Here is a 461,373-nt window from a genome sequence, read left to right as displayed (position 1 = left end):
CTGGCATGCGAACACCTTGTAGGTTATAAACAGCTCCACCATCATCTTTTACAGTCTCTATTGTCATAATTCCCAGTGTAGGATCCTCCATATAGAGCATTGGATAGACATCGTTTGCGTTCGCAGTCTTGTATGCTCCATAGGATTTATACTTCTTAGAATATTGCACAACATGACCATCTGGGCTTTTAATCAAGAATGTTCCGTTAGCATTTGGAGTTATTGTCCATACTGTTGCCTTATCCTTTGACTTGACAACATTGAAGTTTGCATGCACACCATCTTGGTAAAAATAACGTCCTTTACCGTCTTTGATGTAATATCCACCTGCTTCCTGCTCGAATGTAAAGTACAGATTATCATCAGAAACGGTGATCTTCCCTGTATTATCGGTCACTGGAGAGCAATGTAAGTAGTCATACTTCTTTGTCCCTTGAACCGTCTTTCCTGCAAAGAACTTACCATCAACACTGGCAACAAGGAGTTATCGTTTGTCAGTTACAGGGGCTGTTGTAGTCTTCACAAAGGTAACGTTCTGTGGAGTAACCTTAGGGTCTTCAGGTGTAATAGGGTCTTCAGGAACAATAACACCAATATAACGACTATCATCAGAAGCGGTTGTTATTGACATATCTGGGTCGAAGGCAACGTCCATACTGTCGCCCCATACGTACTCTGCAAGGTTGGGATAATCAATGAAAAGATTACGATTGTGCTGGAGTTTAGCAATGGCATTGTTACGATTGATCTCCTGATTATCTACACGATCACGCTTACTCCATTGGCGGAAGAGATCGGATGCCCACTTCTTGAGCGTTGGATAGGCTCCTGTTTGCAACTGTTTTGCTCCTTCAGAGCCGAAGCTCAGGTCTTGATAAGTGGTTGCCATGTACATATAACTACGTGAGAACTCACCTTTAAAGCGGTCTCCTGGCTCCCACATCTTGACGAGCTGACCATCAGCATAGCCTGTTCCTACTTTGTCATAGCCTGCACCTGACTGACTTTTCGCGTTGACTACGACGCCCATAACATAGTTACTCTTTTCACTATTGGCCTTAGAATCGGATGGATAGAGGTTATACAGGTCACGCCAGGCATCATTCTCAACACTACCCCACCAGCTTTTAGGGAAAGAATGTTCAATGTTCATACCCGCAATAGCTTTTCCATCGTTCTTATTTCCAAAGTAGAACTTCTTGTCACTGTAGCGGTTATAACACTCATTTGTCGCCGTATCACGGTCAGAATACCAGAATCCATACCACGTTCCTTTCGGTTTTCCACCATAAACGAGCACTGTTTTCTGCTTCATAATATCATATAAAGCAGCCTTAAGCTGTTCCTTTTTCAGTCCTTTTAGCGATGCTGCATACTGTGCAAGACTGTGACGGTCAATGGCATTAGCTGATGTTGAGAAACCAATCAACGCTACTGCGAAGATCATTTTGAAATAACTTTTCATTCGTTTTATAGGTTTTATGGGTAAATATTTGTCGTATATCTTTTCTTTTTTAGGTCATTAGAAGCTTCTTTTTCATAATATCTGCAAAGATAAACAAACCTGCTCACTATTGCAAAAGTATATTAAAAATTAACAAGAATATCATGGGCAAGTCTGCGATTGAGCTTTTTATACCTTCCTGCAAACCAACAAAAGATGATTGCCTAAGGCATCTGTCGTTGCAAAAAGATACACATTTCCTCCCTCTTTTAGCTTCAATCGTTTGCGTAAATCAGCCACACTCATAGGGAAATTGCGTACTGCTATATTTGCTTTCGTGATACCTGAGAGTGTTCTTCTTACTTCTTTCTTATTAAAAGAGGATACAGCTGTTATCTCAAAACTGCGCCCGGGGAAGTCTGTCGTAAGTGTTTCAGAGACGAAAAGATGAGAGTTTACATCGACAGCTGCGACATCATAACGCTCAGTCAGCAATGCAAAGCACCCTGATTTCATCAAAGAAGCATTCGGTTCATAGAGAAATTGCCCCGCAACAGGAGGTGATGCAATTACTTTCTGCTGCATATCCTTTGCTTCCAAAGCTGCATAAGAGATAGCATTACCATCATTCACACATACTATTCGTAAAGGTTCTGCTTCTCCGTCGTTACTCTTTTGCTTGATAATGATGAGGAGTTCCTTACACTCATTGCGCACTGAGACGATGTGAACCTCACGAACAACATCTCCAATACGGTTGAGTTCATCTACTGCACGGTGCCAATCAAGCATGGGTGAGAGCTTTATCATGACGGTATCTGCCTTCTCTAAGAGTTCCGACTCTAATGTTATGACATCTGGTGTACAGTCATTTATCAGCACGGTCTTGCCCCCTTGCTCATTCCGACGGGCTGGATCAAGATATATCAGTGTAGCATGAGAAAGTGAATGGAGGTATTCCGTGCTGTCGGCATGCACCACCTCAACCTGCGACAAGCCCAAAACCTGAAAGTTATGTTGAGCCACTTCACAGAGTTTTTCCTGTTGTTCAACATAGACTGCACGCTCGAAACAACGTGAGATAAAGGAAGAGTCAACACCAAAGCCACCTGTTAAATCAACGAGTAGACTCCCTGGTACAATCTGGGATAGAGCATGTGAAGCAGCGTTAACTCCCGTTGCTGTGGTTAACAAACGAGCTGCAAGCTGCAACTTATAGTCTGCCGTCTGTTCACTGGAGCATTGTTCCATAGACAGATGGGGTGGATAGATGATGTCTTCATTGGCAGCCCACGTTGGTAACTTAGCCTTTGCTGTCTGCCATCCGGCTATCTGATTCAGCAAATAAGGCATGTCAACATCAGGATAACGGTGGGATTGAAAGGCTAAAGTATCAAGTAACGCACCTTCCACCTTGCCCATTCCGAATGTTGGGGAGAGTGAAATATTATGCTTACTCAGGGTCTCTTGCACGTATTTCGGCAATGGGAACTCTTCCTGCTGCAGACTATCTCCTTGCTTTTTTACCATCTTTCAACTCTATCTTATACCACTTTCAACTATCATCTAACCATAACGAATGAGCCTATTCACTCCCTTCTCCTTTCAGATGGAGGGTCAGACACGAAGCATTTACCTTACTACTTTCAGGTTTTTCTTTGCCCATTCCCTCGTACGAAGGTTGAAATGCCACCATTCAGTACGCAAGGGCATGAAGCCTGCAGTCCTCATCACTTCACGCAAGAGCCTACGATTGTTCAGCGCTTCACGAGATATCATACCACGAGAAACCAACTCCTGCTCCTTATCAATATGACTTTCAATACCCATGTGATCAACTTTCACCCCCATAGGTATCGTGTCTATATGGCATTTTGCAGCTCCTTCACGCCACGAAGCATCATTCCATGAGGCCTTACAGATACTGATATCAACCGCCATACCATAGTTATGCATTCCTCCACCATGTGCAGGATTGGATACATAGAAGTATTGTGGGGTGTTCTTGACGGCATCCCACATCGTTTGTTGTACACTCATAGGGCGTGTAGCATCAAAGATACAAAGGCTCAAGTCGGGTCTTCGGCGTTTCAACTCAGCCTGTGCCTTGCGCAAAGCATCAGCACATGCTGGCAGAACATAGGCATCACGCAGGTCATGATAGAGCATACGATGACAGAAATTATCAGTACGTGCATACATCAAAGCCACCTTTATGGAAGGTCCTACATGCTTTATATTTACCAACCCTTGCCGTTCCATCGACTGACCAGCAGCCTGTCGGCGGTTCTGCACAGGCTTTTGAGCTTGTAAAACTCCCACAAACAGTTGAGCTACAAGCATTATATACAAGATTCTTTTCGTCATATTTTTAACCAGACAAGGGCAGATTCTGTCTTTCTTCACATGCCATCAAGGTTGAAAGAAAGTACAGAGTCTGCCCCTGTTTCATATAGATGTCATAAACAAACGAGCCAAACTGTATGTTTACTCAAGGTAAAATACTATTTCAACTCTGTTCAATCATTATTTCAACGCAGCTTTCTTCTGCTTCACATAATTGCCAAAGACACGGTCAAGTTCGGCACGTTGCTCATTGTCAAGCGTGTCATTGGCTTGAATAAGACCACGATAGTAGACCTTAATAGCCCTGTTCAGCTTCGCTCTATCGTCCGAATGCTTTGCAAAAAGGCGGTCAAGGTCCTTGTAAAGAGCAGGCTTCATCGTGTTCATAAAGGCGAGTTTACCTGTTGCAGGAGCCTCATCAGCAACAGTTTCATTGTTGTTTTGCTCCACAGACTTTACCGTTGCAGTGTCTTCTGGAGCTGTTTCTGCATCTGACTTAAAGATGGATGTAACGTCAATCTTACCTACTTGATCAACCAATGCACCACCATAATTATATGCCAAAGCAGCCAAAGCAATTACGACAACTGCTATAAGACCTATAACAACTGTTCCCTTTCCGATCTTAGGCATAGAGAATGATGACCCATCATGATTGAAGTCAGCCAGGAAATCATCAATGTCTGAATAACGATCACTGCGCTTGAAGGCACAACAACGCTTGATAACCTCACTGTAAGCCAGCGTTAATCCCATCACTTTCATAATGGTTCCGAGTGAATAAATGTCCGCTGTACCATCTGCAGTCATGGTTTCATCCTTCAATTCGGGCGCCATAAAGCGAGTAGTATCAGCCGTTGGCTTCACGTCATCCAATGAAAGTACATTGAAATCTATTAACTTTACGTGGTCTCCTTGCTTGGTGATAAGGATGTTTGAAGGCTTAAGATTGCGATGTGCAACGCCTTGCTGATGTGCATAACGCAGTGCATCAGCAATCTGATTGACAATGGTTATCTTCTCGTCGTCCGTATGTGACTCCTTCAGATACGCCTGTAAGGTGCGTCCATCCACGTATTCTTCTTCAATACAGAGCCCATACCCCTCAACATCAACCAGTCCTTGATAACGAACAATGCCTGGATGATTCAGTCGTTGGCACTGTTTAAACTCACGTTTCAGTGCGTTACGCAACAACACACGCTCCCGATAGGCTTCTTTTAAGCCCTTCAGAACAACGGGTTGGTCGCCCTTTTTGCATTTAACAAACTGACAATATCCTTGTGAAGGAATGACTGTATATTCTGTATAACTTGCCTTTATAGGTTCGCTTGCTGCCTGTGCAGGCTCGTTAGATGGAATGATCTTTTCGCTCATTAGTACTTAGTAGGTTTTAATAAACTTCTTATGTCAGGCAGCAAATTTAGTAAAAAAAATCGAGAAAAGGCAGGAAATGTGTTGTTTAATATGCCGATTCACGAACAAAAAGGAAAAGATACAGAACGAAATAACAATACTAATTGACATAAAAGTTATATTTTTTTTGCATTACTGATAGTTTTCCATATCTTTGCAAAGTAGAAACTAACCTATAGAATAAAGACAACAACTATGAGAAAGGGTACCATCTTATTATTACTATTATCACTTTGTGCTATATTTTCACAAGCACAAACAATTGATTTTTCCCAACTTAAAGGTAAATGGGATACTACAAAAACTGTTCAATATGAAGCTGCTCAGTATCAGATTACCTATGAATTCAAGTATGCTAAAGATGCAAAGTACCCTAATGTCAAGCGAACTGCAACCACAATCCTAAGGGTTGGCAACCAATATAACCTGTTTACGGACTACGGATTGTTGGCTTTTGACTCCATTTCTGCATCTATTGCAAGGGGAGAAACAACTCCTACTGCCTCTGGACCAAAGCTGATTACTGCATTAAAAAGCATGGGACTGAAGGAACTTATCCTACAAAACAGAAAGCAAAGGACCGAAATAATACAACGCAAGGCAGGTGGAATTCAGAGGTATCAGTACGAAGAACCGATACCAGAACTTAAGTGGGAACTGATGGAAGGAGACAGTATCATTGCTGGATATACCTGTCAGAAGGCCAAGACACATCTCTTTGGACGTGATTATATAGCATGGTACGCACCCGAAATGGAGCTTCCTTACGGTCCATATAAGTTCAATGGACTACCAGGACTCATCTTTAAAGTGCAGGACACACAGGACAATTTCGTCTTTACTCTGACTGGATTGCAGAAGGTAAAGGGCTATGCACCTATTTATATATATGACAATAACGAGGTGATTAAGAGTTCCAGAAAAGCCATTCGACAGATGTATAAGAACACATGTAATGACCCATTGAAAGCCTTAACAGGTGATGGGACAGTTACAGTATCAGGAGATGTCTCTGCAACTGTGAACGCTAAGCCGTATAATCCTATAGAACTGGAATAACAACTTGCGGAAGATTCTATTCTTGTTTTTTCTTTCTTTCATGTGTATCTCTGTCCTTTCACAGAACGAGATAGCCATGAAGAAGCTGACGATAGAGGTCAGAGACTCTGCTACCTACCAACCGTTGGCTGACGCTATGTGCCGTGTCATGAACGCAACGGGTAAGTTGCAGAGCTTCAAGGTTGCTGACAGAGAGGGGCATATCAGTCTTTCTGCGCAGCAAGAGGACATCTTGACTTTCTCATTGATAGGTTACGGCAAACGTAAAATAAGTGTCAACAACATACAAGGGCAAGCCAATCAGCCCATCATAGTGCTTCTTGCACCCAAACAAGTGCAGCTAAAAGAGGTCATCGTAAAGCTCCCGCCGATAAGGAAACAAGGTGACACACTGGTGTATAACGTCGGCTCCTTTCTGCAAAAGGGTGACAGGCACCTGGAAGATGTGCTGAAGAAACTACCGGGAATAAAGGTTGCTGAGAACGGAAGTGTGTCTTATCAAGGGCGTGCTATCAACCGTTTTTATATTGAAGGGCAGGACTTGATGGGCGACAACTACACCCAAGCTACACGCAACATGCCCGTAAATGCGGTACGGGATGTAGAGGTTATGGAGGATCATCAGCCCATAAAACTATTGCAAGAACGCAAACCCTCGGAGTCGGCAGCACTGAACATCAAGCTCGACAAGGGTCACTGGGCACGTCCCTTTGGTGAGATAAAAGGCGGAATAGACACGAGAATGAAGGTATGGGACAACCAGTTGTTCCTCACACAGATCATGAAAAACTCGCAAATGCTCGTCTCTGCCAAAATGAACAACACGGGAAAAGACCTCTCAAGCGAGACTAACGAGCGGCTCAACGTCTATGAACTGGATGCCTTTGAGCCTCTTCCACAAGGTGTTTTGTCAGGAGACATAGCGCAAGAGGAGCTTCCTCAGGAACGATACCTGCATAACAAGTCGATCAGTACGGGACTAAACACGATCATTTCACTATCGAAGGACGCAACATTACGCAGCAATGTACTTCTATATGAGGACCATGCAGAATACAATCACGCAACAAGCAGCTACTATGGGGGGCTGACGCCATTGACTTTAGAGACCTCCGAATGGTTGAAACAACACACACTCAGACTTATTCCTACACTGAAATATGAAGAAAACAGTCAAAAGAGATTCCTCTCCGACGAGCTAAGCTATTCACTTGGACGGCAGTCGGCTTTCAGTCAGATGACAACAAACGGAACAAACATTACGGAACAAAACCGCATTCGACCGTCATATGTGAAAAACTATCTTTCATCTTTCTTCCGAATAGGACAAAGTCTGTTGCAGATTCGTTCACTTATCAGATATTCAGACTGCAAAGAAGAGCTGGAAACAGCATCTGATACACGGGCTTTATACAATACTTTCGAACGGTTCATCACACGCTCTGCGATGACACGTAACGTCATTACAACCTCCATCCCCGTACTGGGAAATGACTTAGACCTGTCATTACAGGCTTATTACAAGGACAATACTTACAACTATAGCAGTGATATTCATCACCGAACATTCAAGATGAAAGCCACACCAGGCTACACATGGACGTACGGAAGGAGAAGTTATATAAGCGCAGAACTGCCGATGGAATGGACAAGAGTTAGTCTTGCTAAGAACGATGGCAAGCTGGCAACACGCAGCTTCATGGCATTTGAACCGAACCTGAACATCCGACAGACTGTGAACGACAAGTTAAATATAACTCTTTCTGCATCCTTATCTACAGGAGATAACGCACTCGGCTTCTATGCTTTGTCCCCGCTGAGGACAGGATACAGAACCATACAGGTGACAGGGAATGATATCTACAAGTCTACACGACTATATTCCGCACTTCACCTTCGCTACCGCAACCTTGTAACAATGCTCTTTGGCAATCTTTCCGTAGCTTATTCGGACACCAAAGCAGAGGCTTTCAGTAACTTCGACTATAATGACTCATTGACGACAATGCATTGGATAAAAGGCAATAACCATAGACATAACATACGCACGAATGCCATGATTGACAAGACTTTCACCTCTATAGGATTATCGATAAAGGCAGATATGGCGTATGAAAAGACCGATTTCCTTATCGCACAGTCTGGAGAAATGGCTCAAAATCACTCCCATCATGCCACGGCTGGGCTTAGTACAAGCTTCCAGAAGCTATCATGGTTGCGCTTATCTGCTGCCATTACAGCGAACTACTACTGGGAACGGAGTAGTATCCACCGGTCGGATGTTCTTTCATCATACATCACCAATGCCGCTCTTTATCTCTTCCCGACTAAGAATACAGAGCTAAAGATTAAGTTCTATAACCTCACAAACGAGGTTACAGACGGTCATTACCACACATGTGGACTGCTGGATGCAAACCTAAACTACAAGATTAACAAGGTGTGGGAGGCTGGATTAACAGTCACAAACCTGCTAAACTCTACATCTTATATCACAACGCAATACACAGGGATAAACACCTTCACATCTACCCTACCCCTGCGCAACAGAGAAATCATGATTCACCTGCAAATGAGATTATAGTTTTCTAATCTTTAAAAATATCTTTACAAAAAGACAAACCATAATCATTCAAAAATCAATAGAAAATGCTTTTCAGGTGAGTTTGTAACTAACAAGGAATCAACCTGTTATAAACAGCAAAGTAAAAGGGCGTCTTTTACGCTTCAAAAGGTGCCCTTTTACACAGCAAAAGGGCATCTTTTACCATGCAAAAGGGCACCTTTTAGAATGCAAAAGAGCACCTATTGTTTTGCAAGTGATGATTTATTATTACAAAAAGTCCCGTGACTCGCTTTGGAGTCACGGGACTTTCAAATTATATCATGTTCATGACTGAAGTCTCAACGACCACTGTCAACACCATAAACCTTAGTCAGCAAACTTAGCTTTGATGAACTCGCGGTTCAAACGAGCAATGTTTGCGATCTTCTCATTCTTAGGACATACAGCCTCACAAGCACGTGTATTGGTACAGTTACCAAAGCCAACTTCATCCATCTTTGCAACCATTGCCTTAGCACGCTTGGCTGCTTCAGGTCTACCTTGTGGCAGAAGAGCCAGCTGACTCACCTTAGATGAAACGAAAAGCATAGCTGAACCATTCTTACAAGCTGCTACACAAGCACCACAACCGATACATGTTGCACAGTCCATAGCCTCATCAGCATTATCCTTAGGGATAAGAATAGCATTTGCATCCTGTGCCTGACCAGTACGAATGGTAGTATAACCACCAGCCTGAATAATCTTATCGAAAGCTGTACGATCTACCATACAATCCTTGATAACAGGGAAACCAGCTGAACGCCATGGCTCAACAGTGATGACATCACCATCATTGAAACGACGCATGTAAAGCTGACAGGTCGTTGCACCACGCTCAGTCTTACCATGTGGAGTACCATTGATATAGAGTGAGCACATACCGCAGATACCTTCGCGGCAGTCATGATCGAAGACGAAAGGCTCATCACCAGCCTCAATGAGTTCCTCATTGAGGATATCAAGCATCTCAAGGAATGAGGTATCGTCTGGGATGTTCTTCATCTCATGTGTATCGAAGTGGCCCTGATCCTGTGGACCGTTCTGCTTCCAATACTTAATTGTGAATGATATATTTCTTGCCATCTTTATTAATTCTTATAGTTACGTGTTTGTACCTTGATTGCCTCATACTCAAGAGGCTCCTTGATAAGCTCTGGAGTCTTGTTATCATCACCCTGATACTCCCAGCAGCCAACATAGAAGAAGTGCTCATCGTCACGCTTAGCCTCACCTTCTTCAGTCTGATGCTCCTCACGGAAGTGACCACCACAGCTCTCTTCACGGTGCAGAGCATCGTAAGCTACAAGCTCACCCATAAGGATGAAGTCACGAAGATGGATGGCTTTATCAAGCTCAATGTTCAATCCTTCCTTCTTACCAGGGATAAAGAGGTTGGTATTGAACTCCTCACGAAGAGCCTTCAACTGCTTCAAACCTTCCTCAAGGCCTTCCTTAGTACGACCCATACCTACGTATTCCCACATAATATGGCCGAGTTCCTTGTGGATAGAGTCAACAGAACGCTTACCATGGATACCCATCAAGCGATCAATCTCTGCATTAACAGCCTTTTCAGCCTCATCAAATTCAGGACGATCAGTAGGAACTTTGCCCCAAAGAGCCTGGTCTGCGAGATAATTCTGAATCGTATAAGGCAGTACAAAGTAACCATCTGCCAAGCCCTGCATCAATGCTGAGGCACCTAAACGGTTGGCTCCGTGATCTGAGAAGTTACATTCACCGATTGAGAACAGACCTGGAATAGTTGTCATCAACTCATAGTCAACCCAGATACCACCCATTGTGTAGTGGATAGCAGGGAAGATCATCATTGGATTGTAGTACTTCACGCCATTAATCTCATTAGCAACTTCGCCTGGATTGACGTCAGTGATCTCCTCATACATATCAAAGAGGTTACCATAACGCTGAAGAATAGTGTCAAGACCGAGGCGGTTGATAGACTCAGAGAAGTCCAAGAACACAGCCAAACCAGTGTTATTAACACCGAATCCCTTATCACAACGCTCCTTAGCAGCACGTGAAGCAACGTCACGAGGCACAAGATTACCGAACGCAGGGTAACGACGCTCCAAGTAATAGTCGCGATCTTCCTCTGGAATGTCTGATCCTTTCTTTGTTCCAGCTTGTAAAGCTTTAGCATCTTCGAGCTTCTTTGGAACCCAGATACGGCCATCATTACGCAAAGACTCTGACATAAGCGTCAGCTTTGACTGCTTGTCACCATGTACAGGGATACAAGTTGGGTGAATCTGAACGTATGATGGGTTTGCCATATATGCTCCCTTACGATAGCACTGAACAGCAGCTGTACAGTTACAGCCCATTGCATTAGTTGAAAGGAAGTAAGTATTGCCATATCCACCAGTAGCGATTACAACAGCATTTGCAGTGAAACGCTCCAATTTACCAGTCACAAGGTTCTTTGCAATGATACCACGTGCATGGCCATCAACGATAACTACATCCTCCATCTCATAACGAGTATAGAGCTTAACCTTACCAGTTTGGATCTGAGCACTCAATGATGAGTAAGCACCAAGCAGCAACTGCTGACCAGTTTGTCCCTTAGCATAGAATGTACGGCTTACCTGTGCACCACCAAAGGAACGGTTTGCCAACATACCACCATACTCACGAGCGAATGGAACGCCCTGTGCTACACACTGATCGATGATGTCGTTAGACACTTCTGCCAAACGATAAACGTTTGCTTCACGTGCACGATAGTCGCCACCCTTCACTGTATCATAGAACAAACGGTAAACAGAGTCACCGTCATTCTGATAGTTCTTGGCAGCATTGATACCACCCTGTGCAGCAATAGAGTGTGCACGACGTGGTGAATCTTGGATACAGAAGTTCAAAACGTTGAAGCCCATCTCACCAAGAGATGCTGCAGCACTGGCACCAGCCAGACCTGTTCCGACAACGATAACGTCTAATTTCAGTTTATTCTTTGGGTTAACCAAGCGCTGATGAGCCTTATAATTGGTCCATTTCTCAGCTACTGGTCCTTCTGGTATTCTGGAATCTAATGTCTTAGTCATGATTGTTTTGAATTAAATTTTCAATTAAGATACTTACTTATGCAGCACAATGAAGGCTTGGTGCACAACCGAATGCGAATGCAATAACGACTACGAAGAAGCCAAGCATCAACAGCGTAACGTAAACAAGACCGATGGTTTTCCAACGGTTGAACCACACCTTACCGTTAATACCTACTGTCTGCATAGCACTCCAGAACCCATGAGAGAGATGGAACCACAATGCACAGATCCAGATAATGTAGAGAACTACGTATACAGGATTAGCAAATGTGTCCTGAATGTAAGCAAAACCATCAGCTGGATGATGAGGCACTGCGATGCCAGTAAGCTCTGCAAACATCATGTTGTACCAGAAATTAAAGAAGTGAAGACCAAGACCAAGCAGAACGATGATACCAAGTACCAGCATGTTCTGGCTTGCCCACTCTACACTTGCAGGCTTTTCTGTAACCGCATAGCGCTCATTTCCACGTGCGCGACGGTTCTGTGCAGTAAGAATGAATGCATAAACAATGTGACAAACTGCCAAAGCACCAAGACCTACAGTAGCCAAAACAGCATACCAGTTGGCACCTAACAGCTCACAAATCATGTTGTAAGCCTTTCCAGAGAAGAGCGCAACAAGGTTCATACAGCAGTGGAACGTCATGAATAGAATCAGAGCCATGCCTGTAACAGACATAATCACCTTTCTACCAATAGATGAATTGATTAACCACATAAATGTTTTGATTTTAAATATTTAAACTGTTAGAATTATAATTCTACGTAGTTCACACTCACTAAAAGCAACAATTTGCTTATAGAGTACCTCGTTTCCGTTCAGGTTAATACCCAGAAGTTGGTATTTCTACATGGTGAATGTGGTGCAAATGTACTATATTTTAATGATTTGCCAAAGTAAATTAAATAAAATGTCCAGTTATTTAGACTTAAAATAAGGATGCTTTTCTTATCCTAATAAATGAGGATGCAATTAAAGAGGGAATATATCTCGTTTTTTGACATTCTTATTGGGTCAGAATCTATGGTAAAGCACATGGGATAAGATACACACATCTGGCTCTATCTTATACTATTATACTATATAAATAGGTATGAAAACTGAATTCAAATACTATAAAAAAGTTCTTCATAAAAGATGATCTTTTGAAGATTACACAAAGTCTCATAATGTAAAAAGAAAGAAAGAGAAAAATAAAAGTACGGAGATAACCGACAGTAAAACAATCTTACAAAGAAAAAGACACAATGATGAATGAAACGAAAGGAATGGGTCTTTTTTCGCTTCTATAACATACACAGAATCAAATAGTTACAAATGGGTTTGTAAAAGGGCATGTTTTACGATGTAAAAGGGCGTCTTTTACACATCAAAAGGGCATCTTTTGCAACGCAAAAGGGCACCTTTTACAATGCAAAAGATGCCCTTTTAAAATCCAACAAGGAATTTATCTTACAAAAGGAGTACGTTACCTTGTTTCGAATTCATATCCCAATAGAATTTATCTGCTATGAGATAGGACCGTTTAATGCTTCTCCTTCAGAATAATTTCATTAACATCAGCCGTACCAACCACACCAATATGAGTTACTCCTTTCACTATATTAAGATTAATGAAAGAATCAGTAGTAGTTGTTTCTGACCTTACATTGTTATGCTTATCATATTGACGCAGGACCACACTGCCTCCTTCTGGTACGGACAAGAGCAAGGTACAGGATATAGTTTTCTTTGGAACATCGAACGAGAAAGCACCTGGACTATGGAAGAACGTTGTCAACTGGTGGTCAAAAGCTTTTTCCAGATTAACAGGATTACTGCTGTTTTTCGCATAATTGACTGACTTCTTAGTCGCAGGGAAGACTGAAAACTCTCGGATAGATGCCCAGTTCGTGCGTTCAGAATCAAGTCTTCGCAGGCGGATGTAACGTGCCTGAACAGGGTCTCCACGCCATAGTATGTCATACTGATTACGCAAATCGTCCAAAAGTGGCTGCCATGTCTTGCCATCAACAGAGTATTCTAACGCTGCATGGTCGAAGAAATCAGTGTCATCCTTTGAGTTTCGCCCTTGAAGAATATGTACTTTACGCAATATTGTCAGCTCTGGAAGAGCCACACCGACCCAATCTCCAACCTTCTGACTTACCCCTGAAGTATAGAAAGTAGCAGTATCACCATCCAACATCATGTTGGTTTGTGTCGTTCTTACATTCGGATAGGTACCAATAGCCTGCAATCTGAAAGCCTTCTCACCCGTCAATCGTTCATAAAAAGCATCGGCAAGGTCTGCCATAGCTTGCTCATAGAAAGGTTGTAGCTTCATAGTTCCAGACTTATGGGCTTCATACTCCTTCCTGTCTTCAGCCGTCATACAGTTTTTTACATAAGCATTCCAGAACCGTTTATCACCACCTGCACGATAAAGATCCATGAGATCAATGGCATTCTGACCACGTACGCCAAGCTTACCAAACTCCTTTAACCATGGACGTAGCTCTACTAATAGCAGTGAATCGGTACATCCAGCTTCTATTTCGGCTGGTGCTAAAGCCACACTATCAAACTCATTATAGAGCTTATCACGCTTCTCCTGTGTGTAATCTGCCAAACGGAAGGTCTCCGTTTCCCATGATTCGTCACGGCGATAACCCGTTTCTGTATCTGAAGAGTGGATGGCAAACGTGCGATAGGCACTCTTTATACATGGCATCATAACCTCTAAGCCACGCTCCCAACTGTCAATAGGATTATAATCTGAAGCATTCCAGGAATAATCAGCTACACTGTAAAGTGCAAGTTTTGACGCTTCTCCATGCTCCATAGGGTTACTTACGAAACCACACATGTCCTTACTTGTAAGCGAAGTATCCAAGCCATAGACCGGACCTTGCAGCATAAGATTGCGTACATAGTCGGTCACAGGATAGTTCCACCAGAAGAAAGCGGGACGTTTAATACGGCTGTTTACCCAATCAAGTGTCGCTCTAGTCACGTCACTACATACGACATCACCTGTCCAAAAGACACGAATAGACGGGTCGAGCTTCCTTCCATAGATACTCAAAGGTCCGTCTTCACCAGCTTTAGCCCACAGTTTTGAATAATCAGTAGGACAAACAATAAGCGGAGAGACATCACCTTTAGGTTTCACAAACTCCTCTGTCAGTCTGTTCAACAGTTCAACTTGCTTTTCAGGGTTAGTCCCTTCACCTTCTATATCATCAAAGAATATAGCGAACGAACGTACTCCATCTGCATACATAAGCTCAAATTTATGTACGAGATTCTGGTAATCCTCTTCGTTCCACTTGATATCTTTACCCGGATGAATAGCCCAAACAAAATCTACACGGTTCTTTCTGCAAGCTTCAACTAACTCCTTTATGTTCTTTCTCTCAGCATCTGGATAAGGTAATCGCCAGTTGGGAGAACTATGATAAGGGTCGTCTTTCGGACCATATATATAGGTATTAAGCTTGTACTTACCATAGAAATCAATCAAAGACAATCGAACTTTGTGTGGCCATGGGGTACCATAGAAACCTTCAACAACACCACGATAAGGGAATGTGGGGCTATCCACGACTTCCAAACAAGGCAGACTCTTACCATCTTTGGCAGCAGGATTATCCATAATCAGCCTTAACGTCTGGATAGCATAGAAGATTCCGGCATCATCATAACCAATGATCTGAATGCCACTCTTTGAGATCTTCAGACTATACGCACCAGAAACATTCTGTACACCATGCTCTGTGGGTACTTCTCCATACGTAGCTTCAAGCGGGAAACCTTTCGAATAGAGATCTGAACACTTACAGAGAATCGGCAGGAAGTACATGTCTTCCAGATAATTATGCAAGCTATCAGCCTTCGGGACAATAGCTTTGATGCCGTTGCCTATATCTACACTCCCCTCACCTGTCAGTCTCATATAACGCGGTGTAGGGTTAATAACAAACTCCTGATGGGCTCTTTTCTCCCCAGGAACAGGGTTTACGAGCTGAACTTCCGACCGTTGACCAGCCAAATCGAAGTTCTCATTCTGTGCTTGGACGGTGGTTAGCATGCTAAAGCTTACCGCTATAAGCATAAAAAGGCTTCTTGGATTCATTCTTAGTTTTAATAGTTTGGGCACAACTTGCTATCTTATATTATGCAAAGCATAGCCATTTTATTATGAGTATATATGTACATTACCCTGCTCGAAATCAGGGATTGGGTCTGCAAAGATAGTAATAAAAATGAAATCCGACCATCAACCGATACCAAAAAGCAAAGAAAACGGATATCTTTAGCAGAAAAACATGCGTTATTTTAACGAAAAGAAACATTTTTCTTTATGACGAAAAAAACGCAACTCATAATATTTCATTTGAAAAAACACAGACTATAAGTAAAGTTTACGTATCTTTGTCGAGGATAAAAAACCATTTAATAGAAGATTAACAATAAGGGATCATCTTAAACTCTGGAGTTTATATCTCTTTATCAAAGCAACAGAACAATAATGACCTCTAAGACAAAAAGCTTGAAAATAGCATTATATCTGCTACTTCTCACACTCATCCCACTTCAATCCATGGCACAAGAGACAGAGGATTTCTCGCCTGATGCACCCGGTGCAACGACAGGTGTCAGCATAATGCCTCAAGGAAAGATTGACTGGGAGACTGGTATTGGACTTGAATGGGACAGAAGAAACGGTGAACATGCACATACTTTCACTATTAACACATCTATGTTCCGACTCGGATTAACCCCACAGGCAGAAGTGAGATTGCAGATAGATGAATGTCTTACTCATACACCTGACGGTAATTTTGGTGGTATAGCCAATGCCTCTATTGGTACTAAAATCAAGGTTTATGAGGGTGGAAAGATATTTCCAAAGGTCGCTTTTATGGGTACAGTGCTCATCCCTGGGGGCAGTCATGCCCACTATCTGCCAAAGCATGTAGGCTTCCTAGCACACCTATTGTTCGAAAACGAACTGAGTAGTAAGCTCACATTAGGATATGATATGGGAGGAGAATGGGATGGAGACACTGAAAGTCCTGACCTTTTCTTCGGTGCAAACCTCACTTATCAACCTACTGACAAGTGGAGTTTCTTCGTAGAAAGCTATAATCGATATAACTCAAAGAGACAGGATGATTGGGCAAAACCAGGGAAAGATAGTCACTTTAACTTTATGAGTGAGTTTGGACTGGATTATAAGGTTACACCACGGCTACACATAAACGCATACTATGACATATCCTTCAACGAGTTTTCAAAATACAGTAACATCGGTTTGGGTATCGCATGGTTGCTGAATTAAGAGATTAGAGAGGTTTACAAAGGAACTTTTCTACTTATAATATAGGTGTAATTCGATTTTATTTCTTAATTTTGTGTCGGTATAAATTAGGGGTATTATGCCCCTATACTTTTGTAAAAGAACGATGAAATTCAAGTATGATGTACTTGTTATCGGCGGTGGACACGCAGGTTGTGAGGCTGCAACAGCAGCTGCAAACATGGGTGCAAGGACTTGTTTGATAACAATGGACATGAATAAGATTGGTCAAATGAGCTGTAATCCAGCTGTAGGAGGTATAGCTAAAGGACAGATAGTCAGAGAGATAGATGCTCTTGGAGGCTATATGGGACTCGTTACGGACGCTACAGCGATACAATTCCGTATGCTGAACCGCTCTAAAGGACCTGCAGTATGGAGTCCACGAGCACAATGTGACCGTGGAAAATTCATCTGGGAATGGCGTACTATACTCGACCATACGGATAACCTTGACATCTTTCAGGACCAAGCAGACGAACTATTGGTAAAGGATCGTAAGGTATTAGGTATCAGAACAATATGGGGAATAGAGATATATGCCCGTACTGTGGTAATCACAGCTGGTACTTTCCTCAACGGACTGATGCATATTGGTAAACGAAAAGTGGAAGGTGGACGCTGTGCAGAGCCTGCTGTACACCATTTTACAGAGAGTATCACACGCCATGGCATCACATCTGAGCGCATGAAGACAGGTACTCCTGTGCGTATTGATCGCCGTTCGGTACACTTCGAGGATATGGAACCGCAGCCAGGAGAGACCGATTATCACCAGTTTTCCTTCTTTGGACCACAACGGAAGCTACCACAACTGCCTTGTTGGACATGTAACACGAACGAAGAAGTACATGAAGTGTTGCGCAGTGGATTGGCTGATTCGCCTCTATTCAATGGTCAGATCCAAAGTACAGGACCACGTTATTGCCCTTCAATAGAGACAAAACTCGTTACATTCCCCGACAAAAACAGTCATCCACTCTTCTTGGAGCCTGAAGGAACAGACACCAATGAGATGTATCTCAATGGCTTTTCGTCAAGTATGCCTTGGGAAATTCAGCTTGAAGCTATACATAAAATCTCTGCATTACGCGATGCAAAGATATATCGACCGGGGTATGCTATAGAGTATGATTACTTTGATCCGACACAATTAAAGCACTCATTAGAGTCGAAAATCATTGAAGGACTGTTCTTCGCAGGGCAGGTTAACGGCACAACAGGATATGAGGAAGCTGGCGGACAAGGGACAGTTGCAGGTATAAATGCTGCCCTACTCTGCAGTGGCAATGAGCCTTTCATCATGAATAGGGACGAAAGTTACATCGGAGTACTCATAGATGACCTAACAACAAAAGGTGTAGATGAACCCTATCGCATGTTCACTTCACGTGCCGAATACCGTATATTGCTACGCCAAGATGATGCAGATGCTCGCCTAACAGAGCGTGCTTATAATATAGGTATAGCCAAACGTGACCGTTATGACTGGTGGATACAAAAGGAAAAGAACATCAATCGCATCCTTAACTTCTGTGATAATACAGTCGTTAAGCCCAATATTGTTAACAGTTTCCTCGATAGAATAGGTTCTGCACCCATCAAAGGTTCAATGAAGATAACCGATCTCGTGGCACGTCCACAAGTCAATTTCAAGAACCTATCAGAGGTGATTCCAAGTCTGAAAGAAGCTATAGAAGCATCCCCCAATCGTATAGAAGAGATATCAGAGGCTGCTGAAATTAAAATGAAGTATAAGGGTTACATTGATAGAGAACGTGTATTTGCTGAAAAAATGCACCGCCTTGAAGATATAAAAATCAAAGGACACTTCAACTATAGTGAGCTTCATGACCTCTCAACAGAGTGCCGTCAGAAATTAGAACACGTACAACCAGAGACTTTAGCACAGGCAAGTCGCATACCAGGGGTTAGCCCAAGCGACATAAATGTGCTCTTAGTATTGATGGGACGATAATATATAGAAAAATAATATAAGGCTCTGCGCAACGCAAAGGACGTAGTTTCACGTGAAACAAGAGCACAAAGAATAACTACATAACACATTGAAAATGAACAAACAACTATTATTAGACAATCTAAGATGTATCCCTGATTGGCCTATCAAAGGAGTAAACTTCCGCGACGTGACCACCCTATTCAAGTCACCAGAGGCCCTTTTGGAAATCACAAACCAAATGGTTGACCTCTATAAGGATAAAGGTGTGACCAAAATCGTCGGTATTGAGAGTCGCGGATTCGTAATGTCATCAGCCGTAGCAACCCGACTTGGTGCTGGAGTGGTACTATGTAGGAAGCCAGGAAAGCTCCCTTGCGAGACCGTACAAGAAACTTATGCAAAGGAATATGGTACAGACACCATAGAAATCCATAAGGATGCAATCAACGAAAATGATATTATTCTCTTACACGACGACCTACTTGCAACGGGAGGAACAATGAAAGCGGCATGCGATCTCGTGAAAAAATTCCATCCAAAGAAGGTTTATTGTAACTTCATCATTGAACTACACGAAGAATTTCCACACAGCCGTGAGCTGTTCGATGACGACATAGAGATAACGTCTCTCCTACAATTCTAAAAGAAACAAGAAACAGCCAATAGGCAATAAGCACACCTTCGCAAAAAGAAAGATCAAGTCTTGCAAAACAAAAGAACAGCTTTCACAACACCAAAACAATAAGATTGCGAAACAAGAGATTGTGCTTAATATAATAAAAGGTATAGAATTACCGCATAGGATATCTGGCTTTCAGTATAGAAAAGATAACTTTGCGAAGCCGAAAGAGTAGAGTTTGTTGAACAAAAGATACAAGTTTGTAAAATAAAAGATGAAGTCCTGTAAAATGAAAGATAAAGTCTTGAAAAATAAAAGATGAAGTTTTGCAAGATAAAAGATAAAGCCTTGCAAGATGAGAGATCACAAACTGCTGAATAAAAGATAAGACTATACGGTAAGAGAGGAAAGACTTTTCCTATACATCCATAGGAGTTTGGGGCATACAAATCAAAATATACAAACGCAGCACAGCATAAGCAGCTATTGTTTCAACGCCCTCTCTTCATGTTTCACGTGAAACCAAACACCTTATAAAGCCCTAGTACAGAGGAGTTACGACAAATGATTAAAAAAGAAAACATAAACCGTTTAACCCATTTAAAGGCCATTGTACAGAGTATGCCAGAGAAACCTGGCACCTATCAGTACTATGATTCAGACCACAACATTATCTATGTAGGGAAAGCTAAGAATCTTAAACGGCGCGTTTCTTCATATTTCTACAAGGAGGTAGATCGCTTTAAGACAAAAGTTCTCGTCTCAAAGATTCATGATATATCCTATTCCGTCGTTAATTCCGAGGAAGATGCCCTTTTGATAGAGAATCAACTCATCAAACAATACAAGCCAAAATATAATGTTTTGTTGAAAGATGGCAAAACATACCCAAGCATTTGCATAACCAACGAGTACTTTCCTAGAATATTCAAAACCCGAAATATCAACAAGCGGTATGGCACTTTTTACGGTCCTTATAGCCATATCAGTAGTATGTATGCCATATTAGACATTATTAAAAAGGTATACAAACCACGCACTTGCCGCTTCCCTATTACAAAAGAAGGCATAGAACAAGGTAAATACAAGCCTTGTTTAGAATATCATCTACACAACTGTGGAGCTCCATGTATCAACAAACAAAGCTACGAAGACTACCAAGAAGCTATCAAACAAGCCCGAGAAGTTCTGAAAGGTAACACTCGTGAAGTTCAGAAACTGCTCAAAAAACAAATGGAGAAATACGCAGAAGAACTAAGGTTTGAGGATGCGGAATTATGCAAACAACGCTACCTTGCTCTCGATAACTTCGCTGCAAAGAGCGAAATTGTTAGCCATAATATCACAGATGTTGATGTATTTACAATTGTAGATGACGATAGTAAGAAGAACGCTTTCATCAATTATATCCACGTAAAGAACGGTGCTATCAATCAAAGTTTCACTTATGAATACAAGAGAAAGCTCGATGAAACCGATGAAGAGTTACTCAATGAAGCCATACTTGAGATCCGTGGACGTTTCAATAGTACGGCAAAAGAGATTATAGTACCATTCGAATTAGACTTCAAAGTAAAAGGAGCAGAGTTCTTTATACCACAAAGGGGAGACAAACGCCACCTCCTTGAGCTTTCAGAAATGAATGCCAAACAATATAAATTCGACCGATTAAAACAAACGGAAAAGCTGAATCCAGAGCAAAAGCAGACCCGTCTGATGCGTGAATTACAGCAAAAATTGAAGCTACCAAAGCTTCCTTACCAGATAGAATGCTTTGATAACTCCAATATATCAGGTACAGATGCAGTAGCAGGATGTATTGTTTACAAAGGAATGAAGCCCTCAAAGAAAGACTACCGCAAGTATAATATCAAGACAGTTGTGGGCCCTGACGATTACGCCAGCATGCAGGAAGTTGTCAGGAGACGCTACTCTAGGATGCAAGAAGAAGGTACTCCCCTGCCCGACCTTATCATTACGGACGGTGGAAAAGGGCAGATGGAAGTGGTAAGAGAAGTTGTTGAGGACGAACTCCACCTCAACATTCCTATAGCAGGCCTTGCTAAAGACGATCGTCACCGCACAAACGAACTATTATATGGCTTCCCACCACAAACAATAGGCATAGATGTCAAAAGCGAACTGTTCAAAGTACTCACACAAATACAGGATGAGGTGCACCGTTTTGCTATCTCTTTCCACCGAGATAAACGTTCTAAACATCAGTTACACAGCGAGTTAGACGACATAAGAGGTATTGGACCAAAGACCAAAGAAGCACTTATCAAACAGTTTAAGACCGTAAATAGAGTAAAAGAAGCTGATATCCAACTACTTACAGAAGCTATAGGTGCAAGTAAATCAGCCATTGTTTACAATTATTTCCACCCCAATGAGGATGGAACAAAATAAATATTGTACATTTGTCCTATGAGAATTGTCATTCAACGTGTCACCCATGCATCCGTAACAATAGGCGGATCAACAAAGTCAACCATACAAGATGGTTATCTAATACTTGTAGGTATTGGAGAAGATGACACAACAGAAGATGCCGATTGGTTAGCAAAGAAAGTGATAGGATTACGTGTTTTCAACGATGAAAACGGCATTATGAACAGAAGCATCATGGACATTAACGGTGAAATACTTGTCGTATCACAGTTTACACTCATGGCAAGTTACAAGAAAGGGAACCGTCCAAGCTGGATACATGCAGCCCGACACGAAGTCTCTATACCGCTTTATAATCACTTCTGTGCCACTTTAAGCGAGCTATTAGGCAAACCTGTAGGTGAAGGAGAGTTCGGTGCAGACATGAAGGTAGAGCTGTTAAATGATGGTCCTGTCACCATTTGCATGGATACAAAGAACAAGGAATAGTGCTATTTTTCACCTTTTTATCGCTATAAGAGCACATTAAATGATAAGAAATCAATAGCATTCACCTCCATAAAGACATATAAAACAGAACAAACAATATGACAATACAAGAAGCACAAGAGGCCGTTGACCAGTGGATAAAGCTATATGGCGTTCGTTATTTCAGCGAGTTGACCAACATGGCATGCCTTACAGAAGAGGTTGGAGAGCTAGCTCGTGTCATTTCTCGTACCTATGGAGACCAGAGTTTTAAGCCTGGTGAGAAGTCTAACTTAGGAGAAGAGATGGCAGATGTGCTGTGGGTTCTGCTCTGTTTAGCCAATCAAACGGGTGTAAACCTTACCGATGAGCTTCAAAAAAGCATAGAGAAAAAGACTAAAAGAGACAAAAACAGACACATAAACAACCCTAAGTTAAATAAAAACAAGTAACCTATACAGTATGAAAGATCATAAAAACATCAAATTATGGAGAGACATTATCTTCGTAATCGGCGGTATTCTTCTCCTAATCATCGGCTCAACTATACAAGCATTTGGAGTATATACGGCATCAGAATATAACTCTTACCTGATAAACATACCAATATTCCTTATTACGGCAGCTGTTCTTCTACTGTTATATAGCCTTTTAACGAGATACGTAGAAGGCAATGATGCCTGTAAAATAGCTCCGAGAAAAGATATTTCAAGCATAGGAAAAGGCCTTTTAATCGGCTTCTCCTACTTTATTATAGTAACAGCAACAATGTCACTATGCGGTTGTTACCATATAAAAAGCATACAATTCGACTGGGAAAAACAACTCTTCTCCTTTGCTTTATTCTTCCTTGTAGCTGTATCAGAGGAAATTTTCTTCAGAGGTTTCCTCTTCCGCATAATAAACAGACGATGGAACCTATGGGCTGCATTGGTTATTTCAGCCTTAATCTTTGGTGGATTGCATATATTCAACGATAATGCAACCCTCTGGTCGTCTATTGCTATAGCCATAGAGGCAGGTTCTTTACTCGGCGCAGCCTATGCATACAACAAGAATCTATGGTTACCCATAGGCATCCATTGGATATGGAACTACACACAAGGTAATATTTTAGGCTTCCCTGTGTCAGGTGAAGACAATGTAACAAGTGTTATCACACCCGAAATAAGCGGTCCTCAATGGCTCACAGGAGGCTCTTTCGGTGCAGAAGCATCAGTTATCTCCGCTGTCATCGGTCTACTGATATCACTTTGGTTCATAAGAAAAACCGTACAACAGGAGCATTGTGAACAATAAAGCAAAGGCACGAACGAAGAAATAAATATCAAAATAACAAATATAAATAAACAACATGGGAATAATAAAAGAGACTGTCTCAAGAGACATTCAAGAGCAAAAAAGCGGTGGAATCGTTGAAAAAAGCGAGTATGACCAGGCCTTAGAGAAGTATAATCTCAACATCACTGACGAAGAAGTCAAGGCTGCAGTGAAGAAGATTATTGCAGAGAAAGTATCAGCAAATGATAACCTTGAAGTGAAGAAATTCCTCCTCGGTAGCGTTGAACTGACCACACTTAGTACTACAGATACTGAAGAAAAGGTCCTCGCTATGATAGAAAAAGTGAACCGATTCGACAGCGAATACCCTGACTTACCACATGTTGCTGCCGTCTGTGCTTATCCTTGTTTCACCAAACTAATGGCAGACAGCTTAGAAGTTGATGGTGTTGAAATAACCAATGTTACAGGTAACTTCCCATCTTCTCAGACTTTCTTAGAAGTAAAAACCATTGAGACTGCCCTTGCGATAAAGGATGGAGCAACAAATATTGATATTGTTATGCCTGTCGGAAAGTTCCTTTCAGGCGATTACGAGGGCGTATGTGACACCATTGGTGAGCTTAAACAAACCTGTGGTGACGTACCAATGAAGGTGATCCTTGAGACTGGTGACTTGCGTAATGCACGTGATATCAAGACCGCTTCCCTACTCTCTATGTATGCTGGAGCCGACTATCTGAAGACAAGTACAGGCAAAGAAAAAGTCAGTGCTACACCAGAATCAGTCTATATCATGTGCCAAGCCATCAAAGAATACTACGATAAAACCGGCATTCAAATAGGTTTAAAGCCCGCAGGAGGTATAAACACTGTCATGGATGCTGTCATCTACTACACAATAGTAAAAGAGGTCTTAGGCGAAAAATGGTTAACTAACTATTGGTTCCGTATGGGTACAAGCCGATTGACCAATCTTCTCTTGTCTGAAATCATTGGTGAAGAGGTGAACTTCTTCTAAACTTACAAGACATATGAATACAAAAGATAGCGTTTATCACGACTAAAATCGTGGTAAACGCTATTCTTATTTCCCAATAAGACCCATAAAAAACACATAAAGAAAGAATGAATAAACCGTAAAGAAGCTATGTATAATGTAAAGAAAATACATAACTTGAAAATAGAACACGCCCTTTTGAAGTGTAAAAGACGCCCTTTTAAGAAGTAAAACATGCCCTTTTGAAGTGTAAAAGGGCATGTTTTACAATGCAAAAGGGCACCTTTTACAGTGCCCTTTATAACCTATTGATTATCTGTTTCTTACAAAGTCGATTTTTAGAGTTTACCTCCTATCTTGAAGAAAGATAGTATTCAATATTTGTAATCTTATTTCTTAACTAGAGATTCATCCTTATCTTCTATGCAAAGACCAATAAGAAATAACCTCCTGTATGCTTAACCAACTATTTACTTATTACGTTTGATAACATAATCAAGATAAGTCTGCAAAGAAGTACGTACGCTTTCATCCTTTACATACGTATCAATGAAACTCTGAGCTTCAGCATGGAAGTCCCACATCCGACGCTCTGCATATTCAATTCCACCATTATCCTTAGCAAAAGCAACCAATTTTTCAATCTCTTCCCGCGTCACATCATGTGCTTTTACCTTACGTGCAAGCGCATTCATCTCCTCATTTTCAGTAGAATTCAACGCATAAATGATTGGCAAAGTGAGCTTCCCCTCAGCCAGATCGTTCCCTGTTGGTTTGCCAATCTCTGCTTCTGAATCATAATAATCAAAGATATCATCGCGGATTTGGAAGACAATTCCAAGGTTCTTACCAAAGAGTCTGGCAGCTTCGACCTCCTCCTCTGTAGCCCCAGCAGACTCAGCTCCGATGGCAGCACACGCCTCAAAAAGAGCTGCTGTCTTGCGTTCTATAATCTTATAGTAGACCTCCTCCGTAACTTTTTTACTCTGAATATTTGCAAGTTGTAGGATTTCTCCATCACTCAAAGTGCGCCCTAACTCAGCCAAACGACGTACTATAATTTCAGAATGTGTATAACTGACGTGCAACAATGCCGTTGACAGAACATAATCACCCACCAAAACGGCTACCTTATTATCATAATCAGCATTCACACTTGCCTGTCCTCGACGTTCTGCAGCCTCATCTACAACATCGTCATGCACCAGAGATGCTGTGTGAAGAAGCTCCAAACCCACAGCAGCATGCTGTGTTACAGAAGAAACCTGACCAAAGTTTTTGGCCACAAGAAGGATGAGGATAGGACGCATTCGCTTGCCTGCGCGCTGCTTGATATGGTTCAAAACCGTTTGCAACAAACCATCTTCATGATCGAGAGCATGGTTAAAAAGTTCGATGAAATCGCCAAGTTCCGTCTCAATCGGTTGTTTTATGAGTGAAAGGGTATCCATTATATTACTTGAAATTTGATACAAATTTAATGAATATATCGGAGATTATGGAAGAATTTTAGTAATTTTACGGCTTAAACAGAATAATAATTATGGCAAAACTATTCCTCCTCGACGCATATGCGCTCATCTACCGTTCCTATTATGCTTTCCTTAAGAATCCAAGAATCAACTCTAAGGGATTAAATACATCAGCCGTAATGGGCTTCTGTAACACGCTAAATGAGGTGCTTACAAAGGAGAAACCAACGCATATAGGTGTTGCTTTTGACCATGGAAAGACTTTCCGACATGACGCTTTTCCACAATATAAGGCACAAAGGGAGGAAACACCTGAAGATATTAAGCTCTCTGTACCCATCATCAAACAGGTGTTAGAAGCGATGCACATACCTATCCTGCAAGTAGATGGCTTTGAAGCTGATGACGTTATTGGTACTGTTGCAACACGCTTTGGTTCCGATGGAATCGAGACTTTTATGCTTACACCCGACAAAGACTATGGTCAGTTGATTGGCCCAAATGTCTTTATGTACCGTCCTCGCCATGGTGGAGGTTACGAAACATTAGGTGAAAAAGAGGTAGAAGCAAAATATGGCATCCCCACCCCAGCCCAAGTAGTCGATCTACTGGCACTGATGGGTGATTCAGCAGATAACTTTCCGGGCTGTCCTGGGGTTGGTGAGAAGACTGCAGCCAAGCTGATTAATCAGTTCGGAAGCATTGAGAACATGCTCCAACATACAGATGAGATAAAAGGAAAGCTACGGGATAAAGTTGAAAATGCAACCGAAGACATCAAAATGTCAAAGTTCCTTGCAACCATTCGTACTGATGTTCCCATCCAACTTCAATTAGATGAACTCAAATTGGAGCAACCCGATGAAGGTAAACTACATGCTATTTTTGAGGAATTAGAGTTCAAAACACTTATTAACAAGTTCCTTAACAAAAGCGAAACAAAGCAAAAAAGTGAAGAAAAACAGCTTGATCTCTTTGCAATAAACACGCCCCAATCCCCAGAAGAACCAAAAAACGCGAGTTTTGAGAGCCTTAAAACGACACAATACGAATACAAATTGATTGAAAATGAGGATGATGCACGTCGTATATGTGACTTTTTTAGGACAAAAGAGTTTGTAAGTTTAGACACAGAGACCACTTCTACCGATGCAATTAGTGCCGAATTGGTGGGCTTAAGCTTCTCCGTTGAAGAAAAGAAGGCGTTTTATGTAGCAATACCAGCCAATCGTGAAGAAGCGTTAAGATACGTTCAAATATTCAAACCATTGTATGAGGACGACAAAATCATGAAGATTGGGCAAAACATCAAGTATGATTATGAAGTCTTAAGCAACTATGGTGTGACCCTGAAAGGCAAGATGTTTGACACGATGATTGCTCATTACCTCATCCAACCAGAGCTCCATCACAACATGGACTACATGGCTGAGACACTACTCCACTATAAAACAATCCATATTGAAGAGCTCTTGGGACCCAAAGGGAAGAAGCAAAAGAACATGCGCGACCTCTCTCCAGCAGACATTTATGAGTATGCTGCAGAAGATGCCGACATTACTTTGCGCCTGAAAAACGTACTCGAACCTAAGCTGAAAGAGCTAAGTGTCGAGAGATTGTTCTGGGATATTGAGATGCCACTCGTACGTGTACTGGCTGATATGGAGCTTAGTGGTGTTCGTTTGGACACAGATGCGCTGCAAGAAACATCAAGAATTTTCACTGAACGTATGTCTCAATATGAGCAAGAGATATACAAAGAAGCAGGAGAAGAATTCAATATATCCAGCCCGAAACAAGTGGGTGATATCCTTTTCGGCAAGATGCAGATCATGGACAAGCCCAAGAAGACCAAGACTGGACAATATGTCACCAGCGAAGAGGTGCTACAGAGCCTCGAAGCAAAGCACCCAATCGTTCGTAACATCCTCAATTACAGAGGGATGAAGAAGCTCCTCAGCACATACGTTGACGCTCTTCCTAAGCTTATAAACCCACGAACAGGACACATCCACACCTCTTTCAATCAAGCATTGACAGCCACTGGGCGTCTCTCATCCAGTGATCCTAACCTCCAGAACATTCCAGTTCGCACTGATGATGGTAAGGAGATACGCAAGTGTTTCATACCAGAAGAAGGTTGTTTGTTCTTTTCAGCAGATTACAGTCAGATTGAATTGCGTATAATGGCACATCTTTCTGAAGACGAAAACATGATGGAAGCTTTCCGTGAAGGTTATGACATTCACCGTGCAACAGCTGCGAAGATATGGCATGAGGACATTGACAAGGTCACTGATGCCCAAAGAAAGAAAGCCAAACAAGCCAATTTCGGTATTATATATGGTATTACAACCTTTGGTCTTGCCCAACGAATGGGTATTCCAAACAATGAAGCAAGGGAACTCATACAGGATTATTTCCGCACATTCCCAAAGGTTCAGGCTTATATGGAGCAGGCTAAAGAAGTGGCAAGAGCCAAAGGCTATGCCGAAACTCTCTTCCATCGGCGTCGCTATCTGGCTGATATCAACAGCAGAAATGCCACCGTTCGCGGATTTGCAGAGCGTAATGCCATCAATGCACCGATACAAGGAACAGAAGCTGACATCATCAAAGTAGCTATGGTCCGTATCTGGAAGCGTTTCAAAGAAGAGGCAATCCGTTCAAAAATGATACTACAAGTACACGATGAACTTAACTTTTCTGTCTACCCAGAAGAGCGAGAAAAAGTAGAACAGATTGTCATTGAGGAGATGCAGAACGCCTATCCGTTGAACGTACCACTGATAGCTGATGCAGGATGGGGCAAGAACTGGTTGGAGGCTCACTAACGTTTGTCGCTCAGACAAGAGGTTTTTCACCACAAGAACATCATCCCTACCCTATCAGGATGTGCTCTTTTGCTAACATGGAGAGACACATTCTGACTCCTACAGAGATTCTATCAAAAAGAGCTTATCCACTATTTATAGACTATAAAACAATATTTTATAGATTATATATAACGAACAAGTTTAAAATAGTTCGGAGATTTGCCCGCAAAAAGGAACTTTCAGAGGAGAGGAAACAAACTGGTAGTGCGAAGATAAGAAAGGATTGCCTCAGCACTGGACAAGATATAAAGAACCAATGACAGAGTTCAACCCTCCTTCCCATACTTTTCAACAAAACGTAAAAGGATAAAAGAAAAGTCGAAAGGGTAAATATAATCATTAGTAAAATAAACTTACAGATTAAGAAAGACGTAAGTGTGGAAAACAAAAGAAAATGAGTTGTCGCAAGACTTGTAATATCCATAATATCAAACAGTTACAAATCGGCTTGTAAAAGGGCATGTTTTACGTTGTAAAAGGGCACCTTTTACACATCAAAAGGGCATCTTTTACATTGCAAAAGGTGCCCTTTTAGATTGCAAAAGAGGCTCTTTTAAAAAGCAGTTAGGAATCTTTTTTACAAAACAGCACGTTATCTTTCCCGCAATAACATAAAAAGCACACTTGAAACCAGGAACAAAGAAAACCTAAACCACCCTACATACAGTTCCAGACATCCCCATAAAAAGAAAGATGCAAGCCCGTATCATGCTGTGTTAAAATATAGAAAAAACCTAAAGGTTTAGCTTTTTTAGCGTACTTTTGCAATTTAAACAGCTATAGAAATTGAATGAGTCTTACCAGTATAGTAAACAAGTTATACTTCCAACCACGTCGTAAAGAGCTGGAACGCTACACGACAGAGGGAGAGACTATCCAGCGGGAAGTCATGGAATACCTTATTGAACGGGCAAAAGACACCGAATACGGTCGCAAACACCTGTTCTCAACCATCAAATCATACGATGACTTCATACAGAACGTACCTGTAAACACCTACGAGGAACTGAAAGGCGATATCGACCGCATGCGCCATGGCGAACGAGATGTGCTATGGCCAGGACAGGTAAGATGGTATGCGAAGTCATCTGGTACGACAAATGACAAGAGTAAATTTATCCCTGTCTCTCATGAAGGGTTGCAAAACATACATTATCAAGGCGGAAAGGACGTTCTCGCCTACTACCTCAGCAACCATCCAGAGAGCCGTATTTTCAATGGAAAGAGCCTCATCTTAGGTGGAAGTCACTCCCCTAACTACAACTTATCCAACTCTCTTGTTGGCGATTTAAGTGCAATTCTCATTGAAAATATCAACCCATTAGCCAATTTCGTACGTGTCCCGAAGAAGGAAACAGCCTTATTAAGCGACTTCGAGGTGAAACGTGACCGCATAGCACATGAGACTTTAAAGCAGAATGTGACCAACATTTCTGGTGTTCCATCATGGATGCTCTCCGTCTTAGTACGTGTAATGGAACTGAGTGGCAAGCAACATCTGGAAGAAGTATGGCCTAATTTGGAGGTATTCTTTCATGGTGGCATAGCTTTTACGCCCTATCGTGAACAGTATAAGCAGATCATTACCAAGTCGGACATGCACTACATGGAGACTTACAACGCCTCAGAAGGCTTCTTCGGCATACAGGATGACCCATCAGACAGTAGCATGTCGCTCATGCTTGACTATGGTATTTTCTACGAGTTCTTACCCATGGACGAATTTGGAAACGACCGTCCTAACATTGTTCCACTGTCTGGTGTAGAGACAGGGCGCAACTATGCCATGCTGATTAGTTCGTCTTGTGGTCTCTGGAGATACGAGATTGGCGATACAATACAGTTCACTTCTACCAACCCATATAAGTTTATCATCACCGGAAGAACAAAGTATTTCATCAATGCCTTTGGTGAAGAACTCATCATGGATAATGCTGAAAAGGGGCTTGAGGCAGCTTGTAAGGCTACTGGTGCACAGATATCAGATTACACTGCAGCACCAATCTATATGGATGCGAACGCCAAATGCCGTCACCAATGGCTCATTGAGTTTGCCAAAGAACCTGACTCTATAGCCCAGTTCGCTACAGTTCTTGACGCTAAATTGCAGGAAATAAACTCTGATTATGAAGCAAAACGCTTCCATAACGTCACCTTACAACCTTTGGAAATCGTGGTTGCACGCAGGGAACTCTTCAATGATTGGCTCAAAACAAAGGGAAAACTCGGAGGACAACATAAGATTCCACGCCTCTCAAACAGTCGTACTAATATTGAAGAGCTGCTGAGTATGAACCAATAAGAAGGTGCTTTGAAGTGTAAAAAAGTAAAGAGTAAAAAGATAAAAAGCCTCTTTGAAAGATAAAAAGCTAAAAGAGTAAAAGACTAAAAGAGCCCTTTGAAACGGAGAAAGACAAAAGAATAAAAAGTAAAAGGGCAAGAAGTGATATTTGGAAGATAAAAGAATAGAAGCAAGATATCAATATGAAGAAGGTAAAACAAAGATATTACACTAAGAAAACAGCAGGAAAAGACAACTTTCTTGCTAAAGTTTGTCATTGCCTTTCGGCATCTTTTTCCACAAGTTTCTCACCACTTTACCTTCTAATCCTCTTACTTTTCACTTTCATTTCATGTGCTAGAATGGGTGAACCAGATGGTGGTTGGTATGACGAAACACCTCCAAAGGTCATCGGAGCATCCCCAGCTGAACGCGCAACAGACGTAAACAGCAAGAAAATAAACATCTATTTTGATGAATTTGTCAAGCTTGATAACGCGTCAGAGAAGGTCGTTGTATCGCCACCACAGATAGAAACACCAGAGATAAAGGCACAAGGTAAGCACATATCAGTCACATTATTAGACAAACTAAAGCCCAATACAACCTACACGATAGACTTCTCTGATGCCATATCAGATAACAATGAGGGGAATCCTATGGGTAATTACACCTATAGTTTCTCAACAGGTGACCACATAGACACGCTTGAAGTATCAGGATATGTGCTTGAAGCTGAGAACCTTGAACCCATAAAAGGCATCCTCGTAGGACTCTATAGCAACCAGAGTGACACTGCATTCGAGAAAGAACCAATGCTACGTGTATCACGAACAGATAGCCGTGGACGCTTTGTCATTCGTGGTGTAGCCAAAGGAGACTACCGTATTTATGCCTTACAGGATGCTGATGGCAATTATATGTTTAACCAAAAGAGTGAGAAAATAGCCTTCACGCCGGAGGTCATCATGCCTTCCTGGAAGCCAGACATACGTCAAGACACCCTTTGGACAGACTCTTTGCATATCAAAGACATCAAACAAGTGCCCTACACTCACTTCCTTCCGGATGACGTAACACTCAGTGCATTCACTGAACCACAAACAAATCGATTCTTTTTGAAGTCAGAACGCAAGGATGCTAACCACTTTACACTCTTCTTTAGCTATGGTGATGCTGACCTTCCACAGATAAAAGGACTGAATTTCAACGCCAAAGACGCATTCATTATCGAGCCAAGTCTGAACCAAGACACCATCACTTACTGGCTACGCGATACAGCTCTGGTCAACCAGGATACACTCCATTTCCAAATGACATACAACATGTCGGACAGCTTAGGCAAGCTTATTCCACAGACAGATACGCTTGAAGTACTGGCAAAAACGCCGTATGCCAAACGTATGAAGCACCAGAAAGAGGAGTATGACAAATGGAAAAAAAAGCAAGATAAGGCTAAGGAACGTGGAAGAGCATACGAAACCGAGATGCCTGTGACGCCATTAGAGGTGAGATACGACGTCCCTTCTCAGATGGATCCAGACAAAAATCCAACCATAGAGCTGCCAACTCCTATAGAAAAGATAGACACTGGCAAGATACATCTCTATGAAAAGATAGACTCAATGTGGTATCGAGCCAAATATCAGTTCGGTTCTGAACCGGGCAGACCACGCACCATGAAGCTGGTAAGTACGTGGAACCCAGGGCATGAATACAGCTTTGAGATAGACTCTGCAGCCTTCACAGATATCTATGGGAAGGTGTCTAAGAAATACAAACAGGGAATTAAGATTCCTTCCATGGATGAGTATAGTACGCTCGTCATGACCCTTCAAAACATGGAAGGTAAGAACTGTCTGCTCCAACTGCTCAATGAAAGCGACAAACCAACGAAAGAAACGACGGCAAAAGACGGTAGAGCAACGTTCTATTATGTTAAACCTGGCACGTATTACCTACGCCTTATCGTAGACGAAAACGACAATGGGAAGTGGGATCCGGGTGACTATGCTACACAACGGCAGCCTGAAGCCGTTTATTACTACCCGAAATCCATAGAGTGTAAGGCTAAACGTGACGTACAAGGTACATGGAATCCGCGCCTACTCCCACTCTATTTGCAGAAGCCGGGGGCCATAACAAAGCAGAAAGCTGAGACACAACGCAAGGCTAAAAAGCGTAATATTGAACGTGCACGTAGTCTTGGTATTGAGATGCCAATGAACGTTGAGGAAGTAAAGGTGAAGAAAAAGAAGAAGCATTAGATTACCTTTATGTCATAAAAAATCATATAACAGAAAACAATAGATGCTCTTTTGCATTGTAAAAGACGCCCTTTTGCATGGTAAAAGGGCGTCTTTTGACATGTAAAAGGTGCCCTTTTGAAAGCCAAAAGGGCACCTTTTACTTTGCCATCTATAACCATCTGGGAATCTGAACATTACGAAACTGAAAATTATCAGAATCCTTCTGATTCTTAAAGGCATTGGTAATCTTTTTTGTAAAGGTATTTTGCACACATAAATCCACTTACAAAAGAATTCCCAAACATTAATACTCCATAAACACTTCACCCCTTCATACGAAATGATGTATGAAGGGGTGAAGTGCTTTATCGTTGCATGTACTTCCTTCCTCGCTTGATGACAAGCCCTTTATAATAGGGATCTGTTATCTTCTTTCCATCAATTGTATAAGCAGTAGCTTGCTCTGAACTACCTGAATCCTCAACTGACTCAATGCCTGTAGGGTCATTTGAAGCCGTGAAACCTTCAAATTCAATCTCCTGAGAAGGCAGAATACGGTCACTGACAATCGTCAAACGCTTCGTAGAAGTAGTGACATCAGGAATCTCAACAACCCTCTCCTCCCCTGGTAACAAGTTCTTTAATGACACCGAAGAGCGTTTCTCCCCTATCGTAAGCCATGCATCATAATAAAAAGGCGCCACCCCTTTGTTGGTAATCGTAACCCTTGTAGCACGCCCATTGCTCTCACATTTCTTAATGGCAAACCTATATCCCGTTGCCAATGAGGCTTGCATGAAGCGTGCTGGTTGGGCATATCGTGAGCCAGGGGCGTTATTGGCAAGCATGAAAGTTATGTGATACTTCTTAGCCATATCCTCCCACGTGTGTCCATACATACCCGTCGGGTTCAGAAAATTCTGCTGTTCATTGCGGCTTGAATAAGCTATCTCACCTCCAGCAAAGTCCTTTTTCCACCTATTGTTAGAGGCAATGCGCTGCCATTTCTGCTCACCATATCCATCACCAGAACCAATCTCATGTGTACTCGACATGAAACTATCGTCAAAGAGTCCGAATCCTGCTTGCATCAAGGCAGCATTATTGCCCACGGGAGAGTGGTCTTTACTCGCTGCATCAATGGATATCCCCCACTCTATTCGCCCGTTCAGAACCTTATTTAAGTGCTGAATAAACCGCGTTTGAAAGTCCATATCAGGGAAATTCACACCCAATTTATATTCAGTTCCATAGATATGATATTCCGACCAATGCCCAAATCCCGTCTCTAAGAAAGCCAAACGCCTGTCATGAGCGTACCTTTCAGCAAGATCTGTATAGAATTGTAACGTGAAACGTTTGAGTTCTGCATTCCTCCAATCAGCATAATACGTTGGTCCATCACCGTTCTTATGGAATGTTTCATGGTAATCTCCACGCTTCTTGATGTATTCTGGAACAGCCGTAGAGCCCTTTACAGAGGCATTAACCTCATCATTATCAGGGTTTTCATACCTAACTCGGATAACAGCTTGGTGCTTTCGAGAGGCAATATCATTGAGTAAAGATTCAAAGGGAGCCCAATCATACTGTATCGTTCCGTCCTGTTTACATCCCTTTACCACTTTATTGGGCAACAAATAAGCAAATTCCAGCTGGATAGTCTGACCATATTTACTGTTCAACTGCCGTGCCTGGTCCTTCCAAAGCACCAGTCCTGTCATGGGTTGCACATGTGTTATCCTTCCAGGTACACTCACTTCTTTCCATTCCTGAGCATATATCTGAACAGAAAACAGAGTGAATAATGTCATAAATAATACACTTTTCTTATAGTTTCTCATGTGTACATTCAATGTTTTTATTGTTCATAAATAGTATAGAAGTGGCAAAGATAACAAAAACCCATTACATTCATATGCCAATAAAGTTACTTTTGATTATTATTAAGCATTCTTTCATAGTGTTGTAAATGGTATAGAATTTCCACAAAGACAATTAATAATTTGTGTTTTCATCCTTATTTTTGTACTTTTGTACGTCTTAGAAGATAAGCAAGAAACTACTTTAAAGGAAGCAAAAGATATGGCAAAGGACGATAAGGGAATGACTCCGATGATGAAACAGTTCTTCTCAATGAAAGCACAGCACCCAGATGCGTTAATGCTCTTCCGCTGTGGCGACTTCTATGAGACGTATGCTGAAGATGCCATAGAGGCTGCAAGGATCCTTGGTATTACCCTTACACGCCGTAATAATGGGGGAAACAGTGGCTCAACAGAGATGGCTGGCTTCCCACACCACGCCCTTGACACCTATCTTCCTAAGCTTATCCGTGCCGGAAAGCGCGTAGCTATCTGCGATCAATTGGAGGATCCGAAGAAGAAACGTGAGGCTATAAAAGGCAAAAAGGGACTGACTGCAATGGACAAGATGGTGAAACGAGGGATAACAGAGCTCGTTACACCAGGCGTTGCACTTAGTGACAACGTTCTAAACTACAAGGAAAACAACTTTCTTGCGGCTGTTCACTTCAGTAAAGGGGCTTGTGGGGTCAGCTTTTTAGACATTTCCACAGGCGAATTCTTGACAGGTGAGGGTTCATTCGACTATGTTGAGAAGCTCTTAGGGAACTTTCAACCAAAGGAAGTTCTCTATGATCGGGCGAGAAAACAGGACTTTGAACGTTACTTTGGCTCACGTCTCTGCACGTTCGAGATGGACGATTGGGTGTTTACTGACCAGACTGCACGCCAGAAACTATTGAAACATTTCGGCACAAAGAACCTCAAAGGCTTCGGTGTTGACCATCTATTGAATGGCGTTATTGCGGCTGGTGCCATCATGCAATACCTAGAGTTGACACAGCATACACACATCAATCACATTACGTCTCTTGCTCGTATAGAGGAAGATAAGTATGTGCGTATGGACCGTTTCACCATCCGTTCCTTAGAGTTGATCGCTCCAATGAATGAAGATGGGTCATCATTGCTGAATGTAATTGACAATACTGCCACCCCAATGGGTGGTCGTTTGCTACGCAGATGGATGGTATTTCCATTGAAAGATGTCAAGCCTATCAATGAGAGATTGGATGTTGTAGATTACTTTTTCCGTGAACCTGACTTCCGAGAAGCCATAGATGAGCAGTTCCACCGTATCGGTGACTTAGAGCGTATCATATCAAAAGTTGCCGTGGGGAGGGTCTCTCCACGTGAAGTTGTGCAACTAAAGAATGCCCTAAAGGCCATACAACCCGTGAAAACAGCATGTCTTTATGCCAAGAGTGAGCCTCTTAAACGTATTGGAGAACAACTGAATCTATGTGAATCACTGCGTGACAGAATAGAGAAAGAGATACAACCTGACCCTCCACAGCTTGTCAATAAGGGTGATGTTATAGCCTCTGGATATAACAAAGAGCTGGATGAACTACGCTCTATCCGTGATAATGGCAAGCAATACCTGCTGGAAATACAGGAGAAAGAGGTTGAACAAACGGGTATTACATCACTGAAGATCGGTTTCAATAACGTCTTTGGATATTACTTAGAGGTGCGTAACACCTTTAAAGACAGGGTTCCTGAAGACTGGATTCGCAAGCAAACACTGGCTCAAGCAGAACGTTACATAACGCCAGAGTTGAAAGAATACGAAGAAAAGATACTCGGTGCAGACGAGAAAATACTGGCTATGGAAGGACAACTCTTCATGGAACTGATACAAGACATGCAGGAGTTTATCCCTCAGATACAAATAAATGCCAATCTTATTGCCCACCTTGACTGTCTACTTTCATTCATGAAGGTGTCACAACAGCAACATTACGTGCGCCCAGTGGTAGACGATTCGGAAGTAATAGATATCAAACAGGGGCGGCATGCAGTGATTGAAACACAGCTACCGATAGGAGAACAGTATGTACCGAATGATGTTCTGCTCGACACAGAGAAGCAACAAATCATGATGATAACGGGTCCTAACATGGCTGGTAAGTCGGCTTTACTTCGTCAGACAGCCCTTATCGTCCTTCTGGCACAGATAGGTTGCTTCGTACCAGCAGAACGTGCACGCATCGGAATGGTAGATAAGATCTTCACACGTGTGGGTGCTTCGGATAATATCTCACTGGGTGAATCAACCTTTATGGTAGAGATGACGGAGGCTTCAAACATCCTTAACAACGTCACACCGCGTTCTCTGGTGCTCTTTGATGAGCTGGGAAGAGGCACAAGTACGTATGATGGCATCAGCATAGCATGGGCAATTGTAGAGTATCTACACGAACATCCACGTGCACAGGCACGTACTCTCTTCGCAACACACTACCATGAACTGAACGAAATGGAGAAGAATTTCCCACGAATCAAGAACTATAACGTATCAGTAAAGGAGGTTGAGGGAAAGATTATCTTCCTGCGTAAGCTGGAACAGGGCGGCAGTGAGCATTCATTTGGTATCCATGTAGCTGAAATTGCAGGTATGCCAAGGTCTATTGTGAAGCGTGCAAACGTTATATTAAAGGAACTTGAAGCAGACAATGCACAGGTAGGTGGAGTAGGGAAGGCTGCCGTTGAACATCTTGACAAGAGCAGGGAAGGAGTTCAACTATCCTTCTTCCAACTTGATGACCCCGTTCTTACGCAGATCCGGGATGAGATATTAGGACTCGATGTGAACAATCTTACACCTGTTGAGGCGCTCAATAAGCTGAATGACATTAAGAAAATACTAAAGGGATAAGACCTTATAAGGACACTATTACCCCGTTAATACTTGCAAAGGCTTGATATATCTGCAAGTATTAGCGGGGCTTTCTTTTACAGGAAGGACATGATTATAACAGATAAAGACTGTAAGATGAGAACCAGATGACAAGGATATGAACAACGGTAAAGCATCCTTACAAAAGTGAAAACACAAAGAAGTACTACACATAGGAAAATGAACTTTTTACGACTTTGTAACCTTCTAAAACCCAAACAGTTACAAACAGGCTTTTAAAAGGGCATGTTTTGCGTTGTAAAAGGGCGTCTTTTACACTGCAAAAGGGCATCTTTTACCATGCAAAAGGGCACCTTTTAGAATGCAAAAGACGCCCTTTCAAAAATCAAATAACAATTTATTTTACAATAATAGAGATTTACTTACTCCCCAATCTTCGTATGCTTCATACGCCTAACATCCATTTAAGGGGTACGAATGCCTCTCTGAAGAACCTTCATAAGTACCATACAGGTGGGGATTAGAGTGGCTGAAAGATGGAAAAACGGGCTTATACAAGGCAATAATAGTCTCTCTTACGCCTCTACAACATGGTTATGAGAAGCACACTATCCCATCTATTCAAAGACAAAACCAAAGAAAAAAATAAGGGGACATCAGAGTTTTGAAACTCTAATGTCCCCCGTTTCTATAGCAAAGCCTATGCTTTCTCTATGCGATTCACTCCTTTGTCAGCTCTTCAATCTCCTGAATGATATCCGAATTGATACTCTGCATGCGGAGATAGATCCATATTCCAATGCATGCACCAGCGAGAAGTCCAACTAAACCTCCTACAATTGTCCCCCACATATAGTCTGGAGAAACTAACCCATTAGAGGAACTTGCACCATAATATAACTCCGTAAAGAACCAAGGACTCCATATTGACATACCGATTATGCCTATTAATAAAGATCTTTTGCGTAGCTTCTTCATCCTAACCATCCGTTTTGATGTTGCTATCAAGTCATTGTTCAAGAACTGATCTTTGCTAAATCTGTTGATATAAGCATCGAAAAGGACGTTTACTGTCATGATTATTACGGTGGCAATATAGAGCAACCAAGACATATTAAACTGTTCTCTGAGGGAGAAGAAAGCTACGTAAATATAGGCTAACAAGAAGAATGATACCCATGTATACTTCTTCATGAATGACATCTTATTAAGCATTGACTGCCTGATAAGCTTATCATTGATGAGTTTCTGACCATCTATTTTCTCTTTGAGGATACCCAATTGCTGGCGCATCTCCTCCAATTCATTATTCTTTGTCTCCATTGTTACTTCCTTTCTTTAGTCTTTCCTTAATTCTATAGAGCCTTACTGACACGTTCTTGGTACTGATTCCGACGATTTCTCCAATCTCTTCATAGCTCATATTCTCTAACCAGAGCAGCACGATAGCCCTATCAAAGGGGCCTAACTGGCTGATACGACGATTGAGTTGCTGCACTTGTCGACTGTCTTCATCACTATCCGTAAAAGGATTGATGCTCATTGTGAGTGGAACCGTCTTCCGTTTTCGCTTCTTTCGGTCACATGAGATGCAGGTGTTCAGACTGATGCGATAGATCCATGTACGTATATCGCTATCGCCTCGGAAGTTTTCTAATCCCTTCCAGAGGTTTATCAGCACCTCTTGAAAGAGGTCATTCACCTCATCTTCATCCTTCGAGAACATGTAACACACGGTGTAAATCGTGCTCTTATGTTCTCTCACAATGCGCGAGAAATCATGTTCATTTTGTGGATTGTCCATCTTCTTGATAAATTATTGTTACCCGTTAGACGCAAGGAAGGTATGGATAACTACATGGGAAAGGAACTTTTTTAAAAGTTTTATTGATAAAACAGACCACTTCTATAGGATATTCTTGACAGGAAGGACCACTTCTCCCAGCTCCATCATGGCATTAAAAAGGCTTATCTGCTGGTATTGTGGAATGTCAGATACAAGTATCTCACGCTCCTGAAGTATTCCTTTGTCAAGCAAACTCTGCCGCATCGTACCGGGAAGGAGTGGGGTAGAGGGGGTAAACCATTGCTGCCCGTCATACAATGCGACGTTGGTATAGGAAGTATCTGTGAGGTGATTATCACGAATAATAAGTATTTCGTCACAATCACCCTGCTGTTTTTTTAGCTCATTGAGCATGGATCGGTCCACACTCTTATAAGGATAAGTGATATTATTATCATAAACAAGTCGCAAGGAGAGAATCTTCTTGCGTGTATAGGGTGTACAAGTAAGGTCATGTATGCCCGCTTCGTCATAAACAAAACGTAGCTTTGAGCACTCCAAAGGTAGTTCTTCGGGACTCCAGACATCAGTTATTTTTAACCAATCAGTCTTTCCCCACACTTTCTTTCGCGTACGGTTCATCCGTTCCTCATGGTAAGTGAGGTTAAAGATACGCCCATCTTTAACTCTTATAGTCTCAATAAATTGGCACATAAACCTTCTCAATCACTTCTTTATATTCGTCATCATTATTGCTTTGTGCCGTTATTCCACCTCCAGCTTTATAGAAGAAGTGCCCCGCATCATCGGTATCAATGAAGCGAATCATCACTGCACTGTCCAAACAACCTTTACTATAACAACCCATAACACCCGTATAGAAGCCTCTTTCATAGCCCTCAGCCTCATGAATTATCTCTACTGTACGAGGCTTAGGAGCACCCGTTATTGAGCCAGCAGGGAGTAAACGGAAGAGAAGTGTACCGATATTCTCACGATAATCAGTAGGGAGTTGTCCAGTAATCTCCGAACTTGTCTGAAGAATTTCTCCTTTATTTGTCGTCAGATGGTCCACGTAACGATAACGTTTTACCCTTACGTGATCCGCAATCATACTGAGATCATTGCGTATAAGGTCAACGATTGTTGCATGCTCTGCCGCTTCTTTCTTGTTATCCATCAACTCTTTCTCTGCGTTTGGACGTGTTGCATCAATCGTTCCCTTCATGGGATAGGAGCTGATCTCACCTTGTTCGGTGATGCGAACGAATATCTCTGGTGAGAAACAGACGAACTTTTCCTTCATCCAACACCGATATAAAGCCTTCGAACGCATGAAGATATCATGCAAAGAGAGGTTTGTTTGTATCGGAACCTTGCATGTTAGATTGGCTAAATAGCTATCACCTTCCCTCTCCCGACGCTTTACAAGGGTTATTTCTCGCTCATATTCTTCCCTTGTTAGTGGTTGTGTGTGCCACTCAACAGGTACTTTTGAATAAGTTTCATCCGTCGGTACGTTGCTCATCGTAGGGAAAGCATACAACAATTCATGCGGATCGACAGCTGAAGTCTCCTCCACATACGCTCCATCTCCTTTGTAATTAATGATAAAAATAAAGTCTTTTTCCTCTTTAGCCAGCGTGTTCATGCGCTGGATTGCGTGTTTCTGATTGTATAAAATCATATGTGTGTTTGCTTTAAGAAGCATCAGATGCGGCAGAGAAGCACATCTGTACGTCCCTGCTTCGTGTTATTATTCATCAAGGGAGAAGATCTCTTGTGTTTCAAAAACCCCACTTTTCCCACTCTTTGCAAGGCTAACCATGCTCTTTGCAAGTGTCTCTGTCTTCATAGGACGCTGACTCATGAAGAGTCCAAAACGGTTGAAGAACTGCAAAACAGCCACAGCTATCTTCTCATTCAGCCGCGTTGAACCCTTCCGAATGAGTGATGGTGGACGTAAAATGGATATCTGTTGGAATGGTAACTGGTTGATTGCACGCTCCAATTTACCCTTCATTTGTGTATAAAAGAAAAGAGAATCAGGGTTTGCCATTGCTGAAGAAACAAGTATATAAGCCTTAACACCCTGCTCAACAGCCGTCTTTGCAAACTGATATTGGTATGTATAATCCACAGTATACTGTGCATCCTTTGATCCTGCAGCCCTTCTTGATGTCCCCATACAGGAGAATACGACGTCTCCCTGTACGAGTAACCGCCAATTATCAGGGTGATCGAAGTCTACAACATGCACTTTTACTTTCTCGTTCTTTATATTCGGGTCTCTTCTTACGAAGATATTGATCTCTTCAAAGCTATCATCATGGATGAGCAACTGTACCAAATCTCTTCCAACAGCACCCGTTGCTCCTATTATTAATGCTCTCATTGTTCAATTACAATCTTTAAGTGATTCCACTCTTTGTCTGTTTTTTGCTCTATACGGTATCTGTTTTGGTATACAAGTTCTAATCTATGGTGCATATTTTCCAGCTCAACACCCACCCCATCCTGGTCATTTTGTTTCTTCATATAGTTGCTATTGTCACAAAGGAAGACTATTTTTCCTTCACTATCAGTCAAGGAAATGTGAATAAAAGAAGGGCGTTCCGTACTTATACCACACCTGAAAGCATTCTCAATGGGTGTAAGGAAGAGCAGAGGAGCAATGCGTCTCTGTGAATTACGGATGTCAAAAAGCGTCTTTATCTCTACGTTTGGATTGCAACGTAGCGCCATTAGCTTGATATAATTCTGTATAAACTTCACCTCATCAGCAAGTAATACCTCCTCAACCTCCGTCTCATAAAGGGCATAACGCAGTATTTCAGACAGGTCGCCAATAGCATTCTGTGCCCGTTGGGGGGCTATTTGCGTGAGAGAAGAGATGTTATTGAGTGTATTAAAGAGGAAATGAGGGTTCAATTGGTTCCTTAACCATGCTAATTCTGCCTCAGTTGTTCGTTGCTTCTGCTCTCTTATGTAGCGCAGGTGTCTGCTTCTATTGATATAATAGTGCATCAGAATTGCCGCAACTATCATGGCATAATTCAGCAACAACCATATAACCCCAGACTGATAGAACTCTAATCCCAAGCTGGTTCCAAGAGAATACTCCTTATGATGGGATATAATATAACAGTTCCATAGAAGAACAATTATGAGATTAATACCCCAGAAGAATCCTTTCTTCAGTTTATCATGATGAAGATAGAGCTTGGGAACAAGGAGATAGAAGTTAACCATGAACTCTACTAGCAGCAGAAAAAGCACCGTAGCATTAACTCTTATAGAGTCAATGGCTATATTCGTGTCATGTTCAAGGAGTATTGTAACCATCGCCCATATAGCCACAAACATGGCATATATAGCAATCTGTGCTCCAAAGATGGACAGATTGAGATGGTTAAAGCAGTGCTTCTTGATGTTTTCAGCTAACTTCATACTGCAAAGATAGTCTTTTCAGGGGAAAGATACAAGGTTTATTTCTATTTTATATTTGATTTTAAAAGTTACAGATGCACTTTGTTAACTATTATATAAGCCGCATATTATCAGTATTTTATATGAATTGACAACTATATTTTAGCATGTTAAGAAACTCTACAAGACAAGTGATACAAGCGTATGAAGCCATTGACTTGAGAACATAAAGTTGCGGATTGTAACATAAAAGGATGTGGACTGAATAGTCTTAAATCGTCCTATTTTTTCTTTTAATGCTATGAAATGACAAATAGGAGGCTATGTATGACTACTGAATAGTAAAGAGATTACAACACAGAAATATCCTTACAGATTCTCAATAGTCCATTGATTGCTTTTCAAAGAAATGCTCCGTTTTTGCCATTTGTAACCACCAGTGACACAAGAGGTTACAGATAGGCTTTCAAAAGGGCATGTTTTGCGTTGTAAAAGGGCGTCTTTTACACATCAAAAGGGCACCTTTTACAATGCAAAAGGTGCCCTTTTAGAATGCGAAAGATGGTCTTTTATTTTGCAGATAGAACTTATCTTTACAAACTACACGCTATACTGCATTTCAGATGACCGTTTTCTTATTTTCTGTTGTTACTTTATTGCTTTCCCTGCTGGTCTGCTTTGATGAGTGCAAGAAGGTGTTCAACAGCCTCTTCTTCAGGTATATTGTGCTCAACACACACCTGTTTGCGATAAAGACTCACCTTGTTTGGTCCGGCACCAACGTACCCATAGTCGGCATCAGCCATCTCTCCCGGTCCGTTAACGATACATCCCATGATGCCAACCTTCAATCCCGTCATGCCTTTTGTTGCTTCTTTGATGCGCGCAATGGTGGTTCGGAGATCATAAAGGGTACGACCACAGCCCGGACAAGAGATGTATTCAGTCTTTACCATGCGCAGTCTGCCTGCCTGAAGAATAGCAAATGCGGTCTGTTCAACGTCTTCTAGTGCTATGTCCCCATTGTTCATGAGCCACAATCCATCTGTCAGTCCGTCCATCATCAGCGCTCCCATGTCGGCAGCAGCCTCTAATTGTAACTGCTCTTTAGGACTAATCACCTTGAAAGTGTTGGTATCTGACGATGAATGTTGATACATCTGTGCAAAGACAACAGGGTTCTTCACACCAGCAATCATCAGCTGATGAACCAAAGCACGTTGGTCTCCAAGTCGGTTTTGATGGCTTGTCATACAAACAACAACCACCTCGGGGTGGGTCTTCAGACATGCCAAGAACTCTTCAGAAGGTGTTCCATACTTCAGAACGAGGAACTTCACATCGGCTTTCAACAAACTAATGAAAGGCATTCCAGTAACAGGGAAGATGGGATAAACACCATCTAAAACCCGTTTACCACTATTGGCAAGCTCCATATAAGCATCATAATCGAGGATATACTTCTGATTCTTTGCCAACTTCTCTGGTAACTCACCCTGCACATAGATGTAATCAGGCTTCGGAAGTTCGGGCGATGAGACATCAACAGCCGCATGTTCAGCCTTACGAGTAGCAATCACTACGGGAACATTATCACCACCTATATTACCAGCAGCAACTGTTTCGCGTCGCTTAGGATGAAGGTAATCAAAGTCAGGTGCCTGCTCTGCTGGTATGAGAAGGTGCTTCTCATGACTCCGGATATACCATGTAAGGTATTTAGCAACGGGGATTTCACATTCAGGTTCCTCACTTAAAGACACGCGAATGGTGTCACCAATACCGTCAGCAAGCAATGCTCCGATGCCGACAGCACTCTTGATACGTCCGTCTTCACCTTCTCCAGCCTCTGTAACACCCAGATGTAGCGGGTAATGCATCCCCTCTTTATCCATCTCAGCTACCAATAGGCGCACTGATTGTACCATAACAACGGTGTTGGATGACTTGATGGAGATGACAATATCATTGAATTGATACTTCCGGAAGATACGTAAGAACTCCATACAGCTCTCCACAATACCCTCAGGAGTATCACCATAACGATTGCGAATACGGTCAGAGAGACTGCCATGGTTCACTCCTATGCGCACAGCAGTGTGGTTTTCCTTGCATATATTGATGAAAGGAACAAGCCGATCTTCTATCTTTTGCAGTTCCTGAGCATACTCTTCATCCGTATATTCCAGCTTCTTAAAGGTGCGGGCAGGGTCAACATAGTTGCCAGGATTGATGCGAACCTTCTCTGCATAGAGTGCTGCTACATCGGCAACATTGGCATTGAAGTGTACGTCAGCACACAGTGGTGCCATGTATCCATCAGCACGTAGTTGCGCATTTATATTCTTTAGGTTCTCAGCCTCACGCTTTCCTTGTGTCGTAAGGCGCACAAGTTCTCCTCCAGCATCAATGATTCTCTCAGCCTGTGCTACACTTCCTGCAGTGTCATCCGTGGACGTTGTGGTCATTGATTGTACCCGAACAGGGTTGTCTCCACCAATATCAAGTGCACCAACATGCGTTACAGAGGTCTTCCTTCTTTGGAAATTAAATAAATCTATCATTGTTTCTTGAGTGATAATGAATGCTTCTCTGCCATTTCTTCACTACAGAATACTGCAGGAAATGACAAAGATGATTAAATGAAAAAAGGCAGGAAAGGCAATAGTAAGCCTTCCCTGCCACGGAACTATAGGCTCTCTCTGCCCGGACTAGGGCTTCTGAGAACAAATCTAACACTTAAACTTATAGTCCTTTATATCTGCTAATTCCTTGTTAGCCTTCTCTATTTTAGCACCAAGAGAGGCTTTCCAGTTATCTACTTTACGAGCAATAGCTTCATCACCAAGCGCCATCATCTCTGCAGCAAGCACTGCAGCGTTCTGTGCACCATTGACTCCTACAGTGGCAACAGGTATGCCTGGAGGCATCTGAATGATGGAAAGCATAGCGTCAAGACCATCAAGCATACCCTTGATGGGTACCCCTATGACTGGCAAAGAGGTGGATGCAGCAATCACACCAGGCAAAGCTGCAGCCATACCAGCGCCTGCAATAATGACTTTTATACCCCTTCCTTTGGCTTCTTTAGCAAAGGTTTCAACGGCATCTGGCGTTCTATGAGCAGAAAGAGCATTCACTTCGAAAGGAATTTCCTGCTGTTCTAACCACTTACAAGCCTTCTCCATTACTGGTAAATCGCTTGTTGAACCCATGATAATACTTACTAATGGCTTCATATCTATATCGTATTATGTGAATATTTCTTTGTTTCTAATATTTGTCAAGGCCTTGTGTTCAATCTGAAACAGTACCTTTTATCTGTTTATTTCTTTGTCTTTACCGTCTATTGTTAGGTCATTTCCTTTATACAAACAGCTCTTTTCAGGCTAAACAATGATGATTATGAGGAACGAACTGACGAGTCCAAGGAAGAAACCTGCCGTCACTTGCTCCAAAGAATGTTGCCTAAGAATCATCCTACTAGACCCTACTAAGCCCGAAACAACAATCGTCAGGCATAGCCACCACATCGGATTGAAATTGAATAACAATGAGAAAGCTATCAAAGAGCCCGTCACTCCACCTATAGCAGCAGTGTGTGTAGATATCTTCCACCATACATTGATAACTGCACAGAGTATCTGTATGATCAGAGCTACCATGAGAATGGATGTCAACATGTGAGGTAAATGAAGCAGACTCATGATATAATAGCACGTGAAATAGCAAAGAATGGACAGCACATAAGGTACCATTCGTCTCTCACGTTGCCCTAATTGGATAGGAGTCCAGCCATGATATTGGCGATAAAGATGGATAAGTAGGGTAGGAATAAGCACTGTAAAGGCATAAACAAGCAATACATACGACAGTTTTGCTTGCCATGGGAACATGCTAAGATAGCTGAATGTGAAGATAGCAAGTATCCCCACAACAGGCAGATAGAATGGTGTGAGGGTCATACTCACTATTCTTGCCGTTAAAATGATGTCCTTTTCCTTCATCTTCTTATTCCTTTCTCAGCCTTGCAACAGGTAGTCCGAGTTGTTCACGATACTTGGCTACGGTGCGACGAGCTATCGGAAATCCCTTCTTCTTCATCACTTTGGCAAGTGCATCATCACTCAATGGCTTGCTCTTGTCCTCCTTTTGTATAACTTCTTTTAGTGCAACTTTGATCTTTCGGGTTGACATTTCCTCGCCATCTTCCGTAGTATAGCTATCAGAAAAGAAGAAACGAAGAGGGAATGTGCCCCAACGTGTCTGCGCATACTTGATGTTACTCACACGAGAAATGGTCGATATGTCAAGCCCTGTACGATCTGCTATATCCTTAAGAATCATCGGTTTGAGGTCAGCTTCATCTCCATCTTGGAAGAATTTACGCTGAATATCGATGATAGCCTTCATCGTTACCTGCAGTGTATGGCGTCTTTGCTTCACCGCTTCGATGAATCCTTGTGCCTTATCAACCTTCTCTTTCGCATAAAGCAGTGCTTCTTTTGCCTGCCTATTCATGCCAGCTTTGTTCTCTTTGTAGGCTGCGAGCATGTCATTAAAGGCTGGTGAGACATGCAATTCGGGCAGATTACCATGGTTAAGACTGAACGTTACCGTGCCATTATCATCTGTTTCAACGATAAAATCAGGTGTTATCTGTTGCACATTGCGCCCTTGTGTTTCACCCATTGACGCTCCCGGCTTTGGATTTAGCTTACGAATCTCACGTTGAAGGGCCTCAACTTGTGCATCCGTCAGGGACAATGAAGCTTGAATCTTTGTCCAATGCTTCTTTGTAAAGGCGTCAAAATAATGCGTAAGGATGGTATGTATGTACTTATAGAACTGTCCATCACGATCCCATTCACCGTTCTCCACCTTACGTTCTACCTGTAACAGCAAACATTCCTGCAGACTTCTTGCCCCTATTCCAGCAGGATCAAAGTCCTGAAGAATCTTCAAAACATCCTCCAACTCCTTTGTTGTAGCATCAATGCCATGATAGATTGCTAACTCATCACTGATACTTTCAAGGTCTTTACGCAACAGTCCGTCATCATCTAAACTACCAATAAGATACTCCAGTATCTCTTTTTGACGTTCGGTAAGCACTCTTTCGCCCACTTGTTCATTGAGTTTATCAATGAAAGAGGTCGTATCTCCGTAGACAATCTCCTCATAATCGGCGTTATTATGCTGTTGTCTGGCGTCGTAAGTGGGCAGATCATCATCCGAACGCATACGTTCTAAGGCAGAATCAAGCGCATCCTGACGCTCTTCGCGCTCCTTTTGCGTATCAAAGTCATCTTCTGTAGACTCTGGTGTGTCGTTTGTGTTTATGTCATCTGCCTCTTCTCCGCCTGCTTCCAACGCTGGATTATCATCCAATTCAGCATTGACGCTCTCTTCAAGTTCGGTCAGTGGCATCTCCAACAGCTTCACTTGCAACATCTGTTGTTGTGAAAGACGCTGCACTTGTTGTTGCTTTTGGGTCTGAATCTGTATTTGTTCCTGTGCCATTGTTTACCTGAATTACGCTACAAAAGTAGTAAAAAAAACAAAGATAATCATCTGAAATACTCCTTTAATTGTGCTGCAAAGGATGAAAGTTTCTCTGGATTATCATTCCCATAGCGGTCCCATATCTCCTGACAAGGCAATAAAAGCGATGAAATCATAAGGTCATCACGGTTCAGATAAGGGTCACAGAACTGGAATACATCCATTACTTCAACCACCAACTGTGGCTTTATCTTCATCAGTTTGGCTAAATCCTGCACTTCAGGTGTCTCTTCTGCCATTGTGATGGGGGTCAATCGGAAGTAGAGGTCAAGTATCATGACCAACATAATGGGCTTCAGATCAGGATAATCTGCCATTGGTGAGAAGTCACGCTCAAAGGTTTCTTTAACCTGAACACCATCATAGAACTTCTTTGGTTGGCCAAATCCCTCCATGGAACGCAGCTTCTTTGCATCTTTGTTCAGCTTTCTTGGATTCCCAGCATAGGTATCCCAGATGAGTTCTATGATGGGTGTATCACGATGACGCAGCTTAAATTGCTGTTCATAGAGATTCTTTGGTGGTATATGAAGTTCCAAACTAAGGTCGACCAAAGCACGTGAATACAGTGCTTTCATACCCTCTGGCTTCTTCAGATAGAGCTGAAGAAGCAGTAACCAGTAATCGTCAGACCATAAAGGATGCGTTGCCATAAGTCAAAAAGGTGTATCTTTGTTCCTCGCAAAGATACACCTTTTTAAGATAATAAGCAAATAATTATTGGTTGGTAACGTCAGATTATTTCTTCTTACTGCCTACTAAGTCATCATTTTCAATACTTCTCGCAGCCTTCTTGACACTTGCTCTCAGCTTACCAAACTTCCATGAGAGACCGATTTTAAAGCATTGAGGTTTCATAACAGCACGTTCATAACCAGTATAATCGCCTTGTACAATACGATAAGTAGTTGATCTTTCTTTGATGAAAGGTGATTCTGCTGATAAAGATACTGTCAACTTATCCTTGAAAAAGCGGCGTGTCAAAGTGAAATAATAGTAGAACCAACGTCCTTCAATGGCATACGGATCGTAAACCCTGTTGCCATATTCACCTCCAAGACTGGTTGTCAAGGTTAATTTCCAAGGTATTTTCTGCTCCCAATCAAAGTAGATACCACCACCGCAGCCACTGTTCTTGATATAAGGAGTGGGCAAGGTGATTCGGGCATAACGCATCGAAGCGTTGAGTGTAAACGATGTTCCGGTGAAAGGAGTCCATGCTGTGTAGGATGAAATACCGAAAATTTTGCTTTTCAGAATGTTCTGAAAGGTAGAAACATCTTTACGATTCTGTTCATACAAGATACGACCTATACCATTGTTGGTAAATGAATAATAGGGACTTAACTGCAAAGTAAGTTTTGAAGTAACCAACATATATTCAAGTTGTAGCTTTTGGTTGCGACTGCTTCCTAAGTTTGCATTACCGAAAGAGACCGCCGTTGGCGTGCTAATGATGGCTGGATTGAGATATCCGATGCCGGGTCTGTTGATGCTGGTATTATAGCTAAACTTCAATGTCTGCCCATCACTAATCTTGTATTGTAGGCTTGCTGATGGTACCCAGTCATTGAGATTAGCATGGTAATCGACATTACTACCATCGGGATAGGATGCTTTCATGCGGGTAAATTCATATCTCAAACCTGCACGAGCAGCCCATTTGCCAGCGGTGAGGATATATGAGAGGTAAGCAGCTGCTACTTGTGCCTTATGCTTGAACTTACTTTCCATGTCAGGTGTAGTCCCTTGATAGTCCATTAATGACGTACTATTGTTGTTGCGAAGAATATATTTCGTTCCGCTTTCTATCTTGTGGTGTTTTCCAAAGGGGCGTACATAGTCAATCTGGAAGGTGTGTTCCGTGAAGCGTTCACGGGTGTTTTGGTCGTAACTTGTATAGCTGACAGGGAAGTTTACCATATTGCTATATGTCTGACGGAAAGTAGTTTGCGGTCGTGTGGCAGCTAACATATAAGAGAGTGTAAGCACTTCTCCATCTAAATGGGTCTTGTGTTGATAATCAAAACGTCCTCCAAGATTAAGATCAGAGTAGCCTGGGGTAGTCATATTATTGTCGAATTTGTAAATCAACAGGCTGTTCTTGTCCCACCGTTCATTCGTGTTCTGTGTGTTAGCATCGGCTTTATAGCCGAAGAAATTGGCTGATGCGGTCATCAGGTTGAGTGAGTCAATCTCGTAACTGGCACTGATATTGCCGAAATGTATTGTTGCTGCAGTGCTGTTAGTCCCATATTCACGTTTTTGTTCGCCCGTCTTTACGTAGTTGTAGGCTTCCTCTCTATAATTTTCTGTCTGTTTCTTGTTCTGGTTTGCATAGTTATAATTGACAGTTGTCGTAAGTTTTCCCACCTTTGTGGTCAGATAAGTACCAAGTCTTACAGAGCCATAAGAGTCAATTTTCGAGTTTACATTGCCAGACACTCCTTGTAGTTTCGAACTACTCATCATGACGATGTTGAGGATCGCCGTAGTCCCTTCTGCATCATACTTGGCACCGGGGTCGGTGATAACTTCAATCCTTTTGATCGTAGAAGCAGGTATTGCCTTGAGAATATCCTTAAGGTTCTGTCCTGAAAGACTTGGATCAGGGTGTCCGTTCTTGTATACCTTGAAACTTGTAGAGCCTTGAACTCTGATATTTTCTTGTCCGTCAACGGTGACAAGGGGTATTTTCTTGAGTATTTCTAAGGTCGTCTTCGTCTGTGCAGTCTTGTCATGTTGCACATCATAGGTAAGCTTATCAATATCATTTTTGATAAGTTTGCGTCGTTGTGCCACAACAACTTCATCAAGTGTCTGCCCTTTCAGAGTGTCAGCAGGTTCTGTTTTTTGAGCATAAAGGGTTGTCATCGTAAAACAGACAACTATGGAAAGCAATGTTTTCTTTTGCATGGTAACGTTTGTTATGTGCTTAATCATATTATGATTGCAAATATAGTGTTTTTTTTATATTGATGTTTTAATTCTGAAACTTTTTTTTAATTATTGCTTACTAATTTGTTTTTTTTCCTTTACCAACCCCTTCTTACGGCATTTTCAGCAACCTTTCATCTTTCAATGGCTGAGCGATTGAGTTTTATAAACACGACTATAATTTATGATAAAATAGACTATTTATTAGAAGCAGCCTTATTTTTTGCATTGTATCAGTCACCCTTTTACTTAAGAAAGGACAGCAGTTTGGAAAACAGAAGAGAAGAAGAAATGTAATAATAAATCATAGTCTCCAAATCAATACATGCCCTTTTGCATTCTAAAAGGTGCTCTTTTGCACTTCAAAAGGGCATCTTTTACCATTCAAAAGGGCATCTTTTGCAACGTAAAAGACGCCCTTTTACGAGCCTATCTATAAGTGTTTGATTTTCTGGATGTTACAAACCCGTTTTTTAACGATTATCCCTTCATCTGCGATCGGAGGCTGATGAATATTTGTAAGGACTTTTCTTAATCACACTTTCCAGCCCTAATTATAGGAGAGAAAGCATGCTTCAACGCCTCAAATACAGTCTCATAGCCAGTCAACTGACATGACCGAGAGCAAGAAAGCACATCTTTCACAATCATACCGTCGGTTTCCTGCGCTTTTATTACCATTTTACTGCTTTTAGATGGGAAACTTTTTGTAATTTTGCACATTATAAATTAGAAACAACATGGAATACAACTTCAGAGACATCGAGAAGAAATGGCAACAGAAGTGGGTTGAAAACAAAACCTACAAGGTTGTGGAAGACAAGAATAAGCAGAAATTCTATGTACTCAACATGTTCCCTTATCCATCAGGAGCGGGCCTTCATGTGGGTCATCCATTGGGTTATATAGCCAGCGATATCTATGCTCGCTACAAACGATTGAAAGGTTTCAACGTCCTGAACCCTATGGGTTATGATGCTTATGGACTGCCAGCAGAACAGTATGCCATACAAACTGGACAGCATCCAGAGGTGACGACGAAGAAGAACATTGCTCGTTATCGTGAACAGTTGGACAAGATTGGCTTCTCATTCGACTGGGATCGTGAGGTACGCACCTGTGATCCACATTATTACCATTGGACACAATGGGCGTTCGAGCACATGTTCAATTCCTATTATGACAACCGTCTGCAGAAAGCACAGCCTATATCAGAACTCATTCGGCACTTTGAAGAGGAGGGAACACTCGACCTTGACGTTGCACAAGGTGAGGAATTGATGTTCTCAGCACGTGACTGGATGAGCATGGATGAGCAGGAACAACAGGAAAAGCTGATGAATTACCGTATTGCTTACTTAGGTGAGACGATGGTAAACTGGTGTCCTGGACTCGGAACGGTGCTTGCCAATGATGAAGTTGTAAACGGTGTGAGTGAGCGTGGAGGCTATCCCGTCGTTCAGAAACTCATGAAGCAGTGGTGTCTACGTGTCTCTGCATATGCTCAACGGCTGCTTGACGGCTTGGAAACCATCAACTGGTCAGACTCTATTAAGGAGACACAGAAGAACTGGATAGGCAGATCGGAAGGTACGGAAGTAGTATTTAAGAGCCTGACTCCTGATGCTAACGGAGAGAAAGAAGGACATTTCACCATCTTCACAACACGTGCTGACACCATGTTCGGAGTCAGTTTCATGGTTCTTGCACCTGAATCTGAACTTGTTCCTGAGCTTACCTCTGCCGCACAGAAGGCTGAAGTAGACGAATACTTAGAATATGTGAAGAAGCGTACGGAGCTTGAACGCATGTCTGACCGCAAGGTAACGGGTGTCTTCTCAGGCTCTTATGCCATCAATCCGTTCACGGGTGAGCGTATTCCAATATGGATATCAGAGTATGTACTGGCTGGTTATGGCACTGGAGCTATCATGGCAGTACCTGCTCATGACAGTCGTGACTATGCTTTTGCCAAGCATTTCAACTTGCCAATCATACCGTTGATTGAAGGGGCAGACGTCTCTGAGGAGAGCTTTGATGCCAAGGAAGGCATCGTAACCAACTCACCTGCTGCAGGAAAAGAGAGCCTTGACGGTTTCTCTCTGAATGGTCTGACCATCAAAGAGGCTATTGCTGCCACGAAGAAGTTCGTTACGGAGAAAGGAATCGGTCGTGTTAAGGTGAACTACAGACTGCGTGATGCCATCTTCTCACGCCAACGTTATTGGGGCGAACCATTCCCTGTTTACTATAAGAACGGTATGCCTTATATGGTCCCAGAGGAGTGTTTGCCATTGGAGTTGCCAGAGATTGACAAGTATGAGCCTACCGAAACGGGTGAACCTCCATTGGGTCGGGCTAAGATATGGGCTTGGAACGAAGCCGAACGCAAGGTTGTTGACAAGTCATTGGTCGACGATAAGAATGTATTCCCATTGGAATTGAATACGATGCCAGGCTTTGCTGGTAGTTCAGCATACTACCTTCGCTATATGGATCCACACAATGACGAGGCACTTGTAGGCAAAGAAGCCGATGAATATTGGCAGAATGTTGACCTGTATGTCGGTGGTACGGAGCATGCTACGGGCCATTTGATCTACAGTCGCTTCTGGAATAAGTTCCTCTTCGACATCAATTGTAGCTGTAAGGACGAACCATTTGAGAAACTTATCAACCAAGGAATGATTCAAGGACGCTCAAACTTCGTCTATCGTGTGAACTCTGACGACCATTCTAAGGCCCCTGTCTTCGTCAGTCTAGGCTTAAAGGATCAGTACGAGACCACTCCTATCCATGTTGATGTGAACATTGTTCATGCTGATATGCTTGATATTGAGGCTTTCAAGGCATGGCGTCCTGAATACAAAGATGCTGAATTCATCCTTGAAGATGGAGCTTATAAGTGTGGATGGGCAGTAGAGAAGATGTCGAAATCAATGTTCAATGTTGTCAATCCTGACGATATCGTTGAGCAATATGGTGCCGATACGCTACGTCTTTATGAGATGTTCCTGGGTCCAGTAGAGGCAAGTAAGCCTTGGGATACCAATGGTATTGACGGCTGTTTCCGCTTCTTGAAGAAGTTCTGGAAGCTTTATCAGCAGGAGAATCTTGATGATGCAGAACCATCAAAGGACTCTTTGAAGAGCATACACAAGCTGATTAAGAAAGTAACAGGCGACATTGAGCAGTTCTCTTACAACACTGCTATCTCTGCTTTCATGATCTGTGTGAACGAACTTGGACAGCAGAAGTGCACCAATCGTGAGCTATTGAAGAAGATGATAGTACTCATTGCACCTTTTGCACCACATATGGCAGAGGAACTTTGGGAACAGATGGGCGGACAAGGCAGCGTTTGTGATGCTGAATGGCCAGCTTGGGAAGAGTCTTATCTTGTGGAGAATGAAGTGCAACTGACCGTCTCTTTCAATGGTAAAGCACGCTTCCAGATGACTTTCCCAGCTGATGCTACGAAGGAAGATATAGAAAAAGCAGCCCTAGCAGACGAACGTAGCCAGCACTATATCGACGGTAAAACAATCGTAAAGATCATTGTTGTGCCGAAGAAGATTATCAATATCGTCTGCAAATAACTATAATTCATACAATGAGAATGTATCGAAAAACCTCGATACATTCTCTATTACCACGACAAATCTATGACTATCGACCAACAAATCATCCGTTCAGAGGCTAAGGATTATTTCTTCCTTACCATCGGTTTGCTGATTTATGCAGCAGCCTTTACCATCTTTCTAATGCCTTATCAGATTGTTACGGGCGGCGTAACAGGTATGGCGGCTATCGTTTTCTATGCAACAGGCTTCAAAATAGAGAATACTTACATGATCATCAACATCTCTTTGTTGATCGTTGCATTGAAGATTCTGGGCTTTAAGTTCATGATGAAGACTATCTATGCTATCTTTGCGCTTTACTTTATGCTGATGTTTGCACAGGATCTGATGCCTGTTGATGCTCATGGACACTTCGTTAAGGTACTTGGAGAAGGTCAAGACTTCATGTCATTGATCATTGGCTGCAGCTTGACAGGTACTGGATTGGCTGTCGTTTTCCTTAATAATGGTAGTACGGGAGGTACAGATATCATCGCAGCCTGTGTCAATAAATATCGTGATATATCGCTCGGACAAGTACTGATGGGCGTTGATATCTTAATCGTTGGTAGCTGTTTGTTCTTCCCACAGTTTGGTACTGTCATCGAAAGGTTGCACAAAATGGTCTTTGGATACTGTACTATGTTCATAGAATGTTTCATGTTAGACCACGTAATGAACATGCGGCGCGAGTCAGTTCAGTTCATGATATTCTCTTGGAAACATGAGGAAGTGGCTAAAGCTATCGTAGATGAGACAGAACATGCACTGACAATACTCGACGGACATGGGTGGTATACGGGCAATGACATGAAGGTTATCTGTCTATTAGCGAAGAGAAACGAGAGTAAAACCATCTTCCGACTCATCAAAATGGTTGACCCGACAGCCTTCGTGAGCCAGAGTTCAGTCATAGGAGTGTATGGTGAAGGCTTTGATCAGATAAAGATTAAAGCAAAAAAGGAAAAGAAAAAGAAGCAAGAGGAGCTGCGAGAGAGAATTGAAGCAGCTATAGAAGAGAAAAAATAAACTGTGCTTTGACATGAAAATAGTATTTGCAACAAATAACAAACACAAGTTAGAAGAGATAAAGGAGATACTTGGTAAGGACTTCGAGATAGTCTCTTTGGCTGAAATAGGTTGTCACGAGGATATCCCAGAGACTGGTTTGACACTAGAAGAGAATGCCCGACAGAAGTCGACTTATATTGTTGAACATTATCATCACGACTGTTTCGCTGACGATACGGGGCTGGAAGTAGATGCGCTCGGTGGTGAACCTGGTGTCCATTCGGCACGTTATGCGGAAGGGATCGACCATGACAGCGAGGCGAATATGCGTAAACTTCTATCAAAATTAGAAGGTAAAACCAATCGAAAGGCCCGTTTCCGTACGGTTATCTCTCTGATAATAGATGGTAAGGAACATCAGTTTGAGGGTAAAGTAGAGGGGCATATCGCTACAGAAAAGCATGGAACAGAAGGTTTTGGATATGATCCTGTCTTCATTCCAGAGGGCTATGACAAGAGTTTTGCCGAACTCGGAGAGGAAATAAAGAACCAGATTTCACACCGAGCAAGGGCTGTAAAGAAGCTGGCAGAATACTTTGGAAAGATAAAAGGATAAAAGAATAAAAAGCGTAAAGCCTCCCTTGGAAAGGTAAAAGGATAGAAAGGTGGAAAGGGAAGATATACTATTGAAGTCAGAACAATAAACTAATAAATCGTTTATCACAGCAATGTTATCAATACTTCTCCCTGTTTATAACTGTAATTGTGTAGCTTTGGTAACAGAGTTGCAGCGACAATGCACGGAATGTGGTACTGATTTTGAGATTATTGTAGCTGATGATTGCTCTTCTGTGGCAAGCTATATAGAGCATAACTTGCGTATCGAGAGATTGGATGGTGTCCATTATATAACAAGAAAGCAGAACGTTGGACGTTCAGCTATCCGTAATTTCCTTATTTCGCAGGCACAAGGAGAGTGGCTTCTCTTCATAGATGGAGACCTAACATTAGACAATCCACACTTTATTCGTCGTTATCTGCAGACAAAAACCAATGTTGTTGTTGGCGGAATAAGGATAGGAGGGGATTCAGACAGATGGAAAAACAATCTCAGATACCGCTATGAAAAGGCGTATGAAGAGAAGAATACACCGCAAGACAGGCAGTATCATGCTACAAAACACTTTCGTACGACAAACTTCCTAGCACATAAAGACATCATGATGGTTCATCCTTTTGATGAGAATTTTGTCCAATACGGCTATGAAGATGTACTCTTCGGTAAATCACTTGCCATGGATCATATAGCAATCACGCATATTGATAACCCCATAACACTTGATTTCTTTGAATCAAACAGTGAGTTCCTGGATAAAACAGAACAGTCTCTTCGTACACTATATACCTTCCGTAACCAACTGAAAGATTATTCCCAACTGCTTGAAACAGCTGAAAAAATCAAGAAACTGCACCTACAAAAGCTGGTTTATGCAGCTTATTTCCTGGTAGGACAACGCATAAAGAAACATCTCCAAGGCAATAATCCCAGTGTTTTCTTGTTTAATGTATACAAACTGATGTATTATATTCATCACGAAAAGAATACTCTATGACAATGAAACGATATCTCTTAGTTGCAGCTTTCATCTTGTTAGCTTACTGTAATACCATCGCTGCAGGTATAGGAACATGGAAAAACTATATGGCGTATAGCGATGTCCAATGGGTGGAACAGGGTGGAAACAAACTCTATGTACTTGCTTCTAACAGTCTATATACCTACAATAAGAACGACCAAAGCATCCAAACATATGATAAAATAAATGGATTAAACGATTCAGATATCCGTTTCATCAGCTGGAACAAGGTTGCTCACAAATTAGTTATCGTCTATTCTGACTATAATATCGACCTCATGGATGATAAAGGAGAGGTCATCAACGTACCAGACTACTACATGAAGTCGATGACTGCAGATAAAACAGTGAACGGAATAGACATGAATGGCAGCTACTGTTACCTCTCTACAGGCTTCGGAATAGTAAAACTGAATGTTGCTAAAGCAGAGATCGCAGATAGTTACAACCTTTCTTTCCCTGTAGACTATAGCTATATAGAAGGTAATTACATCTATGCAGCCAGTCAAAGCAATGGACTTTATCGTGCAACCTTGACCGATAACCTGCTTGATAAAAGCAATTGGTCACGCATAGGAAACTATACTGAACGCCCACGTACGCCCAATGCTGACCTCATGTCACAAGCAAAGGCATTGAATCCAGGTGGTCCGAAGTATAACACTTTCATCTGGACAAACTTCCAAAACGACAGATTATACACTACAGGTGGACTCTTTAATCCCACAGCAAACAACTGGGAGAACCCTGGAATGGTACAGATATTACAAGGGAATGAATGGTTTTTATATGAAGATGACTTCTCAAGTCGGACTGGGAATGCATATATAGGGACTAAAACCTTAGCAATTGATCCTCAGAACAGCAATCATGTTTATGTTGGTTCAAGAACAGGACTCTATGAGTTCATGTCTGGGAAAATGATAGCTTACTATAACAAAGATAATAGTATACTACAAGCTGCTATCGATAAAGGCAGAGAATTAGATAATAACTACGTATTGACATACGGACTATCTTACGACAAAGAAGGTAATTTATGGATTCTTAATAGCCAGACAAAGAAAGAGAATCTCATCCGTTTATCCAAGGATGGACAAATGACTTCTTTCAGTAAAGATGCTCTTATAGAGAATGGGGTAGGGCTGAATAACCTATCTCAAATGCATTTAGACAGTCACAACCTACTATGGTTCTGTAATGATGATTGGCGTAAACCAGGGTTATTCTGTTACGATCCTAAGACTGATAAGCTTAACGCTTACACACGTTTTGTTAATGATGATGGTGCTAATGTAGAACTGACGGCTGTACACTGTTGGACAGAAGACATGGAAGGAAACATTTGGATAGGTACAACAGCTGGTCCATTGATGCTTCAACGTTCACAGATGAGTGATCAAGACAACTATCATTTCACACAAGTAAAGGTGCCACGTAACGACGGAAGCAATCTTGCAGACTATCTTTTAGCAGGTATTGACATCACATCTATAGCCATAGACGGTGGTGGACGCAAGTGGATTGGCACAAAAGGGAATGGTGTTTATCTTATAAGTGCTGATAATATGACACAAGTCCAGCATTTCCTTACCTCAAATAGCGGACTCTTATCAAACAATTTGTATTCCATATCTATCAATAACACGACTGGAGAAGTGTTCTTTGCTACAGACAAAGGGCTATGCTCGTACATGAGTGATGCAACGAAGGCAGAAGAAACAACGAATGATGATGCGGTATATGCATACCCCAACCCTGTCAAGCCAGGATATACAGGTCCCATAACAATTGTGGGGCTTACGCTGAATGCTAACGTAAAGATCGTCACAACGAATGGTGTTCTCGTTGCTGAAGGAACAAGTAATGGTGGTACTTTCGTATGGGACGGCAAGGATAAGATGGGAAAACGTGTAGCATCAGGTATCTATATGGTACTATCAGCAGACGAAAATGGTGATAAAGGCACTGTCTGTAAAGTGGCAATAATAAATTAAACATGATACATGGAAGGCCAATAAGCCGTAATTCTATCGTTTGGATATTACTGACATCTCCATTTGTACTGTTTCTGTTATGCCAGCTTCAGCCTACCTTTGACGATTGGACATACTATACTGTACCGCAGACATCGGCATTAAAACTCACAGAGTTGCTCCCTGATGGTAACTATTGGCGACCTTTCGATGTATTATTCGGTCATATCCTCGGACTTGATTATCATCTTTTCCCTATCTTAAACCATACTTTTATCCTATTAGGACATATCCTTAATACCTATTTAATATACAAGATTCTACAGTGGTTTAAGATTAGTTCCTTATCACGTAATATCTCTGTATTACTCTTTTATCTGTCACCAGCCACATTAGGGACGGTGTTAGATATAGACTCTTTGAACCAAACCTATTCACTTTTATGGGGCCTTCTTGCCTTATATAGCTACATATACATGCAGGGAAAGCCCAGAATCATACTCTGGCTCGTATGCTCTTTGTTGTCTATCTTTTCAAAAGAATCAGGTTATATATGGTTTGTTTGCCCTCCAATGATAGTCTGGAGCACAGGGAAGATTAGTTTCAAACATGCAATGAAGCATATGACGGTTGGTTGCTTGTTATTTGTTTTCTACTTAACCTGTCGTGTTTTGTTGACCAAAACATTCTCTGTAGAAGACAATACTTACATGCAATTTACACTTATACGCTTGTTACGAAACCTTGGTATAATGCTCGGAATGACATTTTACCCCATTGACTATGCAAGTTTAATCCATCCCCTTCACCGCAGTCTTGTTCTTGTTACCATAACAGGAGTACTACCTGCTCCGTTCTTATGGCTTGTGTTTCGGTCATTCCGATTACAAAAAACAATCATTGTACTATTATTATCCTTCTTTGCTGGGGCGTTTGTCAACCTTATTACGATCTTTTCTACTATGCATTGCTACGCTGTCTCTCCATTTGCCATAATCATGATAGCACTACTTTGTGATCAGATAAAGAACAAACGCATGCTAATATTCTCATCGGTACTTTACCTCATAACCGCTCTTTTTACATTCTTACATCATACCTATGCCGCATGGTTATCAGGAAAAGTAGGAGAACAGATGGCGGAAAGTATTGTTAGCCAATGTGACAGACCAATAAACAAGGTAATGATCATACACTTAAACAAGGGCGAAACAAAATATTCTTCTTTCTGGGTTATTCCCTACGAAGCTTTTGGTTGGGGTTATTCCGTGCGACAACAGACAGGTTATCAATGGCCAAAAACGATTATTAATGAAGAAATATCAAACCAAAAGCAATTGATATCCGCACTCCAGAAAGCTCAAAAGACAGATTGCGATGGTGTGTGGTACGTAGAAGATAATCAGGTAAAGCGCATTAAATGATGCGATAATATTCTTGAAATAGCCTCCTTCCCATGTGTTTATTTTCTTATTAGTAGTAATAGATATGCAGAAAACGTCATGGTACATATGTGGAATTATATACTGCATATACCCTAGTTTATTTTAAATTTCATTTGCTGTCACATTTAACATTTCCAATAACTACCTGTCTATCATTACATTATAACAGTGAATGGCATGACAGAAATGACAGGAAATTATTTTTCAATAGAAAAATAAAGACGAACCTAAAAGGCTGAATTCCCTATTAAGTAATACAGACTTAAGCCATATCTATCAAAAAGAAGAGTCAATAACAATAACAAATAAAAGGATTATAGGATTGGTGTCTACCAACAACTCCATATGTGCTAGGCTGCAGCACAATAGGTGCTAAGCATCAACACAATAAGTGCTAAGCTGCAACACATAAGTAAAATGTAGAGAGATATCCTTGTTTCTATCATTATTAATGTGTATATAGCAGGGACTTCATAAATATAATGACTGATGATGCTTGCAGGACAGTAATCGTTATATTACCTTATTATATACTGTTTGCATAACAATTTAGGATATACCAGCTTCCACACGCTGCACTATTTCTTCAGGAAGGATATTGTTCATACATGCAAAATCGCCACGATAACAAGGTTTGTTACCAAAGACTGAGCATGGACGACAGGATAAGGTGGTGATTTGTACAGCATCGTCCTCTTGCTGATTCCATCCCATGAAACCACAATAAGGATGTGTTGCACCCCATATACTGACAACACGTGTACCAACAAGGGAGGCTAAATGCATGTTAGCACTGTCCATTGACACCATCGTATCAAGGTGACTCATAAGGATTAGCTCCTCTTCTAAACCATGAAGAACGTTTGCTACACAAACACACTGTGAATATTTCTCTGCCCAACTGTTCAGTACATCTACCTCATCCTTACCACCTCCAAAGAGGAAGATACGCCAAGTGGGGTGGGAAAGAGTAATTTTATTGATTACTTTCTCCATCTTTTCCCTTGGATACATCTTACCTGCATGTGCTGCAAAAGGTGCTATACCAATCCAACAATCGGTAGATAGCTTTTCACCTATTATATTAGGGAGACTCTTGAGGTCACCTCCTCCTTCTGGGAAGATACTCGTAAACGAAGGTTTTATAGGATAACCCAGCTTTGCTAACACATCAGCATAATTCTGAAAGGACGTAGGCTGCTCTCTGAAAACCTTATTTTCTCTTCGACATAATAGCTTCTTTCCACGCTTATGCTTATTGATATGTGCCACAGAATAGCCTCCAAGAAGGAATCGGAAGCGGAGATAACACGTGCGAAGGACATTATGAAAATCAGCTACTGCCGTAGGTCGTTTTGCTAATAAGCGCCGATAAAGTGCACTGAGTCCTCTAATACCTTTATAATCTTTCTTTAAATCCACCGCCATAAAGCTCACATTCGGGGCAATACGTTGGAAAAAAGAACGGGCAAAGGGTCTGGAAACGACACTAATTCTCACATCTGGATACTGCTTAGCAAGCGAGAATACAATCGGAACCATCATGGCTACGTCGCCCATGGCTGAGAAACGAATAATAAGAATGTGGGGAGTCTTCATAGAGTAGAGGGATTTTAGGGCATAAAAACAATAAAGCAATAATGAAAATTACCTACTCTTAACAGCAATCCCTGCCTCCTCTCCACACGGAGAGAGGGCAGGGATGAGGCTTTTCCACTTACTTTTTATTGTAAAGTATCGGGTTTGTTGCAGGATCGTTATACATCTTCATCTGGCGATATACCTTCATGTACTTACGTCCTGACTTGATATCATCAAGCAATTGGTCAATAGCTAAATCAAGATCTTTCTGCTGTTCAAGCAGAATAGCTAACTTTGACTTGCATTTTTCAATGTGTTCAGCAGATGCATCAGTGCGCTCTGTCTGCTCCTTCATGTGATAAATCTTCAGCGCAAGGATAGACAAACGGTCTACAGCCCATGCTGGGCTCTCCGTATTAATAGTAGCGTCTGGCAGCGGAGTTACATCAGAATAAAGCTGACGGAAGTATGAATCAATCTGCTCAACAAGGTCTGTACGGTCCTGATTAGAACGGTCAATACGATGCTTAAGGCTCATTCCGTCTTCAGGATTGATGTGCGGGTCACGGATAAGATCCTCAAAATGCCACTGTACGGTATCTATCCAACATTTCAGATAGAGCCGGTTTTCGATGGAATCTCTGTCATAAGGATTATTAATTGGCGTGTCCACATTATCAGTAACATGATAATCACGAATTGCCTGATTGAAAATTTCGTTGCAGTGTTCTGTAAATGACATTCGGTTGTTATTTTTATTTCTTCTGCAAATATATAGTAAAATCCTCAAAAGGCAAAATAAAACAGATGATTTTCATTGAAATACTACCAAGAAGAACCATATTTCACACCTATTATATTATATAGTAAGCTATGAATGAAGTGATATAATCATTTGATTTATCGTGAGATAAAACGATAAAAAGCAAGAAAAAATTGCACAATAGTATACCATTTGTGCATAAAGGAACGCTTTTTTAATCAAAAAACTTGCACACTTGGAAAAAAAACAGTTCCTTTGCAACCGCATTTTAGAATTTGAATATTAATATTAAACATTTTAAATTTTACAATTATGTCAGAAATTGAATCAAAAGTAAAGGCTATTATCGTAGATAAACTTGGTGTTGATGAGGCTGAAGTTAAGCCAGAGGCAAGCTTCACAAACGACCTCGGTGCTGACTCTTTGGATACAGTAGAGTTGATTATGGAGTTCGAAAAGGAGTTTGGCATCTCTATTCCTGATGATAAGGCAGAGAAGATTGCTACTGTTGGTGACGCTATTGCCTATATCGAAGAGAACGCTAAGTAAGCGTTAACAGAGAAAAAGCACCAGGCAAAGCATCTGTTTTGCTTGGCTTTTTTTTTGACTTTAGCTTTTAATTTATATATCAACGAATGGAATTAAAGAGAGTAGTTGTAACAGGTCTTGGCGCCGTTACTCCATTAGGTAACAACCCTGAGGAGACTTGGCAGAGTATGCTGGCAGGTAAAAGTGGTGCTGCTCCTATTACACATTTCGATACAACCCAGTTCAAAACACAGTTTGCTTGTGAGGTAAAGAACCTGAATATCAATGATTACATTGACCGTAAGGAAGCTCGCAAGCTTGATCGTTACACTCAGTTGGCTCTGATCAGTGCTATACAGGGTGTTAAAGATGCTGCAATTGACCTGGAGAAAGTTGACAAGAACCGCGTTGGTGTCATCTATGGAGTAGGTATTGGTGGTATTAAGACCTTCGAGGATGAAGTGACATACTATGCACAGCATGCTGAAGCAGGTCCAAAATTCAATCCATTCTTCATCCCTAAGATGATTGCAGACATTGCTGCAGGACAGATTTCAATCCAATTCGGATTCCATGGTCCTAACTATACAACAACATCAGCATGTGCTTCATCAACAAATGCACTGGCTGCTGCCTTCAACCAGATACGTCTGGGCAAGGCTGATATCATCGTTAGCGGTGGTGCTGAGGCTGCAATCTGTGCTTGTGGTGTTGGTGGTTTCAATGCTATGCATGCCCTCTCAACCCGCAATGATGACCCAGAACATGCTTCACGTCCATTCTCAGCAAGCCGTGATGGCTTCGTAATGGGTGAAGGTGCAGGCTGTCTCATCCTTGAAGAGTTAGAACATGCTAAGGCACGTGGTGCTAAGATCTATGCAGAAATGGTTGGTGAAGGTGAGTCAGCTGACGCACATCACATCACAGCCTCTCATCCTGAAGGCCTCGGTGCCAAGCTTGTTATGGAGGCAGCACTTCATGATGCAGGTCTTAAACCAGAAGACATTGACTACATCAATGTTCATGGAACATCAACTCACGTTGGTGATATCTCTGAGGCTAAGGCTATCAAAGAGTTGTTTGGTGATGCAGCTTACAAGCTGAATATCTCTTCTACAAAGAGTATGACTGGTCACCTTCTTGGTGCAGCAGGTGCTGTTGAAGCTATGGCTTGTGTACTGGCTGTTAAAGACAACATCGTTCCTCCTACAATTAATCATCAGGAAGACGATAAGGATCCAGAGTTAGACTACAAGCTTAACTTTACCTTCAACAAGGCTCAGAAGCGTGAGGTACGTGCTGCTCTCAGTAATACTTTCGGCTTCGGTGGTCACAATGCCTGTGTAGTATTCAAGAAATATGCTGAGTAATAATAGTATATGCTGAATCATATAGTTGATAGAATAAAGCTCCCTTTCCGCAAGGAGAAGGAGCTTTATTTGTCTTTGTACCGGATTATCGGCATCATTCCACACGATATTAGTTATTACAAGACAGCTCTCTTACACAAGAGTGTAGCACATCGTAACGCTAAAGGCAAGCCAGTAAACAATGAACGACTTGAATTTCTGGGTGATGCTATCCTTGATGCTATTGTCGGTGACATCGTTTATGAGCACTTTCCAAAGAAACGTGAGGGTTTCTTAACCAACACACGTTCGAAGATTGTACAACGAGACACACTGAACCGACTGGCAAAAGAGATGGGTATTGACCAGTTAATACTCTCCAGTGGGCACACGTCATCACATAATAGCTATCTGGGTGGTAATGCTTTTGAAGCATTAGTTGGTGCTTTATATCTTGACCATGGCTACAATGCTTGCATGCGGTTCATGAAAAAGCAGATTCTGGGTGACCTTATCAATATTGACAAGGTTGCTTATAAGGAAGTAAACTTTAAGTCTAAGCTCATAGAATGGACCCAAAAGAACAAGGTTAGCATGGAGTTTAAACTCCTTGAACACAACAAAGACAAACAAGGTAGCCCTACTTTCCGCTTCCAAGTCATCATGGAAGGACTGGAATGTGGCGAAGGTCATGGATATTCTAAGAAAGAAAGTCAGCAAGAAGCTGCCAAACTAACACTTCAACGTTTACGTCGTGAGCCGCAATTCATTGATGAAGTGTTCACAGCCAAGGCTAACCGTACAAAGATGGAAGAAGAACCGGTACTCAATGTGCCTGAAACCTCTCAAGACATGAACTTCATTGTGGGGTCAGAAGTTGAGACTGAGAAACATGAAAATCCGTTCCGGACGGAGGTTTTTGATGAGAATACAACAGTTACTGACCAAGGTTTACAAGCTGAAGAGCTCATAGAAACATCCGATACTGACAAAGAGAAGGTTGAAGAATCAAACCCCTCTAATACCTCTCATACACGCAAATTCGACCGCGAAGCTATCATTGCTGCGGCTGAAGCAGAAGCTTTCGAGCAATAAGAAAAAGTAAATATAAGCGATAATAAACAGTAATAAGTGGTAATTACATCACCCATCTATTACTGTTTATTATCGCTTATATCGATTTATTTCCGTACTTTTGCATCAAAGAAATAAACGTTTATATAAAAAATGGCATTAAAATGTGGTATAGTAGGACTACCAAATGTTGGTAAGTCCACACTTTTCAACTGTCTGAGCAGTGCCAAAGCACAGGCAGCTAACTTCCCTTTCTGTACAATAGAACCGAATCTCGGTGTTATTACCGTCCCTGATGAACGACTGACGAAGCTTGCAGAGATTGTTCACCCGGGACGAATTGTTCCTGCTACTTGCGAGATTGTCGACATAGCAGGACTCGTAAAGGGTGCATCAAAGGGTGAAGGACTCGGTAATAAGTTTCTTGGTAACATCCGTGAGTGTGATGCCATCATTCATGTCATTCGTTGTTTCGAAGATGATAACGTAGTTCGTGAAGGTGGAATGGCTGTCAATCCTGTTGAAGATAAGGAGATTATCGATACAGAGTTACAGTTAAAAGACCTTGAAACCATTGAGGCTCAGCTCTCTAAGCAGCAGAAAGTGGCTGCTTCAGGGAACAAAGATGCTAAGATCATGGTCACTGTCTTAGAGGCATATAAAGAGGTTTTGGAACAAGGAAAGAATGCGCGTAGCGTTGAATTCGATAGCAAAGAAGAACAACAAGCAGCCCATGACCTCTTCCTTCTTACGACAAAACCAGTTCTTTATGTCTGCAATGTGGATGAATCAAGTGCCAAGACGGGCAATGAATACAGCAAACAGATAGAGAAGATAGCAGCTGAAGAAGGTGCTGAAGCCATGATTATTGCTGCAAAGACAGAGGAAGACATTGCTTCACTTGACAGTTATGAGGACAAAAAGATGTTCCTTGATGAACTTGGATTGGAAGAAAGTGGTGTTAACCGCCTCATCAATAAGGCTTATCACTTGCTGAATCTCCAGACTTTCATCACTGCCGGTGAAATGGAAGTAAAGGCTTGGACCTTCCATAAGGGATGGAAAGCCCCACAATGTGCCGGTGTTATCCACACTGACTTTGAGAAAGGATTCATCCGTGCAGAGGTTATTAAGTACGACGATTACATTAAATATGGTTCTGAAGCAGCTATCCGTGAAGCTGGAAAACTTGGTATTGAAGGCAAGGACTATGTTGTCCAGGATGGTGACATCATGCACTTTAGATTTAATGTATAGCCTCATCACTAAGAATTATTTATTATGAACAATCTACTGTATATTGCCTGGCAACCGGAAGAGGTGTTTTTCCATCTCGGACCAATCCCTGTTCGCTGGTACGGAATGTGCTGGCTGATAGGTCTTGCACTGGGTTATTTCATGATGCAGTGGCTCTATAAACGCCATAAATACCCTGCTGAAAAGTTTGAACCCCTCTTTCTATATGTCTTTATAGGCGTATTGGCAGGTGCAAGATTAGGACATTGCCTCTTCTATGAGCCAGAGGATTTCCTCACATCATGGGATGGATTCCTCTCAATATTTATCCCTTTCCACCATCTTCCTGATGGTTCCTGGCAGTATTCAGGCTTCCAAGGACTGGCATCACACGGTGGAGTGGTGGGATTATTGCTTGCTCTTTTCCTCTATATCCGCAATTATAAGATGAATACGTGGGTTGTGCTCGACTTCTTTGGCATTTGTTCAGGTATCACTGCCTGCTTTATCCGATTAGGAAATCTGATGAATTCAGAGATTATCGGTAAGGTAACTGATGTTCCATGGGCGTTTATCTTCTATAATGTAGACACTCATCCACGCCATCCAGGGCAACTCTATGAAGCCATAGCTTACCTTTTCATCTTCCTTTTTATATACCTTATATATAGGAAACATCCGGAAAAGGTGGGCACAGGACTCTACTTTGGACTTTGTCTGACCCTCATTTTCACCTTCCGTTTCTTCATAGAATACACGAAAGAGGTACAGGAAGCATTCGAGAATGGACTGCCAATCGACATGGGACAGATTCTAAGTATCCCACTTATAGCCCTCGGTGTGTGGGCTATGCTACGTTCCAAAGGTAAGACTTACCAAGAAAAGGAAGAGAGACTAACGAAGAAGTAAGCAGGAAGAAACAGACTTTCAAAAATACAAAAACCATAAAAGAATAATTGTTCATTAAGGGTTTACTTACCCTGTGAGCAATTATTCTTTTTTTGTTTATACCCTTCTGGTGTAAGATAAATTCACATCCATAAATCAATACATGCTCTTTTGCATTCTAAAAGAGCACCTTTTGCAATGTAAAAGGGCATCTTTTGACGTGTAAAAGGTGCCCTTTTGAATGGTAAAAGGGCACCTTTTAAAATGCCTTTTATAACCCTTTGAATAACTGACAGTTACAAAGTCAGAAGTAAAGCATTATCTATTCCTCTTCAACAAATAATAGATAAAATTTTGTAATATCATTTCATTAAAAGCAAAAACATAATCAAAGAGAGAAACATACTTGACACATTGAATTCTGGTTATAACCTTATTAAAAAATCAATGACCGATAAATGATAAAAAAGAAGACCAACAAGTCTGTAATTTTTGGGAAACTAAAAAAAGTACAAAAACCGAGAAAATTAAACTTTTTGGATAACTTTCTATGATTATTTTTTTGTAACTTTGCCAACATGAAAGTATCAATATAATGTTAAAACATTGATATATAGATATTTATCTAATCCTTATAACTAACTTATAAGACTAAAAAAGCAGTAAAAAGGAAAACTTATAAAAATTAATAATGGAAATTATAAAGCGTAATGGCACATCAGAAATCTATAATAACAAGAAGATTCTGAGGGCTATCAGGAAGAGTTTTGAGAGTACAGGAAAAGCTATTTCCGACCAAGATATAGCTGGTATGGTTGCTGAAGTGGAGAAAATCATCATTGATAATCCTGCACAACGAACTGTTGAAGAGATTCAGAACCAAGTAGAAAAGCATCTTATGATGCACGGACATTATGATGAAGCAAAGAACTTCATCCTCTTCCGTTACCAACGCAACGAACAAAGAAAGGCCATCAATGATATTGCACGCGTCACAGATGACAATGAATTGGTAGACGTTTTGCACGTTGTGGCACGTCAATATCGGGAAAGAGCCTACAGTATGGTAACTCTTCAGGAGAAATTCACAAGTTTCTGCAAGCCTGGAATGTCACAGAAAGAGACACTCAACGCACTCATCAAGGCTGCTGTTGAGCTGACAACACCTGAAGCACCAGCATGGGAAATGATCTCTGCACGCATCTTGTCGCACCAAGCTGAGCAGAAAATAAGCCATTTAGAAGCTGAATTAGGTATCAATACCTTGTACAAGAAGATAAAATACATGACCGCAGAGGGGCTGTATGGCGATTATATTCTCGAAAACTATAACGAAGATGAAATCAATGAGGCAGCAACCTTCATAAAACCAGAACGCAATGAGCTGCTGAACTATTCTGGATTAGACTTACTTCTCAAGCGTTATGTTATCAAAGGATACACTGGAAAGGTTATTGAACGTGTACAAGAGATGTTCCTTGGTATCGCTTTACACCTTGCTATGCCTGAGAAACGAGACAATAGAATGGTATGGGTAAAACGTATCTATGACCTTCTGAGTCAGCTGGAGGTGACAATGGCAACGCCAACACTATCCAATGCCCGTAAACCAAGCCATCAGTTATCCAGCTGTTTCATTGATACTGTACCTGATAGCCTTGATGGTATCTACCGTTCTTTGGACAATTTCTCACAAGTTAGCAAGTTCGGAGGAGGTATGGGTATGTATTTTGGAAAAGTACGTGCCACAGGTGGCAACATAAGAGGCTTCAAAGGAGTAGCTGGAGGAGTGATTCGTTGGATGCGATTGGTAAATGATACAGCCGTTGCTGTTGACCAATTGGGTATGCGCCAAGGTGCTGTTGCCGTTTATTTGGACGTATGGCACAAGGATTTACCAGAGTTTTTACAACTCAGAACCAACAATGGTGATGACCGAATGAAGGCACATGACATCTTCCCGGCCGTATGTTACCCTGATTTATTTTGGAAAATGGCTGATGAAAACCTTGATCAGAACTGGTATCTCTTCTGCCCTAACGAGATAATGAGGCTGAAAGGTTACTGCTTAGAGGACTGTTATGGAGAGGAATGGGAGCGCAAATACCTTGATTGTGTTAATGATCAACGACTCTCAAGACGTGTCATCAGCATCAAAGACATCGTCAGATTGGTTCTTCGTTCAGCCGTTGAGACTGGTACACCATTCACTTTCAACCGCGATGCAGTGAACCGTGCCAACCCAAATGGGCATAAAGGAATCATCTATTGCTCTAATCTATGCACCGAAATAGCACAGAACATGGCTCCAATAGAAAGCGTTTCGAAGGAAGTTGAGACCAAAGACGGTGATACAGTAGTTGTTACTACTACACGTCCAGGCGAGTTTGTTGTATGTAACCTTGCCAGTCTGTCCTTAGGACGCCTGCCTTTGGAGGATGAAGAGAAGATGAAAGAGAAGGTAGCTACGGTTGTTCGCGCCTTAGATAACGTCATAAGCCTCAACTTTTATCCTATTCCTTATGCCGAACTCACCAACCAACGCTATCGTTCCATAGGACTTGGCGTCAGTGGCTACCATCATGCATTGGCTAAAAGACATATCAAATGGGAGAGCGAAGAGCATCTTGAATTCATGGATAAGGTGTTTGAGACCATCAATCGTGCTGCTATTATTGCCAGTTCCGACCTTGCTAAGGAGAAAGGAAGCTATAAATTCTTTGAAGGAAGCGACTGGGAGACAGGTGCTTACTTTGATAAACGTGATTACAACAGTGCTGAATGGCAGAAGGTTCGTCAGACTGTAGCACGTCAAGGTATGCGCAATGCTTATCTACTTGCAGTGGCTCCAACCAGCAGTACAAGTATCATTGCAGGTACAACAGCCGGTCTTGACCCAATTATGAAGCGTTTCTTCCTAGAGGAAAAGAAGGGTAGTATGCTGCCACGTGTGGCACCTGAGCTGTCAGATGACACTTACTGGATGTACAAGAGTGCTTATCTCATCAACCAGAAGTGGAGTGTTCGTGCTTCAGGTGTGCGCCAACGCCACATTGATCAGGCACAGAGTATGAACCTCTATATTACCAATGACTTCACAATGCGACAGGTTCTCGACCTCTATTTACTTGCATGGAAGAGTGGAGTAAAGACCATTTATTACGTACGCAGTAAGTCATTAGAAGTAGAAGAGTGCGAAAGTTGTGCATCATAATTAAGAATTTAAAGAAGTCAGGGAGGTGGAAAAGTTAAAGAGACCAAGGTTATCAATGAACTGACTATTTCCACTCCCGTGACAAAAGATCATAAAACAATGGACAATCAATTAAAGCGAAACACCCTATTCAATCCCTCTGGCGATATTGACTTGCGCCTGAGACGTATGATTGGTGGTAATACCACTAATCTGAATGACTTTAACAACATGAAATATTCATGGGTTAGCGACTGGTATCGACAAGCTATGAACAACTTCTGGATACCTGAAGAAATCAATCTTTCTCAGGATTTCAAGGATTATCCACGACTGGATAAGGCTGAACGCACGGCTTATGACAAGATTCTGAGTTTCCTTGTATTCCTCGATTCACTACAGAGTAACAACCTCCCAACGGTCAGTGAATACATCACAGCCAATGAAGTAAACCTCTGCCTGCACATTCAGGCATTCCAAGAGTGTATCCACAGCCAGAGTTACAGCTATATGTTGGATACCATCTGTAGTCCTGAAGAGCGCAATGACATCCTCTATCAGTGGAAGACTGATGAGCATCTCTTGAACCGTAACAAGTTTATTGGTGACTGTTATAACGAGTTTCATGAGAAGAGAGACAAGTTCAGTCTTATGAAAACACTGATTGCTAACTTCATTCTTGAGGGTATTTACTTCTATAGTGGCTTCATGTTCTTCTATAATCTCAGCCGAAACGGAAAGATGTCAGGCTCTGCTCAGGAGATTCGTTACATCAATCGAGACGAGAATACACACCTTTGGCTCTTCCGTAGTATCATCCTTGAACTGAAGAAAGAGGAACCTGACATGTTCACTCCAGAGAAGATAAAGGTTTATGAGGACATGATGCGCGAGGGAGTAAAGCAGGAAATCGCCTGGGGACAGTATGTTATCGGTAATGATGTACAGGGATTGAATGCTCAGATGGTATCAGATTACATCCAATATCTGGGTAACCTACGTTGGTCAGGACTTGGCTTTGGCTTCCTTTATGAGGAGAATCAGAAAGAACCAGAGAACATGAAATGGGTTAGTCAGTACTCTAATGCAAACATGGTAAAGACCGATTTCTTCGAAGCAAGGAGTACAGCGTATGCCAAGAGTACAGCACTTGAAGATGATTTATAAATAAAGTACTACTGCGTTCACAGTAAATTACGCAGGCAGATACTTCACAATAAAGCCAAATGGCGTGTTGGTCAATTGTTATCAACACGTCATTTGGCTTTTATCGTATAGGGTTAAGACATTATATAATAATCACTTTTTGTAAAATAAGTTCTTAATTGATTTTTAAAAGGGCGTCTTTTGCGTTGTAAAAGATGCCCTTTTGCATGGTAAAAGGTGCCCTTTTGATGTGTAAAAGACGCCCTTTTACAACGCAAAACATGCCCTTTTACAAGCCTCTTTGTAACCTATTGATAATGTGACGATTATAAAACCGTAAAAAGAAGAATATCTTCCGTTTTACTCAAAATTCACTTCTTCTTCTTGTAATATTGTTTTACCATCCTAAATATTCACCATTCTTATGTTCTTTTGTTGCTTTACTTATTATCAGAATATATATACTTATCACAAGTTTATATAACCCATCTTATCCCAATGACAATTAACAAAAGTGTGGATAACTATGTTGAAAACCCTGTGCATAACTTTCTAATAACCCTGTAGATATCCACAAGGAAAATAGAAAACACTGTCATACGTGGATATCCACAAGGTTATTAACTGGGTTTTAGAGAAGTTTTACACAACTTTCCTACTAAAAAAGATATAAACTTATTATCTTTGCACCGTTTAGTGATAATGTGGATAACTCATCATAACGGCTGAAAATCAAGCATTAAACAAATGAATAACTTGTTGATAAGCCGATACCACGGGTTGATAACTTATCATGCAAGAAATTAAAGGAAAAGTTCTGCACTAATCCACAGCCTATCATACTAAAACATTTCTTTTCTTTTAAAAAGAGAAAAAGAGTAAGTATAATATGAATTGAACAAAAACAAGGAATATGAAACAACTAAAAACTTATATAGTTTGTCTCTTTGCAATGCTCTCTTTGAGTTCTTCGGCACAGTGTACGTTCCGCAATACAGCATTCAGCAGTGGTGAATACCTTACTTATAACCTCTATTATAACTGGAAGTTTGTATGGGTTAAGGCAGGAACAGCTTCCTGGTATACTGTCTCATCAACGTATAAAGGAATCCCAGCTTACCGTGCTTCACTGACAACTCGTGGTACCGGACGGTTAGATGACTACTTTGTATTGCGTGATACGTTGCTTACTTATAACTCAAAACAGATGGCTCCGCTCTATTATCGCAAAGGAGCAAGAGAAGGAAAGCGTTACACCGTAGATGAAGTTTTCTACTCTTATCCCAATGGTAAGTGCAAGGTTAAGCAGCATTATATGGGTAATGACGGCAAACATCGTTGGAAAGAACATACGTATGATGACTGTTGTTATGACATGATGAGCATCTTCCTGCGTGCAAGAAGCTTCAATCCAGAAAGCTGGAAGAATGGAGAAGTGGTTAAATTCCCTATTGTTGATGGTGATAATCGTAGTCCCGCACGTATAGTATATGGTGGAAAAGAAAACATAAAGGCTGATAACGGTCACAAATACCGCTGCTTGAAGCTCACTTATTATGAAGAGGAAGACGGTAAATGGAGAGACATTGCCAGCTTCTATGTGACAGATGATCCTAATCATATCCCTGTTCGACTTGACATGCGACTTAAGTTTGGATATGCAAAAGCATTCTTAGTAGCAATGAAAGGTATTAATAGCCCTGTTACTTCACAGATAAAATAAGCCGATAAGGTTACTTATTGATACTGATCCTCATGAAGATTTATGCTTATCTTCATGAGGATTTTCATTTAAAAGCAGGACATTTCATACTTTGTACAACACTATATAAGTAACATTTTTTTTATTCTTTACTTATTACTTTATATAAAAAATATCAATTCATTCTTAGCCATTAATCTTCAGAAAACAATAGTTTAAGACGTTATTTCAGCCAAATTACTCGATAAATAGCTTTTTTACGACTTAAAATAGCTTTTCTTTCTTTGTATAAATGAGTTTTTCTCAGAACTTAATCTATTGATAATCAGTAAAATATTTTTTGTATTAGAACAATATGATTTATAATAGTTTTCTTTAACGCCCATATCTTATTGGAATGTAATACATTTGTAATGAGAAGGTTTAAAATGATTGTATACAATAGTTTTTTAAAAGGATAAATAAAGTAAAAGTATGAAAAAGAAATTTTTTATAGCATTAACACTGCTGCTTACTGGTACTTTGATGTCGCATGCAAGCTATGCGGACGATATCAATGTGCCCTCTGCAGATGCTAATGGACGTGTAGGTGCGTTGATGCCTTATACTCGTTATGATTCCGAAACGGCTAAGCTTGGTGGCGGAGCTACGCTTGTTAAGTCGGCAAACTGGAAGCGTACGGATATCGCAACACAAGCTTCTAAGCAGTCATACATAGAACTACCGTCAAATGGTTCGTATGCTGAATGGACCATGAAGACCAATGCCAACGGTGTAACTCTGCGCTTTACAATGCCTGATACACCAGATGGTATGGGGCAGAATGGGTCATTAGATATCTATATCAACGAGAAAAAGGTGCAGACTGTTGACCTTACTTCTTATTATATGTGGCAGTATTTTGCCAGCGGAAACCCTTCTGATAAGAATGATAATGGTGTTGGATGTTTCGCTTTTGATGAAACTCACTTCATTTTGAACAAGCCTTTGCATGTTAATGACCGTATTCGTATTCAGAGTTCTGGTGCAAAAGGACTGAAATATGGCGTTGATTTCATCGAGACAGAGGTTGTTCCACAAGAAATTGACCGTCCTGCAGGGGCTGTTAGTGTAACTGATACGAAGTATAAGCAGTACATTAAGGGTAACGATTACCTTAAAGCGTTTGAAGAAGCACTGAAAGATGCTGATGCAGGGTCAAAGAAACTCTATATACCAGCAGGTACTTATGAGCTCAGTGGTATATGGTATATCTATGGATCAGACGTGAAAATCACTGGTGCTGGTATATGGTATACAAACCTTAAGTTTACCAATCCTAACCCATTTGGTGGTGGTATCTCTGGTGGTAATGGCTCACATGGACCTGATGATTACTGCAATAACATGGATATAAGTAACTTTTATATCAACTCAAACCTAAGAAGTCGTTGGGACCAGAAGGCAGTTTACAAGTGTTTCATGGATGTTTTCAAGGGTGGAAGTGCTATTCATGATATCTGGGAGGACCACTTTGAGTGTGGTTTTTGGATAGCTGACTATAATGGAAAGATTGATTATAGCAGCGGTTTGAAGATATATAACTGTCGAATCCGCAACAATTTCGCTGATGGAGTTAACTTCTGTCAGGGTACTTCAGATGCTACTGTATACAATTGTAGCATCCGTAACAATGGTGATGATGGTCTTGCAATGTGGAATCATGATAATCAAGGAGCCCATGATGAGTCAAACAACACCTTTGCTTACAACACTATTGAGTTTATTTGGCGTGCTGGAGGTATTGCTATATATGGTGGTAATGGGCATAAGGTCTACAATAACTACCTTGCTGATATGTTTATGTCAGCTGGTATACACTTGAATGACATCTTTGATGGTCCTAAATTCAAGAATACACAGAACATCAGCTTCGATAATAACATCCTTGTACGTTGTGGTACGAATGATGATAGCTGGCATGAAGACCTTGCTGCAATCGATATTAAGGGTGATGTACGCAACGTTACCTTTAATAATACGAAGATTTATGACTCTCCTTTTGATGCTATTCGTATATTTAAAGGTCCAACAGGTATTGTGTTTAAGAAGACAGAGATACTCGGTGCATCTCTTGCAGGGCAGACAACGAAGTACTCAACATGGGAACATTCTACGGCTGCTATCCGTTTAGAGAACGATAATGTCAAGTTTATCGATGGTCTGAAGATTGCTAATGTAAGCCCAGATAAGGTTGGTAACAATAAGACATGGCCTTTATGGACTGATAATAATGAGGCTCTTGCTAAGTCAGTAAGCTATGATTATCTCTCTGATGTCAGCTATAATGTACCTGAAGCACCTGAAGCTGACAAGAACCAAGGTGGTGGTGTAGTTGATCCTATGGATGGAATTACCAACTATGACATATCTTTGAAGGGTCTACGTTGGGAGAATGCAAGTGGTGATACCAACCTTAAGGAAGGTGACCAGGTAACATTCAGGACCTCTCTTGTATGTAATAAGGATATCCCTGCAGGTGTGAAGATTGGTGTAAAGGTTACGGTTGATGGTAAGGAAAGCTATGTTACCGATGACAACAAGAATGGTCTTAAAGCCAATCAGCCTATCATTGTTTCAACAAACTCTACATGGTCAGCACAACCTGGTGGGCATACTATTGTTGCAGAGGTCGACTATCGCAACCGTCTGAGTGATGATACGAATAAGGCAAACAATACCCGTACGAAGAGATTTAACGTACAAGAGTCATCTGATAATAAGGGTTCATTCACTCCAGTAACAGGTGGTTACGACCTTGTTGTGACCAAAATCCTCACCAATAAGAAGAGTATTAAGCCAGGTGACAGAGTAAACTTCTCTGCTTATGTTGCCAATGCTGGTGATAAGGATGCTCCTGCAGGACAGCAATTGGGTGTAGAGTTTATCATTGATAACAATACAAATGTTATCACATGGTCAGATAATTACACACAAGGTGTGAAGTCTCACCAGTTTGCTAAAGTCACAGCAAATGGCGGTCAGCAAGGTAATGAGTGGGTTGCAACGCCTGGTAAGCACACAGTAACGGCATGGATAGATAACTATAATGGTCGTTATGCTGATGAAATCAATCATGATAATAATAAGTTTACCATTGAATTGAACATTCCACTTGAGGAGATTAAGTTCATCAACAATCCTGATCAGCCAGACGATCTTGGTGATGGAAAGGGTAATACCAATGGTATTGAGCATGTAAACACTGACGTGAAGGCTAATGATGGTTATTACTATGACCTTCAGGGCAACCGTTATGGTACAACAACTGATGGTTTAAGAAGAGGTGTTTACATCCACAATGGCAAGAAAGTCATTGTCAAGTAATGTTATTTATACTCGTAGAACCATTCTACGATAGCCACAATAAGAAATCGGTTGGAAAGCTATTCCAACCGATTTTTTTGTGCTTTAAGAACTGGAATGTCATGCTTATAAAGTTGAAGAAACATCTTTACAATATTTTTTTTTCATATTTTCTTTAACGATGGAAAACCTATTATTTTTGTCTTTGTAACCATCAAGCAATCAGATAGTTATAAACAGGCTTGTAAAAGGGCATCTTTTACGTTGCAAAAGGGCGTCTTTTAGAGTGTAAAAGGGCATCTTTTGAAGTGCAAAAGGGTGTCTTTTACAATGCAAAAGAGCACCTATTGAATTGCTGATAGTATTTTTTATTACATAAAACAAAAACAGAGCTTGTCTCCCGACAAGCTCTGTCAAACTTTAATTAACTAGTGATGTGAGTTTAATAAAGTTACTCAAATTACCCAAATAACAAATACATATATACTAAATATCGTAATGAAGTATTCGTTTATGACTAAACCTAAAATTCTTTTGTTGTCCTATGGAAGAACTACTTTTATTATTATACTACACTAAAGATCAAAAAAACAGATTAATTTCCTGAAGATTTTAATTCTTTCTGACAGCGAAATTACAACAAAAAGATAAAATCGCAAAGTCGTTATAGGGACGTATTAGATAAATATAAAGTATAGAACGTATCTTTATTCAGTGTTAGTAACATAACTAATTGATTACCAATAATATTAAATATATGGATGTAAATAACTTTTATAACCCTTATTAAGCTGCCAATAAACCTATAAAAGTGATGTAATTACACTTAAAATTATCAATATTTTCTTTGTATTACAAAGGAAATTATGATATGTAAGTAGCTGATAATCAGATATAGGTAGTTTATATTAAGCTAAATTAATTTGTAATCGGGTTTTTATCCTTCACTAAATGGTAGTAATGTCATAATTTTGTCGATATAAAATGAGAAATAACACTTTATAAATCCTTTTAGAAACTAAATCAAGTAGAGATGAAAAAGAAATTATTACTTGCATTGACATTGGTGCTTTCAGGAACACTAATGTCACAGGCAGGACCAGCAGACAAGCTGAAAGTACCTGGACCTGATGCCAATGGAAGACGCGGAGCGACGGTTCCTTATAATCGTTATGAGGCTGAAAACGGAGAACTTTCGGGTGGTGCAGCAAAGAAGACTACATCTTATGGACGCAAGGACATTGCTACTCAGGCTTCAAAACAGTCTTATGTAGACTTATCATCTAAAGGTTCTGCTGTCAACTTCAAGATAGACAGAAATGGTGATGGTGTTACAATGCGTTTCACAATGAAGGATTCACCTAACGGAATGGGCGAGAATGGATCATTAGATGTGTATGTAAACGGTAATAAAGACCAGACTGTAAAGCTTACATCTTACTTTATGTGGCAGTATTTCAATCTAAATGACCCTTATCCTAAGGATGTACCGGGTGGTGATTTTAGATGTTTTGCCTTTGATGAAGTACATTTCAAGTTAAATAATAAGGTTAAACCAGGTGATGTTATTACTGTTAAGAATGATGATTCACGTAACATGGAGTATGGTTTAGACTTTATTGAGGTTGAAAACGTACCTGCTAAGATTAAACAACCAGCTGGTTCAATCAGCATACAGGATACAAAATATAAGAACATGGCTGCTGGTGGTGATTGGGGTGATGCTTTCATACAAGCCGTTAAGGATGCAGAAGCCTCTCCATCAAGAACTCTTTATATTCCAGCTGGTACCTATAATTTAGGAAAAGTATGGCGTATTTTTGCTGATAATGTGACGATTACCGGTGCTGGTATGTGGTATACTAACATCAAATTTACTAATCCTAATAAAGAAGGTGGTGGTATTTCAGGTGGTAATGGTTCGCATGGTCCTGATGGTTATAGTAAGAAAATAGAGTTCTGTAACATGTATATCAACTCTGCATTACGCAGCCGTATGGATCAGATGGCTATTTACAAGTGCTTCATGGACGTATATACGGATGGCAGTTACTTCCATGATATATGGGAAGAGCACTTCGAATGTGGTTTCTGGATTGGTGATTATAACGGTAAGATGGATTATAGTGATGGCATAAAGATCGCCAATTGCCGTATTCGTAACAACTTAGCAGATGGTGTAAACTTTGCACAAGGAACCTCTAATGCCACCGTTTATAACTGTAGTGTGCGTGGTAATGGTGATGATGGACTTGCAACATGGAATCAAGATGCTTGTGGAGCACGTGATTTACATGATAATATTTTCGCATATAACACGGTAGAATTAGGTTGGCGTGCTGGTGGTATAGCTGTCTATGGAGGTACTGGTCACCACATATATAATAACTTTGTCACTGATATGGCATTGGCTGCAGGTATTCATTTGAACTCAACTTTCCCTGGAACTAAGTTTAATGCTAATAATAAACCTGATGGTATAAAGTTCGAAAACAATACTATTGTGCGTAGCGGAACCAATTGTGACATATTTGGTAATGACCTTGCAGCTCTGGATGTGCATAAAACGGGTGGTAGTCTGCAGAATATTACGTTCTATAATACGGAGATTTATGATGCTCCATGCTTCGGAATAACAGTATTAAATGACCCTGATAATATTAAGTTTATCAATACAAAGATCCTTGGAGCTGGTCTTACAGGTATGTCAACTAGCTATTCTACAACGCCAGTGACCTTCTGTGCCATTCGTGCAGACCAAGCAACTCCAATCTTTGATGGTCTTGAAATAGGTAATGTTCATAAGGATGTATTGGGTAATAATCAGACTTGGCCACTCTGGACGAACAACAATCAGCAGAAAGCTGACGCCATTAAATACACTAATATAAAGAAGAAATACGTTGCTCCAGAGCCTCCATACGCTGACAAAGATCAGCAAGGTGGAATCATTGACCCAATGGATGGACTGTCAGGTTATAATGTTAAGCTGGAAGGTATCAGCTGGAAGAATGCTAAAGGTAGCTCTGATTTGAAGGAAGGTGATGCTGTAACATTTCGTGTAAAGATTACTAATACATCAAATGTAGATATCCCTAAGGATGTAGCTCTTGCTTTTGAAGTCAAGATTAATGGTGAATCTGCAGCAATAAGTGATGACTTTGAGGGCGGTTTGAAGGCTGGTAAGTCTGTCATTCTTACTGCTAATGGTTCTTGGATTGCCAAGCTTGGAGTTTGTAAAGTTGAGGCTATTGCCGACCCAGAGAACAACTTACCGAAGGAAACATCAAAGGATGACAACAAGCGTGTTAAGCAGTTTAATGTTTATGAAGCCCCAGATAATAATGGTACTTTCACTCCTGTAACGGGTGGTTATGACCTTGTTGTGACGAAGATTCTTATGAATACGAAGTCAATCAAGCCTGGTGATAAGGTTAATTTCTCAGCCATTGTAGCCAATGCTGGTGATCAAGATGCTCCTGCTGGTGATGTTCTTGGCATTCAATTCCAGATTGATGGTAAGACAGAGGTCATCACTTGGTCCGATGATTATAGGAAAGGTGTGAAGTCACATGAGTTTGTTAAGGTAACAGCCAATGGTGGTACAGCAGGCAAAGAGTGGACTGCTACAGAGGGGAAGCACACCGTTACAGCATGGATTGACAACTACGGAGGTCGTTATGCAGGTGAAATAAACCATGATAATAACAAGTTCACAATTGAGTTGAATATCCCTATGAGTCCTGTTCAGTTCATTAACAATCCTGATAAGCCAGACAATATCGATGGTACGGATGGCATTGAGGCTGTAAATGCAGTGCAAAGCGTGAAGGATTCTTATTACTACGACCTCCAGGGTCGCCGTTATGGCACAACAACTGAGGGTCTCAAGAAGGGTGTTTACATCCATTGTGGTAAGAAGGTTATTATAAAGTAAACTTTAATATTACTGTAAAAACAGTTAGTTATAGCATATTCAGAATCGGTTGGGAGCGCTTCCAACCGATTCTTTTTTTATGGTTTGAAACTACTTGGTAGGTAATATGGATGTTATATAAATATCTTTACAATATTTTTATCCTATAAATTCAATAATCAAGGGAAACCAATTATTTTAGACTTTGTAACCATCAGATAATCATATAGTTATAAACAGCGTTGTAAAAGACGCCCTTTTACGTTGCAAAAGGGCGTCTTTTGAAGTGTAAAAGGGCATCTTTTATCATGCAAAAGGGCACCTTTTACAATGCAAAAGAGCATCTATTGAATCCTTAATATGAATTTATCTTACATTACAAGGATACTATTGATAAACGAAACAAGAGAAAAGTATTTTTTATTCTCTTGTTTCATACAAGTAAGCAGATGGTAATATCACCAGACTTAGTCTACAGACTTCTCAATAAAACAGTAATATTATTTCTTAGAATGGGTATATACACACTTAGAATTACCGTATTTACCGTTATGTTTTTCGTAATAAAATCATGGCAAAAGAAGCCAAGATAGATTGTTATAAACGGCATATTGAATAAATATAAATATATTATGTCTATAAAAACTCAAATAATGTACATAATATATTGATAGTCAATAGTATTTATTTGATGCACATATTCACCTTTTTACAATCAATATTATGGTCTTTACAAGGTCCTTATAGTGAAGAATTTACACCCAAGTTAAAGATATTGTATTTGTATTTGCGAATGAAAAAGATAAACTTAAGTTACTGATAATCATATTATTAATAGATAAAAGACCCAAGAATAGTTTGTAATTGGCTTTTTAAATATCAAACAATAGTAAGTAAAACATAAATTTGTGGCGCTCGATTGAGAGCTACACTTTAAACAATCTTTTTTAAAAACTAAATCAAGTGAAGTATGAAAAAGAAATTATTACTTGCATTGACACTGGTGATATCAGGTAGTATGATGTCACATGCTGGGCCGGCTGATAAACTGAAAATCCCTGGTCCAGACCCTAATGGTAGGCGTGGAGCAACAGTTCCTTATAATCGTTACGAAGCTGAAGATGGCAGATTCTATGGTTCTGCTAAGAAGTTGGTCTCTATCAATTGTAGTAGAGATGACATTGCGACCCAGGCTTCGAAGCGTTCTTATGTGGAATTGACGAATGGTGACTCTCTTGATTTGCCTATTGACAGATATGGGGATGGCGTTACTATGCGCTTTACCATGCCTGATAGTGATGATGGTATGGGGAAGAACAGTTCCTTAGAGGTTATGGTCTATGATGCAAAAGGAAAGAAACAATCTGAACAGACAGTTGCCATTTCTTCTTATAACATGTGGCAGTATTTCACACCTGGTACCAGAGATCCTCATGATGAGAAGGTACCTGGAAGCATTCCAGCCTTTGCGTTTGATGAAGTACACTTTAAATTGAACAGCAAACTTAAGCCTGGTGACCACATTGTGATAAAGAATTTAAAGGCTATTGCATGTGGAATTGATTTCATAGAGGTTGAAAACATACCTGCAATGATTAAACAACCAGCAGGAGCAATAAATGTTCAGGATTATAAAAAGGACTATAATAGTTGGCTTGATGCTTTCAATGAAGCACTGAAAGAAGCTGATAAGAGTTCTAAAGTACTATATATTCCTAAAGGAACTTACGAGTTAGACGGTATATGGCGTGTATATGGTGATAAGGTAAGGATACAAGGTGCAGGTATGTGGTACACCAATATTAAGTTCACAAGTACGAAAGATTTTGGTGGAGGTATATCTGGTGGACACCCTGATCATGGACCTGATGGCTACTGTAAGGATATGGAAGTATGTGATTTTTATATGACTTCAAACCTTCGTAGTCGCTATAGACAGATGGCAGTGTACAAGGCTTTCATGGATGTTTGGGATAATTCTTATTTCCATGACCTATGGGTAGAACATCATGAGTGCGGCTTTTGGTTTGGTGATTATAATGGTAAAGCTGACTATTGCAATAATGTTGTAGTTGCAAATTGCCGTATTCGTAATAACTTTGCAGATGGTGTGAACTTCTGTCAAGGTACTTCTAATGCTGTAGTATATAACTGTAATGTTCGTGGTAATGGTGATGATGGACTTGCAATGTTCCCTGATAAAGCAGCGATAAACCCTGATGATGAAAAGAATAACGCATTTGCTTATAACACAGTGGAGCTTGGTTGGCGTGCAGGTGGTATTGCTATTCATGGTGGAACGGACCAACGTGCATATAATAACTTCGTTAGTGACCATGGTTTAGCATCTGGTATTCATGTTACAAGTGACTTTACTACGGGATATAGATTTGATAATAACGAGAGACAGGAGGGTGTTTTAATAGAAAACAACTATGTAGTTCGTTGTGGAACATATGCCGATCCAGTCTGGAACAATGACCTTGCAGGCATTGATGTCTTTAATGAATATGGCAAATTACGCAATATTACCTTTAGAAATAATGAGGTTTATGACTCTCCATTCTTTGGTGTTAGAGTGTATAAGGATCCAGAAAACATATTGTTTGATGGTCTGAAGCTTTTGGGTTGTGGCTTATCTGATATCAAAGACAACTTCTCTACAACAGAAATGTCCGCATGTGCAATTCGTGCTAACAATGGTAGTGCAACCTTTAATAACCTTGTTATTGCTAATGTTGGTAAGGATCGGAAAGGTAATAACAGCACATGGCCAGTGTGGACAGATAACAATAAGATGAGAGCAGACGCTATAAAGTTTACCTATTTGAAGAATTCTTATGTTGTTCCTGAGCCTCCATACGCTGATAAGACACAACAAGGTGGTATCATTGATCCTATGGATAAGCTGTCAGGATACAATGTTAAGCTGGAAGGTCTCAGCTGGAAGAATGCCAAAGGTAGTTCTAATTTGAAGGAAGGAGACGCTGTTACGTTTGAGGTTAAGATTGTTAATACATCAAATGTGGACATCCCGAAGGGTGTAGATCTTGCTTTTTCTGTTAAGATTAATGGTAAGTCAAGCTTCGCAAGTAGGGCTTATGATGGTGGTTTGAAGGCTCATCAGTCTATTATTCTTAAGGCGAATGGCACTTGGAAGGCTAAGGCTGGAGCATGTTATGTTGAGGCTTTTGCTGACCCAGAGAACAACTTACCGAAGGAGATTTCTAAGGAAGATAACAAGCGTTTCAAGAAGTTTAATGTTCACGAATCAGCTGATGACATGGGTTCATTCACACCTGTAACGGGCGGATATGACCTCGTTGTGACGAAGATCCTCACGAATACCAAGTCAATTAAGCCTGGTGATAGGGTCAACTTCTCAGCCATTGTTGCCAATGCTGGTGACCAAAATGCACCTGCAGGTGATGTTCTTGGTGTTCAATTCCAGATAGATGGCAAGACAGATGTCATCACATGGTCTGATGATTACACCCAAGGTCTGGACTCTCATAACTTTGTTAAGGTAACAGCTTGTGGTGGTACAGTAGGCAAAGAGTGGACGGCTACAGAAGGCAAGCACACCGTTACGGCATGGATTGACAACTACGGAGGTCGTTATGCAGATGAGATTAACCACGGTAACAATAAGTTTACCATTGAGTTGAACATCCCTATGGAGGAAGTTCAGTACGTTAGTAATCCTGATAAGCCCGACAATCTCACTGGTAATGCCGATGAAAATGTAGATCCTATAGATAATATCAAGGGTTACGATGTAGCTGTTACGGGTGTTCGTTGGGAGAAAGCTGATGGCAATACAGATTTAAAAGAGGGTGATAAAGTTACCTTTAAAGTTGCAATCAAGAACACAAAGAATGTCAATATCCCTGCAAATGTTGCTCTTGCATTCAAGGTTTCTCTTGATGGAGGTAAACAAACGTTCATGAGTCAGAGCTATGACAAGGGTCTAAAGGCAGGAGAAACAGTGATTCTTTCTATAAAAGATGCTTGGACAGCCACACCAGGTTCACATGTCATGAGCGTGTTGGTTGACCCAGAGAACAACTTACCAGCCGAAGTAACTAAGGAGAATAATAAGCAGGAAAAGCGTTTCAACGTTGTAGGTAATAGTGATGATTACGGTACTTTCACCCCTGTAACAGGCGGTTATGACCTTGTTGTGACGAAGATTCTTATGAATACGAAGTCTATTAAGCCAGGTGATAGAGTGAACTTCTCAGCTATTGTAGCCAATGCTGGTGATAAGGATGCTCCTGCTAATGATATTCTTGGTGTTCAATTCCAGATAGATGGCAAGACAGATATCATCACATGGTCTGACGATTACACCAAAGGCGTGAAGTCACATAAGTTCGCTAAGGTAACAGCTTGCGGTGGTACCATTGGTAAAGATTGGATTGCTACAGAAGGCAAGCACACCGTTACGGCATGGATTGATAACTATGCAGGTCGTTATGCAGGTGAGGTTAACCATAATAACAATAAACTTACCATTGAACTGAACATTCCTACGGGTGCTATTCGCTACATTAACAACGCTGACCAACCAGACAATCTGGATGTTATTCCTACTGGTGTAGAGGCTGTTAATGCTGGTTTCGAGGTACAAGACACTTACTATTATGACCTTCAGGGTCGTCGTTGTGGCACAACTGCCAAGGGTTTGAAGCGTGGTGTGTATATCCATAATGGTAAGAAAGTAGTTATTAAGTAAGCATTAACGTTGTAGAAGAATCCACTACAATCGTATATTTAGAATCGGCTGGAGACTCTTCCAGCCGATTTTTTATTATCACCCACATCAACTTTCTGCCCCATTTACCTTCTGTAAAATATCCTTACATTTTCTCAACCCAAAACTTTCATTAATTGAAAGGGAACCAAAAAAATCATGCTTTGCAATTATCAGATAATCAATTGGTTATGAAAGGCAAAGTAAAAGACGCCCTTTTACGTTGCAAAAGGGCACCTTTTGAAGTGTAAAAGGGCATCTTTTACCATGCAAAAGGGCGTCTTTTAGAACGCAAAAGAGCACCTTTTAAAATCGAGATGTGAATTTATCTTACATTATATGACTACTAAGCATAAATAAAGTGGGCATAAGCCAGCTACTATCCTCCGATTTTATGCAGTTCCCCTCCGCGGTGTATAGCGTATGAGTTAACTTAATATTTCCTCCCCGATAGAAACAAAACAGAGCTTATCTCACGACAAGCTCTGTTTTGATTTAACAAACTATTGATGTAAGTTTAATTAAATACTAATTACTTAAATTACCCAAATAACAAATACATATATACCAAATATCACAACGAAGTTGCTTACTTCTTATTAAACCTAATCTTTGAAGTTTCTTATGAATAGCCTTATCTATTTCACTAAACAGCGGCAAAGACCTTGAAAAACTTAATCTACTACTTAAAATAAGTATCTTTTCGGATAACAAAATTACAACAAAAAGCACGTATCAGACCCTATTATAATCAGCATACTGCATAAATATAAATGAGAATAGAGTATTAAACCCTTCTAAATCTCATTAAGATATTGATTATTAAATGGTTATATAATGCATTAAAATAGACGCTTTATAAGCACTGTTATTTGATATATAAAGTTCTGTAAGTGAAGTTTTTACACTTTAATATCCCAACATCTCGTTTATATTGTAGAATAATGCTAAACTTATAAACCGTTGATAGTCAGTATAAAGTTATTTATATAGCAAAGAAAAGTTTGTAATAAGCCTTTTAATCTTCCTAATATTATAATATTGATATAATTTTGTAACCATAAGATAAAGAGTCTTATCTTACTTATTGAGTTTTGAACTAAATCTCATAAAACATGAAGAAAAAGTTATAACCTTGATAGATGGTATGATAATATAACGACTGATGGGCAACAGAAAGATATCCATTTACGGGAGAATACTAAAACAATTGGCTGATAAAACATGATACATGATCAACCAATGATAAGCACATTAAGTATCGGCTGGAACATTTTCAGTCGATATTTTTTGTTATTTGTAAGAAAAGTTCTATATTTGCAGTCATATTAAGAGATATATTAGCTCTTATAAATCATTTAATGAGATACCTAAAATGAATACGAAGAAAAGACTATACTTATTTATTATACTTCTCACATTGCCCTTTTTTTGTGTAGCATCACATGAGAATTGGGAGAAGCAACTTGATGAATTAGATAATAGTCTTGGGCAAAGAAAATATTATGAAGACCAGAAACTGAAGCGGATAAAGCAGCTAAAGAAGCAATTGGTATCTCTTCCTCCATCAAAACAGTTTGATATTAACAGGAAACTCTTTAAGGAATACTCCTCTTATCAATATGATTCAGCTTATAATTGTGCCCATCATCTTATAGATGAGGCCATCAAACTGAAGAATCGTGACTATGAAGTGGAGGCAAGATGCGACTTGGTTTTCTGTCTTCTTTCGGCAGGTTTATATACGGAAGCCTTTAATGAGCTGAGGGAAATACGCATGGAAGGCACTACAGCCACAGCACGTAAACTCTATTTTACAATGGCTTCCCGTCTTTATTATGATGTTTCTGATTACACTCGTACGAAACCTTATCAGAGTAGATACGTCAAGCAGGCAGGTGTTTACACAGATTCTTTGCTTCATTATCTGCCGAAAGGTTCGCCAGACTGGCTCTATGCTGTTGGAATGCGTGATATGAAGGAGCGCAGATACGAAGCATGCCTTGATACTTTCAAGGAGTTTCTGGAGAAAAAGGGCGTTGATGTGCATCAGAAAGCAATTGTCAATTCGTGTGTTGGATGGGTTTATCTTTATCTTAAGGACAATGATCAGGCAATGAAATATCTGGCGTTGGCAGCAATCTATGATAATAAAGGAGCTATTCGGGAGACAACAGCGTTGTGTACATTGGCAAATCTCTTATATAAAGAAGGTGAAATACAACGTGCAACGGAATATGTGAGACAGTCATTAGCCAATGCCAACTTCTATGGAGCACGCCAACGCGTCATAGAAGTGAGTGGTATTCTACCCATTATAGAGCAGGATCGCTTCAAGATAATACAAGGTCAGCGCAACGCTATTGCTGTTGCTGCAATCATCAGTGTGCTCTTTGTCATCGGGCTTCTGATGGGTTGGTGGTTCATTCGTAGACAGATGAAAAAGTTGAAGAAGGCACAACAGACCATTGCTAACCGCAATAAGGAACTTGAAGCAAAGAATCATCAGTTAGAAGAGGTGAACAATATCAAGGATGAATATATCGGTAGGTCATTCTATATCAACTCTGAATATATTAATAAGGTGGAAAAACTCTATCGTACCATTGACCGAAAGATAGCCATGCGCCGCTATGAAGAGTTGCGTTCTTCACTGAAAGAGAGTGAACTGGTTGCAGAACGCAAGTCGATGTTTGCCGATTTTGATGAGACTTTCCTGAAACTCTTCCCTCATTTTATTGAGAAGTATGGGAAACTCTTTGATGAAAATGACCAGAAAGTATTGTCAGATGGTCCGAAACAACTGACGACGGAGATGCGTATCTTCGCCCTTATCCGTCTGGGTATTAATGATTCTGAGCGTATAGCGACATTCCTTAATTATTCAGTCCATACAATCAATACTTATAAGACACGTGTAAAGAACCGTTCACGTGTGGAGAATGACCAGTTCGAACAGCTCATTATGGATATCTAATATCGGGTAATATCCTCCTGATTTCCCCTTTAAATAAAGGTAAATCTTATTACATTTTCTTGTAAAGTAGGGTCAACTACTAATATTTAGCTTATATTCACATGAAGAATGTGGATATAAGAGGCATTGATTATCAGTATATTAGTAGTTGTTATTCCTTTTTTCTCTTTATACTTTCAATAGTTTCTTTTAATAATAGTAATAGGATGAGTAACTTTGCCAGTAAGGAAATCATAACAAAATATATTTTTAATAACTAAAAACAATGATTCGCTATGAGAACGATCACAAGTAAATTGCTTGGCGTTGTACTATTATTGTCAGCGACAATGACGTTCACGGGATGTTCTACTGTTGATGACGGCGAATTCACTTCACCAATTACGCTCACTGAAAAGATTAGTGGTAAATGGGTAGTAAATTCTGTTGTTCAGACTGATGAGGCTAATGCCCGTACAAAAACATTAACTGACCTGCTCAATTTTGACACGTTTGTCATTAATCTAAACCAAGATGAGGCTGGAAAAGCTTCTACTTTTACGGTTGAAGGGAATGCTCCTGCACTATTACCAGCAAGTGGTACATGGCAAATGGATTACAATTTCACCAAGAGTGACAACACTGCAAGTAGGATTTTGCTTAATGATGGGAAGGCAGAAACTGTACTTACCGTTACAACAGTGCCTGGTAATACCAAGACTTTGGAGTACAGATTGACACGCAAGACCAAAGGGCAGCCATTTGTTTCTTACACGTATAACCTAACTCAAGCAGTAAAGTAAATGACTATGAAGAAAGTTTTATTCGCACTGATGTGCTTATTTCCGTTGGCATTGTTTGCTGATGGAGTAGAGCTTCCTAATGCTCCTAAGTGTTGGACGGTTCCTGCTGTCTTTACAGCAGACGAAGAAGTTACGTTCTATTATGATATGACAGATGTCGGATTCCAGGAAGGTGTTGACCTATACCTTTGGGCTTGGCAGCCAACAGAGCCTGATGCAGGACATGGAGGTAACTCATCCGACTTTGCTAAATTGGAGTATCTTGGTAATAATATCTATAAAAAGACGATGGTACCAACGGAGTATTTCCATTGTGAGGTCGCTAAGTTTGAAGATGCTAACTGGCCAGGCTTCTGGCAAAGGCTGAAGACAAAGGACGGTTCTATGTGGTCTGGTGTTTTTGCAGCACCTGATAGCCGTTCTGAATTCGAAGCATTTAAGAAGTCAGGTGCTGGCATTCAGTTCTTCAGTGGTAAGAAATCGGCAGGCTTTACAGAGAAGTTTGCTTTAGATGATCCTCTTACCGTCCTCTTTAACCCAGATGTATATAAATTAGGAGGTAAGACAATGACAGAGTTAGCAAAGGATGCTGACTTCGTAACATTTGGTGTTCACTCAGGTTTAAATGACTGGACAGTTCTGCAGACATTGGATGTATGGCGTCCTGCAGTACTTGCAAAGGCGGGGTTAAAGAAGCTTTCTAATGGTCTCTATGCATGGAATATTGGTATTCCAAGCGAATATTATGCTTCTAATCCACAGGATCCTGGTCAGCCAGACAAGCCAACAATCCTTGCAGACCCAGATAAAAAGGCTGCGTTTGTACTTGAGAATATGACTTACAATGTTATTAAGGTGATCAAGGATGCTGCTGGTGCAAACCAATGGGGAGTAAATACCGGTGACCAAACACAGAAAGCTGGTCAGGCTGTTCCCTATCCTGACCCACTGTTTTCAGTATTCCCTACTCGTGTAAGTACGAAGGATATCCTAACATTGACTCGTCAATACAATGGTCGTACAGATGGCGATTTGACCTATACTATCGTAGCTGGCTCAAAGACTATCACAGGAACGATGCCTGGAGTACGTGATAAACGAGAGACAACAATTGATTTGAATAAAGAATTACAGGGTGTTGAAGCCTCTGAATTGAAAGTAACAATAACAAATGCGAGAGGAATAAAGGTTGTTGAATCAACTGTCCCACTTGTTATTCCTGATTAATATAAATTGAAGAGAAGAATCTTATTCAATCCATAAAAGCATTAAATTCTATGAAACTAACAGTTCAAAATAAACTATCAGGGCTCATCCTCTTTATGATGATGTTGTTCTGTAGCAATGTATCGGCACAAGATTTTACCGCAACAGGTACGGTCGTCGACTCAGAAAAAGAACCACTTATTGGCGCTTCTGTAAGCGTTGTAGGTGGTAAGGTTGGGGCTATCACGGATATAGATGGTAACTTCACAATCCAATGTAAGCAGGGTGATATGCTTGAAATCTCTTATGTTGGGTATAATAATCGTAAGGTTCAGGCAGGAAAAGGCTTGAATATAGTAATGGAACAAGATGCCAAGACCCTTGATGAAGTGACAGTCGTTGGTGTTGGTTATGGTAAAATGCGTAAAAGTGACCTTACTGGAGCCATCGCTTCTGTTAATTCTAAAGATATGAAGCAGGGTGTTATCACTTCTACGGAACAGTTATTGCAAGGTAAAGTTGCTGGTTTATCTATTGTCCAAAGCTCTGGTGCAGTCGAATCAGGGGCCTCTATTCGCCTTCGTGGTGGTACGTCACTCTCTGCAAGTAATGGTCCGTTGGTAGTTGTTGATGGTATTCCTGGGGTTGATATCAACTCTGTTCAGCCATCTGAAATCGTAAGTATGGACATCTTAAAGGATGCCTCAGCAGCAGCAATCTATGGTTCACGTGGTGCAAATGGTGTTATTATCATTACTACAAACCGCCAAGGTTCAGATACAGAAGTGAACACAATTCAGTATAATGGCTATGTTGCAATAGCTTCTGCAGCAAAGACTCTTGACTTACTCTCAGCTAATCAATGGCGCAGTTATGTTCGTTCTACAGGTAATATGAACGCTTTGGATTATGGAGCTGATACTGATTGGCAGAAAGAACTCATGCGTACAGCTATCTCTCATAGTCATAATATCAACTTTTCTTCCTCTAAAAAGAGCCATGGTTATCGTGCAAGTTTCACCTATAATAATAATGAAGGTGTTATTAAGAGAAATAATATGAACCGTGTGGCAGGCTCTCTATCCGCTTATCAGACAGGTATGAATGGTCGTTTACGTTTGGATGAAGGTATTAATGCGAACTTTGACAGTTGGCATCCAATCGATAACCGTATCTTCGAACGTATGACAAACCTTCAGCCAACCTTCCCAGTCTTTAATCAGAACGGCAGCTATGCACAGTTGAATGGAACGAATACAGAGAACCCTGTAGAGCTGAATAACAATCGTATAGAGGACCGTAAACGCCATCGTTTCCTAGGATACTTGAAGGCAGAGCTCTCTATTGTTGAAGGACTTACTGCTACAATGAATACTTCTTATGAATCAAACTCTGTGAAATCGGGCTTATACAAGCCTACTTATGCACGCATGGAGGGGCAGAGTGAGCATGGATGGGGTCAAAGACTCTATGATGATTATACCAATAAGCAGCTTGAACTTTATCTAACGTACGATAAGAAGTTTGCAGATATCCATCATTTGAACCTTATGGGTGGTTATTCTTACCTTGATAATACTTATGAAGGTTTCGGTTCAACCCGCTCAGGGTTTGATTCTGATGCTTTTGGTTACAATAATTTAGCAGCAGGAACAGACTATCGGCAGGGTGATGTTTACTCTTATAAGGGTGAATCAAAGCTCATTTCTTTCTTTGGTCGTATAAACTATAGCCTGATGGATCGTTATATGGTTACTGCTACTTTACGTCGTGATGGTTCATCAAGGTTTGGTAACAATCATAAGTGGGGTGTATTCCCATCAGTATCTCTTGCATGGCGTATCTCTGAGGAACCATTCATGGCCTCAACACATGAGTGGCTTGATAACTTAAAGCTTCGTGCAGGCTTTGGTGTAACGGGTAATCAGAATGGTATTGGTGAGTATAAGTCATTGGCAATCCTCTCTCCATCAGGTGCAGCTTACTTTGATGGCACTACTGGAACATGGAAGAATGCTTATACACAGATCCAGAATCCTAACCCTGATCTTAAGTGGGAATCTACGGCACAATGGAATCTTGGAGTTGACTTCTCAGTATTCAATAAGTTAAATGGTACGTTGGAACTTTATTATAAGAAGACTTCTGACCTCCTTTGGACCTATCCTGTTCCACAGCCACCTTACCTTGTTGGTACGATGTTGGCTAATGTTGGTGACCTTGTTAACAAGGGATTTGAATTGAGTTTAGGGTATAAGGCTGTTCGTGCAAAGAACTGGACACTTGATGCTAACATGTCATTGGCATACAATCATCAAGAGATTACCAAGCTTTCTAATGATCAATATCAAGCTGTTGGATTACAAGCAGGCTCATTACATAACGTACGTGGTATGTCTAATACCTATTCACAGGTTATTAAGGAGGGCTATCCTGCAGGTGCATTCTGGGGTCCTCATTGCACTGGTATATCAAGTGATGGTAAGTATATGCTTGATAAAGATGATAATGGAAAGGTAAAAGATGGCTATCTTGGTTCGGCAATGCCTAAGTGGAACTTAGGTCTTTCACTCAATGCTACATGGCGTGACTTCGATGCAAGTGTTGCTGCTTATGGTATGTTTGGGCAGAAAGTGTTGAATGTTAGTCGTATGGTAATGTACGATCCAACGCGTTTCCCATCACAGAATACTCTTGATGACTTTATGAAAAGTGGTATAACAGATAATCCAACTTACTCTGATTACTTTATTGAGAATGGTGACTTCTTCCGCTTACAGGCAATTACTCTTGGTTATTCAGTACCATTGAATACGGTGAAGAAGCTGGGACTTACTCGTCTTCGTTTCTATGTAACGGGTGAGAATCTATTCTGTATTACTGGTTATAAGGGTATTGACCCAGAAGTTAGTGTACCAGATAACGTATTAAGTTCACCGGGTATTGATTTCTTTAACAGTTACCCACGTCCACGTACATTCTCTCTTGGTGTGAACATTGGCTTCTAATGACAGTAAAATTCAACTTTATAAGATTATACCAATTATGAAACGATTGAATATAAGTATATCGAATATCCTTCCAATAAGGAAGGCTTGGCTGGGAGTAGGTTTGCTATTAGCTCTTTCTTCCTGTACAGATCTTAATGAACAACTTTATGATAAGGTGTCACAAGATGACTATGGAAAGACACAGTCAGAGGTAGCTACCATTGTTGGAGGTGCTTATGCTACACTGCGTGGCTATGGTTCAGGTACACCTGAAGGCAATGGTGTTAACTGTTATCCGACCTGTGAATATGTTTTCTTCACTCAAGAGTGTTCAAGTGATGAGGCTTGTATCCCTACACGTGGTACAGACTGGTTTGATGGTGGGCGTTATCAGCAGTATCAGCGTCATAATTGGGATGCCAATAATGCAGGTATTCTCTCTATATGGCGTTATAATTTTACGGGTGTTTCAAAGGTGAATGCCATTATTTATCAGGTTGATAAAAGTGGTTTAACGGATGAAGCAAAGAACAAAGTGAAAGCGGAATTACGTGGTTTGCGTGCTTATTACTATTATAATCTGCTTGATTGCTTTGGTAATGTGCCAATCTCTACTGATTTCACAGAGAAGGTATTGCCAACCAACTCAACCCGAAAGGAAGTGTTTGAGTTCATAGAGAAGGAGCTAAAGGAGATTATGCCACTACTTCCATCAGGTGTTACCTATGGCCGTTTCACACAGAATGTTGCTAATACTCTTCTGGCTCGTCTGTATCTTAACGCTGAGGTATATACTGGTTCACCACGTTGGCAGGATTGTCTTGATGCTTGTGATAAGGTTCAGGGCTATCAACTCACACCTAATTATAAGGCTAGCTTTGCTATTCAGAATGAGAAATCACCTGAAATTATCTTTGCTATTCCATACGATCATAAGCAGGGAACAGTTGGAAACTACCTTGCAAGTATGACTTATCATTATAATCAGAAGCAAGCTTTTGACCCTGCTGGTGTCTATCAGTGGTGTGGTAACGGTATTTGTGCTCAACCAGGTCTCTATTCTTCATTTGATGCACAGGATGTCCGTCGCAACAGTTTGCTCATCGGACAGCAGTATAGTGCTAAAGATGGTTCTGAAGTTTTGATGGATAATGGTGAGCCTTTGAACTACACAGAGGAGATAGCTGACTTCACGAATGCTGCACAGAATGCTGGTGCACGACTGAATAAATACGAGTGGAGTGCTACTGATCAGTGGGAACGTGATAATGATTGGGTGTTGATGCGTTATGCTGAAATCCTGATGATGCAAGCTGAATGTAATTTCCGTTTGGGTTATATTCCTACAGCTCTCACTTACATTAATCAGATACGTAAGCGTGCAGGACTTACTGACCTCACTTCACTTACTCTTGATGATATTGATACTGAGTGGAAGCATGAGTTCGTATTTGAAGGTCTGAGACGTACAACTAACATTCGTTTTGGCACTTATTACAATGCATGGTGGGAGAAACCAGCTGATCCTGCTGACCATCACACCGGTATTTATCCAATTCCTAAGGATGAACTGGATAAGAATCCGAACTTGAAACAGAATCCTGGCTATGTAAATTAAGCTTTAAATAATATGCGTCCCCGTATGTCTTACTGGTATTAATCATACAATAAGGTGTACGAGGACGTTTTATGTTTAGTGATTATTACTGTTTGGAGAAATGACATAAGTCCTTTATTGGGCTGTCTTTAACAAGATAACAACGTATTATTCCCTTAAAAACAATCTCCTTATGACCAAGTAAATTCTATTCATCATTGATGGTTCGGCTTTCTTCTGACTACAAGTTGCTTTCATGTCAACTACGTATTGTAAGGTGTTAAGCCTTTGATACTATAGATGTCTACCATCAACTCCATATGTGCTAAGCCCCAACTCCATATGTGCGAAGCCTTAGCTCCATATGTGCGGAGCCTTAGCTCCATATGTGCTAAGCCTTAGCTCCATATGTGCGGAGCTGCAACACATCAGTAGAAAACCGGAAAGCATATTTGTTTTTGTCATTATAACTTATTTGTTTCATCATTGTGCCAGCCCCTTATTATCATGAAGATAAATACTTATGGTTATGAAAATATTTTTATAATACAATCGTTTTGTAGTAGAAAGGTATTGAAGGAATACTTCTGTTGTAACTTATAAGTAATCTAAGCACATATAAGCCTATGTTGGTATGAGGTGATTGAGTATGTGAAAGGAATACAGAATTGGCAATCTCAATTATAAATAAAAGAATCGAATAATCTTATTAAAAGTTCAGGAAATGAAACACAGATTTTTAAAGCACTCACTTCTACTTCTTACATTCGTAATAACGCCATCAGCGTTATTGGCAGACAGAGTAGAGCAGGTAAGTTCACCGAATGGTAATCTCACGGTGACAGCGGGTACAGATGACAGTGGACACCCTTATTATAAATTAAGTCGACGCGGACAAGAGATCATTACACGTTCAGCCTTAGGTTATCTTTTAACAGAGAGTATCAATGATTTTCTTGACAATGACTTCGATGTTTCATTCTCTAATATCTCGGAGAAGGATGAGACATGGCACCAGCCATGGGGAGAAGAAGATGCCGTTCGGAATCATTACAAAGAGCTAACCATGCATCTTCAGCGCAGAGGTGGCTTACGAATCAAGTTGGATATTGTCTTCCGTGTATTTGATAATGGCTTTGGTTTCCGCTATGTTATTCCAAAGCAAGATTGTTTAAGAAATAACAATAAGGATATAACGCTTGTCATTTCTGATGAGAAAACAGAGTTTAACTTTAAGGGTGATCTGCAGGCATGGACTATTCCTTACGATACCAAAGCTTATGAAAGGGAGTGGGGAAAGGGACCTCTCTCAGGTAAAAAATGGGAGTGTACGCCTATGACCATTGAAGCTAATCCTAACCTTTATATGATGCTTCACGAGGCTAACCTTACTGATTATTCTCCATTATGCATCAATAATCAAGGCTTTTGGGATGATATTGCACATTTTAAAGTCCAACTTCTAGGATGGGAAAGGGCTGACATTCCAAATTATCAAAAGAACCATTTGGTATATACAGACTATTATCCATTCTATTCGCCATGGCGTATGTTGGCAGTCGAAACAACTCCTGGTGGATTGATCACCAATCGTGTGATGTTGAATCTCAATGATCCTTGCAAGATAGAAGATACCTCATGGCTCAAAACTGGTAAGTATGTCGGTATTTGGTGGACTTTACATTTAAATGATTTTAGCTGGTCTGAGACTGATAAACCTCATGGTGCTACTAATAATAATACCCGACACTATATTGATTTTGCTTCAGAACATGGCTTTGAAGGTGTTCTTGTTGAAGGTTGGAACAAAGGGTGGAATGGTATGCAGCCCGTTGTTAATGACCTCAGTATGACTGAATCCACTCCTGATTATGACTTCAGAGGGTTACAAAAGTATGCTCATGATAATGGGACTTCTATTATTGTACATAATGAGACGGGCGGTTATTCCAAGCGATATGAGAACCAAATGGAGAAAGCTTTCAGTCTCTATCAGTCTGTAGGAGCAAATGTTATTAAGACAGGATACGTAGGTGACTTCCTGAACACAGGTGGTGTGGATGATTGGCAGCAACTTCCACATTCGCAATATGGTGTAAGGCACTTCCGTAAGGTGATAGAAGAGGCAGCAAAGCATCATCTTATGGTGATCAATCATGAGCCAGTTATGCCTACGGGGTTACAGCGTACTTATCCAAACCTTCTATCTGGTGAGGGTGTAAAGGGTCAAGAGTGGAATGCATGGAGCACAGGTAGTTCTCCTTCGCATACAGTAACGATTCCTTTTACTCGTGGATTGGCAGGTCCAATGGACTTTACACCGAGTATTTTTAAGTTCTTAGAAGTCAATGGAGACTCTCGACCGCATACTACATTAGCAAAGCAATTAGCTGAGTTTGTTTGTTTTTATACACCTTGGCAGATGGCTGCGGATAAGATAGAGAACTATCAGAACAACCCAAGAGTATTCACTTTCTTAGAGAATATACCTTCTAATTGGGAGAAAACAATTGTTCCTGATGCTAAGATTGGCGAGTATATTGTTACGGCAAGGCAGGCACGCGGCACCAATAACTGGTATATTGGAGGTATGACTGATGCCAATGCTCGTACTATTAACCTCCGTCTTGACTTCCTTAAGCCTGGTAAAAAGTATACAGCTGTTGTATATGAGGATGGGGATAATGCTGATTATAAGAAGAATCCTTATCCAGTTAATATCTATAAGAAGGGTGTAAACAACAATTCTGTATTACCTATTAAGATGGCATGTAGTGGTGGATTTGCTATTCAAATAGTCGAAAACTACGATGTTGAGGCTGCTGCTCTTTCATGGGAGAGAGTCAATGGCGGTAGAGATATTAAGGATGGTGATGGCGTTCGCTTTAAGATGGCAGTGCTAAATACTGGTGATACAGACATTCCTGTAGGTGAAGTGATCAGTGCACATGTACTTGTTGATGGCATAGCTCCTTTTGCTACAGTCGTCTATAAAGGTGGTTTGAAGCGGGGACAGTCTGTTGTTCTTGAGACACGTCAGCCATGGACAGCTACAACAGGGGCTCATACACTTACAGCAACGATAGGTTATGGCTTCCGTTTACCTGGTGATGACAATGCATCAAACAACTCTCGTACGAAGAAAATCAATGTTAAACCATCTGGTGAAGAGGGTGGTGACTATATCCCAGTGAGGGGTGGTTACGATCTTTATATTAGGAAAGTAAGCATTGATGAGCAGTCTGTTCCTGTAAATGGAATGGTAAAATTCGTTGCTGAAGTTGTGAATGCTGGAGATCAGCCAGCCCCAATCAATAATGATGCATTGCTTGGTCTTGGTTTCCGTATTGATGGTAAGTATGCTAATAGTGACCTTGCCATGTGGTCAGACCACTTTAGGAGGGAGCTACAACCAGGTGAAACGGTAAAGGTTTATGTTACAGGTAGCATTAATAATCCATTAGGTCCGAACAGTGATAAGTGGCAAGCAGCTCCTGGATACCATTATGTTAGAGTATGGGTTGATGATGTTAATCGTCTCAAGAAAGAGGTGAATGAGAGTAATAACATTGCTGTTGCTGTCTTTAAGTTCCCTTATGACAAGCAGCATCTTACGACTTTTTCTACCGGAGATCAGCCAGATGACGTATACAATGTATCCACAGGCATTGCTGAAATTATTACTCCTGCAGATAAACAAAGCTCTTCTACCTCCCGTGATGATGCTTATTATGATCTCCAAGGTCGGCGTATAGGCACTTCAAAGGATAACCTTAAGAGGGGTATCTACATCCACAAGGGTAAGAAAGTCATTGTGAGATAAGTAGTTTTGAACTATAATATAATCATAAAGAGAGAGGGTATTGTCTGAGATTCTGTCCCAGACAGTATCCTCTTTTTTATAAGAAAGGAGGCTATTCGATATAGATATTATAGGGTACTATCAATGCTTTGAATACCTTTTTAGTATTACTAAGCAATATCTTATACCGTTCTAAAAAGTGTGTTTAGCACTGAATAAATGTGATGAAGATTTGTGATGAGAAGGCAAAGGAGCGTTGAAAAGTAATAACATTTATATTGTTAAAAGACAGTTTTTTGCTCTATAAACAAATAATTTTACCTAAATTTGTTCCTCATGAGAGCTCGTATTTCTGAGGGATAACAACCTTTTAAACAGTTTGTTTTTACTAATCAATCAAATAAAAGCAAGATAATAATATGAATTTACGATCTTTTTTATCAGTAACAGCTATGTCTATGCTGCTATTTACATCCTGTGCTGATAGCTATGAGGGTGCTCCTGCTAAGCATAACGATGCTCAAGAAGCAGGTGGAGTACAGCCTATTGCTGTAACGAAAACCAATAGTATGCAGGTCTATGCACACTATATGCCGTGGTTTGAGACACCTACTTCTAACCCTAAGAATGAAGGAAAGTGGGGTTATCATTGGACAATGAAGAACTGCGACCCCAATAAGACCGATGCAAAAGGCAAGCGTGAGATAGCTTCTCACTACTATCCAATGACGGGTCCGTATGCAAGTGGCGATGAAGCTGTACTCGATTATCAGTGTCTACTGATGAAGTATGCAGGGCTGGATGGCGTTATGGTTGACTGGTATGGTGTGAACAGCGATAATAGTATAGCGCTGCACAAGACAAATACTGAGGCTCTTTTCCGCGCATTGAAGCGTGCTGGACTGAAGATGAGCGTCGTTTATGAAGACAGAACACTTGATGGTGTGTCGGATAAGGTGGGCGCTGCCCGTCAAGATATGCGTTATCTTGCCCAGACTTTCTTTAAGGATGACAGTTATGTGAAGGTTGATGGCCGTCCTTTATTACTCAATTTCGGTCCTATGCAGATGGAGTCTGGTAAGGATTGGTACCGTACTTTCTCTATTCTTACTACCAAACCGATGTTCTTAGTATTGAATGGTAAGATTGGAAGTGCTAACAATGGCGACTACAAAAGTAATGCTCAAGGCGAATACACTTGGGTCAATCCTAACCCAGACTATGCTTATGCAAAGAACTTTGAATGCTTTGTCGGTGGTGCCATGCCTGGTTTTTGGGATTATTATAAGGAAGGTGAAGGCAGCAATGGCTATACAACTTATGACTCAGAGAACGGTGCTCTTTTCCAGCGTCAGCTTGATGCAGCGAAGGCAGCCAGCCTGAAGTATCTTCAGATCAGTACTTGGAATGACTATGGTGAGGGTACAACCATTGAGCCAACATTGGAGTATGGCTATAAATATCTCGTTATGTTGCAGAAGTTTACGGGCGTAAGTTATCAGCAATCCGACCTTGAACTCATCTATCGTTGGTATGAGGCACGTGTTGCACATCCTGATAATGCAAAGGTGAAGGAAGCCTATAACGCCCTTGTTCAGCTGAAAACGGCTGAAGCAAAGTCTATTCTCGATACGCTTTAAAATCAAATAGTATATCAATAAATGAAACGTAATCTATTAAAAAACATCTTTTTATCTCTTTGTCTTGTGGTGTTCCCTATGGGAATGGCTGCAAAACAAGAGGCTACAGTGACATCACCATCAGGGAATCTAACACTGACGGCTGGCGTTGACAAGGCTGGTCGGCCTTATTATTCATTGAGTCGTGGCAAAGAAGCTATCCTCCTTCCTTCCTATCTTGGCGTGAAGTTGAAGGATGGAAGTCTCGACAGTGACTTCGGTGTTATGGGCTTTGTTCGTGCAACAAAGGATGAAACCTGGCACCAACCATGGGGTGAAGAGAATGATGTCCGCAATCATTACAACGAGCTTACAATGAAATTGGCTCAGCGTAAAGGTCTGAAGCGTCAGCTAACAATTGTCTTCCGTGTGTTTGATGACGGTATGGGCTTCCGTTATGTGTTCCCAGAGCAGAAGAATTTGAAGCATTTTGTCATTATGGATGAGGAGACAGAGTTCTGCTTTAAAGGTGATCCAGAGGCATGGACACTGCCCTATGACGCTGATTACTACGAAGGTTTATGGACGAAGGCACCATTGAGCAAGAAGCAGAAGGTATGTACTCCTATCACAATTGAAGCTAAGCCTGATCTTTATATGATGCTTCATGAGGCTAATCTCACTGATTATGCTTCATTGAACGTAAAGCCTGTAGAGACGAAAGAAGGTAATGTACGCATGAGAGCTGAGCTTGTACCTTGGTCAAATGGTGACCTTGTACGTGCAAAAGCACCCTTTGTCTCTCCTTGGCGTATGCTGTCGGTTGAGAATAATGCGGGTGGTTTGATTACCAATCGCGTCATGTTGAATCTCAATGACCCATGTAAGATCAAGGATACTTCATGGATCACGACAGGAAAATATGTCGGTGTATGGTGGGCTTACCACATGCAGCATGCCACATGGGCTATTGGTCCTAAGCACGGAGCGACTACTGAGAATACCAAACGCTATATCGACTTTGCTGCACAGCATGGTTTCAAGGGTGTATTGGTTGAAGGTTGGAACTATGGTTGGGAGCATGACTGGGGTAAAGAAGGTGATAAATTCAACTTCACCAAGGCTTATCCTGACTATGACTTTGATGGATTGCAGAAGTATGCTCTCTCTAAAGGTGTGTCACTCATAGCACATAACGAGACAGGTGGTGCTGCTAAGAACTATGAAAACCAGCTTGAAGCAGCCTTTACTCTCTATGAAAAGATGGGTATCAAGGCCATTAAGACTGGTTATGTGAACAAGGTGATGGACAATAAGGAGCTGCAACACTCACAGTATGGCGTCCGTCATTATCGTAAAGTCATTGAGACTGCTGCCCGACACCACATCATGGTTGTCAATCATGAGCCTGCTATGCCTACTGGTTTGCAGCGTACTTATCCTAATCTTATCGCAAGTGAGGGTGTCCGTGGACAAGAGTGGAATGCGTGGGATGGCAATGGTGGCAATCCTCCTTACCATCTTTGTGTACTTCCTTTCACACGTCAGCTGGCAGGACCAATCGACTTTACACCAGGAATCTTCAAACTTGAAGGTCAGGTTTATCCACAGACTCATCCTCATACCACACTTGCTAAGCAGCTTGCTGAGTATGTTGTCATCTATACACCATGGCAGATGGCAGCTGATGAGATTGAGAATTATACCGGTCAGCCAGCCTTTGCGTTCATTGAAGCAATGCCTTCTAACTGGCAGCGCACTGTGATTCCGGCAGCAGAGATTGGTAAGTATATTGTTACAGCACGTAAGGATCGTGACAGTGAGAACTGGTATGTTGGTGGAATGACGGACGAACAGGCGCGTGATGTAGACCTTAAGCTTGACTTCCTTACACCGGGTGCTTCTTATAAGGCCATCATCTATAAGGACGGACCGGGTGCTGAATACGATAAAAACCCATATCCAATGACTATTGATCAGCAGATTGTGAATGCACAGACTGTCTTAAAGCTCCACATGGCTAAGAGTGGCGGCTTCGCTATTCAGCTGATTAAGCAATAGAACATAAGAGATCATTTTATCTTTTAAAGTATTATAGTTTTCACAATCCCGTCTTGTCCAAGTGGCAAGGCGGGATTTTTTTGTTTCTTAAATGGTATATTCTAGTTCTTGTTCCCAATTTAAGAACTGATAAACTATCCTATTTGAAAGTTAGTTGGAGGTGAACTATTTCTTTTTGTGTGGTATAAGGAACCATTTATCAGACTGCCAATATTCGTGACTTTCAAAGTCTTCACTATCAATGATTAGTCTTCCTCTGTCGGTAACCTTTGCTTTCCCATCTGTGAAAGGGTATGCAAATTTATATTTAGGGGTGATAATAATATTCCCTAGAGTGTCAGCAAAACCTATAAGTCCCGTGTTATCAACAATTCTAAAGAGCCCTTCACGTGGGTAGTCAGGTCCATTATCATATTTAAATACATCGAAAAGGTATTTACCCTTATTGTTGAAGCATTTAATATGCCCTGTGCTATCTGCAACAAATCCGATTTTAGAGATAGTGTCTGTATAGACTAATGGGTATACACAATCAATAATTATATCACCTTTCGCATTAACATATCCATATAAACCTTTCTTTTCTGTTACGAAGAGTTTGTTATCTCCATTCCCATAGCAGGAAAGCAAAATGGTGATAATAAAGATTGTGAGTAGTAATCTGATGGATGTTCTCATATCATAGCTATTTAATTTCATATAATATTGCCGTGTCACATTTATTGAAGTAGCCCTTTCCTTCTACTTCTTGACCATTGAATAAGTCAATATGTCCTGTAGCATCACTCCAATTACAATTGGTAAAGATTATAATACCTCTCTTCCCTTTGAAGTCTATAGCGGACTGTCCTTTTATTGGAGTTCCTCCAATATGCTTCTTTACAAAGTTCTTCATATCTTCAACTCTGTATAGATACCATTTATTATCTTTCCCAGATGATACCTTACCATCATATTGACTGATGGGCATACCGGAATAATTAAAGGCATATGAGAGTCTTATAGCACAAGCATTCTGGAGAATATTCGCCTTGATATTTACCTCAACTTTTCCTCCAATGATGCTTCCAACTTGTGAAGGTGGTAGTTCTTTTACTCTTGCAAAGTTCAAACTAAGTGTTTCATAAGATATTGTTGCTATCGTAATTTAATGTATAGTTATAAAGTTATGTAAGTTCCTTATAAATGTAATGATTAGTAATGGATGTCTAATTTTATGGTATTGGAATACAAAAGGTTAAAGATAATATTCATTGATGATACCAAATACAAAATTAGATAAATATTCTTGTATTCTTAGAAGAATATAATTTTTTTATGAAAATAAAGTAGATATCTAGCTTACAAGGTAGATTAAATCTGGGCATACATAATAATCATGAGTTGTAAAGGGCAATGTGAAGGTTAGAATGGAGTAGGTATTATAGGTTATGAAATTGCATTACATTTGCAAATGAATAAGAGAGTGTATAATCAGAGGAGGTAGCTTTTTTATGGCTTTGTAATATTCACATTATCAATAGGTTACAAAGAGGCTTGTAAAAGGGCATGTTTTGCGTTGTAAAAGGGCGTCTTTTACACATCAAAAGGGCACCTTTTACCATGCAAAAGGGCATCTTTTACAACGCAAAAGACGCCCTTTAAAAAATCAATAAGGAATCTTTTTTACAAAAAGAGGAATATCTATGCCTTAGAAAGGATAAAAGACTAAGGCAGCAAAAGGGCGGAGAAGCGTAAATAGTATGGGACTGGTATGCCTGTCATCGTGACTCTATAGAACTGTTTTTTATGGTAGAGAAGATGGATAAAGGAGGGTAGGACGGTGTAAAATCGGTAGTGCTATACACAGGATTTGGGTATATATCCGGCAATTTATGTATGTGTTTTTACTGAAAAATGGTGATTTGAAGAGATGAAATGATAAAGAAAAAAAGAAGTCAAATCCATCGTCCGTGATTGTATGATCACCTTCTTCAGTAGGAAGAAACGATGAATTTGACTTCTTTTTATAGGAAGATAGTTTCCTTTATTTCGTTACCATTTTGCGTGAAGCACGCATAAGAATGGCGAAAAGAATGCAGGCTGTGACGAAACCAGCAATGGCATCGATGGCGTAATGTGCCTGAATATAAACCGTTGCACAGCAAAGCAGAATATAAAACGGTGCAAGAACAGCCAGAAGTTTATAGTTACGATCGTGCCAAAGGAGTAGCATGCAGATAGTACTTACGCCGACATGCGAGCTTGGGAAGGCTGCCGTAGGTCGCTCTCCTGCCGCTTTGGCATCTTCAACGAGGTGATAGAAGATACCATCTGTATATCCTGGGCTTGGTAAACACTCCTGGTGATGGTTGAAATAGTCGTGAATATTCGGGAAGATGCCTGCTGTGATGTTGTGTAACCCTACTGCCTTGTAATAGAACGTTGGTCCGGCAACGGGTACAAAGATGAAAATCACGTAATAAATAAAGAATGATGCCAGAATGATAAAGGCTGCTCTGTTGAATTCTTTATAGTACCATCCGAAGTAATAGACAGCCGTTGCAGCTATCATTGGATAATAAGCAGCATATCCCATATCGAAGAGTTCGCTGAAAACGGGGCCTGGAAGTGCCTTTGAAAAGAGCAATGCAGGCTGGCAACCGAAGAGATCTTGTTCCCAAGTAGCAAAGACATGGTCAAGATTAGGCAAATGTCGGTTGATCTCAAAGGTATCAGGATACCACCATGCAAGCAATGCCATCTGCGTTCCTACACGTGCAAAACGGGTTAATCGACAGGGAGCTATGCGGTAAACCAGCCACATTGCAGCCGTGATGGCTACAATACGCAGTCGTCCGAAAATCATTGCTTGTGGATTATCCATGCTTGTGTACATGATGAATGTCACAATCAACGTCAGTACTAAGTATGCCATTACGACCCATTCAAAGGCCATGAGCCCTTTGACGGGTTTCTTTTCTAATTTAAATAAGTCTATGATAAATTTCTTCATTACCTATAACCAACCTTCTTCCTTATACCATTTAATAGTTTCTTTTACGCCTTTTTTAAGGTCATATTGGGGTTTATAGCCTAATTCTTCAATAGCAGGCTGTATGTTACAACGCCAGTTTCGTTGTTTAAGAATCTGATATTTGTCGTTATTAAGGGCTGATATCTTTCCTGTAAGGTGTCCGATAATATCGCCAAAGAATGTGACAATGCGGAGTAACCATATAGGTGCTGTGATACGAATCCACCAAGGTCTGCCTAATTCTTCATGTATTAGGTTGCTGAAAGTAGTACTTTGATACACCAGTCCATCGCTGAGGAAGTAGGCGCTACCAGTTTTTCCGTGGTCTAAAGCAAGGAATACAGCCTGCACAACGTCCTTTACGTAAACGAAGGTGATGTCTTGTTGCTTGTATCCTACAGCAAAATCACTGTGTCCTTTGATGCTTTTTGCCATTAGGAAATAGTCCTTTTCGCGTGGACCATATACTCCTGTTGGGCGCAGGATGATGTAGGGGAGGTCAGCTGGGAGCGTGCGCTCAGCTTCCAACTTACTCTCTCCGTATGCGGTATTGGGCTGTGGAGTGTCCGTAGGTTCTATCTCTTTATAAGGCTGTTGCTCTCTAATGGCTCCAAAAATACTGAGACTTGAGAGAAAAACAAAGCGTTCTAAAGAGTGTTGGGTTGCCTTTATAGCCTGTACAAAGTTGTGTGTTCCGTCCCTGTTTACACGGAAGAAGTCGTCTTTATTCAGACATTTTGTTACCCCAGCAGCATGAACAACATAATTGAATTGGTGTTCTGAGAGTTGTTTTTGTAGCTTTTCAACTGATGAAAAGTCGAGTTCTATGAAGTGAATGCGTTCGTCCTGCAAATATTCTCGTGATGATGAACGCCGTACGGCAGCCCAAGTCTCCATTCCCCTCCTTATTGCTTCCTCCACAATGAAGGATCCAATGAAGCCTGATGCACCTGTTATTAGTATCTTTTTCATTAAAAATTCGTTGCAAACGTTTGCAAAGATACAAACTTTTTCGTTACTTTGTGGAAAATATTTAATATAGTAATTCTTATGGGGAAAGAAAAGAAAAGCGGCAAGAGGCTGACCAAGAAGCAACTTGCAGAGAAGCTAACGGGTTTCTTTCAGTCGCAACCAGATGAGACATTCAGCTTTAAACAGATATTTCATGCACTTAAATTAACCACTCATCCTGCTAAAATGTTGGCCATTGATGTGATGGAGGAGATGGCGTGGGACGACTTTTTATCAAAGGTTGGAGAGAGTGCTTACACGTTGAATACCAAGGGACAGGTGCAGGAAGGTACTTTTGTCCGCAAAGCAAATGGTAAAAATACTTTCTTACCAGACGATGGTGGGACACCAGTCTTCGTCTCTGAACGTAATTCAATGGCTGCTTTGAACGGCGATCATGTGAAGGTTCAGTTCATGGCACGCCGTCAAAACCATATCAAGGAGGCAATGGTCATCGAGATAATGCAGCGGAAGAAAGACACCTTCGTTGGAAGGTTGCGGGTCGAGAAGGACATTGCCTTCCTTGTAACACAGGAGAATCTCTTTATACATGATATCCTTATTCCTAAGAAAAAGCTCAAAGGTGGTAAGACAGATGACCGTGCTTTGGTGAAAATTACCAAGTGGCCGGATGCTGATCATAAGAATCTTGTGGGTGAAGTAGTGGATGTTCTGGGTGAAGCAGGGAACAATGACGTGGAGATGAACACCATCTTGGCTCAGTATGGACTACCTTATAAGTATCCAAAGCGTGTGGAGGAGGCTGCAGAGAAGATAAGTGCAGAGATCACTCCACAGGATTTTGCAGAGCGAGAGGACTTCCGTGACGTGTGGACATGTACCATTGACCCACGTGATGCAAAGGATTTTGATGATGCTTTGTCTATCCGTAAAGTCAAAGATGGGCTGTGGGAAGTGGGTGTACACATAGCTGATGTATCGCATTATGTAAAGGAAGGCGATATCATTGACCGTGAAGCACAGCAGCGTGCTACGTCTATTTACCTTGTAGACCGTACCATTCCTATGCTTCCTGAGCGTCTTTGTAATTTCATTTGTTCGCTTCGTCCGAATGAAGAGAAGCTTGCTTTCAGTTGTGTTTTCAACCTTGACGACGATGCAAACGTGAAGTCTTACCGCATAGTGCATACAGTTATTAAGTCGAATAGGCGTTATGCATATGAGGAAGCACAGCAGTTGTTGGAAGATAATGGTGTTGTCGACGGAACAGGTGAGCCTGCTCCAAACCCTGGAAAGGATGGATATAAGGGTGAGTATGCCGAAGAAGTAGTGACACTTGACCGTCTTGCAAAGAAGCTTAGGGCACGCCGTATGAAAGGAGGAAGCGTTAAATTCGAGTCGGAAGAGCTCCATTTCGATATAGATGAGCATGGAAAGCCTATTCGTTGTTACTTTAAACGCTCGAAAGATGCCAACAAACTCATTGAGGAATTTATGCTTTTAGCCAATAAAACGGTAGCCGAAAGTATCGGAAAGACCACTAAAGGCAAGAAAGCAAAGACTCTTCCTTATCGTGTTCACGATAATCCTGACCCACAGAAGTTCGAGAATCTACGTGAGTTTACGGCTAAATTCGGATATAAACTCAAGTCTTCCAGTACGAAGGGAGCCACTGCCCGTGCACTGAATAAGCTTATGGATGAGGTACAAGGCAAACGTGAAGAGAAGGTTATACAGACCATTGCACTCCGATCCATGATGAAAGCGAAGTATACAACGCATAACATCGGGCACTTCGGACTTGCTTTTGATTATTATACACACTTCACTTCGCCTATCAGACGTTACCCTGATACGATGGTTCATCGTCTTATTACACGCTATCAGCATGGAGGACGCTCGGCAAACAAGGAACATTACGAAGAACTTTGCGAACATTGCTCTGATATGGAGCTCGTTGCACAGAGTGCAGAACGTGATTCCATAAAGTATAAGATGGTGGAGTTCATGGGTGAACACATCGGCGAATGCTACGATGCACATATCTCTGGCATCCAAAGTTTCGGTATTTATGCCGAGATTGATGAGAATCATTGCGAGGGAATGATACCTATGCGCGATCTGGATGATGACTATTACGACTTCGATGAGAAGAATTACTGCCTCGTTGGGCGCCGTCGTCATCACGTTTACCAGCTTGGTGACCCTATCAGAATACAGGTTGCGAAGGCTAATCTTGAGCGTAAGCAACTCGACTTTACCCTTGATGATGGCCGTCCGAAGAAGCAACAACAACCTGAAATGCCCACTGATGGGAAGACAAGTAACCGTAAAGGAAGCAGAAGGGGTGGCAGAAACCGTCGGAGAAGATAGGGAATGACGTGAAACGAAAGATATTTTATTCACATAAAGAGGAGCTATGGAACGCATGGAGTCATAGCGGTGGAATCGTACTGGGCATTGTCTTCGGTACGATTTTCCTTGTTTGGTGCTTTCAAGAGAGGGCAGGTTGGGCTACAGCTGGTGTGATATTATATCTTGTGGGGATGTTATTCAGCTATGTGAGCTCTACTGTTTATCATGCACTGTCAGCTCGTTCGGTATGGAAAGAACGCCTACGGAAGTGGGATCATGCTGCTATTTACTGGCACATCGCAGGCTCTTATTCCCCAATCACACTCACAGTGCTACGCAATCAGGGCGCATGGGGATGGGGATTGTTCTCTTTTGTGTGGTTATGTGCCATCCTTGGCACCATATCTTCCTTGCGAAAGCTTCGTGATCATAGTAATCTTGAGACGCTAACATTCATTGGTATGGGGTTATCAGTGCTGGTTGCGTTCAAGCCTTTGGCTGATTCTTTACCCATTTCTTCGATTATCTGGATTGTTGCAGAGGGTGTAATGTATATCACAGGAGCACTGTTCTATTCATTGAACAAACGTAGATATATGCACACTGTATTCCATTTCTTCGTCCTCTTGGGTAGTATTTGTCATATAATTGCCGTGTGGGAAATCTTGATGGAATATCTTTGATTTGTCACTTGGAGCTTCATTGCGCATAAAAATATTTTGAAAAGAAATGTTCAATCGTAGTATCTTTATTGGTATAATCCTATGTTTCATAGCATTGTCAATACATGCTCAGGAACGAAAATATACCCGTCTGAAAGGTTATTACCGTGTTTATCAGGCAACAAACTCTATGCTTAGCTATTTTGTTGATGGCATGATGGAGTTCTATATTCCACTTTCTGATTCAACAACGAATGTTTCTGACTCAAAGAAAGGTTCTCCTTTCGTGGACAGGAAGTTCTTGGGCGAGCGTCGCAGGAAAGCTCCTAAGGCAAATGGTGATGATACTTTCATACAGATGTCATTGCCTAATCTGGAACGTCGGACGCTACTTGAGAGTATCAACAGTGAGGAATATTCCACGCGTAACAATGGTGATGTATACAGATGGGCTGATAAATGCGGAAAGATAACGAAAGATAAACAGAAAATAAATGGGAAAACTGAAGTGGTAACATCCATAGAGATGGACGAATTAGTGGGACAACCGAATCATGAATTGGACATGAGCCAACTCCGGATGTATGGTATCGTTGCACGAATGACAAACTTTGACGAAAGCGAAAGCTATTTTTCTAATCAGCTTCTGTCTTCCCAAAAGCATCAAACCTTCTTTGCCCGCTATCGGGGAGAGGATGTTGATGAGCGTATTGATGTGTGGAGTGAGTTCTATGTATCCGACCGCATGATGATAACTGAGAGTGAAATGAAGCGTATTAATAAGGAGAAGAATCACGTATGGACCTTCACTATCCCTGCTTCTGTACCTCCCTTGGATAAGGAAGTGGCTGAGGCTTGGACAAAGATGGTGGAATATTGAGCGTTGAAGAAGTATGAAGCATTGAGGAGTGACAGGGGTTAAGGAGGATAATAACAAGTCTTCTGCCCTTTAAAAGAGAGACTCTAAGGCTTTGTTAGACTTATATGATAACATTAAATAATGAGGAAAATACTTTGTTTATTCATACCTTTCCTCTTGCTTACAAGTTGTGGTAAGCAAACAAGGAAGGCTTATTTACCAACAGAGAAGTTCACAATTGATATCTGTCTGCCTACTACTCCCGTGAAAGATCAGGGTAGTAGTTCGCTTTGTTGGGTATATGCTATGTTGGCAACCATAGAGACTGAACATATTTGTCAGGGCGATTCCGTGAATCTTAGTCCTGATTATGTAGCACGTATGTATCTTCGTGAACAGGCTGAACGGCTTCGTCTGTTGCCTAAGAGAGCACAGTGGGAGAGTCCGAAGATAACCACACGGGGTATGAGTACGATGCTTCTCGATCTTATTCAGACCTATGGACTACAACATTATGATGCCTATCATCATAAACCAGATATGGATTACAATGTGCTTTGTAGGAAGTTATCGAAAGGATTACCTGCTGATGCACTTCTTGATGACGCCATAGGACCTCTTCCTCGTCAGGTTTTTATGTTTGGTGTACTGTATACTCCGCTTGAGTTTGCACGTAGTGTCTGTCGTGATGACGAGTATCTGGCGCTAACAAGTTTCACTCATCATCCCTATAATCAGCGTTTCCCATTGGAAGTTCCCGACAATTATTTCCACGATACGTTCTTGAACGTACCGCTTGACACGATGATGAACCGTATAATAGGTAGTTTACGCAAGGGACATCCTGTGTGTTGGGAGGGAGATATATCCGAGTCTGGCTTCTCTTTCCAGCATGGTTACGCTGTACTAAATAATGAAAACAAAGCGGTAACGGTTGCTCATAGGCAGAAATCTTTTGAACATCATCGCACAACGGATGACCATTGCATGGAGATTGTAGGGTTGGCACACGACCAAAGGGGGCGACGTTTCTTCCTTTGTAAGAACAGTTGGGGGACTGATAACCCTTATAAAGGCTTTATGTTCTTAAGCGAAAACTACGTAAAACTTAAGACCATAGCGGTGATTGTACATACTTGATTTAGGGAAAAGAGCTCGTATTGCAGTTCTTGTGGTAAAGATGTAGAACTCATTAAATAGTCTATTTTATTCTATAAAGTAGTCTTTAGTATGATAGTAGTCCCCAGATGCATGTCTGAAGGTGCTTACTTTAAAATGCAAAGGGTGTTCTTCTGAAATGTAGAAGAATGCCCTTTGCTTTTCCTTACCTATCGGATAGTTTTCTTAAATCGTACCTTCCTGATAAAATTATCAATAGTTTCAATCTGTCTTTTAGGCTTTTGTAGATGATAACTTTGGATAATCACTTGTAAGTTCAGCCCCTTGTGCTATCGGATAATACGCTTTTCTCATGCCCTTCTCATTCCTTTTAAATACGCTGATACGGCATTACAGAAAATTACAAAGGCTTTGTAGAAAGATTACAAGCCCTTTGTAATACTTCTACAGACGCCTTGTAGAAAGATTACAGACGCCTTGTAATTTTCTGTAATGGGCACTTAAAGGTTTTTTGTATTGCTCTTTTGATACGCGAGTTCGGGATAAGAAAAGGCTTGAAAAAGTTGGTAATCTCGTCAAAAATTCGTATCTTTATAGGTGAAAATCAATAGATTACAAGATTTTTGAACGATGATTACCAAGGACAAAGTTACTGAAATTTTCTGTATAATCGACGAGTTTGATAAGAATTTGAGTGCCGAATTAGCGAAAAACCTGCGTCTACCGTCCCATAACAGTGACGGCAAACGCTACCGAAACCGCAAGGGCAGACTCTCGGAAAGTGAGATTATGACCATTTTGGTATGCTATCATTTCGGCGCATATCGCAATTTCAAGGAGTATTATTTGAATTGGGTCAAAGGGGTGATGCGTCAGGATTTTCCCGACGCGGTTTCCTATAACCGCTTCGTTGAACTCATGCCAAGAGTGTTCTTTAAGATGATGCTGTTCATGAAGCTCTATGCCTTCGGCAAGTGTACGGGTATAACATTCGTTGACAGCACAATGATACCCGTATGTCACAATGTACGACGATATTACAACAAAGTCTTTGCCGGCCTCGCCAAGGACGGAAAGGGTACCATGGGCTGGTGTCATGGATTCAAGCTGCACCTGCTATGCAATGATTCTGGTGAAGTGATAACGTTCTGTCTTACAGGAGCAAATGTGGATGACAGAGATAGCAGGGTATGGACGGTATTTGCAAAGGTCTTATTTGGGAAGATCTTTGCTGATAGAGGGTACATCAAGCAGGAACTCTTTGATAGTCTGTTCAGTCAAGGTATCCAACTCGTTCATGGGCTCAAGGCTAAGATGAAGAACAAACTGATGCCTATGTGGGACAAGATTATGCTGAGGAAAAGATACATTATCGAGTGCATTAACGAACTACTCAAGAACAAAGCCAACCTTGTTCACTCAAGACACCGCTCGATACACAACTTTATCATGAACTTGTGTTCTGCCCTTACAGCATACTGCTTCTTTGAGAACAAGCCAGAGGCACTGCCAGTGTATGTGGAAAAATCAAGGCAGTTGGAACTTTTTTCATACTAAACTTATCCCGAACTCAAGTTTTTGATAGTAAATTCAGTGTAGATGGGCGAATAGTTGCTACTCCAATAAGGTTGAATTGTGTCTGAGGAGTTTGGCTTTAAGCCCTATTTATAAGAAGTTAAGCAGGCATCTATCGTTTCTAATCACTATAAATCGAGAAGTAAAGGCATTTATACTGACAGGTACATTACAAGGCTTTTGGTTGTATAAGCGTTTTATTGTGTGGCAATTTGTTGGTCTGACTGGAAATATAAGACAAAAGAAAAAGTGAGAAGTTACTTGGTTTATAACCAAAAAACTTCTCACTTTTTTGTCGCACTTCATGTGCGATACATAGCACTGAATGGTATTTAACTTTTTGTTTTACAGTATATTATGGTGTAGAGTTACCCTATGGGGAATATTACCGTTTGGTGGTAATATTATTTAAGGAGCACCTGTCGGGCAAATTCCCATATTACAATACCTGCTGTGACACTCACATTAAGAGAATGTTTCGTACCAAACTGTGGGATTTCTAAGCAACCATCGCTCATGTCAACAACACTCTGTTTAACTCCCTTTACCTCATTTCCCATGACGATAGCATAACGAGTATTGCCTGTATTAGAGCAAAGTGTGTCTAAAGACATGTCCTGTAGCTTAGTAGAATGCTCTACTTGCTCCACACTGTACACACAAACTCCTTGCTGATGCAGCTCCTCAATGGCTTCTTCTGTCGTCTTGAAGTATCGCCAGTCGACGGAGTTCTCACCGCCAAGTGCCGTCTTGTGTATCTCTGCATTGGGTGGAGTGGCAGTGATACCACATAGATAGACAGCCTCAACACGGAAAGCGTCAGCCGTACGGAAGACACTTCCCACGTTATACAATGACCGTACATCATCCAAAACAACGATGAGTGGCAGCTTATCAGCCTCTTTGAACTCCTCAATAGAGAGGCGATTCATTTCGATTGTGCGTAGTTTCCGCATATTACTTTAAGCTGAAAGCCAGCGCATAGGCCTTGATTCTCTTCACCATTGACAGCAAACCGTTGCTACGAGTGGGTGAAAGATGCTGTCGAAGACCAATCTTATCAATGAAATAGAGGTCGGCATCAATGATTTCTTGCGGAGTATGGTTGTCCAACACTTGTATCAGAAGGGCTATTATGCCCTTAGTTATGAGCGCATCGGAGTCGGCTGTGAAGACGAGCTTACCATCTTTCTCGTCACATTGCAACCATACACGACTCTGACAACCATCAATCAGGTTCTGTTCATTCTTGTACTGCTCGTCCAATGGTTCCAGTTCATTGCCCAGATCAATAAGCATCTGGTACTTATCCATCCAATCGGTGAAGTCTGAGAACTCCTCGATTACGGCGTCTTGTGCTTCGTTTATTGTCATAGTTCTTTATTATATGTTTGGAAGTTATAGGAGTTATAGGAGCTAAAGGGATTAAAGATGATGTAGCCAAAACGGTTATATCCGTATTGGGATGAGGCTTTTGGCTTCGCAATCTTAACTCCTTTGACTTCTTTACTTCCTAAGATTTACTCTTAACCAACTTAAACAGCTTGTCGTTAGGGCGCACCTTATCAGGTACAGGGATAGAGACACGCCATCCTTGTTCAGCCACTTCAACGGGTTTGAGGTCGTAACGTATCTCGTCAGCATTGAGGAACATAGCTCCAGTAGTATTACCTGTGATGAGCAATTTCTCACCCTTTGCAAAAGTATTTGCCTCGACTGCTATCTCAGCAACGCCCAAACGAGAGAAATACTTCATCACTTTACCGATGAGAACCTTCTTCTCTGTAGCTTTGTTGCCGTATTCTTTGGTCCATTCGCCCATCTTCTGTCCTTGATAATAGCCATCCCAGAAACCACGATTGAAGACTGTTGAGAGGCGTTCATCCCACTTATCCTTCTTCTCTTCGGTGAAAGTGCCATCAAGAACACTCTCTATGGCTTCTTTATAGCAGCTGACAACGGTGTGAACATATTCTGGTCCACGGGCACGACCTTCAATCTTGAACACTCGAACACCTGCATCCATCATCTTATCAATGAAGCGAACGCTCTTCAGATCCTTAGGACTCATGATGTATTTGTTGTCTATCTCGAGCTGATTTCCCGTCTCATTATCGGTCACAGTGTAGCTACGTCGACATATCTGAACGCACTCGCCACGGTTGGCAGAGCGGTTTGCGTCATGCAGACTCATGTAACATTTGCCTGATATGGCCATGCAGAAGGCACCATGGCAGAACATCTCAATGCGGATCGGTTCACCCTTTGGACCACAGATGTTCTGTTTCAGAATCTGTTCGTGTATCTCTTTCACCTGATCCATGTTCAGTTCACGAGCCAATACTGCAACATCAGCAAACTGTGCATAGAACTTCAGGGCATCAATGTTTGAGATGTTAAGCTGTGTGGAGAGGTGAACTTCAACGCCCACTTGCCTACAATACATCATAACAGCTACGTCACTGGCAATTACGGCAGTGATATTTGCAGCCTTTGCAGCATCAATAATCTCGTGCATCGTTGTGATATCTTCACCGTAGATGACAGTGTTTACCGTCAGATAGGTCTGGATACCGTGTGCCTTACACGTCTCTGTAATCTCATTGAGGTCATCAATGGTGAAGTGATTGGCAGAGTGTGAACGCATATTCAGCTTCCCAATGCCGAAGTAAACGGAGTTTGCTCCAGCTTGTATGGCAGCTGCCAGCGACTCACGTGAGCCTACAGGCGCCATTATTTCATAATCATTTATCTTCTTGTTCATCGTCTTTTTATCTTTTTCTTAGGGCTTTTATATAATCAAAAGTATAGGGGTTATACTGTCCTTTGTTGCAGTCAGCGACTGAAAATCAGCCGCAAAGTTACTCAAAATAATCGAGAAAAGGGCATAAGCGATATGTTTGAAAACAATAAACCATATGCTTCACGCAGCATTATGGAGCGTTACGTCATATTTGATACATTGTCTTCTATCATTCTCTGGGATGGTTTCAACGTTTTGATACATGGTCTTTGACATACTGATACATAGGATATATGTATGCAGAATGATAGCATTGCGAGGTGCTAATCAGCAAATAGTCAGAGTGTTCTTCGCCCATCTGCAAACTATTTTGTATCTTTGCATGCTTAATTTTAGCGAGGATAAAACAGGATGAAGAAACTCTATATAGAGACATATGGCTGCCAAATGAACGTGGCAGACTCTGAAGTTGTGGCTTCAGTGATGAAGATGGCAGGCTATGATGTCTGTGAGAACGAGGAAGAAGCTGATGCAATCTTCCTTAATACATGCTCTGTGCGTGAGAATGCAGAGAACAAAATATATAATCGACTTGACACTTTACATGCTGAACAACGGAAGGGACGTGAACTGATTTTGGGCGTTCTGGGTTGTATGGCAGAACGTGTGAGGAATGATTTGATACAGAATCACCACGCTAACCTTGTGTGTGGTCCAGATTCTTACCTCAATCTACCAGATATGATAGCGCAGTGTGAGAACGGAAGGAACGCTATGGATATAGAACTATCAACCACTGAGACCTATCGAGACGTCATTCCACAGCGTATTGGTGGTAATCGTGTGTCAGGATTCGTTAGTATCATGCGTGGTTGTAACAACTTCTGCCATTATTGTATCGTACCGTTCACACGTGGAAGGGAGCGCTCACGCGATGTGGAAAGTATCCTTAAGGAAGTGCAGGATTTGCATGATAAGGGCTTCAAGGAGGTAACGTTGCTCGGACAAAACGTCAATTCGTATGGTCTGTTACCCAATGGTAAGCGCCCAGAGAACGGAACTTCTTTTGCAGAACTGTTGCGGAAGGTAGCGCAGAGTGTGCCTGATATGCGTGTACGCTTCACTACTTCCAACCCTGAAGATATGACTGAAGATATCATTGAGGCTGTTGCAGCAGAACCAAACCTCTGCCATCACATTCATTTCCCAGCACAGAGCGGTAGTAATAGTGTATTGAAGCTGATGAATCGTAAGTATACTCGTGAGGATTACTTGCGGAAAGTAGCTGTCATTCGTCGACTTATTCCTGACTGTGGACTGACAACTGATATCTTTATCGGCTATCATAATGAGACGGAAGAGGACTTTCAGCAGACACTTTCATTGATGCGTGAGGTGGGATTTGACTCTGCTTTCATGTTTAAATACTCTGAACGCCCCGGCACTTATGCGGCAAAGCACTTGCCTGATAATGTGTCTGAGGATGAAAAGATACGTCGCTTGAATGAGTTAATTCGTCTTCAGACAGAGATTTCGGCTGAACAGAACAAGAAAGATGAGGGAAAAGAGTTTGATATACTCATCGAACGGTTTGGTAAACGCAGTCGTGAACAACTCATGGGACGCACTCCGCAGAATAAAGCCGTGGTCATAGCACGTGGCAATCACCATATCGGCGAGACCGTTCGAGTACGTATTACGGGTTCAACCAGCGCCACTCTCTTCGGAGAAGAAGTATAAACGTGTTGTTGATAAGAAGATAAAACCGCAAAATATTTTGCGGTTTTGCTATTTAATAGCTATATTTGCACAGAGGAATCCAAACAATAAAAGTAAGGCAGTAGCATAGATGCATAGAGCACTTCAGGCTTATTACCATATCTCAGATAATATAAAAGAGATTGGGATAGAACATTAGATGCTTTCTGAGGTCACAATAGCTGGGCTTTATAATGGCGTTTACAACACTAAACAGTAGAAATATTTTAAAGAAATCCATAATTTGGAAAAGCTGTTTGAGGTGTTTTCAGTGTCAGATGCAGTATCGTTATTTGGCAGAAATAAGGCAATGTTACGTCAGTGAGGGTTTGTTATTGAAAACTTTGATCTACTGATAGGATCAACAGCAGTGACAGATGATTGTATTCTTGTTACTGATAAGGTGGGTCATTTAGGAAGGATTCCAGATGTAAAAATAGAAAATTGGATAAGCACATAAAGCGTCTATGAAGGAATTTATACACGTATTACTAAGGTTTGTACCACCTTATAAGAAGTACCTTGTAATGTCGATAATCTTTAATATCTTATCGGCACTTCTCAATATCTTCTCTTTTGCAACGCTCATACCACTCCTTCAGATACTCTTTAAGGTTGATGCTGGAACAGGAGCAACACGTATTATGTCGTGGAGTGAGGGTTCTTTTAAGGATGTTTTATCCAACAATGCTGATTATTATACGCAGATTTATATTACAAGCTGGGGACCTACGACTGTCTTATTAGCTATTGGATTGGTTCTTGCCTTCATGACTTTTCTCAAGACTGGGGCTTATTTCTTATCCTCTGCTTCTATTATTCCTATCCGAACGGGTGTCGTTCGTGATATTCGTAACCAGCTTTACCAGAAAATAACATCTCTTTCACTGGGTTTTTTCAGTGAAGAAAGGAAGGGAGATATCATTGCTCGTATGAGTGGAGACGTACAAGAGGTGGATAATTCCATCATGTCTTCTATTGATATGTTGTTCAAGAACCCCGTTCTTATAGTGATTTATTTTGTCACTTTGCTTATTATCTCATGGCAGTTGACACTCTTTACACTTATCTTTGTTCCAGTCTTTGGTTGGTTCATGGGCTTTGTTGGTCGTAAACTGAAGCAGAACAGTATCACAGCACAGACATTGTGGAGTGATACCATGAGTCAAGTAGAGGAGACTTTGGGTGGTTTACGTGTTATTAAGGCTTTCTGCGCAGAAGACTTAATGGATGAACGCTTTGATAAAATCAACTCACAGTATCGCAATGACATCATGCGTGTCAATATCCGTCAGCAACTTGCGCACCCTATGAGTGAGTTCTTGGGAACAGTAATGATTGTCGTTGTGCTGTGGTTTGGTGGTACACTTGTCCTTGGCCAGTATCCAATTATTAGTGGTCCGACTTTCATTTATTATCTTGTTATCCTCTATAGTATCATCAATCCACTGAAGGAATTCTCCCGTGCAGGTTATAATATTCCTAAAGGACTTGCCTCTATGGAGCGTATTGATAAGATTCTTCAGGCTGAAGTGGAGATACAGGAGCCGAAGAATCCTGTTCACATCAATGCTTTTGAACATGAGATAGAATTCCGCCATGTCAGCTTCGCTTATACTGATGAGAAAGATAAAGACGGTAATTCAGTGTTGCATTGGGTGTTGAAGGATATAAACCTTGTCATACCAAAGGGCAAAACGGTTGCTTTGGTTGGGCAGAGTGGTAGTGGAAAGTCTACCTTGTTAGATCTGATACCTCGTTACTATGATGTTCAAGAAGGTGAGATTCTCATTGATGGAATCAACATAAAGAACCTAGGAGTGCATGATTTGCGTCAGCTTATTGGTAATGTTAACCAGGAAGCAATCCTCTTCAACGATAGTTTTAAGAATAACATATCCTTTGGTTCGAATGCTTCTGAAGAGGCGATCATTGAAGCTGCGAAGATAGCCAACGCCCATGACTTCATCATGCACAGTGAGAAGGGGTATGATACGAATATTGGTGACCGTGGCGGTAGGCTCTCTGGAGGACAACGCCAACGTGTAAGTATTGCGCGTGCCATCCTTAAGAATCCTCCAATCCTTATCCTTGATGAGGCTACATCAGCACTTGATACGGAGAGTGAACGACTTGTTCAGGATGCACTTTACCGTCTTATGAAGACTCGAACGACCATTGCAGTGGCTCATCGACTATCAACTATTAAGAATTCTGATGAGATTTGCGTGATGCATGAGGGTAGAATAGTAGAAAGAGGTACGCATGATAAGCTCATGGAAATGAACGGATATTATAAGAAACTGCATGATATGCAGGAGATATAATCATTAGTAATAAAGAAAAGGGTAATAAATCAATTTGAAAATGGATATGAAGTTAAGTAAGACATTTAGTCCTATAGTTGCTTTATTAGTCAATTTACTAATTGCTTTCGTGGCCTATAACATCTCACGAATAGAGTTTATTTTAGAGAATCTCAGTTATTTCTCAGAGCATTTATCGTTCTCTTACCTGTTAAGGATATTCGGTGGAGGGTATATGTTTGACCGTTCTGCCATTGTTTATTCCAACGCTCTTTACATTGTTTTAATGCTTTTGCCCTTCTGGCAAAAGGAAAATGCAGTTTATCATAAGCTATGTAAATGGGTTTTCGTGGTTGTTAACAGCATCAGTCTTGTTGTTAACTTGTGTGATTCAGTTTATTTTCCATATACTTTAAGGCGCACAACAACCAGTGTGTTCCGTGAATTCCGTAATGAAACGAACCTCGGAGATGTCTTTTGGGGTGAGTTCTTGGTGCATTGGTACCTCGTCTTACTTGCAATCGTAGTAATATGGGGTATGTGGAAGTTGTATTATATGCCTAAAACAAACGTAAAGGAGTTTACAAAGAGATCTGAAAAGCTACGCTTTGCAGGTGTACAACTTCTTGCATTGGTCATCTGTGTACCTCTGGGAGTTGGTGCTTGTCGTGGTGGATTGGAGACTGGTGTACGTCCAATCACCATAAATAATGCTAATCAATACGTTGATCGACCCACTGATTGTGCCATTGTTCTCAACACACCGTTTGCCTTGATGCGTACGATAGGTAAGGATGTCTTTACTGTTCCCAGTTATTTCAAGTCGGAACAAGAGGCAGCTAAGATCTTTACACCTATCCATAAGCTTACTCCAACAGGCCCTTTCCGTCATAAGAATGTGGTGGTTCTTATTGTAGAAAGCTTCGGTCGTGAGTATATCGGTGGACTGAACAAGATGTATTTTGGGGGTAAATACAAAGGATATACACCTAATGTGGACAAGCTTATAGAGAAAAGCGCCGTTTGGTATTACTCCTTCTGCAACGGAAGAAAGAGTATTGACGGTATGCCAAGCGTACTCTGTGGTATTCCAATGTTCAAAGAGCCATTTGTTCTTACTCCTGCTTCAATGAACAATTATACAAGTATGGCAGGTTTGTTGTCCAAAGAAGGGTATAGCACAGCTTTCTTCCACGGTGCCAATCGTGGGTCTATGGGATTCTTGGCATTTGCCAATAAGACAGGATTTCAGCAGTATTACGGCCGTCAGGATTATGATGCTGATCCACGTTTTGGCAAGGGCAAGGATGACGATTTCGATGGTCATTGGGGCATTTGGGACGAACCTTTCTTGCAATATTGGTGCACGAAGATAGGAGAAATGAAGCAACCGTTCATGACAACATGCTTTACTGTTAGCAGTCATACACCTTATATCATCCCAGAAAAGTATAAGAAGGTGTATCCTGAAGAAGGAATTGTCATGCACAAATGCATTCGTTACACGGATATGGCCATTGGTAAGTTCTTTGAGAAGGCCAGTAAGCAGCCTTGGTTTAAGAATACTATCTTCGTCATGACCAGTGATCACACCAATCTTAGTGATCATCAGCAGTACCAAACAGACATTGGTGGCTTCTGTTCACCTATTATTATATATGATCCTTCACAGGAATTGGTGAAGCCAGGTATGCGTAATGGTATCGCACAGCAGATAGATATCCTGCCAACAGTGCTGAGCATACTGAACTATAACAAACCTTTCCTGTCATTTGGATGCGATCTTATGACCACACCGAACGATGATACGTATGCTGTCAACTATCTTAATGGTATCTATCAGTATGTAAAGCATGGATACACTATGCAGTTTGATGGTAATAAAGTGATTGGGATGTATAAGCTGACTGACCTCCTTATGAAGCATAACCTTGTGGGGAAGGTGAAGGAACAGGCACAGATGGAAACAGAATTGAAAGCCATTATTTATCAATATATGTACCGAATGGTGCATGATAAACTGCTTGCAAAATGAAAAAAGTACTCTCCTATATAGCCTATGTGTTAGCTTATGGCTTTTGGTATGCCATGTCATTACTGCCTATGTGTGTACTTTACGTCTTCTCGGATGCTCTTTATCTGCTTGTCGGGAGGGTTGTTAAGTATCGTCATAAGGTGATATGGAAGAATCTTAAGGAGAGTTTTCCTGAGAAAGATGAAGCAGAACTACAACGAATAGAGTGTGACTTCTATCGTTATTTTTGCGATTATCTGGTTGAAACCATCAAGCTCATGACGATGAGTAGGCGTGAATTGCGTAAGCGGATGGTGTTTACAGGAACAGACCAGATGAATGTTCTGCTTGAAAAGGGAGTGTCATGTGCTGTCTACCTTGGGCATTATGGCAATTGGGAGCTTATCACATCACTCCCTTTATGGGTTTCCGAGAAAGGACAATGTTGCCAGGTTTATCATGTATTAGAGAACGAACGTTTTGATAAACTGTTCAAACAGGTACGTGAAAAGCAGGGTTCCATCTGCATACCGATGGCAGAAACACTGCGTCGTATCATTGATTTCCGTCAGAAAAAGCAGCCTATTGTTATCGGATATATCTCCGATCAAGCTCCATTCTGGAACAATATTCACCATTGGTTACCTTTCCTGAACCATGATACTCCAGTCCTTACTGGTAGCGAACGCATCATAAAGAAAACCCAACAGGCTGTGTTCTATGGTGATGTGTCACGTATCAGCAGAGGACATTATCGGTGTGACATGCAGTTGATAACCACCGAACCAGAGAAATATAAGGACTGGGAAATAACTGATGAGTACTTTAAGCGATTGGAAAAAACTATACAACGTCAACCAGAATTGTATCTTTGGAGTCATAAACGATGGAAGCGTACACATGAAGAGTTCAATCTTAGATATGATCCAGAGACTGGGCGTGTGAGCTTAGACCCGTTGGAAGAGATATTAAAGAGGAAGAATAACCTATGATATTTGTAAGGGACAAGGGGCGGATGTGTAATAACATCCTGCAATACGGGCACCTTTATGCCTGGGGAAGAGCGCATGGTAGAAGTACTGTTTCTATGCGTTTTGCTTATAAGTATCAGTATTTCCATATCAGTAAGACCCGCTGGCACAATTTCGCAGTCTATCTTTTTGCAAAGTATGCAGCAAAGTTGGGGTTGATACCGACAGTTAGTTTTGACTCATCTGATGAAGATTTATCTGCAAAGGAACAGAAGATGATGCATGGATGGCTCGTAGCTGAAGGGTGGTATGCCCGATGGTATGACCTGTTTTTACAGTATAAGCAGGAGATTCTGTCTTTGTTTGCTTTTGATGAAGGTATAGAGAGGACTGTCAAGGCTGTACTTAAAACTTCCAAAGGGGGAGATGTTATCCGACTGGGGGTACATATCCGACGTGGAGATTATGCTACATGGCAAAATGGAAAGTTCTTCTATGACGACCAGCAGATGATCAAGCTTATCCGTCAGTTTATCCTTTTACATTCTGATAAGCGTGTTATCGTTTATATTTGTGGCAATGATCCAAAGCTCAACAAGCAGGCTTATGGCACAGCTTTTGGACAAGATAATGTTGTTTTCCCACAAGGTAACCCCGGTGAAGACCTCTGTCTGTTGTCTCATTGTGACTATCTGATGGGAGCACCGAGCACCTTTACTCTCGTAGCATCTATGTATCACGACACACCATTATGCTGGATAAAAGATGCTGATGAGCCAGTTCGGATAGAGAGCTTCGCTCATTTCGATTATCTTTTCCGCCATATTATTTGATAAACCAGGACTTTCCTCCTTTTACTTTTTATACAAGTGTATCAATATGAAGTCTTATAGTTTGAGATTTCTGCTTCAACATAGTACTTTCTACTTCTCCTAATAATGCTTGTTTGAGACTGAAAACACTCTATAAAATCCCTATTATAGTTTTCATTTTAGTTGCTGTCATTATTAACATTTCATATAAGTGTTTAGTGATAAACGCTTTACGTGGTGTTATAAGATGACGGTAGTGACAGCAACTTTAGAATTTCTACTTTCCTATAAGTATACATTACTTTTGCATCGGGTAGTATTGGACGGTGTTAAACACGATTGCTCATGGGTGTTAAACACTCTTGCGGATAGGTGTTAAGCACTCCGCACGACTGGTGCTTACCATCAACTCCACTGGTGCTGGGCTGCAACACCAATGGTGCTAGGCTGCAGCACATAAGAAGAAAGATGTAAAGCCGAACCTAAACGACAGAGGGTATATACCTTTTATGTATATACCCTCTGTTCTTATAAGATGGTTTTCGTTTATTCCTGTTCCTCTTCTGTTTGCTTTTTTATCTTTGCTTCAATTACCTTTGCAACCAGAATGAACTGGTAGAAACCTGTCATGACACTATCAATAAAGCCGGTAATGCCATTTCTTATCTCTCCGTTCATAACGTAAGACTTAAAGAAACGCCAGAAAGGGCGGAAGAGTAGAGCACCGACTCCATAGTTCTTACCTTTCTTCTTGAGGACTTCGTCAGTAGTATAACGGTTACATTTCTCCAGCATATCAGCCAGATAGTTCTCTGCTAAGTGAATCAGTTGGACATTGTGAAGATGGTTGTCGATATGTTCAAGAGTCCCTTGTACTTGTGGAAAGGTATGCACATACGGAGGCCAGACGGTTCCTTCACGGATAAAGAAGCGTAGCTGGTAGTCCTTGGAGAAGCCCTTTTTAAGGATATTCATAAATCGGTTCTGCCTTGGAATATAAAGACCTCTCGCACAATCAGGCTTGTTGATATGCTGATAGAGATACGTTCTCAGCTCTGGTGTCACCAATTCGTCAGCGTCAACGACGAGTACCCATGGGCTGCTGGCACTCTGTATGGCAAAGGTTCGAGCTGGTTCGGCACAGGTATGATTGCCTTTGGGGAAGGTAACAACCTTACATCCTGCACGTTTAGCAATCTCTACGGTATGGTCATTGCTCTCCATATCGCAGACAACTATCTCATCGAAGTCCTTAACGGAGTCGAGAACACGCTGCAGAAATTTCTCTGCATTGTAGGTATTGATTACTACTGATATTTCTTTTTTTTCCATCTTATGGGCAAAGATACGATTTTTTTCTGTACATTTGCATTATGTTAACTGAAAAAGAGAACATAATCTTTCTTACTAAAAAGCAGATAGCACAGGCTTCAGAATAGGCACTATTTTCTTTATAGTAGCTAAGTGTTATGTACATCGGGTGGCATTGTTTGATTTAATCATCTCATCTTTGGGTGAGGAATAGTCTGGTCAACACTATAATAATAGGTATGGACAATACTGTTAAGCCTCTTTTTTCGATTCTGATTCCTACTTGGAATAATCTGTCTTTCCTGAAACTGTGTATTGAAAGTATCAGAAAGAACTCTTGTTATGAGCACGAAATACTTATTCATATCAATGATGGTAGTGACGGAACACGGCAGTGGGTTGAAGAGCAGGGGCTGAAATATACGGCTTCTGATGAGAATATAGGCGTTTGTTTTGCCTTGAATAAGTTGCGTTCATTGGTATCAACGGACTATATCCTTTATATGAATGATGACATGTATGTGTGTCCAGATTGGGATAAGGCTTTGTTTGAGGAGATAAAGCAGCAACCTGATAACATGTTCTTCTTCTCTTCAACACTTATTCAGCCACGTCCATTCTATGATAAGAGCGTGATTGCACCAGCTAATTACGGTGAGAGTGTTGACGATTTTGATGAGGAACGACTGTTGAAGGAGTATGCTACACTGCCACATGGCGATTGGAAAGGTTCTACATGGCCACCTAACATCGTTCATCGTGATGTGTGGGACCTTGTAGGAGGCTATAGCATTGAGTTCAGCCCAGGTATGTATTCAGACCCAGACTTCTCTGCTAAGCTGTGGAAAGCAGGTGTTCGGCTGTTCAAAGGAATCGATCGTAGCCGTGTTTATCACTTCGAAGCACGTTCCACTCATCGTATAGTAAAGAACGATGGAAGCACACAGTTCCTTCGTAAATGGGGCATAACCTCTTCCTCTTTCATGCGTGATGTCCTCCAGAGGGGCGAACCTTATAACGAAGTTCGGGATATGTCGGTACACTTAAAGGCTGACCTTTTCAGGAGTAAGGTAAAGAAAGTGCTTACGATTCTGCGTGATGTCCGTATCAAGAACATCTGGGAAGATTGATAAATAACACTAAATAAGAATAGAAACGTAAATAACCATATAGCTATGATACCAAAAGTCATTCATTACTGCTGGCTCAGCAACGATCCGTATCCCGATAAGATACGGAAGTGTATGGACACTTGGAAGAAGGTGTTGCCCGACTATCAGATAAAGTTATGGAACACTGAGAACTTTGATATGTCAAAGGCTCCTGCTTATGTACGCGAAGCTTTCGAACAACGTAAGTGGGCTTTTGCATCCGATTATATACGTATGTATGCACTTTATACTGAAGGTGGTGTTTATCTTGACTCTGATGTAAAGGTCTTAAAGTCATTTGATGAATTCCTAAACTATAAGTTCTTCACCTCATTGGAGTATCATCCAAAGCAGATAGAGATGACTGGAGCGATAGATATGATCGATGATAAGGGTAATCGTATCAAGGAAGGTTTTGTCTCAGGGATACAGATTCAGGCAGCGGTGATGGGTTCTGAAGCTGGCTGTCAGTTTGTGAAAGACGTGTTGGATGACTATGAGAAGCGTGAGTTTATCTATCCTGAAGGCTCAAATGGTACGGGAGTTATCTCACCATTTGTCTATGCTCGGGTGATGGAAAAGTATGGTTTCAAGTATTTGGATAAAGATCAGCCACTCGAAGACAATATGATGGTGTTCCGTTCTGAGATCTTTGCAGGTAATAAATATGAGGCAACACCTGCTTCATATGCTATCCATTATTGTGCACATAGCTGGAAACGGACACCGATGGAGAAGTTAAGTAGATGGTTGAAAAGGAACATCCCTTGCCTGTTTCCAAAGAAATAAATGTAATGAAGGATAGAATAAAGCAACTCTTACATCACCCCTTACTCTCCAATCGATGGTTCCTGATGGGCTTATGGTTTGTCATTGCCCTTGCAGGGATGCTCAAGTACAATCGAAGTTTCAATAACTTCCTTATTTTCCGTGGTGTTTACTGGCACACAGTGAACCAAACTTCACTCTATGCAGCCTACCCTGCAGAGTACGGGGACGTGAATCATTATGGTCCAGTCTTCTCACTTGTCATCGCACCCTTTGCCCTTTTACCTCTATGGGCAGGTATGTTACTATGGTTAGTGTTCCTTACTGCGTGGCTATATGTGGCTATTGTTCGTTCAGGACTCCATGAAAAGCAAAAGATCTTCATACTTTGGTTCTGTGGAATAACGCTTCCAACGGCGTTGTTTATGCAGCAATTCAATATTGCTGTAGCTGCAATGATACTCTCTTCATTCTTCCTTATAGAGAAAGAGAAGGATTGTTGGGCTGCTTTCTTCATTGTATTAGGTACGTTGGTGAAGCTATATGGTATCGTGGGATTGGCTTTCTTCCTGTTCTCTCGGCACAAGTTGCGTTTCTTGATGTGGCTTGCAATATGGTCAGTCGTACTCTTTTGTGCACCAATGGTTATCAGTTCGCCTGCTTATGTCATTGAACAATACCACGAGTGGTTTACTTGTTTGGTGGAAAAGAATGCTGAAAACCTTGGCTCTATTCAGCAGAATATATCTCTATTAGGGCTCGTCAGACGTACAACGGGCTTTACAAATTATTCTGATTTGTGGCTTATTCTTCCTGGAATGGCACTCTTTGCCCTTCCTTATCTCCGTTTCTCACAGTATAAGAACCTTGCTTTCCGAGAGACAATCCTTGCCTCGGTACTCTTGTTTGTGATTCTTTTCAGTACGGGAAGTGAAGCAAGTGGATACGTGATAGCCTTGTTAGGCGTTTGTATATGGTACACTGCAGCACCATGGAAGCGTGGAAAGTGGGCAATAGCATTGATGATTTTCGTCTTTATCCTCTCTGGAATGGGTAGTAGTGACCTGTTCCCTAAGTTCATTCGAGAGGAGTATATCAAGCCTTATGCCCTCCGTGCTTTGCCAATCAGTATTCTTTGGTTATGGCTTTGTTACGAGTTGTGCACGAAGGATTATGCTACGAACGAAATAATAGAAGCTCATGAATAAAAGGATTATAGGCTATGATGCCAAACGAATAGTGAGGAACGGAACAGGATTGGGCAGCTATGGGCGTACGCTCATCAATGATCTTGCCCCGCTGATGCCTAACACAGAACTGTTGCTCTATGCTCCCGATGCTGGAAGAGACGATCTTCGGAATCAGGTTGAACGAAGGGAGAACGTGCACTTCTGCTATCCTGACCATCTGCACTTCCGTCTTCAGCGTGATCTATGGCGCATGAAGGGTATCGTGAAGGACCTTCAGCGTGATGGTGTAGAGCTGTATCACGGACTCTCAGGTGAGCTTCCCCAAGGTTTGTCAGCGGCAGGTATCCCTGGTGTAGTCACCATTCACGACCTTATTTTCCTACGTCATCCAGAGTTCTATCAGCCCATAGACGTATTCTTCTATAAGCGCAAGTTCTATAAGACACTGCGTGAAGCAACACGTATCATTGCCATCAGTGAGTGTACGAAGCGTGATATCTTATATTATGGTGACTTCCCAGAGGATAGAATAGACCTCGTTTATCAGAGTTGTGGTACCCGCTTCAGTCAGCCTGTACCTCAGGATAAACTGCAGGAAGCGCGGATGAAGTATCAACTTCCACAGCGTTACGTGCTTAATGTAGGTACGGTTGAGGCACGAAAGAATATTCTTTTGGGTATTCAAGCCATGGCAAAGCTACCTTCAGAGTTGCATCTTGTCATCGTTGGAAGGCAGACGAAGTATCAGAAACAGCTTGATACAGCCATTCGTAAGTTAGGCTTGACAGATAGGGTACACTTCCTTCAAGGTGTTCCCAACGATCTCCTACCTGCTATCTACAGCCAGGCTGAAGCTTTCATCTATCCTTCTCGCTATGAAGGCTTTGGTGTTCCCATCATCGAAGCCATACAAAGTGGCTTGCCAGTAGTGGCTGCTACGGGCAGTTGTTTGGAGGAAGCAGGTGGTCCAGATTGCCTTTACATTGGTCCCGATGATGCTGATGGAGCTGCAGCAGCCCTCCTTTCAGCTATCGAAAAGCGAACTCAAATGGTTGGGAAGAGCCGTCAATATGTGAAGCGTTTTGAGAATCAGGACGTCGCTTCACAGGTTATAAAGTCTTATGAGAGGGTAGGAAAGGCTACAAAAGGATAAGTGTGAGTATGCTATTGTAGCCCTTTTCCTTCTCATTATCTATCGTTTCATATTTATTCTGCATGCGTTTCGGCTTCTTTTAGCCCTTGTGTTGTATTGTTTTTACACGTGTGTTTTTGTATTATCACGCTTAGATAATTAATTATCACGCTTAGATAATACTTTATCAGACTTAGATAATACTTTATCACGCTTAGATAAAGTGAAAAGTCACGTGTAAAAACAATACAGAATACGGGATAAACGAATGCAAAGTCTATCCTTTCTGAATCTGAACCATAGTAAAAAGAGGAGTGAATGAGGGCTTTTATCTTTTTGCCCTTTTATCCTTTTAGCTTTTTATGGTTGTTCTTCACGAACACAAAACGCAGCAAAAGGAAGTTGATAGGTACGACTATAACCATTACAAGTATAGGCGATAGCCATTTACTTGCGCCTAACCACAGGAAGAACTGCAACAGTCCTATCTCTAATAAGTAATTGATGACATGACTACCCACGAAGCCTGCAGCATTGTTCTTCGTAGGTTTACCTTTGAAAGTGAAGTAAGTTGTCAGTGCATAGTTACAGATGAGGCCCACGCAGTAGCCTGCTGTGTAAGCAATCGTGGTATTAGTGAACAGCAGAAAAAGGCAATAGACACCATAATGGATAAGCGAACAGAGCGTACCTGTTATGCCAAAGCGGAACAGACGCCAGAAGTCCTGTCTCCAATGTAGCCATATTTCTTTCGTATGCAGCGTCATCTGATTGGAGTGTTAATCAAGTATTTGACTGATATTGTACAGTGGGCGTTGCTTCACTTCCTCATATATCTTCGCTATATACAGCCCTACAGCACCGAAAGAGATCATCAGCATAGCCCCAACGAACCATATACTAAGAATCAGAGATGCCCATCCAGGTACTTCTGTGTGGTTGATGAAAGCGTGAATGACGTAGATACCAATACCAAGACTGATGAAGAGGAAGATGATTCCCAAGTAAATGACGTAGTAGATAGGTTTGACAGAAAAGGAAGTGATACCATCTAATGCCAGGTTAAGCATCTTTCGCAGGGTATACTTTGAGTGTCCCGCCTCCCGTTCGCGGATATGGTCGTCAACAGTTGTGGACTTTAAGCCAATCAAAGGGATGAGACCGCGCAGATAAAGGTTACGTTCCTTATAGCCCGAGAGCATCTCGAGCGCCTGACGGCTCATCAATCGGAAGTCGGCATGGTTGAAAATGCTGTTCACTCCCATCTTTTCTTGCAGCCGATAGAAGGCTTGTGCTGACATACGCTTCAGTAGTGGGTCAGCTGTTCGTGATACTTTCACACCATAAACGATGTCATTCCCAGCCTGAAAGTCGTCCACCATCTGCGGAATACATGTCTTGTAATCGTCCTGAAGGTCGGCATCCAGCGTTATAACAGCGTCTGCCCAGTCCTTAGCAGTCATCATTCCAGCCATGATAGCATTCTGATGTCCCACGTTATGTGCAAGGTTGATACCACGGATACGGGCATTCTGCTTGTGAAGACGGCTGATAATCTCCCATGTTCGGTCACGACTACCGTCGTTGACAAACACGATGACCGATTCATTGGATATCTTTCCCTGAGCGATAAGATCGTCGAAGAGTGCTGTTAAGTGGGCAGCCGACTGTTCCAAAACCTCCTCTTCGTTGTAGCAAGGGGATACTGTTGCGAGTGTTATCATTTCTGTTTCTTCTGTCTGTTGACGAATTCTGTGAATGTAATGAACTCCTGTTTATCTGCTTTCATTGCCTTGATAAAACGGTCGAGTCGCTGTTCCAGCTCATGACCACAATGGTTTTTGATGATAAAAGGCATCTTGAATTCAGGATGTTCCTTGAGGTTATAGAACTCCCAAGGGTGGAAATACGTAACAAAGTATCCATCGTGGCGCAGTACCTGACGTACTAAGCAATGATAAAACCATTCGGGGAAGTTATGCAAAGCAAGCCAAAAGAGCGGGATACGGAGGTGAGGACTGACGCTGGCAGGTATCTCCATGACCTCATTACGCATGAACCAGGTGCGTGGAGTGGTAAGGTGCATGTATCTACCTGGTATGAAAGCAGGGTTCAGAGATGAGTTATAAAGGTATCCAGCCTTCTCTATATCCTCGTCAGAGACAGGGAACATGCGTGGCTGACGGTAGCCAGTGACCTTCACATCAGCTACTCGTTCTACGATTTCCTTCGACTTGAACACATCCTCCGGCTGTGGTTTCCAGTGGTCAACACCATGACATCCTATCTCATGTCCCTCGTTCTTGATGCGTTGCATTACTTCTGGAGCATGTTCAGCAAAGTTTCCTGTGCAGAAGAATGTGGCATGTACGTCGTTAGCCAACAGTATATCGAGGATCTTGTTTGTACCTTCAACGGATACTTTCATGCCCTCCTCAAGTGAGAAGTCTACCCCATGTTCGCGTGGAACATCAAACTCTTCCGTGTCAAAGCTCAGCAATATCATTTCAGTTTCCTTTATTTATTCTCCTGCAAAGTTACAATAAAATATCTTATCTGTAACTATTGTTATAGTAAAGGATGTCAAATTTAAGTTGTCGGGTATTGCCTTTGTGTATTACATAATTGTCACTGGTTCGTAAAAACGTTCCTTATTCGTTGGTCATTAACACCTTACAGCACACCTTGTGGCGGTTGGAAAGCCTGTTTGTTGTCGTTTTCTTCTGATGTGTTGCAGCCTAGCACCAATGGTGTTGCAGCCCAGCACATATGGAGTTGATGGTAAGCACCAGTCGTGCTAAGCGCTTAACGTCTCCCCGATAGCTACTGAAGCGATGGCAATGTATAGTTGAAAGAATACAGAAACACCACAGATGGACAGGAGTTATATGGTTCTAAAGGGGCTGTTTCTCAGAAGAAAAGATGTCGTAACTTCTTAAAAGATAATCCAGCAGGGGCTTCAGTGTCATTTAAGATCCCCTTACGGGAATAATATACAAACAGCACATCTGAAAACAGATGTGCTGTTACTATATATAATAAGGTGTGTTTGAAATGTCTTAAAATGCCTTTCCAAAGCTGATATAAGGGGCTGCCATCACCGTGTGGGCACTCTGTCGGGTCTTATCAAGCGTCAATGCAGTTGTCAGACCCACGCGGAATTGGAAGCCACGGGTGGAGGTGTAGCGGTAACCTACGTCTGTATAGCCAAATGCACTCACCTTATTCTCCGAAAAGCTAACGGTCTTTGCAACATAAGAACCAGATGGGTTGCTTGGGGCCTCATATTGAGTTACGCGGTAATGGTCATTGTATAACCCAACATTTACACCCACTCCCAACTCAAGTTTGCTCTTTCTCTTTCCGATGAGATAGTTTACTTCCAACGGAATAGAGTATACGCGGGTTGATGTAGCGTCGCCAAAGAACCAGTTAGACTCGGAATATCCAAAGCCCAGACCCGTACGATAGCCCCATGGAGAACCCTCCTTGAAGCGTGCATCATAGTTGATTCCAACCATCATGCTGGGTCCTAACAGTTCCAGGTAGACACTCTTGTCACGTGATTGTTCCTCTTGTGCAGAGGCAGTCAGTGTCCCTGTTAACAGAAATAGTCCTGTTAACAATATGAGTCTCAAGTTTAAAGTCTTCATAATTATTGTCTTATGTTTTTAGTTTAATAATGTTTATAGATGTACTTAGTAGATGCTTACAAAGGTAAAAAACTTTTTTATAAAATCATCTTGTCATATTCTAAAACCTAGATTATTCTCCTTATAAATAAAGATGTGCATCTTTGGGAAGGTATGTCCTAATGGAAAAAATCTTTAAAAAGCACACTTTAAATATCAATTCATTGTGTTTTTCTCCTTAAAACATTTTGTTATATCAATAATATTTCGCACTTTTGTCCTCAGTTATACTAACATAAACAAAAAGACAATCTGTGGAATGGCATTTCTGACATGTGATGTTGAGGTGTATGAATCAATCTTGTGCCAGATATTGAACGTGAAAAACTCATTTATATGAGTAGAACATAATCTCCATAGTTCATGCTGTTACAGTGGAATCTTTGTTAAATATGTCACGAAAGAAACGCAACAAGCAGATGCTCGCAATGGTTTTAATAGCCTTATTTGTAGCAGTCTCATCAGCACAAGCCGTTAGCTTTTCTGGTGGAGGTGAGTTGTGCGTTACGGAATCGGCTGCTTCGCGTTCGGAATATGTGCTTGTTTTCAGAGATGAATTCAATAAACCCGATGGTACATTGCCCGATCCTGAGGTGTGGACGCCTTGTGTGCGCCGTCCCAAAGTGACATGGGCACGCTTCTTGAGCAACTCTCCTAAGGTTGCTTTCATACAGGATGGGAATCTTGTTCTGCGTGCAATTCCTAATCCGAACAGGTCAACAGATGACGTAGACATGCTGACAGGTGGTATTAACAGTAGTCAGAAGTTCGCTTTTCGTTATGGTCGTGTAGAATGTCGAGCACTTGTTAACCCTTTTGTCGGTAACTTCCCAGCTATCTGGATGATGCCAAAAACGGCGTTGGCATGGCCAAAAGGAGGAGAGATAGACATCTTTGAACAGATAAATACGGAGCAGAAAGCCTATAGTACAGTACATTCTGCATGGACGAAGAGTCACCCTGATGAGACGCATTCTGGTAATGTGAACTTACCAATGAACCGTTATCACATCTACGCTTTGGAATGGGAAAAGGACGTTTTGACATTCTTTGCAGATGGTAAACAGGTGTATCAATATAAGAAACAGAACGATAGTCAGGAGCAATGGCCCTTTGATAAGTCTGATTTTTACCTGATACTCAATCAGTCTGTAGGCGATGGTACATGGGCAAAGATGCCAGATGTCATGCATACATATGAGATGCGGATTGATTGGATACGTGTTTATCAGAAGAAAAAAGATATTCCTCAAGTTGCAAAATCTGCTGTAAGCTGATTTCTAACAGCAATGTTGAGGGAGTATATAATATCAGAATAAAAATGATTATACTAACATAAACAAAGAAATAATCTATGGAAGAACAAATCGAAGTGAAAGAACTCGACAATGTTGTAGTACATTTCTCTGGTGATTCTGGTGATGGTATGCAGCTTGCGGGAAACATTTTCACCACTGTTTCGGCAACAGTGGGCAATGGTGTGTCTACATTTCCGGACTATCCGGCAGACATTCGTGCCCCGCAAGGGTCTTTAACGGGTGTGAGTGGGTTCCAGGTTCACATTGGAGCAGGTAAGGTTTATACCCCAGGTGACCGTTGTGACGTGCTTGTAGCAATGAATGCTGCTGCACTGAAGATGCAGTATAGACACTGTAAACCTAATGGAACAATCATTATTGATACTGATTCTTTCGGTCAGCGTGACCTTCAGAAGGCAGAGTTTCGTAGTGATGACTACCTCGGAGAGATGGGTATTGACCCAGATCGGGTGGTAGCTTGTCCGATAACAAAGATGGTCAAGGACTGTCTTGCAGACACTGGAATGGACAATAAGTCCATGTTAAAGTGCCGAAACATGTTTGCCTTAGGTCTTGTTTGCTGGCTTTTCAACCGTGATCTCACCTTAGTTAATAATTACCTTGAGAAGAAATTCAAGAAGAAACCTGCTATTGCTGAGGCTAATATACGTGTTGTTCAGGCTGGATATGACTATGGACACAATGTTCATGCATCTGTTCCAAACACCTATCGGGTAGAATCTGCAGTGAAAGAGCCTGGTCGTTACATGGATATTACGGGTAATAAGGCAACTGCTTATGGCCTTATGGCTGCTGCAGAGCGTGCTGGTCTGCGTTTGTTCTTAGGTTCTTATCCTATCACACCAGCAACGGATATCCTTCACGAGTTGGCTAAACACAAGTCAATGGGTGTAACAACGGTTCAGTGTGAGGACGAGATAGCAGGTTGTGCATCGGCTATCGGAGCTGCATTTGCAGGCGCTTTGGCTGCCACATCAACCTCTGGACCTGGTATTTGTTTGAAGAGTGAGGCCATGAACCTTGCCCTTATCGATGAGTTACCATTGGTTATCGTTGACGTACAACGTGGTGGTCCATCAACAGGTATGCCTACAAAGAGTGAGCAGACCGACCTGTTACAGGTGCTTTATGGGCGTAATGGTGAGAGTCCAATGCCTGTTATTGCTGCAACAAGCCCTACAGATTGTTTCGATGCAGCCTATAATGCGTGCAAGATAGCACTGGAACACATGACACCTGTGGTACTTCTTACTGATGCTTTCATTGCTAATGGTTCGTCAGCATGGAAACTTCCGAACATAGAAGAGCTGCCTGAGATTCATCCACACTTTGTTACTGAGGATCAGAAGTATAAGTATACTCCATACAAACGTGACCCAGAGACACTCGCTCGTTACTGGGCTATCCCTGGAACAGAGGGATATACGCATATACTTGGTGGTCTTGAGAAGGATGGAGAGACGGGAAGTATCTCTACAGATCCTGAGAATCACGACAAGATGGACCGTCTTCGTTGGGATAAGGTGGCACGTATCCCTGTGCCAGACTTGAAGGTTTTGGGTGATGAAAAGGATGCTGACCTCCTTATTGTGGGCTTCGGAAGTAGTTATGGTCACCTCTATTCAGCAATGGAAGAGTTGCGTGCAAAAGGTCATAAGGTTGCTTTGGCACAGTTCAAGTATGTGAATCCGTTACCAAAGAACACTGCTGAAGTGCTTGCTCGTTATAAGAAAGTTGTTGTAGCAGAGCAGAATCTTGGTCAGTTGGCAGCCCTTCTGCGTATTCGTATCAACCACTTCGCTCCTTATCAGTATAACCAAGTTAAGGGTCAACCATTCGTTGTCAGCGAGTTGGTTACTACATTTGAGAAGCTCCTCAAGGCTCCATTGCCAAAAGAAGAGAGTGGTACGTTCTATACAAAGATACTTCAGTAAACGAGTATATAAGTGAATGAGTTGGCGAGTTATGGGTTAAGAAGCGTCGGAATTAGCTGTAAAGCAGGTTCTATTATGGAGAAATAACATCAGGTTTAGATAAGTCTAAAATCCTGACTCCCTAACTTCTTGTCTTCAATAACTCCCCAAACTCCTTTAACTTCTCTAACTCCTTAAATTAAAAAAGACATGAATCAATATACAGCACAAGACTTTAAGAAAGGCCAACCACGCTGGTGTCCAGGTTGTGGTGACCACTTTTTCCTTGCCAGTCTGCAGAAAGCAATGGCCGAACTGGGCGTTCCTCCTTATGAAACGGCCGTCATCAGTGGTATCGGATGCTCAAGCCGATTGCCTTATTATGCTAACACTTATGCCATGCAGACCATTCATGGTCGTGCAGCAGCCATATCTACAGGGGCGAAAGTAACCAATCCAAACCTCACTATATGGCAGGTTTCGGGCGATGGTGATGCTCTTGCCATCGGTGGTAACCACTTCATTCACGCTATGCGCCGTAATGTTGACCTGAATATGATCCTTCTGAATAACCGTATCTATGGTTTGACAAAGGGTCAGTATTCACCAACCAGTCCACGAGGCTTCGTGTCTAAGTCCAGTCCTTTCGGTACAACGGAGGACCCATTCCGCCCAGCAGAGCTCTGTTTTGGTGCGCGTGGTAACTTCTTTGCACGTAGTGTGGCAAGTGACAATAATGAGACTATTGCTATTCTGAAGGCTGCTTATCAGCACAAAGGTGCTGCCGTATGTGAGATTTTGCAGAATTGTGTCATCTTTAATGATAACTGTCACAGTTCCGTTTATACCTCTCAGGGACGCAAAGAGAATGCTATCTACGTTAAACATGGCGAACCTTTGATCTTTGGACCTAACCAAGAATATGGTCTTATACAGGAAGGTTTTGGCCTGAAGGTGGTGAAGATTGGTGAGAATGGTGTGAAGAAAGAGGATATTCTCGTACATGATGCCCATTGTCAGGACAATACTTTGCAGCTGAAACTTGCCATGATGAGTAATGAAGACGGCTTCCCTATAGCACTCGGAGTCATCCGTGACGTTGAAGCACCTACCTATGATGCTGCTGTCAATCAACAGATAGAGGAGGTGAAGGCACAGAAGCATTACCACAACTTCATGGAAATGCTGGAAACCAACGATATATGGGAGGTCAAAGAATAATAAAATAAGACAAAAAGAAGCTTGCATGGGAAAGAGAAATGGTGTATCTTTGTAATCTGATAACCATATGATACATCATGAACAGACTATCTTCTTTCCTACATAGCAAGAGTATTTTACAGGCAAATGCCAATCACTGGCGCACAGATGTGGTGTCAGGGATTGGCATTTTCTTGTTTCTTTATCTTTTACAACCCTTTGGTATCAGTCAATATCAGGGTAATACTCTTCTTATGTGTCTTGGTTTTGGTGCGATGACGGTATGTGTTCAGTGGCTCTGTACGGCTCTTTTCTTTGGCAGAACGTCAAAAAGAAAACAGCAGATAACCAATGGCTATTCCCTTTTGCATAGTATTGTTACAGAATTGGCAATGGCTGTTTCAATGACTATCTATGCAGCTTTCTTCTTCGGCGAGCCCTTGAGTTGGGCATTGTTTGGGTTGTTCTTTTACTGGACTTTCCTCATTTGGCTACTTGTTATGGGACTCTCTGTGCTGTTAAGTAAGAACAGAATACTGAATAACAGACTGGAGGAGCTGATTAAAAAGACTACTGATGAGCAAGCAGGAGTCATGATAACCCTACATGATCAGAATCTTCGAGGAGCTGATCTCACATTACCCATCAATGATTTGCTTTATATTGAATCACGAAAAAACAATGTTTCCGTATGTTATATAAAAGAGGGAAGGGTTGAAAAGACGGAACTTCGCTCAACGTTGTCTGCTCTGAAAAGTGGTCTTCCTTACGAAAACATCTTCCAATGTCACCGTTCTTTCCTTGTTAATATCAATAATATCATTTCAGCAAAGGGTAATTCTAATGGTTATCAGTTGCGCCTTTCTAGTTGTGAAGATATTATTCCCGTCTCCCGTTCATTTGTCCCCGGGCTTCGTTCTTTTGTAGATTAGTGTGCGGAAACGCTGCGTTTAGTCTGTTAATATTCCCCTTTTAGAATTCATTTTGTGCTATTACAGAAAATTACAAGGCGCTTGTAGAAGTATTACAGACGCCTTGTAGAAGTATTACAAAGGCCTTGTAATCTTTCTACAAAGCCTTTGTAATTTTCTGGAGAAGGGACTTCTATCTTCTGAGAGCGGCTCTTCTGTCCCTTGTTTTGTACTCTTTGACGTACTTTTTTAATGTTATTCATTCGTCCCAAAACGTAGTATTTCAGCGTCTTTGATAGCTATATAGCCCATGTTCTCGTTGTCTGTCCCCACTATTTGGAGGCAGAAAAAAGCCTTCATACATTTGCATCAGAAATTTATATTTCAACTTTTAAAATTAATATGTTTCACTTTAAAAATTTAAATGTATGAAGAATCTGATTTCAAAGTTCGTTATCGTGGTTGCCTTTATGTGTGCAACGAGTGTAAATGCACAGAACAATCCACAGTTTGAGACAGCGTTAGGGACCGTGCTCCGTAGTGTTAATGCCGACAATGCCTCGTCAGTATTAAAAGGTATGGATGCGTTGAAGCATGTTGAGGCACAGTATCCTAATACCTGGCTCCCCATGTATTATCGCACGCTTTATGCTCTTCAGTATGCTGTTCGTTTCCCAGAGGATAGTCATTCCTCTCTCTTCATTGATGCAGTGAAGAATGATGTAGACGCTTTACAGTCGAAAGAAGGTGTTGACCGTTCTGAGGTTTTGGTGCTCCAAGGGTTATATTATACGGCACTCATCGTACGGAATCCCTCTGAAAATTGTAAACGATATTGTACGGATGCAATCATCGGTTACAAGTCGGCTATTGGTGTAAATCCAAGTAATCCACGTGCACATCTTCTTCTTTACATCTTCCTTGATAAGCTCAGTAAAGCTACAGGGCGTCCGAGTATGAATGATCCCAAGGAGTTAACAACCATCCAACAACTCTTTGCAAGTGAGAAAACTACTGGTCTGCAGCCAGCATGGGGGCGCGAAGTGATGGATATTTATAAACTGAAGTAAGTGTTCTTAAATAAACAAAGGACGGTAAAGATGTTGATCTTTATCGTCCTTTGTTTTGTTATGGGCTGTGATAAACCCTAATTTTAATAAGTGATCTCCGTTGTTTTCATTACTCTTAGCGTTCAAAGATAAGCCTTACAGCTTCTCACCAAAGCAAAGATCGCCAGCATCACCGAAGCCAGGAACAATGTATTTATGCTCGTTTAGCCCTTCATCAATAGCTGCGCACCAGATCGTTGTTGAGTCTTCTGGGAACGTTTTCTTGATGTGTGCAATGCCCTCTGGTGTAGCCAATAAGCATGCAACGTGTACGTGGCGAGGTGTACCTTTGGATAAAATAGCCTTGTATCCCAACTCCATAGAACCGCCAGTAGCCAGCATTGGATCGGCAATGATAAGTGTCTTGCCATTGATGTCAGGTGTAGCGAGATACTCAACGTGGATTCCTACCTCATGATGAGCCGCATCCTTATATTCACGATAAGCGCTGACAAAAGCATTGCCAGCGTGGTCGAAGATGTTTAAAAAGCCATTATGAAAAGGCAATCCGGCGCGGAAGATAGTAGCAAGGACAATCTTATCAGTCGGAACTTGAACCTTTGCTGTTCCTAAAGGAGTAATGACGTCCTTAGATTCGTAGTTCAATGTCTTCGAAATCTCAAAGGCTTCAAACTCTCCAATACGCATAACATTGTTGCGAAAGAGCAGTCTGTTCTTCTGATAATCCTTGTCACGAATCTCAGCCAGGTACTGGTTGATGATGGAATTCTGTTCTGAAAAGTTGATGATTTCCATTTTTATTTTTAGATGTTTTAGGTGTATGGGGATGTAACCCACCATGCAAAATTTCGGCAAAATTAAACAATTCTCCGAATTTTTGCAACGTCTGATTTACAAATATACCGATGGTCTTGTTTTTTTTAACATCTTTAACCTTGCAGAAGGATACTTAGGAACATTTTTCTTGCTATTTTTTGTTTGGAGTTAATAATTATATTACCTTTGCGGTGTCTTTGTTAGGAGACGTAAAAAGCTAAGGATAAAATCAATTTTCAACTAAATACATTTAACGAAATGGCAAAGTTTGATAAGAGCGTACTTGAGAAGTACGGAATTACTGGTACAACAGAAGTACTTTACAATCCTTCTTATGAGGTATTGTTCAATGAGGAAACAAAGGAAGGTCTTGAGGGCTATGAAAAGGGTTACGAGACTGAGCTTGGTGCTATCAACGTAATGACTGGTATCTACACTGGTCGTTCTCCTAAAGATAAGTTCATCGTTGATGATGAGAACTCTCATGATACAGTATGGTGGGATTCTGAGGAGTACCATAACGATAACCATCGTGCAACTAAAGAAGCTTGGACAGCTGTTAAGGACATCGCTAAGAAAGAGCTTTCTAACAAGCGCCTTTTCGTAGTTGATGGTTTCTGCGGTACACACAAGGATACACGTATGAAGATTCGTTTCATCGTTGAGGTTGCTTGGCAGGCTCACTTTGTAACAAACATGTTCATCCGTCCAAAGTCAGAGGCAGACTTCGATCAGGAGCCAGACTTCATCGTTTACAATGCTTCTAAGGCTAAGGTTGAGAACTGGAAGGAGCTTGGTCTCCATTCAGAGACTTGTGTAATGTTCAACGTAACATCTAAGGAGCAGGTAATTGTTAACACATGGTACGGTGGTGAGATGAAGAAGGGTATGTTCTCTATGATGAACTACTTCTTGCCATTGAAGGGTATGGCTTCTATGCACTGCTCTGCTAACACTGACATGAACGGCGAGAACACTGCTATCTTCTTCGGTCTTTCTGGTACAGGTAAGACTACTCTTTCTACTGATCCAAAGCGTAAGCTCATCGGTGATGACGAGCACGGATGGGATGACAAGGGTATCTTCAACTACGAAGGTGGTTGCTATGCTAAGGTTATCAACCTTGATAAGGAGTCAGAGCCAGACATCTACGGTGCTATCACACGTGATGCTCTCCTCGAGAACGTAACTGTTGACAAGAATGGTAAGATTGATTTCGCTGATAAGAGCGTAACTGAGAACACTCGTGTTTCTTACCCAATCTATCATATTAAGAACATCCAGCGTCCTGAGTCACAGGGTCCAGCTGCTAAGCAGGTAATCTTCCTTTCAGCTGATGCATTCGGTGTATTGCCTCCAGTATCAATCTTGACTCCAGAGCAGACTAAGTATTACTTCCTCTCTGGCTTCACAGCTAAGTTGGCTGGTACTGAGCGTGGTATCACAGAGCCTACTCCAACATTCTCTGCTTGCTTCGGTCAGGCATTCTTGGAGCTCCATCCAACAAAGTATGCTGAGGAGTTGGTTAAGAAGATGCAGCAGAGTGGCGCTAAGGCTTACTTAGTTAACACTGGTTGGAACGGTACAGGCAAGCGTATTTCTATCCGCGATACTCGTGGTATCATCGACGCTATCTTGAACCACTCAATCGACGCTGCTCCAACAAAGCAGATTCCTTACTTCGACTTCACTGTTCCTACAAAGCTCGAAGGTGTTGCTACTGAGATCCTCGATCCACGTGACACTTACGCTGATGCAGCTCAGTGGGATGAGAAGGCTAAGGACCTCGCAGCTCGTTTCATCAAGAACTTCAAGAAGTATGAGAACAACGAGGCTGGTAAGGCTCTCGTAGCAGCTGGTCCACAGCTCTAATTTTCTCAGAAGAACTTCTGAATAAATAATGATAACTCCTACTCACATTACTGTGAGTAGGAGTTTTTTTGTTATAAATTTGGTGTTTTTGTAGGTGTTTTTGTCGTGCTTGATACTTTGATGTAAGTCAAAATAAGTTGTTAAAGTATGAATACTTCCTGCAGAAGTGAGGAAAATGTCTTGGTTGTCTGTATCTTTGTACCATCTTTTGAACAGCAACCAACGAATGGTTAGCTTTTAGTATAGTATTTAAATCATAGAAACATGTTATTAGATTCCGAGACGATGCTATTACTTGGAGGTGTCATGGTTATGACAATTCTCAGTATTATAGCGCTGACATTCAGCAATATTCGTTAAGTTTCTGTAAGGAAGACAGTGTGAGTAGATTGCACTGTCTTCTTTTTTAATCCTAAACAAACTTAAAAAATCAAGTAGAATTTCAATATTTTGCATAATTAACCTCGTAAAAGAAGCTTATTCTGAAGAATTCTGATTATATTTGCAGTTAAATTCATTAATTAGTATCTGATGAGTAATAAGATATATTTCCTTGTGGCTCTTATGTTGACCACATTCACGTTGTCTTCATGTTTGAAAGATGAAAGTGATAACAAGACAACAACTTATAACGACACAGCGATAACGGCTTTCTCTTTAGGACAGCTAACACAGGTCCGTGATACTGTTACAAAGGATGGTCGGGATAGTGTTTATAAAAAGAAATTCAATGCAAGTAAGGTCAAGTTCTATATTGATCAGGCACAAGGATTAATATATAATCCAGATTCTTTGCCCTATGGGACAGATGTTGCACATGTATTGACAAAGGTTTCAACCAAGAATTTTGGGACAGTCGTTTTCACGTCTAATAAGGATGGTAAGCAGTATTATTATTCGGAGAATGACTCTTTGGACTTTACGCAACCAATAAAGTTCCGTGTGTATTCAGCTTCAGGGGACAGTTATCGTGATTATAGAATCTCTGTTAATGCTCATAAACAGAAGGGTAATGTCTTTACTTGGACAGCAATGCGTGATAATAGCAACTTTGCAAGTCTGACAACAATGAAGACTGTGAGTGTTGGCGACAAGTTATTTGTCTTTGGTACAAATGGTTCACAAACAGTTGGATATACAACGTCAATAACAGATGGTAATAGCTGGGTAAGACTTAATAAGACTTTCTCGGCAAATGCTTATAAGGGAATCTTGTCACAGGGCAGTAAACTTTTTGCGGTTGATAACAATCAGGTGCTGACCTCAACTGATGGTAACACTTGGGCTGTGGTTGCGACAAATGGTAATCTTAAGCAACTTGTAGCCGCATCATCTTCAGAGTTATTTGCTCTTACCACTAATGATAAACTTGTTGTATCAAAGGATGGTGGATTGACATGGGCAAATGAATCGCTCGACAGTGATGCATCTTATCTGCCAGTAAACAATGTTAGTTATGTTCTTTCATCAGCAACTGGTAATGAGAATGTTAGTCATGTGATGCTTGTAGGACAAACAGCTGCGGGAAAAAGCGTTGTATGGACAAGATTGTCAGATAGTAATACCTCCAGTATTGCTAATCAGTGGACTCTTGTTGAAAGTAACATGAGCAGATATTTGTTACCAGTATACAAGCATCTTACGGTTGTTCGTTATGATAATGCAGCTTTAGCAATGGGCTTGACAGCAAGTAACGAGGCAGCTCAGATGCTTTTGTCACGTGATGGAGGTATAACTTGGGCGAGTGATGCTGCCTTCTCATATCCTAAAGATGTGCGTCTTGGTAATACGTTTACTGCTGCTGTTGATAAAAAACAGTTTGTTTGGATTATTAGTGGTAGTAAAGTGTGGCGTGGAAGGTTAAATAGAGTGGCATGGGATATTAATCTGAGCAGTGCTACTGAATAATAAATGAAAGGACTCAATTATGAGGCGAAGTGTCATAAGTCTTCTTATTCTGTTTAGCTCTGTACCGGTATTGGCACAGACAGATCCTGAATATAAGATGGAGATTGGTGCTGGTGTCGGAATGATGGGGTATCTTGGTGACTTTAATAGTTCACTTTTTAAAGATTTACAACCTATGGGGACTGTACTTGCACGATACAATCTCAGTCCTTATATGGGGTTTAAAATGAATGTTTCGTTTGGGAAAATGAAAGGTTCTTCAGCTGATGTGAAGACATATTATCCAAGGTTTGCATCAGCTCCCTATACTTTTAATAACTCTTTAGTCGATGTAGGATTGGCTTATGAGTATAATTTTCTCCCATATGGGACAGGTCATGATTATCGTGGTGCTCAGCGTTTGTCTCCTTATGTAACAATAGGATTGGGCGCTACGTATGTGAAGATAGATAATGGGGATCGTAAATCTGCATTTACGGCTAATCTTCCTATTGGAGTAGGAGTTAAGTACAAGATTGGGGAACGAACGAATATTGGGTTGGAATGGGCTATGCATTTCTCTCTTAGTGATGAGTTGGATGGTCAGAAAGATCCTTATGGTATAAAAAGTAGTGGGCTCTTTAAGAATACTGATTGTTACTCAACACTTCAGCTAACATTCTCGTATAGCTTCTCGGCAAAGTGCCGTACATGTCATAATGAGGATGAATAGACAGGCTGTGGACGATAATAAGTAAAACAAAAGAAAAGGTTATCTCTTCAAATATATGACAGAAGGAATAGACATGACGCGAATACCTGAGCATATAGCTATCATTATGGATGGTAATGGTCGTTGGGCAACTGAACGAAATAAGCCTCGTTCATATGGTCATCAGGCTGGAGTGGATACGGTTCGTCGTATCACTTCTGAGTGTGTTCGGCTTGGCGTGAAGTATTTAACGCTCTATACATTCTCTACTGAGAACTGGAGTCGTCCTTCTGATGAGGTAGCTGCCTTGATGGGACTGGTCCTTACATCGCTGGAGGACGAAATTTTTATGAAGAATAATGTGCGTTTTCGAGTGATTGGCGATATCGCACGTTTGCCACAAGAGGTACAGAATAAACTGCATGAGACGGAAGAACATACCGCAAAGAACTCAGCAATGACCATGGTGGTAGCTTTAAGCTATAGTGCACGTTGGGAGATTACGAAGGCAATGAGGGAGATTATTGCAGAACATCAGCTAGATAGTAGCAGCTTTATTCAGCCAGAAATGATAACAGAAGATGTTATTAGTCGTCACCTACAGACTAATTTTATGCCAGATCCCGACTTGCTGATAAGAACAGGGGGTGAGTTGCGTATCTCCAATTATCTGTTATGGCAGATTGCTTACTCTGAACTTTACTTCTGTGATACTTATTGGCCAGACTTTGATGAGCTGGATCTGCATAAAGCTATTGGAAGTTTTCAGCAGCGGCAACGCCGTTTCGGAAAGACTGAGAAACAAATTGAAAATGAAAATAAATAAGTTACACGATAGATGACTAATATAAATAAGGTATTGATACTCCTTGCTCTCGCCTCTGGGATGAGTCTTACAACGAGGGCACAAGAGAAAATCGTAAACCCAGATATCAGTTATGGAGGTAATCCACATACTTATAAGTTGGCTGGATTAGCTGTGACAGGTATTGATGGTTATGAAGACTATGTTCTTACAGGTATATCGGGGCTTAGTGTCGGGCAGCAGATAGAGGTGCCTGGTACTGCTATTACTGATGCTGTGAAGCGTTATTGGAAGCATGGTCTCTTCTCTGATGTCTCTATAACAGCTGATTCTATCGTTGGAGATAATATTTATTTGAAGATTCATCTTTCTCCTCGTCCACGAATCTCAACCATTAATTACAATGGATTGAAGAAGAGTGAAAGAGAAGATATGGAGAAAAAGTTGGGACTTGTTAAGGGTGGACAGATAACTCCGAATATGATTGACCGCGCAAAAGTACTTGCTAAGAAGTACTTTGACGATAAGGGCTATAAGAATGCTGTTATTTCGATTCGGCAAAGGGATGATGTTCTTAATAAGAATCAGGTTATTCTTGATATCGATGTCGATAAAAAGGAGAAGTTAAAGGTACGTCAAATCATCATTGAGGGTAATGAACATTTATCTGATAATAAGATCAAAGGTACATTATTCACTAAAGGTGCTTTTACCAAGACCCATGAAGCAGGTAAATTAGAGAACATTCTGAAGTCGAAAAAGTTCACTCCAGAGCGTTGGACGGAAGATAAGAAAAATCTTATTACGAAGTACAACGAGTATGGATATCGTGATGCAACGATCTTGAAAGACAGTGTATGGAATGTTGATCCAAAGCATGTTGATGTCTATGTAAAAGTTGATGAGGGTAAAAAGTATTATATCCGCAATATTACATGGGTGGGAAATACTGTTTATTCGAGCGATTATCTTTCACGTCTTCTTGATATGAAGAAGGGTGATGTGTATAATCAAACTTATTTGAATAAGCGTCTTTCTCAAGATGAAGATGCCGTTGGAAATGCTTATTGGAACAATGGTTATCTCTTCTATAACCTTCAACCGACGGAAGTAAATATTGTGGGTGACTCGATAGATCTTGAGATGCGTATCTATGAAGGACAGCAAGCACATATCAATCGAGTGACGATTAATGGTAATGACCGTCTTTATGAGAATGTCGTGCGTCGTGAGTTACGTACAAAGCCTGGTGATCTCTTCTCGAAAGAAGCTCTCCAACGTTCTGCACGTGAGTTAGCATCTATGGGACATTTTGACCCTGAAGCTATCAATCCTGTACCAAAGCCAAACTACGAAGACGGTACGGTAGATATTAATTACAACCTTAAGCAGAAGTCAAATGATCAGGTAGAGCTCTCGCTAGGCTGGGGACAGACAGGTGTTATAGGCCGAGTTGGTTTGAAGTTGAACAACTTCTCAATGGCAAACCTCTTCCGTAGAAATCGTGAACATCGAGGTATTCTGCCTATTGGAGATGGTGAAACATTGTCATTGGGAGCACAGACAAACGGTACTTACTATCAGTCATATAATGCACAGTATTCAACTAACTGGTTGGGTGGTAAGCGTCCTATTCAGTTTAGTGTTGGTGTTTCTTATTCTAAGCAGACTGATGTCTCAAGCAATTACTATAATAGTGCTTACATGAATAATTATAATAATTACCTGTATGGGTATGGCAATTATAATTATAATAATTATCAGAACTATTATGATCCTGATAAGTATGTGAAGTTGTTGGGTATCTATGTTGGTTGGGGTAAGCGCTTGAACTGGCCTGATGACTACTTTACACTTTCTCTACAATTGCAATATCAACGTTATATGTTGCGTAATTGGCGTTATTTCATTATGTCAAATGGTTCAGCAAATAACCTTAATTTAAACGTTTCGCTCAATCGTACGTCAACAGATAACCAGCTCTTCCCACGTCGTGGTTCAGACTTTACTGTATCACTGACGATAACTCCACCTTGGTCAAAGTGGGATGGCAAGGACTATGCACACTTGGCAACGGATCGTAATTCTCCGACCTATTCAAAAGAACAACAAGAGAAATATCGTTGGGTAGAGTATCATAAGTGGAAGTTCAAGGCTCGTACTTTTACTGCTCTTACAAATGGACAGAAGTGCTTTGTCTTGGTAACACGAGTTGAATTTGGTTTGTTAGGAAGCTATAATAAACATAAGAAGAGTCCGTTTGAAACCTATTATATGGGTGGTGATGGTATGAGTGGATATTCTACAGGATATGCAGAAGAAACTGTCGGCTTGCGTGGTTATGAGAATGGGTCTCTTACTCCTTATGGTGCAGAGGGCTATGCTTATGATCGCTTCTCACTCGAACTTCGTTATCCGTTCCTTTTGGGTAATACTACCATCTATGGATTAGGATTTGTTGAGGCTGGTAATGCATGGACAGAAACAAGTAAGTTCAATCCATTTGATATGAAACGTTCAGCAGGTATTGGTGTACGTATATTCCTCCCAATGGTTGGATTGATGGGTATTGATTGGGCTTATGGATTCGATAAAGTCTTTGGTCAGAAGGGTGGAAGTCAATTCCACTTCATCCTTGGACAAGAGTTTTAATGGAATGAACTTTCATGTTTAGTCGTTGAACATTAAGAAGAGAATCTGTATAAAAAGGATTTATAGGTTTATAATTAAATATAGAAGGATGATGAATAAAAAGAAGATATTGAGCAAAGTATTGAGGTATGTTTTACCTCTTTACCTTTTTACTCTTTTGCCTTTGTCAGCTTCTGCGCAGAAGTTTGCACTAATTGATATGGAGTATATTCTCCGTAATGTGCCTGCTTATGAGCGTGCTAACGAACAGTTAAATCAAGTCAGTAAGAAGTGGCAAGCTGAAGTTGAGGCTCTCAATACGGAAGCTTCTACAATGTATAAGAACTATCAGAACGAAGTTGTTTTCCTTTCTCAAGAACAAAAGAAGAAAAAACAAGAGGCTATTGTTGCAAAAGAAAAGCAAGCTTCAGACCTCAAGCGTAAGTATTTCGGTCCTGAAGGTGAACTTTTTAAGAAGCGTACGAGCTTGATAACCCCAATACAAGATGAAATCTATAATGCTGTCAAGGACATTGCTGACCAGCGTGGCTATAGTCTTGTAATTGATCGTTCTAGCAATTCTGCAGGTATAATCTATGGATCACCTAAGGTTGATATCAGCAATGAAGTATTACAGAAGCTTGGTTATTCAAATCAGTAACGAGTTTATAAACAATTAAAACGATAAGAAAAATGAAAAAGTTATTTTTAATGTTGATGCTCTGTGCACCGATGACATTGTTTGCACAGAAGTTTGGTCACTTAGATTCACAGGCTCTTCTCCAATCTCTTCCAGAGGCTACAGCTGTTCAGAGTAAGTTGGAGGCTAAAGGTAAAGTATATCAGAAGCAGCTTGAAGATATGCAGGCAGAACTTCAGCGTCAGGCAGATGCTTATGATAAGTCTAAGAGCACAATGAATGCAACAAAGCAGGCTGAAACAGAGAAGAACTTACAGGATATGTATAACAAGATCCAGCAGACAGCTCAGGACAACCAGAAGGCTTTCAATGAGGAGCAGCAGAAGCAACTTGGCCCTGTTCTTGAGAAAGTTCGTAATGCTATTGCAGCAGTAGCTAAGGCTGGTAACTATGTTTATATTATGGAAAAGGCAGCAGGCCAACCATTGTATATCAATGAAGCACTTAGCAAGGATATCACTGCAGAGGTTAAGGCCCAGCTGGCTAAGATGAAGTAAAAGTGAGAACGGGTGCCTTTGCCCCGTCATTTATTCTCTTACCTTAATATTATAAAGTAAGAGATAGGGTGAGGTCACCGCATGAGTTTATATTCTTGCGATGACCTTTTTTTATTCAGAGACATAAAATACATATGATGAAGAAATTATTCTTGTCCTTTGCTATGGTGTTGTTGCCGCTTATGGCAGCTGCTCAGCAAACGGTTCCAGTATTGAAATTCGCTTATTTTAGTTATGACAAAGTATTGCATGCGATGGCAGACTATGCTGCGGCGACACGTAGTTATAATGATTTAAAAGCAAAATATGATGCCGAAGCGAAGCGTTCTGCTGACGATTTTAATAGTCGTTATGAGGAATTTCTTGATGTGCAACGTAAGTTAGAGCCATCTATTCTTCGTAAAAGACAGGCCGAATTAGAAGAACTGATGGATCGTAATGTGGCTTTCCGTAAGGAGACAGAACGCTTATTAAAGAAAGCAGAAGATGATATTTATGCTCCTGTTCGCAGAAAACTTGATGCAACAGTTCGTGGGATGGGGAAGGAAAGTGGCTATGCTTTCATTCTCAATTCAGATAATAATACTCTTTTGTATGTGGATACAGCGAAGGGAGAGGATATCACAGATGCACTCATTGCTGTGCTTAAGTAAGGTGAAAGGGTAAAAAGATAATGACAAGCTATTCACAAGCACCAGGACCTATTGGAGTTTTTGATTCTGGTTATGGCGGTCTGACAATCTTACATGGTATTCGTCAGCTTCTTCCAGAGTACGATTATCTCTATCTAGGGGATAATGCTCGTGCACCTTATGGGTCACGTTCCTTTGATGTTGTATATCAGTTTACGCGTCAGGCTGTTATGAAACTCTTTGAGTCAGGTTGTCAGTTGGTTATTTTGGGTTGTAATACGGCATCCGCAAAGGCTCTCCGTAGCATACAGCAGAATGATCTCCCGAAGCTTGATCCAAACAGAAGAGTGCTGGGAGTCATTCGTCCTACAGCTGAAATTATAGGTAAACTGACCCATTCACAACATGTAGGTTTGTTAGCAACAGAGGGAACAGTAAAGAGTCATAGCTATAATATGGAGATTCAGAAGTTATGGCCAGATGTGAAAGTAACAGGTGTAGCTTGTCCTTTGTGGGTCCCGATTATAGAGAACAATGAAGCAGATAGCCCTGGAGCTGATTACTTTGTTAAGAAGCGTATTGATCATATTATGCGCCTTGACCCTGAAATAGATACTGTCATTCTTGGCTGTACTCATTACCCTATACTGATGTCGAAGATTTTGAAGCATGTGCCGCGTGGGATAAAAATAGTCCCACAGGGAGAGTATGTTGCCGAAAGTCTTCAGGATTACCTTCATCGTCATCCTGACATGGAGCGTCGTTGTACGAAGCATGGTACCGTGAAGTATCTTACAACAGAGAATCCTGAGAAGTTTAAAGAGAGTGCTCGTATCTTTCTTAATGATGAGATTAGTGTAGAACATGTTGACTTGGAATAAGACGGATTGTGCAATAAACATTTTACAATACCGTTAGTTAAGAACTAAAAGATATATGATGAAGAAATTAACTATATTATTCCTTCTTGCATCCGTCGTGATGATGGCAGCATGTTCCGATGATGATTCTTTCTCAACATCAACTGGTAATCTTCTGTCTTTTTCGACAGATACACTGCGACTTGATACTACATTCTCGAACGTTCCAACACCAACGAAAACCTTTTGGGTCTATAATAACTCTGGTGATGGCTTACGTTTGGCAAACGTAAGATTGGCACAAGGAAACCAGACAGGCTTTCGTGTGAATGTCGATGGGATAAGTCTTGATGCTTCTAATGGCTATCAGGCAAACAATCTTGAGGTGCGTAATAAAGATAGTATTCGGGTCTTTGTAGAGATGACATCGCCTATTAATAGTGCTACTACCCCACAGCAGATTACGGATAATCTCATCTTTACGCTTGAGAGTGGTGTACAACAGAAGGTGAATCTCAATGTCTATAGTTGGGATGCGGAGCTCCTGAAAGGATTAAACGTGACTACGAATACGACTCTTACAGGTTCAAAGCCTATTGTTTTACAGGACACGTTAAAGGTTACTGCTGGTGCAACACTGACCATTCCTGCAGGAACAACACTCTATTTCTCCAACAAAGCTGCTATAGACGTACATGGAACATTACGTTGTGAGGGTACGGCTGATAACCCTGTGGTGCTTCGTGGCGATCGTCTTGACTGGATGTTCTCTTATCTTCCATATGATCGTGTGAGCGGACAGTGGAGGGGAATACACTTCCATAAGGACAGTTACGACAATGTTCTCATGTATACTGATCTTCATTCTGCCTATGATGGTATTGTTTGTGACAGTTCAAACACAGCACAACAGAAGCTTTTGCTTGCCAACTCTACTGTCCATAACTGTCAAGGATATGGTTTACAGGCGGTAGGTAGTACGGTTGAAGCTTATAACACTCAGTTTTCCAACACACTAATGGATTGTGCTTCCTTCCTTGGTGGTAAGACAACGTTAACACATTGCACCTTTGCTCAGTTCTATCCTTTCGATGGAAATCGTGGGGCTGCACTCCGTATCAGCAATCATTTGGGCGACAAGGAGTATGCTTTACAGAGCTTTGATATCGTAAACTCTTTGATTACAGGATACGCTGATGATGTTGTAATGGTTGATAATAGGGATAATATGATGGCTAACTATCAGTTTGATCATTGTATATTACGCACTGATAAGCCTAAGGATACAGCGTTACTTACTCATTTTACGGATGTGATATGGGAGAACACGAAGGATTATCCATCAGGTGGTGAGAAACAGTTTGTTATGGTTGATGCAGACAAACAGCGTTTCAACTTCCACCTTTTGAAGCTAAGAGATGGAGAGAAATTGGCTGCTGTTGATGCTGGTAAGGTCCTGAATGATACTCGTTTTGCGAAAGATCATGATGGTAAGCCACGTGATAATAAGCCGGATATAGGATGTTATGAGCTGATGAGTAATTAACTTATTAGTCTCCCAGTCATAAGACAAATACATAAATGAAGACAATAGACCTAAGTATAAAGATTGGTTTCGGCACTTTTGATGAACTATCTGCTGATGATCAACATCTCATTCAGACAGCTATAGCGGCTACAGAGAACAGCTATTCCCCTTATAGTCGTTTTCAGGTTGGGGCTGCTTTACGCCTTGCCAATGGCAAAGAAGTTATGGGTGCTAATCAGGAAAATGCTGCATTCCCATCGGGATTATGTGCTGAACGTTCTGCAATATTCGCTGCACAGTCAAATTATCCAGACCAACCTGTAACGGCTCTTGCCATTGCTGCCCGTAATGAGTACGGGTTGATGCACGATCCGATAGTTCCTTGCGGAGCCTGTCGACAGGTAATCTTAGAGATAGAAGATCGATACAAACAGCCCATCCGTATCCTTCTTTATGGTACAGGAGGCGTCTATGTTATCAATACAGTAAAGGAACTTCTCCCTCTACAGTTTGTAAGTGAATCAATGAAGTAAGTTAATAGAATAAAGAATATGGATAAGTTACCACAGGATCCAGCGATCCTTGTAAGTAGTGCAAACATGCTACTGCGTGATGAAGAGTTTGATTCTTTGGAATCACTCTGTTATAATTTCGGCGAAGATGTTGATAAACTTAAGTCTCGTCTACATGATGCAGGCTTCGTATATAGTGAAGAACAGCATCAGTTTCGCCCAATTGGTTTTGATGAATAATAAAGGAAACGTTCTAATATAAATCATAAGGAACGTGCATAGCATATGGACTCCCAAGCCTATAGAAAGGTTTGGGAGTCTTTTTGTCTATGCTTTTACTTGTTTCAGACAGTGCTTCGTATGGCTGAAGCACATGTCTCATGTTCGCCTGATCATGGTGGGAATAAGAAATCATAATGGTTACAGAATGACAAGGCGTATGATATAAAACTGCAAGGCGTATATTGGCGCATTCAAAGTAGTGGTAAAAAACAGAGCTGAGGCGTATTATTAAAACGAAATCAGATAAGTATGAATATTTCTCATAGTGTTAAAGGGTTGTATAAGAAAAGAGGATACGCCTCTAAAAGCGTATCCTCTTTTTGTTTTTGTAGGCTGATTGTTTACTGTAAGTTCGTGGTTAGATTCTTACAGCTGTGCCAGAACAGGTGACCATGAGCATAGAACCACCCTGCCCAACAGTCTCATAATCAAGGTCAATACCCACAATGGCGTTAGCACCAAGCTCTTCGGCACGTTGGATCATCTCTTGTATAGAAGTGTCTTTGCCCTCTCGAAGCACCTTTTCATAGGACCCACTGCGTCCACCTATGATGTCTCTGATGCCTGCAAGGAAGTCTTTAAATGCGTTAGCACCGATGATAGTCTCTCCAGTTACAATACCTTTGTACTCAATAATAGGGTGACCTTCAATGGTCGGGGTTGTTGTGATAATCATAATCCTAAGTTTTTTATTGATTAAACATTCATTTTTTCAGTTTGGTTGATATCTCTTGTGGATATGAAGCAAAGATAATAAAAAATCAGCATAGGCGTGTTATGACTGACAATATTTTTGTAATTTTGCATCATTAAGTAATAGACAACTGATTATGCAAGACTTAGTTATTTACAATACACTGCATCGTAAGAAGGAACTTTTTCAGCCGATAGCAGCGCCAAACGTGGGAATGTATGTCTGCGGACCAACTGTTTACGGTGATCCACACTTAGGACATGCTCGCCCAGCAATAACGTTTGATATTCTTTTCCGTTATCTTAAGCACATCGGTTATAAGGTTCGTTATGTCCGGAACATCACTGATGTAGGGCATTTAGAGCATGATGCTGATGAAGGTGATGATAAGATAGAGAAGAAAGCACGCCTTGAACAGTTGGAACCAATGGAGATTGCGCAGTATTATACGAACCGTTATCATGACGCGATGCGTGCTCTTAATGTGCTTCCACCAAGCATTGAACCTCATGCGACGGGACATATCATTGAGCAGGAGGAGCTTGTCAAGGAGATTCTTGCCAATGGTTATGCTTATGAAAGCAATGGTAGTATCTACTTTGATGTGGAGAAATATGATAAGGATCACCACTATGGCATCCTCTCTGGGCGTAATCTTAGCGACATGATCAATAACTCTCGCGAGTTAGCAGGTGTCGGTGAGAAGCATAATCAGGTTGACTTTGCGCTTTGGAAGCGTGCTATGCCCGAGCATATCATGCGTTGGCCATCGCCATGGAGTAATGGTTTCCCTGGCTGGCACTGCGAGTGTACGGCTATGGGACGTAAGTATTTGGGTGATCACTTTGATATTCACGGTGGTGGAATGGACCTTATCTTCCCCCATCATGAGTGTGAAATAGCTCAAGCTGTGGCTTCACAAGGCGACCAAATGGTGAAATATTGGATGCATAACAATATGATTACCATCAACGGACAGAAGATGGGCAAGTCTTTAGGGAACTTTATTACACTTGAACAGTTCTTTACTGGCAAGCATGATACGCTCTCTCAGGCTTATTCTCCAATGACAATTCGTTTCTTTATCCTCTCTGCTCACTATCGTGGGACCGTTGATTTCTCCAATGAAGCACTGCAAGCAGCAGAGAAAGGATACGAACGTTTGATGAATGGTATCGAGGATTTAGCACGCATTCAGCCTTCTGCTGCATCTGATGAGAATACAAAGACGTTCGTTGCTGGGCTTCGTCAGAAGTGTTATGATGCGATGAATGACGACCTTATGACGCCTGCTGTCATATCAAATCTTTTCGAAGCTTGTCATCTTGTGAACACTATTGTCGATCATAAGGCACAGATTTCTGCTGATGATTTACAGGAGTTGACGGATACGATGAAGCTCTTTGCCTTCGATATCCTTGGTCTTCAGAATGAGCGTGGAGCCAATAATGATGCTCGTGAGGAAGCTTATGGCAAGGTTGTTGATATGGTTCTCGACCTTCGTGCTAAGGCTAAAGCGGAGAAAAACTGGGCTGTCAGTGACCAGATTCGTGACTCTTTGGCGGCTGCAGGGTTCCAGGTTAAGGACACTAAGGACGGTGTTACGTGGAAGCTCGACCGCTAATTAAGATATAAGGAACAAGTCCCCTAACCTTGCTTTTGTAAAGGTTAGGGGGCTTTTCTTTTGCCTTTATGATGGTAGATAATCTATTATTAAAATCATAAATAGTATAGACAAAATCCTTAACAGTTGTTTCTGTTCCCACATTTTATATATATCTTTGCAGTACTAATAAAAGAACTTTCAACTAAAACGAATAATAATAATAATGAAAAAGCTTCATGTAATCATGTTGACACTACTCATGTTGTTGGTAGGTGTCGTATCAATTAATGCTAAAGACAAGAAGGAAGAGCCCGTACAGTGTGTCATTACACTTCAAAATGGCGACAAAGTATCAGGTTATGTCTTTAATGTAAAAACAACAAAGGTTATGGCAAGTATGTATGGACAGAACGTTATCGCCTTGCAGACACTGTTCGTATCACCTTCAATGACGGGGAAGATCACAAAATATACAGCTGATGATGTTAAGGAATTTGAGGTAACTGTTGAGGGAAAGACAATGAAGTTCCTTTCACTCTATACCACTAAGGTGTTTACGATGCCTAAGGACTTGAAGCCAACAAACCATCGTTACTTCTGGCAAGTAGCTTATGAAGGAAAGGATGTGATAGGTCTCTTGTCTCCAACCATTGATAGAAGCTACAATCCTTGGACTGGTACAAAGATTGAAGAGTCAATAGCTTTCTCTTATTGTCTTAAAGGTGACAACGTAGCTGTGACTTATTTTGTACCAGAATCAGGTTCACGTGCATGGCCAAAGAAAACACTTCGCATGTGTTTCGAGCGTTTCCCAAAGATGGATGAGTATCTGGAGAGCGATGCTTTCTCACTGAAAGACATGAAGAAACACCCTCTTGACCTGCTCAGAGTATTGGAGCGTAAACTGAAATAAAGGCTCTTTTCTCCTTATTTTAGTTTACTATTGAGAGAGAATAAAAAATCATTTCCCTCTTTCAAAGCCTCTTCATGGATAAGTAAGGGGAGAGAACTGTGATATAAATATAGAAAGTCTATTATCCAATAGGGAACTTTCTATTTCTTAAAAGATTGACAATAGTAAATTAAGAAGTGCTCTTTTGAAGGTCAAAAAGAGCACTTCTTTTTTGCTCCTATATATTTACAGAGACTTCTATGGCTCTAATATTCTTAAATTTATGGTGTTATTTGACTTGTAAAGTAGTACCAATAAAACCGATATGTCTTTTTCTTCGTTTCACATTTTATATATATCTTTGCAGTATTAATAAAAGAACTTTTAACTAAAACAAATAAAAAGAGTTATGAAAAAGCTTCATGTTATCATGTTAACCCTACTAATGCTCTTGGTAGGTGTCGTATCAATTAGTGCTAAAGAGAAAGAGAAGTTCACTCCTTTGCCTTGTGTTCTTACGCTCAATGATGGTAGTAAAGTGTCGGGTTACTTGGTTAACTTTAAGAAAGCAAGGGTGATGGCAAGTGTATATGGTCAGAATATTTATAATATACAGACCTTGTTTATTGCACCAACACCAACAGGAAAGGAGACAAAATACGAAGCTGATGATGCAAAGGAGTTGGAGTTAACAAAGGATGGAAAGCAAATTAAATACTTATCTTTATATGCTTGTAAGATCTTTTCGATGCCTAAGAGCCTGAAGAAAACAAATCATAAGTACTTTTGGGAGCAGACTTATGAGGGGAAAGAGGTACTTGGCTTTATGTCTCCTACAGTAGATTATAGTAGTAGTGGTAGTACATTTTACATCGAAGAGTCAATAGCTTTCTCTTATTGTCTTAAAAGTGATGATGTTGTTGTGACTTATTACGTTCCTGAAACAGGTATACGTATATCGGCAAAAAAGACACTTCTTTCGTGTTTCGAGCGTTTCCCAAAGATGGATGAGTATCTGCAAAGCGATGCTTTCTCACTGAAAGACATGAAGAAACATCCTCTTGACCTGCTCAGAGTTTTGGAGCGTAAACTGAAGTAAAGGCTTGTTCCCTCTGTCTTAATAAACCCAAGAGAGAGGGAAGGGGCTGAAATCTTGAAGTTGGAAAAACCTTTACAAAAAAGAGAAGACGACAGAGTACATTTTAAGGAGAAATCGATTTTTAATGACTTTGTAACCTTCAGATTATCAAAGGATTGTAGATGGCAAAGTAAAAGGTGCCCTTTTGAGTCTCAAAAGGGCACCTTTTGCATGCTAAAAGGGCATCTTTTACAATGCAAAAGGGCGTCTTTTACAATGCAAAAGAGCACCTATTGCAAAGTGGAAGGTGAATAATCTTTACAGTATCTATCCTCCCTGCTCTTTTAAAGGGGTATTTAATATTTAAAAGAACTACCACCTAAGAACTCTCTTAGCAGTGATGTTGGAGGAAGATCACGGAACGGTAGCGGTGCAAAGTACTTGAGGAACTTGCGCAGACGGTAAGCCTCGGCATATTCTTCACAGTTCTCTGGCACCTGTTCCAACACTTCTTCAGCTTGCGGTTTGATGACGGCAAGCTCAAAGAGCATAGCTGTATTGAACATGACATCCGCCTGTTCTTGATAGGGGAAGATCCATTTGTTTTCACCAGCACGCACACTTGGCCACCGATGGATGGTCTCTTCAGCTGAACAACCACGGTATTTATAGTCGCGCACAATGCGTCGTAACAATCGGTTATCCGTCGTTGGGATGTAGTTATGATTGTCTAAGAGAATGGTTGTGAGGGCTGAAGCATAGATCTTAAACTTCTTTTCGTTGGCTATTTGTTCTGTTAGTAATGGGTTCAAGGCATGGATTCCTTCCACTACCAACACGTTATTCTCTTCAAGATGCAGCTTCTTACCACTCTTTTCACTCGTCCCTGTCTGGAAATTATACTTGGGTAGCTCCACCTCTTCACCACGGAAGAGCGCATTGAACTGTTCGTTTATCAACGGGATGTTCAGTGCATAGATACTCTCATAGTCAAGTTCTCCATTCTCATCTTTCGGTGTGTCGTGTCGATTGACGAAGTAATCATCCAGAGAAATCTGTACGGGTTTCACTCCACTTGCCAGGAGTTGCACGGACAAACGCTTGCAGAAGGTGGTCTTTCCGCTTGATGATGGACCGGCAATAAGAACGACTTTGATGTTCTTTTTCTCTGCTATGGTGTCGGCAATCTGTGATATTTTCTTTTCTTGTAACGCCTCACTGACGTTGATAAGGTCAGTTGAAAAGCCATTCTTTACGCCTTCATTGAAGTCGCCAACCGTCCTTATACCAAGAATACTCTGCCATCTGTGGTGCTCTTTGAACACCTCAAACATCTTGTCTTGCCGTACGAGCTCGCCTAATTTGGTTGGGTCCTGCGTGGAAGGGATGCGGAGAAGGATACCATCAAAGTAGGGTTCCAGTCCAAAGAGACGTAACTGTGCGGTGTTCGTTAGCATAGAACCGTAGTAATAATCCTTATAATCATCTAGGATATAATAGACACTATAGAGTGATCCACTGCTGCGTAAGAGCTTCGCTTTCTGCTCATCGCCTAACGTAGTGAATATCTTTATGGCATCTTCAGTTGTTGTTTCAAAACGCTGAATAGGCATCTTGGCGTTGATAATCTCCTGCATTCGAGTACGGATTCGGTCTATATCTTCTGTCGTAATAGGGCGTCCGAGCTTTATGTTACAGTAATAACCATTCGACACAGGGATGTCTATGACAACTTTACTGCCTGCATAGAGGTCGTGAACGGCTTTACAAAGCACCATGAACAGTGATCGGGTGTAGGTCCGGATACCTGATGGTGACTGCAAGTCGAGGAACTCTATGTCCTTATTATGATAGACACGGTAGTGTAATCCTTCTACCTTATTATTTACTTTTGCACTCACTGGCTCATAAGGTAATTGCAGATTAATTTCCTTATAAATGTCAGAAAGTGTACTTCCCATTGGGACTTCTTGAGTTTTTTTATTATTTTTGCAGCGGATTTGCAGTACTTGTTTCATTGCTAATCAGGATTAATTTGTCGGTGGACAATAGCGTCCGGCTGTTTAAAACGGTTGGTAAAATTAGAGAAAGTTTCGCAGATTCCCAAAAGATATACATCACAAATTAATATAATATATGTCGGTTTGGATACTTTTTAAGCTCATTGGTGCATTGGCATTGCTGATGTTCGGTATGAAATCAATGAGCGAAAGCTTGCAGAAGATGGCAGGCCCGCAGTTGCGTCACGTCCTTGGCGCAATGACTACTAATCGTTTTACAGGAATTCTTACAGGTACTTTCATTACAGCTGCCGTGCAATCATCAACCGCAACGACGGTGATGACGGTGAGTTTTGTGAATGCCGGACTCCTAACCCTTGTGCAAGCCATATCGGTTATCATGGGTGCAAACATCGGAACGACGCTTACGGCATGGATCATGTCAGCTGGTTTCTCGTTTAACATCACTGATTTTGTGTGGCCAGCATTCTTCATTGGTATCGTATTAATCTATTCAAAGCGACGTAAACTGATAGGAGATTTCCTCTTCGGTATATCCTTTATGTTCCTCGGATTGGGCACATTGCGCCAGGCAGGGATTGATATGGACCTTGGACATACGCCAGCTGTGCTGCAATTCTTTAGCCAGTTTGATCCGCAGAGCTTCATTACAACCATTGTTTTCCTGCTTATTGGTAGTGTTTTGACGATGTGTGTGCAGAGTTCTGCTGCTATTATGGCCATCACAATGATTCTTTGTTCAACGGGAGTGTTGCCTATTTATCAGGGTATCGCACTGGTAATGGGTGAGAATATTGGTACAACGGTGACTTCAAACCTTGCTGCTCTCACAGCAAACACGCAGGCACGGCGAGCTGCTATGGCGCATATGGTGTTCAATGTCTTCGGTGTTGTATGGGTATTGTGTGTCTTCCATCCTTTCGTTGATATGATTTGTGGATGGGTAGGATATGATGTTACTATGCCAAAGGGTGCTCCTGGCTTTGCTGCCAATGCTGCTAAGCTGAGCTTTGTGCTTGCTGCTTTCCACACAACGTTCAACATTGCCAATACGCTTATCCTCGTTGGACCTATCAAATACTTGGAGAAACTGGTTTGTATCATCATCAAGCCGAAGGCAAACAAGGACGAAGACGAGTTCCGTCTACACTTTATTCAGGTTGGAATCATGAAGACTCCAGAGCTCTCAGTGCTTGAAGCATCAAAGGAAATCAAGTCGTTTGCCGAGCGTATCCAGCGTATGTTTGGTATGGTAAGGGAGTTACTTGTTGAACAGGATGCCGACAAGTTCAATAAGCTTTATACACGTGTTGAGAAGTATGAGGGTATCTCTGACAATATGGAAATAGAGATAGCGAAGTATCTGGATCAGGTAAGTAACGCTCATTTGAGTGATGAAACAAAGGATAAGGTACGCTCTATGCTGCGTGAGATATCAGAGCTTGAGAGTATCGGTGATGCTTGTTTCAATATTGCACGTACGGAGAACAGACGCTTCAAGGGCAAGGAAGACTTCACGGAAGAGCAATATGAGCACATGCATCAGATGTTCGAACTGACGGATGATGCCCTCACTCAGATGAATAAAATCCTTGTTGGACATCGTCAAGATAATGATGTTAACCGCTCATTCAATATAGAGAATGAGATAAATAACTATCGAAACCAGTTGCGTTCACAGAATATCAATGACGTAAATGACCACAAGTACACCTATGCCATTGGTACAATGTATATGGATATCATACAAGAGTGTGAGAAATTGGGCGACTATGTCGTGAATGTTGTTGAGGCTCGAATGGGCGTAAAGCAGCAAGGTGCGTAGGAAAAGGCATTCGTTTTTTAGTTAAAAAACGAATACACAAAAATAAAAGACCTCTCTTTTCTTTATGAAAGGGAGGTCTTTTCGTATATTTGCAGATGAAAATAGAGTTATATAAGGATAGGATATACTATTCAATTAACCCCTGAATTCAAAGTCAATAACATTATATTTTATTCATGACTACAAGCGACTATCTTATTGTTTTTATGAAGATTCTCGGCTCTTTAGCCTTGTTAATCTACGGAATGAAGGTTATGAGCGAGGCTTTACAGAAGATGGCAGGCTCGCAATTACGCCATATTCTCGGTGCAATGACCACTAATCGTTTCACGGGAATGCTTACCGGAACCTTTATCACTTGTGCTGTGCAATCGTCATCAGCAACAACTGTTATGACGGTAAGCTTTGTGAATGCCGGACTTCTTACCCTTGCGCAGGCTATTTCGGTCATTATGGGTGCCAATATTGGTACAACACTCACGGCATGGATCATGTCTTTCGGTTTCAATGTCGACCTTACGTTGGTTGTCTTCCCTGCTTTCTTCCTTGGAATCATCCTCATTTACAGTAAGAGACGCCGTTATGTGGGTGATTTCCTCTTTGGTATTGCCTTTCTTTTCTTTGCTCTTGTGCTGTTGAGTAGTGCTGGTAAGGCACTCGATCTGGAGCATAATCCAGCTGCTATAGAGTTCTTTAAGTCGTTTGATACCAGTAGTCACCTTACAATTATCATCTTTTTGCTCATCGGAACACTTATCACTTGTATCGTACAGAGCTCTGCTGCGGTGATGGCTATCACTATCTTGCTTTGTTCAACGGGTGTATTACCGATTTATCTGGGTATTGCCTTGGTGATGGGAGAGAACATCGGGACAACGGCAACAGTCAATCTTGCTGCCCTCGGAGCCAACACTCAAGCACGGCGTGCAGCCTTTGCCCACCTGCTTTTCAATGTCTTTGGAGTTGTTTGGGTGCTCTGTTTGTTCTATCCTTTCGTCGATATGGTGTGCCGGATGGTGGGTTATGCCCCAGAGAACACTACGTTGTCTGCCGCACAAAAGGCTACTATCCTCCCTATTGTGCTTGCTATGTTCCATACATGTTTCAATGTTTGCAACACTGCAGTCCTCATTTGGTTCATCCCACAGATGGAACGTGTGGTATGTTGGATCATCAAACCGAAGGCAAACAAGGAGGATGATGAGTTCCGGCTACGCTTTATCCAGGCTGGTATCATGAAGACTCCGGAGCTATCTGTGCTGGAAGCATCCAAAGAGATACATGCTTATGCGGAGTTTACACAGCACATGTTCGGGATGGTTCGTGACCTTCTGACGATTAAAGAAGATGATACTTTTGAACAACTTTTCGACCGTATTGATAAGTATGAGGACCGTTCAGATGATATGGAGGTGGAGATTGCAAAGTATTTGGACCAAGTCAGCGATGCTCATCTTAGTGATGATACGAAGGAAAAGGTACGTCAGATGCTGCGTGAGATAAGCGAAATTGAGAGTATTGGTGACTCTTGCCTGCATATAGCACGTACGATTGGGCGCAGACGTGCGGCAAAAGAAGAGTTTACAGAGGCTCAGCTTGATAACATCAATCAGATGTTCGAACTGGTAGATGACGCCTTGACGCAGATGGGAGCAGTACTTGTCAAGCATAAGAATGAGGTAAATGTCGACCGTTCGTTCACTATGGAGAATCAGATTAACAACTATCGAAGCCAGCTTCGTACGCAGAATATCACGGATGTGAACGATCATAAGTACACATATACCATCGGTACAATGTATATGGACATCATTCAGGAGTGTGAGAGGTTAGGAGACTTCATTATAAATGTGGTTCAAGCACGTATGTGTATGAAGTGATTGATAAAGAAATGGTAAGTGAAACGGACAATAGACTGGTGCCTATTGTCCGTTTTTTCATGCTTCCAGCTTACGTTCTAGCATTGTTCCCACCTGATGATGTCTCATGTCTTGAGTAGTAATTGGTATCTCATTATCCATTTAAAGATGATGAAATAATACACATCTCTTCGTCTTTCATCAATGTGTTGATGCTTAGCACATGTGGTGCTGACGCCTAGCACGTGTGGTGTTGATGCTTAGCACATGTAGTGTTGATGCCTAGCACACATGGTGCGGATGTCCAAATGGAATGTAATATATTATCAAGTATAAGAACATCTCGTATAAAAAAGGAGCTGGAACATATATAAAACAGAAGGATTTAGCCCATCCATGCGCAAACAAAGTACTCATTTGTAGGTATAATCTCATAACTTACGCCTCGATAATTCATTATTATATTTCTCTCAAAGTCTTGACATTATATTATTTTTTACCTAACTTTACCCCCTGTATTTAGTCATGCTTTGTTGTGAAGAACAACTATAGGCGTTTTAATTAAATCTTTCACATAATAAGAACCATACAATTATGCAAAAGGCATGGAGGAATTTCGCTGGTGAGAAGTGGCTCGATGAGGTCAACATGCGCCAGTTTATCCAAGACAATTACACAAGTTATGATGGTGATGCTTCGTTCTTAGAGGAACCAACGGAAGCAACTAACAAACTCTGGGGACTACTTAAAGACCTTCAGAAGCAGGAACGTGCTAAAGGAGGAGTCTTAGATATGGAGACAGAGGTGGTCTCTAGTATGACTGCTTATGGTCCTGGATATATCGGAGAAGGGACAAAAGAGTTGGAAAAGGTTGTCGGTCTGCAGACTGATAAGCCTTTAAAGCGTGCTTTTATGCCTTATGGTGGTATCAAAATGGCAGAACAAGCTTGTACAACCTATGGCTATGAACCTTCTGAAAAGCTTCATGAAATCTTCACAAAGTACTGTAAAACGCACAATGATGGCGTCTTTGATGCTTATACAGATGAGATGAAGCTTGTAAGACACAACCATATTCTTACAGGACTTCCCGACACTTACGGGCGAGGTCGTATCGTTGGAGACTATAGACGTGTAGCACTTTATGGTGTAGACTTCCTCATCAACGAGAAAGCAAAGGACCTTCGCAATTGCGGTGATGGTACGATGACAGAAGAAATCATCCGCTTACGTGAAGAAATATCTATGCAGATAAAGGCTTTACGTGAGATGAAAGAGATGGCATCTATCTATGGTTATGACATATCTCAGCCTGCTAATGATGCAAGAGAGGCTGTTCAGTGGCTCTATTTCGGCTATCTTGCAGCTATAAAGACACAAAATGGTGCTGCAATGTCCGTTGGTCGCATCTCAACTTTCCTCGATATTTATATTCAACGAGACTTACAAGAAGGTACACTTACGGAGAAAGAAGCGCAAGAGCTTATCGATCATCTGGTAATGAAGTTCCGAATGGTAAAATTCGCACGTATTCCTTCTTATAATCAACTGTTCTCTGGCGATCCTGTATGGGCTACTTTGGAAGTTGCAGGATTAGGAATGGATGGTCGTTCAATGGTAACTAAGAACGACTTCCGCTTCCTTCACACGTTAGAAAACATGGGTCCTTCACCTGAACCGAACCTTACTGTCCTCTATAGTTCACGCCTTCCGAAGCATTTCAAGGACTATGCAGCAAAGATTTCCATCTCAACAAGCTCTATACAGTATGAGAATGATGACGTGATGCGTCCTATATGGGGTGATGATTATTCTATCTGTTGTTGTGTATCAGCTACACAGACAGGAAAGGAAATGCAGTTCTTCGGAGCACGTGCGAACCTTGCAAAATGCCTTGTTTATGCTATTAGCGGTGGCGTTGATAGTAAGACGCGTGAGCAATGTGGACCAGCTTACCGCCCGATAGAGGGTGATGTGGTGACCTATGATGAGTTTATGCCTCGCTTTATGGATATGATGGAATGGCTGGCAGGTGTCTATGTGAACACTTTGAACCTCATACATTACATGCATGATAAGTACTTCTATGAGGCTGCAGAGCTTGCACTTATTGACACAGACGTACGTCGTACCTTCGCAACGGGTATCGCTGGCTTCAGTCATGTGGTCGATTCAATCTCTGCTATTAAGTATGCTAAGGTAAATATCATCCGTGATGAGACAGGATTCCCTATAGAATTCAAGACAGAAGGAGACTTCCCGCGTTACGGAAATGATGATGATCGTGCTGATGATATTGCTGTTTGGTTGCTTAAAACTTTCATGAATATGATTCGTAAACACCACACTTATCGTCATTCTGAGCCAACAACAAGTATTCTTACCATTACTTCGAACGTTGTATATGGTAAGTTTACGGGTAATATGCCTGATGGTAGACCAGCTGGTGCACCGTTAGCTCCAGGTGCAAACCCATCATATGGTGCTGAACAGAACGGCTTATTGGCATCTTTGAATTCAACAGCTAAGCTTCCATATGAGTATGCTTTGGATGGAATCTCCAATACACAGACCATCAGTCCAGATGCTCTTGGACATGATGAAGCGGAACGTGTCAACACGCTTGTTGGTGTAATGGATGGTTATTTCAACCGGGGTGCACACCATTTGAATGTAAATGTCTTCGGAGTTGACAAGCTCATTGATTGTATGGAACATCCGGAGAAGGAGGAATATGCCAACTTTACCATTCGTGTCAGTGGTTATGCTGTGAAGTTTATCGACCTTACACGTGAGCAGCAGTTGGATGTTATTGCTCGTCGTGCACATGGATCAATGTAGAGTGGACAGTAAAAGAACAGATCTTTCAGACTTTCCGACTACTGAAACGATGCTTCGGGTACACTCCGTTGAGTCGTTCGGGTCGGTTGATGGACCAGGTATTCGATTCGTAATCTTCCTTAAGGGGTGCGCAATGCGGTGCCGATACTGTCACAATCCAGATACTTGGGACAGGGCGGGGGGTAACCTCCGCTCTGTTGATGATGTCCTATCCCAAGCTTTGAGATATAGAAGTTACTGGGGAGATAAGGGTGGAATCACCGTAAGTGGGGGTGAAGCTTTGCTACAAGTACGCCCATTAACAGAGCTTTTTCGTAAGGCAAAAGCCTTAGGAGTCAATACTTGTCTTGATACTTCGGCACAACCGTTCAGCAGAAAGGAAAACTTTTTCCCTGCTTTTGAGCAATTGATGCACTTTACCGACTTGGTCTTACTTGATATAAAACACATTGATAGCGATGCCCATAAGCAACTTACTGGTTGGGATAACAGGGGCATTCTTGATTGTGCCCGTTATCTTTCAGATATTCATAAGCCAGTATGGATAAGGTACGTATTAGTTCCTGGCATTAATGATGACGATGAGTCATTGCATCGGTATCGTGCTTTTCTTGATACATTGGACAATGTTGAGCGTGTTGAAGTTCTTCCTTATCATAGCTTAGGTGTATATAAATGGGAACAATTAGGGATTCCTTACACGCTTAAAGAGGTAGAACCGCCTACTGAAGAGAGCCTACGCCATGTGCGTAAGATACTGACAGAGTGAGAAATCGTAATAGGATTTTTGAGAATTAGCTATTGAAAAACACATCTTTTTATACCAATGAGACATAAGCTTCCCTGTGTTTTATGAGAGAATCTTATAGCATCTCCACGTATTTACTTATACTTTCGAATCATTCGGAATGCCGTTTTTGATTGCTCGGAACGACATCCTAATTTGTATATGATGGATTTTTCTCTGTTCCTTCATGGTGAAACTTGTGTTCCTTCATAGTGAAACTTATGTTCCAACGTAGTGAAACTAATACTTTAAAGGGATAAAAAAGATATAAGACACGTACAGAATGAGTGTGTAATGGGTATAAAACAAAAGCCGAACGGTTAGTTCGGCTCTGTTAGTTGTATGGGAAACTCTGTGCTAAGAGGGGGTGTTTAGTTGAAGTATTTGCTCACAAAAGCTTTTACTTTTGCCGTATATTGCTCGGGATAATCCTTATAACTCTTTGCATGTTCCGAGTCTTTGGTGATCCAAAGTTCCTTGGGTTGAGGCTTAGCCTTATAGAGTGGATGCACCATCCATGAAGGAACGTAGGTGTCATTATCGCCATGTATGAAGAGCATAGGGCGGTGGCAGTGGGCAATCTGCCGTAATGAATTTGCTTCATAGAAGTTCCAACCGTACTTCATCTGGCATAATTGGGAGGTAATAGGGAGCAAAGGGAACTCCGGAATGCCGAATTGTGCTTTGAGTTGATCAGCAAATTCGTCACGAACACTTGTGTATCCGCAGTCTTCTATGTAAGCTTTTACATACGATGGGACACCCTTATCACCCGAAACATTCATCGTTGTGGCTGCTCCCATGGATACTCCGTGCAACACAATGCGTGAAGGATGATGGCTGTCACGGAACATCCGCTCAGCAATGGGTATCCATTGTTCAATGTCTTTTCTGTCGTTCCAACCCATCTGGATGGCTTTCCCTTCGCTCTTCCCATGCCCATGGAGGTCGGGGAGGAGCACATTCATCCGCATCACCTTATTATATATATGGGCAAGATACAGCATTCCCAGTGCATTGTCCTTGTATCCATGGATGCAAATGGCAGTCCTTCCGCAGGCAGAATCGCCTTTTAAGTAGAAAGCATGCGCCCGTAAGCCATTGCGAAGTTTGATGGTTGTGTCGCGTAAGGCATGCGATTGTCTGATACTGTCAAGCCATTGGCGCATAGAAGGGTATTCTTCTTGCAGCTTTTCCCATCGGTAGGCATAGCTGTGGGTACTGCTTTCTATGGAATAAGACAACATGTAAGCTGCCCCACCACCCATCACAAGGCATACTAACAGTGGGAGTATTATTAATGAGAGATAGACTTTCTTTCTCATTTTAACCGTATGGTTATTTGGCTTCAATGGCTTTTACAACCGTCAGGGAGGTGTCAAGCCATTCTTCCATGCGCTTGTAATCCTTCTTTTCCCAGACATCTTTGAAGTCCATAAACTCATGAGTGAGACGACTTTCGTATGCGTTGCGCTGATAACTGGTAAGCTTTCCACCTTCCATAATCTCTACACTGCCAAACTCGTTGGCTGTTGTCGGGATGCGAATCCAGCCTTTCTCGCCTTGTATAATGGTGAATGAAGGACTGCTGGAGTCCTTGGCTGCAGTACAGGTGGCAGTCAGTGTTGGATAAGAAAGTATCATTGTGCCTGAGGTATCAATACCATTGTGACCTCGATTCGCATAATATGCCGTTGTAAGAGGTTCACCAAAAAGTCCTATTATGATGTTGATATTGTATACATTGAGGTCGTTCATGGCTCCTCCACCAAGCTTTGGATTGAATGCTGGGGCTATGTCGCCTTGCAGATAGCGTTCAAATCTGCTTGAATACTGTGAGAAGTTGCATTGCACAAGGTGTATGGGGGCAATGCGAGTAAGGCTATCTTTGACCAATTTGAAGTTGGGTGTATGAAGAAGTGACACGGCTTCAAAGAGGTAAAGGTTACGACTTCGTGCCAGAGAAGCAAGTTCTTCAGCCTGAGAAAGAGAAGTGGTGAAGGGCTTCTCTACGATGACATTCCTGTCAGCCTCTAATGCTTGACGAACGTAGTCATAGTGAGCACTGTTGACCAAGGCGATGTAAACGAAGTCGGCATTGTCTTCTTTCAGCAGTTGGGTATAGTCGGTGTAGACACGTGCTATCCTGTTTGCCTTCGCAAGTGACTGTGCTTTCTCCTTATCGCTGTGTGAGAATAGGCTTGTAATTTCAATCCCTTTACCTTCTGTTCGAAGCATACTGATGACTTCAGTTGCTATCATCCCGGTTCCTATAATACTGATTCTCATGTGCTTATTATTTCTTATTGTTCATTAACTGGTGCCACAAAAATAAGGAATGTTTTGTAGAAAGCAAGGGAAAAGACTATATTTGTGCTCTCTTAACAGGTATTAGATGAGTAATTATGAAGAAGTGTTTATTTTTATGTACATTGTCTCTGACAATGGTTGCAACGATAGGTTGTGCTGGTGGTAGGACTCCTGCAATGAAGGATATGGCTGATTCTGTAGGACAAAAATCAGCAGTTCAAGGGGCAAATGACTCGTTGTTGGTTGATTCCTTGGGGAAATCGTTTAGTGATGACGCAGCAAGTGTTGACTTCTCTTGTGATTTTCCTGTTTCAGGACCTCGTGTTCTTGTTGATTCCTTGCGTACTTTCCTCTCTAAAGAGATGGCTGGTTGTGTCGTAGTTTCCCCAGATGATCAAACTGTTGCACCGAAAACTTATAATCATCTTACTGATGGTAAGGGGATGATTGCTTATTATGCAGATGCTACGTTTAAGTCTTTGAAGTCTCTTGGGAAGGGTGATGAGGAAGTAAAAAGGCATCCATATAGCATTTCCTTGTCTGTAAATAAGGTCTATGATACAGCAGATTACGTTACGTATACTTCTGTTTTCTCTTTATATGAGGGTGGTGCACATGGTATGGCGTCGCTTCGTGGTGTCACATTCGACAAAAAGTCGGGAAGTCAAATAGGCTATCCAGTAGATTCAACTGCCCTTAAGGCGTTGCAACCTATTCTGAAAGAAGGTGTCAAGAGCTATTTTGTAGATGTCGCTAAGAATGATGGTGAGTCGGTATCGGATGCTGATATTAAGGGGTTTATGGATGGGTTGTTTATCGAAAATGGTATCATTCCACTTCCCGCAGCTGCTCCTTATCTCTCACCTGATGGTGTTGTCTTTGTGTATGGACAGTATGAGATAGGCGCATATGCCATTGGCATGCCCACTTTCACTGTTCCTTATAGTAAGATTGAGAAGTATCTTACACCCGAAGCTCGCCGCTTAACGGGGTTGAAATGATATCCCCAAGAGGGTGTGTTATAGCATTTAAGATTTGGAAATGACACCCTCTATGGTGTAGATAATAGTCTTCTGTGTAATATAATTTCATGGTGTAGATTTCAATAGATGCTCTTTTGCAATTCAAAAGATGCCCTTTTGCTTGTCAAAAGGGCATCTTTTAGCATGCAAAAGGGCGTCTTTTAGAGTGTAAAAGGGCGTCTTTTACTTTAGTGTTCTTAACTGTTTGTATATCTGTATGTTACAAATCCAATTTTAAGAGGTTTTATTGTAAAATATCAACCTTGCAAGTTTACTTTTTGTAAAGTCTTTTTATAATGCATTATCTATTAACCAAACAAATCCCTTCGCGGTTCTTATACCATTGTCTTGGAAGTGATTGCCTTCGTTCCATTCCATCTTACAGTTGATATTCCTTTGCTTTAAAAGTTCTTCTTGCTGCAGAATGTCTTTGCTTATGGTCGACATTATCTTTGTTTTTGTCTTTTCTTCCTTGTCACCTAAGCTCAGATAGGCATGTTTCACCTGTGGAGTATGACTCTCAGCATAGGCTAACCATCCTGTGTACCATGCTGATGGGGATGCCGCAACAATGCCGCCGAAGAGAGAAAGGGGTTGGTAGGCTGCCCAAAGAGAGAAGAGGCCAGCTAAGGAATATCCCCCTAAAAAAACTGTAATGTCGTTTTCTGCAAGGCAAAATTGAGCATATAATTCTGCAAGTAATAGTTCCCTTATATATAATAAGGTGTCATGAGCACCTTCGCCAAAGGGTATTTTTCCGAAAACTGGTGGTGCTGGCCAGGGCGTTAATTCATCGTTCCACTTGGAAATGTGGATGGCTACATGAATAAAAGGTACCTTAGTGTGTTCTTCTATATACTTTATTTGTTGTTCTAACTCCTCCCTGTCATGGCCATCTACGGGCTGTAGGAGAAGAACTCTTGCATTGTCTTCAATGTGGAGAGTACATGTTTTACCCCCTAAAATAGCTTCTGTTCTTAAGTGTCTCATCGTTATGGAGATTTTATTTCATCTGCAAATATAATCAAATTATTGGTCGAAAAGATTGATGTAAGTCAATTTGTGGAAGAAAAATGTATTTTATCTAAAAATAATCTTTAGAAAGTTTGGAGGATTGAAGAGAACTTTCTAACTTTGCATCGCTTTTCGGATAAAACATGATATTTAATCTAACTATACGATAAGCCGGGACATCTCGGAGTGAGAGTTGTCGCCGATAAAGAAAGAGTTCTTTGAAAAGATTTACATAAACAGAGAAGTAGTACAAGAAGCGTCTGTTTGATTTTATATCAGATAGATGGGTAAAAGAAACGAACCGATCAATTCATTGTCTGTGTTTTGTGGTATCGCTGCAAGATATGGAACAAAGAAAAAGGTGCTTTTTACTTGATATTATTTAGGATAAGCGTTCTGAAACAGAGATTATTCGGTGAAGTGTTTTGATTGGTGGTATTTATTATCACTTATCATCCATCACTTATCACCAAACCATATTTTACAATGGAGAGTTTGATCCTGGCTCAGGATGAACGCTAGCTACAGGCTTAACACATGCAAGTCGAGGGGAAACGGCATTAAGTGCTTGCACTTTTTGGACGTCGACCGGCGCACGGGTGAGTAACGCGTATCCAACCTTCCCATGACTAAGGGATAACCTGCCGAAAGGCAGACTAATACCTTATGGTCTTCACTGACGGCATCAGATGTGAAGTAAAGATTTATCGGTTATGGATGGGGATGCGTCTGATTAGCTTGTTGGCGGGGTAACGGCCCACCAAGGCAACGATCAGTAGGGGTTCTGAGAGGAAGGTCCCCCACATTGGAACTGAGACACGGTCCAAACTCCTACGGGAGGCAGCAGTGAGGAATATTGGTCAATGGGCGAGAGCCTGAACCAGCCAAGTAGCGTGCAGGATGACGGCCCTATGGGTTGTAAACTGCTTTTGTATGGGGATAAAGTCAGTCACGTGTGATTGTTTGCAGGTACCATACGAATAAGGACCGGCTAATTCCGTGCCAGCAGCCGCGGTAATACGGAAGGTCCGGGCGTTATCCGGATTTATTGGGTTTAAAGGGAGCGTAGGCTGGAGATTAAGTGTGTTGTGAAATGTAGACGCTCAACGTCTGACTTGCAGCGCATACTGGTTTCCTTGAGTACGCACAACGTTGGCGGAATTCGTCGTGTAGCGGTGAAATGCTTAGATATGACGAAGAACTCCGATTGCGAAGGCAGCTGACGGGAGCGCAACTGACGCTGAAGCTCGAAGGTGCGGGTATCGAACAGGATTAGATACCCTGGTAGTCCGCACAGTAAACGATGGATGCCCGCTGTTGGTACCTGGTATCAGCGGCTAAGCGAAAGCATTAAGCATCCCACCTGGGGAGTACGCCGGCAACGGTGAAACTCAAAGGAATTGACGGGGGCCCGCACAAGCGGAGGAACATGTGGTTTAATTCGATGATACGCGAGGAACCTTACCCGGGCTTGAATTGCAGAGGAAGGATTTAGAGATAATGACGCCCTTCGGGGTCTCTGTGAAGGTGCTGCATGGTTGTCGTCAGCTCGTGCCGTGAGGTGTCGGCTTAAGTGCCATAACGAGCGCAACCCCTGTCTTTAGTTGCCATCAGGTTAAGCTGGGCACTCTGGAGATACTGCCACCGTAAGGTGTGAGGAAGGTGGGGATGACGTCAAATCAGCACGGCCCTTACGTCCGGGGCTACACACGTGTTACAATGGCCGGTACAGAGGGACGGTGTAATGTAAATTGCATCCAATCTTGAAAGCCGGTCCCAGTTCGGACTGGGGTCTGCAACCCGACCCCACGAAGCTGGATTCGCTAGTAATCGCGCATCAGCCATGGCGCGGTGAATACGTTCCCGGGCCTTGTACACACCGCCCGTCAAGCCATGAAAGCCGGGGGTGCCTGAAGTCCGTGACCGCAAGGATCGGCCTAGGGCAAAACTGGTGATTGGGGCTAAGTCGTAACAAGGTAGCCGTACCGGAAGGTGCGGCTGGAACACCTCCTTTCTGGAGAGGATGTTTATCTGTTGAATAATGACGAGTATCTTGAGATGATTTCTTAAGTATACCAGTTTGTAATTTGACGGTAATATCAAGACTTGAAAAAGAACCTTGGTTCGTTTTTCTTCTTGTACTGCACTGACTCTGTATTATATAATGTAGGAGCATGAGTTTAAGGCTCACATGGAAGAGGTTCAAGTCCTCTTACTCCACCATTAAAGGTGATCGTTAGTTTTAAGGTATTTCCTTATTCATTTTCGATTTTTCCTTTATCCGATCTTTGACATATTGACACAAGCAAGACTGTAATGTAGAGCTGGTCTTTTTTTTAGACCAGTATTCTAAAAGAGGTTTTACTTCTTTAAATTAGAATCACACAACAGCTGAAAGTATGAGCTACATTCTTTGTAAGGAATTACAGAGAAGGCGAAGAAAGTAAGAAAGGGCGCATGGCGGATGCCTTGGCTCACGGAGGCGATGAAGGACGTGATAAGCTGCGATAAGCCTTGGGTAGGTGCAAATAACCTTTGATCCAGGGATTTCCGAATGGGACAACCCGGCAGGCTGAAGGCCTGTCATCACTGCTAATGCAGTGAGGCGAACGGAGGGAACTGAAACATCTTAGTACCTCCAGGAAGAGAAAATAATTTAATGATTCCCCTAGTAGTGGCGAGCGAACGGGGAAGAGCCCAAACCTGTGACGTAGCAATGCGCCGCAGGGGTTGTAGGACCACGCTGTCGTACTTTGATTGTGAGGCGAATATACTGGAAAGTATAATCATAGAGGGTGATAATCCCGTATCCGAAGCATGATGAGACGTAGTGGTATCCTGAGTAACGCGGAACACGTGTAATTCTGCGCGAATCCGCCGGGACCATCCGGTAAGGCTAAATACTCCCGTGAGACCGATAGTGAACGAGTACCGTGAGGGAAAGGTGAAAAGCACTCCGATGAGGAGAGTGAAATAGTTCCTGAAACCATGCGCCTACAAGCGGTCGGAGCTGTTAATTCAGTGACGGCGTGCCTTTTGCATAATGAACCTACGAGTTACCATGTCTGGCAAGGATAAGTGCCATTAGTCACGTATCCGCAGTGAAAGCGAGCCTGAACAGGGCGTCGAGTCAGATGGGGTAGACGCGAAACCAAGTGATCTACACTTGCCCAGGTTGAAGTCCGGGTAACACCGGATGGAGGACCGCACGGATAAGCGTTGAAAAGCTTCCCGATGAGGTGAGTGTAGGAGTGAAAGGCCAATCAAACTTGGAGATAGCTCGTACTCCCCGAAAGGCATTTAGGTGCCGCGTGCATCGATCTCCATGAGAGGTAGAGCGACCGATAGGTCAAGAGGGCTTCACCGCCTATCGAGACCTGACGAACTCCGAATGCTTATGGATAGCAGATGTGCAGTAAGGGGGCGGGTGCTAAGGTCCGTCCCCGAGAGGAGAAGAATCCAGACCGCCGTCTAAGGTCCCGAAATTCTGTCTAAGTTAGTCTAACGAAGTCTGGTCCCCGTGACAGCTAGGATGTTGGCTTGGAAGCAGCCATTCATTCAAAGAGTGCGTAACAGCTCACTAGTCGAGGGTCCGGGCATGGATAATAATCGGGTATAAGTCAGATACCGAAGGCGCGGGATAGCAATGTAAATTAAAAGTATCGGTAGGGGAGCATTCCATCGACGTTGAATGGTGAAGGTAACTGATCCTGGAGTTTATGGAAAAGCAAATGTAGGTATAAGTAACGATAAAAAGGGTGAGATTCCCTTTCGCCGAAAGACCGAGGTTTCCCGGGCGATGCCAATCAGCCCGGGGTTAGTCGGGTCCTAAGTCTCAGCCGAACGGCGAAGGCGATGGCAGATGCGGTTAATATTCCGCAACTCGCATATTCAGTGATGTGGAGACGGAGCAGTGACACTGCCGCGCCCTGACGGAATAGGGCGTTTAAGTCTGTAGGCTATGAGGATGGCAGGCAAATCCACCATCCGAGCTGAAGGATGAAAGTACAGGTTGTCCTTCGGGACGACTTGAGTGCAGGTAATCATACTTCCGAGAAAATCCGCTAAACTTAATGTTTATGCGACCCGTACCGCAAACGGACACACGTGGTCGGGTAGAATATACTAAGGCGTTGAGAGATTCATGGTTAAGGAACTAGGCAAATTGACCCCGTAACTTCGGGATAAGGGGTCCTCATGTATAATGAGGCGCAGAGAATAGGTCCAGGCAACTGTTTAACAAAAACACAGGGCTGTGCAAACTCGAAAGATGACGTATACAGCCTGACACCTGCCCGGTGCTGGAAGGTTAAGAGGAGATGTCACCAGTAATGGGAAGCATTGAATTGAAGCCCCAGTAAACGGCGGCCGTAACTATAACGGTCCTAAGGTAGCGAAATTCCTTGTCGGGTAAGTTCCGACCTGCACGAATGGTGTAATGATCCGGACGCTGTCTCAACCATGATCTCAGTGAAATTGTAGTATCGGTGAAGATGCCGATTACCCGCGATGGGACGAAAAGACCCCGTGAACCTTTACTACAGCTTAGCATTGACCTTGGTCATCCGATGTGTAGGATAGGCCGGAGGCTTCGAAGCGGGTGCGCCAGCATTCGTGGAGCCATCCTTGAAATACGGCCCTTTGGCTGTCTGAGGTCTAACGCGCCTGAGGTGCGGACACTGCTTGGTGGGTAGTTTGACTGGGGTGGTCGCCTCCAAAAGCGTAACGGAGGCTTCCAAAGGTGCCCTCGGGCCGATTGGTAACCGGCCTTACAGAGTGCAATGGCATAAGGGCGCTTGACTGGGAGGGAGACATCCCGAGCAGGCAGGAAACTGGGGCATAGTGATCCGGCGGATGTGTATGGAAACTCCGTCGCTCAAAGGATAAAAGGTACTCCGGGGATAACAGGCTGATCCCCCCCAAGAGCTCATATCGACGGGGTGGTTTGGCACCTCGATGTCGGCTCGTCACATCCTGGGGCTGGAGAAGGTCCCAAGGGTTGGGCTGTTCGCCCATTAAAGTGGCACGCGAGCTGGGTTCAGAACGTCGTGAGACAGTTCGGTCTCTATCTATCGTGGGCGTTGGAGTTTTGAGTGGTGCCGTCACTAGTACGAGAGGACCGTGATGGACAGACCTCCGGTTTACCAGTTGTGCCGCCAGGTGCACCGCTGGGTATCTGAGTCTGGACTGGATAAGCGCTGAAAGCATCTAAGTGCGAAGCCATCCGCGAGATGAGAACTCCTCATAAGGGTCGTCATAGACGATGACGTTGATAGGGTGCAGGTGTAAAGACGGTGACGTCAAAGCCGAGCACTACTAATTGCCCGAAACTTTCTTCGGTCCTGCCCGCTTTCTGTAAGGAGCGGGCAGGACTGGTGACTCACACTTTGAGCTGTGTTGCTCTTCATTCTTTTTTGCTTGTGGAAATAGGTCACCTTATACGGTTGATTTTTAATGGTCAACTTGAAAAGAATTATCAGGTGGTTATTGCGGCGGGGTCCCACCTCTTCCCATTCCGAACAGAGAAGTTAAGCCCGTTTGCGCCGATGGTACTGCAATGCAATGCGGGAGAGTAGGTAGCCGCCTTCTTTTATAGAGAGAGCTTTGAAGAGAAATCTTCGAGGCTCTCTTTTTTTGTTTTATCTTTGGATGACTCCGGTCATCCGGCTTATATCCTACCCGTAATCCCTACCTGCAAATCCTTGCCTTAGCCTTATCCCTAACCCGATCATGACCAACACATCCAAATATCCAACACATCCAAATATCCAAATATCCAACACATACAACTATCTAACACATCCAACCAACTTGCAGTCTTTATATTTACTCTACTATTGGATCTTTTTGTTTTTCATTTGCTGTCACTTTTAACACTTTGTATAAACGATTTGTTATCAGTGCATTGTAATATGAAAAATGGTGACGGGAGTGACAGGAAAGTTAAAGGTACTCCATCTTTATGCTTTGATCCTATGAACAGGTGCAGGTACAAACTAAAATGAAAAACATCAGCTTTGTATTTAGATTCTATCAAAGGGCATTGTATAGCTATTACTGCTTTTCTTCTTTGTACGGATACATTTACAAAATAAAGTTGTATATTTGCCTTAAAATAACACATGACATAGGAGTCTGCGGACATTAGGTCTTACGGTGGAGGAGGTGTTGTGGTGCAGGAGATATAGATCTTTTTTGTGCTGTGATGGAGAGTCACAGTAGGGACAGGTGTCTCTCATATTTATGTTCTAACTTCACCACAAACACTATTCTTACCCTCTAAACTCTTAGTTGATGAGCATCCTTCATCTGAAGACTTACCGTACAAGTTCAATGGTAAACAGTTTGATGACGAGACAGGTCTGTACTATTATGGTGCAAGGTACATGAATCCTATGGCAAGTATTTGGTATGGTGTAGACCCGTTGGCGGAGAAGTATACAACTACTGGTGGATATGTCTATACATTGAATAATCCCGTGAAATTTATAGATGTAGATGGTAGAGAATGGACACAAACGACAGACAAGAATGGAAATATTGTTATAACTGTTTCTTTAAATTTATCATTTAACGGAGATTTTAGTGCCGCTCAGATGGAAAATTACAAGACTACCATCTCGAGCGAATTCAACAGAATGATTTCAGATGCTTCTGATGGACGAATGTCGGGAGTTATTAAGTTTTACACTAATAATAAAGATATTGTTCAGTCTTTAGTGTTAACGAGCGACGAGTCTTCTATTATTGCTGGTTCTACGACATATATGAGTTCACAGGTAAATGTCAATGATAAGAATGGTGCATTAAAAGATTATGCAATTGTTGCTACAGACGTTTCTCATGAGCTTTTACATACATTGAGATTGGCTCATCCGTTTGAACGAACACAAACTGCTGATACGAAATTATTAAGAGTTGGACCTAATTCTTATATTTCCACTCCTTCAACAGCATCAAATATTGGAAATAATGTTATGAACTATCCTATGATAACTATTGATGGTAAGACATCAACGTCACAGAATGCTTTGACAAAAGGGCAACTGAACTTGATGTTAAAAGAGATAGAACTTCGGAAACAGGGATATGGAATTTATAAATACAACAACAAGTTAACAAATAACCAAAATGAAGAATTATACTCGAAATATTTTACTAATTATTGGGATCAAGATCAGTGGCCTGGGTATCCAGTACAAAAGAAATAACTTTTTTAAATATTTTCCTCTAGTATTTATGTTACTTTCGTGTAATTCCTCTATATTATTATCCTCTGGCCCAAACGTTAAATACGACAAAAGAACAAATCTTGAAGTTTGTTCTTTTACAGATAAGATGCCAAGTTATAGGGGTGGATACACTGCTTTCTTACATGATTTCTCAGCTAATTTTCAATATAGCAACCAAATTGACAATAACATTCAAACAAATATTGTAGTACAATATGTTATTAACAAAAAAGGAAGATTGGTTGGTGCTAGAATTTTTAATAAAGAGGATAAGGATTTAAGTTGTTTTGATAAAGCCGTACTTGAAGCCTTAGAAAAAGTTCAAAATTGGACACCTGGAGAATACCATCATAAAAAAGTAAATGTTATTATTAAACAAACAATACAGATTGATATGCATTGATATTACGAATGCTACTACTCCCAACCTGGCTAATGAAACCAATAAGAGCAAGCCTGGTTCAAAAGGAGGTACGTTAAATCCTGCAAAACGAAAGGTAACACAAAAAGATATTGATCAATTGAATATTAATAAATTAAATTTCAAAGATGGAAAAGCTTATCTTGGGCATGTTTCGGATTAAATTTTATATCTTAATTTCTTTAACATTATCCTTGTTCCTGTTTTTTTCTTGTAAATCGAAGACAGAAATTGATCCTCAAGCAATAACAGGATGCTGGGAACTAGTTAGTAAAGATGTTAAACCGATTGAATACATAAATTTGTCTTTTTATAAAGATTCTACAGCCATATTTGATTGCCTGACAGATACTGTTATTTATTTACGATATAAGGTTCACAAGGATTCTTTATATCTAAAAGATTTAAATAATAATTGTACTAGAGATTTAGTACTATCATTAGATAGTAATACCTTTTGTCTAGGCAGCTTAAAAAAATGTAACGAGAAACTTATATATAAAAGGAAAAAAGATACCTTGGAACAATTTGATACTTCGTTTATCAAATCTATAGTTCCTGCTTGGTAAATTTGTTAGATATTATTTAAGGCTGAATCCCTATTGAGGGGGTTCAGTCTTTTTGTTTTCTTTGTTTCAATGTAAAGAACGCCAAGAATCATGAGGAAAGATACATATTTCCTCGGACACAGTTTTTGATATTATATGGTTTATTATTACTCTAAAACCCTAACATAGTTTTTGTTTTTAGTTGCTGTCACTTTTAACACTTTGTATAAACGATTTGTTATCAATGTATTGTAGCATGGGGGAAAGTGACAGAAGTGACAGGAAATTATAATCTACTTCATTTCTTCAATGCAGTTCAGTGAATTGAGGGATACACAGATATACAATTTTAGTGTCTTTCGAGTTTTAAGGTCTTGTTGTGACATAAACAGTTAATATGAGTCAGATACAGTTCTGTTTTATTTTCTTTTAATAATAGGCAATCTTCATGTTTACACTCTATTATAAAATTATGCCTACACTTTATATTAAAGGTCTACCTTCAGCACAGGTGGTGCTGACTATTAACTCTAATGGTGTTGAGCTGTAGCACCAATGGTGCGGGGGCTCTAACACATCAGGAGCGTCTACTGCTTACTTTCTATCTTTATTTCTTTTCTGATATAAAGGACAGCTTGCCTTATGAAGAATACATTTACAGGCAGCTTATTGTGTGCCCCATAATCTGTTGCAGTACACTGCCATTGTCTGCGAGAATGTAGGCAGAGCCAGTCATTCCACTAATTATTTTATATTTGCTATCATTAATTCTGACTTCCCCGATAAACACATTACCCTCCGTAGTCCGTTTAGGTCTTCTACGTATAGAGACGATAGACCCCTTAGTCATTCCATATCTTTGCCTATCAAACCCTTCTAGTTCTATGCTGACAGTCATCCCTTTTCTTACTGTGTTTATGTATTTGTATGGAATAGCGATAGTCCCCTGCGTCTCATTTTTTATCATAATCTTGGCATCAATGGTCTCAGGATAGGGAATGAAATATGCAGCAGCCAGTAAACCTGATATAACAATAGTGATAACTATTATACCATAGCGAACGACCCGTGAAGGTATTTCACCGATGATTGTCCTTACTTTCTCACTGCGAAGCTCTATCTTGTCATCTGTCATATTGTATCTGTTTTTCTATTAATTCCCTAATTCCAACTGATTTTTAACGAGGTTATAGTATGCACCTCGCTTCTGCGTAAGTACTTCATGGTTGCCTGTTTCTACCACTTTCCCCTTATCAAGTACTATGATCTGGTCAGCATTCTTTACAGTACTTAGTCGGTGAGCCACTATGACAACAGTTTTTTGGTACTGTCCAATAAATATGTTGTAGAATACTGTCCCCTTTAGAATTAGGCTAAGGCATGAAATATACCACTAATAATAGTATCAAGAATATGGCAATGATTATTACCGTCCCCCATCGAACTAATGCAGGTGGAACTTCGCCTAATAGATTGCGAACTTTCTCAGAGCGTAATTCTATTCCTGTTTCTTTTTTTATTGTAATTTATTTTAAGATTGCACTTTCGCTATTTTTATGTTCATAATCAGGTGTTTGGGGTGTCTTCTTGCCGTAATCAAAACTATAAACAATTTTTAATGTTGCATACTGGTTGTAACTGCGACTTTGATTTATTTGTTTGAAGGAATAATATGGTGCTGACAATTCATCCACTATATTATTCTTCATCATGAATAAGTTGTTTGCATTAGCTTCGATAGCCCAATTCCCATGTTTCCACATTGCCGACAGTTGGTACTGCCAGAAAGTCTTTCTGCGAATCTGACTGTCTATTAAATCCTGGGACGGTGTCGCCAAAGATACACTGAAAGAAAAATCCTGGATATAGTAGTTTACCATAGCAGATCCTGAGATTGAGGACAAGCTACGATTTTCAGTCCCTCCCCGCACCAAATGTTCAATCCATTGACCGGATAATTTCATATTGAGTGAACTGGAAGGTTTATAGGTCATAGATATATCTGCACTGGGGCGATGATAGATACAATCATCTCTAAAAGTGCTGATGAGGTGTCCGTCCCGTATGTAGTAATCCGAAATTATTGAATGATTTTGGTAGAAGTATGACACTCCTGTTTGTAAAGCGAATTTATTAAGATTCACTGTATGACTTAATCGTGGGTTCAAAAGAATTGAGTTGTCCATATCCGGGTTACCTTTAAGAATAATGATAGGATCAATCTGTTGTTCGACATTGTTAATAGTATTAATCCTCGGATAAGTATTTCCCAAAGCAAATGTAAATTGAAGTTGCTGTACTTTATCTATCTTATATACTGCTCTTGTCTGAAGTCTTGGCGTAAGGTGATTGATAGACTCCATCCCCTTTAAACGATATGTAAGAAAAGATAATCCAGGGTTGATATCAAAGAAAAATCTTCCTAAACGCTGGGAATAGTCTGCAAAAAGGATTGTTTCCGAAGAATGCAAATTTTGATTATATGTCGAAGTCCCCGTGTATTCCGAATCACTAATTCTCATGAACTCGAATAAGCTGAAAGCCAATTTGTTCCTATGACTGAATGCCATTGAATAGTTAGCATTCGCTTTGACGTAACAATAATCTTCTTTGACAAGTGAATGAAATGACTTATCATCCTCATTATAAAAACGGTTGTAGTCGTTCCGAGAATAATATCCATCAAATACATAATCCAATGACTTTGTATCGGAAAAAGTGTGCAGTCCGTAGAAATAAACACTTGGACGATAAGATTTGTTTCTACTGTTAATATTCAAAATACTACCATCCTTGACTGATGCTTTTGTTTGCCAATAGTCCGTCATTCCATTATTAACGTTGTTTCTTATGTCATTCCATGCCATACCACCTCGAAACATCCAAATATATTTTTTCCCTCGGTTGCTTATTGATGCCTGCACATATTCTTCCGTATGCCTATTCCCGGCATTATTATAAAACTGTTGTCTATTCAACTGATAATCTGGGAAATTAAAAACCTCATTCTCGTTCATTGATGATTTGGGATTTTCCAATGAATATCCCGCCCAAATATTCAGACTTTTGGTTCCTGTGACAAATTTTGAAACAAGATTATAATCACCATTAAGATATCCTATACCCTGAAACGCATCGAGTTGTGTGTAGCCACCATTGTTGAGTGGCTTCATTACAATATTTATAGCGTATGCGTCTTTGGCATATTTACCGGTCGGCACATCAAAAAAATCCACACGAGCAATATCCTTCGGTCTCAATGACTGTACCTCTCGGAAATCTACTTTACGTCCATCAATGTAGAGAGTTGCAGCCCCGGATGGAGTTGTTACACTTCCTGTCGAACGTTCAACGGACACTCCTGGGATCATGAGATTATTCAACAGGTCATAACCAGTTACAGCATGTTTACGCTGCTCTTTTGTAGGAATAGCAAGAATATGATCATCCTCTCGGGTAAGGTAAGATGCCTTGACAACTATTTCATCAAGTTCTTTGGCCTGAATCGAAGTTTTTGTAGTATCAGGTTTCTGTGCATATGATACGTTGAAACATAAGCACATAATAGTTACAAATAATGTTTTCATCTATTGAATTACTTTATACTTAACATCAATATGTCTTTTGAGCTTATCAATGACACCTTTTCTTTTTGCCTTGCAAAAACTTTCTTGGTTATCTTTTTGATAAATTCTTTGGTTCTTCCGTTAAATGGATAGATATATCTCATAAGTTATATAAAAAAAGCTGTTATTACGACAAAGAAAAGGAAATTAGCGGTAAATGAAAGAAATGATGTGACGTTATGGTAGAGCGATAAGGGGGGAAGACGAAGGGGTAAACTTGTTTAACAATATAGAAACGCTAAGATTTCAATATTTGGGAGATAATAAATCAAAAACAACCCCTTGCATCTTTACGCAAGGGGTGTAAGGGGGTAAAAAAAAGTTGTTTCGAAGCTCTCGTTATGCTTCTGTAGCAACCTATTGTGGCAATACCACCAACTGAAGATGATCGGTTTTTATGCGCACCTTAAGCCATTTGTAAAGCTGTTGCTTGTCGTTTGCAGGAAGTGTTTTGCTGGTTTTAACCACCGCAAGCACGTATTTTCTAGTTAGAGCAGTATCTACAAAGACTTCAGAAGTGTGCGAAAGAGCTATACTTTTAGCTTCCGGACAAATGGCTTTCAGCTCTTGTTTCATCTCTTTAGCCAACTCTGGATAACGTGTATAAGCCGCTAACTGCTTCTGTAAGGCATCGTTTTGGTACACTTGTTCCTTCAAATCGGAAGACGTTTCTTCTCCTACTGCTACCAAACCGCGCTTCTTTTGCTGCATAGCCATAAGACTATCAGCATTAGCACCTTGTATAATGCGAAGTCGATAGTCGGCTAACTGATAGTCGGACAGGGCTTCCTGTGCCTTCTTAACGTCGCTATTAGAAATAGAATTGCCTATTGTAATAACATCCAACGTTTTGTTTTCTTTGTCGAAAGTGTGCGAAAGAATGTAAGTTCCATTGTCTTTTATTTCGTTGCGCAGGAAGTTTTCTACGTTATTTTCGATGACACTCTGCTTAATAATTTGCCATGTCATGTAGCCAGCAGGTATCATTGTGATGATAACAATACTTGCAATATAGAAGTTTACACGCTTCAACTTCTCCTGATTGACCATCTTTTTACGATGGAAGTGCATTAAACGAACGCCCACGCAGGTGGTGAAAGCGATGAAAACAGTATTGATGAAGTAAAGATAAAAGGCACCCAAGAAGTAAGATGTGTTGCCCATTGCAAGTCCGTAGCCCGCCGTACAGAGTGGTGGCATTAGGGCAGTAGCAATCGCAACACCCGGTATCACGTTGTTTTTGCCTTTTGTAGCTACTGCCAAAATACCGGCTGCACCGCCACAGAGTGCTATCAACACATCGTAAAGTGTGGGCGATGTGCGTGCAAGAATTTCTGATTGTGCTTCTGTGATAGGCGAAAGTAAAAAGTAAACGGTAGCTGTAACAACGCTGAGAATGGTGGTAATGAGGTAGTTGATGATAGCTTTCCTGAACAAATTCAGGTCGGCTGTTCCAATCGCTAATCCAATTCCGATGATTGGTCCCATCAGTGGCGAGATGAGCATAGCACCGATAACGACAGCTGTTGAATTGACATTGAGTCCTAAGGAAGCGACGAAGATAGCAAGAATAAGTATCCATAAGGGTGCTCCCTTGAAGTTTACACCTTCGGTTATCTGTGCTATTATGTTGTCTTCAGAGACTCTATCGGGCATTATATTGAAGCATCGCTTAACTAATTGCCACAGTGTTTGTTTGTTTTTTGTGTCCATACGCTTTGTTTTTGGTGCAAAAATAATGTTTATTTGTGATATAATGGTATTTTGGATAACGATATTTTTTGGGTCTTCCGTTAAATGGATAGATATATCTCATAAGTTATATAAAAAAAAGCTGGTATTATGTATCTTTGTAGTGATCAAACTTCAAGAACATGGATACCAGCATAATGCAAAACCCCTTAGGCGTCTTCCAACAAGACCTCAGAATTCGCGCTACGAAGATAATAACTTAGTTTTAGAAATCCAAACTCCAAAGGAAAAACTATGTTGTCCCGTATGTGGAAGTCATAATACTCAGAAATGGAAATGATATTTTTGATTATGCACACAGAAATAGACTGGAGAATGCCTTGAGCCTAAACCGTCCGCTGATGATTGCCTATTATCTCAAAGAAGATCTTAAGGAAATATGGAATCAGTGTAGTAAGCAAAAAGCTAAAGCTGTGTTGGATGAATGGGTAAAGCAAGCTATAGAATCTAAAATACAGCCATTGGTGAAAATGGCTTCAACTATTAGAGCATACAAGACATACATTTTAGCATGGTATGACCATTATATAACAAATGGAACAATTGAAGGCATTAACAATAAAATAAAGGTTCTGAAAAGACAGATATATGGATTCAGAAATGAGGAATACTTCACATTAAGGCTATATGCATTGCATGATAGGCGTCTACGCATTTAACGGAAGAACCATAAAAACGGTCTATTCTTTCCTATTAAAGACAAAAGCCGATTGCATACCATTTCCGTTTTTTGCTGTCATTCCTGTCACTTCTATTCAGCTTTTAATCTCCTGAATATAAACCCATTACACGAAGTGTTAAAAGTGACGGCAACTGAAATTATAACTTAATTAGGGGTTTACATATCATAAGAGGGTGTGTTCATAGGCTTTGAACACACCCTCTTATGAGTTTAAAAACTCTTCTTTGATTGAGAGGAGAGCAGACTATGGTTTACGTTTAAAGACAATCTCTTTGGGAATCTTCACCCATTTGTTATTAACAACAATCTTCATTGTACTACCATCGAGGCGAGTCAAAGTGTAAGTGCCATCGTTGTTATAGCGTAGTTCTGCCTTAAGGTCCTCGCTACCGTAGTCGTTGATGATGGTGAGAATGGCTTTGTTACCTTTGATTGTAGCGTCAGATACTATCCATTTACGGGTGTCACGTATTGCCCCAAAGTATCCTGGAACTTTCCCAAATATCTCTTGTCGTGGTACGATGATATTGTTATTATAGAAATCTATATCCATCCATACCTGGAATTCGTCATTTGTTATGTGGGCCTTAAATACAGAATCCCCCTTTTGAGTAGTCTTCACACCTCCTTGGAGTGTATTCTTATCACTGTGTATTGTTGTCCGTGCATATCCCTGCGCTAAGAAAATGGCAAGTGCAAAGATTGATAATATTATTCTCTTTTTCATATCCATGTAAATGTTTGGTATTTGCAAAGTTAATGTTTTTAATCAATTATTTGTTAGATGTACCTAAAAATATAAAGTTTAATATTCTTGTTTTATAGTTTTTGTATTACCTTTGCAATTGATATATATATCAGATTATTATAAAGCTAAGGATGTTGTTTCCGGATTATATTTTTGAGACCAGTTGGGAAGTATGTAATAAAGTTGGTGGTATTTACACCGTACTTTCCACAAGAGCTAAGACATTACAGGACAGGATAAAAGACCATATTATTTTCATTGGCCCTGATTGTTGGGATGATACCTCTTCTCCTTATTTCAGAGAAGACAAGTCTCTGTTCTCTGTGTGGCAACATACTGCAGCAGCAGAGGGTTTGAAGATAAAGGTGGGTCGCTGGACAATTCCTGGTGAACCAATTGCCATTCTTGTTGATTTCCAATCCTACTTCCAGCAGAAGGATGATATATATGGTAAGCTATGGGAATATTATCAGGTGGACAGTCTCCATGCTTACGGTGATTATGACGACTCTGCGATGTTTTCTTATGCAACAGCCTTGGTTGTAGAAAGCTTCTATAAGTTTTATTTATCAGAGGAAGATAAGGTTGTTTTTCATGCTAATGAGTGGCAGACAGGTTTTGCAGTATTGGAACTTCAGCGTCGTCTCCCCCAGATTGCATCTATCTTTACTACCCATGCGACATGTATTGGGCGTAGCATAGCGGGCAATAATAAACCCTTGTATGAGTATCTTTGGGCATACAACGGTGACCAGATGGCAAGAGAGTTGAATATGGAGAGTAAACATTCCATAGAAAAGCAGACTGCACATCACGTTGATTGCTTTACGACGGTGAGTGATATAACAGCTAAGGAGTGCCAAGAGCTTTTGGATAAGTCCGTTGATGTTATTCTTCCGAATGGTTTTGAAGACGATTTTGTACCCAAAGGAGCAAAGTTTACAGCGAAGCGTTCTGCTGCCAGAAAGAAACTGTTAAGTGTTGCCAATGCGCTGACTGGATCAGATGTTGCGGATGATGCGCTGATTATATCTACCAGTGGGCGTTATGAATTCCGCAATAAAGGTATAGATGTCTTTATTGAAGCAATAAACCGATTACGCTTTGATGATAGGCTGAACAAGCAAGTTGTTGCCTTCATCGAGGTTCCTGGTTGGTTAGCCGGTCCACGTCAAGATCTTGCAGAGCGTATTGCAAGTGGTAAACATTTTGATTCTCCTTTGGAAATGCCTATGCTTACCCATTGGCTTCATAACATGGATAATGACAATGTGTTGAGTATGATGCGCTCATTGGGAATGAATAATGCCAAGGACGATAAGGTAAAACTCATCTTTATCCCATGTTATCTGACAGGAGACGATGGTGTCTTGAATATGAGTTATTATGACCTTGTTATAGGGAACGACCTCTGTGTCTATCCTTCTTACTATGAGCCATGGGGATATACACCATTAGAAGCTATAGCCTTTAAGGTTCCTTGCATCACAACAGACCTTGCTGGCTTCGGTTTATGGGCCAATGATGAGAAAGGTAAAGACAGTGATATCGAAGACGGCGTACAGGTGTTACACCGTACAGATTATAATTATTCAGACGTTTCTGATGGTATCAAGGATACAATAATAAGGTATGCTGCTCTTCCGAAAGCATCTGTGGATAAGTGTCGCTCACATGCCGTGAAGCTCTCAAAGAAAGCTCTTTGGAGTAAGTTCATCAAATACTACGAGCAGTCATACGACATAGCATTGCATAAGGCAGCGTCACGCACACTTTAAGGAATTACTTTTTATTACGATAAACAAATAACAGTCAAACTAAATAAGTTATGAAAATTAAATCAGATTATTCCAACGAACCTCAGTGGAAAGAGGTTAACGTAAAGTCAACATTGCCAAAAGAACTGGCTTGTCTTGACGAACTTGCCCATAATATGTGGTGGGCTTGGAATTACGAAGCTCGTAATATGTTTAAGGCTCTTGATGAAGAGCTTTATGAGGAGGTTGGTCATAATCCTGTCCTATTGCTGGAGCGTCTCAGCTATGATCGCAAAGAAGCTATCGTAAAGGACAAGAAACTGATGAAACAGGTGAATGACGTCTATAAGAAGTTCCGTGCTTATATGGCTGTTAAGCCTAATAAGAAGCGTGCTTCTGTTGCCTACTTCTGTATGGAGTTTGGTCTGAATCAGGCTCTAAAGATTTATTCTGGAGGTCTTGGTATCTTGGCAGGCGACTATATCAAGGAAGCTTCCGACTCAAACGTAGATCTTTGTGCTGTTGGTTTCCTCTATCGTTATGGCTATTTTACACAGAGTCTTTCTATGGATGGACAGCAGATTGCAAAATATGATGCCCAGAACTTTAATTCTCTTCCTATTGAGCGCGAGCTTGATGAGAACGGCAATCAGGTTGTTGTTGACGTACCTTATCGTAACTATCAGGTACATGCACTTGTATGGCGTGTGAATGTTGGTCGCATCAAACTCTATCTACTCGATACAGATAACGATATGAACTCAGAGTTTGACCGTCCTATCACTCACTCTCTCTATGGTGGTGATTGGGAAAACCGACTGAAACAAGAGATTCTGCTTGGTATCGGTGGTATCCTTACTTTGCAGAAACTTGGTATCAAGAAAGATATCTACCACTGCAATGAAGGTCACGCAGCACTTTGTAATCTTCAGCGTCTTTGCGATTACATTGACGGAGGCCTGACATTTAATCAGGCTATGGAGCTTGTACGTGCTTCATCACTTTATACCGTTCACACTCCAGTACCAGCAGGTCACGACTACTTCGACGAAGAGCTCTTCGGCAAGTATATGGGTGATTATCCTGCTAAACTCGGTATCTCTTGGGATGAGTTTATCGGTATGGGTCGTACCAATCCAGACGATCACAGCGAACGTTTCTGTATGAGTACCTTTGCTTGTAACACCTGTCAGGATATCAATGGTGTGTCAAAGCTTCATGGTTGGGTAAGTCAGCAGATGTTTGCTCCATTGTGGAAGGGTTATTTCCCAGAGGAGAATACTGTAGGTTATGTAACCAATGGTGTACACCTCCCAACATGGACAGCTACAGAATGGCGTAAGGTTTACGATAAATACTTCGATAAGAGCTTCATGAGCGACCAGAGCAATGAGCAATTATGGCATGCTATCTACAATGTTCCAGATGCTGAAATCTGGGAGACACGTATGGCATTGAAGCAGAAGCTAATCAAGTATATCCGTGATAAATTCACCAAGCAGTGGCTCCGCAACCAAGGTGACCCAGCTAAAGTGGTATCAATTCTTGAGAAGATCAACCCTAACGCCTTGATGATTGGATTCTGTCGTCGCTTTGCTACCTATAAGCGTGCACACCTTCTCTTTACTGATCTTGATCGTTTGGAGAAGATTGTTAACAACCCAGAGCGTCCTGTTCTTTTCTTCTTCTCTGGTAAAGCTCACCCAGCTGATGGCGCAGGTCAAGGACTTATCAAGCGTATCTTTGAGATTTCACGTATGCCTCAGTTCCTCGGTAAGATTATCTTCCTTGAGGATTACGATATGCAGTTGGCTCGTCGTCTCGTTTCTGGTGTTGATATCTGGATGAATACACCAACTCGTCCACTCGAGGCAAGTGGTACATCTGGTGAGAAAGCAGAGATGAACGGTGTTGTTAACCTCTCAGTTCTCGACGGCTGGTGGGTTGAAGGTTATCGCGAGGGTGCTGGCTGGGCATTGCCAGAGAAGCGTACCTATCAGAACCAGGGCTATCAGGATCAGCTTGATGCGGCAACAATCTATAGTCTGCTTGAGAATGAAATAGCTCCACTTTATTTCAATAAGGATAAGAAGAAGGGCTACTCAGAAGACTGGGTGAAGGTTGTAAAGAACTCTATTGCAACTATCGCTCCTCACTATACAATGAAGCGTCAGCTTGATGACTACTATGACAAGTTCTATGAGAGTCAGGCTAAGCGTTCTCATAAGCTCGAGGCTAATGACAATAAACTTGCCAAGGAGATTGCTGCTTGGAAAGAATCTGTTGCTGAACGTTGGGACAGTATCTATGTAGTATCAAAGAATGAGGATGCTCTACAAGATTTGTCAACAGGCCATAAGGTGAAAGTTAGCTACACGATTGACGAACAAGGACTGAACAATGCTATCGGTCTTGAGCTTGTTTTCTTGAACAATGCTCCAATTGATGATGTTAACATTCACAAGGTAATACCGTTCAAGCTGGTGAAAACCGAAGGTAATAACTACACCTTCGAGGCTACTTTTGAAGCTAGTGAGGCTGGTGCTTACAAGTGGGCTGTACGTATGTTCCCGAAGAACGACTTATTGCCACACCGTCAGGACTTCGCTTATGTGAAGTGGATTGGATAAAAACAGTCTGAGGACTAATCAATAAATAAAAGCCATTCCTAAACTCTGTAAAGGGTTGGGAATGGCTTTTTTGTGTTTCTATGCTATTGAATTATCGCCGGGCTTAATCTAATTTACAATGGTAATGTGCCATTTCCCTCGATATGTTTACTGCCTTCTGCTTATGCCTTTTTAAACATCTTGCGATAACGTGAGCCAATGTTGATGATTTTCTTTTCATGAAAATCATTCGTGATACCTGCTGCAAAGATACTGGTTCGTTGTCCGCTTTGCAAGGATAAGCTATGTAGTAATCTGTGTATTTATACTTTTTTGCGTGGGTAAAGATATGAGTTTGGGGAGTAGAAAGCAAAAGAAAAGCTCTCAGACCAGTGTGGTGTATGGTCTGAGAGCTATGGCTTGAAAGTACCCCCTATAGAATTACTTTCCGAGTGTACTATATAGAAGGGTGATGATAATTATATGTAATGATACAGAACTCGTTTTTTACCACCCGAACTTGTATTGATGGCTACCACTTGTCATTGCTGTTGGGAAACCATTACTATTGACAGTCCACGTAAAGTTGTTTTTGTTGCCGTTCTTATCAATAAGCTGTACAGGCAAGTTCTTTGTTGCTTTTCCAAGTAATCCTGCATAGTAGGCGTATCTTATTGCACCCATGTCAATTCCAAACGTTGTATTAAAAAGCATAATGTTGCCCTTGTTCACTATAGGAGTAGGAGTGGCTGTTGACGTATAAGCAACTTTGCAAGTGTCTTTTTGTTTTGTCGTTGCTGGAGAGAGGATAGTTTTTGTCTCTATTTCAGAGATGTTGCCATCTTTATAAGTCAATGTAAAGATTTTGTTTATATCTGCTGAATGGGTTATATTGGTCAGCTGGTCATTATCGTTATAAGTGAAATACCATGTATCTTCCTTTGTGTTTTCTTTTTGTTCTTTCATGCATCCTCTAACAAATCCATTTTTGCCCAGGAACATTATGTAGACCGTTGTATCTCCATTACGTTCTACTTTCATGAAGACATTTGGGATTACAATAGCACGTGTTTTTGTGTTATTGTATTTGAAAGATACCGTTTCATCCTTAGTCTTAATGCCTGTAACCAATCCTCTGTCATCTGTTTGGATAGTCATACTATCCACCTCTTTAGGCATGCCATTAGTAAATACCTTTGAAAGGTCAATTGTTACAGGATCTGGCCTGCGTTCAATAATCCAGTCATCATCTTTTTTGTTACTGCATGATGATAAAACAAATGTTGCACCTATTACTGCTACAGCGAGTAGTGCGATTGTAATAGTCTTTTTCATTGTTTCTCTTTTGTGTTATAATTAGTAATTGGAACGTTCTTGTCAACTCATTGGCTTGTACTTTTGTTCTCTGTTGCAAATATATAAAAAACTTTCTTCAACAACCCGTTTCTATACTATAATTTTATTAGTTTAGGGTGAAAAAGCATATAATAGACTCTATATTATAGCTTTGCTTTGTGCTGTATTTCTCTTACTGTATTTACTAATTGGCTTGGTTGATAAGATTCACCACTACCTTTACCATTATATCCTTTTCTTCTGTTTTACTCTCAGCTATCATTAGGGTGAGGGCAACGAGTGTGTTGTCAGCAATTCGTTTGGTGCCATCGGGATGATAGAGGATGGCATTGTTGTTCATAAACCATAGGAAGAGGGTGGCTGCAATGCGTTTGTTACCATCACTGAAAGAGTGGTTCTTAGTGACAAGATAGAGAAGCATAGCCGCTTTCTCCTCCACACTCGGATATAGTTCCGTGCCATCAAAGGTTTGATAGATTTGTCCGATAGAGCTTTTGAAGGACTCATCCTTCTCATTACCAAAGAGTGCAGAACCACCAAACTTCTGTCGAAGAACATCTATCTCGTGCATAGCATTCTCGTATGTGGCATGGAAGGGTTCTTCTTTCGTTGTCTTAGCAATATGGAGTCGCTGGTAATCATAGTTATCGAGTGTGTCGAGTGCGTAGGTATAGTCTACTACAACATCAAAGAGCGCATTGCTTTCGTCCGTCGTCTTTGCAGGTTGTTGCTGAATGGCTCTGCCTAATACTTGTATGAGTTGGCGCAGTTCTGCAATCTGATGTTTGCGAATGTTCTCGTTGATAGCATAGCCTTTGACAAGATATTGCTTAAGAACAGAGTTTGCCCATTGACGGAAACGGATACCACGCTTTGTATTTACACGATATCCCACGGATATTATCATATCAAGATTGTAATAAGCGACTATACGAGAAACTTGCCGTTTGCCCTCTTGTTGAACTGTTCGGAATTTCCGAACAGTTGAGTTAGCATCGAGCTCATCATCTTCTATGATGTGTTTTATATGCTCGCTAATCGTTGCTTTACTGGATTGAAAGAGTTCAACCATCTGTGCCTGTGTAAGCCACACGGTCTCTCCTTCCAACTTTACATCAAGTTGGGTCTTACCATCTTCACTTTGATAGATGATTATTTTGTCGTTTAGGTTTTCAGTCATATTGTTTAGGTTTATAGTTGTTAGTCAATAGGCGAGAGATGTCCTACTCCTTCGTGAACTTGCGGCTCATATAACGTACGGGATACCATACGGAGAGCCAACCAACAAGAATGACAGTGACGAAGATTACTATAATATCTTCTGGATGAACGCTGATAGGATAAGCATTGACAACGAAGTTCCCAGCCTGATCTCCAAGTTGAACAAGTCCATATGCCTGCTGTAGCCAGCAGAGTAGAAGTCCGAGAGCAATACCTATTATAGCTCCGGCAACTGATATCATTCTACCTTCGAATAGGAAGATACGACGTATTTGTCCATCGGTAGCACCGAGATTGCGCAGAGTTATCACATCGTTCTTCTTGTCGATGATGAGCATAGAGAGTGATCCTATGATGTTGAAGCAGGCAACCATGAGAATAAACGTCAAGAAGATATAAGCAAAAAGCTTCTCAATGCGCATGATATTAAACGTGTCAGCTTGTTGTTCGTATCGGTCTAACACCTTATATTTATCGCCCAATAGGTTTTGTATTTCCTTCTTTGTATTGTCGATATCCACGCCAGGTTTCATACGTAACTCAAGCGAAGTAATCTCCCCCTGTCGGTTGAATATATGGCGAGCGAAAGCTAATGACGTTATGATATAGCCTTTATCATACTTCATTTGCTTTACTTGGAATAATGCACCCGGCGACACTAATGAGTCTTTTACGAAAGCATTTGTTGGATCAGAAGCGTCATATTGTCCCTCTCTTTGTGGTGCATATATCTGTAAATAATCAGGCCATGTCACTCCAGTTCCAAGGTCTTGTGCCAGTCGGATACCCAGAATGCCATACTGTAGATTGGCTACTTGTAGTGTGAAGTCCCCATCTCCATAAAGGATATTACTGATATGTGTCAGTGAATCGAAGTTCTCTTGTACACCTTTTACGGTCACCATAGCTTGTTTATCGTGATAAACCGCCAGTGCTTGGTCCTCTATACACTCTGTAGCTACTTCTATTTCCGGCAGATGTTTCACCTTAATTAATAAAGGATCGTTAGCCTTCATAGCTTTCCCTTTTGCTGCTTCAATCTTCAGTTGTGGGTCGAAGTTAGTGAAGAAGGACGCAACAAGATCAGAGAACCCATTGAATCCACTCAATACAACGACCAATGCCATTGTTGCTACAGCCACTCCGAGGACAGAGATCAGACTAATAACATTAATGGCATGTGTACTCTTCTTTGAGAAGAGATAGCGTCGGGCAATGAAAAAAGGGAAGTTCATTTCAGCTGGTTATACGATGATAAGAGAGTTATTACTTCTTCAGAAGCTCATCAATATGCTCTAAATAGTCGAGTGAGTCGTCAATGAAGAAGCGCAGTTCTGGGATGATACGTACTTGATTACGTATGCGTTGTCCCAGTTCATAACGTATTGTCTTTTCGTTTGCATTGATATTCTTTAGCAGTTCCTCACCCTTTTCTGAGGGGAAGATACTAAGGTAAGCCGTACAGATACTGAGATCTGGGCTAACTTTTACGTTTGTCACACTGACCAGAACACCATGCATAAGGCGTGTTTGTGTCTGGAATATACTTGCCAACTCTTTCTGTAGGAGTCGTGATATACGGTGTTGTCTTGTTTCTTGCATCGTTGTTATTTATCTTATATTTACTGCAAAGGTACTGAAAGTTTGATTATTCAGCAAACTTTAAATAGTAATAAGCATTGACAGTGATATGCTGATGTGTTGCAAATTACCTCTTTTTATATTCGTTAGAATCTGTAAAAGCACCAGGTTTCTTGCGTATTAATGTAAGTCCATCACGTAGAGGAAGGATAACTTTCTCTACCCGTTTGTCCTTTGCAATAAGGTCATTGAATCGTCGGATACCAATAGTTTGATGGTCATGATCGTATGTTGGGTCAATAACATGCCAGTCCCAAAGCGTGTTATCAGCAAGAATATATCCACCAGGACGTATGATAGGCAACAGTTTCTCATACATTTCAGCGTATGTCCGTTTGTCTCCGTCTACGAAAGCCATATCAAACAGAATACCCAGCTTAGGTGCTTCTTCGGCAGCATCACCAATTCTGAAGTCTATTTTGTCGGCTACTGGCGATCCTTCTATCCACGGACGTGTGAAGTCTTCCATCTCATCATTGATCTCAAAGGTGTATAGTTTCCCACCTTCCTCCAAGCCTTCAGCCATGCAAATGGCAGAGTAGCCACTGAAAGTTCCAACCTCCAGAATGTTCTTTGGGCGTATCATGTGTACTAACATCTTCAGAAGTCGACCCTGAAGATGCCCACTTGCCATGCGTCCATGTATCGTATGAATGTTCGTAGCACGGTAAAGTCGGTACAGATAGTCACCTTCTGGATCTATATGTGCTGCAAGATATTCATCTGCCCCAGCTTCTTCTTCGAGTGGAGTGTACGTGTTGAGAGTAGTCATATCGTGTTGTTTCCTTTTAGGGAATAAGCTCTATGGGTTAAGAGTCAAGAGTGCTTCGATAGCCAATCGGTAACTGTCCAGTCCAAATCCTTGTATAGTTCCCTTGCATCCTGGACCTATTATGGAGTGTCGGCGGAACTCTTCTCGATTGTTTACATTGCTTATGTGTACCTCAATAACAGGTATCTGGAGGGCTCGGATACAGTCAAGTAAAGCAATACTTGTATGAGTATAAGCCCCAGCATTTAGTATAATGCCATCATAAGAGAAACCAACCTCCTGCATTTTATTGATGAGTTCCCCCTCGACATTGCTTTGATAGTATTCAATTTCTACACTTGGATAACGTTTCCTTAGTGTTGTCAGATATGATTCCATGGTCTCTGTACCATATATCCCTGGCTCACGAGTACCAAGTAAGTTAAGATTTGGACCATTGATAATGATTACTTTCATGTCTCTTTCTTCTGAAATATTGTTTTTCTGATGTACCTTTGCATCAAGCCACATTGGTCTTGTGGTGCTTTTTTGTGTTATACAACAGTATGCAAAAATAAGAAATTAAATGGAAACAGGCAAGGATTCGAAGGATATTGTCAGTCGTTACAGGCGCTATCTCAAGTTGGAAAAAGGTTATTCCGTCAACACTTTAGATGCCTATATGCGTGATCTGGATAAGCTCGTACGCTATCTTGCTGCAGAACAGGTTCATGTAACAGAAGTGAAGTTGGAACAGTTGGAGCATTTTGCAGCTTCCATCTCCGATCTTGGTATTGGACCTCGTTCGTTAGCACGCATACTGAGTGGGGTGCGACAGTTCTATCGTTTCTTAGTTCTTGATGGTTATATGGAAGACGATCCCACCGAACTCTTGGAGTCACCTAAGCAACCCAACCATCTACCAGAGGTGTTGTCGACAGCAGAAGTTGACCTTTTAGAACAGGCCATTGACCTTTCTAAATGGGAAGGGCACCGCAATCGTGCTATTATCGAGGTTCTTTTCTCATGTGGACTGCGTGTTTCTGAGCTCATAAACCTAAAGCTTTCCAATCTTTATGTTGATGAACAGTTCATTCGTGTCATGGGAAAAGGGTCTAAAGAACGCCTTGTTCCGATATCTCCACGTGCTTTGGAAGAATTAAATTATTGGTTTTCCATGCGCAATGAGATGTCTATAAAACCTGGGGAAGAGGATTATGTCTTCCTTAATCGGCGTGGTCATCACCTCACACGTACGATGATTCTCATCATGATCAAGCGTTATGCAGCTGAAGCAGGTATTAAAAAGACCATCTCTCCACACACTCTTCGACACTCCTTTGCCACTTCTTTGCTTGAGGGAGGTGCTGATTTACGTGCTATACAGGCTATGTTAGGTCATGAAAGCATTGGTACTACAGAGATTTATACCCATATAGACACCTCTACTCTTCGTCAGGAGATACTGGAACATCATCCTCGCAACATCCAATACAAGCTTGAACATGAAGAAGAGTCAGAATAAACCTATTCCTAAAGGGTGTTCCGTTACTTTAAGCATAGGGTCATTACGGGGCAGACAGGCTATATTCTCTCCCTTTGTTCTTGCCAAATTGTTTAGAATAAATAATCTATTTTCAAATAATATTGTGCTTCATTTATTGTAAAATAGCTATCCTAAGTAAGTGTTTATGGAACTTTTTCGTTGGAGTTAGACTGGTCTTAGGATAGCATTTCTCATTCTGTATTCCGTCTTTTTTAGTTATCCATGTGTGTCATCTAATCCTTGTTCTACGATCTTAGAGTTTATATCCGAGATATTCATACCTGTACTATTGGTGTCCTTATCACGCTAAAGTTACGTTGTGGACAGCCTATGTTGGTGCTATTAAAAAACCATTTCAATTAGGAAAAGCAATACATAAAAACCATGAAAAACGAATGAGCGTAATATTTTTTTATGTATCTTTGCGCCACAATAATTAATATTCAATATCAAATTAAGAATTAAAATGAAACTGAGAAAGTTACTTTTTATCGTCTTACTATTTGTTGTTGGTATGGCATATGCCCAGCAGATGGGGCCAATACCAGTCAACAAGAACGTAAGACAGGGTAAGCTTAGCAACGGCTTGACTTACTACATCCTCCACAATGACTGGCCTGAACACGTAGCAAACTTCTATATAGCTCAGCGTGTGGGTTCTATTCAAGAGAATGACAGGCAACGTGGCTTGGCTCATTTCCTAGAACACATGGCATTTAATGGTTCTGAGCATTTCCCAGACTCTACTATTTTGGAGTATACACGCTCCTTAGGCGTTGGGTTTGGTAATAACTTGAATGCTTATACCAGCATTGATCAGACCGTTTATCGCATCTGTGACGTGCCAACAAAGCGTCAGACAGCTCTTGATTCATGCTTGTTGATTTTGAAAGACTGGTCAAACGGCCTTACACTTGCCGACAAGGAGATTGACAAGGAACGTGGTGTGATTCACCAAGAGTGGCAGTTGAGCCGTTCACCTATCATGCGTATCTACGAAGAAGTTCTCCCAAAGCTCTATCCAGGCTCTAAGTATGGTTACCGAATGCCTATCGGTTTGATGAGTATTGTGGACCATTTCCCTTATCAAGACCTACGTGACTACTACAAGAAGTGGTATCGTCCAGACAATCAGTGTATCATTGTTGTAGGTGACGTGGATGTTGACCATGTTGAAAAGGAGATAAAGAAGCTTTGGAATGGTGTTGTCGTACCAGCCAATGCAGCACAGGTAGTTGATGAAAAGGTGCCAGACACCAAGGATGCTATCTACGTTTTCGGAAAAGACAAGGAGATGCCATATAGCTATGTAGGCTTCGCTATGAAGCATGACGTCTTCCCTGACGAGATGAAGAACGATCAAAGTTACTTCATTGACTCGTATGCGAAGAACATTATAGCCATGATGCTGAATCAGCGATTGAAGGAATTGTCACAGAAAGCAGACTGTCCTTTCGTCAATGCATCAGCTGATGACGGTACATACCTACTCTCTAAGACAAAAGATGCCTTCTCTATGGATGCAACAGCTAAGGAAGGTAAGGACATAGAAGCACTGGCTGCCATCTATCGTGAGGCTCAGCGCGTACGTCAATACGGCTTTACTGCTGGTGAGTTTGCTCGTATGAAGGCTGAATACTTGTCTCAATTGGAAGCTAATTACGTCAATCGTAACAAGATAAAGAACAGTCAGTATGGTGATGAACTGCGTGATCACTATCTCTCCAATGAGCCTATTCCAAGCAAGGAGGATGAGTATCAGATCATGAAACAGCTCGTTGAGATGCCTGCACTGAATGTGAACGTCATCAATAACTATGCAAAGGAGCTGATAACAGACCATGACAGCAACTTTGTTGCATTTATCTTTGAGCAGGAGAAAGCAGGAAAGACTTATCCTACAGAGGCTCAGATGGCGCAAGCTATCAAGGCTGTTCGTGCAGAGAAGCTAACACCTTACGTTGACAACGTGAAGCAAGAGCCACTGTTGGATGAGAAGAAACTCCCTAAAGCAGGTAAGATTGTTGGCGTAAAAGAGAACAATACACTCGGTTATAAGGAACTGACATTAAGCAATGGTGCACGTGTTATCCTGAAAAAGACTAACTTCAAGGACAATGAAGTGCTGTTCCAAGCTATATCAAAGGGCGGTAAGAGTCTTTACGGAAAGGCTGATTATGATAATCTACAGTTGTTTGATGGTGTCTTGGGATATAGCGGATTGGGTGACTTCTCACACCAAGACCTTCAGAAAGCACTGTCAGGAAAGCAGGCTTCTGTCAACTGTGCTATGTCGAACTTCTATCAGATGCTGTCAGGTTCATGTGTTCCAAAGGATATAGAGACGATGATGCAGCTTCTCTATCTTAACTTTACAGCTATCTCAAAGGATGAAGATTCTTATAAAGCAATGATGTCTCAGTTGGAATTAGCACTGAAGAATAAGGATCTTTCACCAGAGAGTGTCTTCTCAGACTCACTTACCAACACCATCTATGGGCATGAAGCACGTTACGCACCGATGTCTTTGAATACGTTGAAAGGCGTGAATTATGACCGTATCCTGCAGATATGGAAAGAGAGATATGCAAGTCCTGGTCAGTTTGTTTATTACTTTATTGGTAACTTTGATGAGGCTACACTTCGTCCTTTGATTGAGAAATACATTGGATGTCTGCCTAAGGGAAAGGCTGAGGACTGGAAAGAGACGCCTGCTTATGCAACAGGTAAACTCGAAAACAAGTTCACTCGTAAGTCAGAAACACCAAAGGCAATAGCTTTCGAACAGTGGTTTGCACCAATGCCTTACACTGTTGAGAATGATGTTCTCACTGATGCAGCTGGTCAAGTGCTCTCAATGGTTTACTTAAAGAACATTCGTGAGGATGCAAGTGCTGCTTATTCTGTGAGTGCAGGTGGTCTTTTGCAGCGTCGTGGAGACAAGGCTTATGCTTTGATTCAGACTTTCTGCCCGATGGATCCTAATAAATCAGACTTAGCTTTGAAGCTTCTTGCTGAAGGAATGAAGGAGAACTGTGAGAAGATGGATGCTGATAAGGTTCAGAAAGTGAAGGACTTCATGTTGAAACAGGCTGAGCTTTCCGCAAAGAGCAACAGCCATTGGATGGATGTTATTGACGAGTATGTGTGGACAGGTATCGACTTCCAGAGTGGTTATAAGGCTGCTGTTGAGGCGCTGACGCCAGCAAAGATCGCTGCTTATCTTAAGCAACTCGTTAGTGCAGGCAACCATGCTGAGGTTGTTATGACTCCAGCGAAGTAAGCAATATCACATGGAATGATTGCTCATAGCAACGATATTCTTTGATAAAACGTAGGTTAAGGCTGAATTCCTTATAGGGAATTCAGCCTTAATTCGTATCATTCAGAACAGCTTTAAGTAACTCTTAATGTCAAATAAAATCACAAGTGGTTTTTAATCTATGCTCTTTTGCATTGTAAAAGGGCATATATTGCATTGCAAAAGGGCATCTTTTACACATCAAAAGGGCGTCTTTTGCAACGTAAAAGGGCGTCTTTTACAAGCCTCTTTGTAACTGTTTGATAATCTATGTGTTACGAAATGCATTTTTAATAATTATTGTTCGTTTTAGAGGTAATAGACTCTTTTGTTTTGTAATACTATTTCGTAATGCCTCAATGATGGGAAAGTTTTTGTTCAGGCTGGGACTTTACTTTGCATCATTGATGCTGAATGCGTCAAAAAAAGTATAGATACAGTTTGTAGACAGTTCCTAATGACTTTTATTCTATACTTGTTTTTGCTGACAAATTAAGTAATTCTTGCAAATAAACTGTATTACTAATTGAGGTGGGATGACCTTATTGATGAAAAAATGCTTATGAAGAAGAATTTATTTTTCGTGTTTTGGCTCTTCATGATGACGTTGACGGCTCTGGCAGGGAGCAAGGTCAAGGTGGCATGTGTGGGCAATAGTGTGACGTGGGGACTGACAATCGAAAACCGAGAGACGGCTTGTTACCCTGCTCAGTTGCAACGTTTGTTGGGGAAAGGATATGAGGTGCGCAACTTTGGACACTCTGGAGCAACACTGCTAAGGCACGGGCATCGTCCTTATGTGGAACAGAAAGAATATAAGGAAGCGTTGGATTTCAAGGCTGATGTCGTTGTTATACACCTCGGACTGAATGATACTGACCCTCGTAACTGGCCTGAATACGCAGAAGAGTTCAATCAAGATTATATCAATCTTATCCATTCTTTCCGAAAAGCAAACCCCAAAGCAAAGATTTACGTGTGCCTATTGACACCAATCTTCGACCGACATGCTCGTTTTGAGAGTGGTACGCGTGATTGGCAGGAGCTGATTCAGGAGCATGTCAAGCAGATAGCGAAGGCTGAGAGCGTAGGATTGATAGATCTTCATACACCCCTTTACAGTCGTCCCGACCTCTTTGCAGATGCTATTCATCCCAATGCAGAAGGTGCAGGGATAATAGCCCAGACCGTGTTTAAGGCTATTACGGGAGACTATGGTGGGCTGAGTCTGATGCCATTGTATACTGACGGAATGGTCCTTCAGCGTGGTGAGCCCATCCTTTTTCATGGGAAAGTCAACGGAAAGGAGCAGGTGAAGGTGATGTTTGCGGGCAAGACAGCTACTGTGGAGTATTCTGGTATGGGGCGTTGGACTGCCACTTTGCCGAAGATGGAGGCAGGAGGACCGTATGAAGCAGTGATAACAGCTGGGGGAAAGACCATTAAACTGAAGGGTATCTATGTGGGGGAGGTGTGGCTTTGCTCAGGACAATCGAACATGGAGATGCCTGTTTCTGCAACACAAAACGCTAAAGAAGATTTGGCAGAGGCGGATAATCAGCCGTTGTTACATCTCTTTCAGATGTCAGCTCTCTATCCAACAAATGGCGTACAGTGGTCGGCTGCGGTCTGTGACTCGATGAATCGTCATCAATCCATGCGCATTGGTCCATGGGAACGCTGCTCTCGTGAGTCTTTATCAGGCTTTTCTGCAGTGGCTTATCACTTTGGAAAGATGCTGGCAGATAGTCTAAAAGTACCAATAGGAGTCATCTGTAATGCCGTAGGAGGAACGACTACAGAGTCATGGATAGACCGTCATACACTTGAATGGGACTTTCCTGCCGTCCTACGTGATTGGTATCATGGTGATTTTGGGATGAAATGGGCACGTGAAAGGGCATTGCGGAATATTAGTGCAAGTACCAATCCGTTGCAACGTCACCCTTATGTACCAGCCTATATGTTTGAAACGGCAATGCTACCATTGGCAGGTTACACCGTTAAGGGTGTTGTCTGGTATCAAGGAGAGTCGAATGCACATAACGTGGAGCTACATAAACGACTCTTCTCATTGCTTGAAAAGAGTTGGAGACGGTTCCTTTCTGCAGATGTTCCCTTCTATTTTGCACAGCTGTCAAGTCTGAATCGTAGGTCATGGCCGCGTTTCCGACAGTCACAAATGGTTTTATCTCAGACGCAACCACGAACGTGGATGGCTGTAACGAGTGACTTAGGAGACTCACTGGATGTCCATTACATCAATAAAGCACCTGTGGGAGAACGTCTTGCGCTGCAGGCTTTGAATCATACTTATGGTCATTCTGTAGAGTCGGAAGGTCCATTTTTAGTTCAGATGTCGAAGATTCCCGGTGGTCTTAGACTCCAATTCTCGCATGCGAAAGCCCTTTCTGTACGGAAAGGAGCGTTGTGTGGGTTTGAAATAGCAGGCGCAGACGGTATCTTCTATCCTGCACAAGCTGTGATAAGTGGACCTGATACGGTGGATGTTAGCAGTATAGACAAGGTGAAAGAGCCTATAAATGTCCGTTATGGTTGGCAACCTTTCACACGGGCTAACCTTATTAACGAGCAAGGTCTTCCTTGTGGCACATTCACAACAGAAGGATTCATGCTTGTAAAATAGGCTTGGGAACGTTAGATATCTGCTGTTATAGGAGAAAAAGGAGTGTTTGTCGGGTAACAAATCACTCCTTTTTCTCTTTTGATAAAGCCCTTATGTGCCCTTGATAGTGGCTTATAATCCTCTTTATAATAATGTATAAATCTTAAGTTCTTATTTTGTTATCCCGTTAATTTGCAGTAACTTTGCACCCTTAAACTAAATGTGGATAATTAAATAAGGAATAAAATATGGCATATTTGTTTTCATCGGAATCTGTATCAGAGGGACATCCTGATAAGGTTGCCGACCAGATAAGTGATGCTTTGCTCGACCAATTCTTGGCTTATGACGAGCATGCGCATTGCGCTATAGAGACTTTTAATACGACAGGGCAGGTTATCATCATGGGCGAAGTACGCTCTGAAGAGTATGTTGATTTGCAAACCATAGCACGTAAGACCATCAATAACATCGGTTATACCAAGGCTGAATATCAGTTTGATGGTAATAGCTGTGGTGTTCTTTCGGCTATTCATGAGCAAAGTGATGATATAAACCGTGGCGTTGACAATGGTGATGATGAGAACCAGGGGGCTGGTGACCAGGGTATGATGTTCGGTTATGCTTGTAATGAGACGGACAATTACATGCCAGTTACGCTCGATTTGGCACATCTGATTATGCGAACGTTGGCTGATATACGTAAGGAAGGGAAGCAAATGACTTACCTTCGTCCTGATTCAAAGAGTCAGGTGACAGTGGAATACAGTGATGATAATATCCCACAGCGCATAGATACGATAGTTGTTTCTACCCAACATGATGACTTTATACAGCCAAAAGATGACTCACGTGAGGCACAATTGAAGGCAGATGCTGAGATGTTGGAGCAGATTCGTAAGGATGTGATAGAGATTCTCATGCCAAGAGTGAAGGCACAGATTGCTTCTGAGAAGGTATTGGCACTGTTTAAGGATGGTATTAAGTATCTTGTTAACCCTACAGGTAAGTTCGTTATTGGCGGACCACATGGTGATACTGGTCTGACAGGACGTAAGATCATCGTGGATACCTACGGAGGTAAAGGTGGACATGGTGGTGGTGCTTTCTCTGGAAAGGACTCTAGTAAGGTTGACCGTTCGGCTGCTTACGCCACACGTTACATAGCAAAGAACATGGTTGCAGCTGGTGTGAGTGACGAAATCCTCGTACAGTTGGCTTATGCCATTGGTGTTGCGGAGCCAGTTAGCGTCTATGTAAACACTTATGGACGTTCAAAGGTGAACTTATCTGATGGAGAAATAGCAGAGAAAATAAAGCAACTCTTTGATCTTCGACCAAAGGCTATTGAACGAACCCTCAAACTTCGTCAGCCAATGTACCTTGAGACGGCAGCTTATGGACACATGGGGCGTGCGAATGAAGTGGTGAAGAAGACCTTTACAAGCCGTTATCATACGACAAAAACGGTTGATGTTGAACTCTTTACTTGGGAGAAACTCGACCGAGTTGGGGACATAAAGAAGGCTTTCGGGCTCTGATTTAACGCATGCCAGCAACCGATACCATAGTTCGTCCTTCTCTTTTGTTGAGGTCAACACTCACGAAAGGGCAGAAGACGACAGTTGATTCTGTGGCGAAAACAAGTCAGAAACCTGACTCGTTAGGGTTGCTGCGTCCGAAAAAGCAGAAGACTTTTCGGCTTACAGATGTTCATTTTGAAGAAGAAGGATACTTTAAAGGGAGTAAATACTTCAAGATGAGTCCTGGAAATAGGCATACTGATGGAGTCTTAGGGACTCCATCTCCTTATGCCGTGAGTAATGATAACACCGTGACAGCTTTGCTTCTGGGGTGCTTTGTGATGGCAATGATAGCGTTTTCGGTATCGAGAAACTTCATCCTTAAGCAGATAAAGAGCTTCTTCCATGTATCACGAAGCAATGCAAATGTCACAGAAACAACGTATGAAGTGCGTTTTCATCTGTTCCTGGTCATGCAGACTTCATTGCTGTTGAGTATTATTTATTACTTCTTTACACGTGGAGGAGAACGCGGAAGATTAGATTCTGATTCCCAGTTACTGACGATTGGAGTATTTTTTACAGCTTTTATAGCTTACTTCATACTGAAAAATATCATCTATGGTATTGTTAATTGGGTGTTCTTTAGTCGGAAAGATAGGGGGAAATGGTCGAAGACATGGCTTTTCCTAACCTCTCTGGAAGGTGTTCTACTATTCCCTTTGGTACTGTTGCAGGTTTACTTTTCCCTTTCACTACAGGCTGCATTGATTTATACATTATTTGTAATAATCTTTATTAAAATGCTTTCCTTTTATAAGTGTTACGCCATCTTTTTCAAGAGATCAGGGGCAAGTCTGCAAATATTTTTGTACTTTTGTGCGCTCGAAGTGATGCCGGCGTTGGCATTATGGGGTGTTTTGATGATTACAGATAACTATTTGATAAAAAACTTTTAGGACAACGATGATAAAAAAGATATTGGTTTCACAGCCAAAACCATCAAGTGATAAGTCGCCCTATTACGATATCGAGAAGGATTTAGGGGTAAAAATGGTGTTCAGACCATTCTTTAAGGTAGAAGGACTATCTGCAAAAGAGTTCCGTCAGCAGAAGATTAACCTGTTAGACTATACTGCAGTGGTATTCACTTCACGTCATGCTGTTGACAATTACTTTAACCTTGCCAAGGAAATGCGTATCACTATTCCTGAAGATATGAAGTATTTCTGTGTCATTGAAACGATAGCACTGTATATTCAGAAGTATGTTCAGTATCGTAAACGCAAAGTGTTTTTCGGTACAACGGGCAAGATTGACAGTTTGATACCAACCATGTTGAAGCATAAAGGAGAGAAGTTCCTCGTCCCTCAAAGCTCTGTTCATACTGATGCAGTATCCTCTTTGTTGGATGCAAACAAGCTAAAGCACAGAGAATGTGTGATGTATCGTACGGTAAGCAATGACCTTACAGAGGAGGAAGTAAAGGAATTTGATTATGATATGCTTGTTTTCTTTAGCCCAACAGGCGTTAAAGCGCTGAAAGAGAACATCCCTGACTTCACTCAAGGGGACGTAAAGATAGCTGCTTTTGGCCCAGCTACAGCCAAAGAGGTTGAGGCTCAGGGGTTGAAACTCGACTTACAGGCACCTTCAAAGGAGTATCCTTCGATGACAGGTGCGCTTCGTGCTTATTTAGAAAAGTAAGGTTTAACCATCATAATGGTAACTCTACCTTCGTAATAGAGGGATGAGTAATAGTCTGACGTTGGTAACATAACAGTATGGAGGCACAGGATCAAGGACTGAAAAAGGAAGAACGGTTGTGTAGCAAGAAGCTAATCGACACGCTCTTCAGTACTGGTGGAAGTCGTGCTGTCACTGTTTTCCCACTTAAAGTGGTCTATCGTTTGGTCGATGTCGTCGCTACAGAGGGTGAGAAAGGATCACTTGAACAATCCGTTCCTTTAGATAGTCAGATGTTAATCAGTGTTCCTAAGAAATGTTTCAAGCGTGCTGTAAAGCGCAATAGGGTGAAACGTCAGGTGCGTGAAGCCTACAGGAAACATAAAAACATCCTGACAAAGAAGGCTGAAAGACTATCTGGTAAGCAACTCCTGATGGCATTCATATGGCTTTCTGATGAACTATCAGATTCCATAATCGTAGAACAAAGGGTCTCAAACTTGCTTCATCGCATAGAAGAACGTATATGAGTAAGATGCAAAAGGAGAAGAACAGAGGCATTAAGGATGTGCTTTTAACTGTTATACATGGTATATCACGTGGGTTATCATGGTTGTTGATACTTCCAATATTGTTCTATCGCCAGTTCATCTCACCTTTCACCCCACCTTCATGCCGCTTTACTCCAACTTGTTCGGAGTATGCGCGACAGGCAATTCTTAAACATGGACCTATTAAAGGGTTAGCTCTTGCCATCTGGCGTATACTTAGATGCAATCCATGGGGTGGTAGTGGATATGATCCAGTGCCATAATAATATTGAATATAAATATTGAGTTCAGGGTTTAAAGATGATGGTGTACGAACCAATCTCTTGCAAATCCTTTAACTTTCAAATATAAAGACATAAATGAAGAACTTTGTAGAAGAACTCCGTTGGCGTGGTATGCTGGCACAGATAATGCCAGGTACAGAAGAATTACTTCAAAAAGAGATGGTCTCAGCATACCTGGGAACAGACCCAACGGCTGACTCTTTGCACATCGGACACCTCTGTGGTATCATGATGTTGCGCCATTTACAACGTTGTGGGCACAAGCCTTACCTCCTTGTTGGTGGTGCTACAGGTATGATTGGAGACCCTTCTGGCAAGAGTCAGGAGCGTAATTTGCTGGATGCAGAGACGCTTTATCATAACCAGGAAGCTATCAAGAAGCAGGTAAGTAAGTTCCTTGACTTTGATGGGAATGAGCCTAATAAGGCGGAGATGGTCAATAACTATGACTGGATGAAGGACTTTACCTTCCTCGACTTCGCCCGTGTGGTTGGTAAACACATCACTGTCAACTATATGATGGCTAAGGATAGCGTACAGAAACGCCTGAATGGTGAGGCTCGTGATGGGCTTAGCTTTACGGAGTTTACCTACCAGTTGCTACAAGGTTACGACTTCTTGTATCAGTATCAGAAGTATGGTGTCAAGTTACAGTTGGGTGGTAACGATCAATGGGGTAACATGACGACAGGTACAGAGCTTATTCGTCGTACCTTAGGAAGCGAAGCTGAGGCTTATTGTCTTACTTGTCCACTCATTACAAAGGCTGATGGTAAGAAGTTTGGAAAGACAGAAAGTGGCAATATATGGCTTGATCGGAACCGTACAACACCATATGCTTTCTATCAGTTCTGGCTGAATGTCAGTGATGATGATGCTGAAAAGTATATCAAGATCTTCACTTCTTTGGAGAAGGACGTCATTGATGGTCTCATTGAAGAACATCGTCAGGACCCAGGACGACGCACTTTACAGCGCCGATTGGCAGAGGAAGTGACACGAATGGTACACTCTCAAGAAGATCTTGACATGGCTATTGCTGCTTCAAATATCCTCTTTGGCAAGAGTACAAAGGATGATTTACTTCAGTTAGATGAGCAAACTTTTGCTGATGTGTTCAAGGATGTACCACATTATGAGGTATCAAAAGACGTGTTAGGTCAGCCTGCTGTGGATGTCTTTAACCAAGAAGGAATGCAGATTTTCCCAAGTAAGAGCGAGATGCGAAAGCTCGTTAAGGGTGGAGGAGTCTCTCTTAATAAAGAAAAACTTGCTGCTTTCGACCAGCCGGTTACTGCTGATGACCTTATAGATGGCAAGTATCTGCTTGTTCAGAAGGGCAAAAAGAACTATTCATTGATTATTGTGAAGTAGGCAACAGCCTATCTCTCATAACCATAAAAAGCCTTACTGTGCTGTTGTGGTGCGGTAAGGCTTTTTCTCTTTAATAATCTTTTGGATAGAAATCGGTTTATTTTTAGAATTCATTCCGTTTGATATTACAGTATATACTTGAGTTCGGGATAAGTTTAGTATGAAAAAAGTTCCAACTGCCTTGATTTTTCCACATACACTGGCAGTGCCTCTGGCTTGTTCTCAAAGAAGCAGTATGCTGTAAGGGCAGAACACAAGTTCATGATAAAGTTGTGTATCGAGCGGTGTCTTGAGTGAACAAGGTTGGCTTTGTTCTTGAGTAGTTCGTTAATGCACTCGATAATGTATCTTTTCCTCAGCATAATCTTGTCCCACATAGGCATCAGTTTGTTCTTCATCTTAGCCTTGAGCCCATGAACGAGTTGGATACCTTGACTGAACAGACTATCAAAGAGTTCCTGCTTGATGTACCCTCTATCAGCAAAGATCTTCCCAAATAAGACCTTTGCAAATACCGTCCATACCCTGCTATCTCTGTCATCCACATTTGCTCCTGTAAGACAGAACGTTATCACTTCACCAGAATCATTGCATAGCAGGTGCAGCTTGAATCCATGACACCAGCCCATGGTACCCTTTCCGTCCTTGGCGAGGCCGGCAAAGACTTTGTTGTAATATCGTCGTACATTGTGACATACGGGTATCATTGTGCTGTCAACGAATGTTATACCCGTACACTTGCCGAAGGCATAGAGCTTCATGAACAGCATCATCTTAAAGAACACTCTTGGCATGAGTTCAACGAAGCGGTTATAGGAAACCGCGTCGGGAAAATCCTGACGCATCACCCCTTTGACCCAATTCAAATAATACTCCTTGAAATTGCGATATGCGCCGAAATGATAGCATACCAAAATGGTCATAATCTCACTTTCCGAGAGTCTGCCCTTGCGGTTTCGGTAGCGTTTGCCGTCACTGTTATGGGACGGTAGACGCAGGTTTTTCGCTAATTCGGCACTCAAATTCTTATCAAACTCGTCGATTATACAGAAAATTTCAGTAACTTTGTCCTTGGTAATCATCGTTCAAAAATCTTGTAATCTATTGATTTTCACCTATAAAGATACGAATTTTTGACGAGATTACCAACTTTTTCAAGCCTTTTCTTATCCCGAACTCGCGTAGTATATGAAGAAACTATTTTTTATCTTACAGCTCATGTCACTCTTCGTGTTTGCAGCCTGTAGCAGTGATGATGATGTACCTCGTCCGTATGTAGATCCTAATGGACAGATGACGGAGAATACCATTTTTGTATATATGCCATGGTCGGGTTACTCTGATAGTAACAGTGGTTTGTATAATGATTTCCAAACAAATCTCAAGGATATAAAGAAGGCTATCGTTGCACAAGGTGGACTCCATAACACGAAATTGCTTGTCTTTGTTTCTGAAAAAGTAGATAAAGGCAATCTTATCAACGTACAATATAAGAACGGTGCATGTGTAGATGACACGTTGGAAGTATTCAACAATAAACTATCTGATAAGAAATTAAACTCTCAACAATGGATAACTACCATCCTTAAGCGTGTCAAGAAAGAGGCTCCAGCACGTACTTATTCAATGATTGTGGGCTGTCATGGCAAGGGATGGATACCAGCAAGCTCTGAAAGCTCCTATGCTTCAGCCAGATCAAGAGCCGTTAATTTCGGTGAAAACAAAGGGTTTATTGGTCCTCGCACACGTTGGTTCGGTGGCAGTGCCTACATGTTAGATATCTCCGACTTTGCCAAAGGAATAGCTAATTCGGGTATTGGAAAGTTCCAATACATCATGTTTGACGACTGTAATATGACTGGTGTTGAGGTAGCTTATGAACTTCGGAACAATGCACATTATATTATTGGCAGTCCAACGGAGATCATGGCTTACGGTATGCCTTATGAATTATTGTGGCGAGAACTGTCAAAGACGCAGCCAGACTACAACCATATCTGCACAGAATTCATCAATTTCTATACTAATTATACGTATGATGGCACTCCTTATCCTTACGGAACCATCAGTGTTATTGATTGTTCACAGGCTGAAGGGATGGCAAATGTTATGAAAGAGATATACTCTACAAATTCATTAGCTACTGTTTCGGAGGATAGTATTCAGAGTATGGATGGTTATCTCCCATCGATGTTCTATGATATGGGTGACTATGTACACCGTCTTCTGCCATCTAATCCGCAGCTTCTTGCGAAGTTTGACCAGCAACTCAGCAAGCTTGTTCCTTTCAAGGGACATACGGAATCTTATTATACATCGTTGCGGAGCGCATGGACAGGTACCGTTCTGCCTATCAAAACTTACTCTGGTATCACCATTTCAGACCCATCAACAAATAGCTTGGTAACAAGCTCTTTAAACAAAGACGCCTTTTACCAAGCTACACATTAAGATTCTAAAAAAGAAAATCCTATAGATAAAGGACAGAAGCATCAAATGAACGAGTATCTTTCACGCAGGTGTACATCATCAGCTCCGAAAGTTGCTCGTTCATTTTTTGTATCTTTTCCTTAACACCTGCGCTCCCTTGCTGCAGTAAAGGCTTCAGAATACCTCTTCCAACAGCCACAGCGTCAGCGCCCAATGCCAGTGCTTTGTATGCATCATAGCCAGAATCAATACCACAATCAACAAAGATTGATATGCCACTTCCCTTTAATGCTTCCTTAATCCTTGGGAGAGCCATTAGTGGAGCAATACCAAACGGGATGCGTCCATGGTGATGTGAGACGATGATGGCTTGGCATCCGGCTTCCTTACACTTAACAGCGTCCTGTACAGACAGTACTCCTTTGGCTACGAAAGGCACTGTTCCTGCAGCTTTAACAAACGCTTTCAGGTCGGAAAGCATAACGGGTCCGAGTGGAATACCATCCACAACGTCATATTTACCATCTGTTCCAGGAACGTGATCAATGTCTACGCCAACAGCTATTGCACCTTGTTCGATAGCGAAACGTATCTGATTCAGGATAATACTGTGGTCAGCAAATGGTTTTATTATCCTCACAGTCCGAGCTCCTTCGGCTGCAATTTCTGCATATTCTTCATCAGGTTCCATGCCAACCCAGTTCAAAGTATTTAGTTCTTTGGCTGCACGAGCATATTCCTGCATAGGCTTACGCCCGTCTTTCCCCACTTTATTCAAGTGTGAGAAGGCTGGCATCATGATGGGTGAAGCGAACTCCTCACCGAAAATTGTTGTCTTTAGCGATGGCTCAACAGCGTCAATGACACGCATCTCAACGTGGATAGAGTCAAGATAACTGCGGTTAAAGACATTGGCATCATCAGCTCGTCCGCTTGTTACGGGTATCAGTCCTGCCGGTCCCGGCCATGGACTCTGTACGTTATCATTCATATCTTCTCTTGTTTTAATGTATTCTTTATTGCAAGTTAAGGGAGTTGGGGAAGTTAAAGGGGATGACTTTACGCCTTTTGTTGCTTATGTTATAGGTGTAAATACCCCTGTATCTTCTTCTGTTCTCCTATGTTCTCATTACGTCCAATGTGATAAATGTGTATACTACCATTGCCAATACGATGAAGATTGAGATAAAAGCTGAAATGAAACTCTCGTCATCTTCATCTTTACAGAGTGCTCCTATCTGTAGCGGAACGGGGAAACCTGTAGGGCAAGCAAAGTAGAGTAGTACACCAGCAAGGAACACTTTCACCGCCATAAGCTCAGGGAAGAACAGGAAAAAGCCCCCAACGATGGCACCGCACAGTATGATTCTCACAAGACTCAGTGCTAAAAGTGGTTTCAGTTGTGATAAGTGCAGGTGGAAACCATAGCCTAAGGTGAAGAGAATGACACTTGCAATGGGTGTTGTTGCCATTGACATTGTATTGCTGAAGATGGTATTGAGATGCCCCAATATCAGCCAATGCTGTACGTTCAGCACGTTAGCAACAATCCCAAGGATAACGGCAACGATGAAAGGTGCTGTCACAATGCGTTTGGCAAGTGGAAAGAAAGCAACCTCACGGCTTGTCTGTTTGGTGATGAGTGCAGGTACAAGACCGAAGTTTATGAGTATTCCTGCAACGTCAAAGGTGATGATGTTCACTGCATGTTCGGCTCCCACGAGTGCAATGTATAATGGTAAGGCAACGCTGCCGCCCTCACAGGTCATCAGTAAGAAGGGGGCTAAGCGTGCATATCGCCCACTGACAGGACCTGCTATGCGCTTCCCAATCAGATAGATGATGACCCATGCAACGTCTAAGAAAATTATTTCATACAGAAAATTGGCGGAGAGTTCAGCCTCCATGAGGACATGAAAGACCAATAACGGGAACAGAATGTTAAACACCAATGACTTTGCTCCTTCGTTTTGAGCTGTTGTTATCCATCCTCTTTTCCTGCTTAGCCACCCGAGAAGCATCATAAAAAAGACTGGAAATAGTATTTCTATCGCTTTCATTGCTTGTGCTTTTTTGCTTTATATAGTACGATGTATCGTCTATATTAGTAAATATTCCAATTACAAATATAGACAAAAGGAGAGAAATGACCAAATGATGGATTGTTTTTCTTCAGGAAATGAAAGTGGGTTGAATAGTGTTTTCATGGGTACAAGTGGGTACTTTGTTTGTGGGTTAATTTCTACTTATGTAAAACTTTTTAGTCTTCTCAAAAGTAATAGGTGGCATATTGCATGGTAAAAGATGCTCTTTTGCATTGCAAAACATGCCCTTTTGATGTGTAAAAGGTGCCCTTTTACAATGCAAAAGGGCACCTTTTACGAGCTTGTTTGTAACTCTTTGATTATCTGATAGGTACAAAGCTGAAAATAAAGGGATATTCCTTATTTCGCACGTGGGGAGCGTTCTCTTTTTGTTATGTTATTTCAAAAAGCCTTCGTTGCCCTTTCCCAGTTCTTATAATCTAAGTCATCAGATTGTTATTTGGGGCGCTTTAACAATGAAAACCTTTGTTTCATGGGGCTGAAGCGTACCTTTCCAGGTTTTCTGAGGGCGTGTTGTTGTGTGCTCCCATACGTCTTTGAGGGTGTACTGTGCCTCTTTACCGATTATGGAAAGTGGGAATTGAAGGCGTTGAGGCTTATCAGAAGGATTCATAATAGCCAGTGCCTGACGGTTACCACTTAGTTTGCGCAGATAAATTCGGCATGTTCCAGGGTAATTAATCCGTCGTGCTGCATCACCAAGTGCATCTTGATTGATGGCAATAATCTCCTTGTTGAGTAGGATACGACGTGTTGCTTCGTTCTCATTCAGAATGTCATGACTCATAGCCAACGGTGAGGCGAACATGCACCACATAGACATCTGTGTCTGATATTCCGTATAAGAGCAGCCAATGCCACCCAGATCACTCGATGGACCGCCTTTCCCGTCGAGCCCGACGATCAGCATGTCCATGTCAAGCCAGTGTCCCGGACCAGCATAAGTATAGAGTGGCTCGGCGATATTGATGATGTCTAGGATTCCCATACCGCCTTGTTTGACGATGTCTTTCCACATGTCACGTACGTCATAGCTGATGCGCCAAAGCGAACCACCAGCCTGACGTGCCCATTTCTCAGGGTTCAGTTGTCCCCATTCGCAGATGCCTAAAGCCATTCTCCGTCCTGAATTTTGCAGTGCATCACCCATTTTCTTGTAGCGTTTGTGCGCAACAGCACTGTCGGAAGGAGCATGACAATAATCATATTTCAGATAGTCAATACCCCATTCTGCAAAGGTTTTGGCGTCTTGTTCTTCAAAATCATAGCTTCCAGTATAGCCTGCGCAAGTGAGTTGAGCGGCATCTGAGTAGATTCCCAATAGTAATCCTCGTGAGTGAACATAATCAGCAAGGGCTTTCATGCCGCTTGGGAATTTCTTAGGGTCAGGTATAATGTTGTTACGTTTGTCGCGTCCTCCCTGCCATGCATCGTCAATAAAGATGTATTTATATCCAGCTGCAGCATATCCATCAGTAGCCATCTTGTCTGCAATCTGTCGTATAAGTTGTTCGTTAATGTTCTCTTCATACTTGTTCCAGGTCATGAAACCCATAGGAGGAGTTGGTGCCAGAGAGTCGCGAGGGGTAGCTTTCGTATTCAATACGATAGCTAATAACACCATGATAGATAGGAATCTCTTTTGGATTTTAGGTACTTGGTAAAGCATAAATACTGTAATTTAGGTTTTCTTTCATAAACAAAAAATCCGCAGACTCAATATGAATCCGCGGATTTCTGTGTTGTCCCAGGCGGATTCGAACCACCACTGACAGAACCAAAAACTGTAGTGCTACCATTACACCATAGGACAATCGTGGGTGCAAAGGTAGTGTTTTTTCGGTTAATGCCCAAATTTTACTGTATAATTTTGCGCATCTATAGGTCTTGTGCAGCAAATATTTACTGATAATACCTGTTTTACTGTATATTTCTTGCACTCCGTTTGGTGTTGATAAGATAAAATATTATCTTTGCAACATACAATAACTCGAAACATTCTATCATTTTTTATGATACAAGCCTATGAAACCTATATCGTCAGTTATCATATTTTTGTTACTTGTTTGCTCGGCAGTATGGGCTGGCTTTGACAGCTATCACGGTGCTGAAACGGCTATTGTGCAGGATATGAATCAGGCTTTGTCGAAGACACTCGCCGGGAAACGTGAGGTGTGGATTACGCCCGATACGATACAAAGTTATCGGCAATATTTACAGATAGCTGACCTTAGACGTCGTTCGTTTGTGTCATATGCGTTGGGTGAAGATAGTCATTCGCTGTGCAGTAGACAGATGAGGTGGCAGTCGGGTGGTCATTCACTTTTATTCCAAAGTTATGCTGATTGTTCCTTCGCTACGGTGTGGGGGTTGTCAGATCAGCGTTTATCGTTTGCTTTTCTCTTGTTATCAATGGTTTGGTTGGCTGCATCTGTCATGTATTTTCGTCGTCATCGTGCAGGCAGATTGGTGCTGGGTAGGATGGTATATGCCGCTTCTGACCATAGTTTCCGTGACTGGCATGGGGAGAAAATAGCCTTTACTCCGATGCAACAGCAACTGATGGAGCTGTTTATCAATGCAACAGATAGAAAACTATCGAAGGCAGTTATCTGTGAAACGCTTTGGCCTAAGAAACCCGATGCAAGCGAAACGCTCTACACACTTATCCGTCGTTTGAAGCCTATTGTTAGTGAGCGTTGTGGATTAAATATTGTGGCTGACAGGGGTGATGGCTACCGATTGGAATAATATAAACTTCTTTCTATCCTGTTAATATTCCTTCAAGAGGAAAGCCATATATACGGGAAGCGTGAGAATTCCATCCTTCTCTCCTATATTATAATCTCCTAACTTTATAGCTTGATATACATGGTACTTGTCAGGATGCTGTAAAATGGTCTTGGTACTCTTTGTGTTTCCAGTAGATGCTTTTACTTCAACGAGAACACATTCATTTTACTTTTGTTTGTGATAGATGGTTTATTCCCAGCAAGTCTATTGATATTTTTATTCCAGTTTGGTTTTACTTATATAATAAATCTATAAAGTTCTCACTTTTTTGGACGACCTTTTGTCGGATTTTTACACTTTTTCAAACGACTTTTTGTAAGTAATATACATTTTTACTAACGACTTGTGCTGCAAATATAAATGATTATTTTGAAAAATACAAATATCCTTCTCTAATTTAATACTACATTTATACGCGTATAAGAGCTTAATGAACTTTCTCGAATTATGCGGAAGTTTATCGCTTAAAGAATATGGTTATTTAGAGGTTAAAGCTATTGTCAGGTAATTGTCAGTGTCTATTTTTGCCCTAATAGTAGGTGGATTCTATCTTTGTAGCAAAAAACAAAGACTATGGAAAAAGGTTTATGGATGCTGTTGTTGTGCTTTCTTGCACTTCCTGTTGGTGCCCAGAATGAGAAAGGAAACAGTGAGACGGCAAAGAGTGTAGAGATGAAAGAGGTGACAGTTGAGGCTGCACGAGTGACGAAAAAGCTTGATGGCATGCTGATTGTACCGTCTGATGCACAACGAGAAGCGGCAACGGACGGTTATAGTCTGCTTGGAAAGCTGTCTCTTCCACGTGTCAGAGTAGACGAGGTGATGCGTACCATTGTGCCTTTGACGAATAATGGAAGTGTCCAACTTAGGCTGAATGGAGCTTTGGCAAGTAAAGAAGACTTGCTCGCTTTGGACCCCAAACTTGTGAAAAACATTGATTTCATCGATAATCCGGGAGTTCGATATGGTGACGGAATAGGTTATGTCATTGATATTCGGACAAAGCGTAACACCACTGGTTACGTGCTTGGGGCTGACTTATCGAATGCTGTCACAACGTTGAATGGTGATAATACGGTCTATGCAAAGCTCAATCATAAGAATTCAGAACTGGCTTTAACCTTCAATTCTTCTTATAAAGACCATCGTGGTTTTCGGTCTTCAGAAATGGCTGACTATACCTTGAACAACGGTAGTCATTATCTGGTTTCACGCAATCAGACCGATGGCAGGAGTCGTCGTTTTGGTAATCAGTTTGAGATAAAGTATAGTCTTGCCGACTCGGCTACGTATGTTTTCCAAGCGAGTTTATCAACAGAGGGAAACAATACGCCCGGTAATTATGCTGATTTTGTGTATCGGGACGGAACGATAGAAAAGTCTTTTCGGACGATTGATGTGGCAAGTAGTTTCGCCCCGACGCTTGATCTTTACTTCTTTCATCAGCTTGGTAAACATCAAAGTATCACGGCAAATGTCGTTGGTTCGGGTATTTATACGGACAAGCAAGGATATAATGGGGAAGAAGGAGATTATGCCTATGAGGTAAATGGGCGTACTTGGTCGCTGGAGAGTGAAGCTATTTATGAGAATAAACTCAAGCCTTTCACCCTTTCTGCTGGTTTAAACCACTCAATGACGTTTACCAATAATGAATATACTGGTGATGTGTCTGCTCTCAATAAGGTGCGAAGAAGAGAATTATATTTTTTCTCAGAGGTGAAAGGAAGGTGGAAGCAATTTGGCTATTCGGCAGGTGTTGGGGTTGCTAATAAGACCTATTCGCAAGAAAACTATAGCTTTGACTACTGGACCTTCCGTCCAAAACTTACGTTGAGCTACGAAATTTTGGCAGGATTAAATGCAAGTTACAGCTTTGAAACCTATCGTCGTGTGTCTTCATACGCTATGGTGAGCGATGCAAGAATCAGAGAAAATAGCCGTGAATGGAAGGTTGGAAATCCTAACTTGCAGCCTTCAAGAGTCATTAAGAATATTATAGATATAAGTTATAATGGTAAGCGTGTGAGCAGTGGTATGAATATGGAGTACCGACGTAATATTGGGACGAATATGAGTGTGTATGAACGTACGGCAACAGATGAGTTTCTTTATTCACAACAGAACATTGGTAATATCATGATGTTTGTTGTTCAGAACTATCTTAAGTATGATGTAGTGCCAGAGCATCTGTCTGTAACACTTTTCGGAGGTATCAATCGCTTTTTTAATAACAGCAGTCTGTACCGTCATCATCTTACAAGTTACAACTATGGTGGTAATATTCAGGCTTATCTTGGACGCTGGACACTCACGGGATATGCCGATAATGGTTGGAAATTTGTTGAAGGAGAGCATGAGGGAAGGAATGGTCCAGCAATCTATTTGGGCGTTAGTTACAGGTGGGAAACGTGTAATCTGTCACTCTTTATGCAGCATCCTTTCCAGCAACATCCTGCTATTCAGAGCGGTAGGGTGCTGAACGAAAACCTCTACAAAGAGTCTATTTATCGTAGCAGAGACTTGGGCAATATGATAACACTTAGGTTTAGTTGGAGGTTGTCAAAGGGTAAAAGCTATAAAGAAATAGACAAGAAAGTACAGCATGAGGGGAATAAACAGACGAGTATTTTATAGTGGATAGCTGCAGGGGTGTACCCTTAGGGTATTGAAAATACAATCTAACTCGTTATTGGAAAAGGTCTTTCTATTCTATTATCATATTTCTGACGTAGAAGGCTTTTTCCTTTTTAACTCTTCGAAGAAGTAGATAAGGTTTTGAAAAATCGTTATACAAATTCAAATAAAACATCTATAAATAAGGATAAAAATACGTGTAAAAAGCAGGTTTGTGACCATCAGGAAATCAGTTGGTTATAAAAAGGTGTGAGAAAAGGTGCTTAATTGGACTTCAAAAGGGCGTTAGTAAGGGTCTTAAAGGATACCTTTTGCAAGTCAATTAGGCATCTTTTAGAAGCCAAAAGAGCATGTATTGGTTTTGAGTTGAGTGAAAATAGTTTATAAAAATCAAAGATGTAGGGATGAGATGTTTATGGAAGACGAATAGACATAGTATCAATTTGCATTTTATCCTATAGTTTATGTCCGCTTGTAAGACCATCTAAATTGGGATAATTATACCATACAAGTAGATAAGTCTTTATCTATTTCCAATCAATGCTATTAACGGAAGGGCTTTTTAAGCCTATGGTAAGATGCTCTTTAGACTTTCATAAAACAAGAAGGAAAGCCTATAAAACAAAGAAAGTAAGCCAATAAAACAAAAAAGGCAAGCCTTTCGGCCTGCCTTCTATGCTTTATAAAATCTTGACTGATTACTTGTTCACTGCGTCAGCGAGCTCTGCACCAGCCTTGAACTTAGCAACCTTCTTAGCAGCAATCTTAATCTTCTGCTTTGTTGCAGGGTTAATACCCTCGTGAGCAGGACGCTCGTTGGTAGAGAATGTACCAAAACCTACAAGCTGAACCTTATCACCTGCAACCAATGCACCCTTAATAGCCTCTGTTGTTGCGTCTAATGCCTTCTTAGCGTCTGCCTTACTCAAACCTGCACCGGCAGCAATCTTCTCAATTAACTCTGTTTTGTTCATAATTCTGATTTATTGATGATTAATTTATTGATCGATATTCTAGATTACGCTGCAAATATAGTAGATTCCTTTTATAAAACAAATAAAATCTAGAGAAAAGTGTAGAAAATCATAAAAAAAAGCCTTTGTCACGCTGATTTTATGCCTTAAAAGTGGATTTTTTTGTATTTTTGTGTCGTTTATATGATATTTTAGAACTAATTGAAATAGTTAAATGCAAAATATACCAACAGTAACAAAGAATCTACTCATTATTAATATTCTGGTCTTCATTGCAACATATGTGTTGAATGGACTGAATATTGATCTCAATAATATCTTTAGTTTGCACTTTTTCCTAGCATCCGACTTCCGTATTTGGCAGTTGGTAACTTACATGTTTATGCATGGTGGAGTTATGCACATACTGATGAATATGTTCATGTTGTGGATGTTTGGTATGGTTGTGGAGAATGTATGGGGTCCGAAAAAGTTCCTTTTTTATTACATGGTTTGTGGTATTGGAGCTGGCTTGTGTCAGGAATTGGCACAATATGGAGCTTATGTATATGATGGATTGGCTCAGTATAATTCTATTAGGATATCCACTGACCTTGTTGTTCCAATGGAAACATATCTTAATATGATGACAACCGTGGGTGCATCTGGGGCTATTTATGCTGTGTTGTTAGCCTTTGGAATGTTATTTCCAGAGGAACGAATGTTCATTATTCCTATTCCTATTCCCATTAAGGCTAAGTGGATTGTACTCGGTTCGGTAGGTGTTGAGTTGTTTTTAGCTTTGGGAACAAGTAACGATGGCGTAGCTCATTTAGCCCATTTAGGTGGTATGCTCTTTGGTTTCTTGCTGATTCGTTATTGGAAAAAGCATCCATATTCAGGTTATGGAGACTTCGGGATGAATAAAGGACAACAGTTCTTTGATAAGATGCGTAATAGTTGGGAGCAGCGTTCGGGGCATTCTAGCAATGCATCTACAGAGCATAAGAAGAGTAATTGGTCAGATTTTTCACATCAGAATAGTACCCAGAAAGATACGGATTGGGATTATAATGCCCGTAAACATGCTGAGCAAGCAGAGATAGACCGTATCTTAGACAAGATTCGTAAGAGTGGTTATGATAGCTTAACAAAGGAAGAAAAGCAGAAACTCTTTGATAGTAGTAAGCATAACTGATATTAACAGCCGAATGTAAGGGCTGATTTTTTGTAGTAGTAATAGCCTGTGAAGGCTGAAAGAAAGGAGATAACGATGTATAAGACACTTAAGAAGTTTGTATTCAGAGCGCTCATCGTGGGCAACCTTCTCATCGTATTGTTGATGATTTTAGTGGGTAATGTTGATAAGTTACACCCTGCGGACTACCCTTTATTAGCTAATTTAGGACTGGGATTCCCTGTTATTCTTTTTGCTAACTTGGTGTTTCTGGTTGTATGGGCATTTGTCCGGTGGCGCATGATATGGTTGCCTGTTCTGGGCTTCCTGATTTGTTACGGTCCAATACGTACCTATATGCCTTTTAATATCCCAAAAGAAAAACCGCATGGAGCCATTAAAGTTATGTCGTTTAATGTCTACATGTTTGATCCATGGGATGTAAAAAAGGGCGAAACGAACCCTATTGTTGATTATGTAGTTAACAGTAAGGCTGATATCGTGTGTCTACAGGAGGCGACAGTGGACGCTAGTGGAAGTGACCACATACTGGATACATTGAAGAAACATTATCCTTATTACAAGCTTATGGTAAAGAAAAAACCAGCAGCTGACCATATCCTCTTGCTGAGCCGTTATCCAATTCTTTGGCAAGACAGTATTCCCTATAAGTCAAATAGCAACATGAGCGTTGCTTATATGTTGGATATAAAGGGTACAAAGACTCTCTTGGTGAACAATCACTTCGAGAGTTTCGGACTGACTAATGATGATAAGGAGGGATTTAAGACACTTGTGAAGGGCAGTATGAAGACAAATGATATGAAGAGTGAGTCCTCTCACCTGCTACATAAGCTTGGAACAGTTGCAGAACGTCGTGCTCCAGAGGTTGAAATGGTTGCAAAATATGTAAAAAAGTATCTTGATAAGAAGGTTCCTGTAATCCTTTGCGGTGATTTCAACGATAATCCGCTTAGCTATGCACACAGAACTATCGCCAATATTCTGACAGATTGCTATGTAAGTAGTGGTAACGGCCCTGGAATAAGCTACCATAAAAGTGGAATGTACTTCCGTATTGACCACATATTCTGCTCGGATGACTTCGAACCTTATGGTGCTAAGGTTGATAATAGTGTTACTAATTCGGACCATTACCCTGTGTATTGCTGGTTAAAATACCGTCCAAAACCTTAAAAAGGGCACATTTATGGTGCATAAATTTTTCGAAGTGTGAAAAAATACGTATCTTTGCACGTCTATCGAAAGTAGCGAAACAATAATTAAAAACAATCAAATAAAATGCAAAACAAAGGATTAGTGATTTGCGTAGCCGTTCTTTTGACGCTCGCAAGTATCTTCTACCTGTCTTTCTCAGTAGCAACAAGCTACTATGATAGTCAGGCTGCGAAGATCAAAGACCCTATTGAACGACAGGATTACTTAGACTCTGTCAAGTATTTGGGTATCTATTCTTACCAGAAATGCCTTGAGACACAGATTGGTCTTGGTCTTGACTTGAAGGGTGGTATGAACGTTGTACTTGAGATTTCAGTACCAGATGTTGTGGAAACATTGGCTGATCACAAGCAGGATGCCGCTTTCCAAAAGGCTATGGCTGAGGCAAAACAGGAAGAGATGAGTAGTCAGAAAGACTTCATAACACTCTTCGTTGATGCTTATCACAAGGTTGCTCCAGGTCATAAACTTGCTGAAGTGTTCGCTACACAGCAACTTAAAGGCAAGGTGAGCACACAGAGTTCCGATGCAGAAGTGGAGAAAGCTCTTCGTGATGAGGTCGCTTCAGCTATCGATAACTCTTACAATGTTGTGACAAACCGTATCGACCAGTATGGTGTTGTACAGCCAAACATTCAGAAACTCGAAGGTCAGGAAGGTCGATTAATGGTTGAAATGCCTGGTATTCGTGAGCCTGAGCGTATGCGTAAGTTGCTCCAAGGTTCTGCAAACCTTGAGTTCTGGGAGACTTATAACAACCAAGAGATTACTCCTTATCTTGCTCAGCTTGACCAACGTTTGGCTAATGGCGAGACAAAAACAGAAGCTTCTGACTCTACAAAGACTGAAGCTACAGGTGCAAAAGCCGAACCATCTGCAAAGAACGCTAAGCTTACTCTTACAGCAAACAAGAAGAATGCTGCGCCAGGAAAGGATGCACAGACAGCAGCAATGAAGAAGATGCATCCATTATTCTCAATGTTACAGACTATCCCTGGTGATGGATTGAGTCTTGTTGGATATGCAAGTGTACGTGATACAGCTGCTATCAATAAGCTGATTCATGGTCAGGTGGCTAAGCAAGTACTACCAAGTGACTTGAAACTCCTGTGGGGTGCTAAGCCAGCTGAGGGTCTTAGCAAGAAGAATGTATATGAACTCTATGCTCTGAAGGTCACTTCTGCTGATGGACGTGCACGAATGGAGGGTGACGTTATCACATATGCGAAGGATCAGTTCGATCAATTCGGTCGCCCAGAGGTTAGTATGACGATGAATTCAGAGGGTGCTCGCGAGTGGGCAGCCCTTACTAAGGCTAACGTTGGTAAGGCTATAGCCATCGTTTTGGATGGCGTTGTTTACTCTGCTCCACGTGTTAATGGTGAGATTGATGGTGGTCAGTCATCTATTTCAGGTAACTTTACGATTGAAGATACCAAAGATTTGGCTAACACATTGGAGTCTGGACGTATGCCAGCACCTGCAAAGATTGTGCAGGAAGAGGTTGTTGGACCAACACTTGGTGCTCAATCAATCCAACAAGGACTTGTTTCGTTCGCTATTGCATTTGTACTTTTGATGCTTTACATGATTGTCATGTATAATGTTATCCCAGGTATGATGGCTAACTTGGCATTGCTTGCCAACCTCTTCTTTACCTTGGGTGTATTAGCATCCTTCCAATCAGCATTGACAATGCCAGGTATTGCCGGTATCGTATTGACCTTGGGTACTGCTGTGGATGCCAATGTGCTTATCTATGAACGTATCAAAGAGGAGCTGAGGTTGGGTAAAGGCATGAAGCAAGCGTTGCATGAAGGTTATAGCAACGCGTTCTCTGCTATCTTCGACTCTAACTTAACGTCCCTGATCACTGGTGTTATCCTGCTTGTAACAGGTACAGGTCCTATCCGCGGTTTCGCTACTACATGGATCATTGGTCTTGTAATCTCATTCTTTACAGCAGTATTCCTCACTCGTATAGTATTTGAGAACCGTGTAAGTAAGGATAAGTGGATGAACCTTAGCTTTACAACTAACTTCTCAAAGAACTTCATGAAGGATAAGAGCTATCACTTCATGAGCATGTATAAGAAGAGTTTCACAGTATGGGGTGTGGCAGTTCTTATCTGTATTGTCAGCTTTGCTGTACGTGGTTTGAGCCGTAGTATTGACTTCACTGGTGGTCGTAACTATGTTGTTACACTGAACAAACCAACTCAGGTTGAGGATGTTCGTAAGGTAATGAATGGTGCTTTTGTAAACACTGTAGGTGAGAATGCTGGTAAGCCAGCTACTACTAATGTTATTGCTTTGGGTACAGACGGTAAGACTGTTCGTATCTCAACCAACTATAACATTGATTCTAACGATCCAATGGAGGACGATAAGGCAGAGACAATTCTCTACAATGCGTTGAAGAAAGGTGGATTTGTTAGTCAAGTAAGCGTAGCTAACTTCAAGAACCCAGACATTCGTGAGGGTGGTTCAATCATTCAGAGTGCTAAGGTAGGTCCTTCTATTGCTAAGAACATTACTTACAATGCATTTATGAGCGTTCTGTTAGCTATCTTCTTTATCTTCCTTTACATCCTCTTACGCTTCCGTAACATCGGTTTCTCTGTTGGTTCTATCGTAGGACTTGTTCTCGATACAACTATTGTTATCGGTTGTTTCTCATTGTGTTATGGATGGATTGGATTCTCTCTTGAGATAGATCAGACCTTCATTGGTGCTATCCTGACCGTTATTGGTTACGATATCAACGATACGGTGGTTGTATATGACCGTATCCGTGAGAACCTTCGCAAACAGCAACACAACCTTGCAAAGGCTGATATACAGAAGATCTTTAATGATTCTATCAACCAGACGCTCTCACGTACTATCAATACGTCAGTCTCTACGTTGATTGTGCTCGTGTCAATCTTCATCCTTGGCGGTGACAGTATCCGTAGTTTCTCATTCGCAATGATTATCGGTATCATCATCGGTACCTTGAGTTCTGTCTTCATTGCGTCTCCAGTAGCTTATCTTGTATTGGGTAAGAAGATTGAGAAACGTTCACATGAGCTTGCTGAAGCAGCTGCTGAGGCTAAGTAAGAAGCAACGACATAAGTAGGGTTTACACCTTATTATATATATAAGCAGCCCGTTACCATTTGGTAGCGGGCTGCTTTTTGTTTTCTGTGCTTTTGTTTTCTGAGGTGTAGTTTATCATTATTGATAGGGCAGAACATAAAGGTTAGAGTCTTCTTCTCCCTACTCCTAAACGTTTTTACTACATCTTTATAACTGTTTTGCGGTTGGTCTATTCTCTTATCATATCATCGTCTGATCCCCATTTGTGTCATCGTCTGCCCCCATAAGATCATTGTTTTGTTCCCGTTACATCACTGGATTGTATTTGTTTGGATAGAGGGTTGAAACAGAAGGCTCGACTTTCTTTGTATTATTCGTATGCATACAATTATAAAATGTTATAAGGTTGGAATAAAACCCATTATGGGTTTGAGATTCTTGATACTTGCAGGACTTTCTATAAACGTGGCTGAAGGTAGAGCCCTCATACGCAATTCAACTTTTGAGGGAGTTATGGCTGTTTACCAATCAACGCTGATCTTGCTATTACAAAAGTAGTATAAACACTCCGTTATACCTAGTACAGAAAATTACAAGGCGTCTGTAATCTTTCTACAAGCCGCTTGTAATCTTTCTACAAGGCGTCTGTAATACTTCTACAAGGCCTTTGTAATTTTCTGTAATGCCCTATAAGTTTATACAAAAGCAATGAAATCTGCAAGAGAAATGCATCTTGTTTGATGATACAAGGGGCTGAATGTATGAGTGATTACCCGAAGTCTCCATTCGGAGAAGCCGAAAAGGGCGATCTGAAACGATTAATAAGTCTTTGTGAACAGCTATAGATTAAGATATAACTGTTGTGGAATTAAGGTTTATTCCTTATGTTTCAAAGAAGTAAAGCCTTGTTTCTTAGGGGATAAACCCAATATCTCCAAGGAGACCAAACTCTATGTTCTTGAGTTCCGAGTCTTATTGTTTCGTTTTGTAATTCTTATGTCTTCACGTCCTAATTCCCATACTTTTACATTCGTATCTGCTTGCTTCCAATATCTTTATTATTTACTTATGCTCTTCAGTCTGTGTGCTTTATACATTGCGACCCTATACACAAAAGGATACATCGATAGCTCTTTGCTTCGTCGACAAAATGTGTTAAAGAGCAGATAATATGTGATTTATCGTTTTTTATTTTGCCGTTCATACGGTTTACACTACCTTTGCAGTCGATAAATTAAAGCATAATGAGTAAGAAACAGATACTCCTTATTAACGACATGGCAGGATACGGAAAGGTAGCGACGGCTGCCATGCTTCCTATTCTGTCCTATTTGGGGCATCCCGTGTATAACTTGCCAACGGCATTAGTCTCCAATACACTTGATTATGGCAAGTTCAAGATTCTTGAAACAACTAATTATATCAAGGATGTCTTTCCCGTTTGGAAAGAGTTAGGCTTCCATTTTGATGCTATAGCAACTGGTTTTATTGTCTCGGAGAGGCAGGCTAAGATCGTGGCAGACTATTGTCGGGAGCAGGCTTCATTGGGAACAGCCATCTTTGTTGACCCGATAATGGGCGATGAAGGTAAGCTTTATAATGGTGTGACAGCTGCTACTATCAACTCAATGCGTGAGATGATCAGTGTTGCCGACCTCATTTTCCCTAATTATACAGAGGCTTGTTACCTCACATCAGGGAAGTATAATGCAGAGGGAGTTAGCTTTGAAGAAGCCAAGAGACTGTTGGATGATTTGCGTTTGATAGGTACTAAGTCAGCATTAATAACCTCTATCGTCGTAGATGGTACTCCTTCGGTAGCAGGATATAACCATGTGACTGACAAATACTTCTCTTTACCCTACACAGAGATACCCGTTCACTTCCCAGGTACTGGAGATATCTTCTCAGCAATACTCATTGGACATCTACTTGATGGTGAATTGCTGATTCCAAGTACGCAGAAGGCGATGGATGGGGTGTACAAACTGATAGATCTCAATAAAGATAACAAGGACAAGAACCGTGGTATACCTCTGGAGAAGTACCTTGGAATACTCTAACTTGCTAATAAAGAAAATACGACATGGATTGGATAAACGGACTATTCTCTATCCCTTCAGCTCTTCAGGCTGTGGTTGTCATCTCTCTTATCTGTACCATCGGACTGGGATTAGGTAAGATTAAGGTGGCTGGCATCTCCCTTGGCATTGCCTTTGTCTTCTTCTTCGGTATTGCCGTGGGTAGCTTTGGCTTGGAGGTTGATGCACAGATGCTCAACTATTGTGAGACTTTCGGCTTGGTAATCTTCGTGTATACCCTTGGATTACACGTCGGTCCAACCTTCTTTGGGTCCTTCCGTCATGAAGGAACGGCATTCAACCTGTGGTCTCTGGGTGTCATTTTGGTAGGTACACTCATGTCCATTGCGTTGACTTATGCTATGAAGATTCCTATGTCAGATATGGTTGGAATCCTCTGTGGAGCCACTACTAACACCCCAGCACTTGGTGCTGCACAGCAGGCTTTACAGCATGTTGGCAACAATGGAGCACGTGCTGCATTGGCAACGGCTGTCACTTATCCTCTTGGTGTTGTAGGTGTAATCTTCGCAATGATCTTTATTCGCAAGTTCTTCACCAAGCCTTCGGATATGGAAGTGCGTTCCGATTCAGATGATGATCATACTTATATAGGGCAGTTCACAGTCGTCAACCCAGCTATTAACGGCAAGACTATCGCCGATATAGCACAGGGTACGCATCGGAAGTTTATCATTTCACGTATCTGGCGTGGTAATGAAGTCATCGTTCCTAAAGGAGCTACGACGTTACAGACCAATGATAATATCCTTGTAGCAACCAAAAAAGAAGAAGTATCAGCCATGGAGATACTCTTTGGGAAGCAGGTTAACCGCGATTTGAACGAAGGAAAAGTGGACTGGAACCACCTTGATTCAGAGGTGGAGAGCCGTGTTATCATCCTTTCAAACAGTATGTTGAATGGCAAAAGACTTGGTCAGCTCCACTTATGTGATATCTATAATGTCAATGTGAGCCGTGTTATCCGTAGTGATATCAAGCTCTTGGCAACAGGTGACCTCGTCCTTCGTTATGGTGACCGACTGACTTTGGTGGGGCAACCAGAGGCCATTGACCATGCAGAGAAGTTCCTTGGCAACTCTGTAAAGACGCTCAATGAACCAAACCTTGCCATCATCTTCTTCGGAATGTTACTGGGTTTGGCATTGGGAACCATTCCTTTCTCATTGCCAGGTATGGATGCTCCCGTCAGACTGGGTATCGCTGGTGGTCCAATCATCATGGGAATCCTCGTCGGGGCCTTTGGTCCTCGTTTGCATTTCATAGCCTATACCACCCGCAGTGCATCCCTTATGCTTCGTAAGTTAGGACTTTCTCTCTATCTTGCTTGCCTTGGTTTGGATGCAGGTAAGGACTTTCTTGCCACGATTGTACGCCCTGAAGGCTTGTTATGGATAGGATTAGGATTCGTGTTGACAGTCGTTCCTGTGATTATAGTAGGTATCTTTGCCTTGCGAACAAAGAAGTTTGACTTCGGAACAATCTGTGGAATCCTTTGTGGATCAATGGCAAATCCAATGGCATTGGGCTATGCTAACGACACCGTAAACGGCGAAACAAGTAACATTAGTTACGCTACGGTTTATCCGTTAGGCATGTTTATCCGAGTCATCATAGCCCAGATACTGGTGATGTTCTTTGTCTGAAGCCCCCGATAGTTGCTATGCAGATAACGCTTTCACACCTTTCGGTGGGCTATAAGGTCGGACATACTGTCGTCTCTGACATCAATCTAACATTGCAAAGTGGGCAGTTAGCTTGTCTGATTGGTGAGAATGGAGTGGGGAAGTCTACACTTTTGAAGACGCTGACGGGCTTTCTTCCCAAGTTGGAGGGTAGTCTTCTCCTTGATGGAAAGGACATCAGCGAGTTCTCACAGCGGGCTTTGGCGCGACAGATCAGCATCGTTCTTACACAGAAACCGGACGTTCAGAACCTTACAGTAGAGGAAATTATTGGATTAGGACGCTCCCCTTACACGGGATTCTTTGGTAAACTGCATGCTAACGATCAGCAAATAGTGGATGAATCCATTACAGCTGTAGGCATAGAGAAGCTGAAGAACCGTATGATACAGACCCTTTCTGACGGTGAACGACAAAAAGTGATGATTGCAAAGGCCCTTGCTCAGCAAACACCTGTTATCTTTCTTGATGAGCCAACGGCGTTTCTCGACTTCTCTTCTAAGGTCGAGACCTTTCAGCTTTTGCAACGTATGGCACATGAAATGGGTAAACTCGTATTGCTTTCTACCCATGATTTAGAATTAGCAGTGCGTTTCTCAGATACCTTGTTACAAGTAAATGGAGATGGTTTGCGCATTGTCAGCAGTGAAGAGGTAACCCATCAGATGCAAATGATAATTAATAAACAAAACAAATAAACGTATGAAGAAGATTGTATGGATAGCACTTGCCACCCTTGTGATGGTCATGACGTTCTATAGTTGTGGTACACAACAGACTACAACACAACCTACACCCACTCCTGCTGCATCTGATTCAGTTGTAGCAGTCACTCCAATGGCTGACGTAGTGAGTGTGGTTGAAGCACTCGATATGTTCAATCATCCAGAAAAGGTTGCCCCAATCACGAAGAAGTATGGCTATAAGTTGAAGAATAACTACGAGGTTTACCGCTTAGATAAGTTCTCAAAGATGTATTACAAGAACTGTTCTTTGGCAAAACTTCTTACTGCTGATAAGTATGAAGACTATCCTAAGCCTCTGCGTAAAGGCGTATCAAGTTATATAGCCTTTAAGGATGGCGCTCTGATCATTGCCGTATTCAATCAGTCAGCATATGATAATCTCGTTGCACAAGTAAAGGCTGCGGGCTTCAAACTTGACATGCCGGGTAGTGAAGACATCTATACCAATGGTACTCGTACCATTGCTTGCTATAAAGATGGGAAGAGTATAAGGATTCAATAAGCCTCTTTACTTTTCATATTTATTGGATATTCTCCTCTTGAGAGAATACAAAAGAGACCTGTAATCAGTCGGATTACAGGTCTCTTTTTGCTTTTCTTAATGTTTCGTTTGCCTATTTCGTGAACAAAAGCTACCTTTGTTCTCTCAATACTTTGAAACATTTACGACATGAAACACCTAATACTAACTTGTCTGATGGCTTTAATAAGCCTCTCTGCAATAGCACAGAAGACAGTTGAATGGGAAAAATACTTTGATGAATTATATGCATCGAATGATGAGAACGCTGAAGCGAAGGAAGAAATCTTTGATGTTCTCTCCGACCTTTCAGAGCATCCTATTAATCTGAATACTGCACAACGGGAAGACTTAGAGCGTATCCCTTTCCTTACAGAAGCACAGATTGAGGAATTGCAGGCTTATATTTACCAGTATCATGGTATGCAGACACTGGGTGAACTATCAATGATTGAGTCCTTGGATGCCACACGTAGGGCTTTACTTCCTTACTTTGTTTATGTTGCTCCGATAGCAGAAAGTAAGTCATTTCCTTCTCTTCCAACGATCTTACAGAAGGGAAAACACGCTCTGATGTTCACCGCTCACATCCCTTTCTATCAACGGGAGGGCGACCGTAAAGCCTATTTGGGCTATCCTTATGCCCACTCTTTCCGTTATACTTTCCGTTATGGCGATTATGTTCAGGCTGGATTAGTAGGCGCGCAGGATGCTGGTGAGCCTTTCTTTGCCCATGGAAACAATTGGGGATACGACCATTATAGCTTTTATCTGCTTCTTCGTAGACTCGGAATATTGAAGACTTTGGTTGTAGGACGATACAAGGTGAATTTCGGACAGGGGCTTGTCATCAATAATTCCTTTGGCTTTGGAAAACTGGCTATGCTCTCAACACTGGGTAGACAGGCTGTCGGCATTCATGCACATGCCTCCCGTTCATCAGCCAATTACTTGCAAGGAGTAGCTGCAACGGTTGCTATTGCAAAGCATCTTGACCTCACAGCCTTTCTTTCTTATCGTGCGATTGATGCCACACTTACTGATAATGGATCAATAAAGACCATTCTCAAGACGGGCTATCACCGTACTGAGCGTGAACTTTTACGTAAGAATAGTGCTACACAGTTTGTCAGTGGAGCAAATCTGTCGTGGAACTACAATGGCTTTCATATTGGTTTAACGGGTGTCTTCTCTCGTTTTAATCGACCATTAACACCTGATACAGCTTTATATTACCGACGATATGCTCCCACAGGGAATGGTTTTGGGAACATAGGGATTGATTATGGCTATCAGCATCATCGTTTCTCGATTGCAGGAGAGACGGCAATCGACTCTAAAGGTAGTCTGGCTACAACGAATAACCTTTCCTTTCAGCTATCCCCCTCCATTGCTTTATTCTCCGTTCAGCGTTATTATGCTTATCAGTACCAAGCACTTCTTGCACGTAGCTTTGCTGATGGAGGAGACGTTCAGAACGAAAGTGGCATTCTTTTGGGAACGAACTGGACAGTAACACGTGGTCTTTTGGTCATGGCTTATACTGATTTTGCTTACTTTTCCCATCCTCGTTACGGTGTACATCAGGCAAGTCAGGCATGGGATAACGTCCTGATGACAACGTATAAGTATCATCATTGGGAAGTCTTGGCACGTTACCGTTTTAAGATTAGAGGTAAGGACAATGCCGACAAAACAGGGATAACGAATGAAACGATGCAACGTGGCAGGTTGTCTCTGGGCTATACATCGCATGGATGGAGTCTGTGTACACAATTAGATGTAGCCCTAAGCGATTATCTGAAGCGTAGTTTTGGTTATATGGCAACGGAGAGTGTGACCTGCAATGCACTCTCTTGGCTTGCGTTTACCGTCACTGCAGGTTATTTCCATACGGATGATTTCGCCTCACGTCTTTATGTTTACGAGCGTGGACCACTCTATTCTTTTAGCTTTCCTGCCTATTACGGTCGAGGACTACACGGCAGTCTCTTTGCTCGTACCGACCTTTCTCGTCGGCTTATGTTGATTCTTCGTACCTCCTTCACCCATTACTCTGACCGTGATCATATCTCTTCTGGTCATCAGCAAATCAATTCTTCCACTATGAGTAGCCTTGATTTGCAAGTGCGTTGGCAGTTCTGAAGTAATGACAAGCCCTACAGTTGCCTCCTGCTTCCTTATCTTTCTTATCTGAAAAGGTGCTGTTCTGTGTGTAAAAAGTGCCTTGAAGGTGTTGTTTATATGAATGTCTTTTCTTATTATCTAAGCGTGATAATTAATTATCACGCTTAGATAATTATTTATCAGACTTAGATAATAATGGAAAACACGCATATAAACACAACTATAACCGCTGATTAGAATCATAGGAAGTGCATAAATCGACTCAAATATCCATAGAGTCAGTTCTCTTTTTTGGTCCATGATGAGCTGATAATTGGCTTATCTTTACTATATTTGCACTGATTAGCGTTTGTGGAGTATGAATAGCCCAAGCGATGTATTATGAAATTTGCATTGTCATCTGCTCTCTTTTTGAGGATAATTGGCTGAAGAAATAGCTTTCAAAGGGACGTTTATCGTTAGTACTCCGTGTGCTGTTTAAATTGATTTATACATGAAGATATTCAGAATGAGACCTTTTAATAGTAAGGATTGCTTGTGTTTCAGGTTGGTTCTTATGTTTGTTCTGTTTGTCAGTTTTGATGTACTTGCTCATTCACAGACTGACATTGGTAAGCAGGATATAACCCATTTTATTCCCAAGGGATACAAACTCTTTGACAAAATATATGGTGATCTGAACCAAGATGGCACTACGGATTGTGTGTTAATCATAAAAGCAATGCATAAAGATGGCTTTGTGAAAGGTGATGATAGCAATGTTATAGACCGTAATCGGCGTGGGATTATCATCTTGTTCAGTAAGCAAGACGGATATGAAGTAGCCTTAAAGAACTATGATTGTTTCTCTTCTGAGAATGAGGATGGCGGTGTATATGACCCTCCAGAGCTATCAATTAATATAAGGAACGGTAAGCTATATGTGGATTATAATTATGGGAGATATGGCTTTTGGAGCTATTGTTTCCGTTATCAGGACTCAGATTTTGCTTTGATAGGTTTTGATAGGTCTGAGAATTGGGGTGCAACAGTCTTTACAAAGAAAAGCATCAATTTCCTTACAGGTACTGAATATATCGATAAAAATATCAATAGTAAGAATCCTGATGGGAAGAAAGTGTTCAGAAGAAAGGTCGTAAAGGTGGCGAGAAAGCCGTTGTATAAACTATCAAAGATAAAAGACTTTGATGACCTTGGTGTGGTTCTCTACTGGGGAAAGGCTTATTTAAAAAACTAAAAAGGCAATTATAAAGTGCGGTTTGCTGCACATTATAATTGCCTTTTGATGTATTTGGGGAAAGCTTAGTATGCTTTCTTTATCCTACTTGGCTACCTGGCTTCACCTTATCCAGTGTTGTTGTGACTGCGAGAGAGCCGTCAAAGTTGACTGCAGAGAGGATCATTCCCTGGCTTTCAATGCCCATCATCTTTCGAGGAGCAAAGTTTGCAACGAAGAGAACATCCTTACCTATGAGCTGTTCTGGCTCATAGTAGGCTGCAATACCACTGAGGATGGTGCGTTCAACACCTGATCCATCGTCGATAGTGAACTGCAATAGCTTCTTACTCTTCTTCACTTTCTCACACTTAATGATATGTCCTACACGGATATCCAGCTTCTCGAAGTCGTCGAAAGGAATCTCTTTCTTTATCGGTTCAGCCTTGTAAGTAGCTTCCTCGTTGGCTTTCTTGGTCTCTTCCAACTTACGAAGTTGTGCCTCAATGGCCTCATCTTCAATCTTTTCAAACAGCAGTTCAGGTTCTGCAAGTTGCTTCCCTGCAGGAAGAAGATTGGTTGAACCAAGCTCACTCCAGTCGTATTCCGTCATGTTTATCAGCTCACGAAGCTTCTTACTTGAGAATGGAAGGAATGGCTCGAAGGCTATACTGAGGTTCGCAACAAGCTGAAGTGAGATATTCAGAATCGTCTCTACACGCTTAGGATCAGTCTTCCAAACCTTCCATGGCTCACATTCTGTGATGTATTTATTACCAATGCGGGCAAGATTCATCGCCTCTTTCTGTGCCTCACGGAACTTAAAGGCATCAAGATAAGCCTCCATCTTCTCCTTGACATCCTTGAATTCCTGGATAGCCTGGCGGTCAATATCCTGCAGTTCACCACATGCTGGAACAACACCGTCCCAGTATTTCTTTGTCAACTGCAATGCACGGTTCACGAAGTTACCATACACAGCAACGAGTTCGGAGTTGTTACGCTCCTGAAAATCCTTCCATGTGAAGTTGTTGTCCTTGGTCTCTGGCGCATTGGCTGTGAGCACATAGCGTAGCACATCCTGCTTTCCTTTGAAGTCATGGAGGTACTCATGGAGCCATACAGCCCAGTTCTTACTTGTTGAAATCTTGTTGTTTTCAAGGTTCAAGAACTCATTTGCAGGAACGTTATCAGGTAGAATGTAATCGCCATGAGCCTTTAACATCGTTGGGAAGATAAGACAGTGGAAGACAATATTGTCCTTACCGATGAAGTGAACAAGCCGAGTTTCAGGGTCTTGCCACCACTTCTGCCAGTTACCGAAGTGCTCTGGGTCACTGTCACACAGTTCTTTGGTGTTTGAAATGTACCCAATTGGGGCGTCAAACCAAACATATAGCACTTTACCTTCAGCCCCTTTGACAGGAACAGGGATACCCCAATCAAGGTCACGGGTCATTGCACGAGGCTGTAAGTCCATGTCTAACCAGCTCTTACACTGTCCATAGACATTCGGACGCCACTCTTTATGATCCTCAAGAATCCATTGTTTCAACCATTCTTGGTAGTTGTTTAATGGCAAATACCAGTTTTTCGTCTTCTTAACGACTGGTTTTGACCCAGAGATAGTAGAGTGTGGGTTCTTCAATTCCATAGGACTGAGGTCGCTACCACACTTCTCACACTGGTCACCGTAGGCATTTGGGTTGCCACAATGTGGACATTCACCCATGATGTAACGGTCAGCAAGGAACTGATGAGCCTCTTCATCGTAGTATTGTTCGCTCTCTTGCTCAACGAGTTTGCCGTCATCATAAAGCTTACGGAAGAAGTCTGAGGCAAATTTCTCATGTGTTTTACTCGTTGTACGACTATAGATATCAAACGAAATACCGAAATCTTTGAAAGAGTCTTTTATCAATTTGTTATATCTATCGCATACATCTTGTGGTGTAATGCCCTCTTTCTTAGCGCGAATAGTGATTGGTACGCCGTGTTCATCGCTTCCACAGATGAAGATTACCTCCCTTTTCTTCAGTCGAAGATAGCGAACATAAATGTCAGCAGGAACATATACACCTGCAAGATGCCCTATATGAACACCACCATTAGCGTATGGCAGTGCTGCCGTAACGGTGGTTCGTTTGAATTTCTTTTCTTCCATAAATGTCTGTTCGTTGTTTCTTTGCTAATATCTGCACGTTGTTTCTTTGCTGCAAAGTTACTGTAAATAAGGTAAACGACAAAGGATTTATAGATAAAACCCAGCTGTATCCTATGCCGTTACCTTGTTTTTGTTTACCTTTGCATCTGTTTTAAGAAAAGATAGTAATGAGTAAGGATAACATTAGTCACACTTCTGTGCGTCATAAGCTTAGTTTAATAGGTGTCATAGTAACCTTAGGTATTGTCTTTGGGGATATAGGTACGTCACCACTTTACGTGATGAAAGCTATTGTAAGGGCTGGTGATACGGTCAATGCAGAGTATATTATTGGTGCAGTATCATGTATTATCTGGACCTTAACACTGCAGACAACAGTTAAATATGTACTGATTGCGCTTCGGGCAGACAATAAAGGGGAAGGTGGAATACTTGCTCTTTATGCCTTGATACGTAGACATAGCAAGAAATGGTATTATCTTTTGGCCATCATAGGAGCAAGTACGTTGATTGCAGATGGCGTCATTACGCCGTCCATTACGGTCCTTTCAGCTATTGAAGGATTGCGTGCTTACGAGCCAGAGACACCAGTTGTGCCCATAGCACTTTGTATTGTGACGGTATTATTCTTCATTCAACAGTTCGGAACGAATGCTATTGGAAAACTGTTTGGCCCATTGATGCTCATATGGTTTACGTTGCTTGGGGTGCTTGGAGCAATGAATATCGGGGAATATTTCCCTATTCTTCAGGCTTTTAATCCGTTGCATGCTGTCCGTTTGCTTGCCAGTAGTCCTGAATGGTTCCTTATTTTGGGTGCCGTTTTCCTGTGTACTACAGGTGCTGAAGCCTTATATTCCGACTTAGGGCACTGTGGAATCAATAACATTCGTATGAGTTGGGCGTTCGTAAAGATAATGCTTATTCTCAATTATCTTGGTCAAGGAGCATGGATTATCTCACATGTTGGCAATCTGACACCAGGAGTTAACCCCTTCTATGCTATCATGCCACGTGGCATTCTCTTCTTTGGTATAACCATGGCAACCATTGCTGCCATTATAGCCAGCCAGGCTTTGATAAGCGGTTCGTTCACAATCTTCAGTGAAGCGATGAACTTGAAGTTCTGGCCAAGGCAGAAAATCAAGTATCCAACAGATGTGAAAGGACAGCTCTACATCCCGTTTGTCAATATCTCTTTGTATGTTCTCTGTGTCATTGTGATACTTTTCTTCCAGAATTCAGAGAACATGGAGGCTGCTTATGGGCTGTCAATCACAGTCACAATGTTGATGACAACCCTGCTACTCAGTGCTTATCTCACCATAAAACGTACTCATCGTTGGGCTGTTACATTGTTCCTTATAGCCTTTGTTGGGCTTGAAAGCATCTTCTTCGTAGCCAATATGGCGAAGTTTATGCATGGTGGTTGGGTTACAATGTTGCTTGCCAGTGTGATGATCGGGATAATGTATATATGGTATAACGCCACTACGATTCGTAATGCACAGATTATTGTGCGTGACATAAGGGATTCGTACGGTATCATTTCCGATATCAAGGCTGATGAATCCATACCAAAGTATGCAACGAACATTGTCTATCTTAGCAAATTGGGTGGTACATATGAGATTGAACAGAAGATACTTTATTCGATAATCAATAAGCATCCGATGCGTGCTGACCACTATATTCTCCTTCATATAGACTATCAGGACACTCCATCAACGTTGGAATATGATACCGTAACATTGATTCCTGACACGCTTTATCGTATTAATCTGCGTCTGGGATTCCGCGTTCATCCGTTGGTTAACCGTTATTTCCGTCAGATAATAGAGGATATGGTTGCACAAAAGGAGTTCTCTTTGGCTTCTGCTTACCCTTCTTTGGCAAAGCATAAGGTGATGGGTAACTTTGTTTTCGTGCTGATTAATCGTCTTTATGCAGCCTATAATTACTTCTCTTTCCGTGATCGTATGATCATGAATGCCTATGAATGGATTGATAAGTTGAAGTTAAGTATAACACGTTCTTTGGGTTTGGATACGAGTAACGTGTTGATAGAGAATGTTCCTTTGGTTGTTCGATCACGTACAAGCAACCATTCAAACGCTATTCCACGGGTAGAAAGAGTGGAAAATGAGGAGGAAGAGAATGTGAAATAGACGAGCTTACATCGTTATACATATTCTTCTTTTGTAAGATAATTTCTTTTTCATTTTTTAGAAGGGCATCTATTGCGTTCTAAAAGGGCACCTTTTGCATTGTAAAAGGTGCCCTTTTAGCATGTAAAAGACGCCCTTTTGCAATGTAAAAGATGCCCTTTTACAAGCCTGTTTGTAACTAATTGATAGTGTTGATGTTATGAAACGGGGAAAAGTTGTTTTTCTTTTGTTTCCTCTTTCTTTGTTGATCGTAAGTTGTAAGATTATTTCTAAGCCTCTCAACTCATCCCTTCAGCTTTCTCTTTCTTGCTTTATAGTTCTTTGCGTTACTATGTAAAGCTCACTTAACGGGTGCTGATTTGTAGAGAACAGCTATACCAGTATTATCTGTCTTACCACTGATTGTTGTTGCTGTAACAGTCCATTGGTTACCGCTCACTTGGTCTGTGTATGTTCCTGGGACGGCATAACTGCCTCCATTTGCTACTGTTACTGTTCCGCTACCATTGAAGTTGACGATAATAGCGCCGCCCCCTTTGCGGGTGATAGAGGCTACACTACCGTCTGCAGAGTAGTAATCTGGTTTACCATTCATGACATTATGGAACTTATTTACCTCAGCAACGCACTTGGAAGTGAAGTGCATTGAGCCTTTTTGTGGCACTTTTGCCCCCACGCCACGCCCTATAGGACGAGAGAAATAGAGTGCTGGAATGCGGTTATGGGATGCTGCTACAGCGTAAGCACGGTCTATAATGTCTTGGCTAACACCAACACTTTCACCTCCTTGGTTGCAATATGTATCGTGACTTTCTCCCCAATAAACCACCTTATCAGTATTAAAACGTTTCGTATAGTTGCCTGTTCCATACGGAGTTGCCTGATGATTCTTAGCAGAACCTAACACGTTGTTGGTCCCATAAGGGCTGTCTGTGATGCTCATGTAGGTCATGTATTCAGGAATAAGCTTACTATCATCCCCTCCGGTATCGTTAAGTATCTCTCCGTAGTTGTACATTGTCTTGTCAATGACCATCGGCCAGAACGGATCTCCTTCTGATGGCAAGCCAATATGCTTGGCTGCGTCCCATCTACAACCATCTACTCCGAGTGCTTTCAGCTTCTGTACGTAGGCTTTAAACTTCGAATAGACACGTTTATCTTCGGTCTTTAGGTCTTTCATGCCTATCTCTCCGTGTGTAACTTGGTATCGATCGTTCCAGTTACTTACCTTTCCAAGGGTGTGATAGAGGTCTATATTTTTCCAATAGTCGGCTACTATGTCTAAAGAACCTTCTGTATGATTTGCTATAATGTCAACAATTACCTTGAGACCTTTGGCATGTGCGGCATCACAAAGGGCTTTTAGCTCCTCTTTAGTACCAAGAGGGTTGGGTCCAACCTCTGTGTTATGGGGGCGATAGAGGTCATACCACATCAATGTATCCGTATTATTGGTTTGTGCAGGAGATGTTTGTACGGCTGTGAAGCCAGCCTTTTTGATGTTATCCAACTCTGCTTTAATGTCCGTATACTTCCAGTCAAAGCAGTGAAGGATGGTTCCTTCCTGAATAGAAGGGGCTTGTGCCCATGCACTTGTCAGCCATGTGAGAAGAAAAAGGAGGCTAAGCAGTCTGGTTTTGTTGGTCTTTTGCATCATCATATATAATAGGTTTTTAACTGTTTTGTTGTGAATTCTTTGCCATTGAGGCTGTATATCTCTGCCGAAAGCGTGTGCAAAGTGCTCTTAATAAGGGTGTTTAGGTTTTTAAAATACGGATACAAAGATAGCTTCAATTCATATTATTATATTGCTTTTGTGGGGGAAATGGATGGTAACCATTGTGAAAACGATTGCGCAAGGTGATTCTTTCTAATAGTAAAAGGGTGTCTTTTACGTTCGTGTTGATGGTGAATACATATGGAGTTGACGGTAAATGCATATGGGATTGATGGTGAATATGAATGGAGTTGACGGTAAACACGAGTGGACTTTTCTGTCTTCTGTCAGTCTCTTTATAGTAAAGTGCTGTCGAAAGACATGTTTTTTGCTGTTATGGGGTGCGTGAAATCTAAGTGTTCTGCATGTAGCCAAAGTCGCTCATCACGCTTACCATAGAGTGTATCACCGATGATAGGCGTATCCAAACCCTCTTTATGAGCACAGTGAACACGTAATTGATGGGTGCGACCTGTCTGTGGATGGAGTTGAATCTTTATGGCTTCTTGGTTGTCTTTCCCATATTTTGTCTTTCCCACAACGTGATATTCTGTAATGGCAGACTTCCCATTGATGTGGTCAACCATCTGTCTGGGACGGTCATCTACGTCAGGTGTGAGTGGAAGAGTAATCCTTCCGTCTGTGGGTTTGTGCTTTTCAAGAAAGGAGAAGGGCAACAATGCAACGTATCTTTTACTGACTTCATGGTGTAAGAATTGCTTTTGCAGTGCTTTATAAACAGACAAATTGCGAGCAATGACTAATAGTCCACTGGTCGACATGTCCAATCTGTGCACCATAAAGGGCTCATTCTCTCCCTTCCATCGTTCTTTCAGTATACTGTAAACAGATGGTTTCCCACTCTTTCCAGGCACAGACAGTAAGCCGGATGGCTTGTTGATAACAGCCAAATAACTGTCTTCATAAATGATTTTAATGGTCTGTTCGGTGTTGTTGCTTGCCGTATCACAGTTGGTTTCCAATCCTTCCAGCATCCACATAAGGATAGGTTTACACTTCCCATTGCATGCTGGATAGTAAGAACCATGTTGTCTTACTTCATTTTTGGGTGCAGGTCCCCACCAGAACATCGCCATTGAGATGGGTTTATAGCCCTGTAGAAAGGCGTATTGAAGCAACTTTGGCTCACAACATTCCCCTGCTCCAGAGGGCGGAAGTAATGATGTTGAGATGTTTTTGTCCTCTGTTTTGTCTGCTGAGGCTGATAGTTTCTGTGCCATACGGGTACGTGCGGTACTGTTAAGCAGATAATAATCCCGAAAGATATCAAGCAGATTCTTGCGTTCTCCACGTGCATTGAGGAGTGAGAACTGCGAGAATAGCCAGTATTGTAGCCTGTCCGACTTCAGTTTTCGTTCACGTTTCCATGCCGTTATCTTGTCCTGTAACAGTTGCAAATGGCGTTTTGCAGCATCAATCTGTTCGTTGTAAGTAAGTTTAGTGCGGTGCAATTCAGCTTTGAGAAACTGACTTTGACGGATCATTTCATTGTGTTCCTGTTCAGAAATGAAAGCCTCTTTCCGCCGTTTGTCACGTAAAGCCTTGGCTGCTTGCATGATGTTTCGCTTCTCGTCAAGCACCTTTTGCGCCTCCTGTTGAATGTCTTTCAGATGTTGTTGTGCCTCTTTGTACTCCTCAGATGCCTGTAACTGTGCTATCATATGGTTCAAAGAAGATATCTCAGCCTCATGAATCTTGAAGTATCCGTTGGGTTGTAGATAGTCGAATACTGCGGGAACGAAGCCTTCAGGCTCGTTTTCTATCTGTCCAGAGTAGGCTTGTAGATAACCCAAACGTCCTTTATTCATTACTATCAGTACACCATACATCTTTCCTTCTATGGGGTTGACGGGTAATTTTGACCGTAATTCCTTTACTGCAGCACGGCAAAGTGCGTCCGGTTCATAATCAAAAGGGTTATTAAACCGTACGGGTATAGGTGTATTTATGTCTAAAGGATGAAACATCATGATGCAAAGTTACGAAAAAGTTACTGGCTTAGCAAGTGAAAGAATCATGTGATTTGTTCGGTAAATGGGTGTAACAGAGGAATTATTATCGTATGGATAATCAGGTGAAAGATGCTTTTGTTAGGATAAAAAGCTGTACATTTGCCTTCATGAAACGTACATTTCTTATATTTCTTATCCTTATCTGTTGTTGTTTTTCCGTACAGGGACAACAGAAAACGGTACAGAAGCCCCGCCTGAAGGTGGGACTTGTACTGGGTGGAGGCGGTGCCAAAGGGGCTGCAGCAGTAGGAGTTCTGAAAGAAATAGAACGTTCTGGGATTCCTATTGACTATATTGCAGGTACGAGTATAGGTGCAATCATTGGTGGATTGTATGCTCAAGGCTATCGTACCAATGCCCTTGACACCCTGTTTCGTTCACAACATTGGCTCTCATTGTTGTCAGATAGAGACACAACTCTTACTGGAAAGATATTGAAAGAGGTGGATGGAGTGACTTATCTTTTTGGCTTTCCCGTACGTCGTAAGGCTGTTGTAGAGCGTAAGAAAGGGTGGGGACTTTCACATGGTGACCATATTTACGACTTTCTCGACTCACTTGTGTCTCATTCTCCAGCGGAGAAAGGGGTGGTGAAGTGTACTATTCCCTTCTCTTGTGTGGCTTTTGACATTCGCCGTCGGCAAGAGATTGTACTTGACACGGGGAACTTAGCACGTAATATGCGCGCCAGTATGGCTATTCCAGGTATGTTTAAACCTGTTGCAATGGACACCTTGATGCTGGTGGATGGTGGTATGATAAATAATCTTCCAGTAGATGTGATGCGGAGAATGGGGGCAGATATAGTGATAGCTATAGACCTTCAGCAGCGTAAACATGATGATTATCATTCGCCTTTTGCCTTCCTTAGAGGACTTGGTGGGGTCTTTAGCTGGTTGGCGGAACGCCCTGATATAAAAAAGTATAATATAAACCGTACACAAGCCGACCTCTATATCAATCCTAATTTAGGCTCTTATGGGGTGACAGACTTTAAGCCTGGAGCCATAAAAGACATGATTCGGATAGGAGAAGAGACGGGAAAGGCATATAGAAATGAACTGAAACGAATGAAAGAAAAGCTTGGTAAGGGACGATAAATATACTTCTTTATAGTGTTTGAAAGAACTTTACAGTTGAGAGAACGTCATGAGGAACAAAACAGAAGGAAATGAACTTTTTCCGGTTTAGTAATCTTCAGAATCCCAGATAGTTACGGATGGGCTTGTAAAAGGGCATGTTTTGCGATGTAAAAGGGCGTCTTTTACATGCCAAAAGGGCATCTTTTACAATGCAAAAGGGCATCTTTTAGAATGCAAAAGACGCCCTTTTAAAATTCAATAAGAAAGTTATTTTACAAAAATAGGATTTGTTCCGTTCTTGAATCAAGTTTGTTTCAGGTGAAATAAAGTGCCTGAAACAAAAAAAGAAGTAACCTTTTGGGGTTACTTCTTTTGTCTACATCCAGACTGAATGGTCTCATAAAACTGGCTGAGAATGCCTAACATGTCATCTGGAAGATAGCTGATAGCCTTTTCAATCATGGTTTCTGGCACTTGGTAATATGCTTCCGCAATAGCTCCGGCAATGCATGCTTTCGTGTCAGTATCACCATCGCAGAGGACAGCAAGGCGTATTGTCTCTTCAAAATCATTAGCATCCATGAAGCAACGCAGTGCCATTGGTACCGTCTCTTGGCATGTTCCGTCGAAGTGTCCTTCTGCTCCTATCTTCAAAATGTCCCTCATTGACGGTATCTCATAGCCGAAAAACTTATGTACTTTACGCTCCACATCGGTCTTGGAGAAGCGCATTAGCCGCAGCCAGCAGATGGTTTCAGCCACACATTGTGCTCCTTTGATACCTTCAGGATGGTTATGACTGACCTCAGCGCTCTTCTTTGCCTCATCAATAACTTGCTCCCAATCATCAAATAACCAGCCAATAGGACTGACACGCATGGCTGATCCGTTGCCATAAGAGTTCATAGGATGGGGCTGATCCGCCTGAATCCATTCATAAAACCTGCTCCCGTAGCCTCCCATTGGGTCCGGATAACGTCGGCACCAGTCGTGTAAAGCCTCCTGATAGTTGCGATGATTCATCACAGCATCAGCTATAGCAATGGTACAAATGGTATCATCCGTGTATGAACAGTCGGGGGTAAAGAGTTCAAAACCTTCCTCTGGCGTTGCTCCGAACTCGAAACGTGAGCCTATAATGTCTCCTATAATGGCACCAATCATAATGAATTAAATTTAAAGGATTGGAAGATGAAGTGTGATATGCTTATTGGATAATGGTTCTTATCTCGTTATTTGTTAGGTAGTATAGAGTGATTTTCTTCTTTAAGAAGAGGATAATAAAGAGTAATTTATAGTACTCCGACCGGGAATCGAACCCGGATCAAAGGTTTAGGAAACCTCCGTTCTATCCATTGAACTATCAGAGCAAACCTTATATAAGCCGTGTCTGCCAGTCGTAGAGTGGCTTATTCTACGTGCAAAGGTAAGGAAAAAAACTTATATTCACAGTGAATGATTATAATTTTTATCGGACATGAGTTTCCACTTAGGTAACTTGAAGATGAAATATAAAGGTTTGGTAGTTATAAATGGTTCGTCTGTATAATATTATTATACCAACACTTTTAATCCTAAATATTATCTTTAACTTTGTAAACAGAATTCTTACAACTGGTTCTATTTGACTTTTCAATAACGCTAAAGCAATATTTCACTTGCAAAACGGGTTAAAAATGGGGAATAAACTTTGTGTTTGTTCGACGGTTTTATAGGCTTGTTGTGTCTTATTTGTTTGTATGTTTGATAGTAAAACATAAATAGGCAAAGAGGGGATGACGGTTTTCGCCATTCCCTCTTTATTGTTTATACCTTCTGTTTAAGCACCGTGGAAGAGATATTCCTGCTGGATATCCTTTGTCATCAGTGTGAAAAGCTTCTCCTGAAGACGGTCAGCAACCTCGAGAGCATCGGTTAGAACCTTGTCGGAGAAGGCCTGTAACAGGTCTTTTGCATGCAGAGGTTGTGTCTTATAGATGCGTAAGTACTCCTCTTCCATCTCCCTTTGACGCTGGTCAGTCTCTGCTTCGAACTTCGCATAAGTCTCCTTTATGATAGGAGCATACTTGTTATAGTTCGTCATACCGAGTACCATTATCTTGCGGAACTTCCAATATGCAGAGTCAGCACTTGACTCATCCGTACCCTTTGTGTAGGCTTCTGGATAAGAAGTAATGCCTTGATAGAGTGGAAGGAACACACCAAGATCAGCCATTCCCATGGCAACATAGTTGACACAACCGATAGCTTGTGGTAGTTCTGGGCGTACTTGCAGCAGGTGAGTCTGTGTAGTACGGAAGATAGAGACCGGTCTGTAAGGCTCCTTAGGGTTACTATGGAGGTATGGATCATGGTCAGTATTGTCGTAATGGAAGCGGAATGCTGTGCGAAGCTTGGTCAATGTGATCTTCTCTTCGGGTTTTGCAAACACAGGGAAGGTGTTCTTTGTAACGTCATTCTTGATAGATGGGGAGAAGAACTGCTGCAATCCCCATACTCGAGGATAGTTATAAGTAGTGTCAAGTTTCACATCTCGGGCATAAGCTTCATGGAAATCAAACGCTCCCTGTGCTGGATTGTAGAGTCCATGCTTCTCTGCAAACTCAATCAAGTCGGCTGATGCAAGATAATTCTCCTTGTCTTTAGGGTCGTAAGTACGGAAGCGACTCTGGTTACCAGTAACGAAATACTGATCCTTTGGCATGCGACAAGCCAACCAACGATGGCCACAGGCTGTCTCAAAGTACCATATCTCTTTGTTATCTACGAACCCAATGCCGAATCCTTCAGCAATACCATGCTTCTCAACAAGCATACCTAAGCGTTCAACACCTTCTCTTGCAGTACGGATATAAGGGAGTGTGATGTTGAAAACAGAGTTTTCTGCAACACCGTTTTCTACCAATGGATCATATTTCAACACCTCATCGCTGCTGAAAATACTCTCTGTTGCACTCATTCCGACACCTGCCGTATTGAAACCAGCACTTCCCCAGTGACCGTGAAGGCTATATGGAGAAAGGGCAGAATAGCCTAAAGCCTTCTCAGGAAGCTCACAACGGAAGGGACTATCCTTTGCAATGAACTCGCGTGGACCGTTGTCTGTATCTTCAAATATCTCGTAGTTCTTAGCTTCCATTGCGTCCCAGTCCTCTGAACGGGAAACTATCATAGAACCATCAGCGGTCTGTTCTTTCCCGATGATGATGGTTGTACACTCGGATGGTAGGGTGTGCAGCTGTTGCACGTTAGTCTTTTTCATAAGCTATAAGTATAGTTTAATTTGTTATTTGATGTTGGCAAATATAAGAAATATTTGGGAAAGCAGGTAAGAATGGGGCTGAAAAAAGCACAAACAGGCATGTCTTATAGTGCAGAATACCTACTTATGGGGAATTACAAAGGCCTTGTAGAAGAATTACAAGCCGCTTGTAGAAGTATTACAGACGCCTTGTAGAATTAGTACAAAGGGCTTGTAATTTTCTGTAATGTGGCTTTTAGTCTGTCAGAAGATTGTAGAATACGGAGGAAAATGTTACTTTTGCAGGTGTTATAAGCTAATGAATCACTTATATAGAAGCATTAAAAACATTGTTGTTTATGAGAATCAAGATATATTTTTTCCTATTAGGTGTTTGCTTTCTTCTCTTATCCTGTACAGAAAAGAGGCCTGTTGAGGTGGCTGGAGAAAGATCTGTTCTGAGCAAAGATACTGTGTCTGAGGTGCAGAAAACGGGAAAGGACACGATAAAAGGTATGTCGGAGAAGGTCTTGGAGATGGATAATCATCCATATAAAATACTTATTCCTTTCAGTTATCGTCAATGTAAGGTTGATACATTGATTGATGATACTTGGGTGGAACTGTATAGGAAAGGACAGAAATACTATCTTTCTAAGGCAGAATATACAATCGGTAAAGAGTGGGATGAGATTATAGGAGACTCTGTGTCAACGCTGACAAGCAAGAGAAAGGTTCTTCTATATATTAATCATTTGCCTTCTAAAATGGGCGAAGTGAATAGTATTGACCTGCATATTGCTCCTAATTCTTTCTTGAATTCCTTTTATTTAAAGCCAGGAACTACGTTACGTTTTACTTTTGAGGGTAAGCATTATGAATTGAAAACTAAGGAAAAGGTTTTCACGAAACATGGTACTCAATCTTATGAAGGGATCATTCTCTTAAATGGAAAGCAGATTGTCAGAAGGACAAATTTGGATAAAGTTGACTTCACTCTTATGTTTGCAGGTGATATTGATGGTGATGGAAAGTTAGATTTAGTCTTTAATTTGTCGGGTGAGTTTGGTGAAGTTTATGTTGCTTTATATTTATCCTCCTGTGCTTTACCTGGTCAACTGGTAAGAAAGGTAGCGGAAGTGGTTGATTATTATGGGTGTTAACACCTTCTGAAGCTTGTTCTTTGCAGTGTTATGAAGTCTGTATTCACACATAGGAATTAATATTAAAGTTATAAATGAGAATTACGTTACTTATCTTTCCTTTGATATTTTTCTCGTTATTGTTCTCTTGTTCGGACAAGAAATATTGATGGTAATGGCAAGTTAAATTTGGTGATTGACTTTAGAAGTGATACTGGTGAGTTCAAAGTTGTCTTGTTCTTATCGTCCTGTGCGTTGCCTGGTCAGCCGGTTCGACAGGTCGGAGAGATAGATGATCTATACGATTCTTAGCTCACTTTGATACTTGTGTTAAACAGAGGACAGGCTGATATTCGAACATAAACTTAAAATAATTCATTTAAAAACAAGATGTCTCAGGAAACTCCACAACAGCTTTTACAACGTCAACGGCTATTACTCCAGATGGAGTATTATGCTGAGAAAGATGCCTTCCGCAAACAAACCGAGTCAACAGGTATGCAGAGGAAGGTTAAAAGAGGCGATGCTTGGTTCCCATTACGTGTGGGTAAACGTTTCTATAATGGGATGAATCAGCTGTGTGTGGAGGTGTTTCGCACACAGGATCAGGATATAGAGCATAACTTTGAGTTTGGTAGACCATTGTTATTCTTTAAGTATAATGATGTGGAAGGTAAGGGAAAGCTGAAGTATTATGGCTTTACGGGAACGGTATCTTACGTTGATGGCGACAGAATGGTTGTATCTGTGCCTGACTCTGCACCCTTATTGGAATTGCAATCAACTACAGAACAGATAGGTTGTCAGCTGGGTTTCGACGAAACAAGCTATCGAATGATGTTTGATGCATTGGATCGTACGATGAAAGCAAGGGGCAATCGACTTGCTTATCTGCGTGATTTGTTCTATTCCCGACAAAAAGTTGAGAAGTTTTCTTTCGCTCCTATTCGTCTGCCTTGGCTGAATCCAACACAGGAAAAGGCTGTTAACGAGGTTTTGTGGGCAAAGGATGTGGCTGTAGTTCATGGTCCTCCAGGTACAGGAAAGACCACAACGCTGGTTGAAGCCATCAACGAAGCACTGATGAGAGAGAGCCAGGTGATGGTCTGTGCACAAAGTAATATGGCTGTAGACTGGATATGTGAGAAGCTTGTTGACCGTGGAATCAATGTGTTGCGCATAGGTAATCCAACACGTGTAAACGATAAAATGCTCGGATTTACTTATGAACGGAAGTTCGAAGCACATCCTGATTACCCGCAGTTGTGGTCCATACGGAAAGCAATTCGCGAATTAAGGAACAACCGGAAACGCGGTTCTGAGAGCTATCATCAGAAGATGGACCGCCTAAAAAGTCGTGCTACGGAGTTAGAGATACGTATTAATACAGAGCTATTTGACGAAGCTCGTGTTGTAGCCTCTACGTTGGTAGGTGCTAACAGTAGGGTGATGGAAGGGCAGAAGTTCACTACTTTGTTCATTGATGAGGCTGCACAGGCTTTGGAAGCAGCCTGTTGGATAGCTATTCGTAGGGCTTCAAGGGTTATTTTTGCAGGAGATCACTGTCAGTTACCTCCCACGGTGAAGAGCATAGCAGCCCTGCGAGGTGGGTTAGGGAAGACTTTAATGGAACGAATCGTGGAGAATAAGCCCGAAGTAGTGACGCTTCTGAAGGTGCAATATCGAATGAATGAAGAGATTATGTGCTTCTCTTCCGTTTGGTTTTACCATGGTCAAATCATCAGTGCACCACAGATTAAATATCGTGGTATCCTTGATTATGATAATCCTATGGTCTGGATGGACACTTCAGATGAGCTTTCTAAGGAGCAGTTTGTTGGTGAGAGCTTTGGAAGAATCAATAAAGGGGAGGCTGAACTGACGCTGAAAACATTGCAGGAGTACTTTATGAAGATTGGTAAGCAGCGTATTTTAGATGAGAGAATAGACGTTGGCGTCATCTCACCCTACCGTGCTCAGGTGCAATATCTTCGTAGTTTGATCAAGAAACGAGAGTTTTTCAAGCCTTATCGTAGCCTGATTAGTGTGAATACAGTGGATGGTTTCCAAGGACAAGAGCGTGATGTGATTCTGATTTCCCTTGTTCGGTCGAATGAAGAAGGGCAGATTGGCTTCCTGAATGACCTCCGTCGTATGAATGTAGCCATCACTCGTGCTCGTATGAAGCTCATTATTCTGGGTAATGTGGCTACTTTGACCCGTCATCCGTTCTATAAGAAACTTTGGGAAAGCCTGCCTCATCCTCTCGAAAAAGAAGATCATGAGTAATGAAAGGATACAGGAGAGGGGCTTTTTTTCATGTAATAAATATGGAAAACAGTTCTATTCTCCTTTTTTTTATTTACTTTTGTAGCATAAAAACAGAATAATAATGTTACAACGAGATTATTTCCTGAGGATGATAGAGGAGTTTTGTGCAGCAATCTCACGTTTCTTAGTAAAGAAAGAAGATGATTTAGAGCGTGACAAAGACCTGAAAGACCTCTACCATCAGTATGTTGGAGATTATAATGATCTACGTAATCTATCGCTATCCGAGGCTATAGCTTATGCCAATGAGCAATGGAAGGAAGGCGAAAGGATGGACAAACTGAATATGTTGGCTGAACTTCTTTATGCAGAAGCATGCTTTAAGGCAAACCCTTTGCGACAGATGCTGTTGGAAAAGGCTTACAGTCTCTTTGATTATATAGAGGAAAACGGCTCAACCTTCTCTATAAACCGTCGGCAAAGGATGGAGAAGATACGCCAGAAACTAATAAAAAGAACCTAAAACAATCAATATGCTTGAAACTAATATTAGAGAACAGATTATCCAATTGATACACTGTCAGGTGGTACCGGCTGTGGGTTGTACTGAACCTATGGCTGTTGCGTTGTGTACAGCACGTGCTGCTGAGTTGTTAAATCAGCGTCCCGAACATATATATGTGCGTCTTTCAGCTAATATTCTGAAGAATGCTATGGGCGTGGGGATACCCGGAACAGGGATGATAGGACTGCCTATAGCTATTGCTTTAGGTGCTTTGATAGGCAAATCAGAGTATCAGTTGGAGGTTATTAAGGACCTTACTCCTGCTACTTTAGAGCAAGGGAAGACCTATATCAGCGAGAATAGGATTGATATCAGCCTGAAAGAAGGTATCACAGAGAAGCTTTATATAGAGGTGACATGCGTGTCTGGCGAGCATAATGCAACTGTTATCATTGCTGGAAGTCATACACATATAGTCTTTGAGCAGGTTGATGACAACGTACTTGTTGACAAACGCAATCCAGAAGCAGCCGTTTCAGAAGCCACTCCACTCTGTTTGAATCTGCAAACAGTGTGGGATTTTGCCATGACGACGCCTATTGAGGAGATAGATTTCATCCTTGAGGCAAAGCGTTATAACCTTCGTGCAGCTGCAGAAGCCGTGAAAGGTAACTACGGACACTGTCTTGGAAAGATTATGGACCGTCCTTTGAGTCGTGGAATCTTTGGAAATAGCATCTTCTCGCATATCATTGCAAAGACAGCATCAGCCTGTGATGCTCGTATGGGAGGGGCTTTGATACCTGTTATGAGCAATAGTGGATCAGGAAACCAAGGCATTTGTGCGACAAATCCTGTAGTTGTCTTTGCCAAAGAGAATGAGAATACGAGGGAAGAGTTGGTCCGTGCACTTATATTAAGTCATCTTACAGCCATCTATATCAAGCAAAGTCTTGGTGCATTGTCAGCACTTTGCGGCTGTGTTGTGGCTAGTATCGGGTCAAGTTGTGGCATTACGTATCTTATGGGAGGTAATTATGCAAACGTATGTAACTCTGTTAAGAACATGATTGCTAACCTTACAGGTATGATTTGTGATGGTGCAAAGCCCAGTTGTTCGTTGAAGATATCCTCAGGTGTGTCAACAGCAATCCTTTCAGCTACCCTTTCAATGGAAGGGAAGTGCGTTACTGCGGCTGAAGGAATCATTGACAATGACGTGGATAAGTCTATCCGGAACCTGACAAGCATAGGAAAAGAAGCCATGTGTAACACTGATGACATGGTATTAAACATCATGACCAATAAGTGTAACTAACCTTTTACGGTTGTGTTAGCTTGCAATTCCATAAGAATTAGGCGTCAGCACGATGTGAGTTAGGCGTCAGCACCATATGTGTTGGGGGTTAGCACGATGTGAGTTGGGCGTCAGCACCATATGTGCTGAGCGTTAGCACGAAATAAGAAGAGGGCATCTCCGATACCTATATAGCAACAGTTCTATAGGGGGAGATGCCCTCTTCTTTTTGCAATGTAGCTTGTTTACAAGTCAGAAGAGGCTGTCTGTGCTTGTTTTTGCATGTTTGAATCACTCACGAGAAGGCTCAATTCCTTTCGTAAGTGATAATCTTATTGCCGTATTCTTCTGCACTTACAATATGGATATCATGAGGAAGTTGCGGTGCTCTTACGCCATCTTCAATGGTGAAAGGAGCCGTTTCCACACGTATCTCATCCCATAATCCTGCTTTCAGGAAGCTTTCTAACGTCTTGTTTCCCCCTTCAACGATAAGACTTTGCTTCTTTTCCGTATATAAATGGGAAAGCACTTCTGAAAGAGTTGCGTATTCTTTGTCCTTTGTAGGATGGCTTGTAAGCACTAATTTCTCTGGGTTTGGACCACTCCACTCCCGTGTTGTGAGTTGTGGATGCTCCTGTTCTTCAGTTTTTTTCCCCACGAGAATGGCATCGTTTTCAGCTCTTAGCTTATGTACAAGCATCTTGGTAAAGGGGGAAGATATGCTTAAAACCTGATTATCTTTCAGTCCAATGAATCCGTTTTCAGTCTGTGCCCATTTCAAAATGATATAGGGTCTATGGTGTGTATTGTAGGTTATGAAGCGCTTGTTAAGCTCCAAGCACTCCTTTTCCAATACTCCAACAGTTACTTCGATGCCTGCTTCACGAATCTTCTTCACGCCTCTTCCTTGTACTTTAGCAAAGGGATCGATGCATCCACAGACAACTCTTTTTACCCCTTTGCGTATGATGAGGTCAGAACAAGGTGGTGTCTTACCGTAATGAGAACATGGTTCCAGACTAACGTAGATGGTAGATTCGTGTAGCAAAGGCTCGTCTTCTTTCTTCACAGAGGCGAAGGCATTGACCTCAGCGTGACCCTCTCCGCAACGAACATGATACCCTTCACCAATGATTCGTCCTTCTTTGCTCACAATAACAGCTCCAACCATTGGATTAGGTTTGGCTAATTGTTGTCCATTACGTGCCAGTTGGAGGCATCGACGCATGTATATTTCATCAAGTTCTTCTTGTTTCATCTCTTTTTATTTCCTATCTTTGCAGTTATGACATACCAAGAATTATGGCAAAGACTCATCCCTTTGTATGAAGAACGTGAGGCGCAAGCCATCATACGGATGGTGCTTGATGCACAGTTTGGCATCACACTGACTGATATTTATACAGGCAAAGTTAATGAATTATCGCGAGAAGACGTTGCTGAATTAGATAAAATCATGCTCCGTTTAGAGCGTTCTGAGCCTGTACAGTATGTTCTTGGACGTGAGTTTTTCTGTGGTAGGGCTTTCCATGTAGCCCCAGGTGTGTTGATACCTCGCCCGGAAACTGAAGAATTGTGCCGTTGGATAGAAGCAGACTACAATCATCCTTATTGCGCTTTGCAACCTCCTGTCCCACTACGGGTGCTGGATGTGGGGACGGGTAGTGGTTGTATAGCTGTTACACTGGCCTTGGACTTGTATAATTCTGCCGTTACAGCGTGGGACATATCAGCTGATGCGTTGCTCATTGCACGTGAGAATATGCATCAATGGGGTGCACATGTGGAGTTGATGATGGAGGATGTGCTTCATCTTTCGGCTACTGCAGAACAACTGAAGTTTGATATTATCGTCAGCAATCCTCCTTATATATGTGATAAAGAACGTACGGATATGGCAGAAAACGTGCTGAAGTACGAGCCGGAAACGGCACTTTTCGTACCAGATGATGACCCTTTGCGCTTCTATAGGGTTATTGCAGAGTATGGAGAAAAGGCTTTATACAGTGGAGGAACACTTTATATTGAGGCCAACCCACTCTATATTAATAATGTGAAAGCTATGCTTGAGGCATTAAATTATACACATGTAGAACTTAGAACCGACCAGTTTGGTAAGCAACGGTTCGTAAAAGCCACCCGATCATGATACAAAAACGACCCATGTTAGAGCCACAAGCTTTGAAGAAACTTGCCGATCTGTGTGCTAAAGGTGAGCATTGCTCTGGTGAAATGTTAGAGAAAATGCGTAAATGGGGGCTGTCTGAAGATGCTCAAGCACGTATTATGGAGAAGCTCACCACGATGAAGTACATTGATGATGCACGTTATACGGAGTTCTTTGTACATGATAAGATACGCTATAATAGGTGGGGTAGAAGGAAGATAGAGCAGGCTTTATGGCAGAAACGGGTAGACAATAGTATCTCAACCCCCGTGCTTGACGCTGTAGAAGATGAAGAATACTTGGAAGTTCTGCGCCCTTTGTTAGCGAGTAAGTATCCAACTATAAAAGCAGAGAGCGACTATGAACGTTCCATGAAGCTCATAAAGTTTGCTATGGGACGTGGGTTTACGATAGATTTGATACGGAAATGTATTGACGAAGGGGTCGTTGAGGCTGATGACAGTATAGACTTTGTTGATGATGGAGAGGACGATTAGTTTTCTTTCTCGTATCCTTGACACCTTAGCACCACGTTCTTGTGTGATGTGTGGTAAGCGTCTGGCTGTGTCGGAGGAGGTTATCTGTGGACATTGTAACCTCTTTTTGCCCCGTACAGGGTATGCTTCGTCAGCTTATGATAACGACCTTGCACGTCTTTTCTGGGGTAGAATACCCATCGAACGGGCTGCATCTTTCTTCTTTTATAAGCCACATTCCGATACAAGTAGGCTTATTTATCGGTTGAAATACGGTGGACACGCTGAGATTGGGGAACAACTTGGGCAGATGATTGCCGAAGAGTTTGCCATAGAAGGATTCTTCGAAGGTATCACAACCTTACTTCCTGTACCATTGACAACGCAACGTCAGCGACAAAGAGGGTATAATCAGAGTGTTGAAATAGCCCGTGGTATACGCTCTGTGACAGGTCTTCCATTGTTGGAAAGAGCCTTGGAACGTGTTACTTTCTATGGTAGTCAGACAAAGAAAGACCGTTGGCAGCGTAATGAAAACGTAGAGAAAGCCTTTCGACTTGTTGATGCTGGGGCTGTCAGTCACCAGCATATCCTACTCATTGATGATATTATTACCTCTGGTGCAACGCTCACTGCTGCAGCCAAGGAAGTCCTACGAGGGGATAATGTGAAGGTTAGTGTACTCTCATTGGGCTTTGCCAAGAATATGTAACGAAGTGTTATACATGACGATATCCAACTAAAATAATCCTAAATGATTATATCCTAAACAGAACTTAACAGCCTTTTTTCATGTATCATACCAATAAATCTCAGAAAAAATGCTTAAGTTTGCACTTATATTATAATAAAATACTGTCAAAATGGAAGATTTAAAGAAGGTCTTTGCGGGCAAATTGCTCGGTATCAAAGCTATCAAGTTGCAGCCAAACGATCCCTTTACGTGGGCAAGTGGCTGGAAATCACCTTTCTATTGTGATAACCGTAAGACGCTATCGTTCCATGATGTGCGTTCATTTGTTAAGTTAGAGCTTGTTCATGCAGTACTGAAGAACTTCCCAGAGGCTACAGCTGTGGCTGGTGTTGCTACAGGAGCAATAGCTCAAGGTATGTTGGTGGCTGACGAACTGGCACTTCCTTATGCTTATGTTCGCCCAAAACCAAAGGATCATGGTATGAAAAATCAGATTGAAGGTGAGCTTCCTCAGGGTGCAAAAGTGGTTGTTGTGGAAGACCTTATATCAACAGGTGGTTCTTCATTAAAGGCAGTAGCAGCCCTTCGTGAAGCAGGTTTTGAAGTCGTAGGTATGGTTGCTTCTTACACTTACGGCTTCCCTGTAGCTGAAGAAGCATTCCGTGAAGCAGGTGTGAAGTTGGTTACTTTGACAGATTATGAGCATGTCGTAGAGAAAGCTCTTGAGACAGGTTACATCAAAGAGACCGATGTTCCGATGCTACATGAGTGGCGTAAGGACCCTGCGAACTGGAAGAAAGACATGTAATTTGAAGGGATTTACAGGAGCTAAAGGAGTTATAGGAATTAAAGACAATACTCTTTCAGGAGGAGTTTTATGCTGAATATCGTGGCAATCTCCTTCCGTCAATATGCTGAAAGAGCTGTTGGCTGTAACTCCTATGGCTCCTTTTTTGTGTAAACTCCTCTCGTTTCTTTAACTTTTCTAAATATAAAGCGATATGACTAAGTTTGAAAGTAGTGTAAAACAGATACCCCATTCACAACAAAGCGTCTATAATACTTTAAGCGATATGAGCAATGTACAACGCTTAAAGGACCGTTTGCCTGATGGAGATACGGGGAATGCAGATATGGATAAGGTGAAAGACAAACTGAAAAACCTTACCTTTGATCAGGATTCTCTTTCTATCAGCGTTGATCCTGTGGGACAAATCTCTATGCGTATCATTGAGCGTGATGAGCCAAAAACCATAAAATTTGAGAGTGAGAACTCTCCGTTGTCATTCAACTTTTGGATTCAGATACTGCCAGTTAGCGACAATTCATCGAAAATGAAGCTGACAATAGATGCTGATATCCCGTTCTTTGCAAAAGGAATGGTATCAAAACCTTTGCAAGAAGGTATCGAAAAGATAGCTGATGCACTGGCAATGATTCCGTTTGAGTAGACAAAAAGAACCGTCTCGGAACCTCAGAACCGCCCTTCAGGGACGCCTATGCGCAGGTAGGTATGGAGGTATAGTTAGGTTTATTTAAGGTAAATGGTCATCGAAGTCATACGTATAAAGGGACTATAGAACTCCTTTGGGGTGACAGTATACGGACTTTGATGACGCTAATGTTAGCCATCTTGGCTTTTAACAAGGTGAGAAAAGCAGTGTAAAGACTGCCAAAGAAAGAATGATCAGTATGAAAAGATTGTTTTATTTCCTGTTCTTTATAGCTACACTGTTGGTAACATCCTGCGGTGATAGCTTTGATTACGAGTATAGTGATTATCATCCATACTTCAATTTCCACAATGATACACATCAGGATGCTGTATTGTCAACAGCACTGAACCCACAAGCTCCAGGTGTGTTCTGTATTATTAAGTATGCTTATGTCAGTGGTCGATATAGTTTTTCATTTGAAAATAACCAGGGATTGAAGTCCTCTTCACCAGTATGGTTTGATGCTATAGACCTCAAATTAGAAAGTTGGAGACATGTGGGGATGAACAATGGGCTTATTGTTGGTTATGGAAATCTTGATAATCCAGCAGTGTTCTTTGCTTACGACCTGCAATGTCCGAATTGTTATCATCCCGATGCGATACCCCAACGTCCGTATGAACTAAAGATAAACGGTACTGGTATTGCAACATGTTCCAACTGTAAACGAAGCTATAATCTGAATACTGGAGGGAATATTGTGACAGGTCAGCCAGGTAGAAAGCTGATACGCTATCGCGGAACAAGTACAGGTCCGTTTGGAATATTGGTGGTCAATTAGTTCCTTCAGGATGGATGCTATCCTTCTTCGTCCGTAAGTACATAACGTTATAGGGTGGGTTGAACAGTATGAAATAGCTTTACATATTTCGAATCTACTGTTATTGAAATATGATAGGATTACTATTTTTTAGAGTTTGTAATCTATTGTTCTTCAAAGAGTTACAAAACGAGTTTTAAAAGGTGCCCTTTTACGTTCTAAAAGGGCACCTTTTGCATGTCAAAAGGGCATCTTTTACATTGCAAAAGGGCGTCTTTTACAATGCAAAAGAGCATCTATTAAAAAGCACTCTGACTTTTATTGTACATTATCAGTCCTTTCCTTCATTCTCATTCTCCCCACTTTTATCCCTTACCACACCTTGTTTTATCCTATGTTCTTCACCCTTTTATTGATGAGATTATAGTAAAATAAGCCTTGTAAGAATCAAAAAACTTTGTAAAACCTTTGCCAGTTTGGAGATTTAGCCTTATCTTTGCAGACGGTTTGCCGCAATGGTGGAATTGGTAGACACGAGGGACTTAAAATCCCTTGGCCAGTAATGGCTGTGCGGGTTCGAGTCCCGCTCGCGGCACTTTCTTCTTAAATCTCTATGCGCATGAAGCGAATAGTACTCTTCCTGTTACTCGTTTTGATATTAATCTCTTGTGGTACACGTAGTGGTCACTTCAAGATGGAAGGACGTTTCTTGCACATGAACCAAGGCGAACTGTATGTTTATAGTCCTGACGGTGGTATAGATGGATTGGATACCATTAAGATTGAGGCTGGTCGCTTTGCATATGAGATTCCTTGTAGCAAACCTGCTACACTTGTTATCATCTTCCCAAACTATTCTGTACAGCCCATCTTCGCTGAGTCGGGTGGCTCTGTAGAAGTGAAAGCAGATGCTTCTCACTTGAAAGAGATGGAGGTGAAGGGTACGGATGATAACGAACTCATGACAAAATTCAGAAAACAAATAGCCAATTCGTCACCTCCTGATGAATTGAAGTATGCTATACAATTTATTAAAGATCATCCAGAGTCGACTGTTAGTGTCTATTTGCTGAATCGTTATCTCATTCAGACGGAGACACCAGACTATAAACAGGCGGCTAATTTACTGAAGATTCTTCTTAAAGAACAACCTGGAAACGTGACCTTGGGTCGCTTGCAACGACAAATAAGTGGGTTGGGCACATTGAGAGTAGGTGATAAATTACCTAATTTCACAGCTAAGGATGTCAATGGAAAGCTGATAAACAATGCTACATTGGCTAATCAAACCATTATCATCAGCACGTGGGCAGCATGGAGTTATGAGAGCCTTGACTTCCAACGTGCACTCAATGATGCGGTAAAAGCTGGCAAGATAGCAGCCTTGGGGATAAGTGTGGATGCTAATCCTAAGGAAGTTCGGCAGGCATTGAAGAACGATGACATTACGTTCCCTAATGTTTGCGATGGTAAAATGCTTAGTACTCCACTTTTGAAGACCTTTGGACTCACAACAGTACCCGATAATATCGTTGTTCGTAATGGCAAGATTATTGAGCGGGGCATTACTGCTAATACTGTTCGTCAGCGTTATAGCATAGACTAAAAACCAATAACGTGCTTGTAAAAACATTCTGTGCGGCTGTTAATGGCATGGAGGTTACCACCGTAACAGTCGAAGTAAGTATCACACGTGGCGTGTTGTTTCATCTTACCGGCCTTGCTGATGGTGCGGTAAAGGAAAGTCATGACCGTATCGCTGCTGCTCTTTTGAACAATGGATATAAGTTTCCTGTTGCGGATATTACAGCTAATCTCGCACCTGCAGACCTGAAAAAGGAAGGCTCAAGCTTTGATCTTCCGTTGGCAATAGCCATCTTGGCAGCTAATGAAAAGATGAGTAACGACCTTCTTCGAGACTATATGCTTGTTGGGGAGTTGAGTCTTGACGGTACATTACAGCCAGTAAAAGGAATCTTACCAATAGCTATTAAGGCGCGAGCAGAGAAGTTTAAGGGTATCATTGTCCCGAAAGCAAATGAGCATGAGGCTGCTGTTGTGGATACGTTGGAAGTTTATGGAATGGAGAATATCCTACAAGTGATAGACTTTCTGAATGGCTCTGCAAGCGTAGAACCTTGTTTTGTAGATACGCGTAAGGAGTTTTATGAACATCAGTATGCCTTTGATCTTGACTTTGCAGACGTACGTGGGCAAGAGAATGTCAAGCGTGCACTTGAGGTAGCAGCGGCAGGTGGACATAATCTTATTATGGTTGGACCACCTGGAAGTGGAAAGAGTATGATGGCAAAACGCCTTCCTTCTATCCTTCCTCCTCTGTCTTTATCAGAAAGTCTGGAGACAACACAGATTCATTCCATAGCAGGAAAGCTAAGCAGAGATACTGGATTGATAACCCAAAGACCGTTCCGTAGTCCACACCATACAATCTCTGAGGTAGCTCTTGTTGGTGGAGGAGCTAATCCCATGCCTGGTGAGATAACGCTTGCACATAATGGTGTGCTCTTCTGTGATGAGCTTCCCGAATTTAATAAGCACACTTTGGAGGTTCTGCGTCAGCCCTTAGAGGACAGACAGATTACTATTTCGCGTGCAAAATACACCGTGACTTATCCCTGTAGCTTCATGTTTGTGGCAAGTATGAACCCTTGTCCATGTGGTTATTTCGCTGATCCAACACATCATTGTGTCTGTACTCCTGGACAGATTCAGAAGTATTTGGCAAAGATTTCGGGACCTCTTATGGACCGTATAGACATACAATGTGAGATAGCACCACTTCCTTTTAAGGATATATCACAGGCAACACCCGGTGAAACAAGTGAGAAAATACGCGAAAGGGTCATCAGTGCACGTGCAATACAAACAGAACGTTTCCGCAACTATCGTAATGTGCATTGTAATGCGCAGATGTCTGAACGGATGATTCATGAATTTGCCGAACCTGATGCAGCCTCTGTGCAACTGTTACGTGACGCTATGGAACGGTTGAAACTGTCTGCTCGAGCATACAATAGAATCTTAAAAGTTGCCCGTTCCATCGCAGATTTGGATGGTTCTGAGACGGTTCTCGTACAACATATAGCAGAGGCTATTGGTTACAGAAACCTTGATAGAAGTGATTGGGCAGAGAGATGATGATTTGATGGAGAGTTTTTCACAGTGTTTGTACCCCTTTCTCTCGATTTATATAGCGTAATTAGCAAGTGAGGAATGATTACATTTGCTTTGTGATTTTATAAAAAGTCGTATTTATAGGATAGTTGTTTTTAACATTTGAGGTTCTTTTGGGTTATCTGAAAAGGATGAGAATACCATGTTATAGGTCTTATATTAACTTGTATAAATAAATAGATAACCCACTGAAAATCAACGATAAGTGTTTATACTTTCATGAGATTTTATATATTCTTTAATGTTTAAGCGATTTTTTCGTTATCTTTGCAGATACTTTTTTAATAAAGTGCCTTCTTAAAAGGCGGCGACAAGAAATATTAAAAACATAAATCAATTAAAACAACAATCATGAAACCATTGCAAACTGAGAACAGTTCATGGCGTAAGGTGCTTGCCATCTTGGTGGGACTTATCTGTGCTTTGAACGTAGCTGCTCAAAATTTCAATGTCAAAGGTTCAGTAACTGATCAGAATGGTGAGCCCGTAATTGGCGCAACAGTCATGGAACAGGGAACCAAAAATGGTGTGGTGACAGATATCGACGGTAATTTCTCACTGTCTGTATCAAGTCCTAAATCTCGAATCCGTGTGACTTACGTTGGTTACAAGACACAGGATTTACCAGTAAACGGTCAGTCTGATTTCAAGATTAAGATGCAGGAAGATGCTGCAAACCTTGATGAGGTTGTCGTTGTAGGTTACGGTACGATGGATAAGAAGGAATTGACTTCTGCCATTTCACACGTTTCTGCAAGGAATTTCACCCAGGTCGCAAGTGTTGACCCATCTATGATGATTCAGGGTAAAGTGCCAAGTGTTAGTATTACCAATACCGGTGCAGGTGATCCTAACAACCAAGCAAGTATTCAGATACGTGGTGTGTCTTCTCGTGCAGCTGATTTAGGTCCATTGATCGTTATTGATGGTGTACCAGGTGGTAACCTCACTAACATCAATCCAAATGATATCGAGAGCTATGATGTCCTCAAGGACGGTGCAGCTTCTGCTATCTATGGTACACGTGGCTCTAATGGCGTTATCCTTGTGACAACGAAGAAAGGTGCACGTGATGGTAATCTCCATACTACTTATAATGGAACAGTTGCATTCGATGTTATTAAGAAAGAACTCGATATGCTAAATGCTGCAGAGTATCGTGCTAATCGTTTGGCATCAGGTACAGGTTATGATCTTGGTAGTTCTACTGATTGGATGAAGGAAGTGAGCCGAGTTGGCGTACGTACTGTACATACTTTAACCCTTAGTGGTGGTAATATCAAATCAAACTATCGTGCTTCTGTTGATTATCGTGATGCAAAGGGTATTGATAAATACTCTGGTCGTGAAGAATATGGTGCACGTGCTTCTTTGAATCACACGACAAAAAGTGGTCTTATTACTTTCGGTTTGAATATTGCTCCACGTATCGCTTATCGTAAGAATGCAAGCTGGGATGTATTCCGTAATGCAGTAGAAGCGAATCCAACAACTCCTGTTTGGGATCCACAGAACCCAACACAATATTATAATTTCAAGGGTCAGGCTGCAGCTTATAACCCTGTTGAAATGGAAAAGCGTGAAAAGAGTACAGGTACTACTAAGTTGATTGACTGGGATGGTACTGTTAAGTTGAATCTTTTCCCACTCTTGTTGAAGAATCCTGGTAAGCAAGTTTTGACTACACAGTTGACTTATGCTGACCATCAGTATGATAATTATAACCAGTGGTTCCGTCCATCTACTAATACTTTGGCTATCAATGCTGGTCGTACAGGTGAGGCAAGTCAGAGTTATAGCAAGGAATCAATGATGAGTATGGAGTGGATTACCAATTATGCTAACTCTTTTGGTGATCACAACTTTAAGGTAATGTTGGGTTATTCTTATCAGTATAATAAGTTTTCTGGCTTTAATGCGGAGAACAAGGACTTCCCTAATGATGCACTTGAGGATAACAACCTTGGTACAGGTTCTTTCATGAAGAAGAAAGATGAGCTTGGTTTAGGCTCATATATGAATGATAACAAGCTGATTTCTTTCTTTGGACGTGTAAGTTATGACTGGAAGGGACGTTATATGTTCACAGCTTCTCTTCGTCATGAGGGTTCTTCTAAGTTCGGTGCAAACCATAAGTGGGGTAATTTCCCTGCTGTTTCTGCTGGTTGGCGTATCTCTGATGAGCCTTTCATGCAGGGGACAAAGAGTTGGTTGACAGACTTGAAGCTCCGTGCTGACTATGGTGTAACGGGTAATCAGGGCTTTGGTTCATATCAGTCGCTAGCAACAATGACAGGCTTTGGCTACTATATGTATAATGGTAAGTCTTATCAAGTGTGGGGACCAGCCAGAAACGACAATAGTTTTTTGCATTGGGAGAAAGGTAAGAACTGGAATATAGGTTTAGACTGGGCTCTGTTTAATGGTAATCTTTATGGTTCATTCAACTATTACAATCGTACCCAACAGGATCTATTGGGAGACTATCCAGTACCAATGCCACCATACTTGTTCCCTACAAGATTTGAGAATGTTGGTACCATGCGTAACTCTGGTTTCGAGTTTGATATTACTTGGAATGCTGTTAAGACGAAGGACTTCTCTTATACATTGAACATTGTTGGTGCAACAATGAGTAATAAATTTGTGCACTTCTCAAATGGAGAATATGCAAAAGCTACTTATGTTGATCGTGTGTCAACACAGGATCCTTACCCATTCCATACCTTACAACGTCTTGAAGAAGGTAGACGTGTTGGTAGCTTCTATATGTGGAAGTATGCAGGCATTGACCCACAAGGTCGTTGGATAGTATATGATAAGAATGGCGATATGGTCTTGGCAGACAATGCTACTGATGATGACCGCCAGTATGTTGGTAATGGTCTGCCTCAGTTCACGGGTTCTATGACACATAGTTTCCGTTACAAGAACTTTGATGCATCTCTGTTCTTCCAGACAGCTCTTGGTTTTGATATCTTCAATATCCATGACTTCTATTATGGAACAAAGAACTTCCAGGGTAATGTAATGGATAAGGCATATAGTAAGAACCTTGCTATTAGCCAGAATCCTATCGTGTCTGACTACTTCCTTGAGCCTGGTGACTACTTGAAGTTATCTTCTGTAAGTCTTGGTTATACATTGAATCTTAATAAGAAATACATTGATTCTATAAGAATCTATGCAACAGCAGGCAACCTCTTTACGATTACTAAGTTCTCAGGTATTGACCCTTCTAACTATCAGTTGAATGGCCTTGATCCAGGAGCTACTGGTTCTCGTACTTACTACCCATCAGTACGCCAGTTCTTGTTGGGCTTACAGGTTGACTTCTAAAGAATTGTTCAATCATTAGATATTGAAATACAATGAATAAGTTATATAAATATGCCGCACTGTTGGCAGTGCCTGCGGCTCTTATGACAGCCTCAAGCTGTACAGATCTTAGTGAGACACTGTACGACCAAGTGGCATCAAACAACTATTATAATACAAAAAATGATGTTATTCGTGCGGTACTTCGTCCGTTTGAGCATGGTTTCTGGAGTATCCAGAATCGTCATGTGTTGAACGAAGAGTCTGCGGATCAACTTATTACTCCTACTCGTGGAGACTGGTGGGATGATGGTGGACGTTGGGCACGTCTGCATCGTCACAAGTGGCTTGTGACAAATGGTGAGGCACAGTCAGAGTTTAATGGATGCTATCAAGGTATCGGTCAGGCTAACAAGGTTATTGAAGACCTTGATAAGCTGTCTGCTTCCAAGTTCGGTTTCTCAGAGGATGAGTTCAAAAATTTGAGAGCTCAGAACCATGTCTTACGTGCTTGGTTCTATATAAGACTTTTAGATGCTTTCCGCAACATTTATTTGTCACAGAGCTTCTATGATCAATCAAAGAACTCTAAAGAACAAGTCCCACCAAAAGAGATATTTGACTTTATTGAGAAAGACCTGAAAGAAGCTCTCCCAGAGTTGGCCAAGAAGACATCTCTTGGTGGTAATGGTAAACTTGAAGGACAGTGGACACAGGCAGGTGCAGCTGCTTTGTTGGTACGTCTTTATATGAATGCTAAGGTCTATATTGGCGAAGATCACTTTGCTGATGCTGAACAGTATGCACAGGATATCGTAGACGGAAAGTATGGTACTTATGCTGTTGCTGACCGTTGGGATGCTGCTTTTGATTGGGATAATGAGAATTGTGATGAGGTAATCTTTGCCTTCCCAAGTTCAGGAGAGACCCACTGGCACTACAAAGGTGACATGTATTGGTGGTCAGTTCCTTCAAAGGCTAATGACTGGTTACACGATACTAAGAGCAGAGAAGGTTCTCATAACATTAAATATTCTGCTTCTCCAAGTTATAATCCTAAGGGTGAGAAGTATAATTATGAGCTCGGTATGCCTATAGCACAGTTCAAGAAGTATCCTTCTGATGTACGTCTGAAGATGTATAAGAACCTTGGTAACGGTCGTCGTGAGGGTATGTTTATCTTTGGTAAGATTCAGTATACTGATGATAATGGCAATACACAGTATCTGAAAGACCACCACGACCAGTACACTCTGGACTTACGTGACGCTGTTGGTAAGTTCGGTGGAACCGATGGAAGTAAGTGGCTCGATAAGGCAGCTAGCCGTCTTGAGGATGGAGACGACAACTCTGGTTGGATGTTTGCTAAGTATCCTCTGTACTCAGACAATGAGGAGAATCAGCAGTTCGAGGCTGATTACTGTGAGGTTCGTCTTCCTGAGATCATCTATAGCCTTGCTGAATGCAAGCTCCGCAAGGGAGATACGTCCGGTGCAGCTAAGTTGTTAAACTCAGTTCGTAAGCGTAACTATCCTTCTTCTGACTGGTCAACAGTTCTGTATGCACCAGAAGGTGCTGCTACTCTTGATATGAAAGAGATGTTAGCAGAGTGGGGACGTGAGTTCTTTGCAGAGGGTCGCCGTCGTATTGACCTGATTCGTTTTGGCAAGTTTGGCAATGCTTGGTGGGATAAGGATGCTGATGCTGACAATCACACGGAGATATTCCCATTCCATACAGAGATTTTGAACACTCATACTGGTATGAAGCAGAACCCAGGTTACAATTAATGTTTAACGACTAAAACCCTATTGTAGAAATGAAGAAATTAATGAAATATGGAATGTTTGCATTGTTGGCGCTTCTTGCGTCAACAACATTCCAGTCATGTAATGATGATAAGGATATCGTTGTGATTACAGAGGAGTTACCTCTGAAGCTCGGCCATCTTTATATGGTAGGTGATGCAACACCTGCTGGATGGAATATCGATAATCCTTTTGAGATGACGAAGGATGCTAACGACAACTTCATATTCACTTATCATGGTAAGTTGAATGTGGGTGAGTTGAAGTTCCCTATTGCCAAAGGTGATTGGGGTGCTACCTTTATTTATGCTCCTGAAGCCAATACAGAGATCAATGCTAATGGTGTTGCAAGTAGTGGCTTCGATGTTCGTAAGGGAGGTGCTGACAATAAGTGGAAGATTACACAGGCAGGTTATTATAACTTGACAATTGATCTTCGTACCCGTAAGATCTCTGCTGCTTATGAAGGCGAAGGCCCTGTTGAGCCTATTGCTGCAGAATGGTTGTCATTCATAGGAGATGCTACTCCTTATGGATGGGATAACAACGGTTTGAACACAAAGCTGCAGGCTGGTACAGAGCGTTTCACAAAGACATCTGATAACCCATTGCAGTTCACTTATGAGGGACATCTGAATGTTGGTGAGTTCAAACTCGTTACTAACAATTCTGATCTTCCTGCTTGGTCAAACCTTATCCAGGCTCCAGAGCCTAATTGTGAGGTGAACCATGAGGGTGTTGCAAAGAACGGAATGACAGTAGGTGGTGTTGACAATAAGTGGAAAGTAACTGAGGCAGGTACTTACAAGATTGTCTTCGACCTTACGAACCATACTATAAAGGTTGAGAGCTTCACTGCAGATGCTGCTCCAACTCCAGCTGCTACACCTTGGGATACAGAGACTGTTTATATGATAGGTAGTGCAACACCAGCAGGATGGGTTACCGATAACGGAGTAGAAGTAACAAAGACGGGTGATCATCTGTTCTCTGTTGAGGTACAACTTAGTGAAGGTGAGATGAAGTTCATGCTTGATAAGTCAGGCTTCTCTAGCGATAAGCCTTACTTCTTCGCCCCTGAAGCTGATACTGAAATCAATGAGAATGGTGTTGCTAACGATGCACTTGCTTATGGTACAGAGGCTTCTTATGGTGATAAAAAGTGGAAGGTTACCAAGGCTGGTAAGTACAAGCTGACACTCGATTTGAATAATAAGAAGCTTAAAGCAGAATACCTGGGTGCATAACAGAATCCGATAATATTATCAACTGGCAATCATTTGATAGATATGCTTTGTGATTTTGACTCATATGAGTCACGCTCGTAGAACATATGTGTCACACATGTAGAACATAGGAGTCAGAAAGATGAATCATATGGTTGCCAGTTATTAACTACTTATGATAGATTAAAACAATGAAGAAATATATTTTTGCAAGCTTGGCATTTGCTGCTTTACTTACGAGTTGTAATAGCAACGAGTGGGATGTTACCAGCGATCTGAGTGTTGATAAGACTGACCCAACCATAGGTCTTACTCCTCTTGCTGAGTCAGAGGGTATGGATTATGCTCCATTATACTGGAGTGTGTACGGCGAACTGCGTGCACAGGAGAAGGCAGGAACGTTCCCAAACATCTTTACAGAAGACATGTGGGATCAAGCCATTGATTATGTAGCAACCAATCTTAAGGCACATGGCTATGATATGCTTGTTACTGATGGCTTTGCTTCAATGAGTGGTGATAATGGATACATGACTCGATACAGCCATACACAGAGAAGTGACTCTTCTCCAGAGGTGGAATTGTCTACTATTGTATCAAAGTTAGCTGCCAAAGGATTAAAGCTTGGTGTTTATGATAATCCATTCTGGTATCATTATACTAACCCTGACGCTGTTATTCCTGGAACAGATGGTATTAAAGTAAGCAGTCTGGCTTATGATCCTACCAAGGATAAGGATATCAAACATCCAGAAGGTAAGGACCAGTTTGGATGGGTTATGACAGATCATCCAGGTGCTGAACAGTTCTTTGAAGGTTTCTTCAAACATTATTCTGACCTTGGGGTAAAGTTCATTCGTATGGATTTCCTTTCATGGTATGAGGATGGAATGAACTATAACGACATCATCGGAAAGGGATTCGGTCGCGAACGTTACGTGAAAGGTATGCAGTGGGTGAATAAGTATGCACAGAAATATGGCATTTATGTCTCACTCGTTATGCCTCACTTACGTAATGATGCTATCATTGAGAAGTATGCAGGTAACATGGTACGTATTGATGCTGACGCACTCGAGGGTACTTGGTATCGTTTCTCTGATAACGGACGTGGTAGTTTGCGTGGTGGTTGGCCAAATTCTGAGAACGCTTTCGACGGTTTCATTAACTGGTCAAAGATCTCAGGGCACAAGAAGATCCGTCTTGATGGCGACTTTATCCGTATCGGAAGCTATGCTGATGACAATGAGAAGATGTCTGTTATCTCTCTTCCGTTGATGGCTGGTGGTCCTATCTCTGTAACTGATATGCCTACAGGAACCGATTTGAAGTTCTTCCAGAATGATGAAATGCTTGCATTGAATAAGGAAGGCTTCGTTGGTAAGCCTTTGGAACGTAACCTTTGGAATACTGATGGTGAGATTTGGTACGGTCAGATGAAGGATGGCTCATGGGTTATTGGACTCTTCAATCGTGACCAGGCTGCAGCAACTCGTTCTTTGGAGCTCTCTAAGATTGGTCTTACAGGCACTTGGATGGCTCATGATATGTGGAAGCATGTAGACGAAGGTCCTGTGACGGATAAGGTTGAAGCACTCATCCCAATGCATGGTTGCAAGATTATTAAGCTGACAAAAGCAAACTAACTCTCTACTGTCTCTTAGTAGGACAGAACGATTTATAAAAAAGGAACCAACTGGAAATACCCAGCTGGTTCCTTTTTTTGTATCCTTCTTTTGCGTGAATAGACTGAGTCCGTACAACTAATGGACCATATTCACAGCTTTATTACCTCGTTAGTATGTGAGCTTGGGTTAAGTTGCAGGGTAGAGAGTGAAGTTATCCACTTCGTGGAGCTTTAGTGTAAACCAACACAAAAGAGCTTGCTGATTTAGTCTTGGTGCAGTCTGAAGTCGACAATTGTTAATCTAAATGCGATTTCATGGTTAATAACGTTATGTAGAACTTACTTCCTTATGTAAGGTTTACTTATTCCTGCAGGCGCCCAGTGTTATGTGTTTTGTCGTGACTATGCTGTCAAGGTTATTCTCTTTTTGAAAAGAATAGATAATCCGAGCATACCACTTTCAAAAGCAAATATACAACTTTCTTTTGTAAATGAGTCTTTAGAACATGGGAAAACGGAGAAGGATAGGGTGCGTTGTGTGTGTAAATGTAACCAAGTGAGAAGCATCAAAACCCCTAATTTAGTTTTATTTTTAGTTGCTGTCACTTTTAACACTTCGTGTAATAGGTTTATATTCAGATGATTAAAGACGATAACGGAGTGACAGAAATGACAGCAAACTCAGGAATAGTATTTAATCGGCTTTTGTCCTCGGGTGGAAAAGGGGAAACTCATAGTTATTGGATACAGCAGTTAATGATAAAACTATCCAGAGCAGTTTCACGTAAACTTATCTGTCTCTCCATCTACCACAGAACAATTACGAACTAATCGAAAATATGTTTACAGTGAATTGAAGCTGCGTGTCAACAAAATCAGGAAGTATGCAAAGTATTCATACTTGTATACCATTTTCTATCAAGGACTTACAAAAGCTCTTCTAAAAGGTGCCCTTTTACCGTGCAAAAGGGCATCTTTCACACCTCAAAAGAGCACCTTTTACCATGCAAAAGGGCATCTTTTACCGTATCAAAGACCACCTGCTATCCCCAATTTATGAATCTTTATTACAACTCTTCGAATGTCCTTTTTCTTTTCATAATAAGCAAGTATCTCACCCTCTGTATTATTAGGGCAATACCATAAGAACTGCTGTTTTTAATTTTCCTGTCACTCCTGTCACTCTTTCTTATGTTACAACGCATTGATAACAAGCCGATTATGCGAAATGTTAAAAGTGACAGCAACTTAAAACAAAAACTAACTTGGGCTTTTAGAGCAGCTATAAACCGTGTGATACTTAAGAGAATAAGCTATGGATTATACCGAAATCATATCCTTATTATGTTTATAAAAAAAATAAAAACCGTATTGCCATCACTGGCAATACGGTTTGAAGAGAAATGTTATATGATTAGTTACATTGGTTATAGTTTTACGCTTAGTCCTACATACCATGTTGCACCATAAACAGGAGCATACATAAAGGCTGCATCGTCAGTATGTTTTTCATCCTGAATGTAGCCAAAGATATTCTTAGCACCAGCATAAACGGTACACATGCCGAATCGTTTAGCTGCCCGACAGTTGAATATCATGAAGGTATTTGTCTTCTTTATCTTTGATGTCTTACCATCATCGTCAGAGTTATAATCGATATACATCTTACCTTGTAGAGAACTTGTCACAGAGAATGACCACGTGCCTGGAGTGTAATCAAGGTCAATATCACCTGTCATAGCAGGGAAACGTGAGATATAGCGACTGTCTTTAGCATACTGTAAGCGTTGTGGGAACTCTTGTACAGATGGGTCGTTAGGATCTGACCATTCAGCACGTTCATGTTTGAATTTACCTTTATTGAATGTCCAATTCAGTCCGGCAGTGAAGTTGCGGAATAGCGATGCTTTAGCTCCTAACTCCACTCCTTGTACATAAGCATCGTCAACGTTCTCCCATTGGTAGGAATAACCGAATTTCTTAACCTCATCGTCAGCAGGTGAGAACTGGATTTTATCCTTGAGATTAGTGCGGAAGAGGTTTATACTTAGTTGATACCACTTGCCGTAATAGTCGGCAGAGAAGTTATAACTGATGGCACGTTCTCCCTTCAGGTTTGACGATTTCCATACACGTGGAGAACCACTACACAGGTGTAAGTCCTCTGAGAATCCATAAGGTGCACGGAAACCTGTACCAATATTTGCACGGAGAATCAGCGATGGAGTTACCTCGTACTTAACGGCAAGACGTGGATTGATGGTAGTCTTGCGGAACTTTGTTGTTGGAAAGGCACTGTCTGATACCTTTACACTCGTCGTATATTCTTCTCCCGAACTATGTGAATCAATTCTGATTCCTGGTACTACTGTCAGCTTTGGTGTTATATTCCACTCGTCTTGAATGAAGAAACCAATCTCGTTAGCATGCTTTTTACCGATTGAAGTGTATGGTACACCGTAATAGGGACTTGTTTTTTCATCTTCGGCTGATATGACATAGAGTCCAGTCTCACGCAAACGGGTGAAGTAACCTTGTACACCTGTAAGCAAAGTGTGCTTACCAAGGATGGATGTAAAGGTGAGTGAAGGGGTTACGGTGTTCTCCTTAGCAATGTAAGGGCGCATGATAGAGACATCAGGTTCAGCCCCATCCTCATCGGGATGTGCAGGATCTTTGTGAGAATCCATGTAGTCGTGCAGGAAGGTATCGTTGGTTGCCTGTCGCTTATGATAGACATAAGCTGTAGCAAAGTTCAATTCAGAGTGTGCACCGATGGGTAGTGTGTAAGCTAGATCACCCGATAGGCGGTTAGTCTTGATATTCTCTGTCCCATCCGTATAAGGGTTCAGATATTGGTCGTTTGTCATTACTCCACCGAAACGTTGCTCATCAATAGCTTTTCCACGGATGACAAGTTTATCGTTCTTGGTGAATGGCTGATAGAAGTACAGGCTGAAACCGAGGTTGTTCATAGTTTCATTCACACGATCGGAAATACCATCTTTGTGTTTTACCTCATTACGTGTCAGTCCATCTTGTGTCTCATCAATAGCTTTCATCTCTGTTCGTTGAGCGAAAACACTCAGTCCTATATTGTTGTAACGCATAGATCCTGACCCCTTATAGCTCTTGAATCCATAGTTACCAAATTGTACATCACCAGTGACACTGGGTTCATAAGTAGGCTCTTTAGAAATGATATTGATGGCTCCTGCTACTGCACTGCTACCATAGAGTGCTGAGCCAGCACCCTTCACAACCTCTAATCGGTCAATATCATTGGTGCCGATCTGTTGAAGACCATAAACGCCAGCAAGCCCAGAGTAGACGGGTTCACCGTCAATAAGTACCTGTGTGTGTTCTGCTCCTAGCCCTTGCATGCGTACTTCCGAGAAGTTGCAGAACTGACATTGCTGTTCAACACGTATTCCTGGTACTCCTTCAAGTGCTTCGTAAAGATTCTGGGCATTCTTTTTTGTAATCGCTTGTGATGTCAGAACCTCTGTGCGGATAGGCACATCTTTAACAAAGTGACTCGTTCGTGTACCTGTTACTACTACTTGACTTAGTTCTAAAGGATCTTTCTCTAACTCGAAATAAGCCTCAGTACCTTTCCCTGCAACCATCTCCACTTCTAATTCCTGTGGTTGATAGCCACTAAGTGTAGCAACAACGGTCTGCTTTCCTACCGGAAGGTTACCTATTTTGTAATGTCCCGTACCATCACATTGAGTCTTGAGATTTGTTCCTTTGATACTGATGACTGCGTGTGCAAGGTGTCGTCCACCTTCTTTTGCTTTCACATCGCCAAAGAGCATAGCGTCAGTACTTTGTGCCATGGAGGTAATTGAACACAACATTACCACTAATAATAGTAAGATCTTGTTCATAAATTATAGTTGGTTTGTAAAATCTTTGCAAAGATATATATTGCCATTTATTGTGACAATACCTACTAGTAGGTATTTAGTGGTTTCTAAAACTTTATAGAATAGATATATTATATAGGTGTAAAACGGAAACAGAGGCTTACCTTATCTTGGTAATCCTCTGTCTTTATCTTGTTGGTAATGTATTTCTAATTTGCTGTATAGCCTTGTAGGTGAAGCTTATCTATTATATCTTTTTGAATCGTTACCTTACCTTTATAGCTTCCTTCCTTGGTCTTGATTCCCGATTTATCTTTCCATACATACTTAAAGCGGAATTCAATCTCGTGGTCACCAGTTTTACGAAGGTAGACATAGCTACCATTTTGGAAGAAATGCTCATCATATTCATAAGGTCCACCACCTACGAATGATCCACCAGCAGACCAGTCACCTGGCTTGGTTAAGTCTATTTGCTGTCCAGCTAAAGTCTCTGAGATGTTCACAAAGACAGATTCGTTGGTCAGTCCCAATGGGTAGAGAACTGAATAGTGTCCATCAAATTCACTGAAAAGAACGGGGACAATACCATCTGTTCCATTGTTGTCATCATCACTGCTACAAGCACTAAAGCTAACACATAGTGCCAGTGCAAAGGCACAAGTCACAAGGGCATACGCCCATTTCTGAATACTTTTACGCATAATGTTTACCTTTTAAATATTTATATCACTAGCAAAGATAGTATATATATCTTAAAAGAAGTAACAAATACTATAGAAAATAAAACATGTATATCAATTGTGCTGATGCTTTTTCATAACCCTCCTGCCATTATTCGACTGATTTTCCGTAACTTTGCAGTCAGATAAAAAGAAAATATAAGATGAAGATAGAAGACCAAATTACCAGTGCTGCACTTGCAGCTGTCAAGGATTTATATGGAGTAGAGGTTCCTGAGAAGATGATTCAGTTGCAGAAAACACGTAGTGACTTTGAGGGTAACCTTACACTTGTGACCTTTCCATTACTGAAAACATCACATAAGAAACCAGAAGATACTGCTCAGGATTTGGGTGAATACCTGAAGAAGAACTGTAAGGCAGTGGCTGACTTCAACGTTGTAAAGGGCTTCCTCAACCTTGTTATAGCACAGTCTGCATGGGTCGGACTACTAAATGACATCAATGGTGACGAGAAGTTCGGTGAGAAGCGCGTTACAGATGATAGTCCATTGGTAATGATAGAATACTCTTCACCTAATACTAATAAGCCTCTTCACTTAGGTCATGTACGTAACAACCTGCTTGGTTGGTCATTGGCACAGATCATGGAAGCTAATGGAAACAAGGTTGTTAAGACGAATATCGTCAATGATCGTGGTATCCACATCTGCAAGTCAATGCTTGCTTGGCTCAAATGGGGAAATGGGATTACACCTGAGAAGGCTGGTAAGAAGGGTGATCACTTGATAGGTGATTTCTATGTTCTCTTTGATAAGCACTTCAAAGAGGAGTGTAAGCAGCTGCAGGAGCAGTATGAGAAGGAGGGAATGACAACTGATGAAGCTAAGGCTAAGGCTGAACAAGAGGCTCCACTCATAAAGGAAGCACACGAGATGCTCGTTAAATGGGAAAATAATGACCCAGAGATACGTGCTTTGTGGGAGAAGATGAACAGTTGGGTATATGCTGGCTTTGATGAGACCTACAAAGCGTTGGGTGTTGGTTTTGATAAGATTTACTATGAGTCAAATACCTATCTTGTTGGTAAGAAGAAGGTGGAAGAGGGCTTGAAGAAGGGTCTTTTCATCCGTAAGGACGATAATTCTGTATGGGCTGACCTGACCAATGAGGGATTAGACCAGAAACTTCTGCTGCGTAAAGATGGCACATCGGTCTATATGACACAGGATATCGGTACGGCAGAGATGCGTTTTAATGATTTCCCTATCGACAAGATGATCTATGTTGTAGGTAACGAGCAGAACTATCACTTCCAGGTTCTTTCTATTCTCTTAGACCGTTTAGGCTTCAAATGGGGTAAAGACCTTGTACATTTCTCTTATGGTATGGTTGAATTGCCAAACGGAAAAATGAAAAGCCGTGAGGGAACGGTAGTTGATGCCGATGATCTTGTTGCATCAATGATTGAGAATGCCAAGACACTTAGTGAGGATAAGGTGAATAAATTGGAAGGTATCACCGAAGAAGAGAAGAACGAAATAGCTCGCATTGTAGGTATGGGAGCTCTGAAATACTTCATCCTGAAGGTTGATGCACGTAAGAATATGCTCTTCAATCCTGAAGAGTCAATTGACTTTAATGGTAATACGGGTCCATTTATTCAATATACTTATGCTCGTATCCGTAGTATTCTCCGTAAGGCTGAGGCTCAGAACATCACCTTGCCAGACACCTTGAATGATGATGCACCATTGAATGAGAAGGAAATAGCACTCATCCAGAAGCTGAATGATTTCAGTGTAGCAGTAGCTCAAGCTGGTGTTGACTATAGTCCAAGTGGTATTGCAAACTACTGTTATGAGTTAACAAAGGAGTTCAATCAGTTCTATCATGACTATAGTATCCTCAATGCTGATTCTGATGCAGAGAAGATAACCCGTCTTGTTCTTGCTAAGAACGTGGCTAAGGTTATCAAGAACGGTATGGCTCTGTTGGGTATTGAAGTGCCTGAGAGGATGTAAGCCCCACCCCGACCCTCCCCGAAGGGGGAGGGAGACTAATTGGGTGAGGTGGATAAAAATAAACCTTGCTCTTGATTAAGACTATGTATATCTACGAAACGGCTGATGAGATAGAGTATGAACTGCTGAAAGCGAATGCTATCAAGAACAGACAATACGCGACACAAGCAGAAAATCTACTTTGGTTATACCTAAAAGGAAAACAAAGTGGGTACAAGTTTCGTAGACAACATGTCATCAAACAATATATTGTCGACTTCATTAACCTTAAGTATAAACTTATTGTTGAAATTGATGGTAAGTATCATTTTAGAGATGAACAGATTATAAAGGATGAAGAACGAACTCGTGACCTTGAGCAATGGGGTTATAGGGTCATCCGATTCACTAATGAAGAAATCTTTAACCATCGAGAAGAAGTTATCAAGAAGATTAAAAAGACCATAATGGCAATAGAATCATATAATACGGATCAAATTGGTGGTGGTCAGCTAAACACACAGACGAGTTCTCAAACAAACACTCAGTCAGGTGTCCAACCACAGCAGACTGGGGCTTCCCCCCTTTCGGGGGGATTGAGGGGGGCTGTTGTAAACCCACCTTCATATCGCAATGATACTGTACTCCCTCTACCAAAGGAGGTTCGTTGTCCTTCATGGGCTGTCGATGCTGCTTGCTCCGGCAACCCAGGACCAATGGAATATCAATGTGTTGACCTACAGACTGGGGCTCAAGTGTTCCATTTCGGACCAGTTCAGGGGACGAATAATATTGGTGAATTCCTTGCTATTGTCCATGCTTTAGCTTTGATGGAGAAGCAAGGAATAACAGATAAGGTTATTTACAGTGACTCTTATAATGCTATTTTGTGGGTAAATAAGAAACATTGCAAGACGACACTTGAACGTAATTCCAAAACCGAACAGCTTTATCAGGTCATCGCACGTGCAGAACAGTGGCTTCGAACGCATAAGGTTACCACACCCATTATTAAGTGGGAGACAAAACAGTGGGGAGAAATTCCTGCCGATTTTGGAAGGAAATAGAAGCTCCATCCCGACCCTCCCCGAACCAACGGTCACTGACCGAAGGGAAGTAATGGGGGAAGGGAGACAAATTCGCGTATGGTTTGGTATGATTCATAAATGGATTGGGGTAAGAAGTAATATCAACTATATACTACAAAAGTTTATTCTTCATTTGCTGTCACTTTTAACACTCTGTGCTAATATGTTTATTACCAATATGTTATATGGATTTGTGGGGTGACGGTAGTGACAGGAAAATGGGATTATGGCGAATCAAATAAAAGCAGATTTGTAATGGATAAGAGTCTATTGGGTTCGAATAAGGGATAATAGTCTCAGTAGAAATAGCGTTCAACAGTAACAACATACCAAATAAAGGAATCTAAAACGCTCCAGTAAGTCAGAACTTACTGGAGCGTTTATTATTTCTCTTATAACCTTCCTCAACAAGCTTATAAAGAGGAGTTACATTAGATGGAAGTAGAGAATTACATCTATAAAGACAATCCCCTTTATTCTACTCATCCTCTATTTGTCTCCCTTCCCCCATTACTTCCCTTCGGTCAGTGACCGTTGGTTCGGGGAGGGGCTATTTTATCCGTAGATAATATTACCGTTCTCGTCCTTGTACTCATCAAGTCCCTTCTCGTATGTAGCCATAGCACGCAGACTCATACCTACATTTGAGAAGCCACCATCGTGGTAAAGGTTTTGCATTGTCACCTTACGAGTGAGGTCTGAGAACATCACGATGCAATAGTCTGCACACTCATCAGCACTGGCATTGCCCAGAGGTGACATACGGTCGGCGAAGTCGAAGAGCTTATCCATACCCTTTACACCAGATCCTGCAGTCGTCATGGTTGGTGATTGAGAAATGGTATTGATTCTAACATGGTGCTCACGACCATAGATGTAGCCGAAGCTACGAGCAATACTCTCCAGCAAAGCCTTGGCGTCAGCCATGTCATTGTAACCGTAGAAGGTACGCTGGGCAGCGACATAAGACAGAGCGAGGATTGAACCATACTCATTAATAGCGTCGAGCTTCTTGGCACTCTGAATCATCTTGTGGAATGAAACAGCAGATATATCGAGTGTAGTGTCAAGCAACTTGTAGTCCAAGTCATCATATGTGCGGTGCTTACGAACGTTTGGGGACATACCGATAGAGTGCAGAACGAAGTCGATCTTGCCACCCAGAATTTCCATTGAACGTTTGAAAACATTCTCTAAGTCCTCAACATTAGTAGCATCAGCAGGGATAACCTCGCAGTGAAGCTTTTCTGACAGCGCACTGACAGTACCCATACGTACTGCAACAGGAGTGTTAGACAAGGTGATTGTTGCACCTTCTTCTACTGCTTTCTCAGCAACTTTCCAAGCAATTGATTTCTCGTTAAGAGCCCCGAAAATAATACCTCTTTTACCTTTTAATAAGTTGTAACTCATAATCTTCGTTGTTGTAATTTGGTGTAAAGGTAAGAAAAAAAGGTTGATTTGCCAAGAGTTTATGGATAAATAACATCACGGATGCTATCCGTATGTGCCGATACGTGACCTTTATCTCGGGTAATATCTTGGTGTACGAACCTTCTTTTGTAAATAAATGAATAGACTTTGGGAGGGTTCTGCTTTATCTTTTATGTGTGATGAAACAACGCAACATATAGACAATAAACATTCCTGTAGAACCCACTAGTGCCATAGCCATATCTTTCTGCGCATCCCACATGTCCCCTTGTTGACCGTTATAATTGTCAGCTGCATCTGGCGTCATAACGATTGTTAGTAACCATTCGAATAATTCGTAAATCATACTACCCGTTTGAATCATCAGCCAAGCCATAAAAATAGCAACAAATGATGGTTGTTTTACCCACTTCCTACAAATATAAACGAAATAAGGGAATAGGAATACACCGAAAGAAAAGTGTACTAACCGATCGTAATGATTGCGTGGGTCGTGGAAAAAGTGAGCATCTATTATGCCTAATGAAACTGCCCACTCTTTGTAAGGAACGTATGAATAAATATATCGGGCACCTATTACATGGAGGATTGTAAAACAAGTGATCCCTATAAAGGCTGACATGGGTAGCCTTTTTCTGAACACATCAATAGTCAGAGGTATCAATAACAATACTGTGCCAATATGCTGAAGTACCTGTTCGTTCGGATAAATCGGATGAATACACGTAATGATCGTTATTGCCACTACCAACAGAACAAGTGTTAATCTTATCTTATCCATTGACCTGCTTTTTGATTATACAACATAACAAAGATAGTTCTTTTTTATAAATTAACGTTAGTTCGACGAATTACAAGTGTCTATAAATCTGGTGATTAACGAACTTCTGTTACAACTTGAAGGAACTGATATACAAACAGTTATAAACAAAAATCGTTATAATGACCGAGAACAAAGTTACTGAAATCTTTTATATGGCAGATGACTTCTGCAAGTTTTTTGATGCAATGACAGCAAAATATACGCTAAAACCTAACGGAAAAAGAAAATATCATTGGGATTCTACAATGTCAAAGGCAGAAGTTATGCTGATAATGATCCTTTTCCACGATTCTGGTTGTTGCTGCTTTATAGAGAAGGTGAATGATGAACTAAAGAACATTGCACAGGTGGAATGCTCCAGGCATAGATGCTTTGGCAATTTCATCGTCAACTCATTAGGGACAATTGCTGCCTATTGTCTGTCTCCAAAGAAGTTGCGCATCAATATACAAAGGACCATTTACACACAGCTTACATTGTCCTGAATTCGTCGAATTCACGTTAAATTAATGCCTAAAAATATGTGCTTTTGTACTTATTAATATATGTTATTAGCAAATTAAATCGTACCTTTGCAGCCGACAAAATGTAAATTGAATATAAATTTTGGTAATTTGTATGTACATCTTACCTGTATTATCACTAAGAATGAATAAGAAAAATACAACTTTCTGGCTACTGCCATTACTCTTTTCTTTGGCAGTTACCGTGTTTTCAGGCTGTAATAACACCGAAAACTCTGTTATTAACGATGATGATGCACCTGCTGACGCAAAGGGTAGTCTGGTGTCGTTTGGGTTGAGTACAAGCCAATATTCAGAAGGAAGTCCTGTCTCACGTGCTGCTGGTAATAATGAAGGACGTGTCGTTTCATCGTCAACAGACGACCTCGGTAATGGACTTGAAGCGCTTGTAGAAGTAGTAGAAAACCCTGTTGAAGCTAAGACACGTGCAGCAAGCAATGCTCCTGCTGGCAAATATACTATACTTGCATATCAAGGAACAGATTTAAAACAGAAGTGGGAAATCAACTATAATGGATCTACTTACACAATGGTTGATGGTTCAAATCCCGAAAAATATTTGGCCCCCGGTACGTATCAATTTTATGTGTTCAATGATAAGCTCTCGTTGGAGAATGGAAAAGTTATAACCTCATTTACGAATAGTGAGAAAGAAGGATTATATGTGAAGCAAGATGTTACGATACCAAATCAGAAGAAGTATAAAATAAGTTTTGTATTAAAGCCATCTCTTGCTCAAGTATATTTTAAAATAAAAGCTTTTAGCAATGCAGCTTTCAATGGTGCAATGTCTGGTAAGCTGACTTATGATGCAAATACGATTCCCTCAACTTTAGCACTTGATCCAACGACAGGAGTAACTACAACGACAAACAATACGTCTGCTGGACAGGTTGCTGTTGGTAGTTTCACTGCTAACCAAAGCAATGATGTTAAATCGTCTTACATAGTAATGACAAGCCCACGTTATTTCCTTCCAGGCACAGATGTGTCTAAGCTAAAGTTCACTTTCAATAGTACGGCAGAAGGAACCGATGGAAAAATATATGATAAAGCTGTTGCAGGTAAAGTGCTAAATATAACTAATGCAATTCCAGGTAACCTTGTTGCAGGTACAAGTTATACAGTTTATGCAACCGTTTATTATAAAGCTAATTATTTATTCACTGATGGTACAGTGGGTTCTTTACTTGAGAATAAGAGTAAAACTCCTATTGGCTTGGTAGTTAATGAAGACAAGCGTATTGCAGTTTCATTAAGAAATGTGGGAAATTATCAATGGACGACTCTTGGTAGAAATGGAAATAGTAAGACCGTTTATAGCTATAATGTATCAGGCTTGCAACAAGCAAGAGATAAATATGATGGATTTGAAGAGACTTGGGTTGGAGCTTATACGATAAAACCAAGTGGACTAATCAAAGCAAATAGTACTTCTTTCCCAGCTTTCTATTATGCTGCACGATATGCAAATGATATTAATGGAAAGAAATGGTATTTGCCAGGTGTTGGTGATTGGTATTTAGCTTTGAAATATTTTGGAATAAATGATGCGACAAACGGATATGTTAAAGGTGGGGGTATAAAACATTCTTGGGGAGGTAGTTTGGGTTATCAACTCGCCGAAATATTGTTCTATCAAGTAAATGGTGATGCTTTTGATGATTGGTACTGGACAGCAAATGCTTGGAACTCTGCTAATGCTGCTGCTATTTCGGTTTTAATTTACAAGTCAAATGAGATGGTGCATTTTGGAGGAGCTGATAAAGGAGCTGGAGCAAATGTAAGGGCTTTCATAAAGTATTAAGCGATAAGAGAATACTTAGCATCTTAGATTATAAAGAAAAAAGAGGATTGATTAATCAATCCTCTTTTTTCTTTATAATGAGTATATCTCTCTACCACTCCTCAGAACCTCCGTTGTGTTCTGTTCCTCCATTAGGGGTATTGTAATCTTCTCGTTTCAATCCGCCATTCTCTTGTGGTTCAACACTAGCTCCGGCAAGGATACTTTCTGCTTCAACATAGAGCACTGTAGTGTTTGGTTGCAAATATGTTTTCTTGTTGACCTTCATGCCTACTTTGTTAATTAATATTTAAATTACATGTGATTGTCGGTGTAATTCCGCTACAAAGTTAATAAAAATAAACGGGATAATCCTGTAATCTATCCAATATTTTTATATCGTTTGATTAAGATTACGCTCTGGTTCAACTCATGGTCTGTCCTCTTGTTGTTATGTGCGGACGCCCCGCACATGTGGAGTGTACGCCCCGCACATGTGGTGCGGATGGCTGACACGTGTGGTGCGGAGCATTCGCAAAAGTCCTTTCTTTGTGAGAATCTTTTTCTGTTGGTCCTTTCTTCGGTTGTTAGTGAGGGCTATTGGCTGATGGAATTAGATATTTTTTTATGAGGAATTACGGATGATAAGGAAAATAAAGAGTAACTTTGTTGGGTGATAATACCTAAACGGGCATGATGCGCTCTCAGCGGTGCGTTGATGTAACGTGGGATTTTATAACCGTAAAAACGATAAAACAGAGATGAGTTTACAGGATATTTTAGACCATAGGCATGCTGTTCGGCATTACGATCCGGCTCAGCCTATTGATGCAGGAGTGGTGAAGAAATGTATTGAACTGGCAAGTTTAGCACCAACAAGTTCAAACATGCAGTTGTGGGAAGCCTTTCACGTGACTGACAAAACAGTGTTGGACAAACTGGCTCACGCTTGTTTGGATCAGCGTTCGGCACGTACGGCACAGCAAATCGTGGTATTCGTGACACGGCAGAGTCTTTATAAGCAACATGCGAAGGCTATTCTTGATGCTGCTATAGACGATATCAACCGTAACAGTCCCGAAGAAAAGAAGGAAAAACACATGAAGCTACAGACAGCATACTATGCCAAGCTGATACCGTTTATTTATTCCCGCTGCTTCGGATTGTGGGGACTCGTGCGCAAGGTGTTGGCACAATGTATAGGACTTTCTCGTCCTATCATGCGGCAGGTGAGCGAGGGCGATGTGCGAGTCTGCATACATAAGAGTTGTGCCCTGGTTGCCCAGACCTTCATGTTGGCAATGAGTGAGGCAGGATATGACACCTGTCCACTTGAAGGCTTTGACAGTCGGTTAGTGAAAAAGGCACTGAATCTCCCTTATGATACGGAGATCAATATGGTGATTACCTGTGGTATTCGTATGCCTGATGGTGTCAGAGGTCGTTATCGTCTTCCTTTCAGCGAGATGTATCGTCGCGTCTGACACGTATATGCGCTGAATCATATATGGATTAAACAACAAGAGGATGTGACTCGAGCCAACATAATGGCTCCCCACATCCCCTTCCTGTATTTGATAGGTATAAAGAAACCTTACAAACTTATCCAAACTGCACCCACACCCTTTGTTTGAATCATCAGAATCTACCCGTCCCTCTCATCCCCTGCCTATACTGTCCATTCTCTTTTCCTGTCACTTCTGTCACTCCCTTGTCACCTCTAACCCCTTTATTATAAGCACTTTGTGAGTTATGTTAAAAGTGACAGCAACTAAAAACAAAACTAATATAGGGGAATTTGAGTATTTTGATCTTAAAGTTACCAATGCACAATGAGGTTGATATCCATAGATAAAAACAAGCTAAACATCTCAATTGTCCCCAAATAGAATTACATTTTTGGCAATACAAGCACATTAGAAAAAAATAATGATTAACTTTATAACGTGAATAATTAAAAAATCAATATAAAGGTTAAAGCTAATAATGATCAAGTCATTTGATAATAACTCTCTCCGGAACTTCTCCGATGTTTTGGCTGTCATATTGAGCTATAAAGAAATTAGTATAATACTCGCAGAATGTAGTATACCTGAAGCTGGTGGATTCAACAAATCGGATAGACTTTATTATGCATTCCTGGAAAAGCAAAGGGTAGATAATTGTGGCAATAATATAGCAGCATTTATTAAGCATGTATTCACAATAAATTAGATAATACGTTTAAAACTGGATTCTAATAATCATAATTATGGGAAAAACTGTAACAACATATTTGATAGATGCAGATCCTAAAGGAACACAATATGTCTTTATCAGTAACAAGATTTGCCAGATGTATGTGATCCCACGGTCTAATCTTTCAGTACTGAACGAACGCCTTGAATTACAAACACCATCTTTTTACATCCTATTGGGTGAAGATGAGGCGACAAAACCGAAAGCATATATAGGAGAAACGGAAAACTTTCGTGAACGAGTGAGAGATCACGATAGTAAGAAAACGTTCTGGCAAAAGGCATTACTGTTTATATCTAAAGATGCTGCAATGACAAAAGCGGACGTACAATATCTAGAGCATAAAGCAATAGCAGCCGCAAAAAGCTCATGCACTTTTGTTCTGAATGAAAACAAGCAGACTCCTAAAGCACCTAATCTCCCAGAATATCGTAAGGATGATATGGATGAGTTCTTTGAGGATGTAAAGTTTCTCACATCTTTCATTGGTTGTAACATTTTTGACATTGCCAAACCAAAGGATGAACATCTTTTTTATACAAAAGGGCGTGGGTGTGATGCAAAGGGGTTCTATCATAGTAAGGGCTTTACTGTTCTGAAAGATAGTATTATAACGAAGTCGTCTGTTCCGTCCTTTACTTGGAAGGATAAACGTGATAAAATGTTGAAAGAGTACACACATTCACATAATGGAAAACAAGAATTGGCTTCAGATATAACTTTCAACAGCCCAAGCACAGCTGCCGATTTCTGTATTGGCAGTAGCAATAATGGGTGGATTATATGGAAGGATAAAGATGGAAACACCCTAGACTCCGTATATAGAAAACAATTGGAGTAGTACAAAACTATCGGAATGGACGTGAATGCTATTTAACGTGAGTTCGACGAATTCAGAACAATGCAAGCTGTGTATCAATGGTCCTTTGCACATTGATGCACGGCTTCTTTGGAAATAGGCAATAGGCAGCAATTGCCCCTAATGAGTTGACTATGAAATTGCCAAAGCATCTATGTTTGGGTGTTCCACCTGCGCAATGTTCTTAAGTTCATCATTCACAGTCTCTATAAAGCATAGACAACCAGAATCGTGGAAAAGGATCATTATCAGTATAACTTCTGCCTTTGACATTGTAGAATCCCGATGATATTTTCTTTTTCCGTTAGGTTTTAGCGTATATTTTGCTGTCATTGCATCAAAAAACTTGCAGAAATCATATGTCATATAAAATATTTCAGTAACTTTGTCCTCGGTGATCATAGCGATTTTTGTTTGTAACTGTTTGTATATTAGTTCTTTAAAGTTACAACAAATTTCGCTAATCACCAAATTTATAGACACTTATAATTCGTCGAACTCACGTTAAATATATTATTACCATTCATTCTAATATGTATTTACACTCAATAATATTTTGCAGTTGCAGATTGATTCAATATGTTTGAGCGAATGAACTATTAGCTGTTATTTTAAAAAGAATTGTTTGCTTTTTTTATATAAAAACATTACCTTTGTAACAAGTTGTTATGAGCTCTACAAGCATAGTGGGTTATGTAGAGGATAAACCTCTAAATCATCTACCTATTTTGTAACTCATTATACAACTTATGCCTAACCTTTTGCACCTAAACAATAGTTTTTATAAAAATGATATTAAAAGAACACGAGATTAAATACATATTCAATCCTTCCGTTCTTCTTCCTGGAGATATCCTACTGATGAATACTTACGAAGAGAGACTAAGGAAGATGATGAAATGTAAGTATGAGCATGCAGCCATATACCTTGGTGATGCTTATATGATGGAAGCTAATGGTTTATATGTAAAGATGACTCACTTATATTCCTATGCCTTTAAAGAGTTAGAACATGCTATTGTGTTGCGCCTAAAGGATCTATCACCGATAAAAATGGATAGGATTACACGGGCTTCTCACTATCAAATGGGCAAGCAGTATGTACACACAAGCATGTTTAGGCATGTAAGAGAGTTTAAAAATACAAAAGAGCAAGATACCTCCAAACGTTCTTTTTGTTCTAGATTAGTAGCACAGTCGTATGCACTAGAGGGAGTAAAGATTGTGCCAAATGCTGATTATTGCGAACCTGACGATTTTCTCGAATCATCTTTGTTAGAATGTGTAAAGGATGCAATAATTCCATTCTCCTCAGAAATGACCAAAGTTGTTATGTGTCAACAAAAAGCTCGAGAAGAGTATGAGGCAGATAGTCCCAATGCTGAGTTGTTTACTGAACTCAGTAAACTTTATGGTACAGATATACAAGAGTTAGGACAAGTTTTTTTAGCATCCTTTTCACAAAAAGAAAAAAACAAACATGCGATTGATATTATCAGAGCATCTCGAATGTTTAAACATTTAGAGGATGTGAATAAAAGTATGCCTTGGTTTTGGAAAAATGAGGACTTTTTTGCTCATTATAAGAATACAGAGGAGGAATTGCATTTTTTATATAGCCAAATGAATCATTATGATAATACTTTTATTCCAAGATATAAAGAATTATTTCTGCAAATGTTAGTGCTAGCCTACTATTTTCCAAAAAATGGTTTGCTTAACTTTATGCGAGAACATATAAAAAAAATGGTAGATGATGCCATTAAATGTAGAAAAAGGATGGCCGAATTATTTTTTGCTACTTTTCAACATGATAAAGAAGGATTTTGTATGTTTGTAGATAAATATGGCTTTTATATAGGTGTTGAATATGTAGAAACCCCTATTGATATTGGATTTCTTTTTGACGATGTAATGAAAGCACTATCTGAACTTGAGAATAAATGAAAAAAAAATGAAAGATAATTTGATAAAAGTATATTAAGTAGACTCTAATCCTGTACAAAGCCAAATTAAAGTTCGCAACCACAGATTTGGTCGAATTATTTGATATTTTTTCATTATTAAATTCTACTTAATTCCTATCAGATTGTCATTAATAATATTCTAATGACCTTTATCAATGATAGATTCTCTGTGTCAGACAGATAGAAAGTCTTGTAGCAAATAAACATATAAAATGATACAAAAGATTATTATAAAAAATGCAGCAACCTTTGATGAAAGAGGCGTAGAAATTGATAATCTCAAAAAAATCAATTTTATCTACGGGGCAAATGGCTGTGGAAAAACAACTATATCTAATGTAATAGCTTCTCCTGAATTATATACGGATAGCTCAATTGTGTGGTCTTCAGATAATAATGAAGATGTTTTTGTATATAATAAAACATTCCGTGAAAAAAATTTTGGTGAGAATATCCCAGGAGTATTCACTTTGGGCGAAGCAACTAAAGAACAAATAGAGGAATTAGAACGAAAAAAAGAAAAACTACGTGAACTGAAACAACAAGGTCAACAGAAGAAAACAACGTTAGACAAGAAGAAACAAGAACTTAAAGAGGCTCAAGAACAATTTAATAAAAGTTGTTGGAATAGCATTAAAAGTAAATATAGCTCTTTATTTAAGGATGCCTTTGCTGGTTTCTTAAATAGCAAAGCAAGTTTTGCCCAGAAAGTTATAGATTCTTGGGAGAATTCAAGTTCTAGTAATAGTATAGACTATGAGGAATTGGTATCTCGTGCAGAAACTCTATTTGGCAAAGTACCATCTCCTATGCACCCCTTGCCACAATTAATTGGCGTCGAAGAGATAAATAAGTTGGAGAAGGAAGTAATCTGGACTAAAAAAATCGTTGGTAAAGCAGATGTAGCTATTGCTTCTCTAATTGAACATTTAGGAATCAGCGATTGGGTAAATCAGGGTAGGTCGATTTTAACAATAGATTCTGATATTTGTCCATTCTGTCAGAAGAAAACAATTGATCAGCATTTTCGTGAAGATATCGAGGCATATTTTGACAAAACTTTTACTTTAGATTCTCAAAAACTAAAGGATGTATCAAATTCATATTTGGGATTAAAGGAAGAACTATTAAATCAATTAGTTAGTATTATTGAAAGGGAAAAAATATCACCAACCATGCTTGATTTGGAACTTTTTGATGCTAAAAGGACTTCATTAATTCAACTGTTTTCGCATAATAAAGAAATAATTGAAAATAAATTAAAGGAACCTAGTCGTAGCTTAACTTTGCAAAGCTCTAAGGAATTAATAGCATGGTTTAATGATACAATATTACGAGTTAATCAGAAAATTAATTCACATAATGCCATTGTAAATAACTTCACAAAAGAGAAGCATCAGTTAATAATAGACGTCTGGAGCTACATTATAGCAGAGAAAAAAGACTTAATTGCCCCTTTCGTGAGAACGAAAACTGGATGTGAACGTGGTATATTAAATATGGAGCAAGAGTTAAACAGCTTGCGACAACAATATTCTGTTTTAGACAACGAAATTAAAGAGGGAAATAAAAATATTACAAGTGTTCAGGCATCTGTTGATGAAATAAATAGGAGTCTGTCTGCATATGGTTTTACTACTTTTTCGATAGTTCCTATGGAGGGAGAACACTATTATCAAATAAAAAGAGAAAATGGTGAGATTGCCAATAGTACATTAAGTGAAGGCGAAATAACTTTCATCACTTTCTTGTATTTTATGCAATTAGTTAAGGGAGGGAATACTCCTGAAACAACTAATAGCGACAGGATTATAGTTATTGACGACCCTATTTCTAGTTTAGATAGTACAATTTTATTTGTTGTTAGCTCTCTAATCAAGGAAGAAATCAAGAAGATAAAGAAGGGAGAGACCAATGTCCTTCAATTGATATTATTGACACATAATGTATATTTTCATAAAGAAGTATCTTTTATTGATAGTAGAACAAGGCCTAAAAATGACACATGCTTTTGGATTTTAAGGAAGAATAATAATAGAACAACTATTCAATGCTTCGAGCAGGAAAACCCAATTCAAGGGTCTTATGAGCTTTTGTGGAATGAGCTAAGGAATAAGGACAAGATTTCAATTATAACACTACAAAATACAATGCGAAGAGTTTATGAAACTTATTTTAAGGTATTAGGGAAATATGATGATAATGACATTCTGCAGAAATTTCCCAGCTTACAAGAAAAAGAAATATGTCGCTCTTTGTTATGCTGGGTAAATGATGGCTCTCATTGTGTTCCCGATGATTATAGTGTAATTCCAGACCAAGAACAAGCTGAAAGATATCTAAAAGTGTTCAAACAAGTTTTTGAAGTTACTGGGCATGTACAACATTATAACATGATGATGGGTGTTGAAGAAGCTAGTTAATAAATGTTGGTTGGGAACAATTTGGGAACATTTATAAAACAAGAAAAAGCTAAGTATTGAGTAATCAATACTTAGCTTTTTACTTTGTACCCAGACCCGGGCTCGAACCGGGATGGGTTGCCCCACTGGTGTTTGAGACCAGCGCGTCTACCTATTCCGCCATCTGGGCTTGGCTGTTGTTTTGAACAACGTGTGCAAAGGTATGGAGAAAATCTGAATGTGGCAAATTTTTAGCTGACAAAATGTTTGTATACCTATCATAGCTTATCTTTTTTAGTATTTTGACTTTAAATATTTGCAGGGATGCAATATAAAGGTTATCTTTGGGAAAAAGAAAAAACTGGTTAGCTTAAAGAGAATAATGACTAATACAAGAAATAACTATTGTGTAATTCTTGCTGGAGGTAAGGGTAGAAGGCTCTGGCCAAGTAGCAGAGACAGACTCCCAAAGCAGTTTATTGATTTCTTTGGAGTGGGACGTACACAACTCCAACAGACATTCGATCGTTTCGCAAAGTTCATAGATAAGGAGAATATTTATGTGAATACGAGTTGTGAATATCTTGATTTTGTCCGTGAACAGTTATCTGAAGTAGCTCCTGACCATATCATGGCAGAGCCTATCCACCGCAATACGGCACCGAGTGTAGCCTGGGCTGTGCATCGGATTATGATTACTAATCCTAATGCTAACCTTATTATCACCCCTTCTGATCAAAACATCTTTAATGATACTGCTTTCCAAAGTAACGTATTAGAGGGATTGCAGTTTGTTGAACAGCATGATGCTCTGCTCACGATGGGTATCAGTCCTACTCGTCCTGAGCCTGGATATGGTTATATTCAGAAAGGAGAACGATCTGAACAGGGCGATATATATAAGGTGAAAGCATTCACAGAGAAGCCTGATAGAGAGTTTGCTCAGATGTTTATGGAGAGTAAGGAGTGGTATTGGAATACTGGACTGTTCCTTTCTAATGCCCGTTATTTGCGTCAATGCCTTTATAGTTTCCTTCCTTATGTACTACGTAGTATAGAGTCAACCAAAGTTATTACAACGATAGAAGAGGAGGATGCATTCATGAAAGAGAACTTCCCACGTTATCCTAACATCTCTTTAGATTACGGTGTGTTGGAGAAATCTGATAATGTTTATGTGATGAAATGTAACTTTGGCTGGGCAGATTTTGGTACTTGGCATGGTATCTACGAAGCAGCAAGTAGGGGTGAAGGAGACAATGTAGTGATTGATTCTGATGTGATTTTGGAAGATTGCTCCAATAATATCATAAAACTTCCGAAGGACAGATTGGCTGTTATAAATGGATTGGATGGTTATATTGTAGCTGAAGAGGATAATGTGCTGTTCATTTGTAAGAAAGAAGACTCCTCGGCATTGGTTAGAAGATATGTCAATGAGGTACAGATGAAGAAAGGTGATACGTATGTATAACTCTTTTTTGTACCTAAAAACATACTGATCTGATAATGTTAAAGGTACATTTGGATCCTTACATGCGTAATGAAACAGTCCTTTTCTATACTTTTTGTTGCTCAAGTAATCGGTCTAATAGCTGCCTTTCTCTTTTATATCAGTACTTTTTTAAAAAAGAACGAGGGTATATACATTGCGGTATATACCCTCGTTTGATATTATTCTGGTTTATGTGAACCCTGTTTCGATAAGATAAATGAGGCTTAATCTAACTCTTGAAAAGCCTTAAAAATCTTTGCTGCAATCTCTTTCTGCTCCTCAGGACTAACCTGAACATGGTGTTTGAAGTCAACATCTGCCTCGCTATTCATTGGAAGAAGATGTATGTGTGCGTGGTTAACCTCTAAACCCAGTACAACCTGAGCCACCTTTCGGCATGGGAAAACCGCTTTAATAGCCCGTGCTACCTTCTTAGCAAAAAGCTCAAAGGCTGCAAGTTCTTGGTCATCCATGTCAAAAATGTAATCTACTTCCTTGCGGGGAATGACAAGAGTATGGCCCTTTGTTACAGGGTCAATATCAAGAAATGCGTAAAAATGTTCGTCTTCCGCACACTTATAGCTGGGGATTTCACCAGCAGCAATCTTACTGAATATAGTCATGTTAACCTCCTCTTTTTATAAGATTAAGCTTCAATAGAGATCTTATCAATACGCAGTTTAATGGTACCACGTGGTATTGTTATCTCAACTTCATCACCAACTTTCTTGTTTAACAAGCCTTGTGCGATAGGAGTCTTGATAGAAATCTTGTTCTGTTTGAGGTTTGCTTCTGTCTCACTGACGATGGTATACTTCATTTTTGCCTTTGTTTTAACGTTCGTCATCTCAACAGTAGACATTATCTGTACTGCATCTGCGCTCAATCTTGACATGTCAACGATTTTAGCTTGTGCTACAGTCATCTTCATTTCGGCGATACGAGCCTCAAGATGACGCTGTGCTTCTTTGGCTGCATCGTATTCTGAGTTTTCACTTAGGTCACCTTTGTCAGCTGCCTCGGCAATGGCTGCAGAAGCTTTTGGGCGTTCAACAGACTCTAAATACTGTAAATCAGCTACGAGCTTATCGTAACCTTCCTGTGACATATATGCCATAATGATTTTGTCCTTTTATTAATTAATACGTTTTTCAATAGACAAAAACGACAGAATTCCAACATCTTCTCTATAATGTCGGAATCCTTATCCTTAATGTCCAAATCTCTTTATTCGGTGCAAAGGTAGCCCTAAAAAATGAAATGGCAAAGTTTTAGGGGTTAAAATTCCTTTTGTTCTAAATTCGATAGATGGTAAGTAGCTATCTTAACCGGCTACTTTTACTAAATAGGTTTCAATCTGTTATTTTATAAGAAATAAGTCTTGATATATATCAAGAAACGCATTTTATCTATAAAAACAACTTGAAATGTTTGCAAGTATGAAGTATTTACTCTATCTTTGCATCGTGTTTTTCATAGTATTAGATTTAAGGTTAACAAAGGTTGGACTACAGCGGTAGTCCTTTTTTTGTGTCTTTACGTTTATAAACAGTGCAGACCATCATAATTGCTTATTGCATTTTATGATGGTCTGCATTTGCTTTTATCAGAGTTTATCTTGCTTTTACGATCTTCAAAAAGTATTCATGTACTCGTGTGTCCATGTCTAATTCTGGATGGAAGGAGGTAACAAGCTGGTTATTTTGCCTTGCAGCAACACTCCGACCATCTACGGTTGCAAGTATTTCTACATCCTCAGAGGCATGAGCAATATATGGTGCACGAATGAAAGTCATGGGAATTTTGCCTTCAATGCCTTTGAAAGACGCTTCTGTATGGAAACTTCCCAACTGTCTTCCGTATGCATTTCGTGCTGCGGTCATGCTCATTGTGCCAATCCTTGGTGGTTCTGGTGCTGCAGGACTGTTACCTTCTACCTTTTGAGATAGAAGGATTAGCCCTGCACAAGTACCAAAGACAGGTAGTCCACCTTCAATAGCTTCACGAATAGGAGTTAACAATCCAAGTTCTCGGAGGAGCTTTCCCTGAGTCGTACTTTCGCCACCAGGAATAATCAATCCATCCTTTTCCTGTTGCCAGTCCTTTAGTTGTCGCACTTCAAAGCAGTCTACTCCCAGCTTGTTGAGCAACATCTCATGTTCGAGAAAAGCCCCTTGAAGGGCGAGTACGGCAATTCTCATTGTCCGCGCTCAGCCATGAGCAGCTGTATCTCCTGCTCGTTGATACCTACCATAGCCTCACCTAAGTCTTCTGATAGTTTAGCCAATTCCTTAGGATCGTTGTAGTTTGTTACGGCTTTTACGATGGCTGCTGCTCGTTTCTCCGGATCACCACTCTTGAAAATACCAGATCCTACGAAGACTCCTTCAGCACCTAACTGCATCATCAACGCAGCATCAGCTGGTGTAGCGACACCTCCTGCAGCGAAATTCACTACTGGTAACTTTCCATTGTCATGTACATACTTCACCAAATCATATGGAGCTTGCAGCTGTTTGGCTGCTTCAAAGAGTTCATCTTCGCGCTTTCCTACCAATTCACGTATCTGAGCCTGCATCAAACGCATGTGACTGACAGCCTGAACAACGTCTCCTGTTCCTGGTTCTCCCTTTGTACGGATCATTGTTGCACCTTCAGCGATACGGCGTAAAGCCTCATTCAGGTTGCGAGCACCGCATACGAAAGGAACATCAAACTGTGTCTTGTCAATGTGATAGATGTTATCAGCTGGTGAAAGTACCTCACTTTCGTCGATATAATCAATCTCAATTGCTTGCAGAATCTGTGCTTCTGCAATGTGACCGATACGGCATTTTGCCATTACAGGTATAGTAACAGCCTCTTGGATGCCCTTGATCATCTTTGGGTCACTCATTCTTGACACGCCACCTGCTGCACGAATGTCAGCTGGGATACGCTCTAAAGCCATTACAGCACATGCACCTGCAGCCTCAGCAATGCGAGCCTGCTCTGGTGTTGTTACGTCCATGATCACACCGCCCTTCAACATCTGGGCAAGATTCCGGTTTAATTCTTGTCGGTTTGTCATATCTTTAATTATTTAATAAGGTATCTTTATTGATTTAATAATATCTCTTTTTTTATTTAATTTGTTTTCTCCATTCACTTGGTGTCTGCCCTGTTTGCTTTCTAAAGAACTTTGCAAACTGTGCCTGAGACGTAAAACCATGCTCATAGGCAATCTCTTGAATGGGGTGTTGGGTTGTCCGAAGCTGACAGGCAAGTGCTTCTGTGAGCGTATGGTCTATGATGTTTTTAGGTGACTTTCCTGATATTCGGTGCGCTACCTGGGACAGATAACGGGCTGAAACGTTCAGACAGTCAGCATAAAAAGCCACGTCACGATTCGTACGATAGTGTTGTTGCACAGCCTCAAGGAACTCATTATACAGCTGACTACTACGTCCATTGAGGTCACTCTTGCGTGCTACGAGTGTGCGAATATACTCTTTTGCATGCTGAATGGCTTGCTCCATCGGCTCATCCTTGCTCAAATAGACGGCAAGGGCAGAAGAGAAACTGTTTGATAAACCATGTTGTACGAGGTCATTGAGAACAAGTGAACGTGTTTTCTGCCTTTCCCAGTTGATAGAAGGGTGAGTAAAGATGCGTTCAGCATCTCCTTCTCTTAAAATTACAATGTCACATAACGGTAATAATTTACTGCGTATTTGCATGATGACATCATCTGTCAGCAGTCGGTCACCGTTACTTGTTGTTACGATAGGGTCATAGATGACATGGTGGGGATGGTATTTCAGCAAGGCGTCAACCACCACAGAGAGTGTCTCTATGGTCCGAATCATTCCCACTTTCACTGTGTCGGGCTGCACATCATTGATGATTGCTTCTATCTGTCCTTTCACAATGTCAGCCGGAAGATCATGGAAAGCCTGAATACCCAAAGTGTTCTGCACTGTAATAGAGGTAACAGCCGATACGGCATAGCCACCTAAAGCAGCTATCGTCCTGATGTCTGCTTGTACACCAGAGCCTCCTGTACTGTCTGAACCTGTAATAGTGAGAATCGTCTTCATCAGCTTTCGATTATATTTTACGGTCTACAAAGTAAAGAGAAAATATTGAAACTGGCAAGAAAAGTTCCTAAATTGACAAGAAAAACGAAAGTTCTGACAGTTCACTATGTATAAAAAAGGCTTGTCCTCTGCGTTTATTCTCGGGTTCGGAGCAGGACATAGGAGGGATAAAGTGTCAAGGAGAATGTTTCCTTTTGTACTGTTATAGGAGAATATGGACATATAAACTCTTTGCTCAAATCGGTTGATGAGCGTATTAGAAACATTAAACTTACGGTGAGAACCTATATATAATTAAGGTGTAAAAGGGCGGGGAAGAGTCTGAAGAGGTTGCTGTTATGAGTAGTAAAATAAGATTACAGTGTTGAGGTTGTGGTGATGAGCAGGATGATGCGATATGTCTTTTCTCCGACTTTGTAACCTTCATAAAATCAGATGGTTACAAAGAGGCTTGTAAAAGAGCATCTTTTGTACTTCAAAAGGGCGTCTTTTACAACGCAAAAGGGCACCTTTTACAATGCAAAAGATGCCCTTTTAGAAGGTGAAAGATGGTCTTTTAAAAACCAAAGAGGAGTTTATTTTACAAAATAGGTCGTTCCTTATCCTCCAATCACATGTTTATTGCGTTTGATAACCACCCTTTTCCTTTATGTAATCAATAAGTTCTGCAAAGAGTTTGTTCTGTCTTAACGTTGCTTCATTGCCTGTAAGTATCAGTTGCTTGCGGGCTCTTGTGATGGCAACATTCAGCTTTCTGTCAATGGGCTGACCGTCTTCATAGAAGGTATTAGCAGTGAGGAAGTCAAGCTGATACCTACTTTGAACTGTGAATGAGTAAAGAATGACGTCACGTTGACTACCCTGATAACGTTCAACGGTATCTATACTGATGTCTTCTAAGGCTGGGATTCCAAGCTTTTCTATCTCCTTTCGGATCATAGCAATTTGATTGCGATAGGGTACAATGATGCCAACAGACTTCTGTGCGTTGAAGGTTTCACTTAATTGTCGGTACAGACGGCGAAGCATATCAGCAATAATCTTTGCCTCTTCAGTGTTTACTTTCTCCGAAATATTTAGTTTTCTGCATGGTTTTGACGGGATGAATAGCATGCGATGAGCCTTCAATAACTCGTCAGTTGCATCTTCACTGGTTTCTTTATAAGGCAGATTCTCCTCTACTTGATGCGCCAATGGCACACATTCTAACTGTTCCTGCGCATAAAATTTACGGTTGGCAAAGTCGGCAATGTCGGGGTGCATGCGCCCTTGTTTGTGTAATGTACCAATGAAATCAGTTCTTTCTGCAGCCCGTTCAGTAAGGATGAGCCGTTCGAAGAGGGAATTGGCACACGACAAAAGATGGATGTCTTGGAGCAGAGGACTATCTATTGCAGTCTCAATATCCCCCTGTTGCACCACGGCAGGTAGCTGTTTGTGGTCGCCAATCAATATAAATCGTTCAATAGACCGTTCTTCACCATGTCCAGCTGATAGTATTCCAACGATGTTTGGTTCTAATATCTGGCTTGCTTCATCAATGATTGCAAGGTCGAAGTGCTTGATATTGAAAAGTGCAGAACGGGAGTTCATGGTTGAAGTGGTGGCAACAATGATCTGAGCGCTTGATATTTTCTCCCTGATAGAAGCCAAATTTGGATTCTCACCAAGGAGAGATGACAACAGATGGTCACTGTATTTCGGGTCACAACTGAACTCATTCCCTATGCGAACGTAGTCGAGCTGATTGGCAGTAAGCATTCCGCATATCTCATCTACAGCCCTGTTCGTATAAGCAAGGAGGAGGATAGACGATTGACTCTTGGGTGTTGATGATTGAGAGGTGGGGTTTGTTGCAAGCTGTTCACGTACCAAGAACTGTAGGGCTTGCGATGTTTTTCCTGTTCCGGGAGGACCAATGAGTAGGAAGTAGTCCTGTGCCTGCTTGGCTTTAAGGATGATATCGTCATAATCAGGATGGTAACTCTTCGACAATTTCAGGCTTTTGTCGACACGTGGTGCACGCTGACCGAGAAGCAGCTGACGCCGATCTTCATCAGATGTGATAAACGTATAAAGGCTTCGGATACCTGCTGTTCCACCAATATCACTGCTCGCATGCTCAATGGCAAACTGTTCTCCGTTGATAATGTCAGGGTTCTGCTGACCATCATTGAGATGCACGGTGATGCTGTCTACATGTATTTCCTGTAGTGATCCTTTGTAGAGAATACTCTGTCTGACGTCAGGTTGCTCTCCTTTCTTGTATGCATAGAGGTAAACCATGTCGCCTCTTCGGAAGTTCGGGAGGAAGTCTTCGCCTTGTTGTGGGATGCTTAGCGTGACGGTATCGTAGCCGTTGAACGAGCTACTGCACTGCTTTGACGTGATAGTCAGCCCTGTATAGATGTTTCCTGTCTCCTTCTTTTCAGCCAAAGGCATGTTCCATAAGTCGGCATTACTGCTACCTACACCTTCCTGTGCACCAACTTTCGACACGAGTTGTTCCTTTATCACGAAGGTCATCATGCGTGAGAAGTAAGCCTTTTCCAGTTCGTTGAGCTGGTGAAGTGGGGCTAATGTCCCTGTGAGTTGCGGCAAAAGATAGTTGTGATAGAACGAGTCGTTCTGCTTTTCCACGTTCAATGTCTGTGGTGTCAGAAGTGGAATCATCCTTCCGAAGCCGTTCTCTGCCATCCAAAACTCCGTTGCTACAGCTTGATTACGGAAGCGAATTGCCTCACGAATCAGTGTCTGTAGAGGTTCAACCTCAAGCAGTCCGTCAGGTAGGGGATACTTTGAGTAAAGCAATTGGATGTGTGCTTTCTTGGCACTGAGCTGGAAGTTATATTGCAGAATACCGTAGTAGAGTAGCAACTGAACGTAATGTTTCTCTACATGCAACGACCCATGTGGGTTTCGGAACTTACGTTCTATAAAGATATTCTTGCCTGATTTCTGCTCAATAAGTAACTGAAGATCAGTTGTCATAAGGTCAACTCGTCCTTGAAGTCCCAGCCGTTCACACACAAAAGATGGCTCAAGGATAGCTTTATCACGGTCGAATGTATGGAAAATCTCGTCCACTATCTCTTGCATATGTTCCACTTGCCGTTCAGCTTCCTGCTTGAAATCGGTTGCATTGAAGTCGGGGCAGGTGGCAAAGTCTAATGCTTTCTCTCTGAAATTCGACCGAAATGTGTCTTTTATGTCGTAGTCTGCAGGGTGATTGATGATATCATCCAGTGCTGAACCAGCGAAGTTACCCAGTACGATGTACTTGTTTACAGGTCGATTCTGCAATCTGTTGACCGTAAAAAGCAGAGGATGATGTCCATAACTCTCAAAACAGTTGGCTATTGTAGATATGTCTATGAGGTAATCAGGCTCTACGACGATCATGCGAGGGATGACTTTCTTACGTGTGACATTACAGTCAAGCAGGTTCAGCTGCATCCCTTCACGCAGTAAAGGGCGTAGATAGGTGAAGTCAACATACTCTGGTGTATTCGTATAGTCCACTGTCAACAACTCTTCACTGCTGTCTTGGTTGGTCACAGAGACCCGAATCGTCTTTTCATCCCACTCTTTGACAATACAACGGATGTATCTATAGTTCGTCAGTTGTATGTTTTCCGTCATCCTTCCATGTGTTGGAATCTTGCCAACGAGGAACGATGGTACGGCTTCTTGGAATATAGCAGAGACAAATATGGCAAGTGCCCGACAGTCATACGCCACGTCTTCGGGTAGAATCGGCGCAATGGAATTGCTGTGTCGGCGCATCTTTTGTATGGCAACAATGTCTTGTGGAGCAATGTTATGTTGTCTGCAAAGCACCTCAACCTGTGATGATAGGTTGCCAAAACCATGTCGGGTATTCTTCAATCCCTCATGGCAAGCAATGACAAGTGTCTCATGCATGATGAGTGCCTGTGCCTCGGAAGGTGCCGAAAGGATGTCGGCGATGCGTGTAAAGAGTTCGTGTGCCATCGTTAAAAAGCCATCTTTGTAGTTTCGGTCCTGATGTCTTGCTTCTGGTTATATTATGGAAAGAAGGGTGGAGACGGGCGTTAGGGATTTTTCTTACTAATGTTTCAAGATTGAATAGGTCATGCTTCATGCCATGTCATCATAATGAAACGGGTGTCTCATCGTGATTAATTTTGCATCTCGTCATGATGAAAATAAGATAAAACACACAAGAAACAAATCCCCAACGTATGTGCTATTGCTGTCTTAAACGTATGTTTTATGAAGTTTAATCACTGTCCTCCCAACCGTTCAAAGTAAGTAATGATTTCCTCCCATGTCTTGAATTCATCACTACCGAAGCGTAAGACAGTACCGAGAAAGTCTGGTTGTTCGGTGCTACTGATGAAGTAATCGCCGTAAAGAAGTTGTGGTTGATTGGTGAAGATGGCATGATTCCAGGCTGGAGCACTGAATGTTTCTTCAATCCAAGCTTGTTGTTCGGTGATAACCGATGGGTTATTGGTAGGTGCAGGACTTACAAAATAGACGTTATAGTTATCGAGTAAGAGCTCATAAGCCTTGTGTAGGCTCGACTTTGGCTTACCATATCCATCGGCAAGGGTATCCTGACTGATAAGAACAGTGCGCCGTTCGCGCCCTTCTTGTCGGTCGTCAATCCATCGAATGACAGGCATGAGATAGTGGAAGATAGCCTTTTCAATGAGTCGGTGCTCCCCGTGGAAGTGGATGGCTTGGGTATAATGCTCGCTAAAGAGGTCGAATGTGTGCACAATCGGGTCTTCATCGCCGAAGAGTCCGAATACTTTTAGTTGCTCTTCCTCGGTCACTTGCGCAAAACATTGCTCTGTCATTTCCTTGTATTCCTTAACCAATGCCTTGGTGACAATGACTTCCTTTTCTCCATCCTGTCGTTCATTCTGATACACCTGCTTACCCATCATGTTGCTTTCGGTGATGGTTGATCCCATCTGAAAGGCTGGATTGACAAAGATACGGTCTACACCGTAGAGCATCTCTGTGTACATTCCACCCATTGAAGTACCAATGATAAGGTCTGGATTCTCTGTCTTTACAAGGTTACGCAACAGCTCCATCGCCTCTTCGGGATGTATTGGGAGGTCGGGAGCAATGACTGTTGCCTGTGGCATATAGTCACGAAGAATCTGTGCAGTGTGGGTTGATCCGGCTGACATGAAGCCGTGTACATAGATGATTTTCTTCCCTACCATGAGGTTGGGGAAGGTCTTTTTATATTGATTTTCCATTTAAAACTCCTTAAATGATGGGCAAACTGATGCCGTTTATCTTCTGATAGATGTCCAAAGCGTAGATGTCTGTCATGCCACTTATATAATCGATGACAGCCATGATACGTGTTTCAAGATCAGGACTCTGTATGTCGTACTGACTTGAGAAGCGTCGAATGAGCTGTTGACTATGGAAGTGTTCTGGGTTAACGGCAGCTCCGATGAGGTCATTCATGAGCGTTTCCATGATCTTATAACCCGATAATTCCACGTCAAGGACCGTCTTACTGCGATAAATCTCCCTTACAGAAACTTCTGCACAATGCTTGTAAGCCTTGCAAGGAAGCTCGGAGATATGCTTGATAAGCGATCCTTCGAAGGTTCCTTGTAGTATTTCTTGTTCATGTTCGACGAAAGCATTGACGCATTCTGCCTCCAATAATCCTACTGCACATGCTCGGAAGTAAACCACCTGTTCGTTCTTGTCGGTCACACCTTCGTCTTCTATGCGTTGACGGATGCTCCTTTTGGTCTCTTCATCGAAGAATCCCAGTAGCAATTCTGCCGTTTCTTCGAAAGAAAGAAGCTTCAGTTTATGAGCATCTTCAATATCCATTATCTCGTAACAGATATCATCTGCAGCTTCCATAAGATATACTAATGGGTGGCGAACATAGCGTATTCCTTCCTCTGTGTGCTCCTTTTCGATGATACCCAGCTCGTCGGCAATCTTCTTATAGGTGTCTTCCTCCGTCGAGAAGAAGCCAAATTTACCATGTTTCCCCGCAAAAGCAGAGCTGAAAGGGTACTTCACGATGCTTGCCAATGTGGTATAGGTCATAACAAAACCACCCTCACGACGCCCTAAGAAGCGATGTGTTAGCAAACGAAAGGCATTGGCATTTCCCTCGAAATGGGTTATATCATCCCAGAATCGTTTGCTGACTTTTTCCTTTAAGCAGGCTCCTGGACCTTCGGTAAAGAAAGATTGGATAGCTTTCTCACCACTATGTCCGAAGGGAGGGTTGCCCATGTCATGTGCATAGCATGCCGTTTGTACGATGGTTCCAATCTCTTCAAAGAGCGTACCACGCAGTTCTGGATGTTTTTTCATCAGCTTACGTGCCACGTCATCACCCAAAGACTTACCCAGTGAAGCTACTTCAAGGGAGTGAGTCAGGCGATTATGCACGAAGATACTACCTGGAAGTGGGAAGACTTGAGTCTTGTTCTGTAGTCTTCGGAAGGGTGCTGAATAGATAAGACGGTCACTGTCACGCTTAAATTCAGAGCGATCATCGTGTCGAAGAGCATGCCGGTCTTCCTGTCCGAGCCGTTTATTGGATATGAGTTGTTGCCAGTTCATTGTCTTTGAATGCTGTTTGAGGGGGATTAAAGAATTGATATCAGCCTTGGAAAGCCGCTCGCAAAAGTAATTAAAATTGGCTAAAAACGGGCTTTTTACAATGAAAAATTCAGCAATGTGGCATTAATTGTTTAATTTTGCACCTTATTAAATAGCGATGATAAAGATAAAAGTAATCAATAAAGGGCATCAGCAACTTCCTGCTTATGCCACTTCACAGAGCGCAGGAATGGACCTTCGCGCTAATATTGACGAGAAGATCGTGTTGCATCCCATGGAACGTAGGCTTATACCGACAGGATTATACATAGCACTTCCTGCTGGTTATGAGGCTCAAGTACGCCCTCGTAGCGGTTTAGCATTGAAACATGGGCTCACAGTATTGAACTCTCCAGGTACGATAGATGCTGATTACCGGGGTGAAATCATGGTATTACTTATCAATTTCTCGGATGAAGACTTCATTATTAATGATGGTGAACGCATTGCACAGATGGTCATTGCACGTCATGAGCAAGGAGAATTCATAGAAGTAGAGGAACTTGATGAGACTGAACGTGGTACTGGTGGATACGGACATACGGGCGTAAAATAACAAAAGAAGGGTAAAAGGAATATTTGTTAAGGTCATACATTTGATGAAAGTACGAACTAATTTAAGCAAAGTCGTCCTGACGATCGTGTTGTTAGGAGGCTCTTTAGGACTGCATGCAGAAGACTATGATAGCTTGCAGAGCTATAACTATTTCTTCTTAGAAGGCGTTCGACAGCAAGAGATGGGTAATCTTACGGCTGCGTTCGACCTGCTTCGTCATGCTCGTGACCTTAATCCTAACGCCCCAGAGGTGTATTATCTGTTGGCACCTTACTATGTTGACCTGAAAGATGACACCCGTTCACGCGCTTATTATGAACGTGCTGCTACATTAGACCCAGAGAACTCCAGTTATATTGAGAAGCTTGGACAGCTTTATGTCTCACAGAAAGACTATCCAAATGCTATCAATGCTTACGAAAAACTCTATGCTTTGAACAAAGCTCGTGTGGATGTTCTGCAGATTCTCTACCAACTTTATGGCTCACAGAACGAGTTTCAACAGATGATTAACGTCCTCAACCGTATAGAAGTACTTGAAGGTAGCAGTGAACAGATATCCCTTAGCAAGATGCAAATCTATGAACAGATGGGCGAAAAGCGTAAGGAGTATGATGAGTTGAAGTCACTTGTTGATTCACATCCGCTGGATTTGAATTATAAAGTCATGTTCGGCAACTGGCTTTTACAGAACGGTAAGAAGAAAGAAGCAGTCAAGTTGTACCGCAATGTACTGAAGGAAGAACCGACGAATGCCCTGGCTAAGTTGTCATTATTGGATTATTATCGTACGATAGGAGACCAAGCTACTGTGGATGTCATCACACAAGAGCTGCTACAATCACCTAAAACGGAGAAAGAAACAAAGATAGCTTTGCTCCGACAGGTTATCTCTTCGAATCAACAAGCAAATGTTTCGGACAGTGCAGAGGTGATGAAACTCTTCTCACAAGCGCTGTCTGTGCCACAGACAGATGCTGACATCCTGATGATGAAAGCTGCTTATATGTCATTAAAGAAGATGCCGAAGGCTGAAATCAACCGTGTTTATGAACAAGCTATAGATGTTGAACCTGATAATTCACGTGCTCGTATAGCGTTGATACAGAACATTTGGGATACAGGAGACTATGATAAGGTCATTGCTATCTGCCGACCTGCACAGGAATATAACCCTGAAGAGATGGTTTTCTATTACTTTCAGGGTATGGCACAGTATCAGAAGCATGAAAATGATGCAGCATTGCAGACCTTCAGGAAGGGTGTTAGTCAGATAAAAGCAGACAGTAATCCTGATGTTGTTTCGGACTTTTATGCCTTGATGGGCGAGATTCTTCATGAAAAAGGTCGTCTTGCAGAGTCTTTTCAGGCTTACGACAGCTGTCTACAATGGAAACCTGACAACATAGCTGCGATGAATAACTATGCTTATTACCTCAGTGAGGCAAACAAAGACTTGCCAAAAGCTGAGCAATTGAGCTACAAAACGATAAAAGCAGAGCCGAATAACAGTACATTCCTTGATACTTATGCTTGGATTCTCTTCCAACAGAAGCGTTATGAGGAAGCTAAAATTTATATAGATCAAGCTATTCGCAGTGATTCAACACTTACAGGAGTAGTAAAAGAGCATGCTGGTGACATCTATGCCATGACTGGAGACATTGATAAAGCACTTGAGTTCTGGCAGCAATCTCTCAAAGGTGGCAATCAAAGTGCAGTACTAAAGAAGAAGATACAACTAAAGAAATACGTAGCAAAATGAAAACAAATAAGATATTAATAACAGGAATGACAGTCCTTTTACTGGCTTCCTGTGGCACTCATAAGACTGTTGTCAAACAAAAAGATGTGAAGGTTGAACAGGGTAATGCAACTCTTCCAAGTACCAAAAGCAGTACCAATCAGAAGCTAATCTTTGTTCAGCGTGTGGCAGATCAGGCTCTTTATCAGAAGAACTTGGTGTCAAACCTTACCTTTACACTCAATGATGGGCATAAAGACATCACAGTTCCAGGTATTCTTCACATGCGTAAGGATGAGGTAATACGGCTTCAGCTGCTCATACCTATCATCCGTAGTGAGGTAGGACGTATGGAATTCACGAAAGATTATGTGCTTTTCATTGACCGAATACACAAGCAATACGTCAAGGCAAACTATAATGAGGTGGCTTTCTTACGTGATAATGGAATCAACTTCTACTCCCTTCAATCTCTATTCTGGAACCAATTGTTCATTCCAGGACAGCAACGTGTGAACGAAAGCAGCCTGTCTGCGTTTGACGTAGACCTTGCTACGTTGGCAAATAGTAGTAATTCAACAACTGCAGTGACGTTAAAAGACGGCAAAATGACCTATCGCTGGATGGCACAGACGCTTTCAGGGCTAATCAGTGAGGCTCGGGCACAGTATGTTAGTCCGTCTCACGGCGTGTCAACACTTACGTGGAAGTATGGAAATTTCCAACCATTTGGATCAAAGAAGTTCCCTGCACGCCATGAACTGACTATAGAAACGGATGCAACTAAGCAGAAGAAAACGTTCAAAGCAACCTTTGAAATGGATGGCTTCAGCGATGCAAGTGATTGGGAAACCATCACTACACCATCAGATAAGTACACAAAAGTGAGTGTAGAAGAAATCCTTCGCAAATTAACGAACATGTAAATGAAACGACTTTTTTTATCTTTTCTATTATTGATAACGTGCTTGCTGACGACATTTGGGCAGCATTCAAAGCGAAATAAGGGCTCAAAGAAGAGTCTAACAGTACAATCTGTGCAGCAAAAGCAGACGAAAAACGGGACGAAGACTGCTGTTGCTGCTGTAAAGGACACCAAGAATCAACCTGTAAAAGGCAATGGAAAGGCTGATAAGAATCAACCTGTCACCAACCGTAAGGGGCATTCTGCAACTGCAACGAAAGCCCAGCAGCCGACGAATGATACCCATCAGCAGGTTAATAAGAAAGGACAAGCTGTTAATGGGAAGGTAAATGGGAAGAATGTGCGTGGTGGAAAGCATGGCACAAAGGCTCCCAGATATGTTACAACAGAGGAAATCAAAGGTCTACAGAGGCAGAATCAACAGATTCAGAAGGAGATTTCTGAGCACGAAGAAGAGATGAAAGTCAAGCAGAAGGACGTAGAAACCCGTCTGCAGAAGATTGTTCGTCTTGACACAGAGATTGGTCAGCATCAGAGAACGATTGATACAATTGCCACAGATATTAAAGGATTGGATAATAATATTGGTATATTGAAAAGTCAATTGGTGTCTTTAGAGGCTCAACTTGGTGAGCGTCGTTCTCGTTTTATCCGTTCCATGCGTTATATGGCACGCCATCGAAGTATCCAAGACAAGCTGATGTTCGTGTTTTCTGCAAAGAGTCTGACGCAGATGTATCGTCGTTTGCGTTTCGTTCGTGAGTATGCTGCTTATCAACGGGCACAAGGAGAGCAGTTACAAGCTAAACAACGTCAGGTGGATGAGAAGCATAATCAGCTGCAACAGGTACGTGGTCACAAGAGTAACCTGCTTTATAAAGACCGTATAGTACATGCTCAGATGGAGCATAAGCGTGTAGAACAGCAGAATGTTGTTGCTACTTTGCAACAGGATCAGAAGGTCCTTCAGGGTGTGATAGCACAACGCAGACAACAGCAGCAAGCGTTGAATGCACAGATTGACCGACTCATTCAGATTGAAATACAGAAGGCTCGTGCCCGTGCAATAGCTGAAGCTCGTGCGCAAGCTGCCGCCCGTGCTGCTGCAGCAAAGAAGCGTGCGGAGGAGATTGCACGCAAGAAAGCGGCTGCAGAGGCGGCTGCTCGGGAGAATGCACGTCGTATTGCAGAGGCTAAAGCACGTGAGGAGAAGGCTAAAGCTGAGGCTCGTGCTGCTGCAGCAGCAGCCGAACGTGCGCGTCAAGAGGCTGCTGCTCGTGCTGCTGCAGCCCGTGCTGCCGCTGAGAAAACCCGTCAGGAAGCAGCCCAGAAGGAACGTGCTGCAGCCCGTGAGCGTGCCATTCGCAAGGCAGAACAGCAGGAAGCAGCTGCTAAGGATGCTATGGCAAAGGCGGAAGCAAAGGCAAATGCAGCTCAGGCACGTGCCGATCAAGTTGCTCGTGAGGCTGAATCGAATCGTATTGCAGCTGAACGTAAGGCGGCAGCTGACCGTGAACGTGCAGCCAGAGAGACTGCTGCTGCACAGGCTTCGTCTGCTAATGATGACATGCTGACCTCTGCTGACCGTGCTTTGACGGGTAGTTTCGCTAATAATCGTGGTCGTTTGCCAATGCCAATGTCTGGTCATATCGTAAGCCATTTTGGGCAATATGATGTTGCAGGTATGTCGAATGTGCGTTTGAGCAATGACGGTATCAATATCAAGGGAGCACCGGGCAGTGCTGTTCGCAGCGTCTTTATGGGAGAAGTGAGCGGTGTGTTTATGGCAGGAGGTGTAAGTGTGGTTATGATTCGTCATGGTATCTACATCACTGTTTATGCTAATCTCGGTTCAGTCAGTGTGGGTCGAGGACAGAAAGTGGGTACTGGTCAGACCATCGGAACCGTTGGTAAGGGTGGAATCCTGCAGTTCCAGCTGAGAAAAGAGACTGCTAAACTGAACCCAGAACAGTGGTTGCGGTAATTCTTCCAGCCTTTTTTGCGGAATAAATAATAAGGTTATTCTCACGAAAACAGCTCATTTGTTTTCGTGAGAATATTTTTTTTGCTCTTTACGAAATAGCTTTACACATTTCTTTTGGTATCGAACGGTGTAATGCATGAGATTCTCTTATTTTTGGCTTTGTAACTATTGGATAATCAGAAGGTTACAGATGGGCTTGTAAAAGACGCCCTTTTACCCTTCAAAAGATGCCCTTTTGCACGTCAAAAGGGCACCTTTTACAATGCAAAAGGTGCCCTTTTAGAATGTAAAAGAGCCTCTATTGAAATGCTTATGTGTATTTATTATTACAAAATAGGTTTTCTATCTCCTTGTTATATGGTAACGTTGAGAATCTAAAAACGTGTTAGGAGCTTTGCCGATGGGCAACTATTCTTGGTTACATTGCAATTATCGCCAAGGTGAATAAACTCTTTTTTTTTCTTTATTTGTGGATGATGCGGCTATCAGTACTTCATAAAAGACTGATCGTTTCATGACTAAAAGCTTCGGATTTCATTGTGCGACAAATATCAGAAATCATGATTTAATATCCAAATAATTTCCTTCTTTGCAGAGAAATGTTTATATTTGCAGGTAATAAAAATACATATTATCATGCAGACAATCTGTCATCTCTCAGTTCTTATTCATGAACAAGCAAAGAAATATGGTGCCAAACCAGTGTTGACATTTCGTAATTTTGGTAGTCTGACATGGAAGACAGTATCATGGAATCAGTTTTCCATGCGTGTGAAAGAGGTCTCTAATGCCCTTCTGAACCTCGGTGTAAAACCACAGGAAACCATTGGTGTCTTTTCACAGAACTGTATTCAGTACCTCTATACAGATTTTGGAGCCTATGGAGTACGTGCCATTAGTATTCCATTCTATGCTACAAGCTCTGAGCAACAGATACAATACATGATTCAGGATGCGGGGATTAGGTTCCTTTTCGTTGGTGAACAGGAGCAATATGACAAGGCTCATCGTGTCTTTGCATTGTGCCCTACGTTGGAACGTATCATCATATTTGATCCGAGTGTACGTATTAGTACACATGACCCACACGCCCTTTACTTTGAAGATTTCCTGAAATTGGGTGAAGGATTCCCACGTCAGTCAGAGGTAGAGAAGTGCTGGAAAGAAGCAAAAGAGGATGAAATCTGTAATATTCTCTACACAAGTGGAACGACAGGAGAAGGCAAAGGCGTTGTACTTACCCATAAAATGTACATCGCAGCCATGGAAGCTAATGGCAAATGTGTGCCTGTCGGTGAGGATGATCGCGTCATAAACTTCCTTCCTTTTACGCATGTCTTTGAGCGAGGGTGGGCATATCTGTCGCTCAGTGAGGGTGCACAGATGATCATTAATACCTATCCTAAGGAGATACAACAAAGCATGCGCGAGACACATCCAACGTGTATGTCAGCCGTTCCACGCTTCTGGGAGAAAGTTTATATCGCAGTGAAGGAACGAATGGACAACTCAAGCGTTGTTCAACGTAAGCTGTTTTATCATGCATTGAGTGTCGGTAAGAAGCGTAATATCACTTATCGTTCTCGCGGAAAGCGTGTTCCGTTGCCTTTGGAGATGGAATATCAGGTTGTAAATAAGACAATACTGAGTCTTGTTCGTAAGCAATTAGGACTGGAAAATGCCAATATCTTCCCAACGGCAGGTGCTTATGTGTCACCCGAAGTTGAGGAGTTCGTGCATAGCATAGGTATCTGTATGATCGTTGGTTATGGTCTTACGGAGAGCTTGGCAACGGTAAGTTGTGATCATAAGGACGAACCTTATACTGTTGGCTCGGTGGGTAGACCTATTGATAGCATACAGATTAAGATAGGAGAGAATGAAGAAATTCTCCTGAAAGGTCCTACCATCACACCGGGTTATTACCATCGCGATTTGGCAAATGCTGAGGCTTTTGATGCTGATGGCTTCTTCCATACTGGTGATGCAGGCTATCTGAAAGATGGAGAGCTCTTCCTTAAGGAACGTATAAAGGACCTTTTCAAGACTTCAAATGGTAAGTATGTTGCTCCACAGATGGTAGAAGGGATGCTGTTGGTAGACAAATTCATAGATCAGGCAGTAGTAATTGCTGATCAACGTAAGTTCGTTACGGCACTTATCGTACCAGAATTCCGCGTGTTAGAGGAGTGGGCGGCAGAACATAGCATTGCTTTTGCAGACCGTGAGGACCTCTGTCGGAACGAAGAAGTTCATAAAATGATGATGGAACGTATAGAGACGCTGCAGCAACGCTTGGCTCCTTATGAGCAGATAAAGCGCTTTACGCTCCTTGCGCATCACTTCTCTATGGAGAGTGGGGAGCTTACAAACACACTGAAACTGAAACGTTCTGTTATCAATAAGAACTTCCAGGAAGTGATTGACAGGATGTATGAGGAGTAAAAGTCAACGAGTTGACGAGTTTGTTGGTCGACAAGTTTATAATGATAATTGATAAAAAGTAAAGCCCTATATCCTCTTTTATTAGGGAATATAGGGTGAATAAGATATGATAACAGCAGATCAGCTAAAGGATATACAGGAACGTACGGAGGCATTACACCGTTATTTGGGTATTGACCAGAAACGAATTGAGTTTGAAGAGGAACAGCTTCGGACGCAAGCACCTGACTTTTGGGATGACCCAAAGCGTGCTCAGGAACAGATGAAGAAGGTCAAAGACATCGAAAAATGGATAAAAGGATATGATGAGGCACGCGCTTTGACGGATGAAGTGCAGCTGGCTTTCGACTTTTATAAGGATGAACTCGTTACGGAAGAAGAGGTAGATGCTGCTTATGATAAGGCCTTAAAGAAGGTAGAAGACTTAGAACTCAAGAACATGCTCCGCCAAGAAGAGGATCCAATGGAGTGTGTTATGAAGATAAACTCAGGTGCTGGCGGTACAGAAAGCCAAGATTGGGCATCTATGCTCATGCGTATGTACATGCGATGGGGTGAGTCTCACGGCTATAAAGTTACCATTTCTGATATTCAGGAGGGTGATGAAGCTGGCATAAAGAGTGTTACTATGAAGTTCGAGGGCGGAGAATACGCTTATGGATACCTGAAAAGCGAGAATGGAGTGCACCGTTTGGTACGTGTAAGTCCGTTTAATGCACAGGGAAAGCGCATGACAAGCTTCGCAAGTGTCTTCGTTACGCCACTGGTAGACGATACTATAGAGGTCTATGTAGACCCAGCTCGTGTTAGTTGGGATACCTTCCGTTCCAGTGGAGCTGGTGGTCAGAATGTCAATAAGGTTGAATCTGGTGTCCGATTGAGGTACCAATACGAAGATCCAGATACTGGTGAACAGGAAGAAATACTTATTGAGAACACCGAAACTCGCGACCAACCGAAGAATAGAGCTAAGGCAATGCAGCTCTTGAAGTCGCAACTTTATGACCGTGCGATGAAGAAACGCATGGAAGAACAGGCTAAAATAGAAGCTGGAAAGAAGAAGATTGAGTGGGGAAGTCAGATCCGTAGCTATGTATTTGACGACCGTCGTGTGAAAGATCATCGTACAAATTATCAGACATCGGACGTAGATGGTGTGATGGATGGTAAGATTGACGACTTCATCAAAGCGTATCTGATGGAGTTCCCAGAGGATGAATAGACCTTGGGAAATAACTAAATAATCAACCTTTTAATAGTAAAACTATGAGTGAAAGAAGTAAATTGAACCGTAAAAGACGGGAAGAGAAAGAGGAGAAGCAAGGTAATCGTGTCATAATGTGGATTGCTGTAGTACTGATTTTATTGGCAGTACTGTGCATGATATGGTCAATGACACTTTAAAGGCAATCCTTTCATGAGTGGATTAGAGATAGAACGGAAGTTTCTTGTGCATAAACGGATGGACTGGAAGCGTCTTGCAAGTAGCTGTAGTCACATACAACAGGGCTATTTTGCGGCTGTTAACACTGTCAGAGTACGTATTCGAGATGACAAAGGCTACCTAACTATCAAGGGACCATCACGCAATGGCGGTCTGTCACGTTATGAATTCGAGAAAGAAATCACCCTTCAAGAAGCCCAACAGCTCATGCTTTTGTGCGAATCGGGCGTGATAGACAAGCACAGATACCTTGTTCCGTATGCTGGACATACGTTTGAAGTGGATGAATTCCATGGAGATAACGATGGACTTGTCATGGCTGAAGTGGAGTTAAAGAGTGAGAATGAACCGTTTGAAAGCCCTGATTTCATAGGAAAAGAAGTCACTGGAGACCGTAGATTCTATAATTCTCACATGCGAAAGAATCCCTTTAAGCTCTGGCGCGACACCTTACCAGAAGAATACCGATAAGGAAAGCTATCGTAGAACCAATGCTATCAGCTAGGAAATCGAGCCAGTCTCCACTGCGTCTGCCGCTTGTACAGTACTCCTGAAGTATCTCTATGAGTCCTCCCATAGCAACAGGTAAGAGCCAAACCCAAAGCATAAACGCTTTGAGTTTGGCTTTTTTATTTGCTCTAAGATACTCAAAAATAAGCGAAAAGCCTAATACCAGATACATAACAGCATGTGTCCACTTGTCAATCAGCCTGATATTACTTAGTGGAGTATCGGGGATATTCATGAAACAAAGCACCCATATTCCTGCAATTATTATACATGAGAAAGGGAACTTAGCTAATATATACTGAAATTTTTGCATCTTTTACTTCTAATCTGATACAAAAGTAGATAATTTTTTGTAATTTTGCGCATCTAAAACGATAATTATTCATGTCACAAAAAGAAAGAGCTAAGTTCGGAAGTAAGCTGGGAATGATCCTTGCAACAGCTGGTGGTGCTGTTGGATTGGGTAACGTTTGGCGCTTCCCTTACATGACTGGACAGAACGGAGGGGCTGCCTTTATCCTTATTTATATTGGTTGTATATTGCTATTGGGGCTCCCCTGCATGATAAGTGAGTTCATTATCGGGCGTCATGCAGCCTCAAATACAGCGCGAGCATACACGAAATTATCCAACGGAACGGCTTGGAAATGGGTAGGATACCTCGGTGTGCTGACCGGTTTCCTCATTACGGGTTACTATGCAGTGGTCTCTGGCTGGTGTTTACAGTATGGAATGGCGTCAGTTGTGAATCATTTACATGGTAGTCCTGAGTATTTCAAGACTTATTTTACTGATTTCTCAACCAATCCATGGAAGCCTATCGTCTGGGCATCAATCATCTTATTGATTACCCACTACATTATTATACATGGTGTAAGGAACGGTATTGAGCGTGCATCAAAGGTCATGATGCCTGCTTTATTCATCCTTTTGCTTGTCTTGGTGGTTGCTTCTTGCTTGTTACCAGGGGCTGAAAGGGGCATAGAGTTCCTCTTAAAGCCTGATTTTAGTAAGGTAACAAAGGATGTTTTCCTAGGTGCTTTGGGGCAATCGTTCTACTCTTTGAGTATTGCGATGGGTTGTATCTGTACCTATGCATCGTATTATAGTAGACATACGAAGCTGGTGAACTCTGCTGTTCAGATAGGATTGATAGATACTTTTGTAGCTGTCTTGGCAGGATTGATTATCTTTCCAGCGGCATTCTCCGTCGGAGTGAATCCTGACAGTGGTCCTTCTTTGATATTCATAACCCTTCCTAATGTCTTTGAACAAGCCTTTGCGGGTATGCCAATCCTTGGTTATGTCATTTCTTTGGCGTTCTATCTGCTTCTTTCTATGGCAGCTTTAACCTCATTGATATCTCTTCATGAAGTGAGTACAGCCTTTTTCCAGGAGGAATTGCATATCAGTCGGAATCGTGCAGCTATGATCGTAACCAGCTGTTGCATATTGATAGGAGCCGTTTGTTCACTGTCTTTGATTGGTTGGGACGCACTTACAATTGCGGGGATGTCACTGTTTGATGTGTTCGACTTCGTGACAGGACAGATATTCCTGCCTGTTGGAGGTATGCTTACCTGCATCTTCATTGGCTGGTATGTACCCAAGAAGATTGTCAAGGATGAGTTTACGAACTGGGGAACACTGAAGGGAAGTGTCTTTGGAATCTACTATTTCTTGATACGTTTCGTCTGTCCACTGGCTATTTTGGCTATCTTCCTTCATCAATTGGGGGTTGTTTAAACCGTATTATGACGTAGAAAGAATCTGTACCTGATATGGAAAACAATCATAATGTGTGCTTGATGGCACTTACGTCTACTATCTTTGCGCATGGTGTTGGCAGTTTCTTCTTCCCCAGAGAACTACCTATGGCATGGCAGAGCGTGGACAGTATTGCGACAAAATCCGTACAAGTTTCTTTTTCTGGTAGGCTTATTCCGTTCTGTTTCGTGCGGAATGGGTTTACGAATTGGGAATCAATTCGTAGGCAGTTTTACAGTGTTTGGCTGGTCTTGCTCCGTTTTATAGTACCTGGCAGGCTCCTTTTTTCGTTCCTAAATCAGCTGAGAATCCTCTGAATAATAATCAAATCCTTAATTCTATGAACCTTAAATCCTTCTTTTACTTGCAACGTTCAGATCGTAGAGTCCTTCTTTTCTTCGTTCTTTTTATTGTGATTTGCCTTGGAACATTGGTTTTCCTGGGAAGTCATATGACAGAAACAGAATTGGCTAATGAGGACTCTCTTGTACAAAAATCCAATCTCCCACATTTCAATAAGTCGACAAAAGTGGGAGAATATGAATCCTATGAGAATGGCAAACAGCTCTTTTCCTTTGACCCGAACACTGCAACTCCACAGCAGTTGACACAGTTAGGATTGGCTCCTTACCAGGTTCGGAACATCATGAAGTATCGTTCTAAGGGTGGAGTCTTTCGTTCTCCAATGGATTTTGCACGCCTTTATGGCCTTACTCGTAAGCAGTTTCGTGAACTCGAGCCATATATCAGCATCGGCGATGACTATGCTCCCGCGTCAACACTTGCTTCTGTACAGGCGTATATAGCACGGAAAGCAGCCGAAAAGGAAGCTGCACACGAGGCATATGAGGCTTTTCGGGCAAGCAATACGTACAAGGCATATAAAGAATACGACCGAGATACGGTGCGTTATCCGCTGAAACTAAAGGTAGGAGAGCATGTAAACCTCACCATAGCAGACACAACGATGCTCAAGAAGATACCCGGTATCGGCTCAGGGTGGGCACGTGCCATTGTCAACTATGGTAAACGTCTTGGTGGGTATGTAGCAGTCGGGCAACTCTTAGAGCTTGATGGCTTCCCCGAAGAGGCTTTGCCTTATTTCTCAGTAGTGCATCCACACACGGAAAAGCTGAACCTCAACACATTGACACTTGCCCAACTAAGACGTCATCCCTATATTAATTTCTATCAAGCACGTGCTATATGCGATTACCGTAGGCTGAAAGGGAAGATAACAAGTCTGTCACAACTTCACTTGTTAAAGGACTTTCCTGCAGAAGCTATTGAACGTCTGCGTCCGTATATAGAATTGTAAGCATGCTGCATTGCGGGTGCTGATAGTCTGTTTTCTTGTGTTTGTTCTCCTAATGTACATGGGTTAGCAACTTAAGAAAAGTCCTTACATAAAATCAATAGGCATTGGGTGAAAAAGAGAAGAATGTTGATTATTTTGTGGTTTGTAACCATCAGATAATCAATTGATTATAAAATGGTTTTTAAAAGATGCCCTTTTGCAATGTAAAAGGGCGTCTTTTACACCTCAAAAGGGCATCTTTTACCATGCAAAAGGTGCCCTTTTACATTGCAAAAGGGCGTCTTCTGAAATGCTAATGTGAAATTATCGGACAATACATGGAATAAGAAAAGGGGAGAAACCATGAAAGTTTCTCCCCTTTTTGTCGGGATGACCGGATTCGAACTGGCGACCCCTACGTCCCGAACGTAGTGCGCTACCAACTGCGCTACATCCCGATTGCCTCTTAGACGGGTGCAAAGATAGCTAATTTTTCGGAACTAACGTAAGGAAATTATCTTTTTTCTCGGCTTATAAAAGGTCGGGTAATTCGAAGAGACGGATGCCATTACTTCCTTTTATGAGGATGTAATGATTCTCTGGACGCTGTTGTCTGATGGCTTCCTTCACCTCTTCAACGTCATGAAATTTACGATAATCAGTGTTGGTTCTGCCGAATTCTTCTCCTACAAGCCATACGTTTGCTAATCCAACTGCCTTTAGCTGGTCAACAACCTTCTGATGTTCCTCTGCTGAAGCATCTCCCAGTTCACGCATGTCGCCCAATATTGCCATCTTATTGTCAACATCCATGACGTGGAAATTCTCTATCGCAGCAGCCATACTGGATGGGTTGGCATTGTACGCATCCACAATGAGTTTGTTATGTGCAGTCTCTGTCAACTGTGAACGGTTGTTATGTGGAACGTAATTTTCCAAAGCATGACAAATCTGTTGTGGTGTTACGCCGAAGTGCAGGCCAATGGTTATGGCTGCTAACATATTGTCGAGGTTGTAAGAACCAATGAGATGTGTCAGTACTTCATAGATAGTTGTTGCAGGTTGTTGTATGTTCAGGCGTGATTGCCATGTGAATTTCAGGAATGGAGCACAACTAATTACATGTCCTTCAACGTCAGCTGTGTCGTCTTGTCCGTATGTTATGACACGTTCAAACTCCCTTTGGGCAGCCATTTCGGTAAGGTCTGCATTGCTTTCGTTGAGGAAAAGTAATCCGTCATGTGCCTTCAGGAAGTCGTAGAGCTCACCTTTCGTACGCTTAACTCCTTCGAAACTGCCGAAACCTTGTAGGTGTGCACGTCCTACATTGGTGATAAGTCCACAAGTAGGCTCTACATATTTAACCAGTTTTTCTATGTCGCCAGGGTGAGAAGCACCCATTTCAATGACTGCAATCTCGTGTTCTGGGTGCAAAGCAAGCAGCGTTCGTGGTACACCAACGTCATTGTTATAGTTCGCTTCAGTATGATGTACATTGAACTTTTCAGCTAATACGGCAGAGATAAGCTCCTTACTTGTAGTCTTACCATTCGTACCTGTTATGCCAATGACTGGGATAGAGAACTGACGACGGTGCTCACGCGCGAGTTCCTTATATGTGATAAGGGCGTCATCAACGAGTATGAAGCGGTTGTCATCAGGCTTTGCGTATTCTTTTTCGTCAACGATAGCATAGCTGCAACCCTTCTCCAAAGCTGCTTCTGCAAACTTATTACCATCGAAGGATGCCCCTTTCAGTGCAACGAAGATGCTACCCTCCGGACAGTTTCGGCTGTCGGTGGTCACGATAGGGTGCTGTTGGTAAATCTTATAAATCTCTTGTATGTTCATGATCTGTACTTTATTCTTAAGTGCAAAGGTAACTTAAATGGCAGACAATGCAAAGTAATGGTACCCTTTTTTGTACTCTATGATATTCCACTTATTATATATAAGGTGGAGATATTAACTTTTTATATTAAAAAAGTGTGATATATTGTATCTTTTATGCAGGCAATTTAAGATACAAAGTGTTATTAACACACTAATAATAATTACAGTTTGAAAGAATAAAACGACATAAATTAAAAAATTAATTACTATTTAACTTGACTTGTTAAATAATTATTTATATCTTTGTAGCGGTTTTTATAGAGAATTTTACACTAATACTTTAAATTTATGGGAAAAAGACTTACGATGTTACTAGCGAACTTATTCCTTTTTATAGGGGTATGTTTTGCACAGACTCAAGTACGTGGTACGGTGACAAGTTCAGAAGATGGTGAGCCTATTGTGGGTGCATCAGTCCTCATTATTGGCACTAAGACGGGTACGGTATCTGATGTTGACGGTAATTTTACGTTGACCTTACCTGAGGGAAAAACACTGTTGGAAGTCTCTTATTTAGGTATGACACCTAAGAAAGTGAAGGCTTCACCGAACATGAAGGTTGTTCTTGACCCTGACCATCGTGCTTTGGATGAGGTGATGGTTGTTGCTTATGGTACTCAGAAGCGCTCTACTATCACGGGTTCTGCCGTAGAAGTGAAGGCTGAAGATATCAGTAAGCATGTTGCTTCCACAGCTACGAATGCCCTTGGAGGTAAGGTTGCAGGTGTTCAGATGGTTACTTCTTCTGGCGAACCGGGCAGTGCTCCGGAGCTTCGCATTCGTGGTATAGGCTCTTATGCAGCAAGTTCTGAACCGTTGTATGTTGTTGACGGCGCACCTTTCGATGGCGATATCGCAAGTTTGAATCCATCGGATATCGAGAGTATGTCCGTCTTGAAGGATGCAGCATCTGCTGCTATCTATGGTGCACGTGGTGCAAACGGTGTGGTCATCATTACTACTAAGAAATCACGCGGTGCGCATGGTGCTAAGATAACATTAGATGCCAAGTGGGGAAGTAACTCACGTGAGATACCTCGTTACGACCTAATCCTTGATCCAGCTACGTATTATGAAGCATTCTACAAGGCAATGTACAACTCGAAACTCTATCATGGCGCTTCAGATGCAGATGCTCGTGCCTTTGCAGATGCTAACCTCTTAGGAAATAAGAATGGCGGATTGGGCTATCAAGTATTCACGATTCCAACAGGAGAGAAGTTCATTGGAAATGATTTTAAATTGAATCCTAATGCTAAACTTGGCTATTCTGATGGCAAATACACCTACATGCCTGACAATTACTACGATGAAATCTTCCACAGTTCATTCCGTCAGGAGTACAATGTGAACATCAATGGTGCGACAGACAAGCTTAGTTACTATTCAAACCTTGGTTTCCTGGGTGATGGAGGTACTGTGAATAACTCTTCTTTCAAGCGTTATACAGCACGAACAAACGTGGATTATCAGGCAAAAGACTGGTTGCGGTTCGGTGTTAGTTTGTCTTATTCACACACAGACAGCTCAAGTCCATCCTTTAATGCTGATACGTACGGAAGCAGTGGTAACCTTTTCTATATCGCTAATCAGTTAGGTCCTATCTATCCTTTGTATGTTCGTGATGCCAATGGTAATATAATGAAAGATCATGGACGCACAGTTTATGATGCAAACCAAACAGGTTTTAAGCGTCCAGCCATCATTGGAAATGCAGTTCGTGATAATGAATACAACAGACAGAGTATTGCTACGGATCAATTCCAAGGAAACTGGGTAGCAACAGTTACTCCTATCGAGGGCTTGAACTTAGTTGCTAACTTGTCAGTATGGAACAGAAACAGGAATTATCATTACCTTGACAGTCGTTTTGGGTCTGCTTCAACAACAGATGGTGCCGTAGAAGTTGGTAACGACCGTTACTTCTCAACTAACCAGATATACACTGCTAACTATGATAAGACCTTTGGTAAGCATGCCATCAACCTCCTTGCAGGTTATGAACATTACTTCCTGAAGGTGTCAGACTTGTCTGGTTACAATGATCATCTGTATGATCCGACCATTGCTGAGCTCAATAACGCACTGGCACGTGCCAACCTTAAGGCAGGATCCAGCACGAATACCTTGGTACGTGATGGTTATTTTTTCCGTGGAGACTATAACTATGCTGATAAATACTTCGCAGAAGCATCTCTGCGTCACGATGGATCGTCTATCTTTGCACCCGGTCATAGATGGGGAACGTTCTGGTCTGTGTCTGTAGGATGGGCTATTAATAAGGAGAAATGGTTTACAGCTGATTGGGTAGACCTGCTGAAATTGAAACTCAGTTATGGTGAGCAAGGTAATGATGGATTGCTCGACAGGTCTGGATATCGCATGTATTATCCATATACGGATACCTATAAGACGAGCTACAATGAGGCAACTAAAGAGTTCACAAACCAGATTGCGTATAAGGGAAATGCTAATCTGACATGGGAAAAGTCGGGTGAATTGAACTTAGGTGTGGACTTCTCGCTCTTCAAACACCGCCTGAATGGAACATTAGAGGTGTTCAATAAGAAGACGACTGACCTCCTGTTCTGGAAGACATTACCGCTTTCTTCTGGTATTTCAGTGACCAGCTATCCTGCAAACATTGGTGCTATGAGCAACAAAGGATTTGAGTTAAGCCTGGATGGTGACGTGGTTCGGAGTAAAACTCTCACATGGAACGTGAACCTTAACATGACTTATTTCAAGAATAAGATAACTGAACTCGATCCAACCATTGCTAAAGATGGTTTGAAAGCAGGTTCTTCCATCATCCGAATTGGTGGCTCTCGCTATGAAGCTTACATGTATAAGTATGCTGGAACAGACAAGTCTAATGGTCATGCAACCTATTATAAGGATGTAATAGATGCTAATGGGAATGTTACAGGACAGACCACTACGACTGATCTTACGCAGGCTACTAGGTACGATTTGGGCGACATTAACCCTAAAGTTTATGGTGGATTTGGTACTACTTTGAATGCTTATGGCTTCGACTTCAGTATGCAATTCTCTTATCAATTGGGTGGAAAGGTCTATGATGGACAGTATCAGCAGTACATGCACTTGGGTCAAAGCACTGGTGTTGCCTTACATAAAGATGCTCTGGGGGCATGGAGTGCCGACAATACAAGCAGTAATATCCCTCGTTTGAGTACTGCAAAGGCTGATGATGGCTTTGCTGTTGGTTCACAGTCTGCAGTGGATTACTTCCTGACAAGCAGTGATTACCTTTCTTTGAACAATGTAACACTGGGCTATTCTTTCCCTAAACGTATCATCAATCACCTCGCTTTGAATAGTCTCCGCGTATATGTGGCAGGAGAAAACCTGTTCGTTGTCACAGCACGTAAGGGTCTCGATCCACGTACAACACTTGAAGTTGGTGGCTTCACATCAGGCTCAGCTTTGATAAGTGGCGGTGGTTATGCTGCCCTACGGTCTATTACTGCCGGTATCACTCTGACATTCTAATTGGTAATGATGGTAAAACGAAACAATATAAGACAATATAACATGAAACGATATAGCTTATCTTTATTAGTATTATGTGGTGCTTTGCTGGCTACATCATGCAATGACCTGAATGAACAGGAGCCTGCTGGAAACAAATTGTCAACCAATCAGATGCTGGCAACAAATGAAATGATTCCCGAACGGGCTGCTGCTACGTTCTCAGGTATGTTTAATTACTTAGGTACACCAGGTATATACGGTACAGCAAGGGCTGATGATTTCGGTGCAATATCGGCTGCTTTGTCATGTGATGCAGAGGGTGCCGACCTCATTTTAGGTGATAATGGATATAATTGGTTCTCTGCTGCCTGTACATTACAGTCACGTGACGTCCATTATGCCAACCCTTTGATGCGTTATACTATCCCATATCGGCAGATAGGTGTGGCTAATCAGATTATCAATTCTATAGATGAGAGCACTGCAACAGGTACTCCTTTGAACCAGTTAGCACAAGCTCATGCTATCCGTGCGTTCGACTATATGCAGCTAGCACCTTACTTTCAGTTCAGTTATGCGACGTCAGCAGACAAGCCATGTGTCCCTATCTTAACAGGAACAGAGGATTATTTCAATAATCCACGGGCTACAGTTAAGCAGGTTTATGAGTTGATTCTTAAGGATTTGGACTTTGCTATTGCACATTTACAGGGTTATACGCGTCCTTCCAAGCAGTATATCGACCTCAACGTAGCTTATGGCTTACGTGCTCGTGCCAATCTTTTGATGGGTAATTGGGCTGCTGCTGCAGCTGACGCAGACAAGGCTATGGATGGATATACACCTGCTTCGATAGCTGAAGTAAGTGTTCCTGCCTTTGATAATATTGCTGATCATAACTGGATATGGGGTGTAGATATTACAGAGGCACAGCTGAAATCGAATTCTAATGCTGGTTATCAGAATGCATCTTCATGGCTATCAGCCTTCTCTGGTGAGGCTTATGCTGCAGCAACGGGTAACGTTCCAGTCATCAACAAGCTCCTTTTTGATAAGATTCCATCTACTGATGTGCGCAAAGGATGGTGGTTAGATGCTAACAAGCACTCCACGAACTGGGCAAACATCACATGGACTGATCCTTCAAAGGGTACTTCTGCTACGGGGGATGCCATTGCCGACTTTGAGATTGAGAATGTTAAAACTCCATTTGATGCCTATACAAACATCAAGTTTGGTCAGCAATCAGGTATAGGAAATACGCTTAATAACAACGATTTCCCACTGATGCGTGTGGAGGAGATGATTCTTATTAAGGCAGAAGGTCTGGCAAAGAGTGGTCAGGAGGCTACAGCAAAGCAGGTATTGGAGGACTTTGTCCGCACTTATCGTGACCCTTCTTACACTGTTCCATCAACCCGTACGCTGGTAGATGAGATATGGTTCCAGCGCAGAGTTGAACTTTGGGGTGAAGGTTTCTTCACTATGGATGCCAAACGGTTGGGCAAGAACATTGTTCGTATCCATGCTGGAGAGTCCAGTAATTACCCTGATGCTTACCAATTCAATATCAAGTCGGATGATGGATGGTTGAATCTACGCTTCCCACAACGTGAGATGGATAACAACGAAGGGCTTAAAGGTAATGATAATACTGGTGGTGCACTGCCTGTATCAGGGCAGAATGGTGACCTCAGGGATGGGGTTACAGATTAATAGAGTTGTCCGGTTGCCAAACTGAACACCATAGATTCTCGCTCTGGGGGACTGTCTGTGTGAACAGATAGTCCCCTTTTTCTTGTCTTCATGTGTCTGGTTTGCATCCTTGAGAAAGCCTTTCACCATTTAAGAAGTAGGGATCTGTGTCTCTTTTTCCTATACTTTTTCAAAGCCTCATCATGATAAGACATGCATTTCATCATGGTGAAAAAAGTATGGAACAGATGTTAAAGCAACATGGAACATCAGTTTACTGGAAACGAAGTATATGTATAATACTTCCCATCTCTGCGTGTTCTCATTGTGAAGAATATCAATACTTTTCTTAAAAATAGGGTGTTTGTTTGCGAGTGTGATGGATTTACATTACCTTTGCGGATATGGAAAATATGACAAATTCGGCTGTATGTAAGCCGATTAGCTACACAATCAATGTGCGGGGACGCCTTGTTGACCTGGGACAACCAATGGTAATGGGTATCATGAACGTTACGCCTGATTCCTTTTTTGCCGATAGTAGAGTGCAGACAGAGGAGGCTATACGCAATCGTGCCAACCAGATTATTGCCGAAGGGGCAAAGATTATTGATGTTGGAGCTTGCTCTACACGCCCTGGAGGAGAGGTTGTCAGTGAGGAAGAGGAGATGCAACGCTTGGCATTTGCCTTGCCAATCATTCGTGAGGCACAACCTGATGCTATTATTTCCATTGATACTTTCCATGCTTCCATAGCCCGACGCACTGTGGAAGAGTTTGGAGCTGATATCATAAACGACGTTGAAGAAGGTAAAGATCCTGATATGTTCCGTACCGTTGCAGAGTTAGGTACACCTTATATATTAATGTCTGTTGCAGCAAACCTCCATGATATGCTCATCAACTTCTCACGCGAGGTGCAGGAATTGCGGGCTTTGGGACAGAAAGATATCATCCTTGACCCTGGCTTTGGCTTTGGTAAGGGTGCTGTAGAAGGTAACTATGAGCTGCTCAACGTGATGGAACGACTGCAAGTAATGGAGCTTCCTCTACTCGTTGGGATTAGCCGTAAGCGCATGATTCATCAGTTATTGGGCATTACGACAGCTGAAAGTCTGAATGGAACGACTGTGTTGAACACTATAGCCCTACTGAAAGGTGCCAACATTCTGCGCGTTCATGACGTGCGTGAAGCTGTTGAGGCTGTCAAGATTGTTGATGCTATGCGTCATAATACTGCGGAATAAAAAGTTTGAAGTGTAAGTTTTAACCCCATAAGAGTTCCTCTTTACGCATCTTGTTTCTTGCTTGATGGGAGAGAGGTGTGGGCAGAATAGCATTTAATATGTTTTTTGAGTTTGGACTAAAGGATATTATAGACATCGTACTAGTAGCACTAATGCTCTATTACGTCTACCGATTGATGAAGGAGTCGCGTTCGTTGAACGTCTTCATTGGCATCCTTGTGTTTGTCATCATGTGGCTCATTGTTAGTCAGGTGTTGGAGATGCGGCTCTTGGGAAGCATCATGGACAAACTGGTATCAGTGGGTGTGATAGGTCTGATAGTCCTCTTTCAGGAGGATATTCGCCACTTCCTCTACAGTCTCGGAGCACACCGGAAGGTGAACAACCTGGTGAAACTCTTTACGAAGTCCAATAAAGGAGAAGTTGATAAAGAGACAATTATGCCACTTGTCATGGCTTGTATGAGTATGAGTCGTGGTAAGGTGGGAGCTCTGATAGTCGTTGAACGTGGCGTAATATTGGATGATATTTGTGAGACGGGTGATATTATAGATGCTCGTATAGACCAGCGCCTGATTGAAAACATCTTCTTTAAGAACTCACCTTTGCATGATGGAGCAATGATTATATCCAAACAACGCATCAAAGCAGCGGGCTGTATCCTCCCCGTGAGCCATAAACAGGATATTCCGAAGGAGCTTGGACTGCGGCATCGTGCGGCAATGGGTATCTCACAAGACTCTGATGCATTGGCAATTATAGTGTCAGAAGAGACGGGACGTATCAGCGTTGCCCTTCATGGTGAGTTCCAGTTGCGACTCTCTGCAGAGCAATTGGAGAGTATTCTTACGAAGGAAATGCTGCTACAATAGCCTAATTGAAGATGTAATACGCCGTTGTTCAGTTTGGAGAAGATATCCTTCGTCATTTGTGGGGATGGTCAGCACCACTCGTGCGGATGCTTAACTCCACATGTGCGGATGGTCAGCTCCACATGTGCGGATGCTTAGCTCCACATGTGCGGATGACAAACAGAGAAGTGAACTCGTGCATCTCTCAAGGATATGGTACGTTATTTGTAGTGAATAAAGTATATTCGGAAGTTGCAATCTTGCGACAAACGATAGTTGATAAACCCAGTTAAAGACAATAGAAAGTACTAAAAAAAGAAAAGAATATGAATTACGACAATTTCTCAAAAGTAGCAAATAATCAGGAACGTGACCTGGAAATGTCACGTGCATTCCCTGCTTTGATGCGTAAAGTGTATACATGGATGGCAATGGCACTTGTCATTACAGGTGTAGTAGCTTATGGTGCAGGTAACTCACCAGCCGTTCTCCAACTCCTTTATACCAGCCGTGGTCCGTTGTTGATAGCTGGTTTGGCTGAACTTGGTATCGTTTGGTATGTTTCAGCACGCATCAATAAACTGTCACTTGTTGCTGCCACGATGTGGTTTATCGTGTTCTCAGCCCTTAATGGTCTGACATTAGGATGGATATTTGCTGTTTATCAGATTGCTTCCATCGCTAAGACATTCTTCATTACGGCTGGAACGTTTGGTGCAATGGCACTGGTTGGTGCGACAACAAAGAAGGACCTGACAAAGATGGGTGGTATTCTGCTGATGGCTTTGATAGGACTTATCATTGCTTCATTGGTAAATATCTTCTTAAAGAGCACAATGATGGACCTTATTGTCAGTGGTATTGGTGTCCTTATCTTTACTGGTCTTACTGCATGGGACGCACAAGCCATCAAGCGTAACCTGCTTATGGCACCTGATGCAGGAGAGGTTGCGCAGAAGATTGCCCTACTTGGATCATTAAGTCTTTATCTTGACTTCATCAATCTCTTCCTCTATCTTCTCCGTTTCTTTGGAAACAACAGAAACTAAGGTCGTAACGAGAGATTAGAAACATAAAGAGAGAATGCCCTCATCTGTCCACTTCCTTTAATGAAGTGAGCAGGTGAGGGCATCTTCTGTTCATACCTTTCCTTGTTTATCTGTGTGGTGTATTAGTCCTTTTGATTATACCTGATGATAATTTTGAGGGTGTTGCCGGTTGTTTAAGTAAGGTAAAAGACATGTGGGATAATGTTTTTGCAGACCGATAAGAATTACTATAGAGTTGTTATAGGATACAGAAGTCAGAGTGCTGAGACGGCTTTGTGAGATAGTAAAAAGGGCTAAAGACTTCCTATTTTCTGCTTGAATAACTGTGTAAGGATGGTGGATGGGAGGATGAATAGTTTCCTCTTAGAGCTTCCCTTCATCCCGATAGGAGAAGTAACCACCGTCAGTAAGAATGACATGGTCTGCCAAATAAATGCTCAAAAGGTTACACGCCTTCTGTATACGGGATGTGAGTGAGTCGTCCTCTCTGCTTGGTTGGGTATTTCCACTGGGATGATTGTGGCAGAAAACCAGTACTGTTGTATTTTTCATGAGTGCTTCTTTCATCATAAGACGGATGTCAACGGGTGCCATCGTTAGTCCTCCAACAGATATTCTCTTCGCTTCTATGAGCCGAAAGTTCTGCTTCATCATCAGCATCCAGCCTTCTTCAACGTCTAAATCCTGTATGGTGGTGCGCATATAGTTGTATATTCCCTCAGAAGAGTTAAGGATTGGCGACTCTTCTATAGCTGCTCTTTGTCGGCGTTTGCCTAGTTCGCAGGCAGCAAGGATGGTAATGGCTTTGGCAGGACCAATCCCTTTATATTGTTTCAGGTCGGATAATGAGAGTTTCCCCAGCGTGTTTAGATTGTTATTACACCCGTTGAGAATACGTTTCATAAGCCCGACAGCACTTTCTTTTGGTGTACCCGAGCCAATGAGAATAGCCAGTAATTCTGCGTCACTGAGGGCACTCGCCCCCAGTTTCTCGAGTTTTTCACGTGGGCGGTCAGCCTCAGCCCAATGGTTGATAGATAAGTTTTGCATCGTAAAAGAATGGGCCTCATCCCGTCTTCTATCTTCTATCGGTAGGGAATTTCAGCTCTATCGTTATGTCTTAGGATATTGATTATATACTGTGTGTGCGTTCAGACGGACGCAGTCTTGCGTTACTTATAGAATGTTTTGTTATAAGCACTGAACTCATCCTTGCCACATACACAACGTTTCCACCATGCATTAATGAATCCACAGCCGTAACCCGTGAGCTGGGTGAAGGCGGCACGAATGCTAAGAATGCCTATTTTCAGGCTGTTATTCTGCCGTGTTGAGTCAATGCAGATGACTGTGCTGTATAGCAATAGGGGTATCAGACCTGTCAGAAGGGTGCAACATCCGATGTTCTTTGTTGAAGGGATGCACAGGAAAATGATACCAAGTAGGATGAGTAAGAGCAGAAGTCCTGTTCCAACAGTAAATACCATTGGTAGCAAATGGACAAGTTTTAAGGAATCAGGGTACTTCTTGTAAAGATTAATACGTGCTATTCCCGAGTTATAAACCTGTCTCCAGAACTTACGGAAGTCGGTGCGTCGCTTGTGCCATACCCATGCTTTGGGGAATAATCTACAGCGTTTCCCAGCTTTGAAGATACGGATAGAGAAGTCGATATCTTCACCAAAACGCATCTTTGAGAAGCCTCCTAACTGCTGATAAACATCCCTCCGTATGCCCATATTAAATGATCGAGGATAGAATTTATCTAATTTCTTCTTTCCACCACGTATACCTCCGGTGGTAAAGAAAGATGTCATAGAATATGATATGGCTTTCTGGGTATCGGAAAACGAGTCATGTGCACAGTCAGGACCGCCGAAAGCATCAGCTGGTTCACGGTCTAATTCCTCGTCAATGGCTTGTAGATACCCTTTAGGAAGTACGACATCAGAGTCAAGTATTAGTAGATACTCACCCTCGGCACGCTCTGCTCCGTAGTTACGGCTCTGCCCTGGACCCGAATTCTCCTTATTATAGTAATGTAAGTTAAGGCGGTCAACATACTTGTCGCACACCTCTTTACATGGAATCTGTGAGCCATCCTCAACTATAATGACTTCAAAATCTTTCTTTTCCTGGTGAATCAGACTCTCTAAGAGCTCATCTACTTCATCAGGACGATTGAAAACGGGAACGATAATGCTATACTTCATATGCTGCAAAGATAGTGTTTTGTTTGTGAATGACAACGTTTTTAATTAATTATTACGGCTGAAAGAGGTATAATCTGCACTTTATTGGTAGATTTTTATTATCTTTGTGCCATTGTTTACATTTCGTATTATCTAATAGTTCAATGAAAACCTATGAGTAAAATTAAGAAGTCGTTGCCCTTAGCCATACGGGTTGACGTCATTGTTTGTTTGTTGATGGCAGTGTTACAAGATGATTTGTCGTTCGCAATACTTGCGAGTTTGTTTATTCTCTTGACCTCTCTTTGCATCTGGGAGATGTCCAAAGAGGATCCGGATAACCTGGTAAAGGCACTGTTAGGGTCTAATAAATACCTGATTTTTGACTGTTTTGTTTCTGTATTGATGATCTCTCTTGCTGTTTGTGGTCATCATTCAATGGTAGTAATCTCTGGTATTCTTTGGTTATTCTTTGCTATCAGTAGCATATACGCTTCTGATAAATTACTCAGTTCGGAGTAAGTTGAGACTGCATCAGCATTCATCCAAACACATAAAAAAGCCAGAATAAACTCTCAAAGAGTTCGTTCTGGCTTTTTTGTTATTGTTATTTGAAGTGTATATAAGACTTCTTTCTGCTGCTAATTAAGCATTTACACGACCTAAATAGCTACCGTCACGGGTGTCAATCTGGATAACTTCGCCTTCATTGATGAACAAAGGAACACGTACGACGGCACCAGTCTCAAGTGTAGCAGGCTTTGTTGCGTTGGTAGCAGTGTTACCCTTAACACCTGGTTCGCTGTGAGTAATGGTCAAAGTTGTCTTCACTGGCATCTCAGCAAGGAGGATAGTACCGTCTGAAGTATCAGTTACAACCTCAACAACGTCACCTTCTTTCATGTACTCAGAGCCTGTAATCTGATGCTTAGGGATAGGAATCTGCTCGAAAGTTTCCTGATTCATGAAGATAAAACCTGTTGAATCCTCATAAAGATATTGGTATGGACGACGCTCAACACGAACATCTTCAAGCTTGAAACCAACCTGGAAAGTGCGCTCAAGGACACGTCCGTCAGCTACGTTCTTCAGCTTTGTGATCATAACAGTGTTACCTTTACCTGGTTTACGGTGCTGGAAGTCGATGCAAGTCCAAATCTTACCATCAAGACGGATACATGTTCCAATCTTGATTTCCTGTGAATTAATCATAATTTCCTAATATATAATTTGTTACTTTATTTGCTGCTTGATAGCGAAAAGTGCGGTGCAAAGGTACTGAATTTATGGAAAAAACATAAATTATCATCGTAAAAATTATCGTTTCCTTGCTCAATTCAAAAAGATTAAGTAATTTTGCAGCCCGTAACGGGCATGTTTCGGCGTGTCAATTTATAATTTGCACAATAACAATAAATAATAGGATAAGAAAATGAAAAGAACATTTCAGCCACACAACCGTCGTCGTGTGAACAAGCATGGATTCCGCGAGAGAATGGCAACAAAGGATGGTCGCCGTGTATTGGCTGCCCGTCGAGCTAAGGGTCGTAAGAAGTTAACAGTATCAGACGAGCACCACGGAAAGTAAAAAGTACGTCTATTCCTGTTAAGGATTAGAACGAAAACGGAAAGAAGTAGAGTTTATTCTTTGCTTCTTTCCGTTTTTTTGTCTACCTTTGCCACATATATATAAAGAAAAGAAGAGAGATTTACTGGTTAACAAGTTGACGATTTGCAGGCTGAAAGGTTACGAGTAAGTATGCAAACGAGTAGACAAGTAGGAGTTTAATGACATCAAAAGAGTTCTTCCATAAGTTCAATAGCACGTATATCTGGGGTAATATCCTAGCCATTGTGATACTGTTGTTGTTGCTGGCGATAGGAGTTAGGTTCGGACTTGACTACTATACACATCACGGTGAGTCCATTGTGGTGCCGAATATCATCCACAAACAGTATGACGAAGCTGTTGATATCATGGATAAAGTAGGCCTGACGATTGAGGTAACGGACACAGGTTATGTGAAAGAATTGCCTCCTGACTGTATTCTCGAACAGTCTCCTGCAGGTGGAAAGCGTATAAAATCAACTCATGTTATTTATGTTACAATCAACGCAGCAAGTGCTCCTTCACTCGTAGTTCCTGACATTATTGATAATAACTCCCTACGTGAAGCTACAGCACAGTTGCTTTCTATGGGCTTCAAGGTAGGAGAACCAGAGTATATCCCAGGTGAAAAAGACTGGATATATGGTATTCTCGTGAACGGAAAACATGTTCAAGCAGGGGATAGAGTCCCTTCTGACGCTGTAATTATACTGCAAGTAGGTGATGGAACACGTGAGATTACTGACACGGCAGGCCTGAATGAACCGGAATATGAGGATATAGAGGTTGAAGAAAAGATGCCAAAGTACGACGAAGTAGAGGAATATGTAGAAGTACCAGTCGATGAAAACGGCAACGAAATAAAGGATGAACGAGGGAAATCGGGCTCTGGTGGCTCTGGATCATCATCACAATCGGGCTTACCTGCTGACCCTTCATCAACAAAACCAACTGATTAGGCCCTGAACATGGTAGACGAAGAGACTATATTTGATGAAGAGTTGAGCGACGATTTACTGCCTACAGACACGTCAGAAGGTGGTAATGACGAGCTTTATGAGCACTTTCGTGTAACAGTTGACAAGGGTCAGGTGCCTGCAAGGATAGATAAATTCCTCTTTGAACGTATGCAGCACTCAAGTCGTAACCGTATTCAGAAAGCTGCAGAGGCAGGTTTTATCCATGTAAACGGCTCTCCTGTGAAGAGCAACTATAAGGTTCGGCCAGATGATGTCATCACGTTGATGCTCGATCGACCAAAACATGACAATACTATTGAGGCAGAAGACATTCCATTAGACATTGTTTATGAGGATGAAGTACTAATGGTTATCAACAAACCAGCAGGCCTTGTGGTTCATCCGGGTGCTGGTAACTTTCACGGAACACTTATTAACGCTATCGCCTGGCACTTGAAAGACATGCCAGAGTTTGATGCTAACGACCCAGAAGTGGGTCTAGTACATCGTATAGATAAAGATACAAGTGGGTTGTTGGTGATTGCAAAGACCCCAGATGCTAAGACTTCATTGGGGAAACAGTTCTTTAATAAGACGACACATCGCAGCTATAATGCCCTTGTCTGGGGGAATTTCACGGAAGAAGAAGGGCGTATTGAAGGTAATATTGCCCGTGATCCGAAGGACAGACTTCGTATGACGGTGTTCCCACCAGGCTCTGAAACAGGTAAACCAGCCGTAACTCACTATCGTGTTATTGAACGATTCGGTTATACAACACTGATAGAATGTATCTTGGAGACGGGACGTACTCATCAGATTCGTGCACACATGAAGCATATCGGACACCCTCTTTTCGGTGACGAACGCTATGGTGGAAGGGAGATTCTACGTGGTCAGAGGTCGAGTACATACAAGGCTTTTATCCATAACTGTCTCACTCTGTGTGACCGGCAGGCGTTACATGCGCGTACATTGGGCTTCGTTCATCCGGTAACAGGTGAACAAATGGATTTCACGAGCGACCTTCCTGCCGATCTTTCTGCACTTATTGAGAAGTGGAGGGGCTTTATCAAAGGGCAAAGTGGTGTTGAAAAATGAGTAATTTCATACTGAATGGAATAACCTTAAATGGATGATTCCAATAGCATAGATAAACAAAATAAGAATATACAATGAGAGATTTGAAGCGGACTATAGCCATCGTCTGTGGTGGTGACTCATCAGAGCATGATGTTTCGATGCGCTCTGCGCAGGGATTATATTCCTTCTTTGACAAGGAACGGTACGATATTTATATCGTAGATGTAAAAGGAATGGACTGGCATGTTGAACTTCCAGGTGGCATTACAGCACCAATTGACAAGAATGACTTCTCTTTCTTGAAGGATGGAAAGGTTGTTGCCTTCGATTATGCATACATAACCATCCATGGACAGCCAGGAGAAAATGGTGTGATGCAAGGTTATTTCGAGCTGATTCATTTGCCTTATTCTACGAGTAACGTACTGGTTGAGGCTATGACCTTTGATAAGTATGTGCTCAATAACTATCTTCGTGGCTTTGGAGTGAATGTTGCTGACAGCATTCTGTTACGTCGTGGAGAGGAATATGATGCAGAAGCGATTGAGAAACGTCTGGGTATGCCTTGCTTTGTGAAGCCTTCTGCAGATGGAAGTAGCTTCGGTGTGTCAAAGGTTAAGAATCACGACCAGCTTGCTCCGGCACTTCGTGTTGCTTTCATGGAGAGTAATGAGGTGATGATTGAGGGCTTCATGGATGGTATGGAGATATCACAAGGTGTGTACAAGACAAAGGATAAGAGTGTTGTTTTCCCTGCTACTGAGGTTGTAACAAGCAACGAATTCTTCGATTATAACGCTAAATACAATGGTCAGGTACAGGAAATTACTCCTGCACGTATGTCTCCTGAGACGGCAGCACGTGTAGCTGAAGAGACAAGTCGTATCTATGATATCCTGCATGCCAATGGTATTATCCGTATTGATTACATCATTTCGAAGGATAAGGACGGTAATGATGTTATCAATATGCTTGAAATCAATACTACACCGGGTATGACTACAACAAGCTTTATCCCTCAACAGGTGCGTGCTGCAGGGCTTGATATCAAGGAGGTGTTGAGTGATATCGTTGAAAATCAGTTTGATTAATGTTCTGAAGAAGTAGGAGGAAAGGAACAGTTGTCGTATATGTTCCTTTGAAAAGATTATATAAGAAGAAGTCCCTGACGGTCATTTGACGGTCGGGGACTTCTTTTTTGAATGAAGATTTTGCATACCAATGCAGAGCAGGACATGGTCTTTCAGCTGATAATAACAAACGATAGAATACTGAAAGTACAACTGCCGTTGTCCTAAAATTTCTCATTCCATAAATAAAAGGTGCTCTTTTGCATTCTAAAAGGTGCCCTTTTGCATGATAAAAGGGCACCTTTTGATGTGTAAAAGATGCCCTTTTGCGATGTAAAAGACGCCCTTTTACGACCTTGTTTGTAACTGTTTGTAGCTCTGATGGTTATGAAGCCGAAAATAATTGGATTTTCCTTCGAAAACAATCGTTGGGATTGTCTTTCGTGTAAGGATATTTCGTGCTAACCATTAGAGACTCCAAGTGTTTCTTAAAAAAGATATTAGTAGATAACAACGGCTGGTGTTGAAACGTCAGTTGCTGCGTTCTGCTTTACTTTATATTCGTCACATGCCCAGTTATAGTTGCCTTCTGTCACGTCACGAGTGTACTCTGTGATACAGTTAGGGTCAGCAGCCCAGTACTCTTTTACGGTCTTTCCGCCCATAACCTTCTGTGGAGTCTTTGCATCAGGGTTGAGGATGAGCTTCAAACCTACGGATGTATTCATCATCTCCATGTCTCCACGACTATTGCCGGCAGCGAAGAGTGGACGTGTCTTGATGAAGGTTCTGATGACTTCAGCCTTACCTTCGTCTTGTGGAGAAGGGAAGACAATCTGGTCAGTAACGACACCACCCATTGTGACAAGTGACTTTACACCGATTACACGGTCCTCTTGGAAGCCGAGTTCTTCAACACAGAAGCGCTGATAAAGCAACTCTGGAGAAGCTGATATAACCCATGTCTCGAAGCCATAGTTGCGAAGATTGGCAAGAAGGGCTTTCATTTGAGGATAGAACTTGTTCTGATATTTCTCGTGGAAGCAGTCATCGCCAATGCGTTGTATCTCCTCTGGCGTCATACCACTGAGGAATTTGATGCGGTCACGTTCGCGACTGATAGCGTCTTCGTGTATCATCTTGTCGACTAACTTGAACTTCTCAACTGATTTTGCATCTTTCTTGCCTGCATAATTCCTGCGGGCATACTCGTAAAGAGCTTCCTCTGCCAGGTAATAAGGTACCTGTCCGAAGAGTGTTCCGTCACAGTCGAAGACGGCAACCTTCCTGATGTTCATTGAAATAGTTGACTGCAGGAAAGCTTCAAGTTTAGCATTGGTCTCGTCAGAGAAGCCTACAATCTTCTGATACTTGTAGGTTTGAGCAGACAGCTGTACTACACTTACAAAGAGGAAAACAGCTACTAACTGGAATGTTTTCTTAAAGTTACTCATAATAAAATTGTTTTTAGTTTAGATTGTTATTGATAAAGTTGTTATTTAAGCATCATACAAGCAGAAGGGCTGCACCACAGAATCCAGCGATAATAGCACCAATGATTGGTCCAAGAACTGGTATCCAGGAGTATGCCCAGTCGTTGTCTCCCTTCATACAAACGGCATGTGCCAGTCTCGGAGACAGGTCACGGGCAGGGTTCATGGCGTATCCCGTAGTTCCTCCGAGCGACATTCCGAGTGCAATGATCAGTAATGTGACAGGGATAGGACCGAGTGCTGCAAGTCCGAACTTGAAGTGTTCGGCATCTCCAGTATTACCATCAACACTGAAACTGATGATGATAAACACGAGAACCAATGTTGCAATGACCTCGGAAAGGAAGTTCATTCTGTAGTTGCGGATGGCTGGTGCGGTGCAGAATGTACCGAGTTTTGCAGCTTCGTCATCAGTTGCATCATAGTGATCTTTATAGAAAAACCATACGAGCAGACCACCAAGAAAACCGCCAATCATTTGTGCCACGATGTAATAAGGTACTGAACTCCATGGAAACATCCCTGCTACTGCAAGTCCAATGGATACAGCTGGGTTGAGATGAGCACCCGTGTAAGGACCTGCAACAAGTACTCCCATGCACACAGCAAGACCCCATGCAATGGTGATGACTACCCATCCTGCTTTCTGTCCCTTGCTTTTGTTTAGCGTAACACAGGCACAAACGCCGTCTCCAAACAGTACTAAGATGAGCGTTCCTATTAATTCCATTAGGAACTGAGTCGTCATTGAATATTCCATAATAAGATGATTTAGGTAAATTATTAATGAAATAGGTATTGATAAGACGATGTTTTTAATCATCATCTTATCAATACCTATTTGTTGTTTATTTCTTAGTTAGTGTTCTGCCGATGGCATCTGCCCACCCAGCCTTTGCTGCTTCAATCTTCTCACTGTCTGCTACAGGCTCGAAAGTACGCTCAACTTGCCACTGATTCTTTATCTCATCAATGTTATTCCAGAACCCTACAGCAAGTCCAGCAAGGTAAGCTGCACCCAAAGCGGTGGTCTCTGTGATCTTTGGACGTACCACGGTGATGCCCAAAAGGTCTGCCTGATGCTGCATCAAGAGGTTGTTTCGTGATGCTCCACCATCCACTTTCAGTTCCTTAAGTGGTGCATCCATATCCTTTGCCATGGCTTGTGCAATGTCATAAGTCTGGAAAGCAATTCCGTCAAGAGCTGCTCGTGCTATGTGTGCACGGGTTGTTCCTCGGGTAATACCAATGATTGTACCACGTGCATATTGGTCCCAATAAGGTGCAGCAAGACCTGTTAGCGCTGGAACAAAGTATACTCCGCCACTGTCAGGGACTGTTGATGCAAGGTCTTCTATCTCTGATGATGAAGTGATGAAGCCCAATCCGTCACGCAGCCACTGTACAACAGAGCCGCCAACGTAGATAGATCCTTCCAGCGCATAGGTGATTTTATCTCCTATTTTCCATGCTATGGTTGTCAGAAGGTTATTCTTTGACAGGACAGGTTTGCTTCCTGTGTTCAGCATAACGAAGCATCCTGTGCCGTAAGTGTTCTTGATAGAGCCTGGTTCAATACACATCTGACCGAACAAAGCAGCTTGTTGGTCACCTGCAATACCAGAGATTGGCACCTCATGTGCAAAGATAGTAGTCTTTGTATGACCATATATCTCGGAGCTAGACTTCACCTCTGGCATCATTGACATTGGGATGTCAAGTAGCTTCAGTAGCTCTTCGTCCCACTTCAAGTCTTTTATGTTGAATAGCATAGTACGTGAAGCGTTGGTTACATCAGTGACATGTATCTCGCCACGTGTCAACCTCCACACCAGCCATGAGTCCACATTACCGAAGCGAAGCTTACCCATCTCGGCACGTTTGCGTGCTCCTGGTACGTTATCAAGTATCCATTTGATCTTTGTTCCACTGAAATAAGCGTCTATGATAAGACCTGTTTTCTTGTGAATCTTCTCTGTTAAGCCTTGTGCTTTCAGCTCGTCACAATACTCGGAGGTACGTCTGTCCTGCCAGACAATGGCATTATAGATAGGCTCTTCAGTATCAATGTCCCACACAATGGTTGTCTCTCGCTGGTTTGTTATACCTATTCCAGCAATGTCAAGACCATTGATGTCAATGGCAGATATGGCCTCGGCGATAACAGAAGCCTGTGATGACCATATCTCATTAGGGTTATGTTCCACCCAACCTGGCTGTGGAAAGTACTGAGTAAACTCCTTCTGAGCCACTGACTTGATGTGTCCGTTGTGGTCAAAAACGATTGCTCTGGAGCTTGTTGTCCCTTGATCAAGGGCTAGAATGAATTTCTTTTCCATATCGGTAAGTCTTTAGATTTATCTTGTTTTATGCTTTTAGGTTCTTTATTGATTGAGTTTTATGGTCTCTTCTACATCCAATGCGTCGGCAAGAATGGATATCGGATTCTTTACTTCATAACCTGTTGACATCTCTATCTGCCATTTGCAGGTCTCGCAGTCAGTGCTTACGCAGTCTGGATTTAACTCTTTTATCTGCTTGAAGAGCCTTGACCCGATCTCTTGTGAGCGTTGGTAGTTCTCTTTCTTGAACCCATAAGTACCTGCAATACCACAACATTGTGAGTCAAGCATGATGAGTTCGAGACCAGGTATCATCTTTAAGAGTTCAGTACTGTATATAATCCATCCCATTTTCTCCATGTGACAGGCTGAATGGTAGGCTGTTCGCATCTTAAAGTCTTTGCGAAAGGCGAGTTTTATGTCCCCTTTTTCAATCAGACGATAGAGGAAACGTGTTGCCAGAGTGATGTTTTCACGTACGTCATCAGTCTTGATGTCGAGTAAATGTTCGTACTCATCACGCATGGTAAACGTGCATGTAGAGCTTGTTGTCAGTACGATTCTGTTTTGTTCTGCTGCCTTTCGGATAGAACGAATGTTCACTTTACCCTGTCGGCGAGCCTGTCCACTAAGTCCATTGGCTATCAATGCTACACCACAACACTTTTCTTTCTCTAACAGATGCACGCCATATCCCACTGCATTCATGATCTTTACGAGATCTTTTCCTAACTGTGGAAAGTTATAATTGACGTAACATCCGTGGAAATAGCTTACATGTTTGCTATAAGAATCCTGCTTTTTTGCTGCCATTCGTTTGTACCATGTCTCGAATTTCTGGCTGCTGTATGCAGGAAAAGTACGGTGTTTATCAATTCCCATGACCCCATGTAAGACGGCTTTCACGGGCTTCAGCCCCAATGTTGCATTGACAATAGGTGCTACCATGTTTGCCATTGTCCCCACAAAGTCGGTGTTTGCGAGCATGATATCACGTGGAATGGGGCGGTGAGTACTGTATGTAATGCGTGAAGCTTGTATGATATCAGCGATACGGACGCCGGATGGACATGCAACCTCACATCGTTTACAGTTCAAACACATCTTGAGAGCTTCGTCAAAGAACTTCGAATCCTTCAGTCTATAGCGTTCCTGGTCTGGTCCAGAGTGCTTGGGTCCAGGGTATTTGGGCTCAACCGCCGATACAGGACAGTATGCTGTACAGATTGAACACTTGAGACATTGCTCCAAGTTGTTGCCACTTATGTTTTTAAGTTGTATCCCTTCTGCCATGACTTATCCCTTTCCTGTAATCTTTTTTGCCACATAAAGTGCCGTTAATAGTGACACTCCTGTTCCGTCAGCATGCTTAATACTGTTGTGACCACTCAATACTGAACCTATTGCATATAGGTTTTCAATGTTCTTTCCATCCTTTGTTGCATGGAAATCTTTGTCAGTATGCACACCAAACTCCATGTAAGGTTGTGTTTCAAAGGCATTCGTTACGCTCCAATCGTCACGTTTTTTTGCAGCATCAACGTCCAGTTTGAACACAGGTTCATAAACTCCAGCATAGTTACTTCTTATCCCATGGCTCATGAAAGAGCCTGATGCAAGGATGAAATGATCTGCATAGAGTTTCTCATCAGGCAGATGATCGGTTGTGATAGAAACGAGATGATTGCCTGAAAATTGTCCTGTTGTAGCAGAATCACCAACGAGAAGTGTTCCACCTGCCTGTGCAAAGAGTCGTTTTAACAGGATAGTGGTGCGTACACCAGATACTGATGGAGGCAAAGTTGCGATGTATTGAACTGGTTTCTTTATCCATTGCTTCATTTCATCAAGGCTTTCGGCATTGCTAAAGCCCAGAACTGCTGGCAGAAGGAGGGCATCTGGGTCGCCACTGATGGCATTGATACGTTCTGATACCTTACTGAGAGCATCTTTATTAGCAAGTACCTTCGCTATATTTGTAGCTCTCATCTCTGTCGGACTCTGCCTTGCAGTACTTAATTTGTCTGTTGTAAAGGTCTTAATCTGACATTCAACGCCCATCATTCTTAGGTTTTCTGCAATGAATTGAGTGGGAAAGTCCATGAAACCTTGTATGTTCAGCAACTCAACTTTCTTCCATGGGAGTCTCTCTGGACCATCAATCATGGCGTAACCTTCCGTGGTGAGCCATGCTGGTTTCAGTGTTCCTAAGGGTGTAACACGGTAGTGGTTCTGCTCATAGTTCCCCATTACGCTTATACCAGCTTCAGAAAGTAATGTCTTTGCTTGGCTTGCAAGATGCTCTATGTTGCTGATTCCAATCTTTGAATATGGGTGTTCAGCCTTCAAATCAGCAATGGCTTGCAGCGGATGGGTAACAACTTCGCCGTCAGCATCGTACCCCAGGAGGTCGAATGAGCCTGAATGGAAGTGCAGACTGCTCTGTCCTGCTGACACGATGCAGACCTTCTGTCCTGCTTTTGCCAGTGTAATGCCTGCTGTCAGTCCACTGAGTCCACCGCCTATTATGATAGTATCGTATCTCATAATCTCTTGTTTTTTCTGTCCAACCAACTGGATTAGTTTGATTTATCAGGTCGTTCTGCAATTATTATATACCTAATCCACAGAGCCCTTGGTAGATAATGGTTGTGAGTTGGGCTTCATCCAACGTACTTCCCCATGCCACAGGGCGCATACCTTTCCATCTTTCGTTGATGAATTTGGTGAGATCAGTCATTGCTTTGTCGACTTTTACACCATTCTCACACATCACTCCAGCTGCTCTGCAAGCACAAAGTTCACCTTGACAGGTACCCATTCCTACACGAGTACGGCGTCGCAGGTTGAGCAAATCATGTACATGTAGCTCTTCAATGGCGTATTTTGCTTCGCCAACGCTTACCTCTTCGCACTCACAAATGAGTGCGCGGTCATCTTCTGTACGCTCATCAATCTCCTTTACACGGTTTCCTTGTCTGCCTTTAGCTGCTTTGTGTGCTGTTGAATACGTATGATGAGGGTTGTCAGGGTCCTTTCCTGCTGTGCCAGGGAGCGGAGTTGTGGCAGTCTCACAAGCCTTATCAATGCCTAACTTCTTGCATGCAAGGTCGGTTGCTTGCTCTGCCATGAGGCGATAGGTCATCATTTTACCTCCAGTGATGGTAATCATACCAGCCAGTCCGTCACGTTTTTCATGGTCTAAGCATACAATCCCACGGCTGATACTGCGTCCTGTAGGGTCATTATCGGCTGCAACGAGCGGACGAACACCTGCATAGGCACGGAGGATACGTGTTGTTGCAAGACTTGGAGCGAGCTTTTCACCTTCTCTTATAAGCGTGTCTACTTCTTCAGATGTTATCTTCAGGTTGTCAACAGTATCATAAGAAACACGGTCACTGGTTGTTCCGATGACGCAAACAGCATCGTCTGGTACGAGGATATCCGCATTAGCAGGCTTGCGACAGCGGTTGATAACCATCTTGTTGACACGGTGTCCGAAGACCAGAAGGGTTCCTTTGGCAGGGAACATATTGATCTTTATGTCTGCCATCTTTGCAATGTCATGTCCCCATATGCCAGCAGCATTGATGACCAATGCGGCATGTTTCTCAATTTCTTCCCCCGTATGATTATTGCGAAGGCGTACACCTTCAACCCTACCATTGCTGGTCAGAATGGCAACAACCTCATGGTAAGTAAGTACATCAGCACCATGTTGGCGAGCATCAAGTACGTTAGCAGTAGTCAAATGGAAAGGGTCAATAGATGCATCTGGCACACGTACCGCACCGAGAAGGTTGGGATTTACCGATGGATCCAAGCGTAGTGCCTCTTCGGGAGAGATGATGTTTGCTGAAATACCAGCCCTTGTACATGCCTCAACAAAGGTCTTCTGGTAATTAATGTCGTCTTCTGGCAAGGTAATGAACAGTCCGTCGGTCTCTTCGATACAATGTTTGGCAATCCGACGGAGCACCATATTCTCCTTAATACACTCTGTTGCCGATTCAGGATCGGTCACAGCGTATCTTGCACCACTATGTAACAGACCGTGATTGCGGCCTGTGGCGCCGTTGGTGAAGTCGAATTTCTCAACCAGCAACACCTTTAAACCACGTAAAGCACAGTCACGTGCTGTGCCAGCACCGGTGATTCCTCCTCCGATGATGATTACATCATAGTTATCGTTCTGTTTGCTGTTCATTGTTATAGGTCCTTGTCAACTGCAATAGCAGCTTGTTTTATTTCATAATGAAAGTCGAAAGACGGCTTAGATTTTATAAATCGAAAGGTTGTTTATTTCTTTACGAAGCAAAGATAATGATTATTTCTAAAAAGAAACATTAGATTAACGTTTTTTATATATTTTCTTTCGTTCAGAAATAGATATGCTTTCGTTTTGCTTTCGTTTGTCTTCTGCTATGTGTTTTACTTCTTATAGTAACCCTTCTATTTGTTTTTACTTATATGAAAGGTTGTCTCTGTTTAGTAGATCTTTATCGTTTCGGTTGTTAATGAGTGCTTTCTGGTATCTTCTATAACGATAAAGAATGATGCACCTTTCAGCTTTTTACTTGTGTGCGATAGCCTCGCACCATTGGTGCGGCAGCCCAACACCACTGGAGCTGATGGCTAGCACCATTGGAGCTGATGGTTAGCACCAGTGGTGCTGATGGCTAAACACCATGCAGAAGATTGTTGAAAGCGTCTTTTATTGTCCTTTAGTCAGTGATATATACGATCCTTTGTGTGTTGTTTTTTGTATCAGGAAATTGTTAATCTTCTGTTAAACATTTGCAGTAGAGATATATCTTTGATATATTTTACCTATTTTTGTACAAGACTGTACTAAGCAGTAACCCGCGGCGACTATATACTATAAATGCCGAAAACCTACGTTGATTATGACAAAAGAAGATAGGCAAGGTGCCATTCTTGAGCAGCTTCTTTCGCAGGAGTCTGTACTTGTATCCGACCTGGCAGCGTCATTGGATGTGTCATTAGTGACTATTCGTAAGGATTTAACAGAGTTGGAGAAGGCTGGTAAGTTGTATCGTAGCCACGGAAAAGCCATTCTTATCAATCCTTTTACGAACAATCGCTCTGTAAATGAGAAGGAAAAGCTCAATACAGAGGAGAAACAGCTGATCGGTTCTGAGGCAGTAAAGATGCTTGTGAAGAATGATTCCATCATCCTTGCTTCGGGAACTACCATTCATGCGTTGGCATGTAACATACAACCTGAGGGTAAACTGACCGTTGTTTCTGCTTCCTTGCAAGCCACAATGTCTCTCTCGGGTAATGAAAACATTGATATTATTCAGTTAGGAGGAATGCTTCGTCATAGTAGTGCATCGGTAGTTGGCCAGTATAGTATGGAGTTTTTACGTGGTTGTTCGTTCAGTAAACTCTTCTTAGGAGTGGATGGTATTGATGTTGATTTTGGTATTTCCACAACTGATATCCGTGAGGCTGAACTGAACAGGGCTATGATGCAGGCTGCACAGAAGACGATAGTGTTGGCTGATTCAAGTAAGTTTGGCAGACGAGGGTTTGCTAAAATCAGTGGGATGGAGGATATTGACACCATCATTACAGATGCAAAAATACCGCATGCCGTAGCAAAGCGTATAGAAGAAATGGGTATAGACCTTATCATAGCTGGTTAGAACAGCATCAAATAAACAAAGAAAAGAAATTCAATTAACATTTAAGATTATGAATATACCATCAGAGTTTGACCCTATTCGTCCGTTTGAGCCGGAAGAATTGCCGGCAGTCTATGATCGAATCCTTGCTGATAAGCAGTTTCAACAGGTTCTGGCATATCTTTACCCTGATGTTCCAAAGGAGGCTATAGCACAGAAAATGCATGGCTGCAAGACGAATCTTGAGTTCCAAAAGGCTTTCTGCTATCCTTTTCTTCAGCGTCTTGTAACGACTCTGAGCTTAGGTTGTAGCATGGATGCAGTGAACATTGACATTCGCAACAGATATACTTTCGTGAGCAATCATCGTGATATTGTTCTTGATTCGGCGTTTCTTGATAAGCTGTTGATTGATGTTGGCTTTGCAACAACATGTGAAATAGCTATTGGAGACAACTTGTTGTCACAGGATTGGGTGCGTGATTTGGTACGTATCAATAAGTCTTTCACTGTTGAACGTGCGTTGCATTCCGTTGAAATGTTACGTGCCAGCAAGCGAATGTCTGAATATATACACTTCGCAGTGGCTGAGAAAAATGAGAATATATGGATAGCTCAGCGTCAAGGTCGTGCTAAAAATTCTAATGATCTCACGCAACCTGCCATTCTGAAAATGATGGCTATGGGTGGCGAAGGTAGTATCATCGATCGCCTGAAGCAGTTGCATATCGTTCCGCTTACCATCTCTTATGAGTATGATCCATGTGATTATTTGAAGGCAAGGGAGTATCAGCTGCGCCGAGATGTCCCATATTGGAAGAAAACTGCCGAAGATGACATGGAGAGTATGCTTGTTGGTATCAAGGGATTCAAGGGACATATCTTCTATCGTTGTGCTCCTTGCATTGATGAATGGCTTGATACTGTGGACGCAGAGCAGCCCAAGAACAAGCTATTTGATGAGATAGCAGCGCATATTGATCGTGAGATTCATAGCAATTATGAACTTTATCCTTGCAATTATGTAGCACTTGACATGATTCAGGATACTAAGGTGTATGAGGAATATTACACATCTGAGGACTATCAGAAGTTTGATGAGTATATCAATGAGCAGATAGAGAAGATCGATATAGAGAATCGTGATGATCATTTCCTGCGCACTTGTCTGCTGACACAGTATGCTTATCCAGCTAAGAACTATATCGCAGCATCGTCAGAGAACGGACGTTTCAAATCATTATTGAACCGTCTCACATTTAAGAAGTAGTCTTGTGGGGCGTAATAGTAAAACGATGAAATCAGCAACTACCATTGCAGTGACGATTATAGCATTGCTAATGGTAGTTGCTTGTACACGTGATTTCTACGAAACGGGTGACTCTTCCCTGTCTTATCTGAACACTTCTTTCGCCGAAGTGTCCACAAATGCATCATCAGCCTTTGTGGAAGCTGTGACAGATGATGGTACAACTCTTCGTTTAACACCTGCTTATCGACCCAAATGGAAGGTCAAGGCAGATACAACTTATCGTGCTTTGCTATATTATAATAAGGTGGAAGAAGGTGCAACGGCGGTGGTTGCCATTCAGCCTGTTGCTGTTTTGAAAATGAAACGTACTACAGATGTCGCACATATGCATACTGATCCCGTCACTTTTGAGAGTGCCTGGGTCAGCAAAGGGCATCGTTACCTGAACCTTGGGTTGGTATTGAAGACAGGAAAAACTGATGATTCAACCGCTGTACAGTCGTTAGGTGTGGTCTGTGACTCGGTAAAACAGCAGTCTGGAGGGGGCAAAAAGTACTATATCCGGCTCTATCATAATCAGAATAATGTGCCAGAATATTATAGTACAAAGGTCTTTACGAGTATCCCACTGGCTGATATTACTCCTCAAGACTCGGTTATATTAGATATTAATACGTATAAAGGATGGGTCAGAAAGCGGTTTGCACCCTGATAGTTATTGATTATAAACCTGATATTTTAAGCTTATTACTTTAATTAACGATTAAGAAAATGAATCCTTTTATTGGTAGAATACTTTCAAACAGGGTACTCTCTGTTCTTGTTCTCTTGTGCTTTACAGTTGGAGTCCATGCTGAAAACATAGACTTTAAGACTGCTTTGCACATAGCGAAGGGCTATGTGAAGGTCAGTAAAGAGGATGCAGTACGGACGCGTTCAGCCGTATTGCAGCCTTATTATGTCTTCAATGACGTTAGTGGAAAAGGCTTTGTAATAGTTGCAGGCAATGATAAAATGGGACAAGTGCTGGCATATAGCAATGAAAACTCACTTGATTTGGAACATCTGAACCCAGAAGTTAGGTATTTACTTGGTGCCTATCAGCATGTTTATGATGAGTTAAGAAGCGACAAAAGACTGACAACTCGTGCTGAAACGAAGCCTATTACAACCGATTATGTGGCACCTTTGATAAAAACTCATTGGGGTCAGGACTATCCATACAGTAAGTTTACACAGTACATGACGGGTTGTGTGGCTACGGCAGTAGCCCAAATCATGCGTTATCATCAGTGGCCTGCACAGGGAAAAGGGACAGAAAGCTACACGGTAACATTCGATCATACAGTTCGATCGGCTGATTTCACAAAGTCAAACTACGACTGGAAGCACATGGTGGATGATTATTCACATGCCAAGACATCATCTCAAGAGCAAGATGCTGTTGCTAAATTGATGTATGATGTAGGTGTTGCAACCAATATGCAATACACTTCTAAGGCGAGTGGAGCACAGAGTTACATGGCAGAACGGGCTCTCCGCAATCATTTTGATTATGATGCAGCACTCGTGGAGAGGGCCAATGAAGGTGTAAGTCACTTTGTTGAACTTGTTAAAAAGGAGCTTCGTAACGGCTTCCCTCTTTACATTTCCGGTGAGGCAAAGGGTGGTTATGGTGCCCATGCATGGGTTTGTGATGGCTATGACAAGGCAGATTTGTTCCATATGAACTTTGGTTGGGATGGCCAGGCGGATGGTTTTTATTCACTCGCAGCCCTGAATATCACTTCAACAGGTAAAGAGTTCGGTGGCAGTTCATTGGGATTCAACCGTAAACTCCATGTTATTGCCATCCATCCTAACAAGCCTGGAGTACCTAAGATAGATGCGGATATTGCGTACGGAGCACCAAATCTGTGTTTTAACTTTGATGGTGAGATGGCTTTTGTTGGTTCTATTCCAAGTCGATTGGCTGACAACTTACATCTGAGATACGGTCATTTCGTCAATCAAAGTAATGAAAATTTTGTTGGAGATGTCGGGATTGGAGTCTATGATGAGGCTGACCAACTGATAAAAACTTTCCCTTATGCTCATCATGGAAGGGCTATCTTTACCAAAGATTGCTTCAAGATGAACAACGGTGAGATGTTGCCGGGAAACTTAATGGATAAGGATGTCGTCATAACGCTTGACCTTTCAGCATTGCCCAATGGTACTTATACTTTGTCACCAATAGCTGTACGCCAGCTGGAAGAGGGTAGTTTAGGGTCATGGGCACGTATGAAGAAGGCACCACGCATGGTAATGCAGGTTGAGAATGGAAAGGTTTCCTTCTTGGAAATGCCGTCAAAAGAGCCAACTTATCAGCTTGTCTCTGCTCCAGTGTTCGATAAGAAGCTGCGTATAGGTGAGCAAAATAGTGTCCAATTACTTATTCGTAAATTGGATGCACAGCCCTTTGACGGTGTAGTGAAGTTGGAAATGCTCAATAGTAAGGGGGATACTGCCTATACATCACAGACAGAGACAGCTATAGACTTTGATATTTTTGCTACGACAAAGGTCAGAATTCCGTTTAATCTGCCATTAACAACAGCACCAGGAAGCTATACTTTACGTGTAACAATCGTCGAGGAAGGCAATAAAGATACTTGTTTGGTGCTCAATCGCCCCACACAGACACCCTATACAATTGATGTTGAGGCAGGGAAAGGGCTGAATATCTTTGGTCAGATAGTTACTTATGTGCAGGACGGAGACGAAGCAAGCATGCCTGGTGAGGGTATAGACGTTGGCTTAAATGCTACTTTCAGGGTGAATTGTTTTGCCTTTCTTGCAGATAAAGCACAATATAAAGGTGATTTAAGACTATACCTCATAGACCCACAGACCGATAAACGCATACCTTTAATGCGGCGACCAAAGAAGGTAAACATCACAGGGAGTGGTGCAGAATGTAATGTTACGAGTGACTGGCTCAATGCTAAGAACTTGCAAATCATCAACAATCGTCGTTATCGTGTGGCTCTGATAGGTGCTGTGGAAGGTGAAGAAGTCGACTTTACGACTACTATTCCCAACCCATTGTATGTCTCTGTTGTTAATGGTCCTTATAATTCAGACGCTGATATAGTATCAAATGGTATAAAAGGCATTATCCCTTCTGACGCAATCAAGCGGACGGGAGGTGTCTTAGAAGTACAGTTAGCCAATCTGAAGAGCGTATCTGTCTATACATTAAACGGTATATTGATAGCAAATCAGCATGTTGATGCAACCAATAGGATACAAGTGACGCTGCAGAAGGGCACATATATCGTGCGATTGGTAATGAATGATGGCTCTGTTCGTGCTGTAATCATGCGATAGTAGTAGGCTTTGTGCGCCTGGGAACAGTAAGTTGTATACCTTTCTATACACAATTATTGTTAGAATTGTATTTAATTATTATCTTTGCATGCAACATATTATAAACAAAGTATTCATTATGACACAAGAAGAGATAACAAAAATAGAAGAGAAGATAGTCGATGTACTGAAGACAGTATATGACCCTGAGATCCCCGTGAACATCTATGACCTCGGAATGATTTATAAAATAGATGTTGATGACAAGGGAAACCTTGATATGGATATGACCTTTACCGCTCCTTCTTGCCCTGCAGCAGACTTCATTCTTGAGGATGTTCGCACAAAAGTGGAGAGTGTTGAAGGTGTGAAGAGTGCCAATATCAACCTTGTTTTTGAACCCGCTTGGGACCAAAGTATGATGTCTGAAGAGGCAAGAGTTGAACTGGGGTTTGAGTAACTGACGTAGATTATTATCATGAAATAGAACTTCGGAGTATGAAAAATGTATATTTCCTTTCCGACGCACACCTTGGTTCGCTGGCAATAGCTCATCGGAGAACGCAAGAACGCAGACTTGTACGCTTCTTAGACAGTATCAAACACAAGGCATCAGCAGTGTATCTGCTGGGTGATATGTTCGATTTCTGGGATGAATACAAGTATGTTGTGCCAAAAGGCTTTACCCGTTTCTTGGGTAAGGTGTCTGAGTTGACGGATATGGGGGTGGAAGTTCATTTCTTCACAGGTAACCATGATCTTTGGACTTATGGCTATTTGGAGGAGGAATGTGGTGTCATCCTGCATCGTAAACCAGTAACGATGGAGATATACGGTAAGGTTTTCTATCTTGCACATGGTGACGGATTAGGTGATCCTGATCCGATGTTCCAATTCCTACGTAAGGTTTTTCATAATCGGGTTTGTCAGCGATTGCTCAATTTTTTTCATCCTTGGTGGGGAATGCAGTTGGGACTTAACTGGGCAAAAAAGAGCCGTCTGAAGCGCGCTGATGGTAAGGAGATGCCGTATTTGGGCGAGGATAAGGAGTATCTTGTGCGTTACACAAAAGACTATATGCGGTCTCATAAGGATATAGATTACTATATTTACGGGCACAGACATATAGAACTCGACCTCACACTGTCTGGTAAGGTACGCATGTTGATACTTGGAGACTGGATATGGCAGTTCACTTATGCTGTTTTTGACGGTGAACACATGTTCTTGGAAGAGTACATTGAGGGAGAAAGTAAGCCTTAAGAAAGATAAAATCTATAGTTTTATGGGCGAAAAAGCATGTTTTTACATACAAAAACTCATTTTAACTAAAAAGTATTTGTGGTTTAAAAAAGTACCATTATCTTTGCAACGTCTTTTGAAAACGGTCTCTTTCATTCTCTGACAAGGAGATGAATAAGGTGCAGTACAAAGGAAATCAGAGAGTAAATTTCGTTTAGAAATAAAAATAAACTCAGGTTTGTAGATTAAGTTTAGTCAAAAGAAAGGTAGTTGTCGTGAGACAACTACCTTTCGCTTTTTTGTCTTGTGTGGTCTGTAAGTGTGGATGATTGCTTGTTGGTGTGGGATGATTGCGGACTGATAGACAAGCTGTCCTTCTGTAAAACTTTATGTATTCTATTCTGCATTGATAGGATAAGGGAATGGGAAAATATTCCTTTATTGTACAATAAATTTACTCTTAGATTTCAATACATGCCTTTTTGCATTGTAAAAGACGCCCTTTTGCAATGTAAAAGGGCATCTTTTACACCTCAAAAGGGCGTCTTTTGCAACGTAAAAGGGCACCTTTTACGAGCCTATCTGTAACCATTTGATAATCTTATGGTTACAAAGTCAGTTTTAAGGGCATAGGGATTGAATTTTGATTCAGATAGTTTTCTTTTATGTAAAGTCTTTTCTTAGATAAGGAAATGTCTCCTTTCAGTCCTTCAATGTGTTCGTCGTGCTTACTTATTTCTACCACTTAGTAATCAGGGAAGGTGTCAATCGAATAAAAAAAAGGCGCAGAGCTTATTGGAAAGCCTGCGCCATTATGATTCTGTTTAGGTGTGGTTCTGTTTATATCTATACCACTTTCACCTCTTATTTCTTCAGTTCTCTGACGAGATCTTGGGTGTCGCGTGCAATAACAATCTCTTCATCAGTAGGTACAAGCACAACCTTTACCTTTGAATCGTCTGTTGAAAGGATCTGTTCTACGCCACGAGCCTTGTTGCGTTCCTTGTCAAGCTTGATGCCAAAGAACTCCATGTCCTCGCAAACATCCCAACGCAGACCAGTCTGGTTCTCACCAACACCAGCAGTCCAGACGATGATGTCAACACCATTCATGGCTGCTGCATAGGCGCCAATGTACTTCTTGATGCGGTAAGCGTACATCTGTAAAGCCAGATGAGCAAGCTCATTACCCTCGAGATCAGCATTCTCAATGTCACGCATGTCCGAGCTAATACCCGTAATACCCAACACTCCGCTCTCTTTATTGAGGAAATCTGCCATCTCCTGTGGCTTCTTTCCGAGCTTTTCCATCAGATATGTAACGGCAGAAGGGTCTATATCGCCAGAGCGTGAGCCCATCATCAGACCTGCCAATGGGGTCAATCCCATAGAAGTATCAATGACCTTGCCATTCTTGATGGCTGCCATTGAAGCACCGTTACCGATATGACAGGTGATAATCTTCTGTGTTTTGATGTCTACGCCCAGCATCTCACATACGCGATGTGACACGTATCTGTGACTTGTTCCGTGGAAACCATAACGGCGAACATGATACTTCTTGTACAAATCATAAGGAACTGCATAAAGATATGCGTAGTCTGGCATTGTACTGTGGAAGGCATTGTCGAACACAACCACCTGTGGTGTGTGTGGCATCAGTGCATCTACAGCACGCAAACCACGTAGGTGACCAGCATTATGGACTGGTGCAAGGTCGATAAGGCTCTCTATTCCCTTCTCAACTTCCTCTGTTACGATGCAGCTTTTCTCAAAGAGATCACCACCTTGGACCACTCTATGGCCTACAGCATCAATCTCATCAAGGCTCTTTAACGCCCCAATCTTAGGGTCGAGGAGTACTTTGAATACCAATGCTACGCCTTCTTTGTGAGTAGGAAGGTCTTCCATGATTTGTACTTTCTCACCATTATTGAGCTTAACCTTAATGAAAGCTTCATCAAGACCAATACGTTCAACGATTCCCTGAGCCAATACTGACTCATCCTTCATGTCGTATAGCTTGTACTTAATGGAACTACTACCGCAGTTCAGAACTAATATCTTCATATAAAGAGTTATGTTATTCTTAATTATTTCTTTGCATCTTGCGCCTGGCAGGCAGTGATTGCTACCATATAATAGATGTCATCAACACAGCAACCACGTGATAAATCATTCACAGGACGTGCTATACCCTGAAGAATAGGGCCTATAGCTTTTGCTCCACCAAGACGTTCTATGAGTTTATAGCCGATGTTTCCAACTTCAAGGTTAGGTACAACAAGGACGTTAGCCTTACCTGCGATGTCAGAGTTAGGTGCTTTCTTTGCTGCAACAGCAGGAACGAGAGCAGCGTCAGACTGTAGTTCACCATCTACTTTCAGGTTAGGGAACTTTTCTTTTGCTATCTTTGTCGCCTCAATAACCTTATCGATGACGTATACACTCTTACCCGTTTCCTTGTCTATTGCGTCCTTTGCAGATCCTTTTGTTGAGTAACTCAGGATGGCAACCTTAGGATCTTGGAAGCCAGCAACACTCTTTGCAGTCTCAGCAGTGGTGTAAGCGATTTGTGCAAGTTGGTCAGCTGTAGGGTTAGGGGTCACAGCTACGTCACCCATTACTACTATACCGTTCTCTCCGTATTGTGCTTCGTGGGTGAGAATGAGCATTGCACCACTCACACAAGTGATGCCTGGAGCACACTTAATGATCTGTAATGCAGGGCGAAGGGTGTCTCCTGTTGTTGAAAGAGCACCTGAAATCTGACCGTCAGCACCATCAGTCTTGATGATCATACAGCCTAAGTACAGGTTATTCTTAGTAACAAGTTCGCGTGCTTGTTCAATGGTCATACCCTTCTTCTTGCGTAGTTCAGCCAGTTTTTCTGCATATTCTTCGCTCTTAGGGTTGTTCTCTGGGTCAACAATGGTAGCCTTGTCAATGTTCTTAAGCCCCCATTCAGTGGCGAGCTTATGTATGTTGGCGGGGTTGCCAATGAGGATCAGATTGGCGATATCATCTGCCAGAACCCTATCGGCAGCCTTAAGTGTACGCTCCTCTTCGGCCTCGGGGAGCACGATACGTTGCTTGTCGGCTTTCGCACGTGCAACGATTTGCTCTAATAAATCCATAGTTTTTATTCAAATATTATTGTTCGTTTCGGATAAGTCTTAATAAAGATTGCAAGGATTAGCTCTTGTTCGTAAAGTAACTATCACTGTTTCATGCAGTCTATCCTCTGCAAAGATATATAAATAAAGTCATAATGCCAAACTTGGTTGTCGTTTTTACCACAAAAAAGCAATGTACTTTGGTTGTCTGAATAAATCTGATTATATTTGCAATTATAACAAATTTGTATATACAATGATTAAGTTTCACGATGTAAAAACGACTGATCGTGAGTTGGTACAAAGCTATACACTGTGTAGTGACAGGCAAAATTGTGATTTAAGCTTTGCAAATATCATCTCATGGAGGTTCTTATACAATACCCAAATAGCTGAAGTTGATGGCTTTCTTGTCTTCCGTTTCTATATTGGACACCATCTTGCGTATATGGCACCAGTATGGAAAGGGGAATGGAACGAGCTGATGAGCGAGCCATTTGCTAAGGTTGTACGACAAATGCGGGATGATTCTATCACGTTGGGACACCCTTTTCTAATGTTAGGAGTGTGTACAAACATGGTGGAAATACTTGAAAGTATCTTCCCAGATACATTCTATATAAAGCCAGACCGTGACTACTTCGACTATATTTACACACGGGAGAAGCTCGCAACGTTGGCTGGAAAGAAGCTGCAAAGTAAACGAAATCATTGTAATAGGTTCCGGAAGACCTATCCAAACTATGAATATCGGCCTCTGACAAAGGATATGATACCTGAATGTTTGGCTGTGGAAGCTAACTGGAGGACCGTTACGAAGGAGGATAACAACGAGGAAGAGGAACTCTCAGAAGAGCTTCGTTCCATGACACGTGTCTTTGAATTGTGGGATGAAGTTGGTGCTTTGGGTGGTACTATATGGGTAGATGGTAAGCTGATAGCCTTTACTTTTGGCTGTCCCATTACGAATCGAACCTTTGATGTGTGTGTTGAGAAGGCTGATACAGCCTATGAAGGAGCCTTCTCTATCATCAATCAAGAGTTTGCAATGCATCTTCCCGAGCAGTATGAGTACATGAATAGGGAAGAAGACCTTGGCTTAGAAGGGCTGCGTTATGCTAAACTATCTTATAAACCAGACATTCTTTTAGAGAAAAACGTTGTTATGGAGAAGCTTCCTCTTGCCCAAGAGGAGAATCAAGAACGTATAAAAGAGGAAACAATCAGCCTTTGGAGAGATACTTTTCATGACCCGGAAGCTTTTATTGAGTTGTATTTCTCACGTGTGTTCAAGCCAGAATACAACGTTACTTGTCAGTTGAATCAGCATACAGTAGCGGCTTTACAGACACTTCCTTACCAACTGAAATATTATAATAAGGAGGTAAAGACTGCCTATATCAGTGGTGTTAGCGTGCGTGAAGAGTACCGAAAGCAGAATTTAGGGGCTGGTCTTATGTCGCAGGCACACTTCCGTTTGTATCATAAAGACGTTGTTTTTGCAACGCTTATACCTGCTGAAGAGTGGTTGTATGACTGGTATGCACGTTGTGGATATACCCAACATATAACTTGTACACCACCTCCTGCGGATGTAGATGCCATGGATTTTGATACTTTTGACCGTTGGCAACGCTCAAAACCATGTATCGTGTTACATGATAAAGAAGGGTTTGATATTGTAAAGGAGGACTTTCGTATTGCACAAGCTATTGACCCAGATGCAAAACGACAGCAAAATGACATTCCTTCTATGATCCGTATCATCAATGCAGAGATGGCTTTGACACTCTATGCAGGGTGCCATCCAGAGAAAGAAGAAAACATTCGGGTTTACAATGACTCTGATATTCCGATGAATAATATCTACTTCTGCATTAAAAAAGGAAAGGTAACACGTACGAATTATCCTTTACCTGATACACGTTCTTTGACAATTCAGGAGCTGGCTGATTACATTTTTGCAGATGACACACTGTTAATGACACTGATGTTAAACTGATATGCAGTCGGTATAAGCTTCAAAGTATTAGAGTATTGACGGTTAATGACACAGATATCAAACTGATATACAGTAATAATACATAACCCAAAGAGCCATATCCTACTCTTATGAAGAGTTAAGATATGGCTCTTTTATATGTTGAAAAACAGTGTTAGAGGTTATTATAAAAGCTTCTTTTGATTGTATTCAGACTTGGAAGCCATCCTTCTCTACCCCTGTTTTTATCTTATCATGAAAGCTTTCTTACTTCAAAACACCAAGTTCTTTACCAATCTTGATGAATGCTGCGATACATTTATCAAGCTGTTCCCTTGTGTGTCCAGCTGATATCTGTACACGAATGCGGGCCTGTCCTTTTGGAACAACAGGATAATAGAATCCTGTAACATATATTCCTTCATCAAGAAGTTTGGCTGCATAAACCTGAGAAAGCTTGGCATCATAGAGCATTACTGCACAGATAGCACTCTGTGTAGGCTTGATGTCAAATCCAGCAGCTATCATCTGGTCACGGAAGTAGTTGACATTCTCAACAAGTTGGTCATGAAGTTCGTTGCTTTCCTTCAGCATTTTGAATACTTCAAGACTGGCACCTATGATGCAAGGGGCAAGTGAATTGGAGAATAAATAAGGACGACTACGCTGGCGTAACATGTCGATAATCTCCTTCCGACCTGTTGTAAAGCCACCTAATGCACCACCGAATGCCTTTCCTAAGGTACCTGTATAGATGTCAACACGCCCGTAAGTGTTGCATAGTTCACTCACTCCGTGCCCTGTAGCACCAACAACTCCAGCAGAATGGGACTCGTCTACCATGACAAGAGCATCATATTTCTCTGCTAAATCACATATCTTATCAATAGGAGCAACATTACCATCCATAGAGAAAACACCATCAGTAACGATGATGCGGAAGCGTTGTTCCTGTGCTTCTTGTAGGCAATGTTCAAGCTCATTCATGTCTGCATTGGCATAACGGTACCTCTTTGCCTTGCAAAGACGTACACCATCAATGATTGATGCATGGTTCAAGGAATCAGAGATAATGGCATCCTGATCCGTGAATAAAGGTTCGAAAACACCGCCATTAGCATCAAAGCAAGCTGCATAGAGAATGGTATCCTCGGTTTTAAAGTACTCGGAGATAGCGGCTTCTAGCTCTTTGTGTGCGTCTTGTGTACCACATATAAACCGCACGGACGACATTCCGAAGCCTCGTTTATCCATCATTTTCTTCGCTCCTTCGATGAGTCGGGGATGATTGGATAGTCCTAAATAGTTGTTTGCACAGAAGTTCAGTACTTCTTTTCCCTTTACTTCAATTGCTGCACGCTGTGGACTCTCAATGATTCTTTCCTCTTTATAGAGTCCAGCTTCCTTTATCTCTGCCAATTCTTTGCAAAGATGGTCTTTCATCTTATTGTACATAACATTAGATTTTTTAATGTTTATCGGTAGCAAAGTAAGGTATAAATATTGAGATAAAGGAGTTTTTATACTTGTTTTTTGCATTATGTGCGAGTATTTTTATTATTTTTAAGATTAGTATACCATACTTAGTCAAAAAAATATGCTTACTTTGCAGTCTTGTAAACATATACTTAAAGATATTTATGAAAAATGTTTTGGTTATTGGTTCCACAGGGCAAATAGGCTCAGAACTCACTCGTGAATTGCGAAAACGTTATGGAAATGATAACATTGTAGCTGGTTTTATTAAAGGGGCTGAGCCTACTGGAGAGCTGAAAGAGACTGGTCCTGCTGCGGAAGCGGATGTGACTAACCCTGAGATGATTGCTAATGTGGTGAAAAAACACAATGTTGATACCATCTATAATCTGGCAGCTTTGCTATCAGTTGTAGCTGAAAACAAGCCTCGGTTGGCGTGGAAGATTGGCGTAGATGGTCTTTGGAACATCTTGGAAGTAGCACGAGAAAACGGCTGTGCAGTGTTCACACCGAGTTCTATCGGGTCTTTCGGACCAAGTACTCCACGTGTGCTGACTCCTCAAGATACTGTGCAACGCCCTGGAACTATCTATGGCGTATCAAAGGTAACGACAGAGTTACTCAGTGATTATTACTTCAAAAAGTATGGCGTAGATACACGTTCAGTTCGTTTCCCTGGTCTTATTTCGTATGTAACACCTCCGGGTGGCGGTACAACAGACTATGCTGTGGACATCTATTATGCAGCTGTTCGCGGTGAAGAGTTTGTCTGTCCGATTAAGAAAGGCACGTTGATGGATATGATGTATATGCCAGATGGCTTGCATGCAGCTATCTCTTTGATGGAGGCAGACCCTTCTCGACTGAAGCATCGTAATGGTTTCAACATCGCTTCTATGAGCTTTGACCCTGAAAAGATTTATCAAACCATCAAGCGTTATAAACCAGATTTCAAGATGGTTTATGATGTTGACCCTCTTAAACAAGGTATTGCTGATAGCTGGCCTGATTGCCTTGACGATAGTGCAGCACGTGAAGAGTGGGATTGGTGTCCACAGTTTGATTTGGATTCTATGACGGTTGACATGCTGAAGAACCTTGAAAAGAAGCTGAAATAAGGTTTTGTGGGATTCCTGTGTGTTTTGTTTGATGCGGGAAGAAGCATTGTAAACTGACATTATAGTACGACAAAAGATAGAAGAGAGGTTGTTGCCACATTGGTAACAACCTCTCTTTGTTTCTATCATTGTGTGTATTTCTTCTGGTATGATAGGCGAGAAATAAGGTTGATGTCTTATAGACGGGCTGTGAGTTGGCTAATATCTTTGTTCAGAGTGGTACTAAGAGAGGATTGTTTGAATACTGTTCCCATGCATACGACGTATATATATAATAAAGTGTAAAGCGATGTCGGGATGGGTGAAAAAGGAGGTGTTGTGGGTGGTAAAATAATCTTACAAGTGGCAGGGCATGATGAACTCGAAAAAGAAAGAAATGCTTCTATTTTCACTTTTGTAACTAATAGGTTCTCAATGAGTTACAGATAGGCTCGTAAAAGGGCGTCTTTTGTATTGTAAAAGGGCACCTTTTACACCTCAAAAGGGCATCTTTTACCATGCAAAAGGGCATCTTTTGGAATTCAAAAGATGCCCTTTCAGAAATCAATAGGGAATTTATCTTACAAAAGAGTAGTATTAACTGTTATACAAAGTCCCGTGAACTATTCTTTTTCTATGTATGAATTATTTCCCCGATGTGTCTCCTTATATATATAAGGTGTAGCTGTAATGTTACTCCACCCGTATCAATCATACCTGTGTTTATCTTCTTCTGCCTTTAGCTGCAGGTCTTTTGCCAGCTGGTTTCTTACCTGTTGACTTCCTTGCAGTGCTCTGTTTGCTTGTTGCTTGCTTGGTTGTCACAGGCTCTTCAGGCAGAATCTTCTCTGGCATCTTGTTCTCTGGGCGCTCAAAACCGTCTTTTGTAGCACGCTTACTCATGGTCTTGATACGCTTGTCAAGGTCTGGATGTGATGAGAACATACGCTGCCACTTGCTGTCTTTCTTGATACCTTGATCCTCTTCCAGCTTCTTCAGCTTTTCAAAAGACAGTGCTATCGCCCATGGGTTCTTACCGTTTTCCTTCAGAAAATCATATCCATAGGCATCAGCTTGACTCTCTTGTTTCTGGGAATAAGTGGCGTTGAGCAATGATTCTCCAAGCTCTCCAAGTTGTGAATCAGTAAGTGCAGCAGCTTTTCCGTTGCTTGCTGCGAGTCCATCCTTCAGTGCTGAGGTAAGTAAAGCAGTACGGAATCGCTTCTTAGAGTCCTTGTGTGCAACGTGTCCAATCTCATGTCCTATAACGCCTAAGAGCTCTTCGTCGGTCATCATATCCATCAAAGAAGAGAACACACGTACGCTACCATCAGGACAAGCGAAGGCGTTAACGTCTGTGACATAGTACACCTTGAAGTTCAAAGGTATTCCTTCAACGTTTGTTAAGCCTTGAGTTAGTTTGTTCAGACGCTTTGTATAAGGGCTTCTGGCATCACAAACCTTGTTGTTCTTGTCCATCCAAGCTATGTATTCTCTTACATAGTTTGCCATGTCTGCATCTGATAATGTGATGGCTTTGGCTGCTTTTACAGCACCGCCTGCAGCTTTACCGATATTAAACTGAGCCTTCATTGGTGTTACTCCGGCGAAGAGTAAAGTAGCTATACATACACCGTAGAGTTTCTTTTTCATAAGAATTTTTTAGTTTATGAGTGTTAATTTAGTGCAAATATACACATCTTATTTCATATAATCATATGTTAACGTGTTCTTTTTTTAAAAAGATATGCGGGAAGAAAGATGGTGGTGTAGAACTTTATGGGTACATGATTGATGGGGCTGTTGACTGTCAATCCGTTTCTTTTATTGGACTGTAAGAGTGTATTATGTCATGAGTATCGCGGCAATAGAGTATGTTTTTAATTGTTTATAAGTACTGTATAAATATACTATAGTGTATGATATAATTAAATTATTTGTGCATATTTGTTTAGTTTTGTTTGCTTTTATAATATAAAATATATAATTTTGTAGTCTATAACGTATAAAGATTCGTTTATGAAGGTAAAGAATAGTAGACTTGAAGCATTGAAAATGCTGATTTCCAGCATGGAGTTGAGTTCCCAAGAGGAAGTATTGCGGGTTTTGGAACAGGAGGGTTTCAAGCTGACACAGGCTACATTGAGCCGTGATCTGAAGCAACTGAAAGTGGCTAAGGCTGCATCTATGAATGGAAAATACGTTTATGTGTTGCCTAATGAAACCATGTATAAACGTGTGACGACCCCAAGAAAGGCCACGGAGATGCTACAAAGGAGTGGCTATATCTCTGTAAATATCTCGGGACAGCTTGCTATTGTGAAGACAAGACCGGGCTATGCCAGTGCACTTGCGTATGATATAGACAACTCGGAGGCTGATTGTGTGTTGGGAACGATAGCTGGTGACGACACAATCTTTGTGGCTGTGCGTGAAGGTTCAAGCCGAGGACAGATCTTGGAAGCCCTTTCTTATGTTATTCCAGAGCTTGGATAACAACTGATACCTTTGTATATCTGTTGGTGAAGTAGGGAAGATGGTTTAAGAAAAAGGCTGTGATTGAAATGAGAGTGGCGGTCTTTTGTTGTTCAACTGTGTGATATGTCGACAACATTCTATAGACTGTCACGGCTGCGACGAGGGTTCTAACCGTCACGTTTGGGTATAGCCTTTTTTCTGTATTTGTATCTTTTGTCGCACCGGAGGGTACAGATTGTAATATAGGGGGTATCTTTTTATTATACGAAAGGGTGCCTTTTATAATATAAAGAGGTGTCTATAGAATTGCTGAGGTAAGTTTCTTTTTACCTAATTGGATGTTGGTTACATTTTATTCTATATTGTTATGGCAATAGACAATGACTCTTATCTTGTGAGAAGGTAATGTGTTTGGAGTCAGTTTTATGCCATGTGTGATGGTAGATAACCAAAGAATGAAATGCACACATAGTGAAAGTTTGTATATAAAAAGCTCTATTTATTCGATAGAAAACTAAAAAGCTAACACTTTTTTGTGATGAATAGGAGGCAATTAAGTATTTTTGTAGGAAATAAATAATAGGTATTTGGTATGGAAGAGGCAATAAAGCAGATAGGTGAACGGCTGAAAGGATTACGTGAAGCGTTGGATATTCCAACAAAAGAGATAGCTGATCTGTGTGGAATCAGCGAAGAACAATATCTGGAAATGGAGTCAGGTGAAAGTGAATTGTCGGTCAGTAACCTGCAAAAGATATCCCGTAAGTATGGTATAGCATTAGATGTTCTGATGTTTGGAGAGGAACCTCACATGTGTTCTTACTTCCTTACACGTAGTGGAACAGGGATGAGTGTTGAGCGACAAAAGGCATATAAGTATCAGAGTCTGGCTGGTGGATTCCGTGGAAGGAAAGCTGATCCTTTCATTGTTATCGTAGAACCAAAGCCTGCTGATGCTCCATTGGAGACCAATACACACATGGGGCAGGAGTTTGACATGGTGTGGGAAGGTCGATTGGAGCTGACAATAGGTGGGAAGAAGCTGATTCTTGAACCTGGAGACAGCATCTATTTTGATGCAAACCAGCCACATGGCATGCGTGCTTTGGATGGTAAGGCTGTCCGATTCCTTGCAATTATCTTTTAAGTTGCAGGCTAACTTTATTTCAAACAACTCCCTTTAACTTCAGAATAACAATAATGATAGAACGTTTTTTAAAGCAGACTCACTTTACTTCGGAGGAAGATTATCGTGAACATCTGCACTTTATAGTACCCGAGAACTTTAATTTCGCTTATGATGTCATGGACGAATGGGCGAAAACAGCACCCGATAAGGTTGCTCTGTTGTGGACTAGTGAACGCGGTGAGGAGGTGAAAACAACCTTTCTTCAGTTCAAAGAAGAGACCGATCGCACTGCAGCTTACTTCCTAAGCCTTGGTATTGGGCGTGGAGATAAGGTCATGCTGATTCTGAAAAGACATTATCAGTGGTGGCTTTCTATGATGGCTTTGTGTAAGATTGGGGCTGTTGCCATCCCTGCAACACACATGTTGACGGCGAATGACATCGTCTATCGCAATCAGAGAGCATCTGTTAAGGCTATCATTTGCGCCAATGATGAATATATCACCACGCAGATTACAAAGGCAATGGCTGATAGTCCAACGGTTGAAGTGCGTGTTGCTGTCAATTCTTTGGCACAAAAGGACCGTGAAGTACCTGAAGGTTTCCATGATTGGTACGCTGAATGGGACAAGGCACCAGCCTTTGTGCGTCCTGAAATGGTCAATACGAATGATGATACGATGCTGATGTATTTCACCAGTGGTACCAGTGGAGAACCTAAGATGGTTGCCCATGACTATCTATATGCCCTTGGTCACCTGATAACAGGTGTCTATTGGCACAATCTTGATGAGCATAGTATTCATCTAACGGTGGCTGATACGGGCTGGGGAAAAGCCGTTTGGGGGAAATTATATGGTCAATGGTTTGCTGGAGCAACTGTATTTGTCTTTGATCATGAGAAGTTTACGGCAGAAAAGATAATGCGTGTGATGGAGAAGTATCATGTCACTTCTTTCTGTGCACCACCTACTATCTATCGTTTCATGATACAGGAGGATTTCAAGAAATATGATCTCAGTGCTTTAAGATATTGTACTACGGCTGGAGAAGCGCTTGAACCGGCTGTTTTCCAACGGTTTTACCAGCTGACAGGTATAAAGATGATGGAAGGATTCGGGCAGACTGAAACCTGTATGACGCTCGGGACGTTCCCATGGATTGAGCCTAAGCCGGGCAGTATGGGGAAGCCTAATCCGCAATACGATGTGAAACTGTTGAGACCTGATGGCTCTGAGTGTGAAGATGGAGAGAAAGGTGAGATCTGTATAGACACCTCTAAGGGTAAACCTCTTGGTCTTTTTAAGGGTTATTATCGTGATCCTGAGTTGACAGAGAAGGCTTGGCATGACAATTTGTACTATACTGGTGACCTCGCATGGCGTGATGAAGATGGCTATTACTGGTTTGTTGGACGTGCTGATGATGTCATCAAGAGTTCTGGTTACCGTATAGGGCCTTTCGAAGTAGAGAGTGCTATGATGACACACCCCGCAGTTGTGGAGTGTGCAGTGACTGGTGTACCGGATGAAGTGAGAGGTATGGTTGTGAAAGCTACGGTCGTTCTTGCCAATGAATGGAAGGAAAAGGCTGGTGACGCTTTGATAAAAGAGCTTCAGAACCACGTAAAGCGTGTGACGGCTCCTTATAAATATCCTCGTGTTATTGAGTTTGTTGATGAACTTCCGAAGACTATTTCAGGTAAGATTCGCCGTGTAGAAATTCGTGAAAGGGATAAGAAATAGGCATAAGATTTAGTCATACACAGTAGGGGAGGGTAACAAAGGCAGCTTATGTGTACCTCAATGCTTCTCTGATTTATGCTGATGTCACTGACAAATCATGGATATCCTATGTGTTATCTGGCTGCACGTCGTGAATGATTGTCCATTCTGAAACCATGGATGGGTGCTATAGCAGTCTTATTCTTGTGATTGCTAAATGAGCAATACCTGCTGAGATGGTTTCGAAGCGAGTGTTTGAAGCAGTTTGAAGTAGCTGTAGGATTGAGGTGTAGAATACTCTTTTTGATAGTAATGAAATATAATTACAATATTTCGCGACTAAAAAATGAGAATCAGAAGAAATCCTTCTTTTTTCAGTTTTGTAACTAATTGAAACGTAGTAAGTTATAAAACGTGTTTTAAAAGACGCCCTTTTACGTTGCAAAAGGGCGTCTTTTGCAACGTAAAAGGGCATCTTTTATCATGCAAAAGGGCACCTTTTACAATGCAAAAGGTGCCCTTTTAAGATTGAGATGTGATTTTTTCTTACATTATTTCATGTGTTGAGTGTAATCGTATGAGGATTTACTCAACAGTTTTATATCATTTCAAGACTGATAAACCAGTCCGTATCGGATTCCTTTCAGGCTTGAATCTTTATCTGCCATGCATGACTCCAGACTCTTTGTCAGAGTTTGTGATGCGCTTCGTGGCACTTGATTTCTGCTTGCCATAGTCCAAATTGAATGAGAATTTGAGGGCTAACACACGTCGAAAGTCTTTTGAATAAGCGTTTGCCTGGTAAGGGGCAAGATGTGAAAAGTTCTCATCACTACTCTTATATTGTTTGGTGAAGGGGAGCATCATGGTCAGTAGTAGTGCCCATCTGTCGTGTTTGTAGCCAATAGTTATAGCATGAAAGGACTCTCCTCTCTCAAGAGTCTCACCCCATAGATTATGATAGCTGGTATTCATCTCAGCCGAAAAGATCCATGATTTATACATAGCAATGACGTCACCAGTGACTCCCCAATTGGAATGGGTATGTGTATAGGTGTTTCCATTGCTGATATATCGATTGAAAAATGGGGTGATTTGTAGTGAAAACCATTCGCCAAAGGGGTGCAGACGTATGCCAAGCTGTGTGTTGAACCTGTGGAATCGCTTTTGATTTGCAGTCATACGAACAAACTTACTTCCGTTCCATGAGGTCTCTTCCATCATCGGATGATAGTCGCAACTGTAGGTTCCGTTCCATGAAACATCGAACCATCGTGTGCCCCAGTTTATCATAAGATTGTTGGAAACGAAGGTAACTGCCTTCAAATCAGGGTTTCCTTTCCTTATTTGATAGGTGTCTATGTCCTGCATGACGTCACTGATCTCTGACAAGGAGGGGGCATAGCCAGAGACATTGCCTTGATATTTAATGGTTATGTTATTGGTAGGTTGGTAGGCAAGGGCAATCTTTGGACGGAGAATAAGCTTAGAAAGATGATTGTCCCCTTGCTGATTGAAGATGCGCATAGCACCGATCCCAAGGGTATATGACAGCTTTCCGAGCTTTGAACGCCATTCTGAATAGGCATAAGTTTGGGCTGTATTCATCTTCACTGTGCTGCCAATGTTACCGTCATATATGTTCCGGGTATAGGATTGGGTGTGCTTTAACCCAAAGGTCAGTGCGCTTTTGCTGAATGTTTTCTCATAGATACCTTCTCCAATGAGCGAGTATTTGTTACCTTCTGTAAGTGAAATGATGGTTTGGTCGGGCTGACCAATGGTCGTCAATGTGTAGTTACGGTTGCTCTTGCTGCCTATATAAGTACCTATTACGTCAAGATAAAGATGCTGATTATGACCTAAATCGGATTGGAAATATAAGTCGAGTGATGGGGAATTTACGTTGTTATGGGTTTGATCGGTGATGTGATAGATGTCCGTATTGCGGTATAGTGTGCTGATTCTATCGGAGGTTGAATTTGGAGAATAGTCATATGAGTCACGGAAGATAGCGCTGAAACTACTCTTCTTGGATGTGTAATTATACCATAAAGAGACTTTCATATTACCGAATTTCACTTTGGTAGGCTCTCCTATCTCCTTGTTTTCTATCGTTCCTGTTGGATAATGATATTCTTCATAGTTCTCTCTGGTCCACGTAAGGTCTCGTCTGTTCCAGTAACCATTGGCTTTTAGCTCTGATTTTCCTTTGTGATAATTGGCTGATAGCTGGTAGTTTCCAAAGCCAGATATGGTGATACTGTTGATGAAATCGCCACTGAGGTTACCGCCATCATTCTTGTATCGAACGATAAAGTCGATAACGGCAGGTGCATCTGCATAACGACTACCAGGCATGTCATGGTACTCTACCTTGATAATGTCTTGTGGACGAATGGCTTTTACTTCATCTATTTTGCATTCAACTCCGTTGATTCGAAGCTGTACTGCTTTGCCTGAGAGGGTTGTAACGGTGTTGTTTATGGTATTAATACGGATTCCTGTGAGTTGCATATTCTGTAGTAAAGCCAGTGCATTGGTGGAGGCTTTGAGCTGAAGTTTCGATGGTAGGATGATCTTTCGGTCTATCTTATCTATCTCTCGCTTGCCAATGACTTCTACTTCTTTCATCTCTTTGGTGGAAGGAGTTAGTTGTATTTTACCTAAATCTGTGCCCTTCTGGATTCCTTCGAGATGTATCTGGTAGTCGTTATAGCCTAAATAGCTTATGGAAAGATAGCTTGTTGTGGTGTCTTCTTCTATCGTGAGAAGGAATTTACCGTCTTGATCTGTTGCCGTTTGTAGCTTTAATCCAGTGCCTGAAGTCAGTTTTACAATTGCTCCAATGATTGGGTTGGCAGTCTCATCAATGACTGTTCCTGTGATAATATTCTTAGCTTGTAAACTTAAACATAGGCATAGCATGCAGAAAATGAATGCTGTCTTTCCTATACATAATAATGTTGTTCTCCTTATATATAATAAGGTGGAAGTCGTGTTCGATAGCTTTTGCTTGTTTAATCTTTGGTTTGTCATACTTTAGATAGTGTAAATATGATATTTTTTTATTACTTACAAAAGTATAAAAAGTATTTGTAATTGAGGCAAAGGATCGTTTTTTTTGTTTCGTTTTAGTAATTAAACGTTTGTTAACCTAAGTGGTTCGCCTTTTTGTATACTTGCTACTTCGCCCAAATAGGGCTGCCAAATGAAGTGGATGTGTATTTGCTTATAGGCTATTAATGCCCTGATCTCTATTTATTAGTGCCCTGATCCCAATATAATAATGCAATGCTCTCTATATATTAATATGGTGTATGCGTATTAATAGGCACTGACAAACGATCCCAAACATGGTAACACATATTTTTTTAAAAGTTTTTCTTGAAAACATTTGGTGGTAAAGGAAATTCTGTATACCTTTGCACTCGCTTTTACGAAATGAGCCTTTTGGCTTGTAAAGATGAAGCATAAAGAAAGAGTTCTTTGAAAAGATTTACATAAACAGAGAAGTAGTACAAGAAGCGTCTGTTTGATTTTATATCAGATAGATGGGTAAAAGAAACGAACCGATCAATTCATTGTCTGTGTTTTGTGGTATCGCTACAAGATGTGGAACAAAGAAAAAGGTGCTTTTTACTTGATATTATTTAGGATAAGCGTTCTGAAACAGAGATTATTCGGTGAAGTGTTTTGGTTAGTGGTATTCCTTATCACTTATCATTCATCACTTATCACCAAACCATATTTTACAATGGAGAGTTTGATCCTGGCTCAGGATGAACGCTAGCTACAGGCTTAACACATGCAAGTCGAGGGGAAACGGCATTAAGTGCTTGCACTTTTTGGACGTCGACCGGCGCACGGGTGAGTAACGCGTATCCAACCTTCCCATGACTAAGGGATAACCTGCCGAAAGGCAGACTAATACCTTATGGTCTTCACTGACGGCATCAGATGTGAAGTAAAGATTTATCGGTTATGGATGGGGATGCGTCTGATTAGCTTGTTGGCGGGGTAACGGCCCACCAAGGCAACGATCAGTAGGGGTTCTGAGAGGAAGGTCCCCCACATTGGAACTGAGACACGGTCCAAACTCCTACGGGAGGCAGCAGTGAGGAATATTGGTCAATGGGCGAGAGCCTGAACCAGCCAAGTAGCGTGCAGGATGACGGCCCTATGGGTTGTAAACTGCTTTTGTATGGGGATAAAGTCAGTCACGTGTGATTGTTTGCAGGTACCATACGAATAAGGACCGGCTAATTCCGTGCCAGCAGCCGCGGTAATACGGAAGGTCCGGGCGTTATCCGGATTTATTGGGTTTAAAGGGAGCGTAGGCTGGAGATTAAGTGTGTTGTGAAATGTAGACGCTCAACGTCTGACTTGCAGCGCATACTGGTTTCCTTGAGTACGCACAACGTTGGCGGAATTCGTCGTGTAGCGGTGAAATGCTTAGATATGACGAAGAACTCCGATTGCGAAGGCAGCTGACGGGAGCGCAACTGACGCTGAAGCTCGAAGGTGCGGGTATCGAACAGGATTAGATACCCTGGTAGTCCGCACAGTAAACGATGGATGCCCGCTGTTGGTACCTGGTATCAGCGGCTAAGCGAAAGCATTAAGCATCCCACCTGGGGAGTACGCCGGCAACGGTGAAACTCAAAGGAATTGACGGGGGCCCGCACAAGCGGAGGAACATGTGGTTTAATTCGATGATACGCGAGGAACCTTACCCGGGCTTGAATTGCAGAGGAAGGATTTAGAGATAATGACGCCCTTCGGGGTCTCTGTGAAGGTGCTGCATGGTTGTCGTCAGCTCGTGCCGTGAGGTGTCGGCTTAAGTGCCATAACGAGCGCAACCCCTGTCTTTAGTTGCCATCAGGTTAAGCTGGGCACTCTGGAGATACTGCCACCGTAAGGTGTGAGGAAGGTGGGGATGACGTCAAATCAGCACGGCCCTTACGTCCGGGGCTACACACGTGTTACAATGGCCGGTACAGAGGGACGGTGTAATGTAAATTGCATCCAATCTTGAAAGCCGGTCCCAGTTCGGACTGGGGTCTGCAACCCGACCCCACGAAGCTGGATTCGCTAGTAATCGCGCATCAGCCATGGCGCGGTGAATACGTTCCCGGGCCTTGTACACACCGCCCGTCAAGCCATGAAAGCCGGGGGTGCCTGAAGTCCGTGACCGCAAGGATCGGCCTAGGGCAAAACTGGTGATTGGGGCTAAGTCGTAACAAGGTAGCCGTACCGGAAGGTGCGGCTGGAACACCTCCTTTCTGGAGAGGATGTTTATCTGTTGAATAATGACGAGTATCTTGAGATGATTTCTTAAGTATACCAGTTTGTAATTTGACGGTAATATCAAGACTTGAAAAAGAACCTTGGTTCGTTTTTCTTCTTGTACTGCACTGACTCTGTATTATATAATGTAGGAGCATGAGTTTAAGGCTCACATGGAAGAGGTTCAAGTCCTCTTACTCCACCATTAAAGGTGATCGTTAGTTTTAAGGTATTTCCTTATTCATTTTCGATTTTTCCTTTATCCGATCTTTGACATATTGACACAAGCAAGACTGTAATGTAGAGCTGGTCTTTTTTTTAGACCAGTATTCTAAAAGAGGTTTTACTTCTTTAAATTAGAATCACACAACAGCTGAAAGTATGAGCTACATTCTTTGTAAGGAATTACAGAGAAGGCGAAGAAAGTAAGAAAGGGCGCATGGCGGATGCCTTGGCTCACGGAGGCGATGAAGGACGTGATAAGCTGCGATAAGCCTTGGGTAGGTGCAAATAACCTTTGATCCAGGGATTTCCGAATGGGACAACCCGGCAGGCTGAAGGCCTGTCATCACTGCTAATGCAGTGAGGCGAACGGAGGGAACTGAAACATCTTAGTACCTCCAGGAAGAGAAAATAATTTAATGATTCCCCTAGTAGTGGCGAGCGAACGGGGAAGAGCCCAAACCTGTGACGTAGCAATGCGCCGCAGGGGTTGTAGGACCACGCTGTCGTACTTTGATTGTGAGGCGAATATACTGGAAAGTATAATCATAGAGGGTGATAATCCCGTATCCGAAGCATGATGAGACGTAGTGGTATCCTGAGTAACGCGGAACACGTGTAATTCTGCGCGAATCCGCCGGGACCATCCGGTAAGGCTAAATACTCCCGTGAGACCGATAGTGAACGAGTACCGTGAGGGAAAGGTGAAAAGCACTCCGATGAGGAGAGTGAAATAGTTCCTGAAACCATGCGCCTACAAGCGGTCGGAGCTGTTAATTCAGTGACGGCGTGCCTTTTGCATAATGAACCTACGAGTTACCATGTCTGGCAAGGATAAGTGCCATTAGTCACGTATCCGCAGTGAAAGCGAGCCTGAACAGGGCGTCGAGTCAGATGGGGTAGATGCGAAACCAAGTGATCTACACTTGCCCAGGTTGAAGTCCGGGTAACACCGGATGGAGGACCGCACGGATAAGCGTTGAAAAGCTTCCCGATGAGGTGAGTGTAGGAGTGAAAGGCCAATCAAACTTGGAGATAGCTCGTACTCCCCGAAAGGCATTTAGGTGCCGCGTGCATCGATCTCCATGAGAGGTAGAGCGACCGATAGGTCAAGAGGGCTTCACCGCCTATCGAGACCTGACGAACTCCGAATGCTTATGGATAGCAGATGTGCAGTAAGGGGGCGGGTGCTAAGGTCCGTCCCCGAGAGGAGAAGAATCCAGACCGCCGTCTAAGGTCCCGAAATTCTGTCTAAGTTAGTCTAACGAAGTCTGGTCCCCGTGACAGCTAGGATGTTGGCTTGGAAGCAGCCATTCATTCAAAGAGTGCGTAACAGCTCACTAGTCGAGGGTCCGGGCATGGATAATAATCGGGTATAAGTCAGATACCGAAGGCGCGGGATAGCAATGTAAATTAAAAGTATCGGTAGGGGAGCATTCCATCGACGTTGAATGGTGAAGGTAACTGATCCTGGAGTTTATGGAAAAGCAAATGTAGGTATAAGTAACGATAAAAAGGGTGAGATTCCCTTTCGCCGAAAGACCGAGGTTTCCCGGGCGATGCCAATCAGCCCGGGGTTAGTCGGGTCCTAAGTCTCAGCCGAACGGCGAAGGCGATGGCAGATGCGGTTAATATTCCGCAACTCGCATATTCAGTGATGTGGAGACGGAGCAGTGACACTGCCGCGCCCTGACGGAATAGGGCGTTTAAGTCTGTAGGCTATGAGGATGGCAGGCAAATCCACCATCCGAGCTGAAGGATGAAAGTACAGGTTGTCCTTCGGGACGACTTGAGTGCAGGTAATCATACTTCCGAGAAAATCCGCTAAACTTAATGTTTATGCGACCCGTACCGCAAACGGACACACGTGGTCGGGTAGAATATACTAAGGCGTTGAGAGATTCATGGTTAAGGAACTAGGCAAATTGACCCCGTAACTTCGGGATAAGGGGTCCTCATGTATAATGAGGCGCAGAGAATAGGTCCAGGCAACTGTTTAACAAAAACACAGGGCTGTGCAAACTCGAAAGATGACGTATACAGCCTGACACCTGCCCGGTGCTGGAAGGTTAAGAGGAGATGTCACCAGTAATGGGAAGCATTGAATTGAAGCCCCAGTAAACGGCGGCCGTAACTATAACGGTCCTAAGGTAGCGAAATTCCTTGTCGGGTAAGTTCCGACCTGCACGAATGGTGTAATGATCCGGACGCTGTCTCAACCATGATCTCAGTGAAATTGTAGTATCGGTGAAGATGCCGATTACCCGCGATGGGACGAAAAGACCCCGTGAACCTTTACTACAGCTTAGCATTGACCTTGGTCATCCGATGTGTAGGATAGGCCGGAGGCTTCGAAGCGGGTGCGCCAGCATTCGTGGAGCCATCCTTGAAATACGGCCCTTTGGCTGTCTGAGGTCTAACGCGCCTGAGGTGCGGACACTGCTTGGTGGGTAGTTTGACTGGGGTGGTCGCCTCCAAAAGCGTAACGGAGGCTTCCAAAGGTGCCCTCGGGCCGATTGGTAACCGGCCTTACAGAGTGCAATGGCATAAGGGCGCTTGACTGGGAGGGAGACATCCCGAGCAGGCAGGAAACTGGGGCATAGTGATCCGGCGGATGTGTATGGAAACTCCGTCGCTCAAAGGATAAAAGGTACTCCGGGGATAACAGGCTGATCCCCCCCAAGAGCTCATATCGACGGGGTGGTTTGGCACCTCGATGTCGGCTCGTCACATCCTGGGGCTGGAGAAGGTCCCAAGGGTTGGGCTGTTCGCCCATTAAAGTGGCACGCGAGCTGGGTTCAGAACGTCGTGAGACAGTTCGGTCTCTATCTATCGTGGGCGTTGGAGTTTTGAGTGGTGCCGTCACTAGTACGAGAGGACCGTGATGGACAGACCTCCGGTTTACCAGTTGTGCCGCCAGGTGCACCGCTGGGTATCTGAGTCTGGACTGGATAAGCGCTGAAAGCATCTAAGTGCGAAGCCATCCGCGAGATGAGAACTCCTCATAAGGGTCGTCATAGACGATGACGTTGATAGGGTGCAGGTGTAAAGACGGTGACGTCAAAGCCGAGCACTACTAATTGCCCGAAACTTTCTTCGGTCCTGCCCATTTCTGAAAGGAGCGGGCAGGACAGGTGACTCACACTTTGAGCTGTGTTGCTCTTCATTCTTTTTTGCTTGTGGAAATAGGTCACCTTATACGGTTGATGTTTAATGGTCAACTTGAAAAGAATTATCAGGTGGTTATTGCGGCGGGGTCCCACCTCTTCCCATTCCGAACAGAGAAGTTAAGCCCGTTTGCGCCGATGGTACTGCAATGCAATGCGGGAGAGTAGGTAGCCGCCTTCTTTTATAGAGAGAGCTTTGAAGAGAAATCTTCGAGGCTCTCTTTTTTTTGTTTTATCTTTGGATGACTCCGGTCATCCGGCTTATATCCTATCCGCAATTCCTCTCCCTCAAATCCTTGCCTTATCCTTATCCCTAACCCGATCATAACCAACTCATCCAAAAATACAATACATCCAAATATACAACACATCCAAGACATACAGCTTTTCTTCTTTGTACGGATACATTTACAAAATAAAGTTGTATATTTGCCTTAAAATAACACATGACATAGGAGTCTGCGGACATTAGGTCTTACGGTGGAGGAGGTGTTGTGGTGTAGGAGATATAGATCTTTTTTGTGCTGTGATGAGGGTCACGGTAGGGACAGGTGTCTCTCGTTTCTTCCTACAATCTATGCCCTGAACCCACCACATACACTACTCTGAAGCTCTAGTGTCATGGAATGACCCGAGCAACCCTGATGATCCTCAGGCTGGATATGGTTATATTCCAAATGACACTACAAAAGAAGAAACCTTCTTCTATCACAGTGATCACCTTGGCAGTACGTCTTACATCATGGACGACCACGCCAACATCATCCAGTATGATGCTTACTTACCATACGGCGAACTCCTCGTTGATGAGCACAGCAGCTCCGAAGACCTGCCGTATAAGTTCAACGGCAAGCAGTTCGATGAGGAGACAGGCTTGTACTATTACGGTGCAAGGTATTTGAATCCTATGACAAGTTTATGGTATGGAGTAGATCCGTTGGCGGAGAAGTTTCCCCTTATTTATGGATATTCTTATTGTGGAGGAAGTCCCATAATATTACGTGATAAAGATGGTAGGCGTCCTACTGGACACGAGACCGTTTTAATGGAAGGGCTGTCTATAGAGATGGAAATGAAAAGAAAGATCTAAAGGAATTGGCGAAGGCAGGTTGGCTCATATCAAATATTAAAACCTCTATTCGTTCTAATATGAACTATATAAAATTAGGCGAGAATGGTTTGCAATCAACAATCTTTCAACGTACGAATGCAAAAACTGGAAAAACAGAATATGCCTATGTGTTTGCCGGTACAAACTCTATAGAGGATGGCATAGAAGATATTTCACAAGTTACTTTAGGAGCACCACAATATAATGTGGCTATAGATAATGCCCGAAAATTATCTAATGAGTTGAAAGATTCTGAACTCACATTTGTAGGGCATTCTTTGGGAGGAGGATTAGCTGCCGCTGCAAGCATGGCAACGGGAAAAGCTGCAATCACTTTCAATCGGGCATCGGTAAGTGATCGGACGAAATCTATAAATAATCTTGGAACACTACAAAATGTTACAGATTATCAAATAATTGGAAAAAAAGCCCTGTGGGGGCTAATACGTTTAGGCGGAGATCCCCTAAGCAATTTACAAGATAATATTGGAATAGGGGCAAAAGGAAGAAGGATTCTAATAGAATCACATGACTATTTATGGCATCATTCTATAGATAACTTTGTTCACATTAAACTTCCAAATTAATTAAGTTCAGATGAAAATAAAAAAGTATATCCCATTAATGGTATTATGTTTAATATCCTGTGGGCTTCCATATTGCAAAAAGACACATCTTTCTGGAGAAGAGATGAAGTGGATTAATATCTATGATGGAAAAGAGAACATCCGATTTACAGATGGTTTGTCAATAGATTCTTTTGCTTTTATTGAAAAAAAAGTTTGTAATAAAAAAGATATTCCAATTACAGACTTAAAATCATGTAATTGGTTAGAAGGACAATATGAATATATAGCCAATGCATCTATTGATTTCAAAATTAAGCATGATTCCAAATGGTGGAAAGGCGTATTTATAATAAGTAAGAACATGGATTCTACGTTTGTCGCAGAAATCTCTTTCGGTGGGTTATATTCAAATGAAGTATGTTTGAATAGAGCTGCCACCAGTATTTCCTTCAAAAATGGGGTTAATTCAGAACAAGGGAGCAATCAACCTTTATTGGGTATAGATGAAGTGATATGGGATAAAGGAAAAGGTATAGTCTCTTATAGATTACAAGATGGAAGAGTTTTCCATTTGATAAATGAGTGAATGTACATACTTTATTTCCACTTCTTACCTACAGAAAACGGCTCCAACACAGATTGGTCACGACCATTACACCTACGATTCCAACGGTAATCCAATGCTGGTGACAAATGACAGTACCAACACAACGAGGGAGATGTACTGGGATGAGGACAACCGACTCATGGTCTTAAGTGATAACGTAAGACAAGTAGTTACACTTACAATGCTGCCGGTGAGCGTATCATGAAGAGCTACGGTACGATGGAACAAATAGTGCTAGTTCACAGTCTTGGTTGACATGGGGAAAAAGAATTAGTAAACCTGTTTATGGGTGTATCGCTGTTCTATCGTATGGTGGAGGACATGGGCATGTTGCATTTGTTGTTGGGATGAATGCACGAGGTAATATCATTCTTTTAGGTGGGAATCAACACGATCAAGTTAATCTTTCACCTTTCAAAGCAAAGATGACTTATGTCTATCCTAGGGGATACACTCCTAGCAAGGAACCACTACAAGTCTTACCAATAAACGGACGCACAACGTCATATAGAGAAACTAGATAAAATAAAAACTATTATGAGATATTTAATTTTATGCTTCATTTTGTTTATAACAATGAGTTGTATTTCTGATCAAAAGAATAGTGAATGTCTAAAAACGAATAATAAAAATAAGTCATCGATGGTGACACAATCATTATCTTTTAGACATGCTCAGAAGAAAAGAGAAAGTTCTTTAGAAGTATCTTATTTGATGGAGAATGATACATTAATACAGATGATAAGAATCCACTATCTTAGTCAGAGTGAAATCCTTTACAAAATATATGTAAAAAATAAGAAGCGTGGGCTTCAAGATAGCATATCAGGAATAGCAAAGGCTCATTTAGATTATGATCCAGAAATTGATGAAGATCTAGATGGTACGGCCTATCCTGCAATCGAATTTGATGATGAACGGAGAGACTATATATATATCAGAATCGAGGCGATTAAGAGGAACAAGATTCAAATAAATGCAAATGACAGTTTGTTTTCAAAGTATCCTTTATATTGCCCTTTTAGTTCTCAGAGTATACTTTTCAAAAGTAAATTAAAAAAGAAATAGATATAAGGGTATGGCTATCGGCATTGTATCCATATTTATGGCTGTTAGCATACGTTAAACCTCTTGCTATTAAGTAAAATTTAAGGTTGAATCCTGAGTGAGGGATTCAACCTTTCAAATGTCCATTACATCTTTATGGCAATAAGGAAAGATTAACTTTTCCGCAGTTACACTCTTTGGTATTGTATAGTTCATTGTTACTCTAAAACCCTAACATAGTTTTTGTTTTTAGTTGCTGTCACTTTTAATATTTCGCGTAAATGCTTTGTTACCAATGTATTGTGACATGGGGAGGAGTGACGGGAGTGACAGGAAAATTGAAAGGTGGTCGTTTTTATGATGTTCGATTAACTATGCAGAGAGCGAGATACTCGCTTGTTATGAAAGGGAAAAGGGCATAAGAAGGGTTGTAATAAAGATTCATAAATTGGGAATAGTAGGTGGTTTTTCGTAAAGTAAAAGATGCCCTTTCGCATGGTAAAAGGTGCTCTTTTGAGGTGTAAAAGACGCCCTTTTGCACGGTAAAAGGGCACCTTTTGGAACGGAATTTGTAAGTCTTTGATAGCGAATGGTATACAAGTCTGAATGCTTGGTATATCTCGTGATTTTATAGACATGCAGCTTCAAATCACTGTAAACATATTTCTGATTAGACCGTAATGGTGCGGTGATATGCGTCAAGACGGATAAGTTTACAAGGAACTGTACCGGAGCGTTTTACCACAAACAGGCGTATCCCATAACTATCAGTTTCCCTTTCCACCCAAGAACAAAAGTCAATTACATCCCATTCCTGATTTTGCTGTCATTTCTGTCACTCTATTCTCGCCTTTAATCATCTGAATATAAACCCATTACACGAAGTGTTAAAAGTGACAGCAACTAAAAATTAAACTTAATTAGGGGATTCTGATACATTAAGAGGGGGTGTCTTATCGTAGAGAATATCTATTGATATGCTCATCCTATACCTTGTTTATGCCTTAAAGAAAGCATTAGCTTTAAGGTTTTTTGTTTTGTAACATAGATTTATGTTGATGTGGTAAGCCTTTCTAGAGTGTTTAGTCTTTCCTAAGTTCTATGCGGAAAGTGGTACCAGCCCCAACTTCAGAGTTCTTTACAAAGATCTTTCCATGATGATATTCCTCAATGATACGGTTTGCGAGGCTCAGTCCTAGCCCCCATCCACGTTCTTTGGTGGTAAAACCAGGTCGGAACACATTTCGTATGTCTTTCTTCTTTATTCCTTTACCCGTATCTGTGACTTCGATAATGGCGCGATGGTCATTTTCTTCCAGGTGTAACGTAATGCTTCCTGCTTCACCTCCCATTGCGTCAACAGCATTTTTGCAGAGGTTTTCTATCACCCATTCGAAGAGTGAAGCATTCATCTTGACAATTACATCTTCGGAAGGGAAATCCGTCTTCATCGTTATTCGGCGTGAGGTACGTCGGTCCATGTAATCGACAACATGGTTCAGAACTTCGTTCAGACTTGCCGGAACGGGTTCTGGCAGAGAGCCAATCTTTGAGAAACGGTCAGCTATCAGTTGCAATCGCTGAATATCTTTGTCCATTTCTGGTAAGAGATCATCATTAGGATAAGTCTCTTTTAGGATGGTTGTCCATGCCATTAAGGAAGAAATAGGAGTACCCAATTGGTGAGCAGTCTCTTTACTCAACCCTACCCACACCTTGTTTTGTTCTGCCCGCTTAGACGTTAGCAATGCGAAGATAGCAACGACGACGAAGAGCATTACCACCCCTAATTGAATATAAGGATATACAGCTATGCGCTTCAACATGAGCGATTCTCCATAGCAAACATCTATATAGTCTTTATGGCTCTTATTTAATGGAATACGAATAACCTGTCCAGCATCGCGCATTTGTATTGCCTGATTGGTCACGACCTGTACACTATCCTTGGCATTTCGTGCTTTTATCTCGATGTTTCGGTATTCAGTTACAGCACCATCACGGTCTAAGACTACCACTGGTATTGTGTTATTTTCATCTAGAACCTTTAGTACTAAGCTTAAATCAGTATTGTCTTCAGCTTCGCTTAATGAGCGCATAGCTTCAGCCCAGACCTCCATATGACTGCGTTCCTGCTGAGCTAAGTCATGAGTTAGAGAACGAGACACTAACAATGAAGCGACAGCTATGAGAATAGCTGCCACTACAAGGAATATTTTCACTTGTCGGATTCTGTCTGTCCACTGCATATGATTTCTTAACGTTGATGAAGGTTAAATTATTGTTGACAGTTTATTATTAATTACGAAGCTATCTATTTTCCCAGAAAATAGTCCCCATTTCCTAATTATTATTTTACTATCAATATGACTAACGAAGTAATATACTCGTTATTTATGAGGATAAAATACAAGATCATTACATTTTAAGGGTTAAAATACATAAAAATTATCATAAGTTTGTATTGTTTTGCTAAAAAGTAAAGTGTAACTTTGTAACTCATATAACTTACATATTTCTAGATTATGAAAATAAAGAATCTTTTTTTGCCATTAATGGCAGTGTGTGTGTTGGCCTTAGCAGCTTGTAGTGATACAGTTAGTTGGTACAAAGCTGATGTGGAGATAGGTGATACTGGTGGGGAAATGAGTTATTATTGTGATGAGATAAAGTAGTTTCTGCGAGCAAAGTATATAGTAAGTTATTGCAGTATCGAAAAGAATAAATAACTCGGTTGGTGTCTTTTGGTAGAGTGTTATCTCCTTAACACGATTGGTGCTTGCCATCAACTGCATAAGTGGTGGGCATTAACTCCATAGGTGATGGGCTGCAGTACATAATTAAGAAAGAGTAGGGTACATCCTTTCCTTGCATTATTAAGTATGTTGTAAGGCACTAATAACTAACTAATATGAGAAATGTAGACCAACCAACGATAGTTTATTAATACATAAAGTATAAAAGGTGATATCATCGTTTTGTAAGTTTGACCCAACACTTTTTTACTTATAATTTGCTTAATATCAGAAAAATATTCGTAACTTTGCAACCCAATTATGGACTTAGAAACCCTTAAGATCGATTTGAAGGGTCTGAAAGAAGGTGCAAATCACCTTACATTTGACCTGGATGATACTTACTTTAAGGCGATAGACGCTCCCGAAGTAAGTCAAGGGCGTGTGCATGTTTCGCTTGATATTGTGCGCACGGGAAATGATTTCTTTACCCTCGACTTTCATGAGACAGGCATGGTACTTGTACCATGTGATATCTGTTTGGAACTGATGGAGCAGCCCATAGAGACGACACAGCGTCTCGAAGTACGATTAGGAACAGAAAACTCAGAGGAGGATGACCTTGTAACGGTGGCCGAGGACGAAGGAATACTCGATGTTGCATGGTACCTCTACGAATTCATAGCTCTCGCAATCCCTATCAAGCATGTGCATGCACCTGGAAAATGCAACCCTGCTATGGTACGAGCTCTTGAAGAGCACTCTGCCGCCCGAAGCGGTCAGGAAGACGAACAGCCAATGGATCCGCGCTGGGAAGCTCTATTAAAATTGAAAAAATAAAAAATATTAAACGTTTAAAGAATTATGGCACATCCAAAAAGAAGACAGTCAAAGACTCGTACGCTTAAGAGAAGAACTCACGATAAGGCAGTTGCTCCTACATTGGCAGTATGCCCTAACTGTGGTGCTTATTATGTTTACCACACTGTTTGCCCAACTTGTGGTTACTATCGTGGTAAGGTTGCTGTCGTAAAGGAAACAGCTGAATAAATATGAGTAATATCAATGCGATCATAACAGGTGTCGCAGGATATGTGCCAGACTATGTCCTCAACAATGAGGAATTGTCTCGCATGGTTGATACCAACGATGAGTGGATCACCACTCGTACAGGTATTAAAGAGCGCCGCATCCTTACAGAAGAAGGACTCGGTACCTCTTATATGGCACGAAAGGCGGCTAAGCTTCTGATGAAGAAGACGGGTGCTGACCCTGATAGTATTGATGCTGTTATCGTTGCCACTACGACTCCAGATTACCCACACCCATCTACGGCTTCAATAGTCTTGGGTAAGTTGGGTTTGAAGAATGCTTTCGCATTTGACTTCGCTGCTGCATGTTGCGGCTTTATGTATGCTTTCGATGTTGCTTGCAACATGATTCAGAGTGGAAGGCATAAGCGAATCATTGTGATTGGTGCTGATAAGATGTCGGCAATTACTGATTATCGTGATCGTGCAACATGTCCTTTGTTTGGTGATGGCGCAGGTGCGGTAATGGTAGAAGGTACAACTGAAGAGGGTATAGGTCTAATAGACTCTTATCATCGTACCGATGGCAAGGGACTTCCATTCCTTCATGTGAAGGCAGGTGGCTCTGTTTGTCCTTCATCTCGCTTCACTGTTGATCACCGTTTGCACTATACTTATCAGGAAGGTCGCACCGTTTTCCGTTATGCTGTTACAGCAATGGGTGATGATTGTGCAGCCTTGTTAGAGCGCAACGGCTTGACTCAGAATGATATTGATTACGTTGTATGCCATCAGGCAAACTTACGTATCATTGAGGCAGTCGCTAAACGAATTGGTGTACCTATGGAGAAGGTGCTGGTAAATATCCAACGTTATGGTAATACCAGTGCAGCTTGTATGCCACTTGTGCTCTGGGACTTTGAGTCACAACTGAAGAAAGGTGATAATATCATCTTTACAGCCTTCGGGGCGGGCTTCGTTAATGGTGCTTCTTATTATAAGTGGGCATACGACGGAGATTCTGCAGCGGTTAAGAAGTAAAGACTTCAAATTGTTATAAATAAAAGAACGCATCTTTCTTTATCAATAAGGATAGGTGCGTTTTTTTTGTTTTGAATATTATTCATTATGCATAAAGCAGGTTTTGTAAACATAGTCGGCAATCCAAATGTAGGAAAAAGCACACTGATGAATCAACTTGTCGGTGAGAAACTGAGTATTGCAACCTTTAAGGCACAGACCACCCGCCACCGTATTATGGGCATTGTGAATACGGATGATGCCCAGATTGTTTTCTCAGACACACCAGGTGTTCTGAAACCTAACTATAAGATGCAGGAGATGATGCTCCAGTTTTCAGAGTCAGCGTTAGCTGATGCTGATATACTTCTTTATGTTACGGATGTTGTTGAGAACCCTGAGAAGAACATGGACTTCTTGGATAAGGTCTCAAAGATGACGATTCCTGTGATACTTCTTATCAATAAGATTGATGAAAGCGACCAGAAGAAGCTCGGCAATCTTGTTGAGACGTGGCATAAGCTACTCCCTAATGCAGAAATACTGCCTCTTTCAGCCAAGAATAAGTTTGGTATAGACATCCTAATGAAGCGTATTCTCGAGTTATTGCCTGAAAGTCCAGCCTTCTTTGATAAGGATCAGCTGACAGATAAGCCTGCAAAGTTCTTTGTCTCAGAGATAATTCGTGAGAAGATTCTTCGTTATTATGACAAGGAGATACCCTATTCCGTAGAGGTTGTGATAGAACGTTTCAAGGAAGATGATCGTCAGATTCATATCAATGCGATTATCTATGTTGAGCGAAGCAGCCAAAAAGGAATCATTATCGGACACCAGGGAATGGCTTTGAAGAAGGTCTCTACCGAAGCCAGGAAGAGTCTTGAGCGTTTCTTTGATAAGAAAATCTTCCTTGAAACTTATGTGAAGGTTGATAAAGATTGGCGTAATTCACAGAAAGAACTGAATAACTTTGGATATAATCCAGAGTAAAAACGCCTCTCTAAACATCTCCGAAGGAGGATAATTCTCCATAGGAGTCTGTTTGGATAAGGCTATAAAAATCCATTGTTACTTATATTGTCAGTCCATGATTAGTTAATATGAGTGGTTTAATATAGGAATATATGGATGGTAAAAGCAACAAAAAAGGGAAATGTTAGTTTCCGAATCAATTGCCTTAACTGTTTAGTAAGGCTTACTCTCACATACTGTGAGGGCTGGGGAGTGGTCATCCTCGGCAAATATTCATCGGATGCTTGACCACATCTGGAGTCTTCTTACAATGCATATGAGATTGATTCTTATGTTGTGAGGAGGTAAAAGACCAATAAAAATGGCAAATTTAGTAGCGATTGTGGGACGCCCTAATGTAGGAAAGTCCACCCTTTTCAACCGTTTAACCCAAACTCGTCACGCCATTGTGAGCGATACTGCTGGTACAACACGTGACCGTCAGTATGGCAAATGTCAGTGGAATGGCCGTGAATTCTCTGTTGTTGACACAGGAGGCTGGGTTGTTAAATCAGATGATATATTTGAAGATGCTATCCGCAAGCAGGTGCTTGTGGCGACAGAAGAGGCTGATCTCGTACTCTTTTTGGTTGATGCAGAGACTGGTGTTACCGACTGGGACGAGGATGTGGCAATGATTCTGCGCCGCACAAAGCTCCCTGTTATCCTTGTTGCCAATAAGGTTGACAACAGTGGAGAGTATTATCAGGCAGCTGAATTCTATAAGCTTGGATTGGGAGATCCCATCTGTATCAGTGCAGCAACGGGTGGAGGAACAGGTGATTTGCTTGATCTTGTACTTGAGAAGTTGAAGGATGCACCTGATGAAAGCATTGATCAGGATATCCCACGTTTTGCAGTTGTTGGTCGTCCTAATGCTGGAAAGTCAAGTATCATCAATGCTTTCATTGGTGAAGATCGTAATATTGTAACTGAAATTGCCGGCACTACCCGTGATAGTATCTATACCCGATATACTAAGTTTGGCTTTGATTTCTATCTTGTTGACACAGCTGGTATTCGTCGAAAGAACAAAGTGACCGAAGATTTAGAGTTTTATAGTGTCATGCGTTCCATTCGGAGTATAGAAAACTCTGATGTTTGTATCCTTATGTTGGATGCAACTCGTGGTATAGAGGCGCAAGATATGAATATCTTCCAGCTTATTCAGCGTAACAACAAGAGCCTTGTTGTAGTTGTAAATAAGTGGGATCTTGTTGAGAATAAGGATCAGAAGGTTATTACGACCTTCGAAAATGCCATCCGTAGTCGTATGGCTCCGTTTGTTGATTTCCCTATTATCTTTGCTTCAGCACTGACAAAACAGCGTATCTTCAAGGTTCTTGAGACCGCCAAAGAGGTATATCAGAACCGAAAGATACACATTGGTACGACAAAATTGAATGAAGTTATGCTGCCAATTATTGAGGCAACGCCACCACAGTCAGTAAAAGGTAAGTATATAAAGATAAAGTATTGTTCACAACTTCCTAATACGCAGATTCCTTCTTTCGTGTTCTATGCGAACTTACCGCAGTACGTTAAGGAGCAGTATCGCCGTTTCTTGGAAAACAAGATGCGTGAGAATTGGCAGTTGCATGGCTGTCCTATTAATATCTTTATCCGTCAGAAGTAATATTACATGATGAGTATGAAGCAACTCTTTTCGGCTTTCTTACTTGCAGGAGTTCTGTTGTTGGCAGCTTGTAGCGAGAAAAAGAAAGCTGTAGAGCAAGGTAATTTGGCTGCGCAAGCAGCCAAACACTATTACGAACTCCTGTTGAAGGGGAAATATGATGCGTTCCTTAATGCCGAAAATAGACCTGATAAGCTGCCTGATACGTATCGAGAACAACTGCTTATCAACCTTCGTAAGTTCGTAGCTATGCAGGATAGTGTGCATCATGGTATCAATTCTGTATCGATTGGTTCATCTGTTTTCACTGGAAAGGACAGTGCGGCGAGTGTTTTTCTGCTTTTCCATTATGGCGATAAGACGACCGAACAGGTCATAGTACCTATGGTGAAGAAGAAGGGTAAGTGGATCATGCGATAGCATGTTGCTCCCATTTCTAATCGTTATAGTACCCAAACGGTTCTGATTAGAAATAGTTTTACATTAGAGACGGTCAATCATTTAGGAAATAAAAGAAAATCTTTAATTCTCGCTTTTGTAACTATCAGAGAATCAAAAGATTGAGAATAGCAAAATAAAAGGTGCCCTTTTACCATTCAAAAGGGCACCTTTTACGTGTTAAAAGGGCATCTTTTACATTGCAAAAGGGCATCTTTTACAATGCGAAAGAGCCCCTTTGGAATTCGCAATGTGATTTATTTTTACATCATAAGTTTCTCTTCTACCTTTTAGAAGAGAACCAAGTGTGATGTGTTTATCTGAACTTTCTTGTTCTGAACGGCTATAAAAAGAGGATTAATCCTCTTGTGCCAGTTCTACATCCTTCACCTTCTTGAACAGATCTGATGCGAAGACAAGATCGTTGAGTTTCTTGTTTCGGGAAGAGATGACCGTGTCTTTGTTGCCTTGCCATTCCTTTTTACCATCTGCAATAAAGACAATGTTGTCACCAATTCCCATCACGGAGTTCATATCATGCGTATTGATAATCGTCGTCATGTTAAATTCACGGGTGATACTTGACAACAATTCGTCAATGACGAGTGATGTTTTAGGGTCCAAACCTGAGTTAGGTTCGTCGCAGAAAAGATATTTTGGGGTCATAACGATGGCACGTGCGATAGCTACACGCTTCTGCATACCACCTGAAATCTCACCAGGGAACTTCTCTTCAGCACCGTTTAGGTTCACTCGGTCTAAGCATTCCTGTGCTCTTTTGTCACGTTCTAGTGCGCTCATGTCCGAAAACATATCAAGTGGGAAACGCACATTCTCAAGCACAGTAAGCGAATCGAAGAGTGCTGATCCTTGGAAAATCATACCCATTTCACGGCGCATGAGAATCTTTTCCTTCTTGTTCATGTTGACAAAGTTACGACCATCATAGAGCACTTCACCCTTTGTTGGGTCGATAAGTCCTGTGAGTGAGCGCATAAGTACGGTCTTTCCCGCACCACTCTGTCCGATGATGAGGTTCGTTTTACCATCTTCAAAGACAGTATTGATGTCCTTCAGTACTTCTTTGTCACCGAATGACTTATAGAGATGTTTTACTTCAATCATAATTTTCAGAAGTCATGAGGAGTCAAAGTATGAAAGTGAGTGAAGACGTTGGTCTTGTTCTCTCTGTTTGTTGCTGCATGCTTATTTACTATTTCATAGCGAAATGCATTCTGCAACTTACTTGTTTCCTCAAGTTTTGAGTATCGTTGTTGAAACTGTTCTGTATAAATGTAATGTTAGTCACTGGGTAGAATGATGTTGTTTCTTCATTTTTTTATGCTTCCCTGTGCTATGTTCATAATTCTTGGTGATGGAGTTATGGGGGTATCTTAACTCCCTTTCATCCCTCGACTGCCTTCTATTCTTGTCTTTTAACTTAGCATCTGTGTGAGGAAAACATCACTAAAGAGGATGAGAACACTTGAAGATACTACGGCGTCAGTAGATGCTTTGCCCACCTCAACACTACCACCTTTGACAGTGTAGCCCATATATGACGATACAGTAGAGATGATGAAAGCAAAGAAGATACCCTTAATGATACTCATCCACATGAACCATGGGTTGAAATTATGTTGGATACCTGCAGTCAGATCTGTCGGTGTTATGATATGTCCGAGGTATGCTGTGGCATAAGCTCCGACGATACCTGTTGCTGCAGAGAAGATGACTAAGAACGGCATGATCGTGATCAGTCCCAGTGTTTTGGGCAGTATCAGATAGCTTGCAGAGTTGATACCCATGATTTCAAGAGCATCAATCTGTTGCGTAACGCGCATTGTTCCCAGCTCAGATGCTATGTTTGAACCTACTTTTCCTGACAGAATAAGACACATGATACTGCTGGAGAACTCCAGCAACATGATCTCTCTCGTTACATAACCCGATACCCAGTGGGGCATCCAAGGGCTCTGTACGTTGAGCTTTATCTGGATACATATAACAGCACCAATGAAAAATGAGATGAGCAAGACGATGCCGATAGAGTCAACTCCCAACTGTGACATCTCTTTAACATAGCGTTTCAGGAACATTCGCATGCGTTCTGGGCGACTAAAGGTGCGCCCCATGAGCATGAGATACTTGCCAAATGTATTCAACCACTTAAAGATAAGCATGATTTTTTATATAGTTTTTATTTGCAAAAATAACTAAAAAATTAGAGATATAAACATGAAAGACAATATTTAACTTGCATCTGCCGAGTTGAAAAGCCCTTTCTTATAAATATTTTATTACTCTAAAATATGTTTATTATAACCTATTCCCATGTTGATAATTCTAAATTGGTACTTTCTTTTTCTACCTTTATTAGTAGGTATGTGCTTTAATTTTCGTAATTTTGCAGCGATTGGATATTCTTTTTCCAATGACAAAATGATGAAAAGCTATGAGCGAGACAGATAATATCGTAGTGCGCCCTGACGGAGAAGGAAGCGTTCTTAGGACAGATAAGCTTGTGAAGCGATACGGAAAACGTACCGTTGCAAATGGTGTGAGTATCAATGTCAGGCAAGGAGAGATTGTTGGACTGCTCGGACCGAATGGTGCCGGCAAGACAACATCCTTCTATATGACCACAGGACTTGTCGTTCCGAACGAAGGACATGTGTATATTGATGACCAGGAGATTACGAATTACCCTGTTTATAAGCGTGCACGTGCTGGTATTGGTTATCTTCCACAGGAGGCAAGTGTCTTCCGTAAGATGAGTGTGGAGGATAATATCATGAGCGTTTTGGAGATGACGAAACTGTCAAAGCAGGAACGTATTGACAAGATGGAGAGCCTTATACGTGAGTTTCGCTTGGAGAAAGTGCGTAAGAATCTCGGTGATAGACTTTCAGGAGGTGAACGCCGGCGTTGTGAGATAGCCCGTTGTTTGGCGATAGACCCAAAGTTTATTATGCTTGATGAGCCGTTTGCAGGTGTCGATCCTATTGCTGTGGAGGATATTCAACATATTGTCTGGCGTTTGAAATTCCGTAATATTGGTATTCTTATCACTGACCATAATGTCCATGAGACGCTGAATATCACGGATCGTGCCTATCTTCTCTTTGAAGGTCGTATCCTTTTCAAAGGTACACCAGAGGAGTTGGCTGCAAACAAGATAGTGAAAGAGAAGTATCTTGGTACGGATTTTGTTCTTCAGAAGAAGGACTTCCAGTTGCTCGACCAAAGAAAGCGAGCACAGGAAGAGGCCAAAGAAGCAGAAGAATAGGAGGTTAAAAAAGCATTTTTCCACCTATATATTATAAGGATGTGCTTTTTTTTGAGTATCTTTGCAATCCAAAGTTGCAAGGGGTTAATGTGCCTTCTTTGCAAATATAAGTAATTGATAAATAATAATAAACATAAATACATAACATCAGAGATGAAAATTTCATTTGAGAATCCCGACAAGGTTAACGGTCTGATGACCCTGACTGTCGAAGAGTCTGACTACAAGGATGAGGTTGAGAAAACCCTTAAGGACTATCGCAAGCGTGCCAATATACCTGGTTTCCGTCAAGGACAGGTACCAATGGGTATGATTAAGCGTCAGTATGGGCCACAGGTTAAGATGGAAGCTATCAACAAGATTCTTGGAGAGAACCTGCAGAAGTACATTACTGACAATAAGATTCAGATGTTGGGACAGCCCATGTCTGCAGAAGGTCAGGAAGCTGTTGATCTGGAAAAGGATGCTCCATACGTATTCAAGTTTGATATTGCTGTAGCTCCAGAGTTCAAAATAGAGCTTAGTGGTAAGAACAAGATTGACTACTATGACATTGCTGTTGATGATAAACTTATCGATCAGCAGGTTGAAATGTTCCAGAGTCGTGCAGGACACTACGACAAAGCTGAGACATATGACCCAGAACAGCGTGACTTGTTGAAGGGTGATCTTCGCGAATTGGATAAGAATGGTAATACTCTTGAGGGTGGTATCACTGTTGAGGGTGCATCATTAATGCCACAGTTTATCAAAGTTGACAAGCAGAAGAAGCTGTTTGATGGTGCAAAGGTTGGTGATATCATTACTTTCAACCCAACTAAGGCTTATCCAGATAACGAGATTGAGGTTTCTTCTTTACTTAAGATTAAGAAAGAAGAGGTGGCTGAACACAAGGGAGATTTCTCTTTCCAGATTACAGAAATATCTCGTTTCGTAAAGGCAGAGAACAATGCTGAGCTCTGGAAGAGTGTTTATGGTGAGGCTGCTGACATCAAAGACGAAGCTGGTTTCCGTAAGGCTATAGCAGAAGGCTTGGCTGAACAGCTGAAGGGTGACTCTGATTATAAGTTTATCCAGGACCTTCGCGCTTATTGTGAGAAAAAGGTTGGCAAGCTAACATTCCCTGATGCTATCTTGAAACGTATCATGTTGGCTAACAACCAAGACAAGGGAGAGGAGTTCGTTGATAAGAATTACGAACAAAGCATCAAAGAACTTACTTGGCATCTCATAAAGGAACAGTTGGCACAGGCACATGGCATCAAGGTTGATGACAATGATGTACGTGAGAGTGCACGCCAGATGGCACGTGCTCAGTTTGCTCAATATGGCATGAATAACGTTCCTGATGATTATCTTAACGGCTATGCTGATGAGATGTTGAAGAAACGTGAGAACATAGACTCATTCGTTGAGGCTGCACTTGACCGTAAATTGGCTGCTACATTGAAGGATGTTGTGAAACTAAACAAGAAGAGTGTAAGCCTTGAAGAGTTTAATAAACTCGTAAATGAATAATATTTTTTAGGAAAAAATATTATTTACTTATATAGAGGTTATCGATTTTTTTCCTTATCTTTGTCTAAGATAAGCTTTGAGAAGCCGCTTTCGTGGCATGCTCTTTGTACTGACGACAATGATTAGGAGGTCGATAACCTCTATTTTTGTCACATTATTATATATAAGAAAGGAAAGACTATGAACGATTTTAGGAAATATGCAACTCAGCATCTTGGGATGAACGGTATGGTACTTGATGATGTCGTAAAATCACAAGCGCAATATCTGAACCCATATATCTTGGAAGAACGTCAGCTGAATGTTACTCAGATGGATGTTTTTTCGCGACTGATGATGGATCGTATTATCTTCCTTGGTACTGCGATAGACGACTATACAGCTAATACTTTGCAGGCTCAATTGCTCTATTTGGATTCAGTTGACCCGGGGAAAGACATCTCTATCTATATAAACTCTCCTGGTGGAAGCGTTACAGCAGGCTTAGGTATCTATGATACGATGCAGTTTATATCCAGCAATGTAGCTACAATCTGTACAGGTATGGCTGCTTCTATGGCAGCAGTATTGCTTGTCTCAGGTCAGGAAGGTAAACGATCAGCCTTGACACACAGCCGTGTGATGATTCATCAGCCGCTCGGTGGTGTTCAGGGACAGGCTTCCGATATTGAAATTGAAGCCCAGGAGATTCTTAAATTTAAGAGAGAACTCTACACAATCATCAGTAAACACTCTCATCAAACATTTGAGAAAGTGTGGAATGACAGTGATCGTAACTATTGGATGAATGCCGAAGAAGCTAAAGCATACGGCATGATTGATGAAATTTTAATAAGAAAAGAAGTAGATAATGCCCCAGAAAAAGTGTAGTTTTTGTGGTAGAAGCGAGAAGGATGTGAAACTCCTTATAACTGGTTTGAATGGTTATATTTGTGAGGATTGTGCTCAACAAGCTTACAATATAGTCATGCAAACAGGTGCTTTGGAACAAGGAAAGAAGGAAGAAGCCTTCGAAATGAAGAAAGTTCCTAAGCCAAAGGAGATAAAAGAGTATCTTGATGAATATATCATAGGACAGGATGAAGCTAAGCGTTACCTGTCTGTATCAGTCTATAATCATTATAAACGTCTGCAACAACCTAAGGATGACGATGGCGTAGAGATAGAGAAGAGCAACATTATTATGGTTGGTTCAACAGGAACTGGTAAGACTTTGCTTGCAAAAACCATAGCAAAACTCCTCGATGTCCCCTTTACTATTGTTGATGCAACGGTATTTACAGAGGCTGGATATGTGGGTGAGGATGTTGAAAGTATTCTCTCTCGTTTGTTACAGGTGGCAGATTATGACGTAGCTGCCGCTGAACGCGGTATTGTTTTCATCGATGAGATTGATAAGATAGCCCGCAAGAGTGACAATCCAAGTATTACACGTGACGTAAGTGGTGAAGGTGTTCAGCAAGGATTACTGAAACTGTTGGAGGGAACCATGGTGAATGTCCCGCCAAAGGGTGGTCGTAAGCATCCTGATCAGGACTATATCCATGTTGATACAAAGAACATTCTCTTCATATGTGGTGGTGCCTTTGATGGCATAGAACGTAAGATTGCACAGCGACTTAACACCCATGTGGTTGGTTATAACTCTGTGCAGAATGTTGCAAAGATAGACAAGAGTGACCTGATGAAGTATGTTTTACCACAAGACTTGAAGTCTTTTGGTTTGATTCCAGAGATAATAGGTCGTCTACCAGTGCTCACTTATCTTAACCCATTGGACCGAGCTGCACTGCGTAAGATTCTTGTTGAACCGAAGAATTCCATTATTAAGCAGTATATAAAGCTGTTCCATATGGATGGAATAGAACTGACTTTCACGGAGAAAGCTCTTGATTACATCGTAGATAAGGCCGTTGAGTATAAGCTTGGGGCTCGTGGCTTGCGCTCAATAGTAGAAGCTGTGATGATGGATGCTATGTTTGATGTTCCATCTCGACGTATCAAGCACTTCGAAGTGACGGATGAATATGTCCGGAAACAGCTTGATAAAGCCCATATTCAGAAAGCAGAAACAAACTAATATCATATCCATACGGTCTGCTTTGGATAGAAATTTCCATTGCAGACTGTATGTTTTTCTATCAAACCGACCAAGGAAAAGAATAGAAACAACTATTAGCATGACAAAAGAAGTCAATCTTACCGAAAAACTAAAACACTATTTTGGCTTTGATAAGTTCAAAGGTGACCAAGAGTCTATTATCCGTAACCTATTAGCAGGGTGTGATACGTTCGTGTTAATGCCAACAGGAGGCGGTAAAAGTCTCTGCTATCAGCTCCCATCTCTTATTATGGACGGTACGGCAATTGTCGTTTCCCCGTTAATAGCATTGATGAAAAACCAGGTGGATGTCATCAATGGTATCAGCGAGGAGGATGGTGTGGCTCATTACTTGAACTCTTCTTTAAAGAAAGCTGAGATAGACAACGTACGTGCCGACATCCTTTCAGGGCGTACTAAATTACTTTATGTTGCTCCAGAGTCACTGAATAAGGAGGAGAATATGGAATTCCTGAAGTCAGTGAAGATAAGTTTTTATGCTATTGATGAGGCACATTGTATCTCAGAGTGGGGACATGACTTCCGCCCAGAGTATCGAAAGATTCGTCATGCCATAGAGACAATAGGGCTGGCGCCAGTCATTGCACTCACTGCAACGGCTACTGATAAGGTGCGAACGGACATCATTCGCAGCTTGGGGATAGAGGATTGTGCAGAGTTTAAGAGCTCTTTTAATCGTCCGAATCTCTATTATGAAGTACGACCAAAGAAGAATGACGATGACACTAACAAGCAAATCATCAAGTTTATCAAGCAACATGCAGGTAAAAGTGGTATCATTTACTGTCTATCTCGGAAGAAAGTAGAAGAATTGGCAGCCATTCTGCAAGCCAATGATATAAAAGCGGCACCTTATCATGCTGGCCTTGACTCTGAAACTCGGTCAAAAACACAGGACGATTTCCTGATGGAAGAGATTGATGTAATTGTTGCAACGATAGCTTTCGGTATGGGAATCGATAAACCAGATGTGCGTTTTGTTATCCATTATGATATCCCGAAAAGCCTTGAAGGTTATTATCAAGAGACGGGACGTGCTGGGCGCGATGGCGAAGAGGGCATTTGTATCGTGTTCTACTCTAAGAATGACCTGAAGAAACTTGAGAAGTTCATGGAGGGAAAGCCGGTCGCTGAGCAGGATATTGGGCGTCAGTTGTTACAGGAAACAGAAGCCTATGCTGAGTCTTCTGTCTGCCGGAGAAAGATGCTTCTTCATTATTTTGGTGAAGAATATGCCAAATGTAATTGTGGCATGTGCGACAATTGTCTTCATCCAAAGACGAAGATAGAGGGCAAGGACTATCTTCTGACGATTCTAAAAGCTGTAAAGGAACTGAAAGAGAACTTCCGTCAGGAGTATGTGATAGACTTTGTAAAGGGTAGAGCTACTGATGATCAGAAGGATCATAAACATGATGAACTGGACGATTTTGGTGCTGGTGAAGATGAAGATCCGAAGATATGGAACCCTGTTGTGCGTCAAGCGCTGCTTGCAGGATACCTAAAGAAGGATGTAGACAACTATGGTCTGCTGAAATTAACAGCCGCTGGGAAGCGCTTTATGAAGTCTCCTGAATCGTTTATGATAGTGATGGACACTGAATTCAAGGATGAAGAGTCTGATGAAGAGCCTATGTCAGGTACGGCAGTGCTTGATCCTACGCTTTTCTCCATGCTGAAAAGTCTTAGAAAGAAGGTTGCACATAAGTTGGATATACCTCCTTATGTCATCTTTCAAGATGTTTCTTTGGAGCAGATGGCAATGATGTACCCTGTCAATGAGCAGGAGTTGCAGAATATACAAGGTGTAGGAGCTGGTAAAGCTAAGCGTTATGGGCGCGAATTCTACGAGCTTATCAAGTCATATTGTGAGGAAAACAATATTGAAAGACCAGAAGAACTGCGCGTTCGGACGGTTGCAAAGAAGTCAATGCAGAAGGTAAAGATCATCCAAAGCATTGACCGGCAGTTGCCACTTGATGATATTGCATCGGCTGAAGGGCTTGATTTTGATGATCTTTTGTACAAGGTTGAAGAGATAGTGTACAGTGGAACAAAGCTGAACATTGATTATTTCCTTGAGGATGTCTATGATGAAGACCAGATAGATGATGTCTATGATTATTTCATGAGTAGTGAAACAGACGATATAGAAGCTGCAATGGAAGATCTTGACGGTGAGTATAGCGAAGAACTTATTCGTCTTGTCCGAATCAAATTCCTGTCAGAAATGGCTAATTAAATAGTTTAAAAGGCACATCTTACATATGAGATGTGCCTTTTATTGTTTGTGTTCTCCTTAGGAAAAGGAGACTTCTTTCTTCTTTTGAAATGACTTTACAATTTTAAAGTGATGCTCTCTTGTTTTTCTTTATATATCTGACTTTTTATGACTTTGTAACTAAGTGATAGTTAATCCGTTATAAATCACGTTTTAAAAGACGCCCTTTTACGTTGCAAAAGGGCGTCTTTTGCGTCTCAAAAGGGCATCTTTTACCATGCAAAAGGTGCCCTTTTAGAATGTAAAAGGATATCTTTTGTTTTCTTGAAGTGAACATTTTTTACAATTGACCATCATTGCTGGCTTGCTCATGTATCGATAAATGGAAAGCAAACTTAAATCTTACAGTATTCTGTCTTTAGTCAATGGATGAATACATGCTTGTTGCTTGTGCCGTTAAATACTTTTAATGGCAGGTGAGAAAAACGGCAAAAAGCCTGTATGTTTGGATTTTAATTAGTAAATTTGCATGCAATAAATTTCTTAATACACTATGTCATCATTTGTTGCAGATAAAATCACGATGGACGGATTGACCTACGATGACGTCCTTTTAATCCCGGCTTATTCTGAAGTTCTGCCTAAAGAGGTAGAGTTGAAAACCAAGTTCTCACGTCACATTGACCTCAATGTGCCTTTTGTTACAGCGGCTATGGACACCGTAACGGAAAGCTCTATGGCGATAGCCATTGCCCGTGAAGGCGGTATTGGTGTGATTCATAAGAACATGACCATCGAAGATCAGGCTCGTAATGTAGCGATTGTGAAGCGAGCAGAGAACGGAATGATCTATGATCCGGTTACTATTCGTCAGGGACGCACGGTAAAAGATGCGCTTGACATGATGGCTGACTATCATATTGGTGGTATTCCCGTTGTTGATGGAGAGAATCATCTGGTTGGTATCGTGACCAATCGTGACCTGCGCTTTGAACGTCGGTTAGACAAACTCATTGATGAGGTGATGACAAAGGATAATCTTGTTACGACTCATCAGCAGACTGATCTTACTGCAGCAGCGCAGATTCTGCAGGAAAACAAGATTGAGAAACTTCCAGTAGTCGACCGTGAGAATCATCTTGTCGGCTTGATTACTTACAAAGATATTACGAAAGCCAAGGATAAACCAATGGCTTGCAAGGACGAGAAGGGCCGTTTGCGTGTGGCAGCTGGCGTTGGTGTGACAGCTGATACCATGGAACGTGCTGAAGCTTTGGTAGCAGCTGGTGTAGATGCCATCGTCATTGATACGGCTCATGGCCATTCCGCAGGTGTGATAGGTAAGCTCCGTGATGTGAAGTCTGCCTTCCCCAACCTTGATGTAGTTGTAGGAAATATAGCTACAGGTGAGGCTGCTAAGTTCCTTGTTGACAATGGTGCTGACGCCGTAAAGGTTGGTATTGGTCCTGGTTCCATCTGTACGACACGCGTCGTTGCAGGTGTTGGCGTACCACAGCTGACTGCTATTTACGATGTTTGTAAAGCGCTTGAGGGGACAGGTGTACCTTTGATAGCTGATGGTGGCTTGCGTTATTCAGGCGATGTTGTCAAAGCTTTGGCAGCAGGAGGTAGCTCGGTGATGATAGGTTCACTTGTTGCTGGTACTGAAGAGTCTCCTGGTGACACCATCATCTTCAATGGACGTAAGTTCAAGAGTTATCGTGGTATGGGCTCGTTAGAGGCTATGGAGCAGAAGAATGGTTCACGTGACCGTTATTTCCAGGGTGATGTCTTTGACGCAAAGAAGCTTGTTCCAGAAGGTATTGCTGGTCGTGTGCCTTACAAAGGAACTGTTCAGGAGGTTATTTATCAGCTGACTGGTGGTCTTCGTTCAGGTATGGGCTATTGCGGTGCAGGCTCTATCGTAGATTTGCACAATGCTAAGTTCACTCGAATCACAAATGCTGGCGTTATGGAGAGTCATCCTCATGACATCACAATCACCAGTGAAGCACCAAACTATTCACGTCCAGAATAATACACGAGTATAAAGATTCGGCCCTCTTCTCTGTCTTATCAGTGGAGAGGGTACGTGCGTTTTAAATGATAACAATGAAAATCAAGGTAATTCTGTCAGTCGCACTGCTCTCCACAACAATGGCTTATGGGCAGTCTGACCCTACTATCATGACAATCAATGGGCGACCAGTGAGTCGTTCGGAATTTGAGTATTCCTATAATAAGAATAACTCTGACGGGGTAATAGATAAAAAGAGTGTGAATGAATATCTTGACCTCTTTATCAATTATAAGCTCAAGGTGCAGGCTGCAATGGATGCGCATCTTGATACATTGAAGTCGTTTAAACAAGAGTTTCTGAATTATCGGGATCAGCAGGTACGCCCAACGATGATCTCTGACGCTGATGTTGAGGCTGAGGCACGCAGACTTTATCGTGAAACGCAGCAGCAAGTGAATGCTAATGGAGGCTTGTGGCGGTGTTCTCATATCCTTATCGGAATGAATCAACGCTCCACTAAGGATGAAGAAGCAGCAGCAAAAGTGTTGGCTGATTCTATCTATACGGCTTTGAAACATGGTGCTGATTTCGCAGTATTGGCTAAGAGATATTCTGCTGATGCGTCCTCTGCTGTTAAGGGTGGCGAACTTCCACCGCTTCAGAAGGGTCAGACTGTGAAGGAGTTTGAGGCTGCAATGCTGTCGTTGAAGCCTGGAGAAATCAGCAGACCGGTGTTAAGTCCGTTTGGATATCATATCATTAAGATGACAGGACATGAAGATTTTCCTCCTTATGATTCGGTTCGTGCAGATATAATGCAGTTCATTGATATGCGTGGATTGCGTGAACAGATTATAGATCAGAAGATAGATTCTCTCGCAAAGCAGGCTGGCAGTGGTGTGACAAAGGAGCAGATACTTAGCAAGAGACTTGCTGATATGGAGGAGAAGGATGCTGATTTGCGTAATCTCATTAAGGAATATCATGACGGTTTACTGATGATTGAGATGAGCAACCGCACCGTCTGGGACAAAGCTGCCAAGGATGAGGCTGGACTTGAGGCTTATTTCAGTAAGCATAAGAAGCAATATAAGTGGTCAGAACCACGTTTTAAGGGTATTGCCTACCATGTACGGAAGCGTGAAGACGTAGCGGCAGTGAAGAATTGTGTGAAGAATCTTCCTTTCAGTAAGTGGGCTGAGGCATTGCGTAAGACGTTCAATGCTGACAGTGTGATACGTATCCGAGTGGAGAAAGGTATCTTCCGTAAGGGTGATAACGCTTATGTAGACCGTGATGTCTTCAAAAAAGACACCACAATAGCACCAATGAAGGATTATCCTATTGATGCAACCTTTGGCAAAAAGATAAAAGCGCCAGAAGGAATGGATGATGTTCGTGGTCTTGTTGTGGCAGATTATCAAGATGAATTGGAGAAGAATTGGGTTGAAGCATTAAGAAAACGATATAAGGTTGTGGTTGATCCGAAAGTGGTTGCCACGGTTAATAAGCACTAAAAGATAATTAACTAAATCGATGAAGATAAGTAAAGGAAAGATAGGACTCCTGCTTGCAGGGACAGTTCTTATGACGATGGGCTTACATGCTGGTGCTTTTCGTGCCAGTGGTCCTGTTGAATTGTCGGACTCAGTACGCTCAGATGCGACGACACAGACAGATCCTCGTAGTGTTGTAGATGAGGTTGTCTGGGTTGTTGGAGACGAACCAATATTGAAATCTGAGGTAGAGATAATGAAGCTTCAGGGTGAAGCTGAAGGAACAAAGTGGGGTGGTGACCCTGATTGCATCATCCCAGAGCAGATAGCAGTGCAGAAACTCTTTCTCCATCAGGCTGCTTTGGATAGTATAGAAGTGACTGAGTCGGAGATAGCACAAGGTATTGACCAACAGATAAACTATTGGATTTCTCTTCCACAGATCGGTTCTAAGGAGAAGCTGGAAGCCTTCCAGCATAAGAGTTTGGCACAGATTCGTCAGGATCTGCATGATGATTACAAGAACAGACAGCTTGTTCAGCGTATGCAGGAGAAGCTTGTAGGTGATATTAAGGTGTCTCCAGCAGAAGTGAGGGAGTACTTTAAGAACCTTCCAGTGGATAGTATCCCTATGATTCCTACTACTGTTGAGGTGGAGATATTGACACAAACACCAAAGGTTGAGCCTGAAGAAGTCAATAGAATCAAGAATCAATTGCGTGATTATACTGATCGTGTGACGAAGGGTGAGACCTCTTTCGCTACGTTGGCACGCTTGTATTCTGAGGATCCAGGCTCTGCTCGACAGGGAGGAGAGCTTGGATATATGGGTCGTGGTATGCTTGATCCTGCCTTTGCAGCCGCAGCTTTCAACCTCACTGACCCTAAAAAGGTTTCAAAAATAGTTGAGAGTGAGTTCGGATACCATATCATTCAGCTTGTTGATAAGCGAGGTGATAAGGTAAATGTCCGTCATATACTTTTGAAACCGCATGTCTCAATGGCTTCTATAGATGCAGCTAAAGAGCGACTTGACTCTATAAACAATGATATAAAAGCTGGAAAATTTACCTTTGAGGATGCTACAGCATATCTTTCTGATGACAAAGACACGAAAAACAACCATGGTTTGATGGTTAATTCATCGGAGAATGTGCGTACATCACGCTTCAAAATGAAGGATCTTCCTTCTGAAGTAGCTCGTGTTGTGGAAGGTCTGAAGGTCGGAGAAGTCTCTGCTCCGTTCCAAATGGTTGATGCAAAGGGTAAGGTTGTTTGTGCAATCGTAAAACTTAAGAGCCGTATTCCAGAACATAGGGCAACGATTACAGAGGATTTCCAGGCAATGAAAGATATAGTTGTGGCTCATCGCCGACAGGAAATGATTCATAATTGGGTGGAAAAGAAGATAAAGGAGACCTACGTAAGAATCAATCCAAGATATCAGAATTGTAAGTTCCAATACGAAGGTTGGGTTAAATGACATTAAAACGGTTATATTTCAATATACTTTGCGGGCATAGAATCATGATAATTACGATTCTATGCCTGCTTGGGCTATGGTTATGTCAACCTGTAAAGGCACAGAATCCAGTTACAGTCAAGGGTGAAAAGTTCTATATTGACCATGCTGATAACCTGCGTCATAACCAGATGGAGATGCCAGATGTACAGATTGCGAAGGGCAATGTGCGCTTTCGTTATAAAGGAATGACGTTACGTTGTGACAGTGCTTACTTCAATGAGAAAGATAAATGGTTCAAAGCGTTTGGCTTGGTACACATGACTCGCCCAGGAGGAGTGACCCTTGATTGTCGCAGAATGCACTATGATGGCTTTGCACAGATGATTCATGTGCGGAAAAATGTGGTAGTTCGGGAGCCTGGAAGGTCTCTTCGTTGTGACAGTCTGGATTATAATATGGCGTCTAAGGTAGCTAATTACTTTGGTGGACGTGGCACATTGGTTTATAATGGAAATACTATTGTGGCTGATCAAGGTGATTATAATACAGATACTCACGATGCAAACTTCTTTGGTAACGTTGTTATGCGTACGCCAAAGTATCGTATCAATACGCCAGAGGCGCATGGTAATACTGCAACAGGACTTGTCCATGTAGTTGGGAAATCGGTCATTCGCACTTCGAAAGGGGAGGTTGTCCATACGAATGATGGAACTTATAACAGCAAAACAGACTACATGGAGCTAAATGGCCGTTCTACTATAACCTCTCCTCGACAAGATGTTGAAGGTGACAACATCATCTATAATAGTGCAACAGGAGATGCAGAAGGACATGGAAGTGTGAAGATTGTTGATAAAGTGAACCACCGTATCATTACAGGAGATAATGTCTTCTATAATGAAAAGACTGGTCATAGTGAGGGACATGGTAATGTTAAGATTGTAGATAATGTAAAACAACGCACTATAACGGGGCGTGATCTTACCTATAACAGTAACACACACGAAGGAACTGGCGAAGGAAATGTTTACTATATAGACCATAAAAGCAAGCATGCCTTCCAAGGTGACTATCTACATTATACTGATTCAGCGGCAATAGCCTTTGGTGGAAACCCTGGACCAGTAGCTAAAGAGTTCTCAAAGGGTGACACTCTCTTCGTACATGCAGATACAATCAGTATGAAAGGGTTTCATATGAATACTCCACGGATGTATCGTGAGATCTATGGAGTGAACAATGTACGTGCCTTTCGTACGGATATACAGGCTGTTTGTGGCTTTCTTGTCTTCAATACAAAGGATTCCTGCATGACAATGTATGATTATCCTATCGTTTGGAGTGGGAATCGTCAGCTGGTAGGTGACTCCATTAAGGCTTATCTGAATGACTCAACGATACGTGATGCATTAGTATATGGGAATGCTTTCTCTATAGAAACGCTTCCAGATAAGAAGCATTATAATCAGATATCATCAAAGATGATGCACGCTTACTTCACTGATGGAGCATTAAGAAGGGTGGATGCTTGGGGAAATGTTGAGGTTATATTCTATCATACCGATAAAGATAGTACGCTAATAGGGCATGATTATACGGAGACGGACACGCTTAGAATGTTCATTTCGCCAGAACGTAAGCTGAAGAAGATATGGATGTCTAAGGCAAATGGTGTCATAAGTCCTATGACACAGATACCTTCTGATAAATTAACGTTACCTCATTTCGAGCTTTTTGATGATGTTCGACCCAAGGATAAGCATGATATCTTCCGGCGGGCAGCACGTAAAACGAGTGCAACAGTTCGTAATGCACAGGTAGCTTTGCCCCCTCGTCAACACGTAGAGTGATCATTTTAGCATATAATATATCGTAATTACGCACAATAATCATGTTTTTTCAATCATCACGCCCACGTCGTTTTCATCATGAATACATGTATGTTGATGAGCGAAAGGAGCTACTAAAGGAACTTGAACGCCGTAACCGACAGGAGACGAGTGGGGAAAGTACAACTCAAGATAGCTATCATGAGCAGATGCAGAAGCGTATTGCGGGAAGTCTACGACCCCGTATTTTGAGGCATCGCAGTATAAGGTACACAGCACTTTGGGTTGCTTTGGCTCTTTCTGCAGGTGTTATTGTTTTGTTTATTATACTGTTTTTTAGTCTAATAGGGTAGATTATGAGTGACATTATACAACTTTTACCTGATAGTGTGGCCAACCAAATTGCTGCAGGAGAGGTCATTCAGCGCCCTGCTTCGGTCGTAAAGGAGTTGGTTGAGAATGCTATTGATGCCGGAGCAAGCAACATTAATGTGATAATCGTTGATGCTGGACGTACCTCTATTCAAGTTATTGACGATGGAAAGGGTATGTCTGAGACTGATGCCCGGCTCTCTTTCGAGCGTCATGCAACGTCAAAGATACGCAAAGCGGATGATCTTTTCTCTCTTCACACGATGGGTTTCCGTGGTGAAGCATTGGCTTCCATCGCTGCGGTGGCACAGATTGACTTAAAAACACGTATGGAAGGAGAGGATTTAGGAACCCAACTAACTATCTCTGGTAGTCGGTTTGTTGGGCAGGAACCGTGTGCTTGTCCTGTAGGAAGTAACTTCACGGTGGAGAATCTCTTCTTTAATGTCCCTGCTCGGCGTAAGTTTCTGAAGTCGAACACAACAGAATTGAATAATATTATCACTGCTTTTGAACGTATAGTATTAGTCTATCCCCAGATATCTTTTACCCTTCATAGCAATGGAACAGAGCTTTTTAATCTACGTTCATGTAGCTATCGCCAGCGCATAGTGGAGGTTTTTGGTAAAAGACTCAACCAAGATCTGCTCCCAATAGGTGTTGATACATCGTTATGTCGTATTCATGGCTTCGTAGGGAAGCCCGAGTCAGCACGTAAGAAGGTACTGCAGCAGTACTTCTTCGTCAACGAACGCTATATGAAGCATGCCTATTTTCATAAGGCAGTCATGACAGCATTCGACAGACTCATACCTCAGGGAGAGCAAATTCCGTACTTTCTGTATTTTGAAGTCCCTGCTGAGAACATTGATGTGAACATACATCCAACGAAAACAGAGATAAAATTCGAGAATGAACAGGCTATTTGGCAGATTCTACTAGCATCGGTGAAGGAGGCTGTGGGTAAGTTTAATGATGTTCCTTCCATTGATTTTGATACAGAAGGGAAGCCTGATATCCCTGTTTTCAACCCTAATGGGAGTACGTCTGCGCCGAAAATAAGTTTCAACCCACAGTATAATCCTTTTAAACAGTCGTCTCAGCCACAAAGAACAACTAATACTGAAAGCTGGGAAAGCCTTTATGCAGGGTTGGATACCAACACAGAAACACCTCAGACAGACCTCTTTGGACAGGAGGATACGCCTATTGGTAATGTTGATAATGGAGAAACAATTATCTCATCAGTAGCAACTGCGCCTGATGCAACGGCTATGATAGAGGACAAATCGCCTACACATTATCAATATAAGGGTAGTTATATCATGACAGCAGTCAAGTCTGGACTGATGATTATCAATCAACATCGCGCGCACGTACGTATATTATATGAGGCATATCTTCGTCAGTTGTCCGAACATAAGGTACATTCGCAGAAGGTTCTCTTCCCAGAAATGGTCCAATTCTCGGTCTCAGACTCTGTCATCCTTGATCATATCTTACCTGAAATGACGGAGATGGGCTTCCAACTCGACAACCTTGGGGGAGGAAGTTACGCTGTTAATGGTGTACCTGCAGGTATTGAAGGACTCAATGCAGTAACACTTATTACTGATATGGTTGCTGCTGCCATAGAAAGTGGTACGCATGTGAAGGAAGAGATAGACCATGTGTTGGCGCTTAGCCTTGCTCGTAATGCGGCAATCCCGCAAGGACAAGTGCTGAGTAATAGTGAAATGGAGAGTATTGTCAATGAACTTTTTGCGTGCAGTAATGTTAATTATACGCCTTCTGGTACTCCTATTATTGCCATTATGCAACAACATGACATTGAACATCTCTTTGATAGTTGACAACTGATAGTGAAAGGCTTATCTAAACCATTTATAATTCTTTTGTTATCTACGTTAAATAAGCTGTATTTTATTGAAAAAAAAGACCACATTAAAATATAATTGTTATCTTTGCGACCGTTTTTAATAAGGTGAAATGCCGTTAACGACGGTGTCTTAATACAAACAATTTGAGTTAGTTAAACAAATAAAGTTATGAAAAAATTATTAGTTGTATTGGCATTAGCTGGTGTTTCTATGACCACTTTTGCACAGGACGACGCTCTTACAGAGAAGTATAGTGTCGCAACAAACTCTTTCTGGAGCAATTGGTTCATCCAGATTGGTGCAGATTGGAATGCTTGGTATTCTGATCAGGAGCATGGTCGCAATGAGGCATCAAGCCCATTGAAGCGTTTCCGTGCTAACCCTGGTGCTTCATTTGCTATCGGTAAGTGGTTCACACCAGGTATTGGTCTTCGTACAAAGGTACAGGGTATCTGGGGAAAACGTGTCGGTGACACAGACAATCATGCGTCTCGTCTCGATAATGGAAACAAGTATTGGATTGCTCAAGAGCAGGTAATGTTCAATCTTAGTAACCTTCTTTGTGGTTACAATGAGAACCGTGTATGGAATGTTATCCCATTTATCGGTGCAGGTGTTGGTCGTTCAATGTCTAAAGACAAGTATGCAACAGGCTTGAGCGCAGGTATTCAGTCTTCTTGGAAGCTCTGCAAGAACCTTGGTGTATACCTTGAGGCTGGTTGGAATCGCTACGAAGCAGGACTTGATGGCTTCGACAGCAAGAACGATAGAGGCTTCTGGGAGTCTCATGACAATAACCTCTACGCTGAGGTTGGTCTGAACTTTAACCTTGGAAAGGCTACATGGAGCAAGACACCAGATGTTGAAGCTATCAACGCACAGCACCAAGCAGCTCTCGATGCATTGAATGCTAAGCTTCGTGATTCCGAAGCTGAGAATGCTCGTTTGCGTGAAGAACTGGCTAATCAGAAGCCTGCAGAGACTCCATCTGAGTCTGTTAAGCAGTTGGTTAATACTCCTGTTTCTGTATTCTTCAACATCAACAAGTCTACAATCGCTTCTCAGAAGGATCTCGTAAACGTACAGGCTCTTGCTAAGTATGCTAAGGACAACAACAACAATCTCCTCGTTACTGGTTATGCTGATAGTGCTACTGGTACTGCTGCTTACAACCAGAAGCTCTCTGAGCGTCGTGCTGCTACTGTTGCTAACGAGCTTGTTAAGATGGGTGTTGAGAACAATAAGATTTCTACTGTTGGTAAGGGTGGTGTTGAGACATTGTCTCCTATCTCTTTCAACCGTCGTGCTACAGTTCAGGTTGCTGAGTAATCAGCTGGCTCAACAGTCGACAAAATATATAAAAGGTGCTTCCTGTTTGGGAAGCACCTTTTATTGTTTCTGGTGTTTAAGACTCTGCTGCGTGATAGGATGAGCGCACAAGCGGACCGCTGACAACGTGCTTGAATCCCTTTGCTAACGCTATGCGCTTATATTCAGCAAACTGTTCTGGGGTGATATAAGCCATTACGGGCAAATGATGTGCTGTGGGTTGCAAGTATTGTCCCAGTGTTAATCGTTTGCAACCAGTGGCAAGTATGTCATCCATTGTCTCAAGAATCTCTTCGTGTGTCTCCCCCAGTCCTAACATGAAGCCCGTCTTTGCCGTAATACCACATCGGGTAATCTCTCTGAGAACATCAAGGCTACGGTCATATTTTGCTACGGATCGAACCGTAGGCGTCAGTCTTCTGACGGTCTCCATATTGTGTCCTGCTACGTGTGGGTGTGTCTCCATGACTTTATGAATAAGCTCTGCACGTCCCATAAAGTCGGGAATGAGCAGTTCAATCTTTGTTTCTGGGTTCTCTTTACGTATGGCTTCAATCGTCTTTATCCAATGTTCAGCACCGTAATCGGGCAGATCATCACGGTCAACGGATGTGATAACGGCATAACGCAGGGCAAGTGCCTTGATGGATTCAGCCACACGTTGTGGTTCTTTCTCATCAAGTCGTCTAGGTTTTCCGCTCAATGTGTTGCAGAAACGGCACTTCCTGGTGCATATATCACCGCCAATCATCAGTGTTGCAGTACGTGCCATCCAGCATTCTGCACGGTTTGGACATAGTCCGCTGGTGCAAATGGTATTCATATGGTGCTTGGCAAGGATACCAGCAGTCTCTCCTGTCGACTTCTTCGACGTCAGATCAATCTTCAACCATTCGGGTTTCATGACGTGAGGTTCACACCCAAAGAGCAGGCGGAGCAGCTGGCGTGCTTGCAATCCACGTATGATTGTCGACAAATCAATGTCTTTCAAAACTTCACTGACGCTTTCTCTTGTGAATTCTTTTCCTTTTAGAGGCTTCAGAAGATCATGGTCAATGTCGCCCAAAAGGAAGTAATCACCTGCCATATCAATACCACTGATGACGTTGTTCTTCAGTTCTATGCGTGCTTCAATGGTGCCGACACCCTCAAAACGGTGCTTCCTTACTACAGAATACTTTGGGTTTTTGCCGTAGACAAAATCATGTGAAGCCAATTCCTTCTCTATTTCGGAAATGTTTCTCATGTCTTCTTCGGTGAGTTCCAAGGTTTCATTACCACACATCTCTTGTCTTACGTAATCCATAAAGGCAATGATGTCAATCTGAGTGTGCTGTGCAATGTTTGTCACACGTTGTCTTACGGATTCTATTCCTTTGCTTTGCAGCTTCTCCTTTGAGGGTGTAAGCGCATGTGATAAATGGTCTAACTGTGTATCGAAGAGGACAGAATTATGCAATACACTGCGATTCGTAAGCTGATAAAAGGCACATCCTGACACCTTAGCGCCATCAAGAATAATATCATTTCTGCCAGATAATTCAGCATTGATGTGCAGACTATGCAGGATATCTGCCATGCGTTGCATGTATTGTACGAATGCTTCGTTGGCATTAGAGGTGCGGGAAATGTAAGAAAACTGGATACATCCTGTGTCTGCATAGATACATCCACCGCCGCTCTTGCGCCTGAAGATATCTATGTTTTGCTCATGACAGTAATCAGTATTCACTTCATTCTCAATGAGTTGGTTGCGCCCTAGCATGACTGTTGGGTTCACTCTCCACCCCATAAAGTAGTCATCGTCGTTGTAACGTCGTGCCACATACTCTTCTATTGCAAAGTAGAAGGGCAACTGACGGATGCTTCCAGCATCTGGAATTAGTATATATTTCATAGTTGGTATCGATTGTTTATGTTCACAAATGTACAAATAAAATCCTGAAAGCAATAAGTCTTTGGCTTTTATTTACGCTCTTTTCCGATTTTTCTCGTGTTGATAAATTACTGAATTGTGGCTTTCTTCTTGGCATGATAACGGCAGGTTGTGATGAGGGGATTGTCTTTCTGTTAGACAGTTGGTAGGACGTCATGTTTTGTTCTCTCATGGATTGTCTGTCATTTGATGATTGTATATGACTGTTGAAATAATATTACAATAAAGAAGGTCTTATGAATGAGTTTTTCAACAAATATGTTGTTTTAGTGACTTTGTAATCATCAGACAATCAGATGGTTATATTTCAGAAAGTGAAAGGGCGTCTTTTGCAATGTAAAAGACGCCCTTTTGAAGTGTAAAAGATGCCCTTTTACCATGCAAAAGGTGCCCTTTTACAACGTAAAAGAGCGTCTTTCAAAAGTGGAATGTGATTTTCCTTTACATAATACTCAGCTTAATACCTTTTGCGAAGAGGAATGTTTAAGCTGTATCTGATTATAAACCGCCAGTTTCCACCCAAACTCTGATTCTTCAATAAGAATCCTCTGAAGGTTATGTCAACCGTTAAAAAATATAAATAATAATGCTTCACGTTATACTTTTTCCGTATATTTGTAGTCTTAAAGATGTATTTTTAAGTATAAAATCAATAATAATGAAGAAACAAATATTTGCAGTTTCCATGACGGTTCTGCTCGCAACGGGTGTCGCTTTTGCAGCTATACAGCAAGGGCAAGTAATGTATAAGCAAGCTGATGGTACGTATGTGGTTAACACAACCAGTCTTACTCCGAATGTGAAAGGCTTTAAAGGTGCAACACCTTTGGAAGTTTACATTAAGAATAACAAAGTAGTAAAGGTTGAGGCATTGCCTAATCGTGAGAGTCCAAAGTTCTTTGATCGTGTTAAACAGGTACTCTTACCAAAGTTTAATGGGATGAAAGTGGCTAAGGCAGCCAAGGCACAGACGGTTGATGGTGCTACTGGTGCAACCTATTCATCACGTGCTGTGAAAGAAAATGTGGCAGCTGCTGTGGCTTACTATAAGAAGAATAAGTAGGAAACAGATGCCTCTTATAAAACAATCAGCCCCTCCTTATGCAGGAGGGGCTGATTGTTATCTCTTAAATTGTTCGATACTTAAACCGCCGTCAGTAAGTTTTTCCAGCTCCGGAACAATCCGAGTGAAGTGCTCTGAGGCTGCATGACGTTTCAGAAGTTCGGCATTCTCCCAACTCTCACAGAACATGTAAACACCTGGTTGGGTAGTACTTTCAAAGAGATCGTAACCCTTGTTACCCTCATCTTTGCGCGAACTTTCAACAAGTTCATCCGTAAGTGCCTTTACCTGTGCGGTAGTAACACCTGCTTTTACCTTGAAAAATGCATTTAATCTTATCATAATTCTCTATTATTACTTAATGTTTCCTACCTTAATAAGGTATTCTCCAATCTGTATTGCATTAAGTGCTGCACCCTTACGTATCTGGTCACCAGTAAGCCAAAGCGTACTACCATTGTCATCTGCAAGGTCTTTGCGGATACGACCAACGAAGACATCGTCCTTACCTGCACTCTCAAGAGGCATTGGATAGACATAATTCTGTGGGTCATCAACAAGAGTTACACCAGGAGCAGACTTCAAAGCGTCACGTATTTCAGCAACTGACAATGGGCGTTCTGTCTCAAACCATACTGCTTCAGAGTGGCTGCGGAGTGATGAAACGCGAACACAGGTAGCTGATGTACGTACGTCCGAATGCATGATCTTACGTGTCTCGTTGAACATCTTCACCTCTTCCTTCGTGTAATCGTTATCCATCATCTTGTCAATCTGTGGGATGACGTTATATGCAAGCTGATGTGGGAACTTGTTGATGGTCTTTACTTCGCCTGTCTCCACAAGTTCTTTATATTGTTGTATCAACTCTTCCATGGCTGCAGCACCTGCACCTGAAGCACTCTGATAGCTGCTGATGTGAATCTTTTTGATATGGCTGAGCTTCTCAATAGGGTTCAACACGACAACCATCATAATGGTTGTACAGTTAGGATTGGCAATGATGCCACGTGGGCGAACCAATGCATCCTCAGCGTTTATCTCTGGAACAACCAATGGGACATCATCATCCTGACGGAATTGGCTGGAGTTGTCGATCATCACAGCACCATATTTGGTGATAGTCTCCGCAAATTCTGCTGATGTACCACCACCTGCACTGGTGAAAGCAATGTCAACACCCTTGAAATCATCATTGTGTTGAAGTAGCTTCACTTCATATTCCTTACCTTTGAAGGTGTACTTTCGACCTGCTGAACGGGTTGAACCGAATAACACCAAGTCATCCAAAGGGAAGTTTCTTTCATCCAAGAGGCGCAGGAGTTCTTGTCCTACAGCACCACTGGCACCAACAATTGCTACTTTCATAAGTTCTTTCTTTTATTGTTTAATATACCTTTCGTCTGCAAAATTACTACTTTTCTTGTAATATAGGCAACATATTGTCATTCTATTTTGTTCTTTTATGAGCTTTGTTTGCTTCTTTTCAACTTCTTTTGTAACTATGAGTTTTATTTCATACGCTCATACAATGGGGGAGAAGTAACGAACAAGAGACGAGGATTTGACGGATTCCACCTATGTGAAAGACTATTTAATGCAGGATTTTTTATTCTTTATAAGCTATGAATACATACGAATATGGACTGTTGCAAAACTTTTTTCGTAACTTTGCATACAACATTATTAATAGACATTCATGTTCAATTTATCCCAGTATTTCCCGATAACCGACCCGACATTGATATTTTTCGTTGTTCTGTTGATGATTCTTCTTTCACCAATCATCATGGGGCGACTGCGTATTCCACATATTATTGGAATGGTGTTGGCTGGTGTTATCGTTGGTAAGTATGGGTTGAACATATTGGAGCGCGATGCTTCTTTCGAACTTTTTGGACGTGTCGGACTCTATTATATAATGTTCTTAGCGGGTCTTGAGATGGACATGGAAGGCTTGAAGAAGAACCGAACACGTGTTATTGTATTCGGTTTACTAACCTTTCTTGTTCCGTTTGCCATGACTTATTTTATGGGTGTGAGTCTGTTAAGTTATACTCCGTTAGCAGCTTTGCTCCTTTCTGCCATCATGGCTTCTAACACTCTCATTGCTTATCCTATCGTTGGACGTTATGGATTGACACGACATACAAGCTCAACATTGAGTGTCGGGTCTTCTATGATGGCGCTCTTCATGGCACTGATCGTCATGGCGTCTATCGTCAACTCTTTCCAAGGAGGAGCCGGAATAGGCTTTTGGGTGTTGTTTGTTGTGAAGTTCTTTGTTTATAGCATAGGGCTTATTCTTGTTATTCCACGCCTCACACGTTGGTTCTTGCGTCGTTATTCGGATGCTGTTATGCAGTTTATCTTTATCTTGGCAGTAGTGTTTCTCTCTGCTGCTTTGTCGGATGCTGTAGGCTTAGAGGGCATCTTTGGTGCTTTCCTCTCTGGTCTTATACTGAACCGTTTCATCCCAAGGGTATCTCCATTGATGAACCGTATCGAGTTTACAGGTAATGCATTGTTCATTCCTTACTTCCTGATTGGTGTGGGAATGTTGATCAATGTTCGTCTGTTGTTTCAAGGAACTCATATACTTTGGGTCGTCTTCTGCCTTGTCTTGTTTGGTACTTTAGGTAAGGCGGTAGCTGCTTATTTGGCTGCAGGGGTGTTCCGTATGCCCCGTTTGGCTGGGCATATGATGTTCGGGTTGACCAGTGCACATGCAGCAGGAGCTATTGCTATGGTGATGGTAGGCAGGCGTTTGGAGATCTCTCCGGGTGTTTATCTCTTTGGTGATGAGGTGCTGAATGGTATTGTTATCATGATTCTCTTCACTTGTGTTATCTCAACAGTAGTCACAGAATGGGCTGCACAACGACTCCGATTAAAGGAAAAGAAAGAACCAGAGTTGGTAAAGACCGTTAATGATGAGAAGATTCTTATCCCTGTAAAGTACCCGGAATATGCTGATAACTTGGTGTCTATGGCAACAATGATGCGTAATCCGAAGCTGAAACGTGAGTTGGTTGCATTGAATGTTGTGTATGATGATGTTAATATGCGGCATAATCAAGCGGAAGGACAACGACTCTTGGAGCATTTACAGCACCTTGCAAGTGCTTCAGATGTGCCCATGACGACGCAGGTTCGTATTGCTGCTAATATCGCTAATGGTATCAAACATGCCTTTAAAGAGTTCCAGGCTTCAGAGATTCTGATGGGATTACATTTCCATCATAATATCAGTAAAGGTTTCTGGGGTGAGTTTACACGCAGTCTTTATAATGGGTTGAGTCGTCAGATTATCATCACTCGTATCATGCAACCTCTGAATACTGTGCGTAGGATACAGGTTATTGTACCTTCCCGAGCAGAGTTTGAGCCGGGGTTCTACCGTTGGTTGGAGCGCTTGGCACGTATGACAGAGAATCTAGAATGTAGGATAATCTTCCATGGAAGGAAGGATACGCTGCAACTGATCAATGAATATATCCATAATAACTTTGCCAGTGTCAGAGCGGAATATGTACCAATGAAGCATTGGAATGAGTTACCCGACCTTGCAACAAAGGTCAGTAAGGATCATCTCTTTGTTATTGTTACGGCTCGTAAGGGTACAATCTCTTATAAAAGTGCGATGGAACGACTGCCTGATGAGGTGAATAGATACTTTAAAGGTAAGACTTTGATGATTATTTTCCCTGATCAATATGGCAATGAAATGGATGATATGACGTTCGCCCAGCCACAGCATACGGAGGAACGCAGTGCTTATGAAGCTGTGAGGGAGTGGATTCATAATAAGGTGTAGGTATCTATGGACTTGATGATGGCTATTACAAAATCGGCTTCATGGGTTTAATATAAAACAAGACTATGATAGATATTAAGAATATAACCAAGAGTTTCGGTTCACTTCAGGTGCTGAAGGGTATCGACTTGCATATTAATAAAGGTGAAGTGGTGAGTATTGTCGGCCCTTCTGGTGCTGGTAAGACCACTTTATTACAGATTATCGGTACGTTGGACAAGCCTGATGATGGCTCTGTTATCGTAGATGGTGTTGACGTTGGGCGTCTTTCAACGGGGAAGTTGAGCGACTTTCGTAACCAACATCTCGGCTTTGTCTTCCAGTTTCATCAGCTCTTACCAGAGTTCACTGCCCTTGAGAACATCATGATTCCAGCTTATATTGCAGGTAAGAATACGAAGGAAGCACGTCAGAGAGCTGAGGAACTATTAGAGTTTATGGGCTTAAGTGACCGTTCAAGTCATAAGCCAAACGAACTATCAGGTGGTGAAAAGCAACGTGTAGCAGTAGCTCGAGCATTGGTAAACAATCCTGCTGTCATCCTTGCAGACGAGCCTTCAGGTAGCTTGGACACAAAGAACAAACAAGAGTTGCATCAACTCTTCTTCGATTTACGTGATAAGTTCGGTCAGACTTTCGTCATTGTTACACACGATGAGGGGCTCGCACACATCACAGATAGAACAATACATCTTAAAGATGGTATGATAGAAAGCCTCCCCCAACCCCTCCGAAAGGAGGGGAGTGCTACTGTCGAAATAGAGAATGAATAGGTTCTTAGAATGATAAGTCTGTTACTTAGGCATGTTGTTCCTATGTTACTCTGTCTTATAAGAGATTATCTTGTCTTCAACTATAAAGGGTTATTATGTCTAAAATAAAGCTTGGAGCATATAACACGCTCACGGTATTAAAGGTTGCCTTACGTGAAGGCAATGGTGAACCATTTGGTCTTTACCTCGATGGAGGACCAGAAGGTGAGATTCTTATGCCTCAGAAATATGTACCAGAAGGTACAGAGATCGGTGATGAGATAGAAGTGTTTGTCTATCTTGACCAAGAGGAACGTCCTATTGCGACCACAGAAGAACCCTTAGCACAGGTGGGTGATTTTGCTTATTTGGAGTGTTCGTGGGTCAATGAGTATGGTGCATTTCTCTCTTGGGGTGTGATGAAAGACCTCTTCTGTCCTTTCCGTGAACAGAAGAAGCGTATGGTAATGGGTAACTCATATATTGTGCATATCCATTTGGATGAGGATAGTTATCGCCTTGTGGCATCTGCTAAGGTGGAACATTACCTTGACGAGCATCGACCACGTGATTATAAGCATGGGCAGGAGGTTGATCTTCTCGTATGGCAGAAGACAGATCTTGGCTTTAAGGTGATTGTTGATAACCAGTATCCTGGTCTTATCTATGAAGATCAGGTGTTCCAATATGTTCATACTGGCAACCGATTGAAGGGTTATATATCTACAGTTCGCCCTGATGGAAAGATTGATTGTACGCTTCAACCTACTGGGCAGCAGCATACAGAGGACTTTGCTGAGGTGCTTCTCCAGTATCTCCGTGAGCATAATGGTATCTGCGACCTTGGTGATAAGAGTGAGGCAGAAGATATCAAACGTCGTTTCCAAGTGTCGAAGAAGGTTTATAAGCGGGCTATTGGCGACCTTTACAAGCGCCGACTCATCACCGTTGAACCATTGTCTATACGTTTAGTCAACGAGAAATGATTCTTCTAACTCGCTTTTTTGTCGTATCTTTGCAGTTTAAAAGTCGTATCTTTGCAGTTCAAAAAAGGATAATAAAATATAATGCAGAATCAATTTTCAAGAACACAACTCCTCCTTGGTAAGCCAGCTATTGATACCTTGAATGGTAGTCGAGTGGCTGTCTTTGGTGTTGGAGGCGTCGGAGGTTATGTTGTGGAGGTATTGGCACGCAGTGGCGTGGGGGCTATTGATGTTATTGATGACGACCGTGTCTGTCTTACGAACGTCAACCGACAGCTTCTTGCAACCACTCGGACAGTGGGAAAACACAAGGTGGACGTGGCAGAAGAGCGTATTCATACCATCAATCCTCGTTGTATCGTACGGAAATATCAAACCTTCTATTTACCCGACAATGCTGACCAATTCGACTTCTCACACTATGACTATGTCGTTGATTGCATCGATACTGTAACGGCAAAGCTTGATCTCATCTATCGTTGTCATGAGTTGAACATCCCATTGCTTTCTTGTATGGGTGCAGCTTATAAGCTGGATGCTACGCAATTCCGTGTTACTGACATCTTCAAGACAATCAACGACCCACTGGCAAAGGTGATTCGTAAGAAACTTCGTAAGACAAAGATTAAGCATCTGAAGGTGGTGTACAGTCCAGAAGAACCGCTTGAGAGTATAGAACAGCCTGAAATCTCTTGTCGTTTCCACTGTATCTGCCCTGATAAAGATATGCGTAAGTGTACCGATCGTCACACAATCCCCAGTTCTAATGCGTGGGTTCCTGCTGCTGCAGGGCTAATAGCAGGTGGAGAAGCAGTGAAAGATCTTGTCAATATAGCCCATACTATGCGTATTCGTCCTGAAGAAGAAGCTACAAGTGAGCCTGCACGTATCGCTCGTGAGCGTGCTGCAAAGATGCTGGAGGAGCACAAACGGCTCAAAGCAGAGAAGGTTGCGGAGAATAAGTAATGATTTATATTTTATTATTAAGGAGAATAAGCCTTTCTGTCATCGTTGAAAAGACATAATCCTAAGACTATATAAGAAACTAAAAGGGTATTTGGTGATGTTTCAATCTCCAAATACCCTTTTGTAGTTTATGCTATTTAACTTCAAATTGTATTACGAGTTTACTCGTAAACGAAGGTGAAGTCTTTCTTTGCCGTTAGCGTATTGCCAACAAAACAAGTCTTATGAGCGATATGCTCAAACTTTTTACGTTGTTTATCGTCAAATGAAGCCTTCAGGTGGAAGGTGATTGGAATACGTGTAACAGCGAAAGCCTCCATATCTTCTTCTATCTGACCTACCTCAGCATAGCAACCTGAAAAATCTACTCCACCACGTTCTGCCTGTAGTCCCATCATGGTCAGAGCACATGCTGCCAGTGCATTGCCTAATAACTCAACAGGATTCTGATTCTCACCTAATCCTCCTACTGCTTTACCAGCATCTGTCTTTATGGTTATTGCAGACCTAACATGCGTTGCTTCAACACGTCCTTTCCCTTGATAAACTGCTTTTGTAACTGTCATAATTATAATTTTTAGAATTAGTAATAATACTTTAGTTGGCTAATAATGGTTATATGTTCTCTACAAAGATAATAAAAGAAAATAGATAAAACAAAGATAGTATTTATAATCTAAGTACCCTAGTTATTTTTTATTTAGTTTGCTGTCACTTTTAACATTTTCTGCATAAGGCTTATTATCAGTGGTTTGTAGTCAATATTAGAGTGACAGAAATGACAGGAAAGTTTAAAATAGAACAGAATAGCAGAATTTCTTTGCGTGGTTCTTTTTCTGAGTAAAAGTCTGTCTGAAACACTCATTAACGCTCCTTTCATGTTAATTTTCAATTAGGTAATAAGTTTTCTGCCTTTAATATTGTAGAACTTCGATGATATTTTTCTTCCATGATACAAAGGAAAGAAAAATATATTAATTAAGAAAATTTCCCCACCTTTTTTCTACTGAGCTGCTAACTATGCTATTGAGTGGCAAATGCTGCACGATATCAAGGGGTAAGAGCATAGTCGGCATTCTGCTTCATATGTGCTTAGTCTTAGAGTTTTTGTCTTGAACAAAGATGAATTTGGCAAGCGCGGCACTTTTTTAGGCTCTGTACGAGAAAAGAGGACATATGATGTCTTCTATATCCTAAAGCTAAAAATAGATATAGGAAGAGAAACTGAGGTAAAAAAGTCACAATAGACTTCTTAAACAGTATAAAGGCTGCAAGCTGAGTTAAACTCTAACTTCTATTTTTATCAGGCTATAAATAAATAGGATTAATGTGAAAGATAAAGTTATGCACATTATCATTGTATTCCCATTAAAAATATCTATCAAACGGTCGTCATTCGGGAAAAATTGGATAAGAATCATAATTATCGAATTATTGATTGAATGCAAAATAACGGAAGGCCAAACACTCTTCAGTTTAAAATATATCCACCCGTAAAGAATCCCTGACAAAAAGGAATATGAAATTTGTGCTGGATTAACATGCATTACACCAAATACTGCGGCGGAGATTAGTATTGCCAGCCAAGGTCTGCCTTTGTTCCCTTTCAAAATCATTCTCTCAAGTGACCCTCTTAAGACAAATTCTTCAACAAAAGGACCAACTATACAAATGGCTAAAGAACCGAAATAAGAAGTGTTACTTATTTTAGAGATAACTTCACTATCGAAGTCTGGAAGTGGAAACAAATCACTGATAAAATAGTTCCACATTGGGAAGCATATTGCAAGGATGAGAACATAAAGTAATATGTCCCTACCAAAATAATGGCGTGAAAATTTTCTGTATCTAAAATGATGACGTAAACGATAAACTATAAACAGAAATAATAAGAAATTTCCAATAACTAAAGACAAAGATATAGTGGTATCAATTATATCCTTAATAGGTTTGGTAAAAGGATATATCAATTGAACTATCAGAACGCAACATATGCTTAATAAAGGTACTGCCAATTGCGTAAATGCAATGAACATAAATAAATATTCAAATCCTATTTTAGAGAATTTATTCATATTAATTTATTATAATTGGTTATAAGGGCAGGCTGTCTCTGAACTTTACCAAACGTACTATCTTACCTTAATTGAGGAAAGATGAAGGCCAAACTTGAGTATGCTTTCTTTTGGCGTCACAAAGTTACAACTATAAATTTGAACAGCCAAACATCTAGAAACCTAACTCTACATAAATATCAGTCAATTTCATCATTCTGATCACTCCACAATTTACGATAGTCTTCAGAAGTCTTAAGCAATTCCTGATGAGTACCCTCAGCTACTACCTTGTCTTTTGCCAAGAGGATGATATGCTTGGCATCCATGATTGTACTAAAGCGGTGTGCGATTGATATGACAGTCTTACCCAGAGAAGCTAGTTTGGCTATCATCCTCTTCACATATCTCTCTGACATCGTATCAAGGGAAGATTTAGTACAATAAAAATGCATTATACGTGTTTTAACATTGTAGTTTTCTCAGAATCTATTTGGTTGGATAATATTCTTTTACATTATACGTTAGTTTGGGTTATGTTCGATATGCAAAAGGTCCAGACTGTCCTGATCTTTCCATATAACAACCAAAGTTCTGTATAATCTTTATGCAATTAGCTTGCTTTTGTCTATGATTTCAATGTCATTGTTGGCTTTTTGAGCATTAGTTGATACGAAATGCGTGCAGAGATAAGATTAGTTACAAAGTTGCCAGAACTTCTGCGTCCTGTATGTTCTCTATATGACATATATTCTTAAGTTATTATTCATAGTTTCAACAGTAGACCTTTTGCGTAGCATAATCCTGTCCTGTAATAGAAAAAGATACTTCTTCATTTTTTTGTGTAGTTTTGTTATCATATCTATATCACATTAATTAAGAGTGCTTGAAACAGGCTTTGTGATATATATGCTTTTCTCTGTAAAGAGCTTGACGAAGAATTTCTTCGTGAAGTGTTTGTCTTTCAATGGGTATCTACCATCTGTGTTTCAAAGCGTAACATCCATTGAATTATTTCTCCTTTCTCGTTAATATTGGGGTTTCCATGCTTTTACCTCAGTGCTAACGCCCAGCACATATGGTGCTGGGCGTTAGCACTAATTGTGCTGAGGCTTAGCTCTTACCAATATTTTGTAAGTAGCGTGTCAAACAACGTGAAAAGCCTATGTTGTTTTGCGATAAATGGGTGAGACCTATTTCTTGCAATTAGTCAAACCAATCTGATTCGGGAAGTTATTTCCGACTTATCTTCCCTATAACATCTGAATCAGTACTGTGGAAGTTTATTTTGTTGAGAATAAATTTGCTGTCACTTCTATCACCCTAAATAACAGTATAAGTACTTAGCATACTGTATTTTAGGATGAAATGTTAAAATGACAGCAAATGAATTTAAAACTTATATTGTGATTAGGGAAATCAATGGGTTAGGATACAACCTATTTTTGTGTTGTGGAGAAAGTCGTAACTATTCAGCAATAGCTCATAGGGTATACCACTGTATTATCCTATTAAGACAAGATAATACATAGTGCACTGAGTTGTGATTGATTATTTTTCCAGGTGTTATCGGCAATGGAGTGTATGGCAAAGAAGGCATCGCCATTGTCGAATCCAAACGTACCCGATATTTTCTGTTTGATTTTCAGTTTCCTTATCCCTCTTTCGTTGGCTTTGTTATCAGAGGAATCATTGGGCTTTCAAGGAAGTTGAAGATATAATCTCGGCATTTGCAGGCCCCCTTTCACAGTTTCTCGAAGTTATCCTTCAGGTGCGTCAAGTTCACTTTCAGTAGCTCAACAAGTTCGTCAAGCCACGTTTGCTTGTTTATAGTTTCGCTTGGTCGTGCGTTTCTTCGTGTATGACCTTCCGCAGCAGGTCTGCAACTTGCTTCGACCATTCCTGCTCCTTGTCCAGTTCTGTCAGGTACTTTCTTTAAAGTATAACCTAACCTTAGTTTGCAATAACTCTGATCCAACGATGGACGGAGATTTGGAGAGAATGGATTGCTGAATAGTTACTATTTTAATCAAAAAAGATAAAAGATAGAATAAATTTTATACCTTTGCAGACGTGACCTGCAGGGATCACTTTTAGATTAGCAAAGAGGCCACATATCGACTCGCGCGCATATTTTAAGTCACTTTTTGGAGTGAAAAACTTTAGTAAATAATAATCAATTACTATCAGCGTATGGTCTTAGCTTTACTATCAGCGTATGGTCTTAGCTTTTTCGCCATAGCGGAAATTAATACAACATGAAAAAAAATATTGAAACTGTTAACTTAACAAAGTGTAGTAACACTATCATGGCTGATGAAATTGTATCGAAATTGGCCGAAGAAGGCATAAGCTCATCGCTCCATGATGAACTAGACGACCCAGTTTATGGCGCCTACGGATCAAATCCAGGGATTGAGGTGAGAGTGTGCAAAAAAGACTTTGTGCAAAGTCTACGCATTCTTAAGGAGATAAATGAGGCACGTACCAAACAGTTACCTTGGTGTCCCAATTGTGGTAGCGAAAATGTTGTAGCATTAAAAAAAGAAGAAGGCAAGAGATCAAGGGCCACATCTTTTATCGGTGTAGCCTTGATTGTTCTTGGATGCATCGGCATTTTTCTTCCAAATTTTATAGAGGCTCTTGTATCAATCAGTCTATATTGTCTTGTTATATCTCCGTTCGTCATGTTAGGAGGCATCTTGCTGGTAGTACCCAAACCTAGCAGCCAATTCTATAAATGTGCCGAATGTGGCAAAAAGTTCAAGAAATAAGTGACTTGATTTTGTATACTTTTTCCCTCTCATCGAGTTTCTCCAACTCCCATGCAGACAGTTCCTTTCGGAGGGTATCTAGATTGTCAATTCTTCTGTTCAAGCATTGACGGGTCGTCAGGGTCAATTCTATTTCTGCAATATCAAGTAAACTGCCATGTTTAGGAGTGTAATGAATCTTCAGCTTATTTCTGAAGCGCTGTGCCTCCTCGGGGTTGTACCGTTTGTAGAGGGAGGAAACCTTATGAGTGTTGAGGTAGTCCATGACAAGGACTATTTTGTTCGCCTCAGGGTAGCATTCGACCAAATATTTTATTTCTTCGACCCTGTCTGTTGCAGTTCGGTACTTTCGCATACAGACTAGGTGCCATCCGCCGAGAGGCTCAACACACCCGAAGATGCTGCAAGTGCCATTGCGCTTATATTCCGAATCAACTTTCTTGTCGGTTCTCAGCCGCATGGGGAGAAGTTCACGTACCTCACCTCAACAACTGATATGGCTTTTCATCCAAGCACACCACAGGATACTTCGGATTATAGGGTCTCTCATATTGGAAAACTGTCAAAGCCTCTGGTAAAGGTGGTTAGGAAACTACTGCTGCCATACAAGAACAGCCTGAAGACAATTACAACAGATAACGGACCTGAATTTGCGGCATATAAGGACATCACCAAATACATAGGCGTGCCAGTGTACTTCGCTGACCCATATTGTTCATGGCAAAAGGGAACTGTTGAGAATACAAACAAATTAATCAGGCAGTATATACCTAAAAAGGATTCGTTTGATAACTATACGGACAAGAGAATTATGTCCATACAAAAGAATTTGAACGAAAGACCAAGAGAAAAAATTAAACTTTTCTACTCCAAAGTGTGAGTTCTTTAAACATGTTTTGTAATTTTGCACTTGCTGGTTGACTCTGCGTGGTATGACCATTATATAACAAATGGAACAATTGAAGGCATTAACAATAAAATAAAGGTTCTGAAAAGACAGATATATGGATTCAGAAATGAGGAATACTTCACATTAAGGCTATATGCATTGCATGATAGGCGTCTACGCATTTAACGGAAGAACCCAAAAATATATCCACCTATACTGTCGGTCATGACCTGTGCCACGATACTGTCTTGTCTCGAAATCACGCTGACAGTTGCCCCACCAATGGTGTCCATCCTTATTGTAGACATGCCCGCCTAACGTACATTGAGCTAAGCAATCCTGACAGGGCAGACTGCTGAGCAGTATGGCGATAAGGGTGCACAAACCTGAATTGAATGGAGCCATTTCACTTATGATGGGTAGATCATATTATTCTGAAAAATACAACAAACAGCTAACTATTGGTTGTGACGCTTTTGATCTGTTCAATAAGCTCATCATTAGTGTGTTGCATCTTGTGGTATAAGTAAAAACCAACAAACGCTGCTAAAGCAATGAGCACCACATACACTATTCCTACTTGTTGGCTGAGAACTTCATTATGTTGAAGATTTACCTGCTGCCACATCTCAAAGGCAGCCCATCCCAGCCATACGCTCCCCAAGGGATACGTGGCAATATACTCTATCTTTCGTAGTCGCTTCATGCGCACCAATTTCTTTGAGGTTTCAATGAGGTTATCCCTCTGGTAGTCCTCATCCCGAAGGGTGTTTAAGTTGATTACATAATCGAAAAATAAACATATCAACAGCATAGCGGTAAAGAATCCAAAGGTCCACCAAGAGAGATGGCACGCCTTTACTATATTTAACCAGGCTAAGATTCCAAAAGGAGCAATTACAACTTCCATCCAAAAGAGTTTCTTGATCCAAGACATTTTGTGTTTCATCGACTCTTGGATCAGTGTATTGTTTATAGTAACCTCTTTCTGAATTTTTTCTTGCAGTATATGCAACTGCTCTTTCATCTCATGGAGTTCAATGAAATCTTGGGGTGCAACAGTCGTATTCATAGTGTTGTTGTGTTTAATCGTTAGACATGTTTTTGAGCTGTTCTCTAATGCGGTATAGATGCACGCTCACGTTCTTTGCCGTTATGCCGATTATGGAGCCGATCTCCTCATAGCTAATGTCTTCGAGCCAGAGCAAGACTATGGCGCGGTCGAGTGGGCAGAGCTGTGTGATGCGCTTATGTAGAATTTCTTTCTGTTGGGTGTCGCGTTCGTTGCAACCGAAGAGCTCATCCCCCGTATAAACCTGCTTTTTATTATGGCGTCGTTTTTTCCGGTCAAAGGAGATACATGTATTGAGAGCCACACGATAGATCCAAGTTCTTTCTTTGCTATCTCCCTTATATTTGTCGAAACCCTGCCACAGGCGGATGACCACCTCTTGAAACAAATCGTTCACTTCTTCTTGATCTTTCGAGAACATATAGCACACGGTAAAAATGGTAGTTTTGTTCTGTTGGACCATAACTGAAAATAGTTTTTGATTGTCGTCCATGTTGTTCTTATTTTAATGCTTTATATTCGTTAGACGCAATGCCATAACGAAAAACTACAAAATTACATAAAAAATGCGCATTTAGATAGAACTATTGTCCACCATAATTAATGTTTAAACGTAAGCTTGAAGATGGTAGCTGCAATAGTGATTCTGTCCAACACCTTGTAGCCGATGTATCGACTGTTAAATTTGCAGGAGGACTTGCCTAGGAATTCTTATCTAACTAAAGTTTTCCACCCTAATAAATAGATAGAAAAATAATAGTTTGTCGAATTTTCTTTGTAAATTCTTTAATCGCTAAAGAACTGATTTTAAAGACAAGACAACAAAACTGTTATGGAAGCAAAAATAGAGAAAATAAGTGAGTTATCCAAACTTTCAAGTATTAAAGCTCGAATGAGTGATGATTTATTTCATCTTTTGGTAAGTTTGGCATCGGACACCTGTTGCCTCGCCTTTCATAGGAGAAACATGACGGAGTTTCCGCTTCGGAGTTGGTCCTTTCTCTTTGCCTATTTCGCATTGTGGGTGAGAGCATCTACAGTATATGCAAGCAGGCGTAATGGACATTTGGTAGGCTGAAAACCTCTCGGGTTTTAGTAATGGACATTTGGTAGGCTGGTTATTCCAGCCTACTTTTTTGTCTTTATGAATCCATCTACAAACTTCTTCTTGTTAGGTTCATTCAATCCATTATGATTATATAGTGTTCTTTTAAATTATGAGTTAAATCCTTCTAATAAATTTGCTGTCACTTCTGTCACCCTAAATATCAGTTTAAGTGCTTAGCATACTGTTTTTTAGGGTGAAATGTTAAAATGACAGCAAATGAATTTAAAACTTATATTGTGATTACAGCTTATCTTTTGGGAAGTGTAGAGATGTTTTGAAGACCTCTCAGATGGATAGTTCCCCAAAGATTAATCTTCAAAATGCATAGGTAACCTTTACAGCTTTATCACGTGATAGCTGTCCAGGATTAGTGCCGGGTTCTCCTTCGGGTACTTCGCGGTGATAGAAAGCATAAAATTGTTTCCAGGAATCTAATATCTTTCCGTCTTTATCATGGAATGACATGGGAATAGTGGGGAATACCGGAAGCCCATGATGGTCGACAAACGACTTTTGGACCAGTTCACTACAATAGATTTCTTTATCGTCCGGCATATAGAAATGATCGTAAGGTCTGCCGACATAACTCAATGCGCGTTTCATAGAAGTATTCATGTCACAGTCAGTAATAACCCTTCCTACTGCGACGAGTGGTTTCCCTTCTTTCCCTTTCGTACGGTTGAGAAAGGCTGTCAGTGGAGTGAGTACTACCCCTTTGCCAATTGCTTCTAATGCGTAATCAGCACTATCCGTATGATGGTAGATAGCCACATGGTCAATCTTCAGTCCGTCAATTCCCTGTGTTGCATCTGTGATAGGGTTACTTGTTTCTTTCACGACAAACATTAAGTCACCTTCATGTAGGTTCTTCAATGAGATGTCATCGCCTTGGAAAGAGTCTGCTGAGCAACCCACTAAGAGGATAAAGCATAATAAGAGGAGGTTTGATACGATTTTTTTCAGTCTCATAATAGTTTTTCTTTTATGTAAGTTTTGTTTTAAGTTTCGTCAGGACTGTACCTATTGGTGAATAAAAAGGCGACCATCCATAGTGGATAGTCGCCTTCTGTTATCTTATCCTTAGAACTCAGCGTTCTTCGGAGTACGTGCAAACGGAATTACGTCACGGATGTTTTGCATACCAGTAACGAAGAGGATGAGACGCTCGAAGCCAAGTCCGAAACCACCATGTGGGCAAGTACCGTACTTACGAGTATCAAGATACCAATCATATACCTCACGCTTCATACCGCGGTTATCTATCTCCGTGAGCAACTTGTCGTAATTTTCTTCACGAACAGAGCCACCAATGATCTCACCGATATGTGGGAAGAGAACGTCTGTTCCCTGCATGGTCTTGCCGTCAGGATTCTTCTTCATATAGAACGACTTGATTTCGCTTGGATAATCAGTCATGATAACAGGACGCTTGAAGTATTCCTCAACGAGATAACGCTCGTGTTCACTACTGAGATCCATTCCCCAACCTGTGATTGGGAACTCAAACTTCACACCATCAGCAACAGCCTTCTGCAGAATCTCTATACCTTCAGTGTAAGTTAAGCGAACAAAGTCCTCCTTGAGTACACCCTCTAGGCGAGCAATCAGCCCCTTGTCAATCATCTTGTTAAGGAACTCAAGGTCGTCCTTACAGTGCTCAAGAGCCCAGCGAACGCAGTATTTGATGAAGTCTTCCTCAAGATCCATCAGTTCGTCCTTGTCAATAAAAGCAACTTCTGGCTCAACCATCCAGAACTCTGCCAAGTGACGAGGCGTATTAGAGTTCTCTGCACGGAAGGTAGGACCGAAAGTATAGATAGCACCAAGTGCCGTAGCACCCAGTTCACCCTCCAACTGTCCAGATACAGTAAGGTTTGTGCGTTTTCCGAAGAAGTCAGCACTGTAATCAACCTCACCATTCTTTGCAATACGATCAAGGTCTAACGTTGTTACCTGGAACATATTTCCAGCACCCTCAGCATCACTACCAGTAATCAATGGAGTGTGGAAATAATAGAAACCATGGTCGTGGAAGTACTTGTGGATAGCAATTGCCATGTTATGGCGAATACGGAAGACAGCACCGAAAGTATTTGTGCGCAGACGCATGTGGCCATACTTACGCATATACTCGAAGCTCTGTCCCTTCTTCTGCATAGGGTAGTCGCTTGGGCAAAGACCGTAGATCTCAATCTCTTTACACTGTATCTCTGATGTCTGACCAGCTCCCTGACTCTCTACAAGCGTGCCGATTACGCTGATGCAAGCACCTGTTGTGATGCTCTTCAGTTTTTCTTCTTCGATTGTAGAAGGATCAACAACTATCTGGATGTTCTTAATTGTAGAACCATCATTCAGTGCAATGAAGTCAACAGCCTTGCTACTTCTATGTGAGCGAACCCAACCCTTTACATTAATATCTTTACCAAAGTCGGTGCATGCAAGTGCATCGACGACTTTTGTTCTTTTCATCTTTTGTATTGTAATTAGGACTTCTCAACAGACTTAAAGGAAAAGGATGAGAGAGAGAACCTCTTTATACATCCTTTCCTTAGAAGTTTATGGTAGAAGTCTTTATCCTCGTTTATCCTCTCACACCCCCTCCCTTCGGAGGGGCTTGGGGGAGGCTTCTATTCAAACGCACCCATGCGCAACATATCGACTTCCTTCTCAGTAAGGAAACGCCAATCACCGCGACGTACGTTCTTCTTTGTTAGACCAGCGAACTGTACACGATCAAGCTTTACAACACGATAGCCAAGACTCTCGAAGATACGACGAACGATACGGTTCTTTCCACTGTGAATCTCAATGCCAACCTGTGTTAAGTCGTCAGGACTAGCATATTCAATAGCGTCAGCCTTTATCTCACCATCTTCAAGCTCGATACCATCAGAGATCTTCTGAAGGTCGTTTGCTGTAACAGGCTTGTCAAGGAATACGTGATAAACCTTCTTCTTTAAGAACTTAGGATGTGTGAGCTTAGAAGCAAGGTCACCATCGTTTGTAAGAAGCAATACACCTGTTGTGTTACGGTCCAAACGTCCTACAGGATAGATACGCTCTGGACATGCATTCTTCACAAGATCCATAACAGTCTTACGCTGCTGAGGATCGTCACTTGTCGTAACATAATCCTTTGGCTTGTTCAGAAGAACGTATACTTTCTTCTCTAAAGATACTGGTTTCTCTTGGAAGAGTACGACATCAGTACGCAGAACCTTGCTTCCAAGTTCCTTAACGACCTCACCGTTTACGGTGACAGCACCGGATAAGATGAACTCATCAGCTTCACGGCGTGAACAAACGCCAGCGTTAGCCAGATACTTATTCAAACGAATTGGCTCGTTTGGATCGAAATTCTCTTCCTTATATTCAATGCGTTTCTTCATTGAATATTTTGCATTTGGATCATAATCAGCGGTGCGCTGACGGTATCCACCTTGGTTGTAACCGCCACGGTTATTGTATCCACCACGGTTATTATAACCACCACGATTGTTATAACCGCCGCGATTATTGTATCCACCACGGTTCTGATACCCGCCATGGTTATTATACCCACCACGGTTCTGATATCCTCCTTGACGTGGTTGATAGCTACCTTGCTGTGCTTGGAAACCGTTATTGCCTTCTTCTCCTTCTACACCAGCATTAGCGTTGTAGCGTGGACGATAGGCTTGTGGCTGATAACCACCCTCCTCATTATTATAACGGGGGCGATAACCTCCCTGTTGTGGACGATTGTTGTATCCACCGCGGTTGTTGTATCCAGCTTGGCGTGGCTGATAACCACCTTCTTCACCATTGTTATTGTTGTAACGAGGACGATAGCTACCCTGTTGCTGCGGACGACTGTTATAGCCACCGCGATTGTTATAGCCACCATAATTGTTCTGGCGTGGACGATAACTTCCTTGCTGTGGGCGTCCAGTACTCTGTAAACCAGAGCCAAAGCCCTCAGGACGGAATCCGCCTTCCTCGTTGTTATTGCTTGAATTGTCAGTGCTGTAAGCACGCTGTGTGTGAATACGTGGACGTTGTGGACGTCCAGCTGCACGGTACTCTCTTTGGTAGCTGCCTTGTTCGGCTGCTGAATAGCCATCTCGGCTATTCTCATTTTGCTCAGATTGAACTTCTTTGTTCTCGAATTCTTCTGCCATAGTTGTTCTTACTTTAATGTTGAAATTATCAGCCTCACGGCCAAATACTAAAAATATTGTTATTGGTTTATATTCTTACTCCATATTAACCGGAGTTGTTTGTTCTAAATACCTGTATAATTATGTGGGGTAATTGCCATTAATTCTGCCTTTACACTGTCGCTGACATTAAGGGTTTTTATGAATTCATGGATGGTTTCCTCATTCATTTTCTTATTCGTTCGAGTGAGAGCTTTTAGAGCCTCATAGGGGTGTGGGTAAGCTTCACGGCGTAAAATGGTCTGAATAGCTTCTGCAACAACAGCCCATGTGTTATCGAGATCCTCACTTAACTTCTCTTCATTGAGAATCAGTTTGCGCAATCCTTTCAGTGTACTCTGAATGGCAATGACACTATGTCCGAGAGGAACACCAACGTTGCGCAATACGGTAGAGTCTGTTAGGTCACGTTGTAGACGACTAACTGGCAACTTTTGTGCCAGGAACTGAAGGATAGCATTGGCGATACCAAGGTTACCTTCACTGTTTTCATAATCAATAGGGTTCACCTTATGTGGCATAGCACTTGACCCAACCTCACCAGCTTTAATCTTCTGCTTGAAATATTCCATAGAGATGTACATCCAGAAGTCACGGTCAAGGTCGATGATGATGGTGTTGATACGGCGTATGGCATCAAAGATGCTTCCTAAGTGATCATAGTTGCTGATCTGTGTTGTCCACTGCTCACGCTCCAACCCTAGTTTCTCACTTACAAACCGGTTACCAAAAGCTTTCCAATCATACTGTGGATAAGCAACATGGTGGGCATTGTAGTTACCTGTTGCTCCACCAAACTTAGCTGTCAGCTTACAGTTACGTAATGATGTGAGTTGCTCGTTAAGACGATAGACATAGACTTCAATCTCCTTTCCTAAGCGAGTAGGGGAGGCTGGTTGACCATGTGTCTTTGCTAACATTGGAACATTTTCCCACTCTGTAGCATAATCTTTTAGTTGAGAGATTAGCTCTTCTACCTGTGGATAATACACGTCCTCAAGTGCTTCTTTGATAGAAAGCGGAACGCTGGTATTATTAATGTCCTGTGATGTTAAGCCGAAGTGGATGAATTCCTTGTAAGGTTCTAATCCTCCAATCTTGTCGAACTCTTCTTTTATAAAATATTCTACAGCCTTAACATCATGGTTTGTTATCTTCTCAATATCCTTTACACGAGCCGCATCATTCTCGTCGAATTTACTATAAATCTCCCGTAGACGCTTAAAAAGCGATGAATCAAAGCTTTTCAGTTGTGGAAGAGGTAATTCGCATAGGGTGATGAAGTATTCGATTTCTACGCGTACGCGATAGCGAATTAAAGCATACTCAGAGAAATAGTCGGCAAGACATTCGGTCTTACTTCTATAGCGACCGTCAATAGGAGATACGGCTGTTAAAGTGTCAAGGGTCATAACGATATTGATTAATATGGTGCAAATTTAGCAATAAAATCAGTAAATACGCAAGAAAAACCAATAATAATATGAAAAAGAAAGCTGTGTAGGATGCTAAAAACAAAAAACTTTGCAACAAATGTTACAAAGTCATCTCTATCTAATATTAAAGGTGGGCGTTGACGGATTCGAACCGCCGACCCTCTGCTTGTAAGGCAGATGCTCTAAACCAGCTGAGCTAAACGCCCCTTAAAATCCCCTGCAGCCCCGAAAGGCTACAGGGAAACACCCCTTGTGGGCGTTGACGGATTCGAACCGCCGACCCTCTGCTTGTAAGGCAGATGCTCTAAACCAGCTGAGCTAAACGCCCTTACTTTCTGTAAGGCGGGTGCAAAGGTAAGGAATGTTTTTCAATCTAGCAAGCAATTGCTAATTTATTTGTTTGAAAACTTATTTGTTGAAAGATAAAACATCTATTGTTGAGGGCTTATGTGATGTAGATTGCCGTTGGATGACTTTGATGTTGTAACTTTTGTTACACCTTAATTTATAATGATAAAGTAATCTTTTTTCTCATTGGTCAACGCCATATCCATATGTAATTAGTCAAATATATAGATTTAACTGTTTTATAAAATAGTTTATTTTCCTTTGTTGAATTGATTATTTTTGCTATTTTTGCAAAGTCTTTTAGGGCAAAATTCATATTAAAAGTAATATTATGGCTGTAGAAATAAGATTAGAGCAAAGTAAATTTAAAGATAAGAAAGGTGCTGGAAAGTGGTATGCTCGTACGGTGAGTACAGGTGTTGTTACGACTGAAGAACTTGCTGATTCCATTCAAGAGAACACTTCTTTCTCCCGTGGTGACGTTCGTGGACTTGTTATTGCTTTGGTTGATGAGATCTCTTATCGACTGCGTGAAGGTGAAACAGTGGCACTTGAGGGGTTGGGACGATTCCACCTGACGGTAGAGAGCGAACCTGTTGATAATCCAGAAGACTTTGATATTAAAACACATGTGAAGAATGTGAAGTGTCGTTTTGTACCTACCAGTACACGTAATGCGCGTACGGGAAAGAAGAACCAGAATCTTGCGTATGGTGCACGTGTAGAGTGGGCAGAGCCTGAATATGATGACGAAGACGATGAGTAATCCCCTTCTATAAAATGTGTTGGGGTTAACTTGTATTTTTATAAGATTTCTCTTGGCTTTATGTATAAAGTCAAGAGTTTTTGTTTTCTCTAGTGATAAAGGGATTAGGCAGAAGCTTCTTATACTTTTGGATATTCGTCTTTCGTTTATGTAGATAATAAGCAAACTGAAAGATGATATCTATCATTTAGTCTCCAAAATATTTGATATTCCCTCTTTATTGTTCTTGTTTTCGCAAGATTTTTACTGTTTTTCTTTGATGTTAAAAGTATTTTGTATATATTTGCACTCGGTAATATAGCACTTCCTCTATATATACAGATTGAATAGACTGTGTATGAGGTTAGAATTCGTTTATCGCGGATATAATAAGAAACTTAAAACTATTAGGGATAATACTCTAAAAATCGTTTTATAAAAGGACATTTTTTCAATTTTAGTTATTCTGTTAATCAGAAATAATAAGCTGATAGGTTTTTATAACCATTCTTTTTGTAAGATGTCCTCACTCTAAATAAACTTATTTTTTTAACATAACAATTATTAGAAATGAAAAAACTTTTACTTTTAGTATGTGCTGCAGTTATGAGTCTTTCAGCTTCAGCGCAGGCAGGTGATAAGGCACTCGGTGCACAGCTCGTATTCGGTTCAGAGACTAACAGTCTCGGTTTTGGTGTTAAGGGTCAGTACTACTTCACAGATCATATTAGAGGTGAGGGTTCTTTTGACTACTTCTTCAAGCGCAAGGGACTTTCAATGTGGGATGTAAACGCAAATGTTCACTACCTCTTTGATGTAGCAGACAAGTTTAAGGTATATCCACTCGCAGGTCTTGGCTATACAAACTGGTCATACAAGTATGAGTACGCTGGTAATACTATAAATGAGGGTTCAGACGGTCGTCTTGCTATTAACCTCGGTGGTGGTGTTGAGTATGAGCTTACTAAGAACTTGAACGTAAACGCTGAGGCGAAGTATCAGATTATTAGCAACTACAACCAGTTGGTACTTGGTGTAGGTGTAGCTTACAAGTTCTAAATAAATAAGGCAGGTCCTAAAGGCTCTGTGTTAGGCGATAGCCTTTTGGCTAAGGTCAACGGATGAGGCTTTTAGGACCTGTCTATTTTGTTTAAGATAAACTACGGTGGTGGTTTTTCTTACCCATAGAGGGGTAAGTTTTTATGCTTTTGATTCTTCTATCGCAATATAGACATTTGAAAGATACGGTCCTTTTTCTTTATATTGCCAAAAGAACACGTTCCTTTGTAGGCTTTTGCTGAGTATTTCGGAGGTAGTATAGCTTTCTTCATTTTCCATTCTCGTCTTGGAAAGGATGATGAAAGGAGGCGTCCATTTGTCCATTGTTCCTAAACTTAATGTGTCTGGAATAAAAGGCTTACGTCTGTTTTTTCAGGGCAAAACCAATGTAAACGAATATGCGATAGTCTGTATTCTTGATATATTCAATACAGCTTCCTGCTATAAGAAAGCTCTTCTTTATCCATTCTTTCTTGGATATCTCCTGTTTTGAGAAGTCTGTAATGTGGCGGTCGGTAGTGTGAACATCTGCTGTCTGAAAACTGTCTATCCACTCCTGAAGACTTTGCTTATATACCATCTCGTATTGAATAAGGTTTTATAAAAGAGAAAACCGGATAATTGATTACTAATTATCCGGTTCTTATTTCAGTGCGCCTAACAGGACTCGAACCTGCACAACGTGAGTTACTAGATCCTAAGTCTAGCGCGTCTACCAATTCCGCCACAGGCGCAAAACGTTTGCAAAGATACAGAATGTTTTGGAGATAGCCAAATGTTTACACGTTTCTTTGTATCTCAATGTAAAAGTTGTCTTGCAAACTCTATAATTGTATCTCTACCACGTGAGAAATCAGAGGAAGAGATGTCTACTTTGTAATCAGGGTCTATCCCAAACTCTGTCATTTGCTTGTTTTTGTCATACATAGGGCAAGCTGAGAATCTGATACTCCAGCCGTTTGGAAGTTCGGAAGAGAAGGGTAGACCTGCTCCACCACCAGTTTTGTCACCTACAATTTTAGCCTTTGGACAGCATTTCATGTATTTTACAAATTCATTAGCAGCAGAATATACACTGCGATTGGTAAGTATTATAACTGGTTTTTGCCATCTTATTCCTTTCCCAGGCTTCAGGTGTTGTGGTTGTAAGGATGAAAAATCATCATGCCCTGTACCTGTTTTATGCTGAATGTAACCAACAAGTAGCTCCTCGTTTGTAAAACGTGCTGCCAGTTCTTCAGCATTATTTACGTTTCCTCCACCGTTGTTTCGTACGTCAATGATCAGTCCACGGCATGGTTGCATATAAAGGAGGATGTTGTCTAAATTACCTGCACCAGTGTTGTTTAGGAAACTTTTACAGAGTATATAACCAACGTTATCATCAAAGATGGTATAATCCATGCCACTTGCAATGCGATAATCAGTCTTGAGATACTTGCGTTCTAAAGAGTCAGAGTAGTTCTTTGGGAAGTCCTCATACCATGCCCAGTAGCGTCCTATATTAAAAGATGTATAGAGATTGACGTGCCCATCCTTCACTTCTGATAGCATTTTGGTCATTACTTCGAATGCTTGTGCGTCTGTCATGGTAGCATCAAACTGGCGGGAATAGCGTTCGTGAACCTCGTTCCAGTCTATTCCTTTCTGTGTAAAGAAGCAATAATGTTCGTCCATAATCCTCCAAAGTGCTTCAAAATTACCCTTTGAATTGTCGTCATATTCGTCAGTTGTGACGCAGCTTGTTATGGAACTGGTCAGTATTATAGCTGACAAAAAGGTGAAAACGAAATGTCTTATAGTTTTGGAAGATGCACTCATGGGAGAATTTTATTGATGGAAAACTTTCTTACTATACCTAATAGGAACAGATTGCTCCATACATGCTGTCGCAATCCGTTGACCTTTGTCTGTTGATAGTCACCAAGGAATCCCACGCGGAGGGTCGTATGGTGGAGTGTGAAGTCGATCGTTGCCATCTGACGGAGTGATGGTGCAGAGAATGGAGTGGTAAAAACGATATTGTGATCATAGTTCCCTCGTGAGAAGATCTCATAATAACTCTGTTCATAATTAGGTGAGAACATAACCCCAAGGAGCGGTGTCTGTAGTTCGTAACGTACCTGTATAGAACGTCTCCATAGACGGAAACTATAAGCAGCAATGATGTCTGGTGCTATGTTCAGGCGTGCATAACCTTGTGCAGGGTTATTAGAGTTGCGTGTATTATACAGAAAACCTGTTAAAACGTCCACACCTCCACCTGTTTTTAGGTTCAGTTCACCTTTTCCAAGGTTCCATTTCCCAAGTTCATATATCCAGTTATACTGAAAATTATAATATCCTCCAACCTCTTGGTTGTTTCTAACTCTATTCTTTGCAAAGGTGAGTTGTGCATGATGTATCAGTTCGCGAGACAGCTTACTGCCGTTTCCTCGTGTGGAATGTGATACATATCGCAGTTCAGAACCTCTGTAAATCTCTGGTGAAATGTAGGTATCAAGGATGTTAACAGCACCGATACCAATCATTTGAGCATTTGTAATAACCTTCCCAGAGCGCAAAGTATCTTGTGCCCAGGACTTTGTTGTCGTTAATAGTAATGTTATTATTAACAGTCGTGTGTAGTTAATAAGTCGTACGCTTCGGTTCATAGAAATATATTAAGTGGTAAAGTTCTTTTGTTTTGATAGGGACAGGCTGTTGCGTCTGTCCCTATTTTTATGCCTATTCATCAGGGAAGAGACTGAGCTGACCTGTTATTTCGTCAATAACTTGTTGCTGTGACTTACCTGCATCTGGGTCAAGATTCTCATCTTGTGCCGTTGTTTCAGTAGTCTCTACCTGCGTTTCTGTATCTTCATCATCAGAGTTGTTGTCGTCTTCTCCTGTCTCTTCTGGAAAACGTGTGGGTTCTAACTCTTCTATTTTGCTGACCTTCCATGTCGTCAGTCGTTTACCTTTGGCTTTAAATCCTTTGACACCAACGAACTGTTCTGCGTCAATCTCTTCTTTCCCACGTGAGGCATCAGCTCCTCCGTATGTAATCTGGATACGCGGATAGGTAACGTCTGTGAGGAGAACTAACTGTGAATTAGCGTTCTCACCAATGAAGTTCTGGTGCCGTTTCGTTGCTTCCATCTGGAAACGTTTCAGGTAAGGATAGCCTTGATTGTCGGCATCATATATTACTGCCGTCCATGGTTTATCAATAACAAACTTCTCTATTCGGAGGATATTGTCCTCATAGTGGTTGGTAGCATCAAAGTTCGTGATGTAGAAATCACCGTTCTTAAGGACGACAAGAATGCTGTCTTGATCAGAGAACTCACCAAGATAGTTGCCGTGATCTTCGTAGTTGATGCGGTTGACATCTGGGTCGAACCACACCTTTCGTCCGCCGAGTGTAGAATGACCATGACTCTTCAAAGAGATGCGGTGTATACTTTCTTTGGTCAGAAGGTTACCTTTCGCTGCGCGTCCCTTTATAAGAATCGTTGCAAAGTCACGCTCAATGAAGATGTTCTGGCGTTTCTTTTCTGGATTCGGGTCAAGTGTAATCTTGATGATTTCAGCCTCACCATTAGGGTTGGCAGTGAAGTAATTGATTTTTGATCCAGGTGTTCCCAACGTCAAGTCATACTCTTTATCACGGGTGATCGAGGTGACATTGAATCGCTTTATATAATAAGGACCAGTCTTGCCATCACGATAAACAACATTGTATATCGTTCGTTTGTCGTTCTTCTTGAATACTTGTACATGCAGAACGCCCTTGCCAACAAAGACTTTATCAGCTATTCGGATTACTTTGTACTTTCCATCCTTATAGAAAATGATGATATCGTCCAGGTCAGAACAGTTCTGTACGAACTCAGCCTTCTTCAATCCTGTCCCGATAAAGCCTGCCTGACGGTCAATATAGAGCTTCTCGTTGGCGTCAACCACCTTTGCTGCTACAATCGTATCAAAGCTTCTGATTTCAGTATGGCGTGGGTGTTCCTTTCCGTATTTCTCCTTTAGATGTGTGAACCATTCTATAGTTACTCGTACCATCTCGCTGAGATCTTTGTCAATCTCTGCAATCTCTGCCTTAATCTTCTGTATCAGCTCATCAGCTTTGTCCTTGTTGAATTTCAGAATGCGTTGCATCTTGATTTCCAACAGGCGTATGATGTCATCGCGTGTTACCTCACGAATGAAGGTTTTCTTGTATGGTTCAAGCTTGGAATCAACGAAAGTAACAACCTCATCGAGGTCTTTTGCCGTCTCAAACTTACGCTCTTTGTAGATACGGTCCTCTATAAAGATGCGCTCTAAGGAGTTATAGAAGAGCTGTTCCTCCAATTCGTGCTTGCGAATCTCTAACTCTAACTTCAGCAATGCCTTGGTATGTTCTGCCGAATTACGCAATACTTCAGAGACGGTAAGGAACTCTGGCTTGTTATCTCGTATGACACAACAGTTTGGAGAGATGTTTATCTCACAGTCGGTAAAGGCATAGAGGGCATCAATAGTCTTGTCACTGGATGTTCCAGGAGTAAGGTGTAGTTGTATTTCAACCTCAGATGCTGTCATGTCTTCCACACGACGAATCTTCAGTTTACCCTTTTCAACAGCTTTAGTAATCGACTCTTGAAGCGAACTTGCTGTCTTTGTGTAAGGGACCTCACGGATAACGAGTGTCTTGTTGTCAAGTTTCTCAACCTTGGCACGTACCTTCAGCACACCACCACGCTGTCCGTCATTGTATTTTGAAGCGTCAATACTACCGCCGGTAGGGAAGTCTGGATAAAGATTGAACTCTTCTCCACGCAGATATTTGATAGCTGCATCGCAGATATCATTGAGGTTGTGGGGAAGAATCTTAGATGACAAGCCAACGGCAATACCCTCGGCTCCTTGTGCAAGGAGCAACGGGAACTTCACAGGAAGTGTGATTGGCTCTTTGTTTCTACCATCATATGAGAGCTGCCATTCGGTAGTTTTGGGGTTAAAGACAGTCTCTAAAGCGAATTTTGACAGTCGGGCCTCAATGTATCGGGGTGCTGCTGCACGGTCACCGGTGAGAATATTTCCCCAGTTTCCCTGTGTGTCAATGAGCAGATCCTTCTGTCCCAGCTGCACCAAAGCGTCTCCAATAGAAGCATCACCATGTGGATGGAACTGCATGGTATGACCGACGATGTTCGCAACCTTATTGTATCGGCCATCATCCATTCGTTTCATAGAATGGAGAATACGGCGTTGAACAGGCTTCAAACCGTCTTCAATGTGGGGAACGGCACGTTCGAGAATTACGTAACTGGCGTAATCCAGGAACCAGTTCTTGTACATTCCCGAAAGGTGATGTACGGCAGAAGCATCAAATCTGTCGGCTGGTTTATAATCAGAATGGGAGTCCTGCCCTTGAATCTCTTCCTCTGGGGTCTGTCCCTCCATGTCTTTTATTTCGTCATCCATAATTGTCTTCGTTCTTGTTTATCGCTTAAATGCAAGCCCATAAGACTGCAAATGTACGAAAAAAAATGTAAATAGACAAATATGAAGTTTATAGTAACGTTGAAAAAGACCAGTGAAGAAAGACTGAAATGCCCTCCCTTAAAGCCCCAAACATACTTGCTTGCTAACCAAGAAAGCTCGTTTCGGAAAATTACAAAGGCCTTGTAGAAAGATTACAGACGCCTTGTAGAAGTATTACAAGCGCCTTGTAGAAGTATTACAGACGCCTTGTAATTTTCTGTAGTGGCGTATAATACCTTGTGCGAGGCGGTAGATGGTAATCTTGATAATGGTGATTTGGTTTCCTTGCGTAGCTCTTGACGCATGCTGAACTTCGGTTAGTAATAACTGTTTTAGGATAAACTTTCGCAATAAACCTATTCTTATTCAAGAGAAAAACTGTAACTTTGCGTCAAAAATTAAGATAAATATAATCAATTATGGCACAAGAAGATGTTTTCAAGAAGATCGTTAGCCATTGCAAAGAGTATGGTTTCGTCTTCCCAAGTAGTGATATTTATGATGGTTTGGCAGCAGTTTACGACTACGGTCAGAATGGTGTTGAGCTGAAAAACAATATCAAACAGTACTGGTGGCAGTCAATGGTATTGCTGCATAGCAACATTGTCGGCATTGATGCATCTATCTTTATGCACCCGACAGTGTGGAAAGCCAGTGGTCATGTTGATGCTTTCAACGACCCATTGATTGACAACCGCGACTCAAAGAAGCGTTATCGTGCTGATAATCTCATTGAAGATCAGATTGGTAAGTACGAAGAGAAGATTGAAAAAGAGGTTGCTAAGGCTGCTAAGAAGTTTGGAGACAGCTTTGATGAGGCTAAGTTCCGTGAGACAAACCCACGTGTCCTGGAGCATCAGAAGAAGCGTGATGAACTTCATGCCCGCTATACTGAGGCAATGCAAGGTCCTGACTTGGAGGCTCTGAAGCAGATTATTCTTGATGAAGGTATCGTTGATCCAATCAGTGGAACAAAGAACTGGACAGACGTTCGTCAGTTCAATTTGATGTTCTCTACGGAGATGGGCGCTTCAGCTGAGGCTACCAATAAGATCTATCTTCGCCCAGAGACGGCGCAGGGTATCTTCGTTAACTTCCTCAATGTTCAGAAGACGGGTCGTATGAAGCTGCCATTTGGTATCTGCCAGATAGGAAAGGCTTTCCGCAATGAGATTGTTGCACGCCAGTTTGTCTTCCGTATGCGTGAGTTCGAGCAGATGGAAATGCAGTTCTTCTGCCAACCAGGAACAGAGATGAAGTGGTTTGAATACTGGAAGAAGCACCGTCTTGCATGGCATGAGGCTCTGGGTATGGGTGATGATAACTATCGTTTCCATGACCATGAGAAGCTGGCTCACTATGCAAATGCTGCAACTGACATTGAGTTCCGCATGCCATTCGGCTTCAAGGAGGTTGAGGGTATTCACTCACGTACTGACTTTGACCTCTCACAACATGAGAAATTCTCTGGTCGACAGATTAAGTACTTTGACCCAGAGCGCAATGAAAACTATACTCCATACGATGTTGAGACATCTATTGGTGTTGACCGTATGTTCCTTTCTGTTATGTGTCACAGCTATACAGAGGAGGATTTGGAGAACGGTTCAAGCCGAGTTGTACTCAAATTGCCAGAGCCATTGGCTCCTGTTAAGTGTGCTGTACTACCTTTGGTCAATAAGGATGGTCTGCCAGAGAAGGCACAGGAGATTGTAAACGGCCTGAAGTTCCATTTCAATACACACATGGAAGCTAAGGACTCAATCGGTAAGCGCTATCGTCGTCAGGATGCTATTGGTACTCCTTTCTGCGTTACTGTTGATGGTGACACACTGAAAGACAATACCGTAACGCTGCGTTATCGTGACTCAATGAAGCAGGAACGTGTTCCAGTTGAGAAGCTTCGTGAGATCATTGAGGACCGTGTTTCAATTACTTCTCTATTGAAGAAGATTGATATTGATTAGGATGAATGGGTGAAACGTGGGTAGTCTGGCATATTATCAGACTACCTTTCGGTCATCCTTCTTTATAAAAAAAGAAAGACTATGACAAAGAATTTAAAGACGCTTATCCACCGTTTGACTGGCGTTCTCTGTCTGTGTGCTATGCTGTTCTCGGCTGGAATCTTTGCTTCCTGTACGGAAAACAAAGACGAAGTGGAGGAATTTGCTAATTGGAAGTCTACAAATGATACCTATTGGCAGAAGCTTTATACAGCTACAGAGCAGAAGATAAAAGCTGGAGATACCTCATGGAAGCTGATTCTGAACTACACTTTACAGGGGCAGCAAGCCAATTCGGGTGCTACACTCAGCTATCGTCCTGAGGATTACATCATCGTACACGTGGAAGAGACGGGTACTGGGACTGTAACTCCAATCTATTCTGATTCCGTAGCAGTACATTATAAGGGGCAATTAATCCCATCTACCACCTATACTGCTGGTCTTATCTTTGATAAGTCATGGTCGAAGGATGTCTTTGATGCTTCCACTTCACGTCCTGCACACCTACATGTCGGGAGTGTTGTTGATGGTTTTGCGACAGCTTTACAGCAGATGCACAAGGGTGATCATTGGACTATCTATATCCCTTATCAGTTGGGTTATGGCAGTAGTAAGACTGGTTCTGTTCCAGCTTATTCAACTCTTATCTTTGATTTGCGTCTGGTTGGCATCGCACATGTTGGACAGAAGCTGAGGATTTAGTCAAGTTTTGTGGAGCTCTTTATTATTACAGGGCTTTGAAAGACTTTGGCATTTATGCGTAGGGGCACACGTCCCCGTGTGTCCGTCATACTAAAATGATATCGGACAGACGGGAATGGTGTCCTTTTTTTGTTCTCGTTCATTACTTTTAATCGTTCATTATCCTAATCTATTAGTCCCCTTTTTGTCACAGTGAGACTCTCTTTCAGTAAATCAGTAACCGATGCTTTGCTTGCAAAGATTCGTGAAGGCGGAGTGATGAGTAGGAGTGAGAAGCTCAATCTCATCATCCAACTCAGTATTCCTTCTATCCTTGCGCAGGTCACAACGGTACTGATGTTCTATATAGATGCAGGGATGGTGGGCTCATTAGGTGCTGAACCAGCTGCTGCCATCGGTCTTGTTGAACCCGCTACGTGGCTTTTCGGCTCTTTAGTGAGTGCTGCTTCAATGGGATTCTCTGTACAGGCTGCTCACTTTATTGGGGCGAATGACTTTGAAAAGGCACGTGCCGTAATGCGGCATGGATATGCTTTCGGACTGTCTTTCTCAATGATTCTCTTGCTCATCACAGTACTGATAGCCTTTCGTTTACCTGTATGGCTGGGTGGAGGTGTGGATATTCAGCATGACGCAAGTATGTATTTCCTGATATTTTCATTTGCTATTCCATTCCATCTTATAGAAGTTCTGTCTGCTTCTATGCTGAAAGTGTCGGGTGATATGCGCCGTCCCAGTCTTATGGCAATCCTCATGTGTGTGCTGGATGTCATCTTTAACTTCTTCTTTATCTTCCCAACGCGTACGTTAACCATTGCTGGATGGCAGTTGATTGTCCCCGGATGCGGTTGGGGAGTAGCAGGTGCTGCTCTTGGAACATTGCTTGCTTTTGTCTCTGTTGCACTCCCTTTGGCTTATTTCGCAATCTTTCGTAGTTCCATTTTAGCTTGGAAACTGGATGTAGAGCGCTTTGTTTGGCGATGGCAATATGTGTGGAATGCTGTAAAGATTGGAGCACCAATGGCTTTACAGTATCTTCTTATGAATGGTGCACAGCTTGTCTCAACGATGATAGTAGCACCTTTGGGCAACGTAGCAATTGCTGCTCACTCATTCGGAATCACTGCCGAGAGCCTTTGTTATATGCCTGGCTACGGCATCAGTGAGGCTGCTACGACACTGGTTGGGCAGAGTGTGGGAGCTGATAGGCGTGATCTGCATCGTAGTTTTGCATGGATGACAGTCTTGATGGGTATGGCTGTTATGGCTTTCATGGGCATTATCATGTATATTTTCGCACCGGAAATGATTGGATTGTTGACTCCTGTCCCAGAAATACAAGCCCTTGGCACATCAATATTGCGTATTGAAGCCTTTGCAGAACCCTTCTTTGCAGCAGCTATCGTGGCTTATAGCGTCTGTGTTGGTGCTGGTGATACGTTGAAACCTTCGTTTATCAACCTTGGAAGCATGTGGCTTGTTCGGCTGACACTGGCTTATACGCTTGCATCCCACTATGGTCTTCGTGGTGTTTGGTTTGCAATGGCTGTTGAACTCAGCTTCCGTGGACTGATGTTTATATTCTATCTTTATCGACATCTCAGGCAGAAGAAATCGTAAGAATTTGGTATAAAATGTGTCAGATATGGATAACCTTCATGATAAAGATATTTTATAGTAATGAAGGAAATGCCATTTACAATTATTTCTGGTTGTTATCAGTTATCCGTTGTACCATGTATTAACGCTTCTTTTTTTTTGCTTTTTAAGCTATTTAGCGTATCTTTGCAAAATGATTCACATTATTATATAATGTCAAACGAGAAAGAATACGACCTTTTAAACAAGATACAGTCCCCTGCAGACTTACGAAAACTGAGCTTAGAGGAGCTTCCTGAGCTCTGTAAGCAGCTGAGAAAGGATATAATTGAGGAAGTTGCCGTTAATCCAGGACACCTTGCTTCAAGTCTTGGAGCTACAGAAATCACGGTAGCCTGTCATTATGTCTTCAATACTCCAGAGGATCGTGTGGTGTGGGATGTAGGACATCAGGCTTACGGACATAAGATATTGACGGGCAGAAGGGACTCTTTCTGCACCAATCGTAAGCTAAATGGATTGATGCCTTTCCCTTCTCCAAAGGAAAGTGAGTATGATACATTCACTTGTGGACATGCTTCTAACTCTATTTCTGCAGCATTAGGAATGGCAGTCGCTGCTAAACTGATGAAGCAGGAACGACATGTTGTTGCTATTATTGGCGATGGTGCGATGAGTGGAGGACTGGCTTTTGAGGGATTGAACAATGTGTCGAGCCAACCCAATGACCTCCTGATAATCCTGAATGACAATGATATGTCCATTGATAGGGCTGTGGGAGGTATGGAACAGTACCTCTTGAACCTTGATACAAATGAGACTTACAATCGTTTTAGGTTTAAGATTTCACAGTGGTTGCATGCTAAAGGACTGCTAAATGATGAGCGTCGGAAAGGACTTCTACGCTTAAATAATGCTCTGAAGGCGGCACTTGCACATCAGCAGAACCTGTTTGAAGGGATGAATATCCGCTATTTCGGTCCTTTTGATGGTAATAATGTTGTTGAATTAATACGTATTCTTCGTCAGTTGAAGAGTATGAAGGGACCTAAACTGCTTCATCTCCATACCAAAAAGGGCAAAGGTTACGAGCCAGCAGAGAAGAGTGCGACGATCTGGCATGCGCCAGGTAAGTTCGACCCAGCTACCGGTCAGCGCATAGTACAGGACTGTAGCTGTGAGCCACCGAAGTATCAAGATGTCTTTGGGAAGACCTTATTGGAGCTTGCCAAGAAGAATCCGCGTATCGTTGGAGTCACTCCTGCCATGCCAACGGGCTGCTCTATGAACATAATGATGAAGGAAATACCTGGTAGAACATTTGATGTTGGTATTGCTGAAGGGCATGCTGTGACTTTTTCTGCTGGTATGGCAAAGGATGGATTGCAGCCTTTCTGCAATATTTATAGTGCCTTTTCACAGCGAGCATACGACAGTATCATCCATGATACAGCCATATTGAACCTCCCTGTAGTACTTTGTCTGGACCGTGCGGGCCTTGTTGGAGAAGACGGAGCCACACATCATGGAGCATTTGATATGGCTTTCTTACGTCCAATACCAAATCTTACCATCGCTTCACCTATGGATGAACGTGAGTTGCGGCGCCTAATGTACACTGCACAGTTGCCTGATAAGGGGACGTTTGTTGTCCGTTATCCTCGTGGACGTGGCGTTCTGACTGATTGGGAATGCCCTTTGAGTGAGGTAGAAGTGGGGACTGGTAGACGCATTCATGATGGTTGGGATGTAGCAGTGTTAAGTATTGGCCCGATAGGGAACGATGTTGAACAGGCTATTCAGCAGATAGAGAGTGCTGAGTCGCCATCAACAAAGGGTCATTGTCCGTCAGTTGCTCATTATGATATGCGTTTTTTGAAGCCTTTGGATGAGAAGATTCTGGAAGAGGTTGCCACCCGTTTCTCACGTATTGTTACTATTGAAGATGGTGTTCGCAATGGAGGTTTAGGCTCAGCTGTAACAGAATGGATGAATGATCATGGTTATTCAATTCCTATTACACGTATGGGATTACCCGATAACTTCGTAGAACACGGAACAGTACAGGAACTAAAGCAGATTTGTGGGATTGATGTGGAAAGCATAAAGAAGGTGTTAACATCCGAGAAGGGATAGTTAATACCCCTTGCATCATAACTGTCTAATAAAGAAAGGAATATAGAATGAAGATTATTATATCTGGAGCGTATGCCATAGGAACGTACCTTGCCAAGCTTCTTTCACGTGATAAGCAGGATATTGTACTGATGGATGAGAATCCAGAGAACCTGACTAAGATAAGCAATGACTATGACTTGCTGACAATGGAGAGTTCTCCAACGAGTATTAAAGGCTTAAAAACAGCAGGAATAGAGGATGCTGACCTCTTCATTGCCGTTACTCCGAATGAGTCTGCAAACCTTTCTGCCTGTGCTATGGCGCATCAGTTGGGTGCAAAGAAGACCGTTGCCCGTGTAGATAACCCAGAATATGTTGATCCAAGCAATCAGGAACTCTTCAAAAAGATGGGCGTTAGTAGTATTATCTATCCTGAAATGCTGGCTGCAAAGGATATTATCAACGGATTAAAGATGTCATGGGTACGTCAACGTTGGGATGTTCATGATGGTGCTTTGGTCATGTTGGGAATCAAATTACGTGAAACATGCGAAGTACTCAACCGTCCTTTGAAGGAGATTAGTGGCCCTGATGACCCTTATCATGTAGTGGCTATCAAACGAAACGACGAGACTATCATCCCTGGAGGTAATGATACGCTGCAACTTTACGACCTTGCTTTCTTCATGACAACGAAGCAATACATCCCTTATGTTCGCAAAGTAGTTGGCAAAGAGCATTATGTTGATGTACAGAACGTGATGATTATGGGTGGAGGAAAGACCGCAACACGTGCCGTAAAGATGATGCCGGAGTATATGAATGCCAAGATTATTGAGCAGAACCCAGCCCGTTGTGAAGTGTTGAATGACATTTTCGATGAGGATACACTTGTCATTAACGGTGACGGACGTGACATTGGACTCTTACAAGAGGAAGGAATCCGTAATACGCAGGCGTTTGTGTCATTGACATCGAATGCAGAAACCAATATACTTGCTTGTCTTACGGCTAAGAGAATGGGCGTTCGTAAGACTGTAGCAGCCGTGGAAAACCTTGATTATGTATGCACTGCAGAGAGTCTTGACATCGGAACGATCATCAATAAGAAAGCTGTTGCAGCCAGTCATATCTATCAAATGATGCTGGATGCTAATGTTGAGAATGTTAAATTCCTTATGTCTGTCAACGCCGATGTGGCTGAATTTGTGCCAAGTCCTGACTCTAAGATAACAAAGAAGACTGTTCGGGAACTCAATCTGCCCAAGGGAGTGACCATCGGTGGACTTGTTAGGAATGGCGAAGGCATGCTTGTCTCTGGTAATACACAGATTGAAGCAGGCGACTCTGTCGTTGCTTTCTGTTATAATGTCGATATGAAGAAGGTAGAGAAACTATTTATGTGATCATGTTAAACCTAAAACTCATCTCTAAAATTCTTGGTTCACTGTTGTGGATAGAGAGCTCTCTGCTCTTTGTCTGCCTCCTTGTGTCATTGATTTACACCAGTGCTGACTTCTTACCTTTTATCTGGAGTATCTTGATAACTGCTGGAGCGGGCACTATTTTCCGTCTTTTGGGACTTCATGCTGATAACCTTTTGGGTCGTCGTGATGCCTATTTCGTTGTTACAGTGTCCTGGATTCTCTTCTCAATATTCGGAACTTTGCCCTTCATGATCAGTGGTTATATTGATAGTTTCACTGATGCTTTCTTCGAAGCGATGTCTGGTTTTACCACAACAGGGGCTACAATCATTGATTTTCCTGAACGTTTACCGAAGGGATTGCTCTTCTGGCGGTCATTGACACAGTGGATTGGGGGTCTGGGAATTGTCTTTTTCACCATTGCTATCTTGCCTTCTATGGTGGGAGGATCAGTGAAAGTGTTTGCAGCAGAGGCTACCGGACCAATCAAGAGTAAGCTTCATCCGCGTCTTAGCACCAGTGCTAAGTGGATATGGATGGTCTATCTCATTCTCACCGTGGCTTGTATTCTTAGTTATAAGTTCTGCGGAATGGGTTGGTTTGATGCTTTTAATTATTCCATGACCAGTACTGCTACGGGAGGATTCTCTACCGAAAGCGGATCAATCATGACTTTTCATTCTCCTGCAGAGGAGTATGTCTGTGCTCTTTTCTGTTTCCTTTCGGGTGTGAACTTCACCTTATTATATGCTTCAGTAGTAGGTTTGAATATCAAAAAGCTACTTGTGAACAGTGAGTTCCGCTTCTATACGATTATGGTTCTACTGTTTACAGCCTTCATAGCCTTTGAACTTGTTTACAGAAATCATTATGATATAGAGCATGCTTTCCGTAGTTCAGTCTTCCAAGTGGTATCTTTCATTACCACAACAGGACTCTTTAGTGACGATGCAGCCAAGTGGCCACATGTCACTTGGGTAGTTCTTGCGGCGTGTATGTTCTTTGGTGGCTGTTCAGGATCCACGAGTGGAGGTCTTAAGAGTATCCGTGGTGTGATGATGTTGAAGGTTGTTCGTAACGAGTTTCGCCAGATTCTTCATCCTAATGCAGTCCTTCCTATGAAGATAGATGGGGTGAATATTCCACAATCCAATCGTGTTACGCTATTGGGTTTTATGGGTCTTTATCTTATTCTTACCCTTTTCTGTGCCTTTACGATGATTGCTTTCGGTATTGATAACACGAATGCTATCACCATAACACTGAGTAGTCTGGGTAATGTCGGGCCTACATTGGGTATGGAGATTGGTCCTACGATGTCTTGGGCACAGCTTCCTGCCTTTGCAAAGTGGATATGTTCTTTCCTTATGTTGGTTGGTCGTCTGGAATTATTTACTGTATTGGTTCTGTTTACACCTGCCTTTTGGAAAGAGAATTAACAGATTTTACAACAGAGTTGCCTGATAAATTTGTATATTTGCGCCAAATAATAACATAAGAGATTAATAAACTATTATTACAATGAAAAAGAATAAGGTACTTTTTTGGGCTGCTTGCCTGTTTTCAGTATTGTCTTTCACCTCTTGTCTGAGCGATGAAGAGAATGATGTACGGAACAAACAGATGACTCCAGCAGAGAGAGTTACGGCGTATAATACGGTACGTGGGTCTTACAATGGTAAGATGAAGTATTTTAAATACAGCACAGATGGAAGGAGAGTGACGGACTCTTTGAACATATCATGTGAGGTAACGGGTGATACAACCTTAGTTTTGAAGAACATTCCTACAAGCTTGTTGGTTGATAAGGTTGGTAATGATAAACTGAAAGCAGCGCTTAGTCAGCTTCCAGCTGTCAATGATACTTGTCGGATTGGCTTCTTCCAGCGTGATCCTGTAGCCTTCTATCTACTCCCACAGTCAATCGTTTTCAAGGATTTGGAGTATGATGGGGCAAAGCATGAGGTAGCGTTTGTCTTCCGTCCTATAACTGATTCTTATGCAGTTTATAGTTCTGATAAGAAGAGATTGTTCTTCCAGCTCTACTTAGCAGGCTACTATATCGATAAGCGTCCTTATGGTTTTGCTAGTTTCCCCAATGAGAGTGAGATGCTGTTCTTCCTCTCTGAGCCACGATCATAGCGTATAACAGATAATAAAATAGAAGCCCAGGATTGGTGAGTGATTACCATCCTGGGTCTTTTTGTTGCTTTGTTCAATCGCTGAAAGGGGAGGCTTAAATGCTGAACTGAATGTAACTTCGCCGAACATCACACTTGTGCAGAATGAAGGAGATATACCCTTCTTTGTAAAAACTATTCACAATCACAAAGTGAAAGGTGCTCTTTTGAGAAGTGAAAGATGCCCTTTTGCATTGTAAAAGGTGCCCTTTTGATGTGTAAAAGACGCCCTTTCACAATGCAAAAGGGCGTCTTTTACAAGCCTGTTTGTAAGTTGTTGGTTATCTGTTGGTTACAAAGTGGCTTTTTATAGCTTTTCTGTTATTTCCCATTTCATACCTGACATCACTTTGTAATAAAATCTTCTATACACCCATCTGAATCGCATTGCCTTCTTTTCTCACTCCTTTTCATTCCTCTTCACTGCCTTTTTCTGCTCCTTTCGCTCCTGTTTTTAAAAGCTCCTCTACATCCTTTTCCAATAGTAGGAAAGGCTCTGCTGTCAAGTAACCAACGTTTCTTCTTAGCATAGGGATTATCTCTGTGGTGCTATGGCTATAGCTTGACAACTCATTCCGACGTTGTGTATCATGCACAGCATTACGGTTTATCTCGTCTTCCCGTTCCCTTATCAATCGGTCACAGATACGTTTCAGTATCGGTACAACGATATTATCAAAGAGATGATGGCCCTGAATATATAAATAGGTGGCACGTGGTGTGACGCCCAATGTACGTAATTCGTCTTTCAGTAGCAGATAGCTCTCCTTTGCTTGTGGGTATTCGTGTTGCAGTTGTCTTATCTTTCGTGATACTTTACGGCGTAACATATCCAGGCACTCATCAGTACGATGCAAGGAGAATCCGCCTATTTCAGTGATTCTATTGAAGTCTGTGATTGTGAATTGTTTGTAGATGTTGCGTCGATAGAACCAGATATTCCAGATGAAGAGTGGGTGAATAATCTCACTGTATCGGTATAAGAAGTCTTCAAAGTTGAAGATGGTGTGATCATTGAGCGTTACTGCCACCGTGACATCATGCAGACTGGGGGCAAAACACTGTAAGTTCTCAATGGCATAAGCATAGGTGTGGAGCACGTAGGGATTGTTGTTCACCTCCGAAGAGACGTGTGTTGTGCCTTGAAGAAGATAGTCATAATCAGCATCTACGCATGCAATCATGTTCTCACCAACCTTTTCTGCAATGAGATTCATCAGTACCGACTTCTTTCCTTTGGTCAGATTCTGCCGTGAAGGGAGCATCACTTCAAAGTATCGTTCCTTGTTTTCGAACCTACTCAGCACTGTTCTCCAGAAGAAAATATCGTCATACGCCTCAACGTATGCCACGATTTTGCGCCTGGAATGTTTACCGTTGAGTTGGTTAGCTGCGGCAAAATAAGCTGACGAAAGATTGTCCCTCAGTGCTTTACCCATGTTATCGGCTTCTTATTTATCAGTAATGTCAGTCACTTCCGTTACCTTATCCATCCATCCGTTCATGATAACTGCAGGGCTATGGGTGGTCAGAATGATCTGAACATTGGGATTCAGCTCAAGAATCAGGTCTATGAGACGTTTCTGCCAGTCAATGTGCAGACTCACTTCTGGCTCATCCATGAAGAGTACATAGTTCTCATTGTCTTCCACCAGTACGGTAAGCAGGATGACAAGCATTTGCTTTTCTCCGCTGGATAGCTGATAAGGGAAGAGTTCTTCACCCATCTGTGAGAACCGAATCTCATTCTCTGTACGGATAATAGTCTTACCAGTCTCCGTGAAAAGGTCGTCAATAATATCCTGGAAACGCTTTTTGGGAGTAGAGATAAGCTGTGCTTTTTCTGCAGAATCAGCCTCACCACTCTGTAGGGCTGCAATGATCCGATTGCCAATGTTCACTTGGTAATCAAGATATTTGCGTTGTAACTGGAACAATTGCCAGTCAAGTTCCGTGGAAAGGTTCGTATCCATCTTGCTGATACTGTCTGAATTCATCAGCGGACGATCGAAGGAACGGATGATGTCATAGCGTATCCACTTGGCATCATCAGGGCTAACTTTCAGTCGGACACCCTTCAGTAGATGGCTCGGAAACTCACCACCTTGTGACAATCCGCGTACCACCTTATTTAAAATGGTACTTTTTCCCACGCCATTAATACCACTGAGGATATTCACTTGTCGGTCAAGCGTCCAGCGAATGTGTTTCTTCCCACTCCAGAGAGAGTCTATCTCAATCTCCTCTATGTAGTCAGCATACTTCTGCATAATCGTTATTTCATCTGTATTATTATACTGCAAATATAGTATTTTATATTCAAAACACGACAAAAATACGACATTTTAATGTAAATACCACGATTATGGTATACGAAATAACACATAATAAGTATTCCTCGTTCGGATAAATAGCCGTACCTTTGCACCCGTTAACAGGTAACAAAAGGCTGAATGCCCGATGTGACATGTAACAAAAAGAATTAATATCAATAAATGTATTAACCGTTTTCCAGCTGCCCTCTCATTAAGGTCCACGGTAGGAAAACAAAAAAAGGAAACTCAATTATGGCAAAACAAAAGTATCACTTCGAGACACTTCAGCTTCATGTAGGTCAGGAACAAGCCGATCCAGCAACTGATGCACGTGCTGTACCTATCTATCAGACCACCTCTTATGTCTTTCATGACTGTCAGCATGCAGCTGATCGCTTTGCTCTTAAGGACGCAGGTAACGTATATGGTCGACTGACCAACTCTACACAGGCTGTTCTTGAAGAGCGTGTTGCAATGCTCGAGGGTGGTGTTGCTGGTCTGGCTGTTGCTTCTGGGGCAGCTGCAGTGACGTATGCCATTACCAATATAGCCAATGCTGGCGACCATGTTGTGGCTTCCAAGACCATTTATGGTGGTACTTATAACCTCCTTGCACACACACTTAGCAAGTTCGGCATAACCACAACGTTCGTTGATCCAGATGATTATGAGGAGCTTGAAGCCGCTATCAAGGACAATACCAAGCTGGTTTATATTGAGACATTGGGTAATCCTAACTCTAATATATCGGATATTGAACGCTCTGCAGATATCGCACACCGTCACGGATTACCTCTGTTGATTGACAATACCTTTGGTACTCCTTACCTGATTCGCCCGATAGAGCATGGTGCTGACATCGTTGTACACTCTGCAACGAAGTTTATTGGTGGTCATGGAACGTCTCTTGGAGGTGTCATCGTTGATGGTGGAACATTCGATTGGAAGAAGAATCCAGAGAAATTCCCTGGTTTCAACAAGCCTGATGCTTCTTATCACGGTCTTGTTTTTGGTGATATTCCTGCTCCTTTTGTTACCCGTGTACGTACGCTTTTGCTGCGTGACCAGGGTGCAGCCATCTCTCCTTTCAATGCTTTCATCCTCTTGCAGGGGCTTGAGACATTGAGTTTGCGTGTGGAACGTCATGTGTTTAACACACTGAAGGTACTGGAATATCTGGAGAACCAGCCTTTGGTGAAGAAGATTAATCACCCTGCTGAGGCTTCTCATCCTAACCATGACCTCTATGAACGTTATTTCCCGAACGGTGCAGGTAGCATCTTTACGTTTGAGATTGACGGTGATCAGCAGAAGGCTTTCGACTTCATTGACCATCTGAAGATCTTCTCTTTGCTGGCTAACGTTGCTGATGTGAAGTCGCTTGTCATCCATCCACTGTCAACAACACACTCTGAGTTGAGCGTTGAGGAGGCTGCTGACCAGGGAATCTACCCAAGTACAATCCGTCTTTCTATTGGTACGGAACATTATAAGGATATTATTGCTGACCTCGATCAGGCTTTTGAGGCAGTAAAGTAAGAACAAAAAATTGATTGATATGACAAAGATTATAAAGAAGCTCACCGAGCTTATAGGGAATACTCCTTTGGTTGAACTGGATAAGTTCTCGGCAAATAAGGGTCTTGATAAGCCTGTTATTGCTAAGGTTGAATACTTCAATCCAGGTGGTAGTGTGAAGGATCGCATTGCATTGGCAATGATTGAGGATGCTGAAGAGAAAGGATTACTCAAACCAGGAGCTACGATTATCGAACCAACGAGTGGTAACACGGGTGTAGGATTGGCTCTTGTGGCAGCTGTTAAAGGCTATAAGCTTATCCTGACGATGCCTGAAACGATGAGCATTGAGCGTCGTAACCTCGTGAAAGCATATGGTGCTACGGTAAAACTGACCAGTGGTAAGGATGGTATGAAGGGTGCTATTAAGGCTGCAGAGGAGCTACGTGACTCTATTAAAGGTAGTGTTATCCTCCAACAGTTTGAGAATCTTGCTAACCCAGAGAAGCATTATCGTTCTACAGGTGAGGAGATCTGGCGTGACACTGATGGTAAAGTGGATATCTTTGTGGCTGGTGTTGGTACTGGTGGTACGGTCAGTGGCGTTGGTAAATACCTCAAAGAGAAGAATCCAAATGTGAAGATTGTTGCTGTAGAGCCAAGTGATTCACCTGTATTAAGTGGTGGTCAGAGTGGTCCACATAAGATTCAGGGTATCGGTGCAGGCTTCATTCCTAATACTTACAACGCTGCTGTTGTGGATGAAGTGTTTCAAGTTGAGAACGATGAGGCTATCCTTGCTGGTCGACAACTGGCACAACAGGATGGTTTATTGGTAGGAATCTCGTCTGGTGCAGCTGCTTTTGCTGCAGCAGAGATTGCCAAACGTCCTGAGAACAAAGGTAAGACGATCGTTACTTTGTTCCCTGATACGGGTGAACGTTACCTCTCTACGGTGCTTTATGCCTTTGAGGAATACCCTCTTTAAGGATAACCTGTTTTATAATATATACGCAAAAGGCTGCCTTTGTCGTCCTGACATTGGCAGCCTTTGCCCTTTCTTACCAGTTCAATGGAAGGGGTTGTGGGGCGTATAATACGTTGGTAGGGGTGTAAGGAGTAGTTTTTTCGATGGAATAACTTGGTCGTATGTGATAAAAAGTTTACCTTTGTACTATAAATCAAATACTGTGGTGACAACCTGTCTGTGCTCGTTATACATTGGATATGTGTAGGAAGAGTGGGGTAGGAGACCATGAAAATGAAATTATAATACTCATGATATGATAAGATTTTTCGTTACTATGCTTTCTTTGTTGTGCTTTACAATAACCTCTCAAGCACAAACAAAGACTGAGGAAATTGACTTTACGGGGATGAGAGGCCGTGGTATAGAGGTGAAGAAGATAGAACGGTCTGGTGTGATACTTTTGTTTGATGGTGGAAAAGATACTACATATGTACCTGCTTTCTACGATAAAAAAGATAACGAAGAAGCAGCATTGAGGATGTATTATGGTAATATCTTGACTATAAAAGGAATCAATGGAAAGATTAAGAAGGTTCGTTTTTGGCTTGTCACTAAAGTAAGTGACAAATGGTTTTCAACCTTAAAAGAGAATAAGAAAGGTGCTATACCTTTGAACCCTAATAGGAAAGGGATTGCTATATGGGAGAGTAGTGGGAATGGAGTAGACTCTATTGTGTTTACAACATCTAGAGATACTCAGGCAAGAATAAAGAAAATAGAAGTAACTTATAAGATAGATCCTGTCGTTTTTACCATCTCTGCAGCACGACATGCAACACTTTATTACAGCAATAAAGCCTTTACGATTCCTCAAGGAGTTGTTGCACGGACGTATAAGATAGAAGATAACATGCTTAAGTTGAGTAAAAAGTACGTGTCTGGGGATGTTCTTCCAAAGGATATGGCAGTCGTCTTGGAGGCTGATGAGGGGAGTTACACCTTTTGGATGACGGAGAAACAAGGAGAAAAGGATGAAAAGAATGTCTTGAAAGGTACTGACGACAATAGTCAGACAACTGGTGGAACGATTTATTATGGGTTCTCTAACGGTAAAAGAGGCGTTGGTTTCTACTGGAGAAAGGCGGATGGTGGAGCTTTTGAGAACGGTGCACACAAGGCTTACATAGCTTATACGCCTTCCTCAACAGCACAAGCTAAGAGTTATCTTGTGTTTGATACTGCAACAGGAGTTCACCTTACGGCATTTCAGGAATCACAAATGGAGGATGAACCAACCTATAATCTTGCTGGACAACGTGTCGGAAAAGACTATAAAGGCATCATAATCATCCGCGGGAAAAAGTATCTTAGGAAGTAATCATCTGACAATAAATATCATAAAAACATGGAAACTTACGTTATACCATTAACTACAATCTATGAATCTTATCCCTATCCAGCCTTGTTAGCTGGACATTCAGGCACTCTTCATTCAATGGAAAGTGATGCTGAAGTGTTTAATGAGGTGGATGGGAGTGAGCAATTATCAAAAGGAACAGTCTTCTCTGGTGTTTCAGATGATGACAGTACTGCTCCTACTTGGGATGATTGAGACAAAAGAAATAAACCTAAACAATATTTTATAGAATGAAGAAGACTTTACTTGTAATAGCTACCTTGCTGATGAGTTATGTCGGTATGGCACAAGAAACTTACCATCCTACTGCTGAAAACCTGAAAGCACGTGAGCAATTTCAGGATGAGAAGTTCGGTATCTTCCTGCATTGGGGACTCTATTCAATGGTGGGAGCTGGTGAATGGGTGATGACAAACAGGGATATTAACTATAAAGAATATCCTAAGTTGGCTAAGACTTTCTATCCATCAGAGTTCGATGCAGATGCATGGGTGAAGGCTATAAAGGCTGCAGGAGCAAGGTACATCACCATAACAACACGTCATCATGATGGATTCTCACTCTTTAAGACTACTACTAGCACGTATAACTCGGTGGATGGCACTCCTTTCAAACGGGATATCATCAAGGAAATGGCTGATGCTTGTCAACGAAATGGTATCAAACTCCACCTTTATTATTCTCACTTAGACTGGAGAAGAGAAGATTATCCACAAGGAAGAACAGGACTTGGGACGGGACGTGACAAGGGAAAAGCTAACTGGTCAAGCTATTATAAGTTTATGAATACGCAGTTGACGGAGCTTCTGACACATTACGGACCTATCGGCGCGGTGTGGTTTGATGGTTGGTGGGATCATGATAGTGATGCTAAACCATTCGATTGGCAGCTTCCTGAACAGTATGCAATGATTCATCGCTTGCAGCCACAATGTCTTATTGGTAACAATCATCACCAGACTCCTTTCCCAGGTGAGGACATTCAGATCTTCGAACGTGACCTTCCGGGTGAGAACAAAGCTGGATTGTCGGGGCAAAACATCAGTCGCTTACCACTTGAATCATGTCAGACCATCAACGACCATTGGGGGTATAACCTCACTGACGACAATTATAAATCACCAAAGGAATTGATCCAGATGCTCGTTCGTGCTGCTGGAAAGAATGCCAATCTCCAGTTGAACATCGGGCCAGAACCTGGTGGTGCGTTGCCTTCTCTTGCGCTTGATCGTCTACAGGCTATAGGTAAATGGCTAAACAAATATGGTGAAACGATCTATGGAACACGTGGTGGCATCGTTGATCCACACGACTGGGGCGTAAGTACACAGCGTGGTAACAAACTCTACATCCACATCCTAAACTGTATGGACTCCAGTCTCTTCATTCCCACTGGCAACCACAAAATCAAGTCCGCTACCGTCTTTGGCACCAACAAGCGTGTCAACTTCACAAAGACTGGTAAAGGCATCACCCTCAACTTCGACACCGTCCCTACTGACATTGATTATATCGTTGAGTTGACATTGTGATATAGGCTTTCTCGCCTTATCATCTTCCAAAAACAACCCGCAGCAACCAAGTGGTTGCTGCGGGTTTGTTTATATGTAAGTATCGTTTTCTTCCTCAAATATATCTTGTGCTGATTATCAGCGTATTACATTCTTATGGTACAAAAATGTTTCCTCAATTTGAGTAGTATTGATTAGAAAACATCTTGGATGTTATCACTTAAATCATTATAATGAAATTATATAAGCTCCGACTTGATCTAAAGGAAGCCAATCAATTATTGCTGTAGAATCTCTTGAATTAACATATGATTCAAAATCCCTTTTCAGATTATTATAATTATTAATTCGAAAGTCTCCATAATTTGAATTCCAATAAGATCTTCCGTTATAACAAGAAACATTTGTTTGCACAGGTTGCATTAGTTTGTATAAAAATTCCAACCCTAAAAATCGGATATAACTTTTATCAATCCAAGGGTTATGCACATAATTATTTGCCCATTGATTTATTTTTTTAATTGCTGAAAGTTCTACGGGTAATGTCACTGTCCAGTCTGGACCTTGTAGCCCCTTCTCAAAAAAGAAATTCCAAGCGATTTGTGTCATCTTCTTAATTAAACCTTGAGAGTTATGTATGGAACTAAAACCAAGCATATTTTTTCCTAATAATTCTATACACTGCCTTATTAACAAAGAAGAGCATGGAGAAATGTTGCGAAAGTCTATGTCGGATACATAAATATGTTCATTGAGGAATACTAATTCGTTAGCTGCAGTTTTAATGTCTTGCGGAGTAATATCAGAACTATACCCTCCTCTGAGGGATATAGTCTGGGTTATGCGCTTTTTTCTATAAATTTCATTAATGCAAACAAGTTCTTCTACATCATATATGAAAAAATAAATGGATTTAAGATAGTTTTTAACACAAGTCCTCTTTGCATTTTTCTTCAATTTTTCAGCATAAAGCTTTGCAGAAAAAAGTAAAAATCTGATATATTGAGTATTCAGTACTTGCTTCTTAGCAAATAATATATTCACAATTTCATCTAGACTATATTGACGTCGAAACAATCGTTCTTCATCTGTAAATGTTATAAACCAATCCAAAAAATTAGTATAGGCAACAAATAACTTTTTACGATTGTAATAATTATTCTTATTAGATAATTTATTGACACAATTTAAAACATTATCTATCTCTGCGATATTTAAAATGCATGTTTTCGCATCTAACTCTTTAATAGATATATCCATTACTCCAATATTTTTATAATATTTCTGATACTTTTAAATATATATTTCCAGTTTGTACAGCAGCTCTCTTTTTTCTTCTCAGCAAATCAGGTAAAGGTATTCTTTGTTCCAAAACAGCCATTAAGTCCATACCATCCATCAAATACATTATTTTTTTGCCATTTGAATATGCTGCTATGGCATCTTCTGAAAAGCCATTTATAGAAATAAACAAGCCTAAAGTGTTATCCAATCTCCTATTTATTTTGCCTTCAAATGCATATAGGTCAGCATTCGCCGTAGGTTCTTTACGCCATTTAGCTTCTAATAAATACTCATCTTTATCTAAAGAGAATGCACCATCTATCTGTTCTCCAACTATCTTAAAGGAAGATTTAGCATCGAGGTCATACAAATTAAACAAACCATTTAGAAATTTTTCTAAGGCATAGCCTCGCTTTTGGTTATCATTATCAATAGATAAGCCAATAAATTCTTCTTTAAGTTCGCTGAGGATTTGATTAACTCTATTCAAGGAATCTACTTTATCCTTATTTGCTTGTTTGCGCTTTCTGATAACTTCTTCCTCTTCTTTGTAATTGATAAAGCCTTTCGTCAGTTGGAATAATACACTTACTGCCATTTTCGCATCATGTATCTTTTTCTCAGCATCATCAACTCTTTTCATACTACTATAGTCATTAAAAGTTGCAACTGATATTATTAAATTTAACAAATCCCCTTGGACAGCTTGTTCGTTACGCTCAAGAATATTTACAACCTGTGATGCAATATTTCTCTTATAATCACTCCAGTTCACCATTGAAAGCACCTCTTTATGCTCTATTGACATATAAAGGTAATCTTTCAGGTCTTTCTTATACCAGAATATATGAGATAAGGCATTTTTCAATGCCATTAAAACATTGGCAGAAATCTTCTTCATATCAATTGATTGTCTTTTCTTATTATAGTAGTTATGGTTCTGCTGCCATCAGTATATCATCCTCATGGATTTCATACATTTTGGTTGATTTTGTTGAATAATTCTCTTGTTCATTATCCGTCCACTGCTCGCATTGCTTAATGACAGTTTCCAATGCATTGGCAGCTTCCTCTGGAGGGTAATGATATTTCTTCAGAAGATGTTTAATCATTCTGCGCATACCGGCACGGGCTGACTCTTTCTTTTGCCAATCAATAGTGCGGTTTTTGCGAAGGGAATCGGTAAGCTCTTTTGTCATGGCAACCAATTCTTCATTACTATAGAAGTCGTGGATTGCTTGCGGTTTGGTCAAGGCATCATAGAATGACTTTTCTTCAGGAGTGAGTCCAAGTTCATTAGCTGCTGAATCGGCTGAAGCAATCTCTTTTGCTAACTGCAAAAGTTCTTGGATAACTTCTTCATTGGTGAGTAATCCTTTCAAATAGTTGGATAAAGAACGATTGAGCAGGTCAGAGAATTTCTCTGACTGAACGATATTGGTCTTTTGATAGAGTGCCACTTTCTCTGCTAATAACTTTTTAAGCAGTTCTACAGCTATATTTTTTTCTTTCATCTTAGAAATTTCATCTAAGAAGGCTGTATCAAAGAGGGAGAACTCGGCTTTAACATCAGAGAAAAGATTGATTACACCTTCACTTTTTACACTTTGTTTCAGCAACTCGCTAATACGAGCATTGATTTCTTTCTTCGTAACTTTTCCTTTGCCTGTCATTCGGGAGAGTAAAGTGCGTATAGTCTCAAAGAATGTAGCCAAGAAGCGTTGCTCTTCATTCAACAGGCTTCGGCAAAGAGTTATGGAATTGTGCAGCAATGCTGCTTCTTTCATATAGAGCGGTAACTGTTCTTGTTTATCGGTTGCCAACATGAAGTTTACACCACCTTTGATTAATTTAGCACGGTCAGCATCTGTCACTGTGTGGAACTTACTATAATTATAACCATGAAATAAGTCTTGGCACACTTCCAACTTCTCTTTGAACTTTGTAAAAGCCATGCCTTTGATATCTGGGTTTCCAAAGTTCTTTCTGTCGCGTCCCGTATAATCACGCATGGCTTCTTTCAAGGCTTTGGCAATACCGATATAGTCAACAACCAATCCACCCACTTTACCATTGAATACACGGTTCACTCGTGCAATGGATTGCATTAGGTTATGTCCGCTCATCGGTTTGTAAACATACATAGTTGCCAATGAGGGAACGTCGAAGCCTGTGAGCCACATGTCGACCACAATAGCAATCTTCATCGGGTCGTTGTCATCCTTAAATCGTCTGGCAAGTTCTTTCTTATACTGCTTGTTTCCGATAATGTCGTGCCATTCTTCTGGGTCTTGGTTGCTGCCCGTCATGACAACTTTTACTTTATCCGTCCATTTTGGGCGAAGCTCCAGTAGTCGATGATAAATGCTCATGGCTATGGGACGCGAATATGCCACGATCATTGCCTTACCTGTCAATTCATATTGACGGTTTTCCTCATAGTGTTTGAGAATGTCTTGGCAAAGAGAATCGATGGTAGCCGGTGCACCGAGTATCTCTTCCAAGTGTGACATCTCCTTCTTGCTTTTCTCTATCTGTTCTGTCGTTGCACCTTCTTCAGCCAACAGCTCGTATTCGTCATCAAGGGCTTGCAAGGTAGCATCGTCAAGATTTAGATTGATAACTCTGGATTCATAATATACAGGACAAGTAGCACCGTCATTAACCGCTTGCGTCATGTCATAAATATCAATATAATCACCAAAAACCTCTACGGTATCTCGGTCTTTAGTAGAGATAGGTGTACCAGTAAAGCCAATATATGAAGCATTGGGCAACGAATTGTGAATGATTCTTGCCGTGCCGATAGAGACTTTACCTGTAGTAGTGTCGACTTTTTCCTCAAAACCATATTGTCCTCTATGTGCCTCATCAGTCATCACGATAATATTTCTTCGCTCTGACAAAGGTTCGTCAGACTCCTCAAACTTCTGCATGGTTGTGAAGATAATGCCATTAGCTTCTCGTCCACTCAATAGCTTTTTTAGATTCTCACGACTATTGGCTTGCACTGGTGTTTGACGCAAGAACTCCTTACATTTAGAGAATTGGGTATAAAGTTGATCGTCCAAATCATTGCGGTCGGTAATCACAACAATAGTGGGTTGTGATAACTCTTGTTGCAACAAGTGGGCGTAGAAAACCATTGACAATGATTTTCCGCTGCCTTGCGTATGCCAGAACACACCGATTTTACCATTACTTACTATAGCATGTTTAGTACGTTCGATGGCTTTCTTCACTGCAAAATACTGATGATACCCTGCTAATATCTTGGCACTCCCTTTTTCTTCTTTGGAAAAACAGATAAAGTTCTTGATTATGTCTAAGAGTCGTTCCCTTTGAAATATTCCTTCAAAGAATGTATCATAATCGACAAATTCCGTACTTTCATAATTACCATCTTTTGTTTTCCATTCCATGTAGCGATCTTCCTTGCTAGTAATTGTTCCAGCTTTGGAAAGAGCCATATCGCTCATTACACAGAACATATTGAAAGCGAACAACGATGGTATATCTTTCATATAATTGCGGAGTTGAAGATATGCTTCTGAAGCATCTGTTTCTTCACGAGAAGGGGATTTTAATTCTACAACCACCAATGGTAAACCATTCACAAATACAATGATGTCGGCACGTTTCTCTGCATTTTCAATGAATGTCCATTGATTGATAACTTGAAAAGTGTTTTTGTCCGTATGCTCAAAGTCTATCAAATAAACCATTTCATTGCGCATTTCCTTGCCATTGAAATAAGAGACTTCTATGCCATGCTGCAAATAGTCTGTAAAAGTTTCATTACGCTGCGCCAAACTACCCATATCAATATTGCGTAGTTTGATAATCGCTTCGTGAATGGCTGCATGTGGTTTCTTTGGGTTAACAGTTTGCAGACTTTCTTCTAATTGTGCTTCATAATATGGCACATAGTAGTCTCTTTCAATATTTGGACCGTACAAATATTGATAGCCCATACCCTCAAAGAGGGATATTAGTGCTTTTTCGTAATTATCTTCTGTGAAGGGCATTGTATTTTATTTTTGTTGTTTATTCATTTCTAAAAGAAATTCTAAATAATCTATATAGTTAGCTTTATAAGCTTGATAATCTAAGTTGTAAAGAGCCTCTGATGCTGATAAGTGTATGCCTCCTACTTCTAATGGATTTTCTCCATCAAACCAATAATTAAAGCACTCACAATCTTGATAAATTAATCTTTGGTTAGCGTGGTGGGCATAACTGAAATAAAAATGTAAAATGAACCCACAGAGTACATCTGTTGTTTTGTATATCAGTAAGGATAATGATTTGTCTATCTGAGGATGCAAAACATCCAAACCATGTGAAGCAAATCCTGCATTATTTCGTATCTCTGCAATCGATTGAGCGACAGTAGAAATTCTACGGCATAGTTCAGATAGACCAACTATTTCTTTTCCAGTCTGTTTTATAAGATGTTCTAAGGTCTGTTTTACTAAACTATTAAATGAAATATCATCTTTGTATGTTGTATTTTGATTAGTGAGAATTGTTTTGCAAAGTGCTTCAGTTAGACTTTTACTTACTTCAACGCACAAAGAAGGATTAATCTCAACATTGTTTTCTATTGTTGAAATATGCGTTTCAAAAGTCCTAAGACTTAGTTCTTTTGCAATATATTCTCTTGTCCACCGCATAATTAATATTAATTTAAATTATCATTTATCCGTTTGTTGAGTTCAATCTTAGAATCGAGAGAAGAAAGGATATTTCCTATCTTCTGCTGTGTTTGCAGAGGAGGGACCAAACACCGTAAATTATCAAAGGTCTCTCTTGTGATAGTATCAAATACACTACCGTGAGCTGTTTTTCTAAGTTCATCGACCTTAGTTCGAGTTAGGTAATATAAGAAGTTCTTATCAACAATATTGTTTCCTCTTAAACCAAAACATGATTGATTGAAACACATAGGGTCTGGAATCATCGCCATAGCCCCAACAGTACCTCTTGCGGAGATAACAATATCGTTTTTTTCTAATAACTTTGTCGAGCTATTTAATAATCCTAATTCTGAAATATGCTTTTCTGTATCATAAACATATTTGGTAACAGACACAAAATCTTTCACCGACAACCAAGGGATTTCTCCACTCCAATATTCAGGAACGGATGTTTTAGGTGTTCCGCCGCCTATAATTGTTGCGAGATCTGTATATCTATATTCTTTCCACTCTTCCATGATGAAAATCAATCATTTTGTTCATAATAATATGAATAGTCTATGCCTTTCATAAACATTTCTCTGTCGTCAATCTTTGTAGTGAGAGCTGGTAGTACTAAAGCCTTGATATGTGTGCTATCAGACACGCTCTCACGCATGGCTGAAAGATACTCGTTCTTGTCTATTTGGCTCCAATCCACACATCGCTTGAGAGAACGCCTCAACATGAGATCAAGCCAGATACGAGTGCTTCGTCCATTACCTTCCATAAATGGATGAGCTACGTTCATTTCGACATACTTGTCCATTATTTCGTCGAAGGTGTTTTCTGGCATTCTTTCAATCGTTTGTAGCGTAGCAGGGAAGTGCATACAGTTAGCAAAGGTAAAGCCACCTTTGGAGATATTCTTCGTGCGGATTTGTCCAGCAAAGTCATACAAACCTCCAAAGAGATAAGCATGAATCTGTTGTAAACATTGTATGCTGCCTGGCTCAAGACTTTTCAGCAAACCACTTTCATATAACTGATATGCTTTCTTTCGACTTTGACCATCTAATGTATTATCACTATATGTAAACCAATCAAGGAACTCATTTGCTCGATTGTTAGGATAGTGCTTTGCTAATAAAGTCACTCCTTCACTATCAAGGACATCTGCAATACGCATCTTGCCATCTGGTGCTTCAAATTTAAAGCTGTGAGTAGTACTCACGGGTTCAATGCCTTCTTGTTTCAACTTACGTTTTAACCAACGCCAATAGTTACCTGCTTTGGTGTAGTCAGGCTCATCGTTAATGGCACGCACAATGTCTGTTGCAGAAAACCACCAACAATTATTTTCTTCATCCCATACGGCACGTACTTCACGGTCGTTGAAGAAACGAATTGATTTCTTATGTTGTTCTTTCTTCTCTTCCATAAATGGGAATTTAGTTGTTCGTTTTACTATTTTTTATAACCCAATAGCCATTGCGCCGACCGTTTTTGCGTTCAAGAATACCTTGTACAGATAATTTTACGGTCATCGTCTTTACCGTTCGTTCTGATTTTCCGATATGCACAGCTATTTCTTTTTGCGTTGCATTTGGTTTTTCTTTAATAAAGTTGAGTAATGCTAATTCTTCTAAAGTGCAATTCAAAGTGCAAATATTGCACTTTGGGTCATTATCTGTTGCACTTTGACTTTCTGCCGACACGTGCAGGTATCTATTCTTCAATTCATTCTGTTCATTTAATATCAGGTTACGGAAGAACGCCTCAAGATATTGTGTTGTCGCAAAAATCCCTTTAGGCATATTGTTATAGTTAGCACGAACCAGTGCATTGCGGAAGTACCACGAATAGTGGGCAAAGGTTTCGTTGCTGATGTTAAAACCAAATGTGCGCAGATACTTGATAGTGAAGACTGCCGTTGTACGAGTATTACCCTCACCGAAAGGGTGAATTTGCCAAAGATCTGAAATAAATTGAGTAATATGATTCACGGATTCCATTGTGTCATGGTGTCTATAATTGTATTCCTTTTCACGAGCAAAGTCATAATCCAGCGTCTCACGAATACTATCCGCACCTGCATATAGCACAGTTTCTCCATTCAGCACCCACTCCTTTTTCGTAATGTTGTAATCTCTTATCTTACCAGCGTGTTCATAGATACCTTCAAACAATCGGCGATGAATAGAAATATATTCTAATGGCGAGAACGTAAAGCTCTGCTCGGATAGCAGTTCGGTGATACGAGCCGAAACCTTATCAGCTTCTTCTGTTCTGTCTTCTATATCCTTACGGGCAACCTTTGATTCATAGTAGCTATTGACGAGCTGCTTCACCTCCTCAATCGTGATGTCGCCCTCAATATGCTGTCGAGCCGTCTCACGCAGATAGTTGGAAGTTTTCAAGCCATCAACAGCCTGCAAGCCAATAGCCGTCTGCCACGCATAACCTTTCTCTCGTTTATGCGGTTCGCTCTGTCGGATATATTCTTCAAAATCAGTCATCATTATTTTCTTTATGAATAACACTTCTTTCTCCAGACATTAGTTTAGGGAGAAGGGTATCACGCAGTATTTTCAAGTTTTCTGATTCTAAATGTAATGTAAGAATCTGTTGATCCATTGAAGCTACAATAGCTTCAAATTTTGATATTATATCATTTGTAGGAATCAAAATCTTCAGAGTTTCAAGTGCCTTACGGTTAATTGAACCAAAAACAGTACCCTCTGCATTAAATTTATCTAAATCAGATTTCAATGAAAAAAGAGTATATAACAAAAACGCACTTTTATTTGTTCTGCTCACAGCAGAAGCAAGACCACGTCCTATACAACATTCCTTATGTGTGATGTTTATATCACCAACAGGAGCACGAACGCTAATAAGAATACTATTTGCAGGTGCAATTCGTGTTGGATTTGTCGTGAATAATCTTATAGAAGGGAATCGAGTTCCAAATTCTGCACGACCTTGATAAAAGATTATCCCTTCACCATTTTCATTATAAGTGGATCCATTAGGTGATTGTCCCATAATAATATCTGCAATTTCACTAAGATAACCTACTTTCCACCCTTCAGGTATTTTTCCAAGCTCCGAATCCACAAATTTTCTATCTTTGAATGGATCAAAATCCACGAACCAAGATTTGAACAACGCTTGTGCCTGCTGCTCTAAATTATCATTTATGCGGCGGTTCAGCTCGATTTTGGCATCAAGATTATTCAAGAGAGAAGCTATTTCTTCTTGGGTCTCAGGATCTGGTGCCTTAAAAACATAAGTGCCAATTAATTTAGGAGAAGTATGCTTCACTGTGCTACCAGAACAGCAATTTACTATATACTTTTGATATTCGGGAGTGCGCATCACCCAATAAAGAAAATGCTTACTTATATTTGAAGCAATAGACTCTACTAAGCCAATGCGTTGATTATGTAGAAATGTTATATCTCTAATTTGTGGTATTATAGCAGAATACCCTAAAGTATCTCCATCTTTACTTAGATCCGTCATCGTCACAATCAAATCATCCTTATTTAAAATATAGTCGTTAGGAATCGGGCCATGATAATATTTGGGTTTAGATAATTTGAATCCGCCTTTTATATCAAAGTTGCCAGGAGTTACGCATATATATGGTTGCTTTTCATTTGTGAAATATGCACCTTTGAAAGCAAATCCATGTCTTATTTTACAGACATCACTAATTTTATATTCTTTCCACTCTTCCATAAATGGGAATTTAGTTGTTTATTTTGTTAATTTCTACCTCACCAGACATAAGTTTAGGGAGAAGGGTATCACGTAATGCTGTTAAATTCCGACATTCGGTCTGTAAAGCAATTATTTTTGCAAGCAAAGGGCTAATTATTTTATCTATCTCTATCAACTTTTTGTTGCTTGGAATTAATACTTCAGACTTTTCAAGTTCACTCCTTTTTATATGTCCCATTGTTACAGCTTTATCTTGAGCTATATGAATAAACTTCTTTAGATGATGCAATGTCCAAAAATAATAAAACCATTTTGGATATTTCTCGGATGTCACCTTAAATAAATGCTGATTTAATCCACATTCACCTCCACACCATATCTTAACCATAAGTGTGCCTGACCATGAAAAAATAACGTCTCCATTATCCACCTTATATTGACTATCAATATTTTCAGAGCATTGGTCAGAATGTTCATCAACTTTTCCTTGACCTAACTCTTTTATTTTCAATACAGGTATTCCAGTATCATTTGCTGTTGGACGATATTTCTGCATAGCTAATCCATTGAGATAAGAGGCTATATCTGTAAGATTGCCCACTGTACAATCTCCTAAAATTTCAGGAGTATCTACAAAGTAATGGTTGAACAACACTTGTGCTTGCTGCTCTAAATTATCATTTATCCGCCTATTTTTATGAAATAGCGGTTGATATGAGCTATATGTGTGATATGCTGTTTGCATTTTGATTTAATTGATGAATTTGCGGTGAGAGAGTTTGACATTTGTCTGATTGACCATCGCATAGTGCATGGTTGTATCAATTTTAACATGCCCGAGGAGTTTTTGTACTTGCTCCACGGGCATACCTTTATCTATAGCCATAGTCGCAAGTGTTCGACGAAACTTGTGTGGATGAACACGGACAATCTTTGAAAGCCTCCCAATCTTTCTTAGTCTTGTCTCAACTCCTGATATTTGTAATCGATTGTGTGGCTTGGCAAGAGACACAAACAATGCTTTGTTTCTGTCTTTCCGCTCTGCGAGATATTGCTGCAAATGAATCTTTGCACGAGCATTGAAATACACGATACGTTCCTTGTTGCCTTTACCGAAAACGATACACTCACGCTCGTTGAAGTTTATATCCTCACGATTGAGCTTTACAAGTTCTCCAACACGCATACCAGTAGAAGCCAATAGGTCTATCATTGCTAAATCTCGTACCCTTGAACAGTTATCGCGCAGTTGTTCCAAATTTTCGTCAGTAAGGACTTCCTTAATATGTGTTCCTGTCTTAACCTTGTGTATTCTACGTACAGGACTTTTAATGACGTAATCCTCATCCTCTAACCATGAAAAGAAAGATGAAAAGATACGACGGATATTGTCTATTGTAACTTTACTCGATTTGTGTTTCTGTTGAAATACAGCCAAATAAGCACGAATATCCTCTGTTGTATAGTTCGTAACTTTTTTAGGCATTTTCTTGAAAAGCTGATTGATGGTCGAGCCATAATATTTTATGGTAGGTGTGGTGCAACCTTCAACTTGCTTAGCTGACAAGAATATCTCTAACAGACGTTCGTTAGATGCATTGTTCTCCTGCATCAGCTCGTCGTCTGCCGTAATGGAGTAGTTACTAATTACTTGCAATAATACTCCATTGAGTTGTGCCATTTGTTCTACACTTAATATACCTGCCATTGCATTGCTAATTTCTAAAATCAAATTTTCTTTCATGTTCTTCTATATTAATGAATTGATAATATGGAAGAACATGCGGTCATTTACTTGATAATGAATCCTATGCTTGCCAACTGTTTTCGTATCTCATCCTCCAAATCATGAGATTGGGCAAACAAATCGGACAATTCAGTTGTGAGTTTGTCCATCTTCTCTTGAAAAGGAATACCATCGTCTTCCTGTTCTGCAATGCCGACATAACGTCCAGGGGTAAGAATATAGTCTTGTTTTGCCACATCGCCAAGGGCTACAACTGCACAGAAGCCTTTTTCATTCTCAAGTGTACCATCACTATATTTATCAAAAGTGTCTGCAATCTTTTTAATATCTGCTTCTTGGAGCTCACGAAGTTTGCGGGTAACCATTGTTCCCATGTTTCTTGCATCTACAAACAGAATTTTATCTTTCTGTTTCTTCTCTCGATTGAGGAACCATAGAGAAACAGGAATACCTGTGGTATAAAACAACTGTGAGGGTAGGGCAACGATACCTTCTATTAAATCGGCCTTGATGATATTCTCACGAATCGTTCCTTCCCCTCCTGTCTGTGAAGATAAAGAACCATTTGCCAATACCATACCTATTTTCCCTTTGGGAGATAAATGATGAATCATGTGTTGCAACCATGCAAAGTTGGCATTGCCAGATGGTGGAATGCCAAATTTCCAACGCACATCATCTTGCAACTTGTCTGCTCCCCAATCACTGAGATTGAAAGGCGGATTAGCCATGATAAAATCAGCTTTTAATGTGGGGTGTTGGTCGTCAAAGAATGTATCTGCATTAAACTTACCCAGATCAGCCTCAATGCCTCGAATGGCAAGATTCATCTGAGCCATCTTCCATGTCGTAGGATTGCTGTCTTGGCCATAGACAGAAATATCTTTGATATTGCCTTGATGCCTTTCTATGAATTTGGCAGACTGTACGAACATTCCACCAGATCCGCAAGCAGGGTCATATACTCGTCCGTGATAAGGTTTCAGAACTTCGACAAGTGTTTGAACAATACAAGCAGGTGTATAAAATTCTCCTGCTAATTTCCCTTCTGCTTCTGCAAATTTAGAAAGACAATATTCATATGTACGTCCCAATATATCTTTGGAATCTCCATGTTCTTTCATTTGAATATTGGTAAATAAATCTACCACATCGCCCAAACGCCTTTTGTCTAATTCTGGTCGGGCGAAATTTTTGGGCAGAATGCCTTTCAAACGGAGATTCTCCTTTTCAATAAGACGCATGGCATTGTCGATTATCGTACCTATTTCTGGTGTATGGGCTGCTTTTGCTACCACACTCCACCGTGCTTCGTGTGGGACAAAGAAAATATTTTCAGATGTATATTCATCTTTGTCCTCTTCAAAGCCATCCCCTTCCTCTACCAAAGATTGGTATTTGGACTCAAAACGATCTGAAATATATTTTAGAAAGATAAGACCTAACACTACTGATTTATATTCAGAAGCATCAAGATTACCTCTCAACAAATCGGCAGCTTTCCATATCTCTTTTTCAAATCCTATTTCCGCAGTATTCTTCTTTGCCATATTATTCCTATTTTAACATTTCTTATTCCAAAATTATGATAATCAGCACTGTTTATAATATTTCGTAGCAATTAAATTCTTAACAATAAAACATCAAGTTCATGAGTTTACACAATCAGAAATAAAATTCCACAGCTCAATTATCAAAGACTACTCAGATAATCTTGAAATATTTCATGTGGTCTTTGGCTGTTTATGTGCTTAAGAACATGCTCATGTGTAGACTCTTTGACTCTTGTTATTATTGTCATAATAGTATTTCTACAATCTATTGGCTTTATTCTGAAGACCCACATTATTTATCAATTTTAGGCCACATATACTACTTATTTTTTGACGTTTGTCATAAGACAAATGGTGATTATAAACATACTTTATCACTCTATATTTTATTATTTCTAAAGCCACAGGGTTATTTTTAAATTCAAACAATATAGACTCTAACTCACTCATAGACATGTTATTATAATATGTTTTGATTGTAAAAGAGATTATTTTAGCAGCAGGTGTCCCTATTCGACGAGCAACTTCATCGTATATTTTTCCTAAGTCAGAAGTCCCCACACTCACAGATAAATTACTAAAGGTAGCTAAACAAACACGCAATAACATAAGATGTAGAAGTTGTTCTATCTTAGATTTAATAACATCCTCATTTGTTTTACCTTTATTTTTATTGATAAAAAAATCAACTATTTCTTGCTGACTTTCATCTAAAATCTGTGTAAAAAAAGATATAGATCTAAAACAAACATTATACGAACTTTCTATAATATCTAACAATTTTCCTTTATCTAATGAATCTTTCTGATTCTTAACAATCTGCCCCATGATTTTAACAACCTTAAAAGTGTCATTTAGATCACGTAACGTCACATTGTCCTGAAAATCTTCTTCTGTGAAATTTTCTTGGGGCAATGTTC

Annotated in this window: 335 protein-coding genes, 8 tRNA genes, 6 rRNA genes and 10 pseudogenes (2 of these 359 running past the window's edge); 218 read left to right on the top strand and 141 right to left on the bottom strand. The window is 41.4% G+C overall.

Annotation, left to right across the window (positions count from 1 at the left end):
- From ACZ48L_RS06325 to ACZ48L_RS06305, 5 genes are all read right to left on the bottom strand, one after another.
- On the bottom strand, positions 1 to 397 hold the 5' portion of the coding sequence (locus ACZ48L_RS06325; protein WP_242401699.1) for a hypothetical protein. Its footprint begins 62 nt before the window's first position; only the first 397 of its 459 coding nucleotides appear in the window; it begins with the start codon at positions 395 to 397; the stop codon falls past the left edge of the window.
- A gap of 87 nt (positions 398 to 484) precedes the next feature.
- A complete protein-coding gene (locus ACZ48L_RS06320) occupies positions 485 to 1,465 on the bottom strand; it encodes an endonuclease I family protein (RefSeq protein WP_242401698.1) in 981 nt (326 codons plus the stop codon).
- A 168-nt stretch (positions 1,466 to 1,633) separates the two neighbouring features.
- Positions 1,634 to 2,974, bottom strand: a complete 1,341-nt coding sequence (locus tag ACZ48L_RS06315; protein ID WP_008823469.1) for a class I SAM-dependent methyltransferase — start codon at positions 2,972 to 2,974, stop codon at positions 1,634 to 1,636.
- Between the two features lie 102 nt (positions 2,975 to 3,076).
- A complete protein-coding gene (locus ACZ48L_RS06310) occupies positions 3,077 to 3,811 on the bottom strand; it encodes a M15 family metallopeptidase (RefSeq protein ID WP_025791306.1) in 735 nt (244 codons plus the stop codon).
- Positions 3,812 to 3,970: 159 nt separating this feature from the next.
- Positions 3,971 to 5,167 (bottom strand): serine/threonine-protein kinase, encoded by a 1,197-nt coding sequence (locus tag ACZ48L_RS06305; protein ID WP_025791304.1) that lies wholly within the window; start codon positions 5,165 to 5,167, stop codon positions 3,971 to 3,973.
- Positions 5,168 to 5,401: 234 nt separating this feature from the next.
- Between ACZ48L_RS06305 and ACZ48L_RS06300 the strand changes: the two genes are divergently transcribed.
- Both ACZ48L_RS06300 and ACZ48L_RS06295 read left to right on the top strand, forming a co-directional pair.
- On the top strand, positions 5,402 to 6,265 hold the full coding sequence (locus tag ACZ48L_RS06300; RefSeq protein ID WP_025791302.1) for a GLPGLI family protein: 864 nt from the start codon (positions 5,402 to 5,404) through the stop codon (positions 6,263 to 6,265).
- A 4-nt stretch (positions 6,266 to 6,269) separates the two neighbouring features.
- A complete protein-coding gene (locus ACZ48L_RS06295) occupies positions 6,270 to 8,849 on the top strand; it encodes a TonB-dependent receptor (RefSeq protein WP_464721969.1) in 2,580 nt (859 codons plus the stop codon).
- A 348-nt stretch (positions 8,850 to 9,197) separates the two neighbouring features.
- Here the strand turns inward: ACZ48L_RS06295 and ACZ48L_RS06290 are convergent, their stop codons facing one another.
- The 4 genes from ACZ48L_RS06290 to ACZ48L_RS06275 form a co-directional block, all read right to left on the bottom strand.
- Positions 9,198 to 9,956 (bottom strand): succinate dehydrogenase/fumarate reductase iron-sulfur subunit, encoded by a 759-nt coding sequence (locus tag ACZ48L_RS06290; RefSeq protein ID WP_008823463.1) that lies wholly within the window; start codon positions 9,954 to 9,956, stop codon positions 9,198 to 9,200.
- A 5-nt stretch (positions 9,957 to 9,961) separates the two neighbouring features.
- Positions 9,962 to 11,944, bottom strand: coding sequence for a fumarate reductase/succinate dehydrogenase flavoprotein subunit (locus ACZ48L_RS06285; protein ID WP_036870236.1), 1,983 nt, complete (start codon positions 11,942 to 11,944; stop codon positions 9,962 to 9,964).
- Between the two features lie 37 nt (positions 11,945 to 11,981).
- Positions 11,982 to 12,668 carry a fumarate reductase gene (locus ACZ48L_RS06280; protein ID WP_025791300.1) on the bottom strand — a complete coding sequence of 229 codons (687 nt, stop codon included), beginning with the start codon at positions 12,666 to 12,668 and terminating at the stop codon, positions 11,982 to 11,984.
- An 808-nt stretch (positions 12,669 to 13,476) separates the two neighbouring features.
- Positions 13,477 to 16,068, bottom strand: coding sequence for a beta-N-acetylglucosaminidase domain-containing protein (locus tag ACZ48L_RS06275; RefSeq protein ID WP_025791296.1), 2,592 nt, complete (start codon positions 16,066 to 16,068; stop codon positions 13,477 to 13,479).
- 396 nt (positions 16,069 to 16,464) lie between these two features.
- On the opposite strand from ACZ48L_RS06275, the gene ACZ48L_RS06270 reads away from it, so the two are divergent.
- From ACZ48L_RS06270 to deoC, 8 genes are all read left to right on the top strand, one after another.
- Entirely contained in the window at positions 16,465 to 17,277 is an 813-nt protein-coding gene (locus ACZ48L_RS06270; protein ID WP_025791295.1) for a transporter, read from the top strand.
- Positions 17,278 to 17,401: 124 nt separating this feature from the next.
- On the top strand, positions 17,402 to 19,273 hold the full coding sequence (gene mnmG, locus ACZ48L_RS06265; RefSeq protein ID WP_278492243.1) for a tRNA uridine-5-carboxymethylaminomethyl(34) synthesis enzyme MnmG: 1,872 nt from the start codon (positions 17,402 to 17,404) through the stop codon (positions 19,271 to 19,273).
- A gap of 94 nt (positions 19,274 to 19,367) precedes the next feature.
- Entirely contained in the window at positions 19,368 to 19,898 is a 531-nt protein-coding gene (locus tag ACZ48L_RS06260) for an adenine phosphoribosyltransferase (protein ID WP_008823456.1), read from the top strand.
- Between the two features lie 540 nt (positions 19,899 to 20,438).
- Complete coding sequence (gene uvrC, locus ACZ48L_RS06255; RefSeq protein ID WP_314694118.1) at positions 20,439 to 22,286, top strand: excinuclease ABC subunit UvrC; 1,848 nt, start codon at positions 20,439 to 20,441, stop codon at positions 22,284 to 22,286.
- 18 nt (positions 22,287 to 22,304) lie between these two features.
- Complete coding sequence (gene dtd, locus ACZ48L_RS06250; RefSeq protein ID WP_008823454.1) at positions 22,305 to 22,757, top strand: D-aminoacyl-tRNA deacylase; 453 nt, start codon at positions 22,305 to 22,307, stop codon at positions 22,755 to 22,757.
- Between the two features lie 98 nt (positions 22,758 to 22,855).
- Positions 22,856 to 23,188: a nucleotide pyrophosphohydrolase gene (locus ACZ48L_RS06245; RefSeq protein ID WP_025791293.1), complete on the top strand. Its 333-nt coding sequence runs from the start codon at positions 22,856 to 22,858 to the stop codon at positions 23,186 to 23,188.
- 10 nt (positions 23,189 to 23,198) lie between these two features.
- The gene (locus ACZ48L_RS06240) at positions 23,199 to 24,035 is read left to right on the top strand and encodes a CPBP family intramembrane glutamic endopeptidase (protein WP_025791290.1); all 837 of its coding nucleotides are present in this window, start codon (positions 23,199 to 23,201) and stop codon (positions 24,033 to 24,035) included.
- A gap of 55 nt (positions 24,036 to 24,090) precedes the next feature.
- Positions 24,091 to 25,038, top strand: a complete 948-nt coding sequence (deoC, locus tag ACZ48L_RS06235) for a deoxyribose-phosphate aldolase (RefSeq protein WP_008823451.1) — start codon at positions 24,091 to 24,093, stop codon at positions 25,036 to 25,038.
- Positions 25,039 to 25,487: 449 nt separating this feature from the next.
- Here the strand turns inward: deoC and ACZ48L_RS06230 are convergent, their stop codons facing one another.
- Complete coding sequence (locus ACZ48L_RS06230; RefSeq protein ID WP_025791289.1) at positions 25,488 to 26,468, bottom strand: polyprenyl synthetase family protein; 981 nt, start codon at positions 26,466 to 26,468, stop codon at positions 25,488 to 25,490.
- A gap of 92 nt (positions 26,469 to 26,560) precedes the next feature.
- On the opposite strand from ACZ48L_RS06230, the gene polA reads away from it, so the two are divergent.
- From polA to ACZ48L_RS06215, 3 genes are all read left to right on the top strand, one after another.
- On the top strand, positions 26,561 to 29,323 hold the full coding sequence (polA, locus tag ACZ48L_RS06225) for a DNA polymerase I (protein WP_025791287.1): 2,763 nt from the start codon (positions 26,561 to 26,563) through the stop codon (positions 29,321 to 29,323).
- An 832-nt stretch (positions 29,324 to 30,155) separates the two neighbouring features.
- Positions 30,156 to 31,667 carry a GH3 auxin-responsive promoter family protein gene (locus ACZ48L_RS06220; protein WP_025791283.1) on the top strand — a complete coding sequence of 504 codons (1,512 nt, stop codon included), beginning with the start codon at positions 30,156 to 30,158 and terminating at the stop codon, positions 31,665 to 31,667.
- Between the two features lie 182 nt (positions 31,668 to 31,849).
- A complete protein-coding gene (locus ACZ48L_RS06215) occupies positions 31,850 to 33,913 on the top strand; it encodes an Ig-like domain-containing protein (protein WP_025791282.1) in 2,064 nt (687 codons plus the stop codon).
- A gap of 347 nt (positions 33,914 to 34,260) precedes the next feature.
- Here the strand turns inward: ACZ48L_RS06215 and ACZ48L_RS06210 are convergent, their stop codons facing one another.
- Complete coding sequence (locus ACZ48L_RS06210; RefSeq protein ID WP_052341937.1) at positions 34,261 to 35,709, bottom strand: hypothetical protein; 1,449 nt, start codon at positions 35,707 to 35,709, stop codon at positions 34,261 to 34,263.
- A 271-nt stretch (positions 35,710 to 35,980) separates the two neighbouring features.
- On the opposite strand from ACZ48L_RS06210, the gene mutS reads away from it, so the two are divergent.
- Positions 35,981 to 38,641: a DNA mismatch repair protein MutS gene (gene mutS, locus ACZ48L_RS06205; RefSeq protein ID WP_025791279.1), complete on the top strand. Its 2,661-nt coding sequence runs from the start codon at positions 35,981 to 35,983 to the stop codon at positions 38,639 to 38,641.
- A 702-nt stretch (positions 38,642 to 39,343) separates the two neighbouring features.
- On the opposite strand, the gene ACZ48L_RS06200 is transcribed toward mutS, so the two are convergent.
- The 13 genes from ACZ48L_RS06200 to ACZ48L_RS06140 form a co-directional block, all read right to left on the bottom strand.
- Positions 39,344 to 39,946: a hypothetical protein gene (locus ACZ48L_RS06200; protein WP_025791277.1), complete on the bottom strand. Its 603-nt coding sequence runs from the start codon at positions 39,944 to 39,946 to the stop codon at positions 39,344 to 39,346.
- Positions 39,930 to 40,427 (bottom strand): RNA polymerase sigma factor, encoded by a 498-nt coding sequence (locus ACZ48L_RS06195; RefSeq protein ID WP_025791276.1) that lies wholly within the window; start codon positions 40,425 to 40,427, stop codon positions 39,930 to 39,932. The genes ACZ48L_RS06200 and ACZ48L_RS06195 overlap by 17 nt, the downstream gene beginning before the upstream one ends.
- A gap of 102 nt (positions 40,428 to 40,529) precedes the next feature.
- Positions 40,530 to 41,123, bottom strand: a complete 594-nt coding sequence (locus tag ACZ48L_RS06190; protein WP_025791274.1) for an aminotransferase class IV — start codon at positions 41,121 to 41,123, stop codon at positions 40,530 to 40,532.
- Positions 41,107 to 42,096: an aminodeoxychorismate synthase component I gene (locus ACZ48L_RS06185; RefSeq protein ID WP_025791273.1), complete on the bottom strand. Its 990-nt coding sequence runs from the start codon at positions 42,094 to 42,096 to the stop codon at positions 41,107 to 41,109. The genes ACZ48L_RS06190 and ACZ48L_RS06185 overlap by 17 nt, the downstream gene beginning before the upstream one ends.
- Before the next feature lie 69 nt (positions 42,097 to 42,165).
- On the bottom strand, positions 42,166 to 42,804 hold the full coding sequence (locus tag ACZ48L_RS06180) for an NAD(P)H-binding protein (protein ID WP_025791272.1): 639 nt from the start codon (positions 42,802 to 42,804) through the stop codon (positions 42,166 to 42,168).
- Positions 42,801 to 43,859: a sensor histidine kinase gene (locus ACZ48L_RS06175; protein WP_008823433.1), complete on the bottom strand. Its 1,059-nt coding sequence runs from the start codon at positions 43,857 to 43,859 to the stop codon at positions 42,801 to 42,803. Before ACZ48L_RS06175 ends, ACZ48L_RS06180 begins: the two co-directional genes overlap by 4 nt.
- Before the next feature lie 632 nt (positions 43,860 to 44,491).
- The gene (locus ACZ48L_RS06170) at positions 44,492 to 46,402 is read right to left on the bottom strand and encodes a 4-hydroxy-3-methylbut-2-en-1-yl diphosphate synthase (protein ID WP_464721968.1); all 1,911 of its coding nucleotides are present in this window, start codon (positions 46,400 to 46,402) and stop codon (positions 44,492 to 44,494) included.
- A 168-nt stretch (positions 46,403 to 46,570) separates the two neighbouring features.
- The gene (purE, locus tag ACZ48L_RS06165; protein ID WP_008823431.1) at positions 46,571 to 47,077 is read right to left on the bottom strand and encodes a 5-(carboxyamino)imidazole ribonucleotide mutase; all 507 of its coding nucleotides are present in this window, start codon (positions 47,075 to 47,077) and stop codon (positions 46,571 to 46,573) included.
- A gap of 150 nt (positions 47,078 to 47,227) precedes the next feature.
- Entirely contained in the window at positions 47,228 to 47,845 is a 618-nt protein-coding gene (locus ACZ48L_RS06160) for a phosphatase PAP2 family protein (RefSeq protein WP_008823430.1), read from the bottom strand.
- A 4-nt stretch (positions 47,846 to 47,849) separates the two neighbouring features.
- Positions 47,850 to 49,361 carry an RNA polymerase factor sigma-54 gene (gene rpoN, locus ACZ48L_RS06155; protein ID WP_219491164.1) on the bottom strand — a complete coding sequence of 504 codons (1,512 nt, stop codon included), beginning with the start codon at positions 49,359 to 49,361 and terminating at the stop codon, positions 47,850 to 47,852.
- A 47-nt stretch (positions 49,362 to 49,408) separates the two neighbouring features.
- Entirely contained in the window at positions 49,409 to 50,056 is a 648-nt protein-coding gene (locus ACZ48L_RS06150; RefSeq protein WP_025791271.1) for a hypothetical protein, read from the bottom strand.
- Positions 50,057 to 50,141: 85 nt separating this feature from the next.
- The gene (locus ACZ48L_RS06145; RefSeq protein WP_464721967.1) at positions 50,142 to 52,346 is read right to left on the bottom strand and encodes a TonB-dependent receptor domain-containing protein; all 2,205 of its coding nucleotides are present in this window, start codon (positions 52,344 to 52,346) and stop codon (positions 50,142 to 50,144) included.
- A 525-nt stretch (positions 52,347 to 52,871) separates the two neighbouring features.
- Positions 52,872 to 53,021 carry a hypothetical protein gene (locus tag ACZ48L_RS06140; protein ID WP_159102209.1) on the bottom strand — a complete coding sequence of 50 codons (150 nt, stop codon included), beginning with the start codon at positions 53,019 to 53,021 and terminating at the stop codon, positions 52,872 to 52,874.
- Positions 53,022 to 53,080: 59 nt separating this feature from the next.
- Here ACZ48L_RS06140 and leuS point away from each other — a divergent pair, with 59 nt between their 5' ends.
- From leuS to ACZ48L_RS06110, 6 genes are all read left to right on the top strand, one after another.
- A complete protein-coding gene (gene leuS / locus ACZ48L_RS06135; RefSeq protein WP_025791267.1) occupies positions 53,081 to 55,939 on the top strand; it encodes a leucine--tRNA ligase in 2,859 nt (952 codons plus the stop codon).
- Positions 55,940 to 56,005: 66 nt separating this feature from the next.
- Complete coding sequence (locus ACZ48L_RS06130) at positions 56,006 to 56,992, top strand: YitT family protein (RefSeq protein ID WP_377455498.1); 987 nt, start codon at positions 56,006 to 56,008, stop codon at positions 56,990 to 56,992.
- Between the two features lie 13 nt (positions 56,993 to 57,005).
- A complete protein-coding gene (locus ACZ48L_RS06125; RefSeq protein WP_025791266.1) occupies positions 57,006 to 57,590 on the top strand; it encodes a non-canonical purine NTP diphosphatase in 585 nt (194 codons plus the stop codon).
- A 112-nt stretch (positions 57,591 to 57,702) separates the two neighbouring features.
- Positions 57,703 to 58,587, top strand: a complete 885-nt coding sequence (locus tag ACZ48L_RS06120) for a glycosyltransferase family 2 protein (RefSeq protein WP_025791264.1) — start codon at positions 57,703 to 57,705, stop codon at positions 58,585 to 58,587.
- Positions 58,584 to 60,608: a type IX secretion system anionic LPS delivery protein PorZ gene (gene porZ / locus ACZ48L_RS06115; protein ID WP_025791261.1), complete on the top strand. Its 2,025-nt coding sequence runs from the start codon at positions 58,584 to 58,586 to the stop codon at positions 60,606 to 60,608. The genes ACZ48L_RS06120 and porZ overlap by 4 nt, the downstream gene beginning before the upstream one ends.
- A gap of 2 nt (positions 60,609 to 60,610) precedes the next feature.
- Positions 60,611 to 62,011, top strand: coding sequence for a hypothetical protein (locus ACZ48L_RS06110; protein ID WP_025791260.1), 1,401 nt, complete (start codon positions 60,611 to 60,613; stop codon positions 62,009 to 62,011).
- A gap of 570 nt (positions 62,012 to 62,581) precedes the next feature.
- Here ACZ48L_RS06110 and ACZ48L_RS06105 read toward each other — a convergent pair.
- Positions 62,582 to 63,631, bottom strand: coding sequence for a glycosyltransferase family 9 protein (locus tag ACZ48L_RS06105; protein WP_025791258.1), 1,050 nt, complete (start codon positions 63,629 to 63,631; stop codon positions 62,582 to 62,584).
- A gap of 118 nt (positions 63,632 to 63,749) precedes the next feature.
- Complete coding sequence (locus tag ACZ48L_RS06100) at positions 63,750 to 64,355, bottom strand: DUF4254 domain-containing protein (RefSeq protein ID WP_008823418.1); 606 nt, start codon at positions 64,353 to 64,355, stop codon at positions 63,750 to 63,752.
- 333 nt (positions 64,356 to 64,688) lie between these two features.
- Here ACZ48L_RS06100 and ACZ48L_RS06095 point away from each other — a divergent pair, with 333 nt between their 5' ends.
- From ACZ48L_RS06095 to ACZ48L_RS06005, 19 genes are all read left to right on the top strand, one after another.
- Positions 64,689 to 64,925, top strand: coding sequence for an acyl carrier protein (locus ACZ48L_RS06095; protein ID WP_004383083.1), 237 nt, complete (start codon positions 64,689 to 64,691; stop codon positions 64,923 to 64,925).
- 86 nt (positions 64,926 to 65,011) lie between these two features.
- Complete coding sequence (fabF, locus tag ACZ48L_RS06090; protein ID WP_025791256.1) at positions 65,012 to 66,274, top strand: beta-ketoacyl-ACP synthase II; 1,263 nt, start codon at positions 65,012 to 65,014, stop codon at positions 66,272 to 66,274.
- A 9-nt stretch (positions 66,275 to 66,283) separates the two neighbouring features.
- Positions 66,284 to 67,348, top strand: a complete 1,065-nt coding sequence (rnc, locus tag ACZ48L_RS06085; RefSeq protein ID WP_025791254.1) for a ribonuclease III — start codon at positions 66,284 to 66,286, stop codon at positions 67,346 to 67,348.
- A gap of 132 nt (positions 67,349 to 67,480) precedes the next feature.
- Positions 67,481 to 68,584 (top strand): redox-regulated ATPase YchF, encoded by a 1,104-nt coding sequence (gene ychF / locus ACZ48L_RS06080; protein WP_025791253.1) that lies wholly within the window; start codon positions 67,481 to 67,483, stop codon positions 68,582 to 68,584.
- Between the two features lie 24 nt (positions 68,585 to 68,608).
- Positions 68,609 to 69,472: a prolipoprotein diacylglyceryl transferase gene (gene lgt, locus ACZ48L_RS06075; RefSeq protein ID WP_025791251.1), complete on the top strand. Its 864-nt coding sequence runs from the start codon at positions 68,609 to 68,611 to the stop codon at positions 69,470 to 69,472.
- A 670-nt stretch (positions 69,473 to 70,142) separates the two neighbouring features.
- Entirely contained in the window at positions 70,143 to 72,665 is a 2,523-nt protein-coding gene (locus tag ACZ48L_RS06070; RefSeq protein WP_219491185.1) for a ribonucleoside-diphosphate reductase subunit alpha, read from the top strand.
- Positions 72,666 to 72,764: 99 nt separating this feature from the next.
- Positions 72,765 to 73,811 (top strand): ribonucleotide-diphosphate reductase subunit beta, encoded by a 1,047-nt coding sequence (locus ACZ48L_RS06065; RefSeq protein ID WP_008823411.1) that lies wholly within the window; start codon positions 72,765 to 72,767, stop codon positions 73,809 to 73,811.
- Positions 73,812 to 74,703: 892 nt separating this feature from the next.
- Positions 74,704 to 75,513, top strand: coding sequence for a DUF3108 domain-containing protein (locus ACZ48L_RS06060; RefSeq protein ID WP_036869980.1), 810 nt, complete (start codon positions 74,704 to 74,706; stop codon positions 75,511 to 75,513).
- 453 nt (positions 75,514 to 75,966) lie between these two features.
- Positions 75,967 to 78,858 carry a right-handed parallel beta-helix repeat-containing protein gene (locus ACZ48L_RS06055; protein WP_464721966.1) on the top strand — a complete coding sequence of 964 codons (2,892 nt, stop codon included), beginning with the start codon at positions 75,967 to 75,969 and terminating at the stop codon, positions 78,856 to 78,858.
- 1,012 nt (positions 78,859 to 79,870) lie between these two features.
- Entirely contained in the window at positions 79,871 to 82,774 is a 2,904-nt protein-coding gene (locus tag ACZ48L_RS06050; protein ID WP_025791249.1) for a right-handed parallel beta-helix repeat-containing protein, read from the top strand.
- Positions 82,775 to 83,723: 949 nt separating this feature from the next.
- The gene (locus ACZ48L_RS06045; protein ID WP_025791247.1) at positions 83,724 to 87,491 is read left to right on the top strand and encodes a CARDB domain-containing protein; all 3,768 of its coding nucleotides are present in this window, start codon (positions 83,724 to 83,726) and stop codon (positions 87,489 to 87,491) included.
- Positions 87,492 to 88,884: 1,393 nt separating this feature from the next.
- Positions 88,885 to 90,486: a DUF6377 domain-containing protein gene (locus ACZ48L_RS06040; RefSeq protein WP_025791246.1), complete on the top strand. Its 1,602-nt coding sequence runs from the start codon at positions 88,885 to 88,887 to the stop codon at positions 90,484 to 90,486.
- 275 nt (positions 90,487 to 90,761) lie between these two features.
- On the top strand, positions 90,762 to 91,268 hold the full coding sequence (locus ACZ48L_RS06035; RefSeq protein WP_008823403.1) for a DUF5004 domain-containing protein: 507 nt from the start codon (positions 90,762 to 90,764) through the stop codon (positions 91,266 to 91,268).
- A gap of 6 nt (positions 91,269 to 91,274) precedes the next feature.
- Positions 91,275 to 92,495: a hypothetical protein gene (locus ACZ48L_RS06030; RefSeq protein ID WP_025791244.1), complete on the top strand. Its 1,221-nt coding sequence runs from the start codon at positions 91,275 to 91,277 to the stop codon at positions 92,493 to 92,495.
- Positions 92,496 to 92,545: 50 nt separating this feature from the next.
- Positions 92,546 to 95,482 carry a SusC/RagA family TonB-linked outer membrane protein gene (locus ACZ48L_RS06025; protein WP_219491197.1) on the top strand — a complete coding sequence of 979 codons (2,937 nt, stop codon included), beginning with the start codon at positions 92,546 to 92,548 and terminating at the stop codon, positions 95,480 to 95,482.
- A 37-nt stretch (positions 95,483 to 95,519) separates the two neighbouring features.
- Complete coding sequence (locus ACZ48L_RS06020; protein ID WP_025791243.1) at positions 95,520 to 97,082, top strand: RagB/SusD family nutrient uptake outer membrane protein; 1,563 nt, start codon at positions 95,520 to 95,522, stop codon at positions 97,080 to 97,082.
- 703 nt (positions 97,083 to 97,785) lie between these two features.
- The gene (locus ACZ48L_RS06015) at positions 97,786 to 100,884 is read left to right on the top strand and encodes a glycoside hydrolase family 97 protein (RefSeq protein ID WP_314694132.1); all 3,099 of its coding nucleotides are present in this window, start codon (positions 97,786 to 97,788) and stop codon (positions 100,882 to 100,884) included.
- A 398-nt stretch (positions 100,885 to 101,282) separates the two neighbouring features.
- The gene (locus tag ACZ48L_RS06010; RefSeq protein WP_025791241.1) at positions 101,283 to 102,503 is read left to right on the top strand and encodes a glycoside hydrolase family 99 protein; all 1,221 of its coding nucleotides are present in this window, start codon (positions 101,283 to 101,285) and stop codon (positions 102,501 to 102,503) included.
- A 21-nt stretch (positions 102,504 to 102,524) separates the two neighbouring features.
- Positions 102,525 to 104,543 carry a glycoside hydrolase family 97 protein gene (locus ACZ48L_RS06005; protein ID WP_025791239.1) on the top strand — a complete coding sequence of 673 codons (2,019 nt, stop codon included), beginning with the start codon at positions 102,525 to 102,527 and terminating at the stop codon, positions 104,541 to 104,543.
- 165 nt (positions 104,544 to 104,708) lie between these two features.
- Here ACZ48L_RS06005 and ACZ48L_RS06000 read toward each other — a convergent pair whose 3' ends face one another.
- The 4 genes from ACZ48L_RS06000 to ACZ48L_RS05985 all read right to left on the bottom strand — a co-directional run bounded on the left by ACZ48L_RS06000 (position 104,709) and on the right by ACZ48L_RS05985 (position 108,531).
- Positions 104,709 to 105,242: a WG repeat-containing protein gene (locus ACZ48L_RS06000; protein WP_025791237.1), complete on the bottom strand. Its 534-nt coding sequence runs from the start codon at positions 105,240 to 105,242 to the stop codon at positions 104,709 to 104,711.
- Complete coding sequence (locus ACZ48L_RS05995) at positions 105,229 to 105,654, bottom strand: type VI secretion system amidase effector protein Tae4 (protein WP_242401686.1); 426 nt, start codon at positions 105,652 to 105,654, stop codon at positions 105,229 to 105,231. The genes ACZ48L_RS06000 and ACZ48L_RS05995 overlap by 14 nt, the downstream gene beginning before the upstream one ends.
- A 915-nt stretch (positions 105,655 to 106,569) precedes the next feature.
- Positions 106,570 to 107,538, bottom strand: a complete 969-nt coding sequence (locus tag ACZ48L_RS05990; RefSeq protein WP_008823392.1) for a phosphatase PAP2 family protein — start codon at positions 107,536 to 107,538, stop codon at positions 106,570 to 106,572.
- Between the two features lie 3 nt (positions 107,539 to 107,541).
- Positions 107,542 to 108,531 carry an NAD-dependent epimerase/dehydratase family protein gene (locus ACZ48L_RS05985; RefSeq protein ID WP_314694133.1) on the bottom strand — a complete coding sequence of 330 codons (990 nt, stop codon included), beginning with the start codon at positions 108,529 to 108,531 and terminating at the stop codon, positions 107,542 to 107,544.
- 78 nt (positions 108,532 to 108,609) lie between these two features.
- Here ACZ48L_RS05985 and rnr point away from each other — a divergent pair, with 78 nt between their 5' ends.
- The 5 genes from rnr to ACZ48L_RS05960 all read left to right on the top strand — a co-directional run bounded on the left by rnr (position 108,610) and on the right by ACZ48L_RS05960 (position 115,083).
- Positions 108,610 to 110,904 (top strand): ribonuclease R, encoded by a 2,295-nt coding sequence (rnr, locus tag ACZ48L_RS05980; RefSeq protein ID WP_025791232.1) that lies wholly within the window; start codon positions 108,610 to 108,612, stop codon positions 110,902 to 110,904.
- Between the two features lie 8 nt (positions 110,905 to 110,912).
- Entirely contained in the window at positions 110,913 to 111,569 is a 657-nt protein-coding gene (gene trhA, locus ACZ48L_RS05975; RefSeq protein ID WP_025791230.1) for a PAQR family membrane homeostasis protein TrhA, read from the top strand.
- Between the two features lie 46 nt (positions 111,570 to 111,615).
- The gene (locus ACZ48L_RS05970; RefSeq protein WP_025791228.1) at positions 111,616 to 112,428 is read left to right on the top strand and encodes a hypothetical protein; all 813 of its coding nucleotides are present in this window, start codon (positions 111,616 to 111,618) and stop codon (positions 112,426 to 112,428) included.
- 120 nt (positions 112,429 to 112,548) lie between these two features.
- The gene (locus ACZ48L_RS05965) at positions 112,549 to 113,547 is read left to right on the top strand and encodes a C1 family peptidase (protein WP_025791227.1); all 999 of its coding nucleotides are present in this window, start codon (positions 112,549 to 112,551) and stop codon (positions 113,545 to 113,547) included.
- Positions 113,548 to 114,156: 609 nt separating this feature from the next.
- On the top strand, positions 114,157 to 115,083 hold the full coding sequence (locus ACZ48L_RS05960) for an IS982 family transposase (protein ID WP_006045714.1): 927 nt from the start codon (positions 114,157 to 114,159) through the stop codon (positions 115,081 to 115,083).
- Between the two features lie 422 nt (positions 115,084 to 115,505).
- On the opposite strand, the gene ACZ48L_RS05955 is transcribed toward ACZ48L_RS05960, so the two are convergent.
- The 3 genes from ACZ48L_RS05955 to ACZ48L_RS05945 all read right to left on the bottom strand — a co-directional run bounded on the left by ACZ48L_RS05955 (position 115,506) and on the right by ACZ48L_RS05945 (position 117,865).
- Positions 115,506 to 116,057 carry an RNA methyltransferase gene (locus ACZ48L_RS05955; protein WP_025792585.1) on the bottom strand — a complete coding sequence of 184 codons (552 nt, stop codon included), beginning with the start codon at positions 116,055 to 116,057 and terminating at the stop codon, positions 115,506 to 115,508.
- Between the two features lies 1 nt (position 116,058).
- Positions 116,059 to 116,475 (bottom strand): SufE family protein, encoded by a 417-nt coding sequence (locus tag ACZ48L_RS05950; protein ID WP_008823385.1) that lies wholly within the window; start codon positions 116,473 to 116,475, stop codon positions 116,059 to 116,061.
- A 139-nt stretch (positions 116,476 to 116,614) separates the two neighbouring features.
- Complete coding sequence (locus ACZ48L_RS05945) at positions 116,615 to 117,865, bottom strand: peptidase U32 family protein (protein WP_025792586.1); 1,251 nt, start codon at positions 117,863 to 117,865, stop codon at positions 116,615 to 116,617.
- 390 nt (positions 117,866 to 118,255) lie between these two features.
- On the opposite strand from ACZ48L_RS05945, the gene miaB reads away from it, so the two are divergent.
- The 5 genes from miaB to ACZ48L_RS05920 all read left to right on the top strand — a co-directional run bounded on the left by miaB (position 118,256) and on the right by ACZ48L_RS05920 (position 125,726).
- Positions 118,256 to 119,584 carry a tRNA (N6-isopentenyl adenosine(37)-C2)-methylthiotransferase MiaB gene (miaB, locus tag ACZ48L_RS05940; protein WP_025792588.1) on the top strand — a complete coding sequence of 443 codons (1,329 nt, stop codon included), beginning with the start codon at positions 118,256 to 118,258 and terminating at the stop codon, positions 119,582 to 119,584.
- A gap of 485 nt (positions 119,585 to 120,069) precedes the next feature.
- Positions 120,070 to 121,929, top strand: a complete 1,860-nt coding sequence (locus ACZ48L_RS05935; RefSeq protein WP_025792590.1) for an ABC transporter ATP-binding protein — start codon at positions 120,070 to 120,072, stop codon at positions 121,927 to 121,929.
- A gap of 40 nt (positions 121,930 to 121,969) precedes the next feature.
- The gene (locus ACZ48L_RS05930) at positions 121,970 to 123,943 is read left to right on the top strand and encodes an LTA synthase family protein (RefSeq protein WP_148295457.1); all 1,974 of its coding nucleotides are present in this window, start codon (positions 121,970 to 121,972) and stop codon (positions 123,941 to 123,943) included.
- Complete coding sequence (locus ACZ48L_RS05925) at positions 123,940 to 124,914, top strand: lysophospholipid acyltransferase family protein (protein ID WP_025792593.1); 975 nt, start codon at positions 123,940 to 123,942, stop codon at positions 124,912 to 124,914. The genes ACZ48L_RS05930 and ACZ48L_RS05925 overlap by 4 nt, the downstream gene beginning before the upstream one ends.
- Positions 124,911 to 125,726, top strand: a complete 816-nt coding sequence (locus ACZ48L_RS05920; protein ID WP_025792594.1) for an O-fucosyltransferase family protein — start codon at positions 124,911 to 124,913, stop codon at positions 125,724 to 125,726. Before ACZ48L_RS05925 ends, ACZ48L_RS05920 begins: the two co-directional genes overlap by 4 nt.
- 525 nt (positions 125,727 to 126,251) lie before the next feature.
- On the opposite strand, the gene ACZ48L_RS05915 is transcribed toward ACZ48L_RS05920, so the two are convergent.
- The gene (locus ACZ48L_RS05915) at positions 126,252 to 127,037 is read right to left on the bottom strand and encodes a glycosyltransferase family 2 protein (protein WP_025792596.1); all 786 of its coding nucleotides are present in this window, start codon (positions 127,035 to 127,037) and stop codon (positions 126,252 to 126,254) included.
- 218 nt (positions 127,038 to 127,255) lie between these two features.
- Between ACZ48L_RS05915 and ACZ48L_RS05910 the strand changes: the two genes are divergently transcribed.
- Genes ACZ48L_RS05910 through ACZ48L_RS05895 form a run of 4 tightly spaced genes read left to right on the top strand, consistent with a single transcriptional unit; the run spans position 127,256 to position 131,278 of the window.
- On the top strand, positions 127,256 to 128,146 hold the full coding sequence (locus tag ACZ48L_RS05910; RefSeq protein WP_036869947.1) for a glycosyltransferase family 2 protein: 891 nt from the start codon (positions 127,256 to 127,258) through the stop codon (positions 128,144 to 128,146).
- Positions 128,147 to 128,149: 3 nt separating this feature from the next.
- Positions 128,150 to 128,956, top strand: coding sequence for a glycosyltransferase family 32 protein (locus tag ACZ48L_RS05905; RefSeq protein WP_262499724.1), 807 nt, complete (start codon positions 128,150 to 128,152; stop codon positions 128,954 to 128,956).
- A gap of 5 nt (positions 128,957 to 128,961) precedes the next feature.
- The gene (locus ACZ48L_RS05900) at positions 128,962 to 130,143 is read left to right on the top strand and encodes a glycosyltransferase family 87 protein (RefSeq protein ID WP_464721965.1); all 1,182 of its coding nucleotides are present in this window, start codon (positions 128,962 to 128,964) and stop codon (positions 130,141 to 130,143) included.
- Positions 130,136 to 131,278 carry a glycosyltransferase family 4 protein gene (locus ACZ48L_RS05895; RefSeq protein ID WP_025792598.1) on the top strand — a complete coding sequence of 381 codons (1,143 nt, stop codon included), beginning with the start codon at positions 130,136 to 130,138 and terminating at the stop codon, positions 131,276 to 131,278. The genes ACZ48L_RS05900 and ACZ48L_RS05895 overlap by 8 nt, the downstream gene beginning before the upstream one ends.
- 323 nt (positions 131,279 to 131,601) lie before the next feature.
- On the opposite strand, the gene ACZ48L_RS05890 is transcribed toward ACZ48L_RS05895, so the two are convergent.
- The 4 genes from ACZ48L_RS05890 to ACZ48L_RS05875 all read right to left on the bottom strand — a co-directional run bounded on the left by ACZ48L_RS05890 (position 131,602) and on the right by ACZ48L_RS05875 (position 134,910).
- Positions 131,602 to 132,024: a GtrA family protein gene (locus ACZ48L_RS05890; protein ID WP_008823372.1), complete on the bottom strand. Its 423-nt coding sequence runs from the start codon at positions 132,022 to 132,024 to the stop codon at positions 131,602 to 131,604.
- Positions 132,025 to 132,036: 12 nt separating this feature from the next.
- Positions 132,037 to 132,981 carry a glycosyltransferase family 2 protein gene (locus ACZ48L_RS05885; protein ID WP_025792600.1) on the bottom strand — a complete coding sequence of 315 codons (945 nt, stop codon included), beginning with the start codon at positions 132,979 to 132,981 and terminating at the stop codon, positions 132,037 to 132,039.
- Positions 132,978 to 133,763, bottom strand: coding sequence for a polysaccharide deacetylase family protein (locus ACZ48L_RS05880; RefSeq protein ID WP_025792601.1), 786 nt, complete (start codon positions 133,761 to 133,763; stop codon positions 132,978 to 132,980). Before ACZ48L_RS05880 ends, ACZ48L_RS05885 begins: the two co-directional genes overlap by 4 nt.
- A gap of 553 nt (positions 133,764 to 134,316) precedes the next feature.
- Positions 134,317 to 134,910, bottom strand: a complete 594-nt coding sequence (locus tag ACZ48L_RS05875; RefSeq protein WP_008823369.1) for a hypothetical protein — start codon at positions 134,908 to 134,910, stop codon at positions 134,317 to 134,319.
- A 431-nt stretch (positions 134,911 to 135,341) separates the two neighbouring features.
- Here ACZ48L_RS05875 and ACZ48L_RS05870 point away from each other — a divergent pair, with 431 nt between their 5' ends.
- From ACZ48L_RS05870 to ACZ48L_RS05850, 5 genes are all read left to right on the top strand, one after another.
- Positions 135,342 to 136,226, top strand: a complete 885-nt coding sequence (locus ACZ48L_RS05870) for a glycoside hydrolase family 16 protein (RefSeq protein ID WP_025792604.1) — start codon at positions 135,342 to 135,344, stop codon at positions 136,224 to 136,226.
- A gap of 77 nt (positions 136,227 to 136,303) precedes the next feature.
- Entirely contained in the window at positions 136,304 to 138,202 is a 1,899-nt protein-coding gene (locus ACZ48L_RS05865) for a 2-oxoacid:acceptor oxidoreductase subunit alpha (RefSeq protein WP_464721964.1), read from the top strand.
- Between the two features lie 189 nt (positions 138,203 to 138,391).
- A complete protein-coding gene (locus ACZ48L_RS05860; protein ID WP_311563223.1) occupies positions 138,392 to 139,402 on the top strand; it encodes a 2-oxoacid:ferredoxin oxidoreductase subunit beta in 1,011 nt (336 codons plus the stop codon).
- A gap of 77 nt (positions 139,403 to 139,479) precedes the next feature.
- Complete coding sequence (locus ACZ48L_RS05855; RefSeq protein ID WP_025792606.1) at positions 139,480 to 140,313, top strand: LytTR family DNA-binding domain-containing protein; 834 nt, start codon at positions 139,480 to 139,482, stop codon at positions 140,311 to 140,313.
- A gap of 407 nt (positions 140,314 to 140,720) precedes the next feature.
- Complete coding sequence (locus ACZ48L_RS05850) at positions 140,721 to 141,362, top strand: hypothetical protein (RefSeq protein ID WP_025792608.1); 642 nt, start codon at positions 140,721 to 140,723, stop codon at positions 141,360 to 141,362.
- A 135-nt stretch (positions 141,363 to 141,497) separates the two neighbouring features.
- Here the strand turns inward: ACZ48L_RS05850 and upp are convergent, their stop codons facing one another.
- Positions 141,498 to 142,157, bottom strand: coding sequence for a uracil phosphoribosyltransferase (gene upp, locus ACZ48L_RS05845; protein ID WP_008823352.1), 660 nt, complete (start codon positions 142,155 to 142,157; stop codon positions 141,498 to 141,500).
- 279 nt (positions 142,158 to 142,436) lie between these two features.
- On the opposite strand from upp, the gene pckA reads away from it, so the two are divergent.
- From pckA to ACZ48L_RS05785, 12 genes are all read left to right on the top strand, one after another.
- The gene (gene pckA, locus ACZ48L_RS05840; RefSeq protein WP_008823351.1) at positions 142,437 to 144,050 is read left to right on the top strand and encodes a phosphoenolpyruvate carboxykinase (ATP); all 1,614 of its coding nucleotides are present in this window, start codon (positions 142,437 to 142,439) and stop codon (positions 144,048 to 144,050) included.
- Positions 144,051 to 144,581: 531 nt separating this feature from the next.
- On the top strand, positions 144,582 to 145,958 hold the full coding sequence (locus tag ACZ48L_RS05835; protein ID WP_025792611.1) for a DUF6242 domain-containing protein: 1,377 nt from the start codon (positions 144,582 to 144,584) through the stop codon (positions 145,956 to 145,958).
- A 19-nt stretch (positions 145,959 to 145,977) separates the two neighbouring features.
- Positions 145,978 to 146,670, top strand: a complete 693-nt coding sequence (gene porG / locus ACZ48L_RS05830) for a type IX secretion system protein PorG (protein ID WP_025792613.1) — start codon at positions 145,978 to 145,980, stop codon at positions 146,668 to 146,670.
- Positions 146,671 to 146,725: 55 nt separating this feature from the next.
- Positions 146,726 to 147,475: an isoprenyl transferase gene (locus ACZ48L_RS05825; protein WP_025792615.1), complete on the top strand. Its 750-nt coding sequence runs from the start codon at positions 146,726 to 146,728 to the stop codon at positions 147,473 to 147,475.
- A 12-nt stretch (positions 147,476 to 147,487) separates the two neighbouring features.
- Positions 147,488 to 150,106, top strand: a complete 2,619-nt coding sequence (locus tag ACZ48L_RS05820; protein WP_025792617.1) for a BamA/OMP85 family outer membrane protein — start codon at positions 147,488 to 147,490, stop codon at positions 150,104 to 150,106.
- 91 nt (positions 150,107 to 150,197) lie between these two features.
- Positions 150,198 to 150,746: an OmpH/Skp family outer membrane protein gene (locus ACZ48L_RS05815; RefSeq protein WP_008823345.1), complete on the top strand. Its 549-nt coding sequence runs from the start codon at positions 150,198 to 150,200 to the stop codon at positions 150,744 to 150,746.
- A 32-nt stretch (positions 150,747 to 150,778) separates the two neighbouring features.
- Positions 150,779 to 151,282, top strand: coding sequence for an OmpH/Skp family outer membrane protein (locus ACZ48L_RS05810; RefSeq protein WP_008823344.1), 504 nt, complete (start codon positions 150,779 to 150,781; stop codon positions 151,280 to 151,282).
- 137 nt (positions 151,283 to 151,419) lie between these two features.
- Positions 151,420 to 151,935, top strand: a complete 516-nt coding sequence (locus ACZ48L_RS05805; RefSeq protein ID WP_025792620.1) for an OmpH/Skp family outer membrane protein — start codon at positions 151,420 to 151,422, stop codon at positions 151,933 to 151,935.
- Between the two features lie 20 nt (positions 151,936 to 151,955).
- A complete protein-coding gene (gene murI, locus ACZ48L_RS05800) occupies positions 151,956 to 152,795 on the top strand; it encodes a glutamate racemase (RefSeq protein WP_025792622.1) in 840 nt (279 codons plus the stop codon).
- A gap of 58 nt (positions 152,796 to 152,853) precedes the next feature.
- A complete protein-coding gene (locus tag ACZ48L_RS05795; RefSeq protein ID WP_025792624.1) occupies positions 152,854 to 154,320 on the top strand; it encodes a hypothetical protein in 1,467 nt (488 codons plus the stop codon).
- A gap of 35 nt (positions 154,321 to 154,355) precedes the next feature.
- On the top strand, positions 154,356 to 154,835 hold the full coding sequence (gene cdd / locus ACZ48L_RS05790; RefSeq protein WP_025792626.1) for a cytidine deaminase: 480 nt from the start codon (positions 154,356 to 154,358) through the stop codon (positions 154,833 to 154,835).
- A gap of 18 nt (positions 154,836 to 154,853) precedes the next feature.
- A complete protein-coding gene (locus ACZ48L_RS05785) occupies positions 154,854 to 155,054 on the top strand; it encodes a DUF4250 domain-containing protein (protein WP_025792628.1) in 201 nt (66 codons plus the stop codon).
- Between the two features lie 400 nt (positions 155,055 to 155,454).
- Here the strand turns inward: ACZ48L_RS05785 and ACZ48L_RS05780 are convergent, their stop codons facing one another.
- Positions 155,455 to 155,772 carry a heavy metal-binding domain-containing protein gene (locus tag ACZ48L_RS05780; RefSeq protein WP_025792631.1) on the bottom strand — a complete coding sequence of 106 codons (318 nt, stop codon included), beginning with the start codon at positions 155,770 to 155,772 and terminating at the stop codon, positions 155,455 to 155,457.
- Between the two features lie 154 nt (positions 155,773 to 155,926).
- On the opposite strand from ACZ48L_RS05780, the gene cysS reads away from it, so the two are divergent.
- From cysS to ACZ48L_RS05765, 3 genes are all read left to right on the top strand, one after another.
- Complete coding sequence (gene cysS, locus ACZ48L_RS05775) at positions 155,927 to 157,414, top strand: cysteine--tRNA ligase (protein WP_025792633.1); 1,488 nt, start codon at positions 155,927 to 155,929, stop codon at positions 157,412 to 157,414.
- Positions 157,415 to 157,619: 205 nt separating this feature from the next.
- Complete coding sequence (locus ACZ48L_RS05770) at positions 157,620 to 158,309, top strand: hypothetical protein (RefSeq protein WP_008823333.1); 690 nt, start codon at positions 157,620 to 157,622, stop codon at positions 158,307 to 158,309.
- 388 nt (positions 158,310 to 158,697) lie between these two features.
- Positions 158,698 to 159,387, top strand: a complete 690-nt coding sequence (locus ACZ48L_RS05765; RefSeq protein WP_008823332.1) for a hypothetical protein — start codon at positions 158,698 to 158,700, stop codon at positions 159,385 to 159,387.
- A 335-nt stretch (positions 159,388 to 159,722) separates the two neighbouring features.
- On the opposite strand, the gene ACZ48L_RS05760 is transcribed toward ACZ48L_RS05765, so the two are convergent.
- Positions 159,723 to 161,384, bottom strand: a complete 1,662-nt coding sequence (locus ACZ48L_RS05760; protein WP_025792634.1) for a nucleoside kinase — start codon at positions 161,382 to 161,384, stop codon at positions 159,723 to 159,725.
- A gap of 118 nt (positions 161,385 to 161,502) precedes the next feature.
- On the opposite strand from ACZ48L_RS05760, the gene ACZ48L_RS05755 reads away from it, so the two are divergent.
- The 4 genes from ACZ48L_RS05755 (at position 161,503) to pflA (ending at position 168,681) form a co-directional block, all read left to right on the top strand.
- Entirely contained in the window at positions 161,503 to 163,212 is a 1,710-nt protein-coding gene (locus tag ACZ48L_RS05755; RefSeq protein WP_008823330.1) for a Na/Pi cotransporter family protein, read from the top strand.
- Positions 163,213 to 163,388: 176 nt separating this feature from the next.
- Complete coding sequence (locus ACZ48L_RS05750; protein ID WP_464721963.1) at positions 163,389 to 165,092, top strand: Na/Pi cotransporter family protein; 1,704 nt, start codon at positions 163,389 to 163,391, stop codon at positions 165,090 to 165,092.
- Positions 165,093 to 165,665: 573 nt separating this feature from the next.
- Positions 165,666 to 167,912 carry a formate C-acetyltransferase gene (gene pflB / locus ACZ48L_RS05745; RefSeq protein WP_008823328.1) on the top strand — a complete coding sequence of 749 codons (2,247 nt, stop codon included), beginning with the start codon at positions 165,666 to 165,668 and terminating at the stop codon, positions 167,910 to 167,912.
- Positions 167,899 to 168,681 (top strand): pyruvate formate-lyase-activating protein, encoded by a 783-nt coding sequence (gene pflA, locus ACZ48L_RS05740; protein WP_044113979.1) that lies wholly within the window; start codon positions 167,899 to 167,901, stop codon positions 168,679 to 168,681. Before pflB ends, pflA begins: the two co-directional genes overlap by 14 nt.
- Before the next feature lie 389 nt (positions 168,682 to 169,070).
- Here the strand turns inward: pflA and ACZ48L_RS05735 are convergent, their stop codons facing one another.
- Positions 169,071 to 170,024, bottom strand: a complete 954-nt coding sequence (locus ACZ48L_RS05735; RefSeq protein WP_025792638.1) for an alpha/beta hydrolase — start codon at positions 170,022 to 170,024, stop codon at positions 169,071 to 169,073.
- 13 nt (positions 170,025 to 170,037) lie between these two features.
- Positions 170,038 to 170,988: a Gfo/Idh/MocA family protein gene (locus ACZ48L_RS05730; protein WP_025792640.1), complete on the bottom strand. Its 951-nt coding sequence runs from the start codon at positions 170,986 to 170,988 to the stop codon at positions 170,038 to 170,040.
- A 116-nt stretch (positions 170,989 to 171,104) separates the two neighbouring features.
- Between ACZ48L_RS05730 and ACZ48L_RS05725 the strand changes: the two genes are divergently transcribed.
- On the top strand, positions 171,105 to 172,010 hold the full coding sequence (locus ACZ48L_RS05725) for a DUF3298 and DUF4163 domain-containing protein (protein ID WP_044113980.1): 906 nt from the start codon (positions 171,105 to 171,107) through the stop codon (positions 172,008 to 172,010).
- Between the two features lie 312 nt (positions 172,011 to 172,322).
- Here ACZ48L_RS05725 and ACZ48L_RS05720 read toward each other — a convergent pair whose 3' ends face one another.
- Entirely contained in the window at positions 172,323 to 173,021 is a 699-nt protein-coding gene (locus tag ACZ48L_RS05720) for an alpha/beta hydrolase-fold protein (protein ID WP_025792642.1), read from the bottom strand.
- 507 nt (positions 173,022 to 173,528) lie between these two features.
- On the opposite strand from ACZ48L_RS05720, the gene ACZ48L_RS05715 reads away from it, so the two are divergent.
- The 6 genes and pseudogenes from ACZ48L_RS05715 (at position 173,529) to ACZ48L_RS05690 (ending at position 181,267) form a co-directional block, all read left to right on the top strand.
- A 16S ribosomal RNA gene (locus tag ACZ48L_RS05715) occupies positions 173,529 to 175,059 on the top strand.
- Between the two features lie 423 nt (positions 175,060 to 175,482).
- Positions 175,483 to 178,384 (top strand): 23S ribosomal RNA (locus ACZ48L_RS05710).
- 137 nt (positions 178,385 to 178,521) lie between these two features.
- Positions 178,522 to 178,634: ribosomal RNA gene (rrf, locus tag ACZ48L_RS05705) — 5S ribosomal RNA — on the top strand.
- The 16S, 23S and 5S rRNA genes sit together here, the layout of an rRNA operon.
- Before the next feature lie 680 nt (positions 178,635 to 179,314).
- Positions 179,315 to 180,256: pseudogene (locus ACZ48L_RS05700) on the top strand (RHS repeat-associated core domain-containing protein); the annotation flags it as partial.
- 127 nt (positions 180,257 to 180,383) lie between these two features.
- Positions 180,384 to 180,680, top strand: coding sequence for an energy transducer TonB (locus tag ACZ48L_RS05695; protein ID WP_044114022.1), 297 nt, complete (start codon positions 180,384 to 180,386; stop codon positions 180,678 to 180,680).
- Between the two features lie 146 nt (positions 180,681 to 180,826).
- Positions 180,827 to 181,267: a hypothetical protein gene (locus ACZ48L_RS05690; RefSeq protein WP_159102222.1), complete on the top strand. Its 441-nt coding sequence runs from the start codon at positions 180,827 to 180,829 to the stop codon at positions 181,265 to 181,267.
- A gap of 634 nt (positions 181,268 to 181,901) precedes the next feature.
- Here ACZ48L_RS05690 and ACZ48L_RS05685 read toward each other — a convergent pair.
- The 4 genes from ACZ48L_RS05685 to ACZ48L_RS05670 all read right to left on the bottom strand — a co-directional run bounded on the left by ACZ48L_RS05685 (position 181,902) and on the right by ACZ48L_RS05670 (position 186,585).
- Complete coding sequence (locus ACZ48L_RS05685) at positions 181,902 to 182,381, bottom strand: HlyD family secretion protein (RefSeq protein WP_464721962.1); 480 nt, start codon at positions 182,379 to 182,381, stop codon at positions 181,902 to 181,904.
- Between the two features lie 18 nt (positions 182,382 to 182,399).
- Positions 182,400 to 182,552: a hypothetical protein gene (locus ACZ48L_RS05680; RefSeq protein ID WP_155815720.1), complete on the bottom strand. Its 153-nt coding sequence runs from the start codon at positions 182,550 to 182,552 to the stop codon at positions 182,400 to 182,402.
- A 220-nt stretch (positions 182,553 to 182,772) separates the two neighbouring features.
- Positions 182,773 to 184,833, bottom strand: a complete 2,061-nt coding sequence (locus ACZ48L_RS05675; RefSeq protein ID WP_025792874.1) for a TonB-dependent receptor — start codon at positions 184,831 to 184,833, stop codon at positions 182,773 to 182,775.
- A 396-nt stretch (positions 184,834 to 185,229) separates the two neighbouring features.
- Positions 185,230 to 186,585: a TIGR00341 family protein gene (locus ACZ48L_RS05670; protein WP_025792873.1), complete on the bottom strand. Its 1,356-nt coding sequence runs from the start codon at positions 186,583 to 186,585 to the stop codon at positions 185,230 to 185,232.
- 299 nt (positions 186,586 to 186,884) lie between these two features.
- Here ACZ48L_RS05670 and ACZ48L_RS05665 point away from each other — a divergent pair.
- Positions 186,885 to 187,283: pseudogene (locus tag ACZ48L_RS05665) on the top strand (ISL3 family transposase); the annotation flags it as partial.
- A gap of 267 nt (positions 187,284 to 187,550) precedes the next feature.
- Here ACZ48L_RS05665 and ACZ48L_RS05660 read toward each other — a convergent pair.
- Positions 187,551 to 188,033, bottom strand: coding sequence for a hypothetical protein (locus tag ACZ48L_RS05660; RefSeq protein WP_025792870.1), 483 nt, complete (start codon positions 188,031 to 188,033; stop codon positions 187,551 to 187,553).
- Positions 188,034 to 188,185: 152 nt separating this feature from the next.
- Here ACZ48L_RS05660 and ACZ48L_RS05655 point away from each other — a divergent pair, with 152 nt between their 5' ends.
- Positions 188,186 to 189,832, top strand: coding sequence for a glycogen/starch synthase (locus tag ACZ48L_RS05655; RefSeq protein ID WP_025792868.1), 1,647 nt, complete (start codon positions 188,186 to 188,188; stop codon positions 189,830 to 189,832).
- Positions 189,833 to 189,882: 50 nt separating this feature from the next.
- On the top strand, positions 189,883 to 192,441 hold the full coding sequence (gene glgP / locus ACZ48L_RS05650) for an alpha-glucan family phosphorylase (RefSeq protein ID WP_025792866.1): 2,559 nt from the start codon (positions 189,883 to 189,885) through the stop codon (positions 192,439 to 192,441).
- 486 nt (positions 192,442 to 192,927) lie between these two features.
- On the opposite strand, the gene ACZ48L_RS05645 is transcribed toward glgP, so the two are convergent.
- The 6 genes from ACZ48L_RS05645 to aroQ form a co-directional block, all read right to left on the bottom strand.
- Positions 192,928 to 193,755, bottom strand: coding sequence for a DUF4595 domain-containing protein (locus tag ACZ48L_RS05645; protein ID WP_025792864.1), 828 nt, complete (start codon positions 193,753 to 193,755; stop codon positions 192,928 to 192,930).
- 205 nt (positions 193,756 to 193,960) lie between these two features.
- Positions 193,961 to 194,956, bottom strand: coding sequence for a virulence protein RhuM/Fic/DOC family protein (gene rhuM / locus ACZ48L_RS05640; protein ID WP_025792863.1), 996 nt, complete (start codon positions 194,954 to 194,956; stop codon positions 193,961 to 193,963).
- Positions 194,957 to 194,999: 43 nt separating this feature from the next.
- Complete coding sequence (locus tag ACZ48L_RS05635; protein WP_025792862.1) at positions 195,000 to 196,232, bottom strand: FtsX-like permease family protein; 1,233 nt, start codon at positions 196,230 to 196,232, stop codon at positions 195,000 to 195,002.
- 31 nt (positions 196,233 to 196,263) lie between these two features.
- Positions 196,264 to 196,599: a 30S ribosome-binding factor RbfA gene (gene rbfA / locus ACZ48L_RS05630; RefSeq protein WP_008824145.1), complete on the bottom strand. Its 336-nt coding sequence runs from the start codon at positions 196,597 to 196,599 to the stop codon at positions 196,264 to 196,266.
- 106 nt (positions 196,600 to 196,705) lie between these two features.
- Positions 196,706 to 197,410, bottom strand: a complete 705-nt coding sequence (locus ACZ48L_RS05625) for an O-methyltransferase (protein WP_008824146.1) — start codon at positions 197,408 to 197,410, stop codon at positions 196,706 to 196,708.
- 30 nt (positions 197,411 to 197,440) lie between these two features.
- Entirely contained in the window at positions 197,441 to 197,866 is a 426-nt protein-coding gene (gene aroQ, locus ACZ48L_RS05620) for a type II 3-dehydroquinate dehydratase (RefSeq protein ID WP_025792860.1), read from the bottom strand.
- 109 nt (positions 197,867 to 197,975) lie between these two features.
- Between aroQ and xerD the strand changes: the two genes are divergently transcribed.
- From xerD to tyrS, 9 genes are all read left to right on the top strand, one after another.
- Positions 197,976 to 198,914 carry a site-specific tyrosine recombinase XerD gene (gene xerD / locus ACZ48L_RS05615; RefSeq protein WP_025792859.1) on the top strand — a complete coding sequence of 313 codons (939 nt, stop codon included), beginning with the start codon at positions 197,976 to 197,978 and terminating at the stop codon, positions 198,912 to 198,914.
- A gap of 487 nt (positions 198,915 to 199,401) precedes the next feature.
- Positions 199,402 to 202,218, top strand: coding sequence for a M16 family metallopeptidase (locus tag ACZ48L_RS05610; protein ID WP_025792857.1), 2,817 nt, complete (start codon positions 199,402 to 199,404; stop codon positions 202,216 to 202,218).
- 574 nt (positions 202,219 to 202,792) lie between these two features.
- Entirely contained in the window at positions 202,793 to 204,883 is a 2,091-nt protein-coding gene (locus ACZ48L_RS05605; RefSeq protein WP_025792856.1) for a GDSL-type esterase/lipase family protein, read from the top strand.
- Between the two features lie 227 nt (positions 204,884 to 205,110).
- A complete protein-coding gene (gene metK / locus ACZ48L_RS05600) occupies positions 205,111 to 206,403 on the top strand; it encodes a methionine adenosyltransferase (protein WP_025792854.1) in 1,293 nt (430 codons plus the stop codon).
- Positions 206,404 to 206,411: 8 nt separating this feature from the next.
- Complete coding sequence (locus tag ACZ48L_RS05595) at positions 206,412 to 207,344, top strand: DUF4271 domain-containing protein (protein ID WP_025792853.1); 933 nt, start codon at positions 206,412 to 206,414, stop codon at positions 207,342 to 207,344.
- 7 nt (positions 207,345 to 207,351) lie between these two features.
- Positions 207,352 to 208,092, top strand: coding sequence for a uroporphyrinogen-III synthase (locus tag ACZ48L_RS05590; protein ID WP_025792852.1), 741 nt, complete (start codon positions 207,352 to 207,354; stop codon positions 208,090 to 208,092).
- 77 nt (positions 208,093 to 208,169) lie between these two features.
- Positions 208,170 to 208,601 carry a ribonuclease P protein component gene (gene rnpA / locus ACZ48L_RS05585; RefSeq protein WP_008824155.1) on the top strand — a complete coding sequence of 144 codons (432 nt, stop codon included), beginning with the start codon at positions 208,170 to 208,172 and terminating at the stop codon, positions 208,599 to 208,601.
- A 5-nt stretch (positions 208,602 to 208,606) separates the two neighbouring features.
- Positions 208,607 to 208,885: a membrane protein insertion efficiency factor YidD gene (gene yidD / locus ACZ48L_RS05580; RefSeq protein ID WP_242401760.1), complete on the top strand. Its 279-nt coding sequence runs from the start codon at positions 208,607 to 208,609 to the stop codon at positions 208,883 to 208,885.
- 96 nt (positions 208,886 to 208,981) lie between these two features.
- On the top strand, positions 208,982 to 210,280 hold the full coding sequence (gene tyrS, locus ACZ48L_RS05575) for a tyrosine--tRNA ligase (RefSeq protein ID WP_008824157.1): 1,299 nt from the start codon (positions 208,982 to 208,984) through the stop codon (positions 210,278 to 210,280).
- A 155-nt stretch (positions 210,281 to 210,435) separates the two neighbouring features.
- On the opposite strand, the gene ACZ48L_RS05570 is transcribed toward tyrS, so the two are convergent.
- On the bottom strand, positions 210,436 to 211,362 hold the full coding sequence (locus ACZ48L_RS05570; RefSeq protein WP_006045714.1) for an IS982 family transposase: 927 nt from the start codon (positions 211,360 to 211,362) through the stop codon (positions 210,436 to 210,438).
- A gap of 106 nt (positions 211,363 to 211,468) precedes the next feature.
- Between ACZ48L_RS05570 and ACZ48L_RS05565 the strand changes: the two genes are divergently transcribed.
- Positions 211,469 to 212,731 (top strand): clostripain-related cysteine peptidase, encoded by a 1,263-nt coding sequence (locus tag ACZ48L_RS05565; RefSeq protein WP_025791704.1) that lies wholly within the window; start codon positions 211,469 to 211,471, stop codon positions 212,729 to 212,731.
- A 19-nt stretch (positions 212,732 to 212,750) separates the two neighbouring features.
- On the opposite strand, the gene ACZ48L_RS05560 is transcribed toward ACZ48L_RS05565, so the two are convergent.
- The 4 genes from ACZ48L_RS05560 to ACZ48L_RS05545 all read right to left on the bottom strand — a co-directional run bounded on the left by ACZ48L_RS05560 (position 212,751) and on the right by ACZ48L_RS05545 (position 216,628).
- Positions 212,751 to 213,701, bottom strand: a complete 951-nt coding sequence (locus ACZ48L_RS05560; protein WP_314695440.1) for an alpha-hydroxy-acid oxidizing protein — start codon at positions 213,699 to 213,701, stop codon at positions 212,751 to 212,753.
- A 127-nt stretch (positions 213,702 to 213,828) separates the two neighbouring features.
- Positions 213,829 to 214,770: an AEC family transporter gene (locus ACZ48L_RS05555; RefSeq protein ID WP_008824160.1), complete on the bottom strand. Its 942-nt coding sequence runs from the start codon at positions 214,768 to 214,770 to the stop codon at positions 213,829 to 213,831.
- Between the two features lie 472 nt (positions 214,771 to 215,242).
- A complete protein-coding gene (locus ACZ48L_RS05550; RefSeq protein ID WP_025791707.1) occupies positions 215,243 to 216,484 on the bottom strand; it encodes a glycoside hydrolase family 27 protein in 1,242 nt (413 codons plus the stop codon).
- Between the two features lie 73 nt (positions 216,485 to 216,557).
- Positions 216,558 to 216,628, bottom strand: a tRNA-Gln gene (locus tag ACZ48L_RS05545).
- 212 nt (positions 216,629 to 216,840) lie between these two features.
- Between ACZ48L_RS05545 and ACZ48L_RS05540 the strand changes: the two genes are divergently transcribed.
- Together ACZ48L_RS05540 and ACZ48L_RS05535 are read left to right on the top strand one after the other, a co-directional pair.
- Positions 216,841 to 217,566 carry a winged helix-turn-helix domain-containing protein gene (locus tag ACZ48L_RS05540; RefSeq protein WP_025791708.1) on the top strand — a complete coding sequence of 242 codons (726 nt, stop codon included), beginning with the start codon at positions 216,841 to 216,843 and terminating at the stop codon, positions 217,564 to 217,566.
- A 615-nt stretch (positions 217,567 to 218,181) separates the two neighbouring features.
- Positions 218,182 to 220,245: a TonB-dependent receptor gene (locus tag ACZ48L_RS05535; RefSeq protein WP_025791709.1), complete on the top strand. Its 2,064-nt coding sequence runs from the start codon at positions 218,182 to 218,184 to the stop codon at positions 220,243 to 220,245.
- Positions 220,246 to 220,943: 698 nt separating this feature from the next.
- On the opposite strand, the gene ACZ48L_RS05530 is transcribed toward ACZ48L_RS05535, so the two are convergent.
- Positions 220,944 to 221,219, bottom strand: a complete 276-nt coding sequence (locus tag ACZ48L_RS05530) for an HU family DNA-binding protein (RefSeq protein WP_008824164.1) — start codon at positions 221,217 to 221,219, stop codon at positions 220,944 to 220,946.
- Positions 221,220 to 221,433: 214 nt separating this feature from the next.
- Between ACZ48L_RS05530 and ACZ48L_RS05525 the strand changes: the two genes are divergently transcribed.
- From ACZ48L_RS05525 to ACZ48L_RS05485, 9 genes are all read left to right on the top strand, one after another.
- Positions 221,434 to 222,396, top strand: coding sequence for a rhomboid family intramembrane serine protease (locus ACZ48L_RS05525; protein ID WP_025791710.1), 963 nt, complete (start codon positions 221,434 to 221,436; stop codon positions 222,394 to 222,396).
- Positions 222,397 to 222,471: 75 nt separating this feature from the next.
- A complete protein-coding gene (locus tag ACZ48L_RS05520) occupies positions 222,472 to 223,572 on the top strand; it encodes an endonuclease/exonuclease/phosphatase family protein (RefSeq protein ID WP_025791711.1) in 1,101 nt (366 codons plus the stop codon).
- Between the two features lie 105 nt (positions 223,573 to 223,677).
- Positions 223,678 to 226,716, top strand: coding sequence for a protein translocase subunit SecDF (secDF, locus tag ACZ48L_RS05515; protein ID WP_025791712.1), 3,039 nt, complete (start codon positions 223,678 to 223,680; stop codon positions 226,714 to 226,716).
- A 1,223-nt stretch (positions 226,717 to 227,939) separates the two neighbouring features.
- On the top strand, positions 227,940 to 228,758 hold the full coding sequence (locus tag ACZ48L_RS05510; RefSeq protein WP_025791713.1) for a pyridoxamine kinase: 819 nt from the start codon (positions 227,940 to 227,942) through the stop codon (positions 228,756 to 228,758).
- 23 nt (positions 228,759 to 228,781) lie between these two features.
- A complete protein-coding gene (locus ACZ48L_RS05505; protein ID WP_025791714.1) occupies positions 228,782 to 230,443 on the top strand; it encodes a putative transporter in 1,662 nt (553 codons plus the stop codon).
- A gap of 17 nt (positions 230,444 to 230,460) precedes the next feature.
- Positions 230,461 to 231,180, top strand: a complete 720-nt coding sequence (locus ACZ48L_RS05500; protein WP_025791716.1) for an ABC transporter ATP-binding protein — start codon at positions 230,461 to 230,463, stop codon at positions 231,178 to 231,180.
- A gap of 4 nt (positions 231,181 to 231,184) precedes the next feature.
- Complete coding sequence (locus tag ACZ48L_RS05495) at positions 231,185 to 231,730, top strand: hypothetical protein (protein ID WP_008824172.1); 546 nt, start codon at positions 231,185 to 231,187, stop codon at positions 231,728 to 231,730.
- Positions 231,731 to 231,898: 168 nt separating this feature from the next.
- The gene (locus ACZ48L_RS05490) at positions 231,899 to 233,893 is read left to right on the top strand and encodes a helix-hairpin-helix domain-containing protein (protein ID WP_025791717.1); all 1,995 of its coding nucleotides are present in this window, start codon (positions 231,899 to 231,901) and stop codon (positions 233,891 to 233,893) included.
- 490 nt (positions 233,894 to 234,383) lie between these two features.
- Positions 234,384 to 235,112: a hypothetical protein gene (locus ACZ48L_RS05485; protein ID WP_464721961.1), complete on the top strand. Its 729-nt coding sequence runs from the start codon at positions 234,384 to 234,386 to the stop codon at positions 235,110 to 235,112.
- 79 nt (positions 235,113 to 235,191) lie between these two features.
- On the opposite strand, the gene metG is transcribed toward ACZ48L_RS05485, so the two are convergent.
- The gene (gene metG, locus ACZ48L_RS05480) at positions 235,192 to 237,255 is read right to left on the bottom strand and encodes a methionine--tRNA ligase (protein ID WP_025791719.1); all 2,064 of its coding nucleotides are present in this window, start codon (positions 237,253 to 237,255) and stop codon (positions 235,192 to 235,194) included.
- 167 nt (positions 237,256 to 237,422) lie between these two features.
- Between metG and ACZ48L_RS05475 the strand changes: the two genes are divergently transcribed.
- Positions 237,423 to 239,423: a KUP/HAK/KT family potassium transporter gene (locus ACZ48L_RS05475; RefSeq protein WP_025791720.1), complete on the top strand. Its 2,001-nt coding sequence runs from the start codon at positions 237,423 to 237,425 to the stop codon at positions 239,421 to 239,423.
- A 340-nt stretch (positions 239,424 to 239,763) separates the two neighbouring features.
- On the opposite strand, the gene ACZ48L_RS05470 is transcribed toward ACZ48L_RS05475, so the two are convergent.
- Positions 239,764 to 241,086, bottom strand: a complete 1,323-nt coding sequence (locus ACZ48L_RS05470; protein ID WP_025791721.1) for an alpha-amylase family glycosyl hydrolase — start codon at positions 241,084 to 241,086, stop codon at positions 239,764 to 239,766.
- A gap of 353 nt (positions 241,087 to 241,439) precedes the next feature.
- Positions 241,440 to 243,134, bottom strand: a complete 1,695-nt coding sequence (locus ACZ48L_RS05465; protein ID WP_025791722.1) for an RluA family pseudouridine synthase — start codon at positions 243,132 to 243,134, stop codon at positions 241,440 to 241,442.
- A gap of 149 nt (positions 243,135 to 243,283) precedes the next feature.
- Between ACZ48L_RS05465 and ACZ48L_RS05460 the strand changes: the two genes are divergently transcribed.
- Positions 243,284 to 244,276, top strand: a complete 993-nt coding sequence (locus ACZ48L_RS05460) for a patatin-like phospholipase family protein (protein WP_311155918.1) — start codon at positions 243,284 to 243,286, stop codon at positions 244,274 to 244,276.
- Positions 244,277 to 244,621: 345 nt separating this feature from the next.
- Here the strand turns inward: ACZ48L_RS05460 and ACZ48L_RS05455 are convergent, their stop codons facing one another.
- The 3 genes from ACZ48L_RS05455 to ACZ48L_RS05445 form a co-directional block, all read right to left on the bottom strand.
- Positions 244,622 to 245,422: an ADP-ribosylglycohydrolase family protein gene (locus ACZ48L_RS05455; protein ID WP_008824180.1), complete on the bottom strand. Its 801-nt coding sequence runs from the start codon at positions 245,420 to 245,422 to the stop codon at positions 244,622 to 244,624.
- A 134-nt stretch (positions 245,423 to 245,556) separates the two neighbouring features.
- Positions 245,557 to 245,628: transfer RNA gene (locus ACZ48L_RS05450), tRNA-Arg, on the bottom strand.
- Between the two features lie 449 nt (positions 245,629 to 246,077).
- The gene (locus tag ACZ48L_RS05445; protein ID WP_025791723.1) at positions 246,078 to 247,520 is read right to left on the bottom strand and encodes a C69 family dipeptidase; all 1,443 of its coding nucleotides are present in this window, start codon (positions 247,518 to 247,520) and stop codon (positions 246,078 to 246,080) included.
- A gap of 338 nt (positions 247,521 to 247,858) precedes the next feature.
- On the opposite strand from ACZ48L_RS05445, the gene ACZ48L_RS05440 reads away from it, so the two are divergent.
- The 4 genes from ACZ48L_RS05440 (at position 247,859) to ACZ48L_RS05425 (ending at position 252,735) form a co-directional block, all read left to right on the top strand.
- Complete coding sequence (locus ACZ48L_RS05440; protein ID WP_025791724.1) at positions 247,859 to 248,662, top strand: FG-GAP repeat protein; 804 nt, start codon at positions 247,859 to 247,861, stop codon at positions 248,660 to 248,662.
- 369 nt (positions 248,663 to 249,031) lie between these two features.
- Entirely contained in the window at positions 249,032 to 250,930 is a 1,899-nt protein-coding gene (locus tag ACZ48L_RS05435) for an AAA domain-containing protein (protein WP_314694747.1), read from the top strand.
- Between the two features lie 103 nt (positions 250,931 to 251,033).
- Complete coding sequence (locus ACZ48L_RS05430; RefSeq protein ID WP_025791725.1) at positions 251,034 to 251,435, top strand: hypothetical protein; 402 nt, start codon at positions 251,034 to 251,036, stop codon at positions 251,433 to 251,435.
- Between the two features lie 10 nt (positions 251,436 to 251,445).
- Positions 251,446 to 252,735, top strand: coding sequence for an L-cysteine desulfidase family protein (locus ACZ48L_RS05425; protein ID WP_025791726.1), 1,290 nt, complete (start codon positions 251,446 to 251,448; stop codon positions 252,733 to 252,735).
- Between the two features lie 286 nt (positions 252,736 to 253,021).
- On the opposite strand, the gene ribD is transcribed toward ACZ48L_RS05425, so the two are convergent.
- A complete protein-coding gene (ribD, locus tag ACZ48L_RS05420; protein WP_025791727.1) occupies positions 253,022 to 253,975 on the bottom strand; it encodes a bifunctional diaminohydroxyphosphoribosylaminopyrimidine deaminase/5-amino-6-(5-phosphoribosylamino)uracil reductase RibD in 954 nt (317 codons plus the stop codon).
- 27 nt (positions 253,976 to 254,002) lie between these two features.
- On the opposite strand from ribD, the gene prmC reads away from it, so the two are divergent.
- The 13 genes from prmC (at position 254,003) to ACZ48L_RS05355 (ending at position 269,503) form a co-directional block, all read left to right on the top strand.
- Complete coding sequence (prmC, locus tag ACZ48L_RS05415) at positions 254,003 to 254,866, top strand: peptide chain release factor N(5)-glutamine methyltransferase (RefSeq protein ID WP_025791728.1); 864 nt, start codon at positions 254,003 to 254,005, stop codon at positions 254,864 to 254,866.
- Positions 254,863 to 255,381, top strand: coding sequence for a regulatory protein RecX (locus tag ACZ48L_RS05410; protein WP_025791729.1), 519 nt, complete (start codon positions 254,863 to 254,865; stop codon positions 255,379 to 255,381). Before prmC ends, ACZ48L_RS05410 begins: the two co-directional genes overlap by 4 nt.
- Complete coding sequence (locus tag ACZ48L_RS05405) at positions 255,365 to 256,072, top strand: ComF family protein (RefSeq protein ID WP_025791730.1); 708 nt, start codon at positions 255,365 to 255,367, stop codon at positions 256,070 to 256,072. The genes ACZ48L_RS05410 and ACZ48L_RS05405 overlap by 17 nt, the downstream gene beginning before the upstream one ends.
- 151 nt (positions 256,073 to 256,223) lie before the next feature.
- Positions 256,224 to 256,862: an orotate phosphoribosyltransferase gene (gene pyrE / locus ACZ48L_RS05400; RefSeq protein WP_008824190.1), complete on the top strand. Its 639-nt coding sequence runs from the start codon at positions 256,224 to 256,226 to the stop codon at positions 256,860 to 256,862.
- A gap of 193 nt (positions 256,863 to 257,055) precedes the next feature.
- Positions 257,056 to 257,505, top strand: coding sequence for an SRPBCC family protein (locus ACZ48L_RS05395; protein ID WP_025791732.1), 450 nt, complete (start codon positions 257,056 to 257,058; stop codon positions 257,503 to 257,505).
- Between the two features lie 241 nt (positions 257,506 to 257,746).
- The gene (locus ACZ48L_RS05390; RefSeq protein WP_025791733.1) at positions 257,747 to 258,331 is read left to right on the top strand and encodes a hypothetical protein; all 585 of its coding nucleotides are present in this window, start codon (positions 257,747 to 257,749) and stop codon (positions 258,329 to 258,331) included.
- Between the two features lie 488 nt (positions 258,332 to 258,819).
- Positions 258,820 to 258,905: transfer RNA gene (locus ACZ48L_RS05385), tRNA-Leu, on the top strand.
- A gap of 24 nt (positions 258,906 to 258,929) precedes the next feature.
- The gene (locus ACZ48L_RS05380) at positions 258,930 to 259,916 is read left to right on the top strand and encodes a DUF4369 domain-containing protein (RefSeq protein WP_025791734.1); all 987 of its coding nucleotides are present in this window, start codon (positions 258,930 to 258,932) and stop codon (positions 259,914 to 259,916) included.
- An 11-nt stretch (positions 259,917 to 259,927) separates the two neighbouring features.
- Positions 259,928 to 261,469 carry a YifB family Mg chelatase-like AAA ATPase gene (locus ACZ48L_RS05375; RefSeq protein ID WP_278785526.1) on the top strand — a complete coding sequence of 514 codons (1,542 nt, stop codon included), beginning with the start codon at positions 259,928 to 259,930 and terminating at the stop codon, positions 261,467 to 261,469.
- A 387-nt stretch (positions 261,470 to 261,856) separates the two neighbouring features.
- Entirely contained in the window at positions 261,857 to 264,844 is a 2,988-nt protein-coding gene (locus tag ACZ48L_RS05370; protein WP_008824195.1) for a SusC/RagA family TonB-linked outer membrane protein, read from the top strand.
- A 32-nt stretch (positions 264,845 to 264,876) separates the two neighbouring features.
- Positions 264,877 to 266,613 carry a RagB/SusD family nutrient uptake outer membrane protein gene (locus ACZ48L_RS05365; protein ID WP_025791735.1) on the top strand — a complete coding sequence of 579 codons (1,737 nt, stop codon included), beginning with the start codon at positions 264,877 to 264,879 and terminating at the stop codon, positions 266,611 to 266,613.
- A 29-nt stretch (positions 266,614 to 266,642) separates the two neighbouring features.
- Positions 266,643 to 267,878, top strand: coding sequence for a SusF/SusE family carbohydrate-binding protein (locus tag ACZ48L_RS05360; RefSeq protein WP_008824197.1), 1,236 nt, complete (start codon positions 266,643 to 266,645; stop codon positions 267,876 to 267,878).
- A gap of 170 nt (positions 267,879 to 268,048) precedes the next feature.
- Positions 268,049 to 269,503 carry a signal peptide-containing protein gene (locus ACZ48L_RS05355; protein ID WP_025791736.1) on the top strand — a complete coding sequence of 485 codons (1,455 nt, stop codon included), beginning with the start codon at positions 268,049 to 268,051 and terminating at the stop codon, positions 269,501 to 269,503.
- A gap of 1,408 nt (positions 269,504 to 270,911) precedes the next feature.
- On the opposite strand, the gene ACZ48L_RS05350 is transcribed toward ACZ48L_RS05355, so the two are convergent.
- Together ACZ48L_RS05350 and ACZ48L_RS05345 are read right to left on the bottom strand one after the other, a co-directional pair.
- A complete protein-coding gene (locus ACZ48L_RS05350; RefSeq protein WP_025791738.1) occupies positions 270,912 to 273,377 on the bottom strand; it encodes a TonB-dependent receptor in 2,466 nt (821 codons plus the stop codon).
- Positions 273,378 to 273,565: 188 nt separating this feature from the next.
- Entirely contained in the window at positions 273,566 to 274,060 is a 495-nt protein-coding gene (locus ACZ48L_RS05345) for a hypothetical protein (protein WP_025791739.1), read from the bottom strand.
- Positions 274,061 to 274,242: 182 nt separating this feature from the next.
- Between ACZ48L_RS05345 and argS the strand changes: the two genes are divergently transcribed.
- Together argS and ACZ48L_RS05335 are read left to right on the top strand one after the other, a co-directional pair.
- Positions 274,243 to 276,063, top strand: a complete 1,821-nt coding sequence (argS, locus tag ACZ48L_RS05340; RefSeq protein ID WP_025791740.1) for an arginine--tRNA ligase — start codon at positions 274,243 to 274,245, stop codon at positions 276,061 to 276,063.
- An 83-nt stretch (positions 276,064 to 276,146) separates the two neighbouring features.
- Positions 276,147 to 277,109: a DUF559 domain-containing protein gene (locus ACZ48L_RS05335; protein ID WP_219449994.1), complete on the top strand. Its 963-nt coding sequence runs from the start codon at positions 276,147 to 276,149 to the stop codon at positions 277,107 to 277,109.
- A 576-nt stretch (positions 277,110 to 277,685) separates the two neighbouring features.
- Here ACZ48L_RS05335 and ACZ48L_RS05330 read toward each other — a convergent pair.
- Entirely contained in the window at positions 277,686 to 278,543 is an 858-nt protein-coding gene (locus tag ACZ48L_RS05330; protein WP_008824207.1) for an enoyl-ACP reductase FabI, read from the bottom strand.
- A gap of 184 nt (positions 278,544 to 278,727) precedes the next feature.
- On the bottom strand, positions 278,728 to 279,345 hold the full coding sequence (locus ACZ48L_RS05325) for a DUF2238 domain-containing protein (RefSeq protein WP_025791743.1): 618 nt from the start codon (positions 279,343 to 279,345) through the stop codon (positions 278,728 to 278,730).
- 158 nt (positions 279,346 to 279,503) lie between these two features.
- On the opposite strand from ACZ48L_RS05325, the gene ACZ48L_RS05320 reads away from it, so the two are divergent.
- Together ACZ48L_RS05320 and ACZ48L_RS05315 are read left to right on the top strand one after the other, a co-directional pair.
- Complete coding sequence (locus ACZ48L_RS05320) at positions 279,504 to 279,872, top strand: hypothetical protein (protein WP_025791744.1); 369 nt, start codon at positions 279,504 to 279,506, stop codon at positions 279,870 to 279,872.
- Positions 279,873 to 280,035: 163 nt separating this feature from the next.
- Positions 280,036 to 281,718 carry a hypothetical protein gene (locus ACZ48L_RS05315; protein WP_025791745.1) on the top strand — a complete coding sequence of 561 codons (1,683 nt, stop codon included), beginning with the start codon at positions 280,036 to 280,038 and terminating at the stop codon, positions 281,716 to 281,718.
- A 91-nt stretch (positions 281,719 to 281,809) separates the two neighbouring features.
- On the opposite strand, the gene ACZ48L_RS05310 is transcribed toward ACZ48L_RS05315, so the two are convergent.
- Positions 281,810 to 281,986 (bottom strand): hypothetical protein, encoded by a 177-nt coding sequence (locus ACZ48L_RS05310; RefSeq protein ID WP_159102211.1) that lies wholly within the window; start codon positions 281,984 to 281,986, stop codon positions 281,810 to 281,812.
- 472 nt (positions 281,987 to 282,458) lie between these two features.
- Between ACZ48L_RS05310 and ACZ48L_RS05305 the strand changes: the two genes are divergently transcribed.
- Positions 282,459 to 283,181: a nitroreductase family protein gene (locus tag ACZ48L_RS05305; protein WP_025791746.1), complete on the top strand. Its 723-nt coding sequence runs from the start codon at positions 282,459 to 282,461 to the stop codon at positions 283,179 to 283,181.
- 767 nt (positions 283,182 to 283,948) lie between these two features.
- Positions 283,949 to 284,776, top strand: coding sequence for a GIY-YIG nuclease family protein (locus ACZ48L_RS05300; RefSeq protein WP_025791747.1), 828 nt, complete (start codon positions 283,949 to 283,951; stop codon positions 284,774 to 284,776).
- Positions 284,777 to 284,828: 52 nt separating this feature from the next.
- Here ACZ48L_RS05300 and ACZ48L_RS05295 read toward each other — a convergent pair.
- Positions 284,829 to 285,004, bottom strand: a pseudogene (locus ACZ48L_RS05295) (IS982 family transposase); the annotation flags it as partial.
- A gap of 579 nt (positions 285,005 to 285,583) precedes the next feature.
- Here ACZ48L_RS05295 and ACZ48L_RS05290 point away from each other — a divergent pair.
- Both ACZ48L_RS05290 and ACZ48L_RS05285 read left to right on the top strand, forming a co-directional pair.
- A complete protein-coding gene (locus ACZ48L_RS05290) occupies positions 285,584 to 286,741 on the top strand; it encodes a YiiX/YebB-like N1pC/P60 family cysteine hydrolase (RefSeq protein ID WP_025791749.1) in 1,158 nt (385 codons plus the stop codon).
- A gap of 232 nt (positions 286,742 to 286,973) precedes the next feature.
- Positions 286,974 to 289,184 (top strand): AAA family ATPase, encoded by a 2,211-nt coding sequence (locus ACZ48L_RS05285; protein WP_025791750.1) that lies wholly within the window; start codon positions 286,974 to 286,976, stop codon positions 289,182 to 289,184.
- An 87-nt stretch (positions 289,185 to 289,271) separates the two neighbouring features.
- Here the strand turns inward: ACZ48L_RS05285 and ACZ48L_RS05280 are convergent.
- A tRNA-Leu gene (locus ACZ48L_RS05280) sits at positions 289,272 to 289,353 on the bottom strand.
- A 192-nt stretch (positions 289,354 to 289,545) separates the two neighbouring features.
- On the opposite strand from ACZ48L_RS05280, the gene ACZ48L_RS05275 reads away from it, so the two are divergent.
- Positions 289,546 to 290,637 carry a mannose-1-phosphate guanylyltransferase gene (locus ACZ48L_RS05275; RefSeq protein ID WP_025791751.1) on the top strand — a complete coding sequence of 364 codons (1,092 nt, stop codon included), beginning with the start codon at positions 289,546 to 289,548 and terminating at the stop codon, positions 290,635 to 290,637.
- Positions 290,638 to 290,882: 245 nt separating this feature from the next.
- Here ACZ48L_RS05275 and ACZ48L_RS05270 read toward each other — a convergent pair whose 3' ends face one another.
- The 8 genes from ACZ48L_RS05270 to dgt form a co-directional block, all read right to left on the bottom strand.
- Complete coding sequence (locus ACZ48L_RS05270) at positions 290,883 to 291,281, bottom strand: HIT family protein (protein ID WP_008824217.1); 399 nt, start codon at positions 291,279 to 291,281, stop codon at positions 290,883 to 290,885.
- 23 nt (positions 291,282 to 291,304) lie between these two features.
- Entirely contained in the window at positions 291,305 to 291,775 is a 471-nt protein-coding gene (gene greA / locus ACZ48L_RS05265) for a transcription elongation factor GreA (RefSeq protein ID WP_008824218.1), read from the bottom strand.
- A gap of 496 nt (positions 291,776 to 292,271) precedes the next feature.
- Entirely contained in the window at positions 292,272 to 292,859 is a 588-nt protein-coding gene (gene pdxT, locus ACZ48L_RS05260) for a pyridoxal 5'-phosphate synthase glutaminase subunit PdxT (RefSeq protein WP_025791752.1), read from the bottom strand.
- Positions 292,856 to 293,728 carry a pyridoxal 5'-phosphate synthase lyase subunit PdxS gene (gene pdxS / locus ACZ48L_RS05255; protein WP_008824220.1) on the bottom strand — a complete coding sequence of 291 codons (873 nt, stop codon included), beginning with the start codon at positions 293,726 to 293,728 and terminating at the stop codon, positions 292,856 to 292,858. Before pdxS ends, pdxT begins: the two co-directional genes overlap by 4 nt.
- A 52-nt stretch (positions 293,729 to 293,780) precedes the next feature.
- Positions 293,781 to 294,737, bottom strand: a complete 957-nt coding sequence (locus ACZ48L_RS05250) for a hydroxymethylpyrimidine/phosphomethylpyrimidine kinase (RefSeq protein WP_025791753.1) — start codon at positions 294,735 to 294,737, stop codon at positions 293,781 to 293,783.
- Between the two features lie 618 nt (positions 294,738 to 295,355).
- Complete coding sequence (locus ACZ48L_RS05245) at positions 295,356 to 298,730, bottom strand: DEAD/DEAH box helicase (protein ID WP_025791754.1); 3,375 nt, start codon at positions 298,728 to 298,730, stop codon at positions 295,356 to 295,358.
- Between the two features lie 272 nt (positions 298,731 to 299,002).
- The gene (locus ACZ48L_RS05240; RefSeq protein WP_025791755.1) at positions 299,003 to 299,998 is read right to left on the bottom strand and encodes a YqiA/YcfP family alpha/beta fold hydrolase; all 996 of its coding nucleotides are present in this window, start codon (positions 299,996 to 299,998) and stop codon (positions 299,003 to 299,005) included.
- 10 nt (positions 299,999 to 300,008) lie between these two features.
- Positions 300,009 to 301,346, bottom strand: coding sequence for a dGTP triphosphohydrolase (gene dgt, locus ACZ48L_RS05235; RefSeq protein ID WP_025791756.1), 1,338 nt, complete (start codon positions 301,344 to 301,346; stop codon positions 300,009 to 300,011).
- 157 nt (positions 301,347 to 301,503) lie between these two features.
- Here dgt and dut point away from each other — a divergent pair, with 157 nt between their 5' ends.
- The 8 genes from dut (at position 301,504) to ACZ48L_RS05195 (ending at position 310,954) form a co-directional block, all read left to right on the top strand.
- Positions 301,504 to 301,941, top strand: coding sequence for a dUTP diphosphatase (gene dut, locus ACZ48L_RS05230; protein WP_008824225.1), 438 nt, complete (start codon positions 301,504 to 301,506; stop codon positions 301,939 to 301,941).
- A gap of 43 nt (positions 301,942 to 301,984) precedes the next feature.
- On the top strand, positions 301,985 to 303,706 hold the full coding sequence (locus tag ACZ48L_RS05225; RefSeq protein ID WP_036869344.1) for a tetratricopeptide repeat protein: 1,722 nt from the start codon (positions 301,985 to 301,987) through the stop codon (positions 303,704 to 303,706).
- On the top strand, positions 303,703 to 304,611 hold the full coding sequence (gene lolB1 / locus ACZ48L_RS05220) for a lipoprotein insertase outer membrane protein LolB1 (protein ID WP_025791758.1): 909 nt from the start codon (positions 303,703 to 303,705) through the stop codon (positions 304,609 to 304,611). The genes ACZ48L_RS05225 and lolB1 overlap by 4 nt, the downstream gene beginning before the upstream one ends.
- On the top strand, positions 304,612 to 306,594 hold the full coding sequence (locus tag ACZ48L_RS05215) for a murein hydrolase activator EnvC family protein (protein WP_025791759.1): 1,983 nt from the start codon (positions 304,612 to 304,614) through the stop codon (positions 306,592 to 306,594). It abuts the gene before it with no gap.
- 636 nt (positions 306,595 to 307,230) lie between these two features.
- Positions 307,231 to 309,039, top strand: a complete 1,809-nt coding sequence (locus tag ACZ48L_RS05210) for an AMP-dependent synthetase/ligase (RefSeq protein ID WP_008824229.1) — start codon at positions 307,231 to 307,233, stop codon at positions 309,037 to 309,039.
- A 106-nt stretch (positions 309,040 to 309,145) separates the two neighbouring features.
- Positions 309,146 to 310,261 (top strand): peptide chain release factor 2, encoded by a 1,116-nt coding sequence (gene prfB, locus ACZ48L_RS05205; RefSeq protein WP_025791761.1) that lies wholly within the window; start codon positions 309,146 to 309,148, stop codon positions 310,259 to 310,261.
- A 44-nt stretch (positions 310,262 to 310,305) separates the two neighbouring features.
- Complete coding sequence (locus tag ACZ48L_RS05200) at positions 310,306 to 310,443, top strand: hypothetical protein (protein WP_008824231.1); 138 nt, start codon at positions 310,306 to 310,308, stop codon at positions 310,441 to 310,443.
- A gap of 13 nt (positions 310,444 to 310,456) precedes the next feature.
- Positions 310,457 to 310,954, top strand: coding sequence for a CYTH domain-containing protein (locus ACZ48L_RS05195; RefSeq protein ID WP_025791762.1), 498 nt, complete (start codon positions 310,457 to 310,459; stop codon positions 310,952 to 310,954).
- Here ACZ48L_RS05195 and ACZ48L_RS05190 read toward each other — a convergent pair.
- Positions 310,914 to 311,306 (bottom strand): VanZ family protein, encoded by a 393-nt coding sequence (locus ACZ48L_RS05190; protein ID WP_025791763.1) that lies wholly within the window; start codon positions 311,304 to 311,306, stop codon positions 310,914 to 310,916. The two genes, ACZ48L_RS05195 and ACZ48L_RS05190, sit on opposite strands and share 41 nt — an antisense overlap.
- Positions 311,307 to 311,377: 71 nt before the next feature.
- Here ACZ48L_RS05190 and ACZ48L_RS05185 point away from each other — a divergent pair, with 71 nt between their 5' ends.
- A complete protein-coding gene (locus ACZ48L_RS05185; RefSeq protein WP_025791764.1) occupies positions 311,378 to 312,739 on the top strand; it encodes a sodium-dependent transporter in 1,362 nt (453 codons plus the stop codon).
- 361 nt (positions 312,740 to 313,100) lie between these two features.
- Positions 313,101 to 314,078, top strand: a complete 978-nt coding sequence (locus tag ACZ48L_RS05180) for a ComEA family DNA-binding protein (RefSeq protein ID WP_377463752.1) — start codon at positions 313,101 to 313,103, stop codon at positions 314,076 to 314,078.
- Between the two features lie 364 nt (positions 314,079 to 314,442).
- Here the strand turns inward: ACZ48L_RS05180 and ACZ48L_RS05175 are convergent.
- Positions 314,443 to 314,515: transfer RNA gene (locus ACZ48L_RS05175), tRNA-Pro, on the bottom strand.
- Between the two features lie 73 nt (positions 314,516 to 314,588).
- Complete coding sequence (locus ACZ48L_RS05170) at positions 314,589 to 315,908, bottom strand: UDP-N-acetylmuramoyl-tripeptide--D-alanyl-D-alanine ligase (RefSeq protein WP_025791765.1); 1,320 nt, start codon at positions 315,906 to 315,908, stop codon at positions 314,589 to 314,591.
- Positions 315,909 to 316,238: 330 nt separating this feature from the next.
- Here ACZ48L_RS05170 and ACZ48L_RS05165 point away from each other — a divergent pair, with 330 nt between their 5' ends.
- The 5 genes from ACZ48L_RS05165 to ACZ48L_RS05145 all read left to right on the top strand — a co-directional run bounded on the left by ACZ48L_RS05165 (position 316,239) and on the right by ACZ48L_RS05145 (position 324,290).
- A complete protein-coding gene (locus ACZ48L_RS05165; protein WP_025791766.1) occupies positions 316,239 to 319,466 on the top strand; it encodes a SusC/RagA family TonB-linked outer membrane protein in 3,228 nt (1,075 codons plus the stop codon).
- A 42-nt stretch (positions 319,467 to 319,508) separates the two neighbouring features.
- Entirely contained in the window at positions 319,509 to 321,164 is a 1,656-nt protein-coding gene (locus ACZ48L_RS05160; protein WP_464721960.1) for a RagB/SusD family nutrient uptake outer membrane protein, read from the top strand.
- Positions 321,165 to 321,547: 383 nt separating this feature from the next.
- Complete coding sequence (gene folP / locus ACZ48L_RS05155) at positions 321,548 to 322,390, top strand: dihydropteroate synthase (RefSeq protein WP_025791767.1); 843 nt, start codon at positions 321,548 to 321,550, stop codon at positions 322,388 to 322,390.
- 98 nt (positions 322,391 to 322,488) lie between these two features.
- Positions 322,489 to 323,262, top strand: coding sequence for a diadenylate cyclase CdaA (cdaA, locus tag ACZ48L_RS05150; protein ID WP_025791768.1), 774 nt, complete (start codon positions 322,489 to 322,491; stop codon positions 323,260 to 323,262).
- Between the two features lie 305 nt (positions 323,263 to 323,567).
- Positions 323,568 to 324,290 carry a Bax inhibitor-1/YccA family protein gene (locus tag ACZ48L_RS05145; protein ID WP_025791769.1) on the top strand — a complete coding sequence of 241 codons (723 nt, stop codon included), beginning with the start codon at positions 323,568 to 323,570 and terminating at the stop codon, positions 324,288 to 324,290.
- A 363-nt stretch (positions 324,291 to 324,653) separates the two neighbouring features.
- Here ACZ48L_RS05145 and radC read toward each other — a convergent pair whose 3' ends face one another.
- Both radC and ACZ48L_RS05135 read right to left on the bottom strand, forming a co-directional pair.
- Positions 324,654 to 325,340: a RadC family protein gene (radC, locus tag ACZ48L_RS05140; RefSeq protein WP_314694233.1), complete on the bottom strand. Its 687-nt coding sequence runs from the start codon at positions 325,338 to 325,340 to the stop codon at positions 324,654 to 324,656.
- A gap of 122 nt (positions 325,341 to 325,462) precedes the next feature.
- Complete coding sequence (locus ACZ48L_RS05135; protein WP_025791771.1) at positions 325,463 to 326,503, bottom strand: glycosyltransferase family 2 protein; 1,041 nt, start codon at positions 326,501 to 326,503, stop codon at positions 325,463 to 325,465.
- 153 nt (positions 326,504 to 326,656) lie between these two features.
- Between ACZ48L_RS05135 and ACZ48L_RS05130 the strand changes: the two genes are divergently transcribed.
- Positions 326,657 to 327,004 (top strand): hypothetical protein, encoded by a 348-nt coding sequence (locus ACZ48L_RS05130; RefSeq protein WP_044113875.1) that lies wholly within the window; start codon positions 326,657 to 326,659, stop codon positions 327,002 to 327,004.
- Between the two features lie 123 nt (positions 327,005 to 327,127).
- Here the strand turns inward: ACZ48L_RS05130 and efp are convergent, their stop codons facing one another.
- A complete protein-coding gene (gene efp / locus ACZ48L_RS05125) occupies positions 327,128 to 327,694 on the bottom strand; it encodes an elongation factor P (RefSeq protein ID WP_008824247.1) in 567 nt (188 codons plus the stop codon).
- Positions 327,695 to 327,914: 220 nt separating this feature from the next.
- Here efp and rpmH point away from each other — a divergent pair, with 220 nt between their 5' ends.
- From rpmH to ACZ48L_RS05105, 4 genes are all read left to right on the top strand, one after another.
- On the top strand, positions 327,915 to 328,070 hold the full coding sequence (gene rpmH, locus ACZ48L_RS05120) for a 50S ribosomal protein L34 (protein WP_004354441.1): 156 nt from the start codon (positions 327,915 to 327,917) through the stop codon (positions 328,068 to 328,070).
- Positions 328,071 to 328,270: 200 nt separating this feature from the next.
- Entirely contained in the window at positions 328,271 to 329,050 is a 780-nt protein-coding gene (locus tag ACZ48L_RS05115; protein ID WP_008824248.1) for a PASTA domain-containing protein, read from the top strand.
- A gap of 9 nt (positions 329,051 to 329,059) precedes the next feature.
- A complete protein-coding gene (locus ACZ48L_RS05110) occupies positions 329,060 to 330,151 on the top strand; it encodes an RluA family pseudouridine synthase (RefSeq protein ID WP_025791781.1) in 1,092 nt (363 codons plus the stop codon).
- Between the two features lie 74 nt (positions 330,152 to 330,225).
- Positions 330,226 to 331,224 carry a D-alanine--D-alanine ligase gene (locus ACZ48L_RS05105; protein ID WP_008824250.1) on the top strand — a complete coding sequence of 333 codons (999 nt, stop codon included), beginning with the start codon at positions 330,226 to 330,228 and terminating at the stop codon, positions 331,222 to 331,224.
- A 479-nt stretch (positions 331,225 to 331,703) separates the two neighbouring features.
- Here the strand turns inward: ACZ48L_RS05105 and ACZ48L_RS05100 are convergent, their stop codons facing one another.
- The 6 genes from ACZ48L_RS05100 to glpA all read right to left on the bottom strand — a co-directional run bounded on the left by ACZ48L_RS05100 (position 331,704) and on the right by glpA (position 339,248).
- Positions 331,704 to 332,657: an HAD family hydrolase gene (locus ACZ48L_RS05100; RefSeq protein WP_025791782.1), complete on the bottom strand. Its 954-nt coding sequence runs from the start codon at positions 332,655 to 332,657 to the stop codon at positions 331,704 to 331,706.
- A gap of 52 nt (positions 332,658 to 332,709) precedes the next feature.
- A complete protein-coding gene (locus tag ACZ48L_RS05095) occupies positions 332,710 to 333,456 on the bottom strand; it encodes an MIP/aquaporin family protein (protein ID WP_008824252.1) in 747 nt (248 codons plus the stop codon).
- An 88-nt stretch (positions 333,457 to 333,544) separates the two neighbouring features.
- On the bottom strand, positions 333,545 to 335,035 hold the full coding sequence (gene glpK, locus ACZ48L_RS05090; RefSeq protein ID WP_025791784.1) for a glycerol kinase GlpK: 1,491 nt from the start codon (positions 335,033 to 335,035) through the stop codon (positions 333,545 to 333,547).
- Between the two features lie 45 nt (positions 335,036 to 335,080).
- Positions 335,081 to 336,331 carry an anaerobic glycerol-3-phosphate dehydrogenase subunit GlpC gene (glpC, locus tag ACZ48L_RS05085; RefSeq protein ID WP_025791786.1) on the bottom strand — a complete coding sequence of 417 codons (1,251 nt, stop codon included), beginning with the start codon at positions 336,329 to 336,331 and terminating at the stop codon, positions 335,081 to 335,083.
- Positions 336,332 to 336,334: 3 nt separating this feature from the next.
- On the bottom strand, positions 336,335 to 337,585 hold the full coding sequence (gene glpB / locus ACZ48L_RS05080; protein WP_025791787.1) for a glycerol-3-phosphate dehydrogenase subunit GlpB: 1,251 nt from the start codon (positions 337,583 to 337,585) through the stop codon (positions 336,335 to 336,337).
- 64 nt (positions 337,586 to 337,649) lie between these two features.
- Positions 337,650 to 339,248 (bottom strand): anaerobic glycerol-3-phosphate dehydrogenase subunit A, encoded by a 1,599-nt coding sequence (glpA, locus tag ACZ48L_RS05075; RefSeq protein WP_025791789.1) that lies wholly within the window; start codon positions 339,246 to 339,248, stop codon positions 337,650 to 337,652.
- A gap of 700 nt (positions 339,249 to 339,948) precedes the next feature.
- On the opposite strand from glpA, the gene ACZ48L_RS05070 reads away from it, so the two are divergent.
- The 6 genes from ACZ48L_RS05070 to ACZ48L_RS05045 all read left to right on the top strand — a co-directional run bounded on the left by ACZ48L_RS05070 (position 339,949) and on the right by ACZ48L_RS05045 (position 346,558).
- The gene (locus tag ACZ48L_RS05070) at positions 339,949 to 340,713 is read left to right on the top strand and encodes a DeoR/GlpR family DNA-binding transcription regulator (protein WP_008824257.1); all 765 of its coding nucleotides are present in this window, start codon (positions 339,949 to 339,951) and stop codon (positions 340,711 to 340,713) included.
- Positions 340,714 to 340,762: 49 nt separating this feature from the next.
- A complete protein-coding gene (locus ACZ48L_RS05065; RefSeq protein ID WP_025791791.1) occupies positions 340,763 to 341,962 on the top strand; it encodes a hypothetical protein in 1,200 nt (399 codons plus the stop codon).
- Between the two features lie 4 nt (positions 341,963 to 341,966).
- Positions 341,967 to 342,656: a NigD1/NigD2 family lipoprotein gene (locus tag ACZ48L_RS05060; protein ID WP_025791792.1), complete on the top strand. Its 690-nt coding sequence runs from the start codon at positions 341,967 to 341,969 to the stop codon at positions 342,654 to 342,656.
- Between the two features lie 59 nt (positions 342,657 to 342,715).
- Positions 342,716 to 345,316 carry a thiol protease/hemagglutinin PrtT gene (locus tag ACZ48L_RS05055; protein WP_278567203.1) on the top strand — a complete coding sequence of 867 codons (2,601 nt, stop codon included), beginning with the start codon at positions 342,716 to 342,718 and terminating at the stop codon, positions 345,314 to 345,316.
- Positions 345,317 to 345,434: 118 nt separating this feature from the next.
- Positions 345,435 to 345,755: a metal-sulfur cluster assembly factor gene (locus tag ACZ48L_RS05050; RefSeq protein WP_025791793.1), complete on the top strand. Its 321-nt coding sequence runs from the start codon at positions 345,435 to 345,437 to the stop codon at positions 345,753 to 345,755.
- Between the two features lie 38 nt (positions 345,756 to 345,793).
- Positions 345,794 to 346,558, top strand: a complete 765-nt coding sequence (locus tag ACZ48L_RS05045) for a UDP-2,3-diacylglucosamine diphosphatase (protein ID WP_025791795.1) — start codon at positions 345,794 to 345,796, stop codon at positions 346,556 to 346,558.
- A gap of 843 nt (positions 346,559 to 347,401) precedes the next feature.
- Here the strand turns inward: ACZ48L_RS05045 and ACZ48L_RS05040 are convergent.
- Positions 347,402 to 348,607 (bottom strand): acetate kinase, encoded by a 1,206-nt coding sequence (locus ACZ48L_RS05040; RefSeq protein ID WP_036869398.1) that lies wholly within the window; start codon positions 348,605 to 348,607, stop codon positions 347,402 to 347,404.
- A 23-nt stretch (positions 348,608 to 348,630) separates the two neighbouring features.
- A complete protein-coding gene (pta, locus tag ACZ48L_RS05035; RefSeq protein ID WP_025791796.1) occupies positions 348,631 to 349,674 on the bottom strand; it encodes a phosphate acetyltransferase in 1,044 nt (347 codons plus the stop codon).
- A 235-nt stretch (positions 349,675 to 349,909) separates the two neighbouring features.
- Here pta and ACZ48L_RS05030 point away from each other — a divergent pair, with 235 nt between their 5' ends.
- On the top strand, positions 349,910 to 351,655 hold the full coding sequence (locus ACZ48L_RS05030; RefSeq protein ID WP_278567202.1) for a GNAT family N-acetyltransferase: 1,746 nt from the start codon (positions 349,910 to 349,912) through the stop codon (positions 351,653 to 351,655).
- 246 nt (positions 351,656 to 351,901) lie between these two features.
- On the opposite strand, the gene kbl is transcribed toward ACZ48L_RS05030, so the two are convergent.
- On the bottom strand, positions 351,902 to 353,089 hold the full coding sequence (kbl, locus tag ACZ48L_RS05025) for a glycine C-acetyltransferase (protein WP_025791797.1): 1,188 nt from the start codon (positions 353,087 to 353,089) through the stop codon (positions 351,902 to 351,904).
- Positions 353,090 to 353,274: 185 nt separating this feature from the next.
- Between kbl and ACZ48L_RS05020 the strand changes: the two genes are divergently transcribed.
- Positions 353,275 to 354,228 carry an NAD-dependent epimerase/dehydratase family protein gene (locus tag ACZ48L_RS05020; protein WP_025791798.1) on the top strand — a complete coding sequence of 318 codons (954 nt, stop codon included), beginning with the start codon at positions 353,275 to 353,277 and terminating at the stop codon, positions 354,226 to 354,228.
- 702 nt (positions 354,229 to 354,930) lie between these two features.
- Here ACZ48L_RS05020 and ACZ48L_RS05015 read toward each other — a convergent pair.
- The gene (locus ACZ48L_RS05015) at positions 354,931 to 355,860 is read right to left on the bottom strand and encodes a M48 family metallopeptidase (RefSeq protein ID WP_025791799.1); all 930 of its coding nucleotides are present in this window, start codon (positions 355,858 to 355,860) and stop codon (positions 354,931 to 354,933) included.
- Positions 355,861 to 356,226: 366 nt separating this feature from the next.
- On the opposite strand from ACZ48L_RS05015, the gene ACZ48L_RS05010 reads away from it, so the two are divergent.
- From ACZ48L_RS05010 to ACZ48L_RS05000, 3 genes are all read left to right on the top strand, one after another.
- Complete coding sequence (locus ACZ48L_RS05010; protein ID WP_008824269.1) at positions 356,227 to 356,703, top strand: arginine repressor; 477 nt, start codon at positions 356,227 to 356,229, stop codon at positions 356,701 to 356,703.
- A 574-nt stretch (positions 356,704 to 357,277) separates the two neighbouring features.
- Positions 357,278 to 357,832 (top strand): helix-turn-helix domain-containing protein, encoded by a 555-nt coding sequence (locus ACZ48L_RS05005; protein WP_008824270.1) that lies wholly within the window; start codon positions 357,278 to 357,280, stop codon positions 357,830 to 357,832.
- A gap of 53 nt (positions 357,833 to 357,885) precedes the next feature.
- Positions 357,886 to 359,559 (top strand): AMP-binding protein, encoded by a 1,674-nt coding sequence (locus ACZ48L_RS05000; RefSeq protein WP_025791800.1) that lies wholly within the window; start codon positions 357,886 to 357,888, stop codon positions 359,557 to 359,559.
- Positions 359,560 to 360,195: 636 nt separating this feature from the next.
- Here the strand turns inward: ACZ48L_RS05000 and ACZ48L_RS04995 are convergent.
- Positions 360,196 to 362,577 carry a TonB-dependent receptor gene (locus ACZ48L_RS04995; protein WP_242401715.1) on the bottom strand — a complete coding sequence of 794 codons (2,382 nt, stop codon included), beginning with the start codon at positions 362,575 to 362,577 and terminating at the stop codon, positions 360,196 to 360,198.
- A gap of 715 nt (positions 362,578 to 363,292) precedes the next feature.
- On the opposite strand from ACZ48L_RS04995, the gene ACZ48L_RS04990 reads away from it, so the two are divergent.
- From ACZ48L_RS04990 to ACZ48L_RS04950, 9 genes and pseudogenes are all read left to right on the top strand, one after another.
- Positions 363,293 to 364,823: ribosomal RNA gene (locus ACZ48L_RS04990) — 16S ribosomal RNA — on the top strand.
- Positions 364,824 to 365,246: 423 nt separating this feature from the next.
- Positions 365,247 to 368,148: ribosomal RNA gene (locus ACZ48L_RS04985) — 23S ribosomal RNA — on the top strand.
- A 136-nt stretch (positions 368,149 to 368,284) separates the two neighbouring features.
- Positions 368,285 to 368,397, top strand: a 5S ribosomal RNA gene (rrf, locus tag ACZ48L_RS04980).
- Between the two features lie 435 nt (positions 368,398 to 368,832).
- A pseudogene (locus tag ACZ48L_RS04975) lies at positions 368,833 to 369,234 on the top strand (RHS repeat domain-containing protein); the annotation flags it as partial.
- Positions 369,235 to 369,365: 131 nt separating this feature from the next.
- On the top strand, positions 369,366 to 369,914 hold the full coding sequence (locus tag ACZ48L_RS04970) for a Tle-like phospholipase domain-containing protein (RefSeq protein WP_025793071.1): 549 nt from the start codon (positions 369,366 to 369,368) through the stop codon (positions 369,912 to 369,914).
- 10 nt (positions 369,915 to 369,924) lie between these two features.
- The gene (locus ACZ48L_RS04965; protein WP_455099136.1) at positions 369,925 to 370,482 is read left to right on the top strand and encodes a hypothetical protein; all 558 of its coding nucleotides are present in this window, start codon (positions 369,925 to 369,927) and stop codon (positions 370,480 to 370,482) included.
- Between the two features lie 13 nt (positions 370,483 to 370,495).
- A pseudogene (locus tag ACZ48L_RS04960) lies at positions 370,496 to 370,740 on the top strand (RHS repeat-associated core domain-containing protein); the annotation flags it as partial.
- Between the two features lie 14 nt (positions 370,741 to 370,754).
- Complete coding sequence (locus ACZ48L_RS04955; RefSeq protein WP_423808633.1) at positions 370,755 to 371,027, top strand: CHAP domain-containing protein; 273 nt, start codon at positions 370,755 to 370,757, stop codon at positions 371,025 to 371,027.
- A gap of 13 nt (positions 371,028 to 371,040) precedes the next feature.
- Positions 371,041 to 371,571, top strand: coding sequence for a hypothetical protein (locus tag ACZ48L_RS04950; RefSeq protein WP_044114110.1), 531 nt, complete (start codon positions 371,041 to 371,043; stop codon positions 371,569 to 371,571).
- A 1,061-nt stretch (positions 371,572 to 372,632) separates the two neighbouring features.
- On the opposite strand, the gene ACZ48L_RS04945 is transcribed toward ACZ48L_RS04950, so the two are convergent.
- Positions 372,633 to 373,799 carry a sensor histidine kinase gene (locus tag ACZ48L_RS04945; protein WP_008823943.1) on the bottom strand — a complete coding sequence of 389 codons (1,167 nt, stop codon included), beginning with the start codon at positions 373,797 to 373,799 and terminating at the stop codon, positions 372,633 to 372,635.
- A 348-nt stretch (positions 373,800 to 374,147) separates the two neighbouring features.
- On the opposite strand from ACZ48L_RS04945, the pseudogene ACZ48L_RS04940 reads away from it, so the two are divergent.
- The 7 genes and pseudogenes from ACZ48L_RS04940 to ACZ48L_RS04910 form a co-directional block, all read left to right on the top strand.
- Positions 374,148 to 374,225 (top strand): annotated as a pseudogene (locus ACZ48L_RS04940) (HmuY family protein); the annotation flags it as partial.
- Positions 374,226 to 374,606: 381 nt separating this feature from the next.
- Positions 374,607 to 375,125: a YceD family protein gene (locus ACZ48L_RS04935; RefSeq protein WP_008823944.1), complete on the top strand. Its 519-nt coding sequence runs from the start codon at positions 374,607 to 374,609 to the stop codon at positions 375,123 to 375,125.
- Positions 375,126 to 375,149: 24 nt separating this feature from the next.
- Positions 375,150 to 375,335, top strand: a complete 186-nt coding sequence (gene rpmF / locus ACZ48L_RS04930) for a 50S ribosomal protein L32 (protein ID WP_004382259.1) — start codon at positions 375,150 to 375,152, stop codon at positions 375,333 to 375,335.
- Between the two features lie 2 nt (positions 375,336 to 375,337).
- A complete protein-coding gene (locus ACZ48L_RS04925; protein WP_025792425.1) occupies positions 375,338 to 376,357 on the top strand; it encodes a beta-ketoacyl-ACP synthase III in 1,020 nt (339 codons plus the stop codon).
- A gap of 87 nt (positions 376,358 to 376,444) precedes the next feature.
- The gene (era, locus tag ACZ48L_RS04920; protein WP_025792423.1) at positions 376,445 to 377,326 is read left to right on the top strand and encodes a GTPase Era; all 882 of its coding nucleotides are present in this window, start codon (positions 376,445 to 376,447) and stop codon (positions 377,324 to 377,326) included.
- A 343-nt stretch (positions 377,327 to 377,669) separates the two neighbouring features.
- The gene (der, locus tag ACZ48L_RS04915; RefSeq protein ID WP_008823947.1) at positions 377,670 to 378,983 is read left to right on the top strand and encodes a ribosome biogenesis GTPase Der; all 1,314 of its coding nucleotides are present in this window, start codon (positions 377,670 to 377,672) and stop codon (positions 378,981 to 378,983) included.
- 15 nt (positions 378,984 to 378,998) lie between these two features.
- Positions 378,999 to 379,403, top strand: a complete 405-nt coding sequence (locus ACZ48L_RS04910) for a hypothetical protein (RefSeq protein ID WP_025792421.1) — start codon at positions 378,999 to 379,001, stop codon at positions 379,401 to 379,403.
- 375 nt (positions 379,404 to 379,778) lie between these two features.
- Here ACZ48L_RS04910 and ACZ48L_RS04905 read toward each other — a convergent pair whose 3' ends face one another.
- On the bottom strand, positions 379,779 to 380,546 hold the full coding sequence (locus ACZ48L_RS04905) for an ABC transporter ATP-binding protein (RefSeq protein WP_008823949.1): 768 nt from the start codon (positions 380,544 to 380,546) through the stop codon (positions 379,779 to 379,781).
- Between the two features lie 311 nt (positions 380,547 to 380,857).
- Positions 380,858 to 381,604: an MlaE family ABC transporter permease gene (locus ACZ48L_RS04900; RefSeq protein WP_464721959.1), complete on the bottom strand. Its 747-nt coding sequence runs from the start codon at positions 381,602 to 381,604 to the stop codon at positions 380,858 to 380,860.
- A gap of 272 nt (positions 381,605 to 381,876) precedes the next feature.
- Between ACZ48L_RS04900 and lptB the strand changes: the two genes are divergently transcribed.
- The 12 genes from lptB to ACZ48L_RS04840 all read left to right on the top strand — a co-directional run bounded on the left by lptB (position 381,877) and on the right by ACZ48L_RS04840 (position 398,965).
- Positions 381,877 to 382,710, top strand: a complete 834-nt coding sequence (lptB, locus tag ACZ48L_RS04895) for an LPS export ABC transporter ATP-binding protein (RefSeq protein WP_008823951.1) — start codon at positions 381,877 to 381,879, stop codon at positions 382,708 to 382,710.
- 153 nt (positions 382,711 to 382,863) lie between these two features.
- Positions 382,864 to 384,228, top strand: a complete 1,365-nt coding sequence (gene tig / locus ACZ48L_RS04890) for a trigger factor (RefSeq protein ID WP_025792419.1) — start codon at positions 382,864 to 382,866, stop codon at positions 384,226 to 384,228.
- Positions 384,229 to 384,408: 180 nt separating this feature from the next.
- Positions 384,409 to 385,098, top strand: a complete 690-nt coding sequence (gene clpP / locus ACZ48L_RS04885) for an ATP-dependent Clp endopeptidase proteolytic subunit ClpP (protein WP_008823953.1) — start codon at positions 384,409 to 384,411, stop codon at positions 385,096 to 385,098.
- Positions 385,079 to 386,308, top strand: a complete 1,230-nt coding sequence (clpX, locus tag ACZ48L_RS04880; protein WP_025792417.1) for an ATP-dependent Clp protease ATP-binding subunit ClpX — start codon at positions 385,079 to 385,081, stop codon at positions 386,306 to 386,308. The genes clpP and clpX overlap by 20 nt, the downstream gene beginning before the upstream one ends.
- 100 nt (positions 386,309 to 386,408) lie before the next feature.
- Positions 386,409 to 388,592: a DNA helicase RecQ gene (gene recQ / locus ACZ48L_RS04875; protein ID WP_025792415.1), complete on the top strand. Its 2,184-nt coding sequence runs from the start codon at positions 386,409 to 386,411 to the stop codon at positions 388,590 to 388,592.
- 532 nt (positions 388,593 to 389,124) lie between these two features.
- Complete coding sequence (guaB, locus tag ACZ48L_RS04870; protein ID WP_025792413.1) at positions 389,125 to 390,609, top strand: IMP dehydrogenase; 1,485 nt, start codon at positions 389,125 to 389,127, stop codon at positions 390,607 to 390,609.
- Between the two features lie 74 nt (positions 390,610 to 390,683).
- On the top strand, positions 390,684 to 392,108 hold the full coding sequence (locus ACZ48L_RS04865; protein ID WP_025792412.1) for a peptidylprolyl isomerase: 1,425 nt from the start codon (positions 390,684 to 390,686) through the stop codon (positions 392,106 to 392,108).
- Between the two features lie 19 nt (positions 392,109 to 392,127).
- Positions 392,128 to 393,570, top strand: a complete 1,443-nt coding sequence (locus tag ACZ48L_RS04860; RefSeq protein WP_008823958.1) for a peptidylprolyl isomerase — start codon at positions 392,128 to 392,130, stop codon at positions 393,568 to 393,570.
- Positions 393,567 to 395,405 carry an OstA-like protein gene (locus tag ACZ48L_RS04855; RefSeq protein WP_025792411.1) on the top strand — a complete coding sequence of 613 codons (1,839 nt, stop codon included), beginning with the start codon at positions 393,567 to 393,569 and terminating at the stop codon, positions 395,403 to 395,405. The genes ACZ48L_RS04860 and ACZ48L_RS04855 overlap by 4 nt, the downstream gene beginning before the upstream one ends.
- 41 nt (positions 395,406 to 395,446) lie before the next feature.
- Positions 395,447 to 395,737 (top strand): ubiquitin carboxyl-hydrolase, encoded by a 291-nt coding sequence (locus ACZ48L_RS04850; protein WP_197050696.1) that lies wholly within the window; start codon positions 395,447 to 395,449, stop codon positions 395,735 to 395,737.
- A 3-nt stretch (positions 395,738 to 395,740) separates the two neighbouring features.
- Positions 395,741 to 397,609, top strand: coding sequence for a DNA mismatch repair endonuclease MutL (mutL, locus tag ACZ48L_RS04845; protein ID WP_219450717.1), 1,869 nt, complete (start codon positions 395,741 to 395,743; stop codon positions 397,607 to 397,609).
- A gap of 195 nt (positions 397,610 to 397,804) precedes the next feature.
- Positions 397,805 to 398,965, top strand: coding sequence for an OmpA family protein (locus tag ACZ48L_RS04840; protein ID WP_025792409.1), 1,161 nt, complete (start codon positions 397,805 to 397,807; stop codon positions 398,963 to 398,965).
- Positions 398,966 to 399,041: 76 nt separating this feature from the next.
- Here the strand turns inward: ACZ48L_RS04840 and lipA are convergent, their stop codons facing one another.
- A complete protein-coding gene (gene lipA, locus ACZ48L_RS04835; protein ID WP_219450719.1) occupies positions 399,042 to 400,862 on the bottom strand; it encodes a lipoyl synthase in 1,821 nt (606 codons plus the stop codon).
- Between the two features lie 697 nt (positions 400,863 to 401,559).
- Between lipA and ACZ48L_RS04830 the strand changes: the two genes are divergently transcribed.
- The gene (locus ACZ48L_RS04830) at positions 401,560 to 401,964 is read left to right on the top strand and encodes an FMN-binding protein (protein WP_044113937.1); all 405 of its coding nucleotides are present in this window, start codon (positions 401,560 to 401,562) and stop codon (positions 401,962 to 401,964) included.
- 57 nt (positions 401,965 to 402,021) lie between these two features.
- Here ACZ48L_RS04830 and ACZ48L_RS04825 read toward each other — a convergent pair whose 3' ends face one another.
- Positions 402,022 to 402,306, bottom strand: coding sequence for a putative quinol monooxygenase (locus tag ACZ48L_RS04825; protein WP_008823966.1), 285 nt, complete (start codon positions 402,304 to 402,306; stop codon positions 402,022 to 402,024).
- 12 nt (positions 402,307 to 402,318) lie between these two features.
- Positions 402,319 to 403,332, bottom strand: a complete 1,014-nt coding sequence (locus ACZ48L_RS04820) for an aspartate-semialdehyde dehydrogenase (RefSeq protein ID WP_025792407.1) — start codon at positions 403,330 to 403,332, stop codon at positions 402,319 to 402,321.
- Between the two features lie 331 nt (positions 403,333 to 403,663).
- Here ACZ48L_RS04820 and ACZ48L_RS04815 point away from each other — a divergent pair, with 331 nt between their 5' ends.
- The 4 genes from ACZ48L_RS04815 to ACZ48L_RS04800 all read left to right on the top strand — a co-directional run bounded on the left by ACZ48L_RS04815 (position 403,664) and on the right by ACZ48L_RS04800 (position 408,485).
- The gene (locus tag ACZ48L_RS04815) at positions 403,664 to 405,781 is read left to right on the top strand and encodes a cation:proton antiporter (protein WP_219491482.1); all 2,118 of its coding nucleotides are present in this window, start codon (positions 403,664 to 403,666) and stop codon (positions 405,779 to 405,781) included.
- Positions 405,782 to 405,846: 65 nt separating this feature from the next.
- Positions 405,847 to 406,554: an ABC transporter ATP-binding protein gene (locus ACZ48L_RS04810; protein WP_008823969.1), complete on the top strand. Its 708-nt coding sequence runs from the start codon at positions 405,847 to 405,849 to the stop codon at positions 406,552 to 406,554.
- Between the two features lie 95 nt (positions 406,555 to 406,649).
- Positions 406,650 to 407,519 (top strand): CvfB family protein, encoded by an 870-nt coding sequence (locus ACZ48L_RS04805; RefSeq protein WP_025792406.1) that lies wholly within the window; start codon positions 406,650 to 406,652, stop codon positions 407,517 to 407,519.
- Positions 407,520 to 407,600: 81 nt separating this feature from the next.
- Positions 407,601 to 408,485: a tRNA threonylcarbamoyladenosine dehydratase gene (locus ACZ48L_RS04800; protein WP_025792405.1), complete on the top strand. Its 885-nt coding sequence runs from the start codon at positions 407,601 to 407,603 to the stop codon at positions 408,483 to 408,485.
- A gap of 161 nt (positions 408,486 to 408,646) precedes the next feature.
- Here ACZ48L_RS04800 and ACZ48L_RS04795 read toward each other — a convergent pair whose 3' ends face one another.
- The 5 genes from ACZ48L_RS04795 to ACZ48L_RS04775 all read right to left on the bottom strand — a co-directional run bounded on the left by ACZ48L_RS04795 (position 408,647) and on the right by ACZ48L_RS04775 (position 412,439).
- Positions 408,647 to 409,051 (bottom strand): OsmC family protein, encoded by a 405-nt coding sequence (locus ACZ48L_RS04795; RefSeq protein ID WP_025792403.1) that lies wholly within the window; start codon positions 409,049 to 409,051, stop codon positions 408,647 to 408,649.
- Between the two features lie 714 nt (positions 409,052 to 409,765).
- A complete protein-coding gene (locus ACZ48L_RS04790) occupies positions 409,766 to 410,560 on the bottom strand; it encodes a CPBP family intramembrane glutamic endopeptidase (protein WP_025792401.1) in 795 nt (264 codons plus the stop codon).
- A 179-nt stretch (positions 410,561 to 410,739) separates the two neighbouring features.
- Entirely contained in the window at positions 410,740 to 410,934 is a 195-nt protein-coding gene (locus ACZ48L_RS04785; RefSeq protein WP_044113936.1) for a hypothetical protein, read from the bottom strand.
- A 342-nt stretch (positions 410,935 to 411,276) separates the two neighbouring features.
- Positions 411,277 to 411,375 carry a hypothetical protein gene (locus ACZ48L_RS04780; RefSeq protein ID WP_159102215.1) on the bottom strand — a complete coding sequence of 33 codons (99 nt, stop codon included), beginning with the start codon at positions 411,373 to 411,375 and terminating at the stop codon, positions 411,277 to 411,279.
- A 908-nt stretch (positions 411,376 to 412,283) separates the two neighbouring features.
- A complete protein-coding gene (locus tag ACZ48L_RS04775) occupies positions 412,284 to 412,439 on the bottom strand; it encodes a hypothetical protein (RefSeq protein ID WP_159102214.1) in 156 nt (51 codons plus the stop codon).
- Between the two features lie 358 nt (positions 412,440 to 412,797).
- On the opposite strand from ACZ48L_RS04775, the gene ACZ48L_RS04770 reads away from it, so the two are divergent.
- Complete coding sequence (locus ACZ48L_RS04770; protein ID WP_464721958.1) at positions 412,798 to 413,313, top strand: putative signal transducing protein; 516 nt, start codon at positions 412,798 to 412,800, stop codon at positions 413,311 to 413,313.
- On the opposite strand, the gene ACZ48L_RS04765 is transcribed toward ACZ48L_RS04770, so the two are convergent.
- A complete protein-coding gene (locus ACZ48L_RS04765; RefSeq protein ID WP_148295450.1) occupies positions 413,303 to 413,773 on the bottom strand; it encodes a transposase in 471 nt (156 codons plus the stop codon). The two genes, ACZ48L_RS04770 and ACZ48L_RS04765, sit on opposite strands and share 11 nt — an antisense overlap.
- Positions 413,774 to 413,866: 93 nt before the next feature.
- On the opposite strand from ACZ48L_RS04765, the pseudogene ACZ48L_RS04760 reads away from it, so the two are divergent.
- Positions 413,867 to 414,215, top strand: a pseudogene (locus ACZ48L_RS04760) (IS30 family transposase); the annotation flags it as partial.
- A gap of 23 nt (positions 414,216 to 414,238) precedes the next feature.
- Positions 414,239 to 414,388, top strand: a pseudogene (locus tag ACZ48L_RS04755) (transposase); the annotation flags it as partial.
- On the opposite strand, the gene ACZ48L_RS04750 reads toward ACZ48L_RS04755, so the two are convergent.
- The 3 genes from ACZ48L_RS04750 to ACZ48L_RS04740 form a co-directional block, all read right to left on the bottom strand.
- The gene (locus ACZ48L_RS04750) at positions 414,385 to 414,510 is read right to left on the bottom strand and encodes a hypothetical protein (protein WP_464721957.1); all 126 of its coding nucleotides are present in this window, start codon (positions 414,508 to 414,510) and stop codon (positions 414,385 to 414,387) included. The pseudogene ACZ48L_RS04755 and the gene ACZ48L_RS04750 overlap by 4 nt on opposite strands.
- A gap of 146 nt (positions 414,511 to 414,656) precedes the next feature.
- Positions 414,657 to 415,274 (bottom strand): hypothetical protein, encoded by a 618-nt coding sequence (locus ACZ48L_RS04745; RefSeq protein ID WP_025792395.1) that lies wholly within the window; start codon positions 415,272 to 415,274, stop codon positions 414,657 to 414,659.
- Between the two features lie 13 nt (positions 415,275 to 415,287).
- A complete protein-coding gene (locus tag ACZ48L_RS04740; protein ID WP_025792394.1) occupies positions 415,288 to 415,767 on the bottom strand; it encodes an RNA polymerase sigma factor in 480 nt (159 codons plus the stop codon).
- Positions 415,768 to 416,106: 339 nt separating this feature from the next.
- Here ACZ48L_RS04740 and ACZ48L_RS04735 point away from each other — a divergent pair.
- Positions 416,107 to 416,324, top strand: a pseudogene (locus tag ACZ48L_RS04735) (IS4 family transposase); the annotation flags it as partial.
- A gap of 78 nt (positions 416,325 to 416,402) precedes the next feature.
- Here the strand turns inward: ACZ48L_RS04735 and ACZ48L_RS04730 are convergent.
- The 7 genes and pseudogenes from ACZ48L_RS04730 to ACZ48L_RS04700 all read right to left on the bottom strand — a co-directional run.
- Positions 416,403 to 416,522 (bottom strand): annotated as a pseudogene (locus ACZ48L_RS04730) (IS256 family transposase, variant Zn-binding type); the annotation flags it as partial.
- 175 nt (positions 416,523 to 416,697) lie between these two features.
- Complete coding sequence (locus ACZ48L_RS04725; protein WP_025792393.1) at positions 416,698 to 417,351, bottom strand: YiiX/YebB-like N1pC/P60 family cysteine hydrolase; 654 nt, start codon at positions 417,349 to 417,351, stop codon at positions 416,698 to 416,700.
- A gap of 111 nt (positions 417,352 to 417,462) precedes the next feature.
- On the bottom strand, positions 417,463 to 418,854 hold the full coding sequence (gene asnS, locus ACZ48L_RS04720) for an asparagine--tRNA ligase (protein ID WP_025792391.1): 1,392 nt from the start codon (positions 418,852 to 418,854) through the stop codon (positions 417,463 to 417,465).
- 158 nt (positions 418,855 to 419,012) lie between these two features.
- Positions 419,013 to 420,545 (bottom strand): pseudouridine synthase, encoded by a 1,533-nt coding sequence (locus tag ACZ48L_RS04715; protein WP_025792389.1) that lies wholly within the window; start codon positions 420,543 to 420,545, stop codon positions 419,013 to 419,015.
- Positions 420,546 to 420,649: 104 nt separating this feature from the next.
- Positions 420,650 to 421,996, bottom strand: a complete 1,347-nt coding sequence (purB, locus tag ACZ48L_RS04710; protein WP_219450747.1) for an adenylosuccinate lyase — start codon at positions 421,994 to 421,996, stop codon at positions 420,650 to 420,652.
- 155 nt (positions 421,997 to 422,151) lie between these two features.
- Positions 422,152 to 422,226: transfer RNA gene (locus ACZ48L_RS04705), tRNA-Val, on the bottom strand.
- Between the two features lie 47 nt (positions 422,227 to 422,273).
- Positions 422,274 to 422,348: transfer RNA gene (locus ACZ48L_RS04700), tRNA-Val, on the bottom strand.
- Between the two features lie 351 nt (positions 422,349 to 422,699).
- Here ACZ48L_RS04700 and ACZ48L_RS04695 point away from each other — a divergent pair.
- Together ACZ48L_RS04695 and ACZ48L_RS04690 are read left to right on the top strand one after the other, a co-directional pair.
- The gene (locus ACZ48L_RS04695; protein ID WP_025792388.1) at positions 422,700 to 423,134 is read left to right on the top strand and encodes an HU family DNA-binding protein; all 435 of its coding nucleotides are present in this window, start codon (positions 422,700 to 422,702) and stop codon (positions 423,132 to 423,134) included.
- Positions 423,135 to 423,683: 549 nt separating this feature from the next.
- Complete coding sequence (locus ACZ48L_RS04690; RefSeq protein ID WP_025792387.1) at positions 423,684 to 424,172, top strand: outer membrane protein; 489 nt, start codon at positions 423,684 to 423,686, stop codon at positions 424,170 to 424,172.
- Between the two features lie 358 nt (positions 424,173 to 424,530).
- On the opposite strand, the gene ACZ48L_RS04685 is transcribed toward ACZ48L_RS04690, so the two are convergent.
- The 5 genes from ACZ48L_RS04685 to ACZ48L_RS04665 form a co-directional block, all read right to left on the bottom strand.
- On the bottom strand, positions 424,531 to 424,752 hold the full coding sequence (locus ACZ48L_RS04685) for a hypothetical protein (protein WP_148295449.1): 222 nt from the start codon (positions 424,750 to 424,752) through the stop codon (positions 424,531 to 424,533).
- Between the two features lie 72 nt (positions 424,753 to 424,824).
- Positions 424,825 to 424,906 (bottom strand) — tRNA-Leu (locus tag ACZ48L_RS04680).
- 64 nt (positions 424,907 to 424,970) lie between these two features.
- Positions 424,971 to 425,993, bottom strand: coding sequence for a S41 family peptidase (locus ACZ48L_RS04675; RefSeq protein ID WP_025792386.1), 1,023 nt, complete (start codon positions 425,991 to 425,993; stop codon positions 424,971 to 424,973).
- Positions 425,990 to 426,826 (bottom strand): DUF3316 domain-containing protein, encoded by an 837-nt coding sequence (locus tag ACZ48L_RS04670; protein ID WP_199897303.1) that lies wholly within the window; start codon positions 426,824 to 426,826, stop codon positions 425,990 to 425,992. Before ACZ48L_RS04670 ends, ACZ48L_RS04675 begins: the two co-directional genes overlap by 4 nt.
- 73 nt (positions 426,827 to 426,899) lie before the next feature.
- The gene (locus tag ACZ48L_RS04665; protein WP_025792383.1) at positions 426,900 to 429,635 is read right to left on the bottom strand and encodes a DNA gyrase/topoisomerase IV subunit A; all 2,736 of its coding nucleotides are present in this window, start codon (positions 429,633 to 429,635) and stop codon (positions 426,900 to 426,902) included.
- A 479-nt stretch (positions 429,636 to 430,114) separates the two neighbouring features.
- Here ACZ48L_RS04665 and ACZ48L_RS04660 point away from each other — a divergent pair, with 479 nt between their 5' ends.
- From ACZ48L_RS04660 to ACZ48L_RS04630, 7 genes are all read left to right on the top strand, one after another.
- Complete coding sequence (locus tag ACZ48L_RS04660) at positions 430,115 to 431,662, top strand: glycine--tRNA ligase (protein ID WP_025792381.1); 1,548 nt, start codon at positions 430,115 to 430,117, stop codon at positions 431,660 to 431,662.
- Positions 431,663 to 431,743: 81 nt separating this feature from the next.
- A complete protein-coding gene (locus ACZ48L_RS04655) occupies positions 431,744 to 432,406 on the top strand; it encodes an FKBP-type peptidyl-prolyl cis-trans isomerase (RefSeq protein ID WP_025792379.1) in 663 nt (220 codons plus the stop codon).
- 192 nt (positions 432,407 to 432,598) lie between these two features.
- Positions 432,599 to 434,026 (top strand): MATE family efflux transporter, encoded by a 1,428-nt coding sequence (locus ACZ48L_RS04650; RefSeq protein WP_025792377.1) that lies wholly within the window; start codon positions 432,599 to 432,601, stop codon positions 434,024 to 434,026.
- 192 nt (positions 434,027 to 434,218) lie between these two features.
- A complete protein-coding gene (gene dxs, locus ACZ48L_RS04645) occupies positions 434,219 to 436,141 on the top strand; it encodes a 1-deoxy-D-xylulose-5-phosphate synthase (RefSeq protein WP_464721956.1) in 1,923 nt (640 codons plus the stop codon).
- Positions 436,142 to 436,188: 47 nt separating this feature from the next.
- Positions 436,189 to 437,529 (top strand): Trk system potassium transporter TrkA, encoded by a 1,341-nt coding sequence (gene trkA, locus ACZ48L_RS04640; protein ID WP_025792376.1) that lies wholly within the window; start codon positions 436,189 to 436,191, stop codon positions 437,527 to 437,529.
- Between the two features lie 2 nt (positions 437,530 to 437,531).
- Positions 437,532 to 438,989, top strand: coding sequence for a TrkH family potassium uptake protein (locus ACZ48L_RS04635; RefSeq protein WP_464721955.1), 1,458 nt, complete (start codon positions 437,532 to 437,534; stop codon positions 438,987 to 438,989).
- A gap of 82 nt (positions 438,990 to 439,071) precedes the next feature.
- Positions 439,072 to 439,692 (top strand): DUF4840 domain-containing protein, encoded by a 621-nt coding sequence (locus tag ACZ48L_RS04630; RefSeq protein ID WP_025792375.1) that lies wholly within the window; start codon positions 439,072 to 439,074, stop codon positions 439,690 to 439,692.
- A gap of 448 nt (positions 439,693 to 440,140) precedes the next feature.
- Here ACZ48L_RS04630 and ACZ48L_RS04625 read toward each other — a convergent pair whose 3' ends face one another.
- Together ACZ48L_RS04625 and ACZ48L_RS04620 are read right to left on the bottom strand one after the other, a co-directional pair.
- Positions 440,141 to 441,169 carry a DUF4435 domain-containing protein gene (locus ACZ48L_RS04625; RefSeq protein ID WP_025792374.1) on the bottom strand — a complete coding sequence of 343 codons (1,029 nt, stop codon included), beginning with the start codon at positions 441,167 to 441,169 and terminating at the stop codon, positions 440,141 to 440,143.
- Between the two features lie 12 nt (positions 441,170 to 441,181).
- Positions 441,182 to 442,000, bottom strand: a complete 819-nt coding sequence (locus tag ACZ48L_RS04620) for an AAA family ATPase (RefSeq protein WP_025792372.1) — start codon at positions 441,998 to 442,000, stop codon at positions 441,182 to 441,184.
- Positions 442,001 to 442,297: 297 nt separating this feature from the next.
- Here ACZ48L_RS04620 and ACZ48L_RS04615 point away from each other — a divergent pair, with 297 nt between their 5' ends.
- The 5 genes from ACZ48L_RS04615 to ACZ48L_RS04595 all read left to right on the top strand — a co-directional run bounded on the left by ACZ48L_RS04615 (position 442,298) and on the right by ACZ48L_RS04595 (position 447,482).
- Positions 442,298 to 443,584, top strand: a complete 1,287-nt coding sequence (locus tag ACZ48L_RS04615) for an O-acetylhomoserine aminocarboxypropyltransferase/cysteine synthase family protein (protein ID WP_025792371.1) — start codon at positions 442,298 to 442,300, stop codon at positions 443,582 to 443,584.
- 19 nt (positions 443,585 to 443,603) lie between these two features.
- Positions 443,604 to 444,551 (top strand): cysteine synthase A, encoded by a 948-nt coding sequence (gene cysK / locus ACZ48L_RS04610; protein ID WP_008824003.1) that lies wholly within the window; start codon positions 443,604 to 443,606, stop codon positions 444,549 to 444,551.
- Between the two features lie 295 nt (positions 444,552 to 444,846).
- Complete coding sequence (locus tag ACZ48L_RS04605; protein ID WP_052341953.1) at positions 444,847 to 445,911, top strand: hypothetical protein; 1,065 nt, start codon at positions 444,847 to 444,849, stop codon at positions 445,909 to 445,911.
- A gap of 27 nt (positions 445,912 to 445,938) precedes the next feature.
- Positions 445,939 to 446,145, top strand: coding sequence for a hypothetical protein (locus ACZ48L_RS04600; protein WP_025792367.1), 207 nt, complete (start codon positions 445,939 to 445,941; stop codon positions 446,143 to 446,145).
- A gap of 35 nt (positions 446,146 to 446,180) precedes the next feature.
- On the top strand, positions 446,181 to 447,482 hold the full coding sequence (locus ACZ48L_RS04595; RefSeq protein ID WP_025792365.1) for an alpha-L-fucosidase: 1,302 nt from the start codon (positions 446,181 to 446,183) through the stop codon (positions 447,480 to 447,482).
- A 207-nt stretch (positions 447,483 to 447,689) separates the two neighbouring features.
- On the opposite strand, the gene ACZ48L_RS04590 is transcribed toward ACZ48L_RS04595, so the two are convergent.
- From ACZ48L_RS04590 to ACZ48L_RS04535, 12 genes are all read right to left on the bottom strand, one after another.
- Positions 447,690 to 448,721, bottom strand: coding sequence for a hypothetical protein (locus ACZ48L_RS04590; protein ID WP_025792957.1), 1,032 nt, complete (start codon positions 448,719 to 448,721; stop codon positions 447,690 to 447,692).
- Positions 448,722 to 448,734: 13 nt separating this feature from the next.
- Positions 448,735 to 449,646 (bottom strand): restriction endonuclease, encoded by a 912-nt coding sequence (locus tag ACZ48L_RS04585; protein ID WP_025792956.1) that lies wholly within the window; start codon positions 449,644 to 449,646, stop codon positions 448,735 to 448,737.
- A 31-nt stretch (positions 449,647 to 449,677) separates the two neighbouring features.
- Entirely contained in the window at positions 449,678 to 452,773 is a 3,096-nt protein-coding gene (locus ACZ48L_RS04580; protein ID WP_025792955.1) for a type I restriction endonuclease subunit R, read from the bottom strand.
- Positions 452,774 to 452,779: 6 nt separating this feature from the next.
- The gene (locus ACZ48L_RS04575) at positions 452,780 to 453,421 is read right to left on the bottom strand and encodes an abortive infection family protein (protein WP_025792953.1); all 642 of its coding nucleotides are present in this window, start codon (positions 453,419 to 453,421) and stop codon (positions 452,780 to 452,782) included.
- Positions 453,422 to 453,429: 8 nt separating this feature from the next.
- Entirely contained in the window at positions 453,430 to 453,963 is a 534-nt protein-coding gene (locus ACZ48L_RS04570; RefSeq protein ID WP_025792952.1) for a restriction endonuclease subunit S, read from the bottom strand.
- A gap of 8 nt (positions 453,964 to 453,971) precedes the next feature.
- Entirely contained in the window at positions 453,972 to 454,865 is an 894-nt protein-coding gene (gene fic, locus ACZ48L_RS04565; RefSeq protein WP_025792951.1) for a protein adenylyltransferase Fic, read from the bottom strand.
- A 10-nt stretch (positions 454,866 to 454,875) separates the two neighbouring features.
- Positions 454,876 to 455,943: a Fic family protein gene (locus ACZ48L_RS04560; RefSeq protein WP_025792949.1), complete on the bottom strand. Its 1,068-nt coding sequence runs from the start codon at positions 455,941 to 455,943 to the stop codon at positions 454,876 to 454,878.
- A complete protein-coding gene (locus ACZ48L_RS04555) occupies positions 455,936 to 457,171 on the bottom strand; it encodes a restriction endonuclease subunit S (RefSeq protein WP_025792947.1) in 1,236 nt (411 codons plus the stop codon). Before ACZ48L_RS04555 ends, ACZ48L_RS04560 begins: the two co-directional genes overlap by 8 nt.
- Positions 457,172 to 457,181: 10 nt before the next feature.
- Positions 457,182 to 457,898 carry a restriction endonuclease subunit S gene (locus tag ACZ48L_RS04550; RefSeq protein WP_204865329.1) on the bottom strand — a complete coding sequence of 239 codons (717 nt, stop codon included), beginning with the start codon at positions 457,896 to 457,898 and terminating at the stop codon, positions 457,182 to 457,184.
- Positions 457,899 to 457,904: 6 nt separating this feature from the next.
- Positions 457,905 to 458,897 (bottom strand): site-specific tyrosine recombinase/integron integrase, encoded by a 993-nt coding sequence (gene xerA / locus ACZ48L_RS04545; RefSeq protein ID WP_025792945.1) that lies wholly within the window; start codon positions 458,895 to 458,897, stop codon positions 457,905 to 457,907.
- A gap of 47 nt (positions 458,898 to 458,944) precedes the next feature.
- The gene (locus ACZ48L_RS04540) at positions 458,945 to 460,450 is read right to left on the bottom strand and encodes a class I SAM-dependent DNA methyltransferase (protein WP_025792943.1); all 1,506 of its coding nucleotides are present in this window, start codon (positions 460,448 to 460,450) and stop codon (positions 458,945 to 458,947) included.
- Between the two features lie 261 nt (positions 460,451 to 460,711).
- A protein-coding gene (locus tag ACZ48L_RS04535; protein ID WP_025792941.1) for a metallophosphoesterase crosses the window boundary here: on the bottom strand, positions 460,712 to 461,373 show its final stretch. It continues 2,374 nt past the right edge of the window; only the last 662 of its 3,036 coding nucleotides appear in the window; the start codon falls outside the window, past its right edge; the stop codon is at positions 460,712 to 460,714.

It is taken from the genome of Prevotella histicola (assembly GCF_055385135.1).
Note: the sequence above shows the minus strand (reverse complement) of the source record. Positions and strands in the feature narration are given on the sequence as shown.

Coding starts and splice junctions, on each gene's coding strand:
- ACZ48L_RS05860 (WP_311563223.1), top strand. CDS start 138,392: ATGAATCAATATACAGCACAAGACTTTAAGAAAGGCCAACCACGCTGG.
- purB (WP_219450747.1), bottom strand. CDS start 421,996: ATGACCCTTGACACTTTAACAGCCGTATCTCCTATTGACGGTCGCTAT.
- ACZ48L_RS05810 (WP_008823344.1), top strand. CDS start 150,779: ATGAAAAAGTTATTTTTAATGTTGATGCTCTGTGCACCGATGACATTG.
- tig (WP_025792419.1), top strand. CDS start 382,864: ATGAAAATTTCATTTGAGAATCCCGACAAGGTTAACGGTCTGATGACC.
- ACZ48L_RS04865 (WP_025792412.1), top strand. CDS start 390,684: ATGAAAATCAAGGTAATTCTGTCAGTCGCACTGCTCTCCACAACAATG.
- ACZ48L_RS05625 (WP_008824146.1), bottom strand. CDS start 197,410: ATGACTACTCTCAACACGTACACTCCACTCGAAGAAGAAGCTGGGGCA.
- ACZ48L_RS06035 (WP_008823403.1), top strand. CDS start 90,762: ATGAGAACGATCACAAGTAAATTGCTTGGCGTTGTACTATTATTGTCA.
- mutS (WP_025791279.1), top strand. CDS start 35,981: ATGGCAAAGGACGATAAGGGAATGACTCCGATGATGAAACAGTTCTTC.
- clpX (WP_025792417.1), top strand. CDS start 385,079: ATGCCCCAGAAAAAGTGTAGTTTTTGTGGTAGAAGCGAGAAGGATGTG.
- ACZ48L_RS06300 (WP_025791302.1), top strand. CDS start 5,402: ATGAGAAAGGGTACCATCTTATTATTACTATTATCACTTTGTGCTATA.
- ACZ48L_RS05865 (WP_464721964.1), top strand. CDS start 136,304: ATGGAAGAACAAATCGAAGTGAAAGAACTCGACAATGTTGTAGTACAT.
- fic (WP_025792951.1), bottom strand. CDS start 454,865: ATGGAAGAGAAGAAAGAACAACATAAGAAATCAATTCGTTTCTTCAAC.
- polA (WP_025791287.1), top strand. CDS start 26,561: ATGGCAAAACTATTCCTCCTCGACGCATATGCGCTCATCTACCGTTCC.
- ACZ48L_RS05355 (WP_025791736.1), top strand. CDS start 268,049: ATGAAGAAATATATTTTTGCAAGCTTGGCATTTGCTGCTTTACTTACG.
- ACZ48L_RS06220 (WP_025791283.1), top strand. CDS start 30,156: ATGAGTCTTACCAGTATAGTAAACAAGTTATACTTCCAACCACGTCGT.
- ACZ48L_RS05825 (WP_025792615.1), top strand. CDS start 146,726: ATGACAGAAGGAATAGACATGACGCGAATACCTGAGCATATAGCTATC.
- ACZ48L_RS04690 (WP_025792387.1), top strand. CDS start 423,684: ATGAAAAAACTTTTACTTTTAGTATGTGCTGCAGTTATGAGTCTTTCA.
- ACZ48L_RS05660 (WP_025792870.1), bottom strand. CDS start 188,033: ATGAAAAAGAGAATAATATTATCAATCTTTGCACTTGCCATTTTCTTA.
- ACZ48L_RS05510 (WP_025791713.1), top strand. CDS start 227,940: ATGAGTAAGAAACAGATACTCCTTATTAACGACATGGCAGGATACGGA.
- dtd (WP_008823454.1), top strand. CDS start 22,305: ATGAGAATTGTCATTCAACGTGTCACCCATGCATCCGTAACAATAGGC.
- ACZ48L_RS05045 (WP_025791795.1), top strand. CDS start 345,794: ATGAAAAATGTATATTTCCTTTCCGACGCACACCTTGGTTCGCTGGCA.
- ACZ48L_RS04605 (WP_052341953.1), top strand. CDS start 444,847: ATGATAAGATTTTTCGTTACTATGCTTTCTTTGTTGTGCTTTACAATA.
- ACZ48L_RS05185 (WP_025791764.1), top strand. CDS start 311,378: ATGTCACAAAAAGAAAGAGCTAAGTTCGGAAGTAAGCTGGGAATGATC.
- uvrC (WP_314694118.1), top strand. CDS start 20,439: ATGATTAAAAAAGAAAACATAAACCGTTTAACCCATTTAAAGGCCATT.
- ACZ48L_RS05985 (WP_314694133.1), bottom strand. CDS start 108,531: ATGAAAAAGATACTAATAACAGGTGCATCAGGCTTCATTGGATCCTTC.
- ACZ48L_RS04665 (WP_025792383.1), bottom strand. CDS start 429,635: ATGGATGACGAAATAAAAGACATGGAGGGACAGACCCCAGAGGAAGAG.
- ACZ48L_RS04830 (WP_044113937.1), top strand. CDS start 401,560: ATGAAGAAACAAATATTTGCAGTTTCCATGACGGTTCTGCTCGCAACG.
- ACZ48L_RS04655 (WP_025792379.1), top strand. CDS start 431,744: ATGACAAAGAATTTAAAGACGCTTATCCACCGTTTGACTGGCGTTCTC.
- ACZ48L_RS05310 (WP_159102211.1), bottom strand. CDS start 281,986: ATGAAGGTCAACAAGAAAACATATTTGCAACCAAACACTACAGTGCTC.
- ACZ48L_RS04765 (WP_148295450.1), bottom strand. CDS start 413,773: ATGCGGCTGAGAACCGACAAGAAAGTTGATTCGGAATATAAGCGCAAT.
- lptB (WP_008823951.1), top strand. CDS start 381,877: ATGAGCGAGACAGATAATATCGTAGTGCGCCCTGACGGAGAAGGAAGC.
- efp (WP_008824247.1), bottom strand. CDS start 327,694: ATGATTAATTCACAGGAAATCAAGATTGGAACATGTATCCGTCTTGAT.
- ACZ48L_RS05190 (WP_025791763.1), bottom strand. CDS start 311,306: ATGCAAAAATTTCAGTATATATTAGCTAAGTTCCCTTTCTCATGTATA.
- pflA (WP_044113979.1), top strand. CDS start 167,899: ATGGATCAATGTAGAGTGGACAGTAAAAGAACAGATCTTTCAGACTTT.
- ACZ48L_RS04660 (WP_025792381.1), top strand. CDS start 430,115: ATGGCACAAGAAGATGTTTTCAAGAAGATCGTTAGCCATTGCAAAGAG.
- ACZ48L_RS06045 (WP_025791247.1), top strand. CDS start 83,724: ATGAAAAAGAAATTATTACTTGCATTGACACTGGTGATATCAGGTAGT.
- ACZ48L_RS05920 (WP_025792594.1), top strand. CDS start 124,911: ATGATATTTGTAAGGGACAAGGGGCGGATGTGTAATAACATCCTGCAA.
- ACZ48L_RS05380 (WP_025791734.1), top strand. CDS start 258,930: ATGAAGCGAATAGTACTCTTCCTGTTACTCGTTTTGATATTAATCTCT.
- purE (WP_008823431.1), bottom strand. CDS start 47,077: ATGAAGCCATTAGTAAGTATTATCATGGGTTCAACAAGCGATTTACCA.
- ACZ48L_RS05900 (WP_464721965.1), top strand. CDS start 128,962: ATGAAGGATAGAATAAAGCAACTCTTACATCACCCCTTACTCTCCAAT.
- ACZ48L_RS05305 (WP_025791746.1), top strand. CDS start 282,459: ATGAGTTTACAGGATATTTTAGACCATAGGCATGCTGTTCGGCATTAC.
- pflB (WP_008823328.1), top strand. CDS start 165,666: ATGCAAAAGGCATGGAGGAATTTCGCTGGTGAGAAGTGGCTCGATGAG.
- ACZ48L_RS05525 (WP_025791710.1), top strand. CDS start 221,434: ATGCAAAATATACCAACAGTAACAAAGAATCTACTCATTATTAATATT.
- ACZ48L_RS05965 (WP_025791227.1), top strand. CDS start 112,549: ATGAGGAAAATACTTTGTTTATTCATACCTTTCCTCTTGCTTACAAGT.
- ACZ48L_RS05950 (WP_008823385.1), bottom strand. CDS start 116,475: ATGACAATAAACGAAGCACAAGACGCCGTAATCGAGGAGTTCTCAGAC.
- ACZ48L_RS05855 (WP_025792606.1), top strand. CDS start 139,480: ATGAACAGACTATCTTCTTTCCTACATAGCAAGAGTATTTTACAGGCA.
- rpmF (WP_004382259.1), top strand. CDS start 375,150: ATGGCACATCCAAAAAGAAGACAGTCAAAGACTCGTACGCTTAAGAGA.
- pckA (WP_008823351.1), top strand. CDS start 142,437: ATGGCAAAGTTTGATAAGAGCGTACTTGAGAAGTACGGAATTACTGGT.
- ACZ48L_RS06180 (WP_025791272.1), bottom strand. CDS start 42,804: ATGAGAGCATTAATAATAGGAGCAACGGGTGCTGTTGGAAGAGATTTG.
- ACZ48L_RS05875 (WP_008823369.1), bottom strand. CDS start 134,910: ATGAAGACTTTAAACTTGAGACTCATATTGTTAACAGGACTATTTCTG.
- ACZ48L_RS06195 (WP_025791276.1), bottom strand. CDS start 40,427: ATGGACAATCCACAAAATGAACATGATTTCTCGCGCATTGTGAGAGAA.
- ACZ48L_RS05490 (WP_025791717.1), top strand. CDS start 231,899: ATGAAACACCTAATACTAACTTGTCTGATGGCTTTAATAAGCCTCTCT.
- ACZ48L_RS05835 (WP_025792611.1), top strand. CDS start 144,582: ATGAGTAATAAGATATATTTCCTTGTGGCTCTTATGTTGACCACATTC.
- ACZ48L_RS05095 (WP_008824252.1), bottom strand. CDS start 333,456: ATGGAATATTCAATGACGACTCAGTTCCTAATGGAATTAATAGGAACG.
- ACZ48L_RS04810 (WP_008823969.1), top strand. CDS start 405,847: ATGATAGATATTAAGAATATAACCAAGAGTTTCGGTTCACTTCAGGTG.
- glpA (WP_025791789.1), bottom strand. CDS start 339,248: ATGAACAGCAAACAGAACGATAACTATGATGTAATCATCATCGGAGGA.
- fabF (WP_025791256.1), top strand. CDS start 65,012: ATGGAATTAAAGAGAGTAGTTGTAACAGGTCTTGGCGCCGTTACTCCA.
- ACZ48L_RS06120 (WP_025791264.1), top strand. CDS start 57,703: ATGTTATCAATACTTCTCCCTGTTTATAACTGTAATTGTGTAGCTTTG.
- ACZ48L_RS04825 (WP_008823966.1), bottom strand. CDS start 402,306: ATGATAAGATTAAATGCATTTTTCAAGGTAAAAGCAGGTGTTACTACC.
- ACZ48L_RS05210 (WP_008824229.1), top strand. CDS start 307,231: ATGCAGACAATCTGTCATCTCTCAGTTCTTATTCATGAACAAGCAAAG.
- mnmG (WP_278492243.1), top strand. CDS start 17,402: ATGAAATTCAAGTATGATGTACTTGTTATCGGCGGTGGACACGCAGGT.
- ACZ48L_RS05135 (WP_025791771.1), bottom strand. CDS start 326,503: ATGAAGTATAGCATTATCGTTCCCGTTTTCAATCGTCCTGATGAAGTA.
- ACZ48L_RS05000 (WP_025791800.1), top strand. CDS start 357,886: ATGATAGAACGTTTTTTAAAGCAGACTCACTTTACTTCGGAGGAAGAT.
- ACZ48L_RS05870 (WP_025792604.1), top strand. CDS start 135,342: ATGTCACGAAAGAAACGCAACAAGCAGATGCTCGCAATGGTTTTAATA.
- ACZ48L_RS04740 (WP_025792394.1), bottom strand. CDS start 415,767: ATGGACGACAATCAAAAACTATTTTCAGTTATGGTCCAACAGAACAAA.
- trkA (WP_025792376.1), top strand. CDS start 436,189: ATGAAGATTATTATATCTGGAGCGTATGCCATAGGAACGTACCTTGCC.
- ACZ48L_RS05535 (WP_025791709.1), top strand. CDS start 218,182: ATGGAAAAAGGTTTATGGATGCTGTTGTTGTGCTTTCTTGCACTTCCT.
- glpB (WP_025791787.1), bottom strand. CDS start 337,585: ATGAGATACGATACTATCATAATAGGCGGTGGACTCAGTGGACTGACA.
- ACZ48L_RS05370 (WP_008824195.1), top strand. CDS start 261,857: ATGAAACCATTGCAAACTGAGAACAGTTCATGGCGTAAGGTGCTTGCC.
- ACZ48L_RS05970 (WP_025791228.1), top strand. CDS start 111,616: ATGTTCAATCGTAGTATCTTTATTGGTATAATCCTATGTTTCATAGCA.
- ACZ48L_RS04775 (WP_159102214.1), bottom strand. CDS start 412,439: ATGGTCGAAGCAAGTTGCAGACCTGCTGCGGAAGGTCATACACGAAGA.
- ACZ48L_RS05750 (WP_464721963.1), top strand. CDS start 163,389: ATGACTACAAGCGACTATCTTATTGTTTTTATGAAGATTCTCGGCTCT.
- ACZ48L_RS06170 (WP_464721968.1), bottom strand. CDS start 46,402: ATGATAGATTTATTTAATTTCCAAAGAAGGAAGACCTCTGTAACGCAT.
- ACZ48L_RS06100 (WP_008823418.1), bottom strand. CDS start 64,355: ATGTCATTTACAGAACACTGCAACGAAATTTTCAATCAGGCAATTCGT.
- ACZ48L_RS04805 (WP_025792406.1), top strand. CDS start 406,650: ATGTCTAAAATAAAGCTTGGAGCATATAACACGCTCACGGTATTAAAG.
- ACZ48L_RS04815 (WP_219491482.1), top strand. CDS start 403,664: ATGTTCAATTTATCCCAGTATTTCCCGATAACCGACCCGACATTGATA.
- ACZ48L_RS05100 (WP_025791782.1), bottom strand. CDS start 332,657: ATGAGTAACTTTAAGAAAACATTCCAGTTAGTAGCTGTTTTCCTCTTT.
- ACZ48L_RS04620 (WP_025792372.1), bottom strand. CDS start 442,000: ATGCAGAAGTATGCTGACTACATAGAGGAGATTGAGATAGACTCTCTC.
- ACZ48L_RS06175 (WP_008823433.1), bottom strand. CDS start 43,859: ATGAAGTTAGCTGAAAACATCAAGAAGCACTGCTTTAACCATCTCAAT.
- ACZ48L_RS05240 (WP_025791755.1), bottom strand. CDS start 299,998: ATGGAAAATCAATATAAAAAGACCTTCCCCAACCTCATGGTAGGGAAG.
- cysK (WP_008824003.1), top strand. CDS start 443,604: ATGACAAAGATTATAAAGAAGCTCACCGAGCTTATAGGGAATACTCCT.
- ACZ48L_RS04695 (WP_025792388.1), top strand. CDS start 422,700: ATGGCTGTAGAAATAAGATTAGAGCAAAGTAAATTTAAAGATAAGAAA.
- ACZ48L_RS06240 (WP_025791290.1), top strand. CDS start 23,199: ATGAAAGATCATAAAAACATCAAATTATGGAGAGACATTATCTTCGTA.
- ACZ48L_RS05470 (WP_025791721.1), bottom strand. CDS start 241,086: ATGATGATGCAAAAGACCAACAAAACCAGACTGCTTAGCCTCCTTTTT.
- ACZ48L_RS06110 (WP_025791260.1), top strand. CDS start 60,611: ATGATACATGGAAGGCCAATAAGCCGTAATTCTATCGTTTGGATATTA.
- ACZ48L_RS06270 (WP_025791295.1), top strand. CDS start 16,465: ATGACCTCTAAGACAAAAAGCTTGAAAATAGCATTATATCTGCTACTT.
- ACZ48L_RS06245 (WP_025791293.1), top strand. CDS start 22,856: ATGACAATACAAGAAGCACAAGAGGCCGTTGACCAGTGGATAAAGCTA.
- glpK (WP_025791784.1), bottom strand. CDS start 335,035: ATGGAAAAGAAATTCATTCTAGCCCTTGATCAAGGGACAACAAGCTCC.
- ACZ48L_RS05215 (WP_025791759.1), top strand. CDS start 304,612: ATGAAACGACTTTTTTTATCTTTTCTATTATTGATAACGTGCTTGCTG.
- ACZ48L_RS05560 (WP_314695440.1), bottom strand. CDS start 213,701: ATGAATGATAACGTACAGAGTCCATGGCCGGGACCGGCAGGACTGATA.
- ACZ48L_RS06260 (WP_008823456.1), top strand. CDS start 19,368: ATGAACAAACAACTATTATTAGACAATCTAAGATGTATCCCTGATTGG.
- metG (WP_025791719.1), bottom strand. CDS start 237,255: ATGGAAGAAAAGAAATTCAAACGAACCACCGTTACGGCAGCACTGCCA.
- ACZ48L_RS06160 (WP_008823430.1), bottom strand. CDS start 47,845: ATGAAGGAAAAGGACATCATTTTAACGGCAAGAATAGTGAGTATGACC.
- ACZ48L_RS05110 (WP_025791781.1), top strand. CDS start 329,060: ATGGTAGACGAAGAGACTATATTTGATGAAGAGTTGAGCGACGATTTA.
- ACZ48L_RS05595 (WP_025792853.1), top strand. CDS start 206,412: ATGCCAGCAACCGATACCATAGTTCGTCCTTCTCTTTTGTTGAGGTCA.
- ACZ48L_RS04540 (WP_025792943.1), bottom strand. CDS start 460,450: ATGGCAAAGAAGAATACTGCGGAAATAGGATTTGAAAAAGAGATATGG.
- dut (WP_008824225.1), top strand. CDS start 301,504: ATGATAAAGATAAAAGTAATCAATAAAGGGCATCAGCAACTTCCTGCT.
- ACZ48L_RS05590 (WP_025792852.1), top strand. CDS start 207,352: ATGATAAAAAAGATATTGGTTTCACAGCCAAAACCATCAAGTGATAAG.
- ACZ48L_RS05245 (WP_025791754.1), bottom strand. CDS start 298,730: ATGGCACACGAACTCTTTACACGCATCGCCGACATCCTTTCGGCACCT.
- ACZ48L_RS05410 (WP_025791729.1), top strand. CDS start 254,863: ATGATACAAAAACGACCCATGTTAGAGCCACAAGCTTTGAAGAAACTT.
- ACZ48L_RS06030 (WP_025791244.1), top strand. CDS start 91,275: ATGAAGAAAGTTTTATTCGCACTGATGTGCTTATTTCCGTTGGCATTG.
- ACZ48L_RS04785 (WP_044113936.1), bottom strand. CDS start 410,934: ATGATAGCCAAACTAGCTTCTCTGGGTAAGACTGTCATATCAATCGCA.
- asnS (WP_025792391.1), bottom strand. CDS start 418,854: ATGAAAAGAACAAAAGTCGTCGATGCACTTGCATGCACCGACTTTGGT.
- ACZ48L_RS05760 (WP_025792634.1), bottom strand. CDS start 161,384: ATGAAACAAGTACTGCAAATCCGCTGCAAAAATAATAAAAAAACTCAA.
- ACZ48L_RS04615 (WP_025792371.1), top strand. CDS start 442,298: ATGGCAAAACAAAAGTATCACTTCGAGACACTTCAGCTTCATGTAGGT.
- ACZ48L_RS05570 (WP_006045714.1), bottom strand. CDS start 211,362: ATGATTACCAAGGACAAAGTTACTGAAATTTTCTGTATAATCGACGAG.
- ACZ48L_RS05805 (WP_025792620.1), top strand. CDS start 151,420: ATGAAGAAATTATTCTTGTCCTTTGCTATGGTGTTGTTGCCGCTTATG.
- ACZ48L_RS05890 (WP_008823372.1), bottom strand. CDS start 132,024: ATGACGCTGCATACGAAAGAAATATGGCTACATTGGAGACAGGACTTC.
- ACZ48L_RS05565 (WP_025791704.1), top strand. CDS start 211,469: ATGAAGAAACTATTTTTTATCTTACAGCTCATGTCACTCTTCGTGTTT.
- ACZ48L_RS06200 (WP_025791277.1), bottom strand. CDS start 39,946: ATGGAGACAAAGAATAATGAATTGGAGGAGATGCGCCAGCAATTGGGT.
- ACZ48L_RS04965 (WP_455099136.1), top strand. CDS start 369,925: ATGAAAATAAAAAAGTATATCCCATTAATGGTATTATGTTTAATATCC.
- ACZ48L_RS06230 (WP_025791289.1), bottom strand. CDS start 26,468: ATGGATACCCTTTCACTCATAAAACAACCGATTGAGACGGAACTTGGC.
- ACZ48L_RS05815 (WP_008823345.1), top strand. CDS start 150,198: ATGAATAAAAAGAAGATATTGAGCAAAGTATTGAGGTATGTTTTACCT.
- rnr (WP_025791232.1), top strand. CDS start 108,610: ATGGGGAAAGAAAAGAAAAGCGGCAAGAGGCTGACCAAGAAGCAACTT.
- ACZ48L_RS05885 (WP_025792600.1), bottom strand. CDS start 132,981: ATGATAACACTCGCAACAGTATCCCCTTGCTACAACGAAGAGGAGGTT.
- ACZ48L_RS06315 (WP_008823469.1), bottom strand. CDS start 2,974: ATGGTAAAAAAGCAAGGAGATAGTCTGCAGCAGGAAGAGTTCCCATTG.
- glgP (WP_025792866.1), top strand. CDS start 189,883: ATGAAAATTAAATCAGATTATTCCAACGAACCTCAGTGGAAAGAGGTT.
- ACZ48L_RS06320 (WP_242401698.1), bottom strand. CDS start 1,465: ATGAAAAGTTATTTCAAAATGATCTTCGCAGTAGCGTTGATTGGTTTC.
- ACZ48L_RS04630 (WP_025792375.1), top strand. CDS start 439,072: ATGAAAAAGAATAAGGTACTTTTTTGGGCTGCTTGCCTGTTTTCAGTA.
- ACZ48L_RS04790 (WP_025792401.1), bottom strand. CDS start 410,560: ATGAATAAATTCTCTAAAATAGGATTTGAATATTTATTTATGTTCATT.
- ACZ48L_RS05505 (WP_025791714.1), top strand. CDS start 228,782: ATGGATTGGATAAACGGACTATTCTCTATCCCTTCAGCTCTTCAGGCT.
- ACZ48L_RS05275 (WP_025791751.1), top strand. CDS start 289,546: ATGACTAATACAAGAAATAACTATTGTGTAATTCTTGCTGGAGGTAAG.
- ACZ48L_RS05010 (WP_008824269.1), top strand. CDS start 356,227: ATGAAGGTAAAGAATAGTAGACTTGAAGCATTGAAAATGCTGATTTCC.
- ACZ48L_RS05170 (WP_025791765.1), bottom strand. CDS start 315,908: ATGAACATACAAGAGATTTATAAGATTTACCAACAGCACCCTATCGTG.
- ACZ48L_RS05765 (WP_008823332.1), top strand. CDS start 158,698: ATGAAAAAGCTTCATGTTATCATGTTAACCCTACTAATGCTCTTGGTA.
- ACZ48L_RS05910 (WP_036869947.1), top strand. CDS start 127,256: ATGGACAATACTGTTAAGCCTCTTTTTTCGATTCTGATTCCTACTTGG.
- pdxT (WP_025791752.1), bottom strand. CDS start 292,859: ATGAGAATTGCCGTACTCGCCCTTCAAGGGGCTTTTCTCGAACATGAG.
- ACZ48L_RS05350 (WP_025791738.1), bottom strand. CDS start 273,377: ATGAACAAGATCTTACTATTATTAGTGGTAATGTTGTGTTCAATTACC.
- ACZ48L_RS06010 (WP_025791241.1), top strand. CDS start 101,283: ATGAATTTACGATCTTTTTTATCAGTAACAGCTATGTCTATGCTGCTA.
- lipA (WP_219450719.1), bottom strand. CDS start 400,862: ATGAAATATATACTAATTCCAGATGCTGGAAGCATCCGTCAGTTGCCC.
- rhuM (WP_025792863.1), bottom strand. CDS start 194,956: ATGACTGAAAACCTAAACGACAAAATAATCATCTATCAAAGTGAAGAT.
- rpmH (WP_004354441.1), top strand. CDS start 327,915: ATGAAAAGAACATTTCAGCCACACAACCGTCGTCGTGTGAACAAGCAT.
- ACZ48L_RS06005 (WP_025791239.1), top strand. CDS start 102,525: ATGAAACGTAATCTATTAAAAAACATCTTTTTATCTCTTTGTCTTGTG.
- ACZ48L_RS05395 (WP_025791732.1), top strand. CDS start 257,056: ATGACTAAGTTTGAAAGTAGTGTAAAACAGATACCCCATTCACAACAA.
- ACZ48L_RS04910 (WP_025792421.1), top strand. CDS start 378,999: ATGAAGCAACTCTTTTCGGCTTTCTTACTTGCAGGAGTTCTGTTGTTG.
- ACZ48L_RS04900 (WP_464721959.1), bottom strand. CDS start 381,604: ATGCTTATCTTTAAGTGGTTGAATACATTTGGCAAGTATCTCATGCTC.
- miaB (WP_025792588.1), top strand. CDS start 118,256: ATGAAGAAACTCTATATAGAGACATATGGCTGCCAAATGAACGTGGCA.
- ACZ48L_RS05795 (WP_025792624.1), top strand. CDS start 152,854: ATGAAGAAATTAACTATATTATTCCTTCTTGCATCCGTCGTGATGATG.
- guaB (WP_025792413.1), top strand. CDS start 389,125: ATGTCATCATTTGTTGCAGATAAAATCACGATGGACGGATTGACCTAC.
- ACZ48L_RS05345 (WP_025791739.1), bottom strand. CDS start 274,060: ATGCGTAAAAGTATTCAGAAATGGGCGTATGCCCTTGTGACTTGTGCC.
- rpoN (WP_219491164.1), bottom strand. CDS start 49,361: ATGGCACAGGAACAAATACAGATTCAGACCCAAAAGCAACAACAAGTG.
- ACZ48L_RS06280 (WP_025791300.1), bottom strand. CDS start 12,668: ATGTGGTTAATCAATTCATCTATTGGTAGAAAGGTGATTATGTCTGTT.
- ACZ48L_RS04635 (WP_464721955.1), top strand. CDS start 437,532: ATGTTAAACCTAAAACTCATCTCTAAAATTCTTGGTTCACTGTTGTGG.
- ACZ48L_RS05520 (WP_025791711.1), top strand. CDS start 222,472: ATGTATAAGACACTTAAGAAGTTTGTATTCAGAGCGCTCATCGTGGGC.
- ribD (WP_025791727.1), bottom strand. CDS start 253,975: ATGAAACAAGAAGAACTTGATGAAATATACATGCGTCGATGCCTCCAA.
- ACZ48L_RS04820 (WP_025792407.1), bottom strand. CDS start 403,332: ATGAAAGTAGCAATTGTTGGTGCCAGTGGTGCTGTAGGACAAGAACTC.
- ACZ48L_RS05390 (WP_025791733.1), top strand. CDS start 257,747: ATGAAAAGATTGTTTTATTTCCTGTTCTTTATAGCTACACTGTTGGTA.
- ACZ48L_RS05430 (WP_025791725.1), top strand. CDS start 251,034: ATGTTACAACGAGATTATTTCCTGAGGATGATAGAGGAGTTTTGTGCA.
- ACZ48L_RS06310 (WP_025791306.1), bottom strand. CDS start 3,811: ATGACGAAAAGAATCTTGTATATAATGCTTGTAGCTCAACTGTTTGTG.
- ACZ48L_RS05285 (WP_025791750.1), top strand. CDS start 286,974: ATGATACAAAAGATTATTATAAAAAATGCAGCAACCTTTGATGAAAGA.
- ACZ48L_RS05960 (WP_006045714.1), top strand. CDS start 114,157: ATGATTACCAAGGACAAAGTTACTGAAATTTTCTGTATAATCGACGAG.
- ACZ48L_RS05115 (WP_008824248.1), top strand. CDS start 328,271: ATGACATCAAAAGAGTTCTTCCATAAGTTCAATAGCACGTATATCTGG.
- porG (WP_025792613.1), top strand. CDS start 145,978: ATGAGGCGAAGTGTCATAAGTCTTCTTATTCTGTTTAGCTCTGTACCG.
- ACZ48L_RS04715 (WP_025792389.1), bottom strand. CDS start 420,545: ATGGCAGAAGAATTCGAGAACAAAGAAGTTCAATCTGAGCAAAATGAG.
- ACZ48L_RS05930 (WP_148295457.1), top strand. CDS start 121,970: ATGGATATGAAGTTAAGTAAGACATTTAGTCCTATAGTTGCTTTATTA.
- ACZ48L_RS05720 (WP_025792642.1), bottom strand. CDS start 173,021: ATGAGACACTTAAGAACAGAAGCTATTTTAGGGGGTAAAACATGTACT.
- ACZ48L_RS05440 (WP_025791724.1), top strand. CDS start 247,859: ATGAGAATCAAGATATATTTTTTCCTATTAGGTGTTTGCTTTCTTCTC.
- ACZ48L_RS06150 (WP_025791271.1), bottom strand. CDS start 50,056: ATGGCAACGCATCCTTTATGGTCTGACGATTACTGGTTACTGCTTCTT.
- ACZ48L_RS06275 (WP_025791296.1), bottom strand. CDS start 16,068: ATGAATCCAAGAAGCCTTTTTATGCTTATAGCGGTAAGCTTTAGCATG.
- ACZ48L_RS05225 (WP_036869344.1), top strand. CDS start 301,985: ATGAAAGTACGAACTAATTTAAGCAAAGTCGTCCTGACGATCGTGTTG.
- ACZ48L_RS04970 (WP_025793071.1), top strand. CDS start 369,366: ATGAACTATATAAAATTAGGCGAGAATGGTTTGCAATCAACAATCTTT.
- ACZ48L_RS05130 (WP_044113875.1), top strand. CDS start 326,657: ATGAGTAAAATTAAGAAGTCGTTGCCCTTAGCCATACGGGTTGACGTC.
- glpC (WP_025791786.1), bottom strand. CDS start 336,331: ATGGCAGAAGGGATACAACTTAAAAACATAAGTGGCAACAACTTGGAG.
- ACZ48L_RS05915 (WP_025792596.1), bottom strand. CDS start 127,037: ATGGAAAAAAAAGAAATATCAGTAGTAATCAATACCTACAATGCAGAG.
- ACZ48L_RS05445 (WP_025791723.1), bottom strand. CDS start 247,520: ATGAAAAAGACTAACGTGCAACAGCTGCACACCCTACCATCCGAGTGT.
- ACZ48L_RS05180 (WP_377463752.1), top strand. CDS start 313,101: ATGAACCTTAAATCCTTCTTTTACTTGCAACGTTCAGATCGTAGAGTC.
- ACZ48L_RS05610 (WP_025792857.1), top strand. CDS start 199,402: ATGAAACTGAGAAAGTTACTTTTTATCGTCTTACTATTTGTTGTTGGT.
- ACZ48L_RS04840 (WP_025792409.1), top strand. CDS start 397,805: ATGAAAAAATTATTAGTTGTATTGGCATTAGCTGGTGTTTCTATGACC.
- ACZ48L_RS05530 (WP_008824164.1), bottom strand. CDS start 221,219: ATGAACAAAACAGAGTTAATTGAGAAGATTGCTGCCGGTGCAGGTTTG.
- ACZ48L_RS05065 (WP_025791791.1), top strand. CDS start 340,763: ATGAATATACCATCAGAGTTTGACCCTATTCGTCCGTTTGAGCCGGAA.
- ACZ48L_RS05005 (WP_008824270.1), top strand. CDS start 357,278: ATGGAAGAGGCAATAAAGCAGATAGGTGAACGGCTGAAAGGATTACGT.
- ACZ48L_RS06040 (WP_025791246.1), top strand. CDS start 88,885: ATGAATACGAAGAAAAGACTATACTTATTTATTATACTTCTCACATTG.
- ACZ48L_RS05290 (WP_025791749.1), top strand. CDS start 285,584: ATGATATTAAAAGAACACGAGATTAAATACATATTCAATCCTTCCGTT.
- ACZ48L_RS05485 (WP_464721961.1), top strand. CDS start 234,384: ATGAGACCTTTTAATAGTAAGGATTGCTTGTGTTTCAGGTTGGTTCTT.
- ACZ48L_RS05270 (WP_008824217.1), bottom strand. CDS start 291,281: ATGACTATATTCAGTAAGATTGCTGCTGGTGAAATCCCCAGCTATAAG.
- ACZ48L_RS05645 (WP_025792864.1), bottom strand. CDS start 193,755: ATGAAAAAGACTATTACAATCGCACTACTCGCTGTAGCAGTAATAGGT.
- ACZ48L_RS06070 (WP_219491185.1), top strand. CDS start 70,143: ATGGAAATTATAAAGCGTAATGGCACATCAGAAATCTATAATAACAAG.
- rnpA (WP_008824155.1), top strand. CDS start 208,170: ATGGAGGCACAGGATCAAGGACTGAAAAAGGAAGAACGGTTGTGTAGC.
- cdd (WP_025792626.1), top strand. CDS start 154,356: ATGAAGACAATAGACCTAAGTATAAAGATTGGTTTCGGCACTTTTGAT.
- ACZ48L_RS04860 (WP_008823958.1), top strand. CDS start 392,128: ATGAAGATAAGTAAAGGAAAGATAGGACTCCTGCTTGCAGGGACAGTT.
- dgt (WP_025791756.1), bottom strand. CDS start 301,346: ATGAACTGGCAACAACTCATATCCAATAAACGGCTCGGACAGGAAGAC.
- ACZ48L_RS05330 (WP_008824207.1), bottom strand. CDS start 278,543: ATGAGTTACAACTTATTAAAAGGTAAAAGAGGTATTATTTTCGGGGCT.
- ACZ48L_RS05820 (WP_025792617.1), top strand. CDS start 147,488: ATGACTAATATAAATAAGGTATTGATACTCCTTGCTCTCGCCTCTGGG.
- ACZ48L_RS04770 (WP_464721958.1), top strand. CDS start 412,798: ATGAAAAAAAATATTGAAACTGTTAACTTAACAAAGTGTAGTAACACT.
- ACZ48L_RS05555 (WP_008824160.1), bottom strand. CDS start 214,770: ATGAAAGCGATAGAAATACTATTTCCAGTCTTTTTTATGATGCTTCTC.
- ACZ48L_RS06140 (WP_159102209.1), bottom strand. CDS start 53,021: ATGGTAATAAAAGCGCAGGAAACCGACGGTATGATTGTGAAAGATGTG.
- era (WP_025792423.1), top strand. CDS start 376,445: ATGCATAAAGCAGGTTTTGTAAACATAGTCGGCAATCCAAATGTAGGA.
- prmC (WP_025791728.1), top strand. CDS start 254,003: ATGACATACCAAGAATTATGGCAAAGACTCATCCCTTTGTATGAAGAA.
- ACZ48L_RS05495 (WP_008824172.1), top strand. CDS start 231,185: ATGAAGAAGATTGTATGGATAGCACTTGCCACCCTTGTGATGGTCATG.
- folP (WP_025791767.1), top strand. CDS start 321,548: ATGGAAAATATGACAAATTCGGCTGTATGTAAGCCGATTAGCTACACA.
- ACZ48L_RS05730 (WP_025792640.1), bottom strand. CDS start 170,988: ATGAGAATCAGTATTATAGGAACCGGGATGATAGCAACTGAAGTCATC.
- ACZ48L_RS05880 (WP_025792601.1), bottom strand. CDS start 133,763: ATGATATTGCTGAGCTTTGACACGGAAGAGTTTGATGTTCCACGCGAA.
- mutL (WP_219450717.1), top strand. CDS start 395,741: ATGAGTGACATTATACAACTTTTACCTGATAGTGTGGCCAACCAAATT.
- ACZ48L_RS05475 (WP_025791720.1), top strand. CDS start 237,423: ATGAGTAAGGATAACATTAGTCACACTTCTGTGCGTCATAAGCTTAGT.
- ACZ48L_RS04850 (WP_197050696.1), top strand. CDS start 395,447: ATGTTTTTTCAATCATCACGCCCACGTCGTTTTCATCATGAATACATG.
- ACZ48L_RS05030 (WP_278567202.1), top strand. CDS start 349,910: ATGATTAAGTTTCACGATGTAAAAACGACTGATCGTGAGTTGGTACAA.
- ACZ48L_RS05055 (WP_278567203.1), top strand. CDS start 342,716: ATGAATCCTTTTATTGGTAGAATACTTTCAAACAGGGTACTCTCTGTT.
- ACZ48L_RS05780 (WP_025792631.1), bottom strand. CDS start 155,772: ATGATTATCACAACAACCCCGACCATTGAAGGTCACCCTATTATTGAG.
- rnc (WP_025791254.1), top strand. CDS start 66,284: ATGCTGAATCATATAGTTGATAGAATAAAGCTCCCTTTCCGCAAGGAG.
- ACZ48L_RS04670 (WP_199897303.1), bottom strand. CDS start 426,826: ATGAACCGAAGCGTACGACTTATTAACTACACACGACTGTTAATAATA.
- ACZ48L_RS04925 (WP_025792425.1), top strand. CDS start 375,338: ATGAGTAATATCAATGCGATCATAACAGGTGTCGCAGGATATGTGCCA.
- ACZ48L_RS05020 (WP_025791798.1), top strand. CDS start 353,275: ATGAAAAATGTTTTGGTTATTGGTTCCACAGGGCAAATAGGCTCAGAA.
- ACZ48L_RS05300 (WP_025791747.1), top strand. CDS start 283,949: ATGGGAAAAACTGTAACAACATATTTGATAGATGCAGATCCTAAAGGA.
- leuS (WP_025791267.1), top strand. CDS start 53,081: ATGGAATACAACTTCAGAGACATCGAGAAGAAATGGCAACAGAAGTGG.
- ACZ48L_RS06190 (WP_025791274.1), bottom strand. CDS start 41,123: ATGTGCCAATTTATTGAGACTATAAGAGTTAAAGATGGGCGTATCTTT.
- deoC (WP_008823451.1), top strand. CDS start 24,091: ATGGGAATAATAAAAGAGACTGTCTCAAGAGACATTCAAGAGCAAAAA.
- porZ (WP_025791261.1), top strand. CDS start 58,584: ATGACAATGAAACGATATCTCTTAGTTGCAGCTTTCATCTTGTTAGCT.
- ACZ48L_RS04555 (WP_025792947.1), bottom strand. CDS start 457,171: ATGGAAGAGTGGAAAGAATATAAAATTAGTGATGTCTGTAAAATAAGA.
- ACZ48L_RS06290 (WP_008823463.1), bottom strand. CDS start 9,956: ATGGCAAGAAATATATCATTCACAATTAAGTATTGGAAGCAGAACGGT.
- ACZ48L_RS04780 (WP_159102215.1), bottom strand. CDS start 411,375: ATGAAGAAGTATCTTTTTCTATTACAGGACAGGATTATGCTACGCAAA.
- ACZ48L_RS05540 (WP_025791708.1), top strand. CDS start 216,841: ATGAAACCTATATCGTCAGTTATCATATTTTTGTTACTTGTTTGCTCG.
- tyrS (WP_008824157.1), top strand. CDS start 208,982: ATGAAGAACTTTGTAGAAGAACTCCGTTGGCGTGGTATGCTGGCACAG.
- ychF (WP_025791253.1), top strand. CDS start 67,481: ATGGCATTAAAATGTGGTATAGTAGGACTACCAAATGTTGGTAAGTCC.
- rbfA (WP_008824145.1), bottom strand. CDS start 196,599: ATGCAAGAAACAAGACAACACCGTATATCACGACTCCTACAGAAAGAG.
- radC (WP_314694233.1), bottom strand. CDS start 325,340: ATGCAAAACTTATCTATCAACCATTGGGCTGAGGCTGACCGCCCACGT.
- ACZ48L_RS04905 (WP_008823949.1), bottom strand. CDS start 380,546: ATGATTGAAGTAAAACATCTCTATAAGTCATTCGGTGACAAAGAAGTA.
- ACZ48L_RS06095 (WP_004383083.1), top strand. CDS start 64,689: ATGTCAGAAATTGAATCAAAAGTAAAGGCTATTATCGTAGATAAACTT.
- ACZ48L_RS05160 (WP_464721960.1), top strand. CDS start 319,509: ATGAAACGATATAGCTTATCTTTATTAGTATTATGTGGTGCTTTGCTG.
- ACZ48L_RS05105 (WP_008824250.1), top strand. CDS start 330,226: ATGAGAGATTTGAAGCGGACTATAGCCATCGTCTGTGGTGGTGACTCA.
- ACZ48L_RS04550 (WP_204865329.1), bottom strand. CDS start 457,898: ATGCAAACAGCATATCACACATATAGCTCATATCAACCGCTATTTCAT.
- pdxS (WP_008824220.1), bottom strand. CDS start 293,728: ATGACAAACCGACAAGAATTAAACCGGAATCTTGCCCAGATGTTGAAG.
- ACZ48L_RS04750 (WP_464721957.1), bottom strand. CDS start 414,510: ATGTCTACAATAAGGATGGACACCATTGGTGGGGCAACTGTCAGCGTG.
- ACZ48L_RS06105 (WP_025791258.1), bottom strand. CDS start 63,631: ATGAAGACTCCCCACATTCTTATTATTCGTTTCTCAGCCATGGGCGAC.
- ACZ48L_RS04600 (WP_025792367.1), top strand. CDS start 445,939: ATGGAAACTTACGTTATACCATTAACTACAATCTATGAATCTTATCCC.
- ACZ48L_RS04595 (WP_025792365.1), top strand. CDS start 446,181: ATGAAGAAGACTTTACTTGTAATAGCTACCTTGCTGATGAGTTATGTC.
- yidD (WP_242401760.1), top strand. CDS start 208,607: ATGCAAAAGGAGAAGAACAGAGGCATTAAGGATGTGCTTTTAACTGTT.
- ACZ48L_RS05695 (WP_044114022.1), top strand. CDS start 180,384: ATGCCAAGTTATAGGGGTGGATACACTGCTTTCTTACATGATTTCTCA.
- ACZ48L_RS06210 (WP_052341937.1), bottom strand. CDS start 35,709: ATGACATTATTCACTCTGTTTTCTGTTCAGATATATGCTCAGGAATGG.
- ACZ48L_RS06060 (WP_036869980.1), top strand. CDS start 74,704: ATGAAACAACTAAAAACTTATATAGTTTGTCTCTTTGCAATGCTCTCT.
- ACZ48L_RS06050 (WP_025791249.1), top strand. CDS start 79,871: ATGAAAAAGAAATTATTACTTGCATTGACATTGGTGCTTTCAGGAACA.
- ACZ48L_RS05850 (WP_025792608.1), top strand. CDS start 140,721: ATGAAGAATCTGATTTCAAAGTTCGTTATCGTGGTTGCCTTTATGTGT.
- der (WP_008823947.1), top strand. CDS start 377,670: ATGGCAAATTTAGTAGCGATTGTGGGACGCCCTAATGTAGGAAAGTCC.
- recQ (WP_025792415.1), top strand. CDS start 386,409: ATGACAAAAGAAGTCAATCTTACCGAAAAACTAAAACACTATTTTGGC.
- ACZ48L_RS05455 (WP_008824180.1), bottom strand. CDS start 245,422: ATGATTGGTGCCATTATAGGAGACATTATAGGCTCACGTTTCGAGTTC.
- ACZ48L_RS05200 (WP_008824231.1), top strand. CDS start 310,306: ATGAGTGAAAGAAGTAAATTGAACCGTAAAAGACGGGAAGAGAAAGAG.
- greA (WP_008824218.1), bottom strand. CDS start 291,775: ATGGCATATATGTCACAGGAAGGTTACGATAAGCTCGTAGCTGATTTA.
- ACZ48L_RS06125 (WP_025791266.1), top strand. CDS start 57,006: ATGAAAATAGTATTTGCAACAAATAACAAACACAAGTTAGAAGAGATA.
- xerD (WP_025792859.1), top strand. CDS start 197,976: ATGGAAACAGGCAAGGATTCGAAGGATATTGTCAGTCGTTACAGGCGC.
- ACZ48L_RS05990 (WP_008823392.1), bottom strand. CDS start 107,538: ATGAAGAAATTTATCATAGACTTATTTAAATTAGAAAAGAAACCCGTC.
- ACZ48L_RS05735 (WP_025792638.1), bottom strand. CDS start 170,024: ATGAGAAAGAAAGTCTATCTCTCATTAATAATACTCCCACTGTTAGTA.
- ACZ48L_RS05785 (WP_025792628.1), top strand. CDS start 154,854: ATGGATAAGTTACCACAGGATCCAGCGATCCTTGTAAGTAGTGCAAAC.
- prfB (WP_025791761.1), top strand. CDS start 309,146: ATGATAACAGCAGATCAGCTAAAGGATATACAGGAACGTACGGAGGCA.
- ACZ48L_RS04995 (WP_242401715.1), bottom strand. CDS start 362,577: ATGACAAACCAAAGATTAAACAAGCAAAAGCTATCGAACACGACTTCC.
- ACZ48L_RS05925 (WP_025792593.1), top strand. CDS start 123,940: ATGAAAAAAGTACTCTCCTATATAGCCTATGTGTTAGCTTATGGCTTT.
- ACZ48L_RS04575 (WP_025792953.1), bottom strand. CDS start 453,421: ATGCGGTGGACAAGAGAATATATTGCAAAAGAACTAAGTCTTAGGACT.
- ACZ48L_RS04570 (WP_025792952.1), bottom strand. CDS start 453,963: ATGGAAGAGTGGAAAGAATATAGATATACAGATCTCGCAACAATTATA.
- clpP (WP_008823953.1), top strand. CDS start 384,409: ATGAACGATTTTAGGAAATATGCAACTCAGCATCTTGGGATGAACGGT.
- ACZ48L_RS05070 (WP_008824257.1), top strand. CDS start 339,949: ATGACAAAAGAAGATAGGCAAGGTGCCATTCTTGAGCAGCTTCTTTCG.
- ACZ48L_RS05165 (WP_025791766.1), top strand. CDS start 316,239: ATGGGAAAAAGACTTACGATGTTACTAGCGAACTTATTCCTTTTTATA.
- metK (WP_025792854.1), top strand. CDS start 205,111: ATGGCATATTTGTTTTCATCGGAATCTGTATCAGAGGGACATCCTGAT.
- ACZ48L_RS05655 (WP_025792868.1), top strand. CDS start 188,186: ATGTTGTTTCCGGATTATATTTTTGAGACCAGTTGGGAAGTATGTAAT.
- ACZ48L_RS04855 (WP_025792411.1), top strand. CDS start 393,567: ATGACATTAAAACGGTTATATTTCAATATACTTTGCGGGCATAGAATC.
- dxs (WP_464721956.1), top strand. CDS start 434,219: ATGTCAAACGAGAAAGAATACGACCTTTTAAACAAGATACAGTCCCCT.
- ACZ48L_RS05945 (WP_025792586.1), bottom strand. CDS start 117,865: ATGAACAAGAAGATAAATGATTATGAAATAATGGCGCCTGTAGGCTCA.
- ACZ48L_RS05435 (WP_314694747.1), top strand. CDS start 249,032: ATGTCTCAGGAAACTCCACAACAGCTTTTACAACGTCAACGGCTATTA.
- ACZ48L_RS05895 (WP_025792598.1), top strand. CDS start 130,136: ATGAATAAAAGGATTATAGGCTATGATGCCAAACGAATAGTGAGGAAC.
- ACZ48L_RS05325 (WP_025791743.1), bottom strand. CDS start 279,345: ATGGATAAGATAAGATTAACACTTGTTCTGTTGGTAGTGGCAATAACG.
- ACZ48L_RS05405 (WP_025791730.1), top strand. CDS start 255,365: ATGGAGAGGACGATTAGTTTTCTTTCTCGTATCCTTGACACCTTAGCA.
- ACZ48L_RS05145 (WP_025791769.1), top strand. CDS start 323,568: ATGAATTACGACAATTTCTCAAAAGTAGCAAATAATCAGGAACGTGAC.
- ACZ48L_RS05335 (WP_219449994.1), top strand. CDS start 276,147: ATGTATATCTACGAAACGGCTGATGAGATAGAGTATGAACTGCTGAAA.
- ACZ48L_RS05195 (WP_025791762.1), top strand. CDS start 310,457: ATGAGTGGATTAGAGATAGAACGGAAGTTTCTTGTGCATAAACGGATG.
- ACZ48L_RS04725 (WP_025792393.1), bottom strand. CDS start 417,351: ATGAGACTGAAAAAAATCGTATCAAACCTCCTCTTATTATGCTTTATC.
- ACZ48L_RS05770 (WP_008823333.1), top strand. CDS start 157,620: ATGAAAAAGCTTCATGTAATCATGTTGACACTACTCATGTTGTTGGTA.
- argS (WP_025791740.1), top strand. CDS start 274,243: ATGAAGATAGAAGACCAAATTACCAGTGCTGCACTTGCAGCTGTCAAG.
- ACZ48L_RS05550 (WP_025791707.1), bottom strand. CDS start 216,484: ATGCTTTACCAAGTACCTAAAATCCAAAAGAGATTCCTATCTATCATG.
- ACZ48L_RS05465 (WP_025791722.1), bottom strand. CDS start 243,134: ATGATGTTTCATCCTTTAGACATAAATACACCTATACCCGTACGGTTT.
- ACZ48L_RS05360 (WP_008824197.1), top strand. CDS start 266,643: ATGAAGAAATTAATGAAATATGGAATGTTTGCATTGTTGGCGCTTCTT.
- ACZ48L_RS06025 (WP_219491197.1), top strand. CDS start 92,546: ATGAAACTAACAGTTCAAAATAAACTATCAGGGCTCATCCTCTTTATG.
- ACZ48L_RS06215 (WP_025791282.1), top strand. CDS start 31,850: ATGAAGAAGGTAAAACAAAGATATTACACTAAGAAAACAGCAGGAAAA.
- ACZ48L_RS04585 (WP_025792956.1), bottom strand. CDS start 449,646: ATGAAGAAGATTTCTGCCAATGTTTTAATGGCATTGAAAAATGCCTTA.
- ACZ48L_RS05755 (WP_008823330.1), top strand. CDS start 161,503: ATGTCGGTTTGGATACTTTTTAAGCTCATTGGTGCATTGGCATTGCTG.
- ACZ48L_RS04745 (WP_025792395.1), bottom strand. CDS start 415,274: ATGAATACGACTGTTGCACCCCAAGATTTCATTGAACTCCATGAGATG.
- ACZ48L_RS05725 (WP_044113980.1), top strand. CDS start 171,105: ATGAAGAAGTGTTTATTTTTATGTACATTGTCTCTGACAATGGTTGCA.
- ACZ48L_RS05500 (WP_025791716.1), top strand. CDS start 230,461: ATGCAGATAACGCTTTCACACCTTTCGGTGGGCTATAAGGTCGGACAT.
- ACZ48L_RS05365 (WP_025791735.1), top strand. CDS start 264,877: ATGAATAAGTTATATAAATATGCCGCACTGTTGGCAGTGCCTGCGGCT.
- ACZ48L_RS05670 (WP_025792873.1), bottom strand. CDS start 186,585: ATGGACACAAAAAACAAACAAACACTGTGGCAATTAGTTAAGCGATGC.
- ACZ48L_RS04675 (WP_025792386.1), bottom strand. CDS start 425,993: ATGAGTGCATCTTCCAAAACTATAAGACATTTCGTTTTCACCTTTTTG.
- xerA (WP_025792945.1), bottom strand. CDS start 458,897: ATGAAAGAAAATTTGATTTTAGAAATTAGCAATGCAATGGCAGGTATA.
- ACZ48L_RS05050 (WP_025791793.1), top strand. CDS start 345,435: ATGACACAAGAAGAGATAACAAAAATAGAAGAGAAGATAGTCGATGTA.
- aroQ (WP_025792860.1), bottom strand. CDS start 197,866: ATGAAAGTAATCATTATCAATGGTCCAAATCTTAACTTACTTGGTACT.
- cdaA (WP_025791768.1), top strand. CDS start 322,489: ATGTTTTTTGAGTTTGGACTAAAGGATATTATAGACATCGTACTAGTA.
- murI (WP_025792622.1), top strand. CDS start 151,956: ATGACAAGCTATTCACAAGCACCAGGACCTATTGGAGTTTTTGATTCT.
- ACZ48L_RS05315 (WP_025791745.1), top strand. CDS start 280,036: ATGAATAAGAAAAATACAACTTTCTGGCTACTGCCATTACTCTTTTCT.
- ACZ48L_RS06305 (WP_025791304.1), bottom strand. CDS start 5,167: ATGAGCGAAAAGATCATTCCATCTAACGAGCCTGCACAGGCAGCAAGC.
- ACZ48L_RS06130 (WP_377455498.1), top strand. CDS start 56,006: ATGACTATCGACCAACAAATCATCCGTTCAGAGGCTAAGGATTATTTC.
- ACZ48L_RS05460 (WP_311155918.1), top strand. CDS start 243,284: ATGAAACGTACATTTCTTATATTTCTTATCCTTATCTGTTGTTGTTTT.
- ACZ48L_RS05635 (WP_025792862.1), bottom strand. CDS start 196,232: ATGAACTTCCCTTTTTTCATTGCCCGACGCTATCTCTTCTCAAAGAAG.
- ACZ48L_RS05015 (WP_025791799.1), bottom strand. CDS start 355,860: ATGAAAAAGAAACTCTACGGTGTATGTATAGCTACTTTACTCTTCGCC.
- ACZ48L_RS06020 (WP_025791243.1), top strand. CDS start 95,520: ATGAAACGATTGAATATAAGTATATCGAATATCCTTCCAATAAGGAAG.
- kbl (WP_025791797.1), bottom strand. CDS start 353,089: ATGTACAATAAGATGAAAGACCATCTTTGCAAAGAATTGGCAGAGATA.
- ACZ48L_RS05040 (WP_036869398.1), bottom strand. CDS start 348,607: ATGAAGATATTAGTTCTGAACTGCGGTAGTAGTTCCATTAAGTACAAG.
- ACZ48L_RS06015 (WP_314694132.1), top strand. CDS start 97,786: ATGAAACACAGATTTTTAAAGCACTCACTTCTACTTCTTACATTCGTA.
- ACZ48L_RS05250 (WP_025791753.1), bottom strand. CDS start 294,737: ATGAAGACGATTCTCACTATTACAGGTTCAGACAGTACAGGAGGCTCT.
- ACZ48L_RS05955 (WP_025792585.1), bottom strand. CDS start 116,057: ATGCGGAAACTACGCACAATCGAAATGAATCGCCTCTCTATTGAGGAG.
- ACZ48L_RS05425 (WP_025791726.1), top strand. CDS start 251,446: ATGCTTGAAACTAATATTAGAGAACAGATTATCCAATTGATACACTGT.
- upp (WP_008823352.1), bottom strand. CDS start 142,157: ATGGAAATCATCAACTTTTCAGAACAGAATTCCATCATCAACCAGTAC.
- ACZ48L_RS06065 (WP_008823411.1), top strand. CDS start 72,765: ATGGACAATCAATTAAAGCGAAACACCCTATTCAATCCCTCTGGCGAT.
- cysS (WP_025792633.1), top strand. CDS start 155,927: ATGCAAGACTTAGTTATTTACAATACACTGCATCGTAAGAAGGAACTT.
- ACZ48L_RS05935 (WP_025792590.1), top strand. CDS start 120,070: ATGAAGGAATTTATACACGTATTACTAAGGTTTGTACCACCTTATAAG.
- secDF (WP_025791712.1), top strand. CDS start 223,678: ATGCAAAACAAAGGATTAGTGATTTGCGTAGCCGTTCTTTTGACGCTC.
- ACZ48L_RS06285 (WP_036870236.1), bottom strand. CDS start 11,944: ATGACTAAGACATTAGATTCCAGAATACCAGAAGGACCAGTAGCTGAG.
- ACZ48L_RS06000 (WP_025791237.1), bottom strand. CDS start 105,242: ATGAAATTAAATAGCTATGATATGAGAACATCCATCAGATTACTACTC.
- ACZ48L_RS04950 (WP_044114110.1), top strand. CDS start 371,041: ATGAGATATTTAATTTTATGCTTCATTTTGTTTATAACAATGAGTTGT.
- ACZ48L_RS05690 (WP_159102222.1), top strand. CDS start 180,827: ATGGAAAAGCTTATCTTGGGCATGTTTCGGATTAAATTTTATATCTTA.
- ACZ48L_RS04945 (WP_008823943.1), bottom strand. CDS start 373,799: ATGCAGTGGACAGACAGAATCCGACAAGTGAAAATATTCCTTGTAGTG.
- ACZ48L_RS05685 (WP_464721962.1), bottom strand. CDS start 182,381: ATGACAGATGACAAGATAGAGCTTCGCAGTGAGAAAGTAAGGACAATC.
- ACZ48L_RS04685 (WP_148295449.1), bottom strand. CDS start 424,752: ATGGTATATAAGCAAAGTCTTCAGGAGTGGATAGACAGTTTTCAGACA.
- pta (WP_025791796.1), bottom strand. CDS start 349,674: ATGGATTTATTAGAGCAAATCGTTGCACGTGCGAAAGCCGACAAGCAA.
- lolB1 (WP_025791758.1), top strand. CDS start 303,703: ATGAAAACAAATAAGATATTAATAACAGGAATGACAGTCCTTTTACTG.
- ACZ48L_RS04800 (WP_025792405.1), top strand. CDS start 407,601: ATGCAGAATCAATTTTCAAGAACACAACTCCTCCTTGGTAAGCCAGCT.
- lgt (WP_025791251.1), top strand. CDS start 68,609: ATGAACAATCTACTGTATATTGCCTGGCAACCGGAAGAGGTGTTTTTC.
- ACZ48L_RS04795 (WP_025792403.1), bottom strand. CDS start 409,051: ATGACAGTTACAAAAGCAGTTTATCAAGGGAAAGGACGTGTTGAAGCA.
- ACZ48L_RS06055 (WP_464721966.1), top strand. CDS start 75,967: ATGAAAAAGAAATTTTTTATAGCATTAACACTGCTGCTTACTGGTACT.
- ACZ48L_RS04625 (WP_025792374.1), bottom strand. CDS start 441,169: ATGGGTAAAGCACTGAGGGACAATCTTTCGTCAGCTTATTTTGCCGCA.
- ACZ48L_RS05605 (WP_025792856.1), top strand. CDS start 202,793: ATGCTTATGAAGAAGAATTTATTTTTCGTGTTTTGGCTCTTCATGATG.
- ACZ48L_RS05675 (WP_025792874.1), bottom strand. CDS start 184,833: ATGAAAACATTATTTGTAACTATTATGTGCTTATGTTTCAACGTATCA.
- ACZ48L_RS04560 (WP_025792949.1), bottom strand. CDS start 455,943: ATGACTGATTTTGAAGAATATATCCGACAGAGCGAACCGCATAAACGA.
- pyrE (WP_008824190.1), top strand. CDS start 256,224: ATGGAAGATTTAAAGAAGGTCTTTGCGGGCAAATTGCTCGGTATCAAA.
- ACZ48L_RS04580 (WP_025792955.1), bottom strand. CDS start 452,773: ATGCCCTTCACAGAAGATAATTACGAAAAAGCACTAATATCCCTCTTT.
- ACZ48L_RS04590 (WP_025792957.1), bottom strand. CDS start 448,721: ATGGATATATCTATTAAAGAGTTAGATGCGAAAACATGCATTTTAAAT.
- ACZ48L_RS06185 (WP_025791273.1), bottom strand. CDS start 42,096: ATGATTTTATACAATCAGAAACACGCAATCCAGCGCATGAACACGCTG.
- ACZ48L_RS04935 (WP_008823944.1), top strand. CDS start 374,607: ATGGACTTAGAAACCCTTAAGATCGATTTGAAGGGTCTGAAAGAAGGT.
- ACZ48L_RS06145 (WP_464721967.1), bottom strand. CDS start 52,346: ATGATTAAGCACATAACAAACGTTACCATGCAAAAGAAAACATTGCTT.